Source organism: Paenibacillus sp. FSL R7-0331, from assembly GCF_000758645.1.
GTDB classification, from domain to species: Bacteria; Bacillota; Bacilli; order Paenibacillales; family Paenibacillaceae; genus Paenibacillus_AQ; species Paenibacillus_AQ camerounensis.
In genome coordinates, this window is record NZ_CP009284.1 from 1214213 (window position 1) to 1675585 (window position 461373).

The window sequence follows — 461373 nt, forward strand, 5'->3', positions numbered from 1 at the left end:
AGGGCGGACTGACGCCCGGCATCGGTCTGATCGAAGCGGTACGGGAAAAGGTTTCAATTCCTGTGAGGGTTATGGTGCGTCCGCATGCCCGTTCCTTTTGCTATGACGCGGAGGACGTTGCTGTGATGCTGAGGGACATCCGCCATATCCGTGCTGCCGGCGGCCTTTCGCTGGTTACAGGTGTACTCCGTGCGGACCGGTCTGTAGATGAGGAGCTGCTTGGGCGGCTGCTTGAAGCGGCAGACGGAATGGAGGTAACCTTTCACCGGGCCTTTGATGAAATTCCGGATCAGCTGGAAGCGCTGGACGTATTGTCCCGCTACAAGCAGATTACGGATGTGCTGACTTCCGGCGGCAAGGCTACTGCTCCTGAGGGTGCGGAGCGGATTGCTGTCCTTCAGCGTCTGTCGTCCATTTGCAATCAGCCCGCTATTCTGGCCGGCAGCGGCCTGACAGCAGGGGGGCTTAAGGATTTTTTGGAACAAACAGCAGTAGGCCGCGTGCATTTCGGCTCTGCAGTACGAGAGGACGGCAACCCGCTTAGACCGGTTGATCCCGGGCGGCTTGAGGCTGTCCGGCAGATTTTGAATTTTTGGAAGAGGTGAGCTGCTTGTCAAAGTCAACGCTACATGAACTGCGCAAAGCCAAAAAGCTGGAGATCAGCGCTGCCATAGAAAACGGCCCATACCAGGCAGAGTGGAGCTCTCTTGATGCCTACTCGGTTCCGCGCTGGTATGAGGATGCCAAGTTCGGTATTTTCATACACTGGGGTGTGTATTCTGTGCCGGCCTTCGGGACGGAGTGGTATGCACGCAATATGTACCGTGAAGGAACTGAAGTGTATGAGCATCACCTTGCTACGTACGGTTCACCGGATACTTTTGGCTATAAGGATTTCATTCCGCAGTTCACCGCAGAGAAGTTTGATGCCGGGGAATGGGCAGCCTTGTTCAAGCGGGCGGGGGCTTCGTTTGTTGTCCCGGTGGCGGAGCATCATGACGGCTTCGCCATGTATGACTGCCCTTATTCCGAATGGACCGCTGCCAAAATGGGCCCGAAACGCGATATCGTCGGCGAACTTGGGGCGGCGGTGCGCCGGCATTATATGACCTTCGGCGTGTCCAGCCACCGGGCGGAGAACTGGTGGTACTACAACGGCGGCCGGGATATTCCTTCCGATGTGCAGGACCCGGCATACGCGGAGCTCTACGGCCCGGCGCAGCCTACCTACGGTGATCCGGCTTATCCGCTGCCGATTCTGCCGCCGAGCGAGGAGTTTCTGGACGACTGGCTGGTGCGCACCTGTGATCTGATCGACCGCTACGGCCCGCAGCTGCTCTACTTCGACTGGTGGATTGAGCAGCCTGTCTTTAAGCCTTATCTGCAAAAGCTGGCCGCCTACTATTACAACAAAGCTGCCGAGTGGGGCCAGGGAACGGTCATCAACTATAAATTTGATGCTTTTGCCGAAGGAACAGCCGTCTATGATATGGAGCGCGGCCAGCTGGCTGATATTAATCCGGATGTATGGCAGACCTGCACTTCAGTGGGCGAGACGGCCTGGTGCCATATTGCCGACCATAAGTATAAGACATCGGGTGCAATTCTAGGCGACCTGGTCGATATCGTCAGTAAAAACGGCGTCATGCTGCTGAACGTCGGCCCGCGCGCGGATGGTACGATTCCTGAGGAGGAGCAGGCGCTGCTGCGCGAAGTCGGCGACTGGCTGGCTGTGAACGGGGAAGCCATTTACGGCACGCGGCCGTGGAAGGTGTACGGGGAGGGCCCGACGCAAATCGTCAGCGGCACCTTCAACGATACGAAGCGCAGCGCGTTCACCGCGCAGGATGTGCGCTTCACGTCCAGAGGCGACAAGCTGCTGTATGCTTCTGTCATGGGCTGGCCCGAGGACAGAGCGGCTGTTGTCGAGACGCTGGGCAGCGGCTGCAAGCTGCTGTCCGGCGAGATCGGCAAGGTGGAGCTGTTCGGCTGGACCGGGCCGCTGGATTGGAGCCGCGAAGTGACGGGACTTAGGGTACGGCTGCCGGAAGCGGTCCGGGAGCAGGGTATTATTGTACTGAAGATAGAGTATACCTCCGCAGAGCTGGCTAGATAGTAAAACGGCAATGGGCAGGCGTCTACTCGTAAGGCGGAAGCAGGTGCCGGGTGGGAACAGGAGGCACAAATGCTTCTGAATCCACTGCCAGCATCCTGCCGGCAAAGGTACAGTCCTGTTGTTCCCGGCCATGTGCCGGCCTGAGCCCATCCAACGTTATTAGTCCCGTTGTTCCCGGCCATCCGCGCGGCGCGAGCCCAGCCAACGGTAAACTCCCGTTGCTTCCCGGCACCCGCGCTTGCCCGGCGCGCAGCCCCAAACCAAGCAAGGCCCCGCCATCCAAGTGGCGGGGCCTTGCTTGTTACTGGGCGGTGCCGGGACCGCCCAGTACCTTCGGCAGCAGCGTCAGCAGCCGCTCGCGTGTCAGCGCGTCGCTGAAGTTCCATTTGCTGTTGTCCAGCAAATAGGCATGGCCCTGCTGCACGGCCGGCAGGCTGAGCCAGGCCGGGCTCTGCAGCAGCGCCTCCATCGCTGCGCGGGAATCTTCACGCTCTGGAATGAGCATGAAGATCCGGTCCCCCGCGTAAGCAGGCAGCCGCTGCGGATCGACCTCAGCGAAGCCGAGCTCAGCGTCCAGCGCCGCCTGGATCTCCGCAGTCGGCACCAGGCCGCCCGGAGCATACAGCGCGCTGGACAGGCCGCTCAGCCCCATGGCAAACAGGTGATTGCCATGGTCGAAGAACAGCGCGGAGGCGGTTTCCCCGGGGGTGAGCACGCCGCTGCCGTACAGCCGCTGCCACATGGCGGCGTTCCTGGCCGCGAAGCCGGCCAGCCAGGCTTCGGCTTCGCGCTGCTTGCCCAGCCAGCTGCCGAGCGTCCGCATGCGGTGCTCCAGCGGAGCGAAGGAATCAAAGGTGAGGGCGGGGGCGATGCCCGCGACCCGCTTGTACACCTTCTCATCGGGATTGGCGATGATGATCAGGTCCGGGTGCAGCGAGGCCGTCAGCTGCGGATTCAGCGGGAATCCGACATTGGCCAGCCTTTTCAGCCGGTGCTTATAGACGCTGTTCCGGGCAAATTCCTCGTCGCCGCCGACCGGCTTCACGCCGAGGGCGAGCAGATCACCGATCGTCTCACCGTGGTAGACGATCCGCCTTGGCCGCTCCGGAATGGACACAGTATGGCCGGTCCAGTCGCGTACGGTAACCTTCCCGCGCTGCAACTGGGCGTAATGCCCGGGGGTAACGCCGGTCTTCTGGCGGAACCGGCGGCTGAAATAATACTCGTCGGAGAAGCCGGACAGACGGGCGATTTCCCGCAGCGGCTCAGCCGATTCCAGCAGCAGCTGCTTGGAGCGGCTGATGCGCAGCTCGGTCAGATAATCGAGCGGCTTCCTGCCGGTCAGCTTTTGAAAAAGCGGAGTGAACTGCCACAGTGAAACCCCCGCCTGTTCAGCCAGCTGCTTGACTGTGATACTCTCCATATAATGCTCCTGCATATAAGTAAGGGTGCCTTCCACAGACTCAGCCGGGCTTGGCGCCTCATCCGACGGATAGTTATGCTCCAGCAGGAGGAGCAGCAGCTCCTGAAATTTCAGCTGCTGCTTATACAGCCGGACTTCACTGCGCTCAGCCGGGCTTGCCGTTAATTCTTCGGCAAGCCGGATGACCCGGGTAAACGGATGGACAAGCAGCTCCTGCCTGCCCGGAAGCAGCTCCTGCAGATAAGGCTCCGGTCCCCGGGCAGTCTGGTAGACATTGAACGAGATCTGATAATAATACAGTGTCGTTTCCGGATTATCTGCAGTAAATGCAGTTCCGGGGGAGAGGAGGAAGCATCTGTCAGCACTGAGCGCAACGGTCTCGTTATGTATGATAAGCTGTCCGGTACCGCCGGTGCAGATCAGCAGGAGATGGGACTGCGCTGTCTGCGGCTCGGTGCAGGACATAGCGGGTTGAACGCTCAAGCCGGCGCCTGTCAGCTGAAACAGCAGCGTGTGCAGCGGGACGGTCGGCGTAGATGATGGCAGCATGCGCAGGCCTCCTTTTACAAGTGAGAATGATTATCAAGTAAATTCATTGTATCCAAAACAAAGAAGCTTATCAACGGATGTTGACAAGCTTCTTCACATTTAGGAGGCCGGGAATAAGCCGGGCCTGACTGATATATACTTATTTTCCGCCCATCAGGCGCGGTAATTCGGTAAGCAGCCATTCTCTGGTCGAGGCATCGGCAGAGGTTTTCATGATGTCCTGTGTGTAGACATTGCCGTTTTTGACGGCAGGCAGGCTCTTCCAGATCTCGCTCTGAATCAGTGCATCGGTAGATTGCTTGGCTTCGTCAGCTACAGGGGTCAGAATAAAAATCCGGTCGCCTGCATACTGGCTGATAACCTCCATGGAGATTTCCAGGAAGCCGGTGCCTTCATCCAGCAGAGTCTGAATAGGAGCCGGGGCCTTGAAGCCGCCTTCGCCGTAGAGCACCTGCGACAGCCCGGTTGCAGCCATTACGAACAGTCTGTCGCCAGGATAATAGGTGAAGACCGAGGCGGTTTCGCCTTCCTTCATGCCGGTAGCCTTCAGCTGCTCCCACATGGCGGTTTCACTGGTTTTGTACTGCTCCAGCCAGTTTTCCGCTTCCTGCTTTTTACCCAGCAGCAGGCCGAGCTCGGTCATCCGTTCCTCCAGCGGGCCAAAGGTGTTGAAAATAACCGTCGGCGCGATTTTGGACAAAGCCTCAAAGTCTGCTTCGTCTGTTCCGGCATAGATAATCAGGTCAGGCTGCAGCTCAAGTGTCTTCTCCAGATTGATCGGGAATCCGACATCCTCCACTCCCGCAAGCTTGTCCTCAAAAACCTGCCCTTCCCCCATCGACAGAGGGTATCCCGCAGCCTGAACGCCCAGTGCGACGAGATCGCCGTAGGTTTCTCCCGAATAGATGATGCGCTCCGGCGATACCGGAATCTCTACCGTATGGCCTTTGTAATCTGTATAGGACTGTGTCCCGGCTGCAGCTGAGGTATCAGCGTCTGCAGAAGCCTCAGGAGAGGGTGCTGCGCTGGCAGCAGCATTGCTTGTAGTATCCGCGGCGGCGTTACCGCCGGCTTCGGTCTGTCCGTTGTTGCTTCCGCAGGCAAGCAGAAGTGCGCTCATCAGGAAGATGACGCAGAGAACAGCCAGGGGTTGTCTCGCTTTTTTTAACATAATAGTGCCTCCCTAATGAATTACGGTTTTTTTTACTGAGAATCATTCTCGCTTGCACCATCATAAAGTAAAGTGTTCTGCGGCTCAATGGACAAACTCCGGAAGCGGACTTGAATTTGTACAAAATGCACCTGAACCAAATGTGAAAGTGTGCTGCGTTTTTTTCAGAATAAATTCAGACAAGGCTGTTATGATGCAGGCAGTGTGCCGGCTGGGGGATGCTCAGAAGTGTGCTAAATTGTAATGTAAACGTTGTTACATGAAGAAAATTAGCTTTTGGGAGGGTGTTAGATTGAGAGGAAATAGCTATAACCGGTTTTTGCTGATCGCCATGTCATTAATCCTGGTGTTTGGGAACGGGGGCCTGGCACTTGCAGCCACAGCGGTCACTGTCTCCAAAATTGTGCTAAACACAAGTGAGCTGTCCCTGTCCATTGAAGATACGAATGTGCTCACAGCTACGGCGGTATACTCCGACAGCACATCAGGCGATGTTACAGTCAATGCCGACTGGTCGAGCGATAAGCCGGCTGTTGCCTCGGTCTATAACGGAATCGTAACCGCGAAGGCAGAGGGCACAGCGACAATTGTTGCGGTCTATACATACTCTGACGGAACGAAGCACTCCCAGGCGGCTACCGTTACCGTGACCAAAAAAGTTAAAGCGCTGACCCAGAATGTACAATCGCTTGATCTGCGCAAAGGGGAAGCGGGCAGCATCATTTTGACGGCAACCTATTCGGATAATACGACGGATGCTACGGCAGCCGATCATGCAGTCTGGACGACCAGCGATGCTGCAATCGCTACAGTAGTGAACGGCAAAGTGAAGGGGATTGCCTCCGGTACAGCCGCCATAACAGGTATTTACGGCAAAAAAACAATCACCGTTACCGTAAATGTCGAGGTGGCGAAGCGGATAACCGTGGATCAGCCGGAGCTGTCATTACTTTTGAACGACAGCGCTGCGGTGGTGCTGACGGCCACTTTTGCGGACGGGACTACTGAGAATGTAAGTGCGCTCGCCGCCTGGTCGACCAGTGATGAATCCGTTGCTGATGTGCTGAAGGGTGTTATTACCGGCTACAAGCAGGGCTCGGCAGTGATTACGGCCAAATATGGCACCAAAACTGCTACAGTCCAGGTAGCTGTTGATCAGACCAGCAAGCTTACAGTGGACAATCAGAGCCTGTTTCTCAAACCGGATGAAGCCCGGCAGCTTAAGCTGACAGCTGTTTATCCTGATGGCTCGGCCAAAGATGTGACAAGCACGGCAATCTGGAGCTCCAGCGACTCCGGGGTGGCTTATGTCTATAAAGGCAAGGTGTACGGCTACACAGCCGGAACAGCAGCCATCACAGGCACATACGGCGATAAAACGGTGCAGGTGGATGTGGATGTTGCGGTAGCGCGTTATCTGGATCTGAGCGAGGAGCAGCTTAGCCTGAAGAACAGTTCCAGCCACAAGCTGACGCTTACTGCAACGTACGCAGACGGCAGTACAGAGGATGTAACCGGTGCGGCGGTCTGGAGCTCAAGCAATGAATTGGTAGCCTATGTCAATAAAGGGGCTGTTACCACCTATAAATTAGCGGGAACCGCTACAATTAGCGCCACCTACGGTACTCTGGAAGCTACGCTTGAGGCGGAGGTCGGCTCTGTAAGTAAGCTGATTGCAAGCAGTGAAAATGTATTTCTGCAGACCAGCGGAACGAAGCAGCTCAGCCTGACTGCTGTTGCCCCAGACGGCTCCTCGTCTGATGTAACCTCTAACGCGGCCTGGACCTCCAGCGATAAAAATGTTGCCGCTGTCAGCAAAGGGCTGATTACCGGATATTCAGTGGGATCGGCTACGATAACGGGCACGTACAATGGCACAACCGCTACGGTTACAGTGGATGTGGGGACAGCCAGACATCTTGCGCTCAGTGAGACAGCTGTGAATCTGGCGGTGAATGCGACCAGGCAGATCGTGCTTACAGCAACTTTTGCCGATGGGACAACTGCTGATGTGACGGGTCAGGCGGCCTGGAGCTCCAGTGATGAGGCTGTTGCTTATGCGGATAAAGGGATCATTACGGCTTACGCTGAAGGTAATGCGGCGGTCACTGCAAGCTATGGCTCGAAAACAGTGACACTAATCGCTGCTGTAGGCAAAAGCGATAAGCTTAGCGTGGACGATGACAGTGTGTTTTTACGGCTGAATAAGACGCAGCAGCTGGTGCTGACCGCGATTGATGCGAACGGCGCCTCCAGTGTGGTAACGGACAGTGCAGTCTGGACAACGGCTGATGATAATACTGCAACTGTGACCAAGGGTCTAATCACCGGCTACAAATCAGGTACGACAACAGTAACGGCAGTATACGGCGGCAAAACCGTCACGATCACAGTGAACGTGGAGACCGCCTCCCGGCTGAATCTGACCCTCGGCAAGCTGAATCTTGGCGTTGATCAGAGTAAAGACGTGACGGTGATGGCCAGCTATGAGGACGGTACCACGCAGGATGTAACGGAGGATGCGGTGTGGAGCTCGGATCATGAGGACATTGCTGATGCAGATAGCGGCACCATTACCGCTTATTCTACAGGAAGTGCTGTTATTACGGCGTCCTACGGAGGCAAGAAGGCTACAATTAAGGTAACGGCAGGAACCCCGGGTAAGCTGACCCTGCAGGCCAAAACAGTAAAGCTTGAAGCAGATGAAACCTATCAGCTGATTGCTACCGGGAAGTACAGTGACGGCAGTGATCTGGTTGTGACGGGCGAGGCGGAATGGAGCACCAGTGACGGGCAGGTGGCTGAGGTTGAAGACGGGCTGATCACAGCTGTTGATACCGGAACTGCGGTCATTACTGCCAAGATCGGCGAAGTATCTGCAGCTGTCACTGTAAATGTAGGCCTGGTGGACGAGCTGGCGGCAAGTGTAACGCTGATTACGCTGTCGCCTGCCGATAAAGAGCAGATTACACTTACGGCAACGGGTTCGGATGGTGTAGAAGCGGATGTTACAGCGGATGCTGACTGGTCATCTGCCAAGCCGGCAACAGCTACGGTGAAAAAAGGGCTGGTTACTGGCGTAGCCAAAGGCAAAACAACACTCACCGCTTCCTACGGCGGACAAAAGGTGACGATTAATATCGAGGTCGATCAGATCTCCTCTATTGAAGCATCGGTCAGCAATCTGGCACTGAAATCCGGGGAGTCAGCCAAAGTGAGCGTAAAGGTCACCTTCAGCGACGGCAAAACAAAGGATGTTACCGGTGCAGCTGAGTGGAAAAGCGGAAGCTACAAGGTAGCGACGGTTACCAGCGGAACTGTGAAGGCTGTAGCTTACGGGAAATCCTATGTCACCGCAAAATACGGCGGAAAGACGGTCAAGGTACCGGTGACGGTTGATGTGCTCAAATATCTGGAGATCAGCCAGATGAATCTGAGCCTGAGTGCCGGGCAGTCAGTGCAGCTGATTGCTACGGCCACCTTTGAAGACGGCAGCGAAGCGGATGTATCGAAGACTGCGGTCTGGACCTCAACCAAGGAGCTGGTAGCCACAGGCAAGAACGGGCTTGTAAAGGCAAACAGTAAAGGCACTGCGTACCTTTCAGTAAAATACGGCGGCAAAACGGTCAAGGTTAAGATTGTTGTAAAATAACGGAGCGAATTCTCATTACTCTTTCGTGCATTCCAAAAGCAGCCTGCGCAATATCTTTTTGGACAGCCGCATTCTCCGCATTGGAGGGTGCGGTATTTATTTTGAGGAAAAATGATATTAACATATTGATAATATCATCAGATCATGCTAATATGATGATAATAACAAAATGTTAATAACAACTAACCGGGAGGTAATGACAATGTTCGGATTCAGATTCGTGAAATTTCAGCCCAGTGAGTACGTGCTTAAGGTGAAGAACGGCAAGGTCGTGCGTGAGGGAGTAGGGCTTTCCTTTTACTATTATGTGCCCACAACCTCTGTGATTGTAGTTCCTGTCTCCTCGATTGATGTCCCGTTCATGTTCGAAGAGATTACAGCGGATTACCAGATGGTAACGGTGCAGGGGCAGCTGACCTACAGAATTGTCGATTACAGCAAAACGACGCAAATCCTTAACTATACCTACAATTTGAAAAAGAACACCTACCTGTCTGACGATCCGGGCAAGCTGGCCCAGCGGGTCATTAACGTGGCTAAGGTACTGACCAAAAAGCAGCTGGAGCAGCTGCCGCTGCGCCAGGCCATCCAGTCGAGTGAACGGCTGGCCAAGACGATTACCCAGGAGATTGAGCGGAATGCGGAAATTGAAAAGCTGGGTATCGAGCTGATGGGGCTCTCGATTCTGGCGATTGTGCCGAATAAGGAAACGCTCCGCGCATTGGAGGCGCAGGCCCGGGAGGAGATTCTCCGCAGTGCCGATAATGCGCTCTATGAGCGCCGGAATGCGTCGATTGAGCAGGAACGCCGGGTGAAAGAGAATGAGCTGAATACGGAAATCGCGGTAGAGACCAAGAAGAAGCAGATCCGCCAGACTCAGCTGGATTCCGAGCGGTTCGTGAAGCAGAAGCAGAACGAGATGAAGGAAGAGCAGCTTAGCTTCGACACGGCACTGGAGGAGAAGAAGCAGGAGCTGATCGGCCTGGCAGTTGCCAACCAGAAGGCTGAAGCAGATGCCAAAGCCTACGAGCTGTCGGCAGTGATGAACTCGCTGCAGGGCGTATCGCCGAATGTGCTTCAGGCACTGACCAATGTTGGGATGAAGCCGGATAAGCTGATCGCCATCGCCTTCCAGGAGCTGGCCGAGAATGCCGGCAAGATCGGGCAGCTGAACATTACGCCGGATCTGCTGCAGGGCATTATGGCCGGATCGGCAGACGGCGCAGGCAGCGGTGCAGGTGCTGCCAGAGGAACGGGCAGACGCTGAGTGACAGGCAAGTGTGGTGATATTTGCAAATGATGAGCGTCGGTTCAGAGGCGTAGAGGGGAGCTGGAGAGGATGAGCAGCGGAGGACAGGTGTCGGAGAATAAAATTGTACTGGTCAAACGCAAGACACGGCTTGAGGAGCTGGTTGTCCGCTATAACACAGTGCAGCAGGCCCAGTTCTATATTGAGCGGCTGGGCGCAGATTTCAGCGATTATATCAGCGAGGATCTCACTTACCGCCAGGCGGTGGAGACGGCGGTTATCGAGCTGAGCGCCCTGGGCCGGGTACAGGTGCTGGAGCGGCAGCATGTGCCGAATTTTATTTTTGGCGGTGAGGATACAGTAGTCGTCCTGGGGCAGGACGGCCTTGTAGCCAATACGCTGAAGTATCTGCAGGAGCAGCCGCTGATCGGCGTGAATCCCGATCCGCAGCGCTGGGACGGCGTGCTGCTGCCGTTCACCGTCAAGGATCTGCGCCTGCTGCTGCCGGAGGTTTTCCGCAGCCGCCGTCAGGTGCGTGAGGTGACGCTGGCTAAGGCCGAGCTGAACGACGGCCAGAGCCTGTACGGCGTCAACGATCTGTTCATCGGCCGCAGGACGCATGTGTCGGCGCGCTATCTGCTGCAGCATGGCGCCGCCGCCGAGCAGCAGTCCTCCAGCGGCATCATCGTCTCCACCGGCCTTGGCTCCACCGGCTGGCTGCGCAGCGTGCTGGCCGGAGCGGCAGGCGTGACCCGCAGCGCCGCCGGTCTGGGCCTGGCCGCAGCGGCGGGGATGTCTGGCGGTGCAGCCGGGCGGGAGCCGGCAGCAGGAGCCGGAACGGAGAGCAGGCTCGCCTGGGATGACCCTAACCTGTATTTTACGGTTAGGGAGCCTTTTCCGAGCCGTACGACTTCCGCCGGTGTAGTGTTTGGCCGGGTCAGCGGCAATGAGCCGCTGCGGATCACCTCACAGATGCCGGAGGATGGCGTAATCTTCAGCGACGGCGTGGAGAGCGATTTCCTGGCGTTCAACTCCGGCGTAGAGGCGGTAATCGGTCTGGCTGAGAAGCGGGGCAGGCTGGTGGTCTGACCGATATCCTGTTAAACCACAGAGCAATCTCCATAACACTGGCGAAGCTGGTCGTAAAGCTAATTTTAAGGGAAAAATCTCATTAATGGCTACCGGCCGCAGGATGGAATTGCCGGATCAAAGGGAAAAATCCCATTAATGGCACCGGCAGAGGGCTGGAATTGCCGGATTAAAGGGAAAATTCCCACTAATGGCACCAGAAGAGGGCTGGAATTGCCGGATTAAAGGGAAAAATCCCATTAATGGCACCAGAAGAGGGCTGGAATTGCCGAATCAAAGGGAAAATTCCCATTAATGGCACCGGCAGAGGGCTGGAATTGCCGGATTAAAGGGAAAAATCCCATTAATGGCACCAGAAGAGGGCTGGAATCGCCGGATTAAAGGGAAAAATCCCATTAATGGCACCGGCAGCATGCTGGAATTGCCGAATCAAAGGGAAAAATCCCATTGATGGCACCGGCAGCATGCTGGAATTGCCGAATCAAAGGGGAAAATCCCATTAATGGCACCGGCAGAGGGCTGGAAGAACAAGCGAAAGACTGCTCCCGGACATTACGCCGGGAGCAGTCTTTTTTAAAGCCGTCTTATTCCAATATAACCGCTCCCTATTCAGGGCGTCTTGCTTACTGGAAGCTGCGGCCCTGGTTCATGGATGAGCCGTAGCTCTGGTTCTGGCTGCCCATGGAGCCGATGGCACCCAGGGTTCCGATCCGGCTGATAGAGCCGGACGGGCTCATCGTGCTGCCTGGATCAGCTGGTGTATGCATGGTATGCATAGGCTGCTGATTATAAGAAGCATACCCCTGAGCACCGGTATTGTAGCCGGCTGATCCGGCATGATAGCTGTCCGCTCCGGTGCTGTGGCTCATTGGACTGGAATTGTAGCTGGCAGCCCCGGTATTAAAATGCGGGATGCCGGTATTATAGCCTGAATTTGTATTATAGCTTGGGCTCATGTGTGTATTGTAGCTTGGATTCGTATTGTAGCTAACCGCTTGTGAGCTCTGCTCCAGCTGTCTCAGGGTTTGAGTCACCTGCTGCAGCTGCTGGACAGCAGTGCTGTGACCCTGCAGCGCCTGCTGGATAACCTGGCTGGCCTTATGCTCACGCTGTGCCAATTCCTCCAGCTTTACCGCGTTTTGCTGCTCCTGCTGGAGAAGCTGCTGATAGTTTTGGCTAGCCTGCTGAGTCTGGGCGACAAGCTGCTGGATAATGGTTTCACACTGGCTGATTTGGCTGGAAAGATTTGAATTCAAAGTCATTGCCTCCTTGGCATGTTCGGTTTGGTCATGCGGGTTTATTATCTCTGGAGGCTGAGCTGAATATGCATGAGCAATCGCCGAGGGGACAGGCCCGAGCAAATAGGTACAAGCCGTGCAGCAACTTCCGCGTTCCATTGCCGTCTATGTATAAAAGAGTTTTCCAGATTAACCCATAAGGTGGAGGTGGGGCAACATGAAAGAGCAAGGAACCGCCGGACTTAACAGAACCGGCAAGCTGCTGGGCATCAAGCTGCCGCTGGTATTTTTACTGTTGTTTACGGCCTGTTTTCCCGGGATGGCATCAGCTGCAGCAGGCTCTGCAGCGTCCTCGGATCTGATTGTAGTCAACAAAAAAACGAACACACTGGGCTTTTTTAGCGGCGGCAAGCTCGAAAAGGTATTTCCGGTTGCTACAGGCAAAACCAAGAATCTGACGCCGGAAGGGACGTTCCGGATGGTGCTCAAAGCCAAAAACAGGCCTTATTACAAAGATAATATCCCCGGCGGCGACCCGGCCAATCCGCTTGGCGACCGCTGGCTGGGGCTGGAGGTGAATGGTACTTACGGGACTACCTATGCCATTCACGGCAATAATAATGAGGCTTCAATCGGCAAATATGTCAGCGCAGGCTGCATCCGGATGCATAATGACGACATCCACTGGCTCTATCCCAAGGTGGCTAAGAACACTCCGGTAATCATTACAACGTCCAGCCTCGATCTGAAAAGTATTGCTGCGAAGCACGGCTATTCTGCCGGGCCGACAATGCTGGCAGGCGCTTTTATCATGGATGGTGAGACCGTTAAGGCGAAGGATGCTTTTGTGCTGGATAATTCCCGGGTATATGTCCCCTTGAGGGAGACGGTTGCGCTGCTTGGGGGGAGCCTGACGCAGGAGCCGGGTACCGGTTCGCTGGTCATTCGGATAGGCGATTATACAGCAGTCCATAAACCGCTAAGCGGAACAGCCAAGGTCAACGGCAAAGAGGTAACGATCCTCACTTCGCAAAATATTAACGGCCGTCTGTACATTCCGCTCAGCAGCCTGACCCCGCTGTTTGGTTTATCGTTTACGTGGAACGCCAAGGAGGGAGCAGTGAAGCTGTGAATGTGCTTCACTCAAGCGCTTTGTCCAGCAGCAAGCCGCCAGGCTGCAGGCGGCGGATAACCTCGTCCGTAACCGGCCTGCCGGCTTGCTCCAGCGCATACAGTATGGCTCCAGCTGCAGGGGGGAGCTGCGGTGTTACCATCTTGTACAGCTTGTTCGGCGCAGCTTTCAGCCCGTCCCGCAGCTTGTCCTGAAAATAACGGCTGCCGGCCACACTGCCGATAAAAGCAACCGGTACAGTAGGCTCCCGGAAGGCTGCACCCAGCAGCTCTACACCGGTGATCATCTGCCGAATTGCCCGGCTGCAGACCCGGATGGAGGCAGAGCTCCCAAGCTCTGCCTCTTTGGTAACTACAGGCGCGAACCGGCCGAAGTGCCGGTCCCGGGCTTTGCGGTCGGCGTCGAATCCGCCGGAGGCCAGGCTGTATAGCTCTTCTACAGAGGTTACCTCCCAATGCGCCAGCATCCTGGCAACAAGCCGCTCATCGCTGAAATCCGTAAGCCCGGCCAGCACCTCAAATACCGCCTCGTAGCCAAGCAGCCTGGCCGCACTGGCCGCATAATGATGAAAATCATAATTGCGCAAATACCGTCCTTCTTCATTTATCGCAATCAGAATAGAGCCGGTGCCCGCGATTGCAATAATGCCCGGCCGGGCTAGATGTGCGCCGTAATGGGCAATTAAAGCATCGTTAACATGCCATCTGGGACAAGCCAGACCAGGAACCGCTGTGAGCGGGGCAACCCATTCCAGATCCTCGGGCGAATCAAAGCCAGCGATGCCTGCTGCGATGCCTATAACACGGCTCTCTTTAATACCACCCTGGCTTATAACCTCCGTTATAGCTGATTGCACATTAGCTTGAACCGAAGATTCCCGGTAGATGGAAGCGCTACCTTTAATGCTGCAGGCAAGTATATTTCCGTGAATATCAGCGGCGATGGCCCGGGTATTCGTTCCGCCTCCGTCTATTCCAATCACAACATCCTTTTGCTGCACTGCGGACACCTCTCCTCTTTTTTACAGCATACTATATTAGGCAATACAATGAATAGGATACGGAAGGTATAACTGCTGTGATCCCTCCGGTGGAGAAGCACCCGGTAGAAATGGTATAATTTTCAGCAGTATATGTGTTAAGACACTGGGAGGCCTGAAACGATGAGTGAACAGCTTGTGGAACAATTGGAATTATGGCACGAAGAGGACGAATTCGAGGAAATTGTGGATGCTGTGATGGAAATTTCAGAGGAGGACCGGGATTATGTGCTGGTCAGCCATTTAGGAAGAGCACTGCTTAACCTTGAGCGTTACGAAGATGCGCTGGAGCAGCTTATGTCCGTTGAGGAGGAAGGCGGGGAAGATCCGCTCTGGCATTACCGCACCGGGTTTTCTTACTACTATCTGAAGCAGTATGACAAAGCTGTCGTTGCATTTGAAAACGCTGACCGGCTTGATCCTGAGGATGAGGATACGCTGGAGTTTCTGGCGCTGAGCCGGCGCAAGGCCGCCAAAAAAGCAGCCAGAGCGGCAGCAGCAGAAGCCTCCTCCAAAAAGACATCAGGAACACGGCCGCTGCCGAAGTTCGATGGCGCTAATTTCTGGGCAGACAGCGCAGAGGGGCAAGAGGACTATGTGTCTGAGCCGCTTACGGACGAGCTGGTCGAATCCGTGCAGGAGCAGCTCGTGTTCAAGCTGCCGGACTTCTACATTGCCATGACGAAGCAGCAGAACGGCGGCGTTCCCCGCAACACCAAATATCCGCTGGGGAACCAGGCCGCCGAAGCCGGCAAGGATCACATTGTGATCTCCGGAATCCGCGGCATCGGCCGGGAGGCGAAATATTCACTGTGCGGTGAGCAGGGCAGCCTGGCAGTCATTGACGAATGGAATTATCCTGAATTTGGCGTGGTCATCTGCGATGCACCATCGGCCGATCAAGGGGTTGTAATGCTCGACTACCGGCCTGCCGGCAATGACGGGGAGCCGGAAGTAGTCTACGTTGATCTGGCGAATAGCCGTAAGGTTACATATTTGGCCAAGAATATGGAGAGCTTTATCCGCGGCCTGGTGAGTGCAGAGCTTGCTTAGATTGTAAATATAAGCACGGAGTACAATGTGCTGCCGAAGCAATAAATAAAAGACGGTTCCCGTGATTCTTACGGGAAGCCGTCTTTTTTCCATCTACTGTATACTGGCTGTTACGTTATCCAAAAACAGATCTGCATCGCTATTGAATTTCCAGCTCACCCCGAATTTATCGACCAGCATCCCAAAGCATGAAGACCAGGGAGTATCGGATAACGGCATAATGACCTTTCCGCCCTGAGATAAACCTTCAAAGTATTCCGCGAGCTTTTGCTTATCATCAATGACCAGGCTGATCAGTATATTATTCCCTGTCATTAGCTCGCCTGTTACCGCCTTCATTGAAGGCAGAATGTCCGACATCATGATCTTCCCGCCTGTGAATGTTATGGAAGATTCCATGATTAGATTCAGCTCGTTTTCCGGCATCGGGTAACTCGGATTCTGGGGAATATCCCCATACTTCGCTTTTTTCACTTCATTTGCGTTTAAAGCTGCCGAGTAAAAATCGATCACTTGTTCTGTAGTTCCATCAAAGTTCAGATATGCAATAGCTGCCATAAATACAACCTCCTTCTTGTTATAAAGGAAGTATAATGGATAATAGGTGACATCTTATTGTCACTGTTTTTTTGGAGATGAGAAAAGAGGTGAGCCGATGGAAAAGGTTGAGAGACTAATCTCTATTATTATGATTCTGCTGAGGAAGGAGGTTGTCTCCAGCACAGAGTTCGCACAGTTATTTAATGTTTCCAAAAGAACAATTCTTCGCGATATGGAAACCTTGAGTTTATCCGGCATCCCGGTCTATTCGGTCAATGGAGTTAACGGGGGCTACGGTATTTTGAATGAATACAAGGTTGATAAACGACTTTTAACCAGCTCGGACTTAGAGAACATCCTGATTGCACTGGGCGGCCTGGAACAGATTTTAATCAGCGGGGAAGTTGAAAGGACAATCAAAAAAATAGAAGCGATGGTAGGTCCGCTGGCCCCTAAAAGCTCCATCCGGCTTTCTTTTTATAATTGGGAGGGCCGGTCTGAGCTCAGTAAAACCGTGGCGGTATTTCAAGAATCCATACTGAAGGGCAGACTCGTTTCCTTTGATTATACAGATAAAAACGGCATTGCGACGAAAAGGACTGCCGAGCCCTATCAGCTTCAATTCAGCGAATCAAGCTGGTACCTCAAAGGCTTCTGCTTACAGCGTATGGAATACAGGACATTCAAATTATCCCGGACCAATAACCCTTGCATGCAGGGGCAATCGTTTAACCCGAGAGATGATTCTGCGGAACAAGCGCAGGAAGCGGGTTATCAACCGGAACTGGTCACAGTAAAGGCGTTGATTTCGCCTGGTATAAAGGACCAGTTTATAGAAAGATACGGACAAAAGAGTGTCGAATGCTACAGCCCTGAACTGTTCATGGCAACATTTCTTGTTCCTCATGCCAGTGTAGGATTTGATTTTCTGGCAGGATTCGGTACAAGGCTGCAAATTGTTGAACCTGAATCATATGTCGAAGCATTCCGGAATTATATACTTGAAATAGTTAAGAAATACCATTAATTTAGGATTGCCTCCGCCGGGCAAAAACAATTATAACCGTTCTGACCCTTATCATCGCCATCCAGATTGTTTATATTATAAGTATTACTGATTTCGGACAATACGGAGGACACCGGCTGATGAATAACTAACACGTTTCCTGAAAGATGACCAGTTTACTTGTGATGTGCATAAGCACATGCCACGGGACACCTGCTTAGGGTGTACGGTCAGGGATACGTGTGTCTGCCGGGACTCATGCGATATGGAAATTTGGCTGGCAAAAGCTTAACGATGCGCTTGGAGCTACCTTCAGGTGTATAGTTATTCTGCCGCTTATTTCCTGTACGCGGCTCCCATCATACGTTTCCTGTACCGCAGCCTGCTGGCTGCGGTTTTTTGCTGCTGTTTCTGTTACGGATGCGGCAGTCAGCCTTGGAGCTAATACGGAAGCGGAGGAATGTATATGACTGCAATGACTATATTAAAGGCGAAGAATTTAAAAAAAGAATGGGATGGCATCCCCTTGTTCGAAGGGGTATCCTTTGAAATTGCGGAAGGAGAGCGTGTCCTGCTGTTCGGCCGGAACGGCACCGGCAAAACAACCCTGCTGCAGGGCCTGCTGGGCAGGCTTGCTTTTGAGGAAGGCACCGTCTATTGCGGCCTGGAGCGGGAGGAATGGGGCGTACTGGATCAGCAGCTGGAGACGGATTCCGGCGTTAGTGTTCTTGAATTTGTGTTGTCAGCATCAGAGCAGCTGGCCGCCCTTAAGCAACGGATGGAGCAGCTTGCCCGCAGGCTGGAAGAAACAGGCGGCACGGATGAGGCGGCAGTGGCAGAGTACGGGGAGGCCTGTGACAGCTATATGCTGCTGGACGGATATGGCTGGGAAGCTAAGGCGGAGAAATGTCTCCGGCAGCTTAAGCTGGACCCGTCCCTATGGAATCATTCTTACCGGCGGCTCAGCGGAGGCCAGAAGACGCGCGTACAGCTGGCTGCAATGCTCGCCCGGCAGCCGAGGCTGCTGGTGCTGGATGAGCCGACCAATCATCTCGACGAGGAGACGATGGCATGGCTGGAGGAGTGGGTGCGGACTTATCCCGGTACGGTGCTGTATGTGTCGCATGACCGCATGTTTATCGACCGGACTGCGACGAGTGTGCTGGAGCTGAGCCCGGCAGGCTGCCGCCGCTATCCAGGCGCTTACACGCAGTACAGGGAGCAGAAGGAGCTGGAGCTTAAGACGCTGGAAGGGCGGCACAAAAAGCAGGAGCTGGAAAAGGAAAAGCTGCTGGAAAGCATCCGCCGCTATGCCCTGTGGTTCCAGCAGGCACATACTGCCGCCGGGCAAAATGATTTTCTGCGGTCCAAGTCGAAGAAGAACGTCTCGCGCCTGCATGCGAAGGAAGCCAGCCTGGAACGGCTGGAGAAGAACCGGGTAGAGCTGCCGAAGGCAGCACCCCAGCTGAGCATGAAGCTGGAAGGCGAGGAATTTCAGGGGGATGCACTGCTGGCGGTGGAGGATATCAGTCTGGGCTACGCAGGCGGACCGCAGCTGCTGGAGCATTTCTCGCTTACTGTACGCCGGGGGGACCGGCTGTCCGTGCTCGGTCCGAACGGTGCCGGCAAATCCACGCTGCTGAAGCTCATTGCAGGTGCTGTCAAGCCGGACGGAGGCACGATGCGGTTACATCCCCGCACGAAGATTGCTTATTTCGCCCAGGAGCTGGAGCATCTGAATCCGGAGCTGACCCTGCTGGACAGCCTGCTGGAGCTGCCGGGCATGACACAGACGGAGGCGCGGACCATTCTCGGCTGCTTCCTGTTTCCGCGGGAGGATGTCTTTAAACGAATCGGCGATCTCAGCCTCGGCGAGAAATGCCGGGTCGCTTTTCTCCGGCTGTATTTCGGCAAGGCTAATCTGCTGGTGCTGGACGAACCAACCAACTATCTGGATATCGACACCCGGGAGCGGGTGGAAGAAGCGCTTGCCGCCTACCCCGGCGGTCTGGTAATTGTCTCGCATGACCGTTATCTGCATACCACAGTCGCCAACCGCCTGCTGCTGCTGGGCCGGGGGCAGAGCCCGCAGTTCTTTTCCGGCACTTTCGAGGAACATTATGCTAAGGAGCGCAGCCGGGTGCTGACTCCGGAGGAGCAGGCCCGAGAGGGTGAGCTGCAGCTGCTGGAGCTGCGGATGGCCGGACTGATGAGCAGGGAAGCTGCAGGCACAGAGGCGGAGGACCGGGAGCTGCTGCAGGAAATTATGGCAGTACGCGGGGCAATTAGCACAAGGTTAAAGGAAATCTGACATCGGAAGAGAAGTGAATATAAGGTAAATACATGAAGAGATTGGGGGAAGCACTCTCAAATGCGGAATAAAGGAATGAGGCTGGCGGCTGCGCTGCTGCTTTTGTCCAGTCTGGCGGTACCGTCAGCGTACACCTCGGCGGCAGCAAAAAGCGTAAAGGCGAAGGTGAAGGTGAAGGTCACACTGGTCAGCATGGAGCTCACCGAAAATAATCATGTCGGCAACGAATGGTACACAGCCGGTTACATCAACGACAAGGAAATAAAAGAAGGCTCATCGGTCGTCCTGGACTTGAAGGCAACGGAAAGCATCAAGCTGAAGGGCTATGTAGAGGAGCAGGACAAAATTCCGGATAAAGGCGAAACGGTCAGCACCATTAAAGTATCCGAGCTTTCTAAACCGGTTACCAAAGCGGTAAAAGTAACGGTGACAGAAAACCGCGGACGATACTCCGGCAATACGGCGACCTGGAAATTTACTTTTAAAGTGCAGAAGCAGTAAGGGCGGCGGAGCATCTGACGGACAGTATAACGGAACGTTTAGCGGAGAGCGAAGCTGGCCAGCAGCCTGACAGCCTTTTTGTCATTTGTCATTCTTATTGACGGCTTGTTAGTATAGCTTTATTTAAAATAAGACGTTCAACTGACAGCAATAATGCTGTGTTGAACGTCTTTTTATACTGCCTGCAATGCAGAATCCTGCGGTATCCGTCTAGCCTACCTTGAGCACAGCCTTAATCCATTTTTTCAGTGCCGTCGGTGTACCATTGCCTGCCCACTGCTCAAGGGCTTCATCCTGCCGGCTCATATAAGCATCCAGCTTCTCAGCCAGCAGCTTGTCGAAAGCCTCCGGCTCCCCGGAACGCTCCGCCTGAAGCTCCATGATCAGCAGGGGCCAGCTGTAGCCGCCCTTGCCGAAGCTGTGCTCGGGATAACGCTTCGCCAGCTCCAGCACAGACTCCAGCGGCTGGCCCGCAGCCAGCTCGGCAGCGAGATAGCTGCCGATAAAGCGGTGGCTGGGATCTGCCTCCATCGCCAGGGCAAACTGCTGCCGGGCTTCGTCCAGCTTGCCCTGATACATCAGGGCGAGGGCATTGAGGGAGCGGTCGTAGCTGCCTTGCTCCTGCCCGTTCAGCTCCAGATACAGCGCATAGTATTGGTTGTAATTGCTCCAGTCGGAGCGGTCCAGATAATAATCTGCCAGATTAAAAGCAAAGTTGGCATCCGGACGCAGCTCCACCAGCTTCACTAATAAGGTCATCGCTTCATTTATGGTCCCGGCATCCCGGGAATAGGAATGCTTGGCAAACAACAGATGAATCAGCATTTTGAGCGCATGGTCATCCTGCGGATTCGCGGCGTAATCGCTGCGGTAGGCCTCCAGCGCTTCTTCCGGCTTTCTGTCCGCAACCAGCTTATCCGCAGCAGTCATAGTTCTGGATTTCAAATAGAAGAACGGCAGATTGCCGACGGTTTCCTCATTAAGACGATAGCCGTTGCTGCGCGTAATGACACGGCCTTGCGCATTGTAAGCATCAATGCTCCAGGAGAACCTGCTATCCGGATCGGCAAAGCCGAGCAGGGAGGCGGGTGAAACGGACTGCCAGTCCCCCCCGCTGCTGCCGGTAGAGAAGCCGCCGCTGTTATACAGCTCTTTTACCGGAACCTCAACCTGATTATCCGTAATCCGTTGCCGGGTGATATAGCTGAAGGAGCCGCCTTCGTCATCGACTATTGTAGACAGATTGTAATAAGCAGCTCCTTCTACAGCTTCCCACTTGAATTGTACCGTATCTCCGGTTAACACTTGTGAATTAACCGGAGATTGCAGCTCCAGCAGCGGCTGAAGCATAATGGCATGTGTGACCGTGCTGCCAGCCTGAAGTTCAAGCCAGTCGTCAGACTGCACCGGCCAGGTCCAGCCGTCGATCTGCTCAAAGCTGAAGCCGAGCTGAATCTGATAGAATCCGGGTATGACGCCGGAGAACTGAAAATGTCCTTCGGCATCCGTAACAGTCTGGTAAGGCTCAGAATCATAGCTTACACTGTGATACAGCTCGTTTTCCGCGCGCAGGAATATTCCTGCCCGGGCGACTGGAGTGCCGTCGCTTTTTGTAAGCGTACCTGACAGGGCGGCAGGTGCATTAAAGCCCAGTTTTACAGCTTCCTGCAGTGCTGTCTGAAGCGCGGCAAGCTGCTCCTCTATGAGGGAGGATGTGCTATTCACCTGTTCAGTTTCCTTGCTGCTGCTGTCCGGGACGCTGCCGTCTGCGCTGCCGCTGGCTGCACTGCCGGAAGCGTTCTGCTGTGAACTGCTGACAGCCGGGTTAAGCGCAGCATCCCGTTCAAGCCAAATCTTACGGTATTCCTTGAGGGCGCCGTTCACCAGCTCAAGAGCCTCACTGCCCTTACCTTGTGCGAACAGCAGCCGTCCCTGCAGCCAGGCTGCCCTGGCATCCAGCTCTGATTCGTTATACTGGACGGTATATTCCTGCCGGGCAAGCAGCTCCCCGGCCTGTGCGAACTTTCCGGCATTCAGCGCCCGCTCAGCCCGGAGCAGGGTCAGCTCGCGGGCGGCTGAAGACTTGCTGCTAACCCTGCCTAAGGCAGCGGCAATAGCCTGATCTGCCTGATTCCCTGCGCTGCCTGCCGCGTCATACTCGTAGACCAGCTGTTTCAATGCATTCTGCATCGAGTAATCTGCCGGTCCCGCCTGAATATATTCCTCCAGCAGCTTTATCCGGTCCCCGGGCAAGAGCGGTGAAATCTCCTCATCCTGAGGCTGGTTCACCCGGCTCATTGAACTACCGGCATATACGTTGAACCAGTAAGCCGGATAGGAGCTGTCCGGCTCTACAACCGTCTCACGGATCAGCTGCATTCTTGCGCTCCCGCTGCTTGCTTCGAGCTTCTGCAGCAGCGCTGTCCGGGCATCCGCAGAAGCCTGCTGGGCCGGATTCAAGTCAGCCCCGGCTGAAGGCCGGGTATACACGAAGACCGTCAGCAGGGTGAGGGGAAGCAGCAGAACAAGCACCAGATGCTTCACCTTGATTCTAATGTTCATGCTGCTTCACCGCCTGCTCGTAGAGGTCTTTCCAATAGGTGTTGCCTCCGGTTTCGATCAGTTCCCGCCGTTCCTGCAGCTCGACTGATTGCTGCTGCTTTGTTGTAATCTGCGGGGTGTAGAACAGCAGAATTCCTGTTGCGAGCACTGCTGCGGCAGCACTTAGCGGCTTCAGCGGAATGTCCAGCTCCTTATTCCACAGCGCAGAGAGACGTGCCCGGACGGTCGGAGGATGGGTCTGCTTCAGCACCCGCTCATGGCCGGAGAAGGTGACATGAGCCAGCTCTTCTTCCAGCCGCTGCCTGAGCGTTTCACGTTCATTGTCCATTTTCACAATCCTCCTTCTCCAGGATGGTTTTTAGCAGCACCCGTCCCCGGGCGAGCCTTGATTTGACTGTGTTTTCCCGTGTTCTCAGCTGAGAAGAAATTTCCCTTATACTCATCTCGTGGTAATAGTATAGTGTCAGGCATTCGCGATACATATAATCAAGGTCTCCGATAGCCTCCGATAGCTTCCCGCTGTACCATTCTGCCATAAAAAGCTCCTCGGCTCCGGCGGAAGCTTCGCCCGCAGCCTCAGCCCACTGTCCGCTTTCTGCTGCCGGAAAAATACTCTGCCAGCTCCATGTCCGCTGCCTCATCCGGCAGCGGTTAACCGTGATCGCAATCAGCCACGGCCGGAGCCGGGAGGGCTCCTGGAGCTGGCTGATTTTGGCATAAGCCTGGATGAAGGTGTCCTGCACAGCCTCTTCGGCAGACTGGCGGTCCCTAAGCAGCAGACAGGCCGTTCTTAGCAGCATATCCCCGTACTCATCCATCAGCTGGCGGAGCGCCGATTCATCTTTGGCTTTGATTCTCTCTATAATGTCCAGACGATGCTCCCTCCCTTTACTAATTAAGATGCGGGCTGAACGGATATGGTTGCGTGCATGAGCAGGAAAATAATTTGCAGCAGGGCAGAAGTATACGATCACATACCGTCATCTGCAACCTTTAATACGTCCTGTACGTCAGAACCATTACTTCTAACAGCTTGAATAATCAAGGAGATGACAGCATGACAACCACATTCAAAAAAGCAGCAGGAATTATTATACTGGCCAGTGTATTTGGGCTTACCGCCTGTAATTCCTCCGCCAGCACGGGGAACAGCGCGGAGGCAACAAATACCCCCGCAGCAGAGGCTACTGCCAGCCCTTCGCCGGCGGCAGCTGAAGGATCCGCACCCCCGGCAACTGCGGCAGCCCCGGATACAGCGGCCGGCAATACCTCAGGAGCTGTTGCTGCCGACAGTGCCGGACAGCTGAAGGAGCTGCTGGAGCTGGCCCGGCAGGGCAAGGTCCCCGGGGTGGAATATGCTGCGCACAGCGGAATGATTGACGAAGTCGAGGCGGCATGGGGTGAGCCTGACACCAAGGAGTCTGCAGGTAAAGGGATTTATTCCACCTACAGCGCAAAGCATGTTGTGTTCGGCTCGAACAAGGGCAGCAAGATATTTGATGTCCGGTCCAGTGCGGCTGACCTGCAGCCGCTGACGCTGAAGGAGATTGAACAGACGCTCGGCAAGCCGGATGATACTGCGGTAAACGGCAATGACAAAATTTATATTTACCAGGCAGGTAAGGAGTACCAGCTGAAGTTTATCATCCCGGAGGCAACAGGCACCGTGGATCATATATCGGTGTTTTCCGAGCAGGACTCCTTTAACAATATGGCGGGATAAATAGTGAGAAAGAGCAGATCTGCGACAAGAGCAGATTTGCTCTTTTTTTTAGTCGTTACATACCCCTCCGGAATTCCGGCTGTTATAATACATCCATGGATTTATCCGTGGAAAAGAGGAACCTGCGATGCAGCTCAAATTGGATGAAAGCAACTTTACTGTGGCAGACGGTGAGATTACCCTCCAGCTTCTGCCCAAGGAATATGCGCTTCTGGATTTTATGTACCGCAACAAGGGACGTACCTTCACGCGCGGACAGCTGCTGGACAAGGTCTGGCCGCTGGAGTATCCGGTGGAGCGGACCGTCGATGATCATATTTACCGCCTGCGCAAAAAACTCCGTCCGTTCGCGGGACTCATACTCCAAACGGTACGCGGCTCCGGTTACAGCCTCTCCCTGGCGGAAGCGGCGCCTGTCCACCTGCTTAATCCGACGACCCATGACCCGGAGCTGCGAAATACGATGACAGAGGTATTCAATAAATTTCATGTTTACGGCCAGGGGAGGTCGATGCTCAGTCTGGCCAGCCAAAAGGATATTCTCGGCTATGAGCTGGACCCGCAGGTCGCTGTCTCGGTTCATTTTGTACAGGGCGATCTGGAATGGCTCATGCATACGGAGGAGGTTCCGCTAAAAGACCGGCTGTTTCATTTGTTTCTATTCTACATGTTCACCGGTGAACCGGAGGTTAAGCTTGCGGTTTGTGAGCGGGTAATCTCTGCGCAGGTGCTGCATCCGGAGGATCAGCTGGAGCTGGACATCCTGACCATTCTCGATCTGTTCATTCTGGCCGGTGAGCCTGAGCGTGCGCTGGATCGGCTCGTCCGGTCCTATCAGGTAATCTCGGAGACTGAATATGAGAATTTTGTACCGGTAACTATGATTACCGAGCTGTTTGCGCAGCTCGCTGCAGGAGCCGGAAACGAAGTGCTTATGCAGATAGATCAAGCTATTGTGAAGGCTTTGCAGGAGAAGCCCTTCCTGAGGGAAACCGGCAGTTATAACATTGTAAAAGGGCTCTGGCAGCTGCGGAATAATCAGCCTGCTGAAGCAGAAGCGCTGCTGGATGAAGGGCTTGATGTGCTGGAACGGTCGGGATTCGTTCCGCTGCGCCTGTACGGCTTTTACCGGATCTGTCATTATTGCCGCCTGTACCTGCCTTCACACCCGCTGCACCGTAAATATGAACGCAGGTTTGCTGCTGTAATGGAGGATATTGGACTGGACCGTTTTGAGCAGCCGCTGGAAGAATTGCTGATGCAGGTGCTGAAATCGTAAATCCTGATTCTCTTGAGCTCCCTCTGATAATGCTCTGACATTTCTCCTGTACATTAAGCTCATAAGATGACTTGATTCATCGAGACTATGTAGATATCTGGAGGAATGTCAGATGGAAGCTTCACCTAAGCAGGGAACAAGCCTGCTTCATAACAAGGTCTACGTGCGCATATACAGCGCATTTGCCACTGCCAGCTTTGGCGACTGGTTCGACTCCCTGGCTATTCAGGTGCTGGTCGGGTACCGCTGGCAGGTCAGCCCGCTGATGCTCGCCATGATTCCGGTGGCAATCGCGCTGCCCAGCATTCTGCTCGGCTCCGTAGCTGGCGTTGCTGCTGACCGCCTGAACAAGCTGAAGCTGATGCGGGTATGTGATCTGCTCACCGCAGTGCTGACGCTTGTGCTGTTACTTGCCCCGAATATGTTCTGGCTGCTGCCCCTGCTGTCACTGCGCTCCGCCATTTCAACAGTCAATGTGCCTGCCCAGCAGTCCTTGACCCGCAGTATTGTCAGAGAGGATCAGCTGCTCCAGGCCTCTTCACTGAACGGGCTGGTTAACCAGGGCTCCAAAATCGCCGGCCCGCTGCTGGGCGGCCTGGCGCTCACCTTCCTTACACCACAATGGTGTATCGTACTCAATGCCATGCTGCGCGGCTGCTCTTATCTGCTGCTGCTGTCAGTGCGCAATATTCCCGCCGGATCTGAGCCGGTGCCGCAGGCTGCTGAAGAGCAGATTCCGCTGCGCACCATGTGGAAGGAAGGGTGGAGCTTTATGCTGCGGAGCCGTATTCTGCTGAATATGATGGTGTACGGTCTGTTGGGGGCGCTCGCTATTCAGGTTATTGATTTTCAGTTCACCAGCCTGTTCCGGGTCTATTCTCCGACAGGGGAAGCCGTGCTGGGCTGGATGGTCGCCGCTTCCGGTGTAGGTGCGGTGCTGACTATCCTTCTATTAAGCAAATTAAGCAGTGCTGTCAGCTATACGTGGCGGCTGGGGATGGGCTACATGCTGATTGGTCTGTCGGTTGCCGGCCTCGGATTGCTGCAGCCGGGTGCTCCGGTCATCTGGGTGCTGCTGCTTGGCTTTATATTGGGGGCAGGGAATGGTGCCTTTGCTGTTGCCTTCAACTATATGCTGCAAAAAGAAACCCCGCCGCACATGACCGGCCGCGTCTTCGGCATCCAGAACACGGTGCTTAGCGCTGTAATGATCCTTGCTCCGCTGCTTGGCGGTCTGCTGGTCGGGTTCGCCGGACCGGGCCGGATTTTCCTGATCTTTGGCCTTATTCAGACGGCGCTGGGGCTGGCCGGCCTGATCTTCGGGCGGGCGCTCTGGCAGGAGAAGCGGGAGGTTAAGGCCAGCCGGATGGAGCAGGCGGGGTAGGGGAAGACGGATTGAAGTAGTCGTAATTATAACCTCTTCACGCGGAATCAGATCCTCATCCAGCGCATTGTATTAGCGCATCAGCCTCTCCCTGACTGCTGCCGGTTCCCGCTGGCTGTCCATTGTCACTTAAGTCACGCGGGGTCAACCTATCCGGCTGAGTCCTGAGTCCATCCATGCAGGCGTTCCCGGCTGTTATAGCTATGCTGCTGTCACTGTACTCTGTACATCTAAAAGCAGCTTTATGAGCTGATTCAGACAGATAAGTGTATTCCGTACAGCTATATTCTCCATTTCCCGCCGTTTGCGGGAATGGGGCTTTTTTAGTTGTATGAAGTACACTTAAACCGCTCTACTAGGGCAAACCCGGCTGGTTTAGCTGTACGAAGTACAACTATTCGCCCCCCGCCGGCACATTGGATTACTCCTACGTACATATAGCGACGCCGTCACTCTAAATTTGTACCTTCGCGGATCATTAGTGGGACTGCCAGCTGACACCAGGGAAGAGAGCAGCCGTCCAGCATAGCGCCTAAGTACGGACAGCAAATAGCCCTTCGCACTGTGCGGAAAAATCCGCAGGATACGACGAGCTATTCTGTGCTTCCAGCACCTTTACGCAGCCGGTAAAAGCGCGCCGTATTCGCGCTCAGCAGCGCTTCTGCCTGAGCAGGCGGATAGCCGTGCAGCGCGCCCCATGCTGCAGCAACATCGCGGATCATGGCCGGGTGCGTGAGCCGTCCGGCAAAAGGTCCCTCAAACGGCCAAGGCCCGTCCGTCTCCGCCATAACCAGCTCAGGCGGGTAACGCCTGGCCAGAGCCTGAATCTCCGGCTCGTAGATGATATCCGGAGTGAAGGAGATATAATATCCGCGCTCAATCATCCGGAGGACAGCTTCCTCTGGCCCTTTGAACCAGTGAAAGTGGGCTTCCCGGATGCCGTGCTTGTCCAGCAGCTCACAGGCGGTCAGCGCATCCTCGTAGACGGCATGCAGCACCACCGGCTTGCCGAGCCGTGCGGCCAGGCCAAGCATAGTGTCCAGCAGCCGTATATACGGCTCCATCGCAAAAGGCTCGCCGCGCTCCAGCGCTTCTGCCCGGCTATAGTACGGCAGGCCGACTTCACCTATGGCCGCCATGTCTGCGCTGTGTTCCTCGATAAAGCTAAGCAGCATAGCCAGCTCTGCTTCCGCAGGCAGCGGCTGTTCGGGATGATAGCCGTAGGCCGGCTTAATCAATCCGGGAGCTTTGCGCACCAGCTCCTTGGTGCGGATGCAGGAGGCCAGGTTCATCGAGACGGCAATCAAGCCGTGGACGCCTTCTGTAGCAAGTGCGGGCAGCATATGCTCCAGCACGTCAGCGTCATATTGCTCCAGATGAATATGGGCATCAATCATTGGCGGTCAGCTTCTTCACCGTTGCCGGATATTCATCGAATGCAATGAAGGTGACAGATTCCGGCTCCAGGGCTTTCCCTGAAGCAGCCGGTTTATAAACCAGCTTCAGACTTCCGATGCTCTCCAGGAATCCGGTCGTCACATTCACTTCAGCCGTCAGCCGGTTATTCTCCACCATGTAGTAAGTAACGGAGCCGATTCCTGCTTTTCCGCCGATATTCGGGTCGTCGCTGCGGTCCGGCAGACGCAGGGTCACCTGTGCAGGAGAGGCACCGGCAAGCTTCAGCGAAACGAGCATATCCTTGCCGTCTGCAGTGATGCTGGAGGATACAAGCTGAGTTGCAGCCTTCCAGGCTTCAGGTACAGAGAGCTCCTGCCAGGTCTTCGGGTTAATCACATGGATCTCCTGCTCTACAATTCCTGTTCCTGTACCTAATGTGAGAATAACAATGGCTTCGGGTTGTCCGTCCTTATTGATATCATTGTAATACAGCTCTGGCGGGTGGCTTAAATCCCGGTAGGTCTGCCAGCCGTATTTGTGCTTTTGTCCGTTTACCTCAAGTATATAGCCTTTATAGGCTGTCTTGTCTTTAAGGGCGGCGTAGATTTTGACTTCCGGATGGTCTTCTGCGGCAGCAAGCGCTTCGGTAGGGACCCGCACGGTTGTGCTTACGCTGCCTGATATAATGGATACTGAGTTCTGCGTCTGATCCAGCCGGAAGTCAGCTCCGGATATGAGATTCAAGGCAGATGCCGGAATATACATACGTCCGTTCCGCAGTATAGCCTTGCCTTCAAGCGCAGTTGAGCTGCCATAGTAGAGCACCAGCTGGCTGCCCGGTTTAACCATCGTACTGGTGCTTTCAGTGGTAATTGTTAACAGCTTTTGCTTGTTGTCCCACTGGAGTGCTGCAGGGTAGAACTCGGTGAGCACCCGGACCGGTACATACGCGATGTCCTGGTCGAGAAACGGATGTAAAGGGGTAAGCGCAGCTTCCCCGTCAACAATCAATTTAAGCGGTGCAGCGGCAAACGTTTTATCTATATCAAGACCCGACGGGCATACGGCAATTAACATTGCGGCAGCTACGCTGGCGATCCATCTTTTCATGAGTAAATCCTCCATTTATATAGGCTTTGCATTAATCTAGCAGAAGTAGCTTCTATTAGTATAAAGCAAATTCAACGTGTGAAGGTCACTTTCTGTTAACATTGATAAGACAAGCTTGTTACGCTTTGGCGGCGGCAGCAATGAATGGAACATATGATCGGAAAAACAACGAAAATAATGCCCCGCAGATGGACGCCAGAGCGTTGTCCATGTCTGCGGGGCATTGCAGCTTGCACAGTATTCATTTATACGGAGCGCTTCATTCCCGGAGCAGCAGCTGCAGGCCGGAATGCGGCGGATTTGTCTTTTTTATGGAACAGGCTGCGCAGGTAGCCCAGTACCCAGCGGTCGAGACCAATTGCACCGGCATTTGCGGCGGATACGATGATAATGACCTCCATCAGCAGCAGCTGGACATTCGTACTCACAGTACCCGAGAGCAGGTAGGCGGTATTCATAACCAGACCCATCAGGGCAGCAAAGGTGGTGAAGGTACCGAGGATCAGTCCCAGACCGACCAGGAATTCACCTGCCGGAATCAGAAGGTTGAAAAAATTAACATTCGGCAGAGCGGCATGCTGGAGGAAGCTGCCCCACCAGGCTTGTACGGAGGCGTCTTCTCCGACACTTTTGGCAATGGCGCCTTTCAGGAAGCCCCCGGCATCAAAGCCTCCGGTCAGCTTATGCCAGCCGGCCTCAAGCCATTGATAACCTACATATATACGAACAACAGTCAGCAGCAGCATAGCGATTTTATTAGTACGGAACCAGGTGTTAAACATGATATCCACTCCTTAAAGTTTTGTTAGGAATACTACCGGGATTAGGCTTCTGGCAAAACTGCTCCGGAAGCATAGGCCAAGTTTTGTTAGGAATACTACCGGGATTTATTTTTACCGGTACAGTAGGTTTCGTTTCTCTTTGTCGTATCGGATGATCATCTTCGATGCCCTTATATTAAGTGATTTTTTTCACAATAGGTGTGATATAAATCACAATTATCGAATTAATTTTTATATCAAACTAAAATTTGAATATTTTTAAAACAAAGCATAAAAAGACTTGCGTTCGCCTCACCAAATGATGTATTAAGGAGAAGCTTGACACATCATTTGGTTAAAATTAACATGGAAGCATGGACGAAAACAAAATATTGGCGGTCATCGGCCGCATTCACCGGAGTGGCAACAGGTTTATCGAACGGGAGCTCAAACAACATAATATACACGGTATTGCCCCTTCACACGGGGATATTCTGTATCAGCTGTTCATCCGTGAGGATATTACGATGAATCAGTTATCCTGCTTAATTGATAAGGATAAGTCGACTATCACAGCTCTGGTAGACAAGCTGGTACGGCTGGAATATGTAAAGCGGGAGCAGGATCAGACTGACGGGAGAATCTTCCGCCTGTCACTCACAACCAGGGGCAGAGAGCTGAAGCCGGTATTTGAGGCGGTGTCGTCAGCACTTCTGGCTGCTGTATATGAAGGCTTTGCACCGGAGGAGAAGCAGCTGCTGTTAGGTTTACTGGATAGAATTAAGCTGTAGAACAGCGATGCGGCAGAACAGGTCTACAAGAGGCATCTTCTTGTAGACCTGTTTTTTATAGCGGCTCCAAATAAAATGAACGAAGTTTGCGGAACCCATACCTGGAGCAGCTCGGAATTATGATTAAACCAAGGTTTTGATTAAGAGACAAGGCCTGCTGGCGTAGAGTCAGCAGGCCTTGTCCTTTGTTATTCTGCTGCCTGGTTAGAAAGTCCTACATGCAAAATATATACGGAATTTCGGATATATATACAGTGATGCATTGAGCTTGCCATCCTATATTTTGACATATACCTCTAAAATATGTACGGGAGGTAGTTCAGATGGACAAGCTCAAGATCCTGCGCAAGCAAATAGAGTACGAAAGAACTATGCTTAATCAGATGGAACAGACCTATGGGCTGCTTCATCCGCGCGTAATCAGACAGTCTATGAAGCTGGATGAATTAATTAATACATACATAAGAATGGTTTCCGGCGGAAAATAGCATTAAGCTGATCCGTGCCGTTAACCAGCATTATTGCTGCTATTGGTTTATGCCCTCGAAGGCAGCGGCCGTTATCGTTTTGATATAAGCCTCGTCCAGCACATCCCCAGTAATCAGCAGCCTGTAAAAAATAGGACCATACAGCAGATCGATGCAGCAGCCGATATCCAGCCCGGGCTTTAATTCTCCCCGTATCATTCCGCGTTCCAGCAGCTGGTGCGCCTCCTGCCGGCGCGGGGCAAAGAAACGGGCCCGGTAAGCCTCGGCAAGTCCGGCATCGAATTGCCCTTCGCCAATCAGCTCGGTAGTTACCTTGCCCTCCCGGCTGCGCAGGAAGACAGCCAGGTTGGCCGCATGAATCACAATATCCTCTTTAACAGAGCCGGTATCCGGCACGGGTAACCGCGCCGAAGCAGCAGAGAGATAGCCGTCCATAACAACAGCTGCTTTATTAGGCCACCATTTATAGATGGTGGCTTTGCTGACTTTGGCCCGTTCAGCGATTTTATCCACCGTTACCGCACCAAAGCCTGTTTCCAGCAGCAGCTCGTAGGAGGCAGCCAGAATCGCAGCCTCTGCTTCGTTATTGCGCGGGCGTCCTCTTTTTTTATCCATATCTTCATCCCTCCGGTTTATAATCCGTTCAAACACAGCTTGTGCAATAAATCTAAACTATACGTTCATTATACAAAATATCCGCGGAGTATAGCCAATCTGGAGCAAAATGAACAGGCTTGGAGACGGCATCAGAAAATCACTGAAACCGCCTATTTACAAAACTGTACGTTCAGTATATTATATAATCATAATTAATAAACTAGACGTTCAGTATTATAAATGAGAGGTGGAGTTAATATGAATCAGGCAACTCAAATGAACGGGGTGACCGGGGCAGGAAAGGCTGCGGAGAGCGCAGCAATGCCCGGCTGGATCACCTTTTTGCTGGCAGCCTCGTGCGGACTTATTGTCGCCAATCTGTATTATGCCCAGACACTGATCGGACCGATTGCCGCAGCAACGCATCTGTCATCCGGGGCGGCGGGACTTATAGTAACCCTGACTCAGCTCGGTTATGTTCTCGGCCTTTTGTTCGTAGTTCCGCTCAGTGATATTATCGAAAACCGCCGGCTGACCGTAATTTCACTTATCGTCGTTGTTGCGGCGCTGGTTGCGGCTACACTTGCTCGAAGTGCGGTGCTGTTCCTGAGTGCTTCGCTGTTCATCGGGCTCGGCTCGGTAGCAGCCCAGATTCTTGTGCCGTATGCTTCCTTCCTTGCTGCTGAGAAGCATCGCGGACGGGTAGTAGGCAATGTAATGAGCGGGCTGCTGCTGGGCATTATGTTCGCCCGTCCGCTGGCAAGCTTTGTCTCCGGGCTCTGGGGCTGGCATGCGATCTATGCCATTTCAGCTGTTATCATTGCTCTGCTTACGCTTCTGCTGTCCAGAGTGCTGCCGCAGCGCCAGCCGGTTCCGGCAATGAACTACAGCGGGCTGATCCGTTCCTTGGGAACACTGCTGATGAATACGCCTGTGCTGCGCCGCCGGGCCATCTATCAGGCCAGCCTGTTCGGAACGTTCAGCCTGTTCTGGACGACCATTTCATTGCGGCTGGCTGATACGTACCACCTGTCCCAGCAGGGGATTGCCTTGTTTGCCCTGGCCGGTGTTGCCGGAGCTGTCGCTTCACCGGTTGCCGGAAGACTGGCTGACAAGGGCTGGACCCGTCCGCTGACCGGACTCGCTTTTCTGCTTGCCGGCGGTGCCTTCCTGATTGCTTATCTGTTCCGCAGTGATTCTGCGGTGTCGCTCGGTCTGCTCGTTGCCGCTGCTATTCTGCTGGATATGGGCGTGTCTGGTAATCTGGTGCTGGGCCAGCGGGCGATATACTCCCTTGGCAATGAAGCAAGAGGGCGGCTTAATGGACTATTTATGGCGATCTTCTTCATTGGCGGAGCGATTGGCTCGTCACTGGGAGGCTGGGCTTATGCTTACGGGGGCTGGGAGCTGACCTCACTGATAGGGATAGCGGTGCCTGCACTGGCTTTTGTGTATTACCTCACGGAGAAGAAACAGGCGTAAGATGATTGTTATACAAGCATTACACCGAAACGCAGAGCTGCTCATCAGGCCGGATTTTGCCGACCCGGCGGGCGGCTTTTTGCTGCACCGGATACAATGCAACATAAACCGCATACAAAGGGTCGGGCAGTAAGGGATACTGGAGATGAATGGTTGATCCGGCTGGAATTTTTGCAGGGCTTGTAATGAAATCCCCATTGTCCGCGTATTAGCTGGGGTGAATCACTTGGCCCGGTGAATTTGCGTAAGAAAGGAGAGCTTGAGAGAGATGCAAGAGCGCGCATTGCTGCAATCGTTTTGGCACCGGAAAATGAAGGAAGACCCCGCTGCTACACCCGTTAGTATGGATACGGACAGGGTGTTCACTTCCATATTTGAAGACTATTATTCGAGGATATTCAACTATACCGCTTACCGCGTCAGCTGCCGTTATACGGCGGAGGACCTGACCAGCCAGGCTTTTGAAAAAACGTGGTCCAAGCTGCACAGCTACGCCCCGGACAAAGCACCCTTTGAGGTGTGGCTGTTCGCTATCGCCAGAAATGTCGTGAACGATCATTACCGCAGCCGGAAGAGAAATCTGTTTTTTCCGCTGGAGGCGGTCCGGGAGCTGGTATCGGGTAAAAAAACGCCTGACGAGCAGCTGCTGGAAGGGGAGCGCAACAACCGGCTGGGCATGGCACTGGATACTTTATCAGCCAAAGAGCGGAATATTGTAGCGCTGAAATTCGGTGCAGACCTGAAAAATACAGAGATCGCCAGTCTCACCGGAATATCCGAGAGCAACGTCGGCGTGATCCTGTACCGGAGCATGAAAAAGCTGAAGGCTGAAATAGGGAGCGTGGAGCAGCTATGAAAAAAGAGTATGTGCAGGAGTTTGCAAAGGCTATTGATGACGGTCTGCATTTGACACATGCTCCTGACTGGAGCGGACCGCAGGAATCACTTGAGCTGCTTGAGCTGCTCGAGCTGGGCCGGGCACTGGCCGGACAGGATTACAGCAAGGCTCATAAGGCGGCAGTGCTTGCCAAAGTACAGAGCCGTACCCATCTTACACAGGAGGCAAAACCTATGAAAAATAAAACAGGGTGGAAACGCCCGGCTATGGTAATGGCATCTCTTCTGGTGGCCGGTGCGCTGAGCATCAGCTTCGTCAAGCCGTCATACGCCCAGGAGCTTCTAGGCAGAGTGCTGCAGAGCATTAACCTCGGCAACATTATTGCCCATGAGATGGATACCACGCAGATTCCCGATTTTCCAAAGGAATGGGAGGGTAAGCTGTTCGACAAGGACGGTAACGTAATCACTTCTGATTCGCTCAAAGTTGATGAAATTTATAATGCCGCCGGAGAGCAGATCGTTAATTTTGACGGGGATAAGCTGATTACCAAAAGTGAACAGGAGCAGCGTGATAAGGAAGCAGCTGAGCGTATAGTGGCCGTGAAGAGCCGGGCGGAGCTGGACAAATACGCGATGTTTAAGGTTAAGCTGCCGGAGTATCTGCCGGAGGGATTTGCTTTTGACCGGGGAGAATTCTACAAGTCGGAGGAAGGCGTTAACGGCAAGTATCTCGATCTGTTCTTTAGCAGTGAACAAGAAGGGCAGGATCTCAAAATGCACTTCCGCTATTCCGACAAGGAAACGGCCTATGAAATTTCCTTCAGCGGTAAAGTGGAGCCGGTAAAGATTAACGGTGTGGACGCCGTAATGATGGATGACCGAAATCTGGATTGGGAAGCCGATGGCGTGTTGTACAATGTTATAACCCACGGTCTGGAACGGTCAGAGGTGCTGAAGATCGCCGAATCGCTCCGTTAACCGGAGGCTGGCCGGTATCGGCTGGACATATAAGAGAGAAGCCCGCCCTGTAGCGGGCTCTTTCTGCTGCCTTGGGGCAGGCCAGACTTCAGAATTTAATATAGTGCAGGCAGCGCCGGAGAAAACGTCTGGTATATACGAATGAAGCATACAGCAGCAGAGCAAGCCCGAGCCCTAACGGGAAACTGAGGATACGCGGCAGATCATACCCGGGATAGAGGGTGAGCGAGATGCCCTTCCAGCCGAATAATCCTAGAAAAGCTGCTATTACTGATAGGATTGAACAGAATGCGCTGCCGGCTGTCCATACACCCAGAATTGGAAGCATAAACAGGCTGACAAAGATTTTGCCGGCAAGGGATACAGCATTTTTGCGGAAAACAGTAACGTTATTCATTCTGTGGTTCCTCCTTTATTGTTGAGCTTAATGATCGTGTTCACTGTGGAGGCCTTGTCGATATGCAGACTTTCCGAATAACGCACCTCCTGAATGCGGCACCCCGGTCCGATGCTGATCCTGCTGCCGCAGACCAGCTCAGCTTCCGTATACTCAAGATCAATATAGTTTCCTTCCAGCTGGCGGCAGTCTAATCTGTAAAAAGGTCCCTTGAGCAAAGGAAAAGCAAGCAAGGAGCCGCTCACGGTCAAGGAGCCCTGTGTTGTCAGCTGATCTATTCTGCTGCGGGCGCTCAGGCGGAGGATTACCGATTCAGTAGCGGTCAGCCGGCCCAGCTGTACGGCCCCTTTTGCCAGAAAGGTTACTGCGGTAATGTCTTCCGCCGCCGACAGGTATCCGCTGGACCGGACATGCTCTGCCTCCATACTGTGTACCCTCAGGCTTCCGAAGCTGTCAACCTGTTCCGCCAGACAATGCCTGGCAATCCGGCATTCTCCCGACACCTTAAGCCGGCCTGCAGTCACTGTTCCTGACGCATTGAACTGGCCAAACACATCAACTGAAGAGGCAGTCAAATCTTCACGCCGGGTGTGGGCACCTCTTACCTTAAAGGGAGGCATATCTGCTATCACCGGTTTGGCGGATGGACTAAGCATATAGTGATCACCTTCAATCTCAATTTATTATAGTAGTTAAAATATATACTCATTGAAATATATAGTCAATAAAGCAAATCTCGCTTTTGCGCACAAAAAAACACCGCCTCATTAGCAGAGGCAGTGCGGGGCGGAGTATGTTAGCCGGTGATTTCATTCATCAGGCTGTTGATCTGGTGCAGAGTATCTGTTAACTTGTGCAGCTCGGCAATCTCAAACCTGTCGAACAGCTGCAGAATCCTCCGGGTTCCTTCCCCGGTAATTTCGATGTTGACCACTCTGCGGTCCTCATTCGTGCGGACCCGCTGAATCAGGCCGGCCTCTTCCAGCTTGTCACACATGGAGGAAGCGGCGCCCGGTGTAACAACGAATCTTTCTGCGATTTCCGTTATCTTCAGGCTTCCGGCAAGCTGCAGCTGAAACAGCAGCATGAGCTGATTCTGGCTCAGGCTCTCATTCTTATTGATTCGTTCAATGAACACCTGTGATTTCTGCTGAACGGCAGCCATTGTATCCATAAGGCCAAGAATAGCCTGTGATTTTTGTTGATCCGTGCTCATCGGCAGACACGCTCCATAACTATTTTAGTTATTAAAATATATAGAGATTATAACTTTATTGTCAAGCAGCACATATGTAACATGGAAATATTTTTTCCTATGCTATAATGAGCAAAAATGATGTTGCGGAGGCTGAAAAGCTTTGATAAACCAAAATGAAACAAGTCATGGGCAGTTGCTGGAATCTTTGAAAATATCATTGCCGCTAGTGCAGCGTTTATTTCCTATTGATGTCATGTTCGCTCTGGCGGATGTAGAGAAGTTCGTCTACTATCTTCCGGGAGTGGAGCTGGATGTCCGCATTGGGGAGGGCATGCCCGTCCCGCCAAGCGGAGGAATACGAGCAGCGCTGGAGACAGGTGAGACGGTAAGTGCTAATATTCCCAAAGAAATCTACGGCCTGCCCTTCAAGTCAACCTCTATGCCCATCCGGGACGGGGAAGGGGGAGTGACCGGTGTGTTTACCATTGGCATCAGCCTCAGCAACCAGGAAACGTTAAGCGATGCCGCCAATTTGCTGACGGTCACTTCCGAAGAGATCAGCTTGACCTCGGAAGAAATTGCGGGCACCGCTTCTGATCTGGCCAACATAGTAAGTGATCTGAAGGGGCTCGGCCAGACCGTGGTCGAAGAGCTGCACAAGACCGATGAGATTCTGGATTTCATCAAAAAAGTGGCCGACCACTCCAACCTGCTCGGTCTTAACGCAGCCATTGAAGCGGCACATGCCGCCGAGCACGGCCGGGGTTTCGGCATAGTAGCGCAGGAAATCCGGAAAATGTCCGTCTCCAGTGCATCATCAGCCAAAGAGATTACCGGCATCCTGGATAGAATCAAGAAGAACATTCATCAGCTGGATGCAACGCTGCTGGACTGTCTGGCACAGAGTGAGCGTCAGGCTGCGGCAACCGAAGAAATTACGGCCTCCATGCAGCAGCTGGCTGCCTCCGCAGCAGAGATTGAGAAGATAGCCCGGTTGATATAAGGAGATGCTATGAAAAAAATATTAAGTCTTCTAATTGTATTTATAGTAGTCTTTGTTCCGCTCAGTCATCTCCCCGCTGCAACTGCGGAAGCAGTCAATCCGGCTGACGGGACAGAGCGGGAGCTGGAGCTGGAGCGGCAAGCCCCGATTAACTTCCCTGTTTCTACTTATGGCTATAAGTACTTGGGAACGGCCAACGGACTTTTGTACTTCAAGGAGCCGATACTGAGTAAGAATCCGCGTAATGCGAAGGGGCAAATGCTTCAGGAGTATGTCGTTACAATCAATACCAAGACGAATAAGGTGGAGTGGGAGCTTCCGATTTACGGGGGCTTTAAGTTCGGTGATCGTGCTTTTTTTGACAAGGCAGGTAATTTATATAGTCTGGTTGGCGCGGGGCTGAAGCAATTCTCTGATGAAACCTTTCTTTATTGCATTAGTCCCAAGGGCACGAAGAAATGGGAAGTAATCTTTCCCCGATCGCTTGAGATTGACGGTCTGATCAACAATCAATTATTTGTGCATGACAACTCCTCGGTCTACGCAGTGAATCTGAACGGTACCGTAGCCTGGAGTAAAAGCTTCGAACGGCCCAAAATGCAGCCTTCCCATTTTCTTAGCGGGGTTGCCTTGAATGAAATATTGACGCTCAAATATAACTCGCAGCATATAGAGTCCTCTTTTGACGTTCTGGACTGGAATCTCAAGAAGAAGCTAAGCTATCCGCTAAGTGCGAGCAGTAGAGTAGAGCAAGCGCTCAAGCTGAACAATGATACCTATATCCTCAAAATAAAGAAATCAAAGAGTACCACGCTGCTGGTCGCTATAGGCACAGACGGCAAAGCGAAATGGACAAAGGGTATTGATCCGACAACCAACATACTCCACATCGTGGACGGCAAGCTTTTATACGCCAATAATAAAGGCTTCTATGTACTGAATGGCAGCGGCGAGCAGCTGAATCATACCCCGCTGTCTCCTATAGGCGTTACTGGGATTTTCTACAGGTTACGGCTGGACGATAAATATATCTCTATTACAGTCGATGGCAGAATTGAGACCCAAACAGCGCTGACCGTGCTGGACCGGAAAAGCTACAAAACGCTGTATTCGTTACCCTACCCGCTCAAGGCTGGAGAACAGTCTAAGATCTATTTTGATGATATATTATTCACCCAGAACAGCTTTTACACCGTCTATGACAATCAGCTCATTCCGCTAAAATAGAATCAGACCCGAAAGCCCGTGCACCTGTACGGGCTTTTGTGCGCGGCCGGCGGCCACCCGTGAATATCCTTCCTGCTTGTCATGCCCGTCTGCATATTGCAGGCAAGTCCCTCATAGACATGTACTAATCAATGCTTTTCAAAACAGGTTAAGGGGATGATGTCATGCGCCGGATAACATGGGTACTCGCGATCATTATGAGCGTGGCCCTGGTGCTCGCGGGTTGCGGGAAGAAGGATGCCGCTTCCGTGGTGAAGGATTTGAATGCTGTGTCTGACAAGCTGGAAAGTAAGCAGGGGGCCTATCAGGGTTCGGGTACGATGACCCTCTATACCGGCGAGCAGCCGCAGGAGTATAAGGTGGAGGTGTGGTATAAGAACCCTTCCTATTACCGGATCAGCCTCTCCAATGTGCAAAAGGATGTAACGCAGATTGTGCTGCGCAACGATGAGGGGGTATTCGTGCTCACTCCAAGCCTCGGCAAAAGCTTCCGCTTCCAGAGCGACTGGCCGGACAATCAGGGTCAGGTCTATCTGTACCAGACGCTGCTCCGCGGCATTACGGCCGACAACAACCGCCAGCTGACTGAAGAGGGCGATAATTACGTATTTGAGGTGGCGGCGAACTACCAGAGCAGCGCACTCGTCCGGCAGAAGATCTGGCTGGCCAAAAGCACCTATGAGCCTAAGCAGGTTCAGGTCTCCGATTCCGAAGCCAAGGTTGTAGTGGATGTGAAGTTCGACAGCTTCAAGTTCGACCCGGAATTCACCAAGGATTCTTTTGATATGCAAAAGAATATGGCGGCCGGAACGCCTTCCGAAAGCACAATAGCCGAGGTTGACGAGAACGGTAACGTGGTAACCGCGCCGGCTGGAGAAGAAAACGCAGAGCAGGCAGCAGCAGAGCCTGGTGATTTCGGGGTCATTGAGCCGGAATACATACCGGCAGGCGTAACCTATAAGGATTATCACAAAATCGAAGGCAATAAGGATCATGCGGTGCTCATCCGTTATGAAGGGGACTACCAGTACACGATTATGGAAGCCCGTCCTCTTGACCGCGCTGTATCGCTGGCTCCGGCCACGCTGGTCGATCTGGGATTCACTGCCGGGGCGCTTACCGGTGACGAGCAGCAGACGCTGACGTGGATGAATGACGGAGTGGAATTCCGGATCACGAGTGCGAATCTGCCGCTTGACGAAATGATGCAGATTGCCGCTTCTATGCAGGCACAATCGGGTAAGTAATATTCAGTAGGCGGATACAGTGCATTGTGGGAGCCAATCCTCTACAAGCCGTATCCGCTTTTTGTACTATAAAGATGACGATGCCGGGACCTCCGAACGATTAGCAAAAAAGATAGCCTTGCTCCACATTGACAGCCCCCTTCGCTAAGCATTACCATTGGCAGTAAGACTACAAACGCTGCAAAGTTCTAAAGCGTTGTTTTACTACAATGTAAGAAGGTGACCCTGAAGTGCAAGCAAGCTATCGACCTACAGTTGCCGAGATAAATCTGGATGATCTGCGTGCCAATTATGAAGCTTTCCGGGCGGCGCTGCCGGCGGAAACCAAATTCATGGGATGCGTCAAAGGAAATGCGTATGGTCACGGGGCAGTGGAAGTGACGCGGGAGCTTGAACGGCTTGGAGCGGATTATGTCAGTGTGGCTTTTCTGGATGAGGCATTGGAGCTGCGTCAGGCGGGAATACTACTTCCTATTCTGGTGCTGGGCTACACCTCACCGGAAGGCATAGCCGTTGCCTGGGAGAACAACGTAACCGTAACATTATTCACGCCGGAAGTGCTGGAGGCGGTAAGACAGCTTCCTGCGGATCCGGAGCACCGGCTGAAGGTACACGTCAAGATTGACAGCGGGATGGGAAGGCTCGGGCTTTTGCCGGCAGACGCCCCCTGCTTCATTGAAGAAGTGCACCGGACAGCGCAGGCGGAGCTGGAGGGCATGTTTACCCATTTTGCCAAGGCAGACGAAGAAGACAAAAGCTATACACTGATGCAGCACCGGCGGTTCATGAGCGTAGCGGAAGCGCTTCGGGACAAGGATATACAGATCCCGATCATACATACGGGCAATAGCGCTACAGCCATTGATACACCTTTCCTATCCAGTAACATGGTGCGTGTAGGCATAAGCTTGTACGGGTTTTATCCCTCATCAGAGGTAAACCGTGAGCGCGTGGCTTTACACCCGGTAATGACGCTGAAGACACAGGCGGTATATATCAAGACACTGCCGCCCGGCTACGGCATCAGCTACGGCACCCGCTATTTCACGGACAGCGAAGAGGTAATTGCGACGCTGCCCGTCGGATACGCAGACGGATATTCCCGCATGCTGACAGGCAAGGCGGAGGTGCTAATACGCGGACGCCGCGCTCCGGTCGTCGGAACAATCTGCATGGACCAGTGTATGGTAACGCTCAAATCTTTCGCTGGAGAAGCGGAACAAATCCAAGCTGGCGAAGAGGTTGTACTCATCGGCCGCCAGGGCAACGCCTACATTACGGCGGATGAACTGGCACTCCATTTAGGCACGATTCACTACGAAGTAATCTGTATGCTGGCTCACCGTGTACCCCGCGTATACATACGTGAAGGTGCTGCTCAAAGCCTGGTGAACCCTCTGCTGAAGCCTTGATTAAGTGACAGAATATCGTATACAGGAAAAGAATACAAAGGATAATCGTAAGGGCTGTTGTGACATATAGTCTATACGTCCCGCCATTTCTAGTTTATAATGGGATGCAGCATACTTGATATACTATCTGCATATATTCCTTGTATAAAATTCCTTGTATATTGTAACACTGGAACACAAGGGCAGAAGGCTTGTGGGGGTGGAAGAGAAGTTGGCCAATTTGCAGAACACCAAAAGAATTATGATCAGTTTGCCCGATCATCTTTTGCAGGAAGTGGATGGGATCGCCCAATTGGAGAACTCTAACCGGAGTGAATTGATCAGGCAGGCCATGAAGCTGTATCTGACGGAACGCAGAAAGCGTACAATCCGGGAATCGATGCAGCGGGGATACATGGAGATGGCAAAGATCAATTTGACAATGGCAAGCGAGGCATTTCTCGCGGAGGAAGATGCAGACAGTACTCTTGGCCGCTTAGTAAGCGGGGTGTAGATATTGATCGTTAAACGCGGCGACGTTTTTTTTGCCGACCTTTCGCCGGTTGTAGGCTCTGAACAAGGCGGAGTAAGGCCGGTACTGGTCATACAGAACGATATTGGCAACCGGTTCAGCCCGACGGTTATTGTAGCAGCTATTACTGCCCAGATCCAGAAGGCCAAACTGCCGACGCATGTGGAGATTGATGCGGCTGCCCACGGCTTTGACCGGGATTCCGTCATTTTGCTGGAGCAGGTTCGGACGATTGACAAACAACGCTTAACTGATAAGATCACCCATCTGGACGATGATACAATGAAAAAGGTGGATGATTCGCTGCAAATCAGTCTGGGCCTGATTGATTTTTAGGCCGGGACAGGAGCTAATATTCCCTTAAATGGAGAAGACGTATTGCTTAGGCAGTGCGTCTTTTTGATATACGCGGCTGGCAAGCCCGGTAATAATCTTTGTAGTAATCATTAAGCACGTGCTATAATTAGACCGGTTGGTCGGTTTAGAAGGGGGTTACCGGTATAAAAGGACGTTCGGATGGAGAAGAAACGAAGAGACGGATTGTGCAGCAGGCTGCCCGGCTGTTTGTGCAGAAGGGGTATGCGGCGGTAACGGTAAATGAGGTCTGCATGGCAGCAAAAGTGAGCAAAGGCAGCCTGTATCATCATTTTCCAAGTAAGGATGAGCTGTTTCTGTCCATTGTTGAGGAGGATACAGAGAAGTGGCTCGCGGAATGGGAGTTAATCCGGGCCAGAATCAGCGGAATTGAAGAGCGCTTCTATGCGCTTGGAGAGCATTATGCCAATGATTTTCAGAATCCGCTAATCTGCGGACTTGAGGAATATGCACGATCCCGGACCCATACGGAGGAGATTCATCAGCGGCTCTCGCAGCTGTACGATTCCGGGGCAACAGCCTGCCGCAATTTGCTTCAGGAGGGTATGGACTCAGGCTATCTGGCCAGCGGCGATCTGAATCAGTATGTGGTGGTTGTCTGCGGTATGCTGGAGGGAATCGGCAGAGTTCGAGAGATTACGGCTCCTTCGGAAGGAACGGCGGAAGTAATGAAGTACTACCGGGATGGCGTGCGTCTGCTGCTGCAGGGGATGCGGGCCTGAATAAATGAACCCATTAAAGCTTCAAGGCAATTATGCCGGAACAGCGGACAATGTGCCTAAGAGGCTTATCAGGCTGTTAGTTAGACCGGCTGGTCGGTCTTAATACATCTGTATACGTTGTCTGGAACGGTCTATTTACATGATTGAATGAATGATCCATGCAGGATAAGCAGAAATTAGAAGGAAGCTGCCTGTATGACGATTTAATACCAACTTAAAGTGTAATAACGGAGGGAAACACAATGTCTTTGCTTTTGAGAAACCGCGGTGCCATGCTGATGCTGATGATCAGTATCTTTTTAACGTTTACGGGGATTGGGCTGGTAGTACCGATTCTGCCGACATATATGAATGAGCTGAATATCGGCGGCAGTGTTGTCGGGTTGCTGGTCGCTGCCTTTTCACTGACCCAGCTGATTATCTCGCCGCTTGCCGGCAGATTGTCTGACCGGATGGGCCGCAAAAGAATTATCGTGCTGGGGCTGGTGGTCTTTTCCCTCTCCGAGGTTGTGTTCGGTGTAGCCGAGCTGCCTTGGATGCTGTTCGTGGCCCGGATGCTGGGCGGAGTCGGGGCAGCGATGATCATGCCTGCGGTTATGGCTTACGTGGCCGATACCACTTCAATGGATGAACGGGCCAAGGGAATGGGGATGATCAACGCGGCCATCACGACCGGGTTCATTATCGGACCGGGGATCGGCGGCTATCTGGCGGAGTTCGGTATCCGTGTTCCGTTCTTCGCTGCGGCAATTGCGGCGGCTTTTGTAGCTATTATCACGTTTATTTTATTGCCGGAGTCGCGTGTGGCAGCGGCTGTTCATGATAAGGCGGCTGCTCAGCAAAAGAGTGAAAGTCTGGTCACCCAGCTGGTGCGCTCGTACCGGGAGCCTTATTTTGTCGGACTGGTGATTGTATTCGTCATGTCGTTCGGTCTAGCTAATTACGAGACGGTGTTCGGGCTGTTCGTCGATCATAAATTTGCCTTCACTCCTAAGGATATCGCCTTTGTGCTGACCTTCGGCTCGATTGCCGGGGCAGTGGTGCAGCTGACTGCTTTTAGCTGGATTCTGAACCGTTTTGGCGAAAACAGAGTCATTTCCGTCAGTCTGCTCGCTTCAGGCGTCTTCATCCTGCTCACACTGTTCGTCCATGGCTACTTCATGATTATGGCCGTGACGTTCGTTGTCTTCCTGGCGATGGATATTCTGCGTCCCGCTGTCGGTACCCAATTGTCTAAGATGGCCGGAGAGACCCAGCAGGGCTTCGTCATGGGGATGAACTCTGCATACACCAGCCTTGGCAATATTGCCGGACCGATTGTCGCCGGTGTCCTGTTCGATCTGGACATTAATTTCCCGTATGCGGCAGCTGCGCTGGTGCTGGTTCTCTGCTTCCTGCTGTCCCTAAGCTCGGCTAAACGGATGGCGCGGCGCAGTGTGCAGGCTAAGTAAGCTTTTGGCGTGCAGTGTGGTGATGCAGTATCCCGTTAACTTTGGCGCAGCGGCAATCTGTGATACTATTTTAGGGTAGGCAATGATGATATCAGCATGTGTGCGGAAAGAGGGATACTATTGGCAGCAGAGAATACGAATACCGGCAATCTGCAGGATGATGCAGCACTCCGGCAGGAACAGGAACTGATTCTTGCGGCAATCGCGAAGGAGCTTAGCATCAGCCTGAAGCAGGTACGGACTACTGTAGGACTTCTGGACGAAGGGAATACCATTCCGTTTATCGCGCGGTACCGTAAGGAAATGACAGGTGAGCTGGATGAGAATGTGCTTCGCGACATTGAAGAACGGCTGGGTTATCTGCGTAACTTAGGTGACCGCAAGAAGGATGTCATCCGCAGCATCGAGGAGCAGGGCAAGCTGACGCCTGAGCTGCAGGCGCAGATCATGAAGGCGGTTAAGCTGCAGGAAGTGGAGGACTTGTACCGTCCTTACAAGCAGAAGCGCAAGACCAGAGCAAGCGTGGCTAAGGAAAGAGGGCTGGAGCCGCTGGCGGACTGGGTGCTGGAGCAGCGCCGCCAGGGCCAGCCGCTTGATGAAGCCGCTAAATATATAGATTCAGACAAGGGTGTGGACAATGCCGAGTCTGCGCTGCAGGGCGCAATGGATATCATCGCCGAGAATATCGCTGATGATCCGGTCATCCGGGCCTGGGTCCGCCAATATACGGCGAGCCAGGGCATTCTGGTCTCGGAAGCGAAGGATGCGGAGCAGGAAAGTGTCTATGAGAACTACTACAGCTACCGTGAGCCGGTACATAAAATGCCGCCGCACCGCATTCTCGCGATTAACCGCGGGGAGCGGGAGAGTGTGCTGAAGGTCGGGATCGAGATCGTTCCCGATAAGATTCACGGCTTTATCACGCGCAAGCTGATCAAGGGGCCATCCCCGGTCAAGGAGCTGCTGGAGACTGTGACCGAGGATGCCTACAAGCGGCTGATCGCGCCGTCTGTGGAGCGCGAGGTGCGCGGGGAAATGACAGAGAAGGGCGAGACGCAGGCGATCTCGATTTTCTCGGGCAATCTGCGCAGCCTGCTGCTGCAGCCGCCGGTCCGGGGCCGCAATGTGCTCGGCGTTGACCCGGCGTACCGCACCGGCTGCAAGCTGGCCGTTGTCGACGACACCGGCAAGCTGCTGGAGGTGGCCGTAACGTATCCGACGCCGCCGAACAACAAGAAGAAGGAGGCGGCGGCGAAGTTCAAGGAGCTGATTGCCAAATACGGCATCAAGCTGATTGTCATCGGCAACGGCACCGGCTCGCGGGAGACGGAGCAGTTCACGGCCGAGGTGATTGCCGAGGTCGGTGATCCGGAGCTGGCGTACCTGATCGTGAACGAGGCAGGAGCCAGCGTCTATTCCGCCTCCAAGCTGGCGGCGGAGGAGTTCCCGGACCTGGATGTGGCCGAGCGCAGCGCCGCATCGATTGCCCGCCGCGTGCAGGACCCGCTCGCGGAGCTGGTCAAGATCGACCCGAAGGCGATCGGGGTCGGGCAGTACCAGCACGATGTCTCGCAGAAGCATCTGGAGGAGAGCCTTAAGGCCGTCGTGGAATCGGCCGTTAACCATGTCGGTGTCGACGTGAACACGGCCTCGCCGTCGCTGCTCTCTTATGTGGCGGGCGTCAACTCGACCATCGCCAAGAATATCGTGAAGTTCCGCGAGGAGAACGGCAAGTTCACCACGCGTAAGCAGCTGCAGAAGGTACCGCGTCTTGGCGCCAAGTCCTTCGAGCAGTGCATCGGGTTCCTGCGTATTCCCGAAGGGGACAATACGCTGGACCGCACGCCGATCCACCCGGAATCGTATCCGGTGGTGGACCGGCTGTTCCGCGAGCTCGGGCTGGACGTGGCGAAGCTCGGCAGCCGCGAGGTTGCGGCTGAGCTCGAAGCGCAGGATGCCGCTGAGCTCGCCGTGAGGCTGGATGTCGGCGTGCCTACGCTGCGCGACATCCTGGAGAGCCTGCAGCGTCCGGGCCGCGACCCGCGCGAGGAGCTGCCGCTGCCGATCTTCCGCACGGATGTGCTGAAGATCGAGGACCTGGTTCCCGGCATGGAAATGCAGGGAACCGTCCGCAACGTCATCGACTTCGGCGCCTTCGTCGATATCGGCATCAAAAACGACGGGCTGGTCCACATCTCCCAGCTCAGCGGCAGCTTCGTCAAGCACCCGATGGACGTCGTCTCCGTTGGCGACAACGTCACCGTCTGGGTGCTCGGCGTCGACCTGAAGAAAGGCCGGGTCAGCCTGACCATGCGCCAGCCGCGTGAGGCTGCGGGCAGCGTGAAGTAGAGCGGATAAGATTTCATTCTGCAGAGATTAATGAGAAAGCTGAGCTGCCCCGTTGTTGGGGAGGGCTCAGCTTTTTGCAGTGAGCGTCATTAGTTGGATATTCGCCGTCTAATCGTACCCAACCGGTACATGCAGGAGGATTAGTTGGATAATCGCCACCTAATTCAGGAGATTATGCCTTACTGAGGTGATCTCGGTAATAATAGAGGGACTTTTTCCAGTTAATACCTTCAAACTTTGATTTTATAGGGATTTAGTTGGCTATTTTCCACATAAATGGATTGAGCTTAAGAGCCGGTCGGTAGTCTGGCCCGTAGTCTGGCCCGTAGTCTGGCCCGTAGTCTGGCCCGTAGTCCGGCCCGTAGTCCGGCCTGTAGTCCGTGCCGCAGCGCAGACGAACCTCCGGGATGCTGGTGGTATCTATAAATGATACAGAGGCCTTTAAAGGGCTGCTTCGATATCGTTTTTTACATTTTCCTTAAGCAGCTAACCCGTTGGTCAACTGCACAATGGATTTCGTCCGTTCATCAATATTTTTTCTCTCTGTGAGCCATTATACTGAAAGCGTGTTCAACAAGAGTTGTAGGGGGATAACGATGGAAGGATTAACAATTGGCTGGTATGGGGCATTGGCGGGACTGGCGTTAGCCATTATTCTGATACTGAGAAAGCTCAATCCTGTTTATGCTTTGTTTCTTGGTGCTATTGCCGGGGCGTTGATCGGCGGTGCCAACCTGGAGCAGACTGTAAGCGTTCTTGTAAGCGGTACACAGAGTGTGATGGGGACGGTGCTGCGCGTGCTTGCGGCTGGCGTGCTGGCCGGAGTGATGATGGAGTCGGGCGCGGCTGAGACGATAGCCCAGGCAATCGTGCGCAAGTTCGGAGGCAGCAAAGCCATCCTGGCACTGGCGCTGGCAACGATGATTATTACCGCAGTAGGCGTGTTTATTCCGGTGGCGGTGCTCATTGTAGCGCCGATCGCGTTGTCGGTAGGCAACAAGATGGGCATCTCCAAAACAGCGCTGCTGCTGGCATTGTCGGGCGGAGGCAAAGCGGGAAATATTATCTCTCCCAATCCGAATACGATTGCCGCAGCCCGCGGGTTTGATCTCGATCTCAGTCATGTGATGCTGGCCGGACTGATCCCGGCGGTATGCGGTCTGATTGTAACGGTAATTGTGGCTTCACTCCTGAAGATGAAAGGAAATATGGTTACAGATGAGGAAGCGCAGAACGGCAGCATTGACACTTCCACGTACCCGCCGCTCGGCAAAGCCATTGTCGCACCGCTCGTTGCGGTCATCCTGCTGATGATTAATCCGATCGGCTCGCTGTCCGGCATTGAGGCATTGGCCAATTTCAAGGTGGATGCACTGTACATCCTGCCTATTGCCGGGATTGTCGGTATGCTGGCTATGGGCCAGAGCAAGAAAATCCTGCAATACACTTCTTCCGGGCTTAGTAAAATGACGGCAACGGTACTGATCCTGATCGGCGCCGGCGGTATTGCCGGTCTGATCTCGGCATCCGATCTGTCCACCCAGGTGGTACAGCTGATTCAAACGGCCGGTATTTCCGGGACATTCCTGGCACCGATCTCGGGGATTTTGATGGCGGCAGCTACGGCCTCCACTTCAACAGGCGTTATTCTGGCTACCGGCTCCTTCGGGCAGGCCATTCTGGATATGGGTACCGCACCGCTGGCGGCGGCTGTCATGGTGCACACCGGAGCGACGGTTATCGACTCGCTGCCACAGGGGAACTACTTCCACGTGACTGCAGACAGTATGAAAATGAGCATCAAGCAGCGTATGGGCGTAGTGCCTTACGAGGCAATTGTCGGCGGAACGATGGCGGTTGTGGCTACAATTATCTACGGATTTTTGTTTTAAACTAAACATGGGGTGAGGAAATGAGAGAGAAGACCTTTGTACTGGCACCGGATTCTTTTAAAGAGAGCATGACCGCGAAGGAAGTCTGTATCGCAATGGAAAAAGGGCTGCGGAAGGTTTATCCCGGAGCTGAATATATACATGTCCCGATGGCTGACGGCGGAGAGGGCACGGTTCAGTCCCTGGTAGACGCCTCGGGCGGACAGATGTATACAAAAGAAGTTACAGGTCCGCTGGGCCAGCCGGTTACGGCGCAATTCGGCATTATGGGCGACGGCATTACGGCTGCGATCGAGATGGCTTCGGCCAGCGGCATCCAGCTTGTAGCCAAAGCAGACCGCAACCCGCTGATTACGACGACGTATGGTACCGGCGAGCTGATCCGGGAATGTCTGGACCGCGGCATCCGCAGCATTATTATCGGCATCGGCGGCAGCGCGACAAATGACGGAGGCACCGGGATGGCAGAGGCGCTTGGCGCAACATTCCTGGATGCTGATGGCAGGGTGCTGCCGCGCGGCGGCGGCAGTCTGAACCGTCTGGCAAGTGTTGATGTGTCGGGGCTGGATGAACGTCTGCAGCAGGTGCAGCTGATCGTGGCCTGTGATGTGACCAATCCGCTATGCGGCGAACGGGGCGCATCGGTTGTATTCGGGCCGCAAAAAGGCGCAACACCTGAGCTGGTTCAGCAGCTCGATGCCAATCTGGCCCATTATGCAGATATCGTCAAGCAGCAGCTTGGCAAAGACGTCCGCGATCTGCCGGGTGCCGGAGCCGCCGGAGGGCTTGGTGCAGGGCTGATGATTTTCACCCGGGCAACACTCCAGCGCGGGATTGAGATTGTAATCGAATATACCGGCCTGAAGGAAAAAATGGCGGGTGCCGATCTGGTATTCACCGGCGAAGGCGGCATCGACTTCCAGACCAAATTCGGCAAAACCCCTTACGGTGTTGCCGCCACCGCCAAAGCCGGCGGTAAAAAAGTCATCGCCCTGGCCGGCTACATCGGTGAAGGCATCGACACCCTGTATGCGGAGGGCATCGACGCGATCTTCGGCATCGTTCCAGGTGCTTCGGATCTGGAAAAGCTGCTGAAGGACGGTCCGGCCAATGTCGAACGTACCTGTGAGAATATCGCCAGAGTGCTGAAGCTGGCCGAGTAAGGCGCAATAGAAACAGACTAGAACATAGAAACAACCCCATTAGAGGCCAGCTCCTGAGCATGTTATTGTGCGGGAACGGCCTTTTTTTTGCTTAGACCATGGAGCCATTTACAGACTGGCAGAGCTGCATCGCCGGGGGTTGGTTAATTATAATCAGGTGAGTATTACTTATACAATGCGAGCAGGCCATAAGTAAGCTCCAGCAGCTGGAGCAGATTGCGCGGGTCTTTGCCGGTCAGGCTCTCGATCCGTTTCAGCCGGTATTGCAGAGTGTTGCGGTGGATGTTTAACGCCTCGGAGGTCTGGGAGACACTGCAGTTATGGTTAATGAAGCTGCGCAGCGTCTCCAGCAGATCGGCGGTATCCTCCAGCTTAGCCACTGTGCCGGCACTTGCGGTGAGATTGGCATGGCTCAGCTTCACCAGAAATTCATGCTCGGCGTAATGGATTGCCTGCCTGCCGGGTTTAAGTGCCAGCAGAATGCCCATGGCTGCTTTGGCCTGGCGGTAGCTCTCCGCGATGTTGGCTTCCAGTTTACCTGCTGCGGCTAAGGCCCGGGGCTGTCCTTCCAGCAGCTGGCGGATAAGCGGGGCGCAGTCCTCCAGATTCTGAACCAGGATCAGCCAGCTGCCTTCCTCGATCAGGAAGGAGGGATATTTAAGCAGCAGTTTAGACTGTGTTTCCAGCGGAACAAAATTTTTAAGCAGCAGTACTGTTGTTTTGAGTAAAAGATCCAGCTGATACGCAGATGCTTCCTTGCGCAGCTTCTGGGTGTAGGCTCCCTGGTGGGACAGCAGAAGCTCCAAAAAAGCCTTTTTGCGGCTTGCCTCATTGGCGAGATCCTCAAGCGTGTTCCTTTGTTCGATCAGGAGAGAGACCGTAGTCCGGACGATGCTGCAGAACGGGCGGACCTCATCGGGGTTGCCGGATATGCCGATTACACCGACACGGCTGCCGGCGATCACTATAGGCTCGTTGGTGCCTTTTTTCTCATAACGGCCGTCCTGCCAGACCTCGACCATGGTTCCGGTAGCAAGAGCTTTCACCGCTCCTTGATGAACAGTGCCGACCCGTTCCGGGGTTCCGCTGCCGATGATGATGCCCTCGTGGTCCATAATGTTGATATTATAGGGGATGTCCATCATCATTTTGTCTACAATTTCCTGCGCCTGCTTCTCTGAGAGCTGCAACAACCGGTTAATCCTCCTCTGCCAGGCCGGACAAGATACCCTTGAGCGGCATGAACGATGTACTTTGTGCACTTGAACAAAATTATAACGGTTTCATTATCTTCATTAAAGATGGAAATGTGTATTTTTAGAGAAGCCTGCGGGCAAAGCAGACAAGGTACATTTAGGCGTGGTGAAGCCGTTGATTCAGCAACAAAAGCTGCCACCGGACCGTCTAAACTATATCAGCAACCAAATTAAGGAGGGGTTTTATGCATACTGTAAAAAAGACTGGTAAGCTGGCCATGGCTGCGGCGGCGTTCGTGCTTCTTGCTGCCTGCAGCAATACGCCGGCAGCGGAGCCGGAGGCCACAGCAACACCGGTGCAGACAGAGCAGCCTGCCGCAGGAACTCCGGCACCAAGCCAGGCACCGGAACCGTCTGCTGCGCCATCTGCTGCATCCCCGTCGGCAGTGCCTGATGAAGGAACACCGCCGACTGCACTCGAAGCAGCCTCGACAGTGATGAGAGCCTTGGAGAACGGTAATATGGACACACTGGCGGCCTGGGTATCAAGGGATCAGGGGGTTCGCTTTTCACCGTATGGTTATGTGGACACTGAGAATGACCTTGTGTTCAGGAAAGAGGACATCAGCGGTTTGATGAAGGACTCCGAACAACACACATGGGGAAGCTTCCAGGGAAGCGGAGAGCCGATAAAGCTGACTTTTGCCGAATATTTCAAACGTTTTGTGTATGATGCCGATTTCGTACAGGATGCGCGGATTTCCCTGAACACGGCAGAGGATAAAGGCACGATGATCAATAACATTACTGAAGTATACCCAGCCGACAAATATGACTATGTAGATTACCACATTAGCAGCATTGATCCGCAGTATCAGGGGATGGACTGGCGCAGTCTGCGGCTCGTGTTTGAAAAAATTGGTGAGGACCGGATTCTGGTGGGGATTGTTCACGATGAGTGGACGCCTTAAACGGAGTAAGATTGTAAAAGAAGACGCAATCCCGTCATGGTATGGGAGCTGCGTTTTCTTTTTGTTTTGGGCTCCATTTCCAAATTACCGAAACGTTTAATGCTGTCAAATCGTAGTAAATAAAAAAGTGAGGTGTTTACCATGAGCAATAAATCGCTTACGACTGGCATTCCTTTAGGTCTTTGCTTCGGAGTTCTGTTTTGGGTAGCCCTTGATAGCGTATTGTTTGGCTTTATTTTCGGAATCATTTTTGGAGTCATCTTCTCACAGGTTAACACAAATGAGTAAGCTTCATAAAAAGAAGTACTTCATCCTGTTACCGCCGTTCCTCATTTTAACTATCATCCTGGCTGCCACGCTGCCTTACGAAAAAAGATATTATACCTTCCTCGCTATACTTGCTTTTTGGATTACTTACTACAGTTGGATTTATATAGAGAAGAAAAAACAGAAGGACTAGCATATGATGAGTTACAACATTTAAATAGGCCGTGCCTACCTTTAGGGTAAGCACGGCCTGTTTTTAGTACTGCTTATTATTGCAACTTAATTGCTGAGCTCGAACCAGCGGCACTGCCATCCGAAGCTTGCACTGTTGCAGTGTAGCCTTCCGGCAGGTAGGTCACAGCGGATGCGCTGGAGATGACCTGCGGGTACATGCTGTTCGGGTCAGGCTTGGTTACGCTGAAGTAGATCACAGCCGTCTTATCCTTGCCGAATTCAATCCGGTCGATGGCCAGGCCGTAGCCCGGATTCGGCAGGTTGTTAACGGTGACGGTAGCTTTGCTGATGCCGTCGGCCGCTTTTTCCAGCTTCACTTCTGAATCATATTCATAAGCCGGAGCTTCTGCGCTGTCGTCCGGAGTGATGACTTCCTTGGCGAACTTGGCTGCATCGTAGATCCATACTGCCGCTTCAGTGCGGGTTACCGCTTCGGTCGGACGGAAGGTGCCGTTAGCACCAAGGCTTACAATACGTGTGTTGTACAAAATCTGCAGGCTGTTCATTTGCTCATTGGTCATTTTGTCGCCGTCAGAGACCATAGCATACATCATAGTTACCGGGAAATCCCCTTTGCTCTGCAGTGCCTGGGTCAGCAGATGGGCGAACTGGGCACGGGTGATCGATCCGTTAGGATCTACAGTCTTGTCCAGAGCCAGCCCGTTCTGCTTGGCTGCTACGAATGCGGATGCATACCATGCATTGTCTTTTACCTTGTCAAAATAATCGCTTGCCTTACCGGACTCGGTAGGGGACAGCTTCAGGCCGCTTACGATAAACTGCACGCCCTGGGCAAAGGTTACTTTTGCTTTTGGTGCAAATAAATCACTGGTTACTCCGTTAACAATGCCTTCACTGTGCAGTGCGTTGATTTTTGCTTCGTTGGCATCGCCCTTCATATCGGAAAAGGCAAACGCCGATGTTCCCATAGATACTGTTGCTGCCAGAATACCGCACGCTATTGTCAGTTTTTTAGCGCGGGCCTGGAATGATAATTTCTTCATGTGCCTCACCTCTTATACTCATAGATGGGGGAAAGCGGCAAAAGGTTGCAGACTCGTGCAAAATAAATGCAATTTGAATGGTTAACCGCACAGCAGCGGCTCTGCGCCATCCCTAAAAATCTCCGTCCCCGTTACATGAAATGCCTCGTCTGAGGATAGGAACCACACCGGAAACGAAGCCTCCTCCGGCTTGCCTGGAGCCTGCTCTAGCGGATGGTTGCCCTCCGGGAATTCAACCGGAAGCTTCACTTCCTACAGGACATTGTGCTAATAGGTATTATCGCCAATTTTCGTATCAATAGCACAAGATCATGCTGCCGCCGTGTTCCCTCAGTTGAATTCCTTCGTGACAATAGCCGCCGGAATGAACCACCCGCAGCAGGGCTCAAGGATTGATCCAAGCTGCAGTTTCACAGTACACTTGAGGGATGAGAACGTTATTATAACTTTTAACTACAGGACTGGAGACAATAGATGGATCAGCAGCAACGCGTACAGCGGATGAATGTCGGGATTTTTGCCCATGTCGATGCCGGGAAGACGACGACTACGGAGCATATTTTATATGAAAGCGGGCGTATCCGGGCGCTGGGCAGTGTGGACAGCGGAACAGCGGTGACCGATTCGATGGAGGTGGAGCGGCAGCGGGGCATATCGGTGCGGGCAGCGCTGGCTTCTTTTAGCTGGCGGGGCGTGCAGGTTAACCTGGTCGATACGCCGGGCCATGTCGATTTCCTGTCTGAGGTGGAGCGGAGCCTGCGGGTGATGGACTGTGCGGTGCTGATCCTCTCGGCGGTTGAAGGCGTACAGGCCCAGAGCGAGATGATCTGGAATGCGCTGCGCAAGCTGGAGATTCCTACGCTGATCTTTGTCAATAAAATGGACCGGACCGGTGCGGACCCGGAAGCCGTACTGGCACAGGCGCGGACCTATCTGTCGGGTGACATCATTCCGGTGCAGCTGCCGCTTGGCAGGGAGCAGGAATACAGCGGGGCGGCGGATTCGTGGTCTGGTGAGTCGGACGCGGCTGCGCGGACGGAGCTGCTGGAAACGCTCGCGGAACGGGATGAGTCGCTGCTTGAGCTGTATATGGCGGGCGGAGAGCCGGATCTTCTTTATTGGAAAAAATACATGCAAACCGCCGCTGCCGCCGGACACCTGTTCCCGCTCGTGTACGGAGTTGCAGCTAAGGGTATCGGCATTACGGAGCTGCTGGATGCGATGACAGAATATTTTCCTCGGGCGGGCGGAGCTGCGGAGCAGCCGGTGTCCGGCATCGTCTACAATATCCAGCGGGACAAAAGTATGGGCCGGATGGCCTTCGTCCGTCTCTATGAGGGTACGATCCGCAACCGTGATACGGTAACGAACCACTCCCAGGCGACAGAGGCTAAAGTGACGCAAATCCGCAAGGTGGAAGGCGGCCGCACAGAGGATGTTGGTGCGCTTGAAGCCGGCGACATCGCGGTAGTCTACGGCTTGTCCGGCGTGCGGATCGGCGATGTGCTTGGCCGGCCGGATGCGGTCCCGCAGGAGGCGAAGCTGGCTGTGCCGCTGTTGACTGTGCGGGTATTCTGGGATGCAGACATGGACGACCATAAGGTGATCAGCGCGCTGCAGGAGCTGGCGGATGAAGATCCGCAGCTTGGCGCGGAGTGGCTGCCGGAGGAACGCGAGCTGCACATTAAGGTGATGGGGCCGATCCAGCTGGAGGTGCTGGACAGCGTGCTGCAGAGCCGTTACGGCCTGAAGGTCACCTTCGGCCAGCCGTCGGTGATCTATAAGGAGACGCCGCGTGCTGCAGGCGAAGGTTATGTCGCCTACCTGATGCCGAAGCCGTGCTGGGCGATTCTGCGGTTTAAGATCGAGCCGGGACCGCCGGGCAGCGGTCTTGTGTATGAATCAGTGGTGCGCAGCTCCGACCTGCTGCCGCAATACCAGAATGAGACGGCGCGCCGCGTACCGGAGGCGCTGCAGCAGGGACTGCACGGGTGGGAGGTCACCGACCTGAAGGTGACGCTGGTAGAGGGGAATCATCATGTGTGGCATACCCATCCGCTGGATTTTGCGGTTGCTACGCCGATGGGGCTGATGGACGGGCTGAACCGGACAGGCATCCGGCTGCTGGAGCCGGTTCTGACTGTACGCATCGCCCTGCCGGAGGAGAACGCCGGCCGGGTGATGAACGATCTCGTGCAGATGCGCGGCAGCTTCGAGCCGCCGGTGCTGCAGGGCGAGCGGATGATCATCGAGGGCCGGCTGCCGCTGGCTACGTCACTGGATTATCCGGTGACGCTCAGCTCCTACACGAAGGGGCGCAGCACCTTCGCATCCGCCTTTGCCGGCTACGAGCCGTGCCCGCCGGACGTCACCGCCCGGCGCACACGCCGGGGTGTGAACCCGCTGGACCAGGCGAAGTATATTTTGAGTGTACGGAAAGCGCTACAGGGGTGATTAAGTTTGCTTGAATGGCAGGCTAGTGCAGCGGGCTGATTTGGCTGGATGGCGGTAAAGCTGACTGGCGGTATGCCGCACAGGCGGTAAGGCGGGCGGTTGGCAATCCTGGGGGCAAAAAAGGCTGATGAAGCAGGCTGTGATGTAAGGCAGATGCGTAAAAGTTAGCTTATAAAGCTGGCAAACCGGCGCTATAAATCCAGTCTGACGCCCCCGGCTGCCGGATAAGTGTATTCTGTTCAACTAAAATCCCGGAAAGTAGCTTATTTCTGGAGTTAACTGCACTTTGTGCAACTAAAACCCGCCCAAATCCGGATTTTCCCCGCAAATCGGTATTTTAATTGTACGGAAGAGACAATTTCATAATTCAGTTTGCTGGAAAGCAAGACTGGGCCAAAATCTGAGTTTGTTTTTAAAAAAATCAGGCCACTTGTTGGGAGTTTCTTAACTGCTTGTTCAACTTGTCTAGCGCAAACTTACTCAAATTGTAGGCCAATGTGCTGAGCTGGAAATCGACACTTGCCCGGACGCCGCGGTGACGCGTGCGTTTCATCCCAAAATACTCTTTGAGATAGGCAAAAACACGTTCTACAGCCGTTCGTTTCTTGTACAGTTGCGTAAAGCTCTCGCTTCCTCTTGCTGGGTTGGCATGCTTACGCAAATCGGTTTGGATTCGGATTTTAAACACTTTTTGGCAGCCGGATTCGGAAAACGGACAGTCTTTGCACTGGTTAGGCTTGGTGTAACGCAGCGTTTCGTACTTAGCATCGAAACTGTCGTAACGGTAGGCGTGTCCCTGTGAGCACACAGGGGTGTAGTCCTGGTTCATCCCCTCAGGCGGTTTTTTGTGGTGAATCATTTTAATAATAGGAAAAGCGCCTAAGGAATGAATCAACCGGTAAATGGCCGAACTGTCATACCCTTTGTCGCCCAAGACATGCTTCACCTTCAGCCCAGGAAACTTCAGGTGTAGCCCCTTTAGGAGCAGGACGGCCATCCGCTGGTCATTCAGATTCGCCGAACTAAAGACACCGCTTAGCACATACTGAGAATCCGCATCCACCAGTACGTTTGCCTTAAATCCGTAGTAACTGGTGAGTCTGCCCTTTGTATTTTTCTTGTCAAAGCGTGCAGCGTGCCGGGGGATCGTGCTCAGGAGCTCGTTATAGGTGTAAGATAGCATCGCTTCAATCGTTTTCTCAAAGGGCGCTAAGGTCTCTTCATAAGCGTCCCGTTCCAGACGCCGGCGCTCTTTTTCTTCCGCAGAAGCCCGCCCACGTCGGTAGACTGGTTTTTTAAGCGGTTCGTTCGCTGGCTGAGGCTCTGGCTCGGCATTCTCGAACTCCAGTTGCTGGATTTCTGGAGCTTTGCTTGGTTTTTTGGCACGGCGGGCCGCTCGGCATTTCGACGCAGATTCACTGAATTGGCAATCCCAAGCCTCCACAATGGAGGAGTCAACGGCAAGGTGCGTGCCCGTAGTAAAGCCCTCTTCCATGGCAGACAGCACCAAGGTATCCTGCAGTTGCTCAAGCATTCCCGTTTGCTCAAGCGCAGAAATCAGACGGGAGTATGAAGCCAGGCTCGGAATAGGGTTCGAGCCGGTAAATCGGCACTGCGCCCGAAATTCCTCGCTATGCTTAAGGCGCCTAACCAAGGAAGAAACAAACTCAATGCCCTCCATTTTTGAGATGAGCAGCGAGTAGATCATGGCAGGGAGGTTTAGCTCCTGTGGCCGCCCACGGTGGTTCTTTTTCCGGAGGACGTGCAGGACCGGAGCCAGGTTTAAGTGATCAAAGATTTGGCTGTATTTATCTTCCGGGCGCATTTGGAGCAATTCCTCGAAGGAAAACAGCTCTTCTTGTCGAATAGAATAGATAGGGATTACCTCTTTTCTTCTCGGGTGTTGGTTTCGTCGCCTATAACTTCGAGAACTTGGGGAGGTACTCCTTTTTCTATGCTCAAAAAAACCAGGTATAGCAAGGGTTTTGAATTATGAAATTGTCTCCGGAATGCAGCTATTTCGGAAATCAGCTCCAATATCCCGACTATAGTTGTACAGAGTGCAGTTATTCGAATTCAAAATCCATAAAAAGAAGCGGGTAAATTCCGCCTCTTTCAGGCACCCTATAATTTCAGGCGCTCTATAAGCTGGTGCTTGAAATAGTGCCTGAGAAGGAGACGTCAGCCAACCATATATATAGTAGAAACAATGGTGAAGGGGGCATTTAGGGCGCCATTTGGACCGGGATTACTCAGCCGTTGTTGTCGACTTTATTCGCCAACATTCGTCAACGCTTTGCCCGTTTACCTTGACACAGTTTACATGCCGTGACATAATGTTTCCAGACTAAATGACTATGATAAGTTGGACATCATCAGACAGAATGATTGTTCCGTTATTAGACGAGGGGGAAGTTATTATGATGAAAAAGAAATTGTTGCCGGGTGTTCTCACCCTTCTGCTGGGTGCTGTGATCGCGGGCTGCGGAAACAATAATGCGGCAAACTCCGGAGCGCAGAACAATGCGGGAGCAGACGTAAAGACAATCACCGCTGCTACAAGCGGAGTCAGCAATCCGTTCAGCTATGAAAAAGACGGTCAAATGACAGGTTATGATGTGGAAGTTATGAAGGCTGTTTTTGAAGGTCTTCCGGAATATAAATTGGATGTTCAGGCGATTGAATTCGAAGGTATTCTGACTGGCCTTGATAACGGGCGTTTCCAGCTTGGTGCGAACAACTTCAGCTCTAACGCAGAAAGACGCAGCAAATACGATTTCTCCCTGCCGATCATCGAGAATGCCAATGTATTTGTTGTGCGCAAGGATGACGAGACGCTGAAGTCCGTTGAAGACCTGAAAGGCTATAAGGCTGTAACTGAAGTAGGTAATTCCGGTGCAACACTGCTTGAGAACTATAATGAAGAGCACCCGGATGCCAAAGCAGAAATTCTGTACACTGACGAGAACTTTGTGAAGCAGTTTGAAGGAATTGAAGCAGGTAAATATGATGTGCGCATCATTTCCCGCGTATCCGCTGAAAAAGCGATTAAAGAGCATGGCTTCACCAACCTGAAGGTCGTAGCCTTCTCCACCGAGAATAGCGATCCGGGCTCTTATATCCTCTTCTCGAAATCCGCTGACAGTACACTGCTCGATGCAGTCAACAATAGAATCAAAGAAATGTATAACGACGGCTCGTTGCTGAAAATCAGCGAAGAACAGCTGGGCGGCGATTACCTGCCTAAAAAAGAGCTGATGGAGTAACAGCAGAAAGGGGATCGTATGAAATTTCTAGTCTCGGGAGATGCGTTGTTTTCCAGCAGCAATTTATATAAGACGATGGACCCGGAGCTGCTTGCTCTTTTGCAGGGGGCCGATGAGGCCTTTACGAATGCAGAGTTTGTAACGCCAAGACGGAATACAGCTCCGGCTGCAGGCCGCGGCTATCAGACAAGCGTGCGCCCGAAGGCGCTGGATGAATTCAAGCATTTGAATATCCGTTATGTCAGCTTTGCGAATAATCACACGGGTGATTACGGCGTTGAGGGCATGGTCGATACCATTGAAGAAGCGGAAGCGCGCGGACTATTCCCTCTGGGGGTTGGCATGAGTCTGCATGAAGCCCGTAAGCCGGTCTTTATCGATACACCAGACGGACGGATTGCGATTATCACTATTGATGTGACGAGAAGTGAGGTTTTTGCAGCCTCTAATCCGGGTAACGGAGTTCCGGCCCGTCCGGGCGTTAACCCACTCCGCTGGTCGCGTACGTATGTCGTGAACGATCAGGATTTTGCCGCTTTAAAAGAAATCAGTGAACGGATCGGCATTGCTCCAAGTATGGAGGAAGGCAAGCGGATCGAGACCTATAAGAGCAAATCGGAGAATCACTATGAGTTCGGCTCCCTGTTCGAAGGCTATTTAACCTTTGAAAAGGGAGAGCATTCCCGTGTCAAAACGGCAGCGCATGAGCAGGATCAGCAGGAAATCTTCCGTACGATCCAGGATGCGCGGGAACGCGCTGATTACGTATTCGTCAGCCTGCACACGCATGAAGGGGAGAACGAGAACTGGTACTCCGATTATCCGGCAGCGTTCATTGAAACCTTCGCACGGGGTGCGGTGGACGCAGGGGCAAGCTGTGTATTCGGGCATGGATGTCACTTCACCAGAGGCGTGGAGCTGTACAAGGGCCAGCCTATTTTCTACAACCTGGGCAGTCTGTTTATGGAGTTTGAGGCGGGCGAATCGATTGTTTCTCCAGAGATGTTCACCGCCTACGGATATGCGGAGAATGAAGCTCCGTCTACCTTGCACAAGAATAGAACCAAGGACAGTGAAGGGAACTGGCAAGGCTTTTACAGCGACCGCAAATTTTCGGAGAACTTCCTGGTTATGTTCGATCTTAGCGTGGAAGACAACCGGTTTGATTATCACCTGATTCCGATTGATCTTAGACTGACCCATCCGACGGTGACTAAGCGCGGTCTGCCAGTACTAGCTTCCGAAGCAGCGGCAAACTCACTGGTTGAACGGCTGAATGCGGTAAGTAAAGAACGGTATCATACGGAAATTACTTATGAGGGCCAGCGTCTGACCGTCAAAAAATGTTAGGAACGGCGTCATGTTAATTCATCGTGGAAGGAAGTAAATCTGCATGGGAGAGATTTTTGATATAAACGCGGTGTTCACATCCATACCTCGTCTGTTAGAGGTCCTTCCTGTGAGTCTGCAAATCACTGTCATTTCAATGATAGTCGGCCTTGTGTTTGCGTTGCTGTTTGCGATTATCCGAATGAAAAAAATCCCTGTGCTAAGCCAGCTTGTTACGGTCTTTATCTCCTTTATCCGGGGAACACCCATCATTGTACAGCTGTACCTGACGTATAACGGGATACCGCTGCTGCTGAAATTCATTAACCAGGAGTATGGGACAGATTACAATATCAATGCCGTGCCGGCTATGCTGTTTGTTCTGGTTACCTTCGCATTCAATGAAGCGGCTTACAATTCCGAGACCATCCGCGCTGCGCTGCAATCGGTGAATAAAGGACAGATCGAGGCTGCAGAATCCCTGGGGATGACCTATCTTCAGGTGCTGAAAAGAGTCATTATGCCCCAGGCGCTTGTGGTGGCTATTCCGCCGCTCGGCAATGCCTTAATCGGACTGCTGAAGGGGACTTCCCTGGCCTTTGTTGCAGGTGTGATTGAAATGACTGCCAAGGGGAAAATTATCTCGGGCAGCAACTTCCGCTTCTTCGAGGTCTATCTCGCACTCGCCATTATTTATTGGGTCATGACCATTATCATTGAACAGCTGCTCAGATATATGGAGAGAAGATTCTCTATTCCGGACTCCGCACAAGCAGTGAACCGCAGCGGCTGGTTTTCCTGGGGAAGGAGAGGAATCTGATGATCAAGGTAAGTAACTTATCCAAGTCCTTTCACGGAAATCTGATTCTGGATGATCTTTCGGTTGAGATTGAAAAAGGCGATGTCGTCGCCCTGATCGGTTCCTCCGGTGCAGGTAAATCGACCTTCCTGCGTGCCTTGAACTGCCTGGAGCAGGCGGATAAGGGTGTGCTGGATCTGGAAGGCTTCAAGGTCGATTTCAGTACGATTACGAACAAGCAGCGGCTGGAGCTGCGGAAGCAGACGGCCATGGTCTTCCAGCATTTCAATCTGTTCCAGCACCGGACAGCACTGGATAATGTCAAGGAAGGCCTGAAGATTGTCAAAAAAATAAATGACCGCGAAGCCGCACAAATTGCCCTAGAGCAATTAGAGCAAGTGGGGCTGTCGGACCGCGCTCATTATTATCCGAAGCATCTGTCCGGCGGCCAGCAGCAGCGTGTGGGCATTGCCCGCGCACTGGCGATGAAGCCGAAGCTGCTGCTCCTGGACGAGCCTACCTCAGCGCTTGATCCTGAGCTCGTTGGCGAAGTGCTTCAGACCATCAAAAAGACCGCGGCCACCGGCCAGACGATGATTCTCGTTTCGCATGAAATGAGCTTTGTGTATGAGGTGGCGAGTAAGGTACTCTTTTTGGACAAAGGCAAGATAGTGGAGGAAGGCACTCCGGATCAGGTGTTCAATCATCCCAAATCCGAGCGGGCCAAAGAATTCCTGCACAACTATTTCCGCAATAAAACCGGCAATCAGTAAGATTAACCTAAATAGCAGAAGCCCCGGAGAACGCGCCAGTCCGCGTGTTTCCGGGGTTTTTTATTGTAAAGTAAAAGATACGAATAATAATTAAACTGGTAAATATTATAAATGTAGGTTTAGTCTGCTGAAGAAACTTGTACGAAATGATACTTTTGTGTTTGCAGAGATGTAATTAGGATTATAAAGTAGAAAGGGACATACCTATTTTTGTTGGCCGGAATTTTCTTAAGTCGCGCTGAATTTAGTACATCCTTTAGAGATGAGGAGATTGCACATGATTATACTTGGAACTATCGTTGCAATTGTAACCGCTATCATTATATCCTCCTTCCTTGGCCCATACGGGCTGCTCACGATGCTTGCCGTAGGTTTCGGTTTTCTGTTCAGCATTCACGCCAGAGTGAGGGAAGTTCAAAGCGATCTGAAGCAGATCAAGCAGCACCTGGGGATTACGGAGGCAAAAGAAGCAGTAGTGAGTAATGCAGAGATCGAGGCGGAGCTGGAGCGGGAGATGGCGGTGGTTAGGGATTAAAAATACTATCATAGGTACGTGCTCTCCGTGTGCAGGAAAATGGAGGGTGCGTATTTTTTTGAGTTTGAATGAATTACCCTATGTAGGGTATGGTAGATGCTCCGCGATTACTTCGTACTGTATGTCATAAGGATTCCTATAACAAAGGAGCGGTTTAATTGGATACGTCTGAATTAAGAAAATTTATAGATGAGAAGAAACCCTTTGAGGAAGCAAGAGAGAGTTGCTGGAATTGGATAAATACTTGGAAGGAAGAGGAACCTGAAGATTACTTTGAAGCTTTCAGAAATGAGGATCTCTCATCCATAGAGCTAACAAATCAACGTTTTGCACTGGTCATTAATTGTAGTTTTGATACACCAATTGAATTCTTACAAACTACATTAGACGTGTACTTTAAAGAAAGCCTGATTGCCCAGTACCACTACATTCAAGATTTTAGTGGGAAGGCAATTGATGATGTACTTAGTTTTGAGAAATATTCTATACTAACGGTGGAAGATTAATCGTTAAGCGAATTACTTTTTGATAAGGAATATGTATGAATATCGTGAGTATCACGTTATATGAAATTACTGCGAGGTATTAAACGGCTTAATAATAAACAACTGTGGGAGAGGTATAAATATGTTTGAAAGCCTTGATTTCAGACCAGGAGTTGTTAAATGGAACTCTTATAATTTAAGTCCGGAAGATATGACTGATATTAAATGGTTAGATGAAGATATGTTTATGGTCGAATATCCCGAGGGATATTTAATTGACGTCGGGTGGTATGGCAGATCTTTAACTCTTAACGGCGTTTTTATTATATATATTATCAAGAACACAGAATGGAGCAACCCAGTATTCAAAGAAGAATATCGGTCAGTAACAGAATTGTATGAAGGAATGAATATAGCAATCCATAAAATAAACCAGTTAATAAAGTGAAATTTGATTGAAAGTAAATTGAATATAGCAGTAACATCATATAACACTATTTTCAAGTACTGCGCATCAATCTCTATGTCTCTCGATGGAAAATTTTATAAAGCTAACGGGAGGTTTAGTTACAATTCATGGTAGAATAGGGTGTATTAATCTATAGAGCTAAGGTGGTTGCAAAAGGTGGATAAGAAGTGGCTTGCATATCGAATTTATCCAGAACCATATGGAACCGAGTATCAGCATTCTAATTTATTAGACAAAGCGGAAGTTGAATGTTTATTTAATTACTGTCAGATATTAGAGGCGATGATTTCAAGAGACGGTTGGAAAGTATTGATTGACTATCATGGTTTCCAAGGGCTTTATAGAATCAATGAAAAGTGTGGTTGGTTTGACTCCGATAGCCTCGAAGATTTTATTTTTGAAGTCGAATCACATATCGATTCATTACCGGACCTTTAATAACAGGAAACGTTCAATAATACCAAGAAAGCAGCTGATTCATGTGATCGGCTGCTTTGGTCTAATTAAAGGGCAGGGATATTTAGTTGAACAAGATAAGTGGAGGTTTTATGTCGCATTTGACGCAAACGGCGCAGTAATGGGGGGAACGTTGGTCAAAAATTTTAATCGCCGGCAACTCTGAATGAGAAAATAGAGTCATAGGCTGTCACTGTTTTGTTGAACTAACGTTCCCAGCTAGTTGAATCAATTTTCACTAAAGTAAGCCATCTTAACAAACGCTAAAAAACCAATAATTTCAGAAAATAAAAATTAAAATGTATATTAATCCGACTGCTAATTTAATAAGTGAAATAACGTATTCTTTTGAGCCTTTCAAATACCTCCATTCGGTAAAGACATGTTGCCCCATGGCAACTATAAAAAATATTAACCAGAACCACTTAAGTGAATTGATATTTGTTGTATCCAAAACGAAGAAGAAAATACAAAAACTAATGACAGCAAGTAGTCCTTTTACCCACCTATTGATATTCTTTCCAATAGTATCTGAAATTTTATTTAATTCTTCTACAATGAAATACTTCTTTATAGTTAGATCTATTAAGGCTAAAAGTATCAATAATAATGAAATTGATAAACCCGTAGATTGTATATTTGAAATTGAATACGTCATAAACTCCCCCTTTCAGTATGCTTAATAAACATTACTCTAAAGCCTTTTAAGACATGATAATTATACCATTAATTAGGAAGTTGAAATAAATGAATGTTGCGCTAAACCTGCCTGTTTAATACATGTTTTTTCATCGAGAGACATAGTGATTGTTGCGCAGTACGAAGATATTGTGTAATAAAAGAAAGGATGCATATTCAACAAACTGGAAACGTTAATTGAATAAAGCATCTTGTCAGTTGGTCAGATGATCAGCTGTTTTCTTGTTACTTAACGGCAGGATAGCTAAATCTGTTCTCGAATACTTTAGTAGATGAGCTTGTGAAATTCTTAAATAAGGTATTATCTGGAGTACAGTATAAATATAAGGAGGAATCGATAATGTCAACTCAATTTACCATCCAAGACATGATGATTGCTTATTCTGAAGATGCAGTAGAATTAGCAAAACAACATGGAATAAGCTTAGACTTTTCTGAAAATAGTCTGAATCAAGTTGATCAAATATTAGAAAAGTACCACCAAGGAATTCCTCGAGGTATGAAAAAACTATTTAGTAAAGGGCCTTCAGAGGAGCAAATCACTCAAATCAGTAAGATTTTTGGTGGTTATGTTGGAGAAGTTATGAGAAAGAATATAGGTGGAAAATGGGGTATAAGTAATCATTTTGAAAACGCACTAGCATTAATATTCAGTTCAAATACCGAGGTGTACCCTCCTGCGAAAGTAAATAAAAGAATTATTAATGGTTCTGAGGACAACATTGTATTTTATTACAAACTTTCAAAAGAAAATTTCAACAGCACATCATAGATGTCATTTAAGTTTGACTTGAGCTAACATGATTGTTCACGTTTCGGGCCATTCGGTTATCACTTAGGTGATATTATAGAAGAATATTATCAGAAAAATGGCCATATGAGGTGGAGAATGGGATCTACGATACATTATGAAGGCACAGCTAAAAAAGTAAATGAAGTAAAAATATTACGATACATAGAAGATTACGCACGGAGTAACAAGTGGCAGATTAACAGTAATGAACACAATTCAATCATGGTTTCACCACACCCAAATTGCGAATCTCTCGTTATACAATTTAATGAATATCAGAATTTTTCTGGTTTTGTAAAAACGGGATTTGCTACAACTGAGATTCACCAACAAGTTGTAAGATTATTTTATGAACTAAAACCTATGCTTAAATATCTTTCTATTGAAGACGAGAGTGGGTATTGGCTCGAATATCTCGGAAAAGCATCTGGACGTACTGCCAAAGTGCTTACGTGGTTTCCTACATTAAATGAGATGGATATTGTAAAGCCAGAACTTCTTCAAATGCCTACATATGCTACAGAGCTTGATCGAAGTTTTTGGAGCGTAAACCCCAATTATATGAAACCATTTATGCATACTCCTACAGTTCGAGACAGAATGGGATATGATTTATTGAACGGCCCCTATATTTTGACTGCTGAGGAAATGGGGAAACTCTTGGAGAATGAAGGTTTTACTGTTCCTCCAGAAGACTGGAAGGATGAAATCTTTTATTTCATAAACTTGTCAATATTGTGGGCTTGGAAACGTTCAACTGGAATGAAAGCGACAATGATGAGAAGTAATAAGTGTATAGCCTTTGGTTGGGCATTAGCACGAGGTTGCCACGGGTTTGGTGCAGGTTATTTGGGTCAGACACATCGGCGGGCACATCTTGCCATAGATAACTTAGAACATAAAGAAGGAGAAGTAAGCCCGATAAGAAGTCTACAGATTTTATATAGCCTTTTTGATTTCGTGGGTTTAAAATAGCAAAGTTTTTTACGCTTGCGGGAAATGTTAATCCAATGAAATCACGAAAGCAGCTGATCACGTCGATCGGTTGCTTTTTGCTCATCTAACGGGCAGTTTGATTCCGATATGTGCTAATATAGTTTATGTAAATCCAATACATTAAGACGGGTCATCCCAGGTGATTTGTATGAGTTTAACCCACGAATTTTTTCTTCTCAACAAGGGGAGATACTATTTGGAAAGAAGAAGAGAATGAAGAGGGCTACTGGGAACAGACGAGAAATTGGTTAAAACGAGAAATAATGCAGAGTGAATTAGAAGTATTAATTGACTTGGCTACCAAAGCTTCAGGTAATAACCAATTGATTATTCACTTCGGAATCTAAGTACAGCCAATGAAAGTAAAAAACTATAAGCTTATGGGCTGGTTAGCAACCAGCAGTGATTGATGTGATAGTCGAAATTGATGGTTACTTTGAGAATGTACTGCTTATAGGCAAAACATGTTCAATTATAGAATTAAAAAATATGTACATTATTGTTAAAAGTCATTGCACAAATATCATGGATATTCCAGCCATCTTTTGTAGACTGTTTGATTTTGAATTAATTTATGAAGTATACAAAGAAGGGATTGATTTCGTAATTGATACTGATACAGACCATGTTTATACACCAAGGTATTGAACTAACGGAAAACGTTCAATAAACCAACATTAGTTTAGACGCTTTTTCTCAGTGAAAGACAGCTGTTGGTTTTTATATTGGAGCCCTCAAAACGAGTTCTTTGGGAATTCGCTAGTGAGTAGTATACGTCTACTGCAGTATATCTTCGTACTGCGCAATAATCACTATGTTTCGTTGAAAAGGCTTCATTAAGCTAACGGGCAAGATAGTTGCAATATATAGTATTATTACATTGAGAATAAGTTGCCTAGGTAACAAGGGTATCATCTTTTATGTAAAGGAGAGGAATATGGTTATGGTTAGTAAAGAAATAAGGGACATAATTGAAAATTATCTTGAAGCATACAATTCATTTGAAATTGAAAGAATGGTTGAACTCTTACATAATGACATTATATTCAGGAATATTTCCAATGGAGAAACTACAACGGAGACCAGAGGAATACAAGCATTTAGGGAGTTGGCAGAACAGTCGTCAACGATGTTCTCCAGTCGTCGCCAGACAATTACCGATTACAGTGTTATAAATGACAAAGTAGAGGTCGGAATCGATTATGAAGGTATTCTTGCCGTAGACTTTCCTAACGGATTAAAGAGTGGCGATAAGCTGCAATTAAAAGGAAAGACAACATTCGAGATTAATGAAGGAAAAATTTCGTTGATTGAAGATTACAGTTGAGTACACCACACGTTTTTTAAGCTAACTGGGAACGTTAGTTTAAAAATAACAGCGGCAGTCTATAACTTTGGTTTTAGTTCAGAGCTGCCGCGATAAGCTGTACTATTCCTCCCATACTGCACAGTATGCGTCTACTGCGCACGTACATTACGTTGCACTTCGTACGGTTGCACTCCATAAAAAGTAATAAATAATCTACCCCCCAGCTTTCCTCCGCGCCCTGAACCGCCGCACCTTCATCAAATTTCCGCATAACTTATCATCACAATACCGCTTTGAGCGGTTACGTGTATCATCATAATAAACCCAAAGACAGTCAGGATTATTACAGATACGGATACGGGACAGTTCTTTCTCCAGCACGGCCCCGGCAAAAGATGCTGCGATCTCAGCCATGATCTGCCCCCAACCGCTCTGCTGTGGCAGGAGGGCAAGCTCTGGAGGCTGGTCCGGTTTACGGACGATTTGCCGGATAACCGGACCAGCCGTCATATAGCTGTTCAGCTGGTCAAGCAGTGCCTGATCCGGGGCAATTCCCTGTGCAAGCTGCTGGACTTCCTCCCACAGCAAACTGCGCAGCTCCTTAAGCTGCTGTAATTCCTCCGGCTTTGCCGGTGCAGCTGCCGGCAGCTGATGCCGTTCCAGCCACTCTGCCAGCCATTGCGGATCGTCCAGACGGTCGCGGTCACCACTGCGGTCACCAGTCCGCCAGTCCCGCCAGTAGCTGTTAATATAATCATCCCAAAGCATTGATCACCCCTCCTCCCGCAACTATTCCGGCACTTATTGTTTCCTTGATTGTAACAGTTAAAAGTGGTTATTGCTAGTTACTTGATTCATTCATGGAGTTGTGCTATATTCTCGTTGTAACGATTATATCGGACTTTAAGTGGTTACGGGATTGAGTAGCAGCTAAGGCAGAGCTGAATCATGAATTCCGGATAATCAATGAGTGTATCAAGTGCATTACGCTAACTTTTATTAAAACCACAGGAGGTAAATCATGCAAAACAAAATAAGCGAAGTACTGCTAGAGAACTGGGACTATGCCATGGACACCGAGGACTGGGCGCCGCCGCTGAGTGATGCCTTGGAGGGTGTTAATGCCGAGCAGGCAGTCTGGAAGCCGGGCGAAGCGGGCAACTCAATCTGGGAGACGGTGAATCATCTTACCTTTTACAAGGAGCGTCTGCTGCGCAAGCTTAAGGGGCTAGAGCAGCTTCCGGATTTGGAAAACAACGATGCCACCTTTACCGTGACAGAGAGCGGGGAAGAAGCCTGGGCACAGGCCGTTACTAAGCTGAAGTCGGTCCATGCCTCTCTTCGGGAGATCATCGAAGCACTGGAAGAAGGCGCCTACGACTGGGGCGGCTCCGGACATGCTCCGGGCGAAGAGGTAATGAGCCTGATTCTGCATGATTTTTACCATACTGGTCAAATTGTGCTGATCCGCAAGCTGCAGGGCTCCTGGCCGTCGAACCGCAGTTTTAATTAAGGCTGGCTTGCTTAGAATAACGAATCCATTGCACATCAATCATCCAGCCGTATCCCCGGCCGCCTGAATACATTTCAGACGCCTTGAGGTACGGCTATTTGTTTCAACCTGAAAAATCCGGGGTTAATGGATGTCATAACAGCTTGATAACCGAAGGGAGAGGTTGATGATGGATCCGAATTACAAGGATAGAAGTGTTGAGGTTGAACGCACGGAGGTACGCAAGCACTCGGACTCCAGCGCTGTCGCATCCACCTTTATTAAATACGCAGCCTACATTATTATTATCTTCGGAATCTTGTTCTTCCTGGTGCGGTACGTCTTCCCGATGTTTTAATTAGAGGGTGAGCGGACATTCGCTAGAGTAACGCCTAAGCCCAAAAAGCCGCGCCTACCTGATGGTAGACACGGCTTTTGCTTGTGCACATCGTTCTATTCCACTTATACATCCCGCTGGACAAATTCCCGGGAATCACCGGAGTTTCGATAAAAGAACCAGCATTCGTTGAGCATTTTGATCTGGCGCCGGTCTTTTTTGAAATAAGCCTTCATCAGCTGATTGCAGAGCCACTGCGGCAAATGTACCCCTCCTTACGAGCATGCATCCTATGTACAGATAGCATATGGATAAAGGGGCCCAATGGTGCGGCAGCGGATAACAATTTGCTTGATCCGTCTTTTACAAAAAAAGCCTAATGCACGCCTTCTTCTTCCTCTTCGTACCACTGCTCAAGCTGCGCCTGCAGCGCACGGATTTCGGTCAGCAGCGAGATAAGCGGATATTCCTTCTCCTGAATGGAAGCAAAAGCGCTCTCCAGCCGGTTGATATACCCCAGTCCGGATTCCAGCGCATACCCTTCACGCAAAAGCTCAAGCGCATCGCACTCCGCAACCGCAAGCGGCAGATCCGGCACATTATCGGCGGTCAGCTTGTCGATCTCCTTATTCAGGCGCAGATTAAGCGCACTCAGTTGGTACGCATATTCCTCTGGCATTTCTACAAATTGCAGTTCCTGATGCTGCTGCAAGATTACATACCGCATTTTTGGCATAACTTCTTCTCCCTCCGTACTTGTCTTCCTTCTTGACAGTGTAGCCTATGGGCAAGTTACAATTCAAGAGGTGATGTTATTTTTGCACTGTTAAAAGGGGGCGGACGCTATGACCGGTACAAGCATCAGTATGAGTAACGAGGAGTTGCAGCAGTGGATTGAGCGGATATCGCTCAGCAGCTTCGGTGTGCCGTTCCGGCACAAGGCCAGCTTTAACAGCAGACTGACGACGACGGGCGGACGGTATTTTACCAAAAGTCATAATATAGAGATCAATCCGCAGCAGCTTGCTATTAACGGACATGAGGAGACGGAGAAAATTATCAAGCATGAGCTCTGTCACTACCATCTGCATCTGGCGAAGCGCGGCTATATGCACCGGGATGCTGATTTTAAAAGCCTGCTGGCCCAAGTCGGCGGGAGCCGCTACTGTCAGACGCTTCCCGGGGCCAAGGCGCGTAAACCGCAGCCTTACCGGTACAAGCTGGTGTGTACAGCCTGCGATATGGAATATCCGCGCAAACGGCGGGCCGATCCGGCGCGCTACCGGTGCGGCAAATGTTCCGGCAAGCTGAAGCTAATAACACTGGAAGCGGGGAAAGAATCCGCTACTTAATGACAAGACCCAGTAGCCCGGCAAAAGAAGCCGCCTGATCCGCAGCAATAATGCAGCCCGGCAAGTCTTCGATATCTACCTGCAGACCGGTGAATTCGCAGCTGCTCAGATCGGTATCCTTCAGCTTGACTCCGGCCATGACGGCCTGGTCCATTTTGCATTCATCGAATGCGACTTTCTGAAAGTCAGCCTGATAGAAATCAGCGGTGTTCAGCGAGCACTGCCCGAAGGCGGTAAGCTTAAGCTTGCCGAACCGGAAGCTGGCGAAATCGCATAGCGAATCGGTCACAGAGACATTCTGAAAGCGGGCCCGGGTAAAATCGGTTCCGATCATTTTACATTGTCTGAATTCAGTACGGTGGATAAAGGCCTCGCTGAAATCTACATTAGAGAAGTCGCAGTTTTCAAAAACGACATCCGTTAGCTCAATAGCGCGGAGTGAGGATTCGCTGATAATTACATTTTTGAATAATACCTTGTCAAAAGAGACCTTCTCGGCCTCCTGGTACTCCAGCTGAACATCGCTGATCTGGCAGCGGCTGTATTCCTCCTTGGTCTGCAGGGCATCAATCGGCTGCTGCGGCAGGAGGGCGGGGTCTGGGAGCTTCGGGGGTTCGATTTTATCGGTTTTATCCGCTTTATCACTTTTGTTCTTCATATAAGCCTCCAGGTAACAAACGTTTTATAAATGAAGATTACCTTCATCTGGTAATTATTATGCGGTAAACGCTCTCCTGAATGCAAACAAACATTCTGTGCGAAACGTCAGATTAGTGATGAAGGACGGCCATATTGCTTTTCACCGAAAATTAATTACTTCTATAATATAGCGGCAGTCCGGAACAAGCTGAACGTTGCTTTTTCCGCGGCTGCTGCTTTATCTGTTTGATAGCAGGTATAGACCGCTTAGCCAGTCAGATCTCCGTATGAATACACCTGTGCCGGGTACAAACACACCTCGTTTTGCAAACGCTGTCAACCTAAGATGGAAGGGAAGTCCATTTTTGCTTAGAGGGGGGCGCATTTATGAAACGGTTCAGGTCGCTGGTGACGGGGCTGCTGGTGCTGCTGCTTATGCTGCCGGATCTGTCTGCTTTTGGCGCGGGCGGGAGTCCGGCGGGGGCAGCGGGAGTTGGGGGAACAGGAGCGGGGCAGATTCCAACAGGCACAGTCCTGATCAAGAACAAGTGGAAAAGCAATTATCTGTATGAGACCGGCGAAGGGATCATCCGGTACGGGATGACTAATCCGGCGGATACCTCTGCACACTGGAGAGTGGAAACAACGGACGACGTATCACGGATCAAAAACGTCAAAACAGGCCACTACATCACGCTTGCCGGTAATGCCGGCAAAGAGGATTCCCTAAAAGCAGCAGCTAGTGCAGGTGGAGGGAACGTATCCGAGCAGTGGCTGATCGATCTTTCGAACAGAAGCGGGTACATGGTCATCCGCAGTGCAACTGCGCCGGAGGGCAAGCTGGTCATCCATCAGGAGAATCAGCTCGGCTATGCCCAGGTCAGCCCGGATATTAATGTGACCTTTGAGAGTCCGCAGTGGGCTTTTATTGATCTGAGCGCAGCACCTGCGGTGCGGCTGGAGAGCCGGATGCGTCCCGGTCAGGTGATGTATGAAGAGGAAGGCAAGGTACGCTATGGCACAGCAGCGCTTGGCAATGAGGCCGCGCAGTGGTTTCTGGAGCCTGGGGAGGCTGGCGGAACCTTGACCATCCGTAACCGTGCAACCGGGCATTATATCAAGCAGAATACGGAGCACTGGTCCGGTGTTGCGGCTGAGGCAATTGATCCGGCTGACATAGGGTTAAGCGAATGGATTCAGGAGGCAGCCTTGGGCGATGACGGGGCAGGCTACATCACTCTGCGCAATTACGGGCTGACAGACGGGGGCAAAGAGCTGTGGCTGAATCCGCAGTACGGTGACGATAACAATGTACGCTCCAACAACTGGCCGGGCTGGGCAGGCAATCACAGTGCGCAGTGGACGATCGTGCCGGTTACAGAGCTGCAGCCTGTGCGGATAGCGGCTTATACCGATGCGCAGACGGCGGCGGATTACCTATATGAAGCTTCCGGCGGAGCATTGGCGCATGGAGTGATTGTACCGGAGGCGGCAAATGAGAACAGCTATTTATGGTATATCGAGGATTACGACGGCCATAAACGGTTGCGCAATGCGGCGAGCGGTCACTATCTCTCTTATACAGAGGGTTCGGTAAAAGCACTGGCGCTCAGCGGCAGTCAGCCTTCCGACCGGTGGGTATTCAATGAATCGGATGATTACGATGATTATCAGACGATTGGGAATGTGCAGAGTCCGGGCGTCTATCTGGCGATGCTGGCAGGCGGCGGTGCCGGAGCCGGAACGGATGCCAGTACACTTGCGGCGCAGTGGCAGCTGCTGGACCCGGGCACCCCGACAGATAACGCTGAGCATTATTACCGGATTCAGAACGGCTGGCAGTCCTTTTACTGGTACGAGAGCAAGGAAGAGCTGCTGAAATACGGCAATATGCAGGAGGACGGCTCTGACCAGTGGCTGGTGGAGAAATATAACGGCCGCAAGCTGTTCAAGAACCGCAAGACCGGCCACTACATCAATATAGCGCAGATGCCGGACGGACATATTCAGGTGAGCCCGCTGGCGGGCAAAACCAATGTGGATCAGGCCTATATCTGGACCGGGAAAAATACCGGTGACAGCACCTACGTCATTTCCAGTGTGCTCGATAAGGAGCCGGGCAAACGTCCTGAGAAATATATTTCCCTGCAAAACCTGACCAAATATGCCGAGTACGGCGTTATTAATCCGGATTGGGGCAGCCCCAAATGGAGATTTGTTCCGGTAACAGAGAAGAAGCAGGAGCTGTTCCGCTTCAAGCTTAACAGTGTGAACGGGGAAGAGCAGTATTTGCTAGATGGTCCTGTTCCGGCTGTACAGGAGAATGAGGGGAAGCCGGCTGAAGGCGGGGCTTCGGTTACGGAGGATGTGTATGCTCAGCAGTCAGGGCCGGAGGTGAAGAATACTGGTTCTGATGAAAAGAGTGCGCTGGCCACGGAGAGAGGCGCATCTGCTGAGCAGACAGCGCAGGCGGAAAATGCTGAGGAGCAGACAGAATTGCAATCAGCAGCGGATTCCGCCGTCACTGCTGAAGCTGACCTGACAGTGGGCCAGGCGACTTACGGCACGCTTGACCTGGAAGATGACAGCTTTGTGTGGCAGCTGGAGGAAATCCCTGGTACAAACGGGGCGGTGAAAATTAAGAATAGAGGCACAGGCAGATATCTGTCGCTGCAAAATTTTGGTGAGGCTATCGAGCAGGAGACCCCTGAGCTTGCTGTACCTACAGAGCAGAAGGTCTACGATGTCTGGGCCAGCATCCGGTGGGTGGTTGATATGCAGCCATCAGGCGTTTCTACTATTAAAAGCGCCTGGGCCGGTCATTATCTGTACGGTGCATCCGGCGCGGGCGGCGAACCGGTCATCCGGATCAGCAAGGCAGCGGGTGCATCCGGCATGGACAGCGCGCAATTCACTGCTGAAGCGGTAACAGAGGCTCCGCCGGCGGTTCCGGCTGATCCGCTAAGAATCAAAAACGCGCAGACCGGCGACTACCTCTACGAGAATGAGCATGGTGTAGTGCTATACGGTCAGCCTGCGGCGGATAACGGCTACTCGCATTGGACGATTACGGGCGGAGCGGTCGGTCAGTTCATTGTGAACCGGGCTACCGGTCATTACTTGACTCTTAATGAAGATTATTCTTTCCTGGAAGGGAGCGCTGAGCCGGATTCCCGCGGTGCTTCAGCCTGGAAGGTAGGTCTGGCTGCAGATTACCGCAACTACCTGATCCGCAGTCTCTACGGGGAATATGACGATGAACTGATTAATTTGAAAAATAAAACCGGCTATGCAGAACGCGCCCTGCTGCTGGACAGCGAAGCAACTGCACAGTGGGCGCTGGAAGCAGCGCCGGCGGAATTCAACAGACCGGACGGTGAGGTGCGGAACAGCGATACCTCCACACCGGTGCAGGATGATACCAACGTTGTGACGATTGTTCCGCAATCTCCGGCAGGGAAAGTACTGGCGGAGAAGGACGGACGGCCCGTCTATGCCGACAGCAGCGACCGGTCTGCCCATGCAGAGTGGCTGGTGCAGGATTACAACGGACGTAAACGGATTAAAAATGTGCAGACCGGGTACTATCTCTCATTAAATGAAAAGGGCACTGCCTTTTTGGCTGCTTCCGGGGAAACAACAGCAGCACAGTGGTATATGGAAGAGAAGCTTGGCCGGATGCTGATCAGCAGCGCAGACCGAAGCACAGTATTCGCAGTGGACAGCAATGAGCAGTGGAGCTTCGTGCCGGTGCCTAAGGATATTGTGTATCCCGGCAAGGATGCCTTCCATGGCGACGGGCTGCTGCGGTTTGCTGTACATGCGGAGCAGGCTGGAGAGTACAGCACGGTGCTTCGCTATAAATATGCAGCTTCTGCAGGTGCAGATCTGGATGTAACCGTGAACGGACTCCCGCAGGGTACAGCCGCGTTGACGGCTGCCGGTGACTGGCACACGGTAACTGTAAAGCTAGTGCTGAGAGCTGGTATTAATACGGTTACGCTCAGCAGCGGCGATGCCGACTGGAGTAAGGTATCCGTTGAGAGTCTCGCGGTCAAGGAAAGTGTGGCGAAAGCCTATCGCGGGGCAACTGTGCCTTATATCAGCTATGAGGCAGAGGATGCAGTTACGAACGGCGAGCTTATAGGTCCGTCCCGCAAATACCGCAGTGTCGCCTCGGAAGCCTCCGGGCGGCAGGCGGTGGTGCTTAAGGATACCGGCGATTATGTCGAGTTCACCCTGGCTGAAGCAGCGAACGCTATCGTGCTGCGTTATTCCATCCCGGACAGTCCGGACGGGGCAGGGGCGCAGGAGACACTTACGCTGATGGTGAACGGCCAACGTCAGGAGCTGAGCCTGACCTCCAAATATGCCTGGGAATACGGCAGCTATCCGTGGTCGAATGATCCAAGGCAGGGCAGCGGCCACCGCTTCTTTGACGAGATTCATGCCCTAATCGGTGAGGCTCCGGCAGGGGCTGTAATCCGTCTGGAAAAAAGTGCGCAGGATCAGGCAGCCTCTTATGTCATTGATCTGGCAGAGCTGGAGCAGGTTGCTCCAGCACTTGAGATGCCGGCAGGCTATCTGTCTGTGACGGATTACGGCGCAGTCCCTGATGATGAAGGAGATGATACTACAGGCTTCAAGGCTGCGCTGGCTGCGGCAGAAGCAGCCGGCAGCGGTGTCTGGTTCCCGGCAGGCAGCTTCAATGTCGGCGACGGCCTGCTTGACCTGTATAGTGCAGACATCCGCGGGGCTGGGATGTGGTATACGACGCTGAACGGGGCCAAGTTCTACGGTCACGGAGGCGAGATCAGCGTACATGATCTGCTAATAGAGGGCGGTATTAATGTGCGTGATGACGAGGCGGATACGAACGCTTTTCATGGGGCGTTCGGGCAGGGCTCTCTCATCCAGGACGTTTGGATCGAGCATACGAAGGCCGGACTATGGCTGACCCAGCCGGGAGGCGAGCAAGTCCGGACAGACGGACTGCATATGGTTGGCCTTCGCATCCGTAACCTGATGGCGGACGGCATTAACTTTGCCGTGGGCACAGGCAACAGCATGATGGAGCAGAGCGACATCCGCTACCCGGGTGATGACGGGATCGCCATGTGGTCTTTTACCGATGATAAACTGAGTGACGTTAACGGCAGTGAGCGGACGCCGAGCTTCAGTAATACTGCCCGGTTCAATACCGTTGCCCTGCCTTGGCTGGCTGATAATATCGTCGTCTTTGGCGGCAGGGACAACAAAATTCAGGATAATATCGTCAAAGACACCGTAACGAACGGTGCGGGCATTGCCGTTTCGACCCGCTTCTCGGCAGAGCCCTTTCGTGGAACTACAGTGGTGGAACGTAATACACTGCTTCGTACGGGCAGCTATGATTCCGGTTATGGCGTCAATTTAGGAGCCATCTGGCTGTACGCAGGCGAGAGCAATTTGAATGCCGATGTGCAGATCTGTGGCAATACGATACAGGACAGTACCTTCTCCGGGCTGGTTGCGCACGGCAATATGAGGCTGGACGGCGTTGTGCTAACTGACAATGTGATTGACGGGGCAGGCACAAGCGGTGTGGAAGTGACGCCAGACCTGACCGGCAGCCTGCTCATCGACAACCTGATTATCCGCGGGGAGCGGATGAACCTGCTGGCTAATCCGGCAGCGGGGTTCACCATTCGCGAGAAGAATCAGGGCATCGCTACTGCCGTTAAGCCGTTCACTATTAAGCTGGCTGACGGGCAGAAGGGGCCTTTTACCCTGAAGCAGGGGACTGCTGCTGAACTGCAGGTGCTGGATCAGGCGGGCGCGGATCTTACCGCACAGGCTGAATGGAGCTTTGCAGAAGCAGGTATAGCCGGCTTTAAGGACGGCAGGCTGCAGGCTGTTGCAACAGGGAATACTCTGCTGAGCGTGAGTGTGAACGGCCGCTCACGGGTGTATGACCTGGCTGTGCTGAAGCCGGACGATACGGAGTCCGGCAGCCCCGGCGGCACCGGAGGCTCCGGCGGCAGCGCAGGAACTGGCGCTGCTGCGGCGGACGGTGACGCCCGCCTGAGCGCTGCTGCTGCCGCAGGCCAGCGCGAGATCACGGTCGCTGCCGGTGCCGGCGGCACGGCGCGCTTCAGTGCAGCCGCCCTGCGGAGCGCGGCTGCGGCAGTGCCCGGCGCCGTGCTCGTGGTCACGAGCGGCACCGCGGCGTACCGCTTTCCGCTGCACCGCGCGGAAAGGGTGCTTGAGGCGGCCGGCTTTGCGGACGGCACGCTGGAATTTGCGCTGGCTCCGCTTGGCGGCGCAGCGCTTGAGAAGCTGCTTGCCGACGCAGGCAAGCAGGCCCTTGCGGTGAAGGGTGTGCCGGCAGGCTTCACCCTGAGCGTACTCGGCGGCAGCGGCGCAGCCGCCGTGCCGGTCAGCGGCTTCGGCGCTGCTTACGCAGAGCGGACGCTGACCGTGGACGAAGCGGTCAGTGCAGACCGCGCAGCAGCGCTGCTGTACGACGCACAGACTGGTACCTTCCGGTATGTGCCAGCCCTGTTTGAGACGGCCGGCGGCGTAACGAAGGTTACCGTTAAGAGCAGTATGGCCGGGGGCGTTATAGCCGTTGCGCTGCATCCGGTCAGCTTCAGCGACCTCTCCGGCCACTGGGCCAAGACCGAGATTGAGCTGCTGGCAGGCAAGCTCATCCTGAACGGCACCGGCGCCGGTAATTTTGCGCCGCAGCAAACCGTCAGCCGGGCCGAATTCGCGGCCATGCTGGTGCGCTCGCTTGGCCTGCTGCCGGAGTCTGCGGCTGATGCCGCAGCCTTCAGCGACGTGCCGGCCGGCGCCTGGTTCGCAGCCGATGCCCAAGCGGCTGCCTATCTGGGCCTGGTGCAGGGCTACGCGGACGGAACCTTCCGTCCGGAGGCTCCGGTCACCAGGGAGCAGCTGGCGGTGATGGCCGCCAGAGCACTGAAGCTGATGAAGTCAGCTTCAGCCCTGCCTGAAGCCACTACTGCAGCAAGTGGTGCCACAGTAACTAGCGAACCTGGAATCACTGCCGCAGTAAAAGTTTCAAAAGTAACTACCGAACCTGGGGCCGCCATCGCCGCAGTAACTGTTGCCACAGTAGCCGCCAAACCTGGAGCCACCATCGCCCCAAATGTTGCTACAGTAACTACCAAACCTGGAGTCACCACCGCAGCAAATGTTGCAACAGTACCTACCAAACCTGGAGCCGCCGCCGCAGCAAGTGTTGCCACAGTAGCCGCCAAACCTGGAGCCACTACCGCAGCAAATGTTGCAACAGTACCTACCAAACCTGGAGCCGCCGCAGCAGCAAGTGTTGCCACAGTAGCCGCCAAACCTGGAGTCACCACCGCAGCAAGTGTTGTAAAAGTAACTACCGAACTTGAAGGCGCCGTATCCGGCACGGCTCCAACTAGTGACGCACCGGCCTTAGCGAGCCAGGCCTTTGTCGCCACCGGCAGCTTCTCCGACGCTGCCGACATCACTTCCTGGGCGCAGGAAGCGGTGAATACCCTGACCGCCGGCGGAATCATGCAGGGACGGCCTTCCGGCAGCTTCGCACCGCAGACCGTCACCAGCCGCGCCGAAGCGGCGGTCATACTGGCCCGGCTGCTGCGGGCCGGTAGGCTGCTGAACGACTAATCCTGTTCATCCTGCCTTAATGCAGCACCCAAAAAGCCGCCGCCTCAGGAAGCCCCATTCCTTGGGCGGCGGCCTTTCTAATATTGCATCTCTAATATTGCATCTCTAATATTGCATCTCTAATATTGCATCTCTAATATTGCATCTTTAATGTTGCATCTTTAATGTTGCTTCTCTCTAATGTTACTTCTCTAATGTTGCACTCCAAAGCTGCATCGCTAATGTGGCTTAGATGAAATCCGCTTACAGCATTTCATTATCGCTAATTGGAAAAAAGTCACTTAATTCTCCGGAAACTTTGGTGGGGAGAGGTTTAGTTGGAAAAAGGCTGCTTAATCTTGCTGATTTACGGCTTGAAGGGGTTTTTGACTAGATTAACTGTCGTTTTTCCACCTAATCATTAGAAATCAGCTGAAATCGCTAAATTAGTTGGCGAAAATCGAACTAATGAGTTCGGTCTGCGACAAGTTCGGTCTGCGACAAGTTCGGTCTGCGACAAGTTCGGTCTGCGACAAGTTCGGTCTGCGACAAGTTCGGTCTGCGACAAGTTCGGTCTGCGACAAGTTCGGTCTGCGACAAGTTCGGTCTGCGACAAGTTCGGTCTGCGACAAGTTCGGTCTGCGACAAGTTTGGTCTGCGACAAGTTCGGTCTGCGACAAGTTCGGTCTGCGACAAGTTCGGTCTGCGACAAGTTCGGTCTGCGACAAGCTTGGTCTGCGACAAGTTCGGTCTGCGACAAGTTCGGTCTGCGACAAGTTCGGTCTGCGACAAGTTCGGTCTGCGACGAGTTTGGTCTGCGACAAGCTTGGTCTGCACTAAGCTTGGTCTGCAACAAACTTGGTCTGTGACAAGTTTGGTCTCCAATGGTTTGGTCTCCAATGGTTCGGTCTGCAACAAGTTCGGTCTCCAATGTGTTCAAGCTTCATAATTAGGAGCTCCGAGACACCTGTACCCTATTTAAGCTGCCCCACCCCTAAATTTACCTTGTAGTTTCCGAACTCCAGCAGCTCATCCAAAAATGCGTTCAGCTCCTCCTGCCCCTTCAGCCGCACACGCATCCAGTAGCAGCCCTCGCCGCTGACGCGGTGCAGCTCCATTACGCTTTCATGGTGTCTGGCGAACTGCTGAAACGGAGGATGTGCGGCATTCGAGCTCAGAAACACTGTGACAAAGGCATGGATTCCCAGTCCGATTTTCGTAGGATTCCAGCGCACGGTATAGCCCTCGATAATCTCAAGCTCCCGCATTCTGCGGATGCGCGCGCCTACGGCCTGTCCGGTCATATGCACCAGCGCTCCGATGTCCTTATGGCTTAGTGTGGAGTCCCCGATGAGAAACTGCAGGATGCGGTAATCGGTATCGTCGATCATATAGGAGGTCATATAGAGTAAATCCTTTCCGTGTGAAAGTAGAACTGCCCGATCTGTTTCGCGGCGCAATGTAATACAGAATGAAGAACTTCTATAATGAATTGTAGCAGAAGACAGCCTGTAGAAAGAGGTGTACACACATGAAAATTCAACTGATCCGCAATGCAGCTCTATGGCTCGAATACGGCGGCCTTACCTTCCTTATAGATCCTATGCTGAACGAAAAGGAGGCTAACCCGCCGATTGCCAACACGGCCAATGACCGCAGAAATCCGCTGGTGCCGCTGCCCGGTCCGGCAGGGCAATGGCTGAATCCGGATGTGGTGCTTGTCACCCACCTGCATCAGGATCATTGGGATGCTGCGGCAGTTTCGCTGTTACCGCATGATTTGCCGGTGCTGTGTCAGGAGGGCGATCAGATACGAATCAGCGCACAAGGCTTTGCTGCGGTTAGTGCGGTGCCTGATCATCAGCCGCTGGTTTTTCGGGGAGTAACCTTGACGCGAATTGGCGGACAGCATGGCACCGGGGAGACCGGGGAGCGGATGGGCAAGGTATCCGGTTTTGTTTTTCAGGCAGAGGGTGAGCCTGTATTGTATTTAGCCGGAGATACGATCTGGTGCGAAGAAGTTGCCGAGGCACTGGGCCGGCATCATCCTGAGACGATTATAGTTAACGCCGGGGGCGCGCGGTTTGTAACAGGCGGCCCTATCACGATGGATGAACAGGATGTTGTGGAAGTATGCCGCCATGCGCAGGATGCAGCTGTTATCGCAGTGCATATGGAAGCCATTAACCACTGTCTCGTAACCCGAGAGATGCTTAGGGTCCGTTTGGCTGAAGAAGGGCTGCTGGAGCGTGTGTTTATTCCCGCGGACGGGGAATTTTGCCGTAGTATCTGAAGCGGGGGAAGTTATGTTTAACTGCAAATATCGATGGACATGAAAGTTCAGGTGCTTGCACCCTGATTCTGCGGCTTCCAAATGTAACCGTTATAAAAATTCTATGCCGCCGCTTGACGCGAACCCGAAATCATGATAAATTATTTCTTGTTCATGTAATGTTCCCTGATAGCTCAGTTGGTAGAGCACTCGACTGTTAATCGAGTTGTCACAGGTTCGAGTCCTGTTCGGGGAGCCATTCTTGGAGAGATACCCAAGTGGCTATAAGGGGACCCTCTGCTAAGGGGTTAGACTGCGTAAGCGGTGCGAGGGTTCGAATCCCTCTCTCTCCGTCGTAATTACAGAAATGAAGCTCCCGGTTTTCCGGGGGCTTTTTTTTGTTGCTGCCGCCGGAATAAAATCAGGCTGTCAGAATTGTTTCCGCAAATGCTCAATAAGCTGCCTTTCGGACTATAAATAATATCTTCCGCACCCTCATCAGCAGCTCCGCATTAACCCATTCCTTTCTTCGGGAACACTGCGCATTAAATATTTTGCAAAAATGGTTGTGTGGGATCGAATGAGGGGGAACGAGGGGGTTTGTCACAATTTAGTGTCGAATGTTAGCTTTTCTCGCCTAAAACTACATCATACTATATGAAGCTATGTAATTCTAGTGGTGCAACTCGTTATCCCTTTAATTAGTTGAAGAATTGATGCTGTAAAGAGACAAATGTTATATTATTTGAGCGAAAATAAAGTATTGTATTAGAAAAGGAAAGAAAAATCAAAAGATCATTCCTCCCGAATCCTCTGTTTTACTCCGATATCCTCTCGTTTTCATATTATTTGTAGATTATGTAACCCATAACGAACATTACCTGTTATATAATATTACACTAATTTTCGAAAATTATATTAAAAGCTTGCATTTTTTAGTGACGGACCTAAAAGCATGTGTTAATATAAATGACATCTTAGAAAGAAAAACAGATTGGGAGACAGAGGAAGGGGTTTTTTGATTACTATGGGGAAAAGGGGATGGCGATGGAGTACTTCATTCAGCAACTAATTAACGGGATTTCCGTAGGCAGCATTTACGCTCTGATCGCCCTTGGCTACACAATGGTTTACGGGATTATCAAGCTGATCAACTTTGCTCACGGCGACATTTTTATGGTGGGATCGTTCATCGGCCTGTACAGTGCCAAGTTTCTGTCAAATGCCGGGCTTCCTCCGGTACTGGTGCTGCTGCTGTCGCTGATCATTTCAATGACGATGAGCTCACTGCTTGGGATCACTATTGAACGGCTTGCATATAAGCCGCTGCGCAAGTCCACCAGAATAGCCGCACTTATAACAGCGATCGGCGTATCGTTCCTGCTGGAATATGTCGGAGTGCTTATCCTCGGACCGCAAGCGAAAGGGTTCCCGGATATTATGGTGAAGAAGCAGTATCAGCTGTTCGGAAGTTCGATCCAAGTCGATTCCAATCAGGTTATGATTCTGATTACTACCATTGTACTGATGATTATTCTGCAATATATCGTTCGTTATACGAAGACCGGTAAGGCTATGCGGGCTGTATCGTTTGATATGGAGGCGGCACGGTTGATGGGGATCAACGTAGACCGCACCATCTCGGCAACCTTTGCCATCGGGTCGGCGCTTGCTGCAGCTGCCGGCGTAATCTTCGGTATGACTTATAACTCGGTTGATCCGCTTATGGGTGTAATGCCGGGTCTCAAAGCTTTTGTAGCGGCAGTACTTGGAGGAATCGGAAGCATTCCGGGCGCGCTTGTCGGCGGATTGCTGCTGGGAACAGTTGAGACTGAAATTTCATCGCTTGGCTATTCATCCTGGCGTGACGGTGTTGCTTTCGCCGTGCTGATTCTGATCCTAATCTTCAAACCATCCGGGCTGTTCGGCAAGAATGTCCGGGAGAAAGTGTAGGTGGGGAACAGCATGAAGAAGCTGAATACAAAATTCTGGCTGGGCGTTATCGTTGCTCTTGCGTTCTATGGTTTAGTTCAAATTCTCCTAACAACGGGAATCTTTAATGATGTAACCCGCTCAATGCTGCTTCTGGTAGGCGTCAACGTTATGCTGGCAGTTTCGCTTAACCTGATTAACGGGATTACCGGACAGTTCTCGATCGGGCATGCCGGATTTATGTCCGTCGGTGCCTACACCTCGGCTATACTGACACTTGATTACGATGTGCCGTTTGTTCTGGCTATCATTGCCGGCGGTATCGTGGCCGCGGTCTTCGGAGTGCTGATCGGGATGCCGACGCTTCGTCTCAACGGTGATTATCTGGCGATTGCTACACTGGGTTTTGGCGAAATCATCCGGATTGTTCTGCTGAATACAGAATATGTAGGCGGCGCTTCCGGTCTGAGCGGTATTCCGGCAAAAACCACCTGGACAATTATTTTCTTCTTTACCTTGTTCACGGTTATTCTTATTAACAACTTCATCCGCTCCACGCATGGCCGTGCCTGTCTGGCTATCCGCGAGAATGAAATTGCCGCAGAAGCGATGGGGATTAACACCACATTGTATAAGGTTATTGCTTTTACCATTGGTGCTTTGTTTGCAGGGATGGCGGGCGGTTTGTCGGCGCATACCTTCTATGTTATTACTCCCGGCAGCTTCAACTTCCTGAAATCATTTGAAATTCTCGTAATGGTCGTTCTAGGAGGTCTGGGCAGTACGGCAGGATCTATTGTAGGGGCAGTATTCGTTACTCTGCTCTACACTTATCTGCGTGAATTCCCGGAATGGCGGATGATTATCTACTCCATCGTTCTGATTCTGATGATGATTTTCCGTCCGAGCGGCCTGCTTGGCAAAACCAAAATCAATTTCGGCAAGTTCGGTAAAAAGGAGGCAAAGGGCAATGGCAGCATCGACAGCAGTACTCCTTGACGTTAAAGGGGCCAGCCGTTCCTTTGGGGGCCTCAAGGCGCTGAGTGAAGTTTCCCTTTATATTAACAAGGGGGAGCTCATCGGCCTGATCGGACCGAACGGTGCCGGCAAAACAACATTGTTCAACCTGCTAACCGGGGTGTACCCGCCCTCTACCGGTAAGATTCTGCTTAATAACGAGTCGGTAGGCGGCATGAAGCCCTTTAAGATCAATCATAAAGGTGCGGCGCGCACATTTCAGAACATCCGGCTGTTTACGGCTATGACTGTACTGGAAAATGTCAAAATCGCCTTCCACCAGCATGCCAGACATTCCTTGTTCAGCTCCATGCTCCGGCTTCCGAAGCACTTCAAGGGTGAAGAGGAAATCACGCAAAAGGCGATGGATATTCTCAAAATATTCAACCTCGCCGATCAGGCCCAGGAGACGGCTGGCAACCTCAGTTATGGTAATCAGCGCCGTCTGGAGATAGCCCGTGCGCTTGCGGCCGGACCTAAGCTCCTGCTGCTGGATGAACCGGCTGCCGGTATGAACCCTAATGAAACCCGGGATCTGATGAACCTGATTGCCTGGATCCGGGAAGAATTCGATCTGACGATTCTCCTGATCGAGCATGATATGTCACTGGTTATGGGTGTCTGCAACCGGATCTATGTCCTGGACCGCGGAGTCCTTATCGCCGACGGAACACCGGTGGAAATCCGGAACAATCCGAAGGTTATTGAAGCGTATTTGGGACAGGAGGCGTAAAGGCGATGCTTACAGTACAGGGAATCAACGTTTACTACGGAGCCATTCACGCATTAAAGGATCTCAGTATTCAGGTTAACCAGGGTGAGATTGTGACGCTGATCGGCGCCAACGGCGCCGGGAAATCCACACTGCTCAAGACGCTGTCCGGGCTGCTTAAGCCTAAGACCGGCAGTATTGAGTTTCTGGGCAAATCCATCACGAGCCAGAGTGTTCAGTCAATAGTGAAGCAGGGGCTGATTCATTGCCCGGAAGGCCGGCGCGTGTTCGCCAATATGTCAGTAGAAGAAAATCTTGAGCTCGGGGCTTACCTGCAGGATGGTAAAAGTCTTGCTGCTGATTTCGAGAGGGTCTACAACATGTTCCCGAGACTGCTTGAGCGCAAGAAGCAGCAGGCCGGAACGTTGTCCGGCGGTGAACAGCAGATGCTGGCCATGGGCCGTGCCATTATGGGACACCCCAAGCTGCTTCTGCTGGATGAGCCTTCAATGGGCCTTGCACCGCTGCTGGTGCAGGATATTTTCAAGATTATTCAGGAGGTTAACGCAGCCGGTACAACTGTGCTGCTGGTTGAGCAGAACGCTCATCAAGCGCTTAAGATTGCTCACCGCGCCTATGTGCTGGAAACCGGAAAAGTGGTTCTGGAGGGAGATGCCAAGGAATTGGCGGATTCAGAAGAGATCAAAATGGCCTATCTCGGCCACTAGATAAATGTATCTGAGGCATCACAGATCCAACACATAGAAATTATATTATTCGGGAGGCTGGGAGAAACTATGAAAAAAATTGGGGCCATCATTTTGTCAACAGTATTGACTGCGGTATTGGCAGCAGGCTGCGGCAACAACACAGAGAACAGCGCTAACTCTGCAAGCGGCGGAAATGCAGCTGCCGGGGGCACAATCAAAATCGGTGCCGACCTTGAGCTTACAGGCGGCCAGGCTTCTTTCGGCGACTCCGCATCCAAGGGCGCTCAGCTCGCTGTTGACCAGATCAATGCAGCCGGCGGTATTCTGGGCAAGCAGCTTGAGCTGGTTATTGCCGACAATGCCTCGAAATCTGAAGAGGCAACTCAGGCAGCGCAGAAGCTGATCACCAATGATAAAGTGGTTACGATTATCGGTGCATCCACTTCTACGAACACGCTGGGGATCGTTCCGGTTGCTACCGAGAAGCAGATTCCGCTTGTAGCTGTTGGTGCAACAAACCCTAAGGTTACAGTTGACGAGCGCAGCGGCGATGTGAACGAATGGGTATTCCGCGCAGCCTTTATCGATCCGTTCCAAGGCCAGGTTATGGCTAACTTTGCAAGCAACAATCTCAGTGCTAAAACGGCAGTAATCTATACAGATACTTCGAGTGACTACTCCAAGGGTCTGCAGAAGTTCTTTGAAGAAACCTTCAAGGCTAACGGCGGAGAAATTCTGAGCCAGGAATCCTATCAGCAGAAAGACTCTGACTTCAAAGCGGTTCTGACCCGCATCAAAGCCTCTAATCCGGATGTTATCTATCTGCCGGGCTACTATGAAGAAGTAGGTAAAATCGTGAAGCAGGCCCGTGAGATGGGTATCACTGTACCGTTCCTGGGCGGCGACGGCTGGGATTCCCCGCAGCTGGCTGAAATTGCCGGTGCAGCAGCGCTAGAGAACACATTTATGTCCAACCACTATTCACCTGAAGATACGGCAACAGAAGTAACCACGTTTGTTGATGCTTACAAAGCAGCTAACGGCGGCGCAGTACCTGACGGTATGGCGGCTCTCGGCTATGATGCGCTTAAGCTGGTTGCTGATGCAATCACCCGTGCGGGTGAAGCTGATCCGGCTAAGATTAAGGATGCTCTGGCAGCAACCAAAGATCTGCAGCTGGCTACTGGTAAAATCACTCTGAACGAAACCCATGACCCGGTTAAAGCTGCTGTCGTGCTGAAATTCGTCGGCGGTGTTCAGACTTTTGAAGCAAAAGTTAATCCTTAAGCGATTCTTCCGCATATGATGTGGGGAATGAATAATGGACTCTACAGAGAAAGGCTCCTTTGCGGGCCTTTCTTTTGTCATCCTTAATAGAGGAGGAACAGACATGATTATCGGAGTACCTAAAGAACTCAAAAACAACGAAAACCGTGTAGCTCTCACCCCGGCGGGAGTGGAAGCCCTCTGTAAAGCCGGCCATAAGGTGCTGATTGAGCAGTCGGCCGGGACCGGCAGCGGCTTCAATGACGGCGAGTACTTGAATAAGGGCGCGGTGTTGTATCCGGAAGCGGCTCAAGTATGGAATGAAGCGGAAATGGTCCTTAAAGTGAAAGAGCCGCTGGCTGAAGAATATGCTTTTTTCCGCAAGGGTCTTATTCTGTTCACTTATCTGCATCTTGCGCCTGAGGCAGAGCTTACCAAAGCGCTGTTGGACGGAGGAGTTACAGCTGTTGGCTATGAAACCATCCAGCTTGCGGACGGCTCGCTGCCGCTGCTGACCCCGATGAGTGAGGTCGCGGGGCGGATGGCAGTTCAGATCGGAGCAAGGCTGCTGGAAAAGCCGCAGGGCGGCAAGGGGGTTCTGCTGAGCGGTGTGCCCGGGGTACAGCCCGGTGAAGTCGTAATTGTGGGCGGGGGTGTTGTCGGTACAAATGCGGCTAAAATGGCGCTGGGACTGGGTGCAAGAGTGACTATACTCGATAACAATGCCGCCCGGCTCCGCTATTTGGATGATATTTTTGGCGGGCGCCTCATTACAATCATGTCGGATTCCTATCATCTAGAGCAAGCGGTACGCAAAGCCGATCTGCTGATAGGGGCCGTGCTGATTCCCGGCGCCCGTGCCCCCAAGCTGGTGAAGGAGTATATGGTGCAGCAGATGAGTGAAGGCTCTGTCATAGTGGATGTTGCGATTGACCAGGGCGGCTCCATCGAAACCATTGACCGTACGACTACCCATGAGAATCCGACATATGTAAAACACGGCGTCGTGCATTATGCAGTAGCCAATATGCCGGGGGCGGTGGCCCGCACCTCGACGCTTGCGCTCACTAATGTGACAGTGCCGTATGCACTGCAGATTGCCGGTTCGGGCATTCACAAGGCAGTGCTTGACAATCCGGCACTGGCCCGCGGGCTTAACGTAGCAGCCGGGCGGGTGACGAATACCGAAGTAGCCAAAAGCCTTGGCTATGAGCCGGTTGACGGAGCAGAGGCGCTGGCTTTGCCGGGCGGCTAAGGTAGATATGAGCAGGTATGTCTTCTTCTGCAGTCTGTGCAGTCTTTGGACGGGAGGGGCGGTGTTGGCATTTTCTGCAGCCGCCTCCCGGATATTTTCAGGATTTAACTGATTCAGAAAAAAGCACTTGTCAAAGTTAGCGGAGTTTGATATACTCATTTTTGTTGTGGTAAACACAACTTATGAATAAGGCCCGTTGGTCAAGGGGTTAAGACACCTCCCTTTCACGGAGGTAACAGGGGTTCGAATCCCCTACGGGTCACCATATATGCGGTAGTGGTGGAATGGCAGACACGCTATCTTGAGGGGGTAGTGGGCGTATGCTCGTGGAGGTTCGAGTCCTCTCTACCGCATAATTAAAGGAACGGAAGCCTTGGTCTCAAGGATTTCGTTCCTTTTGTTTTGTACACAGAAGTTTTAGAATATTACTGGTTCAGAACTCCCGCATATTGGGGATAGAGCTGGCGGATGCAATCCGGGCAAATATCATGGGTGAATTGCAGGGAAAGCTGGGCATGAAGAAACCGCTCAACAGTGATCCATTCTTCCAGGCTGCTGCGGACAGATTTACAGGACGCACATATGGGCACGAGACTGCCGGTAATACGGCGGGGACGCAAAGGATGACAGCTGCGGGTGTGCTCATGCGGGCGGGGCTCAGCAGGACCTTTATCGTGCAGGGAAAGAACAAGTGACTGAATCCCGCAGGAGCGCTCTGTGAATAATGGAAAAGCGTCCAGACTGAACACGCGGTCAGATTGGTCAGGGATATGCAAAAAAAACTCAGAGCTGGAAATCAAACGCCCGCCCTGAAGGATGTCCTGTACAGCATTAGCCAGCGCTGTGAGCTGGACGGGGATGGTGATCCACTCTTCAAAAAGCTGCAGATAGTGGCTTCCCGCCATTCCGCCCGCCTGTGACAGCCTGTAATGCTCCGGGAACGTCTTCCAATGATTATTCATAAACAGGATGATTCCGGTTCTGTCTATAACCAGCGCTTTATGTGTCAGGGCGTTAAGAGAAGCAGTGAGGGCTGTAGATAAGCTTAATGGCAAGGTTATCGCTCCTTGAGTGCATGCAGGATGGGCTGTCAGTACGGAGGCAGGTTCAGAAGCTCTGACACCAGACGCCTGTAGCGCTCAGCCTTCCGTGTACCATGAATCAGATTAGACAGGCGGTAGGGCGGTATTTCGTGCAGCTCGCAGAATTTCTTCTGGTCCAGCTGTAATTCTGTCAGCCTCTGTTTGATTGCCCAGCCATAGGGGGTCACGGGACGTTTGCTATTCAACAGGCTTCACCTCTTATCGACCATCCAGCCGTATGATATAATCATCTGGAACTAATAATAACCAATTATACACTTTTTTACGTCATTTTACAATCTAAATAACGTTTTTGCGTCAAAAAATGCTGTGGAAGGCGGTTGAACGATGCAGACGATCTATGATCGGATTGAATATCTGATTAAGCAGAAGGGGATTACCAAAAAGCTATTTTATGAGCAGCTCCATATCAGCTCTGGCAATTTCGGGGACTGGAGACGCGGAAAGTCCACACCGGGAACGCAGCATCTGATCCGTATCGCTGAATTTTTTCATGTCAGTCTAGATTGGCTGATTTTGGGTAAAGCGGCTGCCGATGGGGTGCGTGAAGAAGGAGAGGCGTATATGTCTGCCCATATGCGGCAACTGAGTTGCCACAGTGAAGAGCTGCTGCCCAAAGAGCAAGAGTTTATTAAGGAATACATAGCATTTACCCGATACCGTAAACAGAAGCAGGCAGAGGAAAATTCCTAAGCCGGCATCTTTACATTTACTGCAAACCGGTTTATAATATTGAATGTTGACCTCAGACAAAGCTTTACCTTTTGTAACACACCGCGCGGTAGTGGTGGAATGGCAGACACGCTATCTTGAGGGGGTAGTGGGTGTATACCCGTGGAGGTTCGAGTCCTCTCTACCGCATTATATTTTTAACAGAACAACAGGGCAGTAATTCTCTAGATGAGAGTTGCTGCCCTGTTGTTTTTTTACTATAACTTAAAACTGATTTTATGGAGGAATATTCGATGATCGTCAAATCTCCCGGAGGCTCTATTTTTCCGTATTATTATAAGGGCGGAGAGATACACTGTTTGAAGTATGGCAGCTTTCATACCGACAGCAAAGCTTTGTTTGATTTAATGAAAGCGGAGGAGGCTTTTATTTTAGGGCAGCCAAAACGTCTTGCTATGTGGGTGGATTTATATGAAACACAGCTTACGAAGGAAGTGGTGCTTGAACTTTCAGGGAATCTGATCAGGCTTCAGTCGCATATCCGAAAGCTGGCGATTGTCGGGGATTATTTCAGCAGACATCGGCTACACAGGTTTTTACGCAAGCACGCTGACCTATTTATGGCTCCAATCCAATACTACGACGATCCTGAGGACGCAAAGACCTGGCTGGTGATGTAGCTTTTCTAAGATAAATGCCAGATTATTTCATGGAAACGAAAAGATATATCATCCTAAAATTAATTGTGTAAAATATTATTGTTAGTGATATAATGTGATTACATTTAATCTTGGAGGGAATTACATGACTGTTAGTGTAGTGCTGGTTGCGGTAATTGCGTTGTTACATATTTACATCCTTTATCTGGAGATGTTCCTGTGGGCGACACCGAAGGGGCAGAAGGCATTTGGGACTACGGCACAGGCGGCACAGGACTCGAAATCGCTCGCTTTTAACCAGGGGCTGTATAACGGGTTTCTGGCGGCGGGGCTGATCTGGGGGATTGTATATCCGGATGCGGTAGCAGGCGGGCATATTCAGCTGTTTTTTCTATCTTGCGTGCTGATTGCCGGAATCGTGGGCAGTCTGACTGCCAAAAAGACAATTTTGTACATTCAAGCCGTACCTGCATTAATCGCCATCGTTGCCGTTCTTATGAAGTGGTAATTTTGTGTGATACAAAAACTCCCCGTACATGGCCGGCAGGCCGTTACAGGGAGTTTTTTTTGCATGGTCAACGGTAAAATGAATTAGTCCAGCAGCTTGGCGATATCGGCTTCAATCTGGTCCGGAGTGGTCGAAGGGGCAAACCGCTTCAGCACACGGCCTTCCTGATCCACCAGGAACTTGGTGAAGTTCCACTTCACACTTTTGGAGCCCAGTACGCCTGGTGCTTCCTTGGACAGATATTTGAAAAGCGGATGTGCACTGTCGCCTTTTACATCAACTTTTTCGTACATCGGAAAGGTTACTCCGTAATTAATCTCGCAGAATTCGGCGATATCCTCGCTTGCGCCCGGCTCTTGGCTGGCAAACTGGTTACTCGGGAAACCGAGCACTTCAAAACCGCGGTCCTTGAATTTATCGTAGACCTCCTGGAGACCCTTATACTGGGGGGTGAAGCCGCATTTACTGGCTGTGTTCACAACGAGCAGCACTTTACCTTTGTACTTGGACATCGACTCTTCCTGGCCGCGCAGGGTATTAGCTTCATAATCATAAATACTCATGAATTTAGCCTCCCGAACATAAATTTATCACAATTTAATTTTACACTATTTATTATGGAATGCAAACATCCGGATTGTGACAAGAGCGGTATTATCGTTTCAAAATTGACCTGAGGTTTAAAGTTAAGGTGTGTACGACCAAAACTCACTATAAAAGGAGACGATCAACGATGAGCACATTAAATTCGAAGGCTTTGTATACAGCGACAGCAACTGTCCGGGGGGGACGTGAAGGTTCTGTAGAATCTTCGGACGGTGTGTTGAAGCATGATCTGAAGATGCCTAAGGAGCTTGGCGGACCCGGCGGGAACGGCACAAATCCTGAGCAGCTGTTCGCAGCAGGCTACGGGGCCTGTTATGAGAGTGCGCTTGCCAATATTGCCCGCAAAGAAGGCGTGAAGCTTCAGGATGTTACGGTTACTTCTAATGTAATGATCGGCAAGGATGAGAGTGATGGCGGCTTTAAGCTGGGCGTGAAGCTGGATGTCAGCCTGCCGGGTGTTGAGCGTTCCAAGGCTGAGGAACTGGCCCGAAAAGCGCATGATTTCTGCCCATACTCCAAAGCGACCCGCGGAAATATTGAAGTTGAGCTAAATGTGATATAAAGACAGTATAAAGCTCTATTTTAGGGAATAATGGCTAAATATAGACGGAAACCGGATAAACGGGATAATTGGCAGGCGGCAGCGCGTACTTCGGTTGACATCAACCCCAAAAATCTTTATTATGTCTAAGTATCTGTTAAAGCTACGTGTGCTATTAGAACCAAAAATTTAGATAATGGGTGATGAAGATGTCTTACAGACCGAAAATTACGAATGTGACGAAAGCCAGCAGCAATGATAAAGAGGGCTTGTACGAATTTATTATTAAGACTGCTGACGGAACACAATGCCGCGCGTTCTACAGCCGGAATCCGGAATGGAAAATGACGAACATCAGCCGCCTGCTCAAAACCCCATGCCCGGTGTGCCGCAAGGATTTCATCTGTAAATGCATGGATGCCTACACTGCTGAATTCGAAGATCAGATGATCGGTGACCAGTGGATCGAAAAGGCAATTGCTGAATAAGGGTAACGGACGGACAATGAATGCGCGGGAGCTATCCCGCGTTTTTATTTTATATATGGACGGAAGGAATTAGGAAGGGACTTGGAGGGGGTGCGGCGTTTGGAAAAGGATAAAATTCCGGAAGCAGGGCAGACCGTTGTGCTGATCGACGGGGTCTGCCATCTGTGCCAGGGGCTGGTCAGATTCATTATTCCGCGAGATCCTAAGGGCCATATTAAGTTTGCTCCGCTGCAGGGTGAACAAGGGCGGGCACATCAGCTGGCTGCAGGGCTTGAGGCTGGCCGGCTGGATACGGTAATCCTTCTTGAGAACGGCAGAGTATACACAGAATCTTCTGCTGTGCTGCATATTGCCCGTAAACTGCGGTATCCGTGGCCTTGCGCTTATGCCTTCATTATTGTACCCCGCCCGCTGCGTGATAGACTATACCGGTTTGTAGCCAGGAACCGTTACCGGTGGTTTGGACGGGATGAGACATGCCTGATTCCATCGCCGGAGATTAGGAGCAGGTTCTTGTAAGGCGGGAATCACAAAAAAGCAGCGGATGAGCATCCGCTGCTTTTTTTGTACAAATGTAAAGATTCATATGTTCTATGCCATAATGTTGCTTCAATGTGCTATTTAAGCGGTTCGGTTGAAAGCAGGAAGCTCTGCACAAGCTTCCATTTGCCGTCTGCAGATTTGGTGAGCGTAGTAATGGTAGTATTGCGGTTATCCTGGAACTGCGGACCTTTAAGCTTCTTGATGGTTTGCACTGAATACAACACAGCAGTATCACCTTGGTAGTCGATGACTTTTGAGGATTCAATGGTGCCCTCAAGGTCATAAGCCTGGAACAGCTGGGCCGCTACAAGCTTATTCTGCTCATAACCCGCAGAGTTCTCGTCTATGGTGGACATTAAGCCATCCAGGTCTTCTTTATTGGTGTAATCGACATTGGCGGCGAATACAGCCTTGATCGCATCTTCATCTGCCTTTGGAACCGTTACGGCTGCTGTCAGAGCGCTTTCCGGGAGGCTGTACTGCACGGCCTGAAGCTGGAGATTGCTGATTTTCCAGTCAGCGTCCTTAGTGCTGCGTGTCAGGGAGTAAATATATTCAGTCTGGCTGTTCGGCATAAACGGCCCGCTGATTTTTTCGGTGGATTCGATGGTATGTACAGTTGCTTCATTGGCTTTAAGCTCGATGATATTGAGCTGGTCTACCGAATTTTTGAGGTTATAGGTTTCGAACTGCTGCTTGATCTGCGGACCGATCTGGGCAATCGGCGATTTGGAGTCAATCAGGCTCATGAAGCCTTCATAGTTCTCTTCGTTTGAGTATTTTACATAATTACTGAAGAAATCGGCTACTGAGACTGTATCATCGGTGCCCTGCAGGCTTGTAATTTCGACTGTTCTCGTAGTTGCATTCCAGACCACGTTATTGCCGGTAGCTTCACTTACAAAACGGACTGGCACATAGGTAACATTCTTTATCATTTTTGGAGCGGTCTGGAGCGGCTTCACGATGCCGTTGATGCTGGCGTTTTTGCTGCCGAGCTGCAGCTTGATAACCAGGCCTTCTTTTGTTGCGGTAATGGTGCTGGTCTTGGCATCAAATACAACACTGAGTCCCAGCTTCTCAAAAATAGGGCGCATCGGTACAAGGATGGCATGGCCATCATTGAGCGGGGCGTTTGTGGTCAGCTGCAGCTGTTCCTGGTCGATCTGGACTGTAATCGGTTTCTCTGCGGCGGAAGCCGAAAGGCTGATTGCGCCGGATAAGGTAAGTGCGGCAATAAAACCGGGTAGTAATTTCATCTGTGTGAAGTCTCCTTTTAAATGAAAGTGTTGGTATGGGAAAAGTTTACCAAATAAAAGTATAACACCTAATGTGACTTGGGGATATATCCTATTGTGGACATGCTGTTCCAGTAGAGGTATAGCAAGGTAAATACTCTTTTATGAAAAAAAAGGATTGCCGCTCTACTGCATATATGCTACTATAGCTGTAAATTATAGGATTACGAGCGGAAGCACCGTTCAATGACCGTATTACTGCGGTTATTGACGGTGCTTTTTTTTGCTTTGTCTGAAAGGAGAGTGGTTATTATGGCAGCGAGGATTGTGCTGGCTGTTCGCGAGAGTCAATATATTGAGCCTTTGCTGCATTATGTGCATCACAGTGATTACGGGGAATTGCTGCGGATTTCTGCGTTTAGCAGGCCGGATACCTTCATGGAGTTTATGGCCAGCGGCGAACCGGCGGATGCGGTAGTGGGCGATCCTTCTTTTATTGAATCCTGGCTGGTTGAAGGAAGGAGCAAAGTGCCTTGGGCCGTTCTCAGCGAGGACGGCAGAATAGCCGGTAACGGTACAAATCTGGCCGGCGGGACGGTAATTCAGAAATATCAGGCTTTGCCGTCACTGCTGGAGGCTGTACTCCAGTTATGCGAAGTAAGGCGGCCCAGAGCAGAATCTGCCCTTAGAGAGGAAACACTGCTGCTCGGGATCGTCTCGGCCAGCGGCAGCGGCGGCAAAACAACTCTGGCGCTTAATATGTCCAAACAGCTGGCGGCAAAGGGATTGTCAGTATTTTATTTGAACCTGGAGAGTGTTGACAGCAGCGGGTTGCTGGTGCAAATGCCCTCACACAAGGCGCAAGGCCTGGAACGGCTGCTGTATGAGCTGAAGGTAAGGCAAGCGGATGGAAATGAGGATGCGGCGGTAAAGCTTGAGCTTGGAAGATATGTATGCAGACATGAAGCTCTTCGCTGTGACGGGTTCAGGCCTGTAGAGAATTTTAAGGAAATGCTGCAAATGACACAGCCGGATACGCTGGATTTATTGAATCTACTTAGTGCGGCGGGCAACTATGACGTAGTGCTGGTTGATACCGGCAGTCTGGAGGAAGAACGCACCCAGGCTGTACTGAAGCGCTGCGGGATACTTCTCTGGGTGCTCAGAAATGATGAGCAAAGCTTTTATAAGACAGAGAAATGGCTGCAGCACGGCAGCAACGCCCATTCAGGCTGGCCGCAGGATCTTCAGGATAAAAGCCGGTTCATTCTGAACTTTGCCGGAGCATCCGGCAAAAATAACCTGGCTCCCGGGGGCATAACACCGGATAACCAGCTTCCCTATATCCCGTCCTGGGCCTTGCAGCATCATGTGGAGCTGTGTCTGGAATCTCCGCCCTTTATAGCAGGCGTAGAGCAGATATGCCGTGATATTGTCGAGCCGCTGCTGCCGGGAGTATTCACGGGTAGCCGGTATGAATGAGGAATTATTCAGAAGGCTGAAGCGTGATATCCGTGCGGGGCTTGATGTTACTTCGGCTGTCGGGAACCGTGAGCTTAGCCGCTATATCGAACAGACTATTCTAGAGATGCAGAGCTTACGTTATTTGACTGCCCAGGAGAAGCATGAGCTGGTGAAAAAGCTGTTCGATTCCTTCCGGGGTCTGGACATCCTGCAGCCGCTCGTTGATAATCCGGCCATTACCGAGATTATGATCAACAGCCATGAGGAGATATTTGTAGAGGAGGAGGGACAGATCCGGCGGCTGCCGCTGGCTTTTGAGTCGAGGAGCCGGCTGGAGGATATTATCCAGTCAGTGGTCTCCGGTGTGGACCGCGTGGTCAATGACTCTACTCCGATTGTAGATGCACGGCTGCGTGACGGTTCCCGGGTCAACGTGGTGCTGCCCCCGGTTGCACTGAAGGGGCCGGCGATGACGATCCGCAAATTCCCCGAAACACCGATGACCATGAATGATCTGGTGTGCCGGGGGGCGCTAGACGAAGAGGCGGCAGAGCTGCTGCAGACCCTGGTAGCTGCCGGCTACAATATTTTTATAAGCGGCGGAACGGGCTCCGGGAAGACTACGTTTCTAAACGCCTTGTCCCAGTTCATCCCGCCCCAGGAGCGGGTCATTACCATTGAGGATTCAGCGGAGCTGCAGATTGTTACTGTACCGAATCTGGTTTCTCTGGAGACGAGAAATGCCAACACGGAGGGGCGCGGAGAGATTAGCATCCGCGATCTGATCCGCTCCTCCCTGCGGATGAGGCCTAACCGTATTGTAGTGGGTGAGGTCCGGGGAGCTGAATGTCTCGATATGCTGCAGGCCATGAACACAGGTCATGCCGGAAGCTTATCTACAGGACACTCCAACAGTGCGCGGGATATGGTCAGCCGGCTGGAGACGATGGTGCTTAGTGCAGCGGACCTTCCTGTTGCCGTAGTCCGGCAGCAGATCAGCTCTGCTATCGATGTATTCGTGCATCTCTCCAGACTGAGGGACCGCTCACGCAGGGTAGTAGAAATCTGCGAGGTTGCCGGATTAAGGGAAGGGGAGGTGGTGCTTAACCCGTTGTACCAATTCCGTGAAGCGGGGGAACGTGATGGAGTGGTTGAAGGCAAGCTGGCTGCATGCGGCAATCCGCTGATGCATACCGGCAAGCTGGGAATGGCCGGTATACATCATTATCCGCTGAAGGAATTTGCAGCCGCTAAGGAGGTGAAGGAGCCGGTATGCTGAAGCAGACGCACAAACGGATAGCAAGAGCCCGGACGCGGCAAAGGCCGGGACAGCGGGATATATCAGATAAGAAGAAGCCGGACAGCGGGACGCAGCTGCCGGATTATACAGTGTATGCCTTATCTCCGCGCCTGAAAATATCAGCGGTGCTGGCCGGCGGGCTGCTGATGTACGGCATCGGTTATCTGTTCTATCATCAGCTGCTGATTTCTTTGCTGCTGGTGCCGGGGGCAGCTTATGCACCGGGGCTGTTGCGCAATTATTTGCGGGACCGAAGGCGCGCTGCACTTAATTTGCAGTTTAAGCAGACTCTATTTTCTCTTTCCTCCTCGCTGTCTGCCGGGCGTTCAGTGGAGAATGCGTTCCGCGAAGCTGTGGCCGATCTGCAGATGCTTGATCCGGAAGGGAACAGTGACATGCTCTCGGAGCTGACCATTATCTGCGCGCGGGTGGAGTACAATCAGCCGATCGAGGAGGCGCTGCATGATTTCAGCCGCCGGGCCGGAATGGAGGATGTGGAGCGGTTTGCCGATGTGTTCACCGTCTGCAAACGAACCGGCGGAGATCTGGTTGAGGTGGTGCGCCGGACCTCCTCTATTATCGGGGAGAAGCTGGATATTCAGCAGGATATTGCCGTAAGCATTGCCCAGAAGAAGTTCGAAGCCAAGGCCCTGCTGGCCGCCCCCCTGCTGATGGTATTATTCATGAGCCTGACGGCAAGCGACTATATGCAGCCCATGTACACAGGGGCGGGCATGGCGATTTCAACACTTTCGCTGGCCGGACTATACCTGTGCTACCGCTGGACATCCAAAATCATGGATATTCCGCTTTAGGGCTGTGAGGAGGTGGGGAAATGCAATGGATAAGCGGTGCCGCAGTAATTGTACTGATTCTCGGCTGGCTGCTGCTGCGACTGAGATGCGGCAGCCGTTATGACGTACTGCGAAGCCTGACGATGGAGGGATTGAAGCTGCGCGCCGCCGGAGTACCCTTCCTGCTGCTGGTTGAGAAATGGAAAATTTCCAGCTATCTGCCCACGGTGGTGCTGAGAATACAACGCTCGCTGCAGCGCAGCTATGGCTTGCGCTACAGTTCGGAGCGGACGCTGCTCTTCATGGGGGAGATGCTCTGCTTCAGTTGGCTCTTCCTGCTGGGCGGAAGTTTGCTGACCCTGATCAGCGGCGAGGAGGCCGGAATTATTCTTGGGGTGCTCCTGGCCCTGATTCTCCCGGTTGCCCTGGTCAGTGACCTGCACAAAAAGGTAAGGCTGCGGGAGCAGAATATTGTGCTTGAGCTGCCGGAGCTGCTCAACAGCATCGTATTGCTGGTTGGCGCCGGCGAGACCGTGCAGCGGGCCATTATCCGCTGTGTGGAGAGCCGCAGGGGTGACTACAGCCATCCGCTCTACAAGGAGCTTTTTACAATGATTACCGAATGGGAGAGCGGCTATTCCTTCCAGCAGGCATTTGAACAGTTCAGCAAACGCTGTGCCGTGCAGGAGGCGTCGCTGTTTACAACTACAGTACTGCTAAATTACCGCAGGGGCGGTGCGGATTTTGTACTTTCACTGCGTGATCTCTCACGGATGTTATGGGAGAAGAGAAAAGCGCTTAGCCGTACGCGCGGGGAACAGGCTTCCTCGAAGCTGGTATTTCCGATGGTGCTTATCTTTTTAATTGTTATTGTGCTGGTGGGAACACCGGCAATCATGATGCTCAAAATGTAGGAGGATGAAGAAAATGAAATTAATGATAGCAGAAGCTGCCAAGCGGTTGTGGAAGGATGAGGAAGGGCTGGGTACGCTGGAAATGATCATGATTATTGCGGTATTGATCGCAGTGGTTCTGGTATTCCGTACGGAAATTACTAAGGTGGTCAAGGATTTAATCAGTACGGCGGGAAGCAAGAGCCAGGAAGTTTTTGAGTAATGGATCTGCGGAGTGATGAAGGCAGTTTCACAGTTGAAGCGTCTTTGCTGCTTCCTATCATTATGATGATTACAATGCTGCTTCTTTTCTTCAGCTTATATACCTATCAGCGGACAATGCTGCTGCAGTTTTCTTCTGCTACTGCTGAGCGTGCTGCCTATAACTGGGATAATAGTAATAAAGGGACCGGCGGAGCGTTTCCGGCCGGGAGCTATGATTCGTTGTACTGGCGGATCGGCGAAGACGGGCTGCTTGCTTCCCTGTTTGGTACAGGGTCTGTAAATGGGGGAGTGGAGCTTACGGTACCGGCACAAGGGGCTCAAGGTTCTTTGCCCAAGCTGAAGCTTGAGCATTCGGCGGAGAAGCTTCCGGCGAATATGACTGGAGAGATGAGCTACAGCTACAATTTTTCCGGCCGCAGGATAAGCACTGAGCTGCAGCGTGTACTTCGGCTGCCAGTACTGGATGGGCTTATGGAGGATAAGTCAGAGCCAATAGTGAAGACACAGGCGGTTGTTACGGAACCGGTGGAATTTATCCGCACAGTTGAGCTGATGCGATATTACGCCGCCAAATTTAAGAACGGTAAGCAGGAGAACAGCTCCGGGACGGGCATGGATAAGCAGGAGGCCGGCCAGATGCTGAACACTCTGAAGAAGTGAGGCCAGCGGAACAGGAAGGAGGGTACAGATGAGATCAAAGAACCGGACGAAGACAGCTCAAGACAGCAACCGGATACCGGGATGCAGTACTACAACGGATGGCTCAGTATCCGTTTTTCTGATCATGGTACTCGCCTTTGTCTTCCTGTTCACCGCTGTATTAATTGATTATGCGCGTATCGCTGCTGCGAGTGTACAGCAGGAGAGACTGGCCAGGGCGGCGGTGCGCTCAGTAATGTCTTCCTATGACCTGAGCCTTCAGCAAAGCTATGGACTGTTTGCTTTCGGGGGCGATAACGGGGAGCAGCTGTTGTCCGGAGTACTCAACGACAACCTGTACGAAAGCGGACGGGGGGATGCCTTTAATCTGCTGCCGGTCAAGCTGGACAGCTCTTCCCTGGCCTGGAGCCGCTCAATCGGCAGTTACGATATTTTCCGCCGGCAGATTGCGGAGGAGATGAAATACAAAGCACCGGTTGACTTTGCTCTTGAGCTGGCAGGCAAATTCAGGCCGCTGGCGGCTGCAATGGGGGAGGCTTCGCGTTCAACGAAGGTCCTCGGTAAGCTTCATCCCCTGTATGATGCACGTGAAGCAGCGCTTGACCGGATGCTTGAACATCGGCGGAAGGCAGCGGAGAGTGCAAGAGGCCTGCAGCAGATCATTATGAATCCGCCGCAGGATTATATCGGTACCCGTTCGCTAAGCAGTGTTGAAACAGCTGCGGATATAGTGGCTATGTATAACGATTATGTAGGCAAATACTATACCGACCTGTACCGTGACAGAGAGAAGGAATATGAAAGATACCAGTATGACATCGGCCGCTATTTGCAGCAGTCTGCGAAGCTGCTTACCGGAATACCGGAAGTGCTGTCTGCTTTCAGACAGCAGCATGATTCTCATATGGCCGAAGCTAAAGCTGCACTGCGTGAAGCGTCAGAACTTAACGCACAGATGAAGACTGTACTTGAGCAGTCCAGGGTAAGCAGCGCTGAGAGCGGGCAGGCATCGGCGGACAGCTGGAATATTCCCGGCAGCAGTAATAACGGACTTGATACAGAGGCTTTGTCTAAGCTGCGTGAGCAGGAGGACAACCTGCTCCTTGCACCGGGCGAGCTGAGTACGCTGGAACGGAATATAACCGTCCAGGAACAGGCAGCCGGGAGGGTGGAGCCGGCAGTTTCTGCTCTGCCTGCTGCTCTGTTAGAAGCTGCCGGACTGTATGCCGATGTTACCCGGATGAGTACTGCTGTGCTGGATACTTCACAAGCTGTCAGCAGCTATCTGCTGAATTACGGCAACTCCGGTGCAGTTATATCCGCAGAGACTGCCGAGATAGAGGCACACCGTACAGCCGACAGTGAACGCAAGCAGATAGAGCAGCAGGCTAAAGCCAAGCTGGGAGATGCGATGAAGCTGATAGATCAGCTTCGCAGCCTCGGCGATAGCGCGGCAGCAGCGCAGCAGCGGTACAACACGCTCCGCCAATATTACGAGGATAGTATCCGGTTTAATCAGGCAGAGGATAATGCACGGGCAGCAAATTCCGGGAGCAAGGATGTATATACTGCGGGCAGCTCCGCAATGGGGAATGTAGACGGGCTATATGCGGCTATAGGCAGCATTATGACGGGGGCAAGGGACAGGCTGTTCCAGACGGAGTATTCGGCAGTTTATTTTCAGCATTTTGACTTCTCCCTGCTGGCTGCCGCAGCTACTGATTCCGGAGACAGCCTGCTCTCCGCCCTGTCCGGCCAGCTTGATCCTCATGCCCAGGAGCTGGAGTATATTCTGTACGGCTTCCATAATCCTGCAGGAAATATAGCCGCTGCCTATGGTGAAATTTTTGCACTGAGGCTGGCAATACGGACGATGGAGGGATTTATCGAGAATGCCCGGCTCAGCAACCCGCTGGCTATTTTAGCCGCAGCGCTGTTGTACGGAGTTGAGCAGGCGGTTCAGGATATGCTTCAGTTGAGCAAAGCTGGCGAAGTCGTATTATCCAAATACTTGCCGGCTATGCTGGACTACCGCGGTTATTTAAGGTTATTCATGCTTCTGCATGGGGCAGGTGAAGCCCAGCTGTCCCGCATGCTTGCTCTGATTAGGCTGAACACGGGAATTAACCCGCAGGAAAAATTCACTTATGCCACTGCCCAGATCCGCATGGGCCTTAGGCTGTGGTTTTTGCCGGGGGCGGTGAAGCTGCTGAATTACAGCTCCGGGCTTCCGGGCGAGGTAGAAGGCAACGTATATTACCGTGCTGTGCAGGCAGATTTTTCTTATTAGCAGCAGAAGGAGGGCGGAATGAAGTGCTGGAATCTGCAGGCGCAGAAACGCCGGGATGAAGGGAGTATGGTGGTTGAGGCAGCGATGGTGCTTCCGGTGTTTCTGCTGTTTGTCCTTTTTATGATCTATATCATTCAGATGACGCTGTATTCGACGGCTCTGCAGAGCACTGCATCCGACACAGTGAAAATGATATCGACACATATCTATCCGGCTGCACTGGCCGCGCAGAAGTGGGCTGAGGAAGAGAACAGCGTTGCAGATCCGGCAGGAGCCGGCGGAGCACCGGATGCAGGGAAGCCTTCCGGGAAGTGGAGTATTCCCCGCCTGTCTCTTCAGGAGTGGAGCGGCAGCTACGCGGATACTTTGCCTGCACCTATTGATGAATGGGTCAGAGCTGCGGTGCAGCGGGCGGAAGGCCCTCTGCAGGAGCTTCAGGCTGAGGCGTCCCAGGCTGCGCTTGATCTTGCGCTGAAGCCTTTAATGAAGCCTTATCTGGCAACGGATTGGCTGGATTATGAACGGATACATGTCTCCAATGTCACAATTCCTGAGCTGAAGGAGGGTTCGCGCCCGTACTTCGGATTAGTGGTCAGCTATGAGCTGCCGATGAAGGTGCCCTTTCTGAATAAAGCAATTGTCCTGGAAGCCAGCAGTGTTGAACGAATCTGGATCGGGAATACCGATGCAGCCGGTCAAAGCGGGGAAGACGGGAATGAGGAGCCGCAGGCGTATATTATCATTCTTGAGAAACCGGATCCGGGCGTAGCCAACAAGCAGGGCGTGATCAGGATTAAGGTTCCACCGGGAGCAACGGCGAATCTTTCTATTTTTTATAAAAGCGGCCAGAGTACAGCTAAATATTTGGGCTGGAAAGAAGCGGACGAAGCCGGCTTTATTGAATGGGAATGGAAAATCGGGGTTAATACGACACCGGGCACATGGACTTTTGTAGTAACGCTTGAAGACGGGACCAGTCTGGAGGCAACCTTTAAAGTAGTAAAAAGATTCTAGCGGGAGGAGGGGTGACGGTGGAAGGATGGGCCTTCTGGGGCTGTCTGAGTATTCTGGCAGCAGCTTTTGTTACGGATCTGCGGTGGATGAGGATACCGAACTGGATTTCTGTGATTGCTCTGGTTACAGGATTACTGTCAAGAATCATTGCAGACGGGGGCAGCGGTTTGCTGTTTGCACTCACCGGCGCAGCTGCCGGCTTTGCCGCCCTGCTGCTGCTGTATGTGACGGGTGCAGTCGGAGCCGGGGATGTGAAGCTTTTTGCAGGTATCGGGGCCTGGACAGGAATCTGGTTTACCCTTGAGGTCATTATGTATTCTGTATTGTTCGGGGCTGTAATCGGCTGGATTATTGTTCTGTTCAGGCGGGAGGCAGCGGGGAGAATCCGCAGCATGCTCAGCAGAACCGCCGGCTTTCTGCTGCTGCAGAAGCCTGGCCTGTTAACAAGCGGCTTACAAAGCCAGGGACTGAGATTTCCGTTCATGCTGGCTGTGCTTCCCGGATTTATTTATACCTATTTTTGTTTTTAGACAGGGGGTGAATGCTGTTGTTCGGATTAACCCGGGATTTTATCCAGCAGGACGGCATTTCCATGCAGCTTGGAAGCGCTAAGGGATTAACGGCAGCGGAGCTTAATATGGTGCAGGCGAGAATGCTGATGAATACCGTCATCCCGCATCATCTGCGTCTGCTGCTCAAGGAGATTGATCTTAAGATAACGCTGGAGTATGCTGTTTCCCGCCGCAAGATGCTCAGCCACCTGCTAAAGAGTGAAAGGCTGAGCATGGGCGAACTCTTCGGTCTGCTGCTGCAGATTGCCCGCGGAATGGAGGAGGGAAGGCTCTATATGCTAAGGGCAGAGCAGTATGCGCTGCATGCGGATTATATATTTATTGAAGGGCCGCTGGGCAGCGGCAAGGTCTTTCTTACTTACATACCGCTGCAGCCGGCAGAGCCGTTAGTCTCTACAGGTGAAGCAGTTAAATCTTTGGTTATGGTGCTCATGGCATCGGTTACGGAGCTGTCCGGGAGCGGGCTGCAGCGACTGCTTCAATATTGCGGAAGTATGGAATTTAGCCCGGCCGGGCTAAAAAGCCTGCTTGCCGAGCTGCTGGCGGACGACGGGCTTGTAGATAGGTTGTCAGCAGGTACAGAAGCTGCTTCATCAAATATGCCGGCTGGGACCGGGCATGCAGTTTCTGGAGAATTGCCTGTCCGGCGCATGCAAGAACAGCAGTCTGGCGTCCCGCAGGCTGTTATGCCGGGAGAGGCTTCTGCTCCTTCTGCGCTCAGGAGACATTCGTTGACCCGCCCGCAGGAACAGGCAGCTGGTAGCAGTCAAGGCAAAGAACAGGCATGGGGAGGCCCATTGCCCAGATTGAGGCTTACTGATGAATCGGAATTGTCTGAATATGAAGATGTGGATGAGGCCGATAACGTTATTTTGTCCCCATACAGAACTTATGCGGCATTAGGCGCTGTTTTGGCTGATGCGCTGCTATGGAAGTTCCTGTATCTGGACAAGCCGTCAACACTCTGGCTGTCGGTCTGCCTTGCAGCTACCGCTATACTGGCATTCATATGCTGGATGGTTTGGAGCGGGAGGATCATGACGGGAGTGAGACTGGGCGGGGACGGAAGAGGGGAGAGGCTTGAGGGTGAAGCCTTAGAAGCAGAGGAGCGTTCTATAAACCGCAGGCCGAAGGGGTCTGAATGGGATTTTGGCAAAAACCCGGTAACGCCGTTCAGAGCCCAGACACCTCCCGTTGTTGAACAGAAGCGGCCTTTACAAGTAAGAAAGGAATCAGGAAGCTTATTGTTTGAAAACAAGGCTCCTGCAAGGCCCCAGCCTGCTCCCGAGCCGGCAACAGCGCTGCTGGAGGTCCGTGAAGGTGAAGCCGCCGGCAGGGGAAAGGTACAGGCTGGGCGGACTGGGCCGTTTCTGGAACGCACGGGTACAGATGAGGATGGAGCAGCGGAGAAGATTGAACTGGACCGGGCCAGCTTCATTATAGGCCGTTCAGCTGATGTAGCCCAATATGTAGAGAAATCGGAGGGGGCCTCAAGAGTTCATGCTGAAATCTCCAGAGGCCCAGCCGGTTATATCATCAAGGATCTGGACTCGCGCAACGGGACGCTGTATCAGGGAGCCCCGATGATTCCTTATAAAGAGTATCCGTTGACCGAGGGCAGCGAATTTACAATCATCAAGGGCAGCTATACGTTCCGCTCCGCCTGATGATCACTCATTTCTCTGCCTTCAGCTGCTCCAGTGCGGGCTGGAGTGTCGGATAGTTAAAGGTAAAGCCGTGGTTTACGGCTTTGGATGGCAGCACCCGCTGGCCCTTCAGCAGAATTTCCGACAGCTCGCCGGCAGCTGCCTTTAATATAACGGCAGGAACCGGGAACCAGTGCGGACGATGGTAGACTTTGCCGATCATCCGGCCGAACTGCCCGTTAGTCACCGGATTGGGGGCGGTGGCATTTACGGGGCCGGCTATTTCCGGGTTACGGATGCTGAAATCAATTAGTCGGGCAATATCCTCCAGGTGAATCCAGGAGAGCCACTGCTTCCCGCTGCCGATTCTGCCGCCGAAGCCGAGCATATAAGGCAGCTTCATTTTGGGAAAGGCTCCGCTCTCGTTGCCGAGGACTACACCGGTACGGAGCTTGACCAGCCGTGTTCCTGTATAAGCTGCATCAGCTGCAGCTTCCCATGTATGGACTACCTCTGACGGAAAATCCATCACCCGGACAGGAGAGTTTTCATCAAAAGTCGCGGTGAGTGATGTGCCGTAAATGGCGACAGCAGAGGCTTGCACAATGACTGGCGGCTTATGCTGCAGAGCTGATACCAGCCTTCCCGCAGCCTCCACCGTTTCAAGCCTGGACTGCATAATAGCGCGCTTACCTTCAGCGCTCCAGCGCTGGCTAAGCGAAGCTCCGGCCAGATTGACCAGCGCATCGGCATTCTCGGCAATTTCCGGATTGGCGGCGAGGTTGTCCCAGGTTGTATAGCTGAGAGCAGGATGAGAAGTTGCAGCTTTTGGCAGAGTGCGCCCGGCGACAATGAGCTGATGTCCTGCCGCCAGCCACAATGCTGCCAGCTCACGGCCGATAAAGCCGCTGCCGCCGCAGATAATATATTTCATAGAAGGAGCCTCCGTTTCAGGATGCGGTTCACTTAATCAGATGGCGGTAGGGAGAATAGTCGATACCGTTTTTTTCGAGAAAAGAAATAAGAAATTTGTTATCCCGGCGCGGAGTAGCCATGATATAGCCCTTGATGCAGTGCTCACGGGTCACCGCCGGAGCTTCGCTCTCTACGGCGATTTTGCCGATCTCGGCAGCGATGGAGTGCTTGGCGATATCGCGGAAGGGTCCGGGAACCGGCTGTACCAGCTGATCCAGAAAAGCCTTCATCTCATCGCTCCACAGCGGCCGGCTGCGTTCTACCCAATAATTCTGCCAGTCGAGCTTGGATCTGCCGTCTGCTTTGGGCAGAACCTTCAGAAATTTGCGGAACATAAAATAACCGCCGATGCACATGCAGCCCAGCAGTAAAAAGGTCCAAAATGCGATGGAGTTCATAAACCAGTTGCTTGGTACTGACGATAATAACCTGAAATCTAATGTAAAAGACATGTATACACCGCCTTTGACAATGAGGATTGTCACAAACTGATTTCACTTCTAGAGTATAGCGTATTTCCAAAGTTTTGCGAAGCGGAAACGGCCGGCCGGAGCTTGCCTAGATTTATTTTCCCGATCACGGTAGAATAAGGGTTAATTCGTGAAGGAAAGAGGGAAAAAAGGCATGCTGAAAATAGGTTCACATGTGTCCTGCGCGGACAAGGGTCTCCTTAGCGCAGCCAATGAAGCAAATGAGTATGGTTCCAGTTCGTTCATGATATATACGGGAGCGCCGCAGAATACGCGCCGCAAGCCGATTGAAGCAATGTATCCGGCTGAAGGCAAGCTGACAATGAAAACGAACGGCGTTGAAGAGATTGTCGTTCATGCTCCCTATATTATTAACCTGGGTTCCTATAAGGATAATACTTATCAGCTTGCTGTTGATTTCCTGCAGGAGGAGATCCGCCGTACCCATCAGCTGGAGGTCAAGCATATTGTGCTTCATCCGGGGGCTTTTACCGACAAGGATGCAGAATACGGTATTCAGCGGATTGCCGATGGCCTGAATGAAGTGCTTGGCGGTACGAACGAGACGGAAGTTCATATCGCCCTTGAGACGATGGCAGGCAAAGGAACGGAGATCGGCCGCAGCTTTGAGGAGATTGCCTCCATCATCGATAAAGTCGAACATAACGAGCGCTTGTCCATCTGCCTGGATACCTGTCACATTCATGATGCCGGCTATGATATCGTAGGCGATCTGGATGGGGTGCTCCGTCAGTTCGATGAAATTATCGGCCTCAAGCGGCTTGGTGTAATCCACATCAATGACAGCAAAAATCCGCGCGGAGCAGGTAAGGACCGTCATACTCCGATTGGTTCAGGCTGGATCGGCTTCGAGACGATTAATAAGGTCGTTCACCACGAAGCGCTTGCAGGACTGCCGTTTATTCTGGAGACTCCATGGATCGGGAAGGATGCCAAGAAGCTCCGTCCGATGTATGAGATCGAAATCGCTCTGCTGCGCGGTAATGTGGCAGAACGCTTCGGACCGGAATTCCTGCAGGAGGTAGAGGAGCTGCATTCGTTCTTCACCAAGCAGGAGATTGATCCGCGCCGCTATGTGCTTGACGTGTGGGAGCTGCTCAAGAACGATGCCAAGGCTAAAAAGGCAGATCCGCGTGAACCGCTGGAACGGCTGTATGACAATGTTCTGGCGGCCGGGCTTTTCCCGCAGCTTAGCGAGGAGGCGCTTAATCAGCGTCTGATTGCTTATCTTGCAGGCAAGCAGGTACTGGTTAACGCTTAGGCTGAACTGAACTATAGATTGCGCTAGCAGATGAGAGGATGGACAGGGGATTATGGAATTGCATGTGAAAAGAGATCATTCTTCAGGCGGACAATATCCGGACCGGGCGCGGATGCTCATATCTTGCCCGGACGGGCCGGGTATTGTAGCGGCTGTCTCGCATTTTTTGTATCAGCATGGAGCTAATATCGTCCAGTCAGACCAGTATACGATGGACCCGGACGGCGGCATGTTCTTCATGAGAGTGGAATTTGATCTGCCCAAGCTGGATGAGCGGCTGGATGAAGTGCGCAATATCTTTGGCGGAGTTGCTGAGCGCTTTAAGATGGACTGGCAGATTTTTAATGTATCCCATAAGAAGAGACTGGCGATCTTTGTTTCAAAAGAAGACCATTGTCTGGTGGAGCTGCTCTGGCAATGGCAGGCCGGTGATCTGGATGCGGATATTGCCATGGTGGTGAGCAACCATACAGATATGCAGGCTTACGTTGAATCCTTCGGTATTCCGTTCCATCATATCCCGGTTACAGCTGACACCAAGGCTGAGGCTGAGAAGCGCCAGCTTGAGGTTATCGGCAGCGACATCGATGTAATCATTCTGGCCCGCTACATGCAGATCATCTCGCCGTCCTTCATCGAGCATTACCGGCACCGGATTATCAATATCCACCATTCCTTCCTTCCTGCTTTCGTCGGGGGTAAGCCTTATGCACAAGCCTATCAGCGCGGGGTAAAGATTATCGGCGCAACTGCTCACTATGTAACGGAAGAGCTGGACGGCGGACCGATTATCGAGCAAGACGTGCAGCGGGTTAGCCACAGCGATGATGTGAACGAGCTGAAGCGGATCGGCCGTACGATTGAGCGGGTCGTGCTGGCACGGGCTGTGAAGTGGCATATTGAAGACCGCATTCTGGTTCATCACAACAAAACTGTAGTGTTTAACTAACCTAATAGTTCTGAAGAGCATTACAGGTAAAAAAGTATTTTACCGGCATTTTGGCGAAGTCTGCCAAAGTGCCTTTTTTTGTTCCTAAAAACGGTTCTAGAGGGAGGTAAGGGCTTGGCTTCACAGCGCGGACAACTGTTAAAACGCAATTATCTTTTTGCCTTTCTGATTCTGTTTACCGGCTTCGGCGGGTTGCTCGGATACGACCTGTATTTGAAGCCATATGTGCTGTCTCAGACGGTGGTTAAGATTAGAGCCGCTGATGGCGGCTTCATACCCAAAAATTATCAGCTGCAGCAAGGGGATCTCTATCTCGATTCCGTACAGACCAAAGACATCCCTTCAGGTGTCATTACGGAGCTAAGTCAGGTGGAGAACAAAATTACCAATGTGAATCTGATGGACGGAAGCATACTGACTGATTCTCTGGTGGATGTAAGCGATCTGGAGCCTCAGGCGGATGAGGGTATTTTCCCCATTCCCAAAGAAGCGATCTATGCCATCAACGGCTCGCTGCGCAGCAGAGACAAGGTGGATATTTACCTGGTAGCGAGCGACAAAGCGAACAACACAGGAAGCAAAACCGTTAACACCGGGAGTACTCTACAGCCGGCAGGTAGTCCTGCTTCTGGCGGCGGAGCGGAAGAAGCAGGACTTGCATCAGCTGTACCCAAATCTTTTTTAAACGGCGTTACTGTAAATTATGTACGTTCCGAGGATAACAACGATGTGCTTGATTCGGAAAATGGCAATACCAACAACCGCGTAACTTCTACCGGAAAAGTAGCGACACCGGAGTTAAAGCTCAAAAAGAGTGACGGTGAGCTGCTGGGACAGTATCTGGAGCAGGGCCTGAAGCTGTGGATTGTACGCGTGGAATAAAGGAAACAGAAAGGAGGGCGTTCTATGAAAATCTTCAGTTTAGGTATAGCACAGCTGACGATTAATGAGCTGAAGCTGGCCGGTTTTACGGTGATAACGCAAAATGTGCTGCCCGAGCCGGCACATGCCGCAGGCCATCTGCTGCTGGTAACGAGTGAACAGGTGCCTGTCTCCGCTCTGAGCGGGCTAAGAAGCAGTTTTGTGCAATCCACCATCCTGTACCTGTATCTGCAAAGGGGAGTCCGCGGCTATCAGGCTGTTCATATGCAGTGCGAGAGTCTGGGAATCATGTTCGTTCCCCCGCGTTCAACAGCTTCGGCCATTATTGAAAAGCTGCGGTACATCATGGAGGAGGAGCATGAGGAACGGAGCAGCCTGGTAGGTTTTTTCGGTTCCGGTCCGGGAATCGGCTGTACCAGTGTAGCCAAGCTGTTTGCCAGACGGATTGCAGCAGCGGGATTCCGCGTGATTCTGCTGGGGCTGGATCTGTATGATCCCGGCTATGACCGTAAGGCAACAATCAGCCTGGATAGGCTGCGGCCGCGGATCACAGGCAAAATGCTCCACGGTGAGGATTTCGAAGGGCTGATTAAGCAGGATGGATATATGTATCTGCCTGGTAACTTTGACTATCTGAGTGTCCATGATTATCAGGAGGATGAAATATCCTATTTGCTGGCAGAGGCGCATTTGTACGCTGATGTGGTTGTGGCTGATTTCGGCTCGATTCCGGAAAGCGCCGCATGGTACACCGGAATGCAGAAATCAGCGCTGCGCATGATGGTTACACATCCCCGGCATGAGTACCGGCTGCAGGCTCTGATGGAGCTTGCCGGGCATATGGATCTGCATCCGCAGGATTTTCAGTGGATTGTGAACCGCAGCAATCTGGAGGAGATGACCTCACCTAAAAGCCTGGCGCTGCGCTTCGGCTGTGAGATTCTGCTGGAGCTGCCGTATTATCAGCCGCTGCTTGACACTCTGCCCTTAGGCAAAAAAGAGCTGCAGCAGGTAGACGACAAGGTTCACGCAATGCTGGTGTCACTGGGGCTTGCAGCGGAAGTGCGGAGGAAGGGAATCTTTCAATGATTGAATACAATGAAGCCCTGCTAATGGAGACACACAGTCTTTTTTCTCTGAAACAGAGCGTACTCCGTACCAGTAAGCCGGGAAAGGAAGATTTCTATACTTTTCTGCAAAAGATGAAGCAGGACATGAACGCCGGGCTGGAACGGGAGGACGACAGCTATTTTGAACTGAATGCCAAGGCGCTGACGGGAGATGCGCAGGCGGTGAGCTTTTTTATGAATGAGATTGAAAAATATCTGCGTAAGACCCCCTTTACCGGCCGGGTGCCGGAGGCTTACCGTACTGCTGCAGAGGCGCTTTTTCATGAATGGAAGGGATTTGGTCCGGCATACCGCTGGTTTACTGACCGCGCTTATAGCGAATCTACCGGGCTGCAGATGATCGGGCGGCAGATCTTTTATAATTACCGCGGCCAATTTGTAGCTTATCCGTATGATATGCCTTCGCTGGACCGGGTGGAGCAGCTCAAACGCTCTCTCCTCAAAAGCGACCCTGACAAAAAGCTCAACAAGGACAATCCCTCAGTCGAGTTCAAGATGGATGATCCGCTGTGGCCCGGCCGGTTCATCCGGCTTGCAATCTGGGTGTCACCCAGAGTATGGGACGGCTTTACGACCATTTCCATGCGGCGGCAGGTGGTTGAGTTCCTTGATCTGGAGGATCAGGCGGGCACCGAATGTATCCCTGCGGAAGCCATTGAGCTAATCCGAGCATTGACAGCTACCTTCCGCAACACAATCATCGCCGGTGCTGTCGGTTCGGGCAAAACCACCTTTGCCAACACGATCGTCGGTGAACAATTGCTGGGATCAAGCTCCTGCATGGGCGTGGTGATGATTGAGAAGCATCCGGAGTCAATTTTGCCGTATCAGATCAAAGGACACCGGATTATTCCGATTCAGGCTGCCAACGAGGAGCTGATGGAGGTCGGGGTGGAGTCGCTGCGCCATGATCCGAATATTCTCTATATGACGGAAATGCGGTACAACGAGTGGGAGTTCTATCTGTGGAGCGGCGAGAAGGGCTACGACGGCATTACTGGAACCTTCCATACAGTCGATTCGGAGGATATTCCGTATCAGGGAGCTTTTGCGGTCTCTACCCGGATTGGAGGCAGCCTCAAAGGGCATCTGATCTCGGCACTGAAATCCTGTGAGCTGGTGTTTATTCTCGAGAGTGTCCCGGACGGGAAGAAGCGGCTGGTAAGGATCTCCGAGGTGTTTTATGACGAAGAGCGCAATTCGGTATTTGCCAATGACCTGATGCGCTGGGAGGAGGGGCGGTCGGCCTGGTGCTATAATGACAAGCTGACCGGGAAGCTGATGACCAGGATGACTAAAAAGAATGCCGCAGCCACGCGCGTATTCATCCGGGAACTGGGACACCTGGCAGCCATGAAGCCAATGGAGGAGTCGTTGAAGGAAAGCCTGAAGTCGAGGATTGTGTTGAACGAATGAGGGGGAGTTAAGTGTGGAGCTTGTCTTTTATCTGATCCGTCTGGCCCTTCATTTACTGGTTGTCTTCGGTCTATGGCTGATGGTAAAGCCGCTGATTGAGCGGCATTTGAGGCAGTTCGGGCAAAAGTTTGATCTGCGGATGAACCTCAGGAGAAGTCTTTTACGCAAAAAAGTCAGCAGGGGAGATAAGCGGATCTGGCTGTACCGGCATCTGGATGATCTGCTGTATTTTGCACAACGGAGATATGAGCCTGGAATCAGTGTAATGCGCTTCTCGCTCCAGACAGCAGGTCTATTCGCTGCAGTTTTCCTGTCCACCCTGCTTACGCTCAGGGAGCTGCCCGGGCATATGAGCTTTAGTAATCCTTTTCTGGAGGGAGTCAGCTTCGGGGAACGTATGCCGGTTCAGGAGGCCTGGCGTCTTCCGCTGTTTGTCTCTGGTCTCGCAGCGAGTATTCCGTATTTGCGGATGAGATACACCTATGCCCAGCGAAAAGTGCGCGGCAGCTATGATCTGCTTGATGTGATCAAAATTGCCTCCAAATTTACACATCTGTCGGTGGACAGTATTTTATCAAAGACGGCGGATTTTTTGACTGAGGATAACGTGCTCAAGACCCCGCTAAGGCTGCTGGGAGCGGCTTTTTCCAACTATAGCAATGAATATGAGCTCAAAGAGGAGGCGATGCGGTTCTCAGGTGCGATCGGCACTACTTTTGCCATAGAATTTGTGTCGGATCTGCTGTATTGCGAGAAGGAGGGGACCCGTTATCTCAAAAGCTCGCTTATGATGCTTAACCGCTCAATGGAGCAGCAGCGCGAGACTATTTTAACGGTAAAAGCTGGCAGCCGTGATGCAATCAGCCTGGGATTGTACGGCAATCTGGTTGTGCTGGTGTCCTCTGTAGGAACATTTATGTATATGCTCAAACCCGACGTTTATTTCAAGCTGCAGTTCCAGACGAAGGTCGGACTTGCCTTTCTGATGGTCATTATTTCGGGACTGTTCATTTCCTTCATCATTAGTACCATACTTGCCAGACCCAAACTGGATTACCACTGAGGAGAATTGTAATGGAGCGATTGTTGCTTTTGGTTGCGGTATGCGGGGTTGTATATCTGTCATTGCTGGTTTTTGTGAGCAGCAGCACCAGGCAGGAGCGTTATGCATTAAGGCTTGGCATCAAGTGGGCCTCATTTGGGGAAAAGCTCCAGAATGAACGGCTGCAGCAGCTGCTACAGGCAAGCGGACTTTCGGTATCAGCAGGTAAAATCACCATTTTCCGTTACTCGGCTGCGCTGATTTATCTGGCTGTTCAGGGAATTGGCAGTTTTGTGCGGGTAGCGCCTTTTTCCGGTATGGATCTGCTGGTTGCCCTGCTTATCCTGATTATCAGCAGCCCGATGCGTTATCTGCCGTTTGGCTGGCTGCTCGCCTGGCTGTATCAGAAAACGCTGATCCAAAAGGACGGCGAGCTGATCTCCTTTATCCGGCTATACGAGAATAACCGGCTGCGTAAGCGCGGGTATGTACAGTTCGGCGCTTTCTGCGCGGGAACGGCCAATCAGTTTCATTATATCCGTCAGGATTTGTATGAGCTGTCCGAGCGGGCGGTGGATGAGGGCACGGAAAAGGCGATCGAGTGGTTTTGCGGCAAATTTCCGGAGAGCCATGCTTTTATTAATGATATCCGGTCGATTCTGCTGGCTACAGAAGGGATGGACGATGATACCGAAGCGGCGAATTATTTGCGGGAGCAGGGTAAGATTATTACCAAAATATCCAGCGATCAGTATTTGAAAAAATGGTCCTTCATCGGCGATGTCTCCACGCTCATTAATGTCATACCGTCGATTGCCACATTTCTGATGATCGTCTCGCTGGCGATGCAGTACATCATGCTGATTAAAGGGAATTTCAACGGGGTGGGGATGTTCCAGTAATTTGATTAGCTCAGGAAGCTAAGAATTTGCTTATATGAGGTTTTTGATATATTCAAACATCCATTAAAAATATAAAATGAAAAGGGAGATTTTAACAATGAAGAAAGATGCTATTTCTACCGGTTTGTTTATCGCTATCGGATTCCTGTGTGTGGCTATTGTTATCGCAATTCTAATTCCTGTAGTCCGTGATGTAGTGGGAGCTGCAGATGATAACAGACCAACGATTCCTGGTGTGACAATGAGCCAGCCTCTAGAACAACACCGGGTTGCAGCTGCTGACGGAACGATCTTTCCTCTGGCCTGATCCGTTATGAAAAAGGATTCCATTTCAGTTGCCATGTTTTTGGCCATCGGTTTTGTGGTCGCCGGGATCTTTATCGCTGCGGCTACGAATATAATCGGCGGCAGCCAGGATGATATTATCCAGCACACCAAGCAAGTTGAACAGTACTAGAAGGAGGGATCCGGGTGAAGGAAACCGTCCTGCGGGCATTGTTCATGTGGCTGGTCTTATTTATTCTCCTTCAGCCTATTTTTACTTATATTGATTATCTTCTGGATTTGCAGGTCAAAGCCAACACCTCGTACATTACACAAAAAGCTGCTACAGAAGGTCTGGTCACCAGCTCTATGAAAAGTGAGGTCATAGCCAACCTTAAGGCTGTTGGTTTTCCTGAGGCTTCCATTGATATTTCAAGCAATACAGAGACTGTGCAGGAGCGTAAGCAGCGGATCGATGTGTACATTAGTGCGCCCCGGTTAAATCTGTTTCCTTACGACTTCTCGGGAAAGTCTCAGCCGGCGCGTTACTACGGGCACGGTTCCATAATGAGTGAATACCTAGACTAATTAGGGAATGGTTCTGAGCGATGGACTACGTAATCAAACTGGCCTTTGTCCTGCTGATCTTTGTCTACTCCTGGTTTTTTCAGATTCAAAATCAGGAGTGGGACATTCTGCGCAGCATGCTTAAAGACGCTAATAACAATGCCGTGCATGATGCATCACAGGAGCTGAGCGAGACCGCACGGGCGCAGGGACGTTTAATCATCAATCCTGCTGAAGCATACACCACCTTCCGGGAGTCGCTGCAACTCAATCTGGGGCTTGATGCAGGCTTATCGCCCCTTGCAGGCAGCCGGCTGCAAACACAAGTGAAGATTGTAAAATTCGACATTGTCGATGATTCAACAGGTGTTGCTTTTCCGTTTCTCTATGAAGACAGTACATACGGCATTACCAAATACATACAAGGACCCTCTGTCATCGCCGTCATCGAAACACAGCATCCCGTCCTGATCTCCCGTTCAAAAGTCCAAGAGGCCATCGTTGTTCCGGCAGTGCAGGAGTATAGGATGGGGGATTAGGCGGGGGCTTCATTAGTTCAGACCAGGAGTTAAAACTAAAACAATTAAAGGGGATATGATTATGAAAAAGTCGATTATTAAAACCATTCTCACAACGGCAACGATATCTATGTTTGTCCTGCCTTGTAGCGGGGTTTCTGAGGTATCCGCAGCGCAAGCTAAGCCGACAGCTACTCCGGCAACAAAAGCTACAGCAGCGCCGATTATGAGAGATAACCTTGCAAAGTACGGGTTGGTGAAGGAAGTTGAATTGCCGGTAACTATTGAAAAAGAAGGATTTAGTTATACGCTCGAAAAAATTATGATTTATGAGTCCAGTTCACCAACAGCCCAATCGCTCATTAAAAAATACGGATATTACGGGGATAAGAAATATTTCATCTGGACGAAAATTACGATTCAGAATAATAGTAAGTCAGTTGTACAGTTTTCATCGAAAGATTTAAGTGATAAGTGGCGTTTGAATTTTGGGGAAAGATCAGTAACGGATATGCCTCAAAAATTTTATGCTACTGTGAATAGTAAAGAAGCGTTATGGACTTGGAAGCTTAATTCAGGGGAGAAGTTGTCCACGTATCAAGCATATTTGTACAATGATACATTTAAAGAATTTTATGTGAGTGTTCATATGAAAAATAGCCAGACTTTCAAACAAATTGCGAATATAAAAGAGAATTAAACATGAAATGTAAATTAATATATGTAATCGTCTCAATTGTGTTAAGTGTCGGTATAGTTTTTCCTTGGAATTATAAGGCTAGTGCTGCTGATACTAAAACTACATCAGTTGCTATTCCAACAAAGACAGGACTAACAGGCTCTGATAATAGCGCCAAAACATATTTTCTTGATTTACCTAATGGCGTCAATTCCACTGCAATTAAAATCAATACTCTTAAATATAACGGTAATAATGATTTAATAGGTTCAATCTCGGTGGAGAATGGAAAAGTAAAGATAATATTAAAAGGGAATTCCCAAGATAGAACATATAATGTAGTAGGTAAAGATGTTATAAAAGATGAGAAGGGCAATGAAAAAATTGATAATTTTACATCTGTACCGGGAAACTCAATTTGGCGCTATTCGGATGGAAGACGTTGGCAGATAAATAGTTATAATTCTGATCGAGATATCAACGTAACCTTTGATGTTAAAGCAGACGACAACGTTACTCCATCAGGTAAACCGCCAGTTAGACCAGTAACAACAAAATCTAAGCCAGCAGATCCAAGTACAGCCAAATGGTTTACCGAAGATTTAACAACTATTGTTCCTTACAGCAGCATTGTGCAGTCCAGTATTAAACTTAAAACAAACGGGTTTTTGGAAGATACAGCAACTGTAGATGTGAAAAATGGTCAGTTTATAGTGGGATATAGTGTTCCATCTAAACGCTCTACTCCTGAGCAGGTGCCAGAGCATTTCGATAAAGGTGGATGGGTCGAAGGACGCTTATACTATGTGACTTTACTCTATAATTTTACCGCCACCGCCAAACTAACAACCTACAGCTACGCAGGCAATGTCACCTTTGAGTACGCCTTGCCGGATGGGCCTTCAATCAGCGGTTATGTTACAGTTCTGAAGCCTAAACCTAATCCTTACAAGTTTGTGAATGCGAATGTTGATGTGCAGCTCGCTATAACGGGGGAATTAGCGAATTACACGGATACATCGAATATCTCTGAGTGGGTATTTTATGCCAAGAAGAAAAACAGTAGCACTTTTTCTACTCAAAAGGATTATACAAAAATACTAAAAAGTACAAGCAAGCCCTTCTTGTTCACCATTTCTGCAGCTGAGATTGCAGGGGGTCCTGACCCGTTTCAGCAAGAATATGATCTCACGGTGACAGTGCGATTTTCCAAGCCGATTGTGACGAAAACAGGGACTATTACCGATTTGACAGCTAAATTAGGCGCTACTATAGAAGTATATAAAGAGAATCCAAGCATTGAAATTGATTCTGTCCCTCCGTCAACCAAAGGAAAACCTCCGGTAGCCCGTATTTTTGCACCACCTCTTGTGAAGGCTGGAGAGGAATTTCAAGCCAACGGCTCGGGCTCATATGATCCGGATGGAGATATTGTGGGCTACTACTTTGATTCGGTGGGTGCAACCTTTGAGGGATATTCACCGACTGGAGCGCAAGCTACGTTATGGTACCCCAATACAAAGCTAGGGCAGAACACTGTAAAGCTGACGGTATCGGATAAGGATATGTTAACGGACAGTGCGGGAACCTTTGTTTATGTTATCGAACCGATCCCAGAGGCAAAGCTTGAAATCGGAGGAACCTTGAAGCAAAACCGAAAGGTTATCATTCAGGACCGCAGCACAAGCCCTAAACATTATCCGCTGGATTATAACAAAAGCAAGATTACCATAAGTGCTGTTCCGGGCTATGGGGGGACAGATGCTGGAATTAAATACAGCGGTTCTTTGTTAGCCACTACATACAAGGAAGTTCTTTTCAAAGAACCTGGACTCTATAAGGCTACTATCTATGTTGAGAACAGATTAGGTTATAGTGCGACAACCGAAGAGACCTTTGAAATTGTACCGGATAATCCCCCGGTGATGTACATATCCATGCCAGGGCGCGTTTACCGTGACCCTGCCAACGGAAATAAAGCAGTTGTCAGCATAGACGATTTATCCTATTCGCCGGATGGAGATTACATAACTCGTCGGACTTGGGAATACCGGTACGATTCTGATAATGACGGCAGCTTTACCGATGAAAATTGGGTGATTTTCAGTGATGCAAATGCGCATAGATTGAATCTGGTGTTATCTGAAGTAGGAAAATATGAGATCCGTCATTTTGCGTATGAAACATTTGGCCAACCTACAATAGACACATTTGTTACTGCTGCGGATCGTCGTTCAGCAGACACAAGCGGTCAAGATCTTGACCAAAAGACGGTAGAAGTTCTTAATCTGGCACCGGAGGGGAATTGGGCATGGTAAAACGTATTCTTCCTCTATTCCTAAGTCTGCTGATTCTTTTTTCAGCTTTTCCAGAGTTTGTACCGGGGAAAGCTGAAGTTGCAGCACTGGATACTGACATTATCACATACGCTGATATTACTGTACCAGCTTGGGGAGTAACAAATGATTCTTACTATATAGAAGGAACATATGACTCAACTTCGACGCAGAATACGCTAACATATCAATGGTCTGAATTAAAAATCACCAATATTATTTACAACAAAAGAACATATAAGATGACATATGATATTGAAAACTTTAATTATAATGCTGACTTATACAGAGTTGAAGGTGTTGGTACTTGGGAAGCTAACTATCAGTGGAACTTCACTACTGGATTGGAAATTTTCGTTACAACTCCATCAGACCCACATTATGCCTGGGGCGAGCGTTTTTTTTATAATTACCATTACTATGGTGCGCCTTGGGTCTATAATGAGACTGTCCGAGCTTACATGCATCTTAAAAAATCCGGTGATTTTCTTGAAGGCATACAATTATATACCGGTCAAGATATGATATTAACAGAGGAACCAACTAACCTTCATTTTATGTACACTATTAGTGATTCAGTTTCTTATCCATCCTGGGAAGGCGGAAGGTCAATTGGATCACATTGGACGAGAACCGAATTTGATATTCCGCTGAAAAAAAACACCGCACCGACGCTTTCCATTACTACACCGAGTGGCCAAACACTCTTAAACGATGCTGGATTAAGCTCTCTCAATATAGAAGGGTATGTACAGGATGCGGATAACAACGACGTTACTTTGACGGCTGAGGTTCCAAATGTCCTTTATAAAAAAATAACAGTGCCACAAGCCGGATCAACCAAAAGGTTTTTGATTCCAATAGATTCAATAACGGATGCCATCCCTCCCGGAGATTATACGCTAACAGTGAAGGCTGTTGATCCATCAAACGCTTCTGCCTCTGCTTCGATGACATTTAAGGTGAGGCAGAGGCTAAAGCGAAGCATGTTCGTTCTGATTAATACACCTATTACTAACAGTACATCGTATACAGATTATGAAGGGGATCCCAAACTGGCGGAACGATATAAGTATCAGCATAACCCTAACTATTTTGACAATAGCATGGGCCTCTTATCGGACCAGGAAACATGGCGGGGATCGCCTTATGAATCCTTTTCGCTAACCGGCCTTTACATTGCAACCTATCAGCCCCGTGATAACCCTAAAACAGATGCTCGTTTCGATGAATATCGAATGTGGGGAAAGGATAACTTTACCCAGTTATCCTTTCAGGTCCACCGAAAGCCTGTTGCCTTATTTTCGGCAAAATTGGTTAATGGAGCATTGCAGCTGGCAGACAGTTCATACGATCTGGACCACATAAACAGGCCAGATAAAGGATTAACTGCTTGGCAGTGGCAGTACAAAAAAGGGGAAGAAGAAATATGGACTGATGGCGTACCCTCCGGGATCTTATCTACTACAGATTTGTACACGATCCGGCTCAGAGTACGGGATGTCGATGGGGAGAATTCTATTGGTGTTTGGAGCGATTGGTGCACTCAAACAGTAGGAGCGGCTGCAGGAAATCTTCCACCGGTCGCATTGTTTACGGTTGAGCCAAGCATCGTATCTTATCGTAAAGCAACTACAATTATTGATAAGTCATACGATCCGGATAACGATCCGCTGGACACGTATCAATGGTCCGTAGTAAAAGATGGCTGGCAAACCGTATGGTCCTATACAGGAGGAGCAAGTACACCTCCTAATATAGCATCGTATGGTGTCGGCAGTTATGTACTTACCTTAAAGGTACGTGATAACCGCGGACTTTGGTCTGGTGCTTATAGCCAAACCGTGAAAGTAATGAATCATCCGCCAGTGGCCAATTTCATTATGCCTGCGGAAATATACCGGGATGATGCTGTTGCAATTGAAAATCTAACTCCGAATCCGGATGAAGACGGGGATAATGTAATGTTTACCTGGAATGCGAAGTATAGAGGGGCAAATTACTTCGTTGGTAACAGCAGTAGCCAAAAGTTAACTGTACAAAATTTGATTAATCTATACGGATTTACACCTAAACAGGTTGTAGATAACTTATGGGAGTTACATCTAACGGCCACAGATGGTTCACTTAGTTCAACGGCAGCACGCTCATTTAGGGTCTTAAATCATGCGCCTGCAGCAGCTATTCAGGGGCCGGATACTGCAAACCAGTTCGATACGATCCAATATTTTTCTGCTGATCTCGATGCAGATACGGCGGATCAAGGTACCTTACGATATTTTTGGCAAGTAACAGACAGCAGCGGGCAAATTAAAAGCTATACTACACCCAATATTACAATGATTTTTTCGGAGACAGGCACTTACCGCTTGGAACACTGGGCTATTGATCAGATTGGAATTAAATCAAATATTGCTTCATTAGATATTAATGTATTCCCTAATCTGGCGCCAACAATGATATTGAACCGGCCCGCTGGAACAGTAGCCAATCCAACTATACTTGATGCTGAGCTTCAAGGAGATCCCTTAATAGAGTGGACATACTCTGATCCGGAAAATGATGCCCAGGAGAAGTATCGCTTAGAATTTTTTACAAAGGACAGCATACTAGCTAAAAGTGTAGAGAATTCGGATCTGACTGGATGGGTACGGCAATATCAGGTTCCTAACCTAACATTTGAACGGTTTGAATACTTTACGGTTTACGGGCGTGCCTATTCTAAGCTTTCCTGGTCCGAGCCTTCCAATGAAAAAACGTTTATCATCGACAACCCTCCGCAGCCAGGGTTTACGCTCATGACAGATACCGGCCGCAATGCCGCTGTAGTACCGATATATCGAACGGATAAGCTGACTATTCAAGGTACAGCGTCAGATCCGGATATCCCAAGCGGTGACAGCATCAGCTACAGCTATTACCTTAAGCCATTCGGCGGATCAGAAGGGCTGGCTGGCTCGCAGAGCACTTTTACTAAGCAATTCAGCACTAACGGCACCTTCATTCTGCGGCAGGTTGTGACGGATTCGCTGGGGCTTTCACGGGAGTTGATGCAGACTATTACGGTCGCAAACCGCATTCCTGTTGCCAACATAACGTATCCCGCCAGCAGCAGCCAGACCGTTCCGACGGTAACCAACACGCTGACGCCTGTAATAAAATGGGGTTATCAGGATGAGGACGGCGATGAACAGCAGCGCTATAAAGTAAGGGTCATTAATCTGACTACCGGTGCTGTGACAGCACAGTCAGGGGAACAGGCTTCATCCGTACAAGAGTGGAAGGTTCCTGCCGCTGTGCTGACGGAGAACCAGAAATACGCTGTTGAGGTTGAAGTCTATGACGGATTTAGCTGGAGCGGAATATCTCCCCGCAAGTATTTTATGGTTAACCTGCTGACTGTTCAGGGCGGGGTGCGCCATACGGCGGAATGGAATACTAACCGTCAGACCTATAATATGAAAAAAAGCGGAACAGCAGAGAGTCCGCGGGGCTATAGTGTGTTTTGGGCAGGGGAGAGCTTTGTGCTTCGTGCAGATACAACGGGGATGCCTGATTCAGTGGAGGTTTCGATGACGGGAGGGTATCATATATTGCTTACTCCCTCTGACAGCAGCAGAACGGTATGGAACGGAGAGCTGTATAATTCTTCATTTGAAAGGCTGCCAGACGGGCCGGTCACTTTTACTTTTACTGCAAAAAATGCGTTCAGCACTAAAATGGACACCGTTACGGTGACCATCCAGGGGAATTGGCAGGATTATTTTCAGAGCCACCGGATTAAATAAAGACTTCATACAAGGTACAAACCATATTTTAACGGGCGGAGGGCTGATCGCTAGACGATTCCCTCGGCCCTTTCTTCTGTCAGCAGGAGTCTGCGTGTACTTAAGGAGGCAGCAGCAGCCGGAACCTTGGGTGAGCTTATGTAGGTATTGCCATGTGTGAGATGCATATAGTAGGCCAGCTTGCCGCTGTATACTTTATCGGCACAGAGTGATTCTGCGAAATCCTCCGGTGTAACGAAGCAGGAAGGCTTGGCAACCGGCCGGCATGCAGCCTCTTCGCAGACGGAAGCGACAAAATGGGAGCAGAAGTAAGCGTCTTCCCGGTCAAACCTCACATTCAGCAGTACACCGATCAGGCCCAGCAGATGATATTTGTAGCGTCCCTGATTTTCCATCATGCCCTGGACATGCTTATACATCGTTTCGTATTCCCCGTCACTGACATTCATTTCATAAATGGCGCAATCAGCCATACTGTAAAAAGGATGCTCAAAGTTCTCGCGGATCAGTCCCGCAACGAACGGGTTGTGCACTTTTTTCCGCCCAAAGCTGTACACCTCCTGCAGTCCGCTGTCAAAGGCAATCGAAGCATGATTCAGCTCTGCCTTGGTGAACCATTTAATCAAGCCGCTAAAAGCAGTGCCGGTTCCGGTTAAAACAATATAGATATTTTTGCGTGCATCCATGCTCAGGATTCCTTTCTGCTGGAAAATATGGATAATCCGGTAAAATTCCTCGTTAGGTAACTTCATCTTACTGCATAATCCAGCTGCGGGAAACAAACTTTAGTCTTAACCTGAAACTGGACTAAAGGCTAAGTACCTGGTCTTTGGACCAGTATACCGCGCGGGGGCCTGATGTATAAAGCTGATTTTGTCTGGTAAAAAATAAGCTGTTCAAACCGTGCGTGTACAAAAACAATTGATAATGCTTCCACATTAGTGATACAATAATAGTCAAAATGACATTCTTGATTTAGAGGAGGATTATTTTAATGACTGAGCAGGCAAAAGAGCAAGCGATCCATAAGGAAGAAAATTCGACGGTGGACAACCTGGCGATTACTACGATCCGTACACTGGCTATTGACGCTATTGAAAAAGCCAATTCCGGTCACCCGGGTATGCCGATGGGTTCCGCACCGATGGGTTACCAGCTGTTCGCCAAAACAATGAATCATAATCCGGATCACCCGACCTGGGTTAACCGTGACCGCTTTGTATTATCTGCCGGACACGGCTCCATGCTGCTGTACAGCCTGCTGCACCTGAGCGGTTACGACCTGCCGATGGAAGAATTGAAGCAGTTCCGCCAGTGGGGCAGTCTGACCCCAGGCCATCCTGAGGTCGGCCACACTGCCGGTGTTGATGCTACCACTGGTCCGCTTGGACAAGGTATCGGTATGGCTGTAGGTATGGCTATGGCTGAAGCTCAGCTGGGTGCTACTTATAATAAAGATAACCATAACGTAATTGACCACTATACGTATGCAATCTGCGGCGACGGTGACCTGATGGAAGGGATCTCTTCCGAGTCTGCCTCCCTGGCCGGACATCTTAAGCTGGGTAAGCTGATTGTAATGTACGATTCCAATGATATCTCGCTCGACGGTAAGCTGAATCTGGCATTCTCCGAGAATGTTGCACAGCGCTTTGAAGCTTACGGCTGGCAGGTTCTGCGTGTTGAGGACGGTAATGATCTTCCTGCACTGCAACAGGCTATTGCAGATGCACAAGCTGATACAAGCAAACCGACCCTGATCGAAGTTAAGACTGTTATCGGCTACGGCAGCCCGAACAAACAGGGTAAAGGCGGACACGGCGGTACTCACGGCTCTCCGCTGGGTGCTGAAGAAGCGAAGCTGACTAAAGACTTCTACAAATGGGTATATGAAGAAGACTTCTATGTTCCGGATGAAGTTCGTGCCCGTTTTGCTGAAGTGAAGGAAAACGGTATTGCCGCGAACAAAGCATGGGACGAGAAATTCACAGCCTACAAAAAAGCTTATCCGGAGCTGGCAGCACAGCTTGAAACTGCTATCAGCGGCGGGCTTCCAGAAGGCTGGGATGCACAGCTTCCGTTCTTCACAGCAGAAGACAAAGCCGTATCAACCCGCGTAGCATCCGGTAATGCACTGAACGCACTGGCAGCCGGAGTTCCGCAGCTGGTAGGCGGATCTGCTGACCTTGAAAGCTCCACAATGACCCACCTGAAAGGCTTGACCCAGTTCACTTCCGAAGCCTATGACGGCCGTAACATCTATTTCGGTGTCCGTGAATTCGGTATGGCTGCAGCAATGAACGGGATTGCCCTGCACAGCGGTCTCAAAGTATTCGGCGGAACGTTCTTCGTATTTACCGACTACCTGCGTCCGGCTGTCCGCCTGGCTTCGATTATGAAGCTGCCGGTAACTTATGTTCTGACTCATGACAGTATCGCTGTCGGTGAAGACGGCCCTACTCATGAACCAATTGAGCAATTGGCTTCCCTGCGTATTATCCCGGGTCTGACTGTCATTCGTCCGGCTGATGCCAACGAAACCTCCGCAGCTTGGGCTTATGCACTTGAAAATACGGCTAACCCAGTGGCACTGGTGCTTACCCGCCAGAACCTGCCGATCCTTCCAGGAACAGTAGATGGCGTACGCGAGAACATCAAACGCGGCGGATACGTTGTTTCCGACGCCAAGAACGGTACTCCGCAGGCACAGATTATTGCTACCGGCTCCGAAGTGCAGCTGGCTGTAAAAGCGCAGGCAGTACTGGCTGAAGAAGGTATTGACGTACGCGTTATCAGCTTGCCGAGCTGGGATCTGTTCGAGAAGCAGGATAAGGCTTACCGTGATTCCGTTATCCTTCCTGAAGTTAAAGCCCGTCTTGCAGTCGAAATGGCACAGACCTTCGGCTGGGAGCGTTACACAGGCGATCAGGGCGATATTCTCGGTATCACTACCTTCGGTGCTTCCGCACCTGGCGATATCGTGATGAAAGAATACGGCTTTACAGTAGAAAATGTAGTCAGCCGCGTTAAAGCCCTGCTATAATAGACGGAATAAATATAAAGGGGAGAATAAGCATGAGCCAGTTTACCAACGCAACAGTTCAAAAAGCAGCCAATATTTATTACGATGGAAAAGTTACCAGCCGTACCGTGATTTTGGAGAACGGCACTAAGGTAACGCTTGGCATCATGCTGCCGGGTGTGTATGAGTTTGGCACAGAAGGCCCGGAAACGATGGAGATTCTATCCGGCGATCTGAAGGTACTGCTTCCAGGTACTGACGTCTGGAAAGAAATTAAGGGAGCCGAAACGTTCCACGTTCCCGGCAACTCCAAGTTTGCGCTGGAAGTATTCGCTTTAACTGATTATTGCTGTTCTTACCCGAATCTTTAAATTCATTTGGTCTATGGAGAGAAGCTCTGCTTAATTGCAGGGCTTCTTCTTTATATCCGGGCAAGGGAAGAGTTAAAATAAGACTTGTCCAAAATAATGGAATTTGGTATCCTTAATAGGAACTTATGTTCTTGTTTGTGGAAGGATAACTTTTTTGTTCTACAGAATGCTATTAAGTAAAGGGGGCTGATGCTTTGCTGTATTCAAATGACTACATAACGTTTAACTATGAGGAAGCAGGAGAGGGGCAGCCTATTCTAATCCTGCATGGAAACGGGCCGGACCACCGTATGATGATGGGCTGCCTGGAGCCTTTATTCACTCCAGAACAGCAGTACCGGCGGATATATGTGGATTTACCTGGGATGGGGCTGACTCCGGCTGCTGACTGGATACAATCTTCAGACGATATGCTGCGTGCGGTGGAGATGATGATTGAGGAGCTGATTCCCGGTGAACGTTTTCTGCTGGTCGGCCAGTCGTACGGAGGATATCTTGCAAGAGGCCTGCTCAGAAATTACGCCGACTCAATTGAGGGGCTTTTTCTTTTATGTCCTTGTGTTATTGCAGAGATGCGCGACAGAGAGCTGCCGCAGCATCAGGCTGCAATCTGTGACAAGGAACTGCTTGAGGAATTGAGTCAAGCAGAACGGGACGAATTCACATCTATTGCTGTAGTGCAGACCAGAGCAGCCTGGGAACGTTATAACCGTGAGATTGTAAGTGCTTTGCAGCTGGCTGATAACGGGTTTATGGAGCGGATCAAGGCAGCAGGCAAGTATCCCTTCAGCTTTGATGCTGACCGGATAGATCCCTTTCTCAAACCGAGCCTAATCCTGACGGGAAGGCAGGACTCCATGACCGGCTATAGGGATGCATGGAAGCTGCTGGAGTTGTATCCGCATGCTGCCTTTGCTGTACTGGATCATGCAGGACATAACCTGCATATGGAGCAGGAGGGGCTTTTAGGAGCTATGGTAAAGGAGTGGCTGAGCAGGGCCGGCAACAGTAAGCTTATTTGACCCGCTCATACCCGATTATAACTTCGCCGTTTACCTCATCTGTCATTTTTCCCGTACGTACGAAGCCGAGCTTCTCGTAGAAGTAGTGGTTTCTGAGCGCCCATGAAGGGGTATCCAGCGTCCATTTACGGGCAACGGGATAGGTCTGAAACAGGAAACGGAATGATTCTTGCCCGTAGCCGTGATTCTGATACTGCGGATCAATGAAAATACGGCCCAGGTGACATTCTGTAGCGGCGGGGGACGGGAACACAATCATGCCTCCTATGATGCAGTCTTCTGTAGCAAGCTTGTAGTAATGTGCGTTCATCATCTGCTCAGCCTGCCACTCTGCAGAGGCGTAGCCGGGAGGGCCGTCTTCCTCTTTATTCTGGTAGAGCCTGGCATCGGCATCAAAAGTCCGTTTTTGGACATCGGCCAGCCTGGCAGCATCTTGCGGATCAGCGAAAGATATAGTAAACATCTTTATAGCCCGCCCCCTTGGGATATTATGGATTTTTTAATGTTAATACATTCTTGCATACTGTGCAGGATACCTGCTCCCAACAGCTATATTATGAGCCGAATACAGAATTCCTGCTAGATATTGACGGGTTAGCAACATTCTCATATACTTCCACTAGCTGCTAGAGTAGATAGAATAGTGGGAGGCGTGAGAATGAAACAATCATGGATGTACAGGCGGTTGCATAAGGTACTACTGGGCTTTTGGAGTTGTATGCTGCTTGCCTTGATATTGACAATGACACCGGTAGAGGCATCGGCTAATATTGTGAATTCCAACCAGGTATATTCCTATACGATTATGCAGAGAGATATTGAACGGTTGGTGAAGGCCTATCCGGATCTGGTATCTATGGAGACATTGGGGCAAAGCCCCTATGGACGGCAATTATGGGCTGTAAAGCTGGGCAGAGGGGAAGCAGTGCTGTCCCTGAACGGCTCCCATCATGCCAGAGAGTGGATGACAACTACCGTATTAATGAAAATGATTGATACATACGCCCAAGCCTATGTTAACAATACAACCATTGGAGATTACAACGTACGCCGGCTTTTGGATGAAGTGAGCATCTGGATGGTCCCGATGGTGAATCCCGACGGTGTGGTGTTGTCCCAGCAGGGTACGGCAGGCCTTACAGCAGAGCTGGCTCAGACACTGCGGCGCTACAACGGTAATAGTATTAACTTCACCCGCTGGAAGGCCAACATGCAGGGTATCGACCTTAACCGCCAGTATCCGGCCAACTGGAGTACGATTAAGAATGCAGGCTCATACCCGTGGTATCAGAATTATAAAGGCCAGCGGCCCGCACAGGCGCCGGAAGTCCGGCTGATGATGGATTTTACATACCGGATCGATCCGGAGATGACGATTTCCTACCATAGCTCCGGAGAAATTATTTTCTGGCATTTTAATACCCTCAGCAGCAATGTAGCCCGGGATCAGGCAATAGCCCGGACACTTAGCCGTATGACCGGATACTCTCTGGTATCTCCTGAGAAGAACCCTTCCGGCGGAGGCTATAAGGACTGGTTCATCCAGGAGTTTGGCCGTCCGGGCTTAACAATTGAGATTGCCCCGTATGCCGGAGAGAGGAATGTGCCTCTAAGCCAGTTTGAACGCGTCTGGAATGATAACAAGGCGGTGGGACTTTATTCTGCGCTGCAGTCCCATTCCTTATGGCTGAATAAGCAGAAGGTCCAGTATCTGCAGCAGTCCATGGACGTACTTGCCGAAACCGGACTCTATCCCCAAATAGGGACGTTGTCCGGAGGTGTCAGTATACAGCCGCAAAGACTGCATGTAATCGCCAAAAAGGGTGACTGGTACCAGGTACAGGCGGCAGAAGGCACTGGCTGGATGCAGTCTTCTCCCGGAAAGCTTGTGGTAGTGGAGGAGATTGCAGCAACTGCGGAGCTAAAGGTAAGTGTCCCGGCATATAAATATCCCGATGGATATGCTCCTAAAGTGACATTCCTGGAGCCGCAGACCGTTCAGGTATCAGGCAGATGGGGGAACTGGCTGCTGGCACTGACTCCCGGCGGAAGCTGGTGGATTGATGGGCGGAAGGCAGAGCTGAAGTGGCCGGTGGAGGAAGAAGGACCGGAAGCGGGAATTGAGCAGCAAGGAGCGGAGCAGATGGTACCCGAGCCTGTAAGCTCCCCGGAAATATAGGCTTGTAAGCCAACTATAGGATAGTTAACGACAAAAAAAGGTGCTCCGCAACCGCATAATTACGGCTGAATGGAGCACCTCTTTACAATTGAATATATACTGGTCCGGTAATGAACCGGACTGTTGTACCTGTACCGCAGCCTACTCCTGAGCCTTATCTGCCCCAATTTTGCGGCCGATCCAGGCTTCGTAGGTTTTCACTACAGCGGACAGATCCTCTTCACCGTAGCCTTGGGTATATCCGGCCTGGAACATGCTCTTAGCCAGTCCCAGCATAGGCGCAGGGACCCCGGTTGAGTCGCTGAGTGCGGAAGCAAGCTTCAGGTCTTTAAGCATAAGAGCCAGCGAGAACTGATTGCTGAAGTCATCTTCGATAATTTTACGCCCTTTCAGCTCGGCCTGCTTGCTGCCCGCGGAACCGTTCTGGACAAGCTCCAGGAATTTATCTGCCGGTACACCGTTCTTCACAGCAATGGAGAAGCCTTCAGCGAGGGCAACATTATGAATGCCGACCATAGAATTATGCGCCAGCTTGGCTACAGCGCCGCTGCCGTTTCCGCCCATATGCAGCAGCAGGCGGCCCATTGTGTCAAAGAGATCCCGCTCGGCTTCAATGACCTTGGCGTCGCCGCCGACCATGAACACAAGCGTGCCTTCGATCGCTGCAGGCTTGCTGCCGGTTACCGGCGCATCGAGGAAGCTACCGCCGCGTTCTTCTACAGCCGCCGCGACCTCTTTGACCAGTCCGGGGGAAATGGTGCTGGAGTCAATGATTACGGCTCCCGGCTTCAGGACCGCCAGTATACCGTCTTCACCGTAATAAACCTCCCGGATCGAATCATCATTACTGATCATGGTAATAATAACATCCTTGTCCTGCGCTGCCGCCTGCGGGGTAGCTGCAACAGCTGCACCGGCATCCTCCAAAGGCTTGCACTTCTCTGCCGTACGGTTGTACACCGTAACCTGGTATCCGCCTTTCAGCAGGTTTGCCGCCATGGGAGCGCCCATCGTTCCGAGTCCGATAAAGCCGATCTGTTTCATTCCATCTCCGCCTTCACTCTTTAAAGTTCGCTGCCGGAGCAGAAGCGGCTTGTCCGCCGGTTCAGGTTCTCCAGCTGTGTTTTAATCATTCTATCACGGTACTTGGGGTTGTTCCACCGGGACAGTGGGCTATGGATGTCAAGCAAGCGCTTCCATGTAACTTTCGAAAACTTGTGCCAAAAGCCCGGGATGTGCCCTAAGACCTTGCCAGTCAAGACAAATTAAAGTATCCTAGATTATAATGTTGTAACAAACCGTGTCAAATCTAAAGAGATAAACAGGAGGTTACCATAACCGATGTCCAAGAAGATTAATTTTGACTACAGCAAAGCCCTGTCTTTCCTTAACCAGCATGAAGTTGACTACTTTGCTGCTCCGATTAAACTAGCCCATGAGCAGCTGCATAACAAAACTGGGGCCGGCTCCGATTTCCTGGGCTGGATTGATCTCCCGACCGCATATGACAAAGAAGAGTTTGCGCGTATTCAAGCAGCAGCCAAGAAGATCCAGAGTGATTCCGAGGTTCTGATTGTTATCGGGATCGGCGGTTCTTATCTGGGAGCACGTGCTGCAATTGAAGCACTGACACATTCCTTCTACAATAACCTGACTAAGGAACAGCGCAAGACTCCGGAAGTGTATTTCGCAGGCAACAACATTAGCTCTACATATATCACACACCTGCTTGACCTGGTGGAAGGCAAGGACTTCTCCGTTAACGTTATCTCCAAATCCGGGACAACTACTGAACCGGCAATCGCGTTCCGCATTTTCCGCGCGGCGCTGGAGAAGAAATACGGCAAGGAAGAAGCCCGCAAGCGTATCTACGCTACTACAGACAAGGAGAAGGGCGCACTCAAGAAGCTGGCTACTGAAGAAGGCTATGAGTCGTTCATCATCCCTGACGATGTAGGCGGACGTTATTCCGTACTGACACCTGTAGGACTTCTGCCGATTGCTGTAGCAGGCATCAACATTGAAGAAATGATGCAGGGAGCCGCAGCCGCAGCGGATGAGTTCAACAATCCGGATGTAGCAACCAACCAGAGCTACCAATATGCTGCAGTGCGTAACGCGCTGTACCGCAAAGGCAAAACAACAGAAATTCTTGTTAACTACGAACCGTCCCTGCACTTCGTATCCGAATGGTGGAAGCAGCTGTACGGAGAAAGCGAAGGCAAGGATTACAAAGGAATCTATCCTTCTTCCGTTGATTTCTCCACCGACCTTCACTCCATGGGTCAGTTCATTCAGGAGGGTAACCGTAACATTTTCGAAACAGTTATCCAGGTTGAGCAGGTTCGTCACCACATCACACTCGAAAGCGATGCTGACGATCTTGACGGGCTGAACTTCCTTGCCGGTGAAACAGTGGACTTTGTTAACAAGAAGGCTTTCCAGGGAACGCTGCTGGCGCACACAGACGGACAAGTGCCGAACCTGATCGTGACAATCCCGGATCAAACTCCATATACTTTCGGTTATCTGGTTTACTTCTTTGAAAAAGCCTGCGGTATCAGCGGATACCTGCTTGGCGTTAATCCGTTTGACCAGCCGGGCGTGGAAGCATACAAGAAGAACATGTTCGCGCTGCTGGGCAAACCGGGCTACGAGAAAGAAAAAGCTGAACTGGAAGCCAGACTTACTGAATAGCATTACCGTACACCACAGAACATTCATACATTAGAAGTAACTGGGAGCAGTCCATAGGTTATCCATACCGGGGCTGCTCCTAAACTATATTAAGTTATCCCAAGACTAGGTAAGGAATGGAATAGGATGCTGGAACAATATCGGACGGTACGTTCTCCCGGGTCCCGGGAAGTCGTAATTCGTAAGTCGCGTTTTATCGGGCATGTAATGCCGGTGGACAATGAAGAAGAGGCTATGCAATTTATTGAAGACATCAAGAAGCAGCACCGCAATGCCACACATAACTGCTCGGCTTACATGATTGGCGAAAGAGATGAGATTCAAAGACAGTCAGATGACGGGGAACCGAGTGGAACGGCCGGTAAACCGATTTTGGAAGTAATCCGCAACCAACAAGTTAAAAATGTCGCAATTGTGGTTACCCGTTATTTCGGAGGCATTATGCTGGGGGCAGGCGGTCTTATCCGGGCTTATGCTGACGGCGCTGTGCTGGCGCTTGAGGCCGGTGAAGTCATTACCCGGGTGCTGAGGCGTGAAGTCTTTGTGCAAATTGATTATACGTGGCTGGGTAAAGTTGAGAATGAGCTGCGTGCTAAAGGCACCAAGACCGGTGAAACCTCCTTTACGGATACAGTGACGCTGCTGTGTCTGCCGCGGAATGATGAAGGTGACGCTTTTGTAGCATGGATAACGGATCTTACCCAGGGGCAAGCGCTGGTTACAGAAGGGCGGCGGCTTTACTTCAGCGAAGGGGAATAGATTATGGCAAGAAGAGCAGTGGAGCGGGAGTTGTCGAGAGAGAGGATTCTGGAAGCAGCCAGGCATTTGTTTATCACCAAAGGATACCGTGCAATTTCTATGCGCAGCATCGGACAGCATCTGGGATACAGCCATGGCTCGCTCTATTATCATTTCAAAGAAAAAGCGGAGCTGTTCTATGCTATTGTGGTTGAGGACTTTAATCACGTAGCGGGCCTGCTTAATGAGGCAATGAATAATCCGCCTGAACCCGGTATGACCCGGGTGGAGCAGCTGGTAATGGAATTTATCCGTTTTGGACTCGATCATCCGCATCAATATGAGATTATGTTCATGATCCGTGATGAAGAGCTTCTGGCTTATTGCCGTGCAGAACAGGGACGATGTTTTGAGTTATTCGCAGGCATTGTACGCCGGCATATGAAGGAAGAGGGATATGTTTCCGAGGATTGGCAAAGTGTCCCGCTGACGTTGTTTTTATCTGCCCACGGATTTATTTCTTATAATATTCAGGATAAGGTTTCTTTTGATGATGTTAAGCAGGCCGCCCTTACTCATATTAAGGTGCTCAGCCGGAGTCTTTAGTATCCACATTTTTAGGCCTCCTCACTTTAGAACTGTGCATTGGTATAACTTTGCATAGTGAAAGTGTTATAGAAACTATAGATTGCATAGAAGCGGCTCCGCCGGAACTGGCGGAGCCGTGTTTATTAGCTTTATTGACAGGTCCTATTATCCTTCAATAATCTTCACATAATATTGGCGGTGCCTCGGCCCGTCGAACTCACAGAAATAAATGCCCTGCCAGCGGCCGAGCAGCAGGGAACCCTCTTGGATAATAATGCTCTGGGATGGACCGGCGGTTATTGATTTTAGATGGGAGGCTGTATTGCCTTCGCCGTGACGGTATTTCGGATGCTCCCAGGGGTACACCTCATCCAGCCTCATCAGCACGTCATGCTTTACATCCGGATCGGCATTTTCATTAATGGCAATTCCTGCAGTGGTATGCGGGCAATAGACTACAGCAATGCCATTTTGCACCCCGCTCTTTTTTACACAGGAAATAACTTCACGCGTAATATCACGCAGCTCATCCCGTTTGCTGGTCGAAATCTCAATAGTATGTAACATAATGCTATCCCCTCCCTGTAATATAAATAAAATATACTATAGTTTACCCCAAATTGAACGAAAGTAATTGACGGACACAGGCGGCTTTGGTAAAGTAATGATAATTATAATACCAAGTATATTAATAGGAATAATTATGGGCGTAATGGCTACTATACCGACCGGATATCCGGAGGTGGGGGGACTCTTAACTTGAATTCGCTGCTGAGACACAAGGGCTGGACCTGGGGATTTCGCACAACGATTCTGCTGTATTTTGTCGTGCTGATTGTTTTGCCGATTCTCGGCGTATATTACAATTCCTTTTCGCTGGGCTTCAGCACCTTTATCGAAGCTGTAAGCGACCCGATTGCCTGGAAATCGGTCCTGCTGACACTGAAGCTGGCAGTCATCGCTACTGTTATAAATGTCCTGCTGGGCACGATGATTGCCTGGGTATTGATCCGATACCGCTTCCCCGGTAAAGCGCTGCTGAACAGCCTGGTCGATCTCCCCTTTGCCTTGCCGACAGCGGTCGGTGGTCTGATGATTCTGCTGCTGCTCGGTCCGGGCAGTCTGATTGGCAGACTGGCGGAGAGACTCGGCTTCGAGATTGTTTTTCATCAGCCGGCTATTGTGATTGCCATGATCTTTGTAACGTTCCCGTTTGTCATCCGCGCAGTACAGCCGCTGCTGGAGGAGCTTGATCCTTCCGAGGAAGAAGCTGCTTATACGATGGGCGCCAGGAGCAGCCGGGTATTCCGGCAGGTGATTCTTCCCTCAATGGCTCCGGGGATGATCAGCGGCGGTATGCTGGCCTTCTCGCGTGCGCTGGCTGAATTCGGAGCAGTTGTGCTGGTTGCCGGCAATATTCCGGGACGGACGCTGGTGTCCTCAGTCTTTATTTTCGGTGAAGTGGAAAGTGATAATCCGGTTGGTGCCGCTGCGGTATCGGTCATTCTCCTGACCTTGTCCTTCCTGATCCTCTGGCTGATTAATCTGCTGCAGATGCGGGGGAGAAGATCATGAGAAAACTATGGATTACCCTTACCTATCTTGTATTTATCCTGCTGATTGCCGCTCCGCTGGGTAAAATGGCGACGGAGGCTTTCAGTGATGGCTTCAGCGGATTCTGGGCCTCGCTGTCGCGGCCGGAGGCACTGCACGCGCTGATGATGACCGGGTTCGTGGTTGTGGTGGTTACACTGCTGAATACCCTGTTCGGCATTATGCTGGCCCTGTATCTGGTGCGGGCAAACTGGCTGGGCAAACGCCTGAAAGGGCTGCTGAACAGCATTGTCGATCTGCCGTATGCTGTATCACCCGTAATCGGCGGACTGATGATCGTTTTGCTGCTCGGTCCGGACAGTGCGCTCGGTGCGCTTTTTGAACAAATCGGAGTCAATATTGTTTATGCTTTTCCCGGAATGGTCATTGCCACGCTGTTTGTAACGTTCCCGCTGATGGTGCGTGAGGTGATGCCGGTGCTGCAGGAGATCGGTTCACAGCAGGAAGAAGCTGCTTCGACGCTCGGGGCGTACGGCTGGACAACCTTTTGGAAGGTGACCTGGCCTTCAATCCGCTGGGCGGTTATCTATGGTGTGATTCTGACGGTTGCCCGCTCACTGGGCGAATTCGGCGCCGTACTCGTTGTTTCGGGTAACATTATGAATAAAACACAGACTGCAACCACGCTGGTCTACCAGGATGTAGAGAACTTTAATGTAACTGCTGCGGGCGGTGTGGCGCTGGTGCTGGCCGCATTCTCCGCAGGCTTGCTGCTGCTGATGGAATGGAGTAAGAGACGAAAGGGTGTGCATTAGAGATGCATGTAGAGGTTCGGGGACTAAATAAGCATTTTGGAGATTTTCACGCCGTGAAGGACGTTAATTTCGGGATTACCAAAGGTCATCTGATCGGCCTGCTAGGCCCAAGCGGCGGCGGCAAAACCTCGATTCTGCGCATGCTGGCAGGACTGGAGACACCGGACAGCGGTGAAATTATTTTTCACGGTAAAACGGTCAACAATCTTCCGCCGCAGGAGCGCGAAATCGGCTTTGTGTTCCAGAACTATGCGCTCTTTAAGCACATGACTGTCTATGAGAATATCGCTTTTGGACTTAAGGTTAAGAAAGCGAATAAGATTGCAATCCGTGACCGGGTTACGGAGCTGGTTGAGCTCACCGGTCTTAAGGGATTTGAGAAGCGTTATCCGCATCAGCTGTCCGGGGGCCAGCGCCAGCGGGTTGCATTTGCCCGGGCGCTTGCGCCTGAGCCGCAGCTGCTGCTGCTGGATGAGCCGTTTGCCGCCATTGACGCGAAGATCCGCCAGGAGCTGCGCTCGTGGCTGCGCGAGCTGATTGAACGTGTCGGCATCACCTCGATCTTCGTCACGCATGACCAGGATGAAGCGATTGAGGTGGCCGATGAGATTATGATCATCAATCAGGGGCGTCTGGAGCAGAAGGGCACCCCGTGGGATATTTACAAAGAGCCGAAGACGCCGTTTGTGGCAACCTTTATCGGTGAATCGACACTGATCGAGAGTGCCAGCGAGCTCAAGGGCTTCAAGAATGCGGGCGGCGGCAAGCCGACCAAGGCGCTGATCCGTCCGGAGTATATCGAGGTGGGCCATCTGAATGAGTTCAAAATGGCTTCCGCCACAGAGCAGGGCGTCGTGAAGCATCTGCATTTCCGCGGCAGTGAGTGGCTGGTGGAGGTAGAGGTAAACGGGCATAAGCTGGTGACGTACCGGTCGCTCGAAAAGGAGACCCTTACGCCGGGTCAGGAAATTTCTGTGCTGGTCCACCGTGCCTATCTGTTCAATGACGACCGCAGCTGGATTCAGGAGAACGGGCTGAAGGAAGATCCGATGCCTGTGTTTATCTAAGTAAAGGATGTGTGCCGGTATGAGGGTTCACAAAAGGAGCAGACAACTGCACGGATGGCTGGCAGCCCTAACGCTGGCATTGCTCGCACTGGCTCTGGCCGGCTGTGGAAATAATAAGGAATCAGACGACGGGGAAGCGGCTCCGCAGCAGGGGGATCTGACTCTTGTGATCGGAGCCTATAGCGTGGTCAAAGATGCAATGGGTGACATTTTGCCCCTTTTTGCTGCAGACTGGAAAGCCAAAACCGGGCAAACCATCGTCTTTCAGGAATCTTACGAAGCCTCAGGTACGCAGGCGAGAGCGATTGCCGGCGGATTTGAAGCGGATGTGACCCTGCTGGCGCTGGAAGGGGATATCGGGAAGCTGGTCAAAGCCGGGCTGGTTGCGGATACCTGGAAGGAGCATGGAGCAGACGGGATGATCACCCGATCAGTGGTGGCACTGGGGACCCGTGAAGGCAATCCGAAGGGGATTAAGGACTTCACCGATCTGGCGCAGCCGGGTGTGAAGGTGCTCTACCCCAATCCCAAGACCTCCGGCGGAGCGCAGTGGGATATCAACGCAATTTATGGAGCGGGCCTGAAGATGTCCGAGGAGCAGACCGGGGTGAAGGATCCTGCGGCTGCAAAAGCTTTTTTGGAGCAGGTACATGCCAATGTGGAATCCTTGGATAAAAGCGGGCGGGCCTCAATGGCAGCCTTTGAATACGGCGTAGGGGATGTTATCGTTACGTATGAGAATGAGCTGCTGGCGCGGATCGCCAAAGGCGTGAAGTATGAAGTAATTATCCCTAAGGATACGATTCTGATTGAAAATCCGGCTGCCGTTGTGGACAAATACGTGGATGAGCGGGGAACTCGTGAAGCTGCCGAGGCGCTGGTCGATTATCTGTCGACACCTGCTGCGCAGGAGGTCTTTGCCGAGTATGGCTTCCGTCCGGTGAACGAGCAGGTCTATGCAGCCAACGAGAGCCGGTACCCGATTCCCGCCGGGCTGTTCGGGATCGATTATCTCGGAGGCTGGACAGAGGTCAGGGAGACGCTGTATTCGAGGCGCGGAATCTGGTATCAGGTGCTGGCGGGGATTTAGCAGCTGCTCTGCGTGCTGGTGGTTGTGATTATAATGAACAAGCAGGGCCGTTCCTCTTAGCTGGAGGGGCGGTTTTTTTGATGCGGACAAGGAGAATGCTCGGGAAGCGGGATGAGATGAACGGTGATATGTACTATAATGAGGGTTACTAATCTTAGCTGTGGGAACTGAAGGAGCGAGTGCAAATGGATACTTTGGTGTTTTTGGGAACAGGTGACGCAATGGGTGTGCCGCGGGTGTACTGCAGCTGTGAGACCTGTATGGAGGCGAGAACGGACGGGCTGAATGCCCGCTTGCGCTCATCCGTGCTTATAGATAACGGCAGTGATTTCTTTGCGATTGACTGCGGCCCGGACTGGCGGCGGCAGATGGAGCTGCAGGGGCAACACAATATGCGCAGGCTGCTGATAACCCATGCCCATTTCGACCATATCGGCGGACTGCCGGAATGGGCGGATGCCTGCCGCTGGATGGGCCACCGTGGAGAGCTGTATGCTCCGGCCGAGGTGATTCCCATTATCCAGCGGCAATATCCGTGGCTAAGCAGCCATCTTGATATGATTCCATGTGACGATGGCCTTGAGCTGGATGGCTGGCAGATCAGCACCTGGCGGGTGAACCACGGTAAGAACGGCTACTCATATGCGTACAAGCTGGAGAAGGATGAGTACATGTGGGTCTATTGCTCAGACTCTATATCACTCGGACCGGAGGAGACCGCACCGATGCGCGGAGCCGATCTGCTGGTGCTGGGTACCAGCTTCTATTATGAAGCCGCCGAGCTGTCCACCCGCTCCGTGTATGATATGACGGAAGCGGCAGAGCTGCTGAAGGCGGTTCAGCCGGAGCGGACAGTCTATACGCATATGTCGCATAATGTGGACATCCGCAAGGACTACATTTTGCCGGAGGGCGTTACACTGGCGGTTACGGGGCTGAGGATTGCTCTGGGACGCGGACAGAGCGGGGCTTGAGGGCTGAGAGTGCGAAATGGGCGAAGTGAAAGGCAAAAGTGCCTTTGGTTAGCAGATTGGTTTAACCGGATCGGCTTGATGAGAGGAAGGCAATACAATAAAAGGGTGCGCTGCGCCGGTTGATTTGTGAACCGGCGGCAGCGCACCCTTTTGTCAAACGTGTAATTATTCTACTGTCTTCAAAATAAACTTGTCGATGGCATACTTCACGCCGTCCTCATTGTTACTGAGGGTAACAAAATCAGCGATTTCCTTGAGCGCAGGAATGGCATTGGCCATAGCCACACCAAGACCGGCTGCTTCCAGCATCTCATGGTCATTCCAGGAATCGCCGACAGCGATCGTTTCGGACAGCTCGCAGCCGAAGTGCTCTGCCAGGAACTCAAGCGCGATACCCTTGGTGCCTTCACTGTGCATAATCTCGAGGAAGTGCGGCTTGGATTTGGTAATGTGGACGGAATCGCCCAGCAGCTCACGCAGAATCGGGGACAGCTCGTCAAGGTAAGCAGGGTCGTCGATGATGAGCATTTTTGGTGTTTTTTGCGGAACAAGCTTGTTCTCCCAGTCCGGTTCAATGAAGTATTGGGTCCGGTTCAGCTGCGAATATTCAATCAGCTTCTGGTTCTCCTCACGTGCATACAGCTTATCATCGATATAAGTCTGCAGGTGCAGGTCATGCTCCACACAATACTGGAAAAGCTTGCGTACAGCGTCTTGCGGTACATAGCGCTCGTAGAGCACTTGTTCGTCCATCAGGTTCTTAACCAGCGCACCCTGGTAAGTAATGATCGGCACGTTGAGGCCGGTCTGGCGGGCGATGGCCTGAGCAGAAGCGTAAGCGCGTCCGGTTGCCAGAGTTACTACAACACCTGCAGCGACAGCCTGTTCAAGCGCAGTCTGGGTGGCAGGGGTTACTTCCTTATCATCGTTGATGAGAGTGTCGTCAATATCAATTGCAATCAGTTTGTACATTCGGGTTCTCTCCTAAAGGTTATTGTTCTAGTATAAATGAAATTATCCGTCAGATGAAGCCAGTGGACCAGATTCTCCTTCAGCATGTCCGTCCTTGTCAGGCACAGGACTGAGCCCGGCAGTAAGCATGGCCGCCAGGATGAGCAGACAGCCAAGCCCGGCGGACAAACCGGGCTTCTCACCGCCAAAGACAAGCCCGGTAAAAGCGGCGAACACCGGCTCCATCGCGTAGATAATGGCCACCCGGGACGGTGTGGTGTATTTCTGGCAGGCGGTCTGAATCCAGAAGGCAAACGCGCTGGTTGGCCCGATGGAGATCAGCAGCGCCCAGAGCACATCAGGCTCTCTGATGAGCTCCCTGCTCTGGAGCAGCGGACCGCTGCCGTCAACAATCAGCGAGGCAAGGATGCTGAAGATGCCGACAAAAGCAAGCTGCAGCATTGCCAGCGGCTCTGTGTCATCCTTTCATGAAATACAGAAAACGTATCAAGTTGTCCAAATTGTATCCTAAAACACAGGGGAGGACAAGCCATAACTATACTGAAGCCCGGCAGTTAAAGGCTTTCCGGGAACATAATACGGCTGCAGGCTGGACAAAAAAACGCTCTCTTAGTATACTTTGGTAACCGCACATTTGTTCTTATTTTTTGACAGCTTAGAAAGGGGCGGTTTCAAAGATGATGGGCAAATCCCATTTCATTATCAGCACCGGGATTACGCTCTCTGTGATGAATCTGCTCGGCTATGAGATCACAGTTCCGGCGGCTGCTGTGGCGGCGGTCAGCTCCCTGCTGCCTGATATTGATGAGCCGAACTCGCTGCTGGTACGCAGTGCTGTGCCCGAATCTATGTTAAGGCTGCTGCAGGTAGCTTTAATTGGAGCGGCGGTTTATCTTTATTTTGCCGGAATCGTTGAAACGCCATGGAATATGGTGCTGGCGCTGCTCGTGGGCAGTGTATCGTTCCTTCCGGGCAGAAGGCTGCGGCAGCTGGTCATGATGTTAATCGCCCTCGCGCTGTTCGCGTTTGCTGCCGATTATGATCCTTGGAACTATATCGCGGCCTGCATACTTGTTGTAGCTTCTGTTGTTCCGCACCGGGGGATCACGCATACGTTATATGCGGTTGCAGGCTGGGGCGCGCTGCTCTATTTTGTCTCCCTCGGCATGAATGACGGAGGCAGCCTGTGGATTGCCGGCGGCATGTCCTATGCGCTGCATCTGCTGGCTGACTCGCTGACGCAGCGGGGGATTACGCCGCTGCCGCCGCTGCCCTTCAAGCTGCGCCTGAAGCTAATGAGCACCGGGACGAAAAAGGGCAGCAAGGTTGAGAAGGTGTGCATTGTACTTACGCTGCTGCTCGTCGCGTATGTATTCGTGATAACTCCCGTTTGAGGGGATAGCGCCGGTAAGGCAAGGCCTAAAAAGGCTCTCCGCTGTTTGAAGCGTGAGCCTTTTTTGTCGTTTAGACAGGCCAGGTTAATGAAGAAGCAGTTCACCCCGGGCAATGAGCGGTAGCTCACTGCCTCTGCGCAAAAGCTCTGATACATTGGTTGTATCACCATTTTGAAATAAATGGAATTAGAGGTGCTGCATGGAGGATAAAGCTATTCTGACGGTGACGGGTTTGAGCAAGCAGTACAAGATGGTGCCCGCTGTAGACAATATAAGCTTCACGGTGCATAAAGGAGAAGTGTTCGGCCTGCTGGGGCCTAACGGAGCCGGCAAGACAACCACGATCAGAATGCTGTGCGGTTTGCTGAAAGCGGATGCAGGCCGGATTTCTGTCAATGGTATGCTAATGACCTCCGGCAGCTATGAGCGGATTAAGCAGATGATCGGGCTATGTCCGCAGGAGATTGTCATCTGGGAGCAGCTGACCTGTCTTGAGCAGCTGCGCTTCGCAGGAATTGCTTACGGGCTTTCTTCCAGAGCGGCCTGCAACCGGGCAGAAAGCCTGCTGCACGCACTGGGTCTCTGGGACAAAAGAAACAAGCTGGGCCGGACGCTCTCAGGCGGGATGCAGCGGAGGCTGAATATTGCGCTCGCGCTTGTTCACGATCCGCAGCTGATTATTCTGGATGAGCCGCAGGCGGGACTTGACCCGCAGAGCAGAATTTTGGTACGCGACTTCATCAGGGGACTGGCCCGGGATAAGACGGTAATCCTTACTACACATGATATGGATGAGGCTGACAGGCTGTCGGACAGGGTAGCTATTATGGATCACGGAAAAATAGTGCTGATGGACATCCCTGCCAAGCTTAAGGCCAAAGCGGGCACAGGAGAGATTGTGCAGCTCCGGGTGGCCGGGATCTGCAGGGAGCTTGCTGAGAAGGCTCTGCAGACGATGCCGCCGGAATGCACAGAAAGAACCTACACTGATGGGCTGTTTCTGCTTGGCGGAGGTAACGTTCTTGAGTGGATTGGACAGGTGCAGCATCGGCTAAGGGCTCACCATATTCAGACTCTGGATATGACGATCCGCAAACGGACGCTTGAGGATGCATTCATTGCGCTGACCGGAAGGGAGCTGCGGGAATGAAGCTTATGGCAGCAGTTAACAAGTCCATCAGGGAGAGTATCAGAGACTGGAAAATGCTCGCCATGGTGCTGCTGTTCTCGCCGTTTTTTCTCTTGCTGATGTCCTTTTTTTACGGAGGAGAGGCGGTTACCTATAAGCTGGGCGTACTGAATCTGGATGCAGGGCGTGCGTCGGTTCAGCTTATCAGCAGTCTGGAGCAGATGGAGGGGGAGGCTGGCGGGTCTCCGGTATTTAAGGTAAGAAGCTTCCCGAACGGGGAAGAGCTGCAGGCTAAGGTAAAGCAAAAGGAGATCGATATCGGCCTGGTCATTCCGGAGGACTATTCAGCGGCACTGGCATCCGCAGCCAAAGGGGACAATATCAGCGCGGCGCAGGTAAGCTTTTACGGGAGTATGGGAAATGTGAGGTACCCTGTTGCAGCAGTCTGGGCTGCCGAGCAGGTGAACAGGCAGGGGATGAACGCAGCAGAGATCACGCTTCCGGCCGTTATACAAGAAACCTTTGTTGAGAAAAAGCAGCCCTTAAACGAATTCGAAAGCTATGTCCCGGGGCTAATCTCCCTTGCTGTACTTATGGTTCTGTTTACGGCTTCAGCCTCCATTGTGAAAGAAAATGACAATAAAACACTGCTAAGGCTTAAGCTCAGCCGGCTTGGCGCTTTTAATTTTCTGGGCGGAATCTGCATTACCCAGGCGGCAGTTGCCTCCGGTGCGGTTGTTCTGTCCTATTGGACGGCCCTCGGATTAGGTTATGAACCGGAAGGGTATTTTGGCGCTATTCTGGCTGTCGGAGTGCTGTCTAGTATGGCTATGGTTGCTGTGAGCCTGATTGTGGCCAGCTTTTTGAACACGGTATTTGATGTACTGACGGTCGGCTGCTTTCCGTTTTTTATTCTGATGTTTTTTTCGGGGAGTATGTTTCCCCTGCCTGATCTGAAGCTAATGAGTGTACACGGACATGCCTTTGGCATGACAGATCTGCTGCCGCTTACGCATACTGCAAGTGCTTTTAATCAAATTCTGAATGATGGCGCGGGTCTGCCGGAGGTGGGATGGGAGCTCATTATGATCACACTGCTGACGATGGTTTATTTTGCAGGAGGACTTCTGCTGTACCGGAAACGCAGACTTTCCAAAGTATAAAGGGACTTTGCTAAAAAACCAGCCGACCCGGGTAGCCCGGAATTGGCTGGTTCTATTTTGCCTGCGGATAAAAGCTGTGCTCGAACGGCTATTCCTCCAGGAATACCAGGCCGATAAAGTCCTCCGGCTCAATCCGCCCAAAATAATGCTTCAGATCAAGCCCGGACAGCGCCTCTCTGACCTCAGCATTCTCGTAACGTTTGCCGCGCAGTGCATCTTCCACATCCGCTACGTCACCGACGCCGAAGAAATCACCGTAGATTTTGATATCTTTAATGAGGGAATCCTCAATATCCATGCGGATATCGACCAGACCGGCCGGGAATTTGCGGGTATGCTTCACATTACTTTTCGGCGAGAGGCCGTAGTTCCAGTCCCAGTTCTGGTAATGCTCCTTGGAGATTTCATTAATGCGGACCCAGTCATCCATGGTCAGCTTGTACTGCGGAACCTCGGAAGCCTCCATACCGAAGATCGAGCGCAGCAGCCCCTCACGGAATTCCTCAATGGTCATATCGGTATTGCCGAGCAGGTCCTTGATGTTGGCAACCCGGCTGCGCACGGACTTTGTGCTCTTGGATTTGAACTTCTCCGGGTTCACGTTCAGGGAAGCTTGTACATCATCGAGATTCAGATCGAACATCAGGGTGCCATGGCTGAACATCCGTCCGCGGGTGGAGAACTGGGCGTTGCCGGAGATTTTGCGCTCGCCGACCTGCAGGTCGTTGCGTCCGCTAAGCTCAGCATTTACCCCCATAGACTGCAGATAGTCGATGACCGGCTGGGTGAATTTGAGGAAGTTGTGGAACGATTCCCCGTCATCCTTGGTGATGAAGCTGAAATTCAGGTTGCCGAGGTCATGATACACTGCTCCGCCTCCGGAGAGCCGGCGCACGACCTGGATGTTGTTTTCTTTTACATATTCCTGATTGATCTCTTCAATCGTATTCTGGTGCTTACCGATGATGATGGACGGGCTGTTGATATAAAAGAGCAGGTAGCTGTCGTCCATCGGGAGGTTTTTGAGCGCGAACTCCTCAATGGCCAGGTTGATCGAAGCGTCTGTAATGCCGGTGTTATCAATAAAGAGCATGGTATATTCCTCCGCCTGTACATGGTTAACTACTGCATTTATTCTAAACTAAAAGCTCGCATTTCACAAAATAGAAAGTATATTTCAGCTGGTAAAGCTAAGCTCAGCGGATGTTGAGCAGGTGCACAGGGGGCCTGGAGCAGGGCCGATGGGTGCAAGTCAGGTTACATTGGCAGAATAGTCTCACATCCATCATTGACGCGCTTCTGCGGTAAAGGCAATAATTGGGGCTATAGGTAACTCAATATGAGGCAAACAGAGGGAGTGTAGCGATGCTTGAAAAATATGGCCACGGCGGCGATTTGCTGACGGCAGCGGAGCTTTACGGGGAAGGCGCCAGGGACAGCGCTTTTATTGACTTCAGCGCTAATATTAACCCGCTTGGCCCGCCGCCGGCCGTATTGGAGCTATTGCAGGATGCTTCGGCTGCTGTTACGGCTTATCCAGACCCGGGGCACCGCCGGTTAAAAGCGCTGCTGGCCGCCGAGCTGGGTATCGGTACGGAATGGATTACTGTCGGCAACGGGGCTGCGGAGTCCATGGCGCTGCTGCTGCTGGCTGCAGCACCGCGTAGGGTGGGGATCGTCGAGCCCTGCTTCTCCGAATACCGCCAGCTGGCTGAGCAGTTCGGTGCGGAGGTACTCTCCGTCCAGGGAACGGAGGAGCAGGAGTACCGGGCGGAGGCGGAAGAAATCGCCGGTCTGCTGGAGCAGGTGGATCTGCTGTTCCTCGGCCAGCCGAACAACCCCAACGGCGTCCAGTATGCGCTGGACGACCTGCGGCTCCTGGCCCGCAAGGCAGAGGCCTGCGGGACCTTACTTGCCGTGGATGAAGCGTTCATCGACTTCATCCCGGAGGAGCGGCGGCAATCGCTGCTGCCGGAGCTGGGCGGGTTCCGTCATACGGTGCTAATCCGCTCGATGACGAAGTTTTTTGCCATTCCGGGGCTGCGGCTGGGGTTCACCATAGCAGCCCCGGAGCTTGCCGCGGGGATGAGCGGCAAGCAGGTGACCTGGAGCGTGAACGGCCTGGCGCAGCTGGCCGGAGAAGCCTGCCTGCGCAGCGGGCGCGGGTATGCGGCGCGCACGCGTGCGCTGATCGCAGCAGAGCGGGAGCTGCTGCGTGAAGGCTTGCGGCGGCTGGGCTGCAGCGTGCCGCCGGGCGAAGCGAACTTCCTGCTGGCGCAGCTGCCGGAAGGGTGGACAGCGGCGGCCATGCAGGAGCAGCTTGGCAGCCGGGGCATCCTCGTGCGCAGCTGCGCGATGTATCCCGGCCTTGCCGCCGGGCATATTCGTGTGGCCGTCAAGGGGCATGAGGACAATGCCCGGCTGCTGGGGGAGCTGGAGGCGGCTCTGTCCGGGAGATGAGCCTGTAGCGGCGGATTCCGCCAAGGGTAATTAATGCTGCTGTATTCTGCTGAAATCTGCTGAATGCTAATAAATACTGGAGCAATGAATCCTAGCGAATGCTATAGTTGGTTACGGATGCCAATGAGTACTGCTATTTTGCGGAAATACAGGCGTCCAGGCTAATTGAGTGGTTACGGTGGGAAGCTTGTTAGAAGGCAGGTAAATATTGCAGATGAGGGATGCTCAGCTGAGTATTTCTGAGGCGGATTAGGTGGAAAAACGCCATCTATTTTGGGGACAGCTACCGGTAAGAGGGAGTTAGGTGGAAAAAGGTCACTTAATTCTGCTGTTTTTGCCTGGTAGGAGGAAACCGGTCGGAAATAAGTAAGTATTTTCCAACTAATCATCATAAATCCGGAGAAATGAAGGTATTAAATGGAGAAAATCCAACTAAATGTCTGTGTTAGTGTAGCAGAAGTGGCATAGATGATATGGTGGGCGGAGTGACTGAGTAGGAAGCAGCATAGAATCAGTGGAGTAAAAGTGAAAGTATAAAGGTAAAGGTAAAGTATATGAAAAGTAAAGGGCGTGAATGGGTATGGCAGAAATAATGATTCCCTTTAAGCTTGCTGGCGGGGAGCGGTCGTACTGCTCTGGCGTTTGGCCCGGGCTGGTGCTGGCGTGGAAAGAGGAGCATCTGCTGCTGGAGTTGCCTGCCGAGGCGGATAGTATTTCGAGTGCAGTATACGGTGGAGGGATGAGCCGGCTGAAGCGGGCTGTGAACCAGTATGTCAGCCGTGACTATGAGTGCAGCAATCCGGTGCGCGATATGGAGAACAAGCTGACAGAATGGGGTTACCCGCTGGAAGGCTGCGCGGGTCTAATGACGGCAGTGCCGCTGGAGCATGCAGCGGTTGCTGAGGAGGATACAGGATCGGCAGGAATCTTTTGCTGCGTGACTGCGGCTGCGGGCAATGCGGCACGCGCCGGGGTGGAACGGAGTGTGCTGAAGGCCTACCGCCCGGGTACGATCAATATTATGCTCGGCATAGACGGTCTGCTTACTCCGTCAGCAATGGTGAACGCCGTGATTACAGCAACTGAAGCCAAGGCTGCTGCTCTGGCCGACCTTGGTATTACCGATTCCGAGAACGGGCTGACAGCTACAGGTACGACTACGGATGCAATTGTGCTGGCAGTCAGCGGAAGCCGCCGCTACGGGGCTGAGCATGTGTATGCCGGTACGGCAACTGATCTTGGGGGAGCGATTGGCAGGCTGGTATATGCAGCGGTAACGGCCAGCCTCCGCTCGGTGCAAGCTGTGCAGGAGCAGGCAAGGAAGAACGGCGAATGAGCATTCATCTGCGCTGGTCGTTTAAAAACCGGCAAATGGGCGCCGCGTTGAACCGGATATGGCGTGCTGTGAACACGGGTGCAGCGTATTACCGATTATGGAGCGCCAAGCAAACATATACCGGCATGAGCCGAATGAGCAGAGCTCAGCAAGCGGGCAGTGGTGCTCAGCCAATAGGGAGCGCCAAGCAAACATATACCGGCATGAGCCGAATGAGCAGAGCTCAGCAAGCGGGCAGTGGTGTGCAGCCAATAGGGAGTGCTCAGCAAACATATACCGGCATGAGCCGGATGTGGAGAGCTTGCCAAACGGAGCGTGCGCTGCGCCGGAAAGGGCAGACTCGGCAATTAAGCATAACGCCATGCCGGCCAAGGAGGGCTTGCCCGTGATGGCCGCAATCCTGCTGCTTGCCGCTTATGTGCTGGACCGCCTCATTGGCGATCCAAGGAGCCTGCCCCATCCGGTTGTGTTAATGGGCAAAGCCATCACCCTACTTGAGCGGGCAATCCGCCGCTGCTTCCGCCAGCCGCGCAGCCTGAAGCAGGCCGGTGTCCTGCTGCCCCTGCTGGTAGCAGGCGGCAGCTGGCTGACAACAGCTGTACTGCTCTGGCTGCTGTCACGAATATCGCCCTGGCTGGCACTGGCGGCCGAGGCCTGGCTGATCTCTACAACCATTGCCTCCAAGGGACTTAAGGATGCCGGGATGGCCGTCTATGCAGAGCTTAAGAAGGGTGACCTTCCGGCAGCCAGACAGGCGCTTGGTATGATTGTCGGCCGTGATACGGCTCAACTGGATAGTCCGGAGATTGTACGCGGTACGGTAGAGACGGTTGCCGAGAATATTGTGGATGCGATTATTTCTCCGTTATTCTACGCGCTGCTTGGCGGCGCACCGCTTGCTATGGCCTATCGTGCCGTGAACACACTGGATTCGATGACCGGCTATAAGAACGACAAATATATTAATCTCGGCTGGGCCTCTGCCCGGCTGGATGACGTTGCTAATTACATACCGGCGCGTATAACAGCACTGCTGTTAACCCTCTGCGCAAGGCTGCTCCGGCTGGACTGGCGCAGATGCTGGCAGACCGTTCGGCGTGATGCCCGCCTTCATCCAAGTCCCAACAGCGGCTATCCTGAATCAGCAGTAGCCGGAGCGCTGGGCATCCGTCTCGGCGGAGTGAATGTCTACCACGGTGTGGCCTCATTCCGCGCCTATATGGGTGAACCAGTCCGCAGTCTGGAACCGGATGATATTATTGTTACTTCCCGGCTGATGCTGCTTTCTTCCACTCTTTTTGTACTTCTTTGTGCAGCAGCTTCCTTCTTATGGAACGGAGGGTGAGCAGGACATTATGAATGGTCTAGCACGGGGAGAATCACACGGAACGCCTCTAATAGAGCTGGTACTATTGCGCCATGGGCACACGCAGTGGAATAAGGAGCGCCGTTATCTGGGGAGCAGTGATCTGCCGCTGCTGTCCGAAGAACGGGAGAAGCTGGCTGCGTGCAAAGCGCTGCCTGAGCTTACCGGGGAGTTCTGGCGGATATACTGCAGCGATCTGCTGCGCTGCAGGGAGACTTTGGAGGCAGTGGCGCCATCACTGGCAGCCCGGGCTGTATACGATTCAAGACTGCGGGAGACTTCCTTCGGGGAGTGGGAGGGTTGTACATATGAACAGCTCTGCGATAATCCGCTGTACAGAGACTGGATTGATGATCCTGAAGCAGTTACGCCGCCTGGCGGAGAAGCCTGGACAGCTTTTGCAGCCCGGCTGGAGCAGTTCCTGGCAACGTTGCTTAAGGAAGCAGAAGAATCAGAAACATCAGAAACATCAGGTGTACACCGCCCTGAACCCCAAAGGGGAAGCAGGCAGCAAGACAGTAAGGCTGCCGGTCTCCAGGGTCATGAACAGCAAAAGCTGCGCGTCCTGATCGTCACCCACGGCGGCGTAATCCGCCACTGGTTGACTGAGATACAGCCGGGGCTCACGTTCCGTACTGCAGCAGCTCCGCCTCCGGGAACGGCGGCAGTCATTCAGCTGCAGCATATGCCAACCCGCGCTTAGCGCGGGTTATTTGCTTTTCAAGCCTTCCGGCAGAGAGGCTTTATTTTACTGGAAAGTCAGCCAACCCTCAGCCATGCGCCGGCCGAGTTCTTTTGCCGAAGCAGCGTCATAATGCAGATAGTCGCCTTTATGGGTAAGCCCGTCCGACTCCGCCAGAAAAAACTTGTCAAAAACCGTTGCGGCTGACTCCAGCACCCGGTTAATCTGATCGGTATACGGGTATTCTTCCGGCCGGATGAATCCGCCCAATTTTGCCGAGATAAAAGGAACGTCCTGTGCATTCAGCTCCTCCCGCAGGCTGGTGATTAGCTTGAATAACCGGTCTTTGTAAGCTGAGGCATCTGCCTCCTGCTCGGAATCGCTCTCCCCCTGAGCCCATAGAATGCCGCTGAGCTGACCGCTCTCCATCGCCAGACGTGCCCGTATAACAGCCCGCTCATACAGATCCCCGCCGGGGACCCAGCGTTCAATCTTCGTTCCGCCCACCGCACAGGGAATCAGCCCTGCCGTTTCTCCGTTCAATGCCCCCAGAACGATCCGGGCGAAAGTCAGTCCTGGTCCTACACCCACCAGCGCAGGCTTGTCATTATGTACCGGCTCTTTTGCTTTTAGCCAGACCCCGTTATCGTCCAGCTTATAGATGTTTTTCTCAGGCTCTGCGTTGAAATCCGGCCCTTCCAGTGGCCCTCTGCCTGCCATATTGGATTGTCCGATTAACAAGAATAAGCGCATGCTGCAACACTCCTGTTCTTATTGTTCAAAACGCTGAATTTCACAAGGATACTAGCATACATAGTTTAGAATGACAATGACCAGGGATACGTAAACAGGAAGGCCGCCAGGTCCGCAGATAAAAAGCTCGAATCTTACAAATGAAGCTTATTTTTTTCCATTCCAGTGCCCGGGCGGAGCATGATAGGATTCTTGTAATAAGAGATTTGAATAGGAGACAGAGGGGCTGTTCTCGTGTAATGACGGCAGCAAATGTAGTAAAGGTAGTACATAAATAACGAGGAGGCTTTTTGACAAATGAAGCTGAACTTATCGGATATTGATCTGAAAAAGGTGACAGACAGCGTAGTCCATTACACACTTGGCATGGACCTGACCTGGAACTGGCCCTGCGGTGTTGCTTATTACGGGGTCAGCCGGGCTTTTGAAGTCACTGGGGAGCAAAGCTACCTGGAACGGATGGCCGGGTGGTGCGCGGAATATATAGAGGCGGGGCTGCCGGCAGAGTGGACGGTTAATACCTGCGCGATGGGCCATATGCTGCTCACACTCTATGAACAGACCAAGGAACAAAAGTACCTCGACCTGATTGTCAGCAAGCTGGATTATCTGCAGAACCGGGCCCTGCGTTTTGGGGAGCATGTGCTCCAGCATACGGTTTCAGCCAAAAATGACTTCCCGGAGCAGGCCTGGGCCGACACACTGTTCATGGCAGCCTATTTTGAATTACGTGCAGGCGTGCTGCTTGGGGAGAAAAAGTGGATCGATGATGCGCTCCACCAGTTCTTCTGGCATATCAACTACCTGCAAGATGAAAACACCAGTCTGTGGTATCACGGATATAATCACATTGAGCAGAATCACATGTCCGGCCTCTACTGGGCACGCGCCAACGCCTGGGCAGCCTACACCATGTCCAGAGTCGGTAAAATCCTGCCGGAAGCTTACCTGTATCCGCCGTATATGCACATTTCCAGCTCACTCCGAGACCAGCTCGCCGCCATTAAAAAGCTGCAAAAGCCTGACGGCCTCTGGGGAACCGTGCTTGACCATCCGGAAGCATACGGGGAAGTGTCGGCTACAGCTGGAATTGCCGCGGCAATGGTTATGCAGGGAAATCCGCTGCACGGGAAATATGTTAACCAGGCGCTGCAAGGCCTACTGGATAATATCGCCGATAATGGCCGTGTGCTGAACGTATCCGGCGGAACAGCAGTAATGAACGACCTGGCTGGCTATCTGGGCATCGACCGGAAATGGGCGCAGGGCTGGGGGCAGGGGCTGGCGCTGGCTTTCCTGTGTGGGGTGATTGAGCTGGGGCGGTAAAGGGGGACGCTCGGCCGGGCCAGCGTCTGAATTTACTCGTGAAAGGTCAGGCGGGGAGACGGTTAGGCTTCGCTAGGTAACTGTCCGCCAAAAAGTAAGCTGGGCAGTCATGCTCCTCATTGGCTAATTATCGCAAAAAGTCCGGCAGAACAGTGTTGCTCCATTATTAAGTAACTATATACAAAAAAACAGGCGGATCAGCGTTGTTCCCTAGATTGGGAGCAACACCGATCCGCCTGTTTTAATTGCGGTCCCGGCTCCGCCAACGGACCCAGAAGGCGTTATTTGTTGGGTTTCGCGGGTATTTCTGATCTAACGGACTCAGCAGCCGCTATGTACCGCCAGATGACCCCAGAGGCGTGATTTGGCAGTAAATAAGATCACTTGAGTCCGTTACGTTGGGCAAGGGGACGAATTTGCGGATATAACGTCATCTGAGTCCGTTAGGCTGGTGGCTAGGTTAGTTCTGAAGCTTGAGCACCCGTGCTTAGCTCTCGCAGCAGAGTCAGCAATAGAGTTAGTAGTGGAGTTAGTAATAGAGTTCAGCCAGCAGGATTAAGCAGTAGAATTCAACCCACTGAGTTAGTAGTAGTGTCTAGCAGTAGGCCGAGCAGCAGAGTCTATCAGCACAGAAGTAAAGCCCAGCAGTAGAGCCAGTAGTAAAGCCGGCACTAAATTCCAAAAGTGTAGGCCAACAGCAGTTCCCGGCATTAGACTCCCCGCCATCTTCCCTCAGCTAGTGCGCCTTAAAGAACTTGTACGAAATCAGGCGCCGCCGGCAAGGGCAGACGGCGAGGGCCACACAGCGGATGCTATAGAAAAAGCCCACGCGCGAGGCGTGGGCTATCAACCATTTAACATCAACCACTAAACAAACCTCAGTCAGTCCACGACTGATAGACCCGCCGCACCTCGCGGAACGACTGCTTGGGCTTGCGGTATTCGTTGACCAGGCCCTTGTTGTTGAAGCCGCGGGCCCGGTCGCGGAAGTTCCTGCTGCTGCTCTTCAGGTCGCCGCGGATATCGGCGAACTGCCAGATGTAGGTGCCGCCGATCTTCGGGTCAGCGCGGAAGATGTTCAGCGCTTCAGTCACGATATGCGCCTGATAGTCCTCGCTGAACAGCCGCGGCTCCCAGCCGACGTCCCCGAACAGTCCGGCACCGCCGAACTCGGTCATCAGCACCGGCGTGCCGCCCGCTCCCAGCTGCTCCGCCCGCTTATGGAACTGCTCCAGCATGCCCTTGAAGCCGCTGACCTCGCCTTCATACCAGCCAAAATATTTGTTGATGCCGATCACATCAAACAGCGGCAGCAGAATGTCCTCCAGCGGATGCATGGTCGCATAGGTGACAAGCCGTGAGGTGTCCAGCTTCCGCACAAGTCCGATCAGTGCTTCTGTAAAGGCATAGGCTTCCTGCGTGCGGGTATCGATCTCGTTGTGTACAGACCAGAACACCACGCTCGGATGATGATAATGCGTCCCGATCATCTCTTCAATCATGGTCAGGGCGCGGTCCCGGAACAGCGGCTCACTGACGGACTCATTTGGCAGGAAGCAGCCCCAGATCGGAATCTCGCTCCAAAATACAAGCCCGTTCTCATCTAGCAGGTCAAGCCAATAGGAGCTTTGCGGATAATGGGAACCCCGGACGGTATTGCAGCCCAGCTCCAGAATGATATCCAGCTCCTTATGCATCAGCTTAGGCGGAAAAGCAAAGCCCCATTCCGGATGCTCCTCATGCCGGTTCACACCCTTCAGATAGACCGGGGCGCCGTTGATCAGAATCCGGTGGTCTTTGGTCTCTATAGTGCGGAAGCCGATCCGCTCGATTTTGTCATCATGCGCTGTCCGCAGCTGGAACGTATATAATTCCGGCTTGCCGACATTCCACAGGCGGACATCCGCCAGCTGCAGCTTAATTACATGGTTTACTATTTGTCCTGCCTCTACCTGCACATCCTCCGCGTGCAATTCCTGCCCGCCTTCACTGAGCACCAGCCTGGTCGCCAGCGCATCCGTCAGCAAAGAGCGCAATTGCACCTGAACAGACAATTCAGCCTTTGCACCCTGCAGCTCATAATCAATCTTCAGCTGTTCAATATAGAGGTCCGGCAAAAACTGCAGCTCCACCGAGCGGATGATGCCGCCGTAATGGAACCAATCCACCTGCTCCGTCGGAATGGTGAAGCGGTCCAGCGTGCTGTCAGTCCGGATAATCAGCTCATGCTCTCCTGCAGCCAGAGACGGCACAAGGAACTCAAAAGGTGTAAAGCCGCCGTAGTGATAACCCAGATGCTGCCCGTCCAGATAAACATCGGAATGGCCCTGCACCGCGTGGAAAATCAGCCGGACATTCTGCTCACTACCCAGCACGATTTTTTTGCGGTACCAGCCGATACCCTCATATTCATACATTCCCAGCTCGTTATTCCAGCAGGAAGGGACGTAAAGGGTCTGTTGAGAATGTGGAAAACGCTCAAACCATTTTTTCTCAAGGCCTTCATTTAAAGGGTCTTTCGCGAAATCCCAAGGCCCGTCCAGCAGCTCTGATACGCGGATATTATGCTGACGAAAAGTTCTTAACAAGTGTGTGCGCCTCCCCGTTATTGTGCGATGGCATTGTCTTTTGCGGACATCATGTTAGTATGGATAGTATCATTTACCATTACGGCATTGAATAGAAAAAAACAATAATGTCTTGTATAAATCGCGCCTGCAGCAGCAAAGGGGAGACTGTCTTGGAAGAGAATGCCTATAACCTGAATGATCTTAGCGTGCATATTCATTTTGTGCTGGATAAAGTGACTTTTCCGGGCTGGGAGGACATCCGCAACATGGTCAATGTGCACAGCCTGTACTGGATTCATGAGGGGGAGGGGATTTTCCGGACCAATGTGGAGCATAAGGTGCAGGCAGGGATGCTTGCTTATCTGAAGCCCGGCCTCAAAATGTCCATGCGTTCAGAAATGGAAGCCCCGCTGCGCATCACGATGCTGCTGTTCGATTGTGCGGAGCTCGGCTATGATGCGGTCTGGAGGAACGTCCGGCCGATAGAGACACTCCGGCTTCCTTTTCTGAGCCAGTATGGCCCCCGGCAGGCTGAGGAGATAGGGGTTATGTTCCGTGAGATTAACCAGGAGTGGCTGCCGGGGCAGACTGCCGGAACGGCCGTTTCCCGTGCCAAAACACAGATTCTGCTTCATAAGCTGCACCAGAGTGTACAGGCGGACTGGAATCTGATGGAGTCGGGGGCTTTTGCCGCTTTTGAGCAGATCAAGAGCAAGCTTGAGAATGCCTACATGGACCATCACCGGATTGAAAAAATGGCGGAGGAGTATGGCATTTCAGCCTCGTACCTGCGCAAGCTTTTCCTGAAATATACCGGCATGGGGCCGAAGGAATATCATATGCATATCCAGAACCAGCAGGCGTGCCGCTACCTTACGTTTACGGATTATCCGGTGCGGGAAATTGCCAAGCTGTGCGGCTTCTACGAGGAATACCATTTCAGCAAAATGTTCAAGCAGCTGAACGGCGTATCGCCGACAGCCTACCGGAGCAGCCAGCGAACCGGGGAGTGAAGGACCGGGAGGAACCACAGGCGGGAGAAAATGCCGGGTCTGTGGTTCTTTTTTTACGGAAAAGATTATGCCATGATAGCTACAGGGGGCGACTTACGGATGTTTAATGATTTCAGGCTCATTGCCGGGCGGCCGGTGTATGTGCAGGTTAAGGATTATATGAAAAGTCTCATTCTCAAGGGTGCCCTTCAGGGGGAGCAGAAGCTGCCCTCTACCCGGGAACTGAGCCTGCTGCTCAAGGTCAGCCGCAACTCTGTAATCTCCGCCTATATGGCGCTGGAGGATGACGGGTTCGCCTATACGGTGCAGGGACAGGGGAGTTATGTCAGTAACGCAGCCCTCCCGGAGAATACAGCAGCACCCGCCTGGAGCGTGGACTGGAAAAGCCGCCTGAGCAGCAGGGCGCTGCTGGCCGAAGAGCTGGATATTATGAAACGCGGCATCCGCGCGGGGAAGGACACGATTTCTTTTACCAGTATCGCACCGGATGAAAGCCTGTTCGATCTGGATAATGTAAAACGCGCCTTTCTGGGGCGGATGTCTGTAGAAGGCAATGTTCTGCTGAACTATGGTTATGCCAAGGGGTATAAGCCTTTGATAGATTATTTGCGGCAATATATGGAGCATAAGGGCGTAGACATGCGCGGCAAGGATCTGCTGATTACGAACGGGTTCACGGAGGGTTTTGATATTGTGCTGTCAGCGCTGGGGCAGCGGCACGGGAAGGTGCTGTGCGAGAATCCGACCCATCATACGGCGCTCAAAAACCTGCAGCTGAACGGCTTCGGCATCCGCGGGGTCGCTATGGAGCGTGACGGCATCCATCTCGGTGAGCTGAAGCAGGCGCTGGAGGAAGGAATGTATGATTGTGCCTACCTCGTGCCGTCCTACCACAATCCCACCGGAATCGTCATGTCTCCCGAGAAAAGGCTGGGCGTGATGAAGCTGATGGCCGACTATGGTGTGCCGGTGATTGAGGACGGGTTCAACGAGGAGCTGCGCTATTCCGGCTCACATGTGGCTCCGCTGATCGCGGCGGCCGGGGGCGGCAACAGTGTGATTTATCTGGGGAGCTTTTCCAAGGTGCTGTTCCCCGGGCTTAGAGTAGGCTGGGTGCTGGCGGACCAGGAGCTGATCTACTATCTGGAAAGTGTCAAAAGAGCCCGCAGCATCCACACCTCGACGCTTGACCAGTCCATTCTGTATCAATATTTGCTCGGCGGGAATTTAGAAAAGTATCTCAAACGGGCCAGAACGGAATACAAGCGTAAATATGAGCTGACGATGGCATACTGTAAGGAGTTTTTGCCGGATTGCAAGGTGAGCGGGGACGGGGGATTGCATCTGTTCGTCACTTTTCCCGAGGGCTTCAGCACACGAGAGCTGTTGGCGGCGTGCCGGGAGCAGGGGGTTATTTTTACGATGGGGGATATGTTCTTTACAGACGGAACAGGACAGAACACGCTGCGGCTGGGCTTTTCCAGGGTGGCGGATGACGATATACGCAGGGGAATCGGGATTATCGGCAGGACAGCACGGCAACTACTACTCGGATGAGATGAAAAGGGGAATGGGGATATGTTAAAAGTAGGCGTAATTATGGGCGGAGTGTCCTCTGAATACGAAGTGTCGCTGAATACCGGTAAAGAGATGCTGAAACATCTGGACCGGAGCAAGTATGAGGCGGTGCCGGTTATCATTGAGGAGCGCGGACAGCTGATTGCTGCGGTAAAAGGGCTGGATTTCGCGCTGCTGGCGCTCCACGGCGCCTACGGTGAGGACGGAACGGTCCAGGGAACGCTGGAAACGCTCGGTATCCCCTACTCCGGGAGCGGTGTGCTGGCGAGCAGCCTGTGCATGGATAAGCATCTGTCCAAAACCATTCTCCGCAGCAAAGGCGTGCTGACCCCGAATTGGCTGTGCTGGGAGAGCATGGAGGACTATTCTGAGGAAGCTGTGGGACAGCTGGGCTACCCGGTTATGGTAAAGCCAAACTCCGGCGGCTCCAGCATCGGCATGTCCAAGGTGGATAATGCTGAGGGGCTGCGTGAGGCGGCGGAAAAAGCTTTTGCCGAGGATCGTGCGATCCTGATCGAGGCCTTCACCGAAGGGCAGGAGATTACCTGCGCTATCCTTGGCGGGGAGCTGCTGCCGGTGATCGGCATCCAGTCACTGGGTGCGGAATGGTTCGATTACAGCGCCAAATATGAGCAGGGCGGGGCGGATGAGCAGGTTATCCAGCTGTCGCTGGGTACACATGAACGGGTGCGGACGGCAGCATTCGCCTGCTACAAGGCGCTGAAATGCTCCGTATACGCCAGAGTGGATATGCTGCTGCAAAAAGGCGTGCCTTACGTGCTTGAGGTAAACACGCTGCCGGGCATGACCGGAACGAGCCTGCTGCCGCGCAGCGCTGCTGCTGCCGGATATACATTCAGCGGCTTGCTGGATGCCATTATTGAGGGCTCGCTGCGGGAGCGAGGGGAAGATGCGGGGCGGAGTATGGGCGCGGCCGGGGAGGAAGCGCCGGATGTGCATGCTGAACATAAGCAGGCTGCAAAGGGGCTTAACACAGGAGCCGCGGCGGCCGCAGCACATGCAGCAGCAGAGAAAACAGGCATACGGGAGGTGACCAGCCATGTTTAATGAGCCGGTGTTTGCGCACACGCAGGGGTGGATTTCCCCTCGTGTGCGGGAGATAGCGCCTTCGGGCATCCGCGCTTTTTTTGATCTTACAGCAGGTAACAACGATATTATTTCACTTGGTGTGGGGGAGCCTGACTTCAAAACACCGGAGCATATCCGGGCGGCATGTATCCGGGCACTGGAGCGCGGCGAGACCACGTACACGCCCAACAGCGGGCTGCCCGAGCTGCGGGAGGAGATCGCACAGTATCTGTATAAAGGCTTCGGGCTGGGCTATCAGGCTGCCGACGAGGTCATCGTTACCGTAGGCAGCAGCGAGGCGCTGGATCTGGCGCTGCGTGCGTTCACAGCTCCCGGGGATGAGATTATCATCCCTTCTCCCAGCTACATCGCATACTCGCCGATCGCTCATTTGAACGGTGGCGTAATTGTCGAGGTGGAGACTACGGCGGAGCAGGGCTTTAAGCTGACGGCTGAAGCGCTGGAAAAGGTGATTACACCGCGCTCCAAGCTGCTGGTGCTGAACTTCCCTAGCAATCCTACCGGGGCGGTGATGTCTTACGAAGACTGGCTGCCGGTTGCCGAACTGGTGAAGCAGCATAACCTGCTGGTCCTGTCAGATGAAATCTATGCCGAGCTGACCTATGACAGCAGGCATGTCAGCATTGCCTCGCTTCCGGGTATGCAGGAGCGGACGATCCTGATCAGCGGCTTCTCCAAGGCGTTCGCCATGACCGGCTGGCGTGTGGGCTACGCCTGCGGCAACCGCGAGCTGCTGGCCGCGATGCTCAAGATCCATCAGTATACCGCGATGTGTGCACCGGTGCTGGGACAGATCGCCGCCCTCGAATCCCTGCGCAGTGGCTTGGGGGATAAGGACCGGATGAAGGAGGTCTTCCGGCAGCGCCGAACGCTGTTCGTCGAGGGTCTTCGGACCATCGGGCTGGACTGCCGCGAGCCGGAGGGGGCGTTCTACGCCTTCCCGTCGATTGCCCGAACAGGAATGCGTTCGGAGGAGTTTGCGCTACGGCTGCTGCAGGAGGCAGGGGTTGCTGCTGTTCCCGGGCATGTGTTCGGAACTGGCGGCGAAGGCCATATCCGCTGCTCTTATGCAGCTTCTACAGCTAAGCTGAATGAGGCGCTTGAGCGGATGGAGGGCTTTATGAAGGTAAAAATGTAATTGTAAGATCATGGCATATCCCCTATAATCCTTGAAGAAGAAAAGGGGATAGGGCAATGAGAGGTGTGCTGATGCATAACGGCAGCACACGGGAGCTCCCTTCTTCGGATGGGGGCTTTTTTGCGTGAATCGGGCTGCCGGTCATAGGTTGCCGGGCCGGGCTGGGAGGCTGTTCGGAGGGACTTGCGCCTTTTCGCGGCTACCGCTTAAGCGAGCTCTGGAAGCCTTCTCTGGGCGGGGATCGCCCAATACTTCCCGAGGTCCATGGAATCATGGATCTATAACTCCTGAAGCTTTCTGAGCCAGCTTGGCTGATGTATGCTCTGTTCAGCTGTAACGGACACAGATGACCTTATTTGCTCGTTTCAGCCATTTTGAACCCGCTAACGGACTCCAATGCACTTATTACTCACAAAAACCGTCTCGTTGGCTATTAGGTAAGCAAATAAAGGCTCCCGAGTCCGTTAGCCCAGGGAATTATCTGCATGCTGATTGATAAGGGCTGTACGGTCCGTTAGAGATGATTGGCTCTTTAGTGGCACTGCGTTGGCGAGGATATGTGTTAAGGAACAACGGTGGTCAGCTATCGGCAGAGGGTTAACGGCTGGTGGCTGATGTTGAGCAGCTAGTGGCAGAGTTTAGGTTACGCAGATAGTATGGAATGTGGGTTAGACGATACATAGGAGGAATAAGGATGCATTCAGCAATCGAGCAAGTAATCAACAGAATCACACCGGCCGATCAGGAAGCGGTCCGGCGGGCGGAGCAGCGTCTGGACATTTTGACCAAGCCCCCGGGGAGTCTGGGAAGGCTGGAGGAGCTTGCCGTACGGCTGGCGGGTATTTCCGGTACGGAGCAGCCGGCTTACAGTAAGCGTACGGTGGTTGTTATGGCCGCTGACCATGGTGTTTGCAGCGAAGGGGTCAGTGCTTTTCCGCAGGAGGTCACGGTTCAGATGGCCTACAATTTCCTCAGCGGCGGCGCAGGGGTGAATGTGCTGGCCCGCCAGGCCGGAGCAGAGGTGAAGCTGGTTGATATCGGCATAGCTCAGGATGTCAGCCATCCTGAGCTAATCGCCCGTAAAGTGCGCTACGGCAGCGGTAATATGGCGCAGGGGCCGGCAATGAGCCGGGATGAAGCGCTGCAGGCCATTCTGGCCGGAATCAGTGTGGCTGAGGAAGCGGTGCTGGGCGGAACAGAGATTTTTATTACCGGCGAAATGGGCATCGGCAATACAACAGCCAGCGCAGCAGTACTGTGCGGGCTTGAAGGGATTCCGGCGGAGACGGCAGTCGGACGGGGCACGGGCATTGACGATGAACGGCTGCGGCATAAGATCGCCGTTGTGGAGCGGGCGCTGGAGCTTAATGCGCCTGATCCGGAGGATGCTATTGATGTGTTATCCAAGGTCGGCGGACTTGAGATCGCTGGCTTGGCCGGGCTTATATTGGGCGCTGCGGCAGCCCGGGTTCCTGTTGTGCTCGACGGCTTCATTTCCGGGGCAGCGGCGCTTGTTGCCAAGGCGCTTGCGCCGGAGTCTATCCACTATATGGTCGCCTCCCATATCTCCGGTGAGCAGGGGCATAAGCTGATGCTGGAGCGGCTTGGACTGACAGCGCTGCTTGACCTTGGGCTGAGGCTGGGTGAGGGAACCGGCGGCGTGCTCTGCCTGCATCTGGTTGAAGCGGCCAGCCGGATTATGCGAGAAATGGCTACCTTCGAAAGCGCAGGCGTCTCGGGAGCGGAGAGCCGATGAGCATTCTGGTTACAGGCGGTGCGCGCAGCGGCAAAAGCGGCTTCGCCGAACGCCTGACGCTGTCGCTGGCAGAGCAGGCGGTATATGTGGCGACAGGACAAGCCTTCGATGAAGAGATGAAGGCGCGGATTGCGCTGCACCGCCGGCAGCGTGAAGAGAGCGGCGGACAATGGGCGACGATGGAGGAGCCGCTTGACCTGCCGGGGCTGCTGCAACAGCTCTCCGGGGGCAAGGCAGTGCTGGTGGACTGTCTGACCCTCTGGCTGTCCAATGTGCTGCTGGCTGTTGAAAGCGAGCCTGACAGGCAGGAGAGGGTGGAGCATGAAATTACCCGGCTTGAGAACAGTGTATCCTCCTTCCAAGGGACTCTGGTGCTTGTGACGAATGAAGTTGGTGACGGAATTGTACCGGAGTATGCGCTCGGACGGCTGTACCGGGATCTGGCCGGCAGGATGAATGCAAGGCTGGCGGCACGCGCTCAGCAGGTTTTTCTGGTCACTGCCGGTATCCCGGTAGAGCTCAAGAGCTTGGAGTATAAGCTGTGAGCGCGCGCAGGGATGCCGCTGCCGCGTTTCAGTTTCTGTCCCGCTTTCCGGTCAAGGACGGCGGTGATTTCTCGACGGAGCTTCTGCGGCGCAGCGTAGTCTATTACCCGCTGGTCGGGGCAGCCATCGGGCTTAGCGCAGCGGCAGCAGCCGCGGCTTCCGCGTGGCTGCTGCCGGTATGGCCCGCTGCTGTCATAACCCTCATCCTGTGGGTGGGACTGACCGGCGGGCTGCATCTGGACGGCTGGATGGACAGCGCCGATGCGCTGCTCAGCTACCGCTCAAGGGAGCGGATGCTGGAGATTATGAAGGACAGCCGCGTAGGGGCCATGGGCGTGCTCGCCTGCGTGCTGCTCCTGCTGCTGAAGGCAGCGCTCCTGGCAGCTTTTATCGGGGGCAGCCGTTACTACGAGCTGCCGCTGCTTCTGCTGCCGCCGGTGTGGAGCCGCTGGTACATGGTGCGGGCGATGGCCCGCTTCCCCCTGGCCCGCAGCAATGAAGGCCTGGCAGCGAGCTATGACGCGCTGCCGGTCCGCCAGGAGCGGCGCGCTATGCTGCTCGCCGCTCTGCTAACGCTTCCCGCAGCCGCAGCACCGCTGGTGCTCGGCGCGGGAGGCGTGGCGTGGCCGCAGCATCTGGCGGCGGCCTGCCTGGCACCGCTGGCCGCCGTAGCCTGCGGCGGGTACGCGGCGCGCAAGATCGGCAGCCGGCTCGGCGGGCTCACCGGCGATGTGTACGGCGCGCTGAACGAGCTGCTTGAAGCAGCATTGCTGCTGCTGCTCGTGCTGCTGCAGCACAATCTGCTCTAGCAACCTGATGCAGCCATAAAGAGGGGGAGCTGGCGTGCGCCGCCCTTTCTTGCAGCAGATGTTAGTCAGCTGGGTGCTGATCAAATTAGGTGATATTCTGCACTTAATTCTCCCTCCAACAGCAGAAATATAGGGCTAGTTGGAAAAACTCCACTTAAATGTGCCCAATTCGCCACTAGAGGGATATTTGGACAGGATTAGATGGAGTTTTTCTATCTAATCCTCGTTAAATATGAAAAATGATGGATTTAAGTGGCGAAAATCCAACTAATCTACGAGCAAGCCCCTTAAGTTCAAGGGAGAGGGAAGCTGTATCCTTAATCCTGCAATTCAGCAGCAGCCTCTGCCGCACGCAGCAATCCAAGAGCAGGAAGGAGCGAGGAATATTCACATGGAGAAGCAAACAAAGCAGCAAACAGTTACATATGCACAGCGGCAGCCTGCGGCAGTGCTGATGATCCAGGGTACTGCCTCAGATGTCGGCAAAAGCCTCGTCACCGCCGCCATCGGACGGATTATGGTGCAGGACGGATACCGTGTAGCCCCGTACAAATCACAGAATATGGCGCTGAATTCCTACGTTACCGAGGACGGTAAGGAAATCGGCCGGGCCCAGGGGATGCAGGCCGAGGCCTTTGGCATTACCGCAACCACCGATATGAATCCGATTCTGCTGAAGCCGTCGGGGGAGATGAGTGCGCAGATTGTAGTGCATGGTGTGCCGCATACGGCGCTTAGTGCCAGAGAGTACCGCGAGAAATTTCTTCCAGAGGCCAAGGATACGGTAATGTCTGCGCTCGGCAGGTTGCGCGAGGCCTATGATGCTGTGCTGATGGAGGGCGCAGGCAGCCCGGCGGAGATTAATCTGAAGGCACGGGATATCGTCAATATGAATCTCGCAGGCTGGGCAGATGCTCCGGTTATTTTGGTTGCGGATATTGACCGGGGAGGCGTGTTTGCTTTTCTTGTAGGTACGCTGGAGCTGCTTGAGCCGCATGAGCGGGCTCGCGTCAAAGGCTTTATCATCAATAAGTTCCGCGGGGATCTTTCGCTGCTGCAGCCGGGGCTGGATTGGCTGGAGCAGCGTACCGGCATTCCGGTGCTCGGGGTGCTGCCTTTCCTGCCGCAGCTGCGGATTGAGGCGGAGGACTCCGTAGTGCTCGATGCAGCCCCGGCGCAGCTGTCCGGCAGCGCCAAAGAGCTGGACATTGCGGTCATCCGCTATCCGCGCATCTCGAACTTCACTGACTTCGATCCGCTGCAGGCTGAGCCGGATGTCTCAGTGCGTTACGTAAATACTGCCGCAGAGCTCGGCACGCCGGATGTTATCATTCTGCCGGGCACGAAGAATACCGCGGCGGATCTCGCATTCCTGAGGCAGCAGGGGTTCCCGGCAGCAATCGCAGCTGTACTCCGCCAGGGGACCCTGCAGCTGGCCGGTATCTGCGGTGGCTATCAGATGCTGGGACGGAAGCTGCTTGATCCGGATGCTGTGGAGAGCGCAGATCCGGGAGAAAGCGCCGGGCTTGGTTATCTGCCGCTGTCGACGGTATTTCTGCAGCACAAAACGACTGTACGGGTAACAGGTGTGCTGGACAGCGGCCATCCGCTGCAATTAGGCGGAATGAATCTGCCGGAGGCCGCAAATATTGCTGTCGGCGGATACGAAATCCATATGGGAGCAACAACGAATCATGATGCTGCTGCAGTCCGCAGCCTGTTCAGACTGGAAAGGGAAAACGGGCAGGAGGAGCTTGAGGGCTGGGGAACCCCTGACGGGAGAATATGGGGAACCTATCTGCACGGCCTGTTCCATAATGACCGGCTGCGCCGCAGCTGGCTTGATGGCATACGTCAGGCTAAAGGGCTTACACCGCTTGAAGCTACCTTCTCGGCAGCAGGTCTGCGTGAGCAGGAGTTCAACCGGCTCGCCTCATCCGTGCGGGAGAACCTGAACATGGAAGCTGTGTACGCAATAATGGGCCTGCCCGGAAAAGAGGGATAACCATGTTAATGGCAATACTGTTGTTCGTAGTAGCAGGACTGGCCGAGATCGGCGGCGGTTATCTGGTCTGGCTGTGGCTGCGCGAATCCCGCCCGCTCTGGTACGGGCTTACAGGCGCAGTCATCCTGATCGCATACGGTATCATCCCGACCCTGCAGAAATTCCCGTCCTTCGGGAGAGTGTACGCGGCATACGGGGGCGTGTTCGTCGTGCTGGCAGTCCTGTGGGGCTGGCTGGTCGACAAAAAAACACCGGATATGTACGACTGGATCGGCGCCGCCATCTGCATCATTGGAGTATCCGTCATCCTCTGGGCGCCAAGAAGCTAGCTAACGGACTGAAATGATCTTATTTGCCGCCACAAATCCATCTGTTCCTTCTAACGGACCCCAGTGCCGTTATTCAGCCATTGTGAAGCAAAAAGCACGCTCTGGTCCGGCAATAAAGGCTCCTCAGTCCGTTAGCGCCGCCAAATACGGCAGATAGAGAAAATAACGGCGCTGCAGTCCGTTAACGGGTTTGCAGAAATCCAGGCGCAGAATCCGGGCGGGAGTTCCAAGAAGCCAAACTAGCCAGGAGCCGAATCGGACAGCTTACCGGGCTGGATTGTACCCGTGTGCCGGCGACAGCGGACCGTTGGAAACGCATGGACTGCGTTGTTTGACGGTTAAGTACCTTTGCTGTAATCCGCCTGGAGGTGCAGCCATGAAGCAAGTAGCACGTCTCCTGCATCTTGCTCCAATTCAAAAAGGGACTCCACAGAAGCCTGCCGCGTAGCGGCGCTTCCATGGAGTCCCTTTATTCTTAAATCTTGAACTGGGCTACAGCCTTCTGCAGCTTGATAGCCTGCTCATGCAGATGCTCTACAGTCAGAGCGTTGCCTTCCAGCTCCTGATGCTGCCGCGCAGAATCTCCGGCCAGCGAATCTGCGATCGTCTGCGACATCGCAGTGATCTGTGCAGCCTCTTCAACGGAGGCGCTGACTTCCTCGGTCCCGGCGGAGATTTCCTGGGTAGCAGCCGATACGGACTGGATGCTGTGGCTGATGCTCTGAATCAGAATGAGCAGGTGGCTAAAGGCGTCGCCTGCGGCAACGACCTTGCCAACTCCGGAGGATACCTCTGCGTTGACTTGGTTCATTTCCTCTACCGAACGGTTCATATCCTGCTGCAGGCTGAGCAGGAATTCACGGATCTGCTCGTTGGATTCCTTGGACTGCTCGGACAGCTTGCGGACCTCTCCGGCTACTACGGCGAAGCCCCGGCCATGCTCACCGGCACGGGCAGCTTCGATGGATGCATTCAGAGAGAGCATCTGAATCTGCTTCGTAATTTCGGTAATGCCCTGAACCACTTCGCCGATCATCTGCGACCGCTCATTCATAATGCGGAACTGCTCAAGGGAATGCACGGAGGCAAGCTCTACCTGGCGCATCTGCTCCACAGCACTCTGTGCGACCTCATTACCGCCGCTTGCTTCTGCTGATGCCTCGGTAATCTGCTCGGTTACTTCGCCCGCTGCTGAGGCGATATGCTGGATGCCGACATTGATCTCCTCCATCGCTCTGGAGTTCTCAAAAGCACTGCTGGCAATGGTTGCGCTGCCCTTGCTGATCTCAGTTACGGACTCGGCGGAGCGTTCAGCCATTCCGTTCAGCACCTCGACCCGTGTCTTCAGATCATTGGCATCTGCAACAACAGTATCGGAGGTTTCAAGCACCTGGCTGATCATGTCCTTCAGCTTGTGGCCCATGCTGCGGAAGCTTTCAGCCAGCTGGCTGACCTCGTCATTCCCCCTGACCGTCAGCTCCTGGGTGAAATCGCCCCCTGCAAGCTTGTTGCTGTAGGCTGTGAGCTGGGTGAGCGGCCGGGTGATTCTGCGGGTCATGAAATAGGCGGCAGTGAGGCCGACAATAAGGGAAGCAAGGGTGATGGCGATACTGGTCCAGACGATGCTGTCGATTTTATCCTGGACAAAACCCACATCATAGCTTACCCCAACCAGCATGGTGCTGCCGGGGACGCCTACATATGCAGTTCTATGTATACCGTAGTTGTCACTATATGTATCGCTGATTCCTTGCTTGCCTTTAGAGGCCTGGGTCATTATTGCATTTACGGCAAGACTGTCACCCGGCTTCAGCTTGGAGTCTTGATCAGCAGCCAGCACAGTTGCTTTGTCTTCGGCGAGACTGATCAGGAAGATGCTCTCCACATCATGCTGTGCCCGTTTATCCTTAAAATAGAATTTAAGATTGGTTGCAGCCTGCTCGCTCTGGTTAAGGGTCTGCTGGGCATGCGTTGCATTCATGCCTTTGTAAGAATCCTGGGCCGCTGCAGTTAAATTCTTGTTAATCTGCGGCATAACATAGCTGTCGATAGTACTCATGGAAATAAAGTAGAAGCTGATACTTAGCACAAGAGACGTTAGCAACAATACCGCAAACAAAAGAAGCGTGAATTTGCGGCTGATCGAATTTTTAAAGCGTACCATTTCATTCTCTCCTTTATCGTTTGGATGCATCGTATATCCCACTGCAACGCTTCTCTGTAAAGCAGACACAGTATATTCCGCAGGTATAGGTCATATTAAGGATATCGGTTTAGGCAATAGGGTTGATAACTATTTTATAGAATTAACCTCCGGTTGAATAGTGAAATATACAATAATGATGCACAATTTTCTGAAATAATTTAATAATTACCGGATGTAATTCGTTATTTGCGAAAATATACAGAGAAATGGATGAATTTGCTGTACCAAAATTTCATGGCGTGTAAGCTTTTATTATGGTAGAGTAATATTGTTTTGTTCCGGCATAACATCATAACCGCGGTTCGTAACCATCCCGCGTAACCAAAACTAGGAGGATTTACAGATATATGTTTAATTTGCTGTGGGGAATTTTGTTTGTGATTGTCAATTTTGCTTTTTTTCTGGTCTGCTACCGTCTGTTCGGCAAAAAGGGTCTGTACGCCTGGGTGGGAATAGCGACGGTTATTGCTAATATCCAGGTCGCCAAGACGATTGAGATGCCCTTTGGAATTGTAATGACGCTCGGCAACACAATGTATGTCACCTTATATCTGACCAGTGATCTTCTGAATGAGAAGCATGGCCGTGCTGAAGCTCGTAACGCGGTCTGGTTCGGATTCTTCACGCTGCTGATGACGACGGCGATTATGCAGATGGTGCTTGTATTTGAGCCGCAGGAGACGGATATTGCCCAGTCCTCCCTGACAACGATCTTCGGCTTAATGCCGAGGCTGGCGCTGGGCAGTCTTACCGCTTACTTTATCAGCCAGTTTCTGGATGTACGCCTGTACGCCTGGATCCGCAAATATTACGGCAGCTCCCGCCAGCTATGGATTCGCTCGAACGGCAGCACGATGATCAGCTCCTTTGTCGATACGCTGATTTTCTGCACAATTGCCTTTGCCGGACTATATGATCTGAAGGTATGGACGGAGATTCTGCTGACAACCTATCTATCCAAGTTCCTGCTGACCGGCGCCGGCACGCCTATCCTCTACATCGCCCGTTCCTTCAGCTTTGCTGAAGAGACCGGAGCCCGCAAGGATAATGACGGTGCAAAGCTTGAGCTGTAAAAGAATACGTATGCCTCAGTCGGCAAGACAGCCGGCTGAGTACAAATAAAAAAGCAGCTGGTCCCCCGGAAATGGGCCAGCTGCTTTTTTATGCAGAAATAAGAGGTTAAACAGCCTGCGGCTGTCTATAGATGAAGAACCGTCAGCTCCTTGGGGAAGCTCGTCAGGGTGACCGGTCCTTCGGGTGTAATGAACACATCATCCTCGATGCGAACTCCGCCGAGACCCGGCACATAGATGCCCGGCTCAACAGTGAATACATTGCCGTGCTCAATAATATCGGTATTCAACCCATGCATGGAGGGATATTCATGGGTATCCATGCCGAGGCCGTGGCCGACCCGGTGCATGAAATATTCGCCGTAGCCTGCTGCCTCAATAACATCCCGGGCAGCCTTGTCCACCGAGCCGAAGGTGGCTCCGGCCCGGGAAGCATCAATGCCGGCCATGTTGGCGGCCAGAACAGTATTGTAAATCTCAACCAGCCTGCTGTCGATTTCGCCGACTGCAAAGGTACGGGTAATATCGGAGGCATAGCCTGCCGCATATACGCCCATATCGAACATCAGCAGATCACCGGGCTGGATGATCCGGTCGCCCGGCACGCCATGCGGCAGCGCTGTATTCGGACCGGAGAGCACCATGGTATCGAAGGATGGGCCGGAGGCGCCGACCTTTTTCATCAGATACTCAAGCTCGGCAACCAGCTCAATCTCAGTCACTCCGCTTTTGATATGGCCCAGTCCGCGGCGGAGAACTTCTTCTACCAGTTCGGCAGCCTGCTTCATCCGGCTGATCTCCTCAGGAGTCTTTCTGGCGCGCATAGCACGCAGCAGGTGACCAATGTCGCTGAAGCTGCCGGCAGGTACTGCCGCTGCCAGCAGTTCATAGCGGCTTACAGAGAAGTGCTCCTTTTCAATGCCGAAGGCTCCGGGTGCTGTGCCGCCAAAACGGGACTGGAGCAGCTCATACGGATTATCCGTATCGCTATGTGTCAGGATTGTTGTAACCGAGGAGGCGGCCTGCGCTGCCTCGCTGTCAAGTGCCGGGACAATCAGGACAGGCTCTTCACCGCGGATCAGCAAAAGGCCCAGAAACCGCTCATGCGGGTTCGAGGCAAATCCGGTCAGATAGTATACATGCTTGGGATCGGTTACCAGCAGGGCATCCAGCCCGCCGGCTGCCATTCCTTGCTCCAGACTTTTCAGAGCATCGTTCATTTAAGATATTCCCCTTTCGTATAACCCTTCTAAACAGCAATTCTCTAATTATAGCAGAGATTCCGTCAATGTCCCGATAAGCTCCTGCGGACTGCCTTCATAGACTCCGCCGTGATAGCAGAGGATGGTGCGGACCGGCAGGTCCTTCAGCTTTAGCAGGCTGCGCAGTGCCAGCGGCATATCCGGTGTGGCCGCATCCCATGGTCCGGCCAGCTTACCATCCAGGACACGCAGCTCATCGGCAGCAAGCAGCAGCTCCTGTTCCCGCTGGTAGAGGCAGATATGACCCGGCGTATGCCCGGGAGTATGGATAATCTCAAGCCCGCCCCCCCAGGGCAGCTGTTCAGCATCATGAAGCTCTTCGATTTCCGGCAGCTGCTTCAGCTGCTCCAGAAAACGCCCGAATGCTTCCCGGCGTTCCGGAGGCAGCTGGGCAATCCGTTCCGGGGTCATTTTGAGCATCGGCTGGCTGCCGCTTATAACCGGCAGATCACCCGGATGGGCGAACAGCCGGACACCGGGGAATTGACGGGCAAGTGCGGGAAGATTCCCGATATGGTCTGTATCCTGATGGGTTAGAATGATCCGCTTCAGACTGGAAGGGGCTTCGCCTGCTTCCTCAATGGCTTTAATCAGAGCCTCATACTGGTCAAACATGCCGGTGTCAATCAGCGTCAGCCCGTCTTCGTCTACAAGCAATACAGGATGCACCTGAGATTCCCCCAGCGGGATAGTAAGCACTATAATATTCGGTCTGATCTGCATCGTTAGCTCCGGGAGCGTCTCCCGGATTCACCTCCTGAAAGTTTTGGGGCTATTCTTTTCTTGGACCCCTGATATAATGTAACATTATCTTAGATCAACTGCCTGGTAAAAGCCAGGCTGGGACTGCAGTCGGGAGGGTCCCGTACAGGAGAGGAGAATGAGCGGCTATGCATGATAAAATTGTGCTCGTCACCGGCGGTAACTCCGGTATGGGACTGGCAACAACGATTGAGATGGCCCGCCGGGGAGCCAAGGTAATTATGGCCTGTCGCAGCCGGACGCGGGGCGAAGCAGCACTGGCTGAAGCCCGGCGGCAGAGCGGCTCGCAGGAGATTGAGCTGATGCTGTGTGATCTCGCTTCATTTGATAGCATCCGCAGCTTTGCAGAGGAATTTCTGGCGGCTTATCCGGTATTGGATGTCCTGATCAACAATGCCGGAGTGGTTACCGTCAAGCGGGAGCTGACGCTGGACGGCTACGAGATGGATTTTGGCGTCAATCACCTGGGGCATTTCCTGCTGACTAATCTGCTGCTCGGGGCGCTGAAGAAGGCGGAGCAGGGCAGGGTTGTCGTTGTAGCCTCCGGTGCCTACAAGATTGGCAAGCTCTATCTGGAAGACCATACGCTGTCGCGGGGGTTCAATCCGGCCAAGGCTTACGCCCGCTCCAAGCTGGCCAACATTCTGTTCACGCGTGAGCTGGCTGCCCGCCTGCAGGGCACCGGAGTTACGGTTAATGCAGTCCATCCGGGAGCTGTCGGAACAAGCATCGGAGTGAACCGGGAGACCGGCTTCGGGCGCTCGGTGCTGAAGCTGCTGTCGTACTTCTTCCTGACGCCGGAGCAGGGGGCGGATACCGCCGTTTATCTGGCGACGGCTCCGGAGCTAAGCAATATCAGCGGACAGTATTATTACCGCCGCCAAGTCCAGGAGCTGTCGCCGAGAGCCGCAGATACCAGGGAAGCGGCACGCCTGTGGCAATGGAGCCTGGAGCAGACGGGTCTGGAATTTTAAGAAACTAAGAGGCAATACAATTTGATTAGTATATAGATTGAACTTTAAAAATTAAGTTAAAGGAAAAGTGGCGGAGGGGAATTTTGGAACTGGAAGAGCGGTAGCGACCGCCTGAAAGCTTTTCGCAGAAAAGCTCACTTCGGAAGCATATGCTGTCCTGCGGATTTCCACCGCGAACAGCGGGTATGATCAAGAAATCTGCAGAAGGGCAGCGGCTGGAAGTCCAAATATTCTCTGGAGTCACATGCAATCCCAAAACAGCAATATTCTTAGTTCAGTCTATATAGTATAAATTACTAGGGGGAACAGCAGTATGGCCTGGAACAATTACAGCGTAGAGAATGCAACAATTGAGGATTTAGGGGCAATCGTGGAAATCTATAACTCGACAGTCGCAGGAAGAATGGTTACCGCAGATCTTGAGCCTGTAAGTGTGGAGGACCGGCTGAATTGGTTCCATGAACATAACAGCCATCACCGTCCGCTATGGGTATTGAAGCATGAGGGTGAGATTGCCGCCTGGTTCAGCTTCCAGTCCTTCTACGGGCGTCCCGCGTATAACGGAACCGCTGAGGTCAGCGTCTATGTGAATGAAAAATTCCGCGGCAGGGGAGCCGGCAGCATTTTGCTGGCCAAGGCACTGGAGGAGTGTCCGCGCCTTGGTCTCCAGAATCTGGTCGGGTTTGTGTTCGGCCACAATGAGCCGAGTCTTGCCCTGCTGCGGAAGTTCGGCTTCAAGGAATGGGGGCTGCTTCCCGGTGTTGCTGTAATGGACGGTACCCCGCGTGACCTGGTCATTATCGGAGTCAAACTGTAGCTTCCTGAGCTGTACCGGCGCAGCCTGCTGCTAATGCGGCGGGCATCCGGCGGATTCGATCCAGGTGTCAGACCACTGCTCAAGGTCACGGATAACCGATTCCAGACCCCGGCCTTTATCCGTCAGGGAGTACTGAATCCTTACGGGCGTCTCGGGGAAAACCTCGCGGAGCACGATGCCCTCCTGCTCCAGTTCCTTTAACCGTTCAGACAGGAGCCTGCCGCTGACGGGCAGCGCGGACTCAATGGTGCTGAAACGCTGCGGACCCTGGAGAAGCTGATAGATGATTAAGCCCGTCCAGCGTCTGCCGATAATATCCATGCTTTTTTGCAGCTTTGGACACAGGTCTACGGATTTCATAAGGCTCACCTCTTACTGTACATTATAAACGGAATGACCGCCCGCTAAAACAAATTCGAAGTAAATACAGGATCTGAAAGGAAGATTACCATGGCTAAAAAGAAGCAAAATACCAGTGCTCCGCGCCCCGCTGCAACGGATGCTCCGGCTACACTCAAGGACTTGCTGAGCAGTGATGTATTGAGCAAGCTGAAGGCGCAGTCGGATGCGCTGAAGGCAGAAGAACAGGATAAAAAGGAAGCTGTACGCAAAGCTGCAGAGGATCAGCGTAAGGCTGAGCAGAAGCGGCTGGAGAACGATTTTGCCCATCTTTTGGAGAACAGCAATCAGGATTGGCACAAATTTAAATAATTTTTTACCGGACTGCCGGGTTGACAATTTACACCAGCTCCGATTATATTGGGTTTACTAAGAACAGAAGGGAGGCCGATGGGTCATGATTGGAACAAATGCACAGACACTGCCGCTAAGCCACATCACAACCGCATATGAACAATCTGATCCTACCGCCTTCGTCCGGACGACATGATACGCAGTCTGCTTACCCTGTCTCAATTGAATTAGGGTATGCTTTGAGCCGGCGTTGCCCGGAGCCTCAAGCCGCCCTGCCTTACCCGGAGCCGTATGATCAGAACCTGATCTGCGGCTCTTTTTGTTGTACCTGAACATTTATAAAATACACTACTGTATACTGAGAGGAACTAATACTAGTTATGAATACCAAAGAACAGCAAGCGGGCTATGAGCCCCGCTATAAACATGAGATAGCCCTTCCGGGCGGTGACCTAAAGGTATATGCCAGTGAGCAATTATTCGGCACACTTGATTACAAGGTCCTGGAGATGGCTAACAACAATCTGCAGATTCCCGGCATTGAATACATGAGCTATACTCCGGACGTGCATGTAGGCGTCGGAACCTGCATCGGCACTACTGCAGTCTGGGATGCAGCGTCGGGCTACGTCTCTCCGTCCATCGTGGGCAGCGACATCGGCTGCGGCATGCGGGTGCATCTGACCAATCTGCATAAGGATGATCTGCGAGAGGTGAAGCTGCGCCGTAAGCTGGTGCGTGCGATCGAGAGATACCTGCCGATGGAGCAGCAGCAGCGCGGCCATTATGGTGATATCCGCCTGGAGAATATTGTCCGCAAGGGCCTGCAGGGACTGCCGAACAAGTACATTCCTGACAGCTACACGCCTAAGAAATCGAGCGCGCTGTCACATGTCGAGATCAAGAGGCTCGGCTTTGACGAGGAGATCCTGAACGAGCTGCCGGATATGGCCTGGCACCGCGGCCACCGCCAGCTCGGCACACTCGGCGGAGGGAATCATTTCGTAGAGATTCAAGCAATAGAGATCGCTGAGGAGCAGCGGGCCGTAGCTGAAGCCTGGGGGCTGAAGGACGGGCAGATCGCCGTGATGATCCACTCCGGCTCCCGGGCCTGGGGCGGAATGGTGAACCAGTTCTGCACGCCCGCCTTTGCCAAGGTAATGGGCCAACTGGGACTTGGCAGCGCCGACCCGCGGCTGATTTATGCGCCGCTTGCCCACCCGCAGGCCCAGCGGTACGTTAATCTGATGTACTCCGCGCTCAATTATGCGGTGGTGAACCGTCATCTGATCGCATATGGAGTACGTGAGGCCTTCCGCGACGTGTTCGGCACCAAATGCGAGCTGCGGACGCTATATGATCTGATGCACAATTATGCCTGGGAGGAACAAACCTCCTCCGGCACAAAATTTGTGCACCGCAAAGGGGCGACACGTGCTTTGCCCGCCGGCCACCCGGATAACCCGGCTGCCTATGCCGCGACCGGCCACCCGGCGCTCATCCCCGGCTCTATGGGAACTGCTTCGTATATCATGGCCGGCCAGAGCGGCGGGGAAGAAAATTACTACTCCATCTGCCATGGGGCCGGCCGGATCCGTTCCCGCTCAGCCACAAAACGGCTGGTGTCAGTCCAGGAATTCTCCCGTTCACTTAACGTCGGCAAGGAGGATGAGATCGTAGTCAATCAGCATTCCCTGGAATCTATCATTGACGAATCCCCTCAAGCCTATAAGAATGTAGATGAGATCATAGAAAGCGTTACGGGCGCAGGTCTGGCTGCCGTTGTAGCCAAATGCAAGCCGCTCGCAGCGATAAAGGGGACGAAATAGGATGAAGCAGGAGTATGAGAAGCAGGCTGTAATTTTTCCTTATGATGCAGGTGCCGGCGGTCTGATCAAGGGCTATGACGTGTATGCCCGGCTCGTTGACGGTATTCTTGAAGCCCTTTATACACGCTATAATGTCCGCTATGAGCTGTACGCCAGCGATGATCCGAACAGTGAGTACTGGAAGCTGCTGCAGGATGATGTCCAGTCAGGCAACCCGCAGGTTGAGCATGTCGCGCGGATTTTTGACCGGCTGGAGGACAGAACCTTCGTATATGACGATGACAAGGAGCAGCCGGAGTACAGTATCCATCTGTCGATCCGCAATAATGTGCTGGCCTATCCGTCAATGGGTGTAGCGCTTGCCAGGGTACCTGTGTTCCAGGAAAACGGCATTAATTTTCAGGATTTTGTGTTCGCCGCATCAGATAGCCAGCTGCAGGCCTTTCTCGGCAATGTGCGCAAACGGCAGCGGGAGCAGAACCTTAATAAGGTGACAGTGTTTACCGACCGGCGTAACGGGGTCTGCCGTGAGGATGAACCGATCACCCGGGCGGCTTCCCGTGAGGAGGTCGTACTGGATGCAGCGATTAAGAAGGAGATATTCCGCTCGCTTGACCAGTTTTTTGACGCTGACCGCAGCTTTTACGTCAAATATGATATTCCGTACAAAAGAGGCATTCTGCTCTACGGACATCCCGGCAACGGCAAGACTACGCTCGTCAAATCCATTGCAGGCAGCGTGTCCGGCCCTGTGGTGTACTGGCAGATTACCGAGTATACCAGCAGCGAGTCGGTAAATGAGGTGTTTGAGGCTGCGGCCCGTCTTGCACCGGTGGTGCTGGTCATTGAGGATATAGACTCGATGCCGCAGGAGGTCCGTTCTTTCTTTCTGAATACACTGGACGGGGCAACCTCGAAGGAAGGGATTTTTCTGATCGGTACGACCAACTATCCGGAGAAAATCGATCCCGGCCTCATGAACCGCGCCGGACGCTTTGACCGGGCCTATGAGATCAAGATGCCGAATGAGGCGCTGCGGCTGGAGTTTTTGCGGCTGCGCGGCTTCTCCGCTTTTGCCGGTGAGGAAGGGGTCAGCCTGGCTGCCCGCCTGACCGGAGACTTCTCGCTCACCCAGCTTGGCGAGCTGTATGTCAGCGCCGCACTAGAGTGGCATGAGAACGGCACGGCCGACGTTGAGCAGCTCGTCCGCGGTATGCGCGGCGAGCTGGATAAGGGCCGCAAGCGCGAATGGATGCGGGATGCCTCATCCTCGATCGGTTTTTATTAATAGTAAGGCCGTATACGAGCCATGCTGTCTGCTGAAGTTGAGGCGGACAGCGTGGCTGTTTTCTGTTTTCCGGTAACCTACATAAGTACGTTCTATAATGGATCTATAAGTATTTTAGATAAAGGGTGTAACTTTAAACCCGGTAAAACGTGGTTAGTGTGAGGGGGGAGGGAATGAAGCCGGATTCGCTGGATCATCACTATCAGAGTTATGTTCACGATATACACCGTTATTTGTACGCCCTCTGCCGCAATCACCACCTTGCCGAGGATTTGACACAGGAGACGTTTTACCGGGCCTATCTGTATCTGGAAGACTGCAGGGAAGAGCGGATCAAGCCCTGGCTGTTCCGGGTAGCCTATAATGCCTTTATCGATCATACGCGCAAAGCGCGCCGCAGTGTTCCGGCACAGGACGGGTATTTCAACAGTCTGCCGCACCCGGAAACAACGGAAGAGGTATTTATGCGGAGGCAGAGGATGGAGGCGCTGGCTGTCTCCATCGGCAGGCTTCCGGAGGCGCAGCGTCATGCGCTGCTGCTGCATGATTTTCACGGGATCGCGTATAAGGATGCCTCTGCCATCATGGAGGTAAGCCTGGCGCAATATAAAATACTGATCTTCCGGGCGAGGCAGAAGCTGCGGGAAGAAGAACGGAGGAATAGCGGGCATGAGTGAGGAGTTTAAGGAAAGGCTGCGCAAATACAGTGAAGGCAGCCTGCCGGAGGAAGAACGGGCGGAAATGGAGCAGGAGCTGGAGAAGCTGGAGGCCTACCAGAGCTATCTGGATGAGCTGATGGAGCAGGAGGATAAGCAGTCTGCACAGAAAGCTGCATGGAAATCCGGACGGATGCCGGCTCAAGGCGGGGCTAATTCCAATTTAAAAAAGAAAAAAAAGACGGCATCCGGGGAGAAGCAGATAATCAGCCGGGGCAAATGGAAGGCGCGTTTCTCGAACACCATGACAGTACTGTCTGCTTTTTTGGCTATTACCGTCATCAGTTCGATTATAACGGCTGTTTATTACAGCACCGGAGAACGGGGAGAGACGTACAGGGACGTTATCTCCTCAGCCATTGCAGTTTCGAGTCCCAATACAGTTGTGCATTTAAATTCCAATGCCACATATTTTTTTAGAATGAATTATTCAGGCAGACTGCTGAAGCAGGTCGGAGGTGATCAGGTCGATGCGGGCAGCTACTCTACCCAGATGCTGTTCGGACTTGGCGGAGTAGGAACCTATAACTGGACCGATGAGCGTAATGCCCGCCAATTCTTTACCTATCCGCAGGATGCCGGGTCCCAGGGTATTGACGATAGTGAGCAGTGGGAGCGTCTTGCTAAGCTGCCGGAGGGCACTGTGGCCGAAGCCTATCTTTCTCTTGACCAGCTGTACAGCACCGCTGAGCTGCTGAACAAGCTGAAGCCGCTGAATGTGGCACCCGTGTGGTTCGCTGTGGATGATGGCCTCAGTACAAATGACGTTGTGGTAACCAGCCCGCTGGGCTTCCCGTATCAGCCGATCTGGCATGCTAAGGATATGACAGTACAGTCGACTACAACAGAAAAGCGGGGCTGGTTCGGCAGTGTAACCTCAAGCTCCTCCAGTTTACCTTCCGTTGAAGCCTATGGCAGCAGTGAGCTCCGTGAGAGGAACTTTCTCGATACGCTGCGGCTGCTGGGAGAATATAAACTTCTGTCCCGGAATGCCGGATTTTTCTTAAAGCTGGACGAATCGTTAAGCTATATTGAGAAGAACGGGGTACAGCTATATGGTGTGGTTGTTACAGGACCGGTTAAGGAGCTGCTAAAGCTGCAGGAGAATGCCTGGGTCAGCCATATCCGGATCGGCGAAGTACGGCTGTGGAACTGGCGGGACTAAGGCGGAACGAAGACAGAGCATAGCTGTAACAGGAGCAGACCCTTGGCGGAGAGGCTGCTCTGTGTGCGGATGATAGCGCTTTACTTGCTTCTGTCTGCTGCAAATCGTACAATAATCTGAAAATATGCATTCGCTAAAAGCGATGACAGATGTACGAGATTATGCAGATTAGGAGCTGAATCAGATGAAAATAGGAGTCGTATCCGATACTCATTTATCGCGGTCGGCCAAGGCGCTGCCGCAGACGCTTGTGGAGGAATTCCGTCAGGTGGACCAGATTCTCCATCTCGGAGACTGGGTGGCTATGGAGATCTATGATCTGCTGGCCGAGCTTGCTCCGGTGGAGGGGATTGCCGGCAATAATGACGGCCAGGAGATTATCCGCCGGTTCGGGGAACAGAAGATTGTTACCCTGGACGGGGTGCGGATTGGAATGATCCACGGGCATGCTCCATATTCCCGTAAAGGGACGGACGGCAACGCACTGCTGGCTTTTGAGGGTGAAGAGGTGGATTGCATCCTGTTCGGCCATTCGCATCAGCCGCTGATGCGCAGGGAGAACGGCGTCCTGCTGTTCAACCCGGGCTCGCCTACCGATAAACGGCGTGAGAAGCAGTACTCTTTTGGAATACTGGATATTGAAGACGGTAAGATCAGTGCCCGGCATGTTTTTTACGATTCCAAAGAGTAATGGAGGCAGGGCTTTTATCCAAATGATCCGTTATTCTCTCCATGGTCAGGCTGGGGAGGTTATTTTACAATTTTCCTATAATAAGGCCGCAGTGCTGAAAAGAGGGAACCAGAATGGAAGCTTACCGTTTGGAACAGGTGAAAGGCCAGGATGCGGAGCTGATTGCCCCGCTGTTCGATGATTATAGGGTATTTTACGGGCAGCAGCCCGATCCCGCAGGAGCTTTGCAGTTTATACAGGAGAGGCTGCGGGCAGAAGAGTCGGTTCTTTTTATGGCGGTAAAGGATGAGGCTGGCAGCAGGCAGGCAGGCGGTTTCGTACAGCTCTATCCGTCGTTCTCTTCGCTGACGATGCAGCGGCTGTGGATACTGAATGATCTGTATGTAGCGGAGCATTTGCGCGGACTGGGTCTGGGCAAGCTGCTGCTGTCAGGTATGCGCGAATATGCTTTAAGTACGGGGAGCAAAGGGCTGACGCTGACCACCATGACGGATAATATCCGGGCACAGCGCCTGTATGAGGCTCAGGGCTATATAAGGGATGATGAATTTTATACGTATGATCTTATTTTTAAATGAGAGCTTCAAGTAAGGAGAATTGTAGTGGATAACAGCAGTAAATTAGCAGTGTTTTTTGATCTGGATGATACGCTGTACGACCATCTGGTGCCGTTCCGTGAAGCGGTGCGCGAGGTACTGGCGCCGGATGAGGATAGCCTGGATTACGCGGAATTATTCTATACGGTAAGGCATCACAGCGATCTGCTCTGGCCGAAGTACCTCAGCGGTGAGCTTGAGCTGGAGGTAACGCGGGTGCTGCGGCTGGAGCTGGCTTTTGCCGAGTATGGTATAGCGCTCAGCCGGGAGCAGGCAGAACGTGTACAGGCGGCCTATATCGGGCGGCAGTACACCATTGATATGATTGACGGTGTGGAGGAGCAGATCCGGCACTTTCTTGCACGCGGGCATAAGGTCGGCATTATCACCAACGGGCCGAAGGAGCATCAGACGAATAAGCTGCGGGGCCTCGGCATCGACAAGCTGATTCCGCCGGAGATGATCTTCATTTCGGATGCGGTCGGACTGGCTAAGCCGGACCCGGCGATTTTCAGGCATGTCAATGAGGCTACGGGAACCACTCCGGACCATTCGCTCTATGTCGGCGATACCTGGGATAATGACGTGGTTGGCGCGCTGTCGGCCGGCTGGAAGGTATGCTGGTACAATCCCCGCGGCAGACAGCCGCGTACAGCGCATGTGCCGAGCTATATTTTTGCGGATTATAAGGAGTTCAGCAGGCTTCCCCTGATCTGAGGGGCTGGCGGAATACAAAGATAACAGTAAGCGGCGGAGCCTGGGGCTCGGCCGTTTTTTGCCATTCACAAATACTTGCAGAGAAAATCCATATAGCATGATAGAAAGCATACTCGTCAGGGAGTCATTAATTGTAAAATAGAGTAAAATTATAGAACAAGGAAAGGTTCGCTGACAAATGAAAAAGAATAATCCGCTCCCGTCATCGCCCTTACAAAGAACAGGCAGGAGCAAACTAAAAAAGAAAAGTAAGCGAAGAAGAAAGGTATGGATCACGATTCTGGCGTTTATTTTTATTGCAGGTATCTTGTCCTTTATATTCCGCAAAGAATTATTAATGTTCGGGTTTGATCATGTTGTTGCTCCGACCGTGGAAGGCACGCTTAAACAATCATATGTTCCGCTCAGCCATAACAATGATGAAGCAGAGGATGCTTCAATAAAGCTGGATAAAAGTCTGCCGTTCTCTCTGCTGCTGCTAGGTACGGATCAGCGGGGCAAAGAGAACGGGCTGTCTGATTCGATTATTTACACGGTAGTCCGGCCGAAAGAGAATAAAGTCCTGTTCGTTTCGATTCCGCGAGATTCCTATACAAGAATTGTCGGGGCGGAAGAGGTTAAGGGAGCAAGAAAAAATACCAAAATAAATGCAGCTCATTCATACGGAGGCGCACAGATGAGTGTGGATACGGTTGAGCAGCTGCTGGATGCACCGGTAAATTATTATGCAACGATTAATTTTAGCGGACTGGTTGAGGTGGTGGATGCAATAGGAGGAGTTGAGCTGCCGATTACCAAGCTGATTGAAAATAAGAATCCGGCGCATGAGAAGCTTCGTATTGAACCTGACAAGCCGATTTATACAGGAAATGAAGCCTTAATGTATGTAAGGTACCGGGAGGATTCTGATTTCAAACGTACAGAGCGGCAAAGAATCTTCCTTAAGGCTGTTTTGGACCGGATGAAAAAGTTCAGCAATATCACTAATATCAAAGATATTATGGGGGTTGCCGGGGATAACTTCAAAACAAATATGAGAGCAGAGTTCATGCTGGAGCTGGCGAAGAGGGTTGTTTTTGAAAGCGGCACTCCGCAAATTAACAGCCATATGCTGCAGGGGACCGATAAGCGGACGGATCAGTGGTACTATATTTTGGATGAAGAAGATGTGCAAAGGACTCATGAAAGGATTGAATTGTGGCTGAACCCGGACACGGCAGCGGGTGAGCTGATTTCAGAGGATAGTGTTGAATAGCAGGAAAGATATAAAAAAGAGGGGGCTGAGTGCCCCCTCTTATTTGTATATGAATATAAGGTTAATCCGCAAACGTATAGGTCGGATCAGTCAGCTGGAGCCGCTCCCGGATACCTGGCGTAGCATAGATCTTGTTGTCATCGGTAATAAAGAAGGCCTCAACATCTTCCGGAAGTGACTGCAGATAAGCCATCCCTTCCTCCAGACCCATCAGGAATACGCCGGTGGACAGGGCATCCGCATCTGTCGCGCTTGGGCTCATAATCGTGATGCTCTTCAGCCCGTTCTGGGAAGGATAACCTGTCCGCGGGTCAAGAATATGGTGGTAACGGACGCCATCCTGCATAAAATAGCGCTCATATACACCGGAAGCATCAATGACCTCATCGGTGATTTTGATAGTGCCCAGCTGGGTGCCGCGGCTCTGGTCCGGGTCCTGCAGGCCGATATTCCAAGGGGAGCCGTTCGGCTTGTTGCCAAGGGCGATAATGCTGCTGCCGCCAAGGTTAATCATCGCGCTGTCCAGTCCCTGCTCCTTCAAATAATCGGCGATCCGGTCAGCAGCATAACCTTTGCCGATCCCGCCCATATCAAGCACCATGCCTTCTCTGGCAAGCTTGATGGTCTTGGCGTTCTCATCAATAATAATATCCTTATAATTGGCCAGGCTCTTTGCGGCGTCAATTGCAGCCTGATCCGGTACACGCTCGCCGCCTTCGCCGATCGCCCATAGATCCACCAGCGGTCCGATTGTCGGCTCATACAGCCCGTCCATCTCTTCGGCGTACTTGATAGACAGCTTTACAATATCGAGGGTTTCGTCGGATACAGCTACGGCTTCTTTGCCGGCCGCCCGGTTCACGGCATACAGTTCTCCGTCTTCCTTGGTACGGCTGAACTGGGTATCCATACGCTCCAGCATGCTCTGGATATCATCCATATTCTGCTGGGTGGCATCGTTGCCGAATATCTTGATGTTTACAACGGTATCATAGATATAAAAAGTCTGCGCCAGCGACTTGGTGCCCCCTTCTTCGGCTACGGTTGCGCCTCCCGGGGTTTCGGTTGCAGCAGTATTGCCGCTGTCATCCCCTTTGCCTCCGGCAACAAGCCAGATAACAACAGCCGCAATAATGACCAGTCCGGCCAGAATAAGCAGTAATTTTTTGTTTTTAAACATATTCCACCATCCATTAATGTAGTTTCTTCATCACATCCTTCTTATCATACCCCAGAAAGAATAGGAATGGATACTCCTTTCATGACATTTTACGGAGATCAGAGCAGCGCAGTTAGACAAACGGCAGGTAAAGAGCCAGCGGCTAATTTGCAAAAAAAATCAAATTTTAAATAAATGGTTGTCATCTGCCGGCAGACATGTTAAATTAATTACTGACCGTATGACCGAAAAAATAATTTAGTCATTTTTGCTGCTGTTACCTTAGAAGGGAGCCCGATCTATGTCTATCGACCGCAAGTCATTAATCCTGCAGGCGGCAACCAAATCCTTTGTGCAGTTCGGTTATAAAGCGACGACAATGGAGCAGGTCTCCAAGATCGCCAATGTAGGCAAGGGAACAATCTATACGTTCTTCAAGACCAAGGAAGAGCTGTTTGAGGAAATTCTGGACAAGGCCACCCAGGAGCTAACCTCGGTTATGAACCGGATCGCGGCTGAGGATAACACCTTTATTCATAAACTGTTTAATCTGCTTGATTCCATTCTGGAGTTCCGCTCCGATCATGAGCTGTTCGTCAAGCTTGCCCAGGAAGTGCGCGACATCGGTACAGTGCAGGCGCTTGAAGGGGTTAAGCGGATGGAGGACTATGCACTGGACTTTCTGAGACAGCAGATTGAGACAGCAATCAGCAGCGGTGAAGTGAAGCCCTGCGATTCCAGTGTGGCTGCGTTTATGATCCTGCGTCTATACCTGGCGCTGACAACGGAATGGAATAAAGCCCATGAGCCGCTGGATGAAGCCCGGATCAAGGAGCACATGATGCTGTTTATTTCAAACGGCATTCTCAAGTAATAATGAACATCCTGGCCTGTAGCGGGCTATTTTTTTCCGCTAATAATGAATGCTTATGAAAGTTTTCATGAATTTACAAATAAAAGATTGAGGGTGAAGCCTGTGAGAGCCATTAATGTGTTCTGGAAGGATTTAAAAAACCTGCTCGGGAAACCGATGCTGCTGATTACGCTGCTTGGTGTGGCGGCACTGCCGATGCTGTACAGCGGATTCCTTGTTGAAGGCTCCTGGGACCCTTACGGAAATACAGGCAAGCTTCCCGTCGCTGTAGTTAACCTGGATAAGGGGGCGCAGTACGAGGGGAAAACGATGGATGCCGGTAATGATTTTGTGGACGAGTTAAAATCAAACACCGACTTCAACTGGAAATTCGTGGATGCCGCCGAAGCGGAAGACGGCATGGCGCATAACCGCTATTATATGACGATTACGATTCCTGCTGATTTCTCGCAAAACGCGACTACCCTGACGCAGGAAAATCCGGTGCAGGCGGAGATTATTTTTGAACCGAACAGCGATTATAACTTTGTCGCCGGCCAGATCGGCAACAGTGCGATGAATAAGCTGAAGTCGAAGCTGTCCGCCAAAATAACCGAAGCGTACACACGGAGCATGTATGATCAGGTAGATACAATTGCTGCAGGGCTTGGTGATGCCGGCAGCGGGGCAAGTGAGCTGCAGGAGGGTGCGGACAAGCTGACAAACGGCTTGTCTACGCTCAAAACCAATCTGAGTAAGCTGTCGAGCGGCACAACGGAGCTTCAGAGCGGCCTGAAGCTGCTCTATAAGGGAGCAGGCACGCTGAATGACGGCACAGGCACACTGACAGACGGTACCGCTGACCTTGCCAGCGGCCTGAGCCAGCTCTCCAAGGCGGAGCAGCAGCTGCAGGAAGGCGCTGCGAAGTCGCAGAGCGGAGCCTCGCAGCTGGCCGCCGGGCTGGCGGATGCCAAGGACGGCAGCGGCCAGCTGACCGCAGGGCTGACAGCCTCGGAGGCGGCGAGCGGCCAGCTGGCGGCCGGTGCAGAGCAGGTAGCAGCCGGGCTTGAGCAGATGCTCGCGGCGACGCCGGAGCTGCAAGACAGCGAGCAGTTCCAGCAGCTGCTGGCTGCGAGCAAGCAGGTGGCCGCCGGCAGCGCGCAGCTGCACAGCGGCCAGGAGCAGCTGCTGGCGGGCAGCACGCAGCTGACGGAGGCGCAGCAGCAGCTGTATGACGGCGCTGCTGCACTGAGCAGCGGCGGAACGCAGCTGGTCACCGGCCTGAGCACATTCGGCGACAAGCTGAATGCTGCGACCTCCGGCAGCAGCACGCTGGCTGCCGGAGCTTCGGCCCTGAAGCAGGGTGCTTCGCAGCTGGCTGAGGGGCTGACGAAGCTGGCCGGAGGCGTCGACGGCCTGTCAGAGGGCGCCGGCCAGCTGACGGACGGCGCCGGTGAGCTGCAGGACGGCTCCGGCAAGCTTGCCAGCGGCAGCGGAGAGCTGGCGCAGAAGCTGAATGATGCTGCTGCTGATACAGCAAGCGTCAATTCCAGCGATGACACGGTAAGCATGTTCGCTGAGCCGGTCAAGCTGGTCGAGAACACTGACCGTAAGCTGGATCATTACGGGCTGGGCATCGCCCCGTATTTCTTATCGCTTGCGCTCTTTATGGGAGCTCTGGTGTTCACAACGGTATTCTCCCTGCGGGAATCCAGTGTGCCGGATGCATCCCCGATGGGCCGGTTCGCTAGCCGTACGCTAATGTTCATGCTGGTCAGTGTACTGCAGTCAGTGCTTGCCGATGCAGTCCTCCTGTACGGCTTGAAGCTGGAGGTGCAGAGCGTACCGCTGTTCTATCTGTTCACGCTGATCGTCAGCTTCACCTTCACGATGATTGTCCAGGCGCTCGTAACCTGGCTGGATAATCCGGGCCGTTTCCTGGCGATCGTGCTGATGATCTTCCAGCTGACCTCCAGTGCCGGGACCTTCCCGCTGGAGCTGCTTCCGCAGTGGATGCAGAAGGTTAACCCCTGGCTGCCGATGACTCACAGCATTGTCGGCTACAAAGCGATCATCGCCAGCGGTGACTACGCATTGATGCGTGAGCAGATTGTCTATCTGCTGAGCTATGCCGCCGTGTTCCTCGGTCTGACGTTCTTCTACTTCCTGCGCCAGAGCGGCAAACGGACAAAAACCTCCGTTCAGGAGCTGACAGTTTAAATGAAATGAAAAACTCCCGCACGCCTGCGAAGGCGGTGCGGGAGTTTTGGTGTGCGGAGCGGCGGATGGCTGCGGGCAGCGCAGCTGTGGGGGAGGGGGATGGCTAATCCAGCATGTACTCCCTGTATTTGTTCTTTCGTGGATTCAGGACAAACCAAATGCCGCTGGCATAACCGGATACGGCGTTAAAATTGCGCTTCAGCGTAGACTTACCGGTCAGATATGTAAGCGTCCAGAGGAGGGCGGCGTAATTTTTGACCGGTGCTTTGCGCAGATTAAGCAGATAGTAATGATTCACCGCCGTAGCCCGGGCTACGCGTCCGGCTTTATCCCGGGAACTCGGCGACTCATGATGGGTAATCTTCATCTCGGGGTTGATGACAAGCTTGCCGTATCTGCTGGCCAGATGGCACATGTAGATGTCGTCAGCCACGGCATAGCTGGTCATCCATGGATAAGGCTTCATGTCCTTGAGTGCCTCACGCTTGAACGACATGTTGCAGCCGTGGAAGAAGTCGGTCTCAAAAATATTCTCCGTTTCTCCCCAGAGCAGCAGTGAGCCTGCAAGGGTGCTTGCTGACAGCCTGCCCGGTGAAGCCGACATCTGGCAGGTCAGTCTGCCGAGCAGCTTCCCGGATGCACTGCTGGACAGGCCCTTGGCGATGCCGCCGACGCCGGCAATGGAAGGATCGGATGCATAGGTGTCGAGCATCCGGCGGATATAGAGCGGGTCGTCCAGCTCGGCATCATCATCGAAGCTCAGCACGATCTCTCCGTCGATCAGCCCGAGTGCTTCATAGCGGGAGAGCCAGACGCCGGGCTTGGTTTTGCGGTAGTAATGCAGCTCGGCATTAGGCATCTGGGCCAGCACCTTACGGAAATGCGCCAGGACATTGTGATCAATCTCGCCGTCATCAACAATCAGCAGCTCGATTGAGACATCCTCCAGCTCGGTTTGCCTGCCAATGGATTCAATGCACAGCGTAAGATCGCTGATCCGGTTGCGCGTGGGAATGACTATGGATACATCATGCATGCTGCTGCTCCTTCCGGGACGCCCTGAGCCGTCCGTTTGACTTGGATTAAGAATGCTGCCGGATAAATCTTGTTAACCCAAGTGTACCCTCACCCCGGGGAGGCCGTATATACCACTTTTGTGTACTTTTTTGCTGCAGGATTGTACCAGAGGGGCGCTACGATGCCTGCGAGTGCCACTATACTCAATTTAGCTGGAAAATCGCCACTTAATGCTTCTATAGTATTCCGCAGCAATACATTAGTTGGAAAAACGCCACTTAAAATAATGGGTTTTACCCGTAATGCCGCAAATTGATCAGATTAGATGGCGATTTTCCACCTAAATTCTATAAACACTAAGTAAAGTTAGAATTAGCTGGTGAAAATCGAACTATTGTTTACGTATTGTCTGTAGCGGTGCTTTTTCCTCCGTAGAGGAATATACGGAGCCGCAAAATACGTTTGTATTTTTAGGTTTTTAACTATATAATTGTAAGTGACGTATTATTTGTTAATGAAACAGGAGGTACTCACAATGAGAATAGATGTATGGTCTGATTATGCCTGCCCCTTCTGCTATATCGGCAAAAGACGGCTGGAGCACGCGCTGAGCCAGTTCCCGGACCGCGATAAGGTGGAGGTTGTATTCCGCAGCTTCCAGCTTGACCCGACAGCACGGACGGATGAAAGCAGAGATATCCATGAAATGCTGGCCTCCAAGTATGGAATGACCCGCGATAAGGCTGTAGCGATGAACGAACAGCTTGCAGAGCAGGCGCAGGGCGTCGGGCTGCAGTTTAATTTTGACACGCTGGTGCCTTCCAATACTTTTGACGGACACCGCCTGAGTCATTACGCTGCCACCAAAGGCAAAGACAAGGAGCTGACTGAACGTCTGCTAAAAGCGTACTTCACCGATTCGGTGAACGTCGGCAAGCATGATGTCCTGGCTTCGCTGGCTGCCGAAACGGGTCTTGATGCGGAGGAGGTATCTGCCGTCCTGAACAGCGATGCTTATTCGGCTGAGGTGAATCAGGATATTGACGCGGCCCGCCAGCTGAATGTGACCGGTGTACCATTCTTTGTCTTCAATAATAAGTATGCCGTATCCGGTGCGCAGCCCGGACCGGTATTCACAGAGGTGCTCGACACCGTCTGGGCGGAAGAGCAGAGCAAGCCTGCACTGCAGGTTGTCGGCCAGCCCAAATCCCAGACGCCGGACGGCGAAGGCTGCGATGACGGCTCCTGCAGCATCTGATTGCTGAACTGCAGCGGATTAAAGAATCCGCTGCAGATGGCTAAATGGACCGGAGATTGCCGGTTTTAATTGGAAACTGATCCAGCCGCCCCGGCTAACGGACACCAGGGATGTTATTATGCCTCTATCCAGTAACTATGGATTCTAACGGACTCAGATGACGCTATCGGCTTCCGTAATCTGAATTTACGGGTGATTTTCGGCAAATTAGAGCAACAGAGTCCGTTAGCCCGGAAAATAGGCGGATTTTTGCTGAATAAGAGCAATACGGTCCGTTAGAATTACCGGCGTAGTTTCCTGCGTGATGCAGCTTACACAATAAAACGCCAGATCTCCGGCAAATGGAGATCTGGCGTTTTTGCGATAGATTCACATGATATGTGACGATGATTCCTGCAAGCCCGCAGCTTACAGCATTAAACCGCAGCAAACATCGCAGCAGCGCCCCGGCTGCTATCTGAACGAAGTCACGAAGCTGGCGAACAGCGTCCGCACATCGTAATGGTACTGGCGGATTGGTTCCACAGGACGGCCCATGCCGAGCAGGGTGTAGACAGCGGTCCGCGCTGCACGTACAGAGTACTCTTCGGTGAACACAACGTCGTCGGGGATTTCGCAGAACTGGCTGATAAAAGCCAGATTGGTTGAGCCGTACGGCACCACCTGCGGCCGGTCGGTGCCAAGCCGCGGCATGAACTGGGACGTAATGTACGGCATCATGCACGGGATACAGTTGGCTGTCGCCATGATCTCATCCCGGTGCGCTTCAAAATGCAGATGGCCGATCAGCTCCTGCATAATCTCTTCCCCGGTACAGTCGCACATTCTTTTGTTGACGAAATCGCCGACCTTGTCCGGATAGAGCCCGTAGCCCCAGAATACCTTGACATGCTCCGGCTGATTGCGGAAATGCGGCTGGAAGGCCAGCACAACCGACATGAACCAGCTGGAATCCTTGAAGGTGACAAGCGCGCCTGTGCCGGCCCGGTTGCGGGTGAATTGCTCCATCAGGTCAAAGAAGACGGAATCCTGAAAGGTGACGGTGAACGACTCCCATTTTGATTCGTCCACATAATCAGCGAAAGGAGACGGATTGCCAAGCCCTGGCTTTTTGGCGGCGATGTTCTCCCACAGCTTCCAGGAGCTGCCTTTGCCGTTCAGTTCAGGGGCAGCCGTCATGGAGCCGAGGCTTGAGCCTTCGGTCATGGAGCCGTTCGTGACGATGACGAGGTCGCCTTCTTTTACCTCAATGACATCCGCAACACCCTCGCGCAGCACGTTCATCTGAGTAACTGTAATGCCGTCGCCGTCCTTGAACTGCAGGTCGGTTACGGTACATTTTAATGAAAAGTCCACGCCCAGCGGCTCCAGATACTTTTGCAGCGGCAGAATAATGGAATCATACTGGTTATAAGGAGTGCGCGTTACCCCCTCCAGCGTCTGAATCCGCGGAAACTCATGCATGAAGCGGAGCATATACCGTTTGAACTCAACTGCACTGTGCCAAGGCTGGAAAGCGAAGGTGGTCGCCCACATATACCAGAAATTTGTCTCAAAAAAATGCGGTCCGAACCAGTCATTAATCCGTGCCTTGCCCATCGCTTCCTCCGGAGTAATGATCAGCTTGCCCATCGCCAGCCGGTCGGCCATATCGAAGCCCATCGACAGCACATCCTGAACCTTGCCGCTGCGGTCGATCAGCCGCGCATTGGAATGCGTGGGATTCGCAGTATCGAAGGCGATGATCTCCTCGCGCACCGATTGTCCCGGATGATCAATAGAGGGAATGGTGCTCAGCAGCTCCCACAGATTTTCATATACTTCATCGTTAAGCATCCGTCCGCCGCGGATCACATAACCCTGATCCACATCGCCTATACCGTCATTGCTGCCGCCGAGAATGTGCATTTCTTCAATAATATGAATATCTGATCCCGCAAAATTACAGTCCCTGACGAGATAAGCCGCTCCCGCAAGGGATGCAATGCCGCCGCCTACAAAATAAACCTGCCGGTTACCATATTCTTTTGTCACAAAAGTCGCCTCCATAGGGTTGTTTGATGTGCTGTTCACTTGCTGCACCTAATGTAATCCAAGAGCGGAGCAGAGGGTATAATCAAAACCGCCGGAGTGTCAAGATTTTGGTCATTTGGAATAAAGTGTCTAGTTATTTGACAACAATACCGGAAAAGGAACATTAAAATATTCCCCGAATAGTTAAGTGAGCCGTATAGGCGCAAATTTGCTGACAGACTGGAGCTGGATACAATGATCAAGGGGTTTGGCGGAATATTCTGGAGAACAGGCAACCTGGAGGCAACAAAAAAATGGTACAGTGGAGTACTGCAGCTGGACATCGGCGGGTGGAACGGAACGGTGATCAGACCACAGGCGGGAAATGAGACGGCCTTTTCCTTTTTTACCGGGGATGACGGGTATTTTCCGTTGGGGCAGCAGGTGATGCTGAACTTTGAAGTAGACAGTCTGAACGAAATGATGGGGCATCTTGAACACCTCGGTGTCCCCCTTGCAAGGGAACGGCAGACCGGTGAATACGGGACATTTATCTGGATAGAGGACCCTGACGGCTGGCTGGTTGAGCTGTGGGAGAAATAACGGGTATATACAAAAAAAGCTGCGTACCGGGAGGTCACGTCAGCTTTTTCTCGTATTTATGCAGCGCTTTGGTGAAATTGCCCTCAATCATCACGCTGAGCTGTTCAATCATATGCTTCGGCTGCTCCTTCATGCCGCTGCGCATCCATTGAATAATAAGTCCTGTGAAGGCCAGTGTGTAAAAATTGGCGATAAACGCCTTGTCCTCATCGCTGACGTCCATCCCGGCTGACAGCTCCTGAAGCACGCCCATAACAAGATCGCTGGTTACCTCATACAGGTAGGTATCCAGATGAGTTCTGCCGAGGGAATCCAGTGTATTACAGCAGAAGGCCTTGTTATTTTCAATATAGCAAAAGATTCTGTAGAAGCCGTCCGTCCATGTGCTGTAGCTGCGGTACCGGGCAATGCCCTCAACTGCCTCTGTCCGGTAAATCCAGCCGAGCAGCTCAAAAATATCCTGGAAATGATAATAAAAGGTCTGGCGGTTCAAGCCGCAGTCCTCCACAAGATGCCTGACAGTGATTTTGTTCAGCGGAGTGTGCTCCATCAGCTGCTTGAGGGAATTGGCCAGTGCTTTTTTGGTCAGAAAGGAAGTAGACATAAGGGTCACCTCATCTTGAAATCCTTTGAAATAGAAGCATGTGTAACTGCCGGGTACGTTACGTTCTAAAGCCTGCGTCAGCCCTGACGCCTGTGCTTAACCAGGAAATAGATTCCTTCTGCCGCCAGTCCCAGAGCGAAACCGCCCATTGTGAACAAGACGAAAGTAAGAAAGCCCGCCAGATCCTCCCAGCCTGACATATCCCTGTACGAGTAGCTGAACATCAGAACAAGTCCGGTAATCAGACCCGCCGTGGACAGGCACCAGACCAGCCGCCCGCCGAGCCAGCCGAGCAGATTGAACAGGCCGGACACCACCAGTGCAAGCAGTCCGAACCGCAGGGCGATCATCATGTCAAAAGGCTCAGCAAGCACAACAAAGCGGTACAGAAGCAGCACTGCCCAGAACAGGAGGCCGTAGACGGCCATCCAGCGGAACCAGATGTTGTTTTTGGCGGTTGGCAGAAATCTCATAGCCGGTTCACCCCGTGTAGTCAGATTAAATACTCTCCAGCTCTTCCGCACTCTGCAGCAGATGGGTCAGCAGGCTCGGGATATCCTCCATCTGCTCCTCGGTGATCTGCCGCTTGAACGTAAGCTGTATACAGTTGTTGTAAGTCTGTTCCTCTTGACCATAGCGGAAGCTTAGAGACTGCTCAGGCTTCAGCTCAGGCCCCCAGATACCAGTCAGAACGCGTTCAATTGCCGGGCATTCTAGCGCTGTGTCGGTAACTTCCATATAAAAGCGGAGCAGCAGGCTGCAGCCGGGATCACTGTCCGGCGTTTCCATGATTTCATCGCTGAGCTCCTTCACAGAGGAGCGGAGGACGACCTCGGAGGTCACCTTCATTCCGTCCGTCAGCTTAAAGGCAAGCGTGAATTCCCTGGACATTACGGCCAGATTGAGCAGGTCGGTGCGGCCTGAGATCGTGAGGATACCGTCGAGATTATCGTAGTCGTACAGCTGGTTTTCAAAGGCAATCTTGATGTTGTCAAAAACAGTAGGGTGGAACAAGAAAGCACCTTCTTACCTTTTTTTCTTTTTATTGTATCATGACGCAAAAGAGAGCGGAAATGTTCCGGTGTCGGGCTCTCTTTGGAATGTCTGCAATGCGGAAATGAAGTGATGAGCGCGGGCAGGCTGTGCTGGGCGGGTTAGGTTACGAGTAAAGGGGTGTTCGGGCGGTATTACTGCCCGAGCACCCCCTTTTTGCAGTTGGTGCGCTTCATGTGAGGCGGTTGGCTGGGTCCCAGTTTGCTGGCTTTGGCCTGATTAGCGAAGTGATGCCCAGATTAACCGGTTATCTCAGATTGCACACCCGCATAGCTGCACTTTCTACACTTATTTCGACGTATTATCGGGATAATGAGGGAATAACTGCAGTTTGTGCAGCTATATTCGCCAATTTAGTGATATTTACGGGAAAAACGTAAAAATAACTGCACAAAGCGCAGTTATTCTTTAAAATAAGCAAACATCAGGCAAGATAGCTGCACAAAGTGCAACTATCTGCTTTGTTACTCGGGAGACGGCTCAGATTCCGGTCAATTCATACTCAGCCTTCGGTCAAACCATGCTCAGCCTCGGCCAAATCATAATCTGCTTTCAGCTCATTTATTCTCTGCCCCGCCATCTGCCAGCCGTATTCTTCCTTAATTCGCCGGTGCCGGCGCGGTGTACTTCAGGAAAGTCTTTGGAATCGGGCTCTCGAAGGTCAGCAGATCACCGGTTGTCGGGTGAACGAAGGAGAGCACACGGGCATGCAGGCCAAGCCGGCCCACTGCCTTGGTTTCGGCACCGTATTTTTTGTCTCCGGCGATCGGGTGGCCGATGTCGGCCATATGGACACGGATCTGGTTTTTGCGTCCGGTCTCCAGCCGCACTTCAAGCAGGGAGAAGTGGCGGTTCGCCTGGATTAGCTTATAGTGGGTTACAGCATGCAGACCGTCGCCCTCATGCGGACTGGAGTACATTTTGAGTGTGGAGGTTTCCTTCAACCAGGAGCTGATTGTGCCTTCGGCTTTTTTGACGGCTCCTTCCACAAGCGCCACGTAAGAACGTTCCTTGACGGTGTCCTTCCAGTTGATCTGCAGCTTCTGCTGCACGGCCTCGCTTTTGGCGAACATCATTACTCCGGAGGTGTCACGGTCCAGCCGGTGTACTACAAAGATACGGTTACGCGGATTGCCGAGGCGCACATGCTCCATCAGCTGGCGGTATGCGGTTTGTTCATTCTCATCGCCGGTGGCAATCGACAGCAGTCCGGCATCCTTCTGGATGACAATCAGATCATCATCCTCATGGACGATGGTCAGTCCGGCCATTTCCTTGGCCTGGACCTGCTTTTCAAGATCGAGGGCTACGGTCTGACCCGGCTGCAGCAGATAGTTATGCTTTGTAACGGCCTTGCCGTTCACGGATACCTGCCCGCGGGACAGCAGCGATTTAACAGAATTGCGCCCGCGCCCGCTGAGCTTGTCCAGCAGGAACGGCAGGAGCTCAGCCGGCTCGGATACGGTATAGCTTTTGACCTGAGGCGCAGCCTTTGCTCCGGCTGCCGGACCAGGCTTGTTGCCCGGTTTATTGGAACGGGTTCTTGCACCCGGTTTTGGCTGTGACTGTGCCTGGGAGGAGGCACCTGGTTTGGCATTCCGTCTGGATGCTACCTTGGGATTTCTTCTTGTGTTCATGGCCACATTCTCCGTCCTGTAATAGAGTACTCTTCAATATACCACGGGTGCTGAAGAAATACTATGGAGCCGCCGCGAAAGCCAAGCCTTGCAACCGGCACCGCCGCGCCCCGGGTTACAGATGAATCAGCAGTCCGGCGAGAATGAACCCGGCTGCATCTGTACAGGACCAGCCCGTAACAGCCGCATATTTAGAATCGCGGGCCCAGCCGCTTGCCCGGCAGATATTCCGGTCAACGGCCAGCAGCACCCGAGGGTCCGTTCCTTTGGAATGACCGTTTAGAAGATCACTATAAAGCTTTGCTTGCAGTAGCTGTTTTTATGTAAGACGGGCACAGGAGCCTGTTAATGGAGGGTTCCTTCTGGCTGGGCAAGGCGGGCATAAGGCACTGAATAAAGAACAGGCAGCAGTGCGGAGCAGGTCTTAAATTGTCCTTTCTGCGGTTGCTCAATGCCCCGTTGCCCGGTAAACTAAAGAGAGGATAAAAAGCAGAATTAATAACGGAGATTCTCAGAAACTTTTAGGAGTTATGATCGCGATGAATATGCAAGCACCTACAATGGAACAGGCGCAGGCTGAACTGCAGAAATATTACGGCTATCCCGATTTCCGGGAAGGCCAGAAAAGAATCGTACAGCATCTGCTCGAAGGCGGCGATACGCTGGGTATCATGCCGACCGGCGGAGGCAAATCGATCTGTTATCAGGTTCCGGCGCTCTTGATGCCGGGGCTTACCCTTGTTATCTCGCCGCTGATCTCACTGATGAAGGATCAGGTGGATGCCTTGACTACGGCCGGCATTTCGGCCGCTTATATTAACAGCACCCTGAGCGGAAAGGAAGTGAATGAGCGGATCCGCGCCGCACGCCGGGGTGAGCTGAAGCTGCTCTACGTGGCGCCGGAGCGGCTGGAGCTGGACTGGTTCCGCCTGGAGATGGCGGGCCTTTCGATCTCCTGTGTGGCTGTGGACGAAGCGCACTGCGTGTCGCAGTGGGGGCATGACTTCCGCACAAGCTATCTGGCGGTAGCACCGTTTGTCGAGGAGCTTCCGCAGCGGCCGATTCTCGCCGCTTTTACGGCGACGGCTACACCGGAGGTTATGGAGGACATGGTCCGGCTGCTGCGTCTGCGCCAGCCGGGTGTGTTCATGACCGGGCTCGGGCGGGACAATCTGGCGATGTCGGTACTGCGCGGTGAGAACAAACGCGAATTTGTGCTCGACTATGCCGCGAGCCATTCACACCAGCCGGGTATTGTGTATGCTGCGACCCGTAAAGAGGTGGATGATCTTCACCAGCGTCTGCAGGCTTCGGGAATTGCTGCAGGCCGCTATCATGCCGGAATGAGCGACCAGGAGCGGGCGGACAGCCAGGAAGGCTTCCTCTATGATGACATCCGGGTTATGGTTGCGACCAATGCGTTCGGGATGGGGATCGACAAATCCAACGTGCGCTATGTTATTCACTACAACATGCCGAAGAATATGGAGGCTTATGTCCAGGAGGCCGGGCGCGCCGGCCGGGACGGGGAGCCGAGTGAGTGTATCCTGCTGTTCAGCGCGCAGGATATTATGACCCAGAAATTCCTGATCGAGCAGAACCCGCAGGACGCTGAGCGCAAGGCCAATGAATACCGCAAGCTGCAGCAGATGATTGATTACTGCTATACGACCCGCTGCCTGCGCAGCGCGCAGCTTGCCTATTTCGGCGAAGATGATGAGGACAACCTGTGCGGAATCTGCAGCAACTGCACGGATGAACGCGAACTGGTCGATATGACCGTGGACGCGCAGAAGATTTTCTCCTGCATCCACCGGATGCGGGAGCGCTTCGGGGTGGCGCTGGTGGCGTCGGTGCTGAAGGGCTCCCGCAACCAGAAGGTGCTGCAGTACGGCTTCGAGCAGCTGCCGACGCATGGTGCAATGTCGAGCCGCACAGAGAAGGAAATTACCGAGAGCATCAATGTAATGATCTCAGAGGGGTATCTGGCCCTTTCGGAGGGCCAGTATCCGGTAGTGCGGCTGCAGCCGGCGGCAGCCGAGGTGCTGCGCGGCCAGCGCCAGGTGCAGCAGCGGGTGGCGCGGCCGCTGGTTACCGGCGGAGCGGGCTCCGGGCGGAGCCGCAGCCGGGGCTACGATCATTCACCGTCCGCAGTCAACGAGACGGTGTTCGAGCAGCTGCGCCTGATCCGCCGCGATCTGGCGGGTCGCGAGCATGTGCCGTCCTATATTATTTTCAATGATGCGACCCTGCGTGAGATGAGTGTGGTTTGTCCGCAGACGGAAGCGGAGATGCTGAGAGTGAAGGGCGTCGGAGAAGTGAAGTACCGGAAATACGGCAAGCCGTTCCTGGAGTTTTTTCAAAATGATATGTAAAGAAGGTAATAAGGCATGAGAATCGTCCTGGCCACATTAAACGCCAAGTACATCCACACCTCGCTGGCTATCCGCCTCCTCAAGGCGTACAGTGAGCATGAATTTCCGGATATTGTGCTGGCGGAATATACCATCAAAGATCCTGCGATGAATATCGTGTCAGACTTATTCCAGAAGAAGCCCGACGTGATCGGCTTTTCCTGTTATATATGGAACATCGAGGAGACAATCAAGCTGGTCGGTATCCTTAAGCAAGTGCTGCCGGAAGTTAAGATTATCCTGGGCGGGCCGGAAGTATCCTATGAGCCGCTCTACTGGATGAAGCGGGAGGCCGGCGTTGATTTTGTCGTTAACGGTGACGGGGAGGAGACCTTCCACCATCTGCTGCAGGAGCTGCGGGATGAGCGCAAATTCCATTTTGTCTATGGAGCAGCCTACCGTAAGGGCGAAGAGCTGATCGTCAACCCTCCGCGTCCCAAAAGCGATCTCAACACGCTGCCGACGCCGCACCGGTTCGCCGATGATCTGCCGGATCTCAGCAAGCGGATCGTTTATTTTGAGACCAGCCGGGGGTGTCCGTTCAACTGCCAGTTCTGCTTATCGAGTATTGAGGTCGGTGTACGCTATTACGATATTGAGCGGGTGAAGTCGGATCTGCTCTATCTGATCAATAACGGCGCGAAGGTCATTAAATTCCTGGACCGAACGTTCAACATCAACCGCAGCTATGCGATGGAAATGTTCCAGTTCCTGATCGACAACCATCAGGGCTGTGTATTCCAGTTCGAGATTACAGCGGATATTATGCGGCCGGAGGTGCTGGATTTTCTGTCCGAGAATGCGCCGCCGGGCATCTTCCGCTTTGAAATCGGCGTGCAGTCGACCAATGATGAGACGAATGAGCTGGTCAAGCGCCGCCAGAATTTCACCAAGCTGTCCCGTACCGTGATGAAGATCAAAGCCAGCGGCAACATCGACCAGCATCTGGATCTGATTGCCGGACTGCCGCAGGAGGATTACGCGACCTTCCGCAAGACCTTCAACGACGTGTTCGTGATGGAGCCGGAGGAGCTGCAGCTGGGCTTTCTCAAAATGCTGCGCGGCACCGGGCTGCGCTCCCAGGCAGCCAAATACGATTACACTTACATGGAGCATGCGCCATACGAAATTCTTAGCTCCCACGTCATGTCCTTCTCCGATATTATCTCGCTGAAGCGGCTGGAGGATGTGCTGGAGAAATACTGGAACAGCCACCGGCTGGATCACACGGTCAAGTATCTGATCCGCCATGTTTTTGAGTCACCGTTTGATTTCTTCCAGGAGTTCGGCGATTACTGGGAGGAGCGGGGCTGGCAGAAGATCGGCCATCAGCTGGAGGATCTGTTCACCCGGCTGCATGCGTTCCTGACGGACAGGGATACCCCACAGGTGGAGATTATTACAGGACTGATGAAGCTGGATTACTTCCTGGGGCACAAATACAAGCCGCGCAAAATCTGGTGGGAGAACGCGCTGGAGAAGCCGGAGTGGGCACGCCACATGAAAGAAATCGCCGCTCATCCGGAGCGTGTCTCCGCAGCACTTGCGGAAGCTGGCTACAGCGAGCGTGAGCTGCAGAAATTCCTGGTGCTCGAGGTGCTGCCGTTCCGGCTTGCGCCTGTGCTGAATTCGATCAGCGGGCTGCGGGCGGATACTGTACAGGAGCAGGGAGCCCTGCTTGTTGCCGGAGGAGAAGACGCAGGCAATACAGCAGGTGCTGATGCAGAGCAGAAGGCGGAATATGCGTCATCCGCAGCAGTAGCGGTAGCTGCGCCGCAGACAGAAGGCAGTACCCTGCTGATTGTGCTGTATCAGCAGGATGAAAGCCAGCGTGCGCAGTATTATGCTTTGCCTTTGAGTTAGTGTAGTTGAACGGCATGCTTATAGGGAGGTACAGAGGTGACTGACGGGCTGCGGATTTCACTGCAATTGTATGAAGACAAATTCCATGAGCAGCTGCTGGCCTTTCAGCTTCCCCCGGAGCAGGCGGAATTTACCGCTCTGCCGGCAGAGAGCTTATCGGAGGCGCTGCGCGCTCCCGATAAGCTGGCTGTCGTAATCGCCGAGGCTGAGCTGGCTGCCGGATTTTTTATTCTCCATACCGGCGGGCGGATTGCTGAATTTTACAGCAATTACTCAGAGGCAGTGCTGGTACGGGCTTTTTTGGTGGATTCTGCCTGCCAGGGCCGGGGGATTGCCAAAGCTGCTATGGCTTTGCTGCCGGCTTTTGTCTGTAACCATCTCCCGCAAGTTCGCGAAATTGTGCTCACTGTCAATGAACGGAATCTTGCTGCGCTAGCGCTCTATCTGCATTCCGGATTCTGTGATCACGGGCTGCGCCGTACGGGCGGTAAGGGTCCGCAGAGAATTCTGCAATATGCGCTGAATAACGGCGCTTAGGCGGCTGTTGTTCAGCGCATGGAGAGTACAACCTTTGCCGGCGCGGCGGAAATGGATTATGAGGAGCGGGAACTTGTGAAGAAAGAGCATCTGTATCTGGAGCGGCTGACCGGAATATTCTCGGAGAGCCCGCTGCTGACGGAAGTTTTCCGCAGGGCACAATTTTTTGAGCCGTTACCTTATTACGTTGGAGCGGGCTGCCTTGTCCAGACCGTATGGAATCAGCTGACCGGACGCCCGGCTGAGTATGGGATCAGCGATATTGATCTGGTTTACTTTGACCCGGCTGATCTAAGCTTTGAGGCAGAGAGTGAACAGGTAGCTGAGGGGCGGGGGCATTATAAGGGGATTACCGTTCCGCTGGATATTAAGAATCAGGCCCGCGTCCATCTGTGGTATGAGGACAAATTCGGAATCAAGCTTCAGCCATACTCCAGCCTGGAAGCAGCCATAGACAGCTGGCCGACATCAGTAACCTCACTTGGAGCCAGGCTTGAGCCGTCCGGAGAATGGAAAATCTACGCACCCTTCGGTCTGGAGGATTTATTCAGCCTGGCAGTAAGGCCGAATAAAAGACTGATCAGTGAAGCCGTTTACCGCAGCAAGGCAGAGAAATGGCAAGCGAAATGGCCGGAGCTGCAGATTATCCCTTGGGAAGGCTAAGGGGCTAATAGTACATTTTCTTATACGTTCGTCCGTCACACATGTCCAGCCCTGCAAAAAGCGCTCTTGTTCTATAACAAGAGGGCTTTTTTGTACTGTCCTTTTCTGCAGGCATAGCGGGTTCAAGCTCATAGAGCAGACCATCTCTCGGAACACACCTTGACGCCGCGTGTCTGCATAATTCGGCTCCTCGCGCCTACGCTTCCTGGCCACCGTGTGTCTGCATACCTCGGCATCCTCGCTCCTACGAATCTGCTGCTTCACGCCTACACACCCCGATGCGCCCCGTGCTGCCACCTCTAACGGACCAGGGAGCCCTTATTTGTCCGGCATAGGGGATGGAGAATTGTAACGGACTGAGGGGACTTTATGACAGGTGAAAATCCACAATCCGGAGCTAATCAGCATAGATAAGAGCATCTGAGTCCGTTAGAACCTGAAGTGTCTCAAAATTAGCAAATAACGTTATCTGGGTCCGTTACAGGTTAGGGTGCTGGGTTTTGGCATGTGTAGTTTGCTGGAGAGAGCAGTGTGGACCACACTAACAGCGCTAGCAGCATTATACACTGCAAGAAGCCGTTCCTTCAGCCAAACAGCGGCACAGGAACGGCTTCTTATGGTTATATCACTTATATGGCGCTCAGTTCGCAGCGGGCTGCAGCAGAAGGGACTCTGCCGGAAGATGGCGGACCAGCCAATCGAGGATATCGGCGGTGACCTCCTCGTGATTCACCTCATTCAGCATTTCATGACGTCCCTCCGGATACAGGCGGTATTCCACATCAGTGAGGCCCTGTTTCTGGTATATTGAGGCCAGGCGCAGCACGCCCTGGCCGTTCATGCCTACCGGATCCTTGGCACCGGAGAACAGATAGACCGGCTTATCCTTGCAAAGGCTCTGCAATGTCTCCCGGCAATGGATATCCCGCAGCAGCCGGAAGAAATCGCGGAAGAAGCGGGTCGTGCAGATCGCTCCGCAGAACGGATCGGCGATGTAGCGGTCGACCTCCTGCGGGTCACTGCTCAGCCAGTCAAAGGCTGTGCGGATAGGAGAGAACGAGCGGTTGTAGGCGCCGAATACGATACCGTTCAGCAGCACGCTGCGGTGGCGTTCGCCTTGAAGCCTTAGCTGCAGCGCCGCCAGCGATTCCCCGGCCCGCAGCATATTGCGGGGACCGTTGCTGCCGCTTAATATATAACCGGCATAGATATCACTGCCCTCCTCGCACATTAGCTTCTGGCCGAGAAAGGAGCCCATGCTGTGAGCCAGCAGGAAGACCGGCAAGCCTTCATGCCGGGAGCGTGCGATATTCGCAAGCTGCACCAGATCGCGCCGCATCCAGTAGAAGCCGTTGTCACCGGTGTCACCAAGCAGGTTGACCTTTCCGGCGGTTTTGCCGTGACCGCGGTGGTCATTAGCGTAGACGGCATATCCGGCAGCAGTCAATGCTGAGGCAAAACGTGCATAACGGGCAGCTGTCTCACACATGCCGTGGGCGATCTGCACAACACCTCTGACCGGAGCCTCCGGTTCAGGCAGCCATACATAGACATGAATGTTTACGCCTAAGGGATCGGTCATCGTAAAGCTGTTTTCCCTCATTGCATGCCCTCCTGAAAGGTTTGTAAGCGACTCTACTGTGAGATTACTCCGTACAAAACTGCTTCGAAAGCATAAGCCTGGTTTCCTCGCTCCTACAGCGTGTTCCTATGGCAAATAAGAGCGCAGCACAGTGGAATGTCCTTCAATACCATATGCGCCAAGCGTAGACGGCAGCAGGTAGCATTCGCCTGCGGCATACGGCTGGGAGCCGCCCTCCCAGGTCAGATGGCCGCTGCCTTCGCAGATGACCAGAATAGTGAAGCTGTCCGGGGTTGTAGAAAGATTCCATTCCCCGTTGACAATTCCTTTTTCGACGATGAAATAAGGGGAGGAGGCGATTTGCAGCCATTCGCCGGCAACAGCGCTGTCTGTCTTCATGGAAGTGGCGCCGGCGCCTTTATAGGCGGTAACGTTCAGTGAGTCCTCAACATGCAGCTCGCGCGGCTTGCCGTCAAGGCCCGGGCGGTCATAGTCGTATATGCGGTATGTAGTATCTGAATTCTGCTGAATCTCCGCTACAACGACTCCGGCGCAAAGGGCATGCACAGTTCCGGCCGGAATGTAGAAGGCATCGCCTGCGGCAACGGTTATTTCCTGCATAGTCTCCATCACCGTGCCGTTCTCCAGGGCAGCCTGCAGGCTTTCGCGGGTAACGTTTTCCTTCAGGCCATAGATGATTTTGGCACCGGGCTTAGCATCGAGTACATACCACATTTCTGTTTTGCCCAGTTCGCCCTTCGGCAATCCCTTATAATCATCTGTCGGGTGTACCTGTACAGACAGATTGTCATTGCAGTCAAGCAGCTTGATCAGCAGCGGGAAACGGGTACCTTCTCCGGTAATGCCCTTGCTGCCGAACCAATCCCGGCCGAATTGCTCACGGATCTGATCCAGGCCTTGTCCGGCCAGCTCACCGTTAATAACCGAGGATACGCCGTTCGGATGGTCAGCGATCATCCAGCCTTCTCCGATATGGCCTTCCGGCAGATCTAAACCAAACTTCTCCAGGGCACGGCCGCCCCACACGCGTTCTTTGAGCTCTGGCTGAAACTTAAGCGGATATGGTTTTGTCATTTCAGTATCTTCCTCTCCAATTGGGTTTAAGCTGTTTTTATTTGCTGCGCGTTGATTGGAAAAACTCCAGCTTTTCACCGTCCGGCCCGTCAAAAAAGAAATAACGGCTGCCGTTTGCAAGCTTGCTGATATCCGTCAGCCCGGGAAGCTGCAGCGCGGCAATCCGGCTGTGTTCAGCCTCGATTCCGGTGACGGTGAAAGCGACGTGGCTGACCTTTCCTTCATCGGGCAGCCCGGTCCATACGCGTTCGATCAGCTCAATCTCTACGCTGGTCTGTCCGGGGAAGCTCAGGAAGGCGAGGCGCAGGCTGTCGCCCGGTTCACCGATAGTGTCCTGCAGGGTAAGGCCGATTACTTGCTGATAGAAGGCGAGGGACTGCTCAAGCTGTGCCACCTTAATGCCGATGTGCTCGATCTTGCTAACTGCCATCCTGGGATTCAGCTCCTTTTTTCTTCTCAACTGCAATAACGTAAGGGGCGCTGCCCCGCTGCAGCTGGCGGTAAATAATGCTCTGCGCAAGCCGCTGCGGCAAGCCTGCAGCCCAAGCTTCCACGGCGGCGGCTTCACGGTCGCCGCCGTCGTGGCCGGGGTAGAGCACGGCTGTAATAATGCCGCCCGGACGCAGCAGCGTCAGGGCGGCATCCAGCGCAGCCAGCGTGCTCCCGGTCTCGGTGATGATGGTCTTGTCGGCATTGCCTGACGGCAGATAGCCGAGGTTGAACATCACCGCCGAGACCCTGCCGTGCCACTGCGGCGGCACGGCCTCAACCATTGCTGCATGGCTGCGCGCAAGCAGGGTTACGGGAGCAAGCGCAGCAGGCGCTTCCTCCCGGGCCAGCCGCAGGCGCTCTTCCGCAAGCTCCAGCGCCGCAGGCTGGATGTCAAACCCGTACACCCCGCCGCGTGCGCCCGCGCACTTGGCGAGAAACAGCGTATCCGCACCGGTTCCCACGGTGGCGTCAATGGTGAGTCCGCCGGAAGCCAGGCGCTCCGCGGTTACCTTATGGGCAAAGCTGAGAACGGACAGGAAGCCCATCAGGCCTTCCTCCAGTACTTACCCTGCCAGCTGCCGCGTGCAACGAGCTCGGCATCAATTGCATTCAGCACTTCCCATTTCTTCAGGCTCCAGAGCGGCCCGATCAGGGCTTCCCGCGGCGCATCCCCCGTAAGGCGGTGGACAATCATCTCAGGCGGAAGGAGCTCCAGAGAGTCAACGATCAGCTTGACGTATTCGTCCTGCTCCATGAATCGCAGCAGGCCGGCTTCGTACTGCTTGACCATCGGGGTCTTGCGCATGAGATGCAGCAGGTGAATCTTGATGCCCTGCACATCCATGGCGGCCACAGCCGATACAGTCTCCAGCATCATTTCATGGGTCTCCTGCGGCAGGCCGTGAATGATATGGGTGCAGACCCGGATGCCGTGGGCGCGCAGCTTGGCGACAGCATCAATATAGCACTGGGAATCATGGGCACGGTTGATCAGGTCCGAGGTGGAGTTATGGATCGTCTGCAGGCCCATTTCAATCCACAGGTAGGTCCGCTGGTTAAGCTCCGCCAGATATTCAATAACATCATCCGGCAGGCAGTCCGGCCGTGTGGCTATGGATAGGCCGACCACGCCCGGCTGCTGCAGAATGATCTCATAATATTCCCTTAACTCCTCTACCGGGGCGTAAGTATTGGTGTAGGCCTGGAAATAGCCGATATACTTGGCGTTCGGCCATTTCAGATGCTGGCGGTCACGCACCTTGTTGAACTGGGTGACAAGATCGTCGCGGCGGCTGCCGGCGAAATCACCGGAGCCTCTGGCGCTGCAGAAGGTGCAGCCCCCCTTGGCGATTGAGCCGTCACGGTTCGGACAGGTAAAGCCGGCGTCGAGCATGACCTTGAACACCTTCGTATCCATAGTTTCGCGCATTTCGTAGTTCCAGGTATGGAACCGTTTATCTCCCCACATCAGCGGAGAGGAGGTCTGTAAAAGACTCACGGTGAAGCTCCTTTCCTAAATATAAGAACGTTTATTTTGAGAGCCTGGCATCAGCAGCCGGGCCGGCATAATCCTTATATTTGTATCGAACAGGCATACGGTCTGTTTAAAGAAGTGCAGCCATTTCTTTAAATATCAGATAGTGTAAGTCTAAGGATTTACACAGTTCTGATATTTCTCGCAGAAACGGTTGCCGCCTTCCCTGAAGGACGGCGAAGCCATTTCTACTTGCTAACTCGTCTATTGTAACAAAATTCAGCGTCAAGCGTAATATTGGCACCCGGAAAAAAGGTGAAAAATAGGCAGGGAAAACCCGCTATTTTCCTTGTAAATGCTTACACCATATGTTATATTTAAATTGTAAAAAACGTTTGCAGCAACTTAAAAACTCTATCTCTGAATTCATACTTTCGTGTCGTCCCGCCCATACTAAACCTAAGAGGTGATCACGATGAATTCTCAAACGGCTTATGCCGAAGGTAAAGGTTCGATTGATGTACAGCTGACTCCCGATGAGGCCCTGGCGCTTACCGGCGTTGAATTTAACGGAAATCATAAGATTAAGACCGAAGCACAGCGCAAGATCAGAAACGCTTTTGAAAAGAAATTTGATTTTGATTCGCCGGCAAGGTAGACTATGAACTGTTGAAAAATGGACCCCAATTCCAAATACAACAAAAAAGGAATTCTCCAGCGGCCGCTTCCTGCCCTCCGGAGAATTCCTTTTTGCTATTTTTAGAGTAAATCCCTTTACTTTTGCGGACAAGTTCGGCACAATGTTTCAAGTAGCAGTAAAGAGCAGTGTATAAGAGAACAAGCGGAGGAATACTATGCGTTTACGCGGAAGAAAAGGAATACGTGAAAGCCTGGAGGAACAGACAGACCTGGTGGTTCTCGATCCACGGAGCCTTAAGGGGCGCTGGTCAGAGGTGTTCGGCAATAATAACCCGATCCATGTTGAATTCGGAATGGGCAAAGGGCAGTTTATCAGCCAGATGAGCTTTAAATATCCCGGTATTAATTTTATCGGCGTTGATATGTACGATGAGCTGATCCGCCGTGCGGCGGAGAAGGCAAGACTGGTATGGGAGCCGGCAGGACATGAGACCCCGCCCAACCTGAAGGTGGCATTGGCGAATATCGACTATGCGGAGGAAGTGTTTGCACCGGGGGAGCTGGAGCGCATCTACCTCAACTTCAGTGATCCGTGGCCTAAAAGCAAGCATGCCCGCCGCCGTCTGACCCATCCGCGCTTCCTCGACAAATACCGCGGACTGCTTAGCCCGCTGGGTGAAATTCACCTGAAGACGGATTCGCGCAGCCTGTTTGAATTCTCGCTGAATGCCTTTGCCGATTTCGGTCTGCAGATGAAGAATATTTCATTGGATCTGCATACAGAGGGGATTATTAACGAAGAGCATGTAATGACAGAATATGAGACTAAATTTTATAACCGCGGTGTAAATATTCACCGCTGCGAGGCGATTGTCGGAGCAGAGGCCCTGGCGCGCTATCAGGCTGGCCGCCTGGACAAATACCGGCTGTAGCAGGTGTCTGCGGCAGCGAAGATAAAAACGGCAGTCACGGGAATTCCCGTGACTGCCGTTTTTATAATATTCCCCTTGTTCTTGTCTAACTCAATCCAGCATATCAATAATGCTCTGGGCGCTTTGCAGCGGGTGGAATCTGGCTATATCCTCCAGATGGCTCTTCCGCTTAGCCTGTACATCATCATAGTGGTAGAGCAGCCGCTCCATCCATTTGTCAACTACTTCAAGAGAGGAAATCGGCTCCCCGAGGCCGGCTGAGGTGAAATAACGGACATTCTCCTCTTCCTGTCCAGGCAACGGGTTATGAAAAAGCATTGGAATGCCCTTGGCCAGGCCTTCGCTGCAGGTCATTCCGCCGGGCTTCGTCACAAGCAGGTCCGAGACCTCCATCAGCCTGTCAATGTTACGGGTGAAGCCGAGCAGTGAAATGTTCGGATGCCGGTATGCAGGGTCAGCCTTCATTTCCTCCAGCAGCTTCTCGTTTCTGCCGAGGCAAAAGACAACCTGTACTTTATCCCGCCAGCCGGCCAGTGCCTCGTTGACCACCTGGTCGTTCATCATGCCCCAGCCGCCGCCCATGACCAGCACAGTCGGCAGATCCTGCAGGCTGAATTGCTCAAGAATCTCCTGCCGGCCGGGATGCTCCCAAAAGCTCGGATGAACCGGCATGCCGGTCACCCGGATTTTTGCGGCAGGAACGCCGCACCGGTGCAGCTTCGATTTCACCTCGGGGGTGGAGACAAAATACCGGTCTACCTCCGGGCTGATCCAGCTGGCATGGGCATCGTAATCGGTGATGACTGTAACCAGAGGAGCCTTGAAGCCGGGATCCAGACGTTTAAGCCGTGATATTACGGCACCCGGAATGAAATGGGTGCAGACAATAATATCAGGCTTTAGCTGCCGCACAATATTTTGTGTATGCGTATAAAATAAGCGGTGCAGGGCAAGCGTGGTAAGACGGTTAAATGATTTCTGGTGACGGTAGACATACCCCATCAGCCTTGGCTGGGAGGTTACCGTCTTGCGGTAGGCTGAGACAATCAGCGGAGCCATTTTGGGATTAAGAAAGTTTCCCAGCTCCAGCACCTTGGTTTGAATATTAGGCGACAAGCTGCGCAGGCTGCTGGACAAAGCGTAGGCTGCCTGCGTATGTCCTGCGCCGAAACCTTCCGACAGCAATAATACTCTTTTTTTGCGCAATGTTTGATTCACCTGTTCCCTAAATGGTTTTCCCGGGTCCTTGCTTGCTGCCGGGGCTTCAGATCCACAGGGCAATCGTGCCTGCTGCAACGCCGCTGCCGATTACTGCGCCAGCCATCACATCCGACGGATAATGGAGCCCCAGATAAATCCGCGAGAAGCCGACAATGCACGCCAGCGGCAGCAGAACAACGGTAAGGGCAGGATAAGCTGCCATATAGGGAACCGTAGAGGCGAAGATAGCTGTAGTATGGCCTGATGGAAAAGAGTGATCCTTTAGCGGATTGTGGAACGTATTGGTTCCCGGAAGCGCAAGATACGGCCGCATGCGCGGGTACAGCTTTTTGGCGACGGCTACAGGCAGATGGCTGACCGCCAGCGCCGTGAGAGCCTGAAGGCCTGTTGTTCTTAGCGGCTGGGGAGCAAAGGCCCAGATTAACACATTAATGCCGATAGCGCTTGTAGCGCCGCCGAGATGGGTAAGATAGAAGAGCCAGAAGTTCAGAAAAGGGTTATGCAGGCGGCCGTTAATCCATTTGAATAGACGGCGCTCCCAGAGATGTAGTTTCATGAATAAATGTCTCATATCTTGTCCCTCCGATAGTCCGGCTGAGGTTAGCTGGCGCTGTTGCCGCCAGTCCAAATTAATACCCCAAAGCTGTCTTTATCATACGTTTTATAGGTAGTCCATTTCAAGGAAAAGCTCTGGTTAAGCGCGGAATTTGTCAGTTTTGACTTAAGAACCCTGACACCGTACAATGATTCAAGCGGACCGGACGCGTTTAAAAGGTAACAGAGAAAATGAGGAAACCGTTACAGCGGGAATCCCTATACCATCTTTTAAACGGGATACAAATAAATGAACGCCAGGCCGCGGATAAGGGAACTTGCTTAACTATTGTAAGGGATGCAACAAAAGGGTCAGTAACATCGTTTAACCTGCCAGAGACAAATAAAATTGGCAGACTAATGAAAAAGGGGGCATCAAAAGATCATGGCAGACGCACTGTTTGTTACGCTCCAAGTGATCTTGGCGGCAATTGCAGTCTATCAGTTCACGTTTTCGTTATTCGGACTGCACCGTAAAAAGAAAAAGGAGCAGTTTGCACCGGAAAAGTCATTTGCAGTTCTGGTTGCAGCGCACAATGAGGAAGAGGTTGTGGGCGCACTGATGGAAAACCTGAAGCAGCTTAATTATCCCCAGGATCTGTACGATGTATTTGTCATTTGCGACAACTGCACGGACGGGACGGCCAAGATCGTAAGGGAGCATGGCATGAACGCCTGTGTCCGCACCAACAATAACCTGCGGGGTAAGGGCTATGCCATTGAATGGATGCTGAAGGAGCTGTGGGCTATGCCGCGCCAATATGATGCTGTAGTCATGTTTGACGCTGACAATCTGGCCCATACGGAATTCCTGATGGAGATGAACAATGATCTTTGTTCCGGCGCCAAAGTCATCCAGGGTTATATTGATACGAAGAACCCTGAGGATTCCTGGATCACGGCCGCATACGGGGTATCGTATTGGTACATCAACCGCCTGTGGCAGCTGTCGCGGCACAATCTGCAGATGGCTAACTTTCTGGGCGGAACCGGCATGTGCTTCGAGACTGCATTGCTTAAGGAAATGGGCTGGGGCGCTACCAGCCTGGTAGAGGATCTGGAATTTACCATGCGCAGCGCCTCAAAGGGCGTCTATCCGAAATTCAATTATGACGCCAAAGTATTCGATGAGAAGCCGCTTACCTTTAAGGCTTCCTCCAGACAGCGTTTGCGCTGGATGCAGGGTCACTTTACGGTAGCCCGCCGTTATTTCTTCCCGCTGCTGTGGCAGAGTATTAAGGAACGCAGCCTGACGAAGTTTGACCTGGCGCTGTACGGGGCTAATGTCTACATCGTTCTGCTTACGTTTCTGATGACCGCAGTGATGTGGATTGACACCTCGCTGTTTGACGGCCCGAACATTGCGAACATTTACGGACATCTGCCGATTTGGCTGAGCTACATTGCCATTGGTGCCAATATCCTGACGTTCCTTTTGGCAATGGCACTGGAAAAGGTGAAGTACAAGAAGGTATATCTGTACCTGCTGGTCTTCCCGATTTACCTGCTGTCCTGGTACCCGATCACGTTCTATGCATTCTTCACACAGAACAACAAGCAGTGGAGTCACACGAAGCATACGCGGGTTGTACGGCTCGAGGAAGTACAGAGCAAGCAGGTTTAATATCAATGCAAGGCTGCATCCAGCCGGTTTCAATTTCTGATTTTATAAGTGTTGACAAAGCTTTGTGCATTGGTGTATAGTATTCAAGTATGCAAAACATAGGGATTGCAAGCAGAAGCACCGGCTTCTCACCTGACTGGCAATATGTCAGCTGGTTTTGATCTCAATGCTTTATGAATGTTAGAATTCATGAACGTTGATCAAACACGGGGTGTCGGGAGTTACCGGCACCCCTTTTTTATGGAGAACCGCAACAAATTGTTCAAATAGATCCGGAGGTGGAGCGTTATCAGTAAGGAACATATGATCAATGATGAAATTCGGGCCAGAGAGGTCCGGTTGGTTGGAGCGGAAGGTGAGCAAATCGGAATTACGCCGATCCGCGAGGCGTTGCAGATGGCGATTGATCTGAATTTGGATTTAGTCAACGTAGCTCCGCAGGCGAAACCGCCGGTATGCCGCATCATGGATTACGGCAAGTTCCGTTATGAAACACAGAAGAAAGAAAAGGAAGCACGTAAGAATCAGAAGATCGTTGATCTTAAGGAAGTCTGGTTCCGTGCTAACATTGAAGAACATGATTATCAAACCAAGTTCCGCAATGTGATCAAATTCCTGGGTGAAGGCGATAAAGTGAAGTGCTCCGTTCGTTTCCGCGGACGTGAGATCACACACGCGAACATCGGCCAGAAGATCCTGGAACGCGTTAAGAATGAAGTGGTTGATATAGCTGTTGTGGAGCGCCAGCCTAAGCTGGAAGGCCGCAGCATGATTATGATTCTGGCTCCTAAGCCTCAATAATTCTGGAGTCACTTGCACAGCAATTTGGCGCCGCATAATATTCAAGGAGGAAACACCATGCCTAAAATGAAAACACATAGCAGCCTGAAAGGCCGCTTCAAGATCACCGGATCCGGTAAAGTTCTGCGCTACAAAGCTCACAAGAACCACTTGCTGTCCCACAAGTCCAAACGTGCTAAGCGCGTATTGAACGGTAATCCTGTTATGGCCCCTGGGGATGTAAGACGTTTGAAACAAGGACTTGCTAACTTGAAATAGTTTGATCACACATTTTTGGGAGGTTTATTATTATGGCAAGAGTTAAAGGCGGCTTTGTAGTTCGTCGTAGACATAAAAAGGTATTGAAGCTGGCAAAAGGTTATTTCGGTTCCAAGCACCGCATTTTCAAAACAGCTAAAGAGCAAGTAATGAAATCGATGGTTTACGCATACCGTGACCGTCGTCAGACTAAGCGTAACTTCCGCAGACTGTGGATCGTTCGTATCAATGCTGCAGCCCGTTTGAACGGTCTTTCCTACAGCAAGCTTGTATACGGCCTGAAACTGGCTGGCGTAGAAGTGAACCGCAAAATGCTGGCTGACCTGGCTGTAAACGACCTGAACGCATTCAACTCTCTGGCTGTTGTAGCTAAAGAGAAGATCAACGCGTAAGTGTTATAAATAACCGAAAAGCACCGCCTGCGGGGGAACCCCGTGTGACGGTGCTTTTTTGTGCGGCTAAGGATCGGTAACTATTCCCAGTACTTGGTGGTGCTGAGCTGTGCGGCAAGCTTTTTACTGCTGGCGCGTCTGATTTTACGCAGCTCGGAGCGTTCATCGGCTGATTCGCTGATCAGCTTCTCTTCATCGGTCTCCGGAATAACGGCTGGAACCGGTGCAGGGGTACCGTCCTCCTCAATAGCTACAAAGGTAAGGAACGAAGTGGCAGCGACGGCACGTTCGCCGGTGTAAAGGTTCTCGGAGATCACTTTGACAAAAACCTCGATGCTGGTACGGCCTGTCCAGGAGACGAAGGACTCGAAGCAGACAGAATCGGAAGGACGGATCGGCCTCAGGAAGTCTACGGAGTCTGTAGAGGCTGTGACAACATTTTTACGGCAATGGCGCATAGCTGAAATTGAAGCAACTTCATCTATGATGCTCATCAGCTTGCCGCCGAACAGTGTCTTATGGTTGTTTACGTCATTGGGAAATACCCGTCCTGTCTTAAACACGCGCGATTCGCGGCTGTACTTGAAGGGCGGAACGGTTTGGGAATGGGTTTGCTCTTCCATGGTTTGAATAACTCCCTTTTCTTACAATATGTAAGCATTCATGATAATAGAAAACCGTTTGGCGTGCAATAATATTATAGACAACTTACAGCGGAAAGATGACTCATGAGGTTTTCTGACGCATTGTGATGGATAATCTAACGCAATGTGTCACAGTAAGCGTTTTCTTGTGGGAAAATGCAAATAATTATTGACCCGAGGTCATTTATGGACTGGATTTTAGCTTTTTTTGCAGGTATAATTTGAGCTAATGGTATGTCCAAGCAGAAGACAGAAGACATCCAATTTTTTAAGGGGGATCACAATCGATGAAAAAGTTTTTGAAAACGTCGCTCGTTATGTTGACCGCTTGCACAGCTATCCTGGCAGGATGCGGAAACAATAACGCTAACTCAGGAAATGCAGCCAACGGTGAAACCGGCGGTAACGCTGGAACAGCTACTAATGCACCTGCAGCGACTGACGCTCCTAAATCCGATGTGAAGATCGGTCTGGTTACTGACGTAGGCGGAGTAAACGACAAATCGTTTAACCAATCCGCTTGGGAAGCACTTGAAGCCCTTAAGACAGAAGCAGGCGTTGAAATTAAATATCTGCAAAGTAACTCCAATGCTGACTACGAACCGAACCTTAACCAGTTCGTTAAAGGCGGCTACAACCTGACTTGGGGTATCGGTTTTGACCTTGGTGATGCACTTCTGAAGGTTGCTAAAGAGAACCCGGATGCTAACCTGGCAATCATCGACAGCGTAGTTGACGCTCCTAACGTTGAATCCGTAACATTCGCTGAGAATGAAGGCTCCTTCCTGGTTGGTGTGGTTGCAGGTCTGACTACAAAAACTAACAAAGTAGGTTTCATCGGCGGTATGGAAAGCCCGGTTATCAAACGTTTTGAAGTTGGTTTCAAAGCCGGCGTTGAAGCAGTTAACCCTGATGCAACTGTAAACATCACTTATGCAGGTGCATATGACAAGCCTGACACTGGTAAATCCCTGGCTGCTACTCTGTACAATGCCGGTAACGACATTATCTTCCCGGCTGCAGGCGCAACTGGTAACGGTGTGTTCAACGAAGCCAAGTCCCGCAACGATGCAGGCGGCGACAAAGTATGGGTTATCGGTGTAGATAAAGACCAATCCCTGGAGTTTGGTGATGAAGTAACCCTGACTTCCATGATCAAACGTGTTGACGAAGCGGTTAAGAGAGTATCCCAGCAAGTGGTTGACGGAACCTTCAAAGGCGGTACTACAACTGTACTGACTCTGAAAGACAACGGCGTAGGCCTTCCTGAGACTTCCAAGGCTAACGTTTCCGCTGAAATCCTGGCTAAGGTTGAAGAGTACAAACAACAAATCATCGACGGAACTATCGTTGTTCCTGGTGAGTAATACTTGTCTTGATTGTTTTGCGTAACAGCATAGAACAAGGAAACAAGGCCGGTCTTTAAGCTGGCCTTGTTCCCTGTTAAGGTATGATTTGGTTTGACGCAGATAGCCGCCCCGTCCAGGGCGGTTAACCGTGTCTGTAAGGTATTTATATATTCTGTGATGAGGGTGATTCCATGAGTGCTGCGGCTCCTGTCGTAGAGTTGAAGCAAATCACAAAACGCTTTCCCGGTATTGTCGCGAACGACTCCATAAGTCTGACGCTCAAAAAAGGGGAGATTCATGCACTGCTCGGGGAAAACGGGGCAGGCAAGTCAACCTTGATGAATATCGTATTCGGACTATACCAGCCCGATGAAGGCAGCATTGAAATCGACGGGAAACCGGTAATTATCGATAGCCCCAATAAAGCTATTGAGCTTGGCATTGGTATGGTTCACCAGCATTTCAAGCTTGTTGAGCCTTTTACGGTGACTGAGAATATTGTTCTTGGCATGGAACCGAAAAAAGGTCTTAAAATCGACTATAAATCCGCAGCGGAACAGGTTCGTAAGCTGTCCGAGCAGTACGGCCTGCAGGTTGATCCGAATGCCCGGATTCATGATATTTCGGTCGGCATGCAGCAGCGGGTAGAAATTATGAAAACCCTGTACCGCGGAGCGGATATACTTATATTCGACGAGCCTACCGCTGTTTTAACGCCTCAGGAAATAACAGAATTAATGGCGATTATGAAGCGGCTCGTTGCAGAGGGCAAGTCCATCATTCTGATTACTCACAAGCTTAAGGAAATCATGCAGATCTCTGACCGGGTAACCATTATCCGCCGGGGCAAAGTAATTGATACTGTTGAGACTTCCGGCACGAATCCGAATGAGCTTGCTGAGAAAATGGTCGGACGCGGCGTAACATTCAAGGTGGATAAGCAGGTTCCGCATGTCGGGGACAGCGTGCTTAAACTGACAAATGTCAACAGCAAGAGCAAGGACGGGGTTCCTGTCCTGAACGGTCTCAGCTTTGAAGTCAAGGCAGGGGAGATTCTGGGTATTGCAGGTGTCGACGGCAACGGACAAAGTGAACTGATTCAAGCCATTACCGGCCTGCGCAAGATTGATTCAGGCTCCATTAAGGTTTCAGGGCAGGAGATTGCCAACCTGTCGCCGCGCAAGATTTCCGAACTGAACGTATCCCATATTCCGGAGGACCGCCACAAACACGGTCTGGTACTGGATTTTACCGTAAGCGAGAATATGGTACTCGAAACTTATTATATGAGCCCTTATAATCAAGGCGGATTCCTCAAGATGGATGTTATTGACCGCCACGCTGAGGATTTGATCAAGCAGTTTGACGTCCGCACCCCGTCTATTGAGACCAAGGCACGCTCCCTGTCAGGCGGTAACCAGCAGAAAGCGATTATTGCTCGGGAAATAGACAAAAACCCGATTCTGCTGATTGCAGCGCAGCCGACGCGCGGTTTGGATGTTGGGGCGATCGAATTCGTACAGAAGCAGTTGATCGCCCAGCGTGACCAGGGCAAAGCTGTACTTCTGATTTCCTTCGAGCTGGATGAAATTATGAATGTGTCCGACAGGATTGCCGTTATTTATGAAGGTCAAATCGTCGGTGAAGTGTTCCCGCAGGATACGAATGACCAGGAACTGGGTCTGATGATGGCGGGCAGCTTGAAGCGGGGAGGAAACGCGGGTGCATAGATTGAAAAAAATCTTCGCAACAGACAGCTATGTCGTGCCTCTGGTTGCGATTTTACTGGGCTTCCTGGTCGGGGCCGTCGTTATGCTCATTGGCGGATACGATCCTATAGCCGCATACTCTGCATTGTTCAAACGGGTATTCGGCAGTCCCTATGACTTTGGTGAGGCCATCCGTGAGATGACTCCGCTGATGTTCACCGGTCTTGCTGTTGCCTTCGCCTTCCGTTCAGGGATGTTCAACATCGGTGCTGACGGGCAGGTGCTTATTGGTATGACTGCAGCTACTCTGGTGGGAATCAAGCTGGCCGGCCTGCCGATGTTCCTGCTGGTTCCGCTTGCTGTAATTGCTGCCGGACTTGCCGGCGGACTGTGGGCCGGTATTGCCGGATACTTGAAGGCAAAGCGCGGTATTAACGAAGTTATAACTACAATCATGCTGAACTGGATTGCGCTGTATCTGTCGAATTATATTGTGCGGAACTTTCTGCTGCTCAAAGGCCAGAATCGTTCCGAAGATATACCGGCATCGTTGTCCATGACCTTCTTGAACGGGGTATTCGACAATGCCCGTGTTCACTGGGGAACAGCTATTGCGATTTGTGCAGCCATTTTCTTCTATGTTTACTTATGGAAAACCAAACAGGGCTACGAAATGCGTGCTGTAGGCCTCAATCCGAATGCTGCTGAGTATGCCGGGATGAATGTTGGACGTAACGTTGTAAAGGCCATGTTTATCAGCGGCGCATTTGCCGGACTTGCAGGTGCAGGTGAAGTGCTGGGCGTATTCCACTACCAGTCTGTATTCGCTGCATCGCCAGGCTACGGCTTCAACGGTATTGCGGTTGCTTTGCTGGGTCTGACACATCCGCTTGGTGTTATTCTGGCGGCTATACTGTACGGTATGCTCACTTACGGTGCTGCGGGTATGAGCTTCGGGGCGGATGTTCCGCCGGAGCTGATCCGTATCGTAATCGGGTCTATTATATTCTTTATTGCAGCACAAGGAATTGTCCGCTGGGTGCTTAAGCCCTTTTATCTCAAGCGGAAGAAAGAGAAGGTGTCATAAATGGATTTAGTGACGTTAGGACAATTGCTCAATACGACGCTTGTTTTTTCCACGGCGCTCATTTTCGCCGCACTTGGCGGCATCTTCTCTGAACGTTCCGGTGTTGTAAATATCGGTCTTGAAGGCTTGATGATGTTCGGTGCCTTTGCTGCTGCGGTAGGCGGGCATTATGCGCAGGATGCAGGGATGGGAGCCTGGGCTCCATGGGTTGGCGTGCTCTGTGCAATGGCAGTCGGAGTTATCGGCTCGCTGATCCACGCCGTTGCGTCAATTACCTTCAAAGCGGATCAGACCATCAGCGGTACGGTTATCAACTTCCTCGCGGCAGGAAGTACGCTGTACATGGTTAAGCTGTTTTTTGACGGGGCAGGCGAGTCTCCGCTGATTGACGGATTCAAGAAGTTCTCAGTTCCTGTACTGTCCAAAATCCCGGTTATCGGCGAAGGAATATTCAATTCCTATCCGACAACCTATCTGGCGATTATCCTCGTTATCGTCATTTATTTTGTACTCTTTAAGACGCCGTTTGGTCTGCGCCTTCGTGCAGTCGGTGAACATCCGAGTGCGGCGGATACCCTTGGTGTCAATGTAAAACGGATGAGATACATCGGTGTAATGCTGAGCGGTCTGCTGGCAGGGATCGGCGGAGCGACTATCACCTTGACGACTACAGGCACATTTGCGCATAATACGATTTCCGGTCAGGGCTTCATTGCTATTGCCGCTATGATCTTTGGTAAATGGAATCCGCTGGGTGCCTTTGGAGCGGCTGTCTTTTTCGGCTTCTCGCAGGCAATCCGCAATTATGTGCAGCTGTTCGAATGGTCGAAGAGCATTCCGCAGGAATTCATTTTTATGATTCCTTATGTACTGACCATTATCGTATTGGTAGGTGCTGTAGGCCGCTCCTCCGCTCCCAAAGCATTGGGTGAACCGTACGATCCGGGTAAACGATAACTTAACGAGTCTGTGCGTCTGTGCAGCATCAAGAGGTCAAGAGCGCATGTCCAGTTTTGCTGGATATGCGCTTTTTGCTGTTTTCCGGCTGGATTAAGTTGCCCGCATGTCTGCTCGGGGTGCTGCCGGGACAGCTGTACAGGCGAACGGTATCTAATCCGAATAGACTATGGTTGAAGCTCAGCTCACAAAACTAAGCGTATGCTTCCGAAGTAAGTTTTGCACGAAGGAATTCTAAAGAAGCTCAGCTCACAAAACTAAGCGTATGCTTCCGAAGTAAGTTTTGCACGAAGGAATTCTAAAGAAGCTCAGCTCACAAAACTTTTAAGGAGGAATATTATGGCACAGCCGGTTACAAAGAAACAGGTTATGAAGCTGGTCGGTAAACATATTGTTGCTGTAAAAAAAGACGGCTCCAGAGTGACGGGCAAGCTGGTGCGCGTGTCGGGTAACCGTCTAATTCTTCAGCGGATCAGCGGTAAAAAAGTGCAAACCAATGCGCTCATTCCGCTGGTATTGTTTGATCTGCTTGCTATAGGTACAGCTCCTTACGCTTATGGCGGCGGGCCAGGCTACGGTGGCGCACCAGGCTACGGCGGCGGACCGTACGGAGGTTACGGGCCTGGGCCCGGCTACGGCGGCTATGGGCCTGGACCGGGTTACGGAGCCCCTTATCCGCCAATCGGCTTCTTTTAGGCTTAACTGAACTGCTTCTCGAATTCAAAGCAAAAATTCTGCGGCTGATAACGGGCTACGCTGTAGCCCATTTTTTCATAAAAGGAAATACCTGCCGTATTCCCGGTGTCCACAGCTACCCTGGCCCGCTTACAGCCGCGGGATAATGCAAAACGCTCCGCACGGTCCATCAGCATATTCCCCCAGTGCTTGCGGCGTGCAGCCGGTGCGATGGCCAGCATATCAATATAGAGCAGATCACCGTGCAGCATGAAATGGACAAACCCCAGCGGATCGCTCTCATAGTCGGGACAGGCTACAAGGGTAACACCCTGGCTTAAACGGCGGGGCAGGTCCTTTCTGACCTGGTTGATTATAGTCTGCGGCAGATGTGACAACGGGACGAGCTGCTTTTCAATTAAATCCATAATGACGCTGTCATCCTGCTTGGGTCTGCGGTAACGAATCATCGCACGCCCCCCCTTTCCACGCATTGTCGTACATCATATGCCTGCAGCGGTGTGGGCGTTACGAAAGCGAAGAACAACGTTCTGTGACAGATTAGGAAATATGGGTATTGACTTATCCATGTGAGGAATCATATAATGTGTCTAAACATTTTAACGAACATACTTGTATCGGCAATGATGAGGACGAAGTTTTAAGGGCTCTTTTGCTCAGAGAGTGTGAGGATCTGCTGCAACCTCCACCGAAACCCCTTATATACGAGCTCACCTCGGAGCTGTTTTCCTGAAAGGTCCATCAGTAAGAGCGGTGGAATTATTAGGGGGAATCGTTTGGTCCGCGTTACGGACTTCAGGTTACAAAGATTTGGGCCCTGCCTACATCGATGGATTTTTGTTACCTGATAAGGCGTTGCATCGCGAGATGTAATGCAAACATGGGTGGTACCACGGAAGATCAACCTTTCGTCCCTCACGCGCTTTACTTTGGCGCGTGGGAGGCGAAAGGTTTTTTTGATTTAGACCCCCTATTGCTGGATAAAAGACGGTCCGTCATTAGCATAATGAATGTTAACTATCGAAGGGAGGAATACTGATGAGCGCGCAAACACCGGAAGTGCGGTCTACAGATGAGTTACGGGAGAAATGGAAAAATCCAGAGGTGATATCGGGCTCTGAAGTCCTGCTGCGCAGCCTGGTTCTGGAGGGTGTAGACACTGTGTTCGGTTATCCCGGCGGAGCGGTACTGTATATCTACGATGCCCTTCACGGTTTTGATGACTTCAAGCATATTCTGACCCGTCATGAGCAAGGCGCGATCCATGCGGCTGACGGCTATGCAAGAGCAAGCGGTAAACCGGGCGTGTGTATTGCAACCTCCGGCCCCGGAGCAACCAATCTCGTTACCGGCATTGCAACGGCGTTTATGGACTCGGTTCCGCTTGTAGTCATTACGGGAAATGTTTTCTCCAGCCTGATTGGAACAGACGCCTTCCAGGAAGCTGATATTACAGGAATTACGATGCCGATCACGAAGCACAGCTATCTGGTGCGGGATGTTGAAGACCTGCCGCGGATTATCCATGAAGCGTTCCATATTGCGAATACCGGACGCAAGGGTCCGGTACTGATCGACATTCCGAAGGATGTATCGGCAGCGAAGACGCTGTTTACACCAGTACAGTACCAGGGAGTCAATCTTCGCGGTTATAACCCGCGCACGGTTCCGAACAAGCTGCAGCTTGATAAGCTGATCCGGGCAATCTCGGCGGCGGAGCGTCCGATTATTATAGCGGGCGGAGGCGTTATCTACTCCGGAGCACATGAAGCGATGACCGAATTTGTGAAACGGACGGAAATTCCGATTACAACAACCCTGCTGGGACTCGGCTGCTTCCCTAGTGCAGAAGATCTCTGGATGGGAATGCCGGGTATGCACGGCACTTATACAGCCAATAATGCCATACAGCAGTGTGACTTGCTGATTAACATCGGTGCAAGATTTGATGACCGCGTGACCGGCAAGCTGGACGGCTTTGCACCGAAAGCGAAGATTGTCCATATTGATATCGACCCAGCAGAAATCGGCAAAAATGTCACTCCGGATATTCCGATTGTCGGCGATGTGAAGACAGTGCTGGAAATGCTGCTTCCGGATCTTACCCGCGCTGCCAATGCAGATGCCTGGAGAACGCAGATTGCCCAGTGGAAGCTGGAGAAACCTCTCCGTTATAACGATTCGGAGACAGAGCTTAAGCCGCAATGGGTCATTGAAATGATTAATGATACAACAAAGGGCGAAGCTATTGTTACAACTGACGTCGGCCAGCATCAGATGTGGGCTGCACAGTATTATAAATTTAACCACCCGCGCTCATGGATTACTTCCGGAGGCCTCGGAACAATGGGCTTCGGATTCCCGTCAGCGATCGGCGCGCAAATGGCTCATCCGGAGCGGCTGGTAGTTTCCATCAACGGAGACGGCGGTATGCAGATGTGCTCCCAGGAGCTGGCTATCTGTGCTATCAATAATATCCCGGTCAAAATCGTAGTCATCAACAATCAGGTTCTGGGTATGGTACGGCAGTGGCAGAATCTCATTTATGAGAAGCGCTATAGCTACACAGACCTCGCCGGAAGCCCGGACTTTGTAAAGCTGGCTGAAGCTTACGGTGTAAAAGGACTGCGGGCAACGAACAAAGAAGAAGCAGGCGCAGCGTGGAAAGAAGCACTGGAAACGCCGGGACCCGTTCTGGTAGAATTCGTTGTTCCCAAAGACGAGAATGTTTACCCGATGGTAACTCAAGGGTCAACCATTGATCAAATGCTTATGGGGGATGAATGACAGTGATGAAACACACCATTTCTGTGCTTGTGAATGACCAGCCGGGTGTACTGCAGCGGGTATCAGGCTTGTTCGGCCGCCGCGGCTTCAATATTGAGAGCATTACGGTCGGGCAGTCCGAAGAAGTCGGGCTGTCCCGGATGGTTATCGTTACACTCGGTGACCAGCATACGCTGGAGCAGATTGAGAAGCAGCTTTACAAGCTGATCGATGTCATCAAGGTTGTGGATCTTGGTTCCAAGCCGATGGTTGCCCGTGAGCTGGCCCTGATCAAGGTAAAAGCCGAGCCGGCTGAGCGTCCGGAAATCATGGGTGTTGTTGAGACATTCCGTGCTTCCGTAGTTGATATCGGTACGAACAGCCTGTTGGTCCAGGTGGTAGGAGATACCCAGAAAATCGATGCGATGATTGAGCTGCTGAAGCCTTACGGAATCAAGGAGCTGTCCCGCACCGGAGTTACCGCAATGATCCGCGGTAATGCCTAGTCGGTATAATTTACAGCTTTAACGGATTGCTGCTTGTATGCATTAATTTGATAATATTATAACGAATTGCCCGCGAAAGAGCGGGGACTTGAGGAGCAGTGCAGAGCTGCGAACCAGACGGCTTCAGGTGCTCTTGAAGTACCCGCTCTTTACGATGGGTCCCAAATTAAAGGAGGATATTGACAATGGCAGTGACAACTTACTATGAACAGGATGCAGAACTCAGCGTATTAAAAGGAAAGACAGTTGCGGTAATCGGGTACGGCAGCCAGGGGCATGCCCAGGCGCAGAACCTGCGCGACAGCGGTCTTCAGGTTGTCATCGGCCTGCGTGAAGGCAAATCCTTTGAAACCGCCAAGAATGACGGCTTTGAAGTATTGCCTGTAGCTGAAGCAGTATCCCGTGCAGATGTAGTGCAAATTCTGTTGCCTGACGAAACACAGGCATCCGTATATAAAAATGATATTGAGCCTAACCTCAAAAAAGGTGCAGCTCTGATGTTCTCCCACGGCTTTAACGTGCATTTCGGCCAGATCGTTGCTCCTAAGGATGCTGACGTGCTGCTGGTAGCACCTAAATCCCCGGGCCACATGGTACGCCGTACTTATGTTGAAGGCTTCGGCGTTCCTGGTCTGATCGCAATCGAGCAGGATGCAACCGGAAATGCCAAGGCAATCGGACTTGCTTATGCTAAAGGTATCGGCTGTACCCGTGCAGGAGTTATCGAAACCTCCTTCCGTGAAGAAACCGAAACCGATCTGTTCGGTGAGCAGGCAGTTCTGTGCGGTGGTGTATCCGCACTGATCAAAGCCGGCTTTGAAACACTGACTGAAGCAGGCTATGCTCCTGAAATGGCATACTTCGAATGTCTGCATGAGCTTAAGCTGATCGTTGACCTGGTATATGAAGGCGGACTTGCTACTATGCGTGATTCGATCTCCAACACTGCTGAGTACGGTGACTATGTAACCGGACCTCGTATCGTTACAGACGAAACCAAAAAAGCAATGAAAGCTGTGCTGACCGATATCCAGCAAGGTAAATTTGCCCGTGACTTTATCCTTGAGAACCAGTCCGGCCGTGCTTTCCTGACCGCTACCCGCCGCAACGAAGCCGCTCATCCGGTAGAAGTAGTCGGCAGCCAGCTGCGTGAAATGATGCACTGGATTAAGAAATAGGCTCATATACTTATATCAGCTACAACCAATAGTGTGAAGCTCAGATGCGGCCGTGATTTTGCGAGCCGCATTTGAGGGTTTTAGGACAATTTTCAGGAGGTGCTCAGCTTGCGGAAAATCTATGTGTTCGACACGACGCTGCGTGACGGAGAGCAGTCGCCGGGTGTGAACCTGAATACGCGTGAGAAGGTGGAAATCGCCTACCAGCTTGAAAAGCTCGGGATTGACCGGATGGAGGCGGGTTTTCCCGCAGCATCGCCCGGTGATCTGGCTGCGGTGAACGCCGTTGCCCGGGCAGTGAAGGATGTTACCGTAATTGGGCTTTCCCGTTCCAGAGAGACTGATATTGATGCGGTTAAAGAAGCGCTGCAGGGTGCGCAGGACCCTTGTATCCATATCTTCCTGGCAACCTCGCCGATTCACCGTCAGCATAAGCTGCGTATGGAAAAAGCCCAAGTCCTTGAAACGGCACAATCCGCAATCCGGTATGCTAAGAAATATTTTTCCAAGCTGGAGTTTTCATTAGAGGATGCGGGCCGGACAGAACGTGATTTCATGGCCGAGATGGTAGCTATGGCGATCCGTGAAGGGGCAAATGTAGTCAATATTCCCGATACCGTCGGTTATTTGAACCCTGCGGAATATGGGGCGATCTTCAAATTTCTGAAGGATACTGTTCCTGATATTGAAAAGGTTCAGCTGAGTGCGCACTGTCATAATGACCTTGGAATGGCGACTGCGAATACGCTGGCTGCAATCCAGAACGGTGCTGACCAGATTGAAGGTACCATCAACGGAATCGGTGAACGTGCCGGTAATACAGCGATTGAAGAGGTGGCGCTGGCGCTGGAGACACGCAGTGAATTTTTCGGAGCCAAAACCTCGCTGGTTCTGTCGGAAATCTCCCGCACGAGCCGTCTGGTGAGCAAGCTTACTGGGATGGTTGTGCCTGGCAACAAGGCGATTGTCGGTGCCAATGCCTTCGCGCATGAATCAGGGATTCATCAGGACGGCATGCTGAAGGAGAAGACCACCTACGAGATCATGACGCCGGAAACGATCGGCCTGAAGGAGAGCAAGCTGGTGCTAGGCAAGCACTCCGGACGCCACGCCTTCCGTGATAAGCTCAGTGATCTTGGTTATGATGTTTCTGAGGAAGAGATCAACGCGGCTTTTGCCAAATTTAAGGATCTGGCCGACAAGAAAAAGGAAGTATCGGATGAGGATATCCTCGCTCTTCTGGAAGAGAAGCTGACTGATACGCCTGAAACCTACAGCCTGCAGACTATTTATGTCACATACGGCAATGAAGCCACCCCAACGGCAAAGGTTATTATTAACGGGCAGGAGCCGCAGCCGATCGTAGCAGCTGCTGAGGGGAACGGTTCTGTCGATGCCATCTATAACGCCATCGATCAGGCGACCGGTGAAGAGGTTACACTGGGCGACTATTCAATCAAAGCAGTAAGCCGGGGCAAGGATGCGCAAGGCGAGGTTCATGTTGTACTGTCACAGGGTGAGGTGGCTGCACAAGGCCGCGGACTGAGCACTGATATTCTGGAAGCGAGTGCCAGAGCCTATCTGGATGCGCTGAATAAGCTCATTGAGAAGCGTAAGACATATACACGCCGAGATCATGCACAACTATAGAGCTATTCTATAGAAGAAACTGTTTGAAATAATACCAGCCATACATTCCGCAAAGGGCTCTTTGCGGGATGTATGGCTTTTTTTGTGCCGGCCGATGAATAATTGCCATTGTATGCTATTTTACCAAACGGGTATAAGGGGTTTATCAGTAATTTATCAGTAATTTATCAGTGAAAATAGTTAAAATGGATCTTGTGTTAAATGCGATTAGTCGCATTTTTTTCTGTTTGGCCCGTTTTATTAGGGATTTTGTAGGGGAAATGCAGTAATTATATAGTGCTCATATTAAGGAATAGGGAGATGGGAAGTCTTGAGACTATTAAAAAAGAAAAAATGGGCTGTCTGGCTCGGAATTGTTATGCTTGTAACAACCTTCGCTACTGCGATAGGCTTCTTTTCAAATGTCAATGCAGATGCAGTGGATGGTAACATCACTGAGGATATTGTTAAGACCGTAACCCTGTCCGTGTACGAAAACGGCACGCAGGTTACCAGCAATGTGTACAAGTTCGATTCCGCCTACAGGTTCAATCTGACCTATGAGCTTCCTGATGATACATATAAAGAAGGAGCTAAGTACACCTACATACTGCCAACGCAGCTGGAGATTGATCAGGCATACACGGGTAAGCTGGTTAATAGCGAGTTTCCTGATGGTATGGGGACTTATGCTGTAGGCACTGATAATACAGTGGTGCTCACATTTAATAAGAATATTGAAGGGCTATTTGATATAAAAGGGAACCTTTGGGTAGAATCCAAGCTGAGCAAGACCAGAGTTACCGGCAGTACCACTCAGCAGCTTCTTTTTCCGATAGCAGGCAATGCGAGTAACTCCATTACGATTAATGTTCAGCCTAATAACGGAGCAGCGATCAAAAAAAGCGGAGTTGCGATGCCGCGAACGTATAATGCCAGCACTATCGACTGGACGGTCGATGTAAATACGCTTTTGAACAAGGTGGATAATGCATCGGTTACGGATAGTTTCCCGGCAGGCCTGAGTCTGGATACCGTCTCTATTGCCGTATACGGCCTGACAGTCGATGTTCAGGGAGGCGTGACACAGGGCGGACAGATCAGTTCGGCAGAGTACGATACTTCCGCAAGTACCGGGAGTAAATTGGATTTGAAATTTAACAACTCTATAAATGAGGCCTACCGGCTGAAATTCTCTACCAAGATAACAGATACAAGTAAGACTAGTTACACTAATACAGCTGTATTAAACGGCAACGGTACAAGTTGGAACGGAACCTCTTCAGCTGTTGCGGTCAGTTACGGGAAGCCGCTTGAAAAGTCTGCGGGCAGTTTTAATTCAACGTCAGAGGAAATTCCTTGGACGATCAAATTCAACTACGATGAAAGAACAATATCGGCAGCTCAGGCAGTTCTGACGGACCGCTTCAACATCAGCCAGGATTACGTTGCCGGCTCAATGGTCATTACTAAGATGAAGCTGGATGTGAACGGGAACGCAACAACGGACGGCACGCTGACAGCAGGTGTGGATTATACATTGACTGATCTGCCGGACGATCCCGCGGTTAATCCTACTACGGCAGGCTTTAAGATTCAGTTCAACAATGACATCAATTCTGCATACCGGATTGAATACAAGACTAAAGTAGCCGGACGGGTATATGCCGGGGAGAGCATTGTCAATAAAGTAACCTATAATGGACAGACTGTTCAGGCAGCTGCTTCTACCACCCAACGTATTCTGAACAAGCAGGGTGTGGATAAAACGTCAACGCCAACGAATGATGTGGATTATCTGAATAAAACAGTGAAATGGAAGATTAATCTTAACGAAGATAAACGAGATATGACAAACCTCGTGCTGACCGATAAATTTGGTAATGCAGGGTTGCAGCTGGTCGGAAATTTGGAAATTTCTCTCCTGACAGATCCTTCGGTTAAGCTGGTTGAGAATACTGATTATGAGATAAAATCGCTGGGAACCAACGATTTCAGCACAAATGATGGCTTTGAAATTACTTTCAAAAAGAAGATTACTGAGGCTTACAGAATTACTTACACTACTAAATTTGATTATTACAAGTTAAAAAGTGGCGTAACAGATTTTTCAAACACCGCTTCTATTAAGTGGGATGAAAAAGCCGCAGGCACACCAGCGCAGACATCCTCAAGTTCATTTGATCCTGACAGTAAGGTCAAGAACAACGGATTCAAATCAGGTACATATGATGTAGCCAGTAAGAAAATTACCTGGACCGTTGGCGCGAATTATAACAAAAGAGTATTGGCTGCAGGTGCGGAGCTGGTTGACACGATTCCTGCCGGGCAGGTCGCAGATGAGAACAGTGTAATTGTTAATAAAATGAATTATAATGCTGCGGGCACTCCTTCTGTCCTAACTCCTGCCCTGGTTAAAAACACGGATTATACCGTTTCTTTGGCAGACGGGAAGCTGCGAGTTAAATTTAAAGATGCTGTGGATTATGCCTTCTACGTAGTGTTCACAACAGAATTTGAAGCAGGAGATGTCAACGCATCAAGCATCACTAATAGAGCTGTTCTGAATAACGCCCAGGGTGACGCCGTTTCGCAAACCTTACAGGGTACTGCAGCTGTAACAAAAGGCGGAGAATATGTAACAAAAACCGGAGCAGTCGATGCTACAGACAAAACCATGATGAACTGGTCAATCACCATTAATGCGAACCAGTCTATAGTGGACAATGCACAGGTTATTGATACGCCAAGTACGAATCAGGTACTGCTGCCGGCGAGCTTCCAGGTATTTGAGACTAATATCAGCTCGGGCGGGGCAGTAACCGCAACGAATACAAAGCTGACTAAGGATTCAGATTATACGCTCGAATTTACTACGGACCCAAGCGGTAAGGATATTTTCAAACTGGCCTTTAAAAATACCATATCCAAACCCTACATTCTTAAATATCAGTCAGTTATTACGGCGGTTGATAATGTAACGGTTACCAATGCCGCATCTTTCAGCGGCAACGGTTCTTCATCTATTAGCAAACCCTTTAGTGAGAGCTGGTCCGTTAGAATCGTTGACACCGGAGGCACCGGAAGCGGGGTTACAGGCTCGCTCAAGATTCTAAAAACGAATGCTGATAAAACGTTGCCGCTATCCGGGGCTGAATTCTCTCTGGGCCGGATTGTAGGTTCAGAGCTGAAGGATACCAAGACGGCAATCAGCAATTCCAGCGGAAACCTGGAGTTTACTGGTTTGCGGGCGGGAAAATATAAACTAAAGGAAACAAAGGCGCCGACCGGCTATGCAGTTGATGCTACAGAACGAATTGTTACCATTAACTCGTCCACACCTGTTCAAATGGCAGTAACCAATGATTTTAACGGTTCACTTAAAGTGACCAAGGTAGCGAAAGGAAATACGGCCACTAAGCTTGCAGGAGCAGAATTTGAGCTGTATAACTCCGCTAACCAGTTAGCTGGATCTGGAACTACAGATGCAAACGGTGAACTGCTGTTCAGCAAGTTAATGGGTGGAAATTACACTCTTAAAGAAACTAAGGCACCGGCCGGTTATGTGATTACAGCCATGAGTAGTGCTGTAACCATTGATCCGGCACAACAAAAAAACCTGACGGTAACCAATGATAAAATTGTATTAGGCTCACTGAAAATCACCAAGGTTGACCAGGCGGACACGTCGAAGGTGCTTGCAGGAGCAGAATTCAAGCTGTATGATTCCATCAAGCTTGAAGTTGGAACAGCTACTACTGATGTGAATGGAGTCGTTGAATTCAAGGATCTGCCACTCGGTTCCTACACGGTCCAGGAAACGAAGGCTCCTGTGGGATATGTACTGAATACTACGGAACGCAGCGTTAATATTACTTCGGCTGTGCAGAATGTTCAGCAGGTCACCAATAACGAAATTTTAGGTTCCATTAAGCTGACTAAGGTTGACGCAGATCATACGGCGAAGAAGCTTGGTGGAGCAGAGTTTAAATTATATGATGCCAGCAAGACTGTGGCTGCAACAGCTTCGACTGATGTGAATGGTATCGTTGAGTTTAAAAATCTGAAGCTTGGAACTTATACCTTCAAGGAATCGAAAGCTCCGGACGGTTATGTTCTGGACGATACAGAACACAGTGCCACAATTACTTTGGCCGCACCAGATGCGCAGCAGCAGATTACTAACACAGGAATGCTGGGCTCGCTTAAACTGACGAAGGTTGACCAGGATGCTTTGAACAAAAAGCTCGCAGGAGCAGAATTCAAATTGTATGATGCCGGTAAGACTGTGGTTGCAACGGCTACTTCTGATGCGGACGGAGTCGTTGAATTTAAAGATTTGAAACTTGGTACGTATACCTTTAAGGAAACCAAGGCTCCGGACGGCTATGAACTCGATGGCACCGAACGCAGTGCTACCCTTACATCTTCCGTTCCAAACGCGCAACAGCAGATCACCAACAAAGAAATCCTGGGTTCGCTTAAGCTGACGAAGGTCGATCAGGATGATGTGACGAAGAAGCTGGCAGGAGCGGAGTTCAAGCTGTACAATTCCAGCGATGTTGTGGTGGCAACAGCTACTACAGATGCCAATGGGGTAGTTGAATTTAAAGACCTAAAACTTGGAGCCTACACCTTCAAGGAAATGGTAGCCCCAGTTGGTTACGTCCTGAATAGTACAGTGCGCAGCGCTAACCTTACTATCGCCGTACCAAACGTGCAGCAGCAGATTACCAACAAGGAAATTCTAGGCTCACTGAAGCTGACGAAAGTTGATCAGGATGATGTTACGATAAAGCTCGCTGGAGCAGAGTTTAAGCTGTATGACGCCAGTGACAAGCTGGTTGCGACAGATATCAGTGATGCAAATGGCGTAGTGGAATTCAAAGACCTGAAGATGGGAGCCTATACCTTTAAGGAAACAGTTGCACCAACAGGCTACGTCCTGAACGGTACAGAACGAAATGTAAACATTACTTTAGCTACACCAAACGTGCAGCAGCAGATCACCAATAAGGAGATCCTCGGCTCACTGAAGCTGACCAAGGTTGATCAAGATGAAGTGACGAAGAAGCTTGCGGGAGCCGAGTTCAAGCTGTACAATTCCAGCGATGTTGTGGTGGCAACAGCTACTACAGATGCCAATGGGGTAGTTGAATTTAAAGACCTAAAACTCGGAGCCTACACCTTCAAGGAAACGGTAGCCCCAGTTGGGTACGTCCTGAATAGTACGGAGCGCAGCGCTAACCTTACTATCGCCGTACCAGACGTGCAGCAGCAGATCACCAACAAAGAAATCCTGGGCTCACTGAAGCTGACGAAGGTTGATCAAGATGAAACAATGAAGAAGCTTGCGGGAGCAGAGTTCAAGCTGTACAATTCCAGCGATGTTGTGGTGGCAACAGCTACTACAGATGCCAATGGCGAGATTGTATTTAATACTTTGAAGCTTGGAGCTTATACGTTAAAAGAAACCAAGGCTCCAGCCGGATATCAGTTGGATACAGCTGTACACAATGTAAATATTCAATCGGGCGCCCAGGTTGTTCTGAACCCGATCAAGAACAAAGTGATCCCTGCAACCCCTGCGCCTACGGCTGCACCGACACCGTCGCCAACAACGGCCCCAACAACGGTCCCGGTGACGCCAAATCCGGGCGGTCCTGTAGCGACACCAGCTACTTCTACGGTGCCGGGATCTGTCGTAACGCCAGGACCTTCAGCAACAGTAACGCCTGTTGCTTCTGCAACACCGGGCCTGACGCCAGGACCAGCCGTAAGTCCTGAGTCATCGCCTGCCGCAAGCAGCGCACCAACGCCGCAAGCGACAACAGCAACCACCATCGAGGATATTCCGATTGATGGCGAGATTCCTCTCGGAGGCATTCCAAGCATCAGTGAGAAGCCGTCACATGGTACGGTAGTTCTTACACCGGATGGTAAGTGGACGTATACTCCTGATCCCGGATATACGGGTAAGGATAAGTTCACCATTACTGTAACGGATGAGGACGGCAACGAGCAGGAGGTCATTATTGAGGTCGGTGTAGATGAAATACCTCTCGGTACGGTCCCTGACAATGATGATGGTACAGACTCGGATAATGACAATAACGGTCTGCCGGGCAATCTCCCTAAGACAGGTGAAGAAAGTCCGCTTCCGCTGTATCTGGCGGGCGGAGCCCTGGTTATGATCGGTATTATCCTGGCATTAAGATTCAGAACACGCAATAAGCCGGAGTAATTTAATCGCACCACACAACCCACCCGCAGCAAGTCACGGGTGGGTTTGCTTTATGCCATAACTCAAGAAATCTTCAGACTTCTGAGGAAAGTTTTATTGTAAGATAGGGTGGAGATAATTTTTTTGAAAAAATAATGGAACGGTTTGCAGGGGAAGCCGAATGTCCGGCGTCTAATGTTATGAAGAAGGAGGGGAGATCGTCTTGGAAGAGGCAGAATGGATTTCAGCCGTGCTTAACGGGCAGGGCCAGGCTTTTGGGCATCTGGTGACGCGTTATCAGGGCATGGTATACCGAGTGTGCATCAAAATAACGGGAGAAGCCGAGTCAGCCAAAGACATGGCCCAGGAAGTCTTCATCAAAGCCTACAAGGCGCTCCCCTCCTTCAGAGGCCAGTCCTCATTCTCCACATGGCTGTACCGGATTGCTTACAGGACCTGTCTGGACTGGAAACGGGCCAATGACAGGGAGTGGCGGCACCGCAGTACAGCAGATTATACAGAGAATGACTGGGTAACCTCACAAACACCTGAGCAGGCTGCCCTTAGCAAGGAAGCCTCAGAGGAGCTGGATCAGAATCTGAACAGTCTCACAGAACCGTACCGGTCGGTTGTGCAGCTGTATTATTTTCAGCACCACTCCTATCAGGAAATTGCCGAACAGAAGGGCGTCTCGGTCAAAACAGTGGAATCACAGCTCTACAGAGCCAGGCAGATGATGCGAAAAAGCGGGGAGGAATGGCGATGAATTGTGCAACAGTCAAAGAATGGATGCCGCATTATATCGAAGGCACACTGTCTCCGGAGATGGAGCTGAATATCCGTCTGCACATTGAAGCTTGTCCCGGCTGCTCGTCGTGGCTGGAGGAGGCCAAAGGGCTTGCCGCACTGTGGAATGAGATGGAAGCCGGATTAGAAATGCCTGAATCAGGGGATTTTCCCGATATAACGAATGAAGTAATGGCGCATATTGAACAGCTTGAAGCAGGCCGCCGTGAGCGCGCTGTTAGAGCGACCGCAGCCAGACGCCGGACTGCACCGGGGACCTCCTGGATGCACTACGGGGTTGCGGTGGGCCTTACCTTCCTGCTGCTGCAGTTTGGGGTGTTTGAGAATTTAGCCTATGGCATCACCGAGATCAACGGACAGATGTCGACCTCGGTTACGGCATGGTTTAACGCCCAAGGAAGCCAAAAATAAATGGAAGCACAATAAGCTTTAACTTACGAACCTGGTTTTGAACGCTAATTAAGCGGAGAAGGATTGCTCACAAACTTTTAGGAGGATATAGCATGATTAAGAAAAAACGCTGGCTTACTTTTTTCCTGGCGCTCGTGCCGGGTCTGGGACATTTATATTTGGGATTTAAAAAGCTGGGCCTGCAATATATGCTGGGAGCCTCGGCCTGCATTATTTTCATTCCCTCGATGCCGACCGTATTTCCGTTCGCGCTGGCTGCTCTCTGGTTTTACCAGTTATTTGACGCTCTGCAAAAAGCGGCCTGGATGAAGCTGACGGTCGCCGAGCATGAACGGATGATGTTCCATCCTGACAGCTTTGGGGCTCCGTGGACTATGGGCATGCCTCCGGTGTCGGAATATCCGCAGGATGATGTGAACCCGGTATGGCTGGGGATCGGCTGTGTCGCTGCAGGCTTCGTGCTGCTGGTGGCTACCGCTTTTCCATGGCTCTGGCGTATTCTTACCGATATGAATATCGGATCGATCCTGTTGTCGCTGGCCTTGATCGGTTACGGCTTCAGAATGCTCAAAAAAAATTCCAAAGCATAAGAAATGGGGACTTCATCCATGGGGAGATGGAAAATCGGCAGCTTTTCGGCTGCACTAGGCTGCATAGCAGTAGGGGTACTCATTGTTCTGGCCCAATACAATGTAATTTCATATGATGCGCTCGGTTATCTGTGGCCGGCATTGCTTATTCTGTTTGGGCTGGAAATGCTGATCCGGCTGTTTATCCGCTCGGACGTCAAGACCCGGGTAAGCGGCTGGGGAATCCTGCTGATTATTGTCCTCGTGCTGGCTAGCGGCGGGCAGACGGTGCTTGCCGGCGGTACGCTCGGAGGTATTTTCGGACGGACACAGCTGGTTCCGCTTAACGGAGCAATAGAGGTGCAGTCCAAGATTAAGCGCGTGAAGATCGAGCTGCCGAGCGGAAAAGTAATGATTCAGGGAACAGACGGCAACACCCTTGATTATGAAGGCAAGCTTGAGCTGCCGGGCAAGAACGAAAGTGAAGCGGCAAATGCTATGGAAAAGAAATGGAAGGTAACTGAAGATGGCGATACGCTCGTTCTGAAGCTCGATCTGGAGACGAACTGGCTGTCGAACATTCACTTCGGTGTCTATACCAAAGAGCCGTATTTGAATATCAGCCTTCCGCAGAATCTGGCGGCCCTGGTGGAGACCAGTGACGGAGCGGTAGAAGCCGGTAACCTGGCAGGCGGACTTGAGGTGGACACCAGCAACGGGACACTGGATATTCATGATATCACCGGCGGCGTAGATGCCCACACCAGCAACGGAACGATTGCCGTTCAGAATGTACAGGGCGAAATCGAGCTCTCCAGCTCAAATGGTGCAATTACATTAACCAACATCGACGGCTCTGTCTCGGCTGAGAGCAGCAACGGCAGAATCACGGTTAACTCTGCAGTTACAGGCGACTGGGAGCTGGACTCCAGCAACGGTAAAATTACAGTCAGCCTTCCGGCAGCAACGAACGCTGAGATTAAGGCGGAGACGAGCAACGGCGGATTGAAGGGCAATATTACCTGGGACCGTGATGATGATAACCAGGGAAGAGCAGTGCTGGGTGAAGGCACCCATGAGGTGTCTTTGTCTACAAGCAACGGTACCATTACTGTGGACACCGCTGAGTAAAAATAAAGAAGCAGCCGCCCGGACATTGTCCGGGTAAGGCTGCTTCTTTTGTCTAAACAGGGATTGTCCGGCTGGTTACCAGGCATACGCCTTCGGTGCTGCCCCGCCGGGACCCGGGAATATTTCGTCAAGCCGCTTCAGCACGCTCTCGTCCAGTACAACCTCAAGGCAGCGCAGTGCGCTTTCGAACTGCTCCAGCGTGCGCGGACCGATAATCGGTGCGGTGACAGCCGGATTAGCCAGCAGCCAGGCAAGCGCGATATTGTCCTGCGGCTCCCCCAGCTCGCGGCTAAGCTCCGCAAAAGCCTCCAGCTGGCTCTTGTGCTGTTCAATGCGTTCTGCATTGCCGCCGCTGCGGCTGCCCTCAATCTTCATGAGCGCATTGCGGCCGAGCAGCCCTCCGTCGAGCGGACTCCATGGAATAACGCCAAGGCCGAGACTCTGCGCTGCAGGCAGCACCTCAAGCTCCGGCAGCCGGCAGGTCAGGCTGTATTTATGCTGCTCGGAGACCAAACCGAGAAAACCCCGGGCCTTCGCTTCTGACTGGGCAACTGCTATGTCCCAGCCGGCGAAGTTGCTGGAGCCGGTGTAGCCGATTTTGCCCTGGCTCACGGCAAGCTCAAAGGCGCCCCACAGCTCGTCCCAGGACACACTGCGGTCTACATGGTGCATCTGATAGAGCTCAATGTAATCGGTCTGAAGGCGCTGCAGAGAGCCTTCCAGATGGCGGCGGATAATATAGGAGGAGAGACCGCTCTCATCATTAGGACCGTCCAGCTTGTCGTTCATGGCACCGTATACCTTGGTCGCCAGCACAACCTTCTCGCGGCGTCCGCCGCCCAGCTTGAACCAGCGGCCGATGATTGTCTCTGTAAGTCCGGCATTTTCACCCCAGCCGTAAATATTGGCGGTATCAAAAAAATTAACGCCTGCATCCAGTGCAGCATCCATAATACGGAATGCTTCCTTCTCGTCGGTAATCGGTCCGAAGTTCATCGTACCCAGACAGAGCCGGCTTACCTTCAACCCGGATTTTCCAAGCTTCGTATACTGCATTTCACGCTCACTCCTTCTATGAAATAGATCAGCGATACAAGGAATACAACAGCATATTTATTGTATACAACCCTGGAATGAAGAGCAAACGCCAGGCACGGGTGAATCCTATAGGTAATGCCTATCACTTTCATAGAATCTGTATCTTTGTCCTTTGGCGCATGTTATGTTACAACAATATACAGAAGAACTATGTCTGCGTACAGCAGACCATCTAAGGAGTGACGGGAATGAGCGAGGTTAAAAAAATTGCCGTAATTGCCGGGGACGGTATCGGACCTGAAGTTGTGGCTGAAGCGGAAAAAGTATTGAAAAAAGCGGAAGAAGTATTCGGCTACGCCTTCGAAACTGAGCACGCCCTGTTTGGCGGAATAGCCATCGACGAGCGGGGAACTCCGCTGCCGGAGGATACACTGGAAATCTGCCGCAGTGCAGACGCTGTATTGCTGGGGGCTGTCGGCGGTCCCAAATGGGACAACAATCCGAAGGAGCTTCGTCCGGAAACAGGACTTCTCGGAATCCGCAAAGCGCTTGGCCTGTTCTCCAATCTGCGCCCGGCTAACGTGTTTGACTGCTTGAAGGATGCATCTACCTTGAAGCCTGAAGTGCTTGAAGGCACAGACCTGATGGTTGTGCGTGAGCTGACCGGAGGTATCTATTTCGGAGACAAGCTGCGCCGTCAGGGGGAGCATGGAGAAGAAGCGGTCGATACCTGTGTATACAACGTGACTGAAGTAGAGCGCATTGTACGTCAGGCATTTGAAATTGCCGGCAAACGCCGCAACAAGCTGGCCAGCGTCGACAAAGCGAATGTACTGGAAACTTCCCGCCTGTGGCGTGAGGTGGTTAACCGGATTGCTCCTGAATATCCGCAGGTGGAGCTTGAGCACGTGCTGGTTGATAACTGCGCAATGCAGCTGCTGCGCCGTCCGTCCAGCTTCGACGTGATTGTGACCGAGAATATGTTCGGGGATATCCTGAGTGACGAAGCAGCGATGCTGACAGGTTCAATCGGTATGCTGGCTTCTGCTTCTTTGGGTGAAGGCAGCTACGGCTTGTACGAGCCTGTGCACGGATCTGCTCCTGACATCGCAGGCCAGGGCCTGGCGAATCCGATTGCCACAATCCTGTCACTGGCTCTCATGTTCCGCATGACCTTCGGTTATGAGGAAGCAGCGGCAGCCATTGAAGCTGCTGTAGCCGAGGTGCTTGATGCCGGACACCGGACAAGTGACATCGCAGTAGATAAGAGCAAGGCAATCAGCACTACTGAAATGGGCGACCTGATTGTTGCCGCAATCCGTAAAGCGTAAACAGCCGGAACCTTTCTCCTTTGACGCAGAAAAACACAAAACTTCACAAAAAGTTGCTTATTTATAATTATTATAAAAAAGTAATGAGTGTAATATTGACTTTGATTTGGTGCGGTGATACCATTTGGTCTATAGCCAAGAGTAAGTGGCCAAGCCATCATATCAAGTGAATTATATTGTTTTTCTTACATAATCAAAGGAGGAATAAAAGCAATGGCAGAACGTTTGGTAGGTAAACAAGCCCCGGACTTCACAATGGAAACAGTAACAGGCGACGGTAAAGATTTTGGTAAGGTCAGCTTGTCCGACTATCGCGGCAAATGGCTTGTATTCTTCTTTTACCCGCTAGACTTTACCTTTGTATGTCCGACCGAAATTACAGCACTTAGTGATGCTGCTGCTGAATTCGCGGAGCTTGATACAGAAATCCTTGGCGTGAGTATTGATTCTGTTCACAGCCACAAGGCATGGATTACAACCCCCCGCGATATGAACGGCCTGGGACCAGTGAACTTCCCGCTGGCTTCGGATATCACCAAGAAGGTTGCCAGCGATTACGGTGTTCTAATCGAAGAAGAAGGTATAGCCCTTCGCGGATTGTTCATTATCGATCCCGACGGCGAATTGAAATATGCAGTAGTTAACCACAACGATGTAGGACGCAGCGTAGAGGAAACACTCCGCGTACTGCAGGCTCTGCAATCCGGCGGACTGTGCGCAATGAACTGGAAACCGGGCGACAAGAACCTGTAAGGGATGTCCGCTCTTTGAGAGACTAATAAGACCTCCTTGCGGGAAAGGTTTCCGCCAAGGGGGTTTTTTGCAACAAAATGCCTGTAACTATCAGTAATACTGTTTAAAATTAGGCGCCGAGGTTAATATAATGGCTGTAGGAGAGGAATCTCCTGCACTATTCTGTAATACAATAATAAGAAATCAATGGAACTTACCCAAGGAGGGTGAACAAAAATGAGCTTTTGCTGTGGAGCGAGTATGGTTGGAACGAAGGGGACCCTTAAACATTATCGCACGCAAGTCCATAATGTTCCCCTGCTGTTTTGCCCGGTATGCCACCGGGTAGAGGTACATTACAAAGTCGAGAACGAGTATGAGATCCTTGCGGAATATGCTCATGGCGATGGAGTGACTGACGTTGATTTCCAGGACTATGTAATGGAAGATGAGGAAGCAATCTTCGAGAATGTTATTAATATGGAGAGCGAAGATCCGATGGCAATAATCCGCAGCCAGATCGATATGGCGCTTGACCTCCTGGCCGTAGCCAAACAGATCGGAGACAGCAAGTGGGAGCGGGAGCTTAAGAAGCGCCTGGCAGTAATGAGCCAGCGCCGTCACCGCCTTCAGCAGAAAGCCTGATCTTTTAAACGTAACAGAATACATGCCGGTACCAGCCGGCGCAGAGGCCCCTGCAGCAGCGGGGGCTTTTTTGGCGTTACTCCGTAAATAATCTACCGGAAAATGCAGCTTTACGCCGGGATACGGCTTTCTTGTTAATATTTAGTATGCCTTAAGAATCATTTTAACAAGTTTTTTGCCATTCGACAGTTTCTCTGATTGCGTTGTCTTCTTCTCTTGGATATGATTGGAATATAGTTGAAACGGTTGGATAATATAATACGATTTCCGAATGTTCTGGCGGCTTCGTCATATACTCATTTACATAGTAATTTGATGTCGCTTAAGCGTCTACGCCAAATGCAGTAAAAGGGGGAACTTCGTATCGTGATAAGCCAATTTCAGGAAAGCTTGATTTTACCACGAACATTTCAATCCGTGACAATGGACACTACATATGAGGATGTGCTGGAGCACATTGACAGCGGAATTATGCTTTTTGATGAAGATGGAGTTTTGACTTTTGCCAATAAACAGATGTTTGACATACTGGAGCTGCCGCGGCTTGCCATTATGGGCTGCGCTATAACGCATCTCCTGGCGAATATTCAGCTTAACCGCTTCAAGAAGAAGCAGATGCTGCGCGGTTACCGTGAAATGGTGCTGAAGGGTAAGCCAAATTACGAATTTGTTGATGAATATGGCCGATATTGGCGGGTAAGTCTGCATTCCGGTGAGCCGATGAAGGGCAGCTACCTGTTTACGTTCAAGGAAATTTCCGATTATAAGCTGATTGAGCAGACTGCCTATCAGAATGATAGCCTGGCTATGCTGGGCAAATTATCTGCGTCTATTGCACATGAGATCCGTAATCCGCTGACGGCAATCCGCGGATTCATTCAATTGCTGCACCCCCACCTGCACCAGCTGGGCAAGGAAGAGTACGCCAAGATTATACTGGCTGAAATCGACCGGGCCAATGACATTATTCACGAGTTTTTGACATCATCCAAACCATCCGCCCCCCAGATCGGCATGATTCCTGTAGCGGCATTGCTGAAAGAGGTTGTGCTGCTCACGGAGAGTGAAGCCTTGATGAATGGCTGCCAGATTAATCTCCATCCGTTCCAGGGCGATATGATTATTTCCGGCGATGCCAAACAAATGAAGCAGGTAGTGCTAAATATGATAAGAAACGCAATGGAAGCGATTGCAGAACGTGCAGATAATTTAATAGGCAAGATTGAAGTAGGGGCTCGCAGAGAAGGTGCAGAGGTCCGTATCTTTATCTCTGATAACGGCAAAGGAATGGATATTTGCACACTTGACCGGCTGTTTAATCCGTTTTTTACTACTAAGGAGAATGGTACGGGGCTCGGATTATCCGTCAGTGAACGGATAATCAAGAATCATGGAGGCTGCATTTCGGTAAGCAGCAGAGTTAACGAAGGTACCCGGTTTGTTATTTCTTTGCCTCTGATTTAATAGGGGAGCAGCTGCAGCTGTGTTCAAGGCAGGCCATACGTTATAATATAGAAATGCTAAAGAGGCTGATTCCTGTGCTTCACGATTTCACTTCGTGCAGGAAGTCAGCCTTATCTGTGTTAATGTGGGTCAGCAGGTTCAAGAACAGCTGGAGGTTATGTCATGAATATTGAATGGAGCAATTCCGTAACGCCTGCCGCTGCGGCAGGGGACGTTTTATGTATGATGATATCCGAGAACAGGCTGACAGACAGCAGCCTGGCACCCGAATGGAGGGCGGCTATTGAGCCGCTAACGAAGGCCGGGCTTTTTTCAGGCAAGCTGAATCAGATTTATATCCTTCCGGTTACAGCAATATCCCGGTACTCTATAGTCATTCTCGCAGGCAGCGGAAAGGGAGATCCCGGGATCGGGGAGATCAGGGTGCTGGCAGCCCATATAGTCCGTGCTGCAATGCGGCTGAAGGCTGCGCTGCTTGACATTGAGATTCCTGAGCAGGCTCTGTCCAGGGAAGGCGCGGCACAGGCACTCGCGGAAGGTCTTAAGCTCGGAAGCGAACGCAGAAAGCACTATAAGCAGGAGCAGGCATCTTATGTGAGACCGGATAAGGTAGCCTTGTATCCGCAGCAGCTGGCAGACGATACACTGGACCGGGCCTGGCGCCAGGGGATACAGCGCGGCTCTGTTTTTGGAGATTCCGCTAATCTGGCCCGTGAGCTGACCAATTTGCCCGGCAATCTCCTAATCCCGTCTGGACTTGCAGCAGCTGCGGTCGAGGTGGCTGAGCGGCACGGCCTTCCGGTAGAGGTGCTGGATGAACGGGAGATTGAACAGAAGGGAATGGGCGGACTGCTTGCTGTCGGCAAAGGGAGTATTCATCCGCCGAGGATGATCGTCATCCGTTATCAGGGTACCGGGGATTGGACAGACGTTACCGGAATTATCGGCAAGGGTATCACCTTTGATACCGGCGGAATATCGCTCAAGCGGGCGCCGGGGATGGAAGATATGATTAGCGATATGGGCGGTGCAGCTGCTGTACTGAGTGTCATGGAGGCGCTCGGCAGGTTGCGGCCGCGAATCAATGTGGTCATGGTTATACCCGCCGCTGAGAATATGCCCTCTGCAGCAGCCTTTAAGCCGGGGGATATCATCACTACGCTGAGCGGAAAAACCGTAGAGGTGCTGAATACCGATGCCGAGGGCCGGGTAGTGCTCGGTGATGGTTTGACCTATGCCAGAGAGTGGGGGGCGGAGCGTTTTATTGATGTCGCAACGCTGACAGGGGCCGTCGTGTCCATTCTCGGTGATGTTGCTACCGGAGCGGTTACGAATGATAAGCAGCTGATGCAGGATCTGCTGGCGGCATCAGACCGTTCTGGTGAGCCTGTGTGGCAGCTCCCTGTCTATCCTGAGTTCCGTGAGATGCTTAGAAGCGAGGTTGCCGACATCCGCAATGCTGCCGGCAGATTCGGAAGCGCCTCGACCGCAGGTCTTTTTATCGGTGAATTTGCTGAAGGGCTGCCCTGGGTTCACCTCGATATTGCCGGAACGGCGTTTCTGTCGAAGGAGCGGGGAGTTCATTCCAAAGGTGCAACGGGCGTTATGGTCCGTACATTACTGGAGTATCTGCTGAGTCTCAGCCGGGATCAGCTTCCGGGTCCGCTTGCAAGGGAATAAGCCGAGCAGGCTCATACCCAAAAAGCCGCAACGCTCTTTATTAAGAGTGCTGCGGCTTTTTGCAGTTGCCTGCGGACGGAATGAGCCGCCAGGACGGCCAAAACGGTTTATCCGTTCCGCTTAGACTTTACCTGGGATGTGAAGGACTGGATTCCATTCATAATTTTATCACGTGTATCTTTATTTCTGAGTAAGTAGACTGCTCCAAGCGCTGCGGTAGTAAATAACGTCTTCTTAGTATTCATGGTTATTCCTCCTTAGGTAGTGGTCTGGCTGCAGTTGCTTATAACAAACATACCCGTAACCCGGGGAGTTTAAACCTGCTGTATAAAGCTGCCAGCCTTCGTCGATAGCCCCGGTACTGAAAACAGATATGGAAGATAGCAGAAATAATCTTTACAATTTATTCTTCATTAAAGTATGATTGTACGATAATGATTGCATAGTAAGCTTATGCTGGCGGAAATACTGAAGGATATGCTGAAGGGAGAACATATTGTGAAGAATAATCAGAGTAAAATTGTCGATTGCACCATCCGGGACGGAGGCCTCGTTAACAACTGGGATTTTAGCATTGAATTTGTACAGAAGCTGTATGCCGGGCTGAATGAAGCCGGGGTTGAATATATGGAAATCGGCTATAAAAACTCCCCTAAGCTGCTTAAAGGAGCGGAAAGCGCCGGACCTTGGCGGTTCCTGAACGATGATTTTCTGCGCAAGGTCATTCCTCAGAAGGGCAATACCAAGCTGTCTGCACTCGTTGATATCGGCCGGGTCGATGAAAATGATATCCTGCCGCGCAGCGAGAGCATGCTGGATCTGATCCGTGTGGCCTGCTACAGTAAGGATGTGGATAAGGCGCTGCAACTGGTTCAGATTTTCCATGACCGCGGATACGAAACGACGATTAATATTATGGCGTTGTCCAATGTAATGGAGAACGAGCTGCTGGAAGCCTTTGATATGATCCGCGACAGCGTAGTAGATGTTGTATATATCGTGGATTCTTACGGCAGCCTGGACCACAACGACATTAAATATCTGGTGGACAAGTTCAAAACCCATCTGCCTAATAAGCGCCTGGGTGTGCATACCCATAATAATCTGCAGCTGGCCTTCTCCAATACGCTGGTTGCTTCTGAACTCGGAGTAGAGCTGCTGGATGCATCCTGCTACGGAATGGGGCGTGCGGCCGGCAACTGTCCGACTGAACTGCTGGTTACCCACCTGAAGAACACCAAATATACACTGCGTCCTGTGCTTGATATTATCGAGCAGCTGATGATTCCGCTCCGTGAGAAGGAAGAGTGGGGGTACATCATTCCTTACATGATTACCGGCACGCTGGACGAGCATCCGCGCTCGGCTATGGCGCTCCGCGCATCAGAGGATAAAGATAAGGCTGTTGATTTTTATGACAAGCTGACCACACCTGAAGTTACCTTCGGCGATAAATAATAATCTTTAGGGCATAAGCACTGACCTCTACGGGGGAAAGGTGCTTTTTTCTTTTATATTGTAGGGGAGGAATGTAACTTTACGGGATGGATAAGCCGATATTTATAGAAGGGCTTGAATACATCATTCATACTAATTATAGATATCATTTTCAGACGCGAGGGACTTATGAGACAAGAAGAGAGAAAGACAATTCAAGCGGCGATTATAGGGGCCGTACTGTTCCTTCTGATTCAAATATTCCGCACTCCGCTCAGCCAGATTGAGAATCAGGACGTTATGCTGGCGCTTTACCTTATAGCCGGCTGCTGCAATATAGCTTTCGGTTTTGCGATTTTTGCCCAGGGCGGGCTTTTTTTCTCCGATAAATTATCCAAAGCAAGATTGTACATCTCAGCCCTGTTTTTGGGGGTATGCACCTTTGATTTTCTACACATCTTAAGCTTTGTGGGCATTCCGGCAATATCCTCTATTATCAGCCCGGACCAGTCCCTTTGGCTGCTTACCTTCTCGCGCCTGGCCAGCGCATTCGGCATATTGTTTATTTTCAGTAAGGAAGATGAGCCGGTATCCATAAGCGGAAAGAAGAAAGTATTCGCCGTGTCGCTGGTTGTGATTACCCTCTCACTGCTGCTGCTTATTTTCAGTGATAGCCTTACTCAGGGATTGCAGACATACACCTGGCTGGGCACGTTCAAGCATCTGGTTGATATGGCGGTGCTGTTTATCTATCTGCTCAGTGTCGGAATGATCGTGTATCCGGGCAGAATTGAGAAATCTGCTTCACTGCTTATCATTATCCGTGCGCTGATCTTTTTTGCATTAGCCCAGGTATTCTTCATGAATCTGCTGAGTGTCGGGGAGATGGACAATCTCTTTGGCATGGTCAGTAGCGGAATAGCGTATTACCTGATGCTAACCGGGGTCTACCGGCTGACGATTGAAGAACCGTTCCATGAGAACCAGCAGGCGGAAGCAAGGATTAACTATCTGGCGTATCACGATGATCTTACAGGTCTGCCAAACCGGCGGAAGCTGATGCAGCGTGTGGAAGAGATGATAATCCAGAGTGAAAAAGATAAAGGGAGAGGCGGTTTCTCGGCGCTGGTCATCATGAACATCAATCATTTCAAAAACATCAATGACTCGCTGGGGCATAATGCCGGCGACCGGTTGCTGCAGCTGGTGTCACAGCGGATACAGAACGAGGTAAAGGGGCACGAGGAGCTGTTCAGTATGGGGGCGGATGAGTTTGCATTCCTGATGACCGGGCGTACCGGGGTGGAAGGCTGTCTGATCCGTGCATCCGAGCTGCTGCATCTCTTTGAAACCCCGGTTCAGCTGGAGTCAGGGGAGTATCATATCTCGCTGAGCCTGGGGATGAGCATCTATCCGGGAGACGGAAATACAGCAGAGCAGCTGATTCAGAATGCGGATACGGCTGTACATAATGCCAAAGAGCAGAGTGTGGAGATCCGCCGCTATATCCCATCCATGCAGATGAAAGCCAAAGAACGCCTGAAGCTGGAAAATGATCTGCGACGGGCACTGGAGCGTAATGAATTCTATCTCGTCTACCAGCCGCAGGTGCTGCTTGAGACTGAAGAAATTGTCGGTATGGAAGCGCTGCTGCGCTGGGAGCATCCGAAGAGGGGGATTGTATCTCCTGTAGAGTTTATCCCGATTGCCGAGGAGAGCGGGCTGATCGTACCGATCGGCGACTGGGTGCTGAGAACGGCCTGTGAGCAGAATAAAGCGTGGCAGCTGGCAGGGTACCGTCACATCTGCGTATCCATTAACCTGTCCATGCGCCAATTTCTGCAGCCGAACCTCGCCGGCAAAATAGATATGCTCCTGCAGGAAATCGGGCTTGATCCATGCTATGTTGACCTGGAGATTACGGAGAGCATGACGCTGGACAAGGAGACAGCCTTTGACCAGCTTAACCGCTTGAAGCGGCTGGGGGTATTCATCAGCATAGATGACTTCGGCACAGGCTACAGCTCACTTCATTATCTTAAGAATATGCCGATTGACCGGCTGAAAATTGACCGTTCCTTCGTCTCCGATGTGCTGGAGGACAGCAACAATGCAGCGATTGTCTCAACCATTACATCAATGGCCCATCATTTGAAGCTGAAGGTTACGGCAGAAGGGGTGGAGAACAAGGAGCAGCTGCAGTTTTTGCGCCAGCAGCATTGCCATGAGGCCCAGGGTTACCTGTTCAGTAAGCCGATCAAAGCTGATGAATTCGAAGCGATTTTCCTGAAACCTCTGCTCGTCGTACCAACGTAAGCTCGGATACATTGCCAAAGGGTTGCATTTTATTCAAAGGAATGTTACAATATTTTTTGTCTTCACCGTATTCTCGCGGGTGTAGTTCAATGGTAGAACTTTAGCCTTCCAAGCTAATAGCGTGGGTTCGATTCCCATCACCCGCTCCAATATTAATACTTACAACCTTTGCGCTGCAAAGGTTTTTTTGCGTCTAATATCAGAAATTTATCCTGTAAGCCTGATATAGGCCGGATTTATCTGTGAACCCAGTCAATACACGGCCTGCAGGCATATTCTAAGCTGTACCCACTTGCAAAGGAGGAAAAGATCCATGAGCGAGAACGTTGCAGGTTATGGCGGAGGCTTCGGCGGAATGACATCTACAGCGGCTATTCTGGTCCTGTTTATTCTGCTGGTTATCATCTCCAAAGCTTTTGTACTGTAGTTCCGTAATATAATAAGCCAGGGTTTCCGCGCAGTTAGCGGAGACCCTGGCTTTATTTGTTAACTGAGCGGTATGGCAGGCCCGAGTTAGACCGTCTTCAGGAATTCAACAATAGTCAGCAGGCCCTTGTCAAAGTTCTCCAGGTTGAAATGCTCGTCCGGAGCGTGCAGGTTCTCGTCATCCAGGCCAAAGCCCATCAGCACAACCGGTGCCTTCAGAATGCGGGAGAAGCTCTCCATAATCGGGATCGACCCGCCATCTTTAGTGAAGAGGGCGCGTGTACCGTATACTTTACCAAAGGCGTCTGCAGCAGTCTGCAGGATCGGATCAGAAGGATCGATGTTGAAGGCGCGTGCTTTTTCCATCTGCTTCACCTTTACGGTAGCACCCTTCTGGATGTTGGCTTTCAGATGAGCTTCCACGGCATCAAGGATATGCTGCGGGTCCTGGTCGCCGACGAGACGGCAGGTGATTTTGGCATGGGCTTCCTTAGGAATGACAGTCTTGCTGCCTTCACCCTGGAATCCGCCGTAGACGCCATTAAGCTCAAGAGTCGGACGGGCGCCGACCCGCTCAACGAAGCTGTAGCCGTCTTCCCCGTACAACTGCTCAAGACCGAGGGATTCTCTAATCTTCTCTTCGTTCACGCCCTGCTTGGCGAATTCCTCACGCAGAGCGGCAGTCAGCTCAGGGACGCCCTGGTAGAAGCCTTCTACGGCTACTCGGCCCTGATTATCATGCAGAGAGCTGAGCAGGGAGACGAGGGCATGCAGCGCATTGGGTACTCCGCCGCCATACGAGCCGGAGTGCAGGTCAGTAGAAGCAGTATGAACGCTAACCTCCATGGAGCAAAGGCCGCGCAGTCCGGTGCAGATTGCCGGGCGTCCGCGTTCCAGCAGCGCAGTATCGGAAACCAGCACGGCGTCCGCCGCCAGCTTGTCCTGATTGGCTTCCAGGAATGGGGGCAGATTCACGCTGCCGATTTCTTCTTCACCCTCGATGCAGAGCTTGATGTTGACAGGAAGAGTACCCTCCTGTTTGAGAATAGCTTCGATGGCCTTGATGTGCATGAACACCTGGCCTTTGTCGTCGGTCGCTCCGCGTGCATACAGCTTGCCGTCGCGGATCTCCGGCTCAAACGGAGGGGTTGTCCAGAGATTCAGCGGATCAACAGGCTGTACATCGTAGTGGCCGTATACGAGAATGGTAGGCTTGCCGGGAGCGTGAAGGTAATCGGCGTAGACTACAGGATGGCCTGCTGTAGGGTGGATCTCGATGTTTTCAAGTCCGGCGCGTTTCAGGGTTTCAGTCAGCCAGCGGGCGGCGGATTGAACATCCTCCTTGTGTACAGAAAGGGCAGAAATACTTGGAATGGACAGCCATTCCTTCAGTTCGCCCAGCTGGGCTTCACGCTCAGACTGGAAATATTGATCATAGGACATAAGTGGTATGTACCTCCTTAAGAGTATCGCTGCGCAAAATCGTCTAGTTCAGCTCTAAACCTCCACCCGGGCCGTTAATTGACCGCTGGCTGGTTTGGCAGTGTAATGCCTTCATTATACTGGAGAACCTTCTGTCAATCAAAGCGGTTTACTGTTGTTGATTACGTCCGGTAACCGTGCTAGACTTAACTGACTTATGAGTAGACAGGAGCGGAATAACAGTGTCAGTGAATGTGGAATCAGGCAAGGAGCAAGAAGACGCAGGGAATAAGCAGGGAACAGATCCTGCTTATATTTATACATATGCATGCTCGGAGGACGAGCTGGATTTATGCGGGCTGGAGCTGCGCTGCCTGTTCGGGCAGAGTATATCCCCGGGGATTTTTGGCAGCACTATCAGAGTTGAACCGAGCCGCAGCCCTTTTATTAAGGAAATGATTGAGGTCATGTACGCAGGGGACAGCCTGCCGGAGATTTATGAACAGACTGAACAGGTTGAGCTTAACGGAAAGACATTCAAGGTTATTTTTGTGAAAACCAACGATCTGCCGCCTGAGCAAAAAATAGAATACAATGAACGCAGAGTGATCGAACGTGAAATCGGCCTGCGGATTGAAGGAGAGGCAGATGTCAACCGTCCGGAGCTGGTATACGGCATTGTGACTCTGGGAGGCCGCTGGTATTTTGGAGCCTATCACAAAAACAATGCGACCTGGTTCCGCCAGATCAAGAAGCCTCGCAGCTATTCCATAGCCCTCAGTACACGTGTAGCCCGCGCAGCAGTCAATATGGCTGTACCGCAGCCGGAAGGTATCCGGGCAATCGATCCCTGCTGCGGCATCGGAACCGTAATGATTGAAGCGTTGTCCATGGGAATCGATATCGTCGGCCGGGACATTAATCCGTTCATCGCACAGGGGGCACGGACCAATATTGCCCACTTTGGCTTCGATGCTCCGGTTACACTGGGCGATATCGCAGACATTACAGAGCATTATGATGCGGCGATAGTGGATATGCCCTATAATCTGTACTCCAGCATCACGCCCGAGGAGCAGTTTGACATTCTTGTCAATGCCCGCAGAATTGCCGGGCGGGTAGTTATTGTAGCTATTGAGGCGATGGACGAGATGATCTCGGAAGCCGGATTTGAGATTATCGACCGCTGTGTTGCCCGCAAGGGGGCTTTTTCCCGGCATCTGATGCTGTGTGTGCAAAGTTAATCCGGCTTATCCTATTTCTTTGAGTGGAGGTACCGTTATGGAACAGAAATGGTTAACATGGGCCAAGGAGATTCAGGCCATTGCCCAGACCGGGCTTACATATGCCAAGGATGTCTACGATATTGAACGTTATCAGGCGCTGCGTGAGCTGAGTGTAGATATTCTTGCGGACTATACCTATGAGAGCAAGGAGAAGATCCGGCTCGCCTTTGCCGGAGAGGATGGATACTGTACGCCAAAGGTTGATATCCGCGGTGTTGTTTTTCAGGATAACAAGATTTTGCTGGTGCGCGAGAAGCTGGACGGTAACTGGGCGCTCCCGGGAGGCTGGGGGGATATCGGGCTGTCGCCGAGTGAAGTGGCAGTTAAGGAAATTGCCGAAGAGTCGGGTTATCAGGCGGAGGCCGTTCGTCTGCTGGCAGTGCTGGACAAAAAATTCCATAATCATCCGCCGGAGCCGTATCATGTCTATAAATTTTTTATTCTGTGCCGGATTACAGGCGGGGAAGCGGCGGGAGGCGTGGAGACGTTCGGGGCAGGCTTCTTTGCTGAGGATGAGCTGCCTGAGCTGTCGCAGGAACGGAACACCATAGAGCAGATCAGGACAATGTTCGAATTCCTAAAAAATCCCGAAAAGCCGGTCATATTAGACTAATTCTGCGCATATAATGTAGTGCAGGGCTATTATAAGTTTTATTAGACAAAAATTGGTTAATTATTATTATGAAAGCAGTTACAAAGTAAGCCGCTGAGCCTTTGTATCTAAAAATTAGTTGCGGAAATTCTACCTTTTTAGGCCAGGCGGTCTACATTTTTTCCTCTACTGTGACGATAAGATATTTTAGGAGGGGATCGCAATGGAACAAGAAGAGTTAAGACTTCCGCTTAAACAGGATACTGCGGCACGTCCTGCCGAGGGCAATATCGCTGCCGGACTGGTATGGGGCGTTCTGATCAGCATTCCCTTATGGATCTCGGTAATCGGCTGGATCATGGGGATATGGCGGTAATTATTACTTTAAATAATAGGCACTCCAAATAAACTTATATGACTTATAGGAATGAAGGCTGCCTCTTAGAAGAAGAAGCGGCCTTTTTGAATTGCATTACAGAATGGACCTCTGAAGAATTAGAGAAGCGGTTGACAGGCTGATATTTATGATGAAGGAGATTGGTTATGAACAACATATTGCTGGAATCGCATAGTATATTTGGAACTCCGGATATTATAGGAACGTCCGCTTATTATGAACAAAAGCTGGGATTCCGGGCAGTATCCTATTTGGATACACAGGAACCCCATATCTGCCTGTACCGGGATTCCACTGAGATTATTCTAACGGATTCCGGCGGACGTCCGGTTATCCCTAACCGGGAGCTGTACGGTTACGGATATGATGCTTACTTCATTACCCGGAATCAGGACGCGCTCCAGGATGCGCTCGAGGCTGCAGGCGTAAAGTTCATCCGCAAATTAACCGATACGGATTACGGTAACCGTGACTTCGTGATAGAGGACATTGATGGACGGTGGATTGCATTCGGTATCAAGCAGTCCTGAGTACATACTAATCATGAATAAAAGAGGCTGCGCCCCTGGTGAAGGAGCACAGCCTCTTTGGTTGCTGTTTAGGGGAGCGGCTTCACATGCACCACCCGGAAGTTCTCACATACGACCGGCATTGCGGGGTCAAAGGACATTCCATAACGCTTGAATTCTCTTGTGAAAAAAGCTTCGTGCTCATAGCGCCATGATTCCAGTGAACGGTCATCCTCTCCCTCGGTATACGCAAACTCTGCGGTAACCTCATTGAAGGGAACGGTCTCGACCCGGGTCGTCTCAATAATGGCCCGCGGATTGCCCTCCCCGTCCAGCAGGATACAATATCCTCCGATAAAAGGCAGGCTTAAGCCCTGCTGTTCATACACCAGCTTATTAGAGGCAGTCCCGGTTTTGATTCCCTCCAGCACCAGGCCGAGCAGTTCATCCGCCAGCCGCGGGCTGTCGCCGAAGGCCCAGGCGCTGTCATAGTTATCTGCGGCTTCAGGGTGCTCCTCTACATAAGCTTTCCAATACGCTGAGATTGCTGTGTTCTGTGTCATTATTCTCACCTTTCCGCTTCGTTCATCCAGGCTGCGTAGAGCCCATCCAGTTCCGCCTGCGCTGTGTCACGGATAAGCTGGAGCTCCGCCAGCTTCACTGCATCGCTGGCGATGGCGGGAGCCAGCATCCCGGTATCGATCCGGCGGAGCTGTTCCTCGGCAGCAGCAATATCCTGCTCCCATGCTGCAGCAGAGCGCTGTTTCCGGGGAGAAGCTATGGCTGCCGGAGCTGTAGCCTTGGGTTGGGTACTCTTGCCGCCAGGGGAATTTCTATTATCCGCAGGTGTGCCGGAAGCAGCACGCTCCGCCTGCTTTTCCTTGTAATACTCATAGTTTCCGTTGAAGGCGTGGAAGCGGCCGCCTTCGATTGACCAGAGCTTGCCGAAGCAGCGGTTGATGAAGTAACGGTCATGGGATACCGCCAGCACGGTACCCGCGAATTCCTCCAGCGCCTCTTCCAGCGCCTCTCGCGAGTCGATGTCCAGATGGTTGGTCGGCTCATCAAGGATGAGCAGATTCGGACGGCGGTGCATCAGCACCGCGAAGCGCAGCCGCGTCCATTCCCCGCCTGACAAATTGGCGACGGTCTTGAAGACATCGCTGCCGTAGAAGAGGAAGCGGGCGAGCTGTCCGCGGGCTTCCCCTTCCTCCATACCCGCTTCTTCGCGGAAATAGCGCAGAACAGAGAGCTTGCCGTCCTCAGGCACCGCTTCCTGGGCCAGATACCCTACGGCCGCCCGTGAGCCCAGCGTGCAGCTTCCGCTATCCGGCGTCTCCTGGCCGAGAATCATCCGCAGCAGCGTACTCTTGCCGGCACCGTTGCCGCCGATCAATGCAGCTGTTTCGCCGTATCTCAGAATGTCGCTGGCGCCGGAGAATAGGGTGCGGCTGCCGTAGCTTTTGCTGATCCGGTCGAGGATGACGGCCTGATTGCCGGTCCGGTCCTCCTGCTGCAGCTGCAGATCCATTGCTTTGCGCTCCAGAATCGGACGCTTGATCTTAACCATCCGGTCCAGCGCCTTCTGCATGGAGGCAGCCCGGCGGTGGAAGGAGGGGTTAGGCGGATTGGAGCGGTTACCCCATTCAATCAGCCTTTTGATGCTTTCCTGCATCTGCTTGATCTTTTTCTGCTGCTCCTGGTAATCGGCGAACTGCTGAAGCAGCCGGGCTTCCTTCTCCACCTGATAGCCGCTGTAATTGGTGTGATAGGTGATTGCTTCGCCATCTTCGATTTCGACGACCTTTTTGACTACGGCATCGAGGAAATAGCGGTCATGAGAAATCGCCAGCACGGTGCCTTCATAGGCTAGGAGATATTGCTCCAGCCATTCGATAGCCTCCATATCCAGATGGTTGGTCGGCTCATCGAGCAGCAGCACATCGGGACGGCGCAGCAGCAGCTCAGCCAGGCCGACCTTGGTTTTCTCACCGCCGGAGAGGGAGGCGAACCCGCGCTCATATTGAGAGACAGCGATGCCGAGCCCTGCTGCGACCCGCTGGATCGAAGCGTCGATTTCATATCCGCCGGCTGCTTCGAATTTCTCCTGCAGGCTGCCGTATTCCTTAAGCAGCCTGTTCCAGGCCGGCTCGTCATTTGCGGCGTCAGAGGATGACATCTGCTGCTCCAGCTCCCGCAGGCGGCTCTGCCAGGACAGAGGCTCAGCGAAGCTGCGCTGGAGCACGGCATATACCGTTTCTTCGGTTCCGGCCTCCTGAATTTGGGCAAGCAGGCCGGTCACGCTGCCCCGGCGGATGGAGATCTGCCCCTGATCCGGGCGTTCTTCGCCGCTCAGCAGGCGGAACAGGGTTGTTTTTCCACAGCCGTTGCGGCCGATCAGGCCGATCTTTTCGCCTTGGCGGATATCAAAGGTAATGTCCTTCAGGACGAGCTGGGCACCGTGGTACTTCTGGACATTTTGGCATGAGATAATCATAGGTATTCTCCTTTATATAATGCCTGCAGCCGCCGCTCCCCCGGATAGAGGACTGAAAATGGACGCAAAAAGACCGCGAGGAAATTTCCCCGCGGCCTTAACATTCTCCGGTAGTACAGCTTATCCGTTGAAGTGTGGCTGGAAAGGCATTTCACAATTGTGTAGTGTTATTAAATTCTTGTAAATAGACAGACTTCTCCCGTTGTCGGCATTTACATGAACGATGCCAGCCATAGCGATAGGCAGCCGGCTAATAACACTGTTGGTCCAATTGCGATCCATTCCTCCACACCTCCTCTTTTAACAAATTTAAAGTTAGTTTAACCAATATCGGCAGAAGATGCAAGAAAAAAAAGCGGAGCGCCCACAGCATATAATTGTGAATGCACAAGTAGGATGTAAAAGGGCAGGGAGGCTGCCCGGTATTTTTGAACGGGAAAGAAGGAGAGAATATGGCGATTTTTAACGGGCTTCTGGGGCATGCGACCCAGGTAGAGCTTGCTGATGTACAACGCGAGTATGTAAGGATTCTGGCTCCGGGGGAGAAGATCGAACGGGCGTATAAGCTGATCAGGGATATGTTTATTTTTACGGATAAGCGGCTGATTCTCATTGATAAACAGGGGGTAACCGGCAAAAAGACACAATACCATTCCATTCCCTACAAAAGCATCACCCATTATTATGTGGAAACGGCCGGGCACTTTGATTTGGATGCGGAGCTGTGCCTGTATGTGTCCGGAAGCGCACTGCCGCTTAAAAAGACGTTTAATAAATCGGTCAATATTTATGAGGTGCAGGCGGTACTGTCGCAGTATATTCTGAAATGAAATAGCAATTACTGCAGCGGCAGGCTACACGGTATAAGGGAGCAGGAATGCCCCGTAGGCAAAAGCGGCCACGATCACCAGCGCAGGGTGGAGCTTAAGCCATTTTATGGCGGCAAAAGCAAGGGCGGCGATGATCAGCGTCTGCCAGATCCCGATGGCTTCCGCCGGACCCTGGGCCATTTTAATAGTCAGCACAGTCATCATAACGGCAATAACCGGCTGTACAAGCAGCGTCATGCCTTTAACGACAGGCGACTGCTTGTATTTATGCATGACCTGAAGCAGGATGATCAGCGCAGCGGCAGAAGGGAGGACGGTAGCGGTCAGCGCCAAGGCGGCTCCAGCCCAGCCAAAGACGCCGTAGCCGACATAAGCGGCAATTTTGGTAGCAATCGGTCCGGGCAGGGCATTGCCCAGCGCCAGCATATTGGAGAACTGCTCATCGGTAAGCCATCCGTAATGCGGGACAATTTCCTGGTACATCAGCGGGATGGAGGAGGGGCCGCCGCCGTAGCCCAGCAGATTAGCCATAAAAAATCCGTATATCAGCTCAAGCCATTCCATTTAGGCGGTCCCCCCTTTGTTATTCTTCTTCGCAAGTATCCGGTAATGAACCGTCCCATACCCCAGAAAAAGTACAATCACGATGGCCGGATGAAGCTGCAGCACCTCCAGCAGCACCAGCGCCAGCAGCAGAAAACCAGCCCCGATCCACTTCCCCAGCCCTTTGAATGCCTTCTGGGCAAATTCGTAAGCCATCATCCCGAGCATGACCGCGATAACAGGTGAAACTGCAGCAATCATGTCCGCTACCATCCTGGAGCCGCTTAGATGATTGACGGCGGAGAGCAGGGCGATCATAGCAATACCGCTGGGCAAAATGTGGGCCACAACGGAGAGCAGCGCTCCCCGGACTCCCTTCCGTTTATAGCCGAGATAGGCGGCCATCTTGGTAGCGATCGGGCCCGGCAGGGCGTTGGCGATGGCCAGCGTCTCCCCGAATTCGTCATCGCTCATCCAGGCATAGCGGGTTACGGCGTCGTGGCGGATGAGCGGGATTACAGAAGGACCTCCGCCATAACCGAGTATCCCTGTTCTGCACATGGCAACGGCGAGCTGTACATATTCATTGTTGGCCGGTTTCACAAGACCCCTCCTAATAAAATGGTATGTATGAAAAGAATAAGCGATGAGGTGCAGCGGTCTGCGGTGTTCTGAACATTCTATCCTAAGCGGCAGAGAGCCACTACCGAACAAACCGGATTTCACTGAATGTTTGTGCACCGTATACAAAAAGTGGCCGGTCCGGTTTGAGTTTGCCCTTAATGCATTGACAGGGGAATTTGCTGTGCGGTTAAATGACGGTAACTTTAAGCGAGAATGTTGAGGGGGATGGCACATGACGACACAGCCGGTGACCGGTACAAAAACAATGGTGGTCAGCCCCCATTACCTGGCTTCTGCCGCAGGTGCAGAAGTATTGTACAAGGGGGGGAATGCCTTTGATGCGGCGGTAGCGGTCAGCGCTGCGCTTGCCGTGGTCTACCCGCACATGACGGGGCTGGGCGGCGATGCTTTTTGGCTTACGTACAGCGCGGGCGAAGGGCGCGTACGGGCCTATAACGGCAGCGGACGGTCCGGCTACGGCGTCCGCCGGGACCTGTATGCCGGGGAGACGGAGATTCCCCGGCGCGGGGTCCGCAGCGCCATTACGGTACCCGGAATGGCGGACAGCTGGGCAGCCGTACAGGGAGAGTACGGCCGCCTGCCCTTTGCGGAGGTGCTGGAGCCGGCCATCGGCTACGCATCCGCAGGGTTTACGCTGTCGCCGGACCAGCACGGCGGCAGCGTTCTTGCCGGAGCCGCGCTGAGCCCTGAAGCGGCGGCAGTGTACTTGCCCGGCGGGAGGCCGCCGGCCGCCGGGTCCGGGTTTGTGCAGCCGCAGCTGGCCCGGACGCTGCGTGCCCTGGCGTCGGGCGGCCGCGACGCCTTCTATAAGGGACGGATCGCGCAGGATATAAGCGATTATATGCGCGCTGCGGGCGGGTATCTTACCCGCGAGGATTTTGCCGGCCATTACGGGGAGTGGACGGAGCCCGTATCCACAGAGTATCACGGATACAGCGTCTATCAGGCGCCGCCGAACTCGCAGGGCTTTGCGGCGCTGATGGCGCTCAATATACTGGAGCGCTTCGATTTCAGCGGCATTGAGCACGGCTCCTATGAGTACTACCATCTGCTGGTCGAAGCGCTGAAGCTGAGCTTCCGTGACCGGGATCAGGTGCTGACAGATCCGGCATTCTCTCCGGCTCCGCTGGACCGGCTGCTGGATAAAGGATATGCACAGCAGCTGGCATCTTCCGTCTCCCTGCACCGTGCGGCGGCAATCGGCAGTGAGCCGGTTGGCCGTGATACCGCTTATGCTGCGGTCATTGACGGGGACGGCAATGCGGTGTCGTTCATCCAAAGCCTTTATTTTGAATTCGGCTCAGGGATTGTGGCCGGAGATACGGGGATTCTGCTGCAGAACCGCGGCTCCTTCTTCTCATTGGACCCGAAGCATATCAACACGCTGGAGCCGCATAAGCGCACCTTCCATACCCTTATGCCGGCAATGGCATGCCAGGGCGGCAAGCCTGCTTACCTGTACGGGACACAGGGCGGGGAAGGGCAGCCCCAGACGCAGACGCTGCTGCTGACCCGGATGCTGCATTACGGAATGAATCCGCAGGAGGCGGTAGCTGCTCCGAGATTTGTGTGGGGCAGAACCTGGGGAGAACCGACCCAGGAGCTGAGGGTGGAGCAGCGGGCGGGGCGGCAGGTGCTTGATAAGCTGGCCGGCGCCGGACATCTGGTACGTGAAGCGGCAGCATATGACGGCATCATGGGCCATGCCCATGCCATTGGGGTGGACGGCTCCGGACTGCGCAGCGGCGGAACTGATCCGCGCTGTGACGGAGCGGCTATCGGATGGTAGGAGGAAGGGAGTGAGGACAGTGATTCATAATAATGACTATGGTGCATTTATCGCCCCGGAGCTGGAAGCCTCCGGCTCGCAGCAGGGCGAATTAAGAGGACTCCGCTTTGCCGTTAAGGATGTGTTTGCTGTAGCCGGCCACCGGTCTTCCGCCGGGAATCCGGCATGGCTGCGCAGCCATCCATCCGCAGAGGCGCATGCGGCGGCTGTCAGAAGCCTGCTGGATGCCGGAGCAGCACTGCATGGAGCGGCGCATACCGATGAGCTGATGTACAGCCTGAGCGGGGAGAATGCTCATTACGGCACGCCGGTGAATCCGCGGGGAGCCGGGCGGGTTCCCGGCGGTTCATCCAGCGGGTCAGCGGTGGCGGTAGCCTCCGGCGCCGTTGACTTTGCGCTCGGAACGGATACCGGTGGCTCCATCCGTGTCCCTTCCGCATACTGCGGCGTATACGGTTTCCGACCGACACATGGAGCCGTAGCAATGGACGGCGTTATTCCGCTGGCACCGGGATTTGATACGGCAGGCTGGATTACGGACAGTCCGGAGCTGCTGCAGCGTGTGGGGAAGGTGTTGATTGGCGGAGGCGGAACAATGGAGCATAGTGCTGCTGCGAGTGATAATGAATACCGTGCAGGAGAAGAGGCAGTGATCCGAATGTCTGAACCCGGCCGAATCCCCGGCCTGGAACGCCCCCCGTCCAGAATGGTCAGGCTGTACATACCGGCGGACTGCTGGGCGCTGGCTGAGCCGGAAAGTGCCGCCTTCCTTAAGCAGGGGCTAACACGGCTGCAGGCTGCTGCGGATGAGACTGTAGAAAACGTAGTCTCTGCAGAAGGCCTGAAAAGCTGGATGGATGTGTTCAGAGAGCTGCAGGCTGCTGAAATCTGGGCGGCCCATGGCGCGTGGATAAGGCAGGAGCAGCCGGTCTTTGGTCCGGATATTGCTGCACGCTTCACCTGGGCGGCAAGCATCGCCGGGCAGGACCATAGCCTGGCAGCCGCCCGGCGGCGAGATATTGCTGAACGGCTGCTGGAGCTTCTCGGGGAGGACCGCTGCCTGGTCATCCCGACTGTGCCCGGACCGGCCCCGCTGCGCGGTGCTGATCTGCAGCAGCTGGAACGCAACCGCAGCGGGGCTATGATGCTAAGCTGCATTGCCGGTCTGGCGGGCCTGCCGCAGGTAACTCTGCCGGTTGAAGGTCCGGCCGGCCTGCCGCTGGGGCTGTCTGTTATCGGCGGCAGCGGAGAGGACTCCCGCCTGCTCTCATGGGTTAATGAAATATGGACTTAGTGCGAAGAGGGCGGGCTGTTGAAGCTTTCCGCCAGACAAGCAGCTATTCTGCCGCTGAATATGGCATAAGAAAAGGATCGAAGCCGAAAGTTACCGGTTTCGATCCTTTTCTTTTACTTTGTCTAACGGATATGTACACCAGTTCCGGAGCAGCTGCCAATCTTTACGCTACATGCTTTGCGGGGGGAACACGAAGTCCTCGGCAGGCTCAATAATTTCTTCCGAATAGCGGCCCACTGTGACTCTGCCGGCATGCATTTTACGGGCAGTGATCCTCCGGCCGGCTTTCAGGGATGAGACGGCGCTTGATTCACCGCCTACTGTCTGGGCAGTGAGGGTTCCGGCTGCCTCCAGATTTGACCCGCGGCATATAGCTTCCTTATGGCGGAAAGTGATGTCACCCGAGGAGAAAAGCTCACTTTGCACAACCCCGTCCTTATGAATAATAATATCACCGCTAGATTTAACAGTGCTGTTCTGGCATTGGGACAGGTCCACGCGGACCTGTGACTCCTGCATACGGGCTACACCGGAATACAGATCCTTAAGCAATTTTAAAAAGGAGTCCAGGATGACATCGCTCAAAAAATCAATGAATTGGGCCGGACGTAAAAAAACATCCAGCATATGCTTCAGCTGCTCAGTGTCCTGATGGTAAGTGTGCTTAATGCCAGGAAAGACGGCCTGCAGATTACGGATGAGCCCGGGAATTTTTTTGAACTTGCTTTCCATCAGCAGAAGAATAATCTGACCGGCCTTCGCTGTCTGCTTCCGCGATTCTACCTTCTCGGTAAGCAGGCCTGAAGCCTGCCTCAGCAAATGAACCTCTTCAATCAGCTGCTTGGAGAGGCTGTACAGCCGGTTGTACATCACGCCGTAATAGCCGGAATACAGCTGGCTGCTGACTACATTTCCCATAACAAGTATGCTTCCTGTCGCTGTAATAGTAGAGCTGTTGACATTGCCGTAAATATAGACGTTGCCCAGAGACTCGATAATCATGCCAGCTTCAACATCCTGATACACAATCACATCGCCAGAAAAAACGATATTGCCTGTATTGATATTCACATTACCCGGAACCGCATATTCAGCGGATATATCGAGGTATTTGATGTTACTTCCTGTCATCCGCGGCCGTCCATCCTTCAGTGCGGTGATTTCGTGGTTCGGCAGCAGCGCTGTATGCTCTTTGACGGCCACTTTAATATCTCTGGCGGGGGCTGCAGGCAATATGCCTCCATACACATCGTAGCCTGGAACCCCCTCCCGGGACAGGTGCTTGCGGGCAATGATATCACCTGTTTTGGCTGAAGGAATCCGCAGGCGGCTGCGGTAATCCGCAGAGTCTTCGTTTTCATGTTCGCTGAAAGCCTTCTCAATATGCTCGGGGAAAAATAAGTCCAGTGTTGCATCCGTACCGGGCACAGGAGGCATGCCTTCCGCGACACAAACCGGCTGATGGGACGGGTTCTTTAATTCTGCATAAATAGAGGGAATATTCAGACTACGGACCATCGACTTTTTTTCAAAAACGGCAATGATCTGTTCAATGGTTAGTGTGGACAACAGGAGGGAACGGTCAAGGCGTGCCTCTAATTCAAGCCGGCTGGTTGCCGGGGAATTCACGAGATTCCATGGATATTGCTGTACATAGTTAAGAGTAAGGAAGGCTTTAAGCTTGTCATCGGAGATGCTGATCTCGTACTGGGGCGGTTCCTGAACCGTCCAGGTAACCCGGTCAGTTGCCAGTACTTCTGCCGGACCTGAGACTGTTTCATTATTGAGCTTCAAAACAAGAGGCGGACGCGCTGTAATAACTGCCGGCCTGCCGCCGGGCAACGGGGAGGTAATATGCAGCTGATTGTTTTGGACGAGGATCATTCCGTCATTATCTTCTTTATCATTGGGCTGCAGAGAAATCGCGGGTTCGCCTTCCGGTTCCATTTTCTTAACGTCAAGCGGATCTGTCAGCGTGTTTAAATCCTTTGCGGTCATTCGCTGAGGCATTTTGTTAGCTCCTTTTTGTGTAATCAGTGGCATTTGGACATAAGAGCTGGTGACAGCTCCCGGTGGCAGCCTGGCAGCCGTGGATGCATGGTTACTGCATCTTTAGGCCCATTGCTTTGCGTCCCATCCTTTCAGATAGTTTGCCTTTATTAAATGGAACAATGATTCGGCCGATAACGAAGGCTTTTGCCCGACGTAAGTCGACAAAAAAGAGTTTAAAGATTTAAAGATTCAAATATACAAACAAAAGCAATCTTCATTTTAGTACTAAAGTAGCTTATTTACAATATGATTTTTAAACTGTTTAACTAAAATCATTTATATTAAGATTGTGTGACATACGTTATTATACCTGACATATTCGAATGGTATTTTCACTTTTCTCTTTCCAATAGGGGTCATTTTATCTATAATGTTACATAAAGTAACATAAAGAACGCTGGTTAATAAACAAACTTAGTTAAGGAGGGGTGGCATGCATCTTACTGTCGAAGAAGCGTTGTCCATTTATCCTTTATCCGAGGCCAAGCTTATCGCCGGAGCCAAGGGCAAGCACAGAATTGTGAAGTCGATCAACGTAATGGATGCACCGGATATCTCGGACTGGATTAAAGAGGGGGAGATGCTGTTAACTACCGCGTATCTGATCAAGGACAGCCTTGAAGATGCTTCCGCACTGCTGCAGACCTTGAACCGGCGAGGCTCATCGGCGCTGGGCATCAAGCTGGGCCGCTTCTGGGATACCGTGCCGCAGGAGCTGATTGCCGAGGCTGAGACGCTGAATTTCCCGCTGATTGAGCTGCCGTTCCAGTTCACGTTCTCCGATCAGATGAACGGGCTGTTCCGAGCTGAATTGTCGCGAAGCACCAGTGTGCTGCAGAGTATCCTGGAGAAGCAGCGCAAGCTGATGCGCTTTGCGCTCCGCTCCGGCCGCGGCCGCCCCCTCTTTGAGTCGGTATCTGAGGTGATCGGCTACAAGCTTGCAGTTGTAAGCAGCCGGGGGGATATTGTCTACAATAATTCTGAAATGAACAGCAGCCAGCTGCTGGAGGGCTGGCCGTGGCAGAACCGCAACCAGCGCTTCCGCGCCGGTGACAGAACAGGCCTGCGGCTGCCGCTGATGCAGGGAGAGAAGTGCACAGGGTTTCTTTTGTATTGTTCCATAGATCCGCTGCTGCTGCCTGTGGAGGAGAGTCTGTTCATCCAGGGAGCCGAGCTTATTTCGTATCATATTCATTCCGGATATGAGGATTATTTTGAACCGGCCGAGCACCGGGAATTCAGCGGCTTGCTGCGCCGCTGCCTAAGCGGCGGACTCTCCAGCACTGAACTGTCGCAGGCTGCGCTCAGGCTGGAGGTGAAGCTGCTGCATTCACCTTTCCAGCTGCTGCTGACTGAGACGGCAGTTGCCGGGGAAGAACGGCAGGGGGAGCTGCTCCGGCTGAAGGAGGAGTATGCGGAACACCCTGTATTAGGGAAGCTGAACAGCATTCATGTCATTATGGATGAGGGGCTGGTGTCATTGCTTCCGTCAACCGGACATAGCCCGGAGCAGCTCCGCGAGCTGATCCATGAATGCTTCCAGGGGCTGAAGCTTGATAACGGATATTACCCGCGGGCTGCATTCAGCACGGTCAAGGTGAAGCCGGAAGGGCTGAAGGAAGCCTTTGCCGAGGTGAAGGAATGCATGTCTATAGCCCGGCACTGGGGCGCATACGGAAATGTGGTGCATTACCGGCAGCTTGAGCTGGACCTTCTGCTTGGCCAGATTCCGCCGGAATTAATGAAGAAATACATTCACGGCAATCTGCGCGGACTGCTCAGCCGGGAGCCGGAATACGTCAAGGAGATGCTCCATACACTGGAGGTCTATCTTGATAATGACGGCCATGTCAACGAAACAGCCAAGAAGCTGTTCATTCACCGCAACACGGCCACCTACCGGATTGAGAAGCTCAGTGAGCTGCTGGATGTTGACTTCAAAAAAATCAATGATCTGATGCGGCTTAAGCTCGTATTTGTTTTCCGGAAAATGCTGGAGCGTGAATAATGCTGATGGTGTCCTAAACTTAAATGGGCGGGCGCTGCGGCGCTGCCGGAAGGAGTGGAGTTCATTGAAAGTAGCAGGTATTTATCTGGCGGCAGGACCTGGAAGCCGGATGGGGGCTCCCAAAGTGCCGTTCAAGCTGTCTCCGGAAGTCAAGCTTGGAAGCATCGCCCTCAGTGAGCTTGAACGCTGTTCTCTTGAGCCTCTGGTTGTAGTCGTCCGGGCAGATGATAATCTGGAATGGCTGCCGCCTGCTAATGAGCAGAGTACAAGGCGGACTGAAACATGCCTGACTGCCCATCTGGGCCTGTCCTTTTCTTTGCGCTGCGGGCTGAACGCTATTCTGCCGATGCAGCCGGATGCAGTGGTGGTGGCGATTTCTGACCAGGCTTTTATTACAGCTTCGCTTGTAAGCCGCCTGAAGGACACCTATGTGCGGAACCCCGGACTGGATTATGTGGCCAGTACCAATGAAGGGATGAATATGCCGCCGGCTCTTTTTTCGCGGAGGATGTTCACGGTGCTGCAGGGGCTGGACGGGGATAAGGGAGCGGCTGAAATTATGCATTCCTCTGAGTATAAGGGGGTTGTGCTGGAGTCTGACCCTGCCCGTCTTTTTATGGATGCCGGGAGCCGGTTTGACTTCGGAGATATCCGTAAGGAATGGAGCTTTCGCGGTGAAAGCTGACATCTTTATAGGGCTTGCCAGATAAATGTAAGTTAATATCACATATTTTATATATAATTCGCTGCGGTTTAGTGCATCAGGCACAAAAAGATCCGAACTTCTTATTATATAGCACAAACGTATGTTATGTAAATTTACGTAAACGCTCTGTCTCAGTATAGTAAAGATACATTAATGGTTTGAACCATTAAGAGAGATATCCTGGAGGAGGAGAATTATGAAAAAAAGGGGTCAGGGATTTACGGTGAGCCTAATGCTTACCTTTGCGCTTGCGGTAGTGCTGGCGGGCTGCGGAAGCAACAACAATGCTGCATCTACGAACGCTGCTGCAACTGAGGCGCCGGCATCGGCGAATGCGGGGACAGCAACTGAGGCGGCAGCAACGACAGAGCCGGCAGCAGAGAAGCCGACGGTTGCTTTTGTCTACATTGGACCTCCGGGCGACGGCGGGTATACGTATCAGCATGACCAGGGCCGTCTGTATATGGAAAAAGAGCTGGGCATTAAAGCAGACTTCGTAGAAAATGTACCGGAAAGTGCCGATGCGGAACGCATTATTACTGAATTGGCACAAAACCACGACATTGTATTCACCACAAGCTTTGGATATATGGACTTCACCCTCAATGTAGCTAATAAATTCCCCAACGTGAAATTCCTCCATGCTTCCGGCTACAAGACAGCTGAGAATATGGGTACCTACTTCGGCAAGAACTATCAGGCAAGCTATCTGTCCGGTATCGCGGCAGGAAAAATGACTACTAAGAATCACCTCGGATATGTAGGAGCTTTCCCGATCAGTGAAGTTGTTTATAATCTGAACGCATTTACGCTGGGAGCGCAGAGTGTTAATCCGGATATCAAGGTCGATGTAGTCTGGACTAACACCTGGTATGACCCGGCTACTGAACGCCAGGCGGCGATCAGCCTTCTCGATAAAGGCGCTGATGTCCTGCTGGCCTATCAGGATTCCCCGGCTACCCTCCAGGCAGCGGCTGAACGCGGCGCTTATGCCGGCGGTAATGACTCCGATATGAGCAAATATGCACCGGATAACTATCTGACCAACCCTGTATGGAACTGGGGTCCTTACTACGTGAAGGCTGTTCAGTCCGTAATGGACGGAACGTGGAAGAGTGAGCAGTATTCCGGTGATATGGCTGACGGTATGGTTGAGCTTGCACCGTTCGGCAACAAGGTTCCAGATGATGTGAAGACACTTGTAGAAGAGGCAAAGGCCAAAATCATCAGCGGCGAGCTGGAGGTATTCACCGGCCCGATCTCCGATAATCAGGGCAATGTTAAGGTCCAGGAGGGCCAGGCGCTTACCCTTGAGGAAATTCTCGGCATGAACTGGCTGACTCAGGGTGTAGAAGGTACAATCCCGCAATAACGGCTTGACCCTAATATCATACTTCATGTTCATATGGGTGGGGCGGGTTCCGGGCTAGTGGAACCTTCCCCACCCGTACTACAACTATAAGGAAAGGAGCATCCCAATATGCAGGACCATTCGGTTGAAATGCGCGGGATTGTGAAGAGATTCGGTTCTGTAACGGCAAGCGATCAAGTCGATTTTTCGGCAAACGCGGGTGAGGTACACGCGCTGCTTGGTGAGAACGGAGCAGGTAAAAGCACAGTCATGAGTATGCTGTCAGGTGTATACCGGGCGGATGAAGGTGAGATTCTGATTCACGGCAAGCCGGCCAGAATCCGCTCCCCTAAGGATGCGGCGCTTCTGGGAGTCGGTATGGTGTTTCAGAACTTCAGACTTGTGCAGACGCTCACAGCAGCGGAAAATATCGTGCTTGGCGAAAAGTCGTCTTTCTGGCGGGGGAGCAAATGGATTAAGCAAAAGCATGAAGAAATAGGCGCGCTGGGAGAGCAGTTCGGGCTGAAATTTCCGGTTGACCGTCCGATCTGGCAGCTGTCCGTCGGTGAGCAGCAGCGTGTGGAAATTGTAAAGACGCTGTACAGGGGGGCGGATATCATTATTCTGGATGAGCCGACCTCCGTGCTTACTCCGGGGGAGGCTGAGCAGCTGTTTGAAACGCTTAGAGTCATGAAGCAGTCAGGCAAGACGGTCATCATGACCACACATAAGATGAAGGAAGTCTTGGCTTCCTCAGACCGGATCTCCGTTATGCGTAAAGGCAAAATGATTGCCACACTGGCCACGGCACAGACAGATGAGCTGGAGCTGGCCCGCCTGATGGTAGGCAGAGAGGTGACGATCAGCCGCCAGGAGCGTGAAGCCACTCAGGGTGAACCGCTGCTTGTGGTCAACCGCCTGGAGGTCTCGGCCGATCATGGCCGCAAAGCGCTTGACGGCCTGTCGCTCTCCGTGTGCGAGGGTGAGATTGTCGGAGTTGCGGGGGTTGCAGGCAACGGACAGAAGGAGCTGGCAGAGGTGCTTACGGGACTGAGAATCTGGAGGAGCGGGGAGATCATTTTTGACGGCAGTCCGGTAAAAACAGCTTCTGTCCGCGGCGCCATTGATGCAGGGATATCCCACGTGCCGGAGAACCGCATGAAGAGCGGTCTGGCCGGCCGGCTCGGTTCGGTCGATAATCTGCTGTTCAAATCGTACCGGACGGAAGAGCATTCCAAGTTCGGTATTCTGAAGGCAGCGAAAAACCGGCTGTGGTCGCAGGAGCTGGTGCAGCGTTTTGACGTGAAAACGCCGGAGCTTGATACTCCGGTACAGCAGTTGTCCGGCGGGAATCAGCAGAAGCTGCTGTTTGCCCGGGAGGTCAGCCATAAGCCTAAGCTGATGGTTGCGGTTCATCCGACACAGGGTCTTGATGTAGGAGCAACGGCAGGAGTGCATGATCTGCTGATGGAGCTGCGCGGCTCCGGCGGCGGAGTGCTGCTGATTTCCGAGGATCTGGATGAGCTGCTGCAGCTGTCAGACCGGATTCTGGTCATATTTGGCGGTGCAATCATCGGCGAAACCGATCATGAGCATGCAGACAGGGAACAGATCGGTTTGATGATGGCCGGTATCCGGCACAAGGAGGGCAGTGCGGTATGAGTCCAAAAAATACAGGTGATACAGGCACGGCATTTCTAAAGCCGGCTGCGGCTAAGTCCCGCAAAAACTTCGGGCTGCGTTTTGAATATGATTCCAGCCGTACCCGCTCCCCGTGGTGGTCGCCGATTCTGTCTGTCGTGCTGGCGCTGCTGCTGTGCGCGGTCTTCATTGCCGCAAACGGGATGAACCCGGTAACGGTTTATGAGAAGATGTTCCGCGGTGCCTTCGGCACCTCTTACGGCTTCACAGAAACAATGGTAAAGGCCATTCCGCTGCTGCTGTGCGGTCTTGGCATCGCAGTGGCGTACCGGATTTCCGTATGGAATATCGGGGCGGAAGGGCAGCTGACGGTCGGGGCGATGGCGGCTACGGCGGTTACGATTTATTTTCCGGATTTGCCTTCCTTCTGGGCGATTACCCTGATGCTGATCTTCGGTACAGCGGCTGGTGCGCTCTGGGGCTTAATGACAGCTGTTCCCCGCACGCATTTCGGGGTTAATGAGCTGATTACCTCCCTGATGCTGAACTATGTGGCGCTGCTGGCGCTGGATTATGTGGTATTTGGTCCCTGGAAAGATCCTGCGGGCTTCAATTTCCCGGGATCGCCGATGTTTACGGCTGCGCAGTCGTTGCCCGTACTCGGGACGACAAGACTGCATATCGGTCTGATATTCGGCCTGGTCGCCGTCTTTATCTACTTCCTGATGGTCAAATTTACCCGCTGGGGCTATGAGCTGCGGCTGATCGGGGCTAACCCGACGGCTGCGCGCTATGCGGGTATTCATATTAAAAAACATATCATCATTGTAATGCTGATTAGCGGCGGCCTGGCGGGAATTGCCGGGATGGCCGAGGTCTCCGGGGTGACGCACAAGCTGATGCAGGGCATCTCACCCGGCTACGGCTACACTGCAATCATCGTCGCCTGGCTTGCCAAGCTGAATCCGCTGGGCCTGATCGTTACCTCCGTCCTGTTCGGCGGCCTGATTGTCGGCGGCTACAGCGTACAGACCATCGGATTGCCTTCGTCTATTTCAGAAATGCTGCAGGGCTCTATCCTGTTCTTCCTGATTGCCGGCGATATGATTCACCGTTTCCGCATACGCCGGAGCGCTTAGCCGGCGCTTTAGAGAGAAGGGAGTTAGACTATGGATTTCACTACACAGTTATTGATCGCGGCCATTTCCGCCGGGACTCCGCTGCTGCTGGCTACACTTGGCGGTATTCTGACCGAGCGTGCGGGCATCATCCAGCTTGGTGCAGAGGGGCTGATGCTGATGGGGGCCGTGAGCACCTGTATCGTCTATATCAACAGCGGTAATCTGCTGCTGGCCTTGCTCGCAGCTATTGCTGTGACCGCACTGCTTGGTCTGGTTCATTCGTTCCTCTGTGTGACACTGAGAGCCAACCAGACGATGTCAGGACTGGCAATGACGCTGTTCGGGAGCGGACTGAGCGCCTATCTCGGTAAGTCGATCAGCGGCCTGCCGCTGCCGGGAACTTCTCCCAAGCTTAACTTGAGCTGGCTGGAAGGGATTCCGGTCATCGGGGATATTTTCGGACGGCTGGATTATCTGACCTGGTTCAGTCTGCTGCTGGTGCTGGTGCTGCATCTGCTGATTCACCATACCTCCTGGGGGCTGCATCTGCGGGCTGTGGGGGATAATCCGGCAACAGCGGATGTTATGGGTATCCGGGTACAGCTGATCCGCTATAGCTATGTTACTGCCGGTGCTGCACTGATCGGCCTGGCAGGAGCAGATATGGTGCTGGCCTATGCGCCGACCTGGAATGAAGGCCTGACGGCCGGCCGCGGCTGGATTGCCGTCGGACTTGTGATCTTTGCCAGATGGAATCCGCTGCGTGCCCTCTTCTGTGCATACTTCTTCGGGGCACTGGATTCACTCGGCTTCCGCATCCAGCTGCTTGGCAGCGGTATCCCGTCCTATTTCCTTAAAATGATCCCGTATATTGTCACGATTCTGGTGCTGATGTATCTTGGCTACCGCAACCGCAACAAGCCTTCGGGCACTCCGGAATCACTGGGTACGCCTTACATCCGCGAGCAGCGATTCTGACAAAAGAGGCTTTTGTCTAATTATCTGTTATAATCACTAAAATCCATTTATTGTAGTTCAAACTTCTGGCCGGTTGAATACAGTAAATGGACTTTTTTTACCCTTGAAGCTATATGAGAAATATCATTGCGCTGCTAATAAAACTATGGAAAGCGGGCGGGAGCATGAGTGCAGAAACAGATATCTTAACATTGGAGCAAATTAACGGCATGAACCGGACGCAGTTTGTGGAGGCGCTCGGCGGAATTTTTGAACATTCACCCTGGGTTGCTGAGGAGGCTTACGCCTTTCTCCCGGTCCGTTCTGCGGAGGAGCTGCACCGTGTAATGCTGCAGACGGCACGCAGTGCGCCGCGCAGTCAGGTTGATGAGCTGCTGAGAGCCCATCCGGATCTGGCGACCAGGCTGCAGGTAACCCCGCTGTCGGCGGCGGAGCAGCAGGGTGCGGGTCTTGACCGGCTGACGGCAGAGGAATTCGAACGGCTTACCGGGCTGAATGCAGCCTACACGGAGAAGTTCGGTTTTCCGTTTATTTTGGCCGTAAGGGGCAAAAACAAGGATGATATTATAGAAGCCATCTCTGAGCGGGTGCATCATCCGCTGGAGCAGGAGCGGGAGCAGGCACTTGAGGAAATCGGCCGGATTACCGGCTTCCGGCTGCATGATCTGCTGCCGGAAGCCGGGGGGACGGCAGGATGAGCGGGCGGCTGACCACTCATGTACTGGATCTGGTGCGCGGCGTACCTGCCGCCGGAATGACCCTTCAGCTGCGGAAGCTTGACGGCGGAGCGGGTGAGCTGCTGCGTGAAGCAGTGACGAACAGCGACGGCCGGCTGGATGCCCCGCTGCTGGCCGGCGGCGAGCTGGAAGCCGGCAGCTACGAGCTGCTGTTTTGGGCCGGGGATTATTTCCGCAGAGCAGCACAGGCTGCGGATGGAGCCGGAGGGACTGCGGCAGAGCCCGATGAGTTTTTTCTCGAACAGATTCCGATTCGATTTACGATTACGAACCCGGCGGAGCATTATCATGTTCCGCTGCTTGTAGCACCCGGAGGGTACAGCACGTACCGGGGAAGCTGACATAATAATTAGAACCGACGGCGGAGGTGACCGGATCATGAAGGAATCATATGAGCTTATCATCAGGAACGGGAATGTTGTGCTGCCCGGAGAAGTAGTCAAGGGGGATGTTGCAGTAAAGGACGGGAAAATAGCTGCAGTAGGCGGGAGTCTTCCGGCTCTTCCGGACACCCGGGTCATCGACGCAGAGGGGCTGTATGTTCTGCCGGGCATGATTGATATGCATGTCCACTTCAATGAGCCGTCCTTTGGACATTGGGAAGGCTTCCGCAGCGGCTCGGCGGCGCTGGCTGCCGGGGGCTGCACCTGCTATGCGGATATGCCGCTTAACGGCAATCCGCCTACGGTAAATCTGGCTGCGCTCCAGCTCAAGGCCGAAGCGGCAGCCGGGAACTCCGCTGTTGATTATGTGCTGTGGGGCGGACTTGTTCCCGGCAATCTGGAGGAGCTGGAGGAGCTGGCTGCCGCCGGAGTTACCGGCTTCAAAGCATTCATCTCCAATCCCGGCGGTGAAGGGGAAGGGCGCTTCCGTGAGGTGGATGATGATACCCTGTATCAGGGAATGCAGCGGATTGCTGCCTTTGGGGGGATTCTGGCACTGCATGCGGAGAGTGAGGAGATGACAGCAACGCTGTCTGCCGACGCAGTACGCCGCGGGCGGACCGGTGCGCGGGACTTCGCCGCCTCCCGTCCGGCGAAGGCTGAGCTTGAAGCAGTGGCGAGAGCGCTGCTGTACAGTGAGCGTACGGGCTGCCGGCTGCACTTTGTGCATATCAGCACGGCGGCAGCGATTGATATGATCCATGAAGCGAAGCTGCGCGGGCTCGATGTATCGGCGGAGACCTGCCCGCATTATCTGGTTCTGAATGAGAACAGTCTGGAGGAGCTGGGTGCGCTGGCTAAATGCGCACCGCCGCTGCGCAGTCCCGGAGAGCAGGAGAAGCTGTGGCAGGTGCTGGCTGACGGGCGCATTGAGCTGATTGCCTCTGACCATTCCCCGTGCCCGCCGGAGCTGAAGCTTGATCCGGGCCTTAGCTTCTTTGAAGCCTGGGGCGGTATCTCCGGGGCGCAGAGCAGCCTGGAGCTCATGTTCCATGAAGGTGTGAATAAGCGCGGCCTGCCGGTTACACAGATTGCGGCGCTGCTGGCGGAGCAGCCGGCCCGGCGGTTCGGGCTGGATCACCGCAAGGGTTCAATTGCTACGGGACTGGATGCTGATCTGGTGCTGCTGGACCCTGACTGTTCCTACACGCTCAAGGCGGAAGATCTCCTGTACCGCCATAAGTACAGTCCTTATGCGGGTATGACTTTGTCCTGTAAAGTCAAAGCAACCCTTAGCCGCGGGTCCGTGGTATACACTGCAGAGGACGGACTGCTTGCTGAAGACGGCGGTGAATGGCTGCGTGTCAACGAAGGGCGGTTCTCCCGATGAGTGCGCCGGTTATTAACGTTCCGGCGGAACAGATGATGGAGCTGCTGGAGGAGCTTGCCGCCTTCAGTGCTCCGGGGCCGGGGGTATCCCGTCTCCTCTACACCCCGGAATGGCTGCAGGCACAGCGGTTTCTGCAGGAGAGAATGGCTGCGCTCGGGATGGGGGTCAGGACGGACGGAGTCGGTAATGTCTACGGAAGGTTTACAGGCTCGCAGCCGGCCGCTAAAGTCATCTTAACAGGCTCTCATATTGATACCGTGCTGAACGGCGGACATTATGACGGTGCCTATGGGATTGCTGCTGCTGTTACTGCGCTCCACTACCTGATACAGAACTTCGGACAGCCGCTGCGGACGATAGAGGCCGTTGCCTTTTGCGAGGAGGAAGGCAGCCGCTTTCCGCTTGCCTATTGGGGCTCGGGCAATGTGACCGGGCTGTATGACGGAAGTGAAGCAGAGCGGTGTGCTGACTCTGCGGGAGTGACAATCGCTTCAGCTATGGCGGGCTGCGGATTGGCGTGCAGGCCGGAAGACCGCGGGGCTGCAGCCGCAGCTGGTTATGCAGGAGGGGGGACGCCTCTCAGAGAGGATATCGGGGCATTTGTTGAACTTCATATCGAGCAGGGTATTGTGCTGGAGCAAGCAGCGCTGGATATCGGGATCGTAGAAGCAATCGCCGGACAGCGGCGGTATAGTGTAAAGGTTGCCGGCAGCACCAACCATGCCGGCACCACACCTATGGGACTGCGCCGCGATGCGCTTGCCGGAGCTGCGGAGATGCTGCTGGCAATGGAGCAGGCGGCAATTGCAGCCGGTGATCCGCTGGTAGCTACCTGCGGGAAGCTGGAGGCGGCACCGGGGACGCCAAATGTTATACCGGGTGAAGTGCAGTTTACACTCGATATCCGGCATAGCGAAGCTGAGGCGCTGGAGCACTTTTGTTCCTTCATTCTGGATGTGTTTGCAGGGCTTGCCGCGAAGCGTGGGCTTACCTTGCAGGTTACGGCTACTCTGGCTACATCTCCTGCGCCTATGGACACGGGATTAAATCAGCAGCTTGAGCATATAGCACGCCAGCAAGGAAGAAGCTTCCGTAGTATGGTGAGCGGAGCAGGCCATGATGCCCAGCTCTTTGCCCCTATATGTCCTACGGCAATGATCTTTGTGCCGAGCAGGGCGGGCATCAGCCACTCTCCGGAGGAGTATTCTTCACCGGAGGAGCTGGCTGCCGGTCTAAACCTGCTTACTGCCGCATTATATGAGCTTGCCTATAAAGAAAGCTGAACATCAGAGGGAGAGGTTTGCATGAAGCGGTATGAAGATTTGTCGCCGTCCTTGCGGTGTATTATGACCCCGGGGCCGGTTGAGGTTGATCCGCGTGTACTGCGGGCAATGTCTTTTCCGGTGCTGGGCCAGTTTGATCCCGAATTTACGGATATTATGAATGAGACGATGGAGATGCTGCGCGAGCTGTTTAAGACGGACAATAAATGGGCTTTTCCGGTTGACGGAACTTCCCGTTCCGGCATTGAAGCTGTAATGGTCAGTCTGATTGCACCGGGCGACCGGGTGCTTATTCCGATCTTTGGCAGGTTCGGCCATCTGCTGCATGAAATCGCGGAACGCTGCGGAGCCGAGGTGTATACGATAGAGAAAGAATGGGGCAGCGTATTTGAACCGGAGGAAGTGATCTCTGCACTCCGCAGCTTCAAGCCGGATGTAGTGGCTATTGTCCACGGTGAAACGTCTACGGGACGGATGCAGCCGCTGGCAGAGATCGGGCGGGCCTGCCGGGAGCAGGATGCACTGCTGATTGTCGATGCTGTGGCTACGATCGGCGGCGTGCCTGTAGAGACGGATGAATGGATGCTCGATGCCGTTATCGGCGGGACGCAGAAATGCTTGTCTATTCCTTCCGGAATGGCTCCGGTTACGTATAATGAACGGGCAGAAGCCAAGCTGCTGAAGCGTAAGCAGGTTGAGCGCGGGCTCCGGACTGGCGATTTCGAGGCAGGGGAGCTGCCGCCTGTGCGCAGCAATTATTTTGACTTAAGCATGCTTCAGGATTACTGGAGCCCCCAGCGGCTGAATCATCATACAGAGATGACCTCAATGCTCTATGCGCTGCGGGAGGGCCTGCGGCTGGTGCTGGAAGAAGGGCTTACGGCGCGGCATGAGAGGCATGCCCTGCATGAACAGGCGCTGATTACGGGACTTACGGCGATGGGGCTTACACTATATGGTGATCCGGATTGTAAGCTGACCGTGGTGGCCTGCGTGCAGATTCCCGATGGCATTGACGGAGAGTCTGTGCGTACCATGCTGCTTGATCATTTCGGGATTGAGATCGCCAGCTCATTTGGTCCGCTAAAAGGGAAAATTTGGCGTATCGGCACAATGGGGTTCAGCTGCCGTGAAAATAATGTGCTGCGTGTACTCGGAGCGCTTGAGGCAACACTTTTGCGGCATGGCTGCGATCTTTCCCCCGGACTTGGCGTCCAGGCGGCACTTGACGTATATGAGCCAAAAGGTAGATAATCTTCTGAACGGCAACTGGAGAAATACGATTATGATGCTTGCGGGCGGCCCGGCTAATCCGGACTGTCCCGGCTTCACCCAGGAAACGGCTAGCGTCCCGCGAGGGGCGGCATAGCCGTTTTTATTAAAATAGAAGCAAACCGGAGGGAGTGGAAGTCATGACATTCAAAAGAAAGCCTTTGGCGGATTGTGTGCCTGAGCTGGTGGCTACAGCACGCGGAGATCAGAAGGCATCGCTGGTGATCAGGGGAGGAAAGCTGGTCAATGTGGTTTCCGGTGAAATACTGGAGGGCATGTCTGTTGCGGTACAAGGGGGGCGCATTGCTTATGTCGGCAAGGATGTCTCACATACAATCGGCGGGAATACCCGGATTATCGAAGCGGCAGGCAAATACATCGCTCCCGGATTGCTTGACGGCCACTGCCATATTGAGAGTACACAGCTGACGGTGACGGAATTTGCCCGGGCAGTGCTGCCGCTGGGCACGACCGGCGGGTTCTTTGATGCACACGAAATTGCCAATGTATTCGGGCTGAAGGGCATTAAGCTGATGCTGGATGAGATGCGCGGCACGCCGCTTGCAGCCTACATGCAGGTAGCGTCTTGTGTACCGTCTGCAGGTGCTGAATTCGAAACAACCGGCGCTTCGCTGGGACCGGCTGAGATAGCAGAGGCCTACACCTGGGGAGAAGATGTTATTGCCCTCGGTGAGGTGATGAATTTCCCGGGTGTTGTCTACGGGGATGACAAAATGATCGGTGAAATCCAGGCGACGCTGCGCGCCGGACGATATGTTGACGGGCACTTCACCTGGCCATCCAGCGACTGGAGGCTTCCGGTCTATGCTGCTGCTGGCGTTACAGGTGACCATGAATGTGTAACGGCAGAGGATGTTATCGAACGAGTGCGGCTGGGAATGTACGCCAAAATGCGCCGCGGCTCCGCCTGGCATGATGTAGCCAAGACGATTGCTGCGCATACAGAGCACGGGCTTGACCCGCGCCGGATGATGCTCGTTACCGATGACCGGAGCTCGGAGTCGCTGCGGGATGAGGGACATATGGATTTTGTCGTAAGACATGCGATTTCCCAAGGGCTAAGGCCGGTTACCGCCTTCCAGATGGCGACGATTAACACTGCGGAACGCTTCGGGGTGGCCCGTGATATCGGTTCGATTACGCCGGGCTCCTGCGCGGATATTATTCTGCTGGACGGGAATCTGGCTGATGTGAACGTAGTGACGACCATTGCGGCCGGTGTAGTGGTGGCTGAGAACGGCATTATGACGGCTGAGCTTCCGGTCTATACCTATCCCGGGGAAGTACGCGCCTCTGTTCATCTGCAGCAGCTGCCGGTGCCTGAGGATTTCATCATCCATGCTCCGGTAGAGTCGGGCAGCCTGGCTACCCGGGTAATCAAGGTCATTGAGAACCATGTGGAGACGGAGGAACTGATCGTTCAGCTGCCTGTTGAGAACGGTGAGCTGCAGGTCGGCGGGAGCCTCTGCAAAATCGCCGTGTTCGAGCGGCATAAGGGGACCGGCAACAAATCCGTCGGTGTGGTTGAAGGAATCGGCTTCCATGAGCCTGCAGCGATTGCGATGACGGTAGCCCATGACAGCCACAATGTGCTGGTAATCGGTAACGACGATGCTCTGATGGCAAAAGCGGCAGCTGCCGTTGCAGAAGCCCAAGGCGGTGTGGCTGTAATAACGGCGGCAGGAACCACGTTATTCCCGCTGGCTATCGCCGGACTGATGTCCGCAGAGCCGTTCGAAGTGGCGGCGGCCCAGTCCGCGGCAATCAGCACGGCATTGTATGATGCAGGCTGCACGCTGAACTATGCTTTTATGACACTGTCCCTGCTGGCGCTTGCGGTCATCCCGACGCTGCGGATTTCCGATAAGGGGTTGGTGCGGATCTCACCGGAGGACGGTATCCAGCTGGTGCCGTTATTCTGCTGACCGGCTCCTGTAGAAATAACCCCATAGTATAGAAAATGCCTTCAGCCGGTTTCGGTCTGGAGGCATTTTTTTATAGCTTATTTTTATAACTTAAATATAGTTGGATTTTCGCTGCTTAATTTCGGTTTTTTGCGTTGTTTGCGACCATTAAGTGGAAAAATGCCATCTATTTCGGACCATTTAACGCGTGGAGGCAATTTTGGCGAAATTAGGTTGCGTTTTTCCACTTAGTTTCCTGTTAGAGGGGGTTTTAGGGAAATTAGGTGGAGATTTTCCACTTGGGTTATATTGAGATTCCTGTCTAACGAAACTCACCATATAATCGTTCAATAAACGCATAAGTCTCCGGCCAATCCAGGCTGGCCGCATTGCTGAGCAGAATCACACTGAACTGCTGTTCATAGAACCTTACAATAATACTCCGGAAGCCCGCGTCCCCGCCTGTATGCCAGATGGTTTTAGCGCCGCAGCGTTCCTGAATCATCCAGCCGTAGCTGTAGCCGCCCCAAAACTCGGTTAGCTGCTTGCCGGAAGAGTCCAGGCCGGGAGCGAATAGAGCGCGCTTTGCCTCCTCTCCCAGCAGCTGATTGCCGTACAACGCATCATCCCACTTTTTCATATCCTCTAAGGAAGAAAAGACATTGGCTGAACCGGTAGCCAGCGTATCCGTGTAGTTGCATTTCCAGTTCTCCCCGCATTTCTCATATCCGTAAGCACGGTTAAGAATAACCGGCTGTTCTTCATTGAAAACCGTGGTGTTCTCCATGCCGATGACCCCGAATATATATTGCTTCAGGTAGTCCCGTAAAGACAAGCCTGTTATCCGCTCGATAATCAGCGCCAGCAGCACATAGTTGGAGTTGGAATACTCAAATGCGCTGCCCGGTGTGAAGCGGAGCTGCTCCTGCTGTGTAAGTAAGCTGAGAATCTCGGCGTTGTCAGAGTGCAGGGCGTTCTGGCGCGCTTTTTGCCACAAAAGATCATTGTAATCTGTTAACCCTGCCGAGTGGTGGGCCAGCTCACAGACAGTAACCTCTCCCGCATAATGCCGCAGCTCCGGTATAAAACGGGTCAGCTTATCCTTGGCGCAAAGTTCGCCCCGTTCCATAAGCTGGAGGATAGCCATGCCGGTAAACGGCTTGGAGACAGAAGCCAGGTTAAAGACACTGTCCAATTGAAGAGGTATCCTATGTTCGCAGCTCGCAAGACCCAGGGTATCCTGATAGACTATTTTCCCTTTTAAGTTAGCGATCGCACCGATTCCGGGGCTAATGTCATTAAACGCTCTAAAAGAATCCTTGAGCCGCAATCTGTTCATTGTGCCGCCTCCATAATATTTTTACTAACAGTTATTTCCATGGAAAATGGCCCTTTCCCTGCATCAAACAGCTCTAATAGTTACATTTCTGTCATAAAGGCGATAATATTAACCGATTTATCACAATTTGAAACATTTTGTTGTCGAAAATAATAAAAAACATTAACAATCCTGCAGAAATGGACGATAATACTTTTAAATTAATTAAAATTGGTTTGAAATTGCTGACTACGAGACATATTGCTGTAAGTTTAAATATATGGAACGGGGTGTATGAGATGATCAGATTAGGAACACAGGACATTGTAAATATCACAATGAAGCAAATTGCCGGCATCTTCAAAATGGAGCCTGTTGAGCTCAGATTTGTTAACGATTTTCAGGGTGAGCAATATCTGCTGACCAATGATAAGCTGCATCTCAGCAACCAGCAGTACTGGGCAAAGGTTATGGATTGTGTGTTCGAAAATCATGTCAGACCGGTTCTGATGTGCGAGGTGCTGTATTTCCTCCGTAATGAGTTTATGGAGAGTGACATTAAGCTCAGATTCTCTTACGATTTTGCGGAAGGGGCAGAGGGTGCGGCAACAGCGACAGCAGAGATTAGCTTCAATGATACCCCTGATCTGCAGCCTGCCGAAATTGCTGAATTGATTGATTTAGCCTTGTCCATGCAGGATAAAGTGTGGTTCGAGGAATTGACTGCCAAATTCAAACAATTGACCGCTTAAGCCTGGCTATCTGTCTGAAATTAAGCCTAAAGTCTTGAAGATCTATTATCATAAGCCGCGTGCTCCTGTGCTGTAATGACGGAGGCCGCGGCTTTTTGTGTGGATTTTATCGGAGAAAAAGAATCAGTAAAGGTTCACAGACTCAGCTGCCGGCAGCCAGCCCCTGGCATTCTCCTCGACCATAGCGGCCAGAAAATCGAGCCATTCCGGGCTGTCGTTAAGGCAAGGGACAGCGAGGAAGCCTTCTGCGTCTCCGCCGCCTGAAGCATAGAATTCACGCCCCTCCACGGAAAGCTCATGCAGCGTCTCAAGACAGTCCGTCACCAGGCCCGGTGAAAAAATCATCGGCCTCCGGATTCCCCGTCCGGCCAGACCTTTCAGTACCTCTTCAGTGGAAGGGCCGACCCATTCCTCCCGGCCGAACCTTGACTGGAAGCTGATCTGCCAGCGGTCCGGTTCCCAGCCCATCGCCTCTGCCAGCAGGCGGGCAGTTTCATGGCACTGCTGAGGATAGGGATCACCTGTCTCGGCGTATCTGCGGGGTATTCCGTGAAAGGAAAGGACCGCGAAATCAGGTGCTGTATCTGATAGTGCAAGTTGTCTGAGCAAATGCTGCTTCATAGCTGATATATATCCCGGTGCATTATAATATGTATCTATAAAACGAAGGGCTGGAACGAAGCGTTTCGTTACCGGACCTGAGGCACTGTTTCTGCCAAGCGCGGCGAAGCAGGCGGCATCGTAGACAGATGCAGTAGTTGTAGAAGAGTATTGCGGGAATAAAGGGACGATTATAATCCGCTGTACTCCGGCAGTCTCAAGTGCCGCTACAGCCTGCTTCATTCCCGGTTCACTGTAGGCGAGCCCGAGCTCGACCCGGAAGCGGCTTCCCAGCAGCGTCTGCAGGGCATTCTTCTGGGCCTGCGAATGCAGAAGCAGAGGCGATCCGTCCTTGTGCCAGATGGAGCTGTAGAGCGCTGCGGACTTTCGCGGACGTACACGCAGAATGATACCCCGCAGCAGGGGCTGCCAGAGCAGTGGGGGATAATCAATGATCCGGCGGTCCGACAGGAATCTGCGCAGATAAGGGCGCACAGCCTTAGCGTCTGGCGCATCAGGTGTTCCGATTTGGGCGAGAATGACTCCGATTAACGGCTGGTTCATTGTGGCGTTTGCTCCTTTTTATAAACATGACATCGTTTAAAAATATCATATTTATCGTCAAGCATACAATACATAAAATCATTGGATTATCATAAGACGGAGGAAATGGGAGATTTTGAGAGTTAGTTGAAATATTTTTTTCATGTTAAGGTCAAATAGTGATGTTTCTTATAGGGTGTGTGATTTTATATACAGAGAAAGGAAGCCGGGATTTGTTACCATCAAGCCAGAAATCACCTCACTGAGGTTTTGAAAATTTATGTGAATTAATTCACCTTTTATGTGATTTTTTTCACCTTATGCATCCGGCAATAGCAGACAAAAGTAGCCAGCATCTAAAGACAGAGGAAACGGGTCATGAACGATTGGGAGAGGGGGGATGTTCTCTTATGAAGAAACAGGCTGTTCTTCGTAAGAAAGGACAGGTAGAGGATTGGCAGGAGGATCGTATTAAAAAGCTATATACTACTGGGGATTAGGTAAAGGAGAGCACGCCTTGAAAAAACTATTTTCTTTGACTATCAGCGCAGCCCTGCTGCTTGCGCCATTTGCTTACACTATTAATGCACCGGCTCTGAAGCTGACTGTGGATGCCGTATCGGCCGCTTCGGAGGAGGCACCGGCACCGGCAGCTACAGCTAAACCGGCTGCTAAACCAACTGCGAAGCCGACACCAAAGGCTACAGCTAAACCAACTGCTAAGCCAACGCCAAAAGCCACAGAAAAGCCTGCTGCAACACCAAAAGCGACAGTTAAACCTGCGGCAACTGCTAAGCCTGCTGCAACAGTAAAACCGGCAGCAACCGTAAAACCGGCAGCAACCGTAAAACCGGCAGCAAACGTAAAACCGGCAGCAACTGCTAAAGCAACATCAAAACCGGTTGCAACCGCTAAACCTGTAACCGTTAAAGAAAACGTATATAAAGACGGAGTCTATGTTGCTTACGGCAATGCTTACTCCAAGGGAACTGAAGGCGCTAAGGTTACCATCAAGGACGGTAAAATTGCTGATCTTGAACTGATGAGAACCAGTCCTAAGCTGATCGACCGCAATGTCCGCGACAACTACAGCGGCGTATGGGCTGCTTACAGCCTGATGAAGGATAAGCTGCTCGGCAAAACAAGAGACGGCGCAGCAGCAGTTGATGCCGTATCCGGCGCAACCCGCACCAGCAACGGCTGGAAGCTGTCGATTGACAGAGCATTTGCCAGAGCGCTTGAAGTGAAGCCTGCTGACGCTACATATTTTGCAGGTGACCACATGGGTATCGACCCTGAAGGCAAATACGCTGTATTTGCAAGCTATGATGAGAACAGCCTTACTGCAGTTAAGCTGTACCCGCTGACTGCTGCCGGTGATTTCGTAGACGAAAAAACCTACACTGCAGAGCAGACCGCTGCAATCGCAGCCATCACGCCTGCACTGCTGGCTAAGGGTTCCTCCGCACAGGCGGTTCCAGGCTATGAAGTGGAATCCAGAGCTGCAATCAACGCATTCTGGGATGCAGAGCAGAACGCTGTAATCAACAACACTTCTGCTTATGTTGACGGATTCTATTCTTCCTACGGTACAGCAAGAAGCGTAGGCGTAGAGAAGGCGGATATCGTAATCCGTAACGGCAAGCTGGTGGATGTTAAGCTGTACAGACTTGGCACCAACCTTATTGACAGAGGTGCAACTGCTTATGCTGAAGTGGTAAAAGCAAATGCCCCAATGACTGCTAAATTGCTTGCTAACGGCTCTTATATTGCTAATTACGATGAGAAGGTTGACGGTATCTCCGGTGCTACCGAAAGCAGCCACGGCTGGAATCAGGCTGTAGAAAGAGCATTCGATAAAGCACTTAAGGTCCCTTCCGAAGGACAATATTTCGACGGTAAATTTGCAGGTGTGGATAACCAGTCCAAAATCATGCTGCTGGTTGATATTGAAGCAGATGAAGTAACCGGCCTTACGCTGAGCCTGTTTGGCACTGACGGCAAGCTGATTGCAGACGCCAAACTGACTGCAGAGCAAAAAGCACTGGCAGACCAGCTGAAAGCAGGCCTGCTTGATAAAGGCACAGCACTTGCTGATGTTACAGGCCAGGAAGCTCTCTCCGCTGCAGCAAGAGCAGCACTGACAGATGCTCTGGTTAATGCATCCAAGGTACAAGGCGAATACAAAGACGGCACATTCACTGCATACGGTGATGCTTATGATAAAGGCACCAACAAAGCAGACGTTACCCTGCGTAACGGCAAGATCGTAAATGTAGTACTGTCCCGCGTGGGCATGAACATGGTAGACCTGGGCAAAGCCGCTTATGCAGAAGTGCAAAAAGCGATCCCGCAGCTGACAGCAAGCTTCCTTGCTGCCGGTACAAGAGAAGGCGTTCAGCAGGTTGATGCCGTATCCGGCGCAACAAGCAGCAGCAACGCACTGAAAGCGGCAGTAGACAGAGCTTATGGTAAAGCTGAAGTTGAAGAAGCGCACAAAGCAGCATACTTTAACGGTATTTTCATCGGTGCAAGCACTGATAAATCCGTAAACGTTATGGTTACTGTGAAGAACAATGTTCCTGTAGCAATGCTTGTGTACTATCTGGATGCTAACGGTAAAGTGAAGACTCCGGAATATCTGACAGCCGCCCAGCTTGCGGTGAAGAGTGAAATTGAGTCCACTTCGACCGGCAACAGCCTGCACAAATACGGTTACAAAGCAGCGGCATTCGGTGCTAACGATGCTGAAAAAGCCGTTTCTGCCAAAGCAGTAGAAGCTATCAAAGCGGCTCTTGAAGCAGCAGGCAAGTAAGCATTAACCAGTATAAGCAAGGGGTTGCCCTCAGCCGTGCAAATGGCGGGGGGCGGCCCCTTTTGGTGTATTATTCGGGTATATTATAGTAGACTTAATGTAACTGCGGCATATTTCAGTATGAGATTCGTATAGTAGTTAAAGGGATTTCACCGACAATGTCTAAAGTTTACTATATACAGCAGGTGTTAGCCTGTTAATAACGGGAGGCTCCAACATGACACTTATCAAACAGCTATCTCCACAGGAAGAATTTACCGGGTTTTATCTGCTCAGAGAGCTGGCAATCAAACAAACGAACGGCACTCCTCCAAAGGATTATTTCGATATTGTATTAGGTGACTCCAGCGGTCAGATCTCCGCCAAGTTCTGGGATGCCAGTACTACGGACAAGGAGACCTTTTTTCCGATGGCGCTGGTAAAGGTCCGCGGGATTGCCCACACCTACCGTGAAAAGCTGCAGGTTAAGGTTACCAAAATGCGGCTGGCAGATGAATCGGACGGCGTGTCCCTGACTGAGTTTATCCGTTCAGCCCCGATCCGTCCGGTGGATCTGCTGCATACGATTAAAGGGGCAATGTCCAGTATCCGCGATGCTGAAATTGCTGCAATTGTTGCCTTTTGTGTAGGCAAGGTTGAGGAAAAGCTGATGCACTATCCGGCTGCCAAAACATATCATCATGCCTACTACGCCGGACTGGCCTATCATATGGTGCGGATGCTGGAAATCGGTGAATTCCTGTGCAAGCAGCGCCCGTTCCTGAACCCTGATCTCATGCGGGCAGGGATTATTCTGCATGATATCGCCAAGCCGGAGGAGATGATTTCAAGCTTCGGCATCGTCTCGGATTACAGTGTGCAGGGCAAGCTGATCGGCCACATTTCCATGGCGTCGAACTGGATAACTGAGGCTGCTATCCGCACAGGGATTGAGCTGGAGTCGGAAAAGGTGCTGGCGCTCCAGCATCTCGTCCTCTCCCATCACAATCTGGGTGAATGGGGCAGTCCGGTACAGCCGCAGACGGCCGAAGCAGTTGCCCTGCATCATATCGATGCGATGGATGCTAAGCTGCAGATGGTTGAGGATGCGCTCGATACGACGCCGGAAACCGAGGAATGGACTCCTTTTATCAGAGGACTGGAAAATAAGGCGGTATACCGGCTGAAGCTGTAGACAGCTGGAATAGCTGGAAATAGCCTCGGCGTGCAGCCGAATCAAAAAGCAGGTTCACCCGGTTTCAGGGGAACCTGCTTTTTTGGTAGGTGGATCGGCCGGGGAAAGGGGAGGGAAGGGGGAAAGTGTGACAAGCCAAGGGCAAAAAGGCCTTTGATTCCGCTGATATGGAGCGGAATGGGCGAATCAAGAGCAAAAGTGCCTCTGATTCCGCTCGCGGAAGGTGAAATGTTCATAACAACGGGAAAAATCCCGTTAATGGAGTGAGTATGAGAGTAGATCGGCCTGAACAACGGGAAAAATCCCGTTAATGGAGTGGGTATGAGAGTAGATCGGCCTGAACAACGGGAAAAATCCCGTTAATGGAGTGGGTATGAGAGTAGATCGGCCTGAACAACGGGAAAAATCCCGTTAATGGAGTGGGTATGAGGTGGATCGGCCTGAACAACGGGAAAAATCCCGTTAATGGAGAGAGTATGAGAGTAGATCGGCCTGAACAACGGGAAAAATCCCGTTAATGGAGTGGGTATGAGGTGGATCGGCCTGAACAACGGGAAAAATCCCGTTAATCCGGTGCGCGGGAAGTCGGGGGGTGGGGGGGACGGCTCCGTTGGTATCTCGTGTAGGGAGACGAGCCGCCCTGTAGTGGTTATCCATCTTAGTAGCAGCGGCCCGACCGGCATTCCCCACTAAAAGTAAGGCTTAACAGACGGAGCCGATGGCGGGAATGCGGGTGCCTTGGCCGGCTGCTTCTTTCGCGGCGCTTTTTTGGGCGGCGATTTGAATGGGGTGTAGCCGCCTGCAAACATTTTTCCGGCGGTGTAGCCCTGGTTATCTGCGAGCAAGAGCGGCTCGCACTTCTGGTCCTGCTCCATCAGCTTGAGCAGAATCAGCGCTGCGGCACGGGCGTCATCGAGTGCATCGTGATGCTTCAGGCTGATGCCGAAATGCTGGGAGATGACATTTAATTTATGGGAGGGCAGCTCATCAAGCATTTTTTTGCCAAGTAGGTACGTGCATAAATATTGAAAGTCAGGGTAGCTGTTCCCCGAGGCATCCAGACAATAACGCAGAACGCTCATATCAAAGGCGGCATTATGCGCAACAACAACTTCGCCCTGCAGTAGCGGCTCCACCGTGCTCCAGAGCTCCTCAAAGGTAGGTTGTCCCTGGACCATAGAGGGGGTGATGCCGTGAATAGCGATGTTCATGCCGTCAAACCGCTGGCGCGGATCAATTAGCCATACATGCTCGGCGGTAACAATGCCGTCCCTGACCTGGACAAGTCCCAGGGAACAGGCGCTTGAGCGGCTTGAGTTGGCGGTCTCAAAGTCAATTGCAGTAAAATTCATTGATTGGTAAGCCCCTTATCTATCAGTTGTATCTTTAATATTAAAGTAGTAATGGTGCATTTACAATCTGGTAGATTTACAAATACAGGACAGTATTCTATTCCTAAGCTATGAATATTTGGAAGGATTCGAAGCTATTGAGGAGAGGGGGGAATGCAGAGATGGGCTTTGCTGCTACTGCATTTTTGCTGCCGGAACAGGGCCGGTGCGGGATGAGGATATTATCTTTTATGGAAATCCGGTATCACAGGACAGTGCAGTTACACATGCGGCTGAGGAGAGGCGGATACTCGGGTAAGATACTGCAAAAAGGAGCATGAAAGACAGGCCGGCCCTGAGGGGCTGGCCTGTTTGTACGTCAAACTGCTTCGTGGCATAGCGGCCCGGTAAGAAGCCGGGAGTTGACGCACGTGGTGGTGTGGCCGGTCTAAGCGGCACTATGCCTGCTGCGGGTAAACGCGAGTGATCCCTGCACGAACAAGGCCGGTCAACCCGAAGTGCTGTGATCGTACGGCAAGGCGGGCTGCTCAGAACCCGGTCGCAGACAGCGGCAGCTTAACGTCATGTGCAGGCGCGGACAGCAGGTCCAGCCGGTAGCCTTTGACCAGTGTTTCGCCGTTCATAATATCTGTATCATAGGCCCGTGTGAAGCCCAAATGCTCATAGAGCTGGATGGCAGAGGCCATCATATCGGAGGTATGGAGGTGGAGGGCGGCCGCGCCTTGTTCGCGGGATCTGCGTACGGCTTCCCTGATCAGGAGTGTGGCGATGCCGCGTCCGCGTGCGGCTGTAGCAACGGCAAGCAGGCGCAGGATAGGCGCGTTAATGCTGAGCTCAGGCCGGCCGTAGGCAGCCTCTGAAGAAGAGAACAGCAGCATGCTGCCGGCAATTTGCTGATCAATCTCGGCAACGATCCGTGCCGCGGGGGCACCACCATGAACAGAATCGAGGATGGAATTACGGTATTCCAGCCAAAAAGGCTCGGGTAAATAAGCAGAGTATTGGCTGTAGGCGTCCAGCAGCACCCCGGCAATGGCTTCCCGGTCGCCATCTGTTGCGTCACGGATAATAATTTCTTTTGACATATTCCAATATCCCCCTTCAACCTGCGGATTCAGTCATTTGATTGTTGTCATTATACCTGATAATTCACAGTGAGATAAGTGGAATTTCGCAATTCCGATAAATGGATAGAAAAGTTCTATCTATAATTGTGATTAATTTAATGGAAAACAGGCCGATGTGCTTTATAAATAGGTTGACAAAAAAATGAGCCGTATCTAATATATATACAAAATCTATAGGTGAGTGCGGCTTTAAAACATTGTTAATTCATCGGGATAGTTAAATTTATAAGTCTTTTCAAGGAGGGCTTGGAGTGAACATTGATAATATTGAGGCCTTTGTCTATATCAACCACTATGGGAGCTTCAATAAAGCGGCCGAGGTGCTGTACATTTCGCAGCCGACGGTAACAGCCCGTATTCAATCGCTGGAGCGTGAGCTGGATTGCCGGGTGTTCGACCGTCTGGGCAAGCAGGTTCATCTGACGGACAAAGGCAAGCAGTTTCTGCCCTACGCCCAGCAGATCCTTCAGGTGTATCAGAGCGGCAAGCATCAGCTTCAGGCTAAAGGCCATATTCCGAATGAACTGAGAATCGGGAGCACGGTATCGGTGTCCAACTATCTGATGCCGCAGCTGCTGCACCGGCTGAAACAGAAATATCCGCATATTACGATCAAGCTGACAACGGCTTCGACCGATCTGCTGATTGATAAGCTGAAGGCCAAGGAAATCGATCTCGCTTTTATCCGCAAGGTAGTCAATCCGGCAATCCAGACGTACCCGTTCTGCGAGGACCCTATCTCGCTGTATGTGCATGCAGGGCATCGTCTGGCTAAGAGCGGCCGGGCAACACTGCAGGATATCCGCTTTGAGACGCTGGTGTTTTTTGAGTGCGGCTCCCTGGACTGGATGCGGCTGCACCGTGTATTCGAGAGCATGGAGCAGCCGCCCAATATTGAATATCACGTGGATAATCTGGAGACGGCGAAAAAGCTTGTACTCAAGCAGGCAGGCATCTGCTTTTTGCCGGCGCTTAGCGTGCAGGAGGAAGTGGCGGCAGGAACGCTGATCCGGGTGGACATTGCGGAGACGGAGGGAATCTCCCTGCGGACCAGCCTGATCTCCCTTAACGGGGAGAATGCCGAGTTTATTGAAACGCTGCTTGAAGCAGCCCCGGGAAAGGTCGGTAATCGACTAATTGTATAGATGTATTAAAAAACTCTATTAGCGCATGGTCACATGCAGTGATAAAGTTAATTGCATATAATCACGACTAATTCGATAGGGATTATAAAGTTAAACTGATGAAAGACAGGAGGGCTTGCGATGAGTGAGGTTTACCGGCTGGCGGAGCTGAAGGATGCAGAGCAGCTGCTGGATGTTACATACCGTGCTTATCAGCTGATCCGCGAGCTCGGGCTGCATTGGCCGGCGGCTAATGCCGATCTGGCGCTGATTGAAGACAACATTACCGCCAATGAGTGTTATGTGCTTGAGGTAGATGGAACGATTACGGCTACCATTACACTTTCTAACGAAGAGGAGATCCGGCAAATTAGCCCGCTGCCTTTCGTAAAATGGTTCGCCGCTCATCCGGATCACAGCAACAAAGGGTATGGCGGGAAGCTGCTGGACTGGGTAGAGGAGCAGATTATCCTCGGCAAGCTCGGTTCACCGGAGGTTACGCTGGCTACTGCGAAAAAGCATCCATGGCTGGTTGAGATGTATGAACGGCGGGGGTACGAGCGCTTTGTAGAGCTTGATCTGCAGAACGGCGACGGGATTATGTATCTGATGAAAAAGACACTTATAAATAAACCACAATACACTCAAAGGGGATAGAAACATGAAAAAGTCCATTTCGCTCGTATTTGCATCGGTATTAACGCTGGCGATTGCCGGCTGCGGAAATAACAGCAACAATGCAGGCGGCAACAGCGCAGGCAATAAGGCAGCTGAAGCGGCTGCACCGGCGGATACAACGGCTAAGGTAACAAAAATTATCGTGGGTACGGGGACCGGGTTCCCGCAGGTATGCTTTATCGATGAGAACGGCAAATTGACCGGCTTCGATGTGGAGCTGCTCAAGGAAATTGATAACAAGCTGCCGGAATACGAATTTGATTTTCAGACAATGGATTTCAGTAACCTGCTGCTGAGCCTGGAGACCAAAAAGATCGACCTGGTTGCCCACGTTATGGAGAAGAACCCGGAGCGGGAGCTGAAATACTCATTTAACAAAGAAGCTTATGCCCACTGGAGAAACCGTATTGTCGTAGCTAAGGATAACAATTCGATCCAGACACTGGACGATCTGAAAGGTAAAAAGGTACTGGTCGGCGCGACAAGCGCACAGGCGCAAATCCTTGAAAATTACAATAAAGAAAACGCTGATGCGATCAATATCGTCTATCAAAGCGGTACAGCTAATGATGCTCCAACGCAAATTTCGACTGGACGGGTGGATGCCACGCTGGCTGCCGATTTTGTCATCCCGATCATTGACCCGCAGAGCCAGCTGAAGGCCACCGGTCCTGAGCTGTCCTCCGCAGACATTCTCTATGTGTTCCGCAAGGATGATGCCGATTCCCAGAAGCTGTCGGATGCCATTGATGGTGCCATTAAGGAACTGAAGGCAGACGGTACGCTCGGCAAGCTGAGCACAGAATGGCTGGGTGCTGACGTTACTGCGGATTCGGCGCAGTGATGAAGCGAGTGAACCGGGGAAGGGAGGGAGCGTATGGGCGCACCGTTTGATATCAGTTATGTGTTTTCATTTTTACCCAAGCTGTTTGGTACGCTGGGCACTACTCTGCTGATTGTCGGCGGCTCGCTGCTGGCAGGGATTATTATCGGCTTTCTGGTAGCTTTGCCGAGACTTTATAAAATTCCGGTGCTGAAAACCTGCTCCGAAATCTACATCTCCTTTTTCCGGGGCACACCGATTCTGATCCAGCTCTTCCTGTTCTATTACGGGCTGCCGGAAATTCTCAAGCTGGTCAATGTAGATATGACGCGGACACCGGTGCTGGTCTTCGTTATTCTGACCTATGGTTTGCACACCGGGGCTTACATGTCCGAGATGATTAGAGCAGCTGTGCAGGCGGTGGATAAAGGGCAGGTGGAGGCAGCTTATGCGACGGGGATGACGGCGTTTCAGGCTTTCAGACGGATCGTGCTGCCGCAGGCGCTGGGGATTGCGGTTCCGGTTTTCTCGAACCTGGTGATTGCCCTGCTGAAGGATACATCGCTGGCCTTTACGCTCGGAGTGATGGAGATGACGGGCAAAGCGCAGACGCTGGGCACCTTGACGCAGCATTTTATCGAAACCTATATTGCGCTCGCCCTGATCTATCTGGTTATCAGCTTTACGATTGAGAAGCTGCTGCTGGTGGCAGAACGCCGGCTGCTGCGGCATGAGAAGCAGACGGCTACGGAGAGAAAAGCGTTCAGAATCAACAAGAGCTGGTCCTACCGCCGCATTATTGCAGAGCTGGGACCGGGTAAAGGAGGCGCCGGATTATGAAGCTGGACCCGTCGTTTATCTGGACGGCTTTTGTACAGATCCTGGGTGCGATCCCCACGACCCTCTACATCACTATCGTCTCTGTACTTGTCGGCTTCGTTATTGGCCTGGCAGTGGCCTTGATAAGAATCTACCGGGTTCCGGTGCTCTATCCGCTGGCAGTCGGGTACGTCACCTTTATCCGCGGAACGCCGATGCTGACGCATCTGCTGCTGATCTATTTCGGGCTTCCCGTGCTGATTGACGGGCTGGCGGCGCATTTCGGCTGGGGCTTCCGGTCGGTGTCGATTCCGATGATCGGCTTTGCGTACATTTCATTCTCGATTACAGCGGGAGCCTATATGTCCGAGGTGGTCCGTTCCGGCCTGCTCGCAGTGGACCGCGGTCAGCTGGAGGCAGCTCATTCCATTGGAATGACTACACCGCAGGCGCTGCGGCGGATTGTTTTTCCCCAGGCGCTGGCGGCGAGCCTGCCTAACCTGTCGAATTCCGTAATCGGGATGCTTCACGGATCAACGCTCGCTTTTACCGTGTCGGTGGTGGATATCAATGCCAAGGCGCAGATTGTGGCTTCGACGAACTGGAAGTTTTTTGAGGCCTATCTCGCGGCGGCGCTGATCTTCTGGGGACTTACGTTCCTGATTGAGCGGGCAACGTCAGTGATTGAAAAACGGATTAATCTGTATAACCGGGGGGGAGTGGCATGATCAGGCTGACGCAAATTTCAAAATCATTCGGCCGCCATCAGGTGCTGACCAATATAGATTTAACAGTTACCAAGGGTGAGGTAGTGGTCATTCTCGGCCCAAGCGGCTCCGGCAAAACAACGCTTCTGCGCTGTGTGAATTATCTGGAGAAGCCGGGCAGCGGCGAGATTGCCATCGGTGACTTCAAGGTGGACTGCAAGCATGCCCGCAAGCAGGAGATTTATCAGCTCCGCCAAAAGACGGCGATGGTGTTCCAGCAGTACAATCTGTTCCGCCACAAGACCGCCCTGGAGAACGTGATGGAAGGCTTGCTTATTGTCAAAAAGCTGTCAAAGGATGAAGCGCGGAAGCGGAGCATCGCCCTGCTTGAAAAGGTCGGCCTCGGCAGCAAGCTGGATGCTTATCCGAGCCAGCTGTCCGGGGGCCAGCAGCAGCGGGTAGGTATCGCCCGGGCATTGGCGCTGGAGCCTGAGGTGATTCTGTTCGACGAGCCGACTTCGGCGCTGGACCCGGAGCTGGTCGGTGAAGTGCTGGCTGTTATCCGCAAAATCGCCAAGGAAGGTATTACGATGATTGTGGTCACCCATGAGATGGGCTTTGCCCGCGATGTGGCGAATCATGTGGTCTTCATGGACGGCGGCGTTATCGTTGAGGAGGGAACTCCAACCGAGCTGTTTAACCATCCCCGTGAAGAAAGAACGAAGCAATTCCTGAAGCGGATCACACCTGAACTGAACTATTCCATATAGGAGGCAAAATCATGGCTATTACCATCAGCGTACTGGATCAAAGCCCGATCTATCCGGGAGAAACGGCGGAGGAAGCATTCCGCCATACGATTAAGCTGGCACAGCTGTCCGAAAGGCTGGGCTTCCGCCGCTTTTGGGTCTCCGAGCATCATGATTCCGAGCAGGTTGCCGGGTCCTCACCGGAGGTGCTGATCTCGCATCTGCTCGCCAAGACCGAATCAATCCGGATCGGTTCCGGCGGCATTATGCTGCAGCATTACAGCCCGTACAAGGTGGCTGAGAATTTCAATGTACTGGCATCGCTGGCTCCGGGGCGGGTAGATCTTGGTGTCGGCCGTGCTCCGGGCGGACTGCCGCGCAGCACACAGGCGCTGCAGCAGGGAAGGACGGATTCGGCAACTCTGACGGACAAAATCGTCGAGCTGGAGCAGTATGTACATAACCGGCTCGGGGAAGACCATCCGCTGGCAGGGCTGAAGGCAGGCCCGCTGCCGGTTACGGCACCAGAGCTGTATGTGCTCGGCGCAAGTGTAAGCAGTGCAGAAATAGCTGCTGAGCTGGGGTTGCCGTATGTGTTCTCTTTGTTCATTAATGGCGATCAGGCTGTGGCACTGGAAGCGATCCATGCTTACCGCAGCGGGTTTACAGCTGTGGAGGGCAGAACGCCGCAGGCGATTATTGCACTTGCGCTGATTGCTGCCGACACAGAGGAAGAAGCGCAGGAGCTGGCGGGAGCGCACAAGCTGATCCGGATTACACTTGCGAGCGGCAAGACGCTGACAGTGGCTACCCGGGAGCAGGCGGAAGAGTTCACCCGCCAGGCTAAGGAAGAATATACGATTGAGGAGCGCGAGCCCGAGATTACAAAAGGGACCAGGGAATCTGTCCGTGAGCAGCTGCTGGCGCTGTCACAGGCATCCGGCGTCGATGAGTTTATCGTGACAACGAATGTGCAGCCTTTTGATAAGCGGCTCCGCTCGTTTGAGCTGTTGAGCGAGGCTCTGGTGGAAGTGCCTGCTGAGGCTTAGGACCAATGCAGAAGGATGTAAGACTATAATGCGTAAAGCGTGTAAGGCGTTGAGTATAAAGCGGAGGATTTAAAAGCGTATAGGAAATGACATGAGAAAGGGGCCTGCATATGACAAGCAAAGCTGCAGAGCTGAGCGTGGAAGCGCTTGGAGAACAATTAACCGGTATCCGCCGTCATCTGCACCGGCACCCGGAGCTGTCCAATGAAGAATATGAGACTACCCAATATATTACTTCTCAGCTTACGCAGGCCGGGATCAGGATTCTGGACTACGGGCTGGCAACCGGCGTAATCGCGGAGATCGGAAGCGGCAAGCCCGGTCCCGTTATCGCTCTGCGGGCTGATATCGATGCCCTGCCGGTTCAAGAGGAGACGGGAGCTGAGTATGCTTCTCTGTTTCCCGGCAAAATGCATGCCTGCGGCCATGATTTTCATACGGCGGCACTGCTCGGCGCCGCCTATCTGTTGAAGCAGCAGGAGGAGCAGCTGCCGGGAACGGTACGTCTGCTGTTCCAGCCTGCGGAGGAGAAAGCGCAAGGCGCGCAGCGGGTGATTGCCAGCGGTGCGCTGCAGCAGGTGCGCGCGGTAATCGGGCTGCATAACAAGCCCGATCTGCCGGTCGGCACGATCGGCATCACCGGCGGTCCGCTGATGGCAGCGGCAGACGGGTTCGCCGTTGAGGTGAAGGGCAGCGGCTCACACGCGGCTGTACCTGAAGCAGCCGTTGATCCAATTGTAGCAGCGGCACATATTGTGACTGCCCTGCAGTCAGTCGTCAGCCGCAATGTCAGCCCGCTGCACAGCTCGGTTGTCAGCGTAACGCAGCTCCACAGCGGCAACTCCTGGAATGTTATCCCGGAGAAAGCCGTGCTGGAAGGCACGATCCGCAATTTTGATGAAGCGGTGCGGGTCAAGGTGCTGGAACGCTTCGAGCAAGTGGCCGCCGGAGTAGCTGTTGCCCTTGGCGCGACGGCCAAGGTCCGCTGGATTGAAGGACCGCCTCCGGTAATCAATGACGAAGCGCTGGCTGCGCTTGGAATTGAAGCTGCAGAAGCGCTTGGTTATCAGGCGGTGAAGCCGGTGCCTTCTCCGGCGGGTGAGGATTTTGCCTTCTACCAGCGCGAGGTGCCCGGGCTGTTCGTGTTCGTCGGCACAAACGGCAGCCGGGAATGGCATCATCCGGCGTTCAATCTGGATGAGCAGGCGCTGCCGGTGGCTGCAAGGTTCCTTGCAGATATGGCTGTGCGTTCCATAGCGTACTACGCCGCAAACGGGGGTGCTAAATCATAGCAGAACATACGCATTACGATGTTATTGTCGTTGGCGCGGGCTCAATGGGCATGAGTGCCGGGTATGAGCTGGCCCGGCGCGGAGTAAAGGTACTGCTGGTCGATGCTTTTGATCCGCCGCACAAGGAAGGCAGCCATCACGGGGATACCCGGCTGATCCGCCACGCTTACAGCGGAGATCCTGCCTATATCGGCCTGGCTCTGCGGGCGGATGCGCTGTGGCAGGAAGTGGAGCAGTTCAGCGGTTCAGAGCTGCTGGTCCGCTCGGGCGTACTTAACCTTGCAGACCGCAAGGTGTACTCCTTCAGCGGACGATTGGCTGAAGCGCAGCAGCGCGGGGTACAGGCTGAGCTGCTCGAAGCCGCAGAAATCCGGCGGCGCTGGCCGGGGCTTACGCTGCCGGAATCCTTTGCGGCGATGTATGAGCCGGAGGCCGGCTATCTGTACAGCGAGCGGTGTATATCCGCCTACCGCAAGCTGGCTCTGGCGCATGGCGCGGTGCTGCTGACAGACACGCCGGTGCTGAATGTGACAGCCCGTGAAGGCAGCGTCACGGTTCACACTGCCGGCGGGGATTATCACGGTGCTCGGGCTATTCTTAGCGCCGGAGCCTGGTTCAGCGGACTGGCGCCGTTTGTGCAGCTGCCGATTAAGGCTGTACGCAAGGTGGTCGGCTGGTTTGAGAGCAGCCCGGATTATGCTGCCGGAAGCTTTCCCGGCTTCACACTTGGAGCGGAGGAAGGCGGATACTACGGCTTTCCAAGCATCAGCGGAGCGGGCCTTAAGATCGGCCGGCATGACACCGGGCAGGAATGGAGACCGGGTGAGCCGCTGAAGCCGTTCGGCAGTGAAGAGAGCGATGAAGGCGACCTCCGCCGCGTACTGGAGGCTTATATGCCCGGTGCGGCCGGACGGCTGCTGAAAGGCTCCGTCTGCAAGTATGAGCACACGCCGGATGAGGATTTTATCATCGACCGCCATCCGCAGCATGCCAATGTGCTGGTTGCCGGCGGCTTCTCGGGGCACGGGTTTAAATTCTCAAGTGTAGTTGGAGAGATTCTTGCGGATTTGGCTACCGATGGTACCACCGGCCACAATATCAGTCCTTTTGCCTTATCACGTTTTGCTACCGCCTGACGATCAGCAGGCAGGACTTACCTTGGAGGGGATCACATGAGCAGCACACAACTCAAAGACTACTTGAACACACACCAGCAGCTGGTGCAGGCTACAGACGGATTAACGGAGGAGCAGCTGAAATGGAAGGCGGGTCCGGGAATCTGGAGTGTCACTGAGGTGCTGGCTCATCTGGCGGATCACAGCATTGTAGTGTCCTTCCGCATCCGTGATATTCTTGCAGGCACGACGGCACAGCTGCCGGCCTTCAATCAGGATGCCTGGGTCAGCGGCCAGTATGCGAATAACGGTAATGCGGCTGATATTCTGGAGCTGTTCCGCAGCCTGCTGCACTATAACAGTTTGCTGCTTAGCCGGCTGCCCGCCGAGGACTGGGAGCTGAGCGGCATTAATTTCAAAGGCGATACCGTCAGAATCAGTGACATCGTCCGCGGCTTCATTGCCCATGTGCAGAACCATCTGGCCCAGATTGAGCGGATTAAGCAGGGAGCGGCAGCGGCTGCATTGGTGCAGTGAGGCTGCTTCCGAAGCAAGTTTTGCGAAGAAAATCGATGAAGATAATGCTATCAAAACTTTAAGGAGGAACGAACATGGCCAAACCAAAACAACTGAAGCTGGGCGCACTGCTGCACGGGGTGGGCGGCAGCACATCGATGTGGCGTCATCCGGATGCCAAGCCGGACGCAAGTGTGAACTTTGAGTTATACAAAGAGTGGGTGAAAAAAGCGGAGGAAGGCAAGCTGGACCTGATCTTCATCGCAGACGGCCTGTATATTAACGAAAAGTCCATTCCGCATTTCCTGAACCGGTTCGAGCCGTTGACGCTGCTCAGTGCGCTGGCTGGTGTCAGCACTAATATTGGTCTGGTCGGTACGCTCTCCACCTCCTACAGTGAGCCGTTTACGGTGGCACGCCAGTTCGGTTCGCTGGATGTGATTAGCGGCGGCCGCGCCGGATGGAATGTGGTGACCTCTCCGCTGGAGGGCTCCGCCTCCAATTACAGCAAAAAGGAGCATCCCGACCACGGCAAACGTTACCGCATCGCCGAGGAGTATCTGCAGGTGACCCGCGGATTGTGGGATTCCTGGGAAGACGATGCTTTTGTCCGTGACAAGGAAGCCGGTATCTTCTTCGATCCGCAAAAATTGCATACGCTGGACCATCAGGGAGAGTTCTTCTCCGTGAAAGGACCGCTGAACATCGCCCGCTCGAAGCAGGGACAGCCGGTGGTATTCCAGGCAGGCTCATCCGAAGTCGGCAAAAACTATGCTTCCAAGGAAGCGGACGCAATCTTCACCGGACATGAGACGCTGGAAGATGCGCAGGCGTTCTATAGCGATGTTAAAGCGCGGATCGCTTCGTTCGGACGCAACCCGGATGAAGTGCTGATCTTCCCGGGCATTGCGCCGATTATCGGCGATACTCTGGAAGATGCGGAGCGCAAATACCAGGAGGTTGCCGGACTCGTAACGATCGAAAATGCACTTAATTATCTGGGCAGATTCTTCGAGCATCATGACTTCTCGCAATATCCGCTGGATGAGCCGTTCCCGGATGTCGGCGATCTGGGACGGAACAGCTTCCAGAGCGGCACGGACAAGATCAAGAAGGATGCTAAGGAGCGCGGACTGACGCTGCGTCAAGTGGCTCTACAGTCGGCAACGCCGCGCAGCAGCTTCATCGGTACACCTGAGCAGGTGGCCGATCAGGTCCAGCACTGGTTTGAATCCGGCGGCGCTGACGGGTTTATGATCGCGGCGGCTGTTCCGAACGGACTGGAGGAATTCGTGAACCGGGTCGTGCCGATTCTGCAGGAGCGCGGACTGTTCCGTACAGAATACGAGAGCGATACCCTGCGCGGCAATCTGGGTATTCCGGTGCCGGAGAACCGTTACGCCAAGGCTTCGCAGCCGGCGGGACAGATTTAATGGCGGATTTCAAGCCGCATGGTTAATAAGCATACTGATAATCCGGAAGGTGACACTGTGATACCTGACATACCCGATCTGACAGCTATGATGGGCTATGCCGGACAGTTAATGGAGAAGGTCACGGCGATCCGCCGTGACCTTCATGCTCATCCGGAGCTGCTCTACGATGTTATCCGCACCTCCGGGATTGTCGCCGGACTTCTGGAGGAATGGGGAATTACTGTGCAGCGAAATGTCGGCAGGCATTTCGGGATGGGTGTCGTTGGTACGCTGCAGGGGCAGGCGGGCAGCGGTCCGGTCATTCTGCTGAGGGCTGATATGGATGCTCTGCCTATACAAGAGCAGAATGAGCTGCCCTATAAATCGGAGAATGCGGGCATCATGCATGCCTGCGGTCATGATGCCCATACCGCCATGCTGCTGGGTGCGGCCCGAACGCTGGCTGCCTTCCGTGATCAGCTGGCGGGAACAGTGGTATTCGTCTTTCAGCCTGCCGAGGAGGGTGCGGTTAAAAGTCCGCTTGACGGCAGGCTGCTCTCAGGCGGACGTGATATGATTGAGGCCGGCCTTCTGGAGGGGGTAGATTACGCTTATGCGCTGCATGTGATGCCGGAGCTGCCGGCGGGAATGCTGGGCGTCCATCCGCATTATGCAATGGCGGCTTCCAGCCATTTCAAGGTGGAGTTCCGGGGTACGGCCGGACATCACAGCGCTCCGCATAAGGCGGCGGATGCGATTCAGATGGCGGCGCAGTTCATAGCCGGTGTTAACGGATTGATGGCCAATCAGATTGATCCGCAGGAAGCGGCGGTGCTGGCCTTCGGTACAGTCCGTGCCGGCACGGCGGTCAATGTGATCGCTGAACACAGTGAGCTGACCGGAACATTCCGGGCCTTCTCGAAGACAGCGGTGGCTGCAATCACCGAAGGGCTGCGCCGCCATGCTACAGCGGCAGCCGCAGCTTACGGCGGTGACTTCCGCCTGGAGCTGCGTGAGGGAATCGCGGTCGTGAACGATGCTGCGGCTGTACAGCGGATACTTCGCGCAGCACGCGGAGTGCTGGGGGAAGAGCAGGCCGTACTGCTAAATCAGCCTAGCCTCGCCGGTGAGGATTTCGGCTGGTATCTGGACCGGGTACCGGGTGCATTTGCCTTCATCGGCTGCGGCAATGCAGCTGAGGGCATTACGCATACGATCCATCAGCCCAAGTTCAACATTGACGAAGACATGCTGATACATGGTGTGCGGTTATGGGTGCGGCTAGTGATGGAGCACAACCACAAATGAATGTTTGCGGACTGAGCAGACGTTATTTGCAAATTTGCGTGCGCCTTGGAAACGTAACGGACTCGAGCGGCCTTAACAGGTGCCAAATGCTGCAGATTGCAGGCGCAGTGGCTAGATAGCGTCATCTGAGTCCGTTAGCCAGCGGAGGGCCGGTTATTTCCCTAATTAACGTCTCCTGGGTCCGTTACAGCCGGGTGCTGGTGTTCTTGTTAGTCCTGCAACGCAAAGCAGCGATCCCCGGATACCCGGAGGATCGCTGCTTTTTGCTTGTTTCACCCTGATTAATTAAGATAATCAGGCTTAATTCCCGCTGTCCGTCTGCTTGCTGCGCAGGCGGGCCAGCTCAGCTTCTACTGCGCCCTGCAGTGCAGGGTCGATGGCAGGGGCGGAAGCCTGTGCGGCGTGGCCGGCTTGTGCTTCCCACTCATTGATCTTGTCTTCCATCCGCTCGAAGCCGCGGGAGGCGGTGCCGGCGTTAATTACGTGACCGTATGCAGGCGCTCCACCGTAGGAAGCTGCGCTGTTTTGCGCGGCGCGTTTGCTTGCTTCAGCTGCCTTGCGGGCACGTTCGGCAAGCTCTGCCCGTTTGGCCTTCAGCCGGGCATGCTCTGCTTTGGCATTCTGCAGATTGACCTCAAGAGCAGCCAGTGCCTGCAGGGTTTCCTCAAGAATAGCCTCCGTCTCTTGTACACTTTCCAGATAACGCAGCTTAGCTTCTACAGCGACTCTGGCTGCCGGTTCATTGCCTTCGCTCATTGCCTGGATAGCGGAAGCTTCGCTGCTGTCCGCCTGCACCAGGTACTCAGCCTTGCGGCGTTCCAGCACACTTGCGGTTACTTTCAGCTCGCGTTGTTTGCTTTCGGCGCTGCTGATCTTGTCATCGAGGTCCCGCAGATATTGGCCGGTCAGCAGGACCGGATCTTCCAGTTTGTTCAATCCTTCGTGAATTGCCGCCTTCGTCAGGGTTGTGATACGTTCAAATATGCTGCTCATGTTCATTTCTCCTTTAAATTATAATTTTGGATGTTGTCTTTAAGCCGGGCCTTTATATGATTACCGATTAATAGTGGTCAAAGCTGTCTGTGAAGCTGGTGTAGGTTTCTTTAGGAATGATGATGCTGGCGATAATGTAGATGAAAATAACCGTACCGAAGCTGAAGAATGCGGCGGCTGCGACGAGCAGTCTGACGAGCGTGGTGTCCAGATTAAGATGGCGGGCCAGCCCTCCGCATAAGCCTGTAAACATTTTGTCAGTTGTGGAGCGGTACAATTTTCTCATTAATAATCTTCCTCTCTTATTATGGATACACCCGAAGGTTTCTTCTCAATATCCGTTTTCCATGTGTTAATTGTACGGCGATCTGCAGCTGCGCAAAACAGCCCCGGGACTGTTTTTGTATCCAGACCTAAGTCGGGGAAGGGGTCCGCAGAAAGGCGGGGCTAATGCTGGACAAGCCTGTCGCGGCAGCTTTTTTTCAAATTAAAGCTTATAGAAGCTTGCGGGGGATTTTACATTTTACATAAGAAGTCATCCGGTTGTATCGACGCTTAACATTCCTTCACTATACTGTGAGTAGCTTTACCTCCCCATCTTTAAGAGATGAACTAACCAGATTATGATGAACAAGGAGGACTGACTGATGGGAATTCATAAGTATTTTCGCTCACTGAATGAGCTGGAACGGATTATCCGCTGCCCGGGGAAGTTTAAATTTGAGGAGCACAGCGTAGCAGCCCATTCCTGGAAGGTTGTACAGTATGCCAAAACGCTGGCCGATATCGAGGAGAAGAACGGTGCGGTGATCGACTGGAAGAAGCTGTACGAGATTACGAGCAGCCATGATTACGGTGAGATTTTTATCGGGGACATCAAAACACCGGTGAAGCATTCCTCGCTGCAGCTGCGGTCGCTGATCCAGCAGGTTGAGGAAGGGATGATCCACAACTTTATCGAGGAGCACATCCCGGAGGAGTTCAAAAGCATCTTCGTCCAGCAGCTGCGTGAAGGCAAGGATGAGTCGCTGGAGGGGCTGATTCTCGAGGTTGCGGATAAAATGGACCAGGTGTATGAGGCGTTTGCAGAGATGCAGCGGGGCAATACGGAGAAGGAATTTGTGGTTATGTACCGCAATGCGCTGATCAAGATCAAGAACATTGACCTGAAATGCGTGGAGTATTTCCTGGCAGAGATTCTGCCGGATATGGTGAATGAGGAGACGCTGTCCCCGGTGGATATCAGAAGAATTACAGAAGAGGCACTGGCTCTGTAGGTGATGAGCGGTACTCTTTTTTTATTTAGCCGGCTTTTTCTTATTATAGGAATACAGGGCCGCGGAAGCGTTAAATGAAATATGCATTAAAATGGTTAACAGAATGGACGCCGTCGCCTGTGCAACAAGCCCGAAGAACAGTCCGCCGCTCAGCGCAAACGCCATGAACCGGATGCTTTCGGCATTGAGCTTATAGTACTGCAGGTGTGATACAGCGAACAGAACGGCTGTAATTATCACCGCCAGGCTTAGCTGCGGAATCAGGCCATATCCAAGCTCCAGCCCGGAGAAGGCTCCAAAGCTTTCATGACGTGCAAGTACAGGCAGAGCCAGCCCCCGGAAGGCAATCTCCTCAAATATAGGATAAGTGATAACAAAATTAAATGTATTGAAACGGCCTGTGGGTGAATAGCCGGAACGTCTTGCAATCAATCCGGCAGTGAGTTGAATAATAAGACACAGCGGCAGTACGGCAAGAAAATTATGCGGCAGGCTGTAGACATAATTGTCCTTGATGAACAGACTGGCGGTAATAAGCAAAGCCCCCCAATAATAAACGGCGAATCGTATGTGGACCTTGCTGCATAGTCCAATGAGTCGTTCAATGATTTTGAATGAGAACGCTATAAATACAGCGGTGACCAGTGCAGTCAGCATCAGCAGGCTTACTCCCCTTTTACAGATTATTCCTCTGATTACTATAAATTATCTGCCCAGAGCAGTCTAGTACTATGATAAATATAACAAAAAAATGTTTATAAGTTATAATGTAGAAAGATCAGTTTAGTTAATAATAATAATTAGTATGCAAGCTGGAGCACGGCGGGGTTGTCTGGCCTATTATGGGGTAATGGTGAATAAACATAGCAGGGAAGCGGCGCTTCCTGACGAATTTTACGGACAAACGACATTATTAGAAAATGAGGGATGCTAAATGAGCTTTTTTGATAAATTCAAGGCAGGGGTAAGCGAGGCGGGCAACAAAGCCAAGACTGTCGTAGAGGTAAACCGTCTCAAATTGCAGAACAGCGGCAAGCAAAGTGAAATTGACAAGCAGTATCAGAGCATGGGCAAAATGCTGTTTGAAGCCACTCTCCAGGGCTCGGCATTGCAGGCGGATGCTTATGCGGTAAATATGACGCGTATTCTTGCGCTAAAAGCCGAAATTGAAGCAAACCTGGAGCAGATTACCGCAATGGGTGATGTGAAAATATGCAAAGGCTGCAGCAGCAGTGTGCCGGCGGATGCTCGTTTCTGTCCGAACTGCGGGCATACGTTTGAGGCTCCACGGGAGCCGTAACACTGTAATATACAGCAAAGGATTTAAGAAATACAGCTCAAGCCTCTGGCTTGGGCTGTTTCTTTTGGAGCAACCGGATCTATGCTTGAAGGTGATCAATTAGGCATCGGTGTTCATTGGTTCTATATTATATTGTTTACTGTGGGTGAAATTTGCAATACAGAGCAGGGTTGCCAATAACGTTAGCGGAGGATGAAACGAGTGAACACAACAGCTGCCTTTTCAGCATCAATTGAAGCCTATTTGCACTACACCCGGATGCCGTGGGGGAGATTGTTCTACCTGACAGCGTGGGACCAGATCGACCCGTTTCTGACCGGTGAAGCCCAGTCTATCCTGGACACAGGCAGCGGCTTTGGCATTTCAAGCAATGAGTATAGCAGACAAGGACATACAGTGACTGGTGTAGAGCCGACGCCGGAGATGGTTGCCATCGCAGCTAAGAACGGGCCGGGTGTCCGCTACATTAATGATTCGTTTGAGCAGGCGGCCGGCGGTCTGGGGACGTTCGGCTGGAGCTTTTGCCACAACATTCTTGAATATACGGAAGATCCGCAGCGGTTTCTCGAATTGATTGCCGGTTGCCAGCAGGCTGGCGGGTACCTGTCGCTGATTGCCCATAATCCGGCAGCCAAGGTGATGAAAAAAGCTATTCTGAACAAGGACCCGGACAGCGCACTGGCCGCCATCGGCAACAGTCAGGAGTACAGCGGAATCATTAAAACGGACATTACAGTTTATCCTTACGAGCAGCTGGCGGAGTGGCTGAGTAGCGCAGGCTATGAGATTGAAGGGCATTTTGGCATACATAATCTATACGGATATATTACCGACAATGAAGTGAAGCAGGATGAAGACTGGCATAACCGGATGGTGCAGCTGGAGCTGGAGGTCGGCAGGCAGAGCCCGTACAGGGACATTGCTATTTTTACACATATTATTGCCAGGAAGATTTAGGAGGGGCAGGCTTGAAAAGAGGGCGGGCAGTGCGGAATTTAGTTCGATTTTCGCCACCTAAATTCTATGTGTTTCGGGATATGCGGCTATTAGTTAGAAAAACGCCATTTAATTCGGGCTATTTACAGCGCTGAGGGCAGTTTCGGCGAAATTAAGTTGCTTTCTTCCAATTATATTCCTGATAGCTGGCTTCATCCGAGAATTAGGCGGCGAATTTCCACTTATATGGATGCTTCATGTATAGCCCCAGCCCCGCTGCGCGGGGCTATTTCGCGTTCACTCCAGATGGAGCAGCAGCAGAGGCCGGGCGGGTAACACGAAAATTTTCCGCTGATAAATTACAATTAGTGGAAAAATGACTTGACACGCATATGCTACAATTTAGTTATAAAGCTTTTTTACGGATACAGGAGGGTGCAGTTATGCATGAATATATAAGCGTCAGCGGGGCAAGAGAGCATAATCTGAAGAATATCAGTCTGGACATCCCGCGCAACCAGTTCGTTGTTGTGACAGGAGTGAGCGGCTCCGGCAAATCGAGTCTGGCTTTTGATACGTTATATGCTGAAGGGCAGATGCGGTACATGGAATCTCTCTCATCCTATGCCCGGCAGTTCCTGGGGCTGATGGGCAAACCGGATGTGGATGCCATTGACGGGCTCTCCCCGGCCATTGCGATAGAACAAAAGACAACCTCCAATAATCCGCGCTCTACAGTAGGGACGGTTACCGAAATCTATGATTACCTGCGTCTGCTGTGGTCCAAAATCGGGATTCCCCATTGTCCCACATGCGGGAGAACGGTGGAACGGCAGTCTGTGGATCAGATAACCGCCCGGATCAGTCAGCTCCCCCCGGGAACTAAATTTGAAGTGCTGGCTCCAATGATCCGCGGCAAAAAAGGCAGCCACTACGAGGTGCTGGATCAGGCCCGCACAGGGGGATTTGCCCGGGTCCGGGTGGATGGCACAGTTTACCGGGTGACGGATGACATTCAGCTGGATAAGAACGAGGATCATCAGATTGAGCTGGTGATCGACCGTCTGAATACAGCGGATATGGATTACCAGAGACTGGCGGATTCGCTGGAGACCGCCTTTTCGCTGTCAGATGATCTGGTCATTATTCACCAGACGGCCAGCGGTGAGGAGACATTGTATTCGCAAAAGCTGGCTTGTCCGCATTGTAACGTGTCCATACCGGAGCTGACCCCGCGCCTATTCTCTTTTAACAACTATGAAGGTGCATGTATGGCCTGTTCCGGTCTGGGTTCGCATCTGAAGGCAGACCCGGATAAGCTCATTCCGGACAAACAACGTTCGCTCCGGGAAGGCGGCATCAGGTTAAACGGCTGGACAAATGTGACGGAGGATTCTTTCTGTAAAAAATATTATGAGGCGCTTGGAAGCAAGTATGGCTTCAGTCTGGATACACCGCTCGGGGAGCTGAGGGATGAAGCGTTGAATGCACTGCTGTACGGGACAAAAGCGCTGAAGGCGCCCTTCGAGGGGATCGCTAACAATCTGGAGCGGCGCTACCGGGAGACGGGGTCCGAAGCGGCGAAGCAGGAGCTTGAGGAGTACATGTCTGTGCTGCCCTGCCCGCATTGCCACGGTAACCGGCTGTCACCGGCTGTGCTGGGTGTAACAATCGGCGGGCTCAGCATCATGGAATTTTGCCATCTGCCGGTAGAAGAAGCCGGAAGGTTTATAGCGGATCTGAGCCTGTCCGCTGTGCAGATGGAGATTGCCGGTTCCATTCTGCAGGAGATCGATGCGAGATTCCGCTTCCTGAACAATGTAGGTCTGAACTATTTGACGCTCTCCCGAGCCGCCGGGTCCTTATCCGGCGGAGAGAGCCAGCGGATCAGGCTGGCGACACAGATCGGCTCCGGGCTGATGGGCGTGCTCTATATTCTCGACGAGCCGTCGATCGGCCTGCATCAGCGGGATAACGACCGGCTGCTGCTGGCCCTGCAGAACATGCGTGATCTCGGCAACACGCTGATTGTGGTCGAGCATGATGAGGATACAATCCGTCAGGCGGACTGGGTCATCGATGTCGGCCCGGGCGCAGGAGTGAACGGCGGTGAAGTGGTGGCGCAGGGCACGCCTGAAGCTATAGCGGCTGAGCCCCGCTCCGTTACCGGACAGTATCTTTCCCGGAGCAAGCGGATTCCGGTGCCAGAGATCCGGCGGGACGGTAACGGTAAACAGCTGGCTATTACTGGCGCTGCAGCCAATAATTTAAAGGGAATAGATGTGAGCATTCCTTTAGGTACACTTACTTGTGTAACAGGGGTATCCGGCTCCGGCAAGTCCAGTCTGGTGAATGAAATCCTGTACAAGAAGCTGGCGGCTGCGCTGAACCGGGCCCATACCCGGCCGGGAGCGCATAAGCGGATTGAGGGACTGGAGCATCTGGATAAAATCATTAATATCGACCAAAAGCCAATCGGGCGTTCGCCCCGCTCCAACCCGGCTACTTACACCGGCGTATTCGATAACATCCGTACTTTATTTTCACAGACTAATGAAGCCAAGGTTCGCGGCTACGGTCCCGGCCGTTTCTCCTTCAACATCAAAGGGGGACGCTGTGAGGCCTGTGCAGGGGACGGTATGATTAAGGTGGAGATGCATTTTCTGCCTGATGTGTATGTACCCTGCGGCAATTGCAAAGGGCGGAGATACAGCCGTGAAACGCTGGAGGTGCACTATAAAGGGAAAAGCATCGCCGATGTGCTCGATCTGACCGCCCTGGAAGCTGCTCAGTTCTTCAGTAATGTTCCGAAAATACGCAAAAAGATCGCAGCCCTGTGCAGCGTTGGTCTCGGCTACATCAAACTAGGCCAGGCTTCAACGACCTTGTCCGGAGGGGAAGCGCAGCGGGTTAAGCTTGCAGCGGAGCTGCTGAGACCGGCAACCGGATCAACCATTTATGTGCTGGATGAGCCAACGACAGGGCTGCATTTTGCCGATGTGCATCAGCTGATTGATGTTCTGCATGCCCTGGCAGATGCCGGCAATACCGTAGTTGTCATTGAGCATAATCTGGAGCTGATCAAAAACGCGGATTACCTGATTGATCTGGGACCCGAAGGCGGTGCTGCGGGAGGGGAGCTAGTCTGTACAGGGACTCCGGAGCAGGTGGCTGAGTATGAGGGGAGCTATACAGGAAACTATCTGAAGAAGGAGCTGATGAAATGAGCCAGTTGTTAAATAAGCAGGTCGAGCATAGCACATATGGTACGGGGACTGTAGTAACCCATAGCACGGACAGAATTACTGTCAGCTTCGCAGGGGCGGCAGGAGAAAAGGGCTTTGTGTACCCTGATGCCTTCGGACAATATCTGACCAGCACTGATCCGGCAGTCCAGCAGCGTATCGAGGATGAATTGCGGGTCCGGGCAGAGCAGGCTGAAGCCGACAAGCTCCGCCGGGAGCAGGAGCGGCAGGCGGAAATCGCCCGGCTGGCTGAGGAGCAGCTTGCCGCCAAATCGTCCAAACGCAAGTCGTCCCGCAGAACCACGAAAGCACAATAGCATTAGCATTCATAACCATTAGCAGTCATAACAAAAGCCAGGCTGGTAGATCACAGAGATCCTCCAGGCCTGGCTTATTTAAGTGTGCTGATTCTATTTCCGCCCTAATTTCCGGGCCAGAAAAAGAATCAGCAGCAGTGATACGGCAATGATCACGATGTTAAACCCGGTCTGGCCCTGGAACCAGCTGGTCTGAGCGGTATCCGCTGCAGGTGACTGCCGCAGCTCCGCCGCCCCGAGTCTGGCCAGCATTTTACCTTCACCGGCAATGTAATCCCTGAAGTTCACAATATCGTATTGCGGTGCAGCAGCCTCCGCATTGCCGTAGAGCAGGCGCAGCGGCTGCCCGCCTTCAGCGGCAAAAACAAGCCGGTCCAGCAGATATTCAAGCTTAAGCCCCTCAACCGGCAGCGGTGTGTCATCCTGGTTATAAATGACGAGCCGCAGCGCGGAGGCAGATACCGCCATAGCCGGAATAATGGTGGTGGAGGCAATTTCGGTATCCTTAAAGTCCAGCCGGTATAATTCCCCGCTGCCTGTTGCGGGAAGCAGCCTGCCTTCACCGTCATAAAGCTCGAACTGGCGGGTAAAGCTGCCGCTGCCGCCGATCTCCAGCTGCAGGCCTGAAATGTTCAGCCTGCCCGGATTCTGGAGGATGATTTCCGTCTGGCGGTCCTTTTGCCGGATTTCATAAACCGCATCCTGCTGCTGCTTGAAATGATCCGTATGCGTCACCCGGGTGCTTCGCAGCAGGGTAAGGGAAGGAAACTGCAGATTCGCCGCGTTATTCTCGGCAATCAGCCGGTAATAGCCGTATTTATAGCTTGCGCCCAGTTCAATGCTGCTCTGCACCCGTCCGTTCACACTATACAGATCCCCGTCCGCTAAGGGCTCCCAGGCCACACCGTCATAGCTGCCGAGCAGCTGTGTATGGAGCAGGAAGTTAACGTCCGGCAGCCCGAACTCCAATCGGTTGGCCTGAACGTCAACATTCTCAGCCAGGGGTGTTACCTTGTAATCGAGCAGGGTGTTGGCATCCTTTTTGGCGCTGTGGATCAGCGTAGCGGAGTAGGTTGTAAGCTGTTCCTCCGAGAATTCTTCGCTGCTCTCCTTATAAAAAGGAATGAAGGTACCGGTATTGTCCACAATCCGCAGGTCGCGCAGATCATCGGCTGCGCCTGCATATACCTCTGGATCAAGGTACAGCTCCCCGTAGGGCGTCTGTCCCGGAAGCACAATTTCCTTGGAGTACTTCCATTCGGGATGCGTATCAGCCCCGCCGGCAACTCCGCCAGCCGAGGCAGACAGATGCTGGCCGGGAAATAGTGCAAACGGGCTTAGCACGGCCAGCAGCAGGATCGCGGCGCTACTCTTGATCCTCATCCTGTTCCGCCTGCCCCGGTTGTGTCTCTGCATAAGCTTCCTCCATTCTGGCCGATACCCGCTGATACAGATAAGAGATGCCCAGCAGGCAGAGGCCGAAGCTGAAATAGGCGATGATCTTGCTGCCGGTACCGAGCAGCTGAAGATCGTAGAGCAGCAGCTTGCCGGTAGCCAGCAGCGTCAGGCCAAGCCCGAAGCGCCGGATATACACATACCTGCGGCGGAAGCCGAACATGATGAACAGCACCGCCAGCAGCAGGTAAGTGATGCTGTACACCAGCCCGCCGTCCGTCTGCCGCAGCTGTACGCCGAGGAAAGCAGTGACGATAGCCAGCAGGTAGATACCCATGATGACCGGATACAGCTCGGCGTTGTTGTATTCCCGTCTGAGCAGCACCTTCAGGAGCCTTCCTCCATTCAGCCAGACGAACACATTGAACAACAGCAGCAGCCCGAAGGCAATATAATCTGCGGCTGTGTTATCACTGAAATCTGCCCGCAGGGTATGCTGGCCGAAGGTGAGTCCGATTCCGGTAATATAACCGGCGGCATACAGGAAATAAACCATATAACCTACAACGTTATCGTACAGCACTTTGATCCGCGGCAGCACATAGGCGAGAACGAGCGTCAGCAAGGCTGCCAGCAGCGGCCTGTAGAACGAAGACCGGGTAAAATCCTCCGGCACATACAGGTTATACAGATGCAATGCTTCATATAGCATGTATGCGTAGAAGTTCGCCAGGGCTGCGTATTTGAACCAGATCCCGATCTGAATATCCAGGGGAGAGCTGGCCGCTACAACTTCACGGTTGGTATGCCGGATGGCATAGAGAAGGGCAACGACTAGCAGCCCGGCCGTGATAAAGGTGTATTTTAGCGCAAAATATGAATTGTCATAGAGAATCAGCGGAGCGACGGATGAAGACTGCACCACCACATCGACGAAGAAGAAAATGCCCAGCGAGAGCAAGAGAATACCCCAGCCGGTCCGCTCTACAGCCTTAACACGCTGCAAATGGCCGTATACTGTCAGCACAACCGCTTCAATCAGCCAGCCGATCGACCACCACACGGCACCGAACTGGAACGGGATCATCAGGACGGCAAAGGTGAGCGCGGTAGAGTAGAAGAGCACCATACTTTCTTTTTCCTGGGCCATCCGTTTCTCCAGCAGTTGTCCGAAACCCAGATACATCAGGCAGAACACCAGGGCAAGCGCCCCTTTGTAAGCGCCGAGACCCGCACCAACGAACAGCACGTACAGAACAAGACAGCTGGTCAGCGTGTTGCAGGCAAGCAGCGCGAAGTCCCACCAGGACAGCTTGGTCCGGAACTTGAACGGATACCACAGTGTCATGCCCAGATACATGGCGAAGGTCAGGAGCGAATAGAACATGCTGATGCCGTGACTGTCTGACATGACAATCAGCAGCAGCATCGAAGGCGTGTTGAACAAAAAGCTGATGTAATTGACTACTATCCACCGCTTGCGCAGCGAGATCATCAGGATCAGCAGATTCAGCAGGAACAGATAACCCATAGCAGCATAGACGGCAGAGCCTTCCAGACCAAACGCGCCTATATAGGAAAAGAGCGGAAGATAGCCCCCGACCAGCCCCAGTGAGCAGATCGTCCTTGACTCATAACGGAGCGACAGCAGCACCGCCGTAAGCGTAATGAGCACAGACAAGCCAAGACCGGTGTAAATGCCGATAATCTCCAGCAGAAAATAGCTGTAAAATACAGAGCCGTACAGCACGGAAACCCCGCCGCCGAGCAATCCGAGCGCAAAGGTGCCCCTTCCTCTGCGGAACAGCCATTCCCCGCCGCCCAGCATTAAGGCGCCGAACAGGAAAAAAGCGCTGCCCTTCATATACCCGCTGAACCAGTTAGAGTAGGTGTACTTGAAGCCCGCACCGACTGCCAGAATCAGCAGCAGGATACCCAGCCAGTTGATCCAGTTCAGCCCGATCTTCATTTCGAGCCGGTTCTGGCGGCGGCGCCGCTGAATGGTCTCTTCGCTGATTCCCTCTGCTGCGAAGTCATCCAGCCGGCTGTCCAGCTCTGACGCCAGCGGCTGCTCTGCTGCCCGCAGGGCTTCCCGCTGGCGGTGAATGCCTTCGCTCAGCCTGACAGACAGCTCATCCAGCATTCTGCGCATCTGCTCGCGGTCACTGCTGAGCAGCCGCTCTGCCGTGCGGTACATTTCGGCGATCCGCTGCTTAGTCCGCACCTCAAACGCGGTCAGCCGGTTATGCTGGCCGGCGCCCTGCGCTGCAAAATACGTATGCAGCTTCTGCCGGGACAGCTTGAGGATGCCCAGCTTCTCATCCAGAATCTGCTCGGTCAGCGCCGTGCGCAGCTCGGCGTTTTCCTGCTTCAGCCTGGCCTGCTGTGCCTCAGCCTCGGCCAGGGCCTGCTCCACAGCCGCAGCTTTTCTTTTGAGCAGCTCATTTTCGTTAACCAGATCGCTGCCCTCATAGGCTTTGACCAGATCACGGTATTCGGCGGACAGTGTATCCTGCTGTTCCTTTATGGACCTCAGACGCTCTTTAAAGTGCTCCATAAGCTCCCCCATTGGCTTTGTAATGAATATCCGAATGATGTGGTGATTATTAATGTTTCCATTTTACTATAGGTGATACGGCAATATCTTCCTTTTTTTATACATAGCAGCGCATTACTTACCGTTCATTACCCTTTTTCTGCATAGTTGACATGAAACGCGTCCCAGCCGTTACACTGAAATTAGTCATCATGAAGCGACTTCATTTTAAGGGGGAATAGAGATGCTGAAGCTGGTTGTTACAGATATGGACGGGACTTTTTTGAATGATAACGGAACCTTTGATACGGCCCTGTTCGATGAGGTGTACGGGGAGATGCAGAGGAACAATATTGCTTTTGCAGCCTGCACAGGCAAGCAGTGTGAACGGGTGGAGGAGCTGTTCCGCGGGCGCGGGCAGGGCATATGGATTCTGGGTGACAGCGCTGCACGTATTAAGCAGGACGGGGTGCTGGTTAAGGAATTTACGCTGGACCGCCGGCTGGCGTCTCAGGCTATTTCATTGGTTGGGTCCTTTGCTGATAATCTGATTCTGATTGCCTGCACGAGTGAAGGTGCTTTTGTCAGCAGCGGGATTTCGGATGAGGCTTTCAATCTGGTTCGGCATTCTTATGCGAATGTAAGCAGAACGGATTCTTTTGACACGGTGACTGGAGAATTTATTAAGCTTACTGTCTTCGATGATGCCGGCCGGAGCGCACTGATCAGACAGCACATCGAAGAAAGCCTGCTTGGACAGATCTATATTATTGATTCTGAGCCAAGATGGGTGGACATTACAGCCCGGGGTACCCATAAGGGGGAGACGGTCAGAAGGCTGCAGGAGATGCTGGGCATTACGAAGGAAGAGACCATGTCCTTTGGTGACGGGGAAAATGATATCGAGCTGATGGCCGCGGCCAAATACAGCTTTGCCATGAGTAACGCCTGCGAGAATACGAAGCAAGCGGCCGGCTTCATTACGAAGTCGAACGAAGAGAACGGCGTGCTGCTGACCATCCGCACAATGATGGAGCTGCAGAATGGAATGCCGGTGTAGCCGGCTTTTTAATAAAGTAACTAAAAACCGCAAGCCTCCGGATGATGGAGAGCTTGCGGTTTATTTTTGTACAGGTGAATGGTGCTGTTACTTCAGGCTCTGTCCGTCAGTAGCAATAACATCCTTGTACCAGTGGAAGGATTTCTTGCGGTAACGCTCAAGCGTACCTGTGTTGTCGTCGTGGCGGTCTACATAAATGAAGCCGTAACGCTTGCTGAGCTCTGCCGTCGAAGCACTGACCAGGTCGATACAGCCCCATGCGGTATAGCCCATAATCTCAACGCCGTCCTCCAGCGCCTCGCCTACCTGAACCAGGTGGTCGTTCAAATATTTGATCCGGTAGTCGTCATTAACCGTCGGCACGCCGTCTTCGCCTGTAACCAGCACATCCTTCGCACCAAGACCGTTCTCAACGATAAAGAGCGGCTTCTGGTAGCGGTCGTAGAACATATTCAGCACGTAGCGCAGGCCCTGCGGGTCAATCTGCCAGCCCCATTCGCTTGCTTCCAGGTAAGGATTGGCTGCACCGCTGAACAGGTTGCCTTCCGTCTGCTTGCGGCTGTTGTCGTCGCCGGTTTCGCAGATACTTACATAATAGCTGAAGGAGATAAAGTCTACCGTATGCTTCAGGATGTCCGCATCTCCCGGCTCCATATGAATCTCAATGCCGTTTTCACGGAAGTAGCGTTTCATATAGCCTGGATATACGCCGCGCGCATGCACATCGCCGAAGAAGTAGTTCATATGCTCGGACTTCATTGCCGCGATTACATCGTTCGGGTTAGGAGTCAGCGGGTAAGTCGGCATACTGAGGATCATGCAGCCGATTTGGGCTTCCGGGTCGATCTCATGTCCGACTTTGACAGCCGTTGCACTAGCCACCAGCTCATGATGGATAGCCTGATACAGATCCTGCTTGCTCAGCTGGTCCTTAGGAGTATAAATCCCGCCGCTCATGAACGGCTCATGCAGAATGGAGTTGATTTCGTTAAAAGTCAGCCAGTACTTCACTTTGCCCTTGTAGCGGGTGAACAGTGTTCTGGCATAACGCTCGTAGAAGCCGACCAGATCACGGTTAACCCAGCCGTTATACTGCTTGGACAGGTGCAGCGGTGTCTCGTAGTGGGAGATGGTCACCAGCGGCTCAATGCCGTATTTACGGCATTCGTCGAACAGGTCATCGTAGAATTGCAGGCCCTTCTCGTTCGGCTCCAGCTCGTCCCCGTTCGGGAAGATCCGCGTCCAGGCAATGGAGGTACGGAACACTTTGAAGCCCATTTCGGCAAAAAGCTTGATATCTTCCTTGTAACGGTGGTAGAAGTCGATGCCGACCAGCTTCATATTATCTTCGGTAGGCGCTTCAGTGATCGGTCCTTTGATGCCTTGCGGAGCCACGTCCTGGGTGGACAGGCCTTTGCCGTCTTCATTATATGCGCCTTCCAGCTGGTTAGCTGCTACTGCGCCGCCCCACAGGAAGTTTTCAGGAAATTTTACTGTCAATGTAATCCCGCCTTTTATAGTTGTAGTGAGAGTTATGGTAAGCTATTAATATGTCCTATAATTGCATGCTAAATGTTGAAACGCGTTACATGTCAAGAACTTTTTTGTGAATATAAGGAGAGACCTATGTCGAATCTTGAGCAAATCGCCAAGCTGTCGGGATTTTCCAAAGCCACCGTATCAAGAGTGTTGAATCAGTCCCGCCATGTAAGCCAGCCGACCCGTGACAAAATTCTGGCGATCATGGAGGAGCTGGACTATGTGCCCAACGGCAACGCCATCTCCCTGTCCAAGGGGCAGACGCTGCAAATCGGGCTGGTAACGGAGGGCATTAATGAGGTGATGCTGCCGTTCCTGAACAGCTTTGTAGAGACGGCCAGCCAGTACGGCTATCAGACTATTATCTATACCTCAAGCGGTGATCCGAAAAAAGAGCTGCAGGCGTTCGAGGATATGCGCAGAAAAAGAGTGGATGCCCTCGTCATCAGCACCTGCGTCAACGATCTTGCGCTGCTGGGCAGCTACAGTAAATACGGGCCGATTGTCTCCTGGCAGCGGATGGAGAATCCGCAGATTGCGTCGGTGGCGATGAACCAGTATGACGGGTACACGCTGGGGCTTGAGCATGTGATCGGGCGGGGGCATACACGCATCGCCAATGCCTACGGCAGACCGAGCAGCATCAATACATCAGGCCGGATGAAGGCTTATGAGGATGCAGCCCGTAAGCATAGTCTGGCAGAGCTGCCGCAGTGGTCCCGCACCGGCATCCATTCTATCCGGCAGGGCGAGGAGCTGGTCAAGGAGCTGCTGGCGGTGGAAGATCCGCTGCAGCGGCCGGATGCCGTTCTCTGTTCCAATGATCTGGTGGCGGCAGGCATCGTAAGCGAGGCGCGCCGGCAGAACCTGCGGGTGCCGGAGGATCTGGCCGTTGTCGGCTTCGACAATACAGAGCTTGCCCATACGCTGGGGATTACATCCATTTATAATCCGATCGCTGATCAGGCGAAAAATGCCTTCCACCTGCTGCTCACGAGGCTGAACGGTACAGGGGAGCCGCAGCAGAAGCTGCAGTATTTCCTGGTGGAGCGGGCGACTACGTAGGGAGACTGAGGAAGGCGCAGCACTTACGGGGGTAGATAGGAGAAGGGAAAATAGTCTGGAGAGGCGGGCGATTGTAAGGGAGATAAGAGAGGAGCTGTCTGGCGGTCATGGGGATGACTGGCTGGGGAGCTCTTTTTTGTTAGGAATATGAAGGTGTGTAACTGGAGGAGTAATTGGAGGAAATCTGCAGGAGGCGGGTAATGGAGAGCTCGGCTGCTTGGCTGCTTAATTAAGTGGAAAAACGTCACCTAATTCCTGGTAATCTGCCGGGCAGATCAGATTAGTGGGAAAAACGCCACCTTATCTGGCTGTTTTGCCCAGTAGGAGGGATTTAGGTTAAATTAAGTGCCGATTATCCAACTAATTGATGGTAAAGTTGGTAAACGGCAGAGTTAGGTGGAGGAAATCAAACTAAATAGATTGAACTTGTAAATTTAAGTTAAGGGAAGAGTGGCGGAGGGGAATTCTGGAACTGTAGGAGCGGTAGCGTCCGCCTGAAAGCTTTTCGTAGAAAAGCTCGCATCGGAAGCATAGGCAGTCTTCGGATTTCTACCGCTATAAGCGGTTTAAATCAGGAAATCTGAAGACAACAGCGGCCGGAAGTCCAAATATTCTCTGGAGTCACGGTTAATCCCAAAACAGAAAAATCATTAGTTCAATCTATATAAATGCCGGGCGGGGGAAGTTTCGGCGGCATGTAGGCAGGTGCTCCCGACTTGTCAGGACACGCCGCAGCCCTTCTCACCGGTAGCTTGACGGCGTATTATTCCTGAATTGCTTAAATACCCGGTTAAAGGTTCGGACATTTGTAAACCCGCAGTCTAGGGCGATGTCGATAATCGGCTTGTCGCTGTTCAGCAGCATCTCTTCCGCTTTGCTAACCCGGATATGGTTCAGGTAGGAGATGTAGCTCATACCGGTGGTGCTTTTGAAGAACCGGGAGAAATAGAACAGACTCATCTCAGCCAGCCCTGCCGCATCCTCCAGCGTTATAACCTCCGCATAGTTATCTTCAAGGTAATCGAGTACATTCTGCATCACCTTCATGCTGCTCATCCGCCGCATGTCTTTTTTCTGATCAGCGGGTTCAGTGGGGAGATGACGCAGCAAGAGCCCACATAGCTCGTTCAGCTGGCCGGTAATGATCTGCTCGTAATGAGGCAGTCCACCGTTAAGCTCACGCTCCAGCTGAAGCATAAGTCTGGGGATATCGGCCATCCCGGAGGCTGCAAGGTCTGTCTGGTCGAGGCTACCTGTGCAGATGAAAGGGTCTGTCAGCCGCACCTCCTTCGGCCAGCCGCCGGGGCTTGAGATCAGCTGGGGATTAAAGATAACCAGCTGGATGACTGATTCGCGGTCAGAGCTGTCGTAATAATGAATATCCCCGCTGCTGCAAAAGGCCATATCCCCCTTGTGGAGCACACGGCTCTCCAGATTAATCCCCACCCGGATAGAACCCTCGCGTACATATACAAACTCCAGATCCGTATGCCAATGCGCCAAGAAATGGATGTTACTCACCTGCCAGGAACTGAACGGCAAATGGGAAGGGTACATGCGGTTTTCGTGAAAAGCCTTCATAAAACAGCTCCTTTGGAAGCAGGCACGCCGACTGGTGCTGCCGGTAAGATTTTATTAGATAATAGCAAAAAATGACCATACGGGCAATGAAAATGACGAGCCGTTCGAGAGCGCTTGCATTACAATGAAAGGGAACTGGTGAGGACAACGTAGGTTGAAGCCAATTATAGAAATTATAAAGGAGCATATAGACATGGCAAAAAAAGCATTGATTGTAAGAGGCGGCTGGGACGGGCATGAGCCAGTGCAGGTATCGGAAATATTCGCGGGACTGCTGGAGGCGGAAGGCTTTGAAGTTGAGATTTCCGACACGCTGGACAGCTTCAAGGATGAGGAAAAGCTGCTCGGACTCAGTCTGATCGTGCCAATCTGGACCATGGGCGAGATCAGCAATGAGCAGCTGCAGCCTGTACTGAAGGCTGTTGCAGCTGGCGTAGGGCTGGCGGGCTGCCACGGCGGGATGTGCGACTCGTTCCGCAACAGTGTGGAATGGCAATTTATGACCGGATCACAATGGGTAGCCCATCCGTTTAATGACGGGGTGGATTATGTGGTCAACATGGTGTCGTCCAGCTCCAGTCCGCTTATCGAGGGAATTAAGGATTTTAAAGTAAAGTCCGAGCAGTATTACCTGCATGTTGATCCATGCATTAACGTACTGGCGACCACAACGTTTCCAGTCAGCGAAGGCCCTCATTCCGCTAATGGCGTAATTACCGTGCCGGTTGTGTACACCAAGAAATGGGGCGAAGGCCGCGTATTCTACAACTCGCTGGGTCACCATGCGGATATCTTCGACATTCCGGAAGCGAAGGAGCTCATGCGCAGAGGGTTCGTATGGGCGGCGAAATAAAGCTGCAGATGTGCTATTAAAATTAACAATGAACAGGTGGGATTGCGTTGGATAAGGTAAAGGTCGGGATTGTCGGCTGCGGGAATATAAGCGGGATTTATTTTGAGAATTTGACTAAGCTGTTCGTCAATACGGAGGTTTATGCCTGCGCGGATGTATTTAAGGAGCGGGCAGAGGAAGCTGCGGAGAAATACGGTGTGCCGAATGTATGGACTACGGAGGAGCTGCTCGCTTCGCCGGATATTCAGATTGTGGTCAATCTGACTACGCCGAAAGGGCATTTCGAAGTATGCAAGCAGGCGCTGCTGTCCGGTAAGCATGTCTACGTCGAGAAGCCGCTGTCACTTGCGCTTGCGCACGGGCAGGAGCTGGTGGAGCTGGCTGCGGAAAAAGGGCTGATGCTCGGCTGTGCCCCCGACACCTTCCTGGGCGCGGGAATCCAGACCTGCCGCAAGCTGATTGACGACGGCTTTATCGGTGAGCCTGTAGCTGCTTCGGCCTTCATGGTCTGCCACGGGCATGAGAGCTGGCACCCGGACCCGGAATTTTATTATCAGGCAGGCGGCGGGCCGATGTTCGACATGGGGCCTTATTATCTTACGGCACTCGTATCGCTGCTGGGTCCGGCTGCAACGGTTGCGGGCATGACCAAAACCTCCTTTGCACAGCGGACCATTACCAGTGAAAAGAAATTCGGTAAGCAGATTGATGTGGAGGTGCCGACACATGTCGCAGGGACCGTACAGTTTGCCAGCGGCGCCGTAGCCACTATGGTTACCAGCTTCGACGTATGGGACAGTACACTGCCCCGCATCGAAATTTATGGAACCCGGGGAACATTGATTGTTCCCGATCCCAACACCTTCGGCGGACCGGTTCTGCTGAAGCCGGCGGGCGGCACCAGCTTCATGGAAATCCCGCTGGTGCATAATTACGCGGTTAACAGCCGGGGGATCGGCGTAGCGGATATCGCGGACTGCATCACGAGCGGCAACCGTCCGCGTGCGTGCGGCGAGCTGGCTAACCACGTACTGGAGATTATGCATGCCTTCCACACCAGCTCGGATACGAAGCGTTACGCAGAGCTTGCCACCAGCTGCGAGCAGCCAAGACCGCTGCCGCTCGGGCTGATCAAGGGCTACATTAGCTAGTAAGATATAAGCTATTTAAGATCTTCACTGCAGCTCCTTTGGGCTGCAGGCAGATCTTTTTTGGCAGAGGAGGGGAGGGAGCCTGTTTAGAGCAGACGTCCTCTGCCAGCTTATGTTATTGTCCCGCATGGATAGAATGCGGTGGCCGAACAAACGGAACAAACGGAACAACGTACAGAATCAAAGGGAAAAATCCCGTTGAATTCGCCTGAGTCGGCCAAACATACGAAATCAAAGGGAAAAATCCCGTTGAATTCGCCTGATCGGCCCAAACGGACGAAATCAAAGGGGAAAATCCCGTTGAATTCGCCTGAGTCGGCCCAAACGGACGAAATCAAGGGGAAAAATCCCGTTGAATTCGCTTGAGTCGGCCAACCGTATGGAATCAAAGGGAAAAATCCCGTTGAATTCGCCTGAGTCGGCCAAACGGACGGAATCAAAGGGAAAAATCCCGTTGAATCAGCCTGAGTCGGCCCAAACGGACGAAATCAAAGGGAAAAATCCCGTTGAATTCGCTTGAGTCGGCCCAAACGGACGGAATCAAAGGGAAAAATCCCGTTGAATTCGCCTGAGTCGGCCAAACGGACGGAATCAAAGGGGAAAATCCCGTTGAATTCGCTTGAGTCGGCCAAACGGACGGAATCAAAGGGAAAAATTCCATTGAATTAGCCGCAGTCCGGCTTCAAACCACACTATAACCCTAAAGGAGTCAATAATCATGAGCAGCGTCAAACCTAACCAACCGCTAGTCACCCATATTTATACTGCTGATCCGTCCGCCCATGTATTTGAGAATAAAATCTACATCTACCCTTCGCACGACCTGGACCATGACGGGCCGGATAATGATAACGGCGACCAGTATAAAATGGAGGATTACCATGTGCTGTCGCTGGACAACTTCAATTCTCCTGCTGTGGACCACGGCGAAGCGCTGCATCTGAGGGATGTGCCATGGGCTTCAGCCCAGATGTGGGCGCCGGATGCGGCGTACAAGAACAACCAGTATTATCTGTACTTTCCGGCGCGGGACAAGGACGGAATCTTCAGAATTGGCGTAGCCACCTCTCCGTCTCCGGCCGGACCGTTCAAAGCGGAGCCGGACTGTATCCAAGGCAGCTACAGCATTGACCCTGCTGTGTTGGTGGACGAGGATGAACAGGCCTATATTTACTTTGGGGGACTGTGGGGAGGCCAGCTGGAGAAGTGGCAGACCGGCAGCTTCCAGCCGGAGCAGACCGAAGGGCCGCCTGCAGACCAGCCGGCTATCGGACCGCGCGTAGCTAAGCTAAGCGAGGACATGCTCTCCTTTGCAGACGAGCTGCAGGAGATTTCGATCATCGACGAGGAGGGTAATCCGATTACTGCCGGTGACGAGGAGCGGAGATATTTTGAAGGACCATGGGTTCACAAATATAACGGCTATTACTACCTGTCCTACTCGACAGGCTCGACGCATAAGCTGGTGTACGGAATCAGCCGCAGTCCGCTTGGACCGTTCACTTTTAAAGGCACCATTCTTACCCCGGTCATCGGCTGGACCACGCACCATTCCATCGTCCAGTTTGAGGATAAATGGTACCTGTTCTACCACGACAGCTCCTTGTCGGACGGTGTGAACCACAAGCGCTGTGTGAAATATACGGAGCTGAAATATAACGAGGATGGAACCATTCAGACGATCGATCCCTACCCTGCCGGAGAATAACAGTTACCCCTTATAGCGCCAAAACAAAGCACAAGAACCAGTGTCTTCAAGGGTCTTGTGCTTTTTGCTCGGAAAAAGGCGGGAGAGCTGCCGGATAAAAGGTGGCTGTATACGCTGCGTTTTCATTCCAGGACGGAACCGGTCTGTGCGCCTGATGTCCGTATCCTCCTAATTGATGACTTGAAACTTAAGGTTTCAGGCCGGTGCCGACCGTTACAATAAAAACACAATAACAAGCAAATGGACAGGAGTGCAGCCGATGCAATACAGCAACCCCGTAATCCCCGGGTTTCATCCCGATCCCAGCATATGCCGGGTAAATGATGATTATTATTTGGTTACCAGTACCTTTGAGTACTTTCCGGGGGTACCGATTTTCCATAGTAAGGACCTGGTCCATTGGCGGCAGATCGGCCATTGCCTGACCACCCCTGAGCAGCTGCCGCTGTCGAACGCTTGGAGCTCAGGCGGTATATTCGCTCCGACGATCCGTTATCATGACGGCTGGTTCTATATGGTCACTACCAACGTCAGCGGAGTCGGTAATTTCTATGTCAAAACCAAAAATCCGGAAGGACCGTGGTCAGCCCCTGTTCCGGTCAAGCAGGGCGGCATAGACCCTTCTCTCCTGTTCGATGATGACGGACGCGTGTACTTCCAGTCGTCGTGCAACGGGACTGAAGGGCATGCTATCTATCAGTGTGAGATTGATATTGAAACCGGAGAGATGTTGACGGAAAGCCGGTATATCTGGAAAGGAACCGGGGGTGCTCACCCGGAAGCCCCGCATCTGTACAAGATCGACGGCTGGTATTATCTCATGATCGCAGAAGGCGGCACCGAATACGGGCATATGGAGACAATAGCGAGAAGCCGGCAGCCATACGGGCCGTTTGAGTCCTGTCCGCACAATCCGGTACTGACCAACCGGAGTATGGACAGCAGTATTCAGGCTGCCGGACACGCCGATCTGATCGAGGCGCAAGATGGAAGCTGGTGGGCGGTATGCCTGGGCATTAGACCGGTCGCCTATCCGAAGGCTCACCATCTGGGGCGCGAGGTGTATCTGGCTCCTGTCACCTGGACAGAAGAGGGCTGGCCGGTATTCGGCCGCGATACACATATCGATCCGCAGATGGAAGCGCCGGAGCTGCCTCAGACTACTTGGCCGGCATCCCCGGTCAGAGACGATTTCAACGAGAACCGGCCGGGCTTCGACTGGACCTTTTTGCGCAATCCCCTGGAAGGCAGCTGGTCCTTACAGGAGCGCCCGGGGTATCTGGTGCTGCACGGACATGAGACCAACCTGAGTAATGCTGGTGCTCCCGCTTTTGTCGGCCGCAGACTCAGCCACTTCTCCTGCAGCATCGCGGCGGCGATGGAGTATGAGCCGCAGCATGAGGGGGAGGAAGCCGGATTAACAGTGTTCATGAACGAAAAACATCATTATGATCTCGCCGTAACACTAGTAGAGGGCCGCAAAAAGATAGTTTTCCGCAAAACCATCGGCTCCCTGCAGACAGAACAAGCCTGGGATTGTCCAGAAGGTTCAGTTGAACTGAAGGTACAGGCTTATCCTAAGAAAATAGTTGCTTCACTGCAGACAGCACAAGGCAGCACGATAGACCTTGGCTGGGGCGAGACGCATCTGCTCAGTACAGAGGTTGCCGGAGGTTTCACCGGCGTGTTCATTGCTATGTATGCGGCCGGTTCTGCAGAGGGGCAAGCTGCTCCGGCAGCTTTTGACTGGTTCGATTATGAGCCCTCAGAGCAGCAGGACAGCCAGTAGAATTATAGTAGACTATTCAAATTGTAACTGGAGCGAATCACAAACGGGCGTATACCCAATCTTTTGATAGATGCTATTAGATGTGGGATTTGCCAAGTCTGTATATAAGACGCACTTGGTAAATCCTTTTTCCAATGCAAGCTGGCTTATCTGCGCCACAATTGAAGTAGCATATCCTTTGCTGCGCTCATATGGAGGGGTATATACAAAGGCCACACCAATCGCCGTCTGCATTACCCTTGTATATCCTGCCATAGAAACGGGTATCCCGTTGACCTCTAAAATATAGATTTTTTTCGATTCTATCCGGTAAAGGTAAGGGGCCGCCTCTTGCGGGATGGACATTTCTGTTGTGCCATAAGTCCCCGCTGCATAGAACGCTTCCGCCCAGTACGGGAAAAAATGTATATCCTTTTTATCAAGCAAACGAACGGTACCGGGCTTTTGAATGTCCGGGTTTACTGCTGTCAGTTCATAGATACGCTGGTTCATTGTTGTTGTATAGGTGTTTCCCTTGCGCAAGGTATATTCTTTGGCAAAATATTCAGCCAGCGTTTTTTCGGTTGTCACACCTGGAATTTCACGGTCGTTCAGCCCGTCTAACAGACAGCTTACAGCTTCCGGGTTAATGTTGTTGCCTGTTGCATAAAGCGTAATATTGTGCGGCGGTGTCATTATGGCGGTAAGCTGTATGCCCTTATCATCCGAAATCGTTACCATCAGCCAGTTTACAGGGTCACGCCAGTCTGTTTTGTCTTCGCCTTCGTGCCCCATGATGATATTGCCAAGAGGAATCAAATTTTGCGCTTCATGACGCATCAGCACATCATAGGTATCCTTGTAAAACTCATGCACATCCGTATACAACTTGAACTGCATTCCAATACACCCTTTCTTCGGCTCGACGCTTATTCGGAGTTGCTCCGCGTTAATTCAAGAACTCCCTCTATAAGCCTTCGGAGACATGCCGTAGGCTTTTTTGAATTGGCGGGTCAGATAATTGCTGTCATTGAAGCCGCACATGTAGGAAATCTCCGTAATGGAATGCCTGCTCCCCCGGAGCAGGGTACAGGCCAGCTCCAGCCGCAGGCGCTGGATGTAGGCGATCGGCGTCGTCTGGTAGTAAGCACGGAAGATGCGGTTCAGATGCCTGACCGAAATCCGCGACTGCGCGGCGATATCCTCCAGTGTAATCTGCTCAGGGTAATGATCCTCGATGTAGGAGATGGCGCTGGCCAGATGCATCAGGCTGTTATCGGTTCCGGCCTCCTGATTCTCATAGTGCCTGGACAGATACACCACCAGCTCCATGAACCGTGAGGCGAGCATCGTCTGGTAGCCCTGCTGCTTCTCCTCGTATTCTTTGATCATTGCAGCGATGAACGCGGAGACATGCTCAAGGCTGGCGATGGGCAGATTCAGCTTGCTTTTGAACCCGTTGATGCTGCGGTAAAACGGCTCCAGCACGAACAATGCCTGATAGCCGTTCAGGGTTCTGAGGTCCGGACCTGCAGATTTGAGCATCTCGGCTTTGTACATGATGTTGCAGATTTTGAAATCGTAAGGGGTCTTGTAAGCATGAGGAGTGCCGCCGCTGATGACGAAGACATTCCCTTTTTTGATAAAAGACTCCTCATCGTTGACAACATGGGTTGCATGCCCGTTGAGCACAATGACCAGCTCGGAGAAGTCCGCATGCTTATGGAGCGACATGTCCTCCGCATGGCCGCCGTATTGGATAAAGAACGGGAATTGCTCATCTGTAGTGAACCAGTTCAAATAGACATTACTCACAAGGGGACCTCCCGGTAAATAGAGCATTCGTGTCTATATAATGCTATTTTATGACCTGAAAATCAAGGTATCCGGCCAAAGGCGCGGAGTAAAATGAGAGCATCACCAAGAGCAGCGCTGATAGGCGATGATGTTTGCAACCGCATTCAAGAAGCTTATGCATCAGATTAGAGCTAAAGGGGGATTTATCAGAATGAATCATAAGGTATCTAAACAGCTCGGGGCAGCACTGCTTGCAGGCTTACTGCTGGTATCGGCCGGCTGCAGCAATTCCGGGAACAAGGCCGCAGACAGTGCGAACGGGAATAGCGGAAATGATACGGAGCCGGTAACCTTCACGTTTTTTGGAGCGGATGCCAGCCCGAACTGGAATAACATGCAGGACGATGTGGGCAAAGAAATTATAGCGAAGACCGGTGTTACCCTGCAGGCGGAATTTGATGTGGGCGGCGGAGGCGGGCAGGACCGGATTTCCATGATGGCCGCAAGCGGCGAGTACCCGGATATTATTTTCGCCAAAGGAGAGATTGGCAAGCTGGTGGATGCGGAGGCGATTGTTGATCTGACCGATCTGATCGATAAGCACGCGCCCAATATCAAAAAAGTCATGGTAGGAAACATGAACCGGATGAAATACAGCAAGGACAACGAAGCGATTTATTCGATTCCGACGAATGTCGGCGTTGGCGAACAGAAATTTGATGCGACCAATGGCTTCCAGATTCAGCATCGGGTGCTCAAGGAGCTGGGCTATCCAGAGGTAAGAACGGTCCAGGATTATGAGAAGGTGCTGAAAGAATATTATGCCAAGCACCCGACGACAGACGGTCAGCCGACAATTCCGATGACACTGAACGGTGACGGCTGGAAGAGTATGATTACCGTAACCAACCAGGGCGATATCACGACTGGCGGGGCCAATGACGGAGAGTACTTTGTGAACCCGGAGACGTATGAGACAATGCTCCACTACAAAAAACCGGAGGAGAAGGAGTATTTCCGCTGGCTGAACCACATGTACAATGAGGGACTGCTCGACAAGGACTCTTTTGTGCAAAAGGATGACCAGTACAAAGCGAAAATCTCCAGCGGCCGCGTGCTCGGTCTCAGCTCAGTGGAGTGGGAGTACCAGGATGCGGAGAATGCCCTGAAGTCTGCCGGGAAAGACGAGTATACGTACGCGCATTTCCCGGTTACCCTGAGTGAGGAATACAAGGATCATGCGATGCAGGCTGTTGGCGTAGACGGCTACGGCATCAGCATTACTACCGCCTGTGAAGATCCGGTCCGTGCGATCAAGTTCCTGGACTGGCTGTCCTCGGAGGAAGGGCAGGTGCTGAGAAACTGGGGCGTCGAAGGCAAAACCTACAATATGGAGAATGGAAAACGGGTGATGCCTGCCAATATTCTCGATCAAAAGGTCAATGATGCGGGGAATTTCACCAAAAATACGGGAGTTGGCTTGTATTCCATTTTTGGAGTCCGTTATGGCGACGGCGTGAAGGATTCTACGGATAATTACTATACAACCAACTTCCCGGAACAGATTCTGGCCGAATATTCGGATGCGGAGAAGGAATCCTTGGCCGCGTATAACGCAACCACCTGGAAGGACCTGTTCCCTGCCGAAGACGAATTCCCGGTAAAAGAGTGGGGCGCGCTCTACAACATGCCTGTACCTACGGACGGAGACTATCAGGTAATCTACCAGAAGACACAGGATATTGTCCAAAAACGGATTCCGGAAGCCATCCTTTCCAGTCCGGCTGAATTTGATAAAATCTACGATGATTTCATTGCCGAGCTGAACAAGGCCGGTGCCGAGAAGATGGAGAAGGAATATACAGAGCTGGTTAAAGCGAGAGTTTCGCTGTTCACCGGTAAGGATGTTAAATAGCATATGGTAAAAGAGGGCTCTGCCGGATTAGCGGCAGGGCCCTTGCCTGTTGTCCGGCACTTGTGCATGTGCAGGCAGGGTGACGGCGGCCCGCAGTAAAGGCTCAGCCCTTCGGGATGCTGCGGTAGCGGGAGGGCGAGAAGCCGGACATTTTTTTGAACAGTCTGGAAAAATAGTAAGGGTCGCTGATTCCGACAGCCGAGCTAACCTCCTTGATGCTGAGCTCCGTCAGATCGAGCAGCTGGCCGGCCCGCTGGATTTTGAGCCGCAGAAAGTACTCGATCGGGGGAACCCCTGTCTCCAGGTTGAACAGGTGAATCAGATGCTGCTGGGATAAGCCGACATGCCGGGCCAGATCCGTTAGCCGGATCGATTCCTCCAGATGCTGGTTCATGTACTTTATGGCCTGCTCCAGATATTGCTCCCGTTTTTTCTCCTGCGCCGATTTGCTGGTATTCAGACCGATGCCGGATAGGAGCTGCCGGGTGGTCTGCGCCACATGAACATGCGAGGTCAGGGAGTAGGTACGCTCGGCCAGCAGCTCATAGGCGGGGTGGAACCACTCGGCGAACCGCGCTATTCCGCTGGGAGAAAGGGCGAGCGGGGCTGCAGACAGGCCGAACAGCCGGACAAGCCGTGCGGCGTGATCTCCATTGAAGTGAAACCAGTAGATGCTCCAGGGGTTCTCTGCCGTTGCACCATACTTGTGCGGGGTATCCGGGGGAATGATCACCATATCCCCTTCACGCAGCAGCATGCGCTCCCCGCCCCGAAGCTCTACCCAGCCCTCACCGCTCTCGCAAAAAATAAAAATATGCGCCGGAGTCCCTTCAGGACGCTCACGGTAATGATATTGCGCGGTGGGAAAGTATCCGATATCGGTAACATACAAGTCTGAAGTCAGTTCCTCCTGCTCAAGCTCCTTCATCCAGTAATCGGGGAGAACGTACAGCTTCTCCTCTGTGAAGCCTTCACGCTTCTGTATCATGCGGCTGGCCATTGGTGAGCCTCCTTATTTTACTTCTTGCCGAATATGAATATAATCCATCACTTCCCGCATTTCGTCAATTGGAACCTTCACCGCTGGGGGCTAAAGTAGAACTATAAAAGCAAGGGAGGCTAATGCAGACATGAATCAGACAATAAAAACTCATACGCCCGGAGGAAGTCCAGCAGCGGCAGAACAGGTGAAAGTATGGGAATCAGAGGTGCTTATCCCTACGTATGAAGCGGGGAAGGCGGACCCGAATCCGATGTTCCTGGAGAAACGGGTCTATCAGGGCAGCACCGGCAGAGTCTATCCTCATCCCGTAATTGAGTCCATCTCGGATGTGAAGGCTGACAAAAATTACAAGCTGGTCATTCTCGAAAATGAATATGTGCGGATCGAGATTATGCCGGAAATCGGCGGCCGGATCTACCGTGCAATCGATAAAACCAACAACTACGATTTTGTCTATTACAACCGGGTGATCAAGCCTGCGCTGGTGGGTCTGGCCGGACCGTGGATTTCCGGAGGCATTGAGTTCAACTGGCCGCAGCATCACCGTCCCAACACCTTCGGTCCGGTAGAATACCGGTTCTTGCAGTCAGAGGATGGAAGCGCCTCCGTCTGGGTAAGCGAAATAGACCGGATGTACGGCACCAAGGTGACGGCGGAGTTCAAGCTGTATCCCGGCAAAGCCTACCTGGAGATTAATGCCCAGCTGTATAACCGGACGGCGGAGCCGCAGACCTTCCTATGGTGGGCCAACCCGGCGGTAGCGGTCAATGACCATACGCAATCTGTATTTCCTCCGGACGTAACAGCTGTATTCGATCACGGCAAACGCGATGTGTCCCGTTTTCCAATCGCTACCGGAACGTATTATAAACAGGATTACTCGGAAGGCGTAGATATATCCCGCTACAAGAACATTCCTGTGCCAACCTCTTATATGGCCTACAAATCGGATTATAATTTCGTAGGCGGTTACGATCACGGCGTTCAGGCAGGACTGCTGCATGTAGCAAGCCATCATGTTTCACCGGGCAAAAAGCAATGGACCTGGGGAAACGGGGAGTTCGGACAGGCCTGGGACCGCCAGCTGACCGATGAGGACGGACCGTATATTGAGCTGATGACCGGTGTGTATACCGATAACCAGCCTGACTTCACCTGGCTGCAGCCTTACGAGGAGAAGACCTTTACGCAGTATTTTATGCCTTACAAAAATATAGGCGTTGTTAAAAATGCTTCGATCGAAGCAGCGGTTAACCTGGAGGTGGATGCTGCATCCGGCCGGGCTGAGGTTCAGGCGTATGCTACTTCGGTAATGGAGCAGGCTACGATTGTGCTGAAGGGAGCAAACCGGACGTATATCGAGCGGTCGGTACAGCTGTCTCCGAAGGACGAGGATGCTTTTAAGGAGAGTGTAACGCTGGATGCGGGTGAGCAGGAGCATGATCTGAAGCTGACGGTCAGAGCTGCTGACGGCAGACTCCTCATTGCTTATCAGCCGAAGCGTCCTGATATTGAACAGGTCCCGGATGCCGCCAAGCCGCTCGCTGAGCCGCATGAGCTGCGCTCCACCGAGGAGCTGTACCTGGCAGGCCTGCATCTGGAGCAATACCGGCACGCCACCTTTGAGCCGGAGGATTATTACCTGGAAGGCTTAAAGCGTGATAGAGGCGATATCCGCCTGAATGTGGCATACGGAACGTTGCTGCTGCGCCGTGGCCTGTACCGTGAGAGTGAAGCGTATTTCCGTACAGCGATTGAACGGCTGACCTGGAGAAATCCGAATCCGTACGACAGTGAAGCCTACTACCAGCTGGGAGTGGCCCTGCGCGGCCAGAACCGGTTAGATGAAGCTTTTAACGCATTCCACAAAGCGGTCTGGTCTGCCGCCTGGCAGGATGCCGGCTACTTCTCACTTGCCCAGATCGCAAGCGTCAAGGGTGAATATGCTGAGGCTCTGGATCTGGCTGAGCGCTCACTGGTCCGCAATTCACGCAACTACAAGGCCCGTGATCTGAAAGCGGCTATGCTGCGCAAGCTTGGACGGCATGAGCAGGCCCTGGCGTATGCGCAGGAGACAACCGGACTCGATGTTGCAGATTTCGGCGCTTATAATGAGCAGGCACTGGCAATTGCTGCACTTGGTGATGAAGCTGCTGCAGAAGGTGTGCTGGCGGAGCTTCGTCTGCTGATGCGCGATGATGCGCATAACTATCTGAATCTGATTGCCGATTACATGGGCTGCGGCCTGCTGGAGGAAGCTATAGCAGTGGGGTTAAGAATTGTTCCGGCCGAAGGTACTGTGTATCCGATGGTCCATTATGCCCTGGGTGAGCTGTATGCCCTTGCCGGGCGCTCTGATCTGGCTGAGACGCAGCGCCGTGCCGGACAGTCTGCCGACCCTGCCTACTGCTTCCCTAATACACTGTTCGAGCTGGGTCTGCTGGAAAGCGCCGTCCGGGCCAATCCGGAGGATGACAAGGCCCACTATTATCTTGGAAACTTCTTCTATGATAAAAAACGTCCGGCAGAAGCGATTGCCGGCTGGGAGCGTTCACGTGAGCTGCGCGGGGACTTTGCAACCGTGCACCGTAATCTTGGCCTTGCCTATTTCAACAAACAGGGTGATCCGCAGGCAGCGATGGATTCACTCGTGCAAGCCTATGCCTGCACACCGGAGGATGTGCGGATTCTGTTTGAACTGGATCAGCTGCGCAAGAAGCTGGCTTTACCGGCACAGGAGCGGCTGGATATACTCGAAGCTAAGCGCAGCCAGGTAGAGCAGCGGGACGATCTTTTTGTAGAATATGTTACGCTGCTTAACAATCTGGAGCGGTACGATGAGGCCCTGGCGGCACTGAATTCCCGTAATTTCCATCCCTGGGAAGGCGGAGAAGGCAAGGTAACCGGACAATATAAATTTGCCCATACGGAGCTTGGCAAGCAATTGCTTAAGGAAGGCCGCCAGGAGGAAGCGCTGGCCCACCTTCAGCAGGCACTGGTGTATCCGCTGAATCTGGGAGAAGGCAAGCTTGAAGGGGCACAGGAAAATAATATCTACTATTATATAGGACTGGCGCACGAAGGCCTCGGGCAGGAGCAGCTGGCTGCGGAGAGCTACAGGATTGCTTCTCAGGGGCTGGAGGAGCCGTCGAGCGCGATGTATTATAATGACCAGCCGCCGGAAATGATCTTTTATCAAGGGCTGGCCTGGCATAAGCTTGGCAACGTGAAGGAAGCGAAGCGCCGGTTCAACAAGCTGATCGATTATGCGGAGAAGCATATCTTTGACGAGATCAAAATTGACTACTTCGCTGTATCCCTGCCGGACTTCCTTGTGTTCGAGGATGACCTGAACCGCCGGAATGTGATTCACTGCCGGTATATGCGCGGACTGGGGCTGCTGGGACTGGGCCGTACGGAAGAGGCCGGTGCCGAGCTGGAGCAGGCGCTGGAGCTGGAGCCGAATCATCAGGGGGCTGTAATCCACAGCCGGTTATGCAGAGAAGCAGCAGAGTAACAGTTTCGGTTGACCACCAATATATCTCACATGAAGGGTTGCGGATGCTTTGATTAACAGCGGGCGATACACAGCAAAACTGGATTCGGGCTGGAGGTTCCAGCACGATCCTCAGAACCAGGGCGAAATGGAGGGCTGGCACAACGCCGGCCTGCCGGCTCCCGTTCCGGTCTCCGTTCCCCATACCTGGAATGTGCAGGAGGAGCTTGAGGAGTTCCGCGGCGCAGGCTGGTATGAGCAGCTGCTGGAGGCTCCCGGGGAATGTGCCGGCCGCCGGTTCCGGATTTTCTTTGAAGGGGCCTACCGGGATACGGATATCTGGGTGAACGGCACACTGGCCGGCAGTCATTATAATTCGGGCTATACGCCGTTTGAAGCGGATATTACACCGTATATTCTGGCCGGCGGGAACAACAGGCTGGTGATCAGAGTGGACAACCGGAACAGTGACACGGCTCTCCCTGTGAGCAACAGCTTTGACTGGGCAGATGACGGCGGGCTGATCCGGCCGGTAACGCTGGTGGTGACGGGCAGCACGGCGGTAGAGCAGCTGCGGGTAGAGCCCAAGGTCAGCTTCAGCGCCGACGGCAAGCCTGCAGGCGGAACGGTAGCTGCACAGATTAAGCTGTGTGAGCCGCCGGCTGCTGATGTCCAGGCGGAGAAAAAGGTTTACCGCAATGAAGTCATAGTCTGGCAAGGGAGAGAGGAGATTACAGCCGGGGCTTTGGCCTGGAGTTTTGCCGAAATCGGGCTGGATGAAGTGCAGCTATGGCATTTTGACCACCCGCATCTGTATGAGCTTGAGATTGTGCTGACTTCCGGCGGCGGGACGCAGGACCGGCTTGTCCGTTCCTTTGGCTTCCGGGAGATTGTGGTGGAGGGCCACCAGCTGCTGCTTAACCGGGAACCGGTACGGCTGATGGGCGTGGAGTGGATGCCCGGCTCTCATCCGGATGCAGGGATGGCCGAGGGGGCTGAAGAGCTTACAGCCATGCTGGTCAGGCTTAAAGAAGCCAACTGCATCATCACCCGCTTCCACTGGCAGCAGGGCAATGAACTGCTGGACTGGTGCGACCGCAACGGCCTGCTGGTCCAGGAGGAGATTCCGCACTGGCAGCAGCCGGCTGAACCGGGGAAGGACACCCGCCTGCTTGCCTTAAGCCAGGCGAAAGAAATGATTGCCAGCCACTCGCATCACCCATGCATCTTCGCCTGGGGAATGGGCAACGAGCTGGACGGCCAATCGGCGGTAACGAACGGGTATATGAAGGAGCTTAAAGAGGAGTTTCTGCAGCTTGATTCAACCCGGCTGGTGAACTATGTAAGCAATACGCTGCAGCTTCAGCCGGCGTCCGATGCTACGGGGGCAGGCGATATGCTGATGTGGAATGACTATATCGGCACCTGGCACGGTGATCTGGATGAGGAAGAGGTCATTAGGCAGATCATCGCCGATCATCCGGACAAGCCGCTCGTTGTAGCAGAATACGGGCTGTGCGAGCCTGCCTTTGAAGGCGGGGATGCCAGAAGAATTGAGATTCTTAAGGATAAAACAGCCATTTACCGGCGTTATCCGGAATTTGCTGCGCTGATCTATTTCAGCCTGAACGATTACCGTACACAGATGGGTGAGGAAGGAACCGGCCGGTTCATGCAAAGAGTCCATGGCTCTGTTGATCTGTATAACCAGGCGAAGCCCTCCTATGCCGCTCTGCGGGAAGAGTCTTCACCGCTCGTGCTTGCCGGAGGGCCGGTATGGAAGAACGGCGGGCTTGAGCTGACGCTGGAGTGCCGGAATGACATTCCGAGCTATACGGTGAGAGGCTACAGCTTGTCCGCTGCTATAGCGGGCGGTGAGGTGATCTCACAGCAGCTTCCTGATCTGGCGCCGGGAGAGGTGCGGACGGTGTTCGTGGAGCTGCCGGTGGATGCCGGCAGTGCAGCTGAAGCTAAGGATGCTTCTGCCCGTACTGCAGCGTTGTCCATACTCCGTCCTACCGGCTTCAGTGTGCTGGAGCTGCAGCTGGGCTGACTGGATTTGTAGTGTTACTTTGAGTAACGGGGATTTATGAACAGGAAAGTCTAAAGCCCATGAGAAGGGTTGTCTAACCTTCTCATGGGCTTTTTATTGTCAGCGGGACTTAGCTGAAGGAGAGGCAAAAACGCCTCTCTTTCTCAGGCTTGGCGTCCTGCTCCAGACCAATTAACGTCTAGCCCCTTACTTATCTGCTTCAAGCTCATCTTCCACAGTAACAGTACTCCCTGACGCAATAGCCTCATCGACTGCGAACGCCAGCCGCACATCCGTCAAGGCATCGGCCAGAGCATACGAGGACACTCCCGTATTCAGGAACACAGCCATATTCAGCAGCGCGTGGCCGATCCCGATTTCTTCATCCGAAAGCGGGGCGGCAGCGAACGGATTGCGGAACAGGCACCGCCTGCCTGCCCGTACCTCGCGCAGTCCCAGGCTGTCCAGGCTGCCCTCCTGACCGGACTGAACCCGCACCAAGCTCAGGTACTCCGTCTCATCCGGACTCAGCCGGCGTACAATCTCATTATCGCGTATTTCCCCGTGCGACCCGCGGATCAGGACGCGGTTTGAACGCAGCGGCGAGAAGTACTGGGATCGGGTGAAGTCGAGCACGGCACTCTGGCCGGAGGGGAAAACCATAACAGCGATATCCTGCTGCTCTGTCTTGATAATGTCCTCCGCTTCCTGCCCCCGGTAGGAGAAGTCCATTATAGGAACTGCAACCCGGCGGGCTGTAATGTCACAGGCTGTGCCTGTGACGGAGAGCCATTCGCGGATCAGGCTGATGCCGTGATAGCCATGTGCTACAGAGACTTGCACATGCCCGATCTGTCCCAGCCCGCCTGTTCCGATATAGGCGGTTCGCGCCTGATGATGCGGCAGCAGCGGATATTGCTCGGCCACCTGAATCAACGGGCTGCTCAGGGCAACAGAACGCAGCAGCTCATATTCAGCAGGAGTAGAGGCAGTGGGTGTTTCAGCCAGCACAGGGACTTCCAAAGCGTGAAGCTCCAGCAGCAGAGAAGCCGCAGCGGATTTGGACACCGCCAGCACCACAAAATCACTATCTGCCGCAAGGCGTTCCACCGAGCTATACACGGTGAGATTCCACTTAGTGATCAGCTGCTGGTATTTGGCAGGATTACGAATCATTACACCGCTCACCTGAAACTGCTGCGGAAGCAGGTCAGCCAGCTTGAGATACATCTCCGCCCGCCAGCCGCTGCCGATGATTCCAAAACGGATTGGTCTGTTCATCGTTAACGCTCACCTTTCTGCCTAGAGAAAAATCAGTAAGAGTGTACCGACAGCAAAGCAATAGTACGAAAAGTAAATCAGATTGCCTTTGGCCATAATGCCGATGAACCAGCGCATCGCATAATAGGTGGCCACAAGTGTTGTAAGGAATGCGATGACGTAGGGGATAGCCAGCTGCGCCCGGTTCGGATCGTTCGCAATATCAGATGCCCCCAGAATCAGGCCGCCGATGCTGATTGGAATATAGAGCATAAAGGAAAATTTCAGTGCCGTTTCCTGCTTCATGCCAACGGCAATGGAGGCAATCACCGTCGAGCCTGAACGGCTAATCCCGGGAATCAGGGCTACCGCCTGAGCCAGTCCGACAATAAGGGCATCTTTTACGGTAAGGTTGCCGTCCCTTTTTTGTCCCCGCAGATTACGGATCAGCCATAAGGCAACCCCTGTAACCAGCAGGCTGATAGAGACAGTATGTACTGAAGTAAATACCCGCTCTATAGTGTCCTTGAACAGCACTGCAGCAACGGCAGCCGGAATTGTACCGATAACAATGTAAAGGCAGAACATGAAATCAGCCTTATGCTCTGTACGGCGCGTCTGCAGGTAACGGTAAGCACCTGTGATTAACGATTTGATATCATTGCGAAAAATAAACATGATAGCGATCAGCGAAGCCGTATTGGTCAAGATTTCAAACGACAGCCCGTTCTGTTTCATCCCCAGCAGACGCTGCGCGATAATCAGGTGTCCGCTCGAAGAGACGGGGATCGGCTCTGTGACCCCCTGAACGATCCCGAGCAGCAGATACTTTAGCCAGGTTACTAAGTTTTCCATGTGTTCCTCCTGAATTACGGATTGTTAATGCTCTATGCCTGCCTGTTTCTGTACCGCTTCAAAAGGACGTAGCATCCGAAGCACAAAATGAAGACCGCTGCTGTCGGAATGATGTAAGGCTTAATAATTTCGTCCACATGCTCCCATTGAGCGCCCAGCTTATATCCCAGGTAAACGTACAGTGAAGTGATAGGCAGCATAGCCAAAAAAGTATAGATACTGAATTTTAACACATTCATCTTAGCCATACCGCATGGTACGGAAATTAGAGTTCTAACCCCGGGGATAAAACGCCCGTAAAACGCAACGCCGCTGCCGTATTTCTCGAAAAACCGGTCGGACGCCACTAAATGATGGGGACGGATGAAAATATACTTGCCGTATTTTTCAATAAAGGGTCTCCCGCCGAACCGGCCGATTGCATATAACGTTAAAGGACCAAAGGTTCCTCCGACTGTGCCCGCCAGTATCGTTAAAACCAGCTTCATGTCCCCGAGATAAACCCAATAGCCCGCCAGCGGCAGGATGAGCTCAGCAGGTACAAATTCAAAGGACAGGGCAATGACTATACCGGCATAAGACAAATCTTTGAAGAACAGGATGAATTCTGTGATCCATTGTGTCATGTTGTTTCCTCCAAGCGCCTGATCATTTTTTTTTAGGGAATAATAGTTTGATTTACTCTCTTCTAAAATAAAGATTACCAATAGCTGATGGGGGTTGTCAAAACCTGCATTCTATTTTCGTACAATTTATAAAGAATAAAATGAAGAATGTACATGCAAAGTTCGACATTTCCTGAGCAAATAACAGGACTGAATCCTATATTTTGTGTTATCATAGCAACAAGTGATCTCTACAAACAGATGAAATTTTCATATATACACATGATTCCATGCATCCGATACTCTCCTGAATTTAGACAATGATTAGCAGAGAAGCCCGTTGCATGAGGGCTTCTCTGTTTGATTTGATAACGTTTACAGAGTTAATAGGGGGACATGCAATGAAGAAAATACCGATGATGCTGCAGCTGGCCGTGATTCTATTCTGCATAATGGCCATACCGACAGCCATCCTGACGTGGTATAGCGGGGCTCAGATCATAGAAAATTCAGAGGCAGCCATCGGTGAATCTGCATTAGCAGGACTGAACGCCAACCGTAAGCTGAACGAGAATGCCCTGGCCAATCTGGCCCAGGACACGGCACGCCTGGCTGCAGCCAACGTATTTGAACCGATCCGCGGATTTGAGACCTACAATGAGGTGAACTCCAGTTACTCTAACTACACCAGGGCCAAGTCTGTAATGAATGAGCTGCTGAACTTAAACCGGCGTGTAGACGGAGTGAGCTCTTCCTATTTTTATCTGACGGATTCTGATTATGTAATTTCTACTGATAACGCTATCACGACGCTGGAACGTTACGAGCCGATGAGCTGGACAACGGAAGCCCTTAAGGACCAGAGAGGAATCAGCGGGGTGTGGGTTCCGCGCAGACTGGCCTCTGGTGAACATGTTGTGTCCTATGTCTATCCGCTCAACCGCCTGTCCTCTCCGACAAGCGGATTGATTGTCGTCAACATGAAGGAGAGCCAAGTCGGCAAATATCTGAATACGGCAGAAGCAGAGGGCAGCAGCTCCCTGCTGCTGGGGGCAGACGGAAAAGTGATCTCGCACAGTGATAAATCACTGCTGCTGACAGAAGGCTTCGAGCTGCCTTTTGTACAGGAAATCCTGAATCAGGATTCGGATGAAGGCTATACATTCCGTGAGCTGGACGGTAACCGGATGGTTTACGCGTGGAGCCGGTCGGCATTATCCGGCTGGTGGAATGTCAGCTGGAGCTCAATGGATGAGCTGATGGCTGAATCACGCGAGATGCAGGGCAATATTATTTTGCTTACCGGAGCCATTATTGTGCTGGGAACGGTAATGGCAGTTGTTCTTGCAACCTGGCTTTCAAGGCCGCTCAGACAGCTGGTGAGTAATATCCGCTCCAAAAGCGGTTTAGAGGTCGCCAGCAGAAACAGAAATGAGCTTGCCTTCCTGGACATGGCGTTCAAACGGATGCAGGAGGAGGAGGAAGGCCTGTTCCGGCTGCTGCAGGAGCGTGAAGAGGATACGCGCAGCTTTGCAGTTCACCGCCTGCTGCGCGGGGAGATCCCGCCGCGGATTGCTGAGGTTTTTCCGGAGGCTAACTACCGGGTGGCTGTTGTCTCCATCGACCGCTATAGGGTATATGTCGGCAATACTAATGTAGAAACCCGCAGCTACCACCGTTATCTGCTCAATACCAAATACGAAAGCCTGTTTCCGGAAGGGATAGTGGCCCATTCTGTATATCATACCGACGGCTGCATCGTCATTGTGCTGAACTTTGCTTCGAGTGAGGATGCATGCAGCAATATCCTGATTCAGCAGGCGCTGGAGTCTATCCGCGATGAATCGCTTGAGCTGCTGGAGCATACAGTCACCATTGCCGTCAGCGAGGTGGCAGATGCACCTGAAATGGTTGCCGAGCGGCTGCTTGAGGCGATGGAATTAATCAAGCAGCGGATTATCAAGGGTGCCGGAAGCATTATGTACTGGCAGGAGGAAGAAGAGCACAGCCGCAAATATTTGGATTCTGAGAACAGCGAGCGGAGGATTCTCAACTTTCTGGATGCCGGAGATCTGGATGGTATATTCAAGGAGCTGGAGAATATCCGCAGCCAGATTAGCACAGAACAGCATATTTCCTATGATAATATCATGTTTATCTATCACCAGCTGATTGGCACAACGATTAAGCATCTGCGTGAGAATCATATCAGCACCGGAAGAACGGTCATGGGCAAGGGTGATATTTACAGCGTGCTGGCTGCGATGGATACACTGGACGAGCTGGAGGATTATCTGCAGGCGTTGTTCCGGGAGATTGTCCAGAACCTGGACCGCGGCACCGGCGAGACCAATCACGGGGAACGGGTCATCCAATACCTGAAGGATCATTATAAAGAAGAGATTGTCCTGAAGGATATGAGCACCGAATTCGGAATCAGCTACTCCTACATGCGCAAGATCGTCTATGAGCTGACCGGGAAAAGCATGATCGATTATCTGAACCAGCTGCGGATTGATAAAGCCAAGGAGCTGCTGCTCGATACAGATCTGACAATTAAGCAGGTTGCTGCTGAGGTCGGCTATTATAATGTTCAAAGCTTTAACCGGTTTTTCCGCAAGTATGAGGGCATGCCGCCAAGCAGCTACAAAACGGCCAAGAGTAAAGGCTCCTAGGAGACGGCTCATGGCCGTTTTTCTATTGCGGATATATGTTAATGAAAACGTTTTAGGCTATCAAAAATGATCATTCACCCTTCTGAAAGCCCTTTAAAACCGCGATTCTATCAGTTTTGATGGAGAGCAGCATTACTCATTGTTTTCAAAAGCGGACAATGGGGCTAGCATAGAAGTCGAGCCGGTCAACATATCCGGTGCAGAGATGAAATGGTGCAGGAGGTGAGATTTTGAAAGTTGCAAACGCTTCAAAGACAAATCAAAATGCTCTACTAAGAAAGAATTCGCGCTTCGGTTTTTTACAGCGCGACTGGCAGCTCTACTTGCTTGTAGCAATTCCGCTGGCTTTTGTAATCGTATTCAAATACTTCCCGATGGCCGGGCTTGTAATCGCTTTTAAGGATTATAAGATCGCAAGAGGCTTCTGGGGCAGTGAGTGGGTCGGCTTCCAAATATTCCAGGATATTTTCTCCAAGCCTGATTTCACAAAAGCGATCCGCAATACACTGCTGCTCAACGTTCTTGATCTCATATTCAGCTTCACGATGCCGATCATACTGGCCCTGATGCTGAATGAAGTCAAAAGTGTCAAGTTCAAACGTATTAACCAGACCCTGCTGTATCTGCCTCACTTCTTGTCCTGGGTTATTATCGGGGCCATTGCGTATCAGCTGCTTAGTGAAGGTAACGGGGTTGTCAACAACTTGATTGAACTGATGGGCGGTAACCGGGTGCCATTCCTTCAAGAGGATACGAATTGGCTGGTCAGCTATCTGGCCATCGGGGTATGGCAGAGTATGGGCTGGGGAACAATCATCTACCTGGCTTCGATCAGCGGTATCAATCCGGAAATGTATGAAGCGGCAACGGTCGATGGGGCCGGACGCTGGAGAAAGGTATGGAATATTACCATTCCATCCATCCGTGCAACCATAGTAACGCTGCTTATCATGAATCTCGGAAAAGTTATGGAAGGCTCGTTCGAGCGCATCTGGTCACTGCAAAACAGGGCCACCACAGAGTTCACAACGACCATACCGGTGCTGGTGTATCGTTGGGGGATCGAATCCGGTAACTTCAGCCGGGCGACAGCGGTTGGATTATTCCAATCCGTAATCGGAATAATTCTTGTAATTGCAGCTGACCGCATTGCCAAAAAACTTGGCGAAGACGGCATTTTATAGAAAGGAGAGAACCCGATGAGCGCATCAACCGGCAACGCTGCCGCACAAAGCAAAGGTCGTTTTGATATCTGGGATATTCTAATCAAATTCGTTATTATTCTATTCTCACTTGCTTGTTTATTACCGTTCCTGCATGTGTTATCGAAGTCCATGAGCGGTGACTCCTATGTCATTGCCAACCAGGTATTTCTGTGGCCGAAGGGCTTCACTCTGGACGCATACAGCAAAATTTTTGCTGATGCAAGTATTCTCCGCTCCTTGTACATTTCGGTAATTGTAACCGTAATGTTCACCGTGCTGGGAATGGTCCTGACCATCTGCGCAGCTTATCCGCTGTCCAGAGCCCAATTTAAGGGCCGCCGGGTCATCACCTTTATCTTCCTGTTCACCATGTACTTCAGTGGAGGGATTATCCCGGATTACATGAACATTAACAATCTGGGTCTAATGGATACGATCTGGTCACTGGTTCTGCCGCTATCCTTCAGTGCTTTTAACCTGCTGATTATGAAGACGTCACTGACAAGCAGTATTCCGGTGAGTCTGGAAGAATCTGCGCGGATCGACGGCGCCGGACATTTCCGGATTCTCTGGAGCATTGTGATTCCGCTCTCCAAGCCAATTATCGCTACACTGTCACTCTTCTACGCAGTTGGCCGCTGGAACGCCTATCAGGACGCTCTGTTCTATATCAAGCATGCCACTGACCTGCGTCCGCTGCAGCTCAAGCTGTATTATCTGGTTATCCAGGCCAGCGAAAGCTTCCAGCTGGAAGCCACTACAGTAACACTCAGTAATCCGGAAGTTCTTAAAGCGTCGGTCGTAGTCTTTGCTACCATACCTATTCTCTGCGTATATCCGTTTGTCCAGAAATACTTCGTTCAAGGTACGATGCTTGGCGCAGTCAAAGAGTAGTGGTGAATTCCGCTAGCAAAGCAGCAGTTATACAGTCCGAAAATTCAAAATGGGGGTATTACAATGAACAAAAAGGGTTATGTATCCTTAATGATGGCAACTGTCCTGACAGCCGGTTTACTTGCCGGTTGTTCCGGTAATGACAAGAATGCAGGAAGCAGCAACGCACCAGCCAACAACCTGGCTGACGGCGAGTTCGCCGATTATTCACAGGGCTTCCCTGAGAAGGTTAAGATTGATATTCCAGTCTATGAGCGTGCGTTCGAAGGCTGGAATGTAACAGACAACTACTACACCCGCTGGGTTCAGTCCGAATTCGGTGATAAGAACAACATCGAGGTCAACTTTATTCCAATTACCCGCAGCAGTGAAGTAACCGATTATGAGCAGCTGCTCGCTTCGCACAAGGCTCCGGACATTCTTTTCCACTACGATATGCCGCAGGCGCTGACTTATTACGGCGAGGATGTTATGCAGCCGCTTAATTATGAAGAAATAGAAAATTATGCTCCTACTTACTGGGCAAATATGGGTGAAACCATCCAGCAGTACGGCACAGTAGACGACCAGAACATCTTCTTCTTCGCTGCACGTCCTGAAGCGGATAACTTCGTCAACTTGATCCGCAAGGACTGGGTGGAGAAGGTCGGCATGAAGGTGGAAGACCTGACTTCCCTTGAGAAATACAATGAGATGCTGGTGAAATGGAAGGAAGCCGGGCTGGGTGTGACCGCCGGCAACCTGATTCAGAACAGCTTCAACTACAGCTATGCTTTCCGTGAATGGCCGGTTGATCCTGAATACCGTGCGCTGTATTCTGATCTGAGTGTAGCTGACTTCACAACTGCAGATACCGAGAAATTCCTGCGCAATATGAACTATCAGTACAACAATGGCCTGATCGATAAAGAGTTCTATCTCCGCAGCGACATCAACAAGATTAAAGCTGAATTCGTATCCGGTAAAACAGGTACATTCGCAGACTATCTGACTAACAATACAGACGTCTTCGCAGCTACACTGGCTAACAATCCGGAAGCGGAATTTGCTGTAATCCCTACTTATGCATTGGTACCGGAAGGCAATAAGCCACAGCAGCGTGCTTACTGGCCGTTCGGCTTCATCATGGGAATTAACTATGAAACATCAGCCCAAGAACGTGCTGCTGTATGGATGTATCTGGAATGGCTGAGCCAGCCGGAGAACCTGTTCAAGTTCCAGAACGGTGTGGAAGGCGAGAACTATACGCTTGACGCAGAAGGCATTGCAGTGAAGAACCCTGACTTCAAGGGCGAATCTGTACTTGCTCAGAATAACAACAAAGACTACTGGGCTCTGGTAACTGAAATTGCTCAATATCCGGATGCCGAGAAGACACTGAAATCCAATATGCGTAACTGGTCACCTGCAGGCTATGAGCATCTGGCTGAAGAAATGGTGAAATACTATAACGAAGCCGCTGAATTCCGTACACCGGATGCCATGTTCACTACTGTTCTTGAAAAAACGAATGAGTACAAAGCGGATCTGAACTCCCTGTTCCAGGATCTGTACGTGAAGACTGTACTGGCTCCTGAAGCTGAATTCGACGCCGTCTATGCTGAAGCCAAAGAAGCATTCCTGAAGGCAGGCTACCAGGAGATTCTTGACGAGAAGCAAGCCGCAATTGAAGCAGGCAAGTTCCGTTAAGACCTGTAAGGCATAGCATGACTGAATAAACGTATCGCGATAAATCCCCGGCAGACGTCCACAGTAGTGGAGGATTGCCGGGGATTTTGTGCTGCTCACGTTATATAATGATATTTATATGGAAGGAAGTGATCTTATCCTTGTTATTCTGGCGGTACTCTCAGTGCTATTGATATTCCAGACCGTGTATATACTGCACTATAAAAGCCAGGTCAGGAATATCGGCAATCAGCTGTCGTTCATTTTGAAGCATGATTCGTTCAAGTTTATCTCCACGCAGTTAAAGCCGGAGGAAATCGGCAGCCTGGTCCGTGAATGCAATGCCCTGCTGGACCGTCAGCGGGAGGTGGACCAGCAGTTCAGCCGCAAAAATGAACAGATCAACGCCACAATTACCAGCCTGTCCCACGATATCAGAACTCCGCTTACTTCACTTGACGGTTATCTTCAATTAGCACTGCGGACAGAAGCCCAGCCCGATAAGGACCGGTATGTGACGCTGGCCCAGTCGAGAATACAACAGATTATTAAGCTGGTGGATGAGCTGTTCCTGTATACAAAGCTGCAAAATCCCGAATATCCCATTGAACTGAAATCTCTGGATATTATGGATGTATTGAAGCGCAGCCTCTTCACGAGTATTGATGATTTCACCCAATGCGGGCATGAGCCGGAGCTTCAGCTGCCTGAGCTTCCCATTCCGGTTACAGGGGAGCCTAATGCGGCTGAGCGGGTATTCACGAACATCATCGGCAATTATTTTATACATGGACAAGGTCCGTTGTCTGTTACTTATAAGGATAGTCAGGATACCTTGTGTATACGCTTCACCAATCAGCTTAAAGCAGGCAGCAGGGTAGATGCCGGACAGATATTCACCCGCTTTTATAAAGAAGATCGGTCACGCACCCGCCATTCATCCGGCCTCGGACTCTCCATTGTGCAAGCACTGATGGGCAAGATGAACGGGCATACGGAGGCTGAATGTACGGGAGATACTTTTAGCATCATTACAGCGTTCAAAAAAACAGCAGAGGGGGAGACAAATACAAATGGGCGGGAACGGAAGCGGACGGCGGATTCTAATCATTGAGGATGACGGACACATTAACGGAATTATCCGTGACGGGCTTACATCAGCAGGCTTTGTATGCACACAGGCGTATTCGGGCAGTGAGGGGAAAATGAATCTGGCTGCTCAGGAGTACCACCTTATTGTGCTTGATCTGATGCTTCCCGGGTTGTCTGGTGAACAGTTCATGCACTACCTGCGCAAAGAGCTGAAGTCCGGAATACCGGTGATTATTCTCTCGGCCAAGGACGGGCTGGACCATAAGCTGAACCTGTTCGCACTAGGTGCCGACGATTATGTGACCAAGCCCTTTGAGCTCGAAGAGCTGATTGCCCGCATTCATGTTCATATTCAGAGAAATAATGCTGGTGAACCAGTTAAGACTTTCCGGCATAAAAATCTGCTGCTGGACACAGACGCATACAGTGTGAACGTTAACGGGACGGCGCTCAATCTGACCAGGCAGGAATACCGGATTGTTGAGCTGCTGGTGAAGAACCGGGACAGGGTGTTCACGAAGCAGGATCTTTATGAGCTGGCATGGGAGGAGCTCTATATGGGCGAGGACAAAACGGTAACCGTGCACATCAGCAATATCCGCAGCAAAATCAAACCGTACGACAGCGAATCCTATATCGATACAATCTGGGGAATCGGCTTCAGGCTGAGTAAATAAGCGGCTTTGACATTTCTTAACCTTTTGTTGGCGATGTCTTAGTGTGATCCTGTTAACCTAAGGCTAAGGAGGTGCGGAACATGACTGATTGTATTATTGAAATATGCGGACTTACCAAACGATATAAATCGAAAGCGGCCGTGCTGAATGCCGAGCTCAAAATATACAGGGGTGAAATTGTCGGCATCATCGGTAAAAACGGTGCAGGCAAATCGACACTGCTGAAGATGATCGCAGGACTGGTGTATCCTACATCGGGCGAGCTGCATTTTTTTAACCGTGCTCCGGCCGGGGACCAGTCTTTTTTTGAGCGGATGGGTGTGCTGATTGAGAATCCGGGACTTTACCTGAATGTATCGGGTTATGAGAATCTGAAGCTGCTGGCTATAGCTTATGGACTTAAGGATAGTAACGCCAGAATAGAGGAATTATTGCAGCTGGTGGGGCTGGACGGTAGCCGTTCAATAAAAGTGAAAGGGTATTCCATGGGGATGAAGCAACGGCTGGGTATCGCAGTCGCTCTGCTCGGTAACCCGGATGTGCTGATTCTGGATGAGCCGATTAATGGTCTCGATCCGCAGGGAATTATGGAGATCAGACAGCTGATTCTGGAGCTGAACAAAAAGGGTCTGACGATCCTTATTTCCAGCCATATTCTAGAGGAGCTGTCCAAAATAGCATCAAAGTATGCCATTCTCCATCAGGGTGAGATTGTCGAGGTGATCTCCAGGGAGGAGCTGCAGCATAAGTGTGAGGAACGGATCGAGATCAGTGTAGAGGAAGCCAAGACGGCAATCCCTGTATTGGAGCGGGAACTGAACCTTATGAGGTATAAGGTGATCGACAGCCGGAATGTGTATGTATATGACACGGATATCACGATCCGCCAGATTACAAAGGTGCTGGTTGAGCATGGAGTTATGGTCGATTCCATAGCGAAGCACAAGCAGAGCCTGGAGCAATACTTCCTGGAACGGACAGAAAGAGCGGGTGAACACCATGCTTAATATTCTAAAAATGGATTTCTACCGTTTTGTGCGGAATCGGATAATGTATCTGCTGCTTCTGGTGTTCTGTGCCTTCCAAATCTTTGGTATCTTTATGACGAAGCAATATGCGCAGGAGATGGAGAATGGCGGTATTTCGGTCAGCAGCCTGAATGAGAGTGATTTCATCCAATACACCATATCGCAGCCGCCCTCCTGGATGCTGGTGTACATTGCGGTGTTCAGCATTTTTTTCTACACAAGCGAATTCAGCTCAGGCTTTCATAAAAATTACATCCCGATGCACAGAGCCAGAATTCATTCGGTATGCTCAAAAATAATGGTGCTCGCAGCGTTTGTTGCTATGCTGTTCCTGACCATGCTTATTGCCGACTGGATCGGGAGAACGCTGTTTTTTGAGAATACCAGCCTTGGAGATCCTGTGTACCTAATGAAGCTGCTGATCAGCCAATTTATGCTGCACTGGGCGTTCTCCATTCTAATACTCTATATTGTTATGGTCGTTAAAAATCTCCTGGTCAGTCTGACTGCCGGATTTGTTCTGGCATTGAATGTGGCAGGCATGGCCCTGTCTGCGCTGGAATCGCTGGTCCAAGGCCTGCATCTGTCGAAGTACCTGCTTATTAACACTATTGTCCGGGTAAAAGACTTCAATAATGCAGCAGATATCCTGCATACGGCAGCGGTTGCGGTAATCGTCATCCTTGTATTTAGCTTCCTTGCGGTCCGTTATAAGCTGCGTGAGGATTTGAATTAAAGGATTCTCGTATACGGTAAGGCACAGTGTTCTCCGGGAGGGAGAGCCGCTGTGCCTTTTTTAGCTGCATCAAACATGAAATTCAGCCTGTAAATATCTGTTTTTTATAAAAAAAACGGTATTCTCCACAAAACTTACAGCTTAATAGAGGTTATAATGATTCATAATTACATTAGAAGACATGACAACACCCTTAATCCAAGTATAATGATGTGTATACTTAAATTTCATTGCAGTAATTTCCTTGCAGGAAGAGGACGGGATATGAAGAGGTTCAAGATCAGATACAGGCTGTCCTTGTTCATTATTATCGGTGTTTTATCGACCACTTTGCTTGGCATTATGTTCGTATACCGGACTCAGGGTTTATATGAGGAAATGATCTATCAGCAGACAGCGGAGAAATACCTCCTGTACTCTCAGCGGATGGAAGAAAAGATGAAGGAAGTCGACCAGCTTTCACTGCTTATCATGGCTGACGGAGAGGTTCAGCGGGCGCTCGCCAATATCGCACAGTCTCATACAACCTTCAACTCTTATGAATATGCGAAGCTGCTGGCGCGCAAGCTGGCCGCATATGAGCTGTCCGGTCATACCGTTCCATCCATTTTCGTCTCCGATCAGCATCAGGTTATTCACAGCGGAGGTCCGCTGCTGGAGGCTGTACAGCCTGCCCAGCTTAAAGAATATGAAGGGTATGCCGCACCTTATAAAGGGGCGAGCGTCTGGACGGGCAGTGAAGAATCCGGCAAGCTGTTTGTGTCCCTGCGTGAGGTCAGACAAATTGAACAGCTGAGCCTGAAAAAACTGGGGATGGTTGGTATTCAGGTACCGGCTGAAAAAATAGTTCACGAGTCGTACAACGGGATGTACCGAGGATCGTCAGCGCTGATTATTCAGGCCCAGGGGCAGACGGTCTACAGTGATTTCACTTACGATCCGCTGCCGGTGCCCCGGCAGCCTTCCGCCAAAGGCTACGACGTTATTACTATAGAAGGGGAAAAGTATCTGGTTGCTTCCTTTACCCTCAGTTATACAGGCTGGACCTTTATTCATCTGTTGCCTTACGGCGTTATCTTTGAACGGCTGCGCGAGATCAAGATTACATTAATCCTGATATACAGTGCAGTATGCGGACTGCTGCTGTGCCTGGGCTGGAAGTTTTCCGGCAGCATTACCAAGCCGCTGGAGGGGCTGACGGCCAAGATGGCCCAGGTGGCAAAAGGGAATTTCATCGTGGAGAAGACAGCTAAGCCGGACAACCATGATGAAATCTGGCTGCTGGACCGCAGCCTGGACCGGATGACCCTCAGGCTCAATGAGCTGATCAATGAAAACTATGTCAAGCAGATGAAGCTGAAGGAAGCGGAATACGATATGCTGAAGGCTAAGCTGAATCCGCATTTTCTGTATAATACGCTGGATTCGATTAACTGGCTGGCCCGCATTAACGGGCAAGCGGCGATTTCCGATATGATCAAGGCGCTCGGTGATTTGCTGCGGGCGAGCATAAACAGCAAGGAGATGAACACGCTCGGTGAAGAGCTGGAGATCATTCGCAAGTATATTGCGATTCAGCAATTCCGGTTTGAGGACAGGCTGGTCTGCCAGATTGAGATTGATGACAGATGGCTTGAGCTGTCTGTGCCAAGCATGATTTTGCAGCCGATTGTAGAGAACTGTATCAAATATGGTGTAGATGCCCGCACGGGCATATGCCGGATTCATATCGGCGCTGAGCAGAGGGATCAGGAGCTGATCGTGACTATTAAGGATCACGGTTCGGGTGATACCGATCCGGCAGCAGCCGGGAGCCCGGCCGGGGGTTTTGGACTGACAAGCATTAATGAGCGGCTATGGCTGCTGTACGGCGAAGCATTCGGGGTGACGCTGCTGGAGGATGCAGACGGCGGGACTACGGTGCAGCTTACAGTTCCTTTGCCGGTATAAAAGGAGGGCTACCCATGACAGAGATGATGAAGGCATATCTAGCGGACGATGAACGTTATATCCGAACAGGAATTACACAGCTGGTTCCCTGGAATGAGCTTGGCTTAACCTTGACCGGAGTAGGGGCGGACGGCCAGTCTGCCTATGAGGATATTGTGGTCCAGCAGCCGGATATTGTCATTACGGATATCAAAATGCCTTACATAGACGGTATTGAGCTGATCCGCCGGATTTCAGCCGAGCTGAAGCATACCCGGTTTATCGTATTATCCGGTCATGCCGAGTTTGAACTGGCGGCACATGCGATGCGTTACGGGGTGAAGCATTATCTGCTCAAGCCATGCGATGAAAGGGAGATTACCGCCATATTGCAGCAGCTGATCCGGGAGATCCGTGAAGAGCGGGCAGACCGGGAGGAGCTTGCGGGTGATGCTACGCTGCGTACACAGCTGATGAAGGTCCGTTCCGTGGAGGAGATGCAGCGGCTTGTCCGGTCACGGTGGCCTGAGCTTGAGGCGGAGAACGGACAGAAAGAAGCAGAGTTCGGCCCGCAGCGGCTTGTTGCGCAGATGAAGCTGATTATCGAAGAAAATCTGGGCGAATCCGAGCTGTCCTTACAGTGGCTGTCGCAGCATCATCTGTACCTGCATCCGGAGTACCTGGGCAAATTATTCCGCAAGCACACGGGCGAGCGGTTCACTTCGTATTTGACAGCAAGACGGATGGAGCGGGCCAAGGAGCTGATCCGCAGCTTCCCGGATATGAAGATGTATGAGGTTGCTGCGCGGGTAGGCTTCGGTACAGATCAGCAGTATTTCGGAAATGTGTTTAAGAAAAAGGTCCGGATGACTCCGATGGAATACAAGAAGCAGAATTGGACCTGGAATTAGTGCAGTAGGGATATCTTTTTTTTACAAGAACTGATCCGTATTTTCTCTTACCTGAAGAAATGTGAAGCAGTACAATTACAATACCAAGTAAACAAATGAGATAAGATAGGAGATGTTGAGGATGAAAAGAAAGTTATTCAGTTTAGGTTGGCTTATGCTGGTAGGGATGCTGGTTCTGTCAGCGTGCAGTTCTTCAGGTACAGCTAATGCACCGGTGCCTTCAGCAGGAAGCGGGGAGAAAGCTGCCGATGCTGCAGCAGCAGACCCGGAGCAAATCACGCTGCGTATGACAATCTGGGGCTCGACACAGCTGACAACCGAAAAGAATAACGCAGTGGTCAAGCTGTTTGAGGAGGCCCATCCGAATATCAAGGTAGAGGTGGAGAACTACGCGGGCGATATTTATTTTGAAAAGCTGAGCATTATGGCTGCGTCTAACAACCTGCCTGATATTATACGGATTGATTATGCGCAAATCCAGAATTATGCAAAACGGGGCCTGCTGCTGCCGCTGGATGCCTATGTAGCCGACAATACCATTGATTTGCGGAACATCGATCCGGTGCATACGGACAGCGGCAAAATCGATAATGTTCTCTATGGATTAAACATCGGAAATAACGCACCGGTAATGTTCTACAATCCAGAGCTGCTTGCGGAAGCCGGTGTTGCGGAGCCGGGCAAGGATTATACGTGGGAGCAGTATGCCAAGGATATGGAGACCATCCACAGCAAGCTGGGCATATACGGCGATACCCACCTCGGAGGACAGGTATTTGAAGTGTGGCTCAGACAGCACGGGACCAAATGGTACAACGATGAACAGACAGCTCTGGGCTATGACGATGATGCTCTCTTTGCAGATTTCTTCAACATGCAGCTGGACTGGCAAAAGAAAGGAATCATCAGCTCTCTTGGTGAGGAGCTTGAGGTTAAGGGACTTGAGGATGGACCTTATGCCAAGGGGCAGGCTGCCTTTGGCTCCGGATTAGGCTACTGGAGCAATCAGGCAGATACTTTTGTAACAGCGCTGAATGGACAAAAGCTCGGCTATGCCATGTATCCGGGTTCAGGTGACGGCAAAGGCATGTATATCAAGCCTTCCTTCTTCCATTCCATCGCAGGCAATTCCAAGCACCCTGATGAAGCAGCAGCTTTTATCGAGTTCTATACCAACAGCATTGAAGCAGGGCGGGCCCTTAACGGATATTTTGGTATCCCTTATGACCCTGAGGCCATTGCCGGCATGCAGGATGTACTGTCTGACACCCAGAAGGACATCATCAGCTATCTGGAGACAGTTAAGCAAAATTCCAGCGCAATTGATAAGCCGAATCCTTCCGGCCATAGCGAAGTAAGCCAGCTGTTTAAAAACTTCAGTGAGCAGATTTTCTATGAACAGATTTCACCGGAAGATGCGGCAGTCAAATTCCGGGAACAGGCTAATGCCATTCTCACCAAGCAGCTAAAAAATCCATAACGGGGTGAGCAGGTTGCGGCAGAGCAAACAGATCCGCTTGTACAGATATGAGACATTACAGGGCTATCTTTTTATATCCCCCTGGCTGCTTGGCCTGCTGTTGTTTACAGTTGCGCCGATGCTGGCATCGCTGTATCTGGCTTTTACCAACTACAATATATTAACAGCCCCGCAATGGGCGGGGCTGGATAACTTCAGGCAGATGTTCACCGGTGATGAGCGCTACTGGAAATCCTGGCGGGCGACACTTGTGTTTGTGTTCGGCGCAGTGCCGCTGCGCCTGCTGTTCGCTCTGGCAACAGCCATGCTGCTTAACCAGAAGATCAAATTGCTCGGTTTGTTCCGCACCGCCTATTATTTGCCGACGCTGCTCGGCGGGAGTGTGGCGGTTGCGGTGATCTGGCGGCAGCTGTTTGGCAGCAGCGGTGCGCTTAATTCCTTGCTGGAGTCATTGTTCGGCATTAACTCGGATATATCATGGATTACCCATCCGGCCACGGTTATGTATTCGTTAATCGGCCTGTCTGTCTGGCAGTTCGGCTCGGCGATGATTATTTTCCTTGCCGGGCTTAAGCAGATACCGCAGTCGCTGTATGAAGCGGCTGCCATTGACGGGGCGGGCTTACGGCACCGGCTGTTCAATATTACGCTGCCGCTGCTCACCCCGGTGCTTTTATTCAATCTGATTATGGGGATTATCAACGGCTTCAAGGTATTTACTGAAGGCCTGATCATCACAGGCGGCGGCCCGTTTGATAAAACGCTTTTTTATGTGCTGTATCTCTATGAGCAGTCCTTCCGCTACTACAATATGGGGTATGGTTCTGCCATGGCATGGATGCTGCTGGTGGTTATCGGCTTGTGTACGGGCGTGCTTTTTGCCACCTCCCGCAAGTGGGTGTTCTATGAGTAGGAGGAATCAATATGAATTCGCCGGTTAGGCTTGGGAGATGGGGAAGACGGGCATTGCTGTACATCATTATGGTTCTCAGCAGTCTGGTGATGCTGTATCCGATCCTGTGGATGGTGTCCAGCTCCTTCAAGAACAGCAGTGAAATATTTGTGAATGCCCACCGTTTAATTCCCGCCGATTTCACCCTTAGAAATTATGTGGAAGGCTACAATGGCTTCTCCGGGCATACCTTTACTGTCTTTTTCAAAAATTCATTTATTATAACACTCGCTTCGCTGGCCGGGACGCTTGCTTCTTCGACGCTTGTAGCTTACGGCTTTGCCAGAATCCGCTTTAGGGGCTCAGCGCTCCTGTTCGCGGTCATGCTGGTGACCATGATGCTGCCGGGAGAAGTGCTCACCATTCCGCAATACATTATGTTTCAAAAGCTGGGCTGGGTGAACACGTTCGCGCCGCTGATCTTTCCTTCCTTTTTTGGCGGTGCCTTCTTTATCTTTCTGCTGGTGCAGTTTATCCGCGGCTTACCGGCTGAGCTGGATGAATCGGCCAAGATTGACGGCTGCGGACATCCGGGAATCCTGTTCCGTATTCTGCTGCCGCTGCTGGTCCCGCCGCTGGTAACGGCCGCAATCTTTAAATTTTATTGGACCTGGGATGATTTCTTCAGCCCCTTGCTGTATTTGACCAAGCCGGAGCTGGCGACTGTTTCCCTTGCTGTTAAGAATATGTCGGACAATTCCTTCGGCACGAACTGGGGAGCTGTGTTTGCAATGTCCGTGTTGTCGCTGCTGCCGGTGCTGCTGATCTTTTTCCTGTGCCAGAGATATATTATTGAAGGAATCAGTACAACCGGACTGAAGGGCTAGCCCATATAGAAGGAGAAAAGGGACAATGACAGAAATGAACAAACATGAACGGGTCAAGGCCGCACTGGACGGCAAAGCGGTAGACCGTCCGCCGGTCAGCTTCTGGTTTCACTATTTCGATGAGCTGCGTGTAGGAGAAGCCTGCATACAGGCGCATGCCGACTACTACCGGCAGACAGATATCGACTTTATTAAAGTGATGAGTGACGGCTATTTCGAATATCCGGTTCCGGACACGATCAGAGAGGCGGGGGATTGGCTAAACCTGAAGCCGCTGGAGCCGTCCCATCCTTACATCCGGGAGCAGATTGAGCGCGCACGCGGTATCCGTGAGGCGACAAACGGGGAATGCCCGGTCTTCTATAGTGTGTTCGCCCCGTTCTCATCGATCCGCTTCGGAACAGCCAATGATCTGGTCATGCGGCATCTGACACAGAATCCGGAGGCAGTAATACATGCACTGGATGTAATTGCAGAGAGTAATGCGCTGCTGGCGGAGCTGCTGATTACCGAAGGCGGCTGTGACGGGATCTATTACTGCCTTCAGGGAGGGGAACAGAGCCGCTTTACCGCCCGGCAGTACAAGGAATGGATTACACCCAGCGACCGTAAGGTGCTGGAGCATGCCAACCGGTTCAGCTCTTACAATCTGCTGCATTTCTGCGGATGGGCCGGCGTGAAAAATCATTTGGAGGTGTGGCGGGATTACCCGGCTAAAGCGGTTAACTGGGCAGTATCGGTGGAAGAAATGAGCCTGCGCCAGGGACAGGATTTCTTCGGCGGCAAAGCGGTGATCGGCGGCTTCGATAACCGTCCAGGAAGTGTACTCTATACGGGAAACAAGGCGGAGCTCGATGCAGGAGTTCAGGACATTATGAAGGACTTTGCCGGTAACGGGCTGCTCATCGGCGCAGATTGTTCGCTGGAAAATACCATTGATCCCGGGCAGATCCGCAAGGTGGTTATGGCGGCTGCTGGGAAATGACGTCTGAAAGGAGAGACGGGCAATGAGCTACATCGGAGCTAAGGTCAGGGCTTATGAACAGCAAATGATCGCGCAGCTTCAGGCGCTAATCCGGATTAACAGCGCCGCCTCCGAACCGCTGCCGGGAATGCCGGAAGGCCAGGGGGTTGCTGAAGCGTTGGCATTTGTACTGCAGCTGGGCCGGGAGCTTGGCTTCCGGGTACGTTCAGTGGACGGCTATGCCGGTCATATCGAGTATGGGGAAGGGGAAGAAATGGCTGCGGTGTTAACCCATGTAGATACTGTGCCTGCGGGAGACGGCTGGACTTATCCGCCGCTGGCGGCACAGATTGTGGACGGCAACATTTATGGCCGCGGCGCCTCCGATAATAAATATGCTGTTATTGCGGCTATATATAGTCTATACGCGCTTAAGGAGGCCGGAATTAAACCGAACAGGCGCTTGCGGGTAATCTTCGGGACCAAGGAAGAAACGGGCATGACGGATATGGATTATTATTTTGCCAGGGAACCGCTGCCGCTCTATGGCTTCGTGACGGACGGCCCTTATCCGATCTGCAATGCAGAGAAGGGCTCCATTGTGCTGGAGCTTCAAGCGGAATTTCCGGCACAGGCTCAGTGGCTGGAAGCGGACGCCGGACTTGCTCCGAATATGGTGCCGGATTATGCCTGCGCTTCGCTGCATGGTGCCGGCGGGGAGACGGAACGGCTGGAGGCTGCTGGCCAGCCTGGGCATGGCGCTTATCCGCATGGCGGCCGTAATTCGATAACCTTGCTGATCCGGCAGCTTACCGGCAGGCTGCCGGAGTGGACGGCTGCAGGGGAACTGCCTGCCGCAGCTGCTTTGCTGACGTTTGCCGACCAGCAGATTGGCGCTGAACTGGATGGCCGTTCGCTTGGCATAGCCTATGACGACAAAGAACATGGAGCAGTGACCGTAAATGTGGCGCTGCTCCGCCTGTCCCGAACCAGTGCCCGGCTGACCCTGGATATCCGCTATCCGGCGGGTATGGATGGTGACAGTATCTTTCATTCGGTGCGCGGGCAGGCTGAGCAGTCGGGCTTAAGCGTGCATCTGCGCAAGCATTTACCTGCACTGTACGTAGACCCTGAAAGCGAACTGATCCGCCGGCTCGCCCGGGCTTACGAGACCGTTATCGGGGAGACAGCAGTACTGATCTCAATGGCCGGCGGTACCTATGCCAAGAAGCTGCAGAATACCGGCGTCATCTTCGGCCCGGCGTTCCCCGGCGCCCCGCCGACCCGCTATCACCAGGCCGATGAGCACATCGGCATAGACCAGATGCTGCTTCATGCAGAGGTGTGCACCCAAGCGTTGTATGAGCTGTCGAGGTGAAGAACGGCTATAACTGTAAAGTTACTGTGACCCAAGCGGATGAGCTTGGGTTTTTGGCTTGGGATACAATCCTTTAGATGATTTCCACAAGATTCCATGTATAATAATTTAAAATCAAATGTGGCTGGAGGAACAGTATGGAACACGAGGTATTTAAGTTCAGCTGGGTTGGCAGTGATGATATGTATTTAGATGATTTGTCGACAGTTACTTATAAAAGTATGGTCATTGGCCGTTATGGCGGGAGTACTACAGCAGGAGCTGACAAAAATGAAGACGGTGTCTATGTATTAAATGAACCGGACGGCAGCTGGGAATTCGTCATGCTCTTAGATGCGCATAAAACTGCAGAAAGTGCGGATTTGCTGATCAACACAATCGACAGTGAGGCCGGTGGAATGATCAAGCTTCTTTCCCTGCCGGTTAACAAAGCATTTGCTGCGTTGGAAGAGTTCTTGTTGTCTATTTTCAAGTCGGAGGCTTTCTTAAAAAAGTGCAGGCAGGTTAACGGAGAGACGGCATGCCTGATCTGCTGCAGGAAAGAGAATTTCTTATGGTGGCTGTCCGTGGGGGATAATTCCGTATATCTGCTTCATCCTGATTTGGCTGCCCGTGGCCAATATGTATTGAACCAGCGTAATTTCTACGAATGGGTAGGCCGCGTAAACACATTTGATCAGCCAGTGCCCTGCTACTCTTCGGGAATCCGTGAGCTGCGCAGCGGACTTAACCGGATCGTAATGACTACGGATGGTCTTCTGGAGAATGGTGCAAGGTTACTTGAAGACCCGAATAAGCTGTATCTTGCATTCACTGCAGAAGCAGATCTTGAGAAGTGTGTGAAGGATTCTTTATTGCAGGTGCATCAGGAACAAGGCCGGGACAGCGCCACCGTTATCGCTTGGAGTTATAACAATTATAGGACAGCTGTAATGCCAAGTGATGAACCGCGTTAGTTAACAGGTTACAGGCCCGTACCTATTTCACCCGTACATGCACTTCTGGGCACTAACCCACATACAATAAAAGGACCATGAACCCGTAGTTCTCATCATAGACCGGTTTCATTGTACATGTGCGGGAGGTGTCGCCAAGTTGCCAGGGATCATAAGTACAATCGCGCTGCTGATTAAAGAGTTAACGCTGCTGGTGTCGTATGTTAGAAACAATGCTTTTCCACAACCACTCTCCGAACAGGATGAAAGCAAATACTTAGGCATGATGGCTGAGGGAGACGCCAAGGCTAGAAATCTGTTAATTGAACATAACCTGCGGCTTGTTGCCCATATAGTCAAAAAATTCGATAACACCGGCGAAGACATGGAGGACCTCATCTCCATTGGAACGATTGGGCTGATCAAGGCTATCGAGAGCTATCGGCCAAACAAGGGAACGAAACTCGCCACTTTTGCCGCCCGATGTATTGAAAACGAAATCCTGATGCACCTCCGTTCGCTGAAAAAAACACGGAAAGACGTGTCTCTCCACGATCCGATTGGGACAGACAAAGAGGGAAACGAGATCACATTGATTGATATCCTCGGCTCGGAAACCGATGATGTGATTAAGGAAGTGGATTTGAAGATCGAGAAGAGCAAGATCTACCGGAATCTCGATATTCTCGATGAACGGGAGAAGGAAGTCGTGGTAGGGCGGTTTGGTTTGGACACCGGCGGAGAAGAGCGGACACAGCGGGAGATTGCGAAGGACTTGGGGATAAGTCGCAGCTACGTGTCGCGGATAGAGAAGAGGGCGCTCATGAAGTTGTATCATGAGTTTTATAAGGCGAAGCGTTAAGTATAGATTTGTATATATTAGATTTAGATTAGTGAAGCAGACTGCATGGTGCTCATTGGAAAATGAGCCCATGCGGTTTTTTATTTTAATACCTTACAGCTCTAACTGATATCAGGCTACACCTTGTCCAGCTTTCGATACTCCTCCGGTGTATATCCGGTCATCTTCTTGAACAGGCGAAAGAAGTATTTGGCATTATCATAGCCGAGAGTTTTGGCAATCTTATAAACCTTCTCATCGCCTTCCCGCAGGAGTCTCTTCGCACGTTCCATGCGCAGTCTGTTGACATAATCTATCAGATTATCACCAGTCTTCTCCTTGAACAGATGGCTCAGGTAGCTGGGGCTGATAAAAAACAGATTGGACAGATGCTCCAGTGAGATAGAAAAGTCAATATTCTTGTCAATATACAACTTTATATTGTCGATGATACTCGGTGAGGCGTAGACAGATTGTTCCTTTAGCAGCTCGGCGGAGGAGGTAAGTACTGTAACAAAATAAGTACGAATTTCCTCGGCATCAAAAGAGACTTTCAGCACGGCTTCAAGACTGGAAGAAGACTGCTGACTATTCTCTACAAGGAAGTAGGCCGAGAGAAGGGCTCTGACTTCAGCTATAATGAGTCTGCAGTTCTCTTTGAGCTGCTGGATACTAGCGGCGGGCTGGCCCCGGTAAAATTCAAAGTAATTATGCACCATCTCACTAACTTTGTAAGAATTCCCTGACTCGATGAAAAACAGCAGGTTACGCTGACCTCCCCACATCTCGCCCATTGGTGGACGAGAGTCCTGGCGGTATTCATACAACTGCCCCTGGTCGGCGACGGCACGGCGGTTTAGGGCTGCTGTCGCTTCTTCGCGCGCTTCGGGCAGTTCCGTTAATACTGATTTGACGCTGCTGATGCCGATGCAAATCTGAGGACCAGCTTCGGCAATATAACTCCGGGCATCTTGCGCGGCCAGTTCAATAGTGTCTGCCAAGTTCAGCCCGGCATCGCACAGCCGCAGAGTGAATGCGAGCTTCCGGTTTTGCGGGTGCGGCAGGAACAGCAGATGGGACTTGGCAATAATGGGCTCCTGGTCTTTAAACCCATCTGGGTTGTACAATGCCAGAAGTACCATCCGGCAGTTGGCCGTTATCTCCCTCACTGGAGCGGATCTGAATACCGGCGGCTTGTCAGTCGGGTAATTTCCGATAATGTAATGCAGTAGCGCCTGCAGATCTCCCAGCACACTAAGCTGTTCTGCTTCCCTTGTGATATTCTGCGCTGCTGCTTTGGCGGATTGTTCACTTTCCAGAGCAGCGACTGCTTTGGAAATCGCTGTCCGGATCTCATCTCTATTGAACGGTTTCAGCAAATAGTGTACAGCCCGTGCAGAGATGGCTTCCTGCATGTATTCGAAATCGGAGTGTCCGCTGATGACTATGATTTTTTTGTCCGGAAAGTCACTTTGCAGACGTCTTAACAGCGACTTTCCGTCCATGACCGGCATCCGCATATCAGTAAAGATAATCTGTGGGTCCACCGCGTCTATCATCTCCAGGGCATCCTCGCCGTTGTCTGCTTCCCCGAGAAAGTCAAGTCGCTCGTCCACTGCAGTGATTTTCTTGAGCAATCCCTGCCGGATGAGCGGTTCATCGTCAACGATGATGAATGTGTACATGGCGCTATTGCCTCCTTGTTTGTTATTTAGCCGGGAGTATAAGCGTGATGGCAGTACCCACGGCAGGTTCGCTGGTGATGCTCAAGCCGAAATCCTCACCGTAATAGAGGGCTATGCGGGAGTGCACATTTTTAATGCCGATGCTTTGCTTGCTGCGGTGTCCAATGCCCATAAATTCCGGCGGTTGCTGCAGTAACGCATGAATTTCGGCTAACCGGTCTTCAGAGATGCCAATGCCGTCGTCGCGAATCTCGAAGATGACACAATCCTCCTCGGGCTCAAGCCTGCCATTCAACCAGACGGTGCCGCCGCCCTTCTGATTCTCAAGGCCGTGGTAGATTGCATTTTCCACCAGAGGCTGGAGGATCAGCTTCAGAATTTTGACTTTCTCTACCTCTGCCCCGATCTCTTTGACGAAACGGATTTTACTGCCATAACGGATCTGCTGGATTGCCATATAGTTATCGACATGCTGCAGTTCTTCACGGGCAGAGACCAGCTCGCTGTCCGTTTTGATGCTATAGCGGAACATATCGCCAAGCGCCTTGGTCATAATGGCTATGCTCTCGACTTCCTCGATTTCAGCAATGCTGTTGATCGATTCCAGCGTGTTGTACAGGAAATGCGAGTTAATCTGCGCTTCCAAAGCTTTCATCTGCGAATCCATTGTCAGAATCTTGTTCTGGTAGCTTTCCCGGATAAAATTATCGATGTCCTGCATCATTTTGTTGTATTCGGTGTAGAGGAAGCTGATTTCATCCATCCGTTTGGGCTTGATGTCGGTAGTGATAAATTTGTGGGCTTTGTTCTTGCGCATAATGACGGCCAGGCGCGTTATCGGCTTGGTAATCCAATTGGACAGGAGTACGGACAACAGAATGAAGATAACGGCACAGGTTAGGGAAATATAGATTATCAGCTTACGTGATATACCATAGTTCTCGTACAGCTCAGTAAGCGAAATATTGGCGATGACGGTCCAGTGGTATACCGGTAGCCGCTGAATGACCGTAAGGGTATCCCTGTTATAGAATTCCGACTCATTGCCCGTCATGGCCTCGGTTCTCGTAATCAGGTCTTGCGGCAGACGGGCTCCCGGGCTTGGACCGGTACTGTCATAAATGATGTTGCCGTTGTCGTTAGCCAGGACGAAGTAACTTAGGTTAGGGACCGCATCGCTGCTAAGACCCTTAAAGATATCAAGACTGCAATCCAGCATGAAGATACCGAGGAATTGTTGGGTGTTCATATCGTATAGTGCACGGGAGAACACGACTGACGGTTCAGAATGGATAATATATGGCTTGATTCCTGGTTCTCCGATATAGAGCTGGCCCTTGTTCGCGATAGTCTTGTGGTACCAGTCATCAGCGGAGGGAGCATAATCCACCTGCAGCTCTGCCCCGTAGCTGATGTTCTTGCCGTCGGGTGAGAACAGGTAAATACCGTTGACGTAGTCGTAGCTTAGGAGGAGATTCTCGAATATCAGCTTAAGCTTGTTCTGGATGATGAAGATATCATAGGCATCGCTGGTTTTCGCCAGCTTTTTGAGTTCGTCGCTGACAGTACTGTATGCAGTGGCACTGGATGACTGCTGCTGGAGTGTAAGAGAGATCCGTTCAATGTTGCTGAAAATATCCTCTATGCCCTGGACCGTATTATGAACCGTATTCGAAGCTACGAGCGAGGTTTGCTGATTGACCAGTTCAGTATAACTGCGGTATGAATTATAGGTTACGATGACAATAGGAATGACGGAAACTAGGACAAGCACGAGAAAAAGCTTGGTTTTGAGATTGAAAAAAGTCATGCTTGCCGCCTCCTTCTCCCTGATCTAAAAATAGTGCACCCTGATTGCAAAAGTAATTATACCGCTTACAATATTAAAATAACAATACAGCAGCAGGATATGGCTGCTGCCAAAAAGGAAATAGTACAGGAAAACAGGGAGGTTATACAAGTGAAGAGACGGACCAAGAAACGGACAGGAACGCTGGTGCTGGCAATGCTGCTGGCTGTACTGGCCGGATGCGGATCGAATAACGGGGCAAACAGCGGCAGTGAAAATGCAAGCGCTTCAGCTCCGGCAAGCAGCAGTACTCCAGACAGCGGCAAGAAAGTGACGCTGACCATGATGGTCTCCGGCACCAAGGCGCCCGACGGTCAGGATTTCGCTCTCGACATCATGCCGAAGCTGGTGCAGGAGAAGTTCCCTAATGTGACGCTGGAAACCTCAAAGCTCCCGGATGAGCAATATTTTACTTCTATCCGGACGAAGCTGGCTTCCGGCAAGGGACCGGATATTTTCTGGGTATTCCCCCGAAATGCATCTCTTGGGGTGCTTGATATGGCTAAAGCCGGCTATGCCGCCGACTTGTCTGATCTGACCTTCTGGGACAAGATCAGCCAGGGAGCCAAGGAAGATATGTCTTATGAGGGCAAACCTTACGGCATTGCGGGCGGGCTAGATTACCTTGGAGTGTATTACAACAAGGAGTTGTTCACCCAGGCGGGCATTACGGAAATGCCGCAGGATTGGCCGGCGTTCCTCGAAGCGTGCCAGAAGCTGAAGGATGCAGGCATTACACCGATCTCCCTGGCAGATAAGGATCCATGGTTCCTCCAATTCGGCATGTATCAGATCGCTGCAAATGAGGTCTATCCGGATGAAATGGACTTTGATACCAAGCTGCAGGCTGGTGAGAAGTCATTAACCGATCCGAAGTGGGTGGATACCATTTCCAAGATGAAAGAGTTGTATGACAAAGGCTTTGTCATTAAAAATTCGCTGGGTCTCGGCAGTGCCCAGGCTGCACAGCAGTTCGTCGACGGCAAAGCGGCAATGATCTTTGACGGTACGTGGGATTACGCAACAATGACAGCCAAAGGAGCGGCTGAATTTACCCGCGGTTTCTTCTCACTGCCGGCCAATGAGCCAGGACAGCCTACTTATGTCTCCGCCGCCACCGCCGCCGGATTCGCATTAAACGCCAAATCGGAGAACCTGGATATCGCCAAGCAAGTGATGAATTACCTGTTCGACGGACAGTCTGATCTCTTCAAGGCTTGGACAGAGTCTAACAGCTCGATCAGCGTTTACGAAGGCGTGCCGCTCAACCATGAGCTGTTCAAAGAAGTCAATGATTCCTACCTGAATGAAGGCAAGTCGGTCTACTTCCCGAACCAGATGTGGCCGACCGGCGTAGCTGAGGAGATGGAAGCGAAGTTCGCCGAGATTATCGGCGGCCGCAAGACCACACCGGAACAGGTTACCGAAGCCATGGACGCCAAGTTCAAAGAATTGTGGAAGAAATAAACGACAGATAGAATGTTCGCCGGTCCGGGCTTTTGACCGGTCTGGGCTGGCGGACATCAGTTTTACAGGGAGGGTGGAACACCAGATGAATTCAACTGTGATGAAAAAATCGTTGTACTTGTTCGCGCTGCCGGCGCTGGTATTTTACTTGCTGTTCTGGATTTTTCCGATTGGCAAGCTGTTTCAATACAGTGTGACCGACTTTAACGGTTATGCACAGACGTTTAACTATATTGGTTTTGATAACTTCAGGGATCTGTTTCAAGGAGGTACGTTAGGCAATTCCATAAGTAACACGCTGATTTATACCATTGTCAGCGTCGTCGCCGGTAACCTGATCGGGCTTGGCCTGGCGCTGCTGCTTAATATGAATATCCGGGGCAAAGGCTTTTACCGCTCCATATCCTATATCCCTACGCTGTTCAGTGCGATTGTCGTCGGTTTCATCTGGAGTTATGTGTACATGCCGGACAGCGGGATGATTGCGGCCTTTCTGACCAAGCTTGGAATACCCAGCGATAATCTGAATTTTCTTGGCAGTTATTCCACGGCGCTGTACTCGATAATTTTTGTGGAGATCTGGAAGAACGTCGGTACAACGATGATTATCTTCCTGGCCGGCCTGCAGACGGTTCCGAACGATCTGCTGGAGGCTGGAAGAATTGACGGGTGCGGCCCCTTCAAGCTGCTGCGTTATGTAAAACTGCCGCTGCTCGCCACCTCCATCACCATTAATACAACACTAAGCTTAATCAACGGGCTTAAAGCGTTCGACTTTCCGTTTATTATGACCAATGGCGGACCAGGAACTTCAACTAACACCCTGATTTACTCCATATATAAAATGGCATTCACAGAGCAAATGTTCGGTAAAGCCTCAGCACTGGGAATCATTTCGTTCCTCATCATAATCGTCATTACGGCTGTGGCCGTGCTTCTGATGAACCGGAAGGAGGTTTCAGCATGAGCAGCGGAGCATTCACAGGCAAGATGCTGGAGCAGGAGCCGGCCCGCCATACTGGCAAGTCCGGCAAAGCCGCCGGATGGTTTAAATCGGGGCTCGTGCAATTCGTGGTTATTGCTATTATGGTGCTGAATCTGATCCCTCTGGTTATTGTCCTGTCCACATCCCTCCGGTCGCCGGACAACAATACTAACCCGCTGAATCTGTTCAACGAACTTTCATTCTCCAGTTACCGGGATGCCTTCGAACGGATGCATTTCGGCTCAGCTTTTATGAATAGTGTTGTGCTGACCGGCATTTCCGTAGTGCTTGTCGTAATTCTCGCTGCTATGGCTTCGTATCCGATGGCACGGATTCAGAGCAAATGGAGCCAGTTTCTCTACCTGTTCTTCCTCGCAGGTCTGGTTGTGCCGGGACAGATGGTTTTGATACCCATTGTGCAAATGATTAACAGCATGGGGATTCCCAGTACGAAATACACACCGATTCTGATGTTTGTGACCTGCAGTCTGCCGTTCTCAACGTTCCTGTACACCGGCTTTATCCGCAGCGGTGTGCCGGTCGAGGTCGAAGAGGCGGCGCATATTGATGGGGCGGGGCTGCTGCGCCGGTTCTGGACGGTGGTGTTCCCGCTGCTAATTCCGGTAACAGTCTCGGTCATTATTACCCAAGGTATCTGGATCTGGAATGATTACTTCTTTAATATGACCTTTATCTCCAAAGCGGCCGATTCTCCACTTCCCTTGGCAATGCTGGGCTTCATGGGCGATCAGCAGAACCCGACCCAGTGGAACGTCTTGTTCGCTGCATGTATGCTGTGCGCGCTTCCGCTGTTGATCGCATTCTCATTCCTGCAGAAGTATTTTGTCGGCGGGCTGACGGTGGGATCGGTGAAGGGATAAGCAATATACATTTCACTATCTGATCAATATCAAATGAACAGCGGCAATTCTCCTGAACCCCACAGGAAGAATTACCGCTGTTTGTTGTTATATGCAATTCTACCGGATGTTACAATGCCAACTCAGGTTTGTTTTTTAGATATCTGAAATGTACTATTTCAATCGGATAAATACTATTTCACCTTCGAGTTTTTCAGTATCGTTGCACATAGCAAGATCAATCTACTTAAGAGGAAGGAGAATAAACAGGGCATGATTAAAGCTGTCATTTTTGATCTGGATGGCGTTATTGTCTCCACGGACGAATATCACTACCAGGCCTGGAAGCAAATCAGCGATGCCGAAGGCATCCCATTTGACCGGGAGGCCAATGAAAGGCTACGCGGCGTAAGCCGGATGGAGAGTCTCGAGCTTATTCTGGAAAAGGCATCAAAAAGGTATACAGAAGAACAGAAGCTGGCGCTTGCCGAGCGGAAAAATGTGATCTACCGGGAGCTACTCAACCGCTTAAGCAAAACGGATATCCTTCCGGGTGTAATGAAATTAATTACAGCGCTTCAAGAGCGTCATGTCTTGACCGCCATCGGTTCTTCCAGCAAGAATACGCCCGTCATTCTGAACAAGATTGGGCTCGAAAACGTCTTTGATGCGGTTGTTGATGGTAACGATATCAAGAATAGCAAGCCTGACCCGGAGGTGTTTCTTCTGGCTGCGGAACGCTTAAGAATTTCCCCGGAGGACTGTATAGTCGTGGAAGACGCTGAAGCCGGAATTGCGGCCGCCCGCGCGGCCGGGATGAAAACGGTAGGTGTAGGGGCGGCTGCAGGGCTTTCAGGATTAACGGTTGCCGCACTGAGTCTGGAAGGCGTTTCTGTCCAGAAGATCATTTAATGAAGAGAGGGAATAAGCAAGATGACGGATTTAAAGGCTAAACCGTTTTATTTACAAGATGAGGATATTGAATGGGTTAATCAAACACTGGCAGGCATGACGCTTGATGAGAAAGTGGGGCAGCTGTTTTGTCTGATTGCTTATACAAGCGAAGAAGAGCAACTTAGAAGCTTGGCGCGGGATGTTAAAGCCGGAGGGGTAATGTGCCGTCCGATGCCAACTGCCGAGGCCATGGATACGATTCGGATTCTCCAGGAGAATTCTAAGATTCCCATGCTGATTTCTGCTAATTTGGAAGCGGGTGGCAACGGTATTGCGGTCGAAGGCACCCGTGTCGGGTCACATATGCAGATTGCCGCTACGGAAGACGATAGCCTGGCATATAAAGCGGGAGCGGTATGCGGACGTGAAGGCTCAGCCGTAGGTGCGAACTGGGGGTTCGCTCCGATTATTGATATTGACTATAATTTCCGCAATCCGATTACCAATACCCGCACGTTCGGTTCCGATCCGGAACGGGTACGCCGGATGGGCGCAGCTTATGCCAAAGGAATGCAGGATCATGGCGTCGCTGCATCGGTCAAGCATTTTCCCGGTGATGGTGTAGACGAGCTGGATCAGCATCTGGCCATCTCTATCAACGGACTGTCAACTGCAGAATGGGATCAAACCTATGGAAAGGCCTATGAACATGCGATCGGAGAAGGTGCGCTGACAGTTATGATCGGGCACATTATGCAACCAGCTTATTCGAGATACTTCAACCCGGCCCTCACGGATGAAGAACTGCTTCCGGCTTCGCTGTCCTACGACTTGACTACCCGGCTGCTGAAGGAGAAGCTTGGCTTCAATGGTCTTGTGGTCACAGACGCTTCATCCATGGCAGGAATGGTAATTCCGATGCACCGCTCCAAAGCCGTTCCCCAGGCTATTGCTGCGGGCTGTGACATGTTTCTCTTCACTCGGAATATGGAGGAAGATCTGTCCTACATGAAGCAGGGGATTGAGGACGGGACAATTACACCAGAACGCCTGGAAGATGCGCTGCGCAAAATTTTAGCACTGAAGGCTTCACTTGGACTGCACCGCAAGAAGCAAGACGGTACACTGATTCCAAATCTGGAAACGGCCCGGCAGATACTTGCTGCCGAAGAACACAAAGCCTGGGCACAGGAAATTGCGGCGCGCAGCATCACCCTTGTCAAGGAAGAGGGAGGGGTGCTGCCTTTGTCCCCCGCAAAGCACAGACGGGTGCTCCTGTATCCGCTCCAGTCCGGGCAAAGCTATTTTGCAGCGGCAGCTGATAATTCCATTACGGAATTTAAACAACTGTTGGAGCAGAAAGGATTTGAGGTCGAGCAGTTTAATCCCAGCAAAGGGATGGAAGGATTACTGAAGGCGTATCAGGATTATGTCGACCAATATGATGTCATCCTCTATGTAGCTACTCTCGCTACGAAGAGCAATCAAACAACGGTGCGGATCGAGTGGGCTCAGCCCATGGGCGCAGATGTTCCGGTATTCCAGGCCGAAATTCCGACAGTGTTCATCTCCCTGGAGAATCCGTATCACTTGCTTGATGTCCCAAGAGTAAAAACGTTTATCAATACTTATGGCACCTCAGATATTGTGCTTCGGGAGCTTGTCGATAAACTGACCGGAAACTCAGAATTTAGAGGCATTAGTCCAGTGGATCCATTCTGTGGCAGATGGGATGCCCGTATATAATTGTAACGAAACGGTACGACGCTCGAAGGCGCGTACCGTTTTATTTGTAGCTACGGATTATACGGAATAGCCACGGGAACGGAATTGCTTGGGAGTACACCCGGTAGACTTCCGGAAATTTTTGATGAAGTGGCTTTGGTCGGTGAACTTGAGCCGGCTGCAGATATCTGTCAGAGATAACTCAGAATACAGCAGCAGCTTCTTGGCTTCTTCAATCCTTTCCTGCCTGATGTAGACGCCAAGTGGCACGCCGACTTCCTTTTTAAATTGTTTGGACAAATACTCCGGATGCAGGTTGACGATGGCAGCCAGCTCGCTGGGAGAAGGCGCTTCGTATATATGGTTATAGATGTACTCCCGGCAAATGTTAATAACCTTGGAATAACGTAATAATTGTGTATCCTTTACCCGTTCCACAAGATCAAAATAGCATTGATAAATAACCTTACTGATCTCTCCATCATTACTGCAGGCTTCAGCCTGCTGGATATACAAATCACTTAGGGTATAGGCGATCTCTGCTGGTATTCCGCCTTCGATAGCAGCATGGGTCGCCAGTGTGATTCCGCAAATCGCCAGGTTGATCTGGTTGCGCAGCGGACTGCGGATAGAGGTTGTCCCCAGCCTTGCCCGGTTAAAGTCCGTAAACCATAGATTCAGATCGGCCCTGCGCCCCTCCTTGATATAGCGCATCATCTCCTGGGACCAGTCGGACGGGTGGTGTAACCTTAGTTCTTCTCTTTGGTTGGAGAGGCTGCGGCTCAGGGTTGACTCTGAAACATTAGGAGCTTCTAACGATGTTTCGCCACTGATTTCAAAGGCAACGTCTGACAGATTGAGCTCCTGCCCGTACAACATATACATAGCCAGTTGCACATAATGAGTAGCCTTTTTTTGCGAAATGACAGGCAATGGTGAGGGTGAGGAGTTGGCATCGATATATGGCAATCCATGAATGGATAATTGGAATGGACCAATGATTGTCCACTTGTGGAGCGGCCCCCGGGAAGATTCCGGCAGCACGATGAAAGTCTCACCGGATTCCAGGATTCGGATCACTGGCTTGCCTGCCGTATCGCGAGATAGACATAGCTGTTCAATCCGGCTCTGCAGAGAGCGGTGAAACACTGACTCAGCGTTGAACTGCTCCACAGCATTTTCTTGCCGGTCAAAATGTACAACAGGCAATTCTAATGTATCGCGCAGGATTTGGGCGGCAAAGCCGCCCTTCATTGGTAAATATATATTTTGCGCAGACAATTGCCTCTCCCTCCTTCCTGTCCATTAACTCATTTTCATCTGCTGTTTCCGGTACTTTGCTGGCGTTAAGTTAAAGTTCTCCAGAAAGGTCCGGTAGAAGAATCCCAGGCTTTGATAGCCAACTTCATGAGCGATCTCCTCAATGCTGGTGTTCGTATTAGCCAGAAGCGAAGCGGCATGCAGCATGCGCTGAGTTTTAATCAATTCTATGAAGGTTTTCCCCGTCTTTTTTTTCAGCAGATTGCCTAGATAATTGACATTATAATTGAATGTACCGGCCAGCTCTGCCAATGAGCAGGTCCTGTAGTTCTGTTCGATATATTTAAGAATCTGAACCAGATTGAATTTGGCCTCCGGATGGCTTTCCTGATTGGTGTGATATGTAAACACCCGCATCAATTCGGTCATACTGATCATCATATATTGGTAAAGCATCTCTTGAGAGTAGAGCTGCGGTTCAAACGCTTCACACATCATATTCTGCATAAACATATGAAAATGCTCGTGTGACTGGGATTCGAACAGGATATAGCGGTTGTGATTAGTACTGTCAGACAGCGCATTGACCATAAAATGGGACAGGATGCCCTTTTCACTGAATCGGCTTAAAGCATTGGTGAAAATACTGGGCTTCATCAATATATTGACAAGAATATCATTCTCGCCCATGGGCTCTATGCTATGCAGAACCTCTGTATCCAGCAGGCAAACTTGACCTTTCTCCAGCAGAATCCGCTGTCCGTTAATCCATTGAATACAAGTTCCGGAGTAAATATAATTCATTTCTATAAAATTATGAAGATGCAGCGGCATAGGCGCAAAGCGGTTATGCTTGCGGACGTGAATGGGGCCCTCCTGAAAAAAGACATCGTCCGGCATGCGGAAATACTCATTATTGGTGCCTTGCCAATCCAGCGGCCATACATCGTTGATATTTACCTTAGTGATTCTTTGCTGTTCTTCAACCGGGTTAATGCTTCGCAAATGAAGGTCAAGCTCTTGGTAGTTCAGGCCGCTTCTCCTCCTTATTAGCCGATATTCTATGCAGATACAGTATACCTGTAAAAAGGATAAAAAGAAACGTGCTTAGGCAATTGTCCCTTTCTGTCGAAAACGCTTTAATATAAATAAGGCTGATAAAATGAGATATTATTCAGAAGGTTTTATGGGGATTTTATCAAGTGCCGACAGATCTTTAGACAGATGGGGTGGAGAAGATTGGGAGCTGTAAAAAGCGTAATAGGAAGTAATGGTCCTCAGGATAATTCCTTAGCCAAGATCAGTTTCGGAGAAAAGCTTGGTTATGGTGTAGGTGATATGGCCAACAATCTGATCTGGACAGCCATGTCCATGTTTGTGACCTATTTCTACACGGACGTTGCAGGGCTCGCAGCCGGTGCAGTTGGCACCATGTTTCTGATTGCACGCGTTCTGGATGCGTTTGTTGATGTTGGTGTCGGAACAATGGTTGACCGTACAAAGAGCCGGTACGGTAAAGCCCGTCCATGGCTGCTTTGGATGTGTATTCCGTTCGGCATAGCGGGGGTGCTGCTGTTCACTGCTCCTGATTTGAGCGCAGCCGGGGCTTTGGCTTATGCCTATGTCACTTATCTGCTGATCAACATTATTTATTCGGCCATTAACATTCCTTACGGTGTGCTCAGCTCAATGATCACCCAGGACCCGTACCAGCGTTCGCTGCTGAATATCTTCCGGATGGTTATGACCCTGATCGGTATTCTGATTGTCTCCACCGGTACCTTGAAATTTGTCGAGTTATTCGGCGGCGGCAAACATGGTTGGACTTGGACCTTCGGGGCATTCGGTTCCATTGCGGTTATCCTGTTTATCATTACGTTTCTCACGACCAAGGAGCGTGTGCGCCCGGCTGTTGTGGAGAAGCAAATCCCGTTCAAACGCGGACTGGGGGCATTGTTCCGCAACAAATATTGGGTGATGATACTGCTCCTGAATACGCTCTTCTATGGAATGCAGGCAGTAACCTCGGCGGTCAATGTCTACTATGCCCAATATCTGCTTGGCAACAAGGATTTGGTCGGACTGCTGTCTATTGTGCAGCTGATACCCATGATGCTTGGTCTGCTGCTGCTTGCGCCGATCATTAAACGGTTTGGCAAACGAAATGCTGCACTAACCGGGATGGGGCTAATGGTTATCGGCAGTCTTATCCCGACGATCGACCCGGATAGTTTAACCGTAGTTATAATCGCAACGGTTGTTAAAGCGCTTGGCCAGGCTCCGCTGATGGGCACAATCTTTGCTTTTACAGCCGATACCGTGGATTACGGTGAGTGGAAGACCGGCATGCGTACCGAAGGCTTGATCTTCAGCGCTTCCAGCTTCGGAGGGAAGACGGGCACCGGCTTCGGCGGTGCAATGGTGGGCTGGATTCTGGCCTTCAGCGGTTATGTCGGCGGACAAACTGCTTTGTCGGGAGCAGCTTCTCAGGCTATTCAGTTCCTGTACATCTTCCTGCCGGCCATTTTATGTGCATTATGTGCCGTTATTCTATGGTTCTACAGGCTCGACAAGGAGTATCCAAAGATACTGCTGGAACTGCAGGAAGTCAAACAAATGGGCTGAGAATTGGTGCGAATGAAGTTATAAATATCTGATTCATACATTTAGGAGGATTAATCATGGAAGAGCCTAAAATGCAAACAGCATCTGTTGTTATTAAACCTAATGAAGAATTCATACAGGAAGCGGAGCGCCTTAAGCCTGCGCTCTTGAAGCGGAAGGTAGAAGCGGTACAATTGGTCAACGTGGTACGGGATGAAGCCATGATCCATGGATGGAAGGCGGAAGCCGCGGGAGAACCCGCATTACTCTCTGCCAAGGAGCTGGGAAAGGGGGATTCCGTGATTCTTGATTTCGGAGATCACCGGGTTGGATATCTCGCCTTTGATGTATCCTCCGTCGGCAGCCCGCCGGATGCACCGCTGCAATTGAAGCTTACCATTGGGGAGATGCCAGTGGAGATGGCTGAGCCATTCTCCGAATATGAAGGGTGGATCAGCAGCTCCTGGCTGCAGGAAGAGACGCTGACGATTGATGTACTTCCAAAGCGGATTGAGCTGCCACGCCGGTACAGCTTCCGTTACGTTAAGTTTGAAGTTCTGGCCTCCTCAATGAAATACCGTGCGATCCTTGATAATATCTCCTGTACGATGGTTACTTCTGCCGACATTTCGCAGGTTGAATCGCTGGATCACCCGGATGATATGCTGGAGAGAATTGACCGTGTCAGCATCCGGACGCTGGAAGACTGCATGCAGGAAGTATTTGAAGACGGGCCCAAACGGGACCGCCGTCTCTGGCTGGGTGATCTTCGCCTGCAGGCATTGGCCAATTATGAGACATTTCGCAATTACGACCTGGTCAAGCGCTGCTTGTACCTGTTCGCAGGGGTTCCGGACGAGAAGGGTAATGTATCAGCCAACTTGTTTATTGAGCCAACGCTGATCGCCGACGATACGTACCTGTTCGATTATTCCCTTTTCTTTACTACTTCTCTATTCGATTATTATACGGCTTCCCAGGACGAAAAAACGCTGCGGGCCCTGTGGCCTACGGCAAGAAGACAGGTGGAGCTTGCTCTGGAGCAATTGGATGACCGGGGAATCGTGCAGGACCGGCAAACCTGGTGGTCGTTCATTGATTGGCAAATGGACCTGAATAAGCAGGCTTCTTCTCAGGCTATTCTGATCTATGCACTCAAACGGGCTATTCGAATGGCAGTGTGGGTTGGGTGTGAGAGTGCCGGTCGTCTGACGGAGCAGCTGTCTGCAATTGAGGAAGCGGCACTGAAGCATTTATGGGACGGCGAACTGAACTGGTTCGTGAGCGGTGAGCAGCGTCAGGTGTCCTGGGCAAGCCAAATCTGGTTTGTACTTGCAGAAGTAATGCCTGCCGGAGCCAATAAAGAGCTGATGCTCCGCTTGCTCGATACCCCGCCTGACATAGGCTTGTCCACTCCGTACATGCACCATCATCTGGTTGAAGCTTTACTGGTTTCGGGCTGCCAGGAGCCGGCCGTTGCTCATCTGAAAGCGTATTGGGGCGGAATGCTTGCCGACGGAGCAGATACATTTTGGGAGCTGTATGATCCGGACAATAAAACATTTTCACCTTACGGCAGCTATCTGATTAACAGCTACTGCCATGCCTGGAGCTGTACGCCGACTTATCTGATCCGCCATTACGGACTGTAACTCCTACAATAAAGAGAAGCACTTGTCTAATTCCTTCCGGGTTGCAAGTGCTTCTTTATGCAAACGGTGATAAAGGAGAAGTATTGCCTGTGAAAACATATTCGATCAAAAGATTGATCATTGTAATGCTGCTTGCCATAGCAGTTGTACCTGTAATAACTTCTACGTACTGGTTAATTTCCGGCTACGACCGCGAATTAACGGATCAAGTCAAGGAGAAGCAGCTGCAAATGGCAGAATCCAATGCTGCCATTATGAACAATTGGCTGAATGCAAAGATTAGCACTATCGATGAAATTAGTAGCCGCAACCGTGAACTCCTGCTGGAAGGTGATACCGGGAAAATTGTCCCCTTATTAAAAACACTGAAAACAACAGACCCGGAAAATATCTCTTTTTCCTACACGAATGCGGACGGAATCTCTTATGGAAGTGACGGAGTGGTTACGGACTTTGCAGGCGAGAATGATAACTTCAAATCTATTGAAAATGTTCAGATCACAGACGTTATGCCGTCTGGGGGGAACAATCTGATCATCATCATCGTTCCTCTGCGGAATGAAGAAGGTACATATAAAGGAAATCTGTTCTCGGTTATGAAAGCCGATATCCTCCTGAAGGATCTCAAAGCTACGCAGCAGGATTCCGGAGCTGATATCTTTCTGCTTTCATCCAAAGGAGCTTATATTGCCCATCAAGATGAACAGATGATCGGAGTATCCGTGAGTAAAATGTTGAATGCTGAAGCAGCGGCTAAATTCAATAAGCATGTGCTGATAGAGCAGCAGGGGACATTGACATACAAGGATGACGCTAGAGATGAGACTGTATTTTCTTCCTTTGCAACGGTGCAGAGAACGGGCTGGAAAGTGGTAGTTACAGGTGATACGGATACTCTCCTCGCAGAGGCGTCAAAGGCTAAGCGGGTGTCTTTAATAATGATAACGGTTACAATATTGGTCGTTGCACTCATTTCACTGTTTTGCTCCCGTTTACTGCTGCGTCCCGTCCTGTCTTTATCCTCGTTTATGCGGAACGTGGCGACTGGCGATTTATCGAAGCGTTTAGACGTCCGTGTCAACAATGAATTCGGACAGCTGCAACGAAGTATTAACGGGATGTTGGATGAATTCTCCCTGCTGATCCGAAATATCGGGTCGACTGTTCAAGAGACAGTGGATACATCGGCCATAATGGACCGGTTGTCAGCCCATACTACCGAGGATGCCAGGAACATCTCCAAAGCGGTAACCGCGATAGCGGAGAGCTCCCGGCAGCAAGCTCTGGATTCAGAGCAATCGGCTAGAGGAGCCGAAGAAATCAGCGGCAGTATCCGGCATATTGCCGTATCCGCCGCTGCAATGAATGAGCATTTCGGAGGCGTTATGCATGCAGTCGGACAAGGTTCAGATCACGTTCAAAGCAATGAGGCGCAGATGACGAGCATTCACCAATACTTAAATGTTGCAAGGCAGGAGGTAGGGCAGCTGTTGGAACGGGCCGGCGAAATTCAGGCCATAGGTAAATTCATTGCGGATATGGCGAAACAGACGAATATTCTGGCACTGAACGCCGGAATTGAAGCAGCCCGTGCCGGAAAGCAAGGTCAGGGCTTCGCTGTGGTGGCTGTGGAAGTGAAGCAATTAGCTGCAGAAACGGCAGCAGCTGCGGGACAGATCGCCGATCTTGTGAATAGTATTCATGGTCAGTCAGTCCGCACCTATCAATCCATGGATAAAGGCATGGAAGAAACGGAGCGCGGAGTACAGATCACTCACCAGACAGGAGCAGCGTTTGAACAGATTGTTCAGCTGATTCAAGGGATGAACGGACAGATTGAAGCGGTATCCGCAGCCGCTGAGCAAATATCCGCCGGTGCGGATGAGATTTCTGCTTCCGTCCATGACATGCGGGATGTATCCATAGCTGCGATGGACCGTCTACAGGAAATTAATGAGACGGCCCAAGCACAATCGGTTTCCATGGATGGCATTGCGGCGGCAGCGGCAGCCCAGACGTGGCTATCCCGTCAACTAGAAGAGCTGATCGGAAAATTTCATATAATATGAAATGACATTGAGCATGATTAACTTTCCAACAGGATCTCGACGTAGCGTACCTCCAGAAGCTCAAGCGTTGCCATATACATCAGCTCACCTCCGTCAACTTCTGCTTCCCTTATTTTAAGAGCCGGAGCGGAGGAGTGGCTTAACAGATCCAGGTCTTCTGCACTTTGGAGGGGCATTGCGCCGAATTCCATCCATTTGTCGAAGCTGCTTCCCGATTTCCGGTTTATGACATACTCTTTAATCACGCACCGTCCGTCAGGGAGGTTCTTCAGAGGTATGGACATTTCCAGATTGGAATGGCTCGGGAAGGGAGTATAACGGTTGATCGCGGTCATATTAAATAGCTCTCCGGAAGCGAACAACTTATTATAATGCTCATAGTTGTACAGCATGATCCGGATGGATTGCCCGCTGCGGGTGACAAAAAAACCATTACCTTGTGCCAGCAGCTGATCCCCCAGCCGGTTGATAAATTGAAACACGTAATAATGAGGTTTCTTGATTCCGTTGTAGGTAAACAAGCCCAGCCCGCCGTGGAAAATCTCGCTGCGGTGCTGGGTTTCTTCAATCAGATCGGTCAATACCCAATAGCCGAAGCTGTCAAGGCGGTCATAGTTCTCCAGCAGATTCTTCGCCAGGTAACAGGACTTGAAACAGGTATCATTGATCAGATTGCGGTGCGACACCGTCAAATTCCATTCTGTCATATAGATGGGGAGGGTATCCATGCCTTCCTCTGCTGCCACTTCCTTGACGCTGTCGATAAATGCATGAAAGCGGGTCGCGTCTTCGCTCAATTTGCCGGTGTAGGTAGTGAACTGCTTGGTATGAAGATCGAAATTGTCGAAGTTATCTGCATAGAAATGCAGGTTCAGAAACTCGGGTACACATTCATGCTTCCGTGTCCAGCGGATAAATTCCCTTGCCCACCCGATGCTGTAATCTGAGGTCATCAGCAGCGAAGGTGTACCGAAACGCAGCGCGGAATCACATGCCTTCACTGAATGATATGTATTCAGGTACAGTTCGTAAAACAGGCTGTCGTCTCCAAAACCAAACATCTGACTGGAGGTATCCGGCTCGTTCCACACGCAGAAAAGCCATTCGGTGATTCTGGCTCTTCCGTACCGCTGCTGCAAATGAGTAACAAGTTCGGTTACAAGCCGGTTCCAGAGCTTGATGTCCTTCGGCGGGCTGGTATTAAAGCGGGAAGCGAATACAGTCTTGCCGGGCTGGCTGGCCAGTGATTCCGGCATAAAGGACAGTTGAATCAGCGGCTTGAGACCGATGGATAACAGGAAGTCCATTACTTTATCGACATAGACGAAGTTGAAGTGCCATTTGCCGTTCTCATCCACTGAGCATACCAGCATATCGTCTGAGAGCAGACCGTGAAATTTGATGTATTCATAGCCTACCTCCCGCTGAAGCGTTCTGAGCATTTCCTGCACATCGGCCAGCAGCAGTTCCTTGGCCCGCCCTACGGATGTGAAGGTTTTGAAAGTATGGATCAGCGTCTTGCCGGGACAGCCGCAATCAATCTCTTCAGCTTGAAGATAACGGTTGCTCCGCTGAAGCAGCCCTGAGCTGTTCTCCGGCTTGTCCAGATACTTGGCAATTTGCTGTAGATAATTGTGCTGGTCGAACTCCAGATAATTGACAAGATTGTCTGAGACGGAAAGCGGGGACCCGGAAGACAGGTCTGGGCCACTAGGGAGCTGCTTACGGTATTGGCTGGGCAGCATATTGTATTTTTTCTTAAACACCCTTACAAACGAACGTGAATCCGAAAAACCGTGCTTCTGTGCAATTTCTTCGACAGAGTTATCTGAGCTGATCAACTCGTTAACGGCATGAGAGAGCCGCACGTCATTGTAGTAAGCCGTAAAGTTCACCCCCATATACCTCTCGAAGAAGGCGGAAAGATACGGAACAGAGAGGTATTCCTCTTCGGCGATCCGGGTTAGAGAGAGCTGTTCCCTATAATGATCGTTAATATAATTCATGATTCGCGAAAGCCGGGTCAAATGTTTCTGAGAGGTGATTTCCCGTGAACTCTTTTCCACTTTGAAATGCTGAATCAGCTCGGAAAGCAGCGCATAAGCCAGGGATTTAATATGGAAGCTCGCCGCCTCATCGAGGATATGGCTGTCTTGAATCAGATTGGCAATGATTCTCTTCAGGGCCAGGAAGCCCTGATGGTTGTCACCGGTCTTGGTGCTGAGATCAAAATAAAGATCGTTCAGCTGCTCCTGGGGAAGTCCGAATTTGGACAGGTTAATCTGCAGCGCGACCAGAACGCAGCCCCCGGCCTGAAGTTCATGGACCGAGTTGCTGTTAATCAGGAACATGTCTTCTTCTTCCAGGGTAAATGACCGGTCACCCACTACGAGTTGAACGCTGCCGGACAGAACATAGAGCAGTTCCAGACTCTGATGCCAGTGTTTCGGAACGGTTCCGAGCTTGTGCATAAAGATCTTGATCGGGACAATGTTGTTAAAATTAATGATTTCATGCCGCTCTTCCATGATTTAAGCCTCCAGTATAACAATAAAAAATTGATCATTTTCGGTCTATACTCACTTCTTTAATATTACATGCATCATAACTGTCCCAATGCTTGTTGTAAAGGCTATATGACCATAACATATGGTGCCTTTTCACCAAACAAGCGTCCTAGGAAGCGTATACACTTTCAAGTTAAGCTATAGTCATAAAGTTAAAAATCATAAGGAGAACATGATGAGCACAAATGTATTGTTTGAGGCCGTGGATATCTGTAAACGCTTTGATGCGACCGTTGCTCTGGACCAGGTCAGTCTTACGGTTCGCAGAGGAGAAATTCGCGGCTTAATCGGCGAGAACGGCTCCGGAAAGTCCACGCTATCCTCCATTATTGCAGGTATTCAAAAGGCTGGAAGCGGTTCAATGACATTAAATGGGCAATCTTACGAGCCGGTAAATATGATCGATGCTTTGGACAAAGGTGTGGGCATGGTTGTGCAGGAAAGGGGGACGGTGTCAGGTATAACGGTAGCCGAGAACATCACTCTGGGGGAGAACTCGAAGTATTCCCGCTGGGGAACCATCAACAAAAAGGCGCTGTACAATCAGGCTGAACAGGCCCTGAGAGGCATAGGAGTTACCCATATTAAGGCTTCCGATCCGACGGACAGCATTGATATGCAAGACCGGAAGCTGATCGAAATTGCTAAAGTTATGAGCCGTCATCCCGAAATGATCATCGTCGATGAGACCACTACTGTGCTGTCCCAATACGGACGCGAGGTTATTTACGGCTTGATGAAAGAAATGAAAGCGCAAAACAAGTCGGTCATCTTCATCTCCCACGATCTGGATGAGTTGATGCAGGTATGTGATTCGCTCACGGTGCTCCGCGATGGCGTATTCATCCGAAATTTAGAAAAGCCGGAATTTGACGAAGATACAATCAAGCAACTGATGGTTGGCCGGGAGATGACCGGCAGTTATTACCGTGATGACTATGATGGGAGTTACGGTGAGGAGGTTGTCCTTTCTTTGGTCGACGGAAGCAAGGGCGACCGTTTGAACCAGGTTAGCTTGAGTCTGCACAAGGGGGAAATCCTGGGGATCGGCGGCTTATCCCACTGCGGGATGCATACGCTGGGCAAGGCACTGTTTGGCTTTGAAAAGCTGGACAGCGGCACCGTTGAAGTTGCCGGCGGCCGGAAAATCCGCAGTGAGCGTGAAGCGATGGAGCTTGGAGTAGGGTATGTGTCCAAAGACAGGGACGTCGAAGCATTGTCCCTGCAATCAAGCATTAAGGATAACATCGTTATCGCCGGTCTGGATCACATCAAGCGGCCTCCGTTCCTGATCTTCTCCAAAGACGAGAAGAAGTATGCGGCTCAGCTGATTGAACAGCTCAGCGTCAAATGCGCATCGATGGAGCAGAGTGTTCAAAGCCTGTCGGGAGGCAATAAGCAGAAGGTTGTATTTGCCAAATGGATTGGCCGCGGCTCGGAGATTCTTATCCTCGATTGTCCAACCCGAGGGGTAGATATCGGAGTGAAACAAGCGATGTACCAGCTGATCTATCAGCTGAAGTCGGAAGGCAAATCCATTATCATTATTTCCGAGGAATTAAGCGAATTAATCGGTATGAGCGACAGACTTCTGATTATGAAGGACGGCCGGATTACAGGGGAATTCGCCAGAAGCCCCCAGCTGTCCGAATCGGATGTCATTTCCTATATGATTTAAGCGGAGGTTCGGTGTACGAATGAATTTGTTATGGACCAAACATAAAAGCACAGTTGCGGCTTCAGCACCGGTAATTGGACTGATCCTGCTTGCAGTGTTATACATCGTTGTTATGCAAGGGGATATTACCCCTTACAATCTGAACATTATTGTTAACCAGCTGATGATTACGGCTGTCATTTCCACCGGTGCGATCTTCATTTTCTCCATCGGAGCCTTTGATATCTCGCTTGGGGCCGCAACCGCAGTCAGCGCTATGGCTGGAGTTCTGGCGTATAACGCAAGCGGATCGCTGCTGGTTATGTTCCTGGTATGCCTGTTGATCGGTGTCATCATCAGCCTCTTTAATTCAATACTCGCTGCTCTGTTGAACCTGCCGGTATTTGTAACTACGATTGCGATGCTCAGTGTACTGAACTCGGTTATCGAATTGCTGCTCGGCGGCCAATCCAAGCTCAGCATCAGCAGTGAGGCAGCGGCTTCGGCGGATACCATGCTGGTCAAGTTATCCATCCTGATTCTGTTCTTCCTGATTTGCCTGTTTATATTCCGGTACACGCCGATTGGCCGGCAGAATAAGTTTCTGAGCGCGAATCCGGTGTCCGCCAAACAAACAGGCCTCTCCAGATCCAAGCTGACGATCATCGCCTTTGCCATTGCCGGCATTGGCATTGGGTTAGCTGCCTTTCTGACCATCGTCCGCGCTCCTGTACTCAGTAAGACCACTGCATCTTCCGTGGGCATGGACGTGTTAATTGCACTCGTCTTTGGCGGGATGCCGCTCTCCGGCGGAGCCAGATCGAAGATCAGCGCAGCTCTGGTGGGCGCAACCTCGGTTGTGCTGTTAAATCAAGTGCTGCTCGCCCTCGGGTTCTCTTCCGGAGTCAATCAAATTGCTAAAGGCGTGCTCTTTCTGGTGGTAGTGTTTGTGGCAAGCATCGGATTCCGGGATAAACTGCTTCCCCGATAGGGCTTGAACCATGGGCAATGATATATCACATTCAGGTTCGTTACATTAAATAGGAGGGTCATTATGACAAAGCACATGCTTAAACGTTCTATGTTTCTGTTACTCAGTCTACTTCTGGTAGCCGGGATACTCGCCGGCTGCAGCGGTAACTCGGAAGCGGGAGAAGGCGCTGGAGGGAAAAAGATAAAGCTAGGGGTCCTGATTTATGACGCTACCGATTCTGAAGTGGTAGCATTTAAGAACTATTATGAAAAGTATATTTCCAAGAATTACAATGTTGAGTTTACGTATTCGGATACCATCAACACAGCCGAGCAGGAGAAGGCGGCTATCGAAAATTTCATAAGTCAGCGGATCAAGGGCATTATCTCCTTCTCGGATCAGGACCGGCTGGCCAGTATTGCAATGTGCGAGGAAGCACAGGTTTATTATGCAGTCGGAGCAGGGACGCTTTCGGATGAGCAGTACGAGCAGGTGAAGGACAACAAGTATTATGTCGGCTCAATCGGCCCTTCCCTGGACAATGAAGAGCAGGTCGGCTATGACATGGCTAAATATTATATCGGGGCAGGAGCCAAGAACTTCCTCTTGTACACTGGCGGTTATCCGTTTGTCTCCATGCACAAGAAAAGAACTGACGGAATGATCAAAGCTTTCCAGGAAGCTGGAGTGACGTATACTGAAGACAGCAACGGAAATATCGGCACATTCTCGGGCGGGGGCTTTACGATAGACACCATGACAGGATTCCCGGATGATTCCGGCGCATTCTATGGCACAGCGGGACAAAAGCTGGGGGCCGCTAATCTGGAAGTCGTGATAACTGCAGCACTTGGCGTTGAACTATTCGGAACGTCGATTTCCCAGACCAATCCCAATTTGAAGCTGGCGACGGTCAGTTCCTTCACTGATGCCTACAAATCAGCTTTTAATGCAGAACCGCCGCAAGCCGATTATCTCGCCGGGAAGTTCGCATCTTCCATTGGACCAATCTTTGCAGCCGTATACAATGCTGTAAATGGAGATATCGATAGTGTCCGTGACAATGGTCAAGCCTTCCGTCTGGCTCAGGGGTACTGGACTGCTATCGGTAAGGAGCATTTTAACGAAATGTTCGAGCTATCCAATAATGTAGAAACGCCTGCGTATTCCAAGAAAGATCTCGACACTGTTATCAAAGCGACGAACGGAGATACCGATTTTGAGAGCTTCAAACAGTTTGTGGAAGCCTACACCTATGAGGATATTCAGAAACTGCATCAATAAGCGGGAAGCAAACCAAAGGTGGTATACATGAGCAGAATAGTAAAAAATACGGCTTACACGCTGATTATCCCTGTCTTTGTACTCTTATTGTTTATCTTGTTAACCTCCATAACTGGAATAAGCCTGTTTGGAAATCAGGGTCATGTACTGACATTTGTGCGCTCTACGGTTGTCATTGCCTTTACGGCTTGGGCATTGGGGCTGAATCTGGACTCCGGCCGTTTCGATTTCTCAATTGGCTCCGTATCGTTATTGTCTTCGCTTATTGGAGCCAAATTGGCGGTAAGCTACGATCTCTCACCCGGAATGATGTTCATCCTGATTGCAATGACGGGAATGCTGCTTGGACTGATTTCAGGCTTGGCCTATATTACACTCAAATTGCCCCCACTTATTCTCTCGCTTGGTGTAACCCTGATTTATGAGGCATTCACTTTTGTGATCACCGGAGGAGAGGGGCTGCTTATCTCCACAAACCTTTCGTTAGTCAAGTTATCCTCCTTGGAGAATTTGCTGTGGATGGCTGGAGCTGGCCTCGTGCTGATGATCTTCCTTACCAACTTTACAGGTTTTGGTTATAATCTCAGGGCCTTGCAGCATGGGCAGAAGATTGCGGTTCATACCGGTGTAAATGAGAAGCGGAATGCAGTAGCTTGTTACATGCTGGCCGGACTGTTGATGGGCGTTGTAGGCAGCATTAATATCACTACGCGCGGCTCGGCATCTGTTGTACTGAATTTTTCTTCAATTTCCTTGATGTTTACTGCGTTTCTGCCACTATTCTTAGGCGGTTTCATCGGCAGGTATAGCGAAGAGAAGCTTGGGATATTCCTGGGAAGCGTAACCAGCGCCATAATCACATTGGGCTTTGTCCGGCTGGATGTGTCTTCTCAAATGCAATCGCTGTTCAATGCCATTATCCTTCTCTTATTCCTGGTGTACCTGAACAATGAGAATAAAGTGAAAGAACTGGTGATTCTCAAAGAAAGAAGCAGAATGAAGCGGGCCTCAGCTCGTTCAAACTAATGGATAGGCAGTCCGATTAATTGAATATCGGGCTGCTTTTTCATTTCTCTGACATCACATCGTGTCCACAACCTCAAGAAGTTCGACAACACCGGCGAAGACATGGAGGACCTCATCTCCATTGGAACGATCGGGCTGATCAAGGCGATTGAGAGTTACCGTCCAAACAAAGGCACGAAGCTCGCCACTTTTGCTGCCCGATGTATTGAAAACGAAATCCTGATGCACCTCCGCTCGCTGAAAAAAACACGGAAAGACGTGTCGCTCCACGATCCGATTGGGACAGACAAAGAGGGAAACGAGATCACAATGATTGATATCCTCGGCTCGGAGACGGATGATGTGATTAAGGAAGTGGATTTGAAGATCGAGAAGAGCAAGATCTATCGGAATCTCGATATTCTGGATGAACGCGAGAAGGAAGTGGTGCTCGGGCGGTTTGGGCTTGATACAGGCGGGGAAGAGCGGACACAGCGGGAGATTGCGAAGGACTTGGGCATAAGTCGCAGCTACGTGTCGCGGATAGAGAAGAGGGCGCTCATGAAGTTGTATCATGAGTTTTATAAGGCGAAGCGGTGAGATCACTATATATATATAAAAGCATCTTAGAAAAGCGACTTGTCTGCGGATAAGTTGCTTTTTATTTTTAAATAGCTTGCTTGTTTATTAATTAAATCTCATTAAGTCTATAAGCAGAACTATATCCAAAATAATAATTGAATATAATTGGTGAAAAGTGATAGGTGAAAAATAGATGTCCTAAACATCACTAAGGCAGGTATAAAACATCATATGTCGAATTAATCTGGAAATGTATGTATAATTTATTTTCATGGGGATGGGGCTCACTAGGGGGACCACTCATCTCATTATTGTTGGTTGTTGCTATGCTCGTTGTTTATCTTTCTTTTCTAATGAGGCCATTTCTCGAAAATTTAGTTATCGTAACTGGCGTATTCAACGTCATTAATCTTGGTGTAACATTAACTCCGGCGATTTATTCGAATGGATCTTATGCTGGACACCCATCTGATGGTTATCGAATAATTGCTGCTTTAGGGAAAAGACAGATGCATCCTTAGAAATGTAACAAGTGAATGAAAAGAAGTTATAATATTTAACCCATTTACTTGTTGATAAATCAAGAAGGGGTACAGACTTAGATTTCTTTTGACCCAGCACCAAGGTGGCTTCAGCTGATATCGTGTCAGTGATCTATATGTCCTGTTACGGACGGCTTTGCCCCGTAGTGAATTAATACGAGGGTCTTACCTTTGCTACACATTAACAGTTAACATCTATAACAAACGATGATCACGAGAAGAAGTGACATCGTATCGTGTCCATAACCTCAAAAAATTCGACAATACAGGGGGAGGATATGGAGGATTTAATCTCCATCGGCACGATTGGAATGATTAAAGCGATTGAGAGCTACCGGCCAAACAAGGGAACAAAGCTCGCTACGTTTGCGCCCGATGTATTGAAAACGAAATTTTGATGCACCTTCGTTCGCTGAAAAAGACCCGGAAAGACGTGTCGCTCTACGATCCGATTGGGACAGACAAGGAAGGTAATGAGATCACGTTGATTGATATCCTCGGTTCTGAGACGGATGATGTGATTAAGGAAGTGGATCTGAAGATTGAGAAGAGCAAGATTTATCGCAACCTCGATATTTGGATGAGCGGGAGAAGGAAGTAGTGGTGGGACGGTTTGGTTTGGATACAGGCGGGGAAGAAAGGACGCAGCGGGAGATTGCGAAGGAACCGTCAAGGACTAAATAAATTCAAGGCAGAGCATATATAACGATAACAAATAAAAAAGAGAAATTAAATTACAATAATGATATTAAATTATGGAAAAATATTCTGATATATTGTGTGTGAAATTATTTTAAAGAACAGTTCTAAAACATCTTATTACATTAAAATATTAACATGGTCTGAGGATAAAATTAGAAAAATTAAAAGTAGCGTTATGAATGATACAAATAATTCTCAAGCTTTTACTGATAAGCGTACAGTCCCATGGGGCAGAAATTTAACCTTGTTAAGGATATTTACTCGCATAATGACGTAGCTTTATAATCTATCAGCAAGTTTACGTAACCTAAGCTTGGATGCCTTTGGAATGCTCATTCTTGATCACATTTGAAAGTGGGGTTGGTTAAATGATTAATGCAACCAAAATTTGTGAAGACTTAAAGCTGCCTGTAACCGATATCGAAAAAATGCTGAATTCCTATAGCTCCAGCGTATTTAAAATCCGCCTGCAAAATAAAACCGATTGTATTCTAAAAATCCCCTTCAGTATGGAAAAGCTTAATAGAGAAGTTACAGCCCTTCAATTGTTAAAAGAATACCTCCCAGTTCCAGAGGTTATGGAAATCTGGAAAGAAAGTGAACAGAATCGCGGTGCCATTCTAATGACTTGTCTATCCGGGAATACACTTTCTATTGAGAACTTAGATTATCGTATATGTGCGCAATTAGGTGAAATGTTGGCCATGTTACATGAAATTCCAATGCCTTCTTATGATCTGGGCTCCAAACAACAGGATGGTAATCTAAGCTTATCCTGGCACTCCGCTTTACGTTCCCACTTCGAGGAATGGCTCGGAATAGGTAAAGGGAGTGTTCCTGATGAGATTCAGGAAAAGAGCAGGCTTATGTTCGAGCATAACTATCTCAAACTGCCGGAGCCGGTTTCACCAACGTTGATTCACTATGACTACCATCCGGGAAATCTGCTAATGCAAGATAGCCAAATCACAGGTATTCTAGATTTTGAGGGGGCAAGAGGGGCGGTTCCCGCTCTTGATTTCACTAAAGTGCAAACAGAGCTATGGGAAGTCCGGCCGGAAACTAAAGGCTGGTTTATGGACGGGTACCAGTCGGTACGGTCCAGCAAAGGTTTGATAGAACAGCTCCCTTTTTATAACTTCTATAATGCATATGGAAGCTTGGCTTGGAGCATAAAGAGAAAGGAACTGGGCAGTGATTTTTATCTTGAAAACCTAAAAAGACTCCAGGTCATTTTGAATCATTATTCATTTCCTATGTAAGATTACCGGCTGCACGCTATATTGCTTAGAAATTCCCCGCTTAATGTAGCGGGGAGCCGGCTTCCCTCATACTAATTCAGCTTTAAGTTACCCCTCCTTTTCCGCCCTTGCCCTGGCATCTTGAAGAAGGGATCTCAGGAGTGCAGCTTCCAGCTGTTTCATTTCTTCCAGCTTTTGTGCAATTCGTTTTAACGCCTCAATATCCCTGGAACCGCCCACGAAATGTTTTAGATACATCTTATTCAATAAGTAAGCTGAATGTTCAATTTTTGCATAAGCGTCGGAGAAGTTTGCTGTGAGATAATTTTTCTCCTCCAGATATCGTAAACGCATCAGCATGACTTTTTTGTGTTCCCAAAGTACAAAGAGGGGACGTTTGTCAAACAGATCTTCCTCATAGGTTATAAAATGAATAATGACATCAAATATATCTTGTCCGAACGCCATTTCACATGCATAGATGTACCATTGGTCGTAGGGATTTGCATACCGCACAGGTGTTTTAGATCCGTTTAAATACTCCTCCAGCTCGATTAGCAGATTCTGCAAATCAAATTTATAGGTATGACTGAGAGCCCAAAATTCATTTGCCTCCCGATATCCAATCAATTTAACACCTTCCAACCAATCGCTTAGTTTAAGGTTCTCAACCTGATCGTATGCTTTCCGGATCTGGTCCAAAGGGATTTCTTCGTAGCTGTATTTCCCATTAGTGAAATTATCAGCTGCGTAGAAAATACTCCGTTCGGTATCAATACCATAGATAAAGAGATCATGTACCTGATGATTAACTTGATATTTAGCATATTTGGATATGTAATAGCTATCAATTATTAGATAAATATAATAACCTTCCTCCAAGCTATGGATCAAGAATTCAACAATATCGTCGTAGGCCCTTTTTATTATATTTCGATGAATGTGCTGATGAGATATGAACGGGCATGTGATAAACGGGTTATTGGTATAAAAGTCAAGACGTAACAGCTTCTTCTTATAATCGTTTTTATCCACAAAGAGCTGAACGTAGTTGTTCAGGAACCATTCCGTGTAACGGTCATTTTGTGAAATAACCGACAGTAAATTTGCATGATTAGGATAACAAGTGAGCGCAGGATATTTCATCGGCAGTTTGATATGCATGAAAATACTCCTTTGTGTTTGTTTTAAGAAATACTTCTATTTACAAAAAAGTATAATAAAAAAATATACATTCCTGTATTTCTTTCCGCAAACTGTAACATAAACCTAATAATTATGATATACATTATGTAACTTGTCTCTTATTTTTATCTATTTTTTAGAAAAAGGAAAATGACAACATAATTACAGGGACTGAGCCGGAAAATCACTTTTATTATAGGAGTAATAACTTATAATTTTGTTTACATACAAATAAACCATTTTATGCTTTTGTTGACACATCCTTCTTCGAGGAATACAATGACGTATGAGAAAGGGTGTGAAAAAGATGCAGGAATGCAAAGAAAAGGATAAAATTATAATAAGAGACAAGGTGATAGAAATAATCAACAAGAAATTACTGGAAGGCGGTGAGTGTGGCTTAGAGGTGGAGATTTCGGATAGTTCAGCACTTGAACTCTATGGAATAGACTCTTTAAGTTTTGTGAATCTGGTTGTTGAATTGGAGATAGCTTTCGGAATTGAATTTGATGATGAAGATTTGGTAATGGAGAAATTTAATACGATTGATCTTATTTATGCGTTGGTTCAAGAGCGCAAATGATTGCTTACACCCAAATGAATCAGTTCAGGACGGAAGGATGAAGTGGAGTGGATAACAGCACTTTAACCCTGGAAGAGCAACTTATCGTTGAGTTGTCCAAGCTGGATTTAGGTTCTTCAGAGAGAACAAAAGTCTTTCAAATACTTAATGAAAGCGCTTTAGACTGGAGTTATATTCTGAATGTGTCCATTAAGAATAAAATTCCAGGATTAGTATGGCACCATATGCTTCAGTTAGGGTTGCAGAAAAAAATACCCAGCAGAATCCGGCAGGTTTTCTTATTTATTTACATGGGAATCCGGGAGCGGACAACGGCGTATATTCAAGAAGCAGAAATCATCGGCAGCAAATTGTCACAGCATTCGATCAGGCACGCATTTCTGAAAGGCTCTTATCTGCTGCCCAATATGTACAAAACATACGGGGTCAGAAATATGAATGATATCGATATATTAATTAAACATTCGGACACTAAGCGAATTGTCGATGTAATGAATGAATTGGGATATATCCAAGGTGAATACGATGAATCAAAGGGACTTATTGAGGCTATAGACCGTAGAAAACAAATTCTATGGAAAAGCAAAATGAACAATATGTTTCCGTTTATAAAAAAGTCTACTTCAGATTACATCCACTGCTTCAAAATTGATTTTTGCTTTAGTTTAGATCTTAATCTGCGTAAGGAAGAAGTAGAGAACATTCTGGATGCTTCTACCAAAAATGATTTACCGGCGGCAGATTTTTTCTTGCATCTGTGCTGCCATTTCTATAAAGAAGCTACGAATGCCATGTGGATATATAACATTAATGACATTACTTTTATTAAGCTGTGCGATATTCGTGAATTTATCAGGCTGAAGATGACGGAGCAAAGTCTGCATGAAGCCATTCAAAAGGCCATTCAGTTAGGACATAACCATGCGATGTATTATTCACTGTATTGTTTGAAATTTGTATATAACGACGGTTATGAAGAAGAACAGATGCGTCGTTTGCATGTTAGCGATGAATCCTTTATCAACTTTTTTGGCGGGAAGGATTTCGTCTATAGCAAAGAATGGAAGAAAAGCATTTGGCAGAGACTTTTCTCTATCGACAACAAGGATGAACTGGAAGGCGTTTCGCCTAAGTATAATTTGCTGTCTTAACCGGAAGCTCGATTTCTTGGGTTGCTTCTTAGCTATTTAAAGGATGGATGAGAATGAAAACATGTTGCCAAGGGTTGAACCACATCACTTTAATGCTGACTCATAAATGTAATTTGAAATGTTATATGTGTGGACAAGTGTATTCAAATAAAAGAAGTACGGACCATAGCGAGCTTGCCTTGGAGACTATCAAAAAGCAGATTGATACCCATACTGGAATTGAAAGCGCTTATTTATTCGGCGGAGAGCCGCTGCTGTATCCTGGCTTTGTCGAACTGCTGGAATATTTGAAGGCCAAACAAATCAAGGTGTTTACCACAACGAATGGGGTATACCTGGACAAATACGTCGATGCCATCGTGAAGCATGATGTTTTCGATATTTCAATATCGATAGATAGCCACAGGGAGACAGATTTTGCGCAAATCAGAGGAAAAAGAATATTTAATAGAGTGCTTAAAAATCTGGATCTTCTTTTTGAATTTTGTGAAAAAAATAACAAAAAAACCCCATTAGTCGGAATTAACTTTGTCGTTTTAAAAGAAAACTATCAATGTTTGGTGGAGTTCTATGAGTATATAACAGAACGGTTTCCCCAACTAAACAGAGTCAATTTTGAAGCGCCCATCTTCGTTGACCCTTCACTCGGTGTGGAATATTCCCGGATTATGCAGCATGAATTCGGTGTGAATTCCGGGTCATGGGAATGGTTCTCCGATAAAATCATTCCGTTTAGCAATGATGAGATCGATATTATATACCGCCAGGTTCAGGAGTTGAGATCTAAAGACAAGGCGAGCTTTTTACTGCCAATTGTGAACAGAGAAGAATTCTTTGATTTTTTTCATAGTAAACATCAAAAATCAACGGATTACTGCAAATTCCCTTTTTCAAGCTGTTCGGTCCTCCCGAATGGGGATGTAACATTCTGTGTTGATTTTCCGGATTACATCATAGGTAATATCAATGACCAGTCAATATCGGAAATATGGAATGGTACCAAAGCTTCATTGTTCAAAGATTATTTGCGTGACAACAATGGAGGTAACCACCCCGTTTGCAGCAGATGTCCGAGAAGCTTCAACCTCAATAATTCCATCGTCTAAGCTGGTTCAAAAGAACAATTAGGGAAGCGGGTGCGATTGATTTTGATTAATAATTTCCAGCCATTTCTTGCCGGTACCGTTTACAATCCGCTGAAGGTACAGCAAGACTCCGCTCGGCCGAGGCTCAGAAAAGTTACAATCCGCTATCCATCTAGATTAAACGCGATGGCGATTGATCCTAGCGGCATTGTGGAGAATCACAATATGAAATATAAACCGGGAGAAATTATCTTCTCCGTTGCCCTTTTTATTGAAATTGAAGTGGGTCTTTTGGAGCAAGATGAAATTCGATTCGATGGTGATACGGAGCGAATATCCGTTGTAAAGCATGTGTGTCAGATTATGAAAAAAGCTTTGGGCTACAAGGGGGGATTTGACGTCCGAATGAGATCCGCCCATTCCTATCGTCATTGCGGTTTGGGTTCAACCGGTGCAATGCAATCGGGTATTGCTGCATCAATCAACAGCTTGTTCGGTAATCCGATTGAAGCGAAGGATCTTGTTAAATACTTGGCTCAAAATTATGGAGAAGAGATTGACAGCAATGAGGATTATCTGATGCCTGTGCAATGCATAGGAGGCTCGGCTGCATCTGGTCTATATTCCGGAGGAGTCCTTGTCATAGCCGGGGAAAATACAGTCATTGCACACAGAGATATTGATGAGCGCTACGAAGTTATTCTCGGAATTCCCCGCGATTTTGAGATGACCGACTCCAAACAGCAATTTGAAAAAGAACAAGAAAATCTCCATAAATTTCGTCAGTCGGGTCAAACGCATAAACATGAAATTGCCTACAATGTGTTGCATCATTTTCTTCCGGCGGTGTACAGTGGCGATCTGCGGACTATGGGCGATGTTATTTATGATTACAGATTTGATAAGGGCAGCATTCACAACTGCTCATACACGTATCCCGGCTTGATTGAATTGTCGGACAACTTGTCATACTTAAAGAGAGAAGGACATGTTGAAGTTCTCTCCATTTCTTCGGTTGGCCCTACTTTTTTTGCAATAGCTGAGCAAGCAGATGAATGCATCAGAGCTTTTGAACAGCAGCATCTGGAAGTCATCCGTACGAAAATAAATAACGAAGCGTTCAGTATATTAGATTATGAACTATATGACTGAATACTGCATGCTGCGTCAGTCGGAGGATTACCATGATTACTCATTAAGCTTTAATAAGGACCAAATACTAAACCGTTTGCTGTCGGATATTAAATCAGAAGATATTATTCCGTTCCTGACCAAATACCCGGAGGATAATAATACGGAGATTAAAGAGGCAATCCGCTGTTTAATTCCTGCGGAAGAGCTTCTTATTGGTAGCGGTTCTGAAGAACTTATCTGGCGAATAAACCGAGTGCTGCTTCTTGGGAAGAAAGTGGCGGTAGTAGTACCTAATTTTTATAGAATTTATGAGAGTATCGAGAATCCGGTATTCATAAGCCAGCCGTATGATCCGGTGGCATGTGAACTGGAAATGGGAGAGTTAAGCGGAGCGCTGAAACGCTGTCATTATGATGCCGTCTGGCTGGCGAATCCGAATCCGATAACCGGCAAAGCCTACCGAAGACAGGAGTTGAAAGTGCTTGTCGAGCAATACCCGGACACCCTGTTTTTGATCGACGAAGTTTCGATTGATGCAGTCCTGGAAATGGAGAAATACACGATGTTTGAGGAGTGCCTTTCTTACGCGAATGTCATAGTGCTGCGCTCTTTTTCCAAATTCTACGGCTTTCCCGGAATGCGGTTAGGTTATGCGGCAGGAAATCCTGCATTAATAAGCTTCATCAATAATCATTCGCCTGTATATCCTGTTAGCAACATTAACTGTGTAATCGTGAAATGGATAACTGAACATCAGGATATTTATGAAGCGTTTAAACGGCGAATTGCTATAAACAAAGAGTGCTTGTCCGATATTGTGCAGAATACTGATTTATATTTGATTCGTTCGTTAACGAATACGGTTATACTCGGGTCCAAATCCGAAAGTTCCTGCTTATGGAATACATTCAAGGAATTGAACATATTGACGACTGCGTTGGACCGGGAGACGGGCGTGATTGGGCGAAATTTGGTTAGATTAACTATACACAGCGACAAGAATGAATTTGACTTCTTGAGTAAGAAGATACTGAATATCTTTTCCTCGGGAGTCTAGTATGTGCAGACCCATAGTGTATTTGTGTGATTTGGATGGAACGCTGCTCAACAAGCAAGCTGTCATTGAGCCGGAAGTAAGAAAACGATTGAATCGCCTAATCAGGCGAGGGCTTCATATCACGTTCATCACAGCAAGAGATTTGGAATCGACGATCCGAATATTATCAGGTGTTCAAATGAACCTGCCATTTGCTGTTTGCAACGGTTGTTTAATTGTATCTCCGTTGAACGGAGAAATCTGTAAAGCCTGGCACCATTCTTACGCTGCAGTGCAAGCGATCCTCAAGGCTGCTGAAGGCATATCGTTACCAAGAGTGACTCGATATAATGCTCAACAAGTCAAGGGATTACTCCGTCAACACCTGTCAAGGTCATTGAATGATGGATCAATTACACAAGAGTATATCTTTTCCGTTGCTTTCCGGGACACAGCAGATAGAATACATGAGATCCGTAGCAGAGTGATGAACCTTGAAGACCCTTCGTTATTTCTGCAATGCTATAATGATCCGTTTGAAGAGGAGATTCATATTTTGGACATCACAGCTGCATCCGGAAATAAGGGGAGCGCTGTGAGACATATTTCAGAAATACTGAATATTCCGGTAAGCCATATGGTAGCCATTGGAGACGGGGAAAACGACCTGGAGATGTTTAGAGCTGCTGGCGCTCACTGTGTTGTCGGCGATCATCCTGTCGTTAACCGCTTATATGGAGATTGTAAGATCATATACGACGAAGGGATTTCAGTTGTGGACTTCATTGAGCAGCAATTTTTGAGTACCTCTAGAACTTTATAAATTTTAGAAGGATGATGCAAGTGCTACAATTCTCTGGATTTCCCGAAAAGGGTGTCGAAGACGAAGCCATTTTGCAAGCATTAAAGCCTGGTTCTTCTTCTCGCAATCAAGGAGGAACCTTCATGGGCTATCCGCAGACCACTCCGCACGCCGTGGCAATAGAGGCTTACCTGAGCTACATGGAGTACAACACGAACCATGTAGGTGTATTCACCAACAGTAATCGCCAGCTTACCGCCTCCCAAAAGATGGAGTCAGAAGTAATAGCCATGCTTGGAGATTTATATGGCTTAAATGAAGCAGATGGATACATAACTTCCGGCGGGACGGAAGGCAATATCCTGGGGGTTTGGATTGCAAGAAATTATTTTTCGGCCCAGAAAAATACAGTCGCCCTGATGCAAAGTTGCTTGACACATGAATCGATTCAAAAGGCTGTTGACTTGACAATGATTAGCCATGTTGAGGAGATTGCATTGGAAGACTGCCATTTCAGAATGGATACACGCAGACTGGAAGAAGCAATAGATAACCTAATTTCACATCAGATCTATCACGCTATTATTATTGCGACTGCTGGTTATACACTTACAGGAACTAGTGATGATATCCGGGAAATCAATGAAATTGTAATAAAATTCAACAAGCAGTATGGATTCCAAGGATGGATTCATATCGATGCGGCTATTGGGGGCATGGTGCTTCCATTTCGTGAACAAGAGAATACACGCTGGTTCGAATGCGAACATGTTATGAGCATGACGGTTGATCCGCATAAAATGGGCTATATTCCGTATTCGGCTGGAGTTTTCATGGGCAGAAAAAATGTGCTGAGCTGGATTGAGCGTAATAATCAATTTTCTAAAACCCACGTGAGTAATACACTGATCGGCTCCAGAAACGGTGCAGCAGCAGCGGCCTGTTGGGCGATGTTTCAACATTTGGGCTATTCAGGATATAAGGGAATATTGGACGATCTGATTAGTAAGAAAGAGTATCTTCTTGGTAAGCTACTTCAGAAGCATATTGCTGAGGTCATTTCCAATCCTGAAACCAACATGTGCTGTCTTTCTTTTAACAGTTTTTCGAATTGTCTGTTGCCGGGCCGGTTGGAACAGAAATACGCTACACGGGCATTTTCAATTCAATATAGAGGTTCTGTTATAAACTGCTATAAATTGTATATCATGCCGCACATCTCATACGCTACGTTGGATATGTTGTATGAAGACATTATGGAGGCGCTGGCAGAAAGTTCCCTTAAACCAAGCAAAAGTGAGGTTAAGCCCCAACATGAAAAAGTTATCAGTCCCATGTAACTGGAATTTTGAAAAAGCACAGCAAATTGCGGTAATGGCTCCTGAAAATGACACTATGGTATATGAAATGTACGGAGCTATTTCAAACGATGTTTTTCCTACCGGAAGATACAAAGAGAGTATGAATATCGTGAATGAAGCAGACGCTTTGCGGTTTAAGCGGGACATTGTGGATAAACACGGTTTTAATTTCGCTTATCTGTTGAATACGCCCTGTTCGCTGAAGTTATTAAACCTTCAAGATCTCCGTAAGTATCTCGACTGGATTATCTATGATTTTAAAGCCCAATCCCTGACGATCTCCTCTCTTGAACTGATGCAGTTTGTCCGACGGCATTATCCCCAGGTCAATATTAATGTCTCTACTATTGCAGGTGTCCAGAATATAGAAGAATTCAATAATTTCTTGGAGATTCAGCCCTCACGTATTATTTTGCATCATAATGCTGTTCGTAATATTTCCGGCTTAAAGACTCTCATAGCGTATGCCAAAGAGCAGGGAATCAAGCTGGAACTCATGCTGAATGAGAGTTGTCTGCAGAACTGCAAAAGACGAAAAGAGCACTATAATTGCTTAGCACTCAATCAAAGCGATCATAAGTTCCATGTATATTGCAACACTATAAAGGTACAACAGCCCTATCAGCTGCTGATGGCCAACTTTATTCGTCCAGAGGATATCGGTTTTTACGCGAAGCTTGGTGTGGAGCTGTTCAAAGTAACCGGGCGGTCCAAACATCCGGATTGGTTGCCCGAAGTTGTCGGTGCGTACTTGCATCAGTCCTATGACGGAAATTTGATCCGTTTGCTGGGAATTGACCCTGCATTGAGAGCAGAAGAATGGTTTAAGCTTTCCAACCGTGGTCTTGCCGGGTTTCTTGAGAATTGGCCGGAAGAGGATCAAGAGAATTATTGCAAGACATTTATTACTAACATGTATCGCAACGGTGAATTTACCATGCATCCGGATTATGCTGAAACCTGTCTGAGAAATGGTGAGCTGGTATCAAAAGTCAAAGGGGATCTATATGCACATAACGTCCAATTCCAAAGATGATGTGATGGAAGAATTCAAGCTTCAAGCGCAAGCTTATTGGAATGCTGACAAAGTCGTAAACCAGTTTAGCTCCGCCAAGGCTGCAGACTATATAAGCCATTTTTTTAGTGCATTTGATGAGAAGGCCGATTTAAAGGTGCTGGATATCGGATGCGGCGGCGGAAGAAACACGGTCCTACTTCATAATATGGGCTTCGAAGTATACGGATGCGATTCCAGTCCGGGTATGGTGTACGAAACGCAGCGGCAGTTGTCTCTAATTTCTCCGGCGCTAAACACCGAGGAAAAGGTTGTTTTGGGTGAGGCTTATCATCTTCCTTATCTTGACAATACATTTGATTTTATCCTGTCCAATGGCGTTTTCCATAATGTCTTGAGCCAAGACGATTTTAATGCCTGCTTAATGGAATGCAGCCGGTTGCTGAAGCATAATGGTGTCCTGTATCTTAGCCTATTTACTTCAGATTACCTGGACCCCGGGCTGCTACAAGTTCCAGGCCTGGATAACATCTTCCAGACGCCTGATGGCCTGGGCATGATATTGTTCAATGCGGAAGCGATTGAGCGAATGCTGGACAACCACGGGTTCAAAGCCAAAGGAAATAAAGAATGCTATGTAATTGAAGTTGAAACAGGAAAAAGAAGCCTGTTCCGAAATCATTATGCCGTGGTAAAGAACGATGAATAGCTTATTAGATTCGATTACAGGTCTCGCCGATCACCTGTCACTTCATATTTCGATCAGCATTTTGGGCAAGCCTTATTCGATTCAATCGAATGCTAAACAGGCAATACGTTATGTAGAGGAGATATTCTTCTCGAGCCATGTAAACGGGATCGTATACGAGAAGAATACGCTGCCTCGGGGAGCAGCAATACAGCATGTGAGCATTGAAGAAGCTGATTTCGATACATTGCTGAACTCAATCCGGGAAGCAGCTTTTGCTAAAGAACGATGCCAGCCGGTGAATAACAGCTATTATGATGTGTATAAACTTCCGGAAGCATGTATTTATTTCCAGGACTACACCGATGATACATCGGGAAAACATCTCATTTTGAATCGTAGCGGCAATTATATCCTTATCACGGTTCCCAATCCCTATGAATTTATGATTCTGGCCAGATTCGTGCGTGAAATTGCATTTCGTCTTCTGCAAGATGACGGGTGTTTTATGGTTCATACCAGTGCGGTTCAGATCAATGGGAAGGGCATTTTAATTGTCGGCAATTCAGGGGCGGGCAAAACAACGCTGGCACTCTCATTATGTAAGTTCAATCAGGCCAAATTCGTTACTAATGACAGATTGCTGATCAAATTCGACGAACATATGCGACCACAGGGTGTCCCTTTTGGAATGCCGATAAAAATGAATTATGGAACGCTGAGAACCCTGCAGGTTGAAACCCAATATGAACAATGGCAGTTAAGCATACCGATGGTATCGAAGAAATCCTTCTATGAGTTTAAGGGAGAACACAAGCTTCATATTTCTCCGCGCGAATTGAACACCAATTTGGGAATTGACCTGCAAGGAAGGATACAAATTGAGGGGATTGTCATTCCGCGTATTCTACGTGCAAATATGCAGGAGCTGGAGCAGTGTGACGTCAGAAGGACTCTGGAAGATAATTGTTACTTCGATCAAGATCCTGTGTTTGTAGAAGACTGGCTTGGAATCAGAAATACTGAAAGTACACTGGATCAGTCTACTAAGCAGAGTATGCTGGAGCAACTGCTGCAGCTGCCAGTATTGGACATAACGTTTCCAGTTGACCAATTCAAGAATGTCGCCATGGACATTACCAGGTGGGTTGATTCCTGGTAATTCAGTGGAGCCCGGGGAGTTTAGCGTATGATCATGTTATGCTTGTCTATCACACTGGGGTATTTGCTATATTCCATCTATAAAATTGCTTCATGGAAATATGTTCTCCATTGGATCAGAAATAATCATTGTTTACAGGACAAAGAAGCTCCTCACGTCAATCATTATCCGGACATTATTATATTAATTCCGGGGCTAAGAGAAACATCCTTAGTGGAAAGTACAGTAAGCTATTATTCCCGATTGGAGTACCCGAAAGATAAACTTCACATTGTATTTATTACAACAGCTGAAGAAGCAAGGATGAAGGAGCTTAGAAGGGGACAGGTTGAGAAGCTGTATCACAAGCTGAAGAATAATGATGAGCTTCATTCATTGTCAGAAGTAAATAACGGTCTTTATCCCAGATATCTATTCCCGGAGATTCAGGAAATTATGGAGTCTTTCCATAAGCCCGATGAGAGACTTGAGCGATTGTACCAGTTATATAATGCTCTGCCGATTACAGGTGACCTTATAGAACGAGAGATTATGGGATATCCCCAGATGTCTCATCTTAGCTGTCCTGATCTCAAAGGCGGAGGGAAACCCACCCAATTGAATTATGCGGTTGAGCATCTGGGGGAAGTACTGGACATGTCAGCATTTGACGAAAACAATCTGTATATCGGCGTTTATGATTTTGATTCCCGGCCCGATCTTAGAACATGTCTTTACATCGCGGAGAACAATGAGCGGAAAATATCGGCAAATCTGGCTACACCTGATTATTATCAGCAAACACAGCTCCCTTTGAACAATCTGCAGCTTCTTCAGTCAGTGAAGCATCAGAGGCCATTGGTGTTGGCCAACCTGGTTATGTATACCCGGCGGGCGCTGGGAATCGAATTGTTCAAGTTCAAAAAACTGGAGTTTTTTCAAAGGTCAAGATTTAGACACCGGCTTTCGCTGCTGCAGCCATCTGTTAACGGTGTTGGGGCAGGACTATTTATCAAGCCGGTTACGTTGCAGGAAGTGGGATATTTTGTTGAACCGGTAGAAGATTTGATTATGGGGTATAGGCTTGGGGTGCTCAAGAAGGAAGTGGAAGCGATCCCCCTGCTAAATATTATGGAGCCTTATTTCAATATTGCATCAATGATTCATTCTCAGAGCCGAATTTTTATGATAGGGCTGCGTCTCTTTAGAGAAAAGTTGACGGTGCATTCTGCGCATTCCTTTCTACTTGCCGCCAAGGAATATTTGGAATTTCTGGTATGGCTGCTGGTGTTCCCGGTAATGGCTTTCTCTTACCTTTATTTGTTTATCGCGGTCAATTTAACGGGGGCTGCATTCCTGTTGGCGATTACTGTGGGTATTCGTTTCTATTTGGACAGTATTCTGCTTCTAAAGGCAAGTAGGCAGATTTTAAGGATGCATAAAGGCAGCATGCCCTCACAAGATGATTTACTGGAGCTTTCATTCCGGGAACAGCTGCAGATGACCTTTGTCTCGCCATTGTTGGGAATCGTCAGGTTCTTGACAGCAATAATCGGCGCTGGGAAATGCATTGGTGTCTATTTGCTTGGAATTAAGACTGTCAGAACAAAGACAGAGAGGTGAAGTACAGTTGAATGTTATCTTTGAAGGATTGCCCGGAGCGGGGAAAAGTACAGTAATAGCAGCAATTCAGAGAACAACAGAAAACGGGCAGCTCCTAGTTTTAGACGAATTTCTTAATCATATACCGGGAGACCCGCGTGATATCGCATATTTCTTGAACAATGAAGCCGAAAAGAACGAAAGAATGAAGGGCAGAGCTTCCGGAATGGTATTATGTGACAGGTTATGGCAATCGACATTGGTTTATAACGCAGTAGCCTGTAATGTGCAAAGTCCAGACGAACTATTGTCACTGCAAAAAATAATATACAAAAATAAAACCTTTGAAGATTATATCTACGTATACTTAAGTCTTCCCAGCTCAATGAGCTTGAGCAGACATTCAAATACCGGTATGGATGATTGTATATGGTTCAATCCCACCTTCAATAGCAGGGCGCAGTACATTTATGAAATGTTATATGACAACCTTGAACGGTTTAGCCCCAATGTGATTTCCAAAATTAGAATCCAGACAGATCAGAAAACCGAGAAGCAGGTGCTTGCCGAAATAATTGGATTTTTGGAGTCTATATGTCCTGATTGCAGGGGCAAAAAGCTATGAATACGATTGATTTACACATTCACACCACATGTTCCGACGGTTCTTTAACCCCTGCGGAGATGGTAGCGTTGGCCGCCGGGAAAAAGTTACAGGTTATTGCGATTACAGATCATAACACAGTCTCTGGCATTGAAGAAGCTATAATCTGCGGAAAAGCAAATAGGGTTACAGTTATCCCGGGTATCGAATTCACTATTACTGATTTCCATTATAAAACGCATTTGCTGGCTTACGGCATTGAATATCAGCATCCGCTGTTACTGCAGGCACTAAAAAAGTATAAACTTTCCAGACATAAGTCAATTATTATATTCATGAAAAAAATGCGAGAAAGCGGAATAGATGTCTCTGAGGAGTTAATTCGCTCCCGATACGGAAGGCTGAGCTTTAAAAATATTGCCAAGTTCCTTTGTGCCACGAATGTTGTTTCCAGCGTAGATGAAGCCTTTAGCAAGTACATCAACAAGGAGCACTTCTCGCCCAGTAAACCGGGCTTCTTGCTGAAAGAAACACTTGAGCTAATAAAGACAATCAACGGGATCGCGGTTTTGGCTCATCCTTTTACAATATCCACAGATATGGAGTGTTTGGATGAATCAATTGGCTACCTGAAAAAGCAAGGATTACAGGGACTGGAATGCTACTATAGCCATTACGACGCAGGACAAATCGCTATACTAGTAAAGCTCGCTGAGAAACATTCGCTCTTTGTCACTGGCGGAAGTGATTACCACGGGGAATGGAGCAACGGAATTGAAATGGGTTCAGGGAAGGGAGATTTAGTCGTCCCGCAGCATGTTTTGACACCATTTAACTTATAAAAAGAAAGTTGTGGCATATAGCTATGGAATCGAATGAAGCGATCCTGATTACAGGAGTGGCGGGATGTCTGGGCTCTGCTTTAGAGCGATCGTATTCGTTTAACGCCGAACATTATATATACTCCATCGACTATTCAAATAATTACAGGAAAAATCAACACAATCGTTCCGATCGGATGACGTATTTGGACATTAATTTGCTTGATGATAATGTGGATATTTCCTCTCTGATTAAACATAAGGTGTCAACAATTTATCACTGTGCATCAGTAATTAGCCCCTATGGACATCTTTCAACTATGGACAAAACCGGCTTAATCCAACAAGAGCTTATGTTACTAAAAAGAATTAAAGAATTAGCTCTGAAGACCCGGGCTGACGAGGTAGTGCTGTTTACGACCGATCCGGCCAATCAGGACTGGGAAGATCAGGCATACCTGACCGTGCAAAAAGAAATATATGCTTATGCTGATTTATTTACCGTCTTAAAGCTTCCTTATTTGTATGGAATTTTTCAGGATGAGAACGGTTTGCTGCCTTGTCTATTACGGACAGCATTATCGGGTCTGCCTGCTTCAATTCCTACGCATGTAAAACTTATCCATTCAGATGATGTTGCGCTTAAATGTGTCAATCGAGCCTATGACTTAACGGATGCTATAATGACGATTGCTGTAGACCAGCTTGCTGAAGTCCTGAAATGCCTTAGAACCAACCATTATCAAGGGTTGCAGGAGCTTTACTATCAAAATGGTGATGGTCAAACCGAATTTTTCAACTTGGAAAGCAGCTTCTGCAGATCGGCCATTTATAAGCTGTTGGAACTGATTGAACACAATGAGATCAACAAAGGACGGGAGAGACGATGAAACTGGAGGTTCCTATTAGAGGTTTGGCCGAAGCACCTTCGTTATTGACGGCAGGGGGCGATCTTTTCTACGGAGGCGTTATCGGTGATTTTCAGTCTAATAACCGGAATAATACGATGCTTCACCAGTTTCCCTCTTTTGCTGAATTACAAGAAGCAATACAGCTAATTCATACCCATGGCAAAGAGTTTTATCTGACCCTAAATCACACCAATCCCAATTTAGATCAAAGTATGAAACATATCGAGCAGGCCATGCTTGCAGGAATTGATGGCCTGATTGTTGCGGATAAGCGGCTGATTCAGTATTTGGAAGCGGATCAGAACCGACTGCCAATTATGTTATCGGTCTTGTCCGGAATTCAGAACAAATCAAGTCTTGATTTTTACATGGGAGAACATGTTGTCGGATTTTGTTTTGAACGAAATGTATCTATCACTAATATGAGGAAGGTTATAGAGCATTATCCTGATTTAATGGCTACAGCATTTGTGAGCGGGAATTGCCAGAACACACAGTGTATTTGTCAACTGCATAATCTTCAGACGGTTATTCCTATACATAAGCATGAAGGCGGCTGCGGTGAAATGATCTGTGAAGCATGGAACCCTTTGCTCGGAACTGCCTACTGGACAGAAGAAGCGGATAGGATGCTGACCAAGAAAAATTGGTGCGCGCTGTGTTCCTTGCGTTCCCTGCAAAAAGCTGGAATTCGGGCATTGAAGATTGAAGGGCGGTCGCTGGAACTGAAATATAAGCTTCAGAAAGTGTCATTATACCGTAAAGCCCTGGATATAATGGCGGCAACATCGGATACCGTAATATATCACCGGGACTGCAAAGCATTGTTTGAAACCTCCTTTGGAAGGGAATGTAATTTCGGAGATTGTTTCTATAGCTCATAACTACGGGGAGTGGGAATACAATGGAAAACGGCTATTACTTGAGTACATATCTTTCAATTTCTGATTACTGTCATATAAAGGATATCTGGATAAGGCATGACCAAAATCTGGCTTTGTGGCACAAAGCTGATGATCATATTGATTTGATTCATTATTGGGAGCTGGAGAGATACACAGGGATGAAGCATCAATTCAAACCCTTTTATAGTGTAGAGCAGGCTGAAGAAATTATCGGCTATTTTTTGTCAGAATACAACTTGACGCTTGCAGATATCAGAGCTGTATGGGGAACACCGCAATTGGAGCGCTGCAACACCGCACGGACTCCGAAAGCCGTAGATTCGCGGTTTTCTTATCACAGTTTTGCGCATCTCTTCTCAGGTATGATGATGGATACCCAGCGGTTTGAGGAAGAATTAATCATTTCTTTGGCGGTTGATGGCGGACCTGATGGATCATATGACAATGGAATGTTCGGGCGTAACTTATATGTTGGAGCCGTCAGTCGGCAAGGGGAAATTATCGATTATCTACCTGTCTGCTCGCCGGCTTTACTGTGGAGTTTTATGAGAGAGAAATTCAGTATGCAAGAAGGCAGCTTAATGGCGCTTGGAAGTGCCAGCAGCAGTAAGTTATTTGCAGAGAGCCTGCCGGAAATGGACATTTACAGTTACCATGACTACTTAAAGGTGAAGGAGCATCTGGAACAACTCATCTTAGCCGTTGAAGCCTTGGATGATACCAAGGCAGAAACTATATTCAATGGCTTTGATTCCCGCTTCACTGAACGGGAGAACAAGATAAGCATGATTGTTAAAATAGTGTCCGATTTTTCGGACTGGTTGATGTGTAAGAATATCGAGCGGATCATCGATTTGTATAATATCGACACAAGCCAAGCCTATTTGTCCTTAACTGGCGGGTTTGCCTTGAATTGTCCTACAAATACCCAAATTATAGAGCGATACAAATTCAAAGGCCTGCTGTCACCGCCATGTGTCAACGATTCCGGTTTAAGCTTAGGGATTGGCCTTTATGAATTCTACAGCCAAGCCGGACCTTTTCAGTTTAATTTAAACAATGCTTATTATGGGAAGAGATGTACGGATAACGAATTCCTCATCGTTATGGAGAAATATGCCCAGTATATTATTAGCTGTTCTTCCTTCGATCCGGCGGTGGCGGTGGAGGATATTATTCAACATCCTATCGTTTGGTTCAACGGTGCTGCTGAAATTGGCCCAAGAGCCCTGGGTAACCGCAGTTTGTTGGCAGATCCTCGAACAGAACGTTCAAAGGATATTCTTAATGAGATCAAACAGAGGGAATGGTGGCGTCCTGTTGCTCCGGTTATTTTAGAGGAAGAGGTGAAAGTATGGTTTCAAAATGGCGGCCCTTCACCTTATATGCTTAATGCATTCAAGATCCGGGATGAGAAGAAGCCAGTTGTACCGGCGATATGCCATCTGGATGATACCGCCAGGGTACAGACCATCCAAGCCAAAGATAATCCCTACCTCGCAGAGCTTATAGAAGCTTTCAAAGAACGAACAGGTGTGCCGATTTTATGCAACACTTCTCTAAATGATAAAATTGAGCCAATCATTAACCGCTTTGAGGAAGCGCTTCATTTCGCCCTCAAAAAACGCATCCCGGTGATGTATGTAAACGGGTACCGTCTTGAATTCGCTACTCAGCTGGCGTATCCGGGAGCCGGCATAGCCGAGAAAGAAATTCATTTTGATATCAATGATATTGAGGTAATAAGCAGACACCTTGAAATTATGCATAATGAGGAATGGATTATATACTACAAAAATTATTACATGTTCCAAGATTACAATCTTGCCGCTGATAAAGATCGTATGGCGGTGAAAAAGAAAATCCGTCTGTTGGCGCTGGCGTCTTTCAGAGCAGGGAGCTGAGTATGGAGTACGGTCATTTTAGTCCCGATCTGGATGCCTCGTTGGCTTCTGCGGAGGGTTATGAACGGATTTATGTGGGAGAAGAGTTCTGCGACAAATTTCTATTAAGGCAGTTAAAACGTATCGAGGAAACTATTGACCGGCTAATTATAAGTCATAGCATTTCTGTTATCTTCCCCCTTGTTAATGAATCAAGTGTAACAGCTGTTGAACGCTTAATTGATCGGCTAATTATAAAGTATCCGAATCAAATTGAATTCGTGTGCAACGATATCGGGATGATGAATTTGTTAATAAAAAAAAACTGCTCTACTATTGTTGCCGGCAGAATGCTCACACGGGTAATTCTGTCCTATTTAATGGATAAAGAAGATAGATTGGGCCTTGTTCCCTATGTAAAACGGGTCGAATTGGACTCAACCAACTTGCTGCGGATGCGGCAATTGAGAAAATACAAAATAAGTTATTATGACAAAATTTCAATTTATGGTAACGGGAATAACAGATGCTGCTTCAAAACAGGCGGCAAGGAATTTGGACAAAACGCGGAGTGCAATGTTGAACGTTGTTCGCAGCCAATCCCGGTAACCAATGGTTATTTAAATGAAGATTTTATTTTGTTTCGAAATGCAGTCCTGAAACAGGATGAATTAAGGATGGTCCCTGCATTAATCGACCGGATAATCCATGTGGAGATTTAGAAGGAGCTTAACTAACTTGAGAAAGGAAGTAGAGCCGGATGAAAGCGGTCGTTGTGACAGGGGATTGTAGAATTGTAATCAAGGAGCTTCCGGTTCCTGAAATCACTGAATATGAAGTATTAGTCGAAAATCTGTATGGTTCCATATGTACCGGTACAGACCTCCAGATTATCGACGGCACTCTTCGAGGTATTCAATATCCGGCTATGCTCGGACATGAAAGTGTCGGCAGAGTGATCCGCATAGGTGAAAAAGTGAAGAATTATGCGCTTGGGGATCTCGTCACGAGTGCAGGAGCAAAAGCGGATGTAAACAGGGGTTTGTATTCCCATTGGGGAGGCTTCGCGGAATACGGGGTAGCGACTGATTACCGGGTCCTGCTTGAAGACGGACTGCATGAGCAGGAATTGATGCCCTATAAATGCAATCAAAAAATTCCCGCGGATCTGCCTCCTTTGGAAGCAACAATGATCATAACTTGGAGAGAGACGCTAAGTTACATCAGCAGGGTTGGAGTAGCAAGCGGTGATAATATCATGCTGCTCGGTTCTGGCAGTGTGGGACTGGCGTTTGCCAATCATATTGTCAACCTCGGAGCACAATGTATAGTCATCGGTAATCCCTGTATGAAGGGATACTTTTCTGATATAGGTGTGCATCATTTCTATGATTACAAACATGAGGACGTCGTTAAGCAAATTCAGTCGGAGCATCATTCATCCTTCAATTGTCTGATTGATGCTGTGGGAAGTGCAGAATATACGCAAAAGCTGCTGGCGCTGTTACCGGGACGCGGGAAAGTCGGTGTCTACGGCTTGAAGCAAGTAGAAGATTATAAGATATCACCATTGTCCCACAAGGGTTCGATAACCTTTTGCAACTACGGTTATGATCCCGAGGAGGTGCATGAACAAGTTGTTGCATCCATGTTATGTCATCAACTATGTGCTTCCAATTGGTACACGCCTCAAAGTGTTTTTGTGATGGATGAGATCGCAGAAGCTGTTGAACAGCTGCGTCAGCGGAAAATTATGAAAGCCGTAATCAAAATTAAATGAGAGAGGATAATGATAATGAACAAGCTGAATTGTGTAGAAATAAAAATCGTAGAGCATTGTAATCTTTCTTGTACTGCTTGCGGAACTTATGCGAATTTGGCAGAAAAAGAAGAGTACGGTCTGGACAATTTTGAGAGAGATGTGCAACGTTTAAGTGAGTTGTATTCATTAATTCAGACCTTAAGACTCTATGGCGGTGAACCTTTGCTCAACAAGGAGATTCTGGAGTATATTCGGATTGCCAAAAAACATCTGCCTGATACACAAGTGGAAATCATTACGAACGGCTTTCTGTTAAAGAAGATGGACGATGCTTTTTTTGCTGGGGTTAATGCGTATGATGCCAAAATTGTTATTTCCAAATATCCGTTTGCACAGGATAAGTTCTTCCCCCTCCAGAAAATGGACGCCGCTAAGGTGAATTATTCAATCATTGATGTAAACTACTTTTATGTTAAGCGTGAGGAAAGGGCAAGTGCGGAGCATCCCCAAATGACTTTTGATACTTGCCTGGTTCCCATATCACTATATGTGCATCATGGAAAGGCGTATCAATGCCCCTACCCGCTCAGCATCAAACATTACGATAAAAAATTCAAAACGAATTTGGAAAATGTAAATGACGGAATTGATATTCATACCCCAGAGTTAACCGGCGGACAACTAGATGAAAGGTTGAAAATACATCTGGAGCACTGCAAGGATTGTACGCTGACAACCGGGTTCGTTCCCTGCGCTCAGACAAGGCCAACCGCTTCTGACTGGGATAACAATAAGCAGAACGAGAACGTTATTCATAATTTTCAGAGTTATGAGTTCAAACTAGCACGTAAGAATCGGATATCCTATTCGGTTTTATTGCTTCAGAACAATCGGTTTAATCTCATTTATGAAGAGGAACGGCAGCTTGCAGACAAGTCTTTTTATCTTTTGCTGCGGGATCAATATTCTTTGCATGATTATAATGAACATTTCATCAAGTCACTGCAAAAGATGGATATTAAGATTCTTAAAGTAATAGATGATATATCACTTGTTCTGAATGAAGCTGGCTCCATTGGCAGTGAAGTGACAAAGATTGTCGTTCTAAATTCTATGGATGAGAAAAATCTGAGATTACTAAAGCAATTGTATAAGCAACATATTGTGCATGACAGCAGCCTGATTCTTGGTTGAGAATTCCCGGTCTGCTGCTACATACCCGAGAGGAGTATAACCTTCATGTCAGTTCGAAAGTTGAATACAATACGGTGGGCGTTTGGTTTATCCTGGAAGATTGATAAAAGAATGCTTATCCTATGGTTTGCCTTATCCATCGGTTTGTCTGTGCTGCCAGCTGTGGCTCTTAACTACAACAAGGAAGTGCTGGAAATGATCACATCCTTTGTTGCGGATGGTAAAGGTGAGTTTGCCCAGATCTCCGGAAACATCATTGTGCTGGGATTAATTCTGACGGTAATCGGTCTGTCATCCCGGATCAACGGTGATCTCATTTATATGATGATGTATGATTCCTATTATCTCGGAATGCAGGAAGTGCTGATGGACCGAGTCAATCAAATTTCTTTAACAGATCTGTTGAAGAAGGACGTGAGGGATGAATACGATGCCGTTTTTGTACGTGCCGGGTCTCTGACTGACTTCATGAGCTCGTTCTGTACGCTCACAGGCAAGGTAATCGGCATCATTTTTTTGCTTGTTGTTGCATTAAAGACTTCGCTGATTGTATTTATAATCTCGTCTGTTTTCACAGTCGGCATTTTTGTGCTAAATAATTCTTTTGTAGAGAAACTACGCTGGAATACGGCTTTACTGCAGAAGATTGAACGACTCTCTTCATACTATGAAAAGATGTCCCGGAATTTGGGTGTCGCCAAAGAAATTCGTGTCTATAACCTGGAGGACAAGATCGTAAATCAGTGGAAGAATGCTTATAAAGGCGTAACAAATTTTGAACGGAAAAGGGCATGGGACATGGAACTGCGGAATTTTATCAGTAGCGTCTCCTTCTGCTTATTCATAGTGCTTATGCTTGGATACTCCTTGTTGTCTGTAGCTAACGGCAAGACTTCAGCTGATGAATTTCTTATTATCTTTTTGCTGTGTCTAAGCATCTTCAATTCCCTGACAGGAGTCGCCAAAATATATATGCAGACGGACTATGGACTGTTTTCTTTGGAGCGGCAACAACAGTTTATTGAACATGCGCCTACAACAGACAAAAATGCAGATGAAGCCAAAGCAGATGCTGCCCTGGACACAGAGATCGTTCTTGAGGCGAGAAATGTATCGTTTAATTATGATAATAATCTTACCGCGTTGCGGAATGTCTCCTTTCAAATTCGTAAGAACGAGACCGTGGCTTTACTGGGTCTGAATGGAAGCGGCAAAACAACACTTACAAAATTATTGACCGGCCTGTACCGTCCTACTTCGGGTGAATTGTTGTTGCATCAGAAATCATATTCAGAATATCAGGCTCACGTAATTAGTGATGCCATCGGGATTTACTTTCAGGATTTGTATCTTTTTCATACGCCATTATCGGAGAATGTCGCTTATGGAGATATCCAAAACGTGAATAATCTGCCCAAAATAAGGGAGGCACTAAAAAACAGCAGGGCGGAAAGAATTGTCTCTAAGCTTCCTAAGGGATTAGATACCCTTCTCGGCAAAGATGTCGATCCTGAAGGCGTAGAATTATCCGGCGGGGAGAAGCAGCTGATCGGTATTTCACGTGCGCATATGAGCGGCAGGGACATTATGATTTTTGATGAGCCGGCAGCGAAACTGGATCCTATTGCTGAAATGGAGCAATTTATAGATATCCAAGAGAATTTGCGTGACAAAACAGCCATCTTGATCAGTCACCGGATTGGATTCGCGCGATTGGCCGACACAATCATTGTTCTTGAGAACGGGGAGATTATTGAATCAGGAACTCATGAAGAGCTGTTGGAACGGCGCGGTCAATATTATGACATGTTCAAAGAACAGGCTAAGTGGTACCAGAAGGAAGAAAAGGTTGACTGTAATGAAAGTGAGGTATTCTGAGCACAATGGAAGAAAAAATTAGTTTTAGGGCGATGATACATATTATGGGACGAGCCTTAAAAGTGAGTCTGAAAATTAAAACGCCCCGGTCGCTGTTGATTAATCTTCTCGGGTTTGGCGCAGCATTCTTGCCTCTTCTCATTGCAAAAGAACTCAGCAATCTGTCTAATATTGTACTGGACCTTTATGGAGCAGGTACAGACAAGCTTCTTACCGCATTGACCGTTTTCGGAGTGCTTGTCGGACTGTATGTAATACAAACTGCATATGTATTTGCACAAAATTACAGCAATGCTACCGATACATTGAAAATCCAGGAGTATATCAAGCAGTCCATCATTAAAGTTACCTGTAACGTGAAGTATAAATATATTGAAAATTATGATGATTTTCGGGATAAAATCAATTTCTCAGAGACGGTAACCGGTAGAAGAGTAGCTGAAAGTATGCAGGCTATTATTGTGTGGCTTCAAAATTTGGTTGCTTTCATTACCATTCTGTATGCATTGCTTGCGGTCAATCAATGGATTGTCATCCTGCTAATTGCTACCTGCATCCCTGCGATTATCTTGTCTTACAATCAAAAGGATGAAGAATACAGATTTAAAACGAAATGGATGAAGGAGGGGGCAATGGTCATCCATTACTATGGCATGTGCTGTGCCCCGGATTCTATGAATGATCTGCGCCACTGGCGTGTATATGATTATGTGAAAAACGGCTGGCGGACAGTCGCGCAGAAATATATCCATAAAAAGAATGAAATCACCAAAAAGCATTTGATTTACAATTCAATAGCCGATGTTCTGCGGAACAGCGTATTTATCGGTGTATTACTGATCGTTACATATGAAATTTATCAGAATCCTGCTGTCGGGATAGGTTTGTATATGCTGGTGTATACTCTTTCCGGCGACTTTCAGCGTATTACCACCAATCTGTTCGTCAGCGGAACGAAATTTGTCCAAGATATCAAATATATGCGCGATTTCTTTGAATTCGAGCAATATGAGCAAGAGCAACGCGATGCCCAAGCGCTCCCGCTCAAACAATTTCAAGTGAGCTTCCGGAAGGTCGGCTTTACTTATCCTAACACTTCGGTGCCAGTCCTGAAAAATATTAACGTCGATATCAAGCAGGGTGAGAAGGTTGCGATTGTCGGCCACAACGGTTCTGGAAAAACAACTTTTATCAATTTGTTATGCGGTATTCATGAGCCTGACAATGGAGAAGTTCTTATTGGCGGACAGAATATATCTGAAAATATAGCAGCGGCAAGAAAATCAATATCGGTAGCCTTTCAGGATTTTAGCCGCTATGAAGCAACATTACGGGATAATATCACGATATCTGATCCACAGCGCAACATTTCTGAACAAGAGCTGGAAGCTCTTTGCCGGCAGACAGGTGCTCTTGATATTGTCAATGCTCAGGCAAATGGGTTCGATGAAATGATAGGGATCTTCAGCGAGAAAGGAAACAATCTGTCCGGTGGGCAATGGCAAAAGATCGCATTGACCAGAGCGGCATATAGAAGCGGTGCAGGAATCATGATCTTGGACGAACCAACAGCTGCTCTGGATCCGATGGCGGAAGCCAAGTTATACCACGACTTCACAGAGTTAACAGGTAATAAAACAACGATTCTGGTGTCTCACCGGTTGGGGGTATGCAGCCTTGTTGACAGAATCCTGGTCTTCAAAGACGGGGAGATCATTGAGGATGGCACGCATGAAGCGTTAATGGAGAAAAAGGGCTACTATTCGGAATTATATGAAGCACAATCGCAATGGTATAGATGATCAGACAGTCAAGGCATAATGAACTTAGGGAGGGATAAGATGTACAAGCATGTCCTCGAACCGATCCTTGAACAGATGCGGAATCATCCTCAATACAATGCGATCGAATATGAGAATAGCGTTATGACCTATCAAGAATTGGATGAAAGATCATTGCAGGTCGCAAGGGCTTTAATCAATAGCGGGGTCCGGCCAAACGAGATTGTTGGGATAAAATTAAACCGAGACCCCAGAATTATAGTAGCCATGTTGGGCGTGCTTAGGGCAGGCGGGGCTTTCTTGCCTCTGGATCTCGGGCTTCCCCTTTTACGGAGCAAATTTATGATGGAAAATTCGAAGCTCCCGTATTTGTTGACCGACGATCTGGATGGGGAAGTTCCCGAGTACACCAGGGTGATCAGCATGGGCGAAATTGAAAAGAGTTGTTATCCTAAAGAAAATATTCTGGGGATTACACCTGAACAGTTAGCATATGTCATCTATACCTCCGGTTCAACCGGCGTTCCCAAGGGGGTCATGATTCAGCATCAATCCTTAATTCATTTCATACAGGGGATTCAGCAAGCTATTGATCTGCACTCTATTAAACAATATTTGTGCTTGGCACCGATGTCATTTGATATCTTTATGGTGGAATCTTTGCTGCCGCTTTCATTGGGTAAAACCATTATTCTGGCACAGGAGAATCATCGCAAAAATCCTTTGCGGCTAGCTAAATTGCTGATCGAAAAAAATGTCGAGCTTGTACAGATGACACCGACTGCAATGTCTATGTTCCTCAGCATCCAACGTTCCCGGTCGGCGCTCAGAAATGTGAAGATAATGATGATTGGAGGGGAGCCTTTTCCGCGCAGGCTGTTGGAACAATTGTTGCAACTTACCGGATCAGCGATCTATAACGTCTATGGTCCGACCGAGGGAACCGTATGGGCAGCAGCCGGTAGACTTTATGGGGACCGGGAAATCCACCTGGGAAGTTTCTTGAATTACTCGGAACCTCTTTTGTTGGATGCTTTGATGACCCCCGTTAATACAGGAGAAATTGGCGAATTGTTCATCTCGGGTATGGGCTTGGCCCTGGGATATGTAAACAATGATGAGGAAACAGATAAACGATTTATTGAATATCACGATGGCGCTTGTAAAAAGCGGGTGTACAGGACCGGAGACTTACTTACAAGAAGGAAGGATGGGACATTCGTTTTTGTTGGAAGAGCAGACAATCAGATCAAAATCAAAGGTCACCGGATTGAGCCGGAAGAAATTGAGAAAATGCTGCTGCTTCATCCTGACGTTACAGGTGCGTTAGTGTTTAAAGCGGGGGAGGAGGAAGAAACATTTCTGTCTGCGTGGTACTGTTCTCCAACATCCATCTCGATTGCTGAGTGGACTTCGTTTCTTAGCAGCCGGCTGTCTGAATATATGATTCCTTCAATATTTAAGCAAGTAGATCGTTTACCGCTGAATAACAACGGAAAGCTTGACCGGAAAGCCTGTATGGCTGAGCGGCATAAATAGTCACTTAGAGGAGAGGATAGAATGTGGATTCATGTAATGAAATCGAAAATTCATAGTGCAACAGTGACAGAAGCAAATCTTAATTACGTAGGCAGTGTGACCATTGATGAGGAACTATTGGAACAGACAGATATTATCCCCAATGAAAAGGTTCAAATTGTTAACAATTACAACGGAGCCAGATTTGAAACCTATGTTATACCCGGCAAAAGAGGAAGCGGAGTTATTTGTTTAAATGGTGCTGCTGCCAGATTAGTACAACCCGGAGATAAAGTTATTATCATATCATATGCAGTCATGGAAAAAGAGCAGGCTAAAGCCTATACACCAATTATCGCTTTTATGGGCCAACATAATCAAATTGAAGTTTTGACCGGCCATGAGATCCATGGAACGGAATTCCTGTAGGGATTCAATTTGATCAGAGTGAATTTAGAGTTGTCTATAATAAGTTTAGAACGGGGAAATTATGAAAAATAGAGATGTCTACATGCTACCTTTTTCTTATCCTCTAGTGTCTTCCTACTTTCATCATGGCCATCTACATGGAATTTTGAATCATGCTCATGACCAAACATTACCTTGGATCTATTGTAATTATATTAATTTATCAATCCCCAAAATTTTCAACAGATACTTGCTTGATTTTTGTATACCGCATAATAATGTTTGGATGTTATGGGAGGAATGTCCATTTATTTATAATCAGATTATTGATAGAAACATCATTGAATCAGGATGGTGTTCAGTAAGAGAATTTTTAATGGATTGTATTAACAATAACAACTATGTATGTATATTTCTTAATCAATATTATATTTCCAGTTCGCATCACTATAAAAAAAAGTACAAAAAACATCCGTTACTTATTATTGGATATAATAATATAGAGGGCAATTTTATAGTTGCTGATAACATGAGTACAGGCAAATATAAAATAGTAACTGTAAAATATGACGAGCTAGAGCTAGCATATCAATCAGTAATAGAAGTTAGTAACTATAGCGAATACGAGGGAGTCAGATTACTCAGTCTTAAGAAGGCCAATTATGTGTTAGATCTTAATCGTATAACTAATCAACTCAATCATTATCTTTATCCCGCACAAAACATCCACGGAGACATTATTAACACTAAAAGGTATGCTGTAGGAATCGATATTTATGATTATTTAACGGATTATGTGAAGGCGATTTCAAATCCGCGTATTAGAATCGATATAAGACCATTTCACGTGTTAAAAGAGCATAAAAAAATGATGCAAATGAGGATTGAATATTTAACTGAAAAGAAATGCATGGATGTGCATGAAGGCAGAGCAACTGCTCTTGAAAATGTTTTAAGAAATACGGAAATACTAATCAATATTATTCTGAAATATAAGGTTACTAGAGAAAGTGCCCTAATTGAAAGAGCTGTTGATTTGTTATCTACAATAAAAGCTGTTGAAATACATACACTAAGAGATTATATAGAAAATGTAAATTCTAAAAAAACTGAAAAAAATACTGATTTTAATAATTTTAAGATTACCGGAACTACTACCGATAAAATCATCATCTGCGATATACCGACTCCCGGATGCTACAATTTTTTTGCCGAGGTAGATCGTGGACCGGACTATGGGATATTTTCTTTTTACAGTAAATCCGGTTTCTTTATAAACAATGAACATTTAAAACAATACGATCTTTATAGTGATACAACATCTTCCTCAAAACTTCACTTGGCAACTATTCAGTTTGATATTACGGGAGATAAAGAATTTAAATTCGAGTTAATTGGTAAAAATAACAAGTCGGCTGGAGATAGGGTAACTATTCACTCATTATATATTGAAAAAGTATACTAGAAGCCGTAGAGTACAGAATGGCAAAAATATTATTCAGGTAGGACGCTTTGCAGGCGCCAACAGTAAAAAGGTGATCATGGCGTTTATTTTGCTTATGGCTGTATCCATTCCCGGTACAGGATCAGAAAAAGCGATGAAAATTTTAGCGGGAAAATTCACAGGTGGTGAACAGAGCGGGCAAGTTAAAATCATGTTTAAGGCTCCAGATAATGGAGCCTTAGATTCAGCAGATAATAAAGCGGTCATTAGCAAATTGCTTACAAAAATTCAAGGAGATACAGCAGTAGCCTCGGTTGCTTCTCCGTACGAGCTTGCGAACATCAATCCGGATAAATAAATCGGCTATGTTGTTGTAACTTATAAGTCTAATATAACACGGGATAAAGGAATTGAGACCGGACTAAGCGGGACTGTAAAATTTGAGCAAGCGGGTGGAGGCCCGGGCGAGATTATGGGTGTAATATTAGCCAATGTTATTTTAGCCATTACCTTTGCATTCTTGCTTGTTGCAGGAATGCTCGGCATAGCTTTATTAGCGGTAATAGCGACTCTGTTCTTTCATTTGAATCTTGGACTTCCTAATGATGGGAATAAACAATATGAAACGTCGGAGAGACAAGGATTCGATATGTTATCGGATGCTTATGGAGCAGGGTTCCATTCTACGTTAGTCGTAATTGCCGAACCAGACGAATGAATTATTTCTAATGGGTGTCACACCGGAGGATGGACCGAATGCACCGGAAACTAAAGATCTGGTAAATGAAATCAGGGATCTTTCTGGCAGCGGGAATATGGAACTTCTGGTGATAGGAGCTATAGCGGATGTGTTCGGTTTCCCTGGTTCCAGTGCAATATTATTCTTGCTGCCTGTTTTATGTATCGGTATTCTTTTTGGTCTATCCATGGATTAAGAAGATGGATAGTAGTCCGGTAAATCCCGCCAAGGCGCACCGGAACTTGCCACCCACAACATCGCATTTAACATCATCCGATTGTCTTTGCCAATTCGTCCACCTTGCTTTTTTCGTTCAGGTGGCAGCACATCTTTAATTCGATCCCATTGATCGTCGCGTATTTCTTATCGTCTTTTCATGACTAAAGTTTACCATGATCTAGGGTAGACAAGAAGAACAGGGCTTCTCTTTGGGAGAAACGTTGTTCTTTTTTTAATCACAGGAAGCATTTCCTTCAATTGAAAATGAAGAAACCAAAGAATTAAAGTTCTATGCAATTAAGGACATACCAACTCTATTTAACAAACAAAACAATGATATGTTAAGAGAATTTCAGAATAATATTAGAGGCGTATCATTCTTAAAGGGGAGGGAGATGATGATAGCAATAAAGACAACACTACAAACAATTTCATATGTACTACTAGTTGTTGGAATTCATCTGACTTTAATCTATTTTCTTGATATACGAATAGAAGGCCGGAACACAGAATTAATAAAAGAAATAGGAAAGGTATACTTTCTACCGTTATTCCTATGTTGTATTAATTCTTTAATGATTGTAAAAGCTCGGAAGACTAAGTACCATGTTATCTGGTTTTTGGTTACTGCAATCCCAAGCGGTTGTCTGCTGTTCTTATTCAAAGCAATTCAAGGACTTGGAGCGGGAGGGTATTAAATTGTTTCTATTGAATTGTTACCAAAGTATAGCTTGGAATTGTTGACTTTTCTTCCGAGGAGCATTTTAGTTTTACAAATTGTGTTCGCTTTATATTTCTTTATTAAAACAAGGAAAGAAGTCGATCATCTGAACATATAGAGGGGATGTGTTGTATGAAAAGAGTCCTATCTATAAAGACAAGTATAATAAAGGCCATCCTTTTTGGGATGGCCTTTATACCTCTTTTAATTCGCAGTCTCCAGTAATCTGGAAACGATCGTCGCAAACTCTGCTCTAGTAATATCCTTTTCAGGCTTAAATGAATTGTCTGCGTAGCCTGTAATAATATTATTGGATGCGAGTGCATCAATGGAATCATAATACCATGCATTTCTTTGAACATCTGTGAAGGATGCATTTCCAGTACCTGTTAGCTTAAAGGCTCTAGTTATCAGCGCAGCTAATTCACTGCGGCTAATCTTCTGGTCTGGACGGAAGCTTCCATCGCTATATCCGTTCATCAAGCCTGATCCGGCAGCCGCCCCGATAAAGGTATTCGCCCAATGCGTTGAAGATACATCCGTAAAGTTACTTGCTTGTCCTTCAAGTCCCATCTGAGTTGCAATGACCTTAATGGCTTCCGCGCGGGTCAAACCTGAATTTGGACGGAAGGTACCATCGGCATAACCCGTCAGTAATCCCTTAGCAATAAGCGTGTCAATGCTTGCTCGCGCCCAATGATTCATTGTATCTGCAAAACTGACAACTTGCGGCTCATCAACTGGTGCTGGTGTTTCCACAGGCGTTGTTGTTGCTGGAGGAGTAACTGTGCCTGCTCCAGTACCTGGAGCCGGGTTGGTTGTTCCATTATCTGTGCCTGGATTAGGATTAGTAGAGTCTGAAACGTATTGAAGTGCCGGAGCGAATGTTGTAAGGATTCTGGCTTTACTCTGCTGCTCAAGTGCATAACCCATCCCGAGAATTTCCGCATCATCCCATGCTCTGCCAACAAGCTGCATAGAGATAGAATATCCGCTGTCGTTTGTCCCTACAGGAACTACTACCGTAGGCAATCCAACAGTAGACGTTAGTACGCCTGTTCCGCGGTCAGAGCTTAATTGGGAAGCCGCTGCGTCGTTGTTATATACGTCACTAATAAATCCTGCGTAAACAACAGCATCCACTTTATTATCGTCCATCCACTGTTTGATAACTTCCTTATAGTCCGTTCTATACTTGATATAATCTTGAACAGCCTGTTCAGTCATACGGGTTGGAGTATTATACGCTCTTTGATTATAGATAAGCACCTTATCTGAAGCCAGTACACTTGCTCCATCAATGTAAGGGAAATCTTCATGAAGCTCAATATAGCGTGCCCATCCTTCAGAAGATCCGTTAATTCCTGATGGACGACTAGGACCTGATGGTACTGCGGACATTTCAACCATTGTTGCACCGGCTGCTTCAAGCTCTGAGAACTTATCCATTACTGCTTGTCCAGTATCATCATCGGCAAAGGTAGAGACAAAGGATGCAGGAATATACCCGATTTTCTTGCCTTGCAATGCATCTGAATCCAGAGATTCCTTCCAGTCAGCCGGACGCTTATTATCAGCATCGGCAGTCACTGTAAAGATATCCTTTGGATCTGTACCCGTTGTAGCATTCAAAATAATAGCCAGGTCCGTTACTGTTTTGGCAATAGGGCCTGCATAATCCTGTCCCCAGGTGAGTGGCATTACACCAGTAACACTTGCTATACCGTCTGTACCACGGAAGTTAGTTAAGCTTGAGCCTGTAGATGGTGCATAAAGAGATACCCCTGTTTGTGATCCCATTGCTGCTGCTGCGAAATCAGCTGCGATAGACACTGCTGATCCTCCACTGGAGCCAAAAGATGTTTTGGATGGATATAGCGCATTCCATGTCTGCATCCAGCCGCTTTCACTAAAACTTCCGCTATTAGCAAACTCGGAAGTATTTGTCTTACCAATAATTACTGCTCCAGCTTCTCTTAGTTTAGCAACCTGGTATGCATCAGAATCAGGCTGCCAGCCTTCGAGAGCTTTTGTACCGCCTGTAGTCGGCATATCTTTCGTATCATAAATATCTTTAATCGCAATTGGAATACCCAGCAGATCACCTTTTGCACCTTGTGCACGGGCATCGTCAGCAGCTTTTGCTTGGATAAGCGCAGTTTCAGATACATGCAGGAAGGCATGTAATCCCAATTGACCTTCATCGTATGCCGTGATTCTATCTAAATACGCTTGAGTAATCTGTACAGAAGTAGTTTTACCATTCATCATATCCTGCTGCATTTCTGCAATGGATTTAGTCGTAACATCATATGGGGATGAAGTTACTAATTTTTTGGCTGCAGGAGCATTTGGAGTTACCAGGTTATCTCCAGTATCAAGTCCTTCGATAGAAGATATATCCCAGTTACTAATTGAACGAATTTGTGCGTTGGTTAATCCAGTTACATCCAGCTGGCTATTAAGGCCATTTAGCATAGTAACCAGATTGTTCAACCCTTCTTCACCTGTTTCTCCAACTTGTACATAATGTACCAGGGATTTCGACTCGCCCGGCCTAATATTTAATGTATTAATGAACCCGTAGAAATTTGCATCATTTCCAGACTTGGCTAATGGTGTTGTAAATGGATCCTTCTGCTGATTACCCAGACCAGTTAATCCATTATTAAACGGATATGGAGATCCAACTGCAATCCCAAGTGGTTTATTGTTTCTAGCACTGCTATCTACAACAATCCATGAATCATCTGTAGTTACCTCCAGGTCATTTGAGTAGGTTGCCTTTACTACTGAAGCATTTGCCGCTGTACCATATCCCAAAGAGCCACCGAAAGATACATCGACCTTTACAGCTTCCTGATTAATATTAGTGAATGTATCAAAGAATCTCGTTCTATTATTCTTTGTATCGACATACACCGCCCGAGTAACAGTTACATTTCCCAGATTTACCGATTGAGTAGAAGTGAAATTATTAACGCCATCGAATTTTAAGTCAAACCCGCGCATCATTTGACCATTCATCAATGAAGCAGAAGGGGATGACACTTTAACAAAAATATTACCGAAGCCTTGTACTTGTGTAGTACCAACTGTACGTAAACTTCCTGTGTCTAAGCTAGGAGCGAAAGCATCGTGAATCTCCCATACTGTGCCGCTCTCTGAAGTAACTCTAGTTAAAGCATCTGCTGTTTGAAACGGAATGACTCCCGAAGCAATAACGGATAACGCAATGGAAGTAGCTATAGTTTGCTTTTTACTCCAACTATTTTTTGCTGGTGAATATTCAGATCGGGTAGAGCCAGAATGACTTTTTTTAGTTTTACGTAGACGTTTTAACTTATTCATGTGGGTGATCTCCTTTTCTTCTATGTATGTTATTAATTTATGTTAGGGAATATAACACTGTTAATCTTTTCAGTCAATGAATATTAAAATTTTTAATATATTCTAGGCTTTTATCAAGAAAAAAGGAGTATATTTATCATTATTTGTAATATATATAGTAATTTTTAGGTGATAACATTACATATAATGATATTTCTTTGGGAGGTCTGTCCTTATATGACACCACAAACTTACAAGAGGAGAATCACTGATGATTCCGGATGCATTAGCTGGAGCATGTAAATGGGCAAATTAAACCGATAGACAATTACAAATTAATTACAAAACGTAAAAATAACCAATTCGAATCGGAAACGATCGCAATTGGTTTATTTTTTGACATCGCATCGTGTTCACAATTTCAAAAAATTCGACAACACAGGCGAAGACATGGAGGATCTGATCTCCATCGGCACGATAGGACTGATCAAAGCCATTGAGAGCTGCCGCCCGAACAAAGGTACTAAGCTTGCTGCGTTCGCGGCTCGTCTTGATATTCTCGATGAGAGGGAGAAGGAAGTCGTGGTAGGGCGGTTTGGTTTGGACGCCGGCGGAGAAGAGCGGACGCAGCGGGAGATTGCGAAGGACTTAGGGATCTCGCGGAGTTATGTGTCGCAGATTGAGAAAAGGGGGCTGATGAAGCTGTTTCATGAGTTCTTTAAGGCGAAGCGGTAACTTTTGAAGCGGCTTGTCTGCGGATAATATATAAAGGAGACTCAGACTACAATAGACAATCTGAGAATCCGGGTCGATTAGTTGACTATCTTCTCCCACCCTGATAACAGAACATCCTTTGCTGTTTCTGTAAGTTCTTCAAGTGGCATTTTTGAGCTAGAGCTAAGCCAGTCAGTGTAGATACCTATGATTCCGGATGCGATATATTCAGAGTACACATTAAACATTTGAGGTGACATAACGGTTTGGTCATAGAACGAATTTTTTAATGTATTCTTTAGTATATCCTTGCATTCAGATTTAAGAAAAGCGTATGAAGTTGATTTAGAGATATGCCGGTATAAGCCTATATCCTCCATCATTATTGTATTGAGACCTTGAAAGAAGGAGTCAATGTTAAAATCCTGATTATTTTTTAGCAAAGATGATACTTTTTCAGCTAACTGATTCTGGAACTCCTGCAAGACATCAATTAATGAGTTGTAATGAAGATAAAATGTTTTTCGGTCAATATCAGCCGTTATGGCTAAATCAGTAACTGTGATTAGTTCAAAATCTCTACTTTGAATCAGTTCAAGAAAGGCAGTTCGAATAGAATTTTTGGTCCTAATAACTCTTCGGTCTACTTTTTTCATAATACCCTCCTATTTTAATCTACATTGTATTGCTTTTTGGGGAATAGTCCTCGATAATGCTTTTTTTGGCAATTGTATGAAGTCATTCACATTATTATAATTGACATGTGAGGAATAATCAAATAGTGGGGAATTATGAAGGGGGAAACCTAGTTATGTTTGAAAAATTATTTTCAGCTTACCCGGGAGATTTAACAATGCAGGATTTTACAACTGCATTCAGTCGGGAAAACCCTCAGTTTGCTTTATTATTGGGGATAGCGGCTCTTACATTTTTTATAGGTTATATGGAATACGTGTACAGCTTTATGTTAGTGAGGAGAGAAAAAAGTGCGCCGTATCCTGTCTGGATGCATACATTCTACTTTGCACATGATTCAATGGGCGCAATTGCTTTCGCTTTAGCTGCAAAAGCATCTGGAGGGTTTTGGTTTTTTACAGTTGCATCAATCGCACTTGTCGTTTGGAATTTATTTGAGGTTTATAATCTCTACAAAAGCATTTATGTTGAACGGCAAGAAATTTGGGGCCACTTGTATGACGCTCCGGTTACAATAAAACAAGCTTGGGTTAAAGTAATAAGCCAGATCATAATCTTTATTGGAGTAGTGAACTTATTTAGAGTCTTTATGCATGATCCGTACATGTTTAAATGGTTTATTTTTACGAATATTTTGATCGCCATTATACCAGGATTTTATTGGGCTAAAAGAAAAACACAAATTGGCGCCTCGTACAAGCTGGCAATTGTAATACTAATTGGTACGATCAATTCATTTATTCCAATGAATATGTGGGCATTAACTAGTGATTATTTTTCGGTAGCTAATAACCCTTGGTTTTACATTATTGGTGTTGTAAGTATTGGTTTTGCCATCAGAAATATATGGATCCTACGAAAGCTGCCACAGAAGCCTAAGTTGCTGGATGATGGGACAAAGACAGTTTGGTGAATGACCTAAATAAACATCCATGACCGCTCGTTCGCAAACCTAGCATAAATATGGCAGCAAGTTTTGTAGAGGAAGGGATGCAACGATCGTGGCATTAATTGGACGTTTATTCTCCTTTTTATCCAGCGGGTGGTGGTAAATATAGAAGCGGCAGTGTCACTGCCGCATTGGTTATCTCAATTGTCGGTCGTGTTAGTGTGCTGGTTAACAACGATAAAGCGAGCGCTCTCCCATTATCTTGGGAAAACGCTCGCCGAATTTACACGTTTTTCTATTAACTATCGTTTTACCAAGGCAGCTCCGAGTCCATATGATAGAACTTGCCTGTCGGTCCGTCCGAAGGCAACGTGGCAAGCATTACGCTTGTCTTACCGCCATCTTCAAGATCCATATCAGCGTATTTTCCGCCCAGTGGAGTCTTCACCCAACCAGGGTAAGCAGAATTCACCTTGATTGGTGTATCCTTCAGCTCATGTGCAAGATGGGTCGTAAAGGTATTCATTGCCGCTTTCGAGGCATCGTAGGCTAGAAGCTTGACATCGTAAATTGGAGCAGCGGGATTGGAATGGAGGGTATTCGATCCAAGCGCACTGGATACATTAACAATTCTTCCGGCTGGAGCTTTACGAATCAATGGCAGCAGTAGCTGAGTTAATTCAACCATGCTGAAGAAATTGGCATCGAAGGTTTCACGTATAACGGCCTGCGAAACGGTACTTGTTTCATTAACGGGTGCAAGATCCTCAATCTCTATCTGTATCCCAGCATTATTAATCAACATATCAAGCTTACCGTACTGCCGTTCAAAGAAGTTGTAGGCAGCTTGAAGGTCTTCGGCTAGATTGACGTCCAATTTAATACTCTCCGCTTGGATTCCCTCCGAACGAAGTGTATCCGCAGCAGCTTTCCCTTTCTCCAAATCGCGTGACCCAATAACGACAGTGGCGCCAAGCTTACCTAATTGACGTGCCGTTTCCAATCCAATGCCGCGATTTCCTCCAGTTATAAAAGCAACTTTACCGTCCAGGTTTTTAGTCATTGTTAAATTCTCCTTTAAGATTTATTGTATACAGCCCTTTGACTGTTCTCGATTTAAAAAGAGAACGATCATTCTAAAATTGTTAAAAAAAATTAATCCAGCACTGCTAAAGTTGTGTTAATAATGCTTTCCAGCTTTTCTTTGTCTTCTGTCGTTTTAATCATTACACGCAATCCTACCCAAGCATTATGCAGATAGAGGGAAAGGCTCGCAGCATCATAATGTTCGGGGAATTCTCCCGTTTGCTGACCGCTCACCAGCAAATCATACAACAATTGCTCTGAAGCAAAAAACTGTTCATGAATTTTAACTGCCACTTCCGGATCGAGCAGTGACAATTCAACGGCCGCATTTACTGTTAAACAGCCCTTGGGTTGATTCTCTGCACAACTGACTACCATTTTAAACAATTGCCTGATGGCCTCTTTAGCAGAGCTTGAGTGATGAATGCGATTCGTAATATTTGAATTCAAAGTCGAATGATATCGGTTCAAGACATCCATAAATAACTGATGCTTGTCTCCGAACGTATCATACAAGCTTCTTCTGTGAATACCCATGCCGTCGACAAGCTCCTGTACGGAGGTTTTTTCGTAGCCTTGACGCCAGAATAAGTCCACTGCCTTGTCTAATACCGTGTTGATTTCAAACTCTTTGCTTCTCGCCATGATCATTCTCACGCCCTTTTGCTGCCTTGCCGTCTGTCCGCACATTCATATTAACATATTGAGAACGTTCGGTAAAGAATTAATTCAAATTGGTCTGCAGCCCGCAGCAGTGGTATCTATAACTTGAAAGTTCAAAAGACGGCCGAAGAGCAGGTATATCTTCAACTAATTGCTGATACTTGCGAATATCTTCACCGCTTTTTTGCAGTTCTTTTCGTAGCACTTTTCCCAATAAACCCGATAAGTATTTTGTTTGGAGAGGCTGCGTTTGAAGCAGCCTTTTTGTGCTGGCATGAGGCATAACGGTGACCTTCAGAGCATGAGTATAGACCGCTTTGCAGATATTTACCCGGTCGCCTGCAGTAATGCCCGCATTTTCCCTTACAGCGTTGTCAATTTGAACAAAGCCTTGCTCACTATTCTTCTGTTCTGCAATCACTCGAGCGAGGGCCTTTCGTTTGCCTTCCAGTTGAACAATATCATCGTTGCTGCATCCCAGACGTTCCATATCAGCATGGTCTACTCGGACAATACTGTAACCTGCATTCTTTGTGTCGGACTCCTTAACCTGAAGTGTTATTATCTCACTCATTGCATCACTCCCTAAGATGTTTATTCCATGGCGCCTGCAAGCTTAATGGGAATGGAAAATTCTCAATGACTTGATAAAACTTAAATGCAACCGCTTTGCATCTTTAATAAGAATTCTATCAATTCTATATAAGTTATTTCGAGAACGCCCAAAACCGACAAACGTAGATTTCGGCAGACGGCCACTTAAGGTCTCATAATATATCCGGTCATCTCCAATGTAACTTGTAAGTTGCTTACTAATCATTGATTCAAGCTTATCGGGAGAAAAATTCAATAAGACTTGTGCCAGGGCTCTGCCTGGTTGACCCGAGGAAAGAGGAAAATGTGAGAAGCGATAGGCAGCATTCGAGCCTGGCAGCCGTCTATAAGCTATCATCTCCGTGATAAATGAAGGGTCTCCTTCGAAAGCTGTACGTACTTTTTCGAAGACGTCCAGCGGCATGGTAAATATAGACCCTATTCCATTTATTGGTTTGAGTTCATAACCACCTTTCTGAAGAATACGAACAACAAAATCTGCACAGTTGTATTTATAAACATCATATTTACATATTCCCAAACGAAACTCTTCTTCAATCTTTGCTGCCTCATCGTGCATGCTTTGAAGTGATTTCTCTGAAATACCCTTGATTCGAAAACCTAGAGTATCCCGTGCATATGCCATTCCATAAGTGCTTGTATGCTCTTGATGGCAAGATGGAGGTAGAACACCAAATAAATAATTCGCTAAACTCAAGTGCTGGAGCAAAAACTCTTGTTCCGGGTATGCCTTGTGATTCGAACTGTATACAGTATCCCCAATGCGAATTGCGATGTGACCGAATGGATTTTCTCTAGCGATCCGCTCGTCATTTTTTGAAGTCGAATACGAAAGTAAAATTTCCATATCGGCTTGAGCATCGGTTTCAAGTTTTGCAAGAGCATTATTAACATTGCTTGCTGAATGGCCGTTTTCCAATCCGAATTCTGGCGGCGTATACCGAGCCTTAACTTCGGGATCAAGAAGAAAGTATGTTATTTTACTAATATCGTTGTTTTCCCGGAATTTTTGCTGTGCCGCCAACATGGTATTTTGCTTTTCCTGATCTGATAGAAGCTTTTGCACCTGAACTCCTATATGTTTGACATTTGAATTCAACTCGGCAAGCCCCAGCTTCGAGAATAACTCTGCGTTCTCCCTTTCATGTCCACTTATCACATTCAGTAAAACAGTCGGTTTTCCCAATTGAAAAGCCTCTGTTGGAGACAATCCCCCGGCTTTAGTGATGAATAGATCAGAAGCTTGAATGAAAGAAATCAGGTCACCTTGAGGAATGAACCCCAAAATTTCTAGCTTAATATTTTTTGGCAGGGTATGTTGAATTTTTTGTAGAGCCTTAAATTGTTTTTTGTTACGGCCACACACTGCGATTATTTGAATATGTTCTTCTGCTGCATTTGCAAGGCTCATAACAATACCGGGGAAGTCACCAATGCCTTCTTTACCGCTGGCTATTGTAATTGTCGTTACATCTGGGGAACAACCAATAGCGTTTAAACATTCTTTTGAATTACCCGGTTTATTCCAAGTGATGTCCACAGGCATACCCGAAGTTTCAATCAAATCCGGGAACACTCCGGCACTCAGCCAACGAGTCTCCAGCGAAGGATGGGCCAGGAAAGTTCGGTCAATCCGTTTAGAGATTCGAGGGAAATATCCCTCGAAATAATCAGTATGAAGCCAACCAATCTTAACATCAGGGAGCAAACCCTTTTCTCGGAGATTTCCCAATACCTGTGCAGCTCCGTAGTGTGTAGTCAGAATTGAATCAGGATTCTCTGTTAACAGATATTCATGTATTTTTTGTTCTGGATATTCATTCCGCAAATTTGATAGTGAACGGACGCTATTGCCTTGTTCCTGCCTGGTTTGAAACAAGCTATCAAATAGAGCTGGAAAGTTTTTGGCAACAAACCAATATAGTTTTTCGTCGACTACTCGTTCGACAGGTGCCATAAATTCGCGGATATCTTTTTGTAGTACGATAGCATGCGGATCATGCTTGCGGATTTCATTTTCAATAGAGCGTGCAGTACTTATATGTCCCTGTCCGATGGATGAATAAAACAAAATGATTTTCATTGTTCCACTCCTTAAAATTATTTGAACACAGCACAGCCATTAGCAGGATGGACATCCCGAATCTTTTGGAATCTTGGTTATCTGTTTGGAAAAACACAAAAGACCCAAAAACAGAGCGTGCTCCACTTATTTACAATGTTTAGGAAAGGTAGAATGCTAAATTCAAAGGCAGTACCATTTAACCACAAAAAACCAAAAAACACAATTGTACTTAGTCTCAGATTGACGAGAGAAGGAAGTGAGTGGTAATATTAAAACACACAAAAAACCAAAAAACAATAACTTTTGAGGTGTATTCATGCCACTTACGAAACGACGGTTACAGCTGTTGGGGCAACTGGTTGAATTGTATCAACGCACCAGCTTGCCTATTCACTATGAGACGCTGGCCCGTTCATTGGGAGTCAGTAAATGGACTGCCTATGACATGCTGAAGGAAATAGAAAAGCTCGGGTTTGTGACTCGTAGCTATGAAGTGAACTCAAAGGAAACTGGACGATCACAGGTAGTATTTTCTCCTACTGTCAAGGCGTCCGATCTGTTTAAGCAGAACCGGAGTGATTCCATTAATCAGGCGGACTGGGAGCAGACGAGGGTCCATATTCACAATCTGCTAAAGAGTGTAAAGAACGGCAATGTTAATGACCTAATCCGTAATATGATGAACGAAATTCCTTCAAAGGCATCCAGCATTGAGTTTTGCGGCTATATTCTCGGATTGCTGCTTGTCTATGTAAAGAAGCTTGGCGGTAAAACTGAAACGTTGATTCGTTTGGTGGTAAGTAAAACACCGAACAGCGAGAATGGAACTCTGATGTTTGTGGGGACGGTTCTCGGCACCATTATTCAGACCATCAATGACGAGCTTGGGAACGAATTTACAGAACTGGTATCGGAATTTCTCCGCACCATGGACCAGCTGTCAAGTCAGGACAGACGACTATTGTCAGTTATGCTGCACGAAGCTTTAGCTTGACAAAGCTTCTGCCTTTCGGAGTTTTTGGGTCTTTTATGTTTTTGAGGGGGGTTGGTTGTGAACCACTATGAGGAGTTTTATTACCAGCCTGCTGTCCGTTTCAATGTTAATATGAGTTTTCTAGGAAGAGCTTAAGTATCAGATTCGTATGGCAAAGTAAATAATCATATTAAAGGAGCTGAAAACGAATGAAAACAACGCTGGAAAAAGCGATGATGCTGGGGATTGGCATTGCGGCTGCGGGTAAGGAGCAAATTGAACTAACGGTGAGTGAATTGGTCAAAAAAGGAGAGGTGGGACGTCTGGAGGCCCAGGCACTTGCAGATAAGCTTATCCATCGCAAGGAAGAAGAAGAGCACCGAATGGAAACGCGGATTACCGAACGGGTTCAGGAGATATTATCGGAACATCACCTGGCAGTCTTGGGGGAGCTCGAGCAGCTAAAGCTTCGTGTGCTTGCACTTGAGCAAAATAAAGATATAAACAACTAACGGAGGTGCGGGATTGGGGGTGCAAAAAAAGTTCAGACAATTGCAGCGTTACCGGACGATCACTTCTATTCTTGTCCGTAGCGGATTCGGATTTTTGGTCGATAGTAACAGCGGAGAGGCCGCGGTTGCCGCTAATAATGCAATGGATTGGCCCAGCGCGGGCAAGCATATTCGCTTGCTCCTGGAAGAACTGGGCACTACGTTCATTAAACTGGGACAGCTGGCAAGCACCCGGCCGGATCTGGTTCCACAGTCCGTTTTGAAGGAGTTAGTCAAGCTTCAGGATGCAGTACCTCCGTTTCCGTTTGCCGATGTATCCAGAGTGATTGAAGAAGAATTAGGGGCCCCCATATCGCAGCTCTTTCGAACGTTTGAGTCATTACCGATGGCTTCCGCCTCGATCGGGCAGGTTCATCGCGCTGTTTTGAATGATGGCAAGGAAGTAGCGGTTAAAATTCAGCGGCCACAGCTGGCCACACTCGTTGAAACAGATCTGGATATTTTGGCTGGTCTGGCGCGGTTGGCAGACCGCCGGGGGAACTGGTCGGCCAGCTACAGCCTGACCGAGGTGGTGGAGGAACTGAGCCAGTGTCTGCTTGCTGAACTTGATTACAGGCAGGAGGCTGCTCATCTGGAACGCTTTGCCCGTGCGGCAGATGATATAAATTATGTGCGTATTCCGGCCGTTTACCGGCCGTATTCCAGCCAAAGGGTATTAACCATGGAATTTATCCAAGGTATACGACTATCGAATTTAGAGCAGCTCAAGGAGCAGGGCATACGGACAAGTGTAGTGGCTGAACGGATTGCAGGTACTATTTTTCAGCAAATACTCGTTGACGGTGTGTTTCATGCCGACCCCCATCCTGGAAATATTCTGGTTCTCCCCGGGGAAGAGATTGCGCTTTTGGATTTCGGGATGGTGGGAAGGTTATCCGCACATACACAAAAGCATTTTGCCACCTTTATTATTGCTTTACGGAACAGAAGCTCCAAGGGAGTGATGCGCGCCATTGAGCATCTGGGCATGATCCCTGAGGAAGTGGACCGGAAAAAGCTGTATATGGATGTAGAGGAGATGCGCACTAAATACTACGATGTTCCCCTTAAAGAAGTGCGTCTGGGAGATATGCTTAATGATTTGTTTGGTGTGGCGTATAAGCATGGAATTCGTGTTCCTTCCGAGTTGACCATGGTTGGGAAATCCATTCTCACTACAGAAGGTGTTGTTGCTGAGCTTGATCCGGACTTCAGTATGTTACATGTCGCAGAACCGATAGGGAGAAAGTTGTATATGGAACGCCTGAACCCCTGGAGCTTTCTGGAAAATATGTTCGAAGATATCCCGGAATACCTGCAGATTGTGAGTGAACTGCCTGGAACCATGAAACGCTTAACTGTAATGCTGAACAAGGGAAAGATACAAGTGGAGGTGGTTTCTCCACAGCTTGAGCAACTGGTGAAGAAACTGGACCGGATAAGCAATCAGATGTCCTTCAGTATTGTGATGCTTGCACTTAGCCTGGTGCTGCTTGGATTGATTATAGGTTCTTCCATCAGCGGGGCGCAAACGATACTCTGGCGGCTTCCGATGCTGGAAATCGGAATCGTGATCTCACTGTTGATGTTCACCTGGCTATTGTATGCTATCTTTCGTTCGGGCCGCTTCTAAATCACATCAACATTAGTTTTTTGTCTCTTGTGTAGTTTGAAGTCGTTTGCAAATGGGAGTTGGGCAGATGTGTGACCTTCACAATCCTCTTTGTAACACAGGGTCTTTAAATCCACCTGGAGGAATGTGGATTCAAAGACCCTGTTTGATTAAATTCCAAATGCGTTCGAACCTGTCCTGGTAGTCTGGGAAATTCCAGGATTCTTTAAAGGATGGGAGGCTAAACACCGCAAACGCGGAGAGAATCGCCTCTGCCCGTTCCAAGTGGGGATCGTGATAGTCCATGAAACCGTCAATAATTTGGTAGGAATCCCAGAGAACGTCACGTAATACCAGTGGATTGCTGTCTACATATTGCGTATTCAAGGCGAACATTTTGGGATTCTCGTTGTAGGCACGTTTTTTTGCGTTAGCAAATGCCCAAAGCCATTCGTGAAGTATTTCCTGCCGCGATGCCAAAGTAGTCATGTCTATGTTAATTTGTTCTGAGATCATCCGGTTGAACCAGCTCTTAGACACGGCTGCCCAGATCTCTTGTTTATTCTTAAAGTGTTTATAAAGCGCTGCGTGGGTGATACTTAATTCATCCGCAATTTGTGAGAGTGTCACTTCAGATTTTTCTGTGCGTTCAATTAATGCCTCCGCTGTTTCAATAATGAGCTCTTGTGTGATTTTAGACACAGTGCTACCAACCTTCCTTCTTCAAAAAATCCCGAAAATTCGTTTATACACCTGCCTGTATTTTAGCATACAAAATATCAAGTAACAATTGTTGACTTTTGTAACCTGTGGCATTATGCTTGTTGTGCGAGTTACAAAATTGAATAAATGTTACTTGATATTCAGCACATAGGAGGTCATTAATTATGAAAGCCGCACAGATTACCAAATACTCAAAAAAGTTCAAAGTAGAAGTCAACGATATTCCAATCCCGGACATTAGGGATAACGAAGTCTTGGTCAAGGTTAAGGCAGCGGCCGTTAATCATTTAGAACTACTTATCGGGACCGGGAGCGTGAAGCTAATCCAGGATTATGCTTTCCCATTGGTACTTGGCAATGAGCTGACAGGTGTTATTGAGAAGGTCGGTAAGAATGTTCAAGAATTTAAAGTTGGCGATGCCGTTTATTCACGTCTGCCGCTGCAAAAAATCGGTGCCTTTGCGGAATACGCGGCCATTAGTGCAGATGCCATCGCACATTTACCTGCTAATCTGGATTTTGTGACCGGTGCTGCTGCGCCATTAACAGGATTGACTGCCTATCAAGGATTACATGAAGAATTAGCTGCTAAAGCTGGGGAAAGCGTGTTTATCCCAGGTGGCTCTGGATCATTCGGCCAAATGGCCATTCCGATTGCCAAGAGTATGGGGCTTAAGGTTATCGTCAGCGGAAGTCCAAATGCCCGTGAACGGACTATGGCTGCTGGAGCAGACCAATATATCGATTACACGAAAGAGAACTATTGGGAACAGCTTCGTGATGTAGATTATGTGATGGACACGTTGGGACCCAGCGAATTTGATCATGAGCTTTCCATTATAAAAGCAGGCGGCCGCCTTCTTTCTCTGCGGACCGGTCCAAACAAACGTTTCGCCGAGACTATGGGTTTGTCAGGTTGGAAACAAAAGCTCTTCACTATAGCTGGAGCCAAGTATGATCACAAAGCCAAAAAGAAGAACATTCAATATCATTTCATTTTTGTTCGCAGTGATGGAGAACAATTACAGAAAATAACGAAGATTATTGAAGATAACGGGATTGTACCAGCGGTGGACCCTACAGTATTCCATATTGAAGATATTAACGAAGCACTAAAGCTTGTTGCTGCAGGTCATCCTAAAGGAAAGGTTATTATCCAATTTTAAGGAGAGCTCCCCATGAAGGCAAGTGAATGCCGCGATTGCTAAGATTGCGACAGGGCATAGCCAAGGGAAAGTTCTGTTGAATGTAGAAGATGGAGGTAACTAAATATGGCAGCTAACCATTCATATGTAGAAGCACCAAATTTAAGTATTAAGGCGGCTGATGGAACCCTTTTCGCGTACCGTGAACTAGGAGAGAAAACGGGTATCCCTGTTATCTTCTTCACTCATTTATCTGCTAATCTGGACAACTGGGACCCACGTGTAGTGGATGGTATTGCCAAAAAACATTGGGTCATTACATTTGATAATAAGGGTGTTGGACTTTCTAGCGGGAAAGTTCCAGATACGATTGAACAAATGGCAAAAGATGCGTTGATGTTCATTCATACAATGGGATTTGAGCAAATCGATATTTTGTCATTTTCGATGGGTGGTATGATTGCACAAGAGCTCTTGGCCATCGAACCAAGACTTGTTCGTAAACTTGTGTTGTCAGGAACTGGCCCGCGTGGTGGTAAAGGTATTGAAGATGTTACGAAGCTTTCTGATCGTGATCTGATACGTGCCATCTTCACGTTGAGAGATATTAAAACCTATTTATTCTTCACACGAACAAATAATGGAAAACAGAAAGCAAAAGAATTCTTGGTACGTATTAAAGAACGCAAAGAAGCGCGGGATAAGATGATTAGTATCAAAGGATATCGTAGACAACTTAAAGCCATCCACGAATGGGGAATGGCAAAACCTGCTGATTTGTCAGGAATTACGCAACCTACACTTGTAGTTAACGGTGACAATGACAGAATGGTACCCACACCAAACTCCTATGATTTGGCTCAACGGATTCCAAACAGCAAGCTCATTATTTATAAGGATTCCGGTCACGGCGGGATTTTTCAGAATCATGATAAATTTGTGAAATCTGCCATAGCCTTTTTTGGCAACTAACAATGAATAATGATAATGCCCAATCCAAAGATCGTAACTCTTTGCTTTCGTTCCCGTAAATGAGTTTTTCTGAATTACACTAAAAAATAGAGGTGAAATTAAAAGATGAGAAAAACGGTACTTATCACCGGAGTATCTGGCGGTATTGGTAAAGAATTAGCAGATCGTTTCGCCAAAGATGGATATGATTTGGTGCTGGTGGCGCGTAGTGAAAGTAAGCTTGTGGAGCTTGCGAAGGAATATAAGGACAAATATGATACCCGATCGACGATCATTGCCAAGGATGTGGCTTCGCACGGCGTGCCGGAAGAGATTTTTACGGACCTTAAGGAAAGAGGCATCATTGTCGACTATCTTGTCAATAATGCAGGGTTCGGTTTGTACGGGACATTTTTGGAGACGAATTTAGAGCAAGAGATGAATATGATTGACGTAAATATTAAGGCTCTAACGATTATGACGAAGCTCTTCGTGCCGGATATGGTCAAACGGAGCCAGGGAGGCGTGATGAATGTTGCTTCATTGGTGGCCTTTTTTCCGGGACCTATGATGTCCGTGTACTATGCAACGAAGGCGTATGTGCTGTCGTTCACCGAGGCTCTTGAAAATGAGCTGAGCGGAACGGGAGTCACTGTGACGGCACTATGTCCGGGACTGACATCAACCGGCTTTGTTGATCGTTCGGGTATGGGCGCTTCAAAGCTGTTCCAGAGTGGAGCTATTATGGAGGCTGGACAGGTAGCTGAGGAAGGGTATCGAGGTTTCTTAAACGGCAAGACACTCATAATGCCTGGGGCTCGCAACCGGTTAATGAAGATATTTCCACGATTCTTACCACGCAAAATGGTAACCCGCATAGTAAGAATGACTCAAAATAGAGCGGGGCATTAACATATTTTCTATACAGACAACTTAATGCAAAAGCTAGTTACAGCAGGTAATGAGAGTTTCTTCGAAAAAATACTTTACCGATCGTTCTAGAAATGATATGCTGGGTTCAGGTTAGATCTAACTGTTTTTTGATCATATTAGAATGATCGTTCTTAAATTAACTGACATTACATTCAAAAGGGAGAGAATAATATGAACTACACAGTGATTACAGGAGCAAGCTCAGGAATTGGATATGAAACGGCATTGGCGTTTGCTGCACGCGGCAAAAACCTTATTATTGTAGCTAGAAGATTGGAAAAATTAGAAGAGCTTAAATCAGCGGTTCTGAATGTGAATCCTAATCTGAATGTTGTTATTCGTACTAGTGATCTGTCGGACACCAAACAGGCTTATGCCCTCTATAACAATCTAAAGGAGTATCAGATTGAGACTTGGATTAACAATGCCGGGCTTGGTGAAGCTTCTTTAGTAGCGGATCAGAACCTGGATAAGGTTGAAACGATGCTGCGTGTTAACATTGAGACCCTAACCATTCTCTCTACATTATATGCACGTGATTATGCTGATGTAGAAGGAACTCAGTTAATTAACGTATCCTCCGCACTTGGGTATGCTATAGCTGTCGGCAGTGTCGCTTACTCTGCATCTAAATATTATGTGAGTGCCTTCACCGAAGGGCTTGCAAAGGAACTTGAGCTAAAGGGTGCGAAATTAAAAGCTAAGGTTCTGGCACCGGCAATTACCGAAACTGAATTTGTGAAGAAGTCAATTGGTGCCGAAGATTTTGACTATAAAGCAAACATGCCAAAGTACCACACTGCCAAACAAATGGCGGGTTTCATGGTCGAACTTCATGATAGCAATGAAGTGGTAGGGATTGTAGACCAGAACTATGACTTTAATCTGAGAGGTCAAATCTATCCAATCATCTCGGAATTTTAAATAAATAAATGATCCATATATATTTTATTGAAGAGGAGAATATCAGAATGGACAAATTATGGAGTACAACGAAAATCGGAAACCTGGAATTACCGCATCGCTTGGCAATGGCACCAATGACACGCAGCAGAGCAGAAGAAGATGGTACACCGGGAGAATTAAGCTCCCTGTATTATGCTCAAAGAGCATCGATGGGCCTCCTTATCACAGAAGGTGCACAACCATCCGATGACGGCCAAGGGTACTTGTGGTCGCCAGGCATCTATACTGAACAGCATATTGAAGGGTGGAAAAAGGTTACAGATGCAGTGCATAAGGCAGGCGGAACTATTTACATCCAATTAATGCATGCCGGCCGTATGTCGCATCCTGACAATACACCCCATCATCGTCAAGCCGTTGCTCCATCAGCAATCGCACCCGGTGCACAGATGTTTACAGCTACAGGAATGCAGGACATCCCGGTTCCGCGTGAGTTAAGCAATGAGGATATTCAAACGACTATTGCCGATTTCCGTAAAGCAGCAGCGGCAGCTATTGCAGCAGGAGCGGATGGTGTTGAAATTCACGGAGCTAATGGATATCTAATTAACCAGTTCATTGGAGAAAATTCGAATACCCGGACCGATGAGTATGGAGGCTCAATCGCGAATCGTGCACGCTTCGCGATTGAAGTCACGAAAGCTATTGTCCAAGAAATTGGAGCAGACAGAACGGGCTTCCGTATTTCGCCGGGGACACCTCTTGGCGGGATTCAGGATGGGGAGCAGGGTCCTGAGCTTTACCGCTACCTGACGCAAGAATTAGCTAAACTGAACTTGGCGTATCTGCATATTATGCACCTCGGCAACGAAGAATTGCTTCAAGACATCCGTACCCTCTGGAAGAACCCATTACTGGTTAACCGGGCTGGACGTGCTCTGGAAGAGCTAAGTACCGATCTGGATAAGGGTCTGGCTGATATCGTACCCGTCGGTGTATGGTCATTGGCTAATCCGGATTTCGTAGAACGGCTTAAAGCAGGTGCTCCATTGAATGAAGCAGATCCGGCAACCTTCTTCGGAATCGGCAGCAAGGGCTATACAGATTATCCTACGCTGAAAGAATTGGAAGCTCAGAAGGGCTAAGCATAGATTATATGATATAAATGGCGTACAACTTAAAATTGTGCGCCATTAATTGCTAATAAAGGGTGAATCTAAAATGAAAACAATGGTTATCATCGGTGCAGGACCAGGTCTGGGCTTCTCACTTGCCAAAATTTTTGGAAATCATGGATTCCGTATCGCTATGATTTCAAGAACACAGGAGAAGCTGAATCAATATGCTGAGCAGCTGGACGGGATGGGTATTAAAGCTCAGGGTTTTGCTGCTGACATTACAGACAAAATACAGCTTGCCAGGGCTTTTCAAGAAATTAAGAGTACATTCGGTAGAATAGATGTCATGGAGTATAGCCCGTATAGTGGTAGTGTGGCTACGACTTCTGTACTGGATACGACTGATGAGAGCGCACTGCAAATTTTCAACAATGTTGTCATTGGAGCCATTAATTCAGCAAGACAAGTCATCCCGGAGATGACTGAACGAGGTGAGGGGGCACTTCTTTTCACTAGCGATCTTTCAGCAATGAGTCCGAGCCCCATGTTTGGAAATTCAGGTATAGCTATGTCAGGTTTAAGAAACTATATTCTTAATTTACATGATCGTTTACATCCTTTAGGAGTATTCGTTGGACATCTGTCTATTAGTCCTCTAATCAAGAAAGGTACAGGTTTTGAACCTGATCAAGTCGCGGAAGCTTGGTACAATTTATATGAGAAAAGAACAGAGGCAGAGGAGACTTTTCCAAAGGGCATCATGCAATTTATTAACTAAACTAGAATGGTCATTCTAATTAGATAATCATTGCTTGAGGTGATTACATTGGGAAGAAACAAAGAATTTGAAATTAATGAAGTCTTAGATAAAGCGCTACAGCTGTTTTGGATGCAAGGTTTTGAAAAGCAAGAACCGGTAAAGGAATTAATCCGCAGATTTCTGGAGTCCTCAATAGAGAGAGACAGAGAACCTCTAGGATGCTTCATTGTTAATTCGGGTGTTGAACTGGGAGTACTGAATTCGGAAGTTGGATCTCTTGTTGAAGATAGCTATTCCAAAACAGAGGAGTTGTTATATCATCTCGTTCAGACTGGTCAACAAAGAGGGGAGCTTAGAGCATCACTGGAGCCGGAGGCCATTTCTTATTATCTCATGCACGCCTGGTTAGCTCTTCGTACGATGGTAAAAACAGCGACGGATCAAGGGGAATTACATTATTTGTATTATGATATGGTGACTCCAACTCCACCCCGGTGAAAAGCCGGATTTCTAAGTTGTCTGCAGCGGAAATGAAGGAACTTGCCGTCAAGGAAGCGGCTGTATTCATCTATACCTGAAGTATTTATTTGGTTTAAGCAAGTTCAATTTTTTAACTTTAATTGACATCGCATCGTGTCCACAACCTCAAAAGTTTTATAAGGCGAAACAGTAAGTAAAAGTTTACAGATTAATTAAAACAATATCCGGTAACAATACTGCAAAAAAGCGACTTGTCTGTGAGATGAGCTGCATGAAAAAAGAAACCTGAAGTCTCATAAAAGACTTAGGTTTCTCGTCAACCTGAGTGGTCTTTAGGACTACTTTTTATTTACTAATATTAAACCAACCTGGCATGGCTTGAATTACATTTGAAAGTTTTTCCGGAATATTAAGCTGATCGAGTTTCGAAATGTTCAACTCAGAGTCCACCTCGGCTTCACGTCCAGTTGCGATCTTTTCAACCCAGTTAGGATCTATAATTAACGCATGCCCAATGGCGACTAGCGGCAATCCTAATTCAACAGCTCTAAGAGCATCATCCGGTGTTACTATGGAACCAGCAGCCATCACAGGTACTTTACCGTTTGCTCTCTCAAGAATTAATTCAAGCCGTGTTTTCTCGTCTTGACTATCTACTGGCTTTGAAGACACATTATCTAATGAAGCATGAATATAATCTAAATCCTGTCCAACAAGGAGATCAATTAATTCATAGGTGTCTTTCATACGTAATCCATCCACTTTGTGAGATTCTTCAGGGGAAAGCCGGTATCCAATAATGAATGGTTTTGTAGCATGCTTTTCAATGACATTTTTGACTTCTTCAATAATTGCCAACGGAAAACGCAAGCGGTTTTCAAGTGATCCTCCCCATTGGTCCATTCGTTGATTTGTTGCTGGCGACCAAAAATTCTGTATTAAAAAACCATGAGCCCCATGGATTTCGATGCCATCAAATCCGGCTTCAATCGCTCGTCTTGTTGTGTCTCCAAAGGCACGTACAATCGACAAAATCTCCTCATGAGATAGTTCTCTTGTTTCTGGAGTTGAACCTAAATTAGTAACTTCGGGCTGCAATGCACTCGCACTAACTGCATCCAATCCAGGCAGGGCTTTATTTCCAGCATGGAAAATCTGTAGTATCGCAGGCGCGCCTCCACTTTTTGCTGCCTCAGCTAATCTTCGTAAACTTGGAGTGAATTCATCATTGTACCCCGCGAATTCATTCGTAAAGCCCTGCCCATTAGGTGTAACATGAGTACATCCTGTAATGACGAGTCCTACTCCATTCACTCTTTGTTTGTAATACTGTACTTCGTCATCCGAAACGGTAAGGTCGTCATCACTTGACCAGGTTGTCATGGGTGCCATAACAACTCTATTCTTCATTGTTATTCCGCTTCTGAAGGTGAAGGATTCAAATAATCGGCTATACTTCTGATTCATTTCATTACCTCGCTATCATAGTTTATGTTCTAATTCAGTATATTTGGTTCCTGTTACGGTAAGTAAAGGATTATTTCGATAACTTTAATATCTGAGTAAATATATAGAGGTCTGTTGTGTTCTTATTCTCTTTTATGGTATATCTTTAGTTACAGTAACTATAACTAAAGGGGATAAGTAGATGACGTATTCAATGACATATGTGGTGGAGAATTTTAATGTGTCTGCAAAGACACTTCGATTTTATGAAGAGCAAGGGATATTACCAAATATCTCTCGTGATGAAAAAGGACGTAGAGTGTATAGCGAACAACAAATCGATTGGCTTTCTTTTATTCGTTGCCTCAAAGAGACAGGAATGCCTCTTTTGAAAATAAAGGAATACAAGGAGCTCTATGAATTAGGCAATTCTACCTTTTTAGAAAGAGAAGAAATGTTAATTCAGCATAAATTGGATGTGCAGAAGAAGATGGATGAAAGCTTCAAACACTTGGAGGAAATAAATTATAAAATAGCTATGTACGACCTTCAAAAAGAAGATGTTATAAATAATCCCAATCATATTTTTAAATGTCACGGTTTAGAGGTTAAGGTAGCGAATTAACGGGGTGCGGGCTATTTGACGCTTAAGTAGGTTGTGAAATATAATCAAATCGGGACCAGAGCACAGAGCGGCAACAGGCGTTTACCCTCTCGTTGAATATATCCTGAAGGAGGATAATAGCCATGAGTAATGAAAGCTGTATACCGCCTGGCTTACAACAGAAGGACACTAACTTCGGCTATACCTTGTCTATTATTAGCGGTAAATATAAAATGACTATTCTCTACTATCTCTTTGAAAATAAGATCGTGCGGTTCAATGAACTGCAACGGGGCATCGGTACAATACCTTTTAAGACGTTAAGCGTAATGTTGAAAGAACTGGAAGCAGACTGTCTCGTCAGGCGTGAGGAATTTCCCCAGATTCCTCCTAAAGTCGAGTATTCATTGACCGAGAGAGGTCAATCACTTATTCCGGTGATGGATATGATGTGCACTTGGGGAGAGAAAAACTTTATTCCAGCCGAGCAAGGGAGAACAATACCGTTTCCGATTTAACGGCTTATGCTAAAAAAGCAGCATTTTCATTAATGGAAATGCTGCTTTTTTGCTCCAATTTACATATTTTCGATAAATTCAATATAGCTTTGTGAACTGATGTCCAATCTTTTTAAATAATCTGTACTTCCTACCGTCTCAATTTCCGTGCCATAGAAGGCATGAAAGGAACGATAATCAGCGTTGCAGTACAAAAAAGTCATCTCAAAGGGAGATAAAACACGGTCAAGCCCGTAATGGAATTTCCCATCTTCATTATAGTCTCTTTCACTTCCTCCGGCAGTTACAGCTAATGCGATTTTTCGATTTCTTAATTTATCACTCTTCGAGCCATATGCCCATCCGTAAGTAAATACTTCGTCCAGCCATTTTTTAAGCAGAGGTGGACTATTAAACCAATAGAGAGGGAATTGAAAGATGAGCTTATCATGCGCTTCAATCCGTTGTTGCTCCTTTTCCACGTTGATTTTTTCATCAGGATAGGCTTTGTGCAGATCGTGCACCGTATATTTGTCTGGATATTTACGGAGTTCTTCGATCCAGCGTTTATTAACGACGGATGTTTCAATGTTTGGGTGCGTGACAATAACGAGTGTTTTCAATGGTGTATCCTCCATGTTTGAATCAGATTTAGGACTTGAGTATACCTCGCATCATGATATGGCGGAAGTACGAACTTTTAGTTCATGTACTTACCTAAAGGTAAGCATAGCAACCTGCCTGCACGTATAATTGAGGCATAGGAATTGATTAATTATTAGGAATACAATGGAGAAAACTTATCCCAAAGGGTAGTGTTAAATGCTTTGAGTAGCTTAAAGGTATTTATGGGTGCCGCAGAGTGAAGGTTTGGTTAAAGCGTAACTATGCCATCTACGTGAATCATAGGCGTGTACAACGACACATGGGCGAACTAGGACTTCAAGTAGTTATTCGGAGGAAAAGCCGTATTAAAAGAGAGGCTGCAATGCAATTATTGACTGATGAAATTTATATAAGGAGGTTTGGAAAATAATGACCCAAACAGATGAAATTTTTTTATGGAAAAATGAAAACGTTGTAATTATGAAGAAAGGGTAGAGCTGTTTTTTGAGGGGAATAATTGGTTGGTACAGAACACGGCATGAATTTGTCTATGTCATTTCTGCTTTTATTCAGATCCATATTAGAGGATCGACTCTTTTAAAGAAAAGCGTCCCTTAGCTGAGCTTGAGAATGTGTATCTTCATCCGGAGAAGCCCAAGTATATGTTTACGGCGGCGGACAACATTCTATCTGTTTTCTCGACCAGCAAGCATGTTAATGAAACGGTCGCCTTTATTAATTGGGTCCGGGAAAGCCAGGAGAATTATGATTTGTTTACCTTTGGTGTGAAGGATGTGAACTACAAGCTGGTGGGAGACGCCATATCCTATGATGAGATAGCCCCGGATAAGCGGTATATGTCTTTTCAGTGGGCCTGGAACGATATCCGTTATGCCCGTTTCAGCAAGCATTTGTCCGAGGAATACAAGAATGAACTCCGCCACTGGGATAAGGATGCTGTGGCATCTCCCACGCTGGGCTTTGTCATCGACTTAAGCCCGATCAAGTCAGAGGTGGCCAAAGTGAATGTGCTTATACCTGAGTATCTTCCCCTTATGATACAATCTGTATAAAGCATGTTTATCAGTATATAAAAAGGAGTACGCCGCTGGTAATATACAGTGCGTACTCCTTTTGTCATTAACTAGACTTAATCATACTACCACTGTTTCCTTTACTTGATAGAATTGACTGTTATACAAGTCTGCATAGAACCCCCCCTGTTTCAGTAACCACTCGTGGGTGCCCTTTTCAATCACACTGCCATTATTCATTACCAGAATAAGATCGGCGTCTCGAATCGTAGATAATCGATGTGCAATTACGAAGCTTGTTCTACCTTTCATCAGCTCATTCATAGCTTTCTGAATGTAAATTTCAGTACGCGTATCTACGCTGCTCGTCGCTTCGTCCAAAATAAGAATCGACGGATTTGCAAGGATCGCCCTGGCAATCGTCAGGAGTTGCTTCTGACCATGAGAAATATTGGAGGCTTCTTCATTCAGAATCGTGTTATACCCATCCGGAAGGGTCCGAATGAAATGATCCGCATGGGCTGCTTTAGAAGCTGTTATGATCTCCTCTTCTGTAGCTCCTTCGCGGCCATAAGCGATATTATCTCGGATCGTACCATTAAAGAGCCAAGTGTCTTGAAGAACCATACCGAACTTACTGCGAAGGTCACTGCGCTTCATATCGGTGATATTCACACCATCAATCTTAATCGCCCCACTATTCAATTCATAGAAACGCATAAAAAGATTGATGAGTGTCGTCTTTCCTGCTCCTGTCGGCCCTACAATGGCAATGCTCTGTCCGGGCGACACATCAATGTTCATATCTTTGATAAGTAAGGAATCTTCTTTGTACCCAAAATCAACATGTTCAAATTGAACTGCGCCTCGAGGATACATAACCATTGTAGCATTCTGAATTTCTGGCACTTCTTCTTGCTCATCCAAGAGCTCAAATACACGTTCAGCACATGCTATTGTTGATTGAATGATGTTGGCAATGCTTGCTGTTTGAGCAATCGGTTGCGAGAATTGTCTCGTATACTGAATAAATGCTTGTACATCCCCGATGCTGATTCTTCCATTAGAGACAAAGATACCACCCACGACACACACAAATACATAACCTATATTACTAACGAAACTCATTAATGGCATAATCATTCCAGAAAGGAATTGGGCCTTCCAACCAGAAAGATACAAGTTCTCATTGATTTCTTCAAAATCCTTTAACGTTTGCTCTTCGAGTCCAAATGCCTTTACAATCTTATGTCCTGTGTACATTTCCTCGACGTGTCCATTCATATCACCCAGAGACTTTTGTTGTCCCTTAAAATACTTTTGTGATCGAGTAGCCACACCTTTTACAACAATTACACTTAGAGGTAAGGTGACTAGGGTAATAAGCGTCAACCATGGACTAATCGTCAGCATCATGATAATGACCCCGACAATGGTCACAACCGATGTAATCAGCTGGGCTAAACTTTGTTGTAGTGTTGTACTGATATTATCGACATCATTTGTAGCGCGACTAAGAATTTCGCCATGTGTCTGGGAATCGAAATACTTGAGCGGCAAGCGAGATAACTTACTATTAATTTGCGCCCGCATATCAAGTACAACTTTCTGAGCTACACCAGCCATCAGATACTGTTGTATATAACTGAATAGCGCACTGATGATATAAAAACCAGCCAGAATCAGCAAAATTTGAGTGATATAATGGAAATCTATTTTGGCATTTGGGACACCTTTACTCATTGCAATGATGCCTTCAAATAATTTAGTTGTTGCTTTCCCCAGAATTTTGGGGCTTACAATACTAAACATAGTACTTAGTATTGCCATCAATAAAATGAATATCAATGTAATCTTGCGAGGTTTTAGATACTGAATCAATCGCTTTAATGATCCCTTGAAGTTTTTAGCCTTCTCTCCGGGCATAATACTTGCCGGTCCACCTTGGCTGCGGCTTCGTCCAGCAGACTTGTTTTTTCTTTCCTTTTCACTCATGCGCTTTCCTCCTCTGACAACTGTGAGGATACAATCTCACGATACACGTCACAGGTATTCATTAACTCTCGATGTGTACCTATTCCAACAATGCCGCCATTATCCAACACGATAATTCGATCTGCATCCATCACGGTACTTACTCTCTGTGCTACTAAGAGTACCGTAGCATTCATAGTAACTTCTTTCAGGGCGGTACGAAGCTTTGCATCCGTCTTCATATCTAGTGCTGAGAAACTATCGTCAAATACATATACTTCTGGCTGTCTAACCAATGCACGAGCGATAGATAGCCGTTGTTTTTGACCGCCTGATACATTACCGCCACCTTGCGCAATCTCGGATTGGAATCCGTCCTTCATATTAGATATAAATTCGGTAGCCTGTGCAATGTCAGCCGCACGTTGAATCTCTTCATCAGTAGCATTTTTTTTACCGTAACGAATATTATCTGCAACAGTACCGGTGAAAAGCAATGACTTCTGGGGAACAAAACCAATCTTCTCCCGTAATTGTTCTTGAGAAAATTCTCGGACATCTACACCATCTATAAGCACTTTTCCGTTGTCTACATCATAAAAGCGCGGGATAAGACTCAACAGTGTGGATTTACCTGATCCGGTGCCGCCAATAATTGCAGTTGTCTCACCCGGTCCGGCATCAAAGGAAATGTTAGAAATTGCTGGTTGCTCTGCACCAGGATAATGGAATGTTACGTCTTTAAATGAGAGGTAGCCCCTTTGAAGGTTGGCTTGTTTAGGTTGTGAGGGGTCATTAATTTCCGGTGCCATATCGAATACCTCATTAATCCGAATAGCCGAAGCAGAAGCTTTTGGAAGGATAACAAAGATAACAGATACCATGATGAGCGAGAATATAATTTGTGCCGAGTATTGAATAAATGCCATTAAAGATCCCACTTGCATATCGCCGTTACTTATACGAATCCCGCCAAACCAGACAATGGCAATGGTTGAGAAATTCATAACCAACATCATGATTGGCATCATACCTGCCATAATTTTATTTACTTTAACCGCTGTGTTTGTTAAATCTACATTGGCATCTTCAAAGCGCTTGGTCTCATGTTCAGTACGATTGAATGAGCGAATCACTCGCATTCCTGTAAGATTCTCACGTAAAACGCGGTTCAACGTATCTAACTTTACCTGCATAGATTTAAATAGTGGAAGTCCCCTCAGCGCTATAATCGCAATAGCTGCAACTAGTACAGGTATGATGACCACAATAACAAGCGATAACTCAGCATCTTTATTTACGGCCATGATCATACCGCCAATACACATCATCGGTGCACTGATCAACATACGAAGAAGCATAATGAGCACTTGCTGAACTTGATAGATATCATTTGTGCTTCGGGTAATCAGAGATGCAGTACCAAACGTATCGAACTCCTGCAGGGAGAAATTCTGTACATGACGGTACATTTTACTCCGTAATTTTTGGCCGAATCTTATAGCCACACGTGCAGAGCAATAACTTACTCCAATCGAACAAACCGCTCCAATGGCTGCAAATAATAACATCATACCGCCAATTTTCCAGATATACGGGATATCACCGTTAATGATCCCTTTATCTACGATGTCCGCCATTAGTGTAGGTAAGTACAAGTCTGATAAGGACTGCATAAAGACCAACGCGAACACCACTAGGATCGGAAGCCGAAAGGGCTTCAAATACCTAAATAATTTCATCATATTATTCATCCCCATTTTCAGTCAGACTCACGTTTATATGCTCAAAACAATTATGAGCTTTAGTGAGAAAACCTGCTAGTTTATCGCTTTCTTATTCACCTAAGAATTGAATTTATCTGTTAAATGAAGTTTCTGTAAACGGTCACTTTTCTTGCGTAGTTCTTTAAGAACCGCTCTTCATCTCTAATTTCTTATGTATTTGTGTATCTTTCGGAGCTATGACACCTAGCATTTTACTAATCTCAGAACTTTAAAACCTGCTGATTTAGCCACCCCCTCCTCATTAAGCAGAGCATAAGCAACATTCTTTGGGTTTGACAGCCTTAATATGCACGGCGTCTAAACTCAGCTTTATTAAATCTCTTTATGGCTATGGAAATAAATAACTTCTCAGCATTTGCCATTACGAAAGTGTGTTCACCTCTTAGTCATTTTATATTTCGGTACTAATGTAGTATAATTTCAATCTGAATAAAATGTCAATATTTGTCTGGAATTTAAAATAAAAACCAAAAATACATTTTTAAAGGTAGGGAGATTCCGTCAGTGTAAGGGTTTTTGTGGAATCAATCAACTATTAATTGAATTATGTGGTATTTTATCAAAAAAAGTAATTTGATGGATTTACTCCTTCTGTTATTTTATGGTATGATTATGGCGTTATATAGAGATTAAGTAAAAATAATACATCTAATGGCTTTATTATACAAAAATGAACTTAATGCAGCTGTTGATATCTTCGCTAAATAAATACTATTCAAACGTTAGGTTTGGTCTACATCGACGACGTTGGATTATATTGCAGTGAAGCGTGAAACAGTCTCCAAGGAGGATGTATATCTGAGTTGATTGATTCATTTACATAAAATACTGATGTTATCAGAAATCATAAGAAGTATAAAATCATCAGAATAGTTGATGGGAATTACATATTATTGTTTCGTTGAAGTGACTTCGTTATAACCAAACTTGGTTTATCCAGATAAGTCACTTTTTTTGATGAGCTTATTCCTGGGATTATTTTGCAATCAGACAGCTTGTGAAAGTTTGTTCATTAGGTGAGCTATAAGTATAAAGTTGAGGATAATTTTAGAAATATAAAGCTTTCAAATTCGAGAGGGGTTTAATGATGATTAACGATGAAAAAACTAAATTAATCAACGGTATATACTCACTCACACCTTTGCAGGAAGGAATGCTTTATCATCATATGACTGACAGTGAGTCTACACAAAATATGATGCAGTACATAATAAACTTAAAAGGTGAAATTAGAGAGGAAAAAATCATTCAAGCGCTGAGGTTGCTTACACTAAGACATGATGTATTAAGAACAGCTATTACGGACGAGAATCTAGCAAATCAAGGTCAGGTAGTATTAGGTAGTAGAGAAATAGAGTACGAAAAAATTGATCTGTCAGGGCTTGGCGAAATGGAGAAACAATGCAGGCTGGAAGAGATATCGGATCTCAATATCAAGCGCAGATTTGACCTGCAGAAAGATTCTCTTTTAAGAGTAAAATATATTGTATTAGATAACAAAAACTACAAAATGATTTGGCTTTATCATCATCTTATTATTGATAGTTGGTGCCTACCTTTAATATTTAGTGATTTTAAGAGATACTATGATGTGCTTAACAATGGAACAACAATGTCTGAGATGATAGATGATATATCCCAAGAAAAAAGTCAGGAAGCAGGATACAGTGAATACGTAGAGTGGCTTGAAAAACAGGATAGGGCAGCAGGACTTTCCTACTGGAGGGAATTGCTGGCGGATTATGATGAAATGGCTGAAATTAAGCCGATGGCGAAACCCAAACCTACTACAGTTCAAATGGTTAAAACAGGACACAAGCTTTCCGAAGATGCAACGAATAAGCTGCTTGATTTCATTGATTCTAATACTATACCAATAAATGTTGCAGTAGAACTTGCCTGGGGAATCGTGTTACAAAAATTCAACTATACAAGTGATGTAGTATTCGGAAAAGTTGTATCAGGAAGAGATGCAGACATAAGAGGAATTAAAAATATAGTCGGATTATTTATTAATACAATTCCTGTAAGAGTAAAAAGTACTAAGGATACTACCATTTTGGAGCTTTTAAAAGAACTTCAAAAGCTGGGGGAAGAGAGCAATAGATATTCGTATTGTTCTCTTGCCGAGATTCAGGGGTTAACAAAGCAAAAAAATAAGTTGATGAAAACGCTATGTGTATTTGAAGATTCGCTTGGTTTTAAGGATAGGTTGGATAGCACTGAAAAGGGGCTTCATTTAACGGTTGAATCGGAAAGAAGACAGACAAACTATGCTATAAGTGCAAGCGTTAGTCTGGACTACAACAGATTAAACATTGATCTATCGTATAACCCAAATGAATACATAATAGAAGAAATCCAAAATATCATGTTAATGTTTGAAAAAATATTGCACGCGATTGCTGCAAATCCCCTGGGTAAAGTTTCCGAGATAGAAGCGATAAGCGATAGGGATAAAGAAATAATAATCAACGAGTTCAACCATAAATATCTAGATAATGCTATAACGGAGACAATGGTAGATATATTTGAGAACCAGGTAAAGAAAACACCTAATTCTATAGCAGTAGTGTTTGAAAATGAGCATATTACATACGCAGAAATGAATAAAAGATCCAATCAACTTGCAAGGAAATTGCGTAAAATGGGTGTAAAGCCAGATGACTTCGTAGCCGTTATGACAGAGCGGAGTATCGAGATGATTGTGAGTATATATGGAATTCTAAAAGCGGGTGGGGCTTATGTTCCGATAGACCCAACCTCTCCAGATGACAGAATTACAATCATGCTTGAGGATTGTCAGCCCAAGGCCATTCTGGTTTACCAGACAAAACCCAAACATGATACTGGAATTCCAGTAATTGATCTTGCAGAAAGGGAGATATGGGAGGGGCTGTCCACAAATCCGAGAAAGGTAAATAAACCTGAGGATTTAGCCTACGTGATCTATACCTCGGGAACGACTGGTACACCGAAAGGTGTCATGATTAAACACAGTGGTGTAGCCTCCTTCAGAACTCACTTCCTGGATTTATATAAGGTGACAGAGAAGGATAATGTTCTTCAATTTGCAAACTATGTATTTGATGGTTCTGTTTGGGAAATGACCATCTCCTTACTGACTGGTGCAACACTGACGATTGCCACACAAGCTAGCATTTCAGACATCAGAAGCTTTAATAAGTTAATAGAAGAAAGCGGAATAACAATAGCTGCATTACCGCCGCAGTTTTATCTGCAGACTGATATACCGAGCGTAAAAATAATCACGACGGGTGGATCGATGTCAAGTCCGGAAGTTGTAAATAAATCAGGCGGCAGAAGCAGATACATAAATGCCTTTGGACCGACGGAAAATACAGTACAGGCCACTCTCTGGGAATATGACGGGGAAAGTGAAATACCGCAAAATATTCCGATAGGTAAACCGATGCCAAACTCACGGATATATATACTGAATGGAATGAATTTGTGCGGAGTAGGCGTTCCCGGAGAACTGTGTATTACTGGCGCAGGTTTGGCAAGAGGATATCTTAACAGACCCGAGCTTACAGCAGAAAAATTTATCGATAATCCTTTCGGAGAAGGGAAATTATATCGTTCGGGAGACTTGGCCAAATGGCTGTCTGACGGCAACATCGAGTATTTGGGACGGATTGATGAGCAGGTCAAGATCAGAGGCTTCCGAATTGAACTAGGTGAAATCGAAAGTGCTATAAGAAGTGTGGAAGGGATCGTGGACTTAGCTGTTATCGCCAGGGAAGACAATTCAGGTGATCCTGCGATTTGTGCTTATGTTGTCTCTGACAAAGAGATAAGCGGATCCGAGCTTAAGCGGACGCTTGGAGAGTCGCTGCCGGAATATATGATACCTGCATATATTATGCAAATAGATAGCATTCCGGTTACAAGAAACGGGAAGCTAGACAAAAGGGCACTTCCACAAATCCAAATAACGAGCAAGCGGGAGTATGTTGCGCCAAGCAATGAAACAGAAGAGATTTTGTGTGCGTTATTTAGCGAAATTCTTGGCATCGGAACAGTAGGCGTTGAGGATAGCTTCTTTGAGTTAGGCGGAGATTCGATCAAGGCAATAAGAATCGTATCGAAAATAAGAAGTGAAGGATTTGAAGTTTCTGTTCAGGACATCATGAGTAAACACACAATTGAAGCAATTGCATACAGCGTCAGGGAATCATCTTATGAAAATAAATACGAACAGAGTGAAGTTACGGGAAAAGTAGTATCCACTCCGATTATCCAGCAATTCGAAGCATGGAGTTTGGTCAAGCCGAACCACTTTAACCAAGACATAATGATAGAAATTGACACAAACAATGAAGTGGAAATCAGGAAGGTTATCGATGCATTGGTGGTCCACCATGATATCATTCGTTCTGTCTACAGAAACGGGCAACTTGAAATATTAAGTGTACAAGAGAGTAGACTGTATGATTTTGAAATATTCGACCTAATAGACGATGATTATAGATTCGCAGATATTGAAGGAATTTGTACGAAACTGCAAAGCAGCTTTGATTTGGAAAATGGGCCGCTAATGAAAGTGGCATTATTCAAAACTGAGCCGAAAAATTACCTGTTCATATGCCTGCATCATCTAGTTATAGATGGGGTTTCCTGGCGCATTCTGCTGGAAGATTTTGAGACTGGTATGAAGCAGATAAAGGCTGGTGATAACAAAATTGAGCTGCCTTTAAAGACCGCTTCATATAAAGAATGGGGAGAAGCGCTCAGGGAATACAAAGAGAGTATGCAGCTGAAAAAGGAAAGAGCATACTGGGAGATAATCACAACCAAAATTAAAGAAGGTAAATTAGAGAAAAGCAGAAATGATACAGGCTCAGGGCATGCTGTTATAAGCCTGAGTTTCGGCAAAGAAGAAACATATAATCTATTACATAAAGCCGGTAAAGCATTCAACACAAAGATTAATGACTTACTAATAAGTGCATTAGGGGTTTCTGTAAAAAGGTGTACAGGTCAAGAACGGGTATCCATAATGATGGAAGGACACGGAAGAGAGGGAATTCATAAGAAGATAGATATAGATAGAACCGTAGGTTGGTTCACGAGTATGTATCCAATCCTTGTGGAATGTAGTGGAACTATTCAAGACAGCATTATATCAACCAAAGAAATGCTAAGAAAAGTACCAAATCAGGGGATGGGATACGGTCTATTAAAAGAGGGTCTTCCGGAAATATCAGCAGATATTTACTTTAACTATTTGGGACAAATGGATGCTGAATCGAAGGGCTACGCTTCTGTTGTTAATTCGACCGGAAAACGCCTAGCGGACGAAAATAATTTATCAACGAATATACTCTTTAGTGGAGTTATACATCAAGGGGAATTGAAGTTTACTATTAAATATGACTGCGGCCTTTTTGCATCAGAGACAGTTCAGAAGCTTGCTAATTTGTATAAAGACAGTCTGAATGAAAGTATCAAATTTTGTATTGATCAAAAAGAAACGGTTAAAACCCCTTCGGATTTTTCAGCAAGTGAGTTAACACAGACTGAATTATCAATGGTATATAACCGATTCGCAGATAAAACGGAGATTGTTGACATTTACGAGCTTTCGCCTTTACAAGAAGGGATTCTATATCATAGTTTAGCTAATACTGAATCTACAGATTATTTCATACAGAATGTTTTTGAAGTCAGCAGAGAAGTTAAAGAAGGTAAGATCAAACAAGCACTTAAACTTCTTGCGACGAGACATGAGGTGCTAAAATCCTCCATTTTAATTGGTGAATTTCAACGCCCGAAACAAGTCGTATTGTTAAATAGAGAACCTGAGTTCGAAAGAATTGATTTAACAGGGCTTGCAGAAAATGAGCAGCAAAATAAAATAGCAGAAATAGCGGCACTTGATGTAAACCGCGGATTTGATTTGCAAGCAGATTCGCTTTTCCGAGTAAAGTACATCATTCTTCGTGAAAATATCTGCAAAATGATATGGAGCTATCACCATATCATCATTGACGGCTGGTGTTCATCATTGCTGTGTAATGATTTTCAGAATTATTACGATTCTCTTAACAACGATGAAAGTATACATAAAGTCGAAGAAATAGTGTTGAAAGAAAAGAACCGGACAGCAGAATATAGTGAATATATCAAGTGGGTTGAAAAGCAGGATAAAGAGCTTGGAATCTCCTACTGGGACAGTTTACTGGAAGATTATCAAGAAATATCGGAAATAAAACCAGTGATGAAACCTGTACCTTCAGATAGGAAAGTAGCCCAAGAGAAGATAAAGGTTTCAAAGGAAACAAGTCAAAGTTTGTTCTCATTGGCTTCATCTAACCGTTTAACAATAAATACAATAGCAGAAGCTGCGTGGGGAATTGTATTGCAGCAATATAGCTTTACCAGAGATGTTGTGTTTGGGAAAGTTGTATCGGGAAGAAATGCTGATGTTAGAGGAATTGAAGAAATAGTTGGGATATTCATTAACACAATACCAGTAAGAGTAAATGATAAAGAAAATACGATTATTTTGGACCTATTTAAAGAGCTTCAAATGCAAGGGACAAAAAGCAACGCATATTCGTATTGTTCTCTTGCCGAAATTCAGGAATTAACCAAACAAAAATCAAGTTTGATAATGTCACTTTTCGTATTTGAAAATCACTTGGATCAAGAAAAAGACCAAGACAACATTGTTGGGCTGCAGCTTAAACTGGAGTCGGTAAGAGAAAAAACAAATTATGCAATAACCGTAATTGCCGGAGTAGAGGATGGTTGCTTGCGTTTTGAGATTATGTATAACCCAAATGAGTACGTAAAAAGCGAAATTCAAAGCATTCTGGCAATGATTGAAAGGGTGTTACACGAGTTTGTTGCAAATCCTCAAGAAAAAGTCTCCAATATCGAAGCAGTAAATGATAACGAGAAGGAAAAAATACTCAACGAGTTCAACCATGAATATACAGGCAATGCTAATACTGAGACCATAGTAGATTTATTCGAGGAGCAGGTAAAGAAAACACCCGATAATGTAGCAATAGTATTCGAAAGTCAGCAGATTACGTACACAGAGATGAATGAGAGAACCAATCAGCTGGCAAGAAAATTGCGCGAAATGGGTGTAAAGCCGGACGACTTCGTAGCCATTATGGCAGAGCGGAGTATCGAGATGATTGTAGGGATTTACGCGATTTTGAAAGCGGGAGGGGCGTATGTACCGATAGATCCAACCTACCCGGAAGACAGAATTGCATTCATGCTTAAAGACTGCCAGCCCAAAGCTGTTCTTGTCTACCAGGCAGAACTTAAACATGATATTGGAATTCCAGTAATTGATCTTACAGAGCGGGAAATCTGGCAAGGGGTTTCCACAAATCCAACAAAAATAAACAAACCTGAGGATTTAGCTTATGTCATCTATACGTCAGGAACTACTGGTCAGCCCAAAGGTGTTATGCTGGAACATTGCGGGATTGTCGCTCTGCGTACCCATCTGATGGAGCTGTATCAGGTAACCGAACAGGACAACGTCCTGCAGTTTGCCAATTACGTCTTTGACGCTGCAGTTTGGGAAATGACACTATCGCTTCTGCTTGGAGCAAGGTTGACACTGATCCCGAAGGAAAGCATTTTGGATACGGGAAGCTTCAATGCTTTTGTGAATAAGAGTGGAATCACGCTGACCTTGTTGCCGCCGCAGTATTATGTGCAGACAGAGCTCACCGGTCTAAAGGCGCTGACAACGGGCGGGTCTGCATCAAATGTGGAAATTATCGAAAAAGCAGGCCGGCATTGCAAGTATATTAATGCTTATGGTCCGACGGAAAATACAGTGCTAGCTACTAACTGGGAATATGACGGAAAGAGTGACATTCCGTATCCGGTTCCGATAGGCAAACCGATTTCAAACTCACAGATCTATATACTGAATGGAATGAATTTGTGCGGAATAGGGGTCCCGGGAGAACTATGTATAGCCGGCGCGGGCTTAGCAAGAGGTTATCTGAACAGACCGGAGCTGACAGCGGAGAAATTTATCGATAATCCGTTTGGAGAAGGTAAGCTGTATCGCTCGGGAGATTTGGCTAGATGGCTGCCCGACGGCAATATCGAATACCAGGGTCGGATCGACGAGCAGGTCAAGATCAGAGGCTTCCGGATCGAACTGGGTGAAATTGAAAGTGCCATGCGACATATAGAAGGGATTGTGGATGTAGCTGTCATCGCTGCCAAAGACCAATCAGGAGATTCTGCACTCTGCGCTTATCTGGTATCCGACACAGAAATGAGCGAGTCCGTACTTAAGAAGAACCTGGGAGCGTCGTTGCCGGAATATATGATCCCTGCATACTTCATGCAAATGGACAGCATTCCGGTCACAAGAAGCGGAAAGGTCGATAAGCGGGCACTTCCAGAAATCGAAGTAACGGGTACACGTGAATATGTTGCGCCGAGAAACGAAACGGAAGAAATTTTGTGTGCTTTATTTAGTGAGATTCTTGGCATTGCCTCATTGGGTATTAAGGACAGCTTCTTTGAACTTGGCGGTCATTCGCTGAGTGCAGTAAGACTTGTCAATGCGATCGAAACTAAAACTGGATATCGCATTCCGCTTCAAGAAATCTTTGCAAATCGTACGCCGGAAGGCTTAGCAATCCGATTATCCGAAAAAGAATTGTTATCCTATACACCGATTGCAGCAGCAGAAGAAAAAAAATACTACTCCATGTCATCTGCGCAAAAAAGGGTTTATGTTGTTTGCCAGATGGGTATCGACAGAACTGCTTACAATATCCCGCAAACCTTTAAAATTAAGGGTCAAGTGAACATTGAATCCATTGGAACAGCATTACAAAAAATGATTGATCGTCATGAGATTTTGCGCACCGATTTCTTAATGGTTGACGGAGAGCCCGTGCAAGAAGTGAGAAAAACGACAAAGGTTGACTTTGAATTTCTAGAAGTCAAGGATACGTCCGAAGCAGAACAGTTCAAGAAGTTTGTACAACCATTCGACCTTGGGCAAGCTCCGCTTGTACGGATGAAGCTCGTGAAGCGGGAAGAGGATCACTTGTTGATGTTTGACATGCATCATATTATCAGTGACGGCATGAGTATGGGGACGTTCATCCGTGAATTTGTAGCACTGTATAATGGCGAATCTCTCAAACCTCCGCTGCTTCAGTATAAGGATTACAGTGAATGGATCAGCAAGAAAGACTTCTCAACACAAAAGGATTATTGGATTAATGAGTTTTCGGACGAGATTCCTGTGCTTGATTTGCCCCTTGATTACAGACGGCCGCAGATGCAGAGCTACAATGGAGCCATTATTGATATGACGACTGGCCGAGAACTGGGGGAAAGAATCAAGGAGATTGCACGGCGGACCGGTACGACTGAATATATGGTGTTCCTTTCAGCACTTATGATCCTGCTGAGCAAGTATAGCAGGCAGGAGGATATTATCGTCGGTAGTCTGTTCAGCGGACGAACGCACAAAGATACCGAGAATATTCTAGGGATGTTTGTTAACACCCTGGCTATGAGAGGGAATCCGGAAGGCAATAAAACATTTGCTGAGTTTTTGAGCGAAATAAAAGAAAAATGTCTGCACGCATACGACAACCAGGAGTATCCGTTTGAAGAACTGGTTGATGCGGTACAAGTTAGACGGGATATGGCAAGAAACCCGCTGTTCGATGTCCTGATGGTACTGCAAAACAATGAGCAACCAGAACTTAAGATGGAATGCGCAGAAATAGAGTCTGTCAGACAAGAAAGTACAACGTCCAAGTTTGACCTTAAATTTGACATTGTTGAAACAGGCACAGGCTTCTGTATTGAACTCGAATATTGTATGGATTTGTTTAAAGCAGACAGCATTGAGCGAATGCTTGTACATTTTATCGGCCTGCTGGAACAGATAACCGCTAATGTAGAAATAAAGATCAGTGAGATCGAGACCATCACCAAGGCCGATAAAATATTGATCCAACAGACTTTTAATGATACCAGTATGGCGTATCCACTCGACAAGTCGGTCGTAGATCTGTTTGAAGAGCAGGTCAGAAACAAACCGGATAACACGGCAATCATCTTCTGTAACGAACAAATTACGTATGATGAACTGAATCAAAAAGCAAACCAGCTGGCTAGACAGCTTCGCGGCATTGGCATCAAGCCTGACGATTTTGTAGCCATCATCGCTGAAAGATGTACGGAAATGATTGTGGCAATCTTAGGCATCTTGAAGGCAGGCGGTGCATATGTGCCGATCGATCCAACATATCCTCCAGATAGGATCGAGTACATAGTGGACGATTGTAAACCAAAGGTTATTTTGACAGCAAAGGCCGAGGTACCGTTGGTAACAAAGATTCAGTGTATCGATCTCAGTTCTGTTGATCTCTATACAGGTGCTTCAACAAATCTGGACAAGAACGTGTCCAGCAATGATTTAGCATACAGCATCTATACTTCTGGGACGACAGGACGTCCGAAGGGCGTAATGATTGAACACCATTCACTGACTACAAATATGATTTATTCAGCCAAACGGTTCCTGCTAGGGAATGAGATTCTGGTGCCTTTGTTCACCAACTACAGCTTCGACTTGACGGTACCATCTATTTTTCTGCCGCTCTGTTTTGGTGGCACGCTTGATCTGATTCACAGGGATAAAGAGATGGACATAAGATTCATCATGAACAATAAAGAGTACACATTTATCAAGATGACGCCTTCGCAGTTGAAAATGCTGCTCGGCGGCTATAACCACAAGCCGCTAGAGAAACTGTGCTGCCTTGTAGTCGGAGGCGAGAAGCTGGAAAGCGATGTGGCAAGCGAGATTCAACATATTTACGGACCTCATCTCGTGATTCTTAATGAATACGGGCCTACGGAAGCAACTGTCGGAAGCACGTTGTATCCGTACTCCGCAAAGGATGAACGTACCTTTATACCGATTGGCAAGCCGTTTGCCAACACGCAGATCTATATCATGAACGGGATGAACCTTTGTGGCATTGGAATTCCCGGAGAACTTTGCATCGCGGGTGAACAGATTGCACGTGGTTACCTGAACAAGCCAGAGATGACTGCACAAAAATTCATTGATAATCCTTTTGGTGATGGGAAGCTATATCGTACAGGTGACCTTGCAAAATGGTTGCCGGACGGGAACATCGAATATATTGGCCGAATTGATGAGCAGGTCAAAGTCAGGGGATTCCGGATTGAGCTGGATGAAATAATTCACGCGATTCGCAGTATCGAATCCATCCGAGACAACGCAGTAATTGTCCGGGAAGACGAATTCGGTGACAAAGTGATTCTTGCGTATTATGTATCGGATGAAAAAATCAGCACATCTGAAGTGCGGGAAGAACTCAGAAAGATTCTTCCTGAGTACATGCTTCCAACCTCTTTCATGCAGATAGACAAGCTGCCGACCACGAAAAACGGCAAGCTTGATAAAAGGGCACTGCCGCAGATATTCATCGATAGCACAAGTGAATTCGTACTGCCGAGAAACAAGATTGAAGAATTATTGTGTCAGGTATTCGGTGAAATGCTGGGAGTACAAGCGGTAAGTGTCAAAGATAGCTTTTTCGAGCTTGGTGGGGATTCTATCAAGGCGATCCGTATCGTTTCGAAATTAAGAAGCCTTGATTATGAACTATCTGTCCGCGACATCATGAGCCGATATACCGTTGAAGCAATCGCCCGTACCGTTGTTGTTACTCATGAGAACCACTATGAGCAACAAGAGGTAACCGGAAGCATCATTCCGACACCGATTCTCAAAGACTTTGAAGCGCGCAGCCTTAAAAAGCCGCATCACTACAACCAGGATGTGATGTTGGAAATCGACACGGATAACGTAGCGCACATTCGGAAAGCACTTGATGCGCTAGCTGTACATCATGATATCATTCGATCTATTTATCGGGATGGCAGATTGGTGATTCTGAGTAGCTGCGACAGTAAACTATATGATTTTGAAACGTATGATCTCCGAGATGCAACGGCTGTTTCCCTCCAGATGGAGGCAGCCTGCAACAAGCTCCAGAGTAGTATTGATCTGGAGAACGGGCCGATGATAAAAGCCGCTTTCTTCCAAACAGATTCCGGTAATTTTCTCTTCCTATGCTTGCATCATCTCGTTGTGGACGCCGTTTCGTGGCAGATTCTGTTGGAAGACCTGCAGACTGCATTGAGACAGGTAGAGGATGGAAAGCCGGTAACCCTACCACCGAAGACTGCTTCCTTCAAGGATTGGGCAGAAGCTTTAGAGGAATACCAATCTTGCAGCCTGCTTAAACAGGAGCAGCAATATTGGGCAGAAATAATGGCGAATATGAAAAATGGAAGAATTGACTTGGAAGATACCGGGACGGAAACGGGATTTAGTAATGTGAGGATCAGCTTCGATGAGGAACAGACGGAACAACTGGTACGGCGTGCAGGAAAGGCGTTCAATACGGAAATCAACGATTTGTTAATCAGTACCATTGGTCTTGCAGTTCGGAGGCTTACGGGTCAGGTAAAAGTTGTCGTCGGTCTCGAAGGTCACGGCCGGGAAGAAATTCACAAGAAGATTGATATCGATCGCACTGTTGGCTGGTTTACCATAAAGCATCCGATCGTTGTTGAATGCCATGAGGAGATCCGGAAAAGCATCATTTCGAACAAAGATATGTTGCGAAAAGTACCTTCACATGGTTTGGGTTACGGCCTTTTGTATGAGCTTCAGGATATTGCGGCTAACATTTATTTCAACTATTTAGGTCAAATGGATACTGAATCGAAAGCTGCCTTCTTCTCAACAGGAAAGAGCATTGCAGAGGAAAATGGAATGTCTGGGATCATTGACATGAACGGATACATCGCAGACGGCAAGCTTAACTTCCTGATTCAATACGACAAAAGCGGATTTTCTGCTGAAATGGTTGAACGGTTTGCTGAGCTATATCAGCAGTATTTAATAGAAACTATCAAGTATTGCTGTACTCAAAGAGCAATAGAAAAAACCGTGTCGGATTATTCTGCTTTTGACCTGACGGAGGAGGATTTGTCCGAACTGCATCGTCAGTATGCAGAACCATCTGTATTGGAAGACATATTCCCGCTTACCTCTTTGCAGGAAGGAATCCTCTATCATAGCATCGCTGATCATCAATCGACGAGCTATGTCACACAGCTTGTTTATGCGTTCAGCGGTGGGATAAGCGAAGAAAAGGTTCAACAAGTGTTAAAAGTACTCGTTATGCGGCATAACGTACTCCGAATGGCGGTTGTGCACGAACAGCTGTCTAAGCCGAGACAGATCCTGTTGACCAGGCGGGAAGTAGACTTTGAAACAATTGATCTCTCGGGACTCGGAAAACTAGAACAGGAGAACAAGGTTGCCGAACTTACGGAGCTGAACATCCAACGCGGATTCGATTTGCAGTATGATCCGTTACTGCGGGTTAAGCATATTGTGCTTAGTCCTGATGAATACAAGATTCTCTGGAGCTATCATCACATTATATTTGACGGCTGGTCTTCCAACATGCTGTTTGGCGATTTCATAACTTATTGCAACAGATTGAAGAACGGCAGTATTGTGTCTGATCTGGAGCGTATGGCGGCAGAGGAAAAGCATCAATCCGCGACCTACGGTGATTATGTCAACTGGATCAAGAAGCAGGACCGTGAGTTGGGGCTGTCCTATTGGCGTGAGTTGCTCTCCGAATATCAGGAGATAGCTGAAATCAAGCCTATGACAAAACCCGAATTTACGGAAAAGCAAATGGAACGAATCGGAATAAAAATTCCGGATGAAATCACTAATCAACTTCTTCAGAAAGCTGCTTCCTGCCAAATCACAATCAATACGGTGGCTGAGGCTGCTTGGGGGATTGTGCTGCAGCAATACAGCAACATTAAGGATGTTGTATTCGGCAAGGTTGTTTCCGGAAGGAATGCAAATGTTCGAGGGATAGAGAAGATCGTTGGACTGTTCGTCAATACCATCCCGGTGAGGATAAGATCCAGCGTGGGGATGACTGTCTCGGAGCTCTGGAATGAGCTTCAGGAGCAGGGGACGGAGAGCGATCAGTACTCGTATTGTTCCCTCGCTGACATTCAGGGCTTGACTGAACAACAAAGTGATCTGATCAAGGTACTGTTTGCCTTCGATAACTATTATATTAACGAAGAAAAACAGCAAGGCGGAGAAAACGGACTGCAGTTTGTTTTAGATTCGGGACGCGAGCAAACCAACTATGCAATCACCTTAAAAACATATTTTATTGGTGAACAATGGGTCTTTGATATTCTTTATAATCCGAGTCACTTTGCAATGAAAGAAGTACAAAGTATGCTTTCCAGAATTCAAGCTGTTTTACTGTCGTTTGCAGCCAACCCTGAGAGAAGGGTCTCCGAGATCGACTTAATTACCCAGCAAGAGAAGGATCAACTCCTTGAGTTCAACAATACGGCCACCGATTATCCAATAGACAAGACCGTCGTGGATATGTTCGAGGAGCAGGTGAGAAAAACACCTGATCATATAGCAGTAGTATTCCGGGATGAGCAGCTTACTTATGCTGAGTTGAACCGAAAGGCCAACCAATTGGCAAGGAAACTGCGCAAGATGGGTGTGAAGCCGGATGACTTCGTTGCCATTCTGGCAGAGCGGAGCATCGAGATGATTGTAGCGATCTATGGAATTCTGAAAGCGGGAGGAGCTTATGTACCGCTAGACCCTACCTTTCCGGAAGAGAGAATCGCATTCATGCTCCAGGATTGCCAGCCCAAAGCTATTCTTGTCTACCAGGCAGACCTGAAACTTAATGCGGGTATGCCAATAATTGATCTCGCAGAGAGGGAGAATTGGAGTGGGGAGTCCACAAACCCGGGAAAGGTAAACCAACCTGAGGATTTAGCGTATGTAATCTACACTTCGGGAACAACGGGTACACCGAAAGGGGTCTTGGTTAAACACAGTGGCGTTGTATCCTTCAGAACCTATTTGCTGGATACATATAGAGTAACAGAGCAAGATAATATTCTACAGTTTGCAAACTATATATTTGATGCTTCGGTTTGGGAAATGACTCTTTCCTTATTGGTAGGAGCCAGGCTGACGCTTCCCACACAAGCTATCATTTCAGACATTAGAAGATTTAATGAATTTGTAAAGCAAAGTGGAATAACGATGACATTATTACCACCGCAGTTTTATCTGCAGACTGACCTGCCGAGCGTAAACGTAATAACGACGGGAGGGTCGGCCTCAAGCCCGGAAGTTATCAAAAAACTTGGCGGCAGAGGCAGATATATCAATGCATTCGGACCAACGGAAAATACAGTCCAGGCCACACACTGGGAATATGACGGGAAAAGTGAAATACCGGAAAGTGTCCCGATAGGCAAACCGATTTCAAACTCACAGATCTATATACTGAATGGAATGAATTTGTGCGGAATAGGGATTCCGGGAGAACTGTGTATAGCCGGTGCGGGCTTAGCAAGAGGTTATTTGAACAGACCGGAGCTGACAGCGGAGAAATTTATCGATAATCCGTTTGGAGAAGGTAAGCTGTATCGCTCGGGAGATTTGGCTAGATGGCTGCCCGACGGCAACATCGAATACCAGGGGCGGATTGATGAGCAGGTCAAGATCAGAGGCTTCCGGATCGAACTGGGTGAAATTGAAAGTGCCATGCGACTTATAGAAGGGATTGTGGATGTAGCTGTCATTGCTGCCAAAGACCAATCAGGAGATTCTGCACTCTGCGCTTATCTGGTATCCGACACAGAAATGAGCGAGTCCGTACTTAAGAAGAACCTGGGAGCGTCGTTGCCGGAATATATGATCCCTGCATACTTCATGCGAATGGACAGCATTCCGGTCACAAGAAGCGGAAAGGTCGATAAGCGGGCACTTCCACACATCGAAGTAACGAGTACACGTGACTATGTTGCGCCGAGAAACGAAATCGAAGAAACGCTGTGTCAGGTCTTTAGTCAGGTGCTGGGTGTGGAAAGGGTTGGGGCGGAGGATAGCTTCTTTGAACTTGGCGGAGACTCCATCAAAGCGATCCGCATCGTATCGAAGATGAGAAGCGCAGGGTACAGCGTCTCCATTAAGGAGATTATGGGCAAATATACGGTGGAAGCGATCGCTCACGCGGTTGAGGCAGTCAGCGAAAACCGCTATGAGCAAAATGAAGTGACAGGATCCGTGATCCCGACACCGATCATAGAGGCGTTTGCATTGTGGCAGCTTCCCGTCCCGCAGCATTTCAACCAGGACATCATGCTGGAGATTGATCTTGTGGATGAAGCCCAAATCCACAAGGTGCTCACCGCTTTGGCTGTGCATCATGATATCATCCGGTCCGTCTATCGGAAGGGCCGCCTTGAAATTCTGGGCAGCCGTGAAAGCAAATTGTATGAGTTAAAGGTGTTTGATGTCCGGGGTGAAGCGCAAGTAAGGGACCGGATCGAAGCCGCCTGTACCGAACTGCAGAGTAGTATGGACTTGGAACAGGGACCCCTGATGAAAGCGGCATTGTTCCGGACTGCCGGGAGGAACCTCCTCTTCCTCTGCTTGCACCATTTGATTGTGGACGGCGTATCTTGGCGCATCCTGCAGGAAGACTTAAGGACGGCTTTGCAGCAGGTGAAGGAAGGCCGGAGTATCCACTTGCCGGCTAAGACGGCCTCGTTCAAGGAATGGGCAGAAGCGCTGGAGGCCTATAAAGGCAGCCGTCAGCTTCAAAAAGAACGGACGTATTGGGAACAGGTCATGTCACAGATGGAACAGGGCCATATTGCAAGTGAATATACCGGTGCTACCGGATTCGCCAGCCTGGAGATCACCTTGAGTAAAGAAGAGACGGAGCAGCTGGTTCACCGGGCAGGAAGGGCATTTAACACTGAAATAAATGACCTGTTGATCAGCGCCATCGGTATGTCTGTCCAAAGGCTGACGGGGCAAGCCGTTGTGTCCGTTGGACTGGAGGGCCACGGCCGGGAAGAAATCCATACGAAGATGGAAATTGACCGGACCGTCGGCTGGTTTACAAGCATGTATCCGATTGTCATCGCATGTCATGAAGAGCTGCAGGAAATGATTGTGGCGACAAAGGAAATGCTGCGGAAAGTTCCGAATCATGGCCTGGGATACGGGGTGCTGAAGCCGGAGCTTCCGGATCTCGAGGCTGACATCCATTTTAATTATTTGGGACAAATGGATGCAGAGGCACAAGATCACAGTATCCTGTTTAATTCGAGCGGAAAAAGTGCAGCAGATGAGAACGCTATGTTCCGTAAGATCAACATTAGCGGAGGTATCCTGCAGGAAATGTTGAAATTCACTATCACTTATGACAGAAGCAAATATTCAGCAAAAAAGATGGGGCGTTTTGCCTCGATGCTTCAGGATTCTATGCGCACAATCATCCTGCATTGTATGACAATGGATGAAGTTGCGGTGACCCTTTCGGACACGCATGCTTCAGATCTGTCTGAGGGCGATTTGCAACTGATCAACTCTCTTTTTGATATCGAGTGAGATTACAATCGATAAAGGTGGCCGATATTCGACATGAGTCAAAGAAGTGTCATAAACCCTACAATTGCAAATATCTATTCTCTTACCCCGATGCAGGAGGGGATGCTGTACCACAAGCTTGCGCACGGAGAATCGACCAGTTATGTCATTCAAAATAGATTTAAATCGAGCGGGTACATTTCTGAAGCAACAACTCAGCAGGCTTTGAAGCTCCTTTTCATGAGGTATGAGGTTCTGAGGACGTCAATCGTATTTGAGAAGCTGGAAGCTCCAAGGCAAGTAATCCTAAGGAACAGGGAAGCTGAATATGAACGAATCGATATGTCAGAATTGTGTGAAGCGGAGCAAGTCAGCCGGTTGGATGAGGTAGCTCGACTGGATGTCGAGCGTGGCTTTGATCTGCAGCGGGATTCTCTGCTACGAATCAAGCTTATCGCATTAGGTCATGACAGATACAAAATGATTTGGACATTCCATCATATCATCATAGACGGCTGGTGCTTGTCGCTGCTATACAGCGATTTTAAACGCTATTATGATTTGCTTGAAATCGGAAGAAGTATGAGTGATTTAGAACGGATGATTACTGGCGAAAAAAAGCGGACCGCGGAATATGGCGAATACCTCCAATGGCTGGAAAGACAGGATAAAGAACTTGGTCTTTCCTATTGGGAGGAGCTATTAGCAGATTATGATGAAACAGCTGACATCAAGCCGATGAAAAAGCCCCAACCCGTGGATGAGCATGTGTTAGAGAGCCGTATCGTGATGTCTAAAGAACAAACGCAAAGCCTGCTAGATCTGGCCAGTTCCAACCATGTCACAATTAATACGGTTACAGAGGCTGCGTGGGGGATTGTTCTTCAGGCATATAGCGGGACCAAGGATGTAGTGTTTGGGAAGATTGTGTCAGGTAGACATGCAGATATCAGGGGAATCGAACAGATCGTGGGCTTATTTATTTCGACCATCCCTACTAGAGTCAGATGTGAAGAAGATACAACTGTTTCGAAACTTCTGAATGAGCTGCAGATACAGGGGATGAAGGGTAATGAATATTCTTACTGTCCACTTCCGCAAATTATGGGATTAACGAAACAGAAGTCCGATTTGGTTAAAGTTTTGTATGTATTTGAAAACTACGAATTCGAAGAAGTCTTGCTGAGGGACGATGAAGACGGGATTCAATTACAGTTTGAATCGTCTAGAGAAAAGGTTAATTATGCAATTGTTCTGGTTGCAAGTCTTGAAGATGGTTATTTGAATCTGAAAATCATGTACGACCCCAGTGTGTTCGTAAAGGACGAAATCGAGAGCGTACTATCCAAAGTTCAAACCGTGTTATTGTCTCTTACAGCCAATCCGGCTGGTAGGGTCTCTGCAATTGAGACGGTTACCCCAGAGGAGAAGGCCAGAATCCTTGGTGAGTTCAACGACACGACTGTCGAATACCCAAGGGACCGAACGGTAGTGGATATGTTCGAGGAGCAGGTGAGAAAAACACCTGATCATATAGCAGTAGTATTCGGGGATGAGCAGCTTACTTATGCTGAGTTGAACCGAAAGGCCAACCAACTGGCAAGGAAACTGCGCAAAATGGGCGTGAAGCCGGATGACTTCGTTGCCATTCTGGCAGAGCGGAGCATCGAGATGATTGTAGCGATCTATGGAATTCTGAAAGCGGGAGGAGCTTATGTACCGCTAGACCCTACCTTTCCGGAAGAGAGAATCGCATTCATGCTCCAGGATAGCCAGCCCAAAGCTATTCTTGTCTACCAGGCAGACCTGAAACTTAATGCGGGTATGCCAATAATTGATCTCGCAGAGAGGGAGAATTGGAGTGGGGAGTCCACAAACCCGGGAAAGGTAAACCAACCTGAGGATTTGGCTTATGTAATCTACACTTCGGGAACAACGGGTACACCGAAAGGGGTCCTGGTTAGACACAGTAGTGTTGTATCCTTCAGAACCTATTTGCTGGATACATATAGAGTAACAGAGCAAGATAATATTCTACAGTTTGCAAACTATATATTTGATGCTTCGGTTACGGAAATGACTCTTTCCTTATTGGTAGGAGCGAGGCTGACGCTTCCCACACAAGCTATCATTTCAGACATTAGAAGATTTAATGAATTTGTAAAGCAAAGTGGAATAACGATGACAGTATTACCACCGCAGTTTTATCTGCTGACTGACCTGCCGGGCGTAAACGTAATAACGACGGCAGGGTCGGCCTCAAGCCCGGAAGTTATCAAAAAATCTGGCGGCAGAGGCAGATATATCAATGCATTCGGACCAACGGAAAATACAGTCCAGGCCACACACTGGGAATATGACGGGAAAAGTGAAATACCGGAAAGTGTCCCGATAGGCAAACCGATTTCAAACTCACAGATCTATATACTGAATGGAATGAATTTGTGCGGAATAGGGATTCCGGGAGAACTGTGTATAGCCGGTGCGGGCTTAGCAAGAGGTTATTTGAACAGACCGGAGCTGACAGCGGAGAAATTTATCGATAATCCGTTTGGAGAAGGTAAGCTGTATCGCTCGGGAGATTTGGCTAGATGGCTGCCCGACGGCAACATCGAATACCAGGGGCGGATCGATGAGCAGGTCAAGATCAGAGGCTTCCGGATCGAACTGGGTGAAATTGAAAGTGCCATGCGACTTATTGAAGGGATTGTGGACGTAGCTGTCATTGCTGCCAAAGACCAATCAGGAGATTCTGCACTCTGCGCTTATCTGGTATCCGACACAGAAATGAGCGAGTCCGTACTTAAGAAGAACCTGGGAGCGTCGTTGCCGGAATATATGATCCCTGCATACTTCATGCGAATGGACAGCATTCCGGTCACAAGAAGCGGAAAGGTCGATAAGCGGGCGCTTCCACACATCGAAGTAACGAGTACACGTGACTATGTTGCGCCGAGAAACGAAATCGAAGAAGCGCTGTGTCAGGTCTTTAGTCAGGTGCTGGGTGTGGAAAGGGTTGGGGCGGAGGATAGCTTCTTTGAACTTGGCGGAGACTCCATCAAAGCGATCCGCATCGTATCGAAGATGAGAAGCGCAGGGTACAGCGTCTCCATTAAGGAGATCATGGGCAAATATACGGTGGAAGCGATCGCTCACGCGGTTGAGGCAGTCAGCGAAAACCGCTATGAGCAAAATGAAGTGACAGGACCCGTGATCCCGACACCGATCATAGAGGCGTTTGCATTGTGGCAGCTTCCCGTCCCGCAGCATTTCAACCAGGATATCATGCTGGAGATTGATCTTGTGGATGAAGCCCAAATCCACAAGGTGCTCACCGCTTTGGCTGTGCATCATGATATCATCCGGTCCGTCTATCGGAAGGGCCGCCTTGAAATTCTGGGCAGCCGTGAAAGCAAATTGTATGAGTTAAAGGTGTTTGATGTCCGGGGTGAAGCGCAAGTAAGGGACCGGATCGAAGCCGCCTGTACCGAACTGCAGAGTAGTATGGACTTAGAACAGGGACCCCTGATGAAAGCGGCATTGTTCCGGACTGCCGGGAGGAACCTCCTCTTCCTCTGCTTGCACCATTTGATTGTGGACGGCGTATCTTGGCGCATCCTGCAGGAAGACTTAAGGACGGCTTTGCAGCAGGTGAAGGAAGGCCGGAGTATCCACTTGCCGGCTAAGACGGCCTCGTTCAAGGAATGGGCAGAAGCGCTGGAGGCCTATAAAGGCAGCCGTCAGCTTCAAAAAGAACGGACGTATTGGGAACAGGTCATGTCACAGATGGAACAGGGCCATATTGCAAGGGATGAATATACCGGTGCTACCGGATTCGCCAGCCTGGAGATCACCTTGAGTAAAGAAGAGACGGAGCAACTGGTTCACCGGGCAGGTAGGGCATTTAACACTGAAATAAATGACCTGTTGATCAGCGCCATCGGTATGTCTGTCCAAAGGCTGACGGGGCAAGCCGTTGTGTCCGTTGGACTGGAGGGCCACGGCCGGGAAGAAATCCATACGAAGATGGAAATTGACCGGACCGTCGGCTGGTTTACAAGCATGTATCCGATTGTCATCGCATGTCATGAAGAGCTGCACGAAATGATTATGGCGACAAAGGAAATGCTGCGGAAAGTTCCGAATCATGGCCTGGGATACGGGGTGCTGAAGCCGGAGCTTCCGGATCTCGCAGCTGACATCCAGTTTAATTATTTGGGACAAATGGATGCCGAGGCCAAAGACGGTAAGCTAAGCTTCTTTTCCGCAGGAAAAAGCTCAGCAGATGAAAATATCTTACCGGGAAAAGTGAGCTTTAACGGATATATTTCCGGGGGCCGGCTCAGCCTGACCTTAGCCTATGACAAAAGCCTGTACTCTGGTGTACGGATGGAAAAGTTCACATCCCTGTACAAACAAAGTCTGCTTGAGATTATTGAGTATTGTCTCCTGCAAAAGGAAACGGTGAAGACCCCTTCGGATTATTCTGTATCCGATTTAACGAACACGGATTTATCCGTTATACAGAACGCTTTCGAGAGAACGTCGCGGATCGAGGACATATACGCCCTTACCCCACTGCAGGGGGGGATGCTATTCCACGACATTGCCGATAAGGAATCCACAAATTATATCATCCAGAGCCTATTTTCTATCGGAAGCGATGTTGAAGAAGCCTATATTCAGCAGGCCCTGCAATTGCTTGCCCTGAGGCATGATGTATTGCGGACGGCGATTGTGCACGAAAACCTCTCCGAGCCGAGACAGGTGCTGCTGCATGACAGGGAAATCGGGTATGAAAGAACGGATCTGTCGGGACTTGAGCAACCTGAGCAAGCGGAAAGAATCGCCGCGATAGCAGAAGGCCATATCAAACGCGGATTTAACTTGGAGCAAGATCCGCTGCTGCGGGTTCATTATCTTAGGATTAGTGAAGGCAGTCACAAATTGATTTGGAATCATCACCATATCATCTTGGACGGCTGGTGCTTGTCCTTGCTGTACGGCGATTTCAACAGATTCTATAGGATGTTGAACGAAGGCAGCAGCCGGGATGAGCTGGAACAGATGGTGAGGGAGGAAAAGAAACAGAATGCTTCCTATGGGGAGTATATCGAATGGCTGGAGAAGCAAGATCAGGAACAAGGGCTGTCCTATTGGGAGAAGCTGCTGAGCGATTATGAGGAAACGGCTGAGATCAAGCCGGTGACGAAGCCCCCGGTGACGGAGCTGCAGGTTCAGCGGGAAGTCGTCAAGGTGTCTGGCGAGACCAGTAAAATGCTTTTACAGGCCGCCGCGGCTCATCAATTGACAGCCAATACTTTGGTAGAGGCTGCATGGGGAATCGTTTTGCAGGCATATAGCGGTACCCGGGATGTCGTATTTGGAAAGATTGTTTCAGGTCGTCAGGCAAATGTGCGAGGCATCGAGAATATTATCGGATTGTTTATCAATACCATTCCGACGAGAGTCAAAGGCAGCGAGGACATGACCGCAATGGAGCTGCTCAAGAATCTCCAGAAGCAAGGGATCGAGAGCGACCCATATTCCTATTGCTCCCTCGCTGAAATTCAGTCTTCAAGCCAGCAGAAGAATCACCTGATCAAAGTGCTTTATGTATACGAAAACTACTTTATTGATGAAGAAAAGCTGAAGGCCGGGGAAGGCGGGCTCTCGTTTACACTGGAGTCGTCCAGAGAGCAGACCAACTATGATATAACATTGTGTGCATATCAAGATGAAGAGCGTCTGGTATTTGACCTTCTTTATAATCCAAATGTATATGCCAAGGAAGAAATTCAGAGCATTCTAGCCAGAATTGAAAAAGTGCTGCAGGCCATTGGTGAAAATCCTAACCGGAAATTGTCCGAGATTGAGACGATTACTGAACAGGAGAAACTCCAAATCCTCAGCGGATTCAATGATACGGCTGTTGAGTATGCACGAGACCGGACTGTCGTAGATCTGTTTGAGGAGCAGGTGAGAAAAACACCTGATCATATAGCGGTAGTATTCGGGGATGAGCAGCTTACTTATGCTGAGTTGAACCGAAAGGCCAACCAACTGGCAAGGAAACTGCGCAAGATGGGTGTGAAACCGGATGACTTCGTTGCCATTCTGGCAGAGCGGAGTATCGAGATGATTGTAGCGATCTATGGAATTCTGAAAGCGGGAGGAGCTTATGTACCGCTAGACCCTACCTTTCCGGAAGAGAGAATCGCATTCATGCTCCAGGATAGCCAGCCCAAAGCTATTCTGATCTACCAGACAGACCTGAAACTTAATGCGGGTATGCCAATAATCGATCTCGCAGAGAGGGAGAATTGGGGTGGGGTGTCTACAAACCTGAAAAAGATAAACCAACCTGAGGATTTGGCTTATGTAATCTACACTTCGGGAACAACGGGTACACCGAAAGGGGTCTTGGTTAAGCACAGTGGCGTTGCATCTTTGAGAACCCATTTGCTGGATACATATAGAGTAACAGAGCAAGATAATATTCTACAGTTTGCAAACTATATATTTGATGCTTCGGTTTGGGAAATGACTCTTTCCTTATTGGTAGGAGCCAGACTGACGCTTCCCACACAAGCTATCATTTCAGACATTAGAAGATTTAATGAATTTGTAAAGCAAAGTGGAATAACGATGACAGTATTACCACCGCAGTTTTATCTGCTGACTGACCTGCCGAGCGTAAACGTAATAACGACGGCAGGGTCGGCCTCAAGCCCGGAAGTTATCAAAAAACTTGGCGGCAGAGGCAGATATATCAATGCATTCGGACCAACGGAAAATACAGTCCAGGCCACACACTGGGAATATGACGGGAAAAGTGAAATACCGGAAAGTGTCCCGATAGGCAAACCGATTTCAAACTCACAGATCTATATACTGAATGGAATGAATTTGTGCGGAATAGGGATTCCGGGAGAACTGTGTATAGCCGGTGCGGGCTTAGCAAGAGGTTATTTGAACAGACCGGAGCTGACAGCGGAGAAATTTATCGATAATCCGTTTGGAGAAGGTAAGCTGTATCGCTCGGGAGATTTGGCTAGATGGCTGCCCGACGGCAACATCGAATACCAGGGGCGGATCGATGAGCAGGTCAAGATCAGAGGCTTCCGGATCGAACTGGGTGAAATTGAAAGTGCCATGCGACTTATAGAAGGGATTGTGGATGTAGCTGTCATTGCTGCCAAAGACCAATCAGGAGATTCTGCACTCTGCGCTTATCTGGTATCCGACACAGAAATGAGCGAGTCCGTACTTAAGAAGAACCTGGGAGCGTCGTTGCCGGAATATATGATCCCTGCATACTTCATGCGAATGGACAGCATTCCGGTCACAAGAAGCGGAAAGGTCGATAAGCGGGCGCTTCCACACATCGAAGTAACGAGTACACGTGACTATGTTGCGCCGAGAAACGAAATCGAAGAAGCGCTGTGTCAGGTCTTTAGTCAGGTGCTGGGTGTGGAAAGGGTTGGGGCGGAGGATAGCTTCTTTGAACTTGGCGGAGATTCCATCAAAGCGATCCGCATCGTATCGAAGATGAGAAGCGCAGGGTACAGCGTCTCCATTAAGGAGATCATGGGCAAATATACGGTGGAAGCGATCGCTCACGCGGTTGAGGCAGTCAGCGAAAACCGCTATGAGCAAAATGAAGTGACAGGACCCGTGATCCCGACACCGATCATAGAGGCGTTTGCATTGTGGCAGCTTCCCGTCCCGCAGCATTTCAACCAGGATATCATGCTGGAGATTGATCTTGTGGATGAAGCCCAAATCCACAAGGTGCTCACCGCTTTGGCTGTGCATCATGATATCATCCGGTCCGTCTATCGGAAGGGCCGCCTTGAAATTCTGGGCAGCCGTGAAAGCAAATTGTATGAGTTAAAGGTGTTTGATGTCCGGGGTGAAGCGCAAGTAAGGGACCGGATCGAAGCCGCCTGTACCGAACTGCAGAGTAGTATGGATCTGGAACAGGGACCCCTGATGAAAGCGGCATTGTTCCGGACTGCCGGGAGGAACCTCCTCTTCCTCTGCTTGCACCATTTGATTGTGGACGGCGTATCTTGGCGCATCCTGCAGGAAGACTTAAGGACGGCTTTACAGCAGGTGAAGGAAGGCCGGAGTATTAACTTGCCGGCCAAGACGGCCTCGTTCAAGGAATGGGCAGAAGCGCTGGAAGCCTATAAAGGCAGCCGTCAGCTTCAAAAAGAACGGACGTATTGGGAACAGGTCATGTCACAGATGGAACAGGGCCATATTGCAAGGGATGAATATACCGGTGCTACCGGATTTGCCAGCCTGGAGATCACCTTGAGTAAAGAAGAGACGGAGCAACTGGTTCACCGGGCAGGTAGGGCATTTAACACTGAAATAAATGACCTGTTGATCAGCGCCATCGGTATGTCTGTCCAAAGGCTGACGGGGCAAGCCGTTGTGTCCGTTGGACTGGAGGGCCACGGCCGGGAAGAAATCCATACGAAGATGGAAATTGACCGGACCGTCGGCTGGTTTACAAGCATGTATCCGATTGTCATCGCATGTCATGAAGAGCTGCACGAAATGATTGTGGCGACAAAGGAAATGCTGCGGAAAGTTCCGAATCATGGCCTGGGATACGGGGTGCTGAAGCCGGAGCTTCCGGATCTCGCAGCTGACATCCAGTTTAATTATTTGGGACAAATGGATGCCGAGGCCAAAGACGGTAAGCTAAGCTTCTTTTCCGCAGGAAAAAGCTCAGCAGATGAAAATATCTTACCGGGAAAAGTGAGCTTTAACGGATATATTTCCGGGGGCCGGCTCAGCCTGACCTTAGCGTATGACAAAAGCCTGTACTCTGGCGTACGGATGGAAAAGTTCACATCCCTGTACAAACAAAGTCTGCTAGAGATTATTGAGTATTGTCTCCTGCAAAAGGAAACGGTGAAGACCCCTTCGGATTATTCTGTATCCGATTTAACGAACACGGATTTATCCGTTATACAGAACGCTTTCGAGAGAACGTCGCGGATCGAGGACATATACGCCCTTACCCCACTGCAGGGGGGGATGCTATTCCACGACATTGCCGATAAGGAATCCACAAATTATATCATCCAGAGCCTATTTTCTATCGGAAGCGATGTTGAAGAAGCCTATATTCAGCAGGCCCTGCAATTGCTTGCCCTGAGGCATGATGTATTGCGGACGGCGATTGTGCACGAAAACCTCTCCAAGCCGAGACAGGTGCTGCTGCATGACAGGGAAATCGGGTATGAAAGAACGGATCTGTCGGGACTTGAGCAACCTGAGCAAGCGGAAAGAATCGCCGCGATAGCGGAAGGCCATATCAAACGCGGATTTAACTTGGAGCAAGATCCGCTGCTGCGGGTTCAATACCTTAGAGCTAGCGAGGGCAGTCACAAATTGATTTGGAATTATCACCATATCATCTTGGACGGCTGGTGCTTGTCCTTGCTGTACGGCGATTTCAACAGATTCTATAGGATGTTGAACGAAGGCAGCAGCCGGGATGAGCTGGAACAGATGGTGAGGGAGGAAAAGAAACAGAATGCTTCCTATGGGGAGTATATCGAATGGCTGGAGAAGCAGGATCAGGAACAAGGGCTGTCCTATTGGGAGAAGCTGCTGAGCGATTATGAGGAAACGGCTGAGATTAAACCGGTGACGAAGCCCCCGGTGACGGAGCTGCAGGTTCAGCGGGAAGTCGTCAAGGTGTCTGGCGAGACCAGTAAAATGCTTTTCCAGGCCGCCGCGGCTCATCAATTGACAGCCAATACTTTGGTAGAGGCTGCATGGGGAATCGTTTTGCAGGCATACAGCGGTACCCGGGATGTCGTATTTGGAAAGATTGTTTCAGGTCGTCA

Annotated in this window: 385 protein-coding genes, 6 tRNA genes, 3 pseudogenes and 1 riboswitch (2 of these 395 only partly in view); of the genes and pseudogenes, 291 read left to right on the plus strand and 103 right to left on the minus strand. The window is 50.2% G+C overall.

Annotated features, from left to right (window positions below; genetic code table 11):
- Both R70331_RS05155 and R70331_RS05160 read left to right on the plus strand, forming a co-directional pair.
- Positions 1 to 605: the 3' portion of a copper homeostasis protein CutC gene (locus tag R70331_RS05155; RefSeq protein ID WP_042173443.1), read on the plus strand. Its footprint begins 94 nt before the window's first position; only the last 605 of its 699 coding nucleotides appear in the window; its start codon lies off the left edge, out of view; its stop codon occupies positions 603 to 605.
- The gene (locus R70331_RS05160) at positions 602 to 2116 is read left to right on the plus strand and encodes an alpha-L-fucosidase (protein ID WP_231576487.1); all 1515 of its coding nucleotides are present in this window, start codon (positions 602 to 604) and stop codon (positions 2114 to 2116) included. Before R70331_RS05155 ends, R70331_RS05160 begins: the two co-directional genes overlap by 4 nt.
- Before the next feature lie 301 nt (positions 2117 to 2417).
- Here the strand turns inward: R70331_RS05160 and R70331_RS05165 are convergent, their stop codons facing one another.
- The gene (locus R70331_RS05165) at positions 2418 to 4088 is read right to left on the minus strand and encodes a helix-turn-helix domain-containing protein (protein ID WP_042173447.1); all 1671 of its coding nucleotides are present in this window, start codon (positions 4086 to 4088) and stop codon (positions 2418 to 2420) included.
- 139 nt (positions 4089 to 4227) lie between these two features.
- The gene (locus R70331_RS05170; protein WP_042173449.1) at positions 4228 to 5259 is read right to left on the minus strand and encodes an ABC transporter substrate-binding protein; all 1032 of its coding nucleotides are present in this window, start codon (positions 5257 to 5259) and stop codon (positions 4228 to 4230) included.
- A gap of 292 nt (positions 5260 to 5551) precedes the next feature.
- On the opposite strand from R70331_RS05170, the gene R70331_RS05175 reads away from it, so the two are divergent.
- From R70331_RS05175 to R70331_RS05185, 3 genes are all read left to right on the plus strand, one after another.
- A complete protein-coding gene (locus R70331_RS05175) occupies positions 5552 to 8911 on the plus strand; it encodes an Ig-like domain-containing protein (protein WP_052418928.1) in 3360 nt (1119 codons plus the stop codon).
- Positions 8912 to 9113: 202 nt separating this feature from the next.
- Positions 9114 to 10178, plus strand: a complete 1065-nt coding sequence (locus R70331_RS05180; RefSeq protein ID WP_042173451.1) for an SPFH domain-containing protein — start codon at positions 9114 to 9116, stop codon at positions 10176 to 10178.
- A gap of 72 nt (positions 10179 to 10250) precedes the next feature.
- A complete protein-coding gene (locus tag R70331_RS05185) occupies positions 10251 to 11249 on the plus strand; it encodes a diacylglycerol kinase catalytic domain-containing protein (RefSeq protein ID WP_042173453.1) in 999 nt (332 codons plus the stop codon).
- Between the two features lie 623 nt (positions 11250 to 11872).
- On the opposite strand, the gene R70331_RS32410 is transcribed toward R70331_RS05185, so the two are convergent.
- A complete protein-coding gene (locus tag R70331_RS32410; RefSeq protein ID WP_331281499.1) occupies positions 11873 to 12505 on the minus strand; it encodes a hypothetical protein in 633 nt (210 codons plus the stop codon).
- Between the two features lie 199 nt (positions 12506 to 12704).
- On the opposite strand from R70331_RS32410, the gene R70331_RS30335 reads away from it, so the two are divergent.
- Complete coding sequence (locus R70331_RS30335; RefSeq protein ID WP_052418929.1) at positions 12705 to 13619, plus strand: L,D-transpeptidase family protein; 915 nt, start codon at positions 12705 to 12707, stop codon at positions 13617 to 13619.
- A gap of 7 nt (positions 13620 to 13626) precedes the next feature.
- Here the strand turns inward: R70331_RS30335 and R70331_RS05200 are convergent, their stop codons facing one another.
- A complete protein-coding gene (locus R70331_RS05200; RefSeq protein WP_052418930.1) occupies positions 13627 to 14619 on the minus strand; it encodes an N-acetylglucosamine kinase in 993 nt (330 codons plus the stop codon).
- A gap of 162 nt (positions 14620 to 14781) precedes the next feature.
- On the opposite strand from R70331_RS05200, the gene R70331_RS05205 reads away from it, so the two are divergent.
- On the plus strand, positions 14782 to 15711 hold the full coding sequence (locus tag R70331_RS05205; protein WP_042173457.1) for an SMI1/KNR4 family protein: 930 nt from the start codon (positions 14782 to 14784) through the stop codon (positions 15709 to 15711).
- 93 nt (positions 15712 to 15804) lie between these two features.
- On the opposite strand, the gene R70331_RS05210 is transcribed toward R70331_RS05205, so the two are convergent.
- Positions 15805 to 16269 carry a VOC family protein gene (locus R70331_RS05210; protein WP_042173459.1) on the minus strand — a complete coding sequence of 155 codons (465 nt, stop codon included), beginning with the start codon at positions 16267 to 16269 and terminating at the stop codon, positions 15805 to 15807.
- A gap of 97 nt (positions 16270 to 16366) precedes the next feature.
- Between R70331_RS05210 and R70331_RS05215 the strand changes: the two genes are divergently transcribed.
- The 3 genes from R70331_RS05215 (at position 16367) to R70331_RS05225 (ending at position 20069) form a co-directional block, all read left to right on the plus strand.
- On the plus strand, positions 16367 to 17278 hold the full coding sequence (locus R70331_RS05215) for a helix-turn-helix transcriptional regulator (RefSeq protein WP_042173461.1): 912 nt from the start codon (positions 16367 to 16369) through the stop codon (positions 17276 to 17278).
- A gap of 445 nt (positions 17279 to 17723) precedes the next feature.
- Positions 17724 to 19568, plus strand: a complete 1845-nt coding sequence (gene abc-f, locus R70331_RS05220; RefSeq protein WP_231576408.1) for a ribosomal protection-like ABC-F family protein — start codon at positions 17724 to 17726, stop codon at positions 19566 to 19568.
- A gap of 60 nt (positions 19569 to 19628) precedes the next feature.
- The gene (locus tag R70331_RS05225) at positions 19629 to 20069 is read left to right on the plus strand and encodes a hypothetical protein (protein ID WP_042173463.1); all 441 of its coding nucleotides are present in this window, start codon (positions 19629 to 19631) and stop codon (positions 20067 to 20069) included.
- A 210-nt stretch (positions 20070 to 20279) separates the two neighbouring features.
- Here R70331_RS05225 and R70331_RS05230 read toward each other — a convergent pair whose 3' ends face one another.
- The 3 genes from R70331_RS05230 to R70331_RS05240 are packed head-to-tail and all read right to left on the minus strand — an operon-like array spanning position 20280 to position 23605.
- Positions 20280 to 22631 (minus strand): carboxypeptidase-like regulatory domain-containing protein, encoded by a 2352-nt coding sequence (locus R70331_RS05230; protein WP_042173465.1) that lies wholly within the window; start codon positions 22629 to 22631, stop codon positions 20280 to 20282.
- A complete protein-coding gene (locus R70331_RS05235) occupies positions 22621 to 22959 on the minus strand; it encodes a hypothetical protein (RefSeq protein ID WP_042173467.1) in 339 nt (112 codons plus the stop codon). The genes R70331_RS05230 and R70331_RS05235 overlap by 11 nt, the downstream gene beginning before the upstream one ends.
- Positions 22949 to 23605 (minus strand): RNA polymerase sigma factor, encoded by a 657-nt coding sequence (locus tag R70331_RS05240; protein ID WP_231576409.1) that lies wholly within the window; start codon positions 23603 to 23605, stop codon positions 22949 to 22951. Before R70331_RS05240 ends, R70331_RS05235 begins: the two co-directional genes overlap by 11 nt.
- 83 nt (positions 23606 to 23688) lie before the next feature.
- On the opposite strand from R70331_RS05240, the gene R70331_RS05245 reads away from it, so the two are divergent.
- The 3 genes from R70331_RS05245 (at position 23689) to R70331_RS05255 (ending at position 27017) form a co-directional block, all read left to right on the plus strand.
- Positions 23689 to 24354, plus strand: coding sequence for a YjgB family protein (locus R70331_RS05245; protein ID WP_042173469.1), 666 nt, complete (start codon positions 23689 to 23691; stop codon positions 24352 to 24354).
- Positions 24355 to 24481: 127 nt separating this feature from the next.
- The gene (locus tag R70331_RS05250) at positions 24482 to 25633 is read left to right on the plus strand and encodes a winged helix-turn-helix domain-containing protein (protein WP_042173471.1); all 1152 of its coding nucleotides are present in this window, start codon (positions 24482 to 24484) and stop codon (positions 25631 to 25633) included.
- Positions 25634 to 25745: 112 nt separating this feature from the next.
- Complete coding sequence (locus R70331_RS05255; RefSeq protein ID WP_042173473.1) at positions 25746 to 27017, plus strand: MFS transporter; 1272 nt, start codon at positions 25746 to 25748, stop codon at positions 27015 to 27017.
- Positions 27018 to 27610: 593 nt separating this feature from the next.
- On the opposite strand, the gene R70331_RS05260 is transcribed toward R70331_RS05255, so the two are convergent.
- The 3 genes from R70331_RS05260 to R70331_RS05270 all read right to left on the minus strand — a co-directional run bounded on the left by R70331_RS05260 (position 27611) and on the right by R70331_RS05270 (position 30307).
- Positions 27611 to 28414: a TatD family hydrolase gene (locus R70331_RS05260; RefSeq protein ID WP_042173475.1), complete on the minus strand. Its 804-nt coding sequence runs from the start codon at positions 28412 to 28414 to the stop codon at positions 27611 to 27613.
- On the minus strand, positions 28407 to 29525 hold the full coding sequence (locus R70331_RS05265; protein WP_042173477.1) for a stalk domain-containing protein: 1119 nt from the start codon (positions 29523 to 29525) through the stop codon (positions 28407 to 28409). Before R70331_RS05265 ends, R70331_RS05260 begins: the two co-directional genes overlap by 8 nt.
- A gap of 245 nt (positions 29526 to 29770) precedes the next feature.
- A complete protein-coding gene (locus tag R70331_RS05270; RefSeq protein ID WP_042173479.1) occupies positions 29771 to 30307 on the minus strand; it encodes a DoxX family protein in 537 nt (178 codons plus the stop codon).
- Between the two features lie 353 nt (positions 30308 to 30660).
- Between R70331_RS05270 and R70331_RS05275 the strand changes: the two genes are divergently transcribed.
- Together R70331_RS05275 and R70331_RS30985 are read left to right on the plus strand one after the other, a co-directional pair.
- Complete coding sequence (locus tag R70331_RS05275) at positions 30661 to 31077, plus strand: MarR family winged helix-turn-helix transcriptional regulator (RefSeq protein ID WP_042173481.1); 417 nt, start codon at positions 30661 to 30663, stop codon at positions 31075 to 31077.
- Between the two features lie 323 nt (positions 31078 to 31400).
- Positions 31401 to 31565, plus strand: coding sequence for an aspartyl-phosphate phosphatase Spo0E family protein (locus R70331_RS30985; RefSeq protein WP_081947476.1), 165 nt, complete (start codon positions 31401 to 31403; stop codon positions 31563 to 31565).
- A 39-nt stretch (positions 31566 to 31604) separates the two neighbouring features.
- On the opposite strand, the gene R70331_RS05280 is transcribed toward R70331_RS30985, so the two are convergent.
- The gene (locus tag R70331_RS05280; protein ID WP_042173484.1) at positions 31605 to 32180 is read right to left on the minus strand and encodes a TetR/AcrR family transcriptional regulator; all 576 of its coding nucleotides are present in this window, start codon (positions 32178 to 32180) and stop codon (positions 31605 to 31607) included.
- 240 nt (positions 32181 to 32420) lie between these two features.
- Here R70331_RS05280 and R70331_RS05285 point away from each other — a divergent pair, with 240 nt between their 5' ends.
- The 3 genes from R70331_RS05285 (at position 32421) to R70331_RS05295 (ending at position 35462) form a co-directional block, all read left to right on the plus strand.
- Positions 32421 to 33644: an MFS transporter gene (locus R70331_RS05285; RefSeq protein WP_081947477.1), complete on the plus strand. Its 1224-nt coding sequence runs from the start codon at positions 32421 to 32423 to the stop codon at positions 33642 to 33644.
- A gap of 268 nt (positions 33645 to 33912) precedes the next feature.
- A complete protein-coding gene (locus R70331_RS05290; protein WP_081947478.1) occupies positions 33913 to 34500 on the plus strand; it encodes a sigma-70 family RNA polymerase sigma factor in 588 nt (195 codons plus the stop codon).
- Complete coding sequence (locus tag R70331_RS05295; protein WP_042173486.1) at positions 34497 to 35462, plus strand: DUF4367 domain-containing protein; 966 nt, start codon at positions 34497 to 34499, stop codon at positions 35460 to 35462. The genes R70331_RS05290 and R70331_RS05295 overlap by 4 nt, the downstream gene beginning before the upstream one ends.
- An 88-nt stretch (positions 35463 to 35550) precedes the next feature.
- Here R70331_RS05295 and R70331_RS05300 read toward each other — a convergent pair whose 3' ends face one another.
- From R70331_RS05300 to R70331_RS05310, 3 genes are all read right to left on the minus strand, one after another.
- Positions 35551 to 35859 (minus strand): hypothetical protein, encoded by a 309-nt coding sequence (locus R70331_RS05300; RefSeq protein ID WP_042173488.1) that lies wholly within the window; start codon positions 35857 to 35859, stop codon positions 35551 to 35553.
- Positions 35856 to 36515, minus strand: coding sequence for a hypothetical protein (locus R70331_RS05305; protein ID WP_042173490.1), 660 nt, complete (start codon positions 36513 to 36515; stop codon positions 35856 to 35858). Before R70331_RS05305 ends, R70331_RS05300 begins: the two co-directional genes overlap by 4 nt.
- A gap of 140 nt (positions 36516 to 36655) precedes the next feature.
- Positions 36656 to 37075, minus strand: a complete 420-nt coding sequence (locus R70331_RS05310) for a MarR family transcriptional regulator (protein ID WP_042173492.1) — start codon at positions 37073 to 37075, stop codon at positions 36656 to 36658.
- Positions 37076 to 37262: 187 nt separating this feature from the next.
- Between R70331_RS05310 and R70331_RS32275 the strand changes: the two genes are divergently transcribed.
- The 11 genes from R70331_RS32275 to R70331_RS05365 all read left to right on the plus strand — a co-directional run bounded on the left by R70331_RS32275 (position 37263) and on the right by R70331_RS05365 (position 50409).
- On the plus strand, positions 37263 to 38060 hold the full coding sequence (locus tag R70331_RS32275) for a methyl-accepting chemotaxis protein (protein ID WP_269322281.1): 798 nt from the start codon (positions 37263 to 37265) through the stop codon (positions 38058 to 38060).
- 9 nt (positions 38061 to 38069) lie between these two features.
- On the plus strand, positions 38070 to 39287 hold the full coding sequence (locus R70331_RS05320) for a hypothetical protein (protein ID WP_042173497.1): 1218 nt from the start codon (positions 38070 to 38072) through the stop codon (positions 39285 to 39287).
- Between the two features lie 164 nt (positions 39288 to 39451).
- Positions 39452 to 40534, plus strand: a complete 1083-nt coding sequence (locus tag R70331_RS05325) for a LolA family protein (RefSeq protein ID WP_042173499.1) — start codon at positions 39452 to 39454, stop codon at positions 40532 to 40534.
- Between the two features lie 230 nt (positions 40535 to 40764).
- Positions 40765 to 41946, plus strand: coding sequence for an alanine racemase (alr, locus tag R70331_RS05330; protein WP_042173501.1), 1182 nt, complete (start codon positions 40765 to 40767; stop codon positions 41944 to 41946).
- Between the two features lie 211 nt (positions 41947 to 42157).
- The gene (locus R70331_RS05335; protein ID WP_039878289.1) at positions 42158 to 42439 is read left to right on the plus strand and encodes a CopG family ribbon-helix-helix protein; all 282 of its coding nucleotides are present in this window, start codon (positions 42158 to 42160) and stop codon (positions 42437 to 42439) included.
- 3 nt (positions 42440 to 42442) lie between these two features.
- Positions 42443 to 42793 (plus strand): type II toxin-antitoxin system PemK/MazF family toxin, encoded by a 351-nt coding sequence (locus R70331_RS05340; protein ID WP_039870351.1) that lies wholly within the window; start codon positions 42443 to 42445, stop codon positions 42791 to 42793.
- Positions 42794 to 42999: 206 nt separating this feature from the next.
- Entirely contained in the window at positions 43000 to 43554 is a 555-nt protein-coding gene (locus R70331_RS30340; RefSeq protein ID WP_052418931.1) for a TetR/AcrR family transcriptional regulator, read from the plus strand.
- A 242-nt stretch (positions 43555 to 43796) separates the two neighbouring features.
- Positions 43797 to 45005 carry an MFS transporter gene (locus tag R70331_RS05350; RefSeq protein WP_042173503.1) on the plus strand — a complete coding sequence of 403 codons (1209 nt, stop codon included), beginning with the start codon at positions 43797 to 43799 and terminating at the stop codon, positions 45003 to 45005.
- Positions 45006 to 45125: 120 nt separating this feature from the next.
- Positions 45126 to 47354, plus strand: coding sequence for a Tex family protein (locus R70331_RS05355; RefSeq protein ID WP_042173506.1), 2229 nt, complete (start codon positions 45126 to 45128; stop codon positions 47352 to 47354).
- Positions 47355 to 47950: 596 nt separating this feature from the next.
- Positions 47951 to 49246 carry a GntP family permease gene (locus tag R70331_RS05360; protein ID WP_042173508.1) on the plus strand — a complete coding sequence of 432 codons (1296 nt, stop codon included), beginning with the start codon at positions 47951 to 47953 and terminating at the stop codon, positions 49244 to 49246.
- A gap of 20 nt (positions 49247 to 49266) precedes the next feature.
- The gene (locus tag R70331_RS05365; RefSeq protein WP_042173510.1) at positions 49267 to 50409 is read left to right on the plus strand and encodes a glycerate kinase family protein; all 1143 of its coding nucleotides are present in this window, start codon (positions 49267 to 49269) and stop codon (positions 50407 to 50409) included.
- A 164-nt stretch (positions 50410 to 50573) separates the two neighbouring features.
- Here the strand turns inward: R70331_RS05365 and R70331_RS05370 are convergent, their stop codons facing one another.
- Positions 50574 to 51602, minus strand: coding sequence for a CdaR family transcriptional regulator (locus R70331_RS05370; RefSeq protein ID WP_081947479.1), 1029 nt, complete (start codon positions 51600 to 51602; stop codon positions 50574 to 50576).
- A 248-nt stretch (positions 51603 to 51850) separates the two neighbouring features.
- Between R70331_RS05370 and R70331_RS05375 the strand changes: the two genes are divergently transcribed.
- Positions 51851 to 52576: a hypothetical protein gene (locus R70331_RS05375; protein WP_042173511.1), complete on the plus strand. Its 726-nt coding sequence runs from the start codon at positions 51851 to 51853 to the stop codon at positions 52574 to 52576.
- A gap of 536 nt (positions 52577 to 53112) precedes the next feature.
- On the opposite strand, the gene R70331_RS05385 is transcribed toward R70331_RS05375, so the two are convergent.
- Positions 53113 to 54081 (minus strand): S-layer homology domain-containing protein, encoded by a 969-nt coding sequence (locus R70331_RS05385; RefSeq protein ID WP_052418932.1) that lies wholly within the window; start codon positions 54079 to 54081, stop codon positions 53113 to 53115.
- Between the two features lie 474 nt (positions 54082 to 54555).
- Between R70331_RS05385 and R70331_RS05390 the strand changes: the two genes are divergently transcribed.
- Entirely contained in the window at positions 54556 to 56535 is a 1980-nt protein-coding gene (locus tag R70331_RS05390; RefSeq protein WP_042173515.1) for a GTP-binding protein, read from the plus strand.
- 421 nt (positions 56536 to 56956) lie between these two features.
- On the opposite strand, the gene R70331_RS05395 is transcribed toward R70331_RS05390, so the two are convergent.
- The gene (locus tag R70331_RS05395) at positions 56957 to 58360 is read right to left on the minus strand and encodes a transposase (RefSeq protein ID WP_052418870.1); all 1404 of its coding nucleotides are present in this window, start codon (positions 58358 to 58360) and stop codon (positions 56957 to 56959) included.
- Positions 58361 to 58955: 595 nt separating this feature from the next.
- On the opposite strand from R70331_RS05395, the gene R70331_RS05400 reads away from it, so the two are divergent.
- The 8 genes from R70331_RS05400 to R70331_RS05435 all read left to right on the plus strand — a co-directional run bounded on the left by R70331_RS05400 (position 58956) and on the right by R70331_RS05435 (position 64629).
- Complete coding sequence (locus R70331_RS05400; RefSeq protein WP_231576410.1) at positions 58956 to 59801, plus strand: transporter substrate-binding domain-containing protein; 846 nt, start codon at positions 58956 to 58958, stop codon at positions 59799 to 59801.
- A gap of 18 nt (positions 59802 to 59819) precedes the next feature.
- Positions 59820 to 61151 carry a CapA family protein gene (locus R70331_RS05405; RefSeq protein WP_042173517.1) on the plus strand — a complete coding sequence of 444 codons (1332 nt, stop codon included), beginning with the start codon at positions 59820 to 59822 and terminating at the stop codon, positions 61149 to 61151.
- Positions 61152 to 61194: 43 nt separating this feature from the next.
- Positions 61195 to 61950: an amino acid ABC transporter permease gene (locus tag R70331_RS05410; RefSeq protein WP_042173520.1), complete on the plus strand. Its 756-nt coding sequence runs from the start codon at positions 61195 to 61197 to the stop codon at positions 61948 to 61950.
- Positions 61950 to 62702, plus strand: a complete 753-nt coding sequence (locus tag R70331_RS05415; RefSeq protein ID WP_042173523.1) for an amino acid ABC transporter ATP-binding protein — start codon at positions 61950 to 61952, stop codon at positions 62700 to 62702. Before R70331_RS05410 ends, R70331_RS05415 begins: the two co-directional genes overlap by 1 nt.
- A 277-nt stretch (positions 62703 to 62979) precedes the next feature.
- Positions 62980 to 63237, plus strand: coding sequence for a hypothetical protein (locus tag R70331_RS05420; RefSeq protein ID WP_052418933.1), 258 nt, complete (start codon positions 62980 to 62982; stop codon positions 63235 to 63237).
- 158 nt (positions 63238 to 63395) lie between these two features.
- The gene (locus R70331_RS05425; protein ID WP_042173525.1) at positions 63396 to 63743 is read left to right on the plus strand and encodes a hypothetical protein; all 348 of its coding nucleotides are present in this window, start codon (positions 63396 to 63398) and stop codon (positions 63741 to 63743) included.
- A gap of 121 nt (positions 63744 to 63864) precedes the next feature.
- On the plus strand, positions 63865 to 64170 hold the full coding sequence (locus tag R70331_RS05430) for a hypothetical protein (protein WP_042173527.1): 306 nt from the start codon (positions 63865 to 63867) through the stop codon (positions 64168 to 64170).
- Positions 64171 to 64347: 177 nt separating this feature from the next.
- On the plus strand, positions 64348 to 64629 hold the full coding sequence (locus R70331_RS05435; protein ID WP_042173529.1) for a hypothetical protein: 282 nt from the start codon (positions 64348 to 64350) through the stop codon (positions 64627 to 64629).
- 298 nt (positions 64630 to 64927) lie between these two features.
- On the opposite strand, the gene R70331_RS05440 is transcribed toward R70331_RS05435, so the two are convergent.
- Positions 64928 to 65305: a DUF4181 domain-containing protein gene (locus R70331_RS05440; RefSeq protein ID WP_042173531.1), complete on the minus strand. Its 378-nt coding sequence runs from the start codon at positions 65303 to 65305 to the stop codon at positions 64928 to 64930.
- 381 nt (positions 65306 to 65686) lie between these two features.
- Between R70331_RS05440 and R70331_RS30345 the strand changes: the two genes are divergently transcribed.
- From R70331_RS30345 to R70331_RS05460, 3 genes are all read left to right on the plus strand, one after another.
- Complete coding sequence (locus R70331_RS30345; RefSeq protein WP_052418934.1) at positions 65687 to 66118, plus strand: hypothetical protein; 432 nt, start codon at positions 65687 to 65689, stop codon at positions 66116 to 66118.
- Between the two features lie 117 nt (positions 66119 to 66235).
- Positions 66236 to 67114 (plus strand): hypothetical protein, encoded by an 879-nt coding sequence (locus R70331_RS05450; protein ID WP_042173533.1) that lies wholly within the window; start codon positions 66236 to 66238, stop codon positions 67112 to 67114.
- Positions 67115 to 68078: 964 nt separating this feature from the next.
- The gene (locus R70331_RS05460) at positions 68079 to 68462 is read left to right on the plus strand and encodes a nuclear transport factor 2 family protein (RefSeq protein WP_042182209.1); all 384 of its coding nucleotides are present in this window, start codon (positions 68079 to 68081) and stop codon (positions 68460 to 68462) included.
- 195 nt (positions 68463 to 68657) lie between these two features.
- On the opposite strand, the gene R70331_RS05465 is transcribed toward R70331_RS05460, so the two are convergent.
- Positions 68658 to 69212, minus strand: a complete 555-nt coding sequence (locus R70331_RS05465; RefSeq protein WP_042173536.1) for a CGNR zinc finger domain-containing protein — start codon at positions 69210 to 69212, stop codon at positions 68658 to 68660.
- Positions 69213 to 69465: 253 nt separating this feature from the next.
- Between R70331_RS05465 and R70331_RS05470 the strand changes: the two genes are divergently transcribed.
- A complete protein-coding gene (locus tag R70331_RS05470) occupies positions 69466 to 69957 on the plus strand; it encodes a DinB family protein (protein ID WP_042173539.1) in 492 nt (163 codons plus the stop codon).
- A 166-nt stretch (positions 69958 to 70123) separates the two neighbouring features.
- Positions 70124 to 70294, plus strand: coding sequence for a hypothetical protein (locus tag R70331_RS31435; RefSeq protein ID WP_156123784.1), 171 nt, complete (start codon positions 70124 to 70126; stop codon positions 70292 to 70294).
- 104 nt (positions 70295 to 70398) lie between these two features.
- Here R70331_RS31435 and cmpA read toward each other — a convergent pair whose 3' ends face one another.
- Entirely contained in the window at positions 70399 to 70536 is a 138-nt protein-coding gene (gene cmpA / locus R70331_RS31440; protein WP_156131079.1) for a cortex morphogenetic protein CmpA, read from the minus strand.
- Between the two features lie 113 nt (positions 70537 to 70649).
- Positions 70650 to 71009, minus strand: coding sequence for a hypothetical protein (locus R70331_RS05475; protein ID WP_039870372.1), 360 nt, complete (start codon positions 71007 to 71009; stop codon positions 70650 to 70652).
- Between the two features lie 130 nt (positions 71010 to 71139).
- On the opposite strand from R70331_RS05475, the gene R70331_RS05480 reads away from it, so the two are divergent.
- Complete coding sequence (locus R70331_RS05480) at positions 71140 to 71625, plus strand: SprT family protein (protein WP_081947825.1); 486 nt, start codon at positions 71140 to 71142, stop codon at positions 71623 to 71625.
- On the opposite strand, the gene R70331_RS05485 is transcribed toward R70331_RS05480, so the two are convergent.
- A complete protein-coding gene (locus tag R70331_RS05485; RefSeq protein ID WP_042173543.1) occupies positions 71618 to 72283 on the minus strand; it encodes a pentapeptide repeat-containing protein in 666 nt (221 codons plus the stop codon). The genes R70331_RS05480 and R70331_RS05485 overlap by 8 nt on opposite strands.
- 368 nt (positions 72284 to 72651) lie before the next feature.
- Between R70331_RS05485 and R70331_RS30350 the strand changes: the two genes are divergently transcribed.
- Positions 72652 to 79923, plus strand: coding sequence for an S-layer homology domain-containing protein (locus tag R70331_RS30350; RefSeq protein WP_052418935.1), 7272 nt, complete (start codon positions 72652 to 72654; stop codon positions 79921 to 79923).
- A gap of 953 nt (positions 79924 to 80876) precedes the next feature.
- On the opposite strand, the gene R70331_RS05495 is transcribed toward R70331_RS30350, so the two are convergent.
- Positions 80877 to 81305: an Lrp/AsnC family transcriptional regulator gene (locus tag R70331_RS05495; protein WP_042173545.1), complete on the minus strand. Its 429-nt coding sequence runs from the start codon at positions 81303 to 81305 to the stop codon at positions 80877 to 80879.
- Between the two features lie 128 nt (positions 81306 to 81433).
- On the opposite strand from R70331_RS05495, the gene R70331_RS05500 reads away from it, so the two are divergent.
- From R70331_RS05500 to R70331_RS05550, 11 genes are all read left to right on the plus strand, one after another.
- Positions 81434 to 82195, plus strand: coding sequence for an MBL fold metallo-hydrolase (locus tag R70331_RS05500; RefSeq protein WP_042173548.1), 762 nt, complete (start codon positions 81434 to 81436; stop codon positions 82193 to 82195).
- A 162-nt stretch (positions 82196 to 82357) separates the two neighbouring features.
- Positions 82358 to 82433: transfer RNA gene (locus R70331_RS05505), tRNA-Asn, on the plus strand.
- A gap of 5 nt (positions 82434 to 82438) precedes the next feature.
- Positions 82439 to 82527, plus strand: a tRNA-Ser gene (locus R70331_RS05510).
- Between the two features lie 772 nt (positions 82528 to 83299).
- Positions 83300 to 84127 (plus strand): branched-chain amino acid ABC transporter permease, encoded by an 828-nt coding sequence (locus R70331_RS05515; protein WP_425280424.1) that lies wholly within the window; start codon positions 83300 to 83302, stop codon positions 84125 to 84127.
- A 12-nt stretch (positions 84128 to 84139) separates the two neighbouring features.
- Positions 84140 to 85105, plus strand: a complete 966-nt coding sequence (locus R70331_RS05520; RefSeq protein ID WP_042182216.1) for a branched-chain amino acid ABC transporter permease — start codon at positions 84140 to 84142, stop codon at positions 85103 to 85105.
- On the plus strand, positions 85077 to 85856 hold the full coding sequence (locus tag R70331_RS05525; RefSeq protein WP_042173550.1) for an ABC transporter ATP-binding protein: 780 nt from the start codon (positions 85077 to 85079) through the stop codon (positions 85854 to 85856). The genes R70331_RS05520 and R70331_RS05525 overlap by 29 nt, the downstream gene beginning before the upstream one ends.
- A 5-nt stretch (positions 85857 to 85861) precedes the next feature.
- Positions 85862 to 86563 (plus strand): ABC transporter ATP-binding protein, encoded by a 702-nt coding sequence (locus R70331_RS05530; RefSeq protein WP_042173552.1) that lies wholly within the window; start codon positions 85862 to 85864, stop codon positions 86561 to 86563.
- 69 nt (positions 86564 to 86632) lie between these two features.
- The gene (locus R70331_RS05535) at positions 86633 to 87832 is read left to right on the plus strand and encodes an ABC transporter substrate-binding protein (protein WP_042173554.1); all 1200 of its coding nucleotides are present in this window, start codon (positions 86633 to 86635) and stop codon (positions 87830 to 87832) included.
- Between the two features lie 103 nt (positions 87833 to 87935).
- Complete coding sequence (gene ald, locus R70331_RS05540; RefSeq protein ID WP_042173556.1) at positions 87936 to 89066, plus strand: alanine dehydrogenase; 1131 nt, start codon at positions 87936 to 87938, stop codon at positions 89064 to 89066.
- Positions 89067 to 89256: 190 nt separating this feature from the next.
- Positions 89257 to 89331, plus strand: a tRNA-Glu gene (locus R70331_RS05545).
- Between the two features lie 5 nt (positions 89332 to 89336).
- A tRNA-Leu gene (locus R70331_RS05550) sits at positions 89337 to 89419 on the plus strand.
- A gap of 72 nt (positions 89420 to 89491) precedes the next feature.
- Here the strand turns inward: R70331_RS05550 and R70331_RS05555 are convergent.
- A complete protein-coding gene (locus tag R70331_RS05555) occupies positions 89492 to 90121 on the minus strand; it encodes a nitrogen regulation protein NR(II) (protein WP_042173559.1) in 630 nt (209 codons plus the stop codon).
- Between the two features lie 35 nt (positions 90122 to 90156).
- A complete protein-coding gene (locus tag R70331_RS05560; protein ID WP_042173561.1) occupies positions 90157 to 90354 on the minus strand; it encodes a Rha family transcriptional regulator in 198 nt (65 codons plus the stop codon).
- Positions 90355 to 90496: 142 nt separating this feature from the next.
- On the opposite strand from R70331_RS05560, the gene R70331_RS05565 reads away from it, so the two are divergent.
- The 4 genes from R70331_RS05565 to R70331_RS05580 all read left to right on the plus strand — a co-directional run bounded on the left by R70331_RS05565 (position 90497) and on the right by R70331_RS05580 (position 92008).
- Positions 90497 to 90862, plus strand: coding sequence for a helix-turn-helix domain-containing protein (locus R70331_RS05565; protein WP_042173565.1), 366 nt, complete (start codon positions 90497 to 90499; stop codon positions 90860 to 90862).
- A gap of 85 nt (positions 90863 to 90947) precedes the next feature.
- Positions 90948 to 91030: transfer RNA gene (locus R70331_RS05570), tRNA-Leu, on the plus strand.
- 170 nt (positions 91031 to 91200) lie between these two features.
- On the plus strand, positions 91201 to 91521 hold the full coding sequence (locus R70331_RS05575) for an STAS/SEC14 domain-containing protein (protein ID WP_231576412.1): 321 nt from the start codon (positions 91201 to 91203) through the stop codon (positions 91519 to 91521).
- Between the two features lie 124 nt (positions 91522 to 91645).
- The gene (locus R70331_RS05580) at positions 91646 to 92008 is read left to right on the plus strand and encodes a DUF1304 domain-containing protein (protein ID WP_042173569.1); all 363 of its coding nucleotides are present in this window, start codon (positions 91646 to 91648) and stop codon (positions 92006 to 92008) included.
- An 83-nt stretch (positions 92009 to 92091) separates the two neighbouring features.
- Here R70331_RS05580 and R70331_RS05585 read toward each other — a convergent pair whose 3' ends face one another.
- Complete coding sequence (locus tag R70331_RS05585; protein ID WP_042173571.1) at positions 92092 to 92571, minus strand: glutathione peroxidase; 480 nt, start codon at positions 92569 to 92571, stop codon at positions 92092 to 92094.
- Between the two features lie 170 nt (positions 92572 to 92741).
- On the opposite strand from R70331_RS05585, the gene R70331_RS05590 reads away from it, so the two are divergent.
- From R70331_RS05590 to R70331_RS05600, 3 genes are all read left to right on the plus strand, one after another.
- Positions 92742 to 93176, plus strand: a complete 435-nt coding sequence (locus R70331_RS05590; protein ID WP_042173574.1) for an organic hydroperoxide resistance protein — start codon at positions 92742 to 92744, stop codon at positions 93174 to 93176.
- A gap of 188 nt (positions 93177 to 93364) precedes the next feature.
- Entirely contained in the window at positions 93365 to 93643 is a 279-nt protein-coding gene (locus tag R70331_RS05595) for a hypothetical protein (protein WP_042173576.1), read from the plus strand.
- A 90-nt stretch (positions 93644 to 93733) separates the two neighbouring features.
- Positions 93734 to 94162 (plus strand): thiol-disulfide oxidoreductase DCC family protein, encoded by a 429-nt coding sequence (locus R70331_RS05600; protein WP_331281500.1) that lies wholly within the window; start codon positions 93734 to 93736, stop codon positions 94160 to 94162.
- Between the two features lie 98 nt (positions 94163 to 94260).
- Here R70331_RS05600 and R70331_RS05605 read toward each other — a convergent pair whose 3' ends face one another.
- A complete protein-coding gene (locus R70331_RS05605) occupies positions 94261 to 95445 on the minus strand; it encodes a copper amine oxidase N-terminal domain-containing protein (protein ID WP_042173581.1) in 1185 nt (394 codons plus the stop codon).
- Between the two features lie 291 nt (positions 95446 to 95736).
- On the opposite strand from R70331_RS05605, the gene R70331_RS05610 reads away from it, so the two are divergent.
- The 10 genes from R70331_RS05610 to R70331_RS05655 are packed head-to-tail and all read left to right on the plus strand — an operon-like array spanning position 95737 to position 106303.
- Positions 95737 to 96906, plus strand: a complete 1170-nt coding sequence (locus R70331_RS05610) for a P-loop NTPase family protein (RefSeq protein WP_052418936.1) — start codon at positions 95737 to 95739, stop codon at positions 96904 to 96906.
- Positions 96899 to 98167, plus strand: a complete 1269-nt coding sequence (locus R70331_RS05615; protein WP_042173583.1) for a TadA family conjugal transfer-associated ATPase — start codon at positions 96899 to 96901, stop codon at positions 98165 to 98167. The genes R70331_RS05610 and R70331_RS05615 overlap by 8 nt, the downstream gene beginning before the upstream one ends.
- Positions 98161 to 99003: a type II secretion system F family protein gene (locus R70331_RS05620; RefSeq protein ID WP_081947480.1), complete on the plus strand. Its 843-nt coding sequence runs from the start codon at positions 98161 to 98163 to the stop codon at positions 99001 to 99003. Before R70331_RS05615 ends, R70331_RS05620 begins: the two co-directional genes overlap by 7 nt.
- A 20-nt stretch (positions 99004 to 99023) precedes the next feature.
- Entirely contained in the window at positions 99024 to 99896 is an 873-nt protein-coding gene (locus tag R70331_RS05625; RefSeq protein WP_042173585.1) for a type II secretion system F family protein, read from the plus strand.
- A gap of 13 nt (positions 99897 to 99909) precedes the next feature.
- On the plus strand, positions 99910 to 100098 hold the full coding sequence (locus R70331_RS05630; RefSeq protein ID WP_042173587.1) for a Flp1 family type IVb pilin: 189 nt from the start codon (positions 99910 to 99912) through the stop codon (positions 100096 to 100098).
- The gene (locus R70331_RS05635; RefSeq protein WP_042173589.1) at positions 100098 to 100760 is read left to right on the plus strand and encodes a TadE/TadG family type IV pilus assembly protein; all 663 of its coding nucleotides are present in this window, start codon (positions 100098 to 100100) and stop codon (positions 100758 to 100760) included. Before R70331_RS05630 ends, R70331_RS05635 begins: the two co-directional genes overlap by 1 nt.
- A 28-nt stretch (positions 100761 to 100788) precedes the next feature.
- On the plus strand, positions 100789 to 103050 hold the full coding sequence (locus R70331_RS05640) for a hypothetical protein (protein WP_052418937.1): 2262 nt from the start codon (positions 100789 to 100791) through the stop codon (positions 103048 to 103050).
- Between the two features lie 18 nt (positions 103051 to 103068).
- On the plus strand, positions 103069 to 104064 hold the full coding sequence (locus tag R70331_RS05645; RefSeq protein WP_042173591.1) for a TadE family protein: 996 nt from the start codon (positions 103069 to 103071) through the stop codon (positions 104062 to 104064).
- Positions 104065 to 104081: 17 nt separating this feature from the next.
- Entirely contained in the window at positions 104082 to 104594 is a 513-nt protein-coding gene (locus tag R70331_RS05650) for an A24 family peptidase (RefSeq protein WP_156131080.1), read from the plus strand.
- Positions 104595 to 104611: 17 nt separating this feature from the next.
- Positions 104612 to 106303, plus strand: a complete 1692-nt coding sequence (locus R70331_RS05655; RefSeq protein WP_197071392.1) for a DUF6382 and FHA domain-containing protein — start codon at positions 104612 to 104614, stop codon at positions 106301 to 106303.
- A 7-nt stretch (positions 106304 to 106310) separates the two neighbouring features.
- On the opposite strand, the gene R70331_RS05660 is transcribed toward R70331_RS05655, so the two are convergent.
- Entirely contained in the window at positions 106311 to 107216 is a 906-nt protein-coding gene (locus R70331_RS05660) for a TIGR01777 family oxidoreductase (protein ID WP_042173597.1), read from the minus strand.
- Positions 107217 to 107244: 28 nt separating this feature from the next.
- Positions 107245 to 107709, minus strand: coding sequence for a DUF2621 family protein (locus R70331_RS05665; protein WP_042173599.1), 465 nt, complete (start codon positions 107707 to 107709; stop codon positions 107245 to 107247).
- Positions 107710 to 107881: 172 nt separating this feature from the next.
- Between R70331_RS05665 and R70331_RS05670 the strand changes: the two genes are divergently transcribed.
- From R70331_RS05670 to R70331_RS31450, 14 genes are all read left to right on the plus strand, one after another.
- Complete coding sequence (locus R70331_RS05670) at positions 107882 to 109009, plus strand: deoxyribonuclease IV (protein ID WP_042173602.1); 1128 nt, start codon at positions 107882 to 107884, stop codon at positions 109007 to 109009.
- Positions 109010 to 109061: 52 nt separating this feature from the next.
- Positions 109062 to 109958, plus strand: coding sequence for a formyltetrahydrofolate deformylase (gene purU / locus R70331_RS05675; RefSeq protein ID WP_042173604.1), 897 nt, complete (start codon positions 109062 to 109064; stop codon positions 109956 to 109958).
- A gap of 114 nt (positions 109959 to 110072) precedes the next feature.
- Positions 110073 to 110840, plus strand: coding sequence for a CpaB family protein (locus tag R70331_RS05680; protein ID WP_042173606.1), 768 nt, complete (start codon positions 110073 to 110075; stop codon positions 110838 to 110840).
- A gap of 24 nt (positions 110841 to 110864) precedes the next feature.
- The gene (locus tag R70331_RS05685) at positions 110865 to 111929 is read left to right on the plus strand and encodes a P-loop NTPase family protein (protein ID WP_042173607.1); all 1065 of its coding nucleotides are present in this window, start codon (positions 110865 to 110867) and stop codon (positions 111927 to 111929) included.
- Positions 111926 to 113386, plus strand: coding sequence for a P-loop NTPase family protein (locus tag R70331_RS05690; protein WP_042173610.1), 1461 nt, complete (start codon positions 111926 to 111928; stop codon positions 113384 to 113386). The genes R70331_RS05685 and R70331_RS05690 overlap by 4 nt, the downstream gene beginning before the upstream one ends.
- 13 nt (positions 113387 to 113399) lie before the next feature.
- Complete coding sequence (locus tag R70331_RS05695) at positions 113400 to 114449, plus strand: hypothetical protein (protein ID WP_042173611.1); 1050 nt, start codon at positions 113400 to 113402, stop codon at positions 114447 to 114449.
- A gap of 11 nt (positions 114450 to 114460) precedes the next feature.
- Positions 114461 to 115330: a hypothetical protein gene (locus tag R70331_RS05700; protein ID WP_042173613.1), complete on the plus strand. Its 870-nt coding sequence runs from the start codon at positions 114461 to 114463 to the stop codon at positions 115328 to 115330.
- 97 nt (positions 115331 to 115427) lie between these two features.
- The gene (locus tag R70331_RS05705) at positions 115428 to 115637 is read left to right on the plus strand and encodes a hypothetical protein (RefSeq protein WP_042173615.1); all 210 of its coding nucleotides are present in this window, start codon (positions 115428 to 115430) and stop codon (positions 115635 to 115637) included.
- A 6-nt stretch (positions 115638 to 115643) separates the two neighbouring features.
- Entirely contained in the window at positions 115644 to 115787 is a 144-nt protein-coding gene (locus R70331_RS31445; protein ID WP_156131081.1) for a hypothetical protein, read from the plus strand.
- Between the two features lie 14 nt (positions 115788 to 115801).
- Positions 115802 to 116182 carry a hypothetical protein gene (locus tag R70331_RS05710; RefSeq protein ID WP_042173617.1) on the plus strand — a complete coding sequence of 127 codons (381 nt, stop codon included), beginning with the start codon at positions 115802 to 115804 and terminating at the stop codon, positions 116180 to 116182.
- 20 nt (positions 116183 to 116202) lie between these two features.
- Positions 116203 to 116700, plus strand: coding sequence for a hypothetical protein (locus R70331_RS05715; protein WP_042173619.1), 498 nt, complete (start codon positions 116203 to 116205; stop codon positions 116698 to 116700).
- 61 nt (positions 116701 to 116761) lie between these two features.
- Complete coding sequence (locus R70331_RS05720; protein WP_042173621.1) at positions 116762 to 117379, plus strand: hypothetical protein; 618 nt, start codon at positions 116762 to 116764, stop codon at positions 117377 to 117379.
- A gap of 2 nt (positions 117380 to 117381) precedes the next feature.
- Complete coding sequence (locus R70331_RS05725; protein WP_042173623.1) at positions 117382 to 119676, plus strand: hypothetical protein; 2295 nt, start codon at positions 117382 to 117384, stop codon at positions 119674 to 119676.
- A complete protein-coding gene (locus R70331_RS31450; RefSeq protein ID WP_156131082.1) occupies positions 119670 to 123482 on the plus strand; it encodes a glycoside hydrolase family 78 protein in 3813 nt (1270 codons plus the stop codon). The genes R70331_RS05725 and R70331_RS31450 overlap by 7 nt, the downstream gene beginning before the upstream one ends.
- A gap of 50 nt (positions 123483 to 123532) precedes the next feature.
- Here the strand turns inward: R70331_RS31450 and R70331_RS05740 are convergent, their stop codons facing one another.
- Entirely contained in the window at positions 123533 to 124234 is a 702-nt protein-coding gene (locus R70331_RS05740; protein WP_197071393.1) for a hypothetical protein, read from the minus strand.
- A 242-nt stretch (positions 124235 to 124476) separates the two neighbouring features.
- On the opposite strand from R70331_RS05740, the gene tkt reads away from it, so the two are divergent.
- The 3 genes from tkt to R70331_RS05755 all read left to right on the plus strand — a co-directional run bounded on the left by tkt (position 124477) and on the right by R70331_RS05755 (position 127897).
- Positions 124477 to 126525: a transketolase gene (gene tkt / locus R70331_RS05745; RefSeq protein WP_042173628.1), complete on the plus strand. Its 2049-nt coding sequence runs from the start codon at positions 124477 to 124479 to the stop codon at positions 126523 to 126525.
- A gap of 32 nt (positions 126526 to 126557) precedes the next feature.
- Complete coding sequence (gene ppnP, locus R70331_RS05750) at positions 126558 to 126875, plus strand: pyrimidine/purine nucleoside phosphorylase (RefSeq protein ID WP_039870456.1); 318 nt, start codon at positions 126558 to 126560, stop codon at positions 126873 to 126875.
- 194 nt (positions 126876 to 127069) lie between these two features.
- Positions 127070 to 127897, plus strand: coding sequence for an alpha/beta fold hydrolase (locus R70331_RS05755; RefSeq protein WP_042173630.1), 828 nt, complete (start codon positions 127070 to 127072; stop codon positions 127895 to 127897).
- Here R70331_RS05755 and R70331_RS05760 read toward each other — a convergent pair.
- The gene (locus tag R70331_RS05760) at positions 127890 to 128360 is read right to left on the minus strand and encodes a GNAT family N-acetyltransferase (protein ID WP_042173632.1); all 471 of its coding nucleotides are present in this window, start codon (positions 128358 to 128360) and stop codon (positions 127890 to 127892) included. The two genes, R70331_RS05755 and R70331_RS05760, sit on opposite strands and share 8 nt — an antisense overlap.
- 195 nt (positions 128361 to 128555) lie before the next feature.
- Here R70331_RS05760 and R70331_RS05765 point away from each other — a divergent pair, with 195 nt between their 5' ends.
- Positions 128556 to 130076 (plus strand): M14 family metallopeptidase, encoded by a 1521-nt coding sequence (locus R70331_RS05765; RefSeq protein WP_081947482.1) that lies wholly within the window; start codon positions 128556 to 128558, stop codon positions 130074 to 130076.
- Positions 130077 to 130217: 141 nt separating this feature from the next.
- Here the strand turns inward: R70331_RS05765 and R70331_RS05770 are convergent, their stop codons facing one another.
- Positions 130218 to 131120: an NAD(P)-dependent oxidoreductase gene (locus R70331_RS05770; RefSeq protein WP_042173634.1), complete on the minus strand. Its 903-nt coding sequence runs from the start codon at positions 131118 to 131120 to the stop codon at positions 130218 to 130220.
- A gap of 297 nt (positions 131121 to 131417) precedes the next feature.
- Here R70331_RS05770 and R70331_RS05775 point away from each other — a divergent pair, with 297 nt between their 5' ends.
- The 3 genes from R70331_RS05775 to R70331_RS05785 all read left to right on the plus strand — a co-directional run bounded on the left by R70331_RS05775 (position 131418) and on the right by R70331_RS05785 (position 134117).
- Positions 131418 to 132773, plus strand: a complete 1356-nt coding sequence (locus R70331_RS05775) for a glucose-6-phosphate isomerase (protein WP_042173636.1) — start codon at positions 131418 to 131420, stop codon at positions 132771 to 132773.
- 126 nt (positions 132774 to 132899) lie between these two features.
- The gene (locus tag R70331_RS05780) at positions 132900 to 133532 is read left to right on the plus strand and encodes a YigZ family protein (protein WP_042173638.1); all 633 of its coding nucleotides are present in this window, start codon (positions 132900 to 132902) and stop codon (positions 133530 to 133532) included.
- Between the two features lie 3 nt (positions 133533 to 133535).
- Complete coding sequence (locus tag R70331_RS05785; protein ID WP_042173639.1) at positions 133536 to 134117, plus strand: TetR/AcrR family transcriptional regulator; 582 nt, start codon at positions 133536 to 133538, stop codon at positions 134115 to 134117.
- A 147-nt stretch (positions 134118 to 134264) separates the two neighbouring features.
- On the opposite strand, the gene R70331_RS05790 is transcribed toward R70331_RS05785, so the two are convergent.
- Positions 134265 to 134666, minus strand: a complete 402-nt coding sequence (locus tag R70331_RS05790) for a secondary thiamine-phosphate synthase enzyme YjbQ (protein WP_042173641.1) — start codon at positions 134664 to 134666, stop codon at positions 134265 to 134267.
- A gap of 192 nt (positions 134667 to 134858) precedes the next feature.
- Here R70331_RS05790 and cysT point away from each other — a divergent pair, with 192 nt between their 5' ends.
- The 5 genes from cysT (at position 134859) to R70331_RS05815 (ending at position 139599) form a co-directional block, all read left to right on the plus strand.
- Positions 134859 to 135674 carry a sulfate ABC transporter permease subunit CysT gene (gene cysT, locus R70331_RS05795; protein ID WP_042173643.1) on the plus strand — a complete coding sequence of 272 codons (816 nt, stop codon included), beginning with the start codon at positions 134859 to 134861 and terminating at the stop codon, positions 135672 to 135674.
- On the plus strand, positions 135671 to 136468 hold the full coding sequence (locus tag R70331_RS05800) for a sulfate ABC transporter permease subunit (protein WP_042173645.1): 798 nt from the start codon (positions 135671 to 135673) through the stop codon (positions 136466 to 136468). The genes cysT and R70331_RS05800 overlap by 4 nt, the downstream gene beginning before the upstream one ends.
- Positions 136469 to 136470: 2 nt before the next feature.
- On the plus strand, positions 136471 to 137535 hold the full coding sequence (locus tag R70331_RS05805) for a sulfate/molybdate ABC transporter ATP-binding protein (protein ID WP_042173647.1): 1065 nt from the start codon (positions 136471 to 136473) through the stop codon (positions 137533 to 137535).
- A 19-nt stretch (positions 137536 to 137554) separates the two neighbouring features.
- Positions 137555 to 138625, plus strand: a complete 1071-nt coding sequence (locus R70331_RS05810) for a sulfate ABC transporter substrate-binding protein (RefSeq protein ID WP_042173648.1) — start codon at positions 137555 to 137557, stop codon at positions 138623 to 138625.
- Positions 138626 to 138810: 185 nt separating this feature from the next.
- A complete protein-coding gene (locus R70331_RS05815; RefSeq protein ID WP_042173650.1) occupies positions 138811 to 139599 on the plus strand; it encodes an MBL fold metallo-hydrolase in 789 nt (262 codons plus the stop codon).
- Positions 139600 to 139764: 165 nt separating this feature from the next.
- Here the strand turns inward: R70331_RS05815 and R70331_RS05820 are convergent, their stop codons facing one another.
- On the minus strand, positions 139765 to 140571 hold the full coding sequence (locus R70331_RS05820; RefSeq protein ID WP_042173652.1) for a Cof-type HAD-IIB family hydrolase: 807 nt from the start codon (positions 140569 to 140571) through the stop codon (positions 139765 to 139767).
- Positions 140572 to 140613: 42 nt separating this feature from the next.
- Positions 140614 to 141012, minus strand: a complete 399-nt coding sequence (locus R70331_RS05825; protein ID WP_081947483.1) for a DMT family transporter — start codon at positions 141010 to 141012, stop codon at positions 140614 to 140616.
- Between the two features lie 236 nt (positions 141013 to 141248).
- Between R70331_RS05825 and R70331_RS05830 the strand changes: the two genes are divergently transcribed.
- The 3 genes from R70331_RS05830 (at position 141249) to R70331_RS05840 (ending at position 144257) form a co-directional block, all read left to right on the plus strand.
- Complete coding sequence (locus tag R70331_RS05830) at positions 141249 to 141965, plus strand: metal-dependent hydrolase (RefSeq protein ID WP_042173654.1); 717 nt, start codon at positions 141249 to 141251, stop codon at positions 141963 to 141965.
- A 199-nt stretch (positions 141966 to 142164) separates the two neighbouring features.
- Positions 142165 to 143115: an ABC transporter ATP-binding protein gene (locus tag R70331_RS05835; protein WP_042173656.1), complete on the plus strand. Its 951-nt coding sequence runs from the start codon at positions 142165 to 142167 to the stop codon at positions 143113 to 143115.
- Positions 143112 to 144257, plus strand: coding sequence for an ABC transporter permease (locus tag R70331_RS05840; protein WP_042173657.1), 1146 nt, complete (start codon positions 143112 to 143114; stop codon positions 144255 to 144257). Before R70331_RS05835 ends, R70331_RS05840 begins: the two co-directional genes overlap by 4 nt.
- Positions 144258 to 144345: 88 nt before the next feature.
- Here the strand turns inward: R70331_RS05840 and R70331_RS05845 are convergent, their stop codons facing one another.
- Positions 144346 to 145350 carry a lipoate--protein ligase gene (locus tag R70331_RS05845; protein ID WP_042173659.1) on the minus strand — a complete coding sequence of 335 codons (1005 nt, stop codon included), beginning with the start codon at positions 145348 to 145350 and terminating at the stop codon, positions 144346 to 144348.
- A 272-nt stretch (positions 145351 to 145622) separates the two neighbouring features.
- On the opposite strand from R70331_RS05845, the gene cobD reads away from it, so the two are divergent.
- The 4 genes from cobD to R70331_RS05870 all read left to right on the plus strand — a co-directional run bounded on the left by cobD (position 145623) and on the right by R70331_RS05870 (position 150122).
- Entirely contained in the window at positions 145623 to 146717 is a 1095-nt protein-coding gene (cobD, locus tag R70331_RS05850) for a threonine-phosphate decarboxylase CobD (RefSeq protein WP_042173661.1), read from the plus strand.
- A 580-nt stretch (positions 146718 to 147297) separates the two neighbouring features.
- Entirely contained in the window at positions 147298 to 148053 is a 756-nt protein-coding gene (locus tag R70331_RS05855) for an adenosylcobinamide amidohydrolase (protein WP_042173662.1), read from the plus strand.
- A 385-nt stretch (positions 148054 to 148438) separates the two neighbouring features.
- Positions 148439 to 149398: an adenosylcobinamide-phosphate synthase CbiB gene (gene cbiB, locus R70331_RS05865; protein WP_042173667.1), complete on the plus strand. Its 960-nt coding sequence runs from the start codon at positions 148439 to 148441 to the stop codon at positions 149396 to 149398.
- A 10-nt stretch (positions 149399 to 149408) separates the two neighbouring features.
- Complete coding sequence (locus tag R70331_RS05870) at positions 149409 to 150122, plus strand: histidine phosphatase family protein (protein WP_081947484.1); 714 nt, start codon at positions 149409 to 149411, stop codon at positions 150120 to 150122.
- Positions 150123 to 150167: 45 nt separating this feature from the next.
- On the opposite strand, the gene R70331_RS05875 is transcribed toward R70331_RS05870, so the two are convergent.
- Complete coding sequence (locus tag R70331_RS05875) at positions 150168 to 150854, minus strand: sialate O-acetylesterase (protein WP_042173668.1); 687 nt, start codon at positions 150852 to 150854, stop codon at positions 150168 to 150170.
- Positions 150855 to 151151: 297 nt separating this feature from the next.
- Between R70331_RS05875 and R70331_RS05880 the strand changes: the two genes are divergently transcribed.
- The gene (locus R70331_RS05880; protein WP_042173670.1) at positions 151152 to 152180 is read left to right on the plus strand and encodes a glycoside hydrolase family 88/105 protein; all 1029 of its coding nucleotides are present in this window, start codon (positions 151152 to 151154) and stop codon (positions 152178 to 152180) included.
- Positions 152181 to 153058: 878 nt separating this feature from the next.
- On the opposite strand, the gene R70331_RS05885 is transcribed toward R70331_RS05880, so the two are convergent.
- Positions 153059 to 154768 (minus strand): glycoside hydrolase family 2 protein, encoded by a 1710-nt coding sequence (locus R70331_RS05885; RefSeq protein WP_042173672.1) that lies wholly within the window; start codon positions 154766 to 154768, stop codon positions 153059 to 153061.
- Positions 154769 to 154920: 152 nt separating this feature from the next.
- Between R70331_RS05885 and R70331_RS30355 the strand changes: the two genes are divergently transcribed.
- The 9 genes from R70331_RS30355 (at position 154921) to R70331_RS05930 (ending at position 165033) form a co-directional block, all read left to right on the plus strand.
- Entirely contained in the window at positions 154921 to 155763 is an 843-nt protein-coding gene (locus R70331_RS30355) for a helix-turn-helix transcriptional regulator (protein ID WP_052418940.1), read from the plus strand.
- A gap of 99 nt (positions 155764 to 155862) precedes the next feature.
- On the plus strand, positions 155863 to 157320 hold the full coding sequence (locus R70331_RS05895; protein ID WP_042182235.1) for an aminotransferase-like domain-containing protein: 1458 nt from the start codon (positions 155863 to 155865) through the stop codon (positions 157318 to 157320).
- Between the two features lie 21 nt (positions 157321 to 157341).
- Positions 157342 to 158409 carry a D-alanine--D-alanine ligase gene (locus R70331_RS05900; RefSeq protein ID WP_081947486.1) on the plus strand — a complete coding sequence of 356 codons (1068 nt, stop codon included), beginning with the start codon at positions 157342 to 157344 and terminating at the stop codon, positions 158407 to 158409.
- Entirely contained in the window at positions 158402 to 159589 is a 1188-nt protein-coding gene (locus R70331_RS05905) for an aminotransferase class I/II-fold pyridoxal phosphate-dependent enzyme (RefSeq protein ID WP_042173674.1), read from the plus strand. The genes R70331_RS05900 and R70331_RS05905 overlap by 8 nt, the downstream gene beginning before the upstream one ends.
- A gap of 694 nt (positions 159590 to 160283) precedes the next feature.
- The gene (gene cobT / locus R70331_RS05910; protein ID WP_042173676.1) at positions 160284 to 161345 is read left to right on the plus strand and encodes a nicotinate-nucleotide--dimethylbenzimidazole phosphoribosyltransferase; all 1062 of its coding nucleotides are present in this window, start codon (positions 160284 to 160286) and stop codon (positions 161343 to 161345) included.
- Positions 161342 to 161890, plus strand: coding sequence for a bifunctional adenosylcobinamide kinase/adenosylcobinamide-phosphate guanylyltransferase (cobU, locus tag R70331_RS05915; protein ID WP_042173678.1), 549 nt, complete (start codon positions 161342 to 161344; stop codon positions 161888 to 161890). Before cobT ends, cobU begins: the two co-directional genes overlap by 4 nt.
- Entirely contained in the window at positions 161887 to 162699 is an 813-nt protein-coding gene (cobS, locus tag R70331_RS05920; protein ID WP_042173681.1) for an adenosylcobinamide-GDP ribazoletransferase, read from the plus strand. Before cobU ends, cobS begins: the two co-directional genes overlap by 4 nt.
- A 391-nt stretch (positions 162700 to 163090) precedes the next feature.
- Positions 163091 to 164704: a cobyric acid synthase gene (locus tag R70331_RS05925; RefSeq protein WP_042173684.1), complete on the plus strand. Its 1614-nt coding sequence runs from the start codon at positions 163091 to 163093 to the stop codon at positions 164702 to 164704.
- Between the two features lie 2 nt (positions 164705 to 164706).
- Positions 164707 to 165033, plus strand: coding sequence for a YnfA family protein (locus tag R70331_RS05930; RefSeq protein ID WP_042173686.1), 327 nt, complete (start codon positions 164707 to 164709; stop codon positions 165031 to 165033).
- 475 nt (positions 165034 to 165508) lie between these two features.
- Here the strand turns inward: R70331_RS05930 and R70331_RS05935 are convergent, their stop codons facing one another.
- Positions 165509 to 167197, minus strand: a complete 1689-nt coding sequence (locus R70331_RS05935) for a methyl-accepting chemotaxis protein (RefSeq protein WP_042173689.1) — start codon at positions 167195 to 167197, stop codon at positions 165509 to 165511.
- A 389-nt stretch (positions 167198 to 167586) separates the two neighbouring features.
- Between R70331_RS05935 and R70331_RS05940 the strand changes: the two genes are divergently transcribed.
- Positions 167587 to 168312 (plus strand): queuosine precursor transporter, encoded by a 726-nt coding sequence (locus tag R70331_RS05940; protein ID WP_042173691.1) that lies wholly within the window; start codon positions 167587 to 167589, stop codon positions 168310 to 168312.
- A 125-nt stretch (positions 168313 to 168437) separates the two neighbouring features.
- On the opposite strand, the gene R70331_RS05945 is transcribed toward R70331_RS05940, so the two are convergent.
- Positions 168438 to 169532, minus strand: coding sequence for a M24 family metallopeptidase (locus R70331_RS05945; RefSeq protein ID WP_042173693.1), 1095 nt, complete (start codon positions 169530 to 169532; stop codon positions 168438 to 168440).
- A gap of 48 nt (positions 169533 to 169580) precedes the next feature.
- Positions 169581 to 170297 carry an MBL fold metallo-hydrolase gene (locus R70331_RS05950; RefSeq protein ID WP_042173696.1) on the minus strand — a complete coding sequence of 239 codons (717 nt, stop codon included), beginning with the start codon at positions 170295 to 170297 and terminating at the stop codon, positions 169581 to 169583.
- A gap of 167 nt (positions 170298 to 170464) precedes the next feature.
- Between R70331_RS05950 and R70331_RS05955 the strand changes: the two genes are divergently transcribed.
- Positions 170465 to 171310 carry an SDR family oxidoreductase gene (locus R70331_RS05955; RefSeq protein WP_042173697.1) on the plus strand — a complete coding sequence of 282 codons (846 nt, stop codon included), beginning with the start codon at positions 170465 to 170467 and terminating at the stop codon, positions 171308 to 171310.
- 313 nt (positions 171311 to 171623) lie between these two features.
- A complete protein-coding gene (locus R70331_RS05960) occupies positions 171624 to 172127 on the plus strand; it encodes a GNAT family N-acetyltransferase (RefSeq protein ID WP_042173699.1) in 504 nt (167 codons plus the stop codon).
- A 30-nt stretch (positions 172128 to 172157) separates the two neighbouring features.
- Here the strand turns inward: R70331_RS05960 and R70331_RS05965 are convergent, their stop codons facing one another.
- Positions 172158 to 172487 carry a winged helix-turn-helix transcriptional regulator gene (locus R70331_RS05965; RefSeq protein WP_042173701.1) on the minus strand — a complete coding sequence of 110 codons (330 nt, stop codon included), beginning with the start codon at positions 172485 to 172487 and terminating at the stop codon, positions 172158 to 172160.
- A 90-nt stretch (positions 172488 to 172577) separates the two neighbouring features.
- On the opposite strand from R70331_RS05965, the gene R70331_RS05970 reads away from it, so the two are divergent.
- From R70331_RS05970 to R70331_RS06010, 9 genes are all read left to right on the plus strand, one after another.
- Positions 172578 to 172838 (plus strand): YqkE family protein, encoded by a 261-nt coding sequence (locus tag R70331_RS05970; protein WP_042173703.1) that lies wholly within the window; start codon positions 172578 to 172580, stop codon positions 172836 to 172838.
- Between the two features lie 362 nt (positions 172839 to 173200).
- Positions 173201 to 174649 (plus strand): RtcB family protein, encoded by a 1449-nt coding sequence (locus tag R70331_RS05975; RefSeq protein ID WP_042173705.1) that lies wholly within the window; start codon positions 173201 to 173203, stop codon positions 174647 to 174649.
- 1 nt (position 174650) lies between these two features.
- The gene (locus R70331_RS05980; RefSeq protein WP_042173707.1) at positions 174651 to 175937 is read left to right on the plus strand and encodes an AAA family ATPase; all 1287 of its coding nucleotides are present in this window, start codon (positions 174651 to 174653) and stop codon (positions 175935 to 175937) included.
- Between the two features lie 173 nt (positions 175938 to 176110).
- Positions 176111 to 176614: a sigma-70 family RNA polymerase sigma factor gene (locus R70331_RS05985; protein ID WP_042173709.1), complete on the plus strand. Its 504-nt coding sequence runs from the start codon at positions 176111 to 176113 to the stop codon at positions 176612 to 176614.
- Entirely contained in the window at positions 176607 to 177818 is a 1212-nt protein-coding gene (locus R70331_RS05990) for an anti-sigma factor (RefSeq protein WP_042173711.1), read from the plus strand. The genes R70331_RS05985 and R70331_RS05990 overlap by 8 nt, the downstream gene beginning before the upstream one ends.
- 184 nt (positions 177819 to 178002) lie before the next feature.
- Positions 178003 to 178509 carry a metallophosphoesterase family protein gene (locus tag R70331_RS05995; RefSeq protein ID WP_042173713.1) on the plus strand — a complete coding sequence of 169 codons (507 nt, stop codon included), beginning with the start codon at positions 178003 to 178005 and terminating at the stop codon, positions 178507 to 178509.
- Between the two features lie 113 nt (positions 178510 to 178622).
- Positions 178623 to 179087: a GNAT family N-acetyltransferase gene (locus R70331_RS06000; RefSeq protein ID WP_042173715.1), complete on the plus strand. Its 465-nt coding sequence runs from the start codon at positions 178623 to 178625 to the stop codon at positions 179085 to 179087.
- A 24-nt stretch (positions 179088 to 179111) separates the two neighbouring features.
- Positions 179112 to 179822 carry an HAD family hydrolase gene (locus R70331_RS06005; protein WP_081947487.1) on the plus strand — a complete coding sequence of 237 codons (711 nt, stop codon included), beginning with the start codon at positions 179112 to 179114 and terminating at the stop codon, positions 179820 to 179822.
- A gap of 178 nt (positions 179823 to 180000) precedes the next feature.
- Positions 180001 to 181077, plus strand: coding sequence for an LCP family protein (locus tag R70331_RS06010; RefSeq protein ID WP_042173721.1), 1077 nt, complete (start codon positions 180001 to 180003; stop codon positions 181075 to 181077).
- Between the two features lie 61 nt (positions 181078 to 181138).
- Here R70331_RS06010 and R70331_RS06015 read toward each other — a convergent pair whose 3' ends face one another.
- The gene (locus R70331_RS06015; RefSeq protein WP_042173723.1) at positions 181139 to 182257 is read right to left on the minus strand and encodes an FAD:protein FMN transferase; all 1119 of its coding nucleotides are present in this window, start codon (positions 182255 to 182257) and stop codon (positions 181139 to 181141) included.
- A gap of 280 nt (positions 182258 to 182537) precedes the next feature.
- On the opposite strand from R70331_RS06015, the gene R70331_RS06020 reads away from it, so the two are divergent.
- Both R70331_RS06020 and R70331_RS06025 read left to right on the plus strand, forming a co-directional pair.
- Positions 182538 to 183110 carry a TetR/AcrR family transcriptional regulator gene (locus R70331_RS06020; protein WP_042173725.1) on the plus strand — a complete coding sequence of 191 codons (573 nt, stop codon included), beginning with the start codon at positions 182538 to 182540 and terminating at the stop codon, positions 183108 to 183110.
- Positions 183111 to 183212: 102 nt separating this feature from the next.
- Positions 183213 to 185309 (plus strand): YhgE/Pip domain-containing protein, encoded by a 2097-nt coding sequence (locus tag R70331_RS06025; protein ID WP_042173727.1) that lies wholly within the window; start codon positions 183213 to 183215, stop codon positions 185307 to 185309.
- Positions 185310 to 185412: 103 nt separating this feature from the next.
- Here the strand turns inward: R70331_RS06025 and R70331_RS06030 are convergent, their stop codons facing one another.
- Positions 185413 to 186345, minus strand: coding sequence for a glycosyltransferase family 2 protein (locus R70331_RS06030; protein WP_042173729.1), 933 nt, complete (start codon positions 186343 to 186345; stop codon positions 185413 to 185415).
- Between the two features lie 516 nt (positions 186346 to 186861).
- Here R70331_RS06030 and R70331_RS06035 point away from each other — a divergent pair.
- Positions 186862 to 187584, plus strand: coding sequence for a DsbA family oxidoreductase (locus R70331_RS06035; RefSeq protein ID WP_042173732.1), 723 nt, complete (start codon positions 186862 to 186864; stop codon positions 187582 to 187584).
- A gap of 453 nt (positions 187585 to 188037) precedes the next feature.
- On the opposite strand, the gene R70331_RS06040 is transcribed toward R70331_RS06035, so the two are convergent.
- Complete coding sequence (locus R70331_RS06040; RefSeq protein ID WP_081947488.1) at positions 188038 to 189618, minus strand: oleate hydratase; 1581 nt, start codon at positions 189616 to 189618, stop codon at positions 188038 to 188040.
- 234 nt (positions 189619 to 189852) lie between these two features.
- Here R70331_RS06040 and R70331_RS06045 point away from each other — a divergent pair, with 234 nt between their 5' ends.
- On the plus strand, positions 189853 to 190200 hold the full coding sequence (locus tag R70331_RS06045) for a VOC family protein (RefSeq protein WP_042173736.1): 348 nt from the start codon (positions 189853 to 189855) through the stop codon (positions 190198 to 190200).
- Between the two features lie 34 nt (positions 190201 to 190234).
- Here R70331_RS06045 and dhaS read toward each other — a convergent pair whose 3' ends face one another.
- The 5 genes from dhaS to R70331_RS32280 form a co-directional block, all read right to left on the minus strand.
- Positions 190235 to 190804 (minus strand): dihydroxyacetone kinase transcriptional activator DhaS, encoded by a 570-nt coding sequence (gene dhaS, locus R70331_RS06050; protein WP_042173737.1) that lies wholly within the window; start codon positions 190802 to 190804, stop codon positions 190235 to 190237.
- Positions 190805 to 190881: 77 nt separating this feature from the next.
- Positions 190882 to 191277 carry a hypothetical protein gene (locus R70331_RS06055; protein ID WP_042173739.1) on the minus strand — a complete coding sequence of 132 codons (396 nt, stop codon included), beginning with the start codon at positions 191275 to 191277 and terminating at the stop codon, positions 190882 to 190884.
- 25 nt (positions 191278 to 191302) lie between these two features.
- The gene (locus R70331_RS06060; RefSeq protein WP_042173741.1) at positions 191303 to 191818 is read right to left on the minus strand and encodes a hypothetical protein; all 516 of its coding nucleotides are present in this window, start codon (positions 191816 to 191818) and stop codon (positions 191303 to 191305) included.
- 638 nt (positions 191819 to 192456) lie between these two features.
- Positions 192457 to 193494, minus strand: a complete 1038-nt coding sequence (locus tag R70331_RS06065) for an RluA family pseudouridine synthase (protein WP_042173743.1) — start codon at positions 193492 to 193494, stop codon at positions 192457 to 192459.
- Positions 193495 to 193609: 115 nt separating this feature from the next.
- A complete protein-coding gene (locus tag R70331_RS32280) occupies positions 193610 to 193744 on the minus strand; it encodes a hypothetical protein (protein WP_269322282.1) in 135 nt (44 codons plus the stop codon).
- A gap of 289 nt (positions 193745 to 194033) precedes the next feature.
- Here R70331_RS32280 and recQ point away from each other — a divergent pair, with 289 nt between their 5' ends.
- The 4 genes from recQ to R70331_RS06085 are packed head-to-tail and all read left to right on the plus strand — an operon-like array spanning position 194034 to position 198971.
- Complete coding sequence (recQ, locus tag R70331_RS06070) at positions 194034 to 195869, plus strand: DNA helicase RecQ (protein ID WP_042173744.1); 1836 nt, start codon at positions 194034 to 194036, stop codon at positions 195867 to 195869.
- Positions 195870 to 195884: 15 nt separating this feature from the next.
- Entirely contained in the window at positions 195885 to 197771 is a 1887-nt protein-coding gene (locus R70331_RS06075) for a B12-binding domain-containing radical SAM protein (protein WP_042173746.1), read from the plus strand.
- Between the two features lie 36 nt (positions 197772 to 197807).
- Positions 197808 to 198308 (plus strand): GNAT family N-acetyltransferase, encoded by a 501-nt coding sequence (locus R70331_RS06080; RefSeq protein ID WP_231576413.1) that lies wholly within the window; start codon positions 197808 to 197810, stop codon positions 198306 to 198308.
- Positions 198309 to 198326: 18 nt separating this feature from the next.
- Positions 198327 to 198971: a nucleotidyltransferase family protein gene (locus R70331_RS06085; RefSeq protein ID WP_231576414.1), complete on the plus strand. Its 645-nt coding sequence runs from the start codon at positions 198327 to 198329 to the stop codon at positions 198969 to 198971.
- Between the two features lie 640 nt (positions 198972 to 199611).
- On the opposite strand, the gene R70331_RS06090 is transcribed toward R70331_RS06085, so the two are convergent.
- From R70331_RS06090 to R70331_RS06110, 5 genes are all read right to left on the minus strand, one after another.
- Positions 199612 to 200574: an alpha/beta fold hydrolase gene (locus tag R70331_RS06090; RefSeq protein ID WP_042173748.1), complete on the minus strand. Its 963-nt coding sequence runs from the start codon at positions 200572 to 200574 to the stop codon at positions 199612 to 199614.
- A gap of 105 nt (positions 200575 to 200679) precedes the next feature.
- A complete protein-coding gene (locus tag R70331_RS06095) occupies positions 200680 to 201648 on the minus strand; it encodes a type I phosphomannose isomerase catalytic subunit (protein ID WP_042173750.1) in 969 nt (322 codons plus the stop codon).
- 37 nt (positions 201649 to 201685) lie between these two features.
- Entirely contained in the window at positions 201686 to 202078 is a 393-nt protein-coding gene (locus R70331_RS06100; RefSeq protein WP_042173753.1) for a VOC family protein, read from the minus strand.
- Positions 202068 to 202685: a tRNA 5-(aminomethyl)-2-thiouridylate-methyltransferase MnmM gene (locus R70331_RS06105; protein ID WP_042173755.1), complete on the minus strand. Its 618-nt coding sequence runs from the start codon at positions 202683 to 202685 to the stop codon at positions 202068 to 202070. Before R70331_RS06105 ends, R70331_RS06100 begins: the two co-directional genes overlap by 11 nt.
- Complete coding sequence (locus R70331_RS06110; RefSeq protein WP_042182244.1) at positions 202685 to 203608, minus strand: tRNA modification radical SAM protein MnmL/YtqA; 924 nt, start codon at positions 203606 to 203608, stop codon at positions 202685 to 202687. The genes R70331_RS06105 and R70331_RS06110 overlap by 1 nt, the downstream gene beginning before the upstream one ends.
- Positions 203609 to 204089: 481 nt before the next feature.
- Between R70331_RS06110 and R70331_RS06115 the strand changes: the two genes are divergently transcribed.
- Positions 204090 to 204272, plus strand: coding sequence for a hypothetical protein (locus tag R70331_RS06115; RefSeq protein WP_039870595.1), 183 nt, complete (start codon positions 204090 to 204092; stop codon positions 204270 to 204272).
- A gap of 196 nt (positions 204273 to 204468) precedes the next feature.
- Positions 204469 to 205185, plus strand: coding sequence for a tRNA (guanosine(46)-N7)-methyltransferase TrmB (trmB, locus tag R70331_RS06120; protein ID WP_042173757.1), 717 nt, complete (start codon positions 204469 to 204471; stop codon positions 205183 to 205185).
- 90 nt (positions 205186 to 205275) lie between these two features.
- Here the strand turns inward: trmB and R70331_RS06125 are convergent, their stop codons facing one another.
- Both R70331_RS06125 and R70331_RS06130 read right to left on the minus strand, forming a co-directional pair.
- A complete protein-coding gene (locus R70331_RS06125) occupies positions 205276 to 206391 on the minus strand; it encodes a UDP-N-acetylglucosamine--LPS N-acetylglucosamine transferase (protein ID WP_042173761.1) in 1116 nt (371 codons plus the stop codon).
- A gap of 58 nt (positions 206392 to 206449) precedes the next feature.
- The gene (locus tag R70331_RS06130; protein WP_042173763.1) at positions 206450 to 206977 is read right to left on the minus strand and encodes a phosphatase PAP2 family protein; all 528 of its coding nucleotides are present in this window, start codon (positions 206975 to 206977) and stop codon (positions 206450 to 206452) included.
- Between the two features lie 408 nt (positions 206978 to 207385).
- On the opposite strand from R70331_RS06130, the gene R70331_RS06135 reads away from it, so the two are divergent.
- The 4 genes from R70331_RS06135 (at position 207386) to rplT (ending at position 210075) form a co-directional block, all read left to right on the plus strand.
- Positions 207386 to 208624, plus strand: a complete 1239-nt coding sequence (locus R70331_RS06135) for a glycosyltransferase family 2 protein (protein ID WP_042173765.1) — start codon at positions 207386 to 207388, stop codon at positions 208622 to 208624.
- 303 nt (positions 208625 to 208927) lie between these two features.
- Positions 208928 to 209425: a translation initiation factor IF-3 gene (infC, locus tag R70331_RS06140; RefSeq protein ID WP_039870606.1), complete on the plus strand. Its 498-nt coding sequence runs from the start codon at positions 208928 to 208930 to the stop codon at positions 209423 to 209425.
- Positions 209426 to 209482: 57 nt separating this feature from the next.
- Positions 209483 to 209683: a 50S ribosomal protein L35 gene (gene rpmI, locus R70331_RS06145; protein WP_019912828.1), complete on the plus strand. Its 201-nt coding sequence runs from the start codon at positions 209483 to 209485 to the stop codon at positions 209681 to 209683.
- A gap of 32 nt (positions 209684 to 209715) precedes the next feature.
- Positions 209716 to 210075 (plus strand): 50S ribosomal protein L20, encoded by a 360-nt coding sequence (rplT, locus tag R70331_RS06150; RefSeq protein ID WP_036649386.1) that lies wholly within the window; start codon positions 209716 to 209718, stop codon positions 210073 to 210075.
- 80 nt (positions 210076 to 210155) lie between these two features.
- On the opposite strand, the gene R70331_RS06155 is transcribed toward rplT, so the two are convergent.
- Entirely contained in the window at positions 210156 to 210698 is a 543-nt protein-coding gene (locus R70331_RS06155) for an acyl-CoA thioesterase (protein ID WP_042173767.1), read from the minus strand.
- Between the two features lie 308 nt (positions 210699 to 211006).
- Between R70331_RS06155 and R70331_RS06160 the strand changes: the two genes are divergently transcribed.
- The 5 genes from R70331_RS06160 (at position 211007) to R70331_RS06180 (ending at position 216517) form a co-directional block, all read left to right on the plus strand.
- Entirely contained in the window at positions 211007 to 212086 is a 1080-nt protein-coding gene (locus R70331_RS06160; protein ID WP_042173769.1) for a BMP family lipoprotein, read from the plus strand.
- A 173-nt stretch (positions 212087 to 212259) separates the two neighbouring features.
- Positions 212260 to 213798, plus strand: a complete 1539-nt coding sequence (locus R70331_RS06165) for an ABC transporter ATP-binding protein (RefSeq protein ID WP_042173771.1) — start codon at positions 212260 to 212262, stop codon at positions 213796 to 213798.
- Positions 213791 to 214864: an ABC transporter permease gene (locus tag R70331_RS06170; RefSeq protein ID WP_042173773.1), complete on the plus strand. Its 1074-nt coding sequence runs from the start codon at positions 213791 to 213793 to the stop codon at positions 214862 to 214864. Before R70331_RS06165 ends, R70331_RS06170 begins: the two co-directional genes overlap by 8 nt.
- Positions 214865 to 215821 carry an ABC transporter permease gene (locus R70331_RS06175; RefSeq protein WP_042173775.1) on the plus strand — a complete coding sequence of 319 codons (957 nt, stop codon included), beginning with the start codon at positions 214865 to 214867 and terminating at the stop codon, positions 215819 to 215821.
- Positions 215822 to 216160: 339 nt separating this feature from the next.
- Positions 216161 to 216517, plus strand: coding sequence for a hypothetical protein (locus R70331_RS06180; RefSeq protein WP_042173777.1), 357 nt, complete (start codon positions 216161 to 216163; stop codon positions 216515 to 216517).
- Positions 216518 to 216519: 2 nt separating this feature from the next.
- Here R70331_RS06180 and R70331_RS06185 read toward each other — a convergent pair whose 3' ends face one another.
- Positions 216520 to 216966: a GNAT family N-acetyltransferase gene (locus R70331_RS06185; RefSeq protein ID WP_042173780.1), complete on the minus strand. Its 447-nt coding sequence runs from the start codon at positions 216964 to 216966 to the stop codon at positions 216520 to 216522.
- Positions 216967 to 217555: 589 nt separating this feature from the next.
- Here R70331_RS06185 and ilvB point away from each other — a divergent pair.
- From ilvB to R70331_RS06230, 9 genes are all read left to right on the plus strand, one after another.
- Positions 217556 to 219304, plus strand: coding sequence for a biosynthetic-type acetolactate synthase large subunit (gene ilvB, locus R70331_RS06190; protein WP_042173783.1), 1749 nt, complete (start codon positions 217556 to 217558; stop codon positions 219302 to 219304).
- The gene (gene ilvN / locus R70331_RS06195; RefSeq protein ID WP_042173784.1) at positions 219301 to 219789 is read left to right on the plus strand and encodes an acetolactate synthase small subunit; all 489 of its coding nucleotides are present in this window, start codon (positions 219301 to 219303) and stop codon (positions 219787 to 219789) included. Before ilvB ends, ilvN begins: the two co-directional genes overlap by 4 nt.
- Positions 219790 to 219974: 185 nt before the next feature.
- Complete coding sequence (ilvC, locus tag R70331_RS06200; RefSeq protein ID WP_042173786.1) at positions 219975 to 220967, plus strand: ketol-acid reductoisomerase; 993 nt, start codon at positions 219975 to 219977, stop codon at positions 220965 to 220967.
- Between the two features lie 108 nt (positions 220968 to 221075).
- Positions 221076 to 222617: a 2-isopropylmalate synthase gene (locus R70331_RS06205; RefSeq protein ID WP_042173788.1), complete on the plus strand. Its 1542-nt coding sequence runs from the start codon at positions 221076 to 221078 to the stop codon at positions 222615 to 222617.
- Between the two features lie 310 nt (positions 222618 to 222927).
- Positions 222928 to 228840, plus strand: a complete 5913-nt coding sequence (locus tag R70331_RS06210) for a SpaA isopeptide-forming pilin-related protein (protein ID WP_042173791.1) — start codon at positions 222928 to 222930, stop codon at positions 228838 to 228840.
- 202 nt (positions 228841 to 229042) lie between these two features.
- Positions 229043 to 229585 (plus strand): RNA polymerase sigma factor, encoded by a 543-nt coding sequence (locus R70331_RS06215; protein ID WP_052418941.1) that lies wholly within the window; start codon positions 229043 to 229045, stop codon positions 229583 to 229585.
- Positions 229582 to 230037, plus strand: a complete 456-nt coding sequence (locus R70331_RS06220; RefSeq protein WP_042173796.1) for a zf-HC2 domain-containing protein — start codon at positions 229582 to 229584, stop codon at positions 230035 to 230037. Before R70331_RS06215 ends, R70331_RS06220 begins: the two co-directional genes overlap by 4 nt.
- Positions 230038 to 230129: 92 nt before the next feature.
- On the plus strand, positions 230130 to 230627 hold the full coding sequence (locus R70331_RS06225; RefSeq protein WP_042173798.1) for a hypothetical protein: 498 nt from the start codon (positions 230130 to 230132) through the stop codon (positions 230625 to 230627).
- 18 nt (positions 230628 to 230645) lie between these two features.
- Complete coding sequence (locus tag R70331_RS06230) at positions 230646 to 231737, plus strand: DUF4097 family beta strand repeat-containing protein (RefSeq protein ID WP_042173800.1); 1092 nt, start codon at positions 230646 to 230648, stop codon at positions 231735 to 231737.
- A gap of 75 nt (positions 231738 to 231812) precedes the next feature.
- On the opposite strand, the gene R70331_RS06235 is transcribed toward R70331_RS06230, so the two are convergent.
- Entirely contained in the window at positions 231813 to 232793 is a 981-nt protein-coding gene (locus tag R70331_RS06235; RefSeq protein WP_042173802.1) for an aldo/keto reductase, read from the minus strand.
- A 230-nt stretch (positions 232794 to 233023) separates the two neighbouring features.
- Between R70331_RS06235 and leuB the strand changes: the two genes are divergently transcribed.
- The 5 genes from leuB to R70331_RS06260 all read left to right on the plus strand — a co-directional run bounded on the left by leuB (position 233024) and on the right by R70331_RS06260 (position 238627).
- Complete coding sequence (gene leuB / locus R70331_RS06240; RefSeq protein WP_042173804.1) at positions 233024 to 234106, plus strand: 3-isopropylmalate dehydrogenase; 1083 nt, start codon at positions 233024 to 233026, stop codon at positions 234104 to 234106.
- A 213-nt stretch (positions 234107 to 234319) separates the two neighbouring features.
- Complete coding sequence (locus R70331_RS06245) at positions 234320 to 234859, plus strand: peroxiredoxin (protein WP_042173806.1); 540 nt, start codon at positions 234320 to 234322, stop codon at positions 234857 to 234859.
- A gap of 216 nt (positions 234860 to 235075) precedes the next feature.
- Positions 235076 to 235483, plus strand: coding sequence for a hypothetical protein (locus R70331_RS06250; protein WP_042173808.1), 408 nt, complete (start codon positions 235076 to 235078; stop codon positions 235481 to 235483).
- Positions 235484 to 235849: 366 nt separating this feature from the next.
- On the plus strand, positions 235850 to 236947 hold the full coding sequence (locus R70331_RS06255; RefSeq protein WP_042173811.1) for an ATP-binding protein: 1098 nt from the start codon (positions 235850 to 235852) through the stop codon (positions 236945 to 236947).
- Positions 236948 to 237109: 162 nt separating this feature from the next.
- Positions 237110 to 238627, plus strand: coding sequence for a leucyl aminopeptidase (locus R70331_RS06260; RefSeq protein ID WP_042173813.1), 1518 nt, complete (start codon positions 237110 to 237112; stop codon positions 238625 to 238627).
- A gap of 107 nt (positions 238628 to 238734) precedes the next feature.
- Here R70331_RS06260 and R70331_RS31805 read toward each other — a convergent pair whose 3' ends face one another.
- Positions 238735 to 238872 (minus strand): hypothetical protein, encoded by a 138-nt coding sequence (locus R70331_RS31805; RefSeq protein WP_197071394.1) that lies wholly within the window; start codon positions 238870 to 238872, stop codon positions 238735 to 238737.
- Positions 238873 to 239125: 253 nt separating this feature from the next.
- On the opposite strand from R70331_RS31805, the gene R70331_RS06265 reads away from it, so the two are divergent.
- From R70331_RS06265 to R70331_RS32000, 4 genes are all read left to right on the plus strand, one after another.
- On the plus strand, positions 239126 to 240085 hold the full coding sequence (locus R70331_RS06265; protein WP_197071395.1) for an aldolase catalytic domain-containing protein: 960 nt from the start codon (positions 239126 to 239128) through the stop codon (positions 240083 to 240085).
- 168 nt (positions 240086 to 240253) lie between these two features.
- Positions 240254 to 242380 carry a bifunctional diguanylate cyclase/phosphodiesterase gene (locus R70331_RS06270; protein WP_042173815.1) on the plus strand — a complete coding sequence of 709 codons (2127 nt, stop codon included), beginning with the start codon at positions 240254 to 240256 and terminating at the stop codon, positions 242378 to 242380.
- 75 nt (positions 242381 to 242455) lie between these two features.
- Positions 242456 to 242529, plus strand: a tRNA-Gly gene (locus R70331_RS06275).
- 164 nt (positions 242530 to 242693) lie between these two features.
- On the plus strand, positions 242694 to 242807 hold the full coding sequence (locus tag R70331_RS32000; RefSeq protein WP_209443652.1) for a YjcZ family sporulation protein: 114 nt from the start codon (positions 242694 to 242696) through the stop codon (positions 242805 to 242807).
- An 86-nt stretch (positions 242808 to 242893) separates the two neighbouring features.
- Here the strand turns inward: R70331_RS32000 and R70331_RS06280 are convergent, their stop codons facing one another.
- Entirely contained in the window at positions 242894 to 244249 is a 1356-nt protein-coding gene (locus tag R70331_RS06280) for a dipeptidase (RefSeq protein ID WP_042173817.1), read from the minus strand.
- Between the two features lie 227 nt (positions 244250 to 244476).
- On the opposite strand from R70331_RS06280, the gene R70331_RS06285 reads away from it, so the two are divergent.
- The 4 genes from R70331_RS06285 (at position 244477) to R70331_RS06295 (ending at position 247033) form a co-directional block, all read left to right on the plus strand.
- On the plus strand, positions 244477 to 245472 hold the full coding sequence (locus R70331_RS06285) for a TRM11 family SAM-dependent methyltransferase (protein ID WP_042182248.1): 996 nt from the start codon (positions 244477 to 244479) through the stop codon (positions 245470 to 245472).
- A gap of 37 nt (positions 245473 to 245509) precedes the next feature.
- Positions 245510 to 246127 carry an NUDIX hydrolase gene (locus tag R70331_RS06290; protein WP_042173820.1) on the plus strand — a complete coding sequence of 206 codons (618 nt, stop codon included), beginning with the start codon at positions 245510 to 245512 and terminating at the stop codon, positions 246125 to 246127.
- Positions 246128 to 246329: 202 nt separating this feature from the next.
- Positions 246330 to 246482, plus strand: a complete 153-nt coding sequence (locus tag R70331_RS31810; protein WP_167336671.1) for a hypothetical protein — start codon at positions 246330 to 246332, stop codon at positions 246480 to 246482.
- Positions 246483 to 246649: 167 nt separating this feature from the next.
- On the plus strand, positions 246650 to 247033 hold the full coding sequence (locus R70331_RS06295) for a VOC family protein (RefSeq protein ID WP_042173822.1): 384 nt from the start codon (positions 246650 to 246652) through the stop codon (positions 247031 to 247033).
- A 68-nt stretch (positions 247034 to 247101) separates the two neighbouring features.
- Here R70331_RS06295 and R70331_RS06300 read toward each other — a convergent pair whose 3' ends face one another.
- Both R70331_RS06300 and abc-f (R70331_RS06305) read right to left on the minus strand, forming a co-directional pair.
- Complete coding sequence (locus R70331_RS06300; protein ID WP_042173824.1) at positions 247102 to 247575, minus strand: ASCH domain-containing protein; 474 nt, start codon at positions 247573 to 247575, stop codon at positions 247102 to 247104.
- A 5-nt stretch (positions 247576 to 247580) separates the two neighbouring features.
- Positions 247581 to 249509 carry a ribosomal protection-like ABC-F family protein gene (gene abc-f, locus R70331_RS06305; RefSeq protein WP_042173826.1) on the minus strand — a complete coding sequence of 643 codons (1929 nt, stop codon included), beginning with the start codon at positions 249507 to 249509 and terminating at the stop codon, positions 247581 to 247583.
- 452 nt (positions 249510 to 249961) lie between these two features.
- Between abc-f (R70331_RS06305) and R70331_RS06310 the strand changes: the two genes are divergently transcribed.
- Positions 249962 to 250339 carry a PH domain-containing protein gene (locus R70331_RS06310; protein ID WP_042182250.1) on the plus strand — a complete coding sequence of 126 codons (378 nt, stop codon included), beginning with the start codon at positions 249962 to 249964 and terminating at the stop codon, positions 250337 to 250339.
- A gap of 24 nt (positions 250340 to 250363) precedes the next feature.
- Here R70331_RS06310 and R70331_RS06315 read toward each other — a convergent pair whose 3' ends face one another.
- Both R70331_RS06315 and R70331_RS06320 read right to left on the minus strand, forming a co-directional pair.
- Complete coding sequence (locus tag R70331_RS06315) at positions 250364 to 250903, minus strand: chromate efflux transporter ChrA (RefSeq protein WP_042173828.1); 540 nt, start codon at positions 250901 to 250903, stop codon at positions 250364 to 250366.
- Entirely contained in the window at positions 250904 to 251485 is a 582-nt protein-coding gene (locus R70331_RS06320; RefSeq protein ID WP_269322283.1) for a chromate efflux transporter ChrB, read from the minus strand.
- A 253-nt stretch (positions 251486 to 251738) separates the two neighbouring features.
- On the opposite strand from R70331_RS06320, the gene ggt reads away from it, so the two are divergent.
- Positions 251739 to 253316, plus strand: a complete 1578-nt coding sequence (gene ggt, locus R70331_RS06325; RefSeq protein WP_042173830.1) for a gamma-glutamyltransferase — start codon at positions 251739 to 251741, stop codon at positions 253314 to 253316.
- A gap of 19 nt (positions 253317 to 253335) precedes the next feature.
- Positions 253336 to 254610, plus strand: coding sequence for an amidase family protein (locus tag R70331_RS06330; RefSeq protein ID WP_042182254.1), 1275 nt, complete (start codon positions 253336 to 253338; stop codon positions 254608 to 254610).
- A gap of 168 nt (positions 254611 to 254778) precedes the next feature.
- Here R70331_RS06330 and R70331_RS06335 read toward each other — a convergent pair whose 3' ends face one another.
- Complete coding sequence (locus R70331_RS06335; protein ID WP_052418942.1) at positions 254779 to 256620, minus strand: flagellar assembly protein A; 1842 nt, start codon at positions 256618 to 256620, stop codon at positions 254779 to 254781.
- 61 nt (positions 256621 to 256681) lie between these two features.
- Positions 256682 to 256775: riboswitch (cyclic di-GMP riboswitch) on the minus strand.
- Between the two features lie 320 nt (positions 256776 to 257095).
- On the opposite strand from R70331_RS06335, the gene R70331_RS06340 reads away from it, so the two are divergent.
- The 13 genes from R70331_RS06340 (at position 257096) to R70331_RS06395 (ending at position 271478) form a co-directional block, all read left to right on the plus strand.
- Positions 257096 to 258670 carry a PucR family transcriptional regulator gene (locus R70331_RS06340; RefSeq protein ID WP_042173832.1) on the plus strand — a complete coding sequence of 525 codons (1575 nt, stop codon included), beginning with the start codon at positions 257096 to 257098 and terminating at the stop codon, positions 258668 to 258670.
- Positions 258671 to 258734: 64 nt separating this feature from the next.
- Entirely contained in the window at positions 258735 to 259355 is a 621-nt protein-coding gene (locus R70331_RS06345) for a nucleotidyltransferase family protein (protein ID WP_052418943.1), read from the plus strand.
- A 217-nt stretch (positions 259356 to 259572) separates the two neighbouring features.
- Positions 259573 to 260748 carry a BMP family ABC transporter substrate-binding protein gene (locus tag R70331_RS06350; protein WP_042173834.1) on the plus strand — a complete coding sequence of 392 codons (1176 nt, stop codon included), beginning with the start codon at positions 259573 to 259575 and terminating at the stop codon, positions 260746 to 260748.
- Between the two features lie 108 nt (positions 260749 to 260856).
- The gene (locus R70331_RS06355) at positions 260857 to 262389 is read left to right on the plus strand and encodes an ABC transporter ATP-binding protein (protein ID WP_042173835.1); all 1533 of its coding nucleotides are present in this window, start codon (positions 260857 to 260859) and stop codon (positions 262387 to 262389) included.
- On the plus strand, positions 262386 to 263507 hold the full coding sequence (locus tag R70331_RS06360) for an ABC transporter permease (RefSeq protein WP_042173838.1): 1122 nt from the start codon (positions 262386 to 262388) through the stop codon (positions 263505 to 263507). Before R70331_RS06355 ends, R70331_RS06360 begins: the two co-directional genes overlap by 4 nt.
- A gap of 30 nt (positions 263508 to 263537) precedes the next feature.
- Positions 263538 to 264467, plus strand: coding sequence for an ABC transporter permease (locus tag R70331_RS06365; protein ID WP_042173840.1), 930 nt, complete (start codon positions 263538 to 263540; stop codon positions 264465 to 264467).
- A gap of 164 nt (positions 264468 to 264631) precedes the next feature.
- On the plus strand, positions 264632 to 265165 hold the full coding sequence (uraD, locus tag R70331_RS06370) for a 2-oxo-4-hydroxy-4-carboxy-5-ureidoimidazoline decarboxylase (RefSeq protein ID WP_042173842.1): 534 nt from the start codon (positions 264632 to 264634) through the stop codon (positions 265163 to 265165).
- Positions 265162 to 265545: a hydroxyisourate hydrolase gene (gene uraH, locus R70331_RS06375; protein WP_042173844.1), complete on the plus strand. Its 384-nt coding sequence runs from the start codon at positions 265162 to 265164 to the stop codon at positions 265543 to 265545. The genes uraD and uraH overlap by 4 nt, the downstream gene beginning before the upstream one ends.
- A gap of 37 nt (positions 265546 to 265582) precedes the next feature.
- Positions 265583 to 266977: an allantoinase gene (locus tag R70331_RS06380; RefSeq protein ID WP_042173846.1), complete on the plus strand. Its 1395-nt coding sequence runs from the start codon at positions 265583 to 265585 to the stop codon at positions 266975 to 266977.
- Positions 266974 to 268260 (plus strand): Zn-dependent hydrolase, encoded by a 1287-nt coding sequence (locus tag R70331_RS06385; protein WP_042173848.1) that lies wholly within the window; start codon positions 266974 to 266976, stop codon positions 268258 to 268260. The genes R70331_RS06380 and R70331_RS06385 overlap by 4 nt, the downstream gene beginning before the upstream one ends.
- 21 nt (positions 268261 to 268281) lie before the next feature.
- Complete coding sequence (locus tag R70331_RS06390) at positions 268282 to 269514, plus strand: pyridoxal-phosphate-dependent aminotransferase family protein (RefSeq protein WP_042173850.1); 1233 nt, start codon at positions 268282 to 268284, stop codon at positions 269512 to 269514.
- Complete coding sequence (locus R70331_RS32285) at positions 269495 to 269629, plus strand: hypothetical protein (protein ID WP_269322284.1); 135 nt, start codon at positions 269495 to 269497, stop codon at positions 269627 to 269629. Before R70331_RS06390 ends, R70331_RS32285 begins: the two co-directional genes overlap by 20 nt.
- A gap of 43 nt (positions 269630 to 269672) precedes the next feature.
- Positions 269673 to 271478 (plus strand): adenine deaminase, encoded by a 1806-nt coding sequence (locus tag R70331_RS06395; protein WP_442950567.1) that lies wholly within the window; start codon positions 269673 to 269675, stop codon positions 271476 to 271478.
- 301 nt (positions 271479 to 271779) lie between these two features.
- Here the strand turns inward: R70331_RS06395 and R70331_RS06400 are convergent, their stop codons facing one another.
- Positions 271780 to 272796: a serine hydrolase domain-containing protein gene (locus R70331_RS06400; protein ID WP_081947492.1), complete on the minus strand. Its 1017-nt coding sequence runs from the start codon at positions 272794 to 272796 to the stop codon at positions 271780 to 271782.
- Positions 272797 to 273074: 278 nt separating this feature from the next.
- On the opposite strand from R70331_RS06400, the gene R70331_RS06405 reads away from it, so the two are divergent.
- The gene (locus tag R70331_RS06405; RefSeq protein ID WP_042173854.1) at positions 273075 to 273527 is read left to right on the plus strand and encodes an IDEAL domain-containing protein; all 453 of its coding nucleotides are present in this window, start codon (positions 273075 to 273077) and stop codon (positions 273525 to 273527) included.
- Positions 273528 to 273650: 123 nt separating this feature from the next.
- Here the strand turns inward: R70331_RS06405 and hemH are convergent, their stop codons facing one another.
- The gene (gene hemH / locus R70331_RS06410; protein WP_042173856.1) at positions 273651 to 274691 is read right to left on the minus strand and encodes a ferrochelatase; all 1041 of its coding nucleotides are present in this window, start codon (positions 274689 to 274691) and stop codon (positions 273651 to 273653) included.
- A gap of 496 nt (positions 274692 to 275187) precedes the next feature.
- Between hemH and R70331_RS06415 the strand changes: the two genes are divergently transcribed.
- Together R70331_RS06415 and R70331_RS06420 are read left to right on the plus strand one after the other, a co-directional pair.
- Complete coding sequence (locus R70331_RS06415) at positions 275188 to 277485, plus strand: FMN-binding protein (protein ID WP_042173858.1); 2298 nt, start codon at positions 275188 to 275190, stop codon at positions 277483 to 277485.
- Positions 277486 to 277702: 217 nt separating this feature from the next.
- Positions 277703 to 278659, plus strand: a complete 957-nt coding sequence (locus tag R70331_RS06420; RefSeq protein ID WP_042173861.1) for a 3'-5' exoribonuclease YhaM family protein — start codon at positions 277703 to 277705, stop codon at positions 278657 to 278659.
- Between the two features lie 689 nt (positions 278660 to 279348).
- Here the strand turns inward: R70331_RS06420 and R70331_RS06425 are convergent.
- Entirely contained in the window at positions 279349 to 280011 is a 663-nt protein-coding gene (locus R70331_RS06425; RefSeq protein WP_042173863.1) for a 3'-5' exonuclease, read from the minus strand.
- Positions 280012 to 280538: 527 nt separating this feature from the next.
- Positions 280539 to 281096 carry a GNAT family N-acetyltransferase gene (locus R70331_RS06430; protein WP_042173865.1) on the minus strand — a complete coding sequence of 186 codons (558 nt, stop codon included), beginning with the start codon at positions 281094 to 281096 and terminating at the stop codon, positions 280539 to 280541.
- Between the two features lie 293 nt (positions 281097 to 281389).
- Between R70331_RS06430 and R70331_RS06435 the strand changes: the two genes are divergently transcribed.
- The 12 genes from R70331_RS06435 (at position 281390) to R70331_RS06490 (ending at position 292733) form a co-directional block, all read left to right on the plus strand.
- The gene (locus R70331_RS06435; protein WP_042173867.1) at positions 281390 to 282283 is read left to right on the plus strand and encodes a LysR family transcriptional regulator; all 894 of its coding nucleotides are present in this window, start codon (positions 281390 to 281392) and stop codon (positions 282281 to 282283) included.
- Positions 282284 to 282403: 120 nt separating this feature from the next.
- Positions 282404 to 282919, plus strand: a complete 516-nt coding sequence (locus tag R70331_RS06440; protein WP_042173869.1) for a GNAT family N-acetyltransferase — start codon at positions 282404 to 282406, stop codon at positions 282917 to 282919.
- A 4-nt stretch (positions 282920 to 282923) separates the two neighbouring features.
- Entirely contained in the window at positions 282924 to 283784 is an 861-nt protein-coding gene (locus R70331_RS06445; RefSeq protein WP_042173872.1) for a transporter substrate-binding domain-containing protein, read from the plus strand.
- 33 nt (positions 283785 to 283817) lie between these two features.
- The gene (locus tag R70331_RS06450) at positions 283818 to 284603 is read left to right on the plus strand and encodes an amino acid ABC transporter permease (RefSeq protein ID WP_042173874.1); all 786 of its coding nucleotides are present in this window, start codon (positions 283818 to 283820) and stop codon (positions 284601 to 284603) included.
- The gene (locus R70331_RS06455; protein WP_042173877.1) at positions 284600 to 285310 is read left to right on the plus strand and encodes an amino acid ABC transporter permease; all 711 of its coding nucleotides are present in this window, start codon (positions 284600 to 284602) and stop codon (positions 285308 to 285310) included. The genes R70331_RS06450 and R70331_RS06455 overlap by 4 nt, the downstream gene beginning before the upstream one ends.
- A complete protein-coding gene (locus R70331_RS06460) occupies positions 285307 to 286059 on the plus strand; it encodes an amino acid ABC transporter ATP-binding protein (protein ID WP_042173880.1) in 753 nt (250 codons plus the stop codon). Before R70331_RS06455 ends, R70331_RS06460 begins: the two co-directional genes overlap by 4 nt.
- 11 nt (positions 286060 to 286070) lie before the next feature.
- The gene (locus tag R70331_RS06465) at positions 286071 to 287087 is read left to right on the plus strand and encodes an LLM class flavin-dependent oxidoreductase (protein WP_042173882.1); all 1017 of its coding nucleotides are present in this window, start codon (positions 286071 to 286073) and stop codon (positions 287085 to 287087) included.
- A gap of 110 nt (positions 287088 to 287197) precedes the next feature.
- Positions 287198 to 288379, plus strand: a complete 1182-nt coding sequence (locus R70331_RS06470) for an amidohydrolase (RefSeq protein ID WP_042173884.1) — start codon at positions 287198 to 287200, stop codon at positions 288377 to 288379.
- A gap of 44 nt (positions 288380 to 288423) precedes the next feature.
- A complete protein-coding gene (gene solA / locus R70331_RS06475; protein ID WP_042173886.1) occupies positions 288424 to 289515 on the plus strand; it encodes an N-methyl-L-tryptophan oxidase in 1092 nt (363 codons plus the stop codon).
- A 36-nt stretch (positions 289516 to 289551) separates the two neighbouring features.
- Positions 289552 to 290031: a DinB family protein gene (locus tag R70331_RS06480; protein ID WP_042173888.1), complete on the plus strand. Its 480-nt coding sequence runs from the start codon at positions 289552 to 289554 to the stop codon at positions 290029 to 290031.
- Between the two features lie 74 nt (positions 290032 to 290105).
- Entirely contained in the window at positions 290106 to 291443 is a 1338-nt protein-coding gene (locus tag R70331_RS06485) for an LLM class flavin-dependent oxidoreductase (protein WP_042173890.1), read from the plus strand.
- Positions 291444 to 291500: 57 nt separating this feature from the next.
- Positions 291501 to 292733, plus strand: coding sequence for a M20 metallopeptidase family protein (locus R70331_RS06490; RefSeq protein ID WP_231576415.1), 1233 nt, complete (start codon positions 291501 to 291503; stop codon positions 292731 to 292733).
- Between the two features lie 300 nt (positions 292734 to 293033).
- Here R70331_RS06490 and R70331_RS06495 read toward each other — a convergent pair whose 3' ends face one another.
- Both R70331_RS06495 and R70331_RS06500 read right to left on the minus strand, forming a co-directional pair.
- Positions 293034 to 293726, minus strand: coding sequence for a PspA/IM30 family protein (locus R70331_RS06495; protein WP_042173891.1), 693 nt, complete (start codon positions 293724 to 293726; stop codon positions 293034 to 293036).
- 67 nt (positions 293727 to 293793) lie between these two features.
- Positions 293794 to 294012, minus strand: a complete 219-nt coding sequence (locus R70331_RS06500) for a PspC domain-containing protein (RefSeq protein ID WP_042173893.1) — start codon at positions 294010 to 294012, stop codon at positions 293794 to 293796.
- 361 nt (positions 294013 to 294373) lie between these two features.
- On the opposite strand from R70331_RS06500, the gene R70331_RS06505 reads away from it, so the two are divergent.
- Positions 294374 to 295003: a YfbR-like 5'-deoxynucleotidase gene (locus tag R70331_RS06505; protein ID WP_039870832.1), complete on the plus strand. Its 630-nt coding sequence runs from the start codon at positions 294374 to 294376 to the stop codon at positions 295001 to 295003.
- A 21-nt stretch (positions 295004 to 295024) separates the two neighbouring features.
- Here the strand turns inward: R70331_RS06505 and R70331_RS06510 are convergent, their stop codons facing one another.
- Entirely contained in the window at positions 295025 to 295660 is a 636-nt protein-coding gene (locus tag R70331_RS06510; RefSeq protein ID WP_042173895.1) for a CPBP family intramembrane glutamic endopeptidase, read from the minus strand.
- A 277-nt stretch (positions 295661 to 295937) separates the two neighbouring features.
- On the opposite strand from R70331_RS06510, the gene R70331_RS06515 reads away from it, so the two are divergent.
- From R70331_RS06515 to R70331_RS30360, 4 genes are all read left to right on the plus strand, one after another.
- The gene (locus R70331_RS06515; RefSeq protein WP_052418945.1) at positions 295938 to 296303 is read left to right on the plus strand and encodes a zinc ribbon domain-containing protein; all 366 of its coding nucleotides are present in this window, start codon (positions 295938 to 295940) and stop codon (positions 296301 to 296303) included.
- Between the two features lie 201 nt (positions 296304 to 296504).
- Positions 296505 to 297260 carry a methyltransferase domain-containing protein gene (locus R70331_RS06520; protein ID WP_042173897.1) on the plus strand — a complete coding sequence of 252 codons (756 nt, stop codon included), beginning with the start codon at positions 296505 to 296507 and terminating at the stop codon, positions 297258 to 297260.
- A 422-nt stretch (positions 297261 to 297682) separates the two neighbouring features.
- Positions 297683 to 300466, plus strand: a complete 2784-nt coding sequence (gene uvrA / locus R70331_RS06525; RefSeq protein WP_042173901.1) for an excinuclease ABC subunit UvrA — start codon at positions 297683 to 297685, stop codon at positions 300464 to 300466.
- Positions 300463 to 300801: a hypothetical protein gene (locus R70331_RS30360; protein ID WP_052418946.1), complete on the plus strand. Its 339-nt coding sequence runs from the start codon at positions 300463 to 300465 to the stop codon at positions 300799 to 300801. The genes uvrA and R70331_RS30360 overlap by 4 nt, the downstream gene beginning before the upstream one ends.
- Before the next feature lie 93 nt (positions 300802 to 300894).
- On the opposite strand, the gene R70331_RS06535 is transcribed toward R70331_RS30360, so the two are convergent.
- The gene (locus tag R70331_RS06535; RefSeq protein ID WP_042173902.1) at positions 300895 to 302184 is read right to left on the minus strand and encodes a DUF3999 family protein; all 1290 of its coding nucleotides are present in this window, start codon (positions 302182 to 302184) and stop codon (positions 300895 to 300897) included.
- A complete protein-coding gene (locus tag R70331_RS06540; protein ID WP_042173903.1) occupies positions 302168 to 304753 on the minus strand; it encodes a DUF2339 domain-containing protein in 2586 nt (861 codons plus the stop codon). Before R70331_RS06540 ends, R70331_RS06535 begins: the two co-directional genes overlap by 17 nt.
- Before the next feature lie 223 nt (positions 304754 to 304976).
- Here R70331_RS06540 and R70331_RS06545 point away from each other — a divergent pair, with 223 nt between their 5' ends.
- Positions 304977 to 305792, plus strand: a complete 816-nt coding sequence (locus tag R70331_RS06545; RefSeq protein ID WP_042173904.1) for an HAD-IIB family hydrolase — start codon at positions 304977 to 304979, stop codon at positions 305790 to 305792.
- A gap of 87 nt (positions 305793 to 305879) precedes the next feature.
- Here R70331_RS06545 and R70331_RS06550 read toward each other — a convergent pair whose 3' ends face one another.
- On the minus strand, positions 305880 to 307292 hold the full coding sequence (locus R70331_RS06550) for a glycoside hydrolase family 1 protein (RefSeq protein ID WP_042173905.1): 1413 nt from the start codon (positions 307290 to 307292) through the stop codon (positions 305880 to 305882).
- A 126-nt stretch (positions 307293 to 307418) separates the two neighbouring features.
- Between R70331_RS06550 and R70331_RS06555 the strand changes: the two genes are divergently transcribed.
- A complete protein-coding gene (locus tag R70331_RS06555; RefSeq protein WP_042173906.1) occupies positions 307419 to 308396 on the plus strand; it encodes a LacI family DNA-binding transcriptional regulator in 978 nt (325 codons plus the stop codon).
- Positions 308397 to 309137: 741 nt separating this feature from the next.
- On the opposite strand, the gene R70331_RS06560 is transcribed toward R70331_RS06555, so the two are convergent.
- Positions 309138 to 309977 (minus strand): helix-turn-helix transcriptional regulator, encoded by an 840-nt coding sequence (locus R70331_RS06560; RefSeq protein WP_042173907.1) that lies wholly within the window; start codon positions 309975 to 309977, stop codon positions 309138 to 309140.
- 193 nt (positions 309978 to 310170) lie between these two features.
- On the opposite strand from R70331_RS06560, the gene R70331_RS06565 reads away from it, so the two are divergent.
- From R70331_RS06565 to R70331_RS06580, 4 genes are all read left to right on the plus strand, one after another.
- Positions 310171 to 310830: a ThuA domain-containing protein gene (locus R70331_RS06565; RefSeq protein WP_042173908.1), complete on the plus strand. Its 660-nt coding sequence runs from the start codon at positions 310171 to 310173 to the stop codon at positions 310828 to 310830.
- Between the two features lie 47 nt (positions 310831 to 310877).
- Positions 310878 to 311981 carry a Gfo/Idh/MocA family protein gene (locus R70331_RS06570; RefSeq protein WP_042173909.1) on the plus strand — a complete coding sequence of 368 codons (1104 nt, stop codon included), beginning with the start codon at positions 310878 to 310880 and terminating at the stop codon, positions 311979 to 311981.
- A gap of 718 nt (positions 311982 to 312699) precedes the next feature.
- Positions 312700 to 313689, plus strand: a complete 990-nt coding sequence (locus tag R70331_RS06575) for a glycoside hydrolase family 43 protein (RefSeq protein WP_042173910.1) — start codon at positions 312700 to 312702, stop codon at positions 313687 to 313689.
- Positions 313690 to 313948: 259 nt separating this feature from the next.
- On the plus strand, positions 313949 to 315478 hold the full coding sequence (locus R70331_RS06580) for a glycoside hydrolase family 43 protein (protein ID WP_042173911.1): 1530 nt from the start codon (positions 313949 to 313951) through the stop codon (positions 315476 to 315478).
- A gap of 12 nt (positions 315479 to 315490) precedes the next feature.
- Here R70331_RS06580 and R70331_RS06585 read toward each other — a convergent pair whose 3' ends face one another.
- Together R70331_RS06585 and R70331_RS06590 are read right to left on the minus strand one after the other, a co-directional pair.
- Positions 315491 to 316357, minus strand: a complete 867-nt coding sequence (locus tag R70331_RS06585) for a GNAT family N-acetyltransferase (protein ID WP_042173912.1) — start codon at positions 316355 to 316357, stop codon at positions 315491 to 315493.
- A gap of 54 nt (positions 316358 to 316411) precedes the next feature.
- A complete protein-coding gene (locus R70331_RS06590; RefSeq protein WP_042173913.1) occupies positions 316412 to 317272 on the minus strand; it encodes a helix-turn-helix domain-containing protein in 861 nt (286 codons plus the stop codon).
- Positions 317273 to 317465: 193 nt separating this feature from the next.
- Here R70331_RS06590 and R70331_RS06595 point away from each other — a divergent pair, with 193 nt between their 5' ends.
- Positions 317466 to 319169 (plus strand): ABC transporter substrate-binding protein, encoded by a 1704-nt coding sequence (locus R70331_RS06595; RefSeq protein WP_042182268.1) that lies wholly within the window; start codon positions 317466 to 317468, stop codon positions 319167 to 319169.
- Positions 319170 to 319272: 103 nt separating this feature from the next.
- On the opposite strand, the gene R70331_RS06600 is transcribed toward R70331_RS06595, so the two are convergent.
- Positions 319273 to 320169, minus strand: coding sequence for an AraC family transcriptional regulator (locus tag R70331_RS06600; RefSeq protein WP_231576416.1), 897 nt, complete (start codon positions 320167 to 320169; stop codon positions 319273 to 319275).
- A 130-nt stretch (positions 320170 to 320299) separates the two neighbouring features.
- On the opposite strand from R70331_RS06600, the gene R70331_RS06605 reads away from it, so the two are divergent.
- Positions 320300 to 323689 carry a DUF5107 domain-containing protein gene (locus R70331_RS06605; RefSeq protein ID WP_042173914.1) on the plus strand — a complete coding sequence of 1130 codons (3390 nt, stop codon included), beginning with the start codon at positions 320300 to 320302 and terminating at the stop codon, positions 323687 to 323689.
- A 49-nt stretch (positions 323690 to 323738) separates the two neighbouring features.
- Entirely contained in the window at positions 323739 to 325721 is a 1983-nt protein-coding gene (locus tag R70331_RS06610; RefSeq protein WP_081947498.1) for a glycoside hydrolase family 2 protein, read from the plus strand.
- A gap of 186 nt (positions 325722 to 325907) precedes the next feature.
- Here the strand turns inward: R70331_RS06610 and R70331_RS06615 are convergent, their stop codons facing one another.
- From R70331_RS06615 to R70331_RS06625, 3 genes are read right to left on the minus strand one after another with little or no spacing between them, the layout of a single operon-like run.
- Positions 325908 to 326981 carry a Gfo/Idh/MocA family protein gene (locus R70331_RS06615; protein WP_042173916.1) on the minus strand — a complete coding sequence of 358 codons (1074 nt, stop codon included), beginning with the start codon at positions 326979 to 326981 and terminating at the stop codon, positions 325908 to 325910.
- Positions 326982 to 327002: 21 nt separating this feature from the next.
- On the minus strand, positions 327003 to 327815 hold the full coding sequence (locus R70331_RS06620; RefSeq protein ID WP_042173917.1) for an undecaprenyl-diphosphate phosphatase: 813 nt from the start codon (positions 327813 to 327815) through the stop codon (positions 327003 to 327005).
- 32 nt (positions 327816 to 327847) lie between these two features.
- Positions 327848 to 328441, minus strand: coding sequence for a DedA family protein (locus tag R70331_RS06625; protein WP_042173918.1), 594 nt, complete (start codon positions 328439 to 328441; stop codon positions 327848 to 327850).
- Between the two features lie 380 nt (positions 328442 to 328821).
- Between R70331_RS06625 and R70331_RS06630 the strand changes: the two genes are divergently transcribed.
- The 17 genes from R70331_RS06630 to sigK (R70331_RS06710) all read left to right on the plus strand — a co-directional run bounded on the left by R70331_RS06630 (position 328822) and on the right by sigK (R70331_RS06710) (position 348633).
- The gene (locus R70331_RS06630) at positions 328822 to 331095 is read left to right on the plus strand and encodes an AraC family transcriptional regulator (protein ID WP_042173919.1); all 2274 of its coding nucleotides are present in this window, start codon (positions 328822 to 328824) and stop codon (positions 331093 to 331095) included.
- Between the two features lie 230 nt (positions 331096 to 331325).
- Positions 331326 to 332279: an ABC transporter permease gene (locus R70331_RS06635; protein WP_042173920.1), complete on the plus strand. Its 954-nt coding sequence runs from the start codon at positions 331326 to 331328 to the stop codon at positions 332277 to 332279.
- A 15-nt stretch (positions 332280 to 332294) separates the two neighbouring features.
- Entirely contained in the window at positions 332295 to 333194 is a 900-nt protein-coding gene (locus R70331_RS06640; RefSeq protein ID WP_042173921.1) for a carbohydrate ABC transporter permease, read from the plus strand.
- Between the two features lie 63 nt (positions 333195 to 333257).
- Positions 333258 to 334883, plus strand: coding sequence for a type 2 periplasmic-binding domain-containing protein (locus R70331_RS06645; protein ID WP_042173922.1), 1626 nt, complete (start codon positions 333258 to 333260; stop codon positions 334881 to 334883).
- A 163-nt stretch (positions 334884 to 335046) separates the two neighbouring features.
- On the plus strand, positions 335047 to 335976 hold the full coding sequence (locus tag R70331_RS06650; RefSeq protein WP_197071396.1) for a sensor histidine kinase: 930 nt from the start codon (positions 335047 to 335049) through the stop codon (positions 335974 to 335976).
- Positions 335936 to 336631 carry a response regulator transcription factor gene (locus tag R70331_RS06655; RefSeq protein ID WP_042173924.1) on the plus strand — a complete coding sequence of 232 codons (696 nt, stop codon included), beginning with the start codon at positions 335936 to 335938 and terminating at the stop codon, positions 336629 to 336631. Before R70331_RS06650 ends, R70331_RS06655 begins: the two co-directional genes overlap by 41 nt.
- Positions 336632 to 336711: 80 nt before the next feature.
- Positions 336712 to 337638, plus strand: coding sequence for an ABC transporter ATP-binding protein (locus tag R70331_RS06660; protein WP_042173925.1), 927 nt, complete (start codon positions 336712 to 336714; stop codon positions 337636 to 337638).
- Positions 337631 to 338395, plus strand: a complete 765-nt coding sequence (locus R70331_RS06665) for an ABC transporter permease (RefSeq protein WP_042173927.1) — start codon at positions 337631 to 337633, stop codon at positions 338393 to 338395. The genes R70331_RS06660 and R70331_RS06665 overlap by 8 nt, the downstream gene beginning before the upstream one ends.
- Positions 338396 to 338659: 264 nt before the next feature.
- On the plus strand, positions 338660 to 340345 hold the full coding sequence (locus R70331_RS06670) for a cache domain-containing sensor histidine kinase (RefSeq protein WP_042173929.1): 1686 nt from the start codon (positions 338660 to 338662) through the stop codon (positions 340343 to 340345).
- 14 nt (positions 340346 to 340359) lie between these two features.
- On the plus strand, positions 340360 to 341235 hold the full coding sequence (locus tag R70331_RS30365) for a response regulator transcription factor (protein WP_052418947.1): 876 nt from the start codon (positions 340360 to 340362) through the stop codon (positions 341233 to 341235).
- A gap of 121 nt (positions 341236 to 341356) precedes the next feature.
- A complete protein-coding gene (locus R70331_RS06680; RefSeq protein ID WP_042173931.1) occupies positions 341357 to 342715 on the plus strand; it encodes an ABC transporter substrate-binding protein in 1359 nt (452 codons plus the stop codon).
- Between the two features lie 4 nt (positions 342716 to 342719).
- The gene (locus tag R70331_RS06685; protein WP_331281501.1) at positions 342720 to 343628 is read left to right on the plus strand and encodes a carbohydrate ABC transporter permease; all 909 of its coding nucleotides are present in this window, start codon (positions 342720 to 342722) and stop codon (positions 343626 to 343628) included.
- Positions 343629 to 343639: 11 nt separating this feature from the next.
- A complete protein-coding gene (locus R70331_RS06690; protein ID WP_042173933.1) occupies positions 343640 to 344494 on the plus strand; it encodes a carbohydrate ABC transporter permease in 855 nt (284 codons plus the stop codon).
- Between the two features lie 25 nt (positions 344495 to 344519).
- Positions 344520 to 345479, plus strand: coding sequence for a uroporphyrinogen decarboxylase family protein (locus R70331_RS06695; RefSeq protein ID WP_197071397.1), 960 nt, complete (start codon positions 344520 to 344522; stop codon positions 345477 to 345479).
- Positions 345480 to 345501: 22 nt separating this feature from the next.
- A complete protein-coding gene (locus tag R70331_RS30370; RefSeq protein WP_052418948.1) occupies positions 345502 to 346836 on the plus strand; it encodes a Sapep family Mn(2+)-dependent dipeptidase in 1335 nt (444 codons plus the stop codon).
- A 137-nt stretch (positions 346837 to 346973) separates the two neighbouring features.
- Complete coding sequence (locus tag R70331_RS06705; RefSeq protein ID WP_042173936.1) at positions 346974 to 347792, plus strand: PP2C family serine/threonine-protein phosphatase; 819 nt, start codon at positions 346974 to 346976, stop codon at positions 347790 to 347792.
- Positions 347793 to 347931: 139 nt separating this feature from the next.
- On the plus strand, positions 347932 to 348633 hold the full coding sequence (gene sigK / locus R70331_RS06710; protein ID WP_039870896.1) for an RNA polymerase sporulation sigma factor SigK: 702 nt from the start codon (positions 347932 to 347934) through the stop codon (positions 348631 to 348633).
- 116 nt (positions 348634 to 348749) lie between these two features.
- On the opposite strand, the gene R70331_RS06715 is transcribed toward sigK (R70331_RS06710), so the two are convergent.
- Positions 348750 to 350297 (minus strand): response regulator transcription factor, encoded by a 1548-nt coding sequence (locus tag R70331_RS06715; protein ID WP_042173938.1) that lies wholly within the window; start codon positions 350295 to 350297, stop codon positions 348750 to 348752.
- A 22-nt stretch (positions 350298 to 350319) separates the two neighbouring features.
- On the minus strand, positions 350320 to 352107 hold the full coding sequence (locus R70331_RS06720) for a sensor histidine kinase (RefSeq protein ID WP_042173941.1): 1788 nt from the start codon (positions 352105 to 352107) through the stop codon (positions 350320 to 350322).
- Positions 352108 to 352257: 150 nt separating this feature from the next.
- On the opposite strand from R70331_RS06720, the gene R70331_RS06725 reads away from it, so the two are divergent.
- The 5 genes from R70331_RS06725 (at position 352258) to R70331_RS06745 (ending at position 358098) form a co-directional block, all read left to right on the plus strand.
- Positions 352258 to 353613, plus strand: coding sequence for an ABC transporter substrate-binding protein (locus R70331_RS06725; RefSeq protein ID WP_231576418.1), 1356 nt, complete (start codon positions 352258 to 352260; stop codon positions 353611 to 353613).
- An 85-nt stretch (positions 353614 to 353698) separates the two neighbouring features.
- The gene (locus R70331_RS06730; RefSeq protein WP_042173943.1) at positions 353699 to 354580 is read left to right on the plus strand and encodes a carbohydrate ABC transporter permease; all 882 of its coding nucleotides are present in this window, start codon (positions 353699 to 353701) and stop codon (positions 354578 to 354580) included.
- Positions 354577 to 355479 carry a carbohydrate ABC transporter permease gene (locus R70331_RS06735; protein ID WP_081947503.1) on the plus strand — a complete coding sequence of 301 codons (903 nt, stop codon included), beginning with the start codon at positions 354577 to 354579 and terminating at the stop codon, positions 355477 to 355479. The genes R70331_RS06730 and R70331_RS06735 overlap by 4 nt, the downstream gene beginning before the upstream one ends.
- Positions 355480 to 355731: 252 nt before the next feature.
- Positions 355732 to 356370 (plus strand): beta-phosphoglucomutase, encoded by a 639-nt coding sequence (gene pgmB / locus R70331_RS06740; protein WP_042173945.1) that lies wholly within the window; start codon positions 355732 to 355734, stop codon positions 356368 to 356370.
- A 21-nt stretch (positions 356371 to 356391) separates the two neighbouring features.
- Positions 356392 to 358098: a glycoside hydrolase family 3 protein gene (locus tag R70331_RS06745; RefSeq protein WP_042173947.1), complete on the plus strand. Its 1707-nt coding sequence runs from the start codon at positions 356392 to 356394 to the stop codon at positions 358096 to 358098.
- A gap of 57 nt (positions 358099 to 358155) precedes the next feature.
- Here the strand turns inward: R70331_RS06745 and R70331_RS06750 are convergent, their stop codons facing one another.
- Positions 358156 to 359358, minus strand: coding sequence for a helix-turn-helix domain-containing protein (locus R70331_RS06750; RefSeq protein WP_052418950.1), 1203 nt, complete (start codon positions 359356 to 359358; stop codon positions 358156 to 358158).
- A gap of 24 nt (positions 359359 to 359382) precedes the next feature.
- Positions 359383 to 360342, minus strand: a complete 960-nt coding sequence (locus R70331_RS06755) for an AraC family transcriptional regulator (RefSeq protein ID WP_052418951.1) — start codon at positions 360340 to 360342, stop codon at positions 359383 to 359385.
- 234 nt (positions 360343 to 360576) lie between these two features.
- Here R70331_RS06755 and R70331_RS06760 point away from each other — a divergent pair, with 234 nt between their 5' ends.
- The 3 genes from R70331_RS06760 (at position 360577) to R70331_RS06770 (ending at position 365662) form a co-directional block, all read left to right on the plus strand.
- Positions 360577 to 361962 carry an MFS transporter gene (locus R70331_RS06760; protein WP_269322286.1) on the plus strand — a complete coding sequence of 462 codons (1386 nt, stop codon included), beginning with the start codon at positions 360577 to 360579 and terminating at the stop codon, positions 361960 to 361962.
- Positions 361963 to 362018: 56 nt separating this feature from the next.
- Positions 362019 to 363593: an alpha-L-rhamnosidase-related protein gene (locus R70331_RS06765; protein WP_042173952.1), complete on the plus strand. Its 1575-nt coding sequence runs from the start codon at positions 362019 to 362021 to the stop codon at positions 363591 to 363593.
- Positions 363594 to 363682: 89 nt separating this feature from the next.
- Entirely contained in the window at positions 363683 to 365662 is a 1980-nt protein-coding gene (locus R70331_RS06770) for a methyl-accepting chemotaxis protein (protein WP_042173954.1), read from the plus strand.
- A gap of 17 nt (positions 365663 to 365679) precedes the next feature.
- On the opposite strand, the gene R70331_RS06775 is transcribed toward R70331_RS06770, so the two are convergent.
- A complete protein-coding gene (locus R70331_RS06775; RefSeq protein ID WP_042173956.1) occupies positions 365680 to 368190 on the minus strand; it encodes a GH39 family glycosyl hydrolase in 2511 nt (836 codons plus the stop codon).
- A gap of 211 nt (positions 368191 to 368401) precedes the next feature.
- Between R70331_RS06775 and R70331_RS06780 the strand changes: the two genes are divergently transcribed.
- The 7 genes and pseudogenes from R70331_RS06780 (at position 368402) to R70331_RS06810 (ending at position 376236) form a co-directional block, all read left to right on the plus strand.
- A complete protein-coding gene (locus R70331_RS06780; RefSeq protein WP_052418952.1) occupies positions 368402 to 369907 on the plus strand; it encodes a sugar ABC transporter ATP-binding protein in 1506 nt (501 codons plus the stop codon).
- 19 nt (positions 369908 to 369926) lie between these two features.
- On the plus strand, positions 369927 to 370877 hold the full coding sequence (locus R70331_RS06785; protein WP_042173960.1) for an ABC transporter permease: 951 nt from the start codon (positions 369927 to 369929) through the stop codon (positions 370875 to 370877).
- 63 nt (positions 370878 to 370940) lie between these two features.
- Positions 370941 to 372143, plus strand: coding sequence for a sugar ABC transporter substrate-binding protein (locus R70331_RS06790; RefSeq protein WP_042173962.1), 1203 nt, complete (start codon positions 370941 to 370943; stop codon positions 372141 to 372143).
- A gap of 27 nt (positions 372144 to 372170) precedes the next feature.
- Positions 372171 to 373169, plus strand: coding sequence for an ABC transporter permease (locus tag R70331_RS06795; RefSeq protein WP_042173964.1), 999 nt, complete (start codon positions 372171 to 372173; stop codon positions 373167 to 373169).
- A 24-nt stretch (positions 373170 to 373193) separates the two neighbouring features.
- Complete coding sequence (gene sigK, locus R70331_RS06800) at positions 373194 to 373748, plus strand: RNA polymerase sporulation sigma factor SigK (protein WP_081947504.1); 555 nt, start codon at positions 373194 to 373196, stop codon at positions 373746 to 373748.
- Positions 373749 to 374513: 765 nt separating this feature from the next.
- Positions 374514 to 374938 (plus strand): annotated as a pseudogene (locus R70331_RS06805) (sigma-70 family RNA polymerase sigma factor); the annotation flags it as partial.
- A gap of 404 nt (positions 374939 to 375342) precedes the next feature.
- Positions 375343 to 376236, plus strand: a complete 894-nt coding sequence (locus R70331_RS06810; RefSeq protein ID WP_042173966.1) for a phosphotransferase family protein — start codon at positions 375343 to 375345, stop codon at positions 376234 to 376236.
- A gap of 87 nt (positions 376237 to 376323) precedes the next feature.
- Here R70331_RS06810 and R70331_RS06815 read toward each other — a convergent pair whose 3' ends face one another.
- Positions 376324 to 377379 carry a hypothetical protein gene (locus R70331_RS06815; RefSeq protein ID WP_042173969.1) on the minus strand — a complete coding sequence of 352 codons (1056 nt, stop codon included), beginning with the start codon at positions 377377 to 377379 and terminating at the stop codon, positions 376324 to 376326.
- Between the two features lie 307 nt (positions 377380 to 377686).
- Between R70331_RS06815 and R70331_RS06820 the strand changes: the two genes are divergently transcribed.
- From R70331_RS06820 to R70331_RS06945, 26 genes are all read left to right on the plus strand, one after another.
- Positions 377687 to 377983 carry an acyl carrier protein gene (locus R70331_RS06820; RefSeq protein ID WP_042173972.1) on the plus strand — a complete coding sequence of 99 codons (297 nt, stop codon included), beginning with the start codon at positions 377687 to 377689 and terminating at the stop codon, positions 377981 to 377983.
- Positions 377984 to 378030: 47 nt separating this feature from the next.
- Positions 378031 to 379134 (plus strand): nucleotidyltransferase family protein, encoded by a 1104-nt coding sequence (locus R70331_RS06825; RefSeq protein WP_042173974.1) that lies wholly within the window; start codon positions 378031 to 378033, stop codon positions 379132 to 379134.
- Between the two features lie 53 nt (positions 379135 to 379187).
- The gene (locus tag R70331_RS06830) at positions 379188 to 380240 is read left to right on the plus strand and encodes a radical SAM protein (RefSeq protein WP_042173976.1); all 1053 of its coding nucleotides are present in this window, start codon (positions 379188 to 379190) and stop codon (positions 380238 to 380240) included.
- Between the two features lie 36 nt (positions 380241 to 380276).
- Positions 380277 to 381371 (plus strand): GHMP family kinase ATP-binding protein, encoded by a 1095-nt coding sequence (locus R70331_RS06835; RefSeq protein WP_042173978.1) that lies wholly within the window; start codon positions 380277 to 380279, stop codon positions 381369 to 381371.
- On the plus strand, positions 381355 to 382410 hold the full coding sequence (locus tag R70331_RS06840; protein WP_081947506.1) for an aminotransferase class I/II-fold pyridoxal phosphate-dependent enzyme: 1056 nt from the start codon (positions 381355 to 381357) through the stop codon (positions 382408 to 382410). Before R70331_RS06835 ends, R70331_RS06840 begins: the two co-directional genes overlap by 17 nt.
- A gap of 1 nt (position 382411) precedes the next feature.
- Entirely contained in the window at positions 382412 to 383212 is an 801-nt protein-coding gene (locus R70331_RS06845; protein ID WP_042173983.1) for an HAD-IIB family hydrolase, read from the plus strand.
- Between the two features lie 11 nt (positions 383213 to 383223).
- Complete coding sequence (locus R70331_RS06850; protein WP_081947507.1) at positions 383224 to 384531, plus strand: pyridoxal phosphate-dependent decarboxylase family protein; 1308 nt, start codon at positions 383224 to 383226, stop codon at positions 384529 to 384531.
- The gene (locus R70331_RS06855; RefSeq protein WP_042173987.1) at positions 384506 to 385588 is read left to right on the plus strand and encodes a U32 family peptidase; all 1083 of its coding nucleotides are present in this window, start codon (positions 384506 to 384508) and stop codon (positions 385586 to 385588) included. The genes R70331_RS06850 and R70331_RS06855 overlap by 26 nt, the downstream gene beginning before the upstream one ends.
- Before the next feature lie 4 nt (positions 385589 to 385592).
- A complete protein-coding gene (locus tag R70331_RS30375; RefSeq protein WP_197071398.1) occupies positions 385593 to 386276 on the plus strand; it encodes a class I SAM-dependent methyltransferase in 684 nt (227 codons plus the stop codon).
- A complete protein-coding gene (locus R70331_RS06865; RefSeq protein ID WP_042173989.1) occupies positions 386269 to 387417 on the plus strand; it encodes a hypothetical protein in 1149 nt (382 codons plus the stop codon). Before R70331_RS30375 ends, R70331_RS06865 begins: the two co-directional genes overlap by 8 nt.
- Positions 387418 to 387444: 27 nt before the next feature.
- Positions 387445 to 389019 carry a glycosyltransferase family 2 protein gene (locus R70331_RS06870; RefSeq protein WP_042173991.1) on the plus strand — a complete coding sequence of 525 codons (1575 nt, stop codon included), beginning with the start codon at positions 387445 to 387447 and terminating at the stop codon, positions 389017 to 389019.
- Between the two features lie 7 nt (positions 389020 to 389026).
- A complete protein-coding gene (locus R70331_RS06875; RefSeq protein ID WP_042173993.1) occupies positions 389027 to 389623 on the plus strand; it encodes an ATP-binding protein in 597 nt (198 codons plus the stop codon).
- Entirely contained in the window at positions 389620 to 390444 is an 825-nt protein-coding gene (locus tag R70331_RS06880) for a PHP domain-containing protein (RefSeq protein ID WP_042173995.1), read from the plus strand. Before R70331_RS06875 ends, R70331_RS06880 begins: the two co-directional genes overlap by 4 nt.
- 23 nt (positions 390445 to 390467) lie before the next feature.
- Complete coding sequence (locus R70331_RS06885; RefSeq protein WP_081947509.1) at positions 390468 to 391313, plus strand: NAD-dependent epimerase/dehydratase family protein; 846 nt, start codon at positions 390468 to 390470, stop codon at positions 391311 to 391313.
- Positions 391310 to 392218 (plus strand): peptidase U32 family protein, encoded by a 909-nt coding sequence (locus tag R70331_RS06890; RefSeq protein WP_042174000.1) that lies wholly within the window; start codon positions 391310 to 391312, stop codon positions 392216 to 392218. The genes R70331_RS06885 and R70331_RS06890 overlap by 4 nt, the downstream gene beginning before the upstream one ends.
- A gap of 20 nt (positions 392219 to 392238) precedes the next feature.
- Positions 392239 to 394143, plus strand: coding sequence for a carbamoyltransferase C-terminal domain-containing protein (locus R70331_RS06895; protein ID WP_052418954.1), 1905 nt, complete (start codon positions 392239 to 392241; stop codon positions 394141 to 394143).
- Between the two features lie 2 nt (positions 394144 to 394145).
- Positions 394146 to 394844 (plus strand): hypothetical protein, encoded by a 699-nt coding sequence (locus tag R70331_RS06900; RefSeq protein WP_042174002.1) that lies wholly within the window; start codon positions 394146 to 394148, stop codon positions 394842 to 394844.
- 38 nt (positions 394845 to 394882) lie between these two features.
- A complete protein-coding gene (locus R70331_RS06905; protein WP_042174004.1) occupies positions 394883 to 395902 on the plus strand; it encodes an alcohol dehydrogenase catalytic domain-containing protein in 1020 nt (339 codons plus the stop codon).
- A gap of 15 nt (positions 395903 to 395917) precedes the next feature.
- On the plus strand, positions 395918 to 397078 hold the full coding sequence (locus tag R70331_RS06910; protein ID WP_042174006.1) for a radical SAM protein: 1161 nt from the start codon (positions 395918 to 395920) through the stop codon (positions 397076 to 397078).
- Between the two features lie 321 nt (positions 397079 to 397399).
- Positions 397400 to 398956, plus strand: a complete 1557-nt coding sequence (locus R70331_RS06915) for an ATP-binding cassette domain-containing protein (RefSeq protein ID WP_197071399.1) — start codon at positions 397400 to 397402, stop codon at positions 398954 to 398956.
- A gap of 5 nt (positions 398957 to 398961) precedes the next feature.
- On the plus strand, positions 398962 to 400758 hold the full coding sequence (locus R70331_RS30380; protein WP_081947512.1) for an ABC transporter ATP-binding protein: 1797 nt from the start codon (positions 398962 to 398964) through the stop codon (positions 400756 to 400758).
- Positions 400759 to 400797: 39 nt separating this feature from the next.
- Positions 400798 to 402276, plus strand: coding sequence for an amino acid adenylation domain-containing protein (locus R70331_RS06925; RefSeq protein WP_042174009.1), 1479 nt, complete (start codon positions 400798 to 400800; stop codon positions 402274 to 402276).
- Positions 402277 to 402297: 21 nt separating this feature from the next.
- The gene (panD, locus tag R70331_RS06930; protein WP_042174011.1) at positions 402298 to 402684 is read left to right on the plus strand and encodes an aspartate 1-decarboxylase; all 387 of its coding nucleotides are present in this window, start codon (positions 402298 to 402300) and stop codon (positions 402682 to 402684) included.
- Positions 402685 to 403039: 355 nt separating this feature from the next.
- On the plus strand, positions 403040 to 404128 hold the full coding sequence (locus R70331_RS06935) for a hypothetical protein (protein ID WP_042174013.1): 1089 nt from the start codon (positions 403040 to 403042) through the stop codon (positions 404126 to 404128).
- A 76-nt stretch (positions 404129 to 404204) separates the two neighbouring features.
- The gene (locus R70331_RS06940) at positions 404205 to 404465 is read left to right on the plus strand and encodes an MMPL family transporter (RefSeq protein ID WP_156131085.1); all 261 of its coding nucleotides are present in this window, start codon (positions 404205 to 404207) and stop codon (positions 404463 to 404465) included.
- A 114-nt stretch (positions 404466 to 404579) separates the two neighbouring features.
- Positions 404580 to 404825 (plus strand): hypothetical protein, encoded by a 246-nt coding sequence (locus R70331_RS06945; RefSeq protein WP_042174017.1) that lies wholly within the window; start codon positions 404580 to 404582, stop codon positions 404823 to 404825.
- 213 nt (positions 404826 to 405038) lie between these two features.
- Here the strand turns inward: R70331_RS06945 and R70331_RS32450 are convergent, their stop codons facing one another.
- Both R70331_RS32450 and R70331_RS06960 read right to left on the minus strand, forming a co-directional pair.
- Positions 405039 to 405206 (minus strand): transposase, encoded by a 168-nt coding sequence (locus R70331_RS32450; protein WP_081947514.1) that lies wholly within the window; start codon positions 405204 to 405206, stop codon positions 405039 to 405041.
- A 784-nt stretch (positions 405207 to 405990) separates the two neighbouring features.
- The gene (locus R70331_RS06960; RefSeq protein WP_081947515.1) at positions 405991 to 409137 is read right to left on the minus strand and encodes an amidase family protein; all 3147 of its coding nucleotides are present in this window, start codon (positions 409135 to 409137) and stop codon (positions 405991 to 405993) included.
- Between the two features lie 393 nt (positions 409138 to 409530).
- Between R70331_RS06960 and R70331_RS06965 the strand changes: the two are divergent.
- A pseudogene (locus tag R70331_RS06965) lies at positions 409531 to 409851 on the plus strand (sigma factor-like helix-turn-helix DNA-binding protein); the annotation flags it as partial.
- 77 nt (positions 409852 to 409928) lie between these two features.
- Here R70331_RS06965 and R70331_RS06970 read toward each other — a convergent pair.
- Complete coding sequence (locus R70331_RS06970) at positions 409929 to 410486, minus strand: TetR/AcrR family transcriptional regulator (RefSeq protein ID WP_042174023.1); 558 nt, start codon at positions 410484 to 410486, stop codon at positions 409929 to 409931.
- Positions 410487 to 410641: 155 nt separating this feature from the next.
- On the opposite strand from R70331_RS06970, the gene R70331_RS06975 reads away from it, so the two are divergent.
- Positions 410642 to 411439 (plus strand): hypothetical protein, encoded by a 798-nt coding sequence (locus R70331_RS06975; RefSeq protein ID WP_042174025.1) that lies wholly within the window; start codon positions 410642 to 410644, stop codon positions 411437 to 411439.
- A gap of 286 nt (positions 411440 to 411725) precedes the next feature.
- Here R70331_RS06975 and R70331_RS06980 read toward each other — a convergent pair whose 3' ends face one another.
- The 4 genes from R70331_RS06980 to R70331_RS06995 all read right to left on the minus strand — a co-directional run bounded on the left by R70331_RS06980 (position 411726) and on the right by R70331_RS06995 (position 415862).
- Positions 411726 to 412478 (minus strand): SDR family oxidoreductase, encoded by a 753-nt coding sequence (locus tag R70331_RS06980; protein WP_042174028.1) that lies wholly within the window; start codon positions 412476 to 412478, stop codon positions 411726 to 411728.
- A gap of 92 nt (positions 412479 to 412570) precedes the next feature.
- Positions 412571 to 413146, minus strand: coding sequence for a TetR/AcrR family transcriptional regulator (locus tag R70331_RS06985; protein ID WP_042182301.1), 576 nt, complete (start codon positions 413144 to 413146; stop codon positions 412571 to 412573).
- A gap of 79 nt (positions 413147 to 413225) precedes the next feature.
- The gene (locus R70331_RS06990; protein WP_042174030.1) at positions 413226 to 413738 is read right to left on the minus strand and encodes a hypothetical protein; all 513 of its coding nucleotides are present in this window, start codon (positions 413736 to 413738) and stop codon (positions 413226 to 413228) included.
- 42 nt (positions 413739 to 413780) lie between these two features.
- The gene (locus tag R70331_RS06995; protein ID WP_052418957.1) at positions 413781 to 415862 is read right to left on the minus strand and encodes an MGDG synthase family glycosyltransferase; all 2082 of its coding nucleotides are present in this window, start codon (positions 415860 to 415862) and stop codon (positions 413781 to 413783) included.
- A gap of 298 nt (positions 415863 to 416160) precedes the next feature.
- On the opposite strand from R70331_RS06995, the gene R70331_RS07000 reads away from it, so the two are divergent.
- The 3 genes from R70331_RS07000 to R70331_RS07010 all read left to right on the plus strand — a co-directional run bounded on the left by R70331_RS07000 (position 416161) and on the right by R70331_RS07010 (position 419001).
- Positions 416161 to 416838, plus strand: coding sequence for a LexA family transcriptional regulator (locus R70331_RS07000; protein WP_042174032.1), 678 nt, complete (start codon positions 416161 to 416163; stop codon positions 416836 to 416838).
- A gap of 188 nt (positions 416839 to 417026) precedes the next feature.
- Positions 417027 to 417329, plus strand: coding sequence for a phasin family protein (locus R70331_RS07005; protein ID WP_042174034.1), 303 nt, complete (start codon positions 417027 to 417029; stop codon positions 417327 to 417329).
- Between the two features lie 19 nt (positions 417330 to 417348).
- The gene (locus R70331_RS07010) at positions 417349 to 419001 is read left to right on the plus strand and encodes an ABC1 kinase family protein (protein WP_231576489.1); all 1653 of its coding nucleotides are present in this window, start codon (positions 417349 to 417351) and stop codon (positions 418999 to 419001) included.
- A gap of 132 nt (positions 419002 to 419133) precedes the next feature.
- On the opposite strand, the gene R70331_RS07015 is transcribed toward R70331_RS07010, so the two are convergent.
- A complete protein-coding gene (locus R70331_RS07015) occupies positions 419134 to 419682 on the minus strand; it encodes a TetR/AcrR family transcriptional regulator (protein WP_042174038.1) in 549 nt (182 codons plus the stop codon).
- Between the two features lie 185 nt (positions 419683 to 419867).
- Here R70331_RS07015 and R70331_RS07020 point away from each other — a divergent pair, with 185 nt between their 5' ends.
- The 7 genes from R70331_RS07020 to R70331_RS07050 all read left to right on the plus strand — a co-directional run bounded on the left by R70331_RS07020 (position 419868) and on the right by R70331_RS07050 (position 426014).
- Positions 419868 to 420869 (plus strand): NADP-dependent oxidoreductase, encoded by a 1002-nt coding sequence (locus tag R70331_RS07020; protein ID WP_042174040.1) that lies wholly within the window; start codon positions 419868 to 419870, stop codon positions 420867 to 420869.
- Between the two features lie 105 nt (positions 420870 to 420974).
- Entirely contained in the window at positions 420975 to 421820 is an 846-nt protein-coding gene (locus R70331_RS07025) for an alpha/beta fold hydrolase (RefSeq protein WP_042174042.1), read from the plus strand.
- A 105-nt stretch (positions 421821 to 421925) separates the two neighbouring features.
- Positions 421926 to 422711 (plus strand): SDR family NAD(P)-dependent oxidoreductase, encoded by a 786-nt coding sequence (locus R70331_RS07030; protein ID WP_042174043.1) that lies wholly within the window; start codon positions 421926 to 421928, stop codon positions 422709 to 422711.
- A 192-nt stretch (positions 422712 to 422903) separates the two neighbouring features.
- Positions 422904 to 423656 (plus strand): SDR family NAD(P)-dependent oxidoreductase, encoded by a 753-nt coding sequence (locus tag R70331_RS07035; protein ID WP_042174045.1) that lies wholly within the window; start codon positions 422904 to 422906, stop codon positions 423654 to 423656.
- Positions 423657 to 423703: 47 nt separating this feature from the next.
- Entirely contained in the window at positions 423704 to 424783 is a 1080-nt protein-coding gene (locus R70331_RS07040; RefSeq protein ID WP_042174046.1) for an alkene reductase, read from the plus strand.
- Between the two features lie 76 nt (positions 424784 to 424859).
- Positions 424860 to 425534: an SDR family NAD(P)-dependent oxidoreductase gene (locus R70331_RS07045; RefSeq protein ID WP_042174047.1), complete on the plus strand. Its 675-nt coding sequence runs from the start codon at positions 424860 to 424862 to the stop codon at positions 425532 to 425534.
- Between the two features lie 39 nt (positions 425535 to 425573).
- Positions 425574 to 426014, plus strand: a complete 441-nt coding sequence (locus R70331_RS07050) for a TetR family transcriptional regulator C-terminal domain-containing protein (RefSeq protein WP_231576490.1) — start codon at positions 425574 to 425576, stop codon at positions 426012 to 426014.
- A gap of 327 nt (positions 426015 to 426341) precedes the next feature.
- Here R70331_RS07050 and R70331_RS07055 read toward each other — a convergent pair whose 3' ends face one another.
- A complete protein-coding gene (locus R70331_RS07055; protein WP_042174050.1) occupies positions 426342 to 427463 on the minus strand; it encodes an NADH-dependent flavin oxidoreductase in 1122 nt (373 codons plus the stop codon).
- Between the two features lie 181 nt (positions 427464 to 427644).
- Here R70331_RS07055 and R70331_RS07060 point away from each other — a divergent pair, with 181 nt between their 5' ends.
- Positions 427645 to 428067, plus strand: coding sequence for a MerR family transcriptional regulator (locus tag R70331_RS07060; protein WP_042174052.1), 423 nt, complete (start codon positions 427645 to 427647; stop codon positions 428065 to 428067).
- A gap of 122 nt (positions 428068 to 428189) precedes the next feature.
- On the plus strand, positions 428190 to 428564 hold the full coding sequence (locus tag R70331_RS07065; protein ID WP_042174054.1) for a winged helix-turn-helix transcriptional regulator: 375 nt from the start codon (positions 428190 to 428192) through the stop codon (positions 428562 to 428564).
- A 59-nt stretch (positions 428565 to 428623) separates the two neighbouring features.
- On the opposite strand, the gene R70331_RS07070 is transcribed toward R70331_RS07065, so the two are convergent.
- Positions 428624 to 429166: an NAD(P)H-dependent oxidoreductase gene (locus tag R70331_RS07070; protein ID WP_042174056.1), complete on the minus strand. Its 543-nt coding sequence runs from the start codon at positions 429164 to 429166 to the stop codon at positions 428624 to 428626.
- Positions 429167 to 429387: 221 nt separating this feature from the next.
- Here R70331_RS07070 and R70331_RS32455 point away from each other — a divergent pair, with 221 nt between their 5' ends.
- The gene (locus R70331_RS32455) at positions 429388 to 429579 is read left to right on the plus strand and encodes an IS3 family transposase (protein ID WP_081947517.1); all 192 of its coding nucleotides are present in this window, start codon (positions 429388 to 429390) and stop codon (positions 429577 to 429579) included.
- 232 nt (positions 429580 to 429811) lie between these two features.
- Positions 429812 to 430222: a DUF3502 domain-containing protein gene (locus tag R70331_RS07075; RefSeq protein ID WP_042174058.1), complete on the plus strand. Its 411-nt coding sequence runs from the start codon at positions 429812 to 429814 to the stop codon at positions 430220 to 430222.
- An 81-nt stretch (positions 430223 to 430303) separates the two neighbouring features.
- Here R70331_RS07075 and R70331_RS07080 read toward each other — a convergent pair whose 3' ends face one another.
- Complete coding sequence (locus R70331_RS07080; protein WP_042174060.1) at positions 430304 to 432178, minus strand: ABC transporter ATP-binding protein; 1875 nt, start codon at positions 432176 to 432178, stop codon at positions 430304 to 430306.
- Positions 432175 to 433902, minus strand: coding sequence for an ABC transporter ATP-binding protein (locus tag R70331_RS07085; protein ID WP_042174062.1), 1728 nt, complete (start codon positions 433900 to 433902; stop codon positions 432175 to 432177). The genes R70331_RS07080 and R70331_RS07085 overlap by 4 nt, the downstream gene beginning before the upstream one ends.
- Before the next feature lie 1126 nt (positions 433903 to 435028).
- On the opposite strand from R70331_RS07085, the gene R70331_RS07090 reads away from it, so the two are divergent.
- A complete protein-coding gene (locus R70331_RS07090; protein ID WP_042174064.1) occupies positions 435029 to 451519 on the plus strand; it encodes a non-ribosomal peptide synthetase in 16491 nt (5496 codons plus the stop codon).
- A 17-nt stretch (positions 451520 to 451536) separates the two neighbouring features.
- Positions 451537 to 461373, plus strand: a pseudogene (locus R70331_RS07095) (amino acid adenylation domain-containing protein); its annotated part runs 6408 nt beyond the window's last position; the annotation flags it as partial.

What these genes read in the sequence shown, in the direction of transcription:
- R70331_RS05165 (WP_042173447.1), bottom strand. Translation starts at nt 4,088, where the DNA reads ATGCTGCCATCATCTACGCCGACCGTCCCGCTGCACACGCTGCTGTTT.
- R70331_RS05170 (WP_042173449.1), bottom strand. Translation starts at nt 5,259, where the DNA reads ATGTTAAAAAAAGCGAGACAACCCCTGGCTGTTCTCTGCGTCATCTTC.
- R70331_RS05180 (WP_042173451.1), top strand. Translation starts at nt 9,114, where the DNA reads ATGTTCGGATTCAGATTCGTGAAATTTCAGCCCAGTGAGTACGTGCTT.
- R70331_RS05185 (WP_042173453.1), top strand. Translation starts at nt 10,251, where the DNA reads ATGAGCAGCGGAGGACAGGTGTCGGAGAATAAAATTGTACTGGTCAAA.
- R70331_RS30335 (WP_052418929.1), top strand. Translation starts at nt 12,705, where the DNA reads ATGAAAGAGCAAGGAACCGCCGGACTTAACAGAACCGGCAAGCTGCTG.
- R70331_RS05205 (WP_042173457.1), top strand. Translation starts at nt 14,782, where the DNA reads ATGAGTGAACAGCTTGTGGAACAATTGGAATTATGGCACGAAGAGGAC.
- R70331_RS05210 (WP_042173459.1), bottom strand. Translation starts at nt 16,269, where the DNA reads ATGGCAGCTATTGCATATCTGAACTTTGATGGAACTACAGAACAAGTG.
- R70331_RS05215 (WP_042173461.1), top strand. Translation starts at nt 16,367, where the DNA reads ATGGAAAAGGTTGAGAGACTAATCTCTATTATTATGATTCTGCTGAGG.
- abc-f (WP_231576408.1), top strand. Translation starts at nt 17,724, where the DNA reads ATGACTGCAATGACTATATTAAAGGCGAAGAATTTAAAAAAAGAATGG.
- R70331_RS05225 (WP_042173463.1), top strand. Translation starts at nt 19,629, where the DNA reads ATGCGGAATAAAGGAATGAGGCTGGCGGCTGCGCTGCTGCTTTTGTCC.
- R70331_RS05230 (WP_042173465.1), bottom strand. Translation starts at nt 22,631, where the DNA reads ATGAACATTAGAATCAAGGTGAAGCATCTGGTGCTTGTTCTGCTGCTT.
- R70331_RS05235 (WP_042173467.1), bottom strand. Translation starts at nt 22,959, where the DNA reads ATGGACAATGAACGTGAAACGCTCAGGCAGCGGCTGGAAGAAGAGCTG.
- R70331_RS05245 (WP_042173469.1), top strand. Translation starts at nt 23,689, where the DNA reads ATGACAACCACATTCAAAAAAGCAGCAGGAATTATTATACTGGCCAGT.
- R70331_RS05250 (WP_042173471.1), top strand. Translation starts at nt 24,482, where the DNA reads ATGCAGCTCAAATTGGATGAAAGCAACTTTACTGTGGCAGACGGTGAG.
- R70331_RS05255 (WP_042173473.1), top strand. Translation starts at nt 25,746, where the DNA reads ATGGAAGCTTCACCTAAGCAGGGAACAAGCCTGCTTCATAACAAGGTC.
- R70331_RS05260 (WP_042173475.1), bottom strand. Translation starts at nt 28,414, where the DNA reads ATGATTGATGCCCATATTCATCTGGAGCAATATGACGCTGACGTGCTG.
- R70331_RS05265 (WP_042173477.1), bottom strand. Translation starts at nt 29,525, where the DNA reads ATGAAAAGATGGATCGCCAGCGTAGCTGCCGCAATGTTAATTGCCGTA.
- R70331_RS05270 (WP_042173479.1), bottom strand. Translation starts at nt 30,307, where the DNA reads ATGTTTAACACCTGGTTCCGTACTAATAAAATCGCTATGCTGCTGCTG.
- R70331_RS05275 (WP_042173481.1), top strand. Translation starts at nt 30,661, where the DNA reads ATGGACGAAAACAAAATATTGGCGGTCATCGGCCGCATTCACCGGAGT.
- R70331_RS30985 (WP_081947476.1), top strand. Translation starts at nt 31,401, where the DNA reads ATGGACAAGCTCAAGATCCTGCGCAAGCAAATAGAGTACGAAAGAACT.
- R70331_RS05280 (WP_042173484.1), bottom strand. Translation starts at nt 32,180, where the DNA reads ATGGATAAAAAAAGAGGACGCCCGCGCAATAACGAAGCAGAGGCTGCG.
- R70331_RS05285 (WP_081947477.1), top strand. Translation starts at nt 32,421, where the DNA reads ATGAATCAGGCAACTCAAATGAACGGGGTGACCGGGGCAGGAAAGGCT.
- R70331_RS05290 (WP_081947478.1), top strand. Translation starts at nt 33,913, where the DNA reads ATGCAAGAGCGCGCATTGCTGCAATCGTTTTGGCACCGGAAAATGAAG.
- R70331_RS05295 (WP_042173486.1), top strand. Translation starts at nt 34,497, where the DNA reads ATGAAAAAAGAGTATGTGCAGGAGTTTGCAAAGGCTATTGATGACGGT.
- R70331_RS05300 (WP_042173488.1), bottom strand. Translation starts at nt 35,859, where the DNA reads ATGAATAACGTTACTGTTTTCCGCAAAAATGCTGTATCCCTTGCCGGC.
- R70331_RS05305 (WP_042173490.1), bottom strand. Translation starts at nt 36,515, where the DNA reads ATGCTTAGTCCATCCGCCAAACCGGTGATAGCAGATATGCCTCCCTTT.
- R70331_RS05310 (WP_042173492.1), bottom strand. Translation starts at nt 37,075, where the DNA reads ATGAGCACGGATCAACAAAAATCACAGGCTATTCTTGGCCTTATGGAT.
- R70331_RS05320 (WP_042173497.1), top strand. Translation starts at nt 38,070, where the DNA reads ATGAAAAAAATATTAAGTCTTCTAATTGTATTTATAGTAGTCTTTGTT.
- R70331_RS05325 (WP_042173499.1), top strand. Translation starts at nt 39,452, where the DNA reads ATGCGCCGGATAACATGGGTACTCGCGATCATTATGAGCGTGGCCCTG.
- R70331_RS05350 (WP_042173503.1), top strand. Translation starts at nt 43,797, where the DNA reads ATGTCTTTGCTTTTGAGAAACCGCGGTGCCATGCTGATGCTGATGATC.
- R70331_RS05360 (WP_042173508.1), top strand. Translation starts at nt 47,951, where the DNA reads ATGGAAGGATTAACAATTGGCTGGTATGGGGCATTGGCGGGACTGGCG.
- R70331_RS05365 (WP_042173510.1), top strand. Translation starts at nt 49,267, where the DNA reads ATGAGAGAGAAGACCTTTGTACTGGCACCGGATTCTTTTAAAGAGAGC.
- R70331_RS05375 (WP_042173511.1), top strand. Translation starts at nt 51,851, where the DNA reads ATGCATACTGTAAAAAAGACTGGTAAGCTGGCCATGGCTGCGGCGGCG.
- R70331_RS05385 (WP_052418932.1), bottom strand. Translation starts at nt 54,081, where the DNA reads ATGAAGAAATTATCATTCCAGGCCCGCGCTAAAAAACTGACAATAGCG.
- R70331_RS05390 (WP_042173515.1), top strand. Translation starts at nt 54,556, where the DNA reads ATGGATCAGCAGCAACGCGTACAGCGGATGAATGTCGGGATTTTTGCC.
- R70331_RS05395 (WP_052418870.1), bottom strand. Translation starts at nt 58,360, where the DNA reads ATGCGCCCGGAAGATAAATACAGCCAAATCTTTGATCACTTAAACCTG.
- R70331_RS05400 (WP_231576410.1), top strand. Translation starts at nt 58,956, where the DNA reads ATGATGAAAAAGAAATTGTTGCCGGGTGTTCTCACCCTTCTGCTGGGT.
- R70331_RS05405 (WP_042173517.1), top strand. Translation starts at nt 59,820, where the DNA reads ATGAAATTTCTAGTCTCGGGAGATGCGTTGTTTTCCAGCAGCAATTTA.
- R70331_RS05410 (WP_042173520.1), top strand. Translation starts at nt 61,195, where the DNA reads ATGGGAGAGATTTTTGATATAAACGCGGTGTTCACATCCATACCTCGT.
- R70331_RS05415 (WP_042173523.1), top strand. Translation starts at nt 61,950, where the DNA reads ATGATCAAGGTAAGTAACTTATCCAAGTCCTTTCACGGAAATCTGATT.
- R70331_RS05420 (WP_052418933.1), top strand. Translation starts at nt 62,980, where the DNA reads ATGATTATACTTGGAACTATCGTTGCAATTGTAACCGCTATCATTATA.
- R70331_RS05430 (WP_042173527.1), top strand. Translation starts at nt 63,865, where the DNA reads ATGTTTGAAAGCCTTGATTTCAGACCAGGAGTTGTTAAATGGAACTCT.
- R70331_RS05440 (WP_042173531.1), bottom strand. Translation starts at nt 65,305, where the DNA reads ATGACGTATTCAATTTCAAATATACAATCTACGGGTTTATCAATTTCA.
- R70331_RS30345 (WP_052418934.1), top strand. Translation starts at nt 65,687, where the DNA reads ATGTCAACTCAATTTACCATCCAAGACATGATGATTGCTTATTCTGAA.
- R70331_RS05450 (WP_042173533.1), top strand. Translation starts at nt 66,236, where the DNA reads ATGGGATCTACGATACATTATGAAGGCACAGCTAAAAAAGTAAATGAA.
- R70331_RS05460 (WP_042182209.1), top strand. Translation starts at nt 68,079, where the DNA reads ATGGTTAGTAAAGAAATAAGGGACATAATTGAAAATTATCTTGAAGCA.
- R70331_RS05465 (WP_042173536.1), bottom strand. Translation starts at nt 69,212, where the DNA reads ATGCTTTGGGATGATTATATTAACAGCTACTGGCGGGACTGGCGGACT.
- R70331_RS05470 (WP_042173539.1), top strand. Translation starts at nt 69,466, where the DNA reads ATGCAAAACAAAATAAGCGAAGTACTGCTAGAGAACTGGGACTATGCC.
- R70331_RS31435 (WP_156123784.1), top strand. Translation starts at nt 70,124, where the DNA reads ATGATGGATCCGAATTACAAGGATAGAAGTGTTGAGGTTGAACGCACG.
- R70331_RS05475 (WP_039870372.1), bottom strand. Translation starts at nt 71,009, where the DNA reads ATGCCAAAAATGCGGTATGTAATCTTGCAGCAGCATCAGGAACTGCAA.
- R70331_RS05480 (WP_081947825.1), top strand. Translation starts at nt 71,140, where the DNA reads ATGAGTAACGAGGAGTTGCAGCAGTGGATTGAGCGGATATCGCTCAGC.
- R70331_RS05485 (WP_042173543.1), bottom strand. Translation starts at nt 72,283, where the DNA reads ATGAAGAACAAAAGTGATAAAGCGGATAAAACCGATAAAATCGAACCC.
- R70331_RS30350 (WP_052418935.1), top strand. Translation starts at nt 72,652, where the DNA reads ATGAAACGGTTCAGGTCGCTGGTGACGGGGCTGCTGGTGCTGCTGCTT.
- R70331_RS05495 (WP_042173545.1), bottom strand. Translation starts at nt 81,305, where the DNA reads ATGACCTCCTATATGATCGACGATACCGATTACCGCATCCTGCAGTTT.
- R70331_RS05500 (WP_042173548.1), top strand. Translation starts at nt 81,434, where the DNA reads ATGAAAATTCAACTGATCCGCAATGCAGCTCTATGGCTCGAATACGGC.
- R70331_RS05515 (WP_425280424.1), top strand. Translation starts at nt 83,300, where the DNA reads ATGGTTTACGGGATTATCAAGCTGATCAACTTTGCTCACGGCGACATT.
- R70331_RS05520 (WP_042182216.1), top strand. Translation starts at nt 84,140, where the DNA reads ATGAAGAAGCTGAATACAAAATTCTGGCTGGGCGTTATCGTTGCTCTT.
- R70331_RS05525 (WP_042173550.1), top strand. Translation starts at nt 85,077, where the DNA reads ATGGCAGCATCGACAGCAGTACTCCTTGACGTTAAAGGGGCCAGCCGT.
- R70331_RS05530 (WP_042173552.1), top strand. Translation starts at nt 85,862, where the DNA reads ATGCTTACAGTACAGGGAATCAACGTTTACTACGGAGCCATTCACGCA.
- R70331_RS05535 (WP_042173554.1), top strand. Translation starts at nt 86,633, where the DNA reads ATGAAAAAAATTGGGGCCATCATTTTGTCAACAGTATTGACTGCGGTA.
- ald (WP_042173556.1), top strand. Translation starts at nt 87,936, where the DNA reads ATGATTATCGGAGTACCTAAAGAACTCAAAAACAACGAAAACCGTGTA.
- R70331_RS05565 (WP_042173565.1), top strand. Translation starts at nt 90,497, where the DNA reads ATGCAGACGATCTATGATCGGATTGAATATCTGATTAAGCAGAAGGGG.
- R70331_RS05580 (WP_042173569.1), top strand. Translation starts at nt 91,646, where the DNA reads ATGACTGTTAGTGTAGTGCTGGTTGCGGTAATTGCGTTGTTACATATT.
- R70331_RS05585 (WP_042173571.1), bottom strand. Translation starts at nt 92,571, where the DNA reads ATGAGTATTTATGATTATGAAGCTAATACCCTGCGCGGCCAGGAAGAG.
- R70331_RS05590 (WP_042173574.1), top strand. Translation starts at nt 92,742, where the DNA reads ATGAGCACATTAAATTCGAAGGCTTTGTATACAGCGACAGCAACTGTC.
- R70331_RS05595 (WP_042173576.1), top strand. Translation starts at nt 93,365, where the DNA reads ATGTCTTACAGACCGAAAATTACGAATGTGACGAAAGCCAGCAGCAAT.
- R70331_RS05605 (WP_042173581.1), bottom strand. Translation starts at nt 95,445, where the DNA reads ATGAAATTACTACCCGGTTTTATTGCCGCACTTACCTTATCCGGCGCA.
- R70331_RS05610 (WP_052418936.1), top strand. Translation starts at nt 95,737, where the DNA reads ATGGCAGCGAGGATTGTGCTGGCTGTTCGCGAGAGTCAATATATTGAG.
- R70331_RS05615 (WP_042173583.1), top strand. Translation starts at nt 96,899, where the DNA reads ATGAATGAGGAATTATTCAGAAGGCTGAAGCGTGATATCCGTGCGGGG.
- R70331_RS05620 (WP_081947480.1), top strand. Translation starts at nt 98,161, where the DNA reads ATGCTGAAGCAGACGCACAAACGGATAGCAAGAGCCCGGACGCGGCAA.
- R70331_RS05625 (WP_042173585.1), top strand. Translation starts at nt 99,024, where the DNA reads ATGCAATGGATAAGCGGTGCCGCAGTAATTGTACTGATTCTCGGCTGG.
- R70331_RS05630 (WP_042173587.1), top strand. Translation starts at nt 99,910, where the DNA reads ATGAAATTAATGATAGCAGAAGCTGCCAAGCGGTTGTGGAAGGATGAG.
- R70331_RS05635 (WP_042173589.1), top strand. Translation starts at nt 100,098, where the DNA reads ATGGATCTGCGGAGTGATGAAGGCAGTTTCACAGTTGAAGCGTCTTTG.
- R70331_RS05640 (WP_052418937.1), top strand. Translation starts at nt 100,789, where the DNA reads ATGAGATCAAAGAACCGGACGAAGACAGCTCAAGACAGCAACCGGATA.
- R70331_RS05645 (WP_042173591.1), top strand. Translation starts at nt 103,069, where the DNA reads ATGAAGTGCTGGAATCTGCAGGCGCAGAAACGCCGGGATGAAGGGAGT.
- R70331_RS05660 (WP_042173597.1), bottom strand. Translation starts at nt 107,216, where the DNA reads ATGAAATATATTATCTGCGGCGGCAGCGGCTTTATCGGCCGTGAGCTG.
- R70331_RS05665 (WP_042173599.1), bottom strand. Translation starts at nt 107,709, where the DNA reads ATGTCTTTTACATTAGATTTCAGGTTATTATCGTCAGTACCAAGCAAC.
- R70331_RS05670 (WP_042173602.1), top strand. Translation starts at nt 107,882, where the DNA reads ATGCTGAAAATAGGTTCACATGTGTCCTGCGCGGACAAGGGTCTCCTT.
- purU (WP_042173604.1), top strand. Translation starts at nt 109,062, where the DNA reads ATGGAATTGCATGTGAAAAGAGATCATTCTTCAGGCGGACAATATCCG.
- R70331_RS05685 (WP_042173607.1), top strand. Translation starts at nt 110,865, where the DNA reads ATGAAAATCTTCAGTTTAGGTATAGCACAGCTGACGATTAATGAGCTG.
- R70331_RS05690 (WP_042173610.1), top strand. Translation starts at nt 111,926, where the DNA reads ATGATTGAATACAATGAAGCCCTGCTAATGGAGACACACAGTCTTTTT.
- R70331_RS05700 (WP_042173613.1), top strand. Translation starts at nt 114,461, where the DNA reads ATGGAGCGATTGTTGCTTTTGGTTGCGGTATGCGGGGTTGTATATCTG.
- R70331_RS05705 (WP_042173615.1), top strand. Translation starts at nt 115,428, where the DNA reads ATGAAGAAAGATGCTATTTCTACCGGTTTGTTTATCGCTATCGGATTC.
- R70331_RS31445 (WP_156131081.1), top strand. Translation starts at nt 115,644, where the DNA reads ATGAAAAAGGATTCCATTTCAGTTGCCATGTTTTTGGCCATCGGTTTT.
- R70331_RS05715 (WP_042173619.1), top strand. Translation starts at nt 116,203, where the DNA reads ATGGACTACGTAATCAAACTGGCCTTTGTCCTGCTGATCTTTGTCTAC.
- R70331_RS05720 (WP_042173621.1), top strand. Translation starts at nt 116,762, where the DNA reads ATGAAAAAGTCGATTATTAAAACCATTCTCACAACGGCAACGATATCT.
- R70331_RS05725 (WP_042173623.1), top strand. Translation starts at nt 117,382, where the DNA reads ATGAAATGTAAATTAATATATGTAATCGTCTCAATTGTGTTAAGTGTC.
- R70331_RS31450 (WP_156131082.1), top strand. Translation starts at nt 119,670, where the DNA reads ATGGTAAAACGTATTCTTCCTCTATTCCTAAGTCTGCTGATTCTTTTT.
- R70331_RS05740 (WP_197071393.1), bottom strand. Translation starts at nt 124,234, where the DNA reads ATGAAGTTACCTAACGAGGAATTTTACCGGATTATCCATATTTTCCAG.
- tkt (WP_042173628.1), top strand. Translation starts at nt 124,477, where the DNA reads ATGACTGAGCAGGCAAAAGAGCAAGCGATCCATAAGGAAGAAAATTCG.
- ppnP (WP_039870456.1), top strand. Translation starts at nt 126,558, where the DNA reads ATGAGCCAGTTTACCAACGCAACAGTTCAAAAAGCAGCCAATATTTAT.
- R70331_RS05760 (WP_042173632.1), bottom strand. Translation starts at nt 128,360, where the DNA reads ATGTTTACTATATCTTTCGCTGATCCGCAAGATGCTGCCAGGCTGGCC.
- R70331_RS05765 (WP_081947482.1), top strand. Translation starts at nt 128,556, where the DNA reads ATGAAACAATCATGGATGTACAGGCGGTTGCATAAGGTACTACTGGGC.
- R70331_RS05770 (WP_042173634.1), bottom strand. Translation starts at nt 131,120, where the DNA reads ATGAAACAGATCGGCTTTATCGGACTCGGAACGATGGGCGCTCCCATG.
- R70331_RS05775 (WP_042173636.1), top strand. Translation starts at nt 131,418, where the DNA reads ATGTCCAAGAAGATTAATTTTGACTACAGCAAAGCCCTGTCTTTCCTT.
- R70331_RS05780 (WP_042173638.1), top strand. Translation starts at nt 132,900, where the DNA reads ATGCTGGAACAATATCGGACGGTACGTTCTCCCGGGTCCCGGGAAGTC.
- R70331_RS05785 (WP_042173639.1), top strand. Translation starts at nt 133,536, where the DNA reads ATGGCAAGAAGAGCAGTGGAGCGGGAGTTGTCGAGAGAGAGGATTCTG.
- R70331_RS05790 (WP_042173641.1), bottom strand. Translation starts at nt 134,666, where the DNA reads ATGTTACATACTATTGAGATTTCGACCAGCAAACGGGATGAGCTGCGT.
- R70331_RS05800 (WP_042173645.1), top strand. Translation starts at nt 135,671, where the DNA reads ATGAGAAAACTATGGATTACCCTTACCTATCTTGTATTTATCCTGCTG.
- R70331_RS05805 (WP_042173647.1), top strand. Translation starts at nt 136,471, where the DNA reads ATGCATGTAGAGGTTCGGGGACTAAATAAGCATTTTGGAGATTTTCAC.
- R70331_RS05810 (WP_042173648.1), top strand. Translation starts at nt 137,555, where the DNA reads ATGAGGGTTCACAAAAGGAGCAGACAACTGCACGGATGGCTGGCAGCC.
- R70331_RS05815 (WP_042173650.1), top strand. Translation starts at nt 138,811, where the DNA reads ATGGATACTTTGGTGTTTTTGGGAACAGGTGACGCAATGGGTGTGCCG.
- R70331_RS05820 (WP_042173652.1), bottom strand. Translation starts at nt 140,571, where the DNA reads ATGTACAAACTGATTGCAATTGATATTGACGACACTCTCATCAACGAT.
- R70331_RS05825 (WP_081947483.1), bottom strand. Translation starts at nt 141,012, where the DNA reads ATGCTGCAGCTTGCTTTTGTCGGCATCTTCAGCATCCTTGCCTCGCTG.
- R70331_RS05830 (WP_042173654.1), top strand. Translation starts at nt 141,249, where the DNA reads ATGATGGGCAAATCCCATTTCATTATCAGCACCGGGATTACGCTCTCT.
- R70331_RS05835 (WP_042173656.1), top strand. Translation starts at nt 142,165, where the DNA reads ATGGAGGATAAAGCTATTCTGACGGTGACGGGTTTGAGCAAGCAGTAC.
- R70331_RS05840 (WP_042173657.1), top strand. Translation starts at nt 143,112, where the DNA reads ATGAAGCTTATGGCAGCAGTTAACAAGTCCATCAGGGAGAGTATCAGA.
- R70331_RS05845 (WP_042173659.1), bottom strand. Translation starts at nt 145,350, where the DNA reads ATGCTCTTTATTGATAACACCGGCATTACAGACGCTTCGATCAACCTG.
- cobD (WP_042173661.1), top strand. Translation starts at nt 145,623, where the DNA reads ATGCTTGAAAAATATGGCCACGGCGGCGATTTGCTGACGGCAGCGGAG.
- R70331_RS05855 (WP_042173662.1), top strand. Translation starts at nt 147,298, where the DNA reads ATGGCAGAAATAATGATTCCCTTTAAGCTTGCTGGCGGGGAGCGGTCG.
- R70331_RS05870 (WP_081947484.1), top strand. Translation starts at nt 149,409, where the DNA reads ATGAATGGTCTAGCACGGGGAGAATCACACGGAACGCCTCTAATAGAG.
- R70331_RS05875 (WP_042173668.1), bottom strand. Translation starts at nt 150,854, where the DNA reads ATGCGCTTATTCTTGTTAATCGGACAATCCAATATGGCAGGCAGAGGG.
- R70331_RS05880 (WP_042173670.1), top strand. Translation starts at nt 151,152, where the DNA reads ATGAAGCTGAACTTATCGGATATTGATCTGAAAAAGGTGACAGACAGC.
- R70331_RS05895 (WP_042182235.1), top strand. Translation starts at nt 155,863, where the DNA reads ATGTTTAATGATTTCAGGCTCATTGCCGGGCGGCCGGTGTATGTGCAG.
- R70331_RS05900 (WP_081947486.1), top strand. Translation starts at nt 157,342, where the DNA reads ATGTTAAAAGTAGGCGTAATTATGGGCGGAGTGTCCTCTGAATACGAA.
- R70331_RS05905 (WP_042173674.1), top strand. Translation starts at nt 158,402, where the DNA reads ATGTTTAATGAGCCGGTGTTTGCGCACACGCAGGGGTGGATTTCCCCT.
- cobT (WP_042173676.1), top strand. Translation starts at nt 160,284, where the DNA reads ATGCATTCAGCAATCGAGCAAGTAATCAACAGAATCACACCGGCCGAT.
- cobU (WP_042173678.1), top strand. Translation starts at nt 161,342, where the DNA reads ATGAGCATTCTGGTTACAGGCGGTGCGCGCAGCGGCAAAAGCGGCTTC.
- R70331_RS05925 (WP_042173684.1), top strand. Translation starts at nt 163,091, where the DNA reads ATGGAGAAGCAAACAAAGCAGCAAACAGTTACATATGCACAGCGGCAG.
- R70331_RS05930 (WP_042173686.1), top strand. Translation starts at nt 164,707, where the DNA reads ATGTTAATGGCAATACTGTTGTTCGTAGTAGCAGGACTGGCCGAGATC.
- R70331_RS05935 (WP_042173689.1), bottom strand. Translation starts at nt 167,197, where the DNA reads ATGGTACGCTTTAAAAATTCGATCAGCCGCAAATTCACGCTTCTTTTG.
- R70331_RS05940 (WP_042173691.1), top strand. Translation starts at nt 167,587, where the DNA reads ATGTTTAATTTGCTGTGGGGAATTTTGTTTGTGATTGTCAATTTTGCT.
- R70331_RS05945 (WP_042173693.1), bottom strand. Translation starts at nt 169,532, where the DNA reads ATGAACGATGCTCTGAAAAGTCTGGAGCAAGGAATGGCAGCCGGCGGG.
- R70331_RS05950 (WP_042173696.1), bottom strand. Translation starts at nt 170,297, where the DNA reads ATGCAGATCAGACCGAATATTATAGTGCTTACTATCCCGCTGGGGGAA.
- R70331_RS05955 (WP_042173697.1), top strand. Translation starts at nt 170,465, where the DNA reads ATGCATGATAAAATTGTGCTCGTCACCGGCGGTAACTCCGGTATGGGA.
- R70331_RS05960 (WP_042173699.1), top strand. Translation starts at nt 171,624, where the DNA reads ATGGCCTGGAACAATTACAGCGTAGAGAATGCAACAATTGAGGATTTA.
- R70331_RS05965 (WP_042173701.1), bottom strand. Translation starts at nt 172,487, where the DNA reads ATGAAATCCGTAGACCTGTGTCCAAAGCTGCAAAAAAGCATGGATATT.
- R70331_RS05970 (WP_042173703.1), top strand. Translation starts at nt 172,578, where the DNA reads ATGGCTAAAAAGAAGCAAAATACCAGTGCTCCGCGCCCCGCTGCAACG.
- R70331_RS05975 (WP_042173705.1), top strand. Translation starts at nt 173,201, where the DNA reads ATGAATACCAAAGAACAGCAAGCGGGCTATGAGCCCCGCTATAAACAT.
- R70331_RS05980 (WP_042173707.1), top strand. Translation starts at nt 174,651, where the DNA reads ATGAAGCAGGAGTATGAGAAGCAGGCTGTAATTTTTCCTTATGATGCA.
- R70331_RS05985 (WP_042173709.1), top strand. Translation starts at nt 176,111, where the DNA reads ATGAAGCCGGATTCGCTGGATCATCACTATCAGAGTTATGTTCACGAT.
- R70331_RS05990 (WP_042173711.1), top strand. Translation starts at nt 176,607, where the DNA reads ATGAGTGAGGAGTTTAAGGAAAGGCTGCGCAAATACAGTGAAGGCAGC.
- R70331_RS05995 (WP_042173713.1), top strand. Translation starts at nt 178,003, where the DNA reads ATGAAAATAGGAGTCGTATCCGATACTCATTTATCGCGGTCGGCCAAG.
- R70331_RS06000 (WP_042173715.1), top strand. Translation starts at nt 178,623, where the DNA reads ATGGAAGCTTACCGTTTGGAACAGGTGAAAGGCCAGGATGCGGAGCTG.
- R70331_RS06010 (WP_042173721.1), top strand. Translation starts at nt 180,001, where the DNA reads ATGAAAAAGAATAATCCGCTCCCGTCATCGCCCTTACAAAGAACAGGC.
- R70331_RS06015 (WP_042173723.1), bottom strand. Translation starts at nt 182,257, where the DNA reads ATGTTTAAAAACAAAAAATTACTGCTTATTCTGGCCGGACTGGTCATT.
- R70331_RS06020 (WP_042173725.1), top strand. Translation starts at nt 182,538, where the DNA reads ATGTCTATCGACCGCAAGTCATTAATCCTGCAGGCGGCAACCAAATCC.
- R70331_RS06030 (WP_042173729.1), bottom strand. Translation starts at nt 186,345, where the DNA reads ATGCATGATGTATCCATAGTCATTCCCACGCGCAACCGGATCAGCGAT.
- R70331_RS06035 (WP_042173732.1), top strand. Translation starts at nt 186,862, where the DNA reads ATGAGAATAGATGTATGGTCTGATTATGCCTGCCCCTTCTGCTATATC.
- R70331_RS06045 (WP_042173736.1), top strand. Translation starts at nt 189,853, where the DNA reads ATGATCAAGGGGTTTGGCGGAATATTCTGGAGAACAGGCAACCTGGAG.
- dhaS (WP_042173737.1), bottom strand. Translation starts at nt 190,804, where the DNA reads ATGTCTACTTCCTTTCTGACCAAAAAAGCACTGGCCAATTCCCTCAAG.
- R70331_RS06055 (WP_042173739.1), bottom strand. Translation starts at nt 191,277, where the DNA reads ATGAGATTTCTGCCAACCGCCAAAAACAACATCTGGTTCCGCTGGATG.
- R70331_RS06065 (WP_042173743.1), bottom strand. Translation starts at nt 193,494, where the DNA reads ATGAACACAAGAAGAAATCCCAAGGTAGCATCCAGACGGAATGCCAAA.
- recQ (WP_042173744.1), top strand. Translation starts at nt 194,034, where the DNA reads ATGAATATGCAAGCACCTACAATGGAACAGGCGCAGGCTGAACTGCAG.
- R70331_RS06075 (WP_042173746.1), top strand. Translation starts at nt 195,885, where the DNA reads ATGAGAATCGTCCTGGCCACATTAAACGCCAAGTACATCCACACCTCG.
- R70331_RS06085 (WP_231576414.1), top strand. Translation starts at nt 198,327, where the DNA reads ATGGAGAGTACAACCTTTGCCGGCGCGGCGGAAATGGATTATGAGGAG.
- R70331_RS06090 (WP_042173748.1), bottom strand. Translation starts at nt 200,574, where the DNA reads ATGAGGGAAAACAGCTTTACGATGACCGATCCCTTAGGCGTAAACATT.
- R70331_RS06095 (WP_042173750.1), bottom strand. Translation starts at nt 201,648, where the DNA reads ATGACAAAACCATATCCGCTTAAGTTTCAGCCAGAGCTCAAAGAACGC.
- R70331_RS06100 (WP_042173753.1), bottom strand. Translation starts at nt 202,078, where the DNA reads ATGGCAGTTAGCAAGATCGAGCACATCGGCATTAAGGTGGCACAGCTT.
- R70331_RS06105 (WP_042173755.1), bottom strand. Translation starts at nt 202,685, where the DNA reads ATGGGCTTCCTGTCCGTTCTCAGCTTTGCCCATAAGGTAACCGCGGAG.
- R70331_RS06110 (WP_042182244.1), bottom strand. Translation starts at nt 203,608, where the DNA reads ATGTGGGGAGATAAACGGTTCCATACCTGGAACTACGAAATGCGCGAA.
- R70331_RS06115 (WP_039870595.1), top strand. Translation starts at nt 204,090, where the DNA reads ATGAATTCTCAAACGGCTTATGCCGAAGGTAAAGGTTCGATTGATGTA.
- trmB (WP_042173757.1), top strand. Translation starts at nt 204,469, where the DNA reads ATGCGTTTACGCGGAAGAAAAGGAATACGTGAAAGCCTGGAGGAACAG.
- R70331_RS06130 (WP_042173763.1), bottom strand. Translation starts at nt 206,977, where the DNA reads ATGAGACATTTATTCATGAAACTACATCTCTGGGAGCGCCGTCTATTC.
- R70331_RS06135 (WP_042173765.1), top strand. Translation starts at nt 207,386, where the DNA reads ATGGCAGACGCACTGTTTGTTACGCTCCAAGTGATCTTGGCGGCAATT.
- infC (WP_039870606.1), top strand. Translation starts at nt 208,928, where the DNA reads ATGATCAATGATGAAATTCGGGCCAGAGAGGTCCGGTTGGTTGGAGCG.
- rpmI (WP_019912828.1), top strand. Translation starts at nt 209,483, where the DNA reads ATGCCTAAAATGAAAACACATAGCAGCCTGAAAGGCCGCTTCAAGATC.
- rplT (WP_036649386.1), top strand. Translation starts at nt 209,716, where the DNA reads ATGGCAAGAGTTAAAGGCGGCTTTGTAGTTCGTCGTAGACATAAAAAG.
- R70331_RS06155 (WP_042173767.1), bottom strand. Translation starts at nt 210,698, where the DNA reads ATGGAAGAGCAAACCCATTCCCAAACCGTTCCGCCCTTCAAGTACAGC.
- R70331_RS06160 (WP_042173769.1), top strand. Translation starts at nt 211,007, where the DNA reads ATGAAAAAGTTTTTGAAAACGTCGCTCGTTATGTTGACCGCTTGCACA.
- R70331_RS06165 (WP_042173771.1), top strand. Translation starts at nt 212,260, where the DNA reads ATGAGTGCTGCGGCTCCTGTCGTAGAGTTGAAGCAAATCACAAAACGC.
- R70331_RS06175 (WP_042173775.1), top strand. Translation starts at nt 214,865, where the DNA reads ATGGATTTAGTGACGTTAGGACAATTGCTCAATACGACGCTTGTTTTT.
- R70331_RS06180 (WP_042173777.1), top strand. Translation starts at nt 216,161, where the DNA reads ATGGCACAGCCGGTTACAAAGAAACAGGTTATGAAGCTGGTCGGTAAA.
- R70331_RS06185 (WP_042173780.1), bottom strand. Translation starts at nt 216,966, where the DNA reads ATGATTCGTTACCGCAGACCCAAGCAGGATGACAGCGTCATTATGGAT.
- ilvB (WP_042173783.1), top strand. Translation starts at nt 217,556, where the DNA reads ATGAGCGCGCAAACACCGGAAGTGCGGTCTACAGATGAGTTACGGGAG.
- ilvN (WP_042173784.1), top strand. Translation starts at nt 219,301, where the DNA reads ATGACAGTGATGAAACACACCATTTCTGTGCTTGTGAATGACCAGCCG.
- ilvC (WP_042173786.1), top strand. Translation starts at nt 219,975, where the DNA reads ATGGCAGTGACAACTTACTATGAACAGGATGCAGAACTCAGCGTATTA.
- R70331_RS06220 (WP_042173796.1), top strand. Translation starts at nt 229,582, where the DNA reads ATGAATTGTGCAACAGTCAAAGAATGGATGCCGCATTATATCGAAGGC.
- R70331_RS06225 (WP_042173798.1), top strand. Translation starts at nt 230,130, where the DNA reads ATGATTAAGAAAAAACGCTGGCTTACTTTTTTCCTGGCGCTCGTGCCG.
- R70331_RS06230 (WP_042173800.1), top strand. Translation starts at nt 230,646, where the DNA reads ATGGGGAGATGGAAAATCGGCAGCTTTTCGGCTGCACTAGGCTGCATA.
- R70331_RS06235 (WP_042173802.1), bottom strand. Translation starts at nt 232,793, where the DNA reads ATGCAGTATACGAAGCTTGGAAAATCCGGGTTGAAGGTAAGCCGGCTC.
- leuB (WP_042173804.1), top strand. Translation starts at nt 233,024, where the DNA reads ATGAGCGAGGTTAAAAAAATTGCCGTAATTGCCGGGGACGGTATCGGA.
- R70331_RS06245 (WP_042173806.1), top strand. Translation starts at nt 234,320, where the DNA reads ATGGCAGAACGTTTGGTAGGTAAACAAGCCCCGGACTTCACAATGGAA.
- R70331_RS06250 (WP_042173808.1), top strand. Translation starts at nt 235,076, where the DNA reads ATGAGCTTTTGCTGTGGAGCGAGTATGGTTGGAACGAAGGGGACCCTT.
- R70331_RS06260 (WP_042173813.1), top strand. Translation starts at nt 237,110, where the DNA reads ATGAATATTGAATGGAGCAATTCCGTAACGCCTGCCGCTGCGGCAGGG.
- R70331_RS31805 (WP_197071394.1), bottom strand. Translation starts at nt 238,872, where the DNA reads ATGAATACTAAGAAGACGTTATTTACTACCGCAGCGCTTGGAGCAGTC.
- R70331_RS06270 (WP_042173815.1), top strand. Translation starts at nt 240,254, where the DNA reads ATGAGACAAGAAGAGAGAAAGACAATTCAAGCGGCGATTATAGGGGCC.
- R70331_RS32000 (WP_209443652.1), top strand. Translation starts at nt 242,694, where the DNA reads ATGAGCGAGAACGTTGCAGGTTATGGCGGAGGCTTCGGCGGAATGACA.
- R70331_RS06280 (WP_042173817.1), bottom strand. Translation starts at nt 244,249, where the DNA reads ATGTCCTATGATCAATATTTCCAGTCTGAGCGTGAAGCCCAGCTGGGC.
- R70331_RS06290 (WP_042173820.1), top strand. Translation starts at nt 245,510, where the DNA reads ATGGAACAGAAATGGTTAACATGGGCCAAGGAGATTCAGGCCATTGCC.
- R70331_RS31810 (WP_167336671.1), top strand. Translation starts at nt 246,330, where the DNA reads ATGGAACAAGAAGAGTTAAGACTTCCGCTTAAACAGGATACTGCGGCA.
- R70331_RS06295 (WP_042173822.1), top strand. Translation starts at nt 246,650, where the DNA reads ATGAACAACATATTGCTGGAATCGCATAGTATATTTGGAACTCCGGAT.
- R70331_RS06300 (WP_042173824.1), bottom strand. Translation starts at nt 247,575, where the DNA reads ATGACACAGAACACAGCAATCTCAGCGTATTGGAAAGCTTATGTAGAG.
- abc-f (WP_042173826.1), bottom strand. Translation starts at nt 249,509, where the DNA reads ATGATTATCTCATGCCAAAATGTCCAGAAGTACCACGGTGCCCAGCTC.
- R70331_RS06310 (WP_042182250.1), top strand. Translation starts at nt 249,962, where the DNA reads ATGGCGATTTTTAACGGGCTTCTGGGGCATGCGACCCAGGTAGAGCTT.
- R70331_RS06315 (WP_042173828.1), bottom strand. Translation starts at nt 250,903, where the DNA reads ATGGAATGGCTTGAGCTGATATACGGATTTTTTATGGCTAATCTGCTG.
- ggt (WP_042173830.1), top strand. Translation starts at nt 251,739, where the DNA reads ATGACGACACAGCCGGTGACCGGTACAAAAACAATGGTGGTCAGCCCC.
- R70331_RS06335 (WP_052418942.1), bottom strand. Translation starts at nt 256,620, where the DNA reads ATGCCTCAGCGAATGACCGCAAAGGATTTAAACACGCTGACAGATCCG.
- R70331_RS06340 (WP_042173832.1), top strand. Translation starts at nt 257,096, where the DNA reads ATGCATCTTACTGTCGAAGAAGCGTTGTCCATTTATCCTTTATCCGAG.
- R70331_RS06350 (WP_042173834.1), top strand. Translation starts at nt 259,573, where the DNA reads ATGAAAAAAAGGGGTCAGGGATTTACGGTGAGCCTAATGCTTACCTTT.
- R70331_RS06355 (WP_042173835.1), top strand. Translation starts at nt 260,857, where the DNA reads ATGCAGGACCATTCGGTTGAAATGCGCGGGATTGTGAAGAGATTCGGT.
- R70331_RS06360 (WP_042173838.1), top strand. Translation starts at nt 262,386, where the DNA reads ATGAGTCCAAAAAATACAGGTGATACAGGCACGGCATTTCTAAAGCCG.
- R70331_RS06365 (WP_042173840.1), top strand. Translation starts at nt 263,538, where the DNA reads ATGGATTTCACTACACAGTTATTGATCGCGGCCATTTCCGCCGGGACT.
- uraD (WP_042173842.1), top strand. Translation starts at nt 264,632, where the DNA reads ATGAGTGCAGAAACAGATATCTTAACATTGGAGCAAATTAACGGCATG.
- uraH (WP_042173844.1), top strand. Translation starts at nt 265,162, where the DNA reads ATGAGCGGGCGGCTGACCACTCATGTACTGGATCTGGTGCGCGGCGTA.
- R70331_RS06380 (WP_042173846.1), top strand. Translation starts at nt 265,583, where the DNA reads ATGAAGGAATCATATGAGCTTATCATCAGGAACGGGAATGTTGTGCTG.
- R70331_RS06385 (WP_042173848.1), top strand. Translation starts at nt 266,974, where the DNA reads ATGAGTGCGCCGGTTATTAACGTTCCGGCGGAACAGATGATGGAGCTG.
- R70331_RS06390 (WP_042173850.1), top strand. Translation starts at nt 268,282, where the DNA reads ATGAAGCGGTATGAAGATTTGTCGCCGTCCTTGCGGTGTATTATGACC.
- R70331_RS32285 (WP_269322284.1), top strand. Translation starts at nt 269,495, where the DNA reads ATGAGCCAAAAGGTAGATAATCTTCTGAACGGCAACTGGAGAAATACG.
- R70331_RS06395 (WP_442950567.1), top strand. Translation starts at nt 269,673, where the DNA reads ATGACATTCAAAAGAAAGCCTTTGGCGGATTGTGTGCCTGAGCTGGTG.
- R70331_RS06400 (WP_081947492.1), bottom strand. Translation starts at nt 272,796, where the DNA reads ATGAACAGATTGCGGCTCAAGGATTCTTTTAGAGCGTTTAATGACATT.
- R70331_RS06405 (WP_042173854.1), top strand. Translation starts at nt 273,075, where the DNA reads ATGATCAGATTAGGAACACAGGACATTGTAAATATCACAATGAAGCAA.
- hemH (WP_042173856.1), bottom strand. Translation starts at nt 274,691, where the DNA reads ATGAACCAGCCGTTAATCGGAGTCATTCTCGCCCAAATCGGAACACCT.
- R70331_RS06420 (WP_042173861.1), top strand. Translation starts at nt 277,703, where the DNA reads ATGACACTTATCAAACAGCTATCTCCACAGGAAGAATTTACCGGGTTT.
- R70331_RS06425 (WP_042173863.1), bottom strand. Translation starts at nt 280,011, where the DNA reads ATGAATTTTACTGCAATTGACTTTGAGACCGCCAACTCAAGCCGCTCA.
- R70331_RS06430 (WP_042173865.1), bottom strand. Translation starts at nt 281,096, where the DNA reads ATGTCAAAAGAAATTATTATCCGTGACGCAACAGATGGCGACCGGGAA.
- R70331_RS06440 (WP_042173869.1), top strand. Translation starts at nt 282,404, where the DNA reads ATGAGTGAGGTTTACCGGCTGGCGGAGCTGAAGGATGCAGAGCAGCTG.
- R70331_RS06445 (WP_042173872.1), top strand. Translation starts at nt 282,924, where the DNA reads ATGAAAAAGTCCATTTCGCTCGTATTTGCATCGGTATTAACGCTGGCG.
- R70331_RS06450 (WP_042173874.1), top strand. Translation starts at nt 283,818, where the DNA reads ATGGGCGCACCGTTTGATATCAGTTATGTGTTTTCATTTTTACCCAAG.
- R70331_RS06455 (WP_042173877.1), top strand. Translation starts at nt 284,600, where the DNA reads ATGAAGCTGGACCCGTCGTTTATCTGGACGGCTTTTGTACAGATCCTG.
- R70331_RS06460 (WP_042173880.1), top strand. Translation starts at nt 285,307, where the DNA reads ATGATCAGGCTGACGCAAATTTCAAAATCATTCGGCCGCCATCAGGTG.
- R70331_RS06465 (WP_042173882.1), top strand. Translation starts at nt 286,071, where the DNA reads ATGGCTATTACCATCAGCGTACTGGATCAAAGCCCGATCTATCCGGGA.
- R70331_RS06470 (WP_042173884.1), top strand. Translation starts at nt 287,198, where the DNA reads ATGACAAGCAAAGCTGCAGAGCTGAGCGTGGAAGCGCTTGGAGAACAA.
- solA (WP_042173886.1), top strand. Translation starts at nt 288,424, where the DNA reads ATGGGCATGAGTGCCGGGTATGAGCTGGCCCGGCGCGGAGTAAAGGTA.
- R70331_RS06480 (WP_042173888.1), top strand. Translation starts at nt 289,552, where the DNA reads ATGAGCAGCACACAACTCAAAGACTACTTGAACACACACCAGCAGCTG.
- R70331_RS06485 (WP_042173890.1), top strand. Translation starts at nt 290,106, where the DNA reads ATGGCCAAACCAAAACAACTGAAGCTGGGCGCACTGCTGCACGGGGTG.
- R70331_RS06495 (WP_042173891.1), bottom strand. Translation starts at nt 293,726, where the DNA reads ATGAGCAGCATATTTGAACGTATCACAACCCTGACGAAGGCGGCAATT.
- R70331_RS06500 (WP_042173893.1), bottom strand. Translation starts at nt 294,012, where the DNA reads ATGAGAAAATTGTACCGCTCCACAACTGACAAAATGTTTACAGGCTTA.
- R70331_RS06505 (WP_039870832.1), top strand. Translation starts at nt 294,374, where the DNA reads ATGGGAATTCATAAGTATTTTCGCTCACTGAATGAGCTGGAACGGATT.
- R70331_RS06510 (WP_042173895.1), bottom strand. Translation starts at nt 295,660, where the DNA reads ATGCTGACTGCACTGGTCACCGCTGTATTTATAGCGTTCTCATTCAAA.
- R70331_RS06515 (WP_052418945.1), top strand. Translation starts at nt 295,938, where the DNA reads ATGAGCTTTTTTGATAAATTCAAGGCAGGGGTAAGCGAGGCGGGCAAC.
- uvrA (WP_042173901.1), top strand. Translation starts at nt 297,683, where the DNA reads ATGCATGAATATATAAGCGTCAGCGGGGCAAGAGAGCATAATCTGAAG.
- R70331_RS30360 (WP_052418946.1), top strand. Translation starts at nt 300,463, where the DNA reads ATGAGCCAGTTGTTAAATAAGCAGGTCGAGCATAGCACATATGGTACG.
- R70331_RS06535 (WP_042173902.1), bottom strand. Translation starts at nt 302,184, where the DNA reads ATGAGGATCAAGAGTAGCGCCGCGATCCTGCTGCTGGCCGTGCTAAGC.
- R70331_RS06540 (WP_042173903.1), bottom strand. Translation starts at nt 304,753, where the DNA reads ATGGAGCACTTTAAAGAGCGTCTGAGGTCCATAAAGGAACAGCAGGAT.
- R70331_RS06545 (WP_042173904.1), top strand. Translation starts at nt 304,977, where the DNA reads ATGCTGAAGCTGGTTGTTACAGATATGGACGGGACTTTTTTGAATGAT.
- R70331_RS06555 (WP_042173906.1), top strand. Translation starts at nt 307,419, where the DNA reads ATGTCGAATCTTGAGCAAATCGCCAAGCTGTCGGGATTTTCCAAAGCC.
- R70331_RS06560 (WP_042173907.1), bottom strand. Translation starts at nt 309,977, where the DNA reads ATGAAGGCTTTTCACGAAAACCGCATGTACCCTTCCCATTTGCCGTTC.
- R70331_RS06565 (WP_042173908.1), top strand. Translation starts at nt 310,171, where the DNA reads ATGGCAAAAAAAGCATTGATTGTAAGAGGCGGCTGGGACGGGCATGAG.
- R70331_RS06575 (WP_042173910.1), top strand. Translation starts at nt 312,700, where the DNA reads ATGAGCAGCGTCAAACCTAACCAACCGCTAGTCACCCATATTTATACT.
- R70331_RS06580 (WP_042173911.1), top strand. Translation starts at nt 313,949, where the DNA reads ATGCAATACAGCAACCCCGTAATCCCCGGGTTTCATCCCGATCCCAGC.
- R70331_RS06585 (WP_042173912.1), bottom strand. Translation starts at nt 316,357, where the DNA reads ATGCAGTTCAAGTTGTATACGGATGTGCATGAGTTTTACAAGGATACC.
- R70331_RS06595 (WP_042182268.1), top strand. Translation starts at nt 317,466, where the DNA reads ATGAATCATAAGGTATCTAAACAGCTCGGGGCAGCACTGCTTGCAGGC.
- R70331_RS06600 (WP_231576416.1), bottom strand. Translation starts at nt 320,169, where the DNA reads ATGGCCAGCCGCATGATACAGAAGCGTGAAGGCTTCACAGAGGAGAAG.
- R70331_RS06605 (WP_042173914.1), top strand. Translation starts at nt 320,300, where the DNA reads ATGAATCAGACAATAAAAACTCATACGCCCGGAGGAAGTCCAGCAGCG.
- R70331_RS06615 (WP_042173916.1), bottom strand. Translation starts at nt 326,981, where the DNA reads ATGAACAGACCAATCCGTTTTGGAATCATCGGCAGCGGCTGGCGGGCG.
- R70331_RS06620 (WP_042173917.1), bottom strand. Translation starts at nt 327,815, where the DNA reads ATGGAAAACTTAGTAACCTGGCTAAAGTATCTGCTGCTCGGGATCGTT.
- R70331_RS06625 (WP_042173918.1), bottom strand. Translation starts at nt 328,441, where the DNA reads ATGACACAATGGATCACAGAATTCATCCTGTTCTTCAAAGATTTGTCT.
- R70331_RS06630 (WP_042173919.1), top strand. Translation starts at nt 328,822, where the DNA reads ATGAAGAAAATACCGATGATGCTGCAGCTGGCCGTGATTCTATTCTGC.
- R70331_RS06640 (WP_042173921.1), top strand. Translation starts at nt 332,295, where the DNA reads ATGAGCGCATCAACCGGCAACGCTGCCGCACAAAGCAAAGGTCGTTTT.
- R70331_RS06645 (WP_042173922.1), top strand. Translation starts at nt 333,258, where the DNA reads ATGAACAAAAAGGGTTATGTATCCTTAATGATGGCAACTGTCCTGACA.
- R70331_RS06655 (WP_042173924.1), top strand. Translation starts at nt 335,936, where the DNA reads ATGGGCGGGAACGGAAGCGGACGGCGGATTCTAATCATTGAGGATGAC.
- R70331_RS06660 (WP_042173925.1), top strand. Translation starts at nt 336,712, where the DNA reads ATGACTGATTGTATTATTGAAATATGCGGACTTACCAAACGATATAAA.
- R70331_RS06665 (WP_042173927.1), top strand. Translation starts at nt 337,631, where the DNA reads ATGCTTAATATTCTAAAAATGGATTTCTACCGTTTTGTGCGGAATCGG.
- R70331_RS06670 (WP_042173929.1), top strand. Translation starts at nt 338,660, where the DNA reads ATGAAGAGGTTCAAGATCAGATACAGGCTGTCCTTGTTCATTATTATC.
- R70331_RS30365 (WP_052418947.1), top strand. Translation starts at nt 340,360, where the DNA reads ATGACAGAGATGATGAAGGCATATCTAGCGGACGATGAACGTTATATC.
- R70331_RS06680 (WP_042173931.1), top strand. Translation starts at nt 341,357, where the DNA reads ATGAAAAGAAAGTTATTCAGTTTAGGTTGGCTTATGCTGGTAGGGATG.
- R70331_RS06690 (WP_042173933.1), top strand. Translation starts at nt 343,640, where the DNA reads ATGAATTCGCCGGTTAGGCTTGGGAGATGGGGAAGACGGGCATTGCTG.
- R70331_RS06695 (WP_197071397.1), top strand. Translation starts at nt 344,520, where the DNA reads ATGACAGAAATGAACAAACATGAACGGGTCAAGGCCGCACTGGACGGC.
- R70331_RS30370 (WP_052418948.1), top strand. Translation starts at nt 345,502, where the DNA reads ATGAGCTACATCGGAGCTAAGGTCAGGGCTTATGAACAGCAAATGATC.
- R70331_RS06705 (WP_042173936.1), top strand. Translation starts at nt 346,974, where the DNA reads ATGGAACACGAGGTATTTAAGTTCAGCTGGGTTGGCAGTGATGATATG.
- R70331_RS06715 (WP_042173938.1), bottom strand. Translation starts at nt 350,297, where the DNA reads ATGTACACATTCATCATCGTTGACGATGAACCGCTCATCCGGCAGGGA.
- R70331_RS06720 (WP_042173941.1), bottom strand. Translation starts at nt 352,107, where the DNA reads ATGACTTTTTTCAATCTCAAAACCAAGCTTTTTCTCGTGCTTGTCCTA.
- R70331_RS06730 (WP_042173943.1), top strand. Translation starts at nt 353,699, where the DNA reads ATGAATTCAACTGTGATGAAAAAATCGTTGTACTTGTTCGCGCTGCCG.
- R70331_RS06735 (WP_081947503.1), top strand. Translation starts at nt 354,577, where the DNA reads ATGAGCAGCGGAGCATTCACAGGCAAGATGCTGGAGCAGGAGCCGGCC.
- pgmB (WP_042173945.1), top strand. Translation starts at nt 355,732, where the DNA reads ATGATTAAAGCTGTCATTTTTGATCTGGATGGCGTTATTGTCTCCACG.
- R70331_RS06745 (WP_042173947.1), top strand. Translation starts at nt 356,392, where the DNA reads ATGACGGATTTAAAGGCTAAACCGTTTTATTTACAAGATGAGGATATT.
- R70331_RS06765 (WP_042173952.1), top strand. Translation starts at nt 362,019, where the DNA reads ATGGAAGAGCCTAAAATGCAAACAGCATCTGTTGTTATTAAACCTAAT.
- R70331_RS06775 (WP_042173956.1), bottom strand. Translation starts at nt 368,190, where the DNA reads ATGGAAGAGCGGCATGAAATCATTAATTTTAACAACATTGTCCCGATC.
- R70331_RS06780 (WP_052418952.1), top strand. Translation starts at nt 368,402, where the DNA reads ATGATGAGCACAAATGTATTGTTTGAGGCCGTGGATATCTGTAAACGC.
- R70331_RS06785 (WP_042173960.1), top strand. Translation starts at nt 369,927, where the DNA reads ATGAATTTGTTATGGACCAAACATAAAAGCACAGTTGCGGCTTCAGCA.
- R70331_RS06790 (WP_042173962.1), top strand. Translation starts at nt 370,941, where the DNA reads ATGACAAAGCACATGCTTAAACGTTCTATGTTTCTGTTACTCAGTCTA.
- R70331_RS06795 (WP_042173964.1), top strand. Translation starts at nt 372,171, where the DNA reads ATGAGCAGAATAGTAAAAAATACGGCTTACACGCTGATTATCCCTGTC.
- R70331_RS06810 (WP_042173966.1), top strand. Translation starts at nt 375,343, where the DNA reads ATGATTAATGCAACCAAAATTTGTGAAGACTTAAAGCTGCCTGTAACC.
- R70331_RS06815 (WP_042173969.1), bottom strand. Translation starts at nt 377,379, where the DNA reads ATGCATATCAAACTGCCGATGAAATATCCTGCGCTCACTTGTTATCCT.
- R70331_RS06820 (WP_042173972.1), top strand. Translation starts at nt 377,687, where the DNA reads ATGAGAAAGGGTGTGAAAAAGATGCAGGAATGCAAAGAAAAGGATAAA.
- R70331_RS06830 (WP_042173976.1), top strand. Translation starts at nt 379,188, where the DNA reads ATGAAAACATGTTGCCAAGGGTTGAACCACATCACTTTAATGCTGACT.
- R70331_RS06840 (WP_081947506.1), top strand. Translation starts at nt 381,355, where the DNA reads ATGAACTATATGACTGAATACTGCATGCTGCGTCAGTCGGAGGATTAC.
- R70331_RS06845 (WP_042173983.1), top strand. Translation starts at nt 382,412, where the DNA reads ATGTGCAGACCCATAGTGTATTTGTGTGATTTGGATGGAACGCTGCTC.
- R70331_RS06850 (WP_081947507.1), top strand. Translation starts at nt 383,224, where the DNA reads ATGATGCAAGTGCTACAATTCTCTGGATTTCCCGAAAAGGGTGTCGAA.
- R70331_RS06855 (WP_042173987.1), top strand. Translation starts at nt 384,506, where the DNA reads ATGAAAAAGTTATCAGTCCCATGTAACTGGAATTTTGAAAAAGCACAG.
- R70331_RS30375 (WP_197071398.1), top strand. Translation starts at nt 385,593, where the DNA reads ATGGAAGAATTCAAGCTTCAAGCGCAAGCTTATTGGAATGCTGACAAA.
- R70331_RS06865 (WP_042173989.1), top strand. Translation starts at nt 386,269, where the DNA reads ATGAATAGCTTATTAGATTCGATTACAGGTCTCGCCGATCACCTGTCA.
- R70331_RS06870 (WP_042173991.1), top strand. Translation starts at nt 387,445, where the DNA reads ATGATCATGTTATGCTTGTCTATCACACTGGGGTATTTGCTATATTCC.
- R70331_RS06880 (WP_042173995.1), top strand. Translation starts at nt 389,620, where the DNA reads ATGAATACGATTGATTTACACATTCACACCACATGTTCCGACGGTTCT.
- R70331_RS06885 (WP_081947509.1), top strand. Translation starts at nt 390,468, where the DNA reads ATGGAATCGAATGAAGCGATCCTGATTACAGGAGTGGCGGGATGTCTG.
- R70331_RS06890 (WP_042174000.1), top strand. Translation starts at nt 391,310, where the DNA reads ATGAAACTGGAGGTTCCTATTAGAGGTTTGGCCGAAGCACCTTCGTTA.
- R70331_RS06895 (WP_052418954.1), top strand. Translation starts at nt 392,239, where the DNA reads ATGGAAAACGGCTATTACTTGAGTACATATCTTTCAATTTCTGATTAC.
- R70331_RS06900 (WP_042174002.1), top strand. Translation starts at nt 394,146, where the DNA reads ATGGAGTACGGTCATTTTAGTCCCGATCTGGATGCCTCGTTGGCTTCT.
- R70331_RS06905 (WP_042174004.1), top strand. Translation starts at nt 394,883, where the DNA reads ATGAAAGCGGTCGTTGTGACAGGGGATTGTAGAATTGTAATCAAGGAG.
- R70331_RS06910 (WP_042174006.1), top strand. Translation starts at nt 395,918, where the DNA reads ATGAACAAGCTGAATTGTGTAGAAATAAAAATCGTAGAGCATTGTAAT.
- R70331_RS06915 (WP_197071399.1), top strand. Translation starts at nt 397,400, where the DNA reads ATGATGATGTATGATTCCTATTATCTCGGAATGCAGGAAGTGCTGATG.
- R70331_RS30380 (WP_081947512.1), top strand. Translation starts at nt 398,962, where the DNA reads ATGGAAGAAAAAATTAGTTTTAGGGCGATGATACATATTATGGGACGA.
- R70331_RS06925 (WP_042174009.1), top strand. Translation starts at nt 400,798, where the DNA reads ATGTACAAGCATGTCCTCGAACCGATCCTTGAACAGATGCGGAATCAT.
- panD (WP_042174011.1), top strand. Translation starts at nt 402,298, where the DNA reads ATGTGGATTCATGTAATGAAATCGAAAATTCATAGTGCAACAGTGACA.
- R70331_RS06935 (WP_042174013.1), top strand. Translation starts at nt 403,040, where the DNA reads ATGGATTGTATTAACAATAACAACTATGTATGTATATTTCTTAATCAA.
- R70331_RS06940 (WP_156131085.1), top strand. Translation starts at nt 404,205, where the DNA reads ATGGCGTTTATTTTGCTTATGGCTGTATCCATTCCCGGTACAGGATCA.
- R70331_RS06945 (WP_042174017.1), top strand. Translation starts at nt 404,580, where the DNA reads ATGGGTGTAATATTAGCCAATGTTATTTTAGCCATTACCTTTGCATTC.
- R70331_RS06960 (WP_081947515.1), bottom strand. Translation starts at nt 409,137, where the DNA reads ATGAATAAGTTAAAACGTCTACGTAAAACTAAAAAAAGTCATTCTGGC.
- R70331_RS06970 (WP_042174023.1), bottom strand. Translation starts at nt 410,486, where the DNA reads ATGAAAAAAGTAGACCGAAGAGTTATTAGGACCAAAAATTCTATTCGA.
- R70331_RS06975 (WP_042174025.1), top strand. Translation starts at nt 410,642, where the DNA reads ATGTTTGAAAAATTATTTTCAGCTTACCCGGGAGATTTAACAATGCAG.
- R70331_RS06980 (WP_042174028.1), bottom strand. Translation starts at nt 412,478, where the DNA reads ATGACTAAAAACCTGGACGGTAAAGTTGCTTTTATAACTGGAGGAAAT.
- R70331_RS06985 (WP_042182301.1), bottom strand. Translation starts at nt 413,146, where the DNA reads ATGGCGAGAAGCAAAGAGTTTGAAATCAACACGGTATTAGACAAGGCA.
- R70331_RS06990 (WP_042174030.1), bottom strand. Translation starts at nt 413,738, where the DNA reads ATGAGTGAGATAATAACACTTCAGGTTAAGGAGTCCGACACAAAGAAT.
- R70331_RS06995 (WP_052418957.1), bottom strand. Translation starts at nt 415,862, where the DNA reads ATGAAAATCATTTTGTTTTATTCATCCATCGGACAGGGACATATAAGT.
- R70331_RS07000 (WP_042174032.1), top strand. Translation starts at nt 416,161, where the DNA reads ATGCCACTTACGAAACGACGGTTACAGCTGTTGGGGCAACTGGTTGAA.
- R70331_RS07005 (WP_042174034.1), top strand. Translation starts at nt 417,027, where the DNA reads ATGAAAACAACGCTGGAAAAAGCGATGATGCTGGGGATTGGCATTGCG.
- R70331_RS07020 (WP_042174040.1), top strand. Translation starts at nt 419,868, where the DNA reads ATGAAAGCCGCACAGATTACCAAATACTCAAAAAAGTTCAAAGTAGAA.
- R70331_RS07025 (WP_042174042.1), top strand. Translation starts at nt 420,975, where the DNA reads ATGGCAGCTAACCATTCATATGTAGAAGCACCAAATTTAAGTATTAAG.
- R70331_RS07030 (WP_042174043.1), top strand. Translation starts at nt 421,926, where the DNA reads ATGAGAAAAACGGTACTTATCACCGGAGTATCTGGCGGTATTGGTAAA.
- R70331_RS07035 (WP_042174045.1), top strand. Translation starts at nt 422,904, where the DNA reads ATGAACTACACAGTGATTACAGGAGCAAGCTCAGGAATTGGATATGAA.
- R70331_RS07040 (WP_042174046.1), top strand. Translation starts at nt 423,704, where the DNA reads ATGGACAAATTATGGAGTACAACGAAAATCGGAAACCTGGAATTACCG.
- R70331_RS07045 (WP_042174047.1), top strand. Translation starts at nt 424,860, where the DNA reads ATGAAAACAATGGTTATCATCGGTGCAGGACCAGGTCTGGGCTTCTCA.
- R70331_RS07055 (WP_042174050.1), bottom strand. Translation starts at nt 427,463, where the DNA reads ATGAATCAGAAGTATAGCCGATTATTTGAATCCTTCACCTTCAGAAGC.
- R70331_RS07060 (WP_042174052.1), top strand. Translation starts at nt 427,645, where the DNA reads ATGACGTATTCAATGACATATGTGGTGGAGAATTTTAATGTGTCTGCA.
- R70331_RS07065 (WP_042174054.1), top strand. Translation starts at nt 428,190, where the DNA reads ATGAGTAATGAAAGCTGTATACCGCCTGGCTTACAACAGAAGGACACT.
- R70331_RS07075 (WP_042174058.1), top strand. Translation starts at nt 429,812, where the DNA reads ATGTTTACGGCGGCGGACAACATTCTATCTGTTTTCTCGACCAGCAAG.
- R70331_RS07080 (WP_042174060.1), bottom strand. Translation starts at nt 432,178, where the DNA reads ATGAGTGAAAAGGAAAGAAAAAACAAGTCTGCTGGACGAAGCCGCAGC.
- R70331_RS07085 (WP_042174062.1), bottom strand. Translation starts at nt 433,902, where the DNA reads ATGATGAAATTATTTAGGTATTTGAAGCCCTTTCGGCTTCCGATCCTA.
- R70331_RS07090 (WP_042174064.1), top strand. Translation starts at nt 435,029, where the DNA reads ATGATGATTAACGATGAAAAAACTAAATTAATCAACGGTATATACTCA.